This window comes from Cupriavidus sp. GW822-FHT06G04 (genome assembly GCF_058799075.1).
In genome coordinates this window covers 454,465-876,151 of record NZ_JBXALD010000001.1, presented here as the reverse complement: position 1 = coordinate 876,151, position 421,687 = coordinate 454,465, and the positions used below count along the sequence as shown (strand labels likewise).

At 65.0% G+C, this 421,687-nt stretch carries 376 protein-coding genes, 2 tRNA genes, 5 pseudogenes and 2 riboswitches (1 of these 385 cut by a window edge); of the genes and pseudogenes, 244 read left to right on the top strand and 139 right to left on the bottom strand.

What is annotated here, in order from left to right:
• The 5 genes and pseudogenes from AC1RKI_RS03985 to AC1RKI_RS03965 all read right to left on the bottom strand — a co-directional run.
• A pseudogene (locus AC1RKI_RS03985) lies at positions 1-122 on the bottom strand (ABC transporter ATP-binding protein); the annotation flags it as partial.
• 309 nt (positions 123-431) lie between these two features.
• Positions 432-2,093: a GMC family oxidoreductase gene (locus AC1RKI_RS03980; protein WP_492793742.1), complete on the bottom strand. Its 1,662-nt coding sequence runs from the start codon at positions 2,091-2,093 to the stop codon at positions 432-434.
• Positions 2,094-2,179: 86 nt separating this feature from the next.
• Positions 2,180-3,100, bottom strand: coding sequence for an alpha/beta hydrolase (locus AC1RKI_RS03975; protein WP_492793744.1), 921 nt, complete (start codon positions 3,098-3,100; stop codon positions 2,180-2,182).
• Positions 3,101-3,210: 110 nt separating this feature from the next.
• Positions 3,211-3,630, bottom strand: coding sequence for a Cu(I)-responsive transcriptional regulator (cueR, locus tag AC1RKI_RS03970; RefSeq protein WP_150982200.1), 420 nt, complete (start codon positions 3,628-3,630; stop codon positions 3,211-3,213).
• Positions 3,630-6,071, bottom strand: a complete 2,442-nt coding sequence (locus AC1RKI_RS03965) for a heavy metal translocating P-type ATPase (RefSeq protein ID WP_492793747.1) — start codon at positions 6,069-6,071, stop codon at positions 3,630-3,632. Before AC1RKI_RS03965 ends, cueR begins: the two co-directional genes overlap by 1 nt.
• Before the next feature lie 229 nt (positions 6,072-6,300).
• On the opposite strand from AC1RKI_RS03965, the gene AC1RKI_RS03960 reads away from it, so the two are divergent.
• Positions 6,301-6,501: a heavy-metal-associated domain-containing protein gene (locus tag AC1RKI_RS03960; RefSeq protein ID WP_061958593.1), complete on the top strand. Its 201-nt coding sequence runs from the start codon at positions 6,301-6,303 to the stop codon at positions 6,499-6,501.
• Positions 6,502-6,577: 76 nt separating this feature from the next.
• Here AC1RKI_RS03960 and AC1RKI_RS03955 read toward each other — a convergent pair whose 3' ends face one another.
• The 3 genes from AC1RKI_RS03955 to AC1RKI_RS03945 all read right to left on the bottom strand — a co-directional run bounded on the left by AC1RKI_RS03955 (position 6,578) and on the right by AC1RKI_RS03945 (position 9,619).
• On the bottom strand, positions 6,578-7,306 hold the full coding sequence (locus AC1RKI_RS03955) for an OmpW/AlkL family protein (protein ID WP_061958592.1): 729 nt from the start codon (positions 7,304-7,306) through the stop codon (positions 6,578-6,580).
• A 305-nt stretch (positions 7,307-7,611) separates the two neighbouring features.
• Positions 7,612-8,568, bottom strand: coding sequence for a delta(1)-pyrroline-2-carboxylate reductase family protein (locus tag AC1RKI_RS03950; RefSeq protein WP_492793750.1), 957 nt, complete (start codon positions 8,566-8,568; stop codon positions 7,612-7,614).
• A 55-nt stretch (positions 8,569-8,623) separates the two neighbouring features.
• Positions 8,624-9,619, bottom strand: coding sequence for an aldo/keto reductase (locus tag AC1RKI_RS03945; RefSeq protein WP_492793752.1), 996 nt, complete (start codon positions 9,617-9,619; stop codon positions 8,624-8,626).
• A 126-nt stretch (positions 9,620-9,745) separates the two neighbouring features.
• On the opposite strand from AC1RKI_RS03945, the gene AC1RKI_RS03940 reads away from it, so the two are divergent.
• On the top strand, positions 9,746-10,675 hold the full coding sequence (locus tag AC1RKI_RS03940) for a LysR family transcriptional regulator (RefSeq protein ID WP_227458739.1): 930 nt from the start codon (positions 9,746-9,748) through the stop codon (positions 10,673-10,675).
• 10 nt (positions 10,676-10,685) lie between these two features.
• Here AC1RKI_RS03940 and pbpC read toward each other — a convergent pair whose 3' ends face one another.
• The 4 genes from pbpC to AC1RKI_RS03920 all read right to left on the bottom strand — a co-directional run bounded on the left by pbpC (position 10,686) and on the right by AC1RKI_RS03920 (position 20,208).
• Positions 10,686-12,884 carry a penicillin-binding protein 1C gene (gene pbpC, locus AC1RKI_RS03935; RefSeq protein ID WP_492794310.1) on the bottom strand — a complete coding sequence of 733 codons (2,199 nt, stop codon included), beginning with the start codon at positions 12,882-12,884 and terminating at the stop codon, positions 10,686-10,688.
• 44 nt (positions 12,885-12,928) lie between these two features.
• The gene (locus AC1RKI_RS03930; protein ID WP_061958588.1) at positions 12,929-13,654 is read right to left on the bottom strand and encodes a lysoplasmalogenase; all 726 of its coding nucleotides are present in this window, start codon (positions 13,652-13,654) and stop codon (positions 12,929-12,931) included.
• Positions 13,651-19,635 carry an alpha-2-macroglobulin family protein gene (locus AC1RKI_RS03925; RefSeq protein WP_492793755.1) on the bottom strand — a complete coding sequence of 1,995 codons (5,985 nt, stop codon included), beginning with the start codon at positions 19,633-19,635 and terminating at the stop codon, positions 13,651-13,653. The genes AC1RKI_RS03930 and AC1RKI_RS03925 overlap by 4 nt, the downstream gene beginning before the upstream one ends.
• Before the next feature lie 93 nt (positions 19,636-19,728).
• Entirely contained in the window at positions 19,729-20,208 is a 480-nt protein-coding gene (locus AC1RKI_RS03920; protein WP_061958586.1) for an Lrp/AsnC family transcriptional regulator, read from the bottom strand.
• Between the two features lie 152 nt (positions 20,209-20,360).
• Here AC1RKI_RS03920 and phhA point away from each other — a divergent pair, with 152 nt between their 5' ends.
• From phhA to AC1RKI_RS03900, 4 genes are all read left to right on the top strand, one after another.
• Positions 20,361-21,290, top strand: a complete 930-nt coding sequence (gene phhA / locus AC1RKI_RS03915; RefSeq protein ID WP_492793757.1) for a phenylalanine 4-monooxygenase — start codon at positions 20,361-20,363, stop codon at positions 21,288-21,290.
• A 106-nt stretch (positions 21,291-21,396) separates the two neighbouring features.
• On the top strand, positions 21,397-21,699 hold the full coding sequence (locus AC1RKI_RS03910) for a 4a-hydroxytetrahydrobiopterin dehydratase (protein WP_061958584.1): 303 nt from the start codon (positions 21,397-21,399) through the stop codon (positions 21,697-21,699).
• 125 nt (positions 21,700-21,824) lie between these two features.
• Positions 21,825-22,529 (top strand): response regulator transcription factor, encoded by a 705-nt coding sequence (locus tag AC1RKI_RS03905; protein WP_061958583.1) that lies wholly within the window; start codon positions 21,825-21,827, stop codon positions 22,527-22,529.
• Between the two features lie 57 nt (positions 22,530-22,586).
• On the top strand, positions 22,587-24,272 hold the full coding sequence (locus AC1RKI_RS03900; RefSeq protein WP_492793760.1) for a sensor histidine kinase: 1,686 nt from the start codon (positions 22,587-22,589) through the stop codon (positions 24,270-24,272).
• A 109-nt stretch (positions 24,273-24,381) separates the two neighbouring features.
• On the opposite strand, the gene AC1RKI_RS03895 is transcribed toward AC1RKI_RS03900, so the two are convergent.
• On the bottom strand, positions 24,382-24,888 hold the full coding sequence (locus tag AC1RKI_RS03895; protein WP_061958581.1) for an SET domain-containing protein: 507 nt from the start codon (positions 24,886-24,888) through the stop codon (positions 24,382-24,384).
• Between the two features lie 978 nt (positions 24,889-25,866).
• On the opposite strand from AC1RKI_RS03895, the gene AC1RKI_RS03890 reads away from it, so the two are divergent.
• The 3 genes from AC1RKI_RS03890 to AC1RKI_RS03880 all read left to right on the top strand — a co-directional run bounded on the left by AC1RKI_RS03890 (position 25,867) and on the right by AC1RKI_RS03880 (position 28,271).
• The gene (locus AC1RKI_RS03890; protein WP_008640984.1) at positions 25,867-26,145 is read left to right on the top strand and encodes an HU family DNA-binding protein; all 279 of its coding nucleotides are present in this window, start codon (positions 25,867-25,869) and stop codon (positions 26,143-26,145) included.
• 240 nt (positions 26,146-26,385) lie between these two features.
• Positions 26,386-27,372, top strand: a complete 987-nt coding sequence (locus AC1RKI_RS03885) for a DUF2272 domain-containing protein (RefSeq protein ID WP_492793763.1) — start codon at positions 26,386-26,388, stop codon at positions 27,370-27,372.
• A 140-nt stretch (positions 27,373-27,512) separates the two neighbouring features.
• Positions 27,513-28,271: an aquaporin gene (locus tag AC1RKI_RS03880; RefSeq protein WP_227458733.1), complete on the top strand. Its 759-nt coding sequence runs from the start codon at positions 27,513-27,515 to the stop codon at positions 28,269-28,271.
• On the opposite strand, the gene AC1RKI_RS03875 is transcribed toward AC1RKI_RS03880, so the two are convergent.
• A complete protein-coding gene (locus AC1RKI_RS03875; protein WP_492793765.1) occupies positions 28,255-30,081 on the bottom strand; it encodes a carbohydrate porin in 1,827 nt (608 codons plus the stop codon). The genes AC1RKI_RS03880 and AC1RKI_RS03875 overlap by 17 nt on opposite strands.
• A gap of 326 nt (positions 30,082-30,407) precedes the next feature.
• On the opposite strand from AC1RKI_RS03875, the gene AC1RKI_RS03870 reads away from it, so the two are divergent.
• The 4 genes from AC1RKI_RS03870 to AC1RKI_RS03855 all read left to right on the top strand — a co-directional run bounded on the left by AC1RKI_RS03870 (position 30,408) and on the right by AC1RKI_RS03855 (position 35,495).
• Positions 30,408-31,547, top strand: coding sequence for a TRAP transporter substrate-binding protein (locus AC1RKI_RS03870; protein WP_061958577.1), 1,140 nt, complete (start codon positions 30,408-30,410; stop codon positions 31,545-31,547).
• 226 nt (positions 31,548-31,773) lie between these two features.
• Positions 31,774-32,676 (top strand): EamA family transporter RarD, encoded by a 903-nt coding sequence (gene rarD / locus AC1RKI_RS03865; RefSeq protein ID WP_492793767.1) that lies wholly within the window; start codon positions 31,774-31,776, stop codon positions 32,674-32,676.
• Between the two features lie 132 nt (positions 32,677-32,808).
• The gene (gene dinB, locus AC1RKI_RS03860) at positions 32,809-33,969 is read left to right on the top strand and encodes a DNA polymerase IV (RefSeq protein WP_492793769.1); all 1,161 of its coding nucleotides are present in this window, start codon (positions 32,809-32,811) and stop codon (positions 33,967-33,969) included.
• 332 nt (positions 33,970-34,301) lie between these two features.
• Positions 34,302-35,495, top strand: a complete 1,194-nt coding sequence (locus AC1RKI_RS03855; RefSeq protein ID WP_227458729.1) for an MFS transporter — start codon at positions 34,302-34,304, stop codon at positions 35,493-35,495.
• Positions 35,496-35,543: 48 nt separating this feature from the next.
• Here the strand turns inward: AC1RKI_RS03855 and AC1RKI_RS03850 are convergent, their stop codons facing one another.
• Complete coding sequence (locus tag AC1RKI_RS03850; RefSeq protein WP_492793771.1) at positions 35,544-36,245, bottom strand: aspartate/glutamate racemase family protein; 702 nt, start codon at positions 36,243-36,245, stop codon at positions 35,544-35,546.
• 196 nt (positions 36,246-36,441) lie between these two features.
• Here AC1RKI_RS03850 and AC1RKI_RS03845 point away from each other — a divergent pair, with 196 nt between their 5' ends.
• Positions 36,442-38,211, top strand: coding sequence for a diguanylate cyclase (locus AC1RKI_RS03845; RefSeq protein ID WP_492793773.1), 1,770 nt, complete (start codon positions 36,442-36,444; stop codon positions 38,209-38,211).
• Positions 38,212-38,241: 30 nt separating this feature from the next.
• Here AC1RKI_RS03845 and AC1RKI_RS03840 read toward each other — a convergent pair whose 3' ends face one another.
• Positions 38,242-38,736: a hypothetical protein gene (locus AC1RKI_RS03840; protein ID WP_061958571.1), complete on the bottom strand. Its 495-nt coding sequence runs from the start codon at positions 38,734-38,736 to the stop codon at positions 38,242-38,244.
• 444 nt (positions 38,737-39,180) lie between these two features.
• On the opposite strand from AC1RKI_RS03840, the gene AC1RKI_RS03835 reads away from it, so the two are divergent.
• The 6 genes from AC1RKI_RS03835 to AC1RKI_RS03810 all read left to right on the top strand — a co-directional run bounded on the left by AC1RKI_RS03835 (position 39,181) and on the right by AC1RKI_RS03810 (position 45,439).
• Positions 39,181-40,149 carry a Bug family tripartite tricarboxylate transporter substrate binding protein gene (locus AC1RKI_RS03835; protein WP_061958570.1) on the top strand — a complete coding sequence of 323 codons (969 nt, stop codon included), beginning with the start codon at positions 39,181-39,183 and terminating at the stop codon, positions 40,147-40,149.
• A 248-nt stretch (positions 40,150-40,397) separates the two neighbouring features.
• Positions 40,398-40,871 (top strand): tripartite tricarboxylate transporter TctB family protein, encoded by a 474-nt coding sequence (locus AC1RKI_RS03830; RefSeq protein ID WP_061958569.1) that lies wholly within the window; start codon positions 40,398-40,400, stop codon positions 40,869-40,871.
• Positions 40,872-40,905: 34 nt separating this feature from the next.
• Entirely contained in the window at positions 40,906-42,420 is a 1,515-nt protein-coding gene (locus AC1RKI_RS03825; RefSeq protein WP_061958568.1) for a tripartite tricarboxylate transporter permease, read from the top strand.
• A 117-nt stretch (positions 42,421-42,537) separates the two neighbouring features.
• Positions 42,538-42,954, top strand: coding sequence for a PaaI family thioesterase (locus tag AC1RKI_RS03820; protein WP_061958567.1), 417 nt, complete (start codon positions 42,538-42,540; stop codon positions 42,952-42,954).
• A gap of 13 nt (positions 42,955-42,967) precedes the next feature.
• Entirely contained in the window at positions 42,968-43,888 is a 921-nt protein-coding gene (locus AC1RKI_RS03815; protein WP_150982216.1) for a patatin-like phospholipase family protein, read from the top strand.
• Between the two features lie 72 nt (positions 43,889-43,960).
• Positions 43,961-45,439 (top strand): dihydrolipoyl dehydrogenase family protein, encoded by a 1,479-nt coding sequence (locus AC1RKI_RS03810; RefSeq protein WP_492793777.1) that lies wholly within the window; start codon positions 43,961-43,963, stop codon positions 45,437-45,439.
• A gap of 39 nt (positions 45,440-45,478) precedes the next feature.
• Here the strand turns inward: AC1RKI_RS03810 and AC1RKI_RS03805 are convergent, their stop codons facing one another.
• The 9 genes from AC1RKI_RS03805 to def all read right to left on the bottom strand — a co-directional run bounded on the left by AC1RKI_RS03805 (position 45,479) and on the right by def (position 55,693).
• Positions 45,479-46,879 carry a DUF1214 domain-containing protein gene (locus tag AC1RKI_RS03805; RefSeq protein WP_492793779.1) on the bottom strand — a complete coding sequence of 467 codons (1,401 nt, stop codon included), beginning with the start codon at positions 46,877-46,879 and terminating at the stop codon, positions 45,479-45,481.
• A gap of 412 nt (positions 46,880-47,291) precedes the next feature.
• Positions 47,292-47,367 (bottom strand) — tRNA-Phe (locus AC1RKI_RS03800).
• Positions 47,368-47,425: 58 nt separating this feature from the next.
• Positions 47,426-48,145 (bottom strand): response regulator, encoded by a 720-nt coding sequence (locus AC1RKI_RS03795; protein WP_061958565.1) that lies wholly within the window; start codon positions 48,143-48,145, stop codon positions 47,426-47,428.
• Positions 48,146-48,202: 57 nt separating this feature from the next.
• Positions 48,203-50,668 (bottom strand): sensor histidine kinase, encoded by a 2,466-nt coding sequence (locus AC1RKI_RS03790; protein ID WP_150982859.1) that lies wholly within the window; start codon positions 50,666-50,668, stop codon positions 48,203-48,205.
• Positions 50,665-51,483: a DUF4390 domain-containing protein gene (locus AC1RKI_RS03785; protein WP_150982858.1), complete on the bottom strand. Its 819-nt coding sequence runs from the start codon at positions 51,481-51,483 to the stop codon at positions 50,665-50,667. The genes AC1RKI_RS03790 and AC1RKI_RS03785 overlap by 4 nt, the downstream gene beginning before the upstream one ends.
• An 11-nt stretch (positions 51,484-51,494) precedes the next feature.
• Positions 51,495-52,868: a 16S rRNA (cytosine(967)-C(5))-methyltransferase RsmB gene (gene rsmB, locus AC1RKI_RS03780; RefSeq protein ID WP_150982857.1), complete on the bottom strand. Its 1,374-nt coding sequence runs from the start codon at positions 52,866-52,868 to the stop codon at positions 51,495-51,497.
• 153 nt (positions 52,869-53,021) lie between these two features.
• On the bottom strand, positions 53,022-53,882 hold the full coding sequence (gene htpX / locus AC1RKI_RS03775; protein WP_061957414.1) for a zinc metalloprotease HtpX: 861 nt from the start codon (positions 53,880-53,882) through the stop codon (positions 53,022-53,024).
• 188 nt (positions 53,883-54,070) lie between these two features.
• Entirely contained in the window at positions 54,071-55,072 is a 1,002-nt protein-coding gene (gene fmt / locus AC1RKI_RS03770; RefSeq protein WP_492793783.1) for a methionyl-tRNA formyltransferase, read from the bottom strand.
• Between the two features lie 114 nt (positions 55,073-55,186).
• Positions 55,187-55,693, bottom strand: a complete 507-nt coding sequence (gene def / locus AC1RKI_RS03765; RefSeq protein ID WP_061957415.1) for a peptide deformylase — start codon at positions 55,691-55,693, stop codon at positions 55,187-55,189.
• Positions 55,694-55,857: 164 nt separating this feature from the next.
• Here def and AC1RKI_RS03760 point away from each other — a divergent pair, with 164 nt between their 5' ends.
• From AC1RKI_RS03760 to AC1RKI_RS03745, 4 genes are all read left to right on the top strand, one after another.
• Positions 55,858-57,033 (top strand): LysM peptidoglycan-binding domain-containing protein, encoded by a 1,176-nt coding sequence (locus AC1RKI_RS03760; protein WP_227458660.1) that lies wholly within the window; start codon positions 55,858-55,860, stop codon positions 57,031-57,033.
• Positions 57,034-57,075: 42 nt separating this feature from the next.
• Positions 57,076-58,287: a DNA-processing protein DprA gene (gene dprA / locus AC1RKI_RS03755; protein WP_492793786.1), complete on the top strand. Its 1,212-nt coding sequence runs from the start codon at positions 57,076-57,078 to the stop codon at positions 58,285-58,287.
• Between the two features lie 36 nt (positions 58,288-58,323).
• Entirely contained in the window at positions 58,324-58,731 is a 408-nt protein-coding gene (locus AC1RKI_RS03750; RefSeq protein ID WP_227458651.1) for a thioredoxin family protein, read from the top strand.
• 159 nt (positions 58,732-58,890) lie between these two features.
• Positions 58,891-61,647, top strand: coding sequence for a DNA topoisomerase III (locus AC1RKI_RS03745; RefSeq protein WP_492793788.1), 2,757 nt, complete (start codon positions 58,891-58,893; stop codon positions 61,645-61,647).
• An 87-nt stretch (positions 61,648-61,734) separates the two neighbouring features.
• Here AC1RKI_RS03745 and AC1RKI_RS03740 read toward each other — a convergent pair whose 3' ends face one another.
• Positions 61,735-62,655 carry a LysR family transcriptional regulator gene (locus AC1RKI_RS03740; protein WP_061957420.1) on the bottom strand — a complete coding sequence of 307 codons (921 nt, stop codon included), beginning with the start codon at positions 62,653-62,655 and terminating at the stop codon, positions 61,735-61,737.
• Between the two features lie 187 nt (positions 62,656-62,842).
• On the opposite strand from AC1RKI_RS03740, the gene AC1RKI_RS03735 reads away from it, so the two are divergent.
• Entirely contained in the window at positions 62,843-63,091 is a 249-nt protein-coding gene (locus AC1RKI_RS03735) for a hypothetical protein (protein WP_061957421.1), read from the top strand.
• Between the two features lie 138 nt (positions 63,092-63,229).
• Here AC1RKI_RS03735 and AC1RKI_RS03730 read toward each other — a convergent pair whose 3' ends face one another.
• The 3 genes from AC1RKI_RS03730 to AC1RKI_RS03720 all read right to left on the bottom strand — a co-directional run bounded on the left by AC1RKI_RS03730 (position 63,230) and on the right by AC1RKI_RS03720 (position 66,171).
• Positions 63,230-63,661: a hypothetical protein gene (locus AC1RKI_RS03730; protein ID WP_061957422.1), complete on the bottom strand. Its 432-nt coding sequence runs from the start codon at positions 63,659-63,661 to the stop codon at positions 63,230-63,232.
• 220 nt (positions 63,662-63,881) lie between these two features.
• Positions 63,882-64,076: a YbdD/YjiX family protein gene (locus AC1RKI_RS03725; RefSeq protein WP_061957423.1), complete on the bottom strand. Its 195-nt coding sequence runs from the start codon at positions 64,074-64,076 to the stop codon at positions 63,882-63,884.
• A 19-nt stretch (positions 64,077-64,095) separates the two neighbouring features.
• Positions 64,096-66,171 carry a carbon starvation CstA family protein gene (locus tag AC1RKI_RS03720; RefSeq protein WP_061957424.1) on the bottom strand — a complete coding sequence of 692 codons (2,076 nt, stop codon included), beginning with the start codon at positions 66,169-66,171 and terminating at the stop codon, positions 64,096-64,098.
• Between the two features lie 372 nt (positions 66,172-66,543).
• On the opposite strand from AC1RKI_RS03720, the gene AC1RKI_RS03715 reads away from it, so the two are divergent.
• Positions 66,544-67,926: a cache domain-containing protein gene (locus AC1RKI_RS03715; protein WP_492793791.1), complete on the top strand. Its 1,383-nt coding sequence runs from the start codon at positions 66,544-66,546 to the stop codon at positions 67,924-67,926.
• Positions 67,923-68,624 carry a response regulator gene (locus AC1RKI_RS03710; protein WP_150981725.1) on the top strand — a complete coding sequence of 234 codons (702 nt, stop codon included), beginning with the start codon at positions 67,923-67,925 and terminating at the stop codon, positions 68,622-68,624. Before AC1RKI_RS03715 ends, AC1RKI_RS03710 begins: the two co-directional genes overlap by 4 nt.
• Positions 68,625-68,722: 98 nt before the next feature.
• Here the strand turns inward: AC1RKI_RS03710 and AC1RKI_RS03705 are convergent, their stop codons facing one another.
• Entirely contained in the window at positions 68,723-70,579 is a 1,857-nt protein-coding gene (locus tag AC1RKI_RS03705; protein WP_492793793.1) for a phosphoenolpyruvate carboxykinase (GTP), read from the bottom strand.
• A 513-nt stretch (positions 70,580-71,092) separates the two neighbouring features.
• On the opposite strand from AC1RKI_RS03705, the gene AC1RKI_RS03700 reads away from it, so the two are divergent.
• The 7 genes and pseudogenes from AC1RKI_RS03700 (at position 71,093) to AC1RKI_RS03670 (ending at position 79,780) form a co-directional block, all read left to right on the top strand.
• Positions 71,093-72,106, top strand: coding sequence for a D-2-hydroxyacid dehydrogenase family protein (locus AC1RKI_RS03700; protein ID WP_061957428.1), 1,014 nt, complete (start codon positions 71,093-71,095; stop codon positions 72,104-72,106).
• Positions 72,107-72,363: 257 nt separating this feature from the next.
• Complete coding sequence (locus tag AC1RKI_RS03695) at positions 72,364-73,008, top strand: MOSC domain-containing protein (RefSeq protein ID WP_061957429.1); 645 nt, start codon at positions 72,364-72,366, stop codon at positions 73,006-73,008.
• 276 nt (positions 73,009-73,284) lie between these two features.
• Complete coding sequence (locus tag AC1RKI_RS03690) at positions 73,285-74,541, top strand: efflux RND transporter periplasmic adaptor subunit (protein ID WP_150981726.1); 1,257 nt, start codon at positions 73,285-73,287, stop codon at positions 74,539-74,541.
• A gap of 4 nt (positions 74,542-74,545) precedes the next feature.
• Entirely contained in the window at positions 74,546-77,740 is a 3,195-nt protein-coding gene (locus AC1RKI_RS03685) for an efflux RND transporter permease subunit (protein ID WP_492793796.1), read from the top strand.
• Positions 77,741-77,997: 257 nt separating this feature from the next.
• Positions 77,998-78,507 carry a MotA/TolQ/ExbB proton channel family protein gene (locus AC1RKI_RS03680; RefSeq protein WP_061957432.1) on the top strand — a complete coding sequence of 170 codons (510 nt, stop codon included), beginning with the start codon at positions 77,998-78,000 and terminating at the stop codon, positions 78,505-78,507.
• Positions 78,504-78,812, top strand: a pseudogene (locus AC1RKI_RS03675) (DUF2149 domain-containing protein); the annotation flags it as partial. The gene AC1RKI_RS03680 and the pseudogene AC1RKI_RS03675, both read left to right, overlap by 4 nt.
• 110 nt (positions 78,813-78,922) lie before the next feature.
• On the top strand, positions 78,923-79,780 hold the full coding sequence (locus tag AC1RKI_RS03670) for a ChaN family lipoprotein (RefSeq protein ID WP_492793798.1): 858 nt from the start codon (positions 78,923-78,925) through the stop codon (positions 79,778-79,780).
• Between the two features lie 6 nt (positions 79,781-79,786).
• On the opposite strand, the gene AC1RKI_RS03665 is transcribed toward AC1RKI_RS03670, so the two are convergent.
• Together AC1RKI_RS03665 and AC1RKI_RS03660 are read right to left on the bottom strand one after the other, a co-directional pair.
• Positions 79,787-81,274, bottom strand: a complete 1,488-nt coding sequence (locus AC1RKI_RS03665; RefSeq protein ID WP_150981730.1) for a sensor histidine kinase — start codon at positions 81,272-81,274, stop codon at positions 79,787-79,789.
• Between the two features lies 1 nt (position 81,275).
• The gene (locus AC1RKI_RS03660; protein WP_061957435.1) at positions 81,276-81,968 is read right to left on the bottom strand and encodes a response regulator; all 693 of its coding nucleotides are present in this window, start codon (positions 81,966-81,968) and stop codon (positions 81,276-81,278) included.
• 236 nt (positions 81,969-82,204) lie between these two features.
• Between AC1RKI_RS03660 and AC1RKI_RS03655 the strand changes: the two genes are divergently transcribed.
• Complete coding sequence (locus AC1RKI_RS03655) at positions 82,205-83,311, top strand: ABC transporter substrate-binding protein (RefSeq protein ID WP_061957472.1); 1,107 nt, start codon at positions 82,205-82,207, stop codon at positions 83,309-83,311.
• Between the two features lie 21 nt (positions 83,312-83,332).
• On the opposite strand, the gene AC1RKI_RS03650 is transcribed toward AC1RKI_RS03655, so the two are convergent.
• On the bottom strand, positions 83,333-84,049 hold the full coding sequence (locus tag AC1RKI_RS03650) for a TetR family transcriptional regulator (RefSeq protein WP_061957436.1): 717 nt from the start codon (positions 84,047-84,049) through the stop codon (positions 83,333-83,335).
• Between the two features lie 426 nt (positions 84,050-84,475).
• Here AC1RKI_RS03650 and AC1RKI_RS03645 point away from each other — a divergent pair, with 426 nt between their 5' ends.
• The 3 genes from AC1RKI_RS03645 to AC1RKI_RS03635 are packed head-to-tail and all read left to right on the top strand — an operon-like array spanning position 84,476 to position 90,395.
• Entirely contained in the window at positions 84,476-85,723 is a 1,248-nt protein-coding gene (locus AC1RKI_RS03645) for an efflux RND transporter periplasmic adaptor subunit (RefSeq protein ID WP_061957437.1), read from the top strand.
• Positions 85,724-85,761: 38 nt separating this feature from the next.
• Positions 85,762-88,914, top strand: coding sequence for an efflux RND transporter permease subunit (locus tag AC1RKI_RS03640; RefSeq protein ID WP_492793801.1), 3,153 nt, complete (start codon positions 85,762-85,764; stop codon positions 88,912-88,914).
• 2 nt (positions 88,915-88,916) lie between these two features.
• On the top strand, positions 88,917-90,395 hold the full coding sequence (locus tag AC1RKI_RS03635; protein WP_492793802.1) for an efflux transporter outer membrane subunit: 1,479 nt from the start codon (positions 88,917-88,919) through the stop codon (positions 90,393-90,395).
• A 91-nt stretch (positions 90,396-90,486) separates the two neighbouring features.
• Here AC1RKI_RS03635 and AC1RKI_RS03630 read toward each other — a convergent pair whose 3' ends face one another.
• The 7 genes from AC1RKI_RS03630 to AC1RKI_RS03600 all read right to left on the bottom strand — a co-directional run bounded on the left by AC1RKI_RS03630 (position 90,487) and on the right by AC1RKI_RS03600 (position 98,804).
• The gene (locus AC1RKI_RS03630) at positions 90,487-91,365 is read right to left on the bottom strand and encodes an OmpW/AlkL family protein (RefSeq protein ID WP_223505896.1); all 879 of its coding nucleotides are present in this window, start codon (positions 91,363-91,365) and stop codon (positions 90,487-90,489) included.
• Positions 91,366-91,386: 21 nt separating this feature from the next.
• Positions 91,387-92,667, bottom strand: a complete 1,281-nt coding sequence (locus AC1RKI_RS03625; protein WP_492793804.1) for a DUF2957 domain-containing protein — start codon at positions 92,665-92,667, stop codon at positions 91,387-91,389.
• A gap of 55 nt (positions 92,668-92,722) precedes the next feature.
• Positions 92,723-94,090: a DUF2957 domain-containing protein gene (locus tag AC1RKI_RS03620; RefSeq protein WP_150981733.1), complete on the bottom strand. Its 1,368-nt coding sequence runs from the start codon at positions 94,088-94,090 to the stop codon at positions 92,723-92,725.
• A 264-nt stretch (positions 94,091-94,354) separates the two neighbouring features.
• Positions 94,355-95,251: a DUF1571 domain-containing protein gene (locus tag AC1RKI_RS03615; protein WP_492793806.1), complete on the bottom strand. Its 897-nt coding sequence runs from the start codon at positions 95,249-95,251 to the stop codon at positions 94,355-94,357.
• Between the two features lie 209 nt (positions 95,252-95,460).
• Positions 95,461-96,402: a TetR/AcrR family transcriptional regulator gene (locus AC1RKI_RS03610; protein ID WP_061957443.1), complete on the bottom strand. Its 942-nt coding sequence runs from the start codon at positions 96,400-96,402 to the stop codon at positions 95,461-95,463.
• A gap of 202 nt (positions 96,403-96,604) precedes the next feature.
• On the bottom strand, positions 96,605-98,200 hold the full coding sequence (locus tag AC1RKI_RS03605; protein ID WP_227458616.1) for a GMC family oxidoreductase: 1,596 nt from the start codon (positions 98,198-98,200) through the stop codon (positions 96,605-96,607).
• Positions 98,201-98,210: 10 nt separating this feature from the next.
• Positions 98,211-98,804, bottom strand: a complete 594-nt coding sequence (locus tag AC1RKI_RS03600) for a hypothetical protein (RefSeq protein WP_061957445.1) — start codon at positions 98,802-98,804, stop codon at positions 98,211-98,213.
• A gap of 366 nt (positions 98,805-99,170) precedes the next feature.
• On the opposite strand from AC1RKI_RS03600, the gene AC1RKI_RS03595 reads away from it, so the two are divergent.
• The 4 genes from AC1RKI_RS03595 (at position 99,171) to AC1RKI_RS03580 (ending at position 103,605) form a co-directional block, all read left to right on the top strand.
• On the top strand, positions 99,171-100,745 hold the full coding sequence (locus tag AC1RKI_RS03595; RefSeq protein WP_061957446.1) for a flavin-containing monooxygenase: 1,575 nt from the start codon (positions 99,171-99,173) through the stop codon (positions 100,743-100,745).
• 99 nt (positions 100,746-100,844) lie between these two features.
• Positions 100,845-101,738 carry an SDR family NAD(P)-dependent oxidoreductase gene (locus AC1RKI_RS03590; RefSeq protein ID WP_150981738.1) on the top strand — a complete coding sequence of 298 codons (894 nt, stop codon included), beginning with the start codon at positions 100,845-100,847 and terminating at the stop codon, positions 101,736-101,738.
• The gene (locus AC1RKI_RS03585) at positions 101,735-102,736 is read left to right on the top strand and encodes an alpha/beta fold hydrolase (protein ID WP_061957448.1); all 1,002 of its coding nucleotides are present in this window, start codon (positions 101,735-101,737) and stop codon (positions 102,734-102,736) included. The genes AC1RKI_RS03590 and AC1RKI_RS03585 overlap by 4 nt, the downstream gene beginning before the upstream one ends.
• Positions 102,733-103,605 (top strand): metal-dependent hydrolase, encoded by an 873-nt coding sequence (locus AC1RKI_RS03580; protein ID WP_492793810.1) that lies wholly within the window; start codon positions 102,733-102,735, stop codon positions 103,603-103,605. The genes AC1RKI_RS03585 and AC1RKI_RS03580 overlap by 4 nt, the downstream gene beginning before the upstream one ends.
• Positions 103,606-103,667: 62 nt before the next feature.
• Here the strand turns inward: AC1RKI_RS03580 and AC1RKI_RS03575 are convergent, their stop codons facing one another.
• Positions 103,668-104,498, bottom strand: a complete 831-nt coding sequence (locus AC1RKI_RS03575; protein ID WP_061957450.1) for a MerR family transcriptional regulator — start codon at positions 104,496-104,498, stop codon at positions 103,668-103,670.
• A 61-nt stretch (positions 104,499-104,559) separates the two neighbouring features.
• Here AC1RKI_RS03575 and AC1RKI_RS03570 point away from each other — a divergent pair, with 61 nt between their 5' ends.
• The 4 genes from AC1RKI_RS03570 to AC1RKI_RS03555 all read left to right on the top strand — a co-directional run bounded on the left by AC1RKI_RS03570 (position 104,560) and on the right by AC1RKI_RS03555 (position 109,980).
• Positions 104,560-105,510 (top strand): LysR family transcriptional regulator, encoded by a 951-nt coding sequence (locus tag AC1RKI_RS03570; protein WP_061957451.1) that lies wholly within the window; start codon positions 104,560-104,562, stop codon positions 105,508-105,510.
• A gap of 242 nt (positions 105,511-105,752) precedes the next feature.
• Positions 105,753-106,736: a Bug family tripartite tricarboxylate transporter substrate binding protein gene (locus AC1RKI_RS03565; protein WP_061957452.1), complete on the top strand. Its 984-nt coding sequence runs from the start codon at positions 105,753-105,755 to the stop codon at positions 106,734-106,736.
• Between the two features lie 16 nt (positions 106,737-106,752).
• Entirely contained in the window at positions 106,753-107,727 is a 975-nt protein-coding gene (locus AC1RKI_RS03560) for a M14 family metallopeptidase (RefSeq protein WP_061957453.1), read from the top strand.
• Positions 107,728-107,973: 246 nt separating this feature from the next.
• Positions 107,974-109,980: a methyl-accepting chemotaxis protein gene (locus AC1RKI_RS03555; protein WP_492793813.1), complete on the top strand. Its 2,007-nt coding sequence runs from the start codon at positions 107,974-107,976 to the stop codon at positions 109,978-109,980.
• A gap of 28 nt (positions 109,981-110,008) precedes the next feature.
• On the opposite strand, the gene AC1RKI_RS03550 is transcribed toward AC1RKI_RS03555, so the two are convergent.
• The 14 genes from AC1RKI_RS03550 to rpmH all read right to left on the bottom strand — a co-directional run bounded on the left by AC1RKI_RS03550 (position 110,009) and on the right by rpmH (position 121,158).
• A complete protein-coding gene (locus AC1RKI_RS03550; protein WP_061957455.1) occupies positions 110,009-110,620 on the bottom strand; it encodes an Sbal_3080 family lipoprotein in 612 nt (203 codons plus the stop codon).
• 206 nt (positions 110,621-110,826) lie between these two features.
• Complete coding sequence (locus AC1RKI_RS03545) at positions 110,827-111,390, bottom strand: OB-fold putative lipoprotein (protein ID WP_061957456.1); 564 nt, start codon at positions 111,388-111,390, stop codon at positions 110,827-110,829.
• A 64-nt stretch (positions 111,391-111,454) separates the two neighbouring features.
• Positions 111,455-112,051 carry a TetR/AcrR family transcriptional regulator gene (locus tag AC1RKI_RS03540; protein ID WP_244786415.1) on the bottom strand — a complete coding sequence of 199 codons (597 nt, stop codon included), beginning with the start codon at positions 112,049-112,051 and terminating at the stop codon, positions 111,455-111,457.
• A 101-nt stretch (positions 112,052-112,152) separates the two neighbouring features.
• A complete protein-coding gene (locus tag AC1RKI_RS03535; protein WP_492793816.1) occupies positions 112,153-112,659 on the bottom strand; it encodes a hypothetical protein in 507 nt (168 codons plus the stop codon).
• Positions 112,660-112,738: 79 nt separating this feature from the next.
• Complete coding sequence (locus AC1RKI_RS03530) at positions 112,739-113,101, bottom strand: hypothetical protein (RefSeq protein ID WP_492793818.1); 363 nt, start codon at positions 113,099-113,101, stop codon at positions 112,739-112,741.
• Positions 113,102-113,751: 650 nt separating this feature from the next.
• Positions 113,752-114,195 carry a hypothetical protein gene (locus AC1RKI_RS03525; RefSeq protein ID WP_492793820.1) on the bottom strand — a complete coding sequence of 148 codons (444 nt, stop codon included), beginning with the start codon at positions 114,193-114,195 and terminating at the stop codon, positions 113,752-113,754.
• The gene (locus AC1RKI_RS03520; RefSeq protein ID WP_492793822.1) at positions 114,195-114,833 is read right to left on the bottom strand and encodes a PAAR domain-containing protein; all 639 of its coding nucleotides are present in this window, start codon (positions 114,831-114,833) and stop codon (positions 114,195-114,197) included. The genes AC1RKI_RS03525 and AC1RKI_RS03520 overlap by 1 nt, the downstream gene beginning before the upstream one ends.
• A gap of 316 nt (positions 114,834-115,149) precedes the next feature.
• Positions 115,150-116,577 carry a tRNA uridine-5-carboxymethylaminomethyl(34) synthesis GTPase MnmE gene (gene mnmE, locus AC1RKI_RS03515; RefSeq protein WP_341248194.1) on the bottom strand — a complete coding sequence of 476 codons (1,428 nt, stop codon included), beginning with the start codon at positions 116,575-116,577 and terminating at the stop codon, positions 115,150-115,152.
• Positions 116,578-116,646: 69 nt separating this feature from the next.
• Entirely contained in the window at positions 116,647-117,417 is a 771-nt protein-coding gene (locus AC1RKI_RS03510; RefSeq protein WP_061957460.1) for a CHAD domain-containing protein, read from the bottom strand.
• 132 nt (positions 117,418-117,549) lie between these two features.
• Positions 117,550-118,320, bottom strand: a complete 771-nt coding sequence (gene tam / locus AC1RKI_RS03505) for a trans-aconitate 2-methyltransferase (protein WP_227458596.1) — start codon at positions 118,318-118,320, stop codon at positions 117,550-117,552.
• Between the two features lie 123 nt (positions 118,321-118,443).
• Positions 118,444-120,120 (bottom strand): membrane protein insertase YidC, encoded by a 1,677-nt coding sequence (yidC, locus tag AC1RKI_RS03500; protein ID WP_061957462.1) that lies wholly within the window; start codon positions 120,118-120,120, stop codon positions 118,444-118,446.
• A 21-nt stretch (positions 120,121-120,141) separates the two neighbouring features.
• The gene (gene yidD, locus AC1RKI_RS03495) at positions 120,142-120,441 is read right to left on the bottom strand and encodes a membrane protein insertion efficiency factor YidD (RefSeq protein ID WP_084004029.1); all 300 of its coding nucleotides are present in this window, start codon (positions 120,439-120,441) and stop codon (positions 120,142-120,144) included.
• Entirely contained in the window at positions 120,438-120,884 is a 447-nt protein-coding gene (gene rnpA / locus AC1RKI_RS03490) for a ribonuclease P protein component (RefSeq protein WP_200899034.1), read from the bottom strand. The genes yidD and rnpA overlap by 4 nt, the downstream gene beginning before the upstream one ends.
• A gap of 139 nt (positions 120,885-121,023) precedes the next feature.
• Positions 121,024-121,158 carry a 50S ribosomal protein L34 gene (rpmH, locus tag AC1RKI_RS03485; RefSeq protein WP_008650850.1) on the bottom strand — a complete coding sequence of 45 codons (135 nt, stop codon included), beginning with the start codon at positions 121,156-121,158 and terminating at the stop codon, positions 121,024-121,026.
• A gap of 876 nt (positions 121,159-122,034) precedes the next feature.
• Here rpmH and dnaA point away from each other — a divergent pair.
• The 3 genes from dnaA (at position 122,035) to gyrB (ending at position 127,938) form a co-directional block, all read left to right on the top strand.
• On the top strand, positions 122,035-123,747 hold the full coding sequence (dnaA, locus tag AC1RKI_RS03480; RefSeq protein WP_150981746.1) for a chromosomal replication initiator protein DnaA: 1,713 nt from the start codon (positions 122,035-122,037) through the stop codon (positions 123,745-123,747).
• A gap of 365 nt (positions 123,748-124,112) precedes the next feature.
• Positions 124,113-125,228, top strand: a complete 1,116-nt coding sequence (dnaN, locus tag AC1RKI_RS03475) for a DNA polymerase III subunit beta (RefSeq protein ID WP_061957465.1) — start codon at positions 124,113-124,115, stop codon at positions 125,226-125,228.
• Between the two features lie 184 nt (positions 125,229-125,412).
• The gene (gene gyrB / locus AC1RKI_RS03470; protein ID WP_061957466.1) at positions 125,413-127,938 is read left to right on the top strand and encodes a DNA topoisomerase (ATP-hydrolyzing) subunit B; all 2,526 of its coding nucleotides are present in this window, start codon (positions 125,413-125,415) and stop codon (positions 127,936-127,938) included.
• A 378-nt stretch (positions 127,939-128,316) separates the two neighbouring features.
• Here the strand turns inward: gyrB and AC1RKI_RS03465 are convergent, their stop codons facing one another.
• The 3 genes from AC1RKI_RS03465 to AC1RKI_RS03455 form a co-directional block, all read right to left on the bottom strand.
• Positions 128,317-128,964 carry a hypothetical protein gene (locus AC1RKI_RS03465; protein WP_492793827.1) on the bottom strand — a complete coding sequence of 216 codons (648 nt, stop codon included), beginning with the start codon at positions 128,962-128,964 and terminating at the stop codon, positions 128,317-128,319.
• Between the two features lie 280 nt (positions 128,965-129,244).
• Positions 129,245-130,000, bottom strand: a complete 756-nt coding sequence (locus tag AC1RKI_RS03460) for a hypothetical protein (protein ID WP_492793829.1) — start codon at positions 129,998-130,000, stop codon at positions 129,245-129,247.
• Positions 129,997-131,598 (bottom strand): RNA-directed DNA polymerase, encoded by a 1,602-nt coding sequence (locus AC1RKI_RS03455; protein WP_492793831.1) that lies wholly within the window; start codon positions 131,596-131,598, stop codon positions 129,997-129,999. The genes AC1RKI_RS03460 and AC1RKI_RS03455 overlap by 4 nt, the downstream gene beginning before the upstream one ends.
• 235 nt (positions 131,599-131,833) lie before the next feature.
• Between AC1RKI_RS03455 and AC1RKI_RS03450 the strand changes: the two genes are divergently transcribed.
• Positions 131,834-132,763 carry an AbiU2 domain-containing protein gene (locus AC1RKI_RS03450; RefSeq protein ID WP_492793833.1) on the top strand — a complete coding sequence of 310 codons (930 nt, stop codon included), beginning with the start codon at positions 131,834-131,836 and terminating at the stop codon, positions 132,761-132,763.
• Here AC1RKI_RS03450 and AC1RKI_RS03445 read toward each other — a convergent pair.
• A complete protein-coding gene (locus tag AC1RKI_RS03445) occupies positions 132,745-133,806 on the bottom strand; it encodes a DUF4238 domain-containing protein (RefSeq protein WP_492793835.1) in 1,062 nt (353 codons plus the stop codon). The two genes, AC1RKI_RS03450 and AC1RKI_RS03445, sit on opposite strands and share 19 nt — an antisense overlap.
• Before the next feature lie 484 nt (positions 133,807-134,290).
• On the opposite strand from AC1RKI_RS03445, the gene AC1RKI_RS03440 reads away from it, so the two are divergent.
• The 13 genes and pseudogenes from AC1RKI_RS03440 to AC1RKI_RS03380 all read left to right on the top strand — a co-directional run bounded on the left by AC1RKI_RS03440 (position 134,291) and on the right by AC1RKI_RS03380 (position 151,257).
• Positions 134,291-134,713, top strand: a complete 423-nt coding sequence (locus AC1RKI_RS03440; RefSeq protein WP_492793837.1) for a helix-turn-helix domain-containing protein — start codon at positions 134,291-134,293, stop codon at positions 134,711-134,713.
• Between the two features lie 363 nt (positions 134,714-135,076).
• Positions 135,077-135,664: a TnsA endonuclease N-terminal domain-containing protein gene (locus tag AC1RKI_RS03435; protein WP_492793839.1), complete on the top strand. Its 588-nt coding sequence runs from the start codon at positions 135,077-135,079 to the stop codon at positions 135,662-135,664.
• A 490-nt stretch (positions 135,665-136,154) separates the two neighbouring features.
• Entirely contained in the window at positions 136,155-137,591 is a 1,437-nt protein-coding gene (locus AC1RKI_RS03430; protein WP_492793841.1) for a transposase, read from the top strand.
• 9 nt (positions 137,592-137,600) lie between these two features.
• Positions 137,601-138,566 carry a TniB family NTP-binding protein gene (locus AC1RKI_RS03425; RefSeq protein WP_492793843.1) on the top strand — a complete coding sequence of 322 codons (966 nt, stop codon included), beginning with the start codon at positions 137,601-137,603 and terminating at the stop codon, positions 138,564-138,566.
• A pseudogene (locus AC1RKI_RS03420) lies at positions 138,563-138,949 on the top strand (TniQ family protein); the annotation flags it as partial. The gene AC1RKI_RS03425 and the pseudogene AC1RKI_RS03420, both read left to right, overlap by 4 nt.
• 126 nt (positions 138,950-139,075) lie before the next feature.
• Positions 139,076-139,945 carry a hypothetical protein gene (locus AC1RKI_RS03415; RefSeq protein WP_492794339.1) on the top strand — a complete coding sequence of 290 codons (870 nt, stop codon included), beginning with the start codon at positions 139,076-139,078 and terminating at the stop codon, positions 139,943-139,945.
• Between the two features lie 2 nt (positions 139,946-139,947).
• Entirely contained in the window at positions 139,948-141,765 is a 1,818-nt protein-coding gene (locus tag AC1RKI_RS03410) for a TniQ family protein (RefSeq protein WP_492793845.1), read from the top strand.
• Positions 141,766-141,821: 56 nt separating this feature from the next.
• The gene (locus AC1RKI_RS03405) at positions 141,822-142,073 is read left to right on the top strand and encodes a hypothetical protein (RefSeq protein WP_492793847.1); all 252 of its coding nucleotides are present in this window, start codon (positions 141,822-141,824) and stop codon (positions 142,071-142,073) included.
• 721 nt (positions 142,074-142,794) lie between these two features.
• A complete protein-coding gene (locus AC1RKI_RS03400) occupies positions 142,795-144,219 on the top strand; it encodes a GNAT family N-acetyltransferase (RefSeq protein WP_492793849.1) in 1,425 nt (474 codons plus the stop codon).
• Positions 144,179-144,640: an ASCH domain-containing protein gene (locus tag AC1RKI_RS03395; protein ID WP_492793851.1), complete on the top strand. Its 462-nt coding sequence runs from the start codon at positions 144,179-144,181 to the stop codon at positions 144,638-144,640. Before AC1RKI_RS03400 ends, AC1RKI_RS03395 begins: the two co-directional genes overlap by 41 nt.
• A 3-nt stretch (positions 144,641-144,643) precedes the next feature.
• A complete protein-coding gene (locus tag AC1RKI_RS03390) occupies positions 144,644-145,168 on the top strand; it encodes an AAA family ATPase (protein ID WP_492793853.1) in 525 nt (174 codons plus the stop codon).
• A 197-nt stretch (positions 145,169-145,365) separates the two neighbouring features.
• Positions 145,366-148,641 carry a hypothetical protein gene (locus tag AC1RKI_RS03385; RefSeq protein ID WP_492793855.1) on the top strand — a complete coding sequence of 1,092 codons (3,276 nt, stop codon included), beginning with the start codon at positions 145,366-145,368 and terminating at the stop codon, positions 148,639-148,641.
• Between the two features lie 144 nt (positions 148,642-148,785).
• Positions 148,786-151,257, top strand: a complete 2,472-nt coding sequence (locus AC1RKI_RS03380; RefSeq protein WP_492793857.1) for a hypothetical protein — start codon at positions 148,786-148,788, stop codon at positions 151,255-151,257.
• 363 nt (positions 151,258-151,620) lie between these two features.
• On the opposite strand, the gene AC1RKI_RS03375 is transcribed toward AC1RKI_RS03380, so the two are convergent.
• A complete protein-coding gene (locus AC1RKI_RS03375; RefSeq protein ID WP_492793859.1) occupies positions 151,621-152,280 on the bottom strand; it encodes a methyltransferase family protein in 660 nt (219 codons plus the stop codon).
• A 160-nt stretch (positions 152,281-152,440) separates the two neighbouring features.
• Here AC1RKI_RS03375 and AC1RKI_RS03370 point away from each other — a divergent pair, with 160 nt between their 5' ends.
• The 8 genes and pseudogenes from AC1RKI_RS03370 (at position 152,441) to AC1RKI_RS03335 (ending at position 160,499) form a co-directional block, all read left to right on the top strand.
• A complete protein-coding gene (locus tag AC1RKI_RS03370) occupies positions 152,441-152,773 on the top strand; it encodes a nucleotide pyrophosphohydrolase (RefSeq protein WP_492793861.1) in 333 nt (110 codons plus the stop codon).
• A gap of 98 nt (positions 152,774-152,871) precedes the next feature.
• A pseudogene (locus tag AC1RKI_RS03365) lies at positions 152,872-153,699 on the top strand (DUF72 domain-containing protein); the annotation flags it as partial.
• Positions 153,700-154,000: 301 nt separating this feature from the next.
• Entirely contained in the window at positions 154,001-154,690 is a 690-nt protein-coding gene (locus tag AC1RKI_RS03360) for a DEAD/DEAH box helicase (protein ID WP_492793863.1), read from the top strand.
• Between the two features lie 192 nt (positions 154,691-154,882).
• Positions 154,883-155,323 (top strand): CBS domain-containing protein, encoded by a 441-nt coding sequence (locus tag AC1RKI_RS03355; RefSeq protein WP_492793865.1) that lies wholly within the window; start codon positions 154,883-154,885, stop codon positions 155,321-155,323.
• 385 nt (positions 155,324-155,708) lie between these two features.
• Complete coding sequence (locus AC1RKI_RS03350; RefSeq protein WP_061959736.1) at positions 155,709-157,199, top strand: MDR family MFS transporter; 1,491 nt, start codon at positions 155,709-155,711, stop codon at positions 157,197-157,199.
• Between the two features lie 77 nt (positions 157,200-157,276).
• Positions 157,277-157,930, top strand: coding sequence for a glutathione peroxidase (locus tag AC1RKI_RS03345; protein WP_492793867.1), 654 nt, complete (start codon positions 157,277-157,279; stop codon positions 157,928-157,930).
• Positions 157,931-158,125: 195 nt separating this feature from the next.
• Positions 158,126-158,974, top strand: a complete 849-nt coding sequence (locus tag AC1RKI_RS03340) for a fumarylacetoacetate hydrolase family protein (RefSeq protein WP_150981752.1) — start codon at positions 158,126-158,128, stop codon at positions 158,972-158,974.
• A gap of 277 nt (positions 158,975-159,251) precedes the next feature.
• The gene (locus tag AC1RKI_RS03335; protein WP_492793869.1) at positions 159,252-160,499 is read left to right on the top strand and encodes a M20 aminoacylase family protein; all 1,248 of its coding nucleotides are present in this window, start codon (positions 159,252-159,254) and stop codon (positions 160,497-160,499) included.
• Positions 160,500-160,614: 115 nt separating this feature from the next.
• Here AC1RKI_RS03335 and AC1RKI_RS03330 read toward each other — a convergent pair whose 3' ends face one another.
• Positions 160,615-161,433, bottom strand: a complete 819-nt coding sequence (locus tag AC1RKI_RS03330) for an AraC family transcriptional regulator (RefSeq protein ID WP_492794312.1) — start codon at positions 161,431-161,433, stop codon at positions 160,615-160,617.
• A gap of 223 nt (positions 161,434-161,656) precedes the next feature.
• Between AC1RKI_RS03330 and AC1RKI_RS03325 the strand changes: the two genes are divergently transcribed.
• Complete coding sequence (locus tag AC1RKI_RS03325) at positions 161,657-162,898, top strand: MFS transporter (RefSeq protein ID WP_492793871.1); 1,242 nt, start codon at positions 161,657-161,659, stop codon at positions 162,896-162,898.
• Between the two features lie 106 nt (positions 162,899-163,004).
• Here the strand turns inward: AC1RKI_RS03325 and AC1RKI_RS03320 are convergent, their stop codons facing one another.
• Positions 163,005-164,297 carry a M20/M25/M40 family metallo-hydrolase gene (locus AC1RKI_RS03320; protein WP_341248188.1) on the bottom strand — a complete coding sequence of 431 codons (1,293 nt, stop codon included), beginning with the start codon at positions 164,295-164,297 and terminating at the stop codon, positions 163,005-163,007.
• Between the two features lie 126 nt (positions 164,298-164,423).
• Here AC1RKI_RS03320 and AC1RKI_RS03315 point away from each other — a divergent pair, with 126 nt between their 5' ends.
• Both AC1RKI_RS03315 and AC1RKI_RS03310 read left to right on the top strand, forming a co-directional pair.
• Complete coding sequence (locus tag AC1RKI_RS03315) at positions 164,424-164,702, top strand: hypothetical protein (RefSeq protein ID WP_492793873.1); 279 nt, start codon at positions 164,424-164,426, stop codon at positions 164,700-164,702.
• Positions 164,703-164,855: 153 nt separating this feature from the next.
• On the top strand, positions 164,856-165,845 hold the full coding sequence (locus AC1RKI_RS03310) for a Bug family tripartite tricarboxylate transporter substrate binding protein (protein ID WP_492793875.1): 990 nt from the start codon (positions 164,856-164,858) through the stop codon (positions 165,843-165,845).
• Positions 165,846-165,897: 52 nt separating this feature from the next.
• Here the strand turns inward: AC1RKI_RS03310 and AC1RKI_RS03305 are convergent, their stop codons facing one another.
• The gene (locus AC1RKI_RS03305) at positions 165,898-166,620 is read right to left on the bottom strand and encodes a response regulator transcription factor (protein WP_492793877.1); all 723 of its coding nucleotides are present in this window, start codon (positions 166,618-166,620) and stop codon (positions 165,898-165,900) included.
• A gap of 188 nt (positions 166,621-166,808) precedes the next feature.
• On the opposite strand from AC1RKI_RS03305, the gene AC1RKI_RS03300 reads away from it, so the two are divergent.
• On the top strand, positions 166,809-167,585 hold the full coding sequence (locus AC1RKI_RS03300; RefSeq protein WP_061959728.1) for a response regulator transcription factor: 777 nt from the start codon (positions 166,809-166,811) through the stop codon (positions 167,583-167,585).
• Positions 167,586-167,597: 12 nt separating this feature from the next.
• On the opposite strand, the gene AC1RKI_RS03295 is transcribed toward AC1RKI_RS03300, so the two are convergent.
• The 4 genes from AC1RKI_RS03295 to minC form a co-directional block, all read right to left on the bottom strand.
• The gene (locus AC1RKI_RS03295) at positions 167,598-168,686 is read right to left on the bottom strand and encodes a porin (protein ID WP_061959727.1); all 1,089 of its coding nucleotides are present in this window, start codon (positions 168,684-168,686) and stop codon (positions 167,598-167,600) included.
• A gap of 384 nt (positions 168,687-169,070) precedes the next feature.
• Complete coding sequence (gene minE / locus AC1RKI_RS03290; RefSeq protein ID WP_061959726.1) at positions 169,071-169,325, bottom strand: cell division topological specificity factor MinE; 255 nt, start codon at positions 169,323-169,325, stop codon at positions 169,071-169,073.
• A gap of 15 nt (positions 169,326-169,340) precedes the next feature.
• Positions 169,341-170,153 carry a septum site-determining protein MinD gene (gene minD, locus AC1RKI_RS03285; RefSeq protein ID WP_061959725.1) on the bottom strand — a complete coding sequence of 271 codons (813 nt, stop codon included), beginning with the start codon at positions 170,151-170,153 and terminating at the stop codon, positions 169,341-169,343.
• A gap of 47 nt (positions 170,154-170,200) precedes the next feature.
• Complete coding sequence (gene minC, locus AC1RKI_RS03280) at positions 170,201-171,028, bottom strand: septum site-determining protein MinC (protein WP_244786462.1); 828 nt, start codon at positions 171,026-171,028, stop codon at positions 170,201-170,203.
• A gap of 225 nt (positions 171,029-171,253) precedes the next feature.
• Between minC and AC1RKI_RS03275 the strand changes: the two genes are divergently transcribed.
• The 12 genes from AC1RKI_RS03275 to AC1RKI_RS03220 all read left to right on the top strand — a co-directional run bounded on the left by AC1RKI_RS03275 (position 171,254) and on the right by AC1RKI_RS03220 (position 189,053).
• Positions 171,254-172,225 (top strand): magnesium and cobalt transport protein CorA, encoded by a 972-nt coding sequence (locus AC1RKI_RS03275; RefSeq protein ID WP_061959723.1) that lies wholly within the window; start codon positions 171,254-171,256, stop codon positions 172,223-172,225.
• A 143-nt stretch (positions 172,226-172,368) separates the two neighbouring features.
• Positions 172,369-172,566, top strand: a complete 198-nt coding sequence (locus AC1RKI_RS03270; protein WP_222156661.1) for a hypothetical protein — start codon at positions 172,369-172,371, stop codon at positions 172,564-172,566.
• Positions 172,563-172,652 (top strand): K(+)-transporting ATPase subunit F, encoded by a 90-nt coding sequence (kdpF, locus tag AC1RKI_RS03265; RefSeq protein WP_150981758.1) that lies wholly within the window; start codon positions 172,563-172,565, stop codon positions 172,650-172,652. The genes AC1RKI_RS03270 and kdpF overlap by 4 nt, the downstream gene beginning before the upstream one ends.
• Complete coding sequence (gene kdpA, locus AC1RKI_RS03260) at positions 172,652-174,484, top strand: potassium-transporting ATPase subunit KdpA (RefSeq protein WP_227458583.1); 1,833 nt, start codon at positions 172,652-172,654, stop codon at positions 174,482-174,484. The genes kdpF and kdpA overlap by 1 nt, the downstream gene beginning before the upstream one ends.
• Positions 174,485-174,499: 15 nt before the next feature.
• Positions 174,500-176,764, top strand: coding sequence for a potassium-transporting ATPase subunit KdpB (gene kdpB / locus AC1RKI_RS03255; protein WP_407648692.1), 2,265 nt, complete (start codon positions 174,500-174,502; stop codon positions 176,762-176,764).
• A 16-nt stretch (positions 176,765-176,780) separates the two neighbouring features.
• Positions 176,781-177,392: a potassium-transporting ATPase subunit KdpC gene (gene kdpC / locus AC1RKI_RS03250; protein ID WP_061960114.1), complete on the top strand. Its 612-nt coding sequence runs from the start codon at positions 176,781-176,783 to the stop codon at positions 177,390-177,392.
• 64 nt (positions 177,393-177,456) lie between these two features.
• The gene (locus AC1RKI_RS03245; protein ID WP_492793882.1) at positions 177,457-180,303 is read left to right on the top strand and encodes a DUF4118 domain-containing protein; all 2,847 of its coding nucleotides are present in this window, start codon (positions 177,457-177,459) and stop codon (positions 180,301-180,303) included.
• Position 180,304: 1 nt separating this feature from the next.
• Positions 180,305-181,000, top strand: a complete 696-nt coding sequence (kdpE, locus tag AC1RKI_RS03240) for a two-component system response regulator KdpE (protein ID WP_061960116.1) — start codon at positions 180,305-180,307, stop codon at positions 180,998-181,000.
• 168 nt (positions 181,001-181,168) lie between these two features.
• Positions 181,169-181,837: a tetratricopeptide repeat protein gene (locus AC1RKI_RS03235; RefSeq protein WP_223505932.1), complete on the top strand. Its 669-nt coding sequence runs from the start codon at positions 181,169-181,171 to the stop codon at positions 181,835-181,837.
• A gap of 130 nt (positions 181,838-181,967) precedes the next feature.
• Complete coding sequence (locus AC1RKI_RS03230) at positions 181,968-185,396, top strand: transglutaminase family protein (protein ID WP_492793884.1); 3,429 nt, start codon at positions 181,968-181,970, stop codon at positions 185,394-185,396.
• Between the two features lie 40 nt (positions 185,397-185,436).
• Positions 185,437-188,082, top strand: coding sequence for a circularly permuted type 2 ATP-grasp protein (locus AC1RKI_RS03225; RefSeq protein WP_492793886.1), 2,646 nt, complete (start codon positions 185,437-185,439; stop codon positions 188,080-188,082).
• Complete coding sequence (locus tag AC1RKI_RS03220; protein ID WP_492793888.1) at positions 188,079-189,053, top strand: transglutaminase family protein; 975 nt, start codon at positions 188,079-188,081, stop codon at positions 189,051-189,053. Before AC1RKI_RS03225 ends, AC1RKI_RS03220 begins: the two co-directional genes overlap by 4 nt.
• A gap of 50 nt (positions 189,054-189,103) precedes the next feature.
• Here the strand turns inward: AC1RKI_RS03220 and gatB are convergent, their stop codons facing one another.
• The 5 genes from gatB to gatC form a co-directional block, all read right to left on the bottom strand.
• Complete coding sequence (gene gatB, locus AC1RKI_RS03215) at positions 189,104-190,558, bottom strand: Asp-tRNA(Asn)/Glu-tRNA(Gln) amidotransferase subunit GatB (protein WP_227458566.1); 1,455 nt, start codon at positions 190,556-190,558, stop codon at positions 189,104-189,106.
• Between the two features lie 73 nt (positions 190,559-190,631).
• Entirely contained in the window at positions 190,632-191,663 is a 1,032-nt protein-coding gene (locus AC1RKI_RS03210) for a dienelactone hydrolase family protein (RefSeq protein ID WP_492794314.1), read from the bottom strand.
• A 116-nt stretch (positions 191,664-191,779) separates the two neighbouring features.
• Positions 191,780-192,250 carry a hypothetical protein gene (locus AC1RKI_RS03205; RefSeq protein WP_061959990.1) on the bottom strand — a complete coding sequence of 157 codons (471 nt, stop codon included), beginning with the start codon at positions 192,248-192,250 and terminating at the stop codon, positions 191,780-191,782.
• Positions 192,251-192,279: 29 nt separating this feature from the next.
• The gene (gatA, locus tag AC1RKI_RS03200; protein ID WP_061959986.1) at positions 192,280-193,779 is read right to left on the bottom strand and encodes an Asp-tRNA(Asn)/Glu-tRNA(Gln) amidotransferase subunit GatA; all 1,500 of its coding nucleotides are present in this window, start codon (positions 193,777-193,779) and stop codon (positions 192,280-192,282) included.
• Positions 193,780-193,831: 52 nt separating this feature from the next.
• Entirely contained in the window at positions 193,832-194,131 is a 300-nt protein-coding gene (gatC, locus tag AC1RKI_RS03195; RefSeq protein WP_061959989.1) for an Asp-tRNA(Asn)/Glu-tRNA(Gln) amidotransferase subunit GatC, read from the bottom strand.
• Between the two features lie 836 nt (positions 194,132-194,967).
• Between gatC and AC1RKI_RS03190 the strand changes: the two genes are divergently transcribed.
• From AC1RKI_RS03190 to xerC, 7 genes are all read left to right on the top strand, one after another.
• Positions 194,968-196,011: a rod shape-determining protein gene (locus tag AC1RKI_RS03190; protein WP_008648066.1), complete on the top strand. Its 1,044-nt coding sequence runs from the start codon at positions 194,968-194,970 to the stop codon at positions 196,009-196,011.
• Positions 196,012-196,150: 139 nt separating this feature from the next.
• A complete protein-coding gene (gene mreC, locus AC1RKI_RS03185; RefSeq protein WP_492793891.1) occupies positions 196,151-197,137 on the top strand; it encodes a rod shape-determining protein MreC in 987 nt (328 codons plus the stop codon).
• Entirely contained in the window at positions 197,134-197,646 is a 513-nt protein-coding gene (gene mreD / locus AC1RKI_RS03180; RefSeq protein WP_061959984.1) for a rod shape-determining protein MreD, read from the top strand. The genes mreC and mreD overlap by 4 nt, the downstream gene beginning before the upstream one ends.
• Before the next feature lie 43 nt (positions 197,647-197,689).
• Positions 197,690-200,059, top strand: coding sequence for a penicillin-binding protein 2 (mrdA, locus tag AC1RKI_RS03175; RefSeq protein ID WP_223505625.1), 2,370 nt, complete (start codon positions 197,690-197,692; stop codon positions 200,057-200,059).
• Positions 200,060-200,071: 12 nt separating this feature from the next.
• A complete protein-coding gene (gene rodA / locus AC1RKI_RS03170; RefSeq protein WP_061959838.1) occupies positions 200,072-201,214 on the top strand; it encodes a rod shape-determining protein RodA in 1,143 nt (380 codons plus the stop codon).
• 115 nt (positions 201,215-201,329) lie between these two features.
• Positions 201,330-202,001, top strand: a complete 672-nt coding sequence (locus AC1RKI_RS03165; protein ID WP_061959837.1) for a DUF484 family protein — start codon at positions 201,330-201,332, stop codon at positions 201,999-202,001.
• 13 nt (positions 202,002-202,014) lie between these two features.
• Positions 202,015-203,085: a tyrosine recombinase XerC gene (xerC, locus tag AC1RKI_RS03160; RefSeq protein ID WP_492793894.1), complete on the top strand. Its 1,071-nt coding sequence runs from the start codon at positions 202,015-202,017 to the stop codon at positions 203,083-203,085.
• A gap of 136 nt (positions 203,086-203,221) precedes the next feature.
• Here xerC and AC1RKI_RS03155 read toward each other — a convergent pair whose 3' ends face one another.
• Entirely contained in the window at positions 203,222-204,178 is a 957-nt protein-coding gene (locus tag AC1RKI_RS03155; protein WP_061959835.1) for a transcriptional regulator GcvA, read from the bottom strand.
• A 191-nt stretch (positions 204,179-204,369) separates the two neighbouring features.
• Here AC1RKI_RS03155 and AC1RKI_RS03150 point away from each other — a divergent pair, with 191 nt between their 5' ends.
• From AC1RKI_RS03150 to pcp, 9 genes are all read left to right on the top strand, one after another.
• Positions 204,370-204,738 (top strand): DUF2917 domain-containing protein, encoded by a 369-nt coding sequence (locus tag AC1RKI_RS03150; RefSeq protein WP_492794316.1) that lies wholly within the window; start codon positions 204,370-204,372, stop codon positions 204,736-204,738.
• Between the two features lie 108 nt (positions 204,739-204,846).
• Entirely contained in the window at positions 204,847-205,572 is a 726-nt protein-coding gene (gene lipB, locus AC1RKI_RS03145; protein WP_061959833.1) for a lipoyl(octanoyl) transferase LipB, read from the top strand.
• A 64-nt stretch (positions 205,573-205,636) separates the two neighbouring features.
• The gene (gene lipA, locus AC1RKI_RS03140; RefSeq protein WP_061959841.1) at positions 205,637-206,626 is read left to right on the top strand and encodes a lipoyl synthase; all 990 of its coding nucleotides are present in this window, start codon (positions 205,637-205,639) and stop codon (positions 206,624-206,626) included.
• Between the two features lie 378 nt (positions 206,627-207,004).
• Positions 207,005-207,655, top strand: a complete 651-nt coding sequence (pxpB, locus tag AC1RKI_RS03135) for a 5-oxoprolinase subunit PxpB (protein WP_061959832.1) — start codon at positions 207,005-207,007, stop codon at positions 207,653-207,655.
• Positions 207,652-208,671, top strand: a complete 1,020-nt coding sequence (locus tag AC1RKI_RS03130; protein ID WP_341247719.1) for a 5-oxoprolinase subunit C family protein — start codon at positions 207,652-207,654, stop codon at positions 208,669-208,671. The genes pxpB and AC1RKI_RS03130 overlap by 4 nt, the downstream gene beginning before the upstream one ends.
• 41 nt (positions 208,672-208,712) lie before the next feature.
• Complete coding sequence (gene pxpA / locus AC1RKI_RS03125) at positions 208,713-209,453, top strand: 5-oxoprolinase subunit PxpA (RefSeq protein ID WP_244786484.1); 741 nt, start codon at positions 208,713-208,715, stop codon at positions 209,451-209,453.
• Between the two features lie 54 nt (positions 209,454-209,507).
• Entirely contained in the window at positions 209,508-210,254 is a 747-nt protein-coding gene (locus AC1RKI_RS03120) for a DUF969 domain-containing protein (RefSeq protein ID WP_061959829.1), read from the top strand.
• Between the two features lie 3 nt (positions 210,255-210,257).
• Positions 210,258-211,208: a DUF979 domain-containing protein gene (locus tag AC1RKI_RS03115; RefSeq protein ID WP_061959828.1), complete on the top strand. Its 951-nt coding sequence runs from the start codon at positions 210,258-210,260 to the stop codon at positions 211,206-211,208.
• Between the two features lie 9 nt (positions 211,209-211,217).
• Entirely contained in the window at positions 211,218-211,874 is a 657-nt protein-coding gene (pcp, locus tag AC1RKI_RS03110) for a pyroglutamyl-peptidase I (RefSeq protein WP_251164474.1), read from the top strand.
• A 32-nt stretch (positions 211,875-211,906) separates the two neighbouring features.
• On the opposite strand, the gene AC1RKI_RS03105 is transcribed toward pcp, so the two are convergent.
• The 6 genes from AC1RKI_RS03105 to AC1RKI_RS03080 all read right to left on the bottom strand — a co-directional run bounded on the left by AC1RKI_RS03105 (position 211,907) and on the right by AC1RKI_RS03080 (position 217,976).
• Positions 211,907-212,596: a putative adhesin gene (locus tag AC1RKI_RS03105; RefSeq protein WP_492793899.1), complete on the bottom strand. Its 690-nt coding sequence runs from the start codon at positions 212,594-212,596 to the stop codon at positions 211,907-211,909.
• Positions 212,597-212,852: 256 nt separating this feature from the next.
• The gene (locus AC1RKI_RS03100) at positions 212,853-214,139 is read right to left on the bottom strand and encodes a VanZ family protein (protein WP_150980886.1); all 1,287 of its coding nucleotides are present in this window, start codon (positions 214,137-214,139) and stop codon (positions 212,853-212,855) included.
• Positions 214,140-214,183: 44 nt separating this feature from the next.
• Positions 214,184-214,876 (bottom strand): ABC-type transport auxiliary lipoprotein family protein, encoded by a 693-nt coding sequence (locus tag AC1RKI_RS03095; protein ID WP_492794318.1) that lies wholly within the window; start codon positions 214,874-214,876, stop codon positions 214,184-214,186.
• Positions 214,877-215,080: 204 nt separating this feature from the next.
• Positions 215,081-216,022: an MlaD family protein gene (locus AC1RKI_RS03090; RefSeq protein WP_200899103.1), complete on the bottom strand. Its 942-nt coding sequence runs from the start codon at positions 216,020-216,022 to the stop codon at positions 215,081-215,083.
• A complete protein-coding gene (locus AC1RKI_RS03085) occupies positions 216,022-216,879 on the bottom strand; it encodes an ABC transporter ATP-binding protein (RefSeq protein WP_061959823.1) in 858 nt (285 codons plus the stop codon). The genes AC1RKI_RS03090 and AC1RKI_RS03085 overlap by 1 nt, the downstream gene beginning before the upstream one ends.
• Entirely contained in the window at positions 216,876-217,976 is a 1,101-nt protein-coding gene (locus tag AC1RKI_RS03080; protein ID WP_490714404.1) for an MlaE family ABC transporter permease, read from the bottom strand. Before AC1RKI_RS03080 ends, AC1RKI_RS03085 begins: the two co-directional genes overlap by 4 nt.
• Positions 217,977-218,148: 172 nt before the next feature.
• Here AC1RKI_RS03080 and AC1RKI_RS03075 point away from each other — a divergent pair, with 172 nt between their 5' ends.
• From AC1RKI_RS03075 to AC1RKI_RS03065, 3 genes are all read left to right on the top strand, one after another.
• Positions 218,149-219,030 carry a biotin--[acetyl-CoA-carboxylase] ligase gene (locus tag AC1RKI_RS03075; protein ID WP_492793902.1) on the top strand — a complete coding sequence of 294 codons (882 nt, stop codon included), beginning with the start codon at positions 218,149-218,151 and terminating at the stop codon, positions 219,028-219,030.
• Positions 219,027-219,845 carry a type III pantothenate kinase gene (locus AC1RKI_RS03070; protein WP_492793904.1) on the top strand — a complete coding sequence of 273 codons (819 nt, stop codon included), beginning with the start codon at positions 219,027-219,029 and terminating at the stop codon, positions 219,843-219,845. The genes AC1RKI_RS03075 and AC1RKI_RS03070 overlap by 4 nt, the downstream gene beginning before the upstream one ends.
• A 64-nt stretch (positions 219,846-219,909) precedes the next feature.
• Entirely contained in the window at positions 219,910-220,686 is a 777-nt protein-coding gene (locus AC1RKI_RS03065) for an SPOR domain-containing protein (protein ID WP_492793906.1), read from the top strand.
• Positions 220,687-220,714: 28 nt separating this feature from the next.
• Here AC1RKI_RS03065 and rfaE2 read toward each other — a convergent pair whose 3' ends face one another.
• The 6 genes from rfaE2 to AC1RKI_RS03035 form a co-directional block, all read right to left on the bottom strand.
• Positions 220,715-221,209, bottom strand: coding sequence for a D-glycero-beta-D-manno-heptose 1-phosphate adenylyltransferase (gene rfaE2, locus AC1RKI_RS03060; protein WP_061960220.1), 495 nt, complete (start codon positions 221,207-221,209; stop codon positions 220,715-220,717).
• Positions 221,210-221,316: 107 nt separating this feature from the next.
• Positions 221,317-222,159 (bottom strand): ferritin family protein, encoded by an 843-nt coding sequence (locus AC1RKI_RS03055; protein ID WP_061960221.1) that lies wholly within the window; start codon positions 222,157-222,159, stop codon positions 221,317-221,319.
• Between the two features lie 132 nt (positions 222,160-222,291).
• On the bottom strand, positions 222,292-223,497 hold the full coding sequence (locus tag AC1RKI_RS03050; protein ID WP_490714355.1) for a patatin-like phospholipase family protein: 1,206 nt from the start codon (positions 223,495-223,497) through the stop codon (positions 222,292-222,294).
• Positions 223,498-223,532: 35 nt separating this feature from the next.
• Positions 223,533-224,450, bottom strand: coding sequence for a PhaM family polyhydroxyalkanoate granule multifunctional regulatory protein (locus AC1RKI_RS03045; protein ID WP_061960223.1), 918 nt, complete (start codon positions 224,448-224,450; stop codon positions 223,533-223,535).
• A gap of 56 nt (positions 224,451-224,506) precedes the next feature.
• The gene (locus AC1RKI_RS03040) at positions 224,507-225,346 is read right to left on the bottom strand and encodes an enoyl-CoA hydratase/isomerase family protein (protein WP_150980879.1); all 840 of its coding nucleotides are present in this window, start codon (positions 225,344-225,346) and stop codon (positions 224,507-224,509) included.
• 170 nt (positions 225,347-225,516) lie between these two features.
• Entirely contained in the window at positions 225,517-226,497 is a 981-nt protein-coding gene (locus AC1RKI_RS03035) for a fumarylacetoacetate hydrolase family protein (protein WP_227458518.1), read from the bottom strand.
• A 105-nt stretch (positions 226,498-226,602) separates the two neighbouring features.
• Between AC1RKI_RS03035 and AC1RKI_RS03030 the strand changes: the two genes are divergently transcribed.
• The 4 genes from AC1RKI_RS03030 to AC1RKI_RS03015 all read left to right on the top strand — a co-directional run bounded on the left by AC1RKI_RS03030 (position 226,603) and on the right by AC1RKI_RS03015 (position 229,921).
• The gene (locus tag AC1RKI_RS03030) at positions 226,603-227,481 is read left to right on the top strand and encodes an IclR family transcriptional regulator (RefSeq protein ID WP_223505629.1); all 879 of its coding nucleotides are present in this window, start codon (positions 226,603-226,605) and stop codon (positions 227,479-227,481) included.
• Between the two features lie 85 nt (positions 227,482-227,566).
• Positions 227,567-228,529 carry a DUF3108 domain-containing protein gene (locus AC1RKI_RS03025; protein WP_492794320.1) on the top strand — a complete coding sequence of 321 codons (963 nt, stop codon included), beginning with the start codon at positions 227,567-227,569 and terminating at the stop codon, positions 228,527-228,529.
• 55 nt (positions 228,530-228,584) lie between these two features.
• Positions 228,585-229,421, top strand: a complete 837-nt coding sequence (gene pcaD, locus AC1RKI_RS03020; protein ID WP_492793909.1) for a 3-oxoadipate enol-lactonase — start codon at positions 228,585-228,587, stop codon at positions 229,419-229,421.
• A gap of 242 nt (positions 229,422-229,663) precedes the next feature.
• Positions 229,664-229,921, top strand: a complete 258-nt coding sequence (locus AC1RKI_RS03015; RefSeq protein WP_061956410.1) for a BTH_I0359 family protein — start codon at positions 229,664-229,666, stop codon at positions 229,919-229,921.
• A gap of 127 nt (positions 229,922-230,048) precedes the next feature.
• On the opposite strand, the gene AC1RKI_RS03010 is transcribed toward AC1RKI_RS03015, so the two are convergent.
• Entirely contained in the window at positions 230,049-230,441 is a 393-nt protein-coding gene (locus AC1RKI_RS03010; protein ID WP_492793911.1) for a rhodanese-like domain-containing protein, read from the bottom strand.
• 279 nt (positions 230,442-230,720) lie between these two features.
• Here AC1RKI_RS03010 and AC1RKI_RS03005 point away from each other — a divergent pair, with 279 nt between their 5' ends.
• The 5 genes from AC1RKI_RS03005 to AC1RKI_RS02985 all read left to right on the top strand — a co-directional run bounded on the left by AC1RKI_RS03005 (position 230,721) and on the right by AC1RKI_RS02985 (position 236,659).
• A complete protein-coding gene (locus AC1RKI_RS03005) occupies positions 230,721-231,785 on the top strand; it encodes a homocysteine S-methyltransferase family protein (RefSeq protein WP_061956406.1) in 1,065 nt (354 codons plus the stop codon).
• Between the two features lie 25 nt (positions 231,786-231,810).
• On the top strand, positions 231,811-234,558 hold the full coding sequence (metH, locus tag AC1RKI_RS03000) for a methionine synthase (RefSeq protein WP_061956403.1): 2,748 nt from the start codon (positions 231,811-231,813) through the stop codon (positions 234,556-234,558).
• Between the two features lie 306 nt (positions 234,559-234,864).
• Positions 234,865-235,242, top strand: coding sequence for a hypothetical protein (locus AC1RKI_RS02995; RefSeq protein WP_061956401.1), 378 nt, complete (start codon positions 234,865-234,867; stop codon positions 235,240-235,242).
• A gap of 306 nt (positions 235,243-235,548) precedes the next feature.
• Entirely contained in the window at positions 235,549-236,181 is a 633-nt protein-coding gene (locus AC1RKI_RS02990) for a response regulator (protein WP_061956399.1), read from the top strand.
• A gap of 70 nt (positions 236,182-236,251) precedes the next feature.
• Entirely contained in the window at positions 236,252-236,659 is a 408-nt protein-coding gene (locus tag AC1RKI_RS02985; protein WP_061956397.1) for a response regulator, read from the top strand.
• 36 nt (positions 236,660-236,695) lie between these two features.
• Here the strand turns inward: AC1RKI_RS02985 and AC1RKI_RS02980 are convergent, their stop codons facing one another.
• The gene (locus tag AC1RKI_RS02980; protein WP_150980875.1) at positions 236,696-238,087 is read right to left on the bottom strand and encodes a sensor histidine kinase; all 1,392 of its coding nucleotides are present in this window, start codon (positions 238,085-238,087) and stop codon (positions 236,696-236,698) included.
• A 290-nt stretch (positions 238,088-238,377) separates the two neighbouring features.
• Between AC1RKI_RS02980 and AC1RKI_RS02975 the strand changes: the two genes are divergently transcribed.
• A complete protein-coding gene (locus tag AC1RKI_RS02975; protein WP_084003954.1) occupies positions 238,378-238,542 on the top strand; it encodes a DUF1328 domain-containing protein in 165 nt (54 codons plus the stop codon).
• 95 nt (positions 238,543-238,637) lie between these two features.
• The gene (locus AC1RKI_RS02970; protein WP_061956372.1) at positions 238,638-239,057 is read left to right on the top strand and encodes an ElaB/YgaM/YqjD family protein; all 420 of its coding nucleotides are present in this window, start codon (positions 238,638-238,640) and stop codon (positions 239,055-239,057) included.
• A gap of 317 nt (positions 239,058-239,374) precedes the next feature.
• Here the strand turns inward: AC1RKI_RS02970 and AC1RKI_RS02965 are convergent, their stop codons facing one another.
• Positions 239,375-239,695, bottom strand: coding sequence for a DUF1840 domain-containing protein (locus tag AC1RKI_RS02965; RefSeq protein WP_061956393.1), 321 nt, complete (start codon positions 239,693-239,695; stop codon positions 239,375-239,377).
• A gap of 181 nt (positions 239,696-239,876) precedes the next feature.
• Here AC1RKI_RS02965 and argS point away from each other — a divergent pair, with 181 nt between their 5' ends.
• The 5 genes from argS to AC1RKI_RS02940 all read left to right on the top strand — a co-directional run bounded on the left by argS (position 239,877) and on the right by AC1RKI_RS02940 (position 245,056).
• Entirely contained in the window at positions 239,877-241,685 is a 1,809-nt protein-coding gene (argS, locus tag AC1RKI_RS02960; protein ID WP_061956370.1) for an arginine--tRNA ligase, read from the top strand.
• 98 nt (positions 241,686-241,783) lie between these two features.
• Positions 241,784-242,536 (top strand): SPOR domain-containing protein, encoded by a 753-nt coding sequence (locus AC1RKI_RS02955; protein ID WP_061956368.1) that lies wholly within the window; start codon positions 241,784-241,786, stop codon positions 242,534-242,536.
• A gap of 103 nt (positions 242,537-242,639) precedes the next feature.
• Positions 242,640-243,278: a thiol:disulfide interchange protein DsbA/DsbL gene (locus AC1RKI_RS02950; protein ID WP_061956366.1), complete on the top strand. Its 639-nt coding sequence runs from the start codon at positions 242,640-242,642 to the stop codon at positions 243,276-243,278.
• Between the two features lie 144 nt (positions 243,279-243,422).
• A complete protein-coding gene (locus tag AC1RKI_RS02945; protein WP_227458514.1) occupies positions 243,423-244,220 on the top strand; it encodes an SDR family oxidoreductase in 798 nt (265 codons plus the stop codon).
• Positions 244,220-245,056 (top strand): helical backbone metal receptor, encoded by an 837-nt coding sequence (locus AC1RKI_RS02940; RefSeq protein ID WP_492794322.1) that lies wholly within the window; start codon positions 244,220-244,222, stop codon positions 245,054-245,056. The genes AC1RKI_RS02945 and AC1RKI_RS02940 overlap by 1 nt, the downstream gene beginning before the upstream one ends.
• 7 nt (positions 245,057-245,063) lie before the next feature.
• On the opposite strand, the gene AC1RKI_RS02935 is transcribed toward AC1RKI_RS02940, so the two are convergent.
• Positions 245,064-246,152 (bottom strand): MBL fold metallo-hydrolase, encoded by a 1,089-nt coding sequence (locus tag AC1RKI_RS02935; RefSeq protein WP_492793917.1) that lies wholly within the window; start codon positions 246,150-246,152, stop codon positions 245,064-245,066.
• A gap of 187 nt (positions 246,153-246,339) precedes the next feature.
• On the opposite strand from AC1RKI_RS02935, the gene AC1RKI_RS02930 reads away from it, so the two are divergent.
• The 24 genes from AC1RKI_RS02930 (at position 246,340) to AC1RKI_RS02815 (ending at position 270,346) form a co-directional block, all read left to right on the top strand.
• Positions 246,340-246,765: a MerR family transcriptional regulator gene (locus AC1RKI_RS02930; protein WP_150980897.1), complete on the top strand. Its 426-nt coding sequence runs from the start codon at positions 246,340-246,342 to the stop codon at positions 246,763-246,765.
• Between the two features lie 139 nt (positions 246,766-246,904).
• A complete protein-coding gene (locus tag AC1RKI_RS02925; RefSeq protein ID WP_061956355.1) occupies positions 246,905-248,086 on the top strand; it encodes an isovaleryl-CoA dehydrogenase in 1,182 nt (393 codons plus the stop codon).
• Positions 248,087-248,191: 105 nt separating this feature from the next.
• Positions 248,192-250,003, top strand: a complete 1,812-nt coding sequence (aceK, locus tag AC1RKI_RS02920) for a bifunctional isocitrate dehydrogenase kinase/phosphatase (RefSeq protein ID WP_150980872.1) — start codon at positions 248,192-248,194, stop codon at positions 250,001-250,003.
• Positions 250,000-250,671, top strand: coding sequence for a carbonate dehydratase (gene can / locus AC1RKI_RS02915; protein ID WP_061956351.1), 672 nt, complete (start codon positions 250,000-250,002; stop codon positions 250,669-250,671). The genes aceK and can overlap by 4 nt, the downstream gene beginning before the upstream one ends.
• A gap of 47 nt (positions 250,672-250,718) precedes the next feature.
• Entirely contained in the window at positions 250,719-251,903 is a 1,185-nt protein-coding gene (locus tag AC1RKI_RS02910) for an acetyl-CoA C-acetyltransferase (protein ID WP_492793919.1), read from the top strand.
• Between the two features lie 60 nt (positions 251,904-251,963).
• Positions 251,964-252,644, top strand: coding sequence for an SDR family oxidoreductase (locus AC1RKI_RS02905; RefSeq protein ID WP_150980871.1), 681 nt, complete (start codon positions 251,964-251,966; stop codon positions 252,642-252,644).
• 12 nt (positions 252,645-252,656) lie between these two features.
• Positions 252,657-253,787: an acyl-CoA dehydrogenase family protein gene (locus tag AC1RKI_RS02900; protein WP_150980870.1), complete on the top strand. Its 1,131-nt coding sequence runs from the start codon at positions 252,657-252,659 to the stop codon at positions 253,785-253,787.
• 61 nt (positions 253,788-253,848) lie between these two features.
• Entirely contained in the window at positions 253,849-254,508 is a 660-nt protein-coding gene (locus AC1RKI_RS02895; protein ID WP_061956343.1) for a 2-hydroxychromene-2-carboxylate isomerase, read from the top strand.
• On the top strand, positions 254,505-255,188 hold the full coding sequence (locus tag AC1RKI_RS02890) for an HAD family hydrolase (RefSeq protein ID WP_492793922.1): 684 nt from the start codon (positions 254,505-254,507) through the stop codon (positions 255,186-255,188). Before AC1RKI_RS02895 ends, AC1RKI_RS02890 begins: the two co-directional genes overlap by 4 nt.
• Positions 255,185-255,610 (top strand): YchJ family metal-binding protein, encoded by a 426-nt coding sequence (locus tag AC1RKI_RS02885; RefSeq protein WP_061956339.1) that lies wholly within the window; start codon positions 255,185-255,187, stop codon positions 255,608-255,610. Before AC1RKI_RS02890 ends, AC1RKI_RS02885 begins: the two co-directional genes overlap by 4 nt.
• Before the next feature lie 70 nt (positions 255,611-255,680).
• Complete coding sequence (locus AC1RKI_RS02880) at positions 255,681-257,288, top strand: carboxyl transferase domain-containing protein (RefSeq protein WP_244786506.1); 1,608 nt, start codon at positions 255,681-255,683, stop codon at positions 257,286-257,288.
• 53 nt (positions 257,289-257,341) lie between these two features.
• Positions 257,342-258,259: a dienelactone hydrolase family protein gene (locus AC1RKI_RS02875; protein ID WP_061956335.1), complete on the top strand. Its 918-nt coding sequence runs from the start codon at positions 257,342-257,344 to the stop codon at positions 258,257-258,259.
• 28 nt (positions 258,260-258,287) lie between these two features.
• On the top strand, positions 258,288-259,079 hold the full coding sequence (locus AC1RKI_RS02870) for an enoyl-CoA hydratase/isomerase family protein (RefSeq protein ID WP_244786508.1): 792 nt from the start codon (positions 258,288-258,290) through the stop codon (positions 259,077-259,079).
• Positions 259,080-259,423: 344 nt separating this feature from the next.
• Positions 259,424-260,848, top strand: a complete 1,425-nt coding sequence (bioA, locus tag AC1RKI_RS02865; RefSeq protein ID WP_492793925.1) for an adenosylmethionine--8-amino-7-oxononanoate transaminase — start codon at positions 259,424-259,426, stop codon at positions 260,846-260,848.
• Positions 260,838-262,076, top strand: coding sequence for an 8-amino-7-oxononanoate synthase (bioF, locus tag AC1RKI_RS02860; RefSeq protein ID WP_492793927.1), 1,239 nt, complete (start codon positions 260,838-260,840; stop codon positions 262,074-262,076). Before bioA ends, bioF begins: the two co-directional genes overlap by 11 nt.
• The gene (gene bioD, locus AC1RKI_RS02855; protein ID WP_061956325.1) at positions 262,073-262,822 is read left to right on the top strand and encodes a dethiobiotin synthase; all 750 of its coding nucleotides are present in this window, start codon (positions 262,073-262,075) and stop codon (positions 262,820-262,822) included. Before bioF ends, bioD begins: the two co-directional genes overlap by 4 nt.
• Positions 262,823-262,871: 49 nt before the next feature.
• Complete coding sequence (gene bioB / locus AC1RKI_RS02850; RefSeq protein ID WP_061956323.1) at positions 262,872-263,912, top strand: biotin synthase BioB; 1,041 nt, start codon at positions 262,872-262,874, stop codon at positions 263,910-263,912.
• A gap of 60 nt (positions 263,913-263,972) precedes the next feature.
• Positions 263,973-266,015, top strand: coding sequence for an acetyl/propionyl/methylcrotonyl-CoA carboxylase subunit alpha (locus AC1RKI_RS02845; protein ID WP_492793929.1), 2,043 nt, complete (start codon positions 263,973-263,975; stop codon positions 266,013-266,015).
• Between the two features lie 169 nt (positions 266,016-266,184).
• The gene (locus AC1RKI_RS02840; protein ID WP_492793931.1) at positions 266,185-267,126 is read left to right on the top strand and encodes a 2-hydroxyacid dehydrogenase; all 942 of its coding nucleotides are present in this window, start codon (positions 266,185-266,187) and stop codon (positions 267,124-267,126) included.
• A 40-nt stretch (positions 267,127-267,166) separates the two neighbouring features.
• Complete coding sequence (locus AC1RKI_RS02835) at positions 267,167-268,099, top strand: hydroxymethylglutaryl-CoA lyase (RefSeq protein WP_061956320.1); 933 nt, start codon at positions 267,167-267,169, stop codon at positions 268,097-268,099.
• A gap of 18 nt (positions 268,100-268,117) precedes the next feature.
• Positions 268,118-268,618 carry a YbaK/EbsC family protein gene (locus AC1RKI_RS02830; RefSeq protein ID WP_061956318.1) on the top strand — a complete coding sequence of 167 codons (501 nt, stop codon included), beginning with the start codon at positions 268,118-268,120 and terminating at the stop codon, positions 268,616-268,618.
• Positions 268,615-268,869, top strand: coding sequence for a DUF1289 domain-containing protein (locus tag AC1RKI_RS02825; RefSeq protein WP_244786518.1), 255 nt, complete (start codon positions 268,615-268,617; stop codon positions 268,867-268,869). The genes AC1RKI_RS02830 and AC1RKI_RS02825 overlap by 4 nt, the downstream gene beginning before the upstream one ends.
• Positions 268,866-269,792, top strand: coding sequence for an MBL fold metallo-hydrolase (locus AC1RKI_RS02820; RefSeq protein ID WP_492793934.1), 927 nt, complete (start codon positions 268,866-268,868; stop codon positions 269,790-269,792). The genes AC1RKI_RS02825 and AC1RKI_RS02820 overlap by 4 nt, the downstream gene beginning before the upstream one ends.
• 2 nt (positions 269,793-269,794) lie before the next feature.
• Positions 269,795-270,346, top strand: coding sequence for a GNAT family N-acetyltransferase (locus AC1RKI_RS02815; RefSeq protein ID WP_150980859.1), 552 nt, complete (start codon positions 269,795-269,797; stop codon positions 270,344-270,346).
• Positions 270,347-270,400: 54 nt separating this feature from the next.
• On the opposite strand, the gene AC1RKI_RS02810 is transcribed toward AC1RKI_RS02815, so the two are convergent.
• The 6 genes from AC1RKI_RS02810 to AC1RKI_RS02785 form a co-directional block, all read right to left on the bottom strand.
• Positions 270,401-272,539 (bottom strand): TonB-dependent receptor, encoded by a 2,139-nt coding sequence (locus AC1RKI_RS02810; RefSeq protein ID WP_492793936.1) that lies wholly within the window; start codon positions 272,537-272,539, stop codon positions 270,401-270,403.
• A 111-nt stretch (positions 272,540-272,650) separates the two neighbouring features.
• Positions 272,651-273,127, bottom strand: a complete 477-nt coding sequence (locus tag AC1RKI_RS02805; RefSeq protein ID WP_223505632.1) for a hypothetical protein — start codon at positions 273,125-273,127, stop codon at positions 272,651-272,653.
• Positions 273,066-274,262, bottom strand: coding sequence for a GTP-binding protein (locus AC1RKI_RS02800; protein ID WP_492793938.1), 1,197 nt, complete (start codon positions 274,260-274,262; stop codon positions 273,066-273,068). Before AC1RKI_RS02800 ends, AC1RKI_RS02805 begins: the two co-directional genes overlap by 62 nt.
• A 180-nt stretch (positions 274,263-274,442) precedes the next feature.
• On the bottom strand, positions 274,443-275,129 hold the full coding sequence (gene dksA / locus AC1RKI_RS02795) for an RNA polymerase-binding protein DksA (RefSeq protein WP_249043153.1): 687 nt from the start codon (positions 275,127-275,129) through the stop codon (positions 274,443-274,445).
• A gap of 351 nt (positions 275,130-275,480) precedes the next feature.
• Entirely contained in the window at positions 275,481-276,584 is a 1,104-nt protein-coding gene (locus AC1RKI_RS02790; RefSeq protein WP_150980856.1) for a CobW family GTP-binding protein, read from the bottom strand.
• Positions 276,585-276,619: 35 nt separating this feature from the next.
• On the bottom strand, positions 276,620-277,138 hold the full coding sequence (locus AC1RKI_RS02785) for a Fur family transcriptional regulator (protein WP_061956304.1): 519 nt from the start codon (positions 277,136-277,138) through the stop codon (positions 276,620-276,622).
• Between the two features lie 141 nt (positions 277,139-277,279).
• On the opposite strand from AC1RKI_RS02785, the gene AC1RKI_RS02780 reads away from it, so the two are divergent.
• The 4 genes from AC1RKI_RS02780 (at position 277,280) to hslU (ending at position 281,487) form a co-directional block, all read left to right on the top strand.
• Positions 277,280-278,188 (top strand): alpha/beta fold hydrolase, encoded by a 909-nt coding sequence (locus tag AC1RKI_RS02780; protein ID WP_492793941.1) that lies wholly within the window; start codon positions 277,280-277,282, stop codon positions 278,186-278,188.
• A gap of 234 nt (positions 278,189-278,422) precedes the next feature.
• Positions 278,423-279,409: a tripartite tricarboxylate transporter substrate-binding protein gene (locus tag AC1RKI_RS02775; RefSeq protein ID WP_061956300.1), complete on the top strand. Its 987-nt coding sequence runs from the start codon at positions 278,423-278,425 to the stop codon at positions 279,407-279,409.
• Positions 279,410-279,599: 190 nt separating this feature from the next.
• A complete protein-coding gene (gene hslV, locus AC1RKI_RS02770; protein WP_061956298.1) occupies positions 279,600-280,136 on the top strand; it encodes an ATP-dependent protease subunit HslV in 537 nt (178 codons plus the stop codon).
• A 19-nt stretch (positions 280,137-280,155) separates the two neighbouring features.
• Positions 280,156-281,487, top strand: coding sequence for an ATP-dependent protease ATPase subunit HslU (gene hslU / locus AC1RKI_RS02765; protein ID WP_061956296.1), 1,332 nt, complete (start codon positions 280,156-280,158; stop codon positions 281,485-281,487).
• A 73-nt stretch (positions 281,488-281,560) separates the two neighbouring features.
• On the opposite strand, the gene AC1RKI_RS02760 is transcribed toward hslU, so the two are convergent.
• Positions 281,561-282,088: a YcnI family copper-binding membrane protein gene (locus tag AC1RKI_RS02760; protein WP_492793944.1), complete on the bottom strand. Its 528-nt coding sequence runs from the start codon at positions 282,086-282,088 to the stop codon at positions 281,561-281,563.
• A 286-nt stretch (positions 282,089-282,374) separates the two neighbouring features.
• On the opposite strand from AC1RKI_RS02760, the gene AC1RKI_RS02755 reads away from it, so the two are divergent.
• Positions 282,375-282,728, top strand: coding sequence for a hypothetical protein (locus AC1RKI_RS02755; protein ID WP_061956292.1), 354 nt, complete (start codon positions 282,375-282,377; stop codon positions 282,726-282,728).
• A gap of 14 nt (positions 282,729-282,742) precedes the next feature.
• On the opposite strand, the gene AC1RKI_RS02750 is transcribed toward AC1RKI_RS02755, so the two are convergent.
• Both AC1RKI_RS02750 and AC1RKI_RS02745 read right to left on the bottom strand, forming a co-directional pair.
• Positions 282,743-283,336, bottom strand: coding sequence for a response regulator transcription factor (locus tag AC1RKI_RS02750; RefSeq protein WP_061956290.1), 594 nt, complete (start codon positions 283,334-283,336; stop codon positions 282,743-282,745).
• A complete protein-coding gene (locus AC1RKI_RS02745) occupies positions 283,336-284,691 on the bottom strand; it encodes an ATP-binding protein (protein ID WP_492919041.1) in 1,356 nt (451 codons plus the stop codon). Before AC1RKI_RS02745 ends, AC1RKI_RS02750 begins: the two co-directional genes overlap by 1 nt.
• Before the next feature lie 205 nt (positions 284,692-284,896).
• Between AC1RKI_RS02745 and AC1RKI_RS02740 the strand changes: the two genes are divergently transcribed.
• Positions 284,897-285,388, top strand: a complete 492-nt coding sequence (locus tag AC1RKI_RS02740; protein WP_150980895.1) for a copper chaperone PCu(A)C — start codon at positions 284,897-284,899, stop codon at positions 285,386-285,388.
• Between the two features lie 134 nt (positions 285,389-285,522).
• Here AC1RKI_RS02740 and AC1RKI_RS02735 read toward each other — a convergent pair whose 3' ends face one another.
• The gene (locus tag AC1RKI_RS02735) at positions 285,523-286,461 is read right to left on the bottom strand and encodes a LysR family transcriptional regulator (protein WP_150980850.1); all 939 of its coding nucleotides are present in this window, start codon (positions 286,459-286,461) and stop codon (positions 285,523-285,525) included.
• 63 nt (positions 286,462-286,524) lie between these two features.
• Complete coding sequence (locus tag AC1RKI_RS02730) at positions 286,525-286,746, bottom strand: cysteine-rich CWC family protein (protein ID WP_061956285.1); 222 nt, start codon at positions 286,744-286,746, stop codon at positions 286,525-286,527.
• A 219-nt stretch (positions 286,747-286,965) separates the two neighbouring features.
• On the opposite strand from AC1RKI_RS02730, the gene argB reads away from it, so the two are divergent.
• The 6 genes from argB (at position 286,966) to AC1RKI_RS02700 (ending at position 292,644) form a co-directional block, all read left to right on the top strand.
• A complete protein-coding gene (gene argB, locus AC1RKI_RS02725; protein ID WP_061956385.1) occupies positions 286,966-287,883 on the top strand; it encodes an acetylglutamate kinase in 918 nt (305 codons plus the stop codon).
• A 69-nt stretch (positions 287,884-287,952) separates the two neighbouring features.
• Positions 287,953-288,951, top strand: a complete 999-nt coding sequence (locus tag AC1RKI_RS02720; protein WP_061956283.1) for a pyrimidine 5'-nucleotidase — start codon at positions 287,953-287,955, stop codon at positions 288,949-288,951.
• A complete protein-coding gene (gene slmA / locus AC1RKI_RS02715; protein WP_492793949.1) occupies positions 288,948-289,604 on the top strand; it encodes a nucleoid occlusion factor SlmA in 657 nt (218 codons plus the stop codon). The genes AC1RKI_RS02720 and slmA overlap by 4 nt, the downstream gene beginning before the upstream one ends.
• 296 nt (positions 289,605-289,900) lie before the next feature.
• Positions 289,901-291,073: a homoserine O-succinyltransferase MetX gene (gene metX, locus AC1RKI_RS02710; RefSeq protein WP_341247748.1), complete on the top strand. Its 1,173-nt coding sequence runs from the start codon at positions 289,901-289,903 to the stop codon at positions 291,071-291,073.
• On the top strand, positions 291,070-291,684 hold the full coding sequence (metW, locus tag AC1RKI_RS02705) for a methionine biosynthesis protein MetW (RefSeq protein WP_061956276.1): 615 nt from the start codon (positions 291,070-291,072) through the stop codon (positions 291,682-291,684). The genes metX and metW overlap by 4 nt, the downstream gene beginning before the upstream one ends.
• Positions 291,685-291,825: 141 nt before the next feature.
• On the top strand, positions 291,826-292,644 hold the full coding sequence (locus tag AC1RKI_RS02700; protein WP_492793951.1) for an acyl-CoA thioesterase: 819 nt from the start codon (positions 291,826-291,828) through the stop codon (positions 292,642-292,644).
• 2 nt (positions 292,645-292,646) lie between these two features.
• Here the strand turns inward: AC1RKI_RS02700 and AC1RKI_RS02695 are convergent, their stop codons facing one another.
• Positions 292,647-293,927 (bottom strand): muropeptide transporter, encoded by a 1,281-nt coding sequence (locus AC1RKI_RS02695; protein ID WP_150980846.1) that lies wholly within the window; start codon positions 293,925-293,927, stop codon positions 292,647-292,649.
• Between the two features lie 116 nt (positions 293,928-294,043).
• Here AC1RKI_RS02695 and AC1RKI_RS02690 point away from each other — a divergent pair, with 116 nt between their 5' ends.
• Positions 294,044-295,012, top strand: coding sequence for a M48 family metallopeptidase (locus AC1RKI_RS02690; RefSeq protein ID WP_150980845.1), 969 nt, complete (start codon positions 294,044-294,046; stop codon positions 295,010-295,012).
• A gap of 34 nt (positions 295,013-295,046) precedes the next feature.
• Here AC1RKI_RS02690 and argC read toward each other — a convergent pair whose 3' ends face one another.
• Both argC and AC1RKI_RS02680 read right to left on the bottom strand, forming a co-directional pair.
• A complete protein-coding gene (argC, locus tag AC1RKI_RS02685; protein WP_061956269.1) occupies positions 295,047-295,994 on the bottom strand; it encodes an N-acetyl-gamma-glutamyl-phosphate reductase in 948 nt (315 codons plus the stop codon).
• Between the two features lie 181 nt (positions 295,995-296,175).
• A complete protein-coding gene (locus tag AC1RKI_RS02680) occupies positions 296,176-296,952 on the bottom strand; it encodes an exodeoxyribonuclease III (RefSeq protein ID WP_061956267.1) in 777 nt (258 codons plus the stop codon).
• Positions 296,953-296,982: 30 nt separating this feature from the next.
• On the opposite strand from AC1RKI_RS02680, the gene pyrE reads away from it, so the two are divergent.
• Both pyrE and AC1RKI_RS02670 read left to right on the top strand, forming a co-directional pair.
• A complete protein-coding gene (pyrE, locus tag AC1RKI_RS02675; RefSeq protein WP_061956265.1) occupies positions 296,983-297,660 on the top strand; it encodes an orotate phosphoribosyltransferase in 678 nt (225 codons plus the stop codon).
• A 52-nt stretch (positions 297,661-297,712) separates the two neighbouring features.
• Positions 297,713-299,056 (top strand): DUF3734 domain-containing protein, encoded by a 1,344-nt coding sequence (locus AC1RKI_RS02670; protein ID WP_492793954.1) that lies wholly within the window; start codon positions 297,713-297,715, stop codon positions 299,054-299,056.
• A 37-nt stretch (positions 299,057-299,093) separates the two neighbouring features.
• On the opposite strand, the gene AC1RKI_RS02665 is transcribed toward AC1RKI_RS02670, so the two are convergent.
• From AC1RKI_RS02665 to AC1RKI_RS02650, 4 genes are all read right to left on the bottom strand, one after another.
• On the bottom strand, positions 299,094-299,903 hold the full coding sequence (locus AC1RKI_RS02665; protein ID WP_061956261.1) for a polyphosphate kinase 2 family protein: 810 nt from the start codon (positions 299,901-299,903) through the stop codon (positions 299,094-299,096).
• Between the two features lie 71 nt (positions 299,904-299,974).
• On the bottom strand, positions 299,975-300,841 hold the full coding sequence (gene dapF / locus AC1RKI_RS02660; RefSeq protein WP_492793956.1) for a diaminopimelate epimerase: 867 nt from the start codon (positions 300,839-300,841) through the stop codon (positions 299,975-299,977).
• Between the two features lie 14 nt (positions 300,842-300,855).
• Positions 300,856-301,749 (bottom strand): lipid A biosynthesis lauroyl acyltransferase, encoded by an 894-nt coding sequence (locus AC1RKI_RS02655; RefSeq protein ID WP_061956257.1) that lies wholly within the window; start codon positions 301,747-301,749, stop codon positions 300,856-300,858.
• Positions 301,746-302,642, bottom strand: a complete 897-nt coding sequence (locus AC1RKI_RS02650) for a lysophospholipid acyltransferase family protein (RefSeq protein ID WP_150980842.1) — start codon at positions 302,640-302,642, stop codon at positions 301,746-301,748. The genes AC1RKI_RS02655 and AC1RKI_RS02650 overlap by 4 nt, the downstream gene beginning before the upstream one ends.
• A gap of 321 nt (positions 302,643-302,963) precedes the next feature.
• Between AC1RKI_RS02650 and metK the strand changes: the two genes are divergently transcribed.
• Together metK and kdoO are read left to right on the top strand one after the other, a co-directional pair.
• Entirely contained in the window at positions 302,964-304,127 is a 1,164-nt protein-coding gene (gene metK, locus AC1RKI_RS02645; protein ID WP_061956383.1) for a methionine adenosyltransferase, read from the top strand.
• Positions 304,128-304,258: 131 nt separating this feature from the next.
• Positions 304,259-305,146, top strand: coding sequence for a Kdo hydroxylase KdoO (gene kdoO / locus AC1RKI_RS02640; RefSeq protein WP_492793959.1), 888 nt, complete (start codon positions 304,259-304,261; stop codon positions 305,144-305,146).
• A 77-nt stretch (positions 305,147-305,223) separates the two neighbouring features.
• Here the strand turns inward: kdoO and AC1RKI_RS02635 are convergent, their stop codons facing one another.
• Complete coding sequence (locus AC1RKI_RS02635) at positions 305,224-306,666, bottom strand: coniferyl aldehyde dehydrogenase (protein WP_084003953.1); 1,443 nt, start codon at positions 306,664-306,666, stop codon at positions 305,224-305,226.
• A gap of 213 nt (positions 306,667-306,879) precedes the next feature.
• Between AC1RKI_RS02635 and AC1RKI_RS02630 the strand changes: the two genes are divergently transcribed.
• The gene (locus AC1RKI_RS02630) at positions 306,880-308,562 is read left to right on the top strand and encodes a GMC family oxidoreductase (RefSeq protein WP_061956249.1); all 1,683 of its coding nucleotides are present in this window, start codon (positions 306,880-306,882) and stop codon (positions 308,560-308,562) included.
• A 70-nt stretch (positions 308,563-308,632) separates the two neighbouring features.
• Here AC1RKI_RS02630 and AC1RKI_RS02625 read toward each other — a convergent pair whose 3' ends face one another.
• Both AC1RKI_RS02625 and AC1RKI_RS02620 read right to left on the bottom strand, forming a co-directional pair.
• Positions 308,633-310,174, bottom strand: coding sequence for a methyl-accepting chemotaxis protein (locus AC1RKI_RS02625; RefSeq protein ID WP_492793962.1), 1,542 nt, complete (start codon positions 310,172-310,174; stop codon positions 308,633-308,635).
• Between the two features lie 168 nt (positions 310,175-310,342).
• Positions 310,343-312,028 carry an acyl-CoA dehydrogenase family protein gene (locus AC1RKI_RS02620; protein ID WP_492793964.1) on the bottom strand — a complete coding sequence of 562 codons (1,686 nt, stop codon included), beginning with the start codon at positions 312,026-312,028 and terminating at the stop codon, positions 310,343-310,345.
• Positions 312,029-312,279: 251 nt separating this feature from the next.
• Positions 312,280-312,381: riboswitch (TPP riboswitch) on the top strand.
• A 118-nt stretch (positions 312,382-312,499) separates the two neighbouring features.
• Between AC1RKI_RS02620 and thiC the strand changes: the two genes are divergently transcribed.
• The 6 genes from thiC (at position 312,500) to AC1RKI_RS02590 (ending at position 318,599) form a co-directional block, all read left to right on the top strand.
• Positions 312,500-314,377 (top strand): phosphomethylpyrimidine synthase ThiC, encoded by a 1,878-nt coding sequence (gene thiC, locus AC1RKI_RS02615; protein WP_061956244.1) that lies wholly within the window; start codon positions 312,500-312,502, stop codon positions 314,375-314,377.
• Between the two features lie 164 nt (positions 314,378-314,541).
• Complete coding sequence (locus AC1RKI_RS02610; protein WP_341247760.1) at positions 314,542-315,753, top strand: FAD-dependent oxidoreductase; 1,212 nt, start codon at positions 314,542-314,544, stop codon at positions 315,751-315,753.
• Between the two features lie 12 nt (positions 315,754-315,765).
• Positions 315,766-315,963 carry a sulfur carrier protein ThiS gene (gene thiS / locus AC1RKI_RS02605; protein ID WP_061956240.1) on the top strand — a complete coding sequence of 66 codons (198 nt, stop codon included), beginning with the start codon at positions 315,766-315,768 and terminating at the stop codon, positions 315,961-315,963.
• Between the two features lie 6 nt (positions 315,964-315,969).
• Positions 315,970-316,818, top strand: coding sequence for a thiazole synthase (locus AC1RKI_RS02600; protein WP_061956238.1), 849 nt, complete (start codon positions 315,970-315,972; stop codon positions 316,816-316,818).
• On the top strand, positions 316,815-317,945 hold the full coding sequence (locus AC1RKI_RS02595) for a thiamine phosphate synthase (protein ID WP_492793967.1): 1,131 nt from the start codon (positions 316,815-316,817) through the stop codon (positions 317,943-317,945). Before AC1RKI_RS02600 ends, AC1RKI_RS02595 begins: the two co-directional genes overlap by 4 nt.
• 219 nt (positions 317,946-318,164) lie before the next feature.
• Positions 318,165-318,599, top strand: coding sequence for a PaaI family thioesterase (locus AC1RKI_RS02590; protein ID WP_061956234.1), 435 nt, complete (start codon positions 318,165-318,167; stop codon positions 318,597-318,599).
• Here AC1RKI_RS02590 and AC1RKI_RS02585 read toward each other — a convergent pair.
• Complete coding sequence (locus tag AC1RKI_RS02585) at positions 318,596-319,069, bottom strand: PGDYG domain-containing protein (RefSeq protein ID WP_492794324.1); 474 nt, start codon at positions 319,067-319,069, stop codon at positions 318,596-318,598. The genes AC1RKI_RS02590 and AC1RKI_RS02585 overlap by 4 nt on opposite strands.
• A 5-nt stretch (positions 319,070-319,074) precedes the next feature.
• Positions 319,075-319,905, bottom strand: a complete 831-nt coding sequence (gene thiD / locus AC1RKI_RS02580; RefSeq protein ID WP_061956232.1) for a bifunctional hydroxymethylpyrimidine kinase/phosphomethylpyrimidine kinase — start codon at positions 319,903-319,905, stop codon at positions 319,075-319,077.
• A gap of 96 nt (positions 319,906-320,001) precedes the next feature.
• Positions 320,002-320,106: riboswitch (S-adenosyl-L-homocysteine riboswitch) on the top strand.
• Between the two features lie 108 nt (positions 320,107-320,214).
• Between thiD and ahcY the strand changes: the two genes are divergently transcribed.
• From ahcY to AC1RKI_RS02555, 5 genes are all read left to right on the top strand, one after another.
• Positions 320,215-321,633 (top strand): adenosylhomocysteinase, encoded by a 1,419-nt coding sequence (ahcY, locus tag AC1RKI_RS02575; RefSeq protein ID WP_061956230.1) that lies wholly within the window; start codon positions 320,215-320,217, stop codon positions 321,631-321,633.
• A gap of 263 nt (positions 321,634-321,896) precedes the next feature.
• Complete coding sequence (locus tag AC1RKI_RS02570) at positions 321,897-322,244, top strand: phage holin family protein (protein ID WP_061956228.1); 348 nt, start codon at positions 321,897-321,899, stop codon at positions 322,242-322,244.
• A gap of 82 nt (positions 322,245-322,326) precedes the next feature.
• Positions 322,327-323,157 carry a methylenetetrahydrofolate reductase [NAD(P)H] gene (gene metF / locus AC1RKI_RS02565; RefSeq protein WP_061956226.1) on the top strand — a complete coding sequence of 277 codons (831 nt, stop codon included), beginning with the start codon at positions 322,327-322,329 and terminating at the stop codon, positions 323,155-323,157.
• A gap of 25 nt (positions 323,158-323,182) precedes the next feature.
• A complete protein-coding gene (locus AC1RKI_RS02560) occupies positions 323,183-323,545 on the top strand; it encodes a TfoX/Sxy family protein (RefSeq protein WP_492793971.1) in 363 nt (120 codons plus the stop codon).
• A gap of 51 nt (positions 323,546-323,596) precedes the next feature.
• Positions 323,597-324,355, top strand: a complete 759-nt coding sequence (locus AC1RKI_RS02555; protein ID WP_341247763.1) for a Mut7-C RNAse domain-containing protein — start codon at positions 323,597-323,599, stop codon at positions 324,353-324,355.
• A 98-nt stretch (positions 324,356-324,453) separates the two neighbouring features.
• On the opposite strand, the gene AC1RKI_RS02550 is transcribed toward AC1RKI_RS02555, so the two are convergent.
• Positions 324,454-325,062, bottom strand: coding sequence for a 5-formyltetrahydrofolate cyclo-ligase (locus AC1RKI_RS02550; RefSeq protein ID WP_061956223.1), 609 nt, complete (start codon positions 325,060-325,062; stop codon positions 324,454-324,456).
• A gap of 100 nt (positions 325,063-325,162) precedes the next feature.
• On the opposite strand from AC1RKI_RS02550, the gene AC1RKI_RS02545 reads away from it, so the two are divergent.
• The 4 genes from AC1RKI_RS02545 to AC1RKI_RS02530 all read left to right on the top strand — a co-directional run bounded on the left by AC1RKI_RS02545 (position 325,163) and on the right by AC1RKI_RS02530 (position 330,469).
• Positions 325,163-327,130, top strand: coding sequence for a lytic transglycosylase domain-containing protein (locus AC1RKI_RS02545; protein ID WP_490713953.1), 1,968 nt, complete (start codon positions 325,163-325,165; stop codon positions 327,128-327,130).
• A gap of 111 nt (positions 327,131-327,241) precedes the next feature.
• Positions 327,242-328,264, top strand: a complete 1,023-nt coding sequence (locus tag AC1RKI_RS02540) for a complex I NDUFA9 subunit family protein (protein ID WP_492793974.1) — start codon at positions 327,242-327,244, stop codon at positions 328,262-328,264.
• Positions 328,265-328,532: 268 nt separating this feature from the next.
• Positions 328,533-329,225: a glutathione S-transferase family protein gene (locus tag AC1RKI_RS02535; RefSeq protein WP_492793976.1), complete on the top strand. Its 693-nt coding sequence runs from the start codon at positions 328,533-328,535 to the stop codon at positions 329,223-329,225.
• Between the two features lie 2 nt (positions 329,226-329,227).
• Positions 329,228-330,469, top strand: coding sequence for a multifunctional CCA addition/repair protein (locus tag AC1RKI_RS02530; protein ID WP_490713954.1), 1,242 nt, complete (start codon positions 329,228-329,230; stop codon positions 330,467-330,469).
• A gap of 84 nt (positions 330,470-330,553) precedes the next feature.
• On the opposite strand, the gene AC1RKI_RS02525 is transcribed toward AC1RKI_RS02530, so the two are convergent.
• Both AC1RKI_RS02525 and AC1RKI_RS02520 read right to left on the bottom strand, forming a co-directional pair.
• A complete protein-coding gene (locus tag AC1RKI_RS02525; RefSeq protein WP_061956212.1) occupies positions 330,554-330,748 on the bottom strand; it encodes a DUF2905 domain-containing protein in 195 nt (64 codons plus the stop codon).
• A gap of 9 nt (positions 330,749-330,757) precedes the next feature.
• Positions 330,758-331,936, bottom strand: a complete 1,179-nt coding sequence (locus tag AC1RKI_RS02520) for a class I SAM-dependent methyltransferase (protein WP_341247766.1) — start codon at positions 331,934-331,936, stop codon at positions 330,758-330,760.
• A 16-nt stretch (positions 331,937-331,952) separates the two neighbouring features.
• Here AC1RKI_RS02520 and AC1RKI_RS02515 point away from each other — a divergent pair, with 16 nt between their 5' ends.
• The 3 genes from AC1RKI_RS02515 (at position 331,953) to ttcA (ending at position 334,283) form a co-directional block, all read left to right on the top strand.
• A complete protein-coding gene (locus AC1RKI_RS02515; protein WP_061956208.1) occupies positions 331,953-332,771 on the top strand; it encodes an SDR family oxidoreductase in 819 nt (272 codons plus the stop codon).
• 24 nt (positions 332,772-332,795) lie between these two features.
• Positions 332,796-333,194: a dihydroneopterin aldolase gene (locus AC1RKI_RS02510; protein WP_061956206.1), complete on the top strand. Its 399-nt coding sequence runs from the start codon at positions 332,796-332,798 to the stop codon at positions 333,192-333,194.
• Between the two features lie 123 nt (positions 333,195-333,317).
• A complete protein-coding gene (ttcA, locus tag AC1RKI_RS02505; protein ID WP_061956204.1) occupies positions 333,318-334,283 on the top strand; it encodes a tRNA 2-thiocytidine(32) synthetase TtcA in 966 nt (321 codons plus the stop codon).
• 25 nt (positions 334,284-334,308) lie between these two features.
• Here the strand turns inward: ttcA and AC1RKI_RS02500 are convergent, their stop codons facing one another.
• A complete protein-coding gene (locus AC1RKI_RS02500; RefSeq protein WP_341247767.1) occupies positions 334,309-335,115 on the bottom strand; it encodes a DUF6279 family lipoprotein in 807 nt (268 codons plus the stop codon).
• Positions 335,116-335,381: 266 nt separating this feature from the next.
• Here AC1RKI_RS02500 and glmU point away from each other — a divergent pair, with 266 nt between their 5' ends.
• From glmU to AC1RKI_RS02460, 8 genes are all read left to right on the top strand, one after another.
• Positions 335,382-336,746: a bifunctional UDP-N-acetylglucosamine diphosphorylase/glucosamine-1-phosphate N-acetyltransferase GlmU gene (gene glmU, locus AC1RKI_RS02495; protein WP_061956202.1), complete on the top strand. Its 1,365-nt coding sequence runs from the start codon at positions 335,382-335,384 to the stop codon at positions 336,744-336,746.
• Positions 336,747-336,758: 12 nt separating this feature from the next.
• Complete coding sequence (glmS, locus tag AC1RKI_RS02490) at positions 336,759-338,597, top strand: glutamine--fructose-6-phosphate transaminase (isomerizing) (RefSeq protein WP_150980828.1); 1,839 nt, start codon at positions 336,759-336,761, stop codon at positions 338,595-338,597.
• 352 nt (positions 338,598-338,949) lie between these two features.
• Positions 338,950-339,546, top strand: a complete 597-nt coding sequence (ribA, locus tag AC1RKI_RS02485; RefSeq protein WP_061956375.1) for a GTP cyclohydrolase II — start codon at positions 338,950-338,952, stop codon at positions 339,544-339,546.
• 186 nt (positions 339,547-339,732) lie between these two features.
• Positions 339,733-340,188, top strand: coding sequence for a PA2169 family four-helix-bundle protein (locus tag AC1RKI_RS02480; protein WP_061956198.1), 456 nt, complete (start codon positions 339,733-339,735; stop codon positions 340,186-340,188).
• A gap of 231 nt (positions 340,189-340,419) precedes the next feature.
• Positions 340,420-340,899: a bacterioferritin gene (gene bfr, locus AC1RKI_RS02475; protein ID WP_061956373.1), complete on the top strand. Its 480-nt coding sequence runs from the start codon at positions 340,420-340,422 to the stop codon at positions 340,897-340,899.
• Positions 340,900-341,008: 109 nt separating this feature from the next.
• Positions 341,009-341,083, top strand: a tRNA-Cys gene (locus AC1RKI_RS02470).
• A gap of 314 nt (positions 341,084-341,397) precedes the next feature.
• The gene (locus AC1RKI_RS02465; RefSeq protein WP_222156638.1) at positions 341,398-341,841 is read left to right on the top strand and encodes a GNAT family N-acetyltransferase; all 444 of its coding nucleotides are present in this window, start codon (positions 341,398-341,400) and stop codon (positions 341,839-341,841) included.
• 72 nt (positions 341,842-341,913) lie between these two features.
• On the top strand, positions 341,914-342,897 hold the full coding sequence (locus AC1RKI_RS02460) for a quinone oxidoreductase family protein (RefSeq protein ID WP_227458410.1): 984 nt from the start codon (positions 341,914-341,916) through the stop codon (positions 342,895-342,897).
• A 68-nt stretch (positions 342,898-342,965) separates the two neighbouring features.
• Here AC1RKI_RS02460 and dmeF read toward each other — a convergent pair whose 3' ends face one another.
• Together dmeF and AC1RKI_RS02450 are read right to left on the bottom strand one after the other, a co-directional pair.
• On the bottom strand, positions 342,966-343,979 hold the full coding sequence (dmeF, locus tag AC1RKI_RS02455; protein WP_492793981.1) for a CDF family Co(II)/Ni(II) efflux transporter DmeF: 1,014 nt from the start codon (positions 343,977-343,979) through the stop codon (positions 342,966-342,968).
• 145 nt (positions 343,980-344,124) lie between these two features.
• Positions 344,125-345,042 (bottom strand): LysR family transcriptional regulator, encoded by a 918-nt coding sequence (locus AC1RKI_RS02450; RefSeq protein WP_061959167.1) that lies wholly within the window; start codon positions 345,040-345,042, stop codon positions 344,125-344,127.
• Positions 345,043-345,178: 136 nt separating this feature from the next.
• Here AC1RKI_RS02450 and leuC point away from each other — a divergent pair, with 136 nt between their 5' ends.
• From leuC to AC1RKI_RS02430, 4 genes are all read left to right on the top strand, one after another.
• Positions 345,179-346,594, top strand: a complete 1,416-nt coding sequence (gene leuC / locus AC1RKI_RS02445; protein WP_341247772.1) for a 3-isopropylmalate dehydratase large subunit — start codon at positions 345,179-345,181, stop codon at positions 346,592-346,594.
• A 14-nt stretch (positions 346,595-346,608) separates the two neighbouring features.
• A complete protein-coding gene (gene leuD, locus AC1RKI_RS02440) occupies positions 346,609-347,271 on the top strand; it encodes a 3-isopropylmalate dehydratase small subunit (protein ID WP_492793983.1) in 663 nt (220 codons plus the stop codon).
• On the top strand, positions 347,264-348,142 hold the full coding sequence (locus AC1RKI_RS02435) for an alpha/beta fold hydrolase (protein WP_492793984.1): 879 nt from the start codon (positions 347,264-347,266) through the stop codon (positions 348,140-348,142). Before leuD ends, AC1RKI_RS02435 begins: the two co-directional genes overlap by 8 nt.
• 514 nt (positions 348,143-348,656) lie before the next feature.
• Positions 348,657-349,271 carry an acyloxyacyl hydrolase gene (locus tag AC1RKI_RS02430; RefSeq protein ID WP_492793986.1) on the top strand — a complete coding sequence of 205 codons (615 nt, stop codon included), beginning with the start codon at positions 348,657-348,659 and terminating at the stop codon, positions 349,269-349,271.
• Between the two features lie 77 nt (positions 349,272-349,348).
• Here the strand turns inward: AC1RKI_RS02430 and AC1RKI_RS02425 are convergent, their stop codons facing one another.
• Complete coding sequence (locus AC1RKI_RS02425; RefSeq protein ID WP_492794326.1) at positions 349,349-350,803, bottom strand: aminotransferase-like domain-containing protein; 1,455 nt, start codon at positions 350,801-350,803, stop codon at positions 349,349-349,351.
• A gap of 327 nt (positions 350,804-351,130) precedes the next feature.
• On the opposite strand from AC1RKI_RS02425, the gene aptA reads away from it, so the two are divergent.
• The 3 genes from aptA (at position 351,131) to bcaP (ending at position 355,643) form a co-directional block, all read left to right on the top strand.
• Positions 351,131-352,462, top strand: coding sequence for an omega-aminotransferase AptA (gene aptA / locus AC1RKI_RS02420; RefSeq protein WP_251164477.1), 1,332 nt, complete (start codon positions 351,131-351,133; stop codon positions 352,460-352,462).
• A 30-nt stretch (positions 352,463-352,492) separates the two neighbouring features.
• Positions 352,493-354,010, top strand: coding sequence for a CoA-acylating methylmalonate-semialdehyde dehydrogenase (locus AC1RKI_RS02415; protein WP_492793988.1), 1,518 nt, complete (start codon positions 352,493-352,495; stop codon positions 354,008-354,010).
• 223 nt (positions 354,011-354,233) lie between these two features.
• Positions 354,234-355,643, top strand: coding sequence for a branched-chain amino acid transporter BcaP (bcaP, locus tag AC1RKI_RS02410; protein WP_150980810.1), 1,410 nt, complete (start codon positions 354,234-354,236; stop codon positions 355,641-355,643).
• On the opposite strand, the gene AC1RKI_RS02405 is transcribed toward bcaP, so the two are convergent.
• Positions 355,644-357,044 (bottom strand): aminotransferase-like domain-containing protein, encoded by a 1,401-nt coding sequence (locus tag AC1RKI_RS02405; protein WP_492793990.1) that lies wholly within the window; start codon positions 357,042-357,044, stop codon positions 355,644-355,646.
• Between the two features lie 176 nt (positions 357,045-357,220).
• Here AC1RKI_RS02405 and AC1RKI_RS02400 point away from each other — a divergent pair, with 176 nt between their 5' ends.
• The 4 genes from AC1RKI_RS02400 to AC1RKI_RS02385 all read left to right on the top strand — a co-directional run bounded on the left by AC1RKI_RS02400 (position 357,221) and on the right by AC1RKI_RS02385 (position 362,570).
• Positions 357,221-357,559 carry a DUF2917 domain-containing protein gene (locus AC1RKI_RS02400; protein ID WP_061959194.1) on the top strand — a complete coding sequence of 113 codons (339 nt, stop codon included), beginning with the start codon at positions 357,221-357,223 and terminating at the stop codon, positions 357,557-357,559.
• 273 nt (positions 357,560-357,832) lie between these two features.
• A complete protein-coding gene (gene icmF, locus AC1RKI_RS02395) occupies positions 357,833-361,144 on the top strand; it encodes a fused isobutyryl-CoA mutase/GTPase IcmF (RefSeq protein ID WP_492793993.1) in 3,312 nt (1,103 codons plus the stop codon).
• Between the two features lie 89 nt (positions 361,145-361,233).
• Positions 361,234-361,671 carry an HIT family protein gene (locus AC1RKI_RS02390; protein ID WP_492793994.1) on the top strand — a complete coding sequence of 146 codons (438 nt, stop codon included), beginning with the start codon at positions 361,234-361,236 and terminating at the stop codon, positions 361,669-361,671.
• A gap of 44 nt (positions 361,672-361,715) precedes the next feature.
• Positions 361,716-362,570, top strand: a complete 855-nt coding sequence (locus tag AC1RKI_RS02385; protein ID WP_490713957.1) for a 3-hydroxybutyryl-CoA dehydrogenase — start codon at positions 361,716-361,718, stop codon at positions 362,568-362,570.
• Between the two features lie 96 nt (positions 362,571-362,666).
• Here AC1RKI_RS02385 and AC1RKI_RS02380 read toward each other — a convergent pair whose 3' ends face one another.
• Positions 362,667-363,347 (bottom strand): Crp/Fnr family transcriptional regulator, encoded by a 681-nt coding sequence (locus tag AC1RKI_RS02380; RefSeq protein ID WP_061959179.1) that lies wholly within the window; start codon positions 363,345-363,347, stop codon positions 362,667-362,669.
• Between the two features lie 230 nt (positions 363,348-363,577).
• On the opposite strand from AC1RKI_RS02380, the gene AC1RKI_RS02375 reads away from it, so the two are divergent.
• The 7 genes from AC1RKI_RS02375 to AC1RKI_RS02345 all read left to right on the top strand — a co-directional run bounded on the left by AC1RKI_RS02375 (position 363,578) and on the right by AC1RKI_RS02345 (position 372,422).
• Entirely contained in the window at positions 363,578-365,542 is a 1,965-nt protein-coding gene (locus tag AC1RKI_RS02375; protein ID WP_227458380.1) for an AMP-dependent synthetase/ligase, read from the top strand.
• Between the two features lie 28 nt (positions 365,543-365,570).
• On the top strand, positions 365,571-366,512 hold the full coding sequence (locus AC1RKI_RS02370; RefSeq protein ID WP_061959181.1) for an ABC transporter ATP-binding protein: 942 nt from the start codon (positions 365,571-365,573) through the stop codon (positions 366,510-366,512).
• Positions 366,513-366,541: 29 nt separating this feature from the next.
• On the top strand, positions 366,542-367,456 hold the full coding sequence (locus AC1RKI_RS02365; RefSeq protein ID WP_061959182.1) for a branched-chain amino acid ABC transporter permease: 915 nt from the start codon (positions 366,542-366,544) through the stop codon (positions 367,454-367,456).
• 148 nt (positions 367,457-367,604) lie between these two features.
• Complete coding sequence (locus AC1RKI_RS02360; protein ID WP_061959183.1) at positions 367,605-368,681, top strand: branched-chain amino acid ABC transporter permease; 1,077 nt, start codon at positions 367,605-367,607, stop codon at positions 368,679-368,681.
• Between the two features lie 126 nt (positions 368,682-368,807).
• Positions 368,808-370,142, top strand: coding sequence for an ABC transporter substrate-binding protein (locus AC1RKI_RS02355; protein WP_150980801.1), 1,335 nt, complete (start codon positions 368,808-368,810; stop codon positions 370,140-370,142).
• A gap of 88 nt (positions 370,143-370,230) precedes the next feature.
• The gene (locus tag AC1RKI_RS02350) at positions 370,231-371,046 is read left to right on the top strand and encodes an ABC transporter ATP-binding protein (protein ID WP_150980799.1); all 816 of its coding nucleotides are present in this window, start codon (positions 370,231-370,233) and stop codon (positions 371,044-371,046) included.
• 125 nt (positions 371,047-371,171) lie between these two features.
• The gene (locus AC1RKI_RS02345; protein ID WP_341247779.1) at positions 371,172-372,422 is read left to right on the top strand and encodes a phenylacetate--CoA ligase family protein; all 1,251 of its coding nucleotides are present in this window, start codon (positions 371,172-371,174) and stop codon (positions 372,420-372,422) included.
• 41 nt (positions 372,423-372,463) lie between these two features.
• Here AC1RKI_RS02345 and AC1RKI_RS02340 read toward each other — a convergent pair whose 3' ends face one another.
• The 7 genes from AC1RKI_RS02340 to AC1RKI_RS02310 all read right to left on the bottom strand — a co-directional run bounded on the left by AC1RKI_RS02340 (position 372,464) and on the right by AC1RKI_RS02310 (position 378,104).
• Positions 372,464-372,934, bottom strand: coding sequence for a YbaN family protein (locus tag AC1RKI_RS02340; RefSeq protein ID WP_492794328.1), 471 nt, complete (start codon positions 372,932-372,934; stop codon positions 372,464-372,466).
• A gap of 53 nt (positions 372,935-372,987) precedes the next feature.
• A complete protein-coding gene (locus tag AC1RKI_RS02335) occupies positions 372,988-373,965 on the bottom strand; it encodes an NAD(P)H-dependent flavin oxidoreductase (protein WP_061959187.1) in 978 nt (325 codons plus the stop codon).
• 331 nt (positions 373,966-374,296) lie between these two features.
• Complete coding sequence (locus tag AC1RKI_RS02330; RefSeq protein ID WP_061959188.1) at positions 374,297-375,490, bottom strand: class I SAM-dependent rRNA methyltransferase; 1,194 nt, start codon at positions 375,488-375,490, stop codon at positions 374,297-374,299.
• Positions 375,491-375,494: 4 nt separating this feature from the next.
• Positions 375,495-375,803, bottom strand: coding sequence for a YbeD family protein (locus tag AC1RKI_RS02325; RefSeq protein ID WP_061959189.1), 309 nt, complete (start codon positions 375,801-375,803; stop codon positions 375,495-375,497).
• A 9-nt stretch (positions 375,804-375,812) separates the two neighbouring features.
• The gene (locus AC1RKI_RS02320) at positions 375,813-377,018 is read right to left on the bottom strand and encodes a D-alanyl-D-alanine carboxypeptidase family protein (RefSeq protein WP_492794000.1); all 1,206 of its coding nucleotides are present in this window, start codon (positions 377,016-377,018) and stop codon (positions 375,813-375,815) included.
• Positions 377,019-377,062: 44 nt separating this feature from the next.
• Positions 377,063-377,707: an alpha/beta hydrolase gene (locus AC1RKI_RS02315; protein ID WP_061959191.1), complete on the bottom strand. Its 645-nt coding sequence runs from the start codon at positions 377,705-377,707 to the stop codon at positions 377,063-377,065.
• Between the two features lie 76 nt (positions 377,708-377,783).
• On the bottom strand, positions 377,784-378,104 hold the full coding sequence (locus AC1RKI_RS02310) for a (2Fe-2S) ferredoxin domain-containing protein (protein ID WP_061959192.1): 321 nt from the start codon (positions 378,102-378,104) through the stop codon (positions 377,784-377,786).
• A gap of 452 nt (positions 378,105-378,556) precedes the next feature.
• Here AC1RKI_RS02310 and AC1RKI_RS02305 point away from each other — a divergent pair, with 452 nt between their 5' ends.
• The 6 genes and pseudogenes from AC1RKI_RS02305 to AC1RKI_RS02280 all read left to right on the top strand — a co-directional run bounded on the left by AC1RKI_RS02305 (position 378,557) and on the right by AC1RKI_RS02280 (position 384,656).
• Positions 378,557-379,849 (top strand): dicarboxylate/amino acid:cation symporter, encoded by a 1,293-nt coding sequence (locus AC1RKI_RS02305; RefSeq protein WP_280519607.1) that lies wholly within the window; start codon positions 378,557-378,559, stop codon positions 379,847-379,849.
• Positions 379,850-379,979: 130 nt separating this feature from the next.
• Positions 379,980-381,965: a sensor histidine kinase gene (locus AC1RKI_RS02300; protein WP_490713962.1), complete on the top strand. Its 1,986-nt coding sequence runs from the start codon at positions 379,980-379,982 to the stop codon at positions 381,963-381,965.
• A gap of 75 nt (positions 381,966-382,040) precedes the next feature.
• Entirely contained in the window at positions 382,041-383,366 is a 1,326-nt protein-coding gene (locus tag AC1RKI_RS02295) for a sigma-54-dependent transcriptional regulator (protein ID WP_492794330.1), read from the top strand.
• A gap of 30 nt (positions 383,367-383,396) precedes the next feature.
• Positions 383,397-383,578, top strand: a pseudogene (locus tag AC1RKI_RS02290) (aromatic amino acid lyase); the annotation flags it as partial.
• A gap of 119 nt (positions 383,579-383,697) precedes the next feature.
• On the top strand, positions 383,698-384,198 hold the full coding sequence (locus AC1RKI_RS02285; RefSeq protein WP_084004265.1) for a type VI secretion system amidase effector protein Tae4: 501 nt from the start codon (positions 383,698-383,700) through the stop codon (positions 384,196-384,198).
• Positions 384,195-384,656, top strand: coding sequence for a type VI secretion system amidase immunity protein Tai4 (locus AC1RKI_RS02280; protein ID WP_061959692.1), 462 nt, complete (start codon positions 384,195-384,197; stop codon positions 384,654-384,656). The genes AC1RKI_RS02285 and AC1RKI_RS02280 overlap by 4 nt, the downstream gene beginning before the upstream one ends.
• Before the next feature lie 14 nt (positions 384,657-384,670).
• On the opposite strand, the gene AC1RKI_RS02275 is transcribed toward AC1RKI_RS02280, so the two are convergent.
• From AC1RKI_RS02275 to AC1RKI_RS02265, 3 genes are all read right to left on the bottom strand, one after another.
• The gene (locus AC1RKI_RS02275; protein WP_061959694.1) at positions 384,671-386,767 is read right to left on the bottom strand and encodes an ATP-dependent helicase; all 2,097 of its coding nucleotides are present in this window, start codon (positions 386,765-386,767) and stop codon (positions 384,671-384,673) included.
• A 155-nt stretch (positions 386,768-386,922) separates the two neighbouring features.
• Positions 386,923-387,459, bottom strand: coding sequence for a TlpA disulfide reductase family protein (locus AC1RKI_RS02270; protein WP_061959691.1), 537 nt, complete (start codon positions 387,457-387,459; stop codon positions 386,923-386,925).
• A gap of 254 nt (positions 387,460-387,713) precedes the next feature.
• On the bottom strand, positions 387,714-388,211 hold the full coding sequence (locus AC1RKI_RS02265) for a thioredoxin fold domain-containing protein (protein ID WP_407648705.1): 498 nt from the start codon (positions 388,209-388,211) through the stop codon (positions 387,714-387,716).
• A 136-nt stretch (positions 388,212-388,347) separates the two neighbouring features.
• Here AC1RKI_RS02265 and AC1RKI_RS02260 point away from each other — a divergent pair, with 136 nt between their 5' ends.
• Complete coding sequence (locus AC1RKI_RS02260) at positions 388,348-388,932, top strand: hypothetical protein (protein ID WP_150982897.1); 585 nt, start codon at positions 388,348-388,350, stop codon at positions 388,930-388,932.
• Positions 388,933-388,959: 27 nt separating this feature from the next.
• Positions 388,960-389,610 carry a LysE family transporter gene (locus AC1RKI_RS02255; RefSeq protein ID WP_150982896.1) on the top strand — a complete coding sequence of 217 codons (651 nt, stop codon included), beginning with the start codon at positions 388,960-388,962 and terminating at the stop codon, positions 389,608-389,610.
• Between the two features lie 341 nt (positions 389,611-389,951).
• Here AC1RKI_RS02255 and AC1RKI_RS02250 read toward each other — a convergent pair whose 3' ends face one another.
• Both AC1RKI_RS02250 and AC1RKI_RS02245 read right to left on the bottom strand, forming a co-directional pair.
• On the bottom strand, positions 389,952-391,490 hold the full coding sequence (locus tag AC1RKI_RS02250) for a YifB family Mg chelatase-like AAA ATPase (RefSeq protein WP_492794005.1): 1,539 nt from the start codon (positions 391,488-391,490) through the stop codon (positions 389,952-389,954).
• Positions 391,491-391,572: 82 nt separating this feature from the next.
• Positions 391,573-391,833 carry an accessory factor UbiK family protein gene (locus AC1RKI_RS02245; RefSeq protein WP_150982894.1) on the bottom strand — a complete coding sequence of 87 codons (261 nt, stop codon included), beginning with the start codon at positions 391,831-391,833 and terminating at the stop codon, positions 391,573-391,575.
• Positions 391,834-392,347: 514 nt separating this feature from the next.
• On the opposite strand from AC1RKI_RS02245, the gene AC1RKI_RS02240 reads away from it, so the two are divergent.
• From AC1RKI_RS02240 to bfr (AC1RKI_RS02195), 10 genes are all read left to right on the top strand, one after another.
• Positions 392,348-393,154, top strand: a complete 807-nt coding sequence (locus AC1RKI_RS02240) for a TorF family putative porin (RefSeq protein WP_061960279.1) — start codon at positions 392,348-392,350, stop codon at positions 393,152-393,154.
• A 57-nt stretch (positions 393,155-393,211) separates the two neighbouring features.
• On the top strand, positions 393,212-393,550 hold the full coding sequence (locus AC1RKI_RS02235) for a P-II family nitrogen regulator (RefSeq protein ID WP_150982893.1): 339 nt from the start codon (positions 393,212-393,214) through the stop codon (positions 393,548-393,550).
• Positions 393,551-393,582: 32 nt separating this feature from the next.
• Positions 393,583-395,127, top strand: coding sequence for an ammonium transporter (gene amt, locus AC1RKI_RS02230; protein ID WP_492794008.1), 1,545 nt, complete (start codon positions 393,583-393,585; stop codon positions 395,125-395,127).
• Positions 395,128-395,605: 478 nt separating this feature from the next.
• Complete coding sequence (gshA, locus tag AC1RKI_RS02225) at positions 395,606-396,901, top strand: glutamate--cysteine ligase (protein WP_061957274.1); 1,296 nt, start codon at positions 395,606-395,608, stop codon at positions 396,899-396,901.
• 90 nt (positions 396,902-396,991) lie between these two features.
• Positions 396,992-397,945 (top strand): glutathione synthase, encoded by a 954-nt coding sequence (gene gshB / locus AC1RKI_RS02220; RefSeq protein WP_150982470.1) that lies wholly within the window; start codon positions 396,992-396,994, stop codon positions 397,943-397,945.
• A 111-nt stretch (positions 397,946-398,056) separates the two neighbouring features.
• Positions 398,057-398,512, top strand: coding sequence for a PTS sugar transporter subunit IIA (locus tag AC1RKI_RS02215; RefSeq protein ID WP_061957273.1), 456 nt, complete (start codon positions 398,057-398,059; stop codon positions 398,510-398,512).
• Positions 398,481-398,750 (top strand): HPr family phosphocarrier protein, encoded by a 270-nt coding sequence (locus AC1RKI_RS02210; protein WP_061957258.1) that lies wholly within the window; start codon positions 398,481-398,483, stop codon positions 398,748-398,750. The genes AC1RKI_RS02215 and AC1RKI_RS02210 overlap by 32 nt, the downstream gene beginning before the upstream one ends.
• A gap of 49 nt (positions 398,751-398,799) precedes the next feature.
• Positions 398,800-400,557, top strand: a complete 1,758-nt coding sequence (ptsP, locus tag AC1RKI_RS02205) for a phosphoenolpyruvate--protein phosphotransferase (protein ID WP_227458361.1) — start codon at positions 398,800-398,802, stop codon at positions 400,555-400,557.
• A 221-nt stretch (positions 400,558-400,778) separates the two neighbouring features.
• Entirely contained in the window at positions 400,779-401,084 is a 306-nt protein-coding gene (locus tag AC1RKI_RS02200) for a (2Fe-2S)-binding protein (protein WP_061957272.1), read from the top strand.
• A gap of 137 nt (positions 401,085-401,221) precedes the next feature.
• Positions 401,222-401,701, top strand: coding sequence for a bacterioferritin (gene bfr, locus AC1RKI_RS02195; RefSeq protein ID WP_061957256.1), 480 nt, complete (start codon positions 401,222-401,224; stop codon positions 401,699-401,701).
• Positions 401,702-401,932: 231 nt separating this feature from the next.
• Here bfr (AC1RKI_RS02195) and AC1RKI_RS02190 read toward each other — a convergent pair whose 3' ends face one another.
• The 3 genes from AC1RKI_RS02190 to gpmA form a co-directional block, all read right to left on the bottom strand.
• Entirely contained in the window at positions 401,933-402,685 is a 753-nt protein-coding gene (locus AC1RKI_RS02190) for a HesA/MoeB/ThiF family protein (RefSeq protein ID WP_492794011.1), read from the bottom strand.
• 105 nt (positions 402,686-402,790) lie between these two features.
• A complete protein-coding gene (locus tag AC1RKI_RS02185; RefSeq protein ID WP_061957254.1) occupies positions 402,791-404,407 on the bottom strand; it encodes a S41 family peptidase in 1,617 nt (538 codons plus the stop codon).
• 198 nt (positions 404,408-404,605) lie between these two features.
• Complete coding sequence (gpmA, locus tag AC1RKI_RS02180; protein ID WP_061957253.1) at positions 404,606-405,352, bottom strand: 2,3-diphosphoglycerate-dependent phosphoglycerate mutase; 747 nt, start codon at positions 405,350-405,352, stop codon at positions 404,606-404,608.
• A gap of 135 nt (positions 405,353-405,487) precedes the next feature.
• On the opposite strand from gpmA, the gene AC1RKI_RS02175 reads away from it, so the two are divergent.
• The 5 genes from AC1RKI_RS02175 to AC1RKI_RS02155 all read left to right on the top strand — a co-directional run bounded on the left by AC1RKI_RS02175 (position 405,488) and on the right by AC1RKI_RS02155 (position 409,122).
• Positions 405,488-405,901: a rhodanese-like domain-containing protein gene (locus AC1RKI_RS02175; RefSeq protein WP_150982473.1), complete on the top strand. Its 414-nt coding sequence runs from the start codon at positions 405,488-405,490 to the stop codon at positions 405,899-405,901.
• A gap of 98 nt (positions 405,902-405,999) precedes the next feature.
• Positions 406,000-406,257 carry a glutaredoxin 3 gene (gene grxC / locus AC1RKI_RS02170; protein WP_061957251.1) on the top strand — a complete coding sequence of 86 codons (258 nt, stop codon included), beginning with the start codon at positions 406,000-406,002 and terminating at the stop codon, positions 406,255-406,257.
• A 172-nt stretch (positions 406,258-406,429) separates the two neighbouring features.
• Complete coding sequence (gene secB / locus AC1RKI_RS02165) at positions 406,430-406,948, top strand: protein-export chaperone SecB (protein WP_061957250.1); 519 nt, start codon at positions 406,430-406,432, stop codon at positions 406,946-406,948.
• 123 nt (positions 406,949-407,071) lie between these two features.
• The gene (locus tag AC1RKI_RS02160) at positions 407,072-408,100 is read left to right on the top strand and encodes an NAD(P)H-dependent glycerol-3-phosphate dehydrogenase (RefSeq protein WP_150982474.1); all 1,029 of its coding nucleotides are present in this window, start codon (positions 407,072-407,074) and stop codon (positions 408,098-408,100) included.
• Positions 408,101-408,138: 38 nt separating this feature from the next.
• On the top strand, positions 408,139-409,122 hold the full coding sequence (locus tag AC1RKI_RS02155) for a Bug family tripartite tricarboxylate transporter substrate binding protein (RefSeq protein WP_492794016.1): 984 nt from the start codon (positions 408,139-408,141) through the stop codon (positions 409,120-409,122).
• Here the strand turns inward: AC1RKI_RS02155 and trmL are convergent, their stop codons facing one another.
• The gene (trmL, locus tag AC1RKI_RS02150) at positions 409,123-409,593 is read right to left on the bottom strand and encodes a tRNA (uridine(34)/cytosine(34)/5-carboxymethylaminomethyluridine(34)-2'-O)-methyltransferase TrmL (RefSeq protein WP_061957247.1); all 471 of its coding nucleotides are present in this window, start codon (positions 409,591-409,593) and stop codon (positions 409,123-409,125) included. It lies immediately after the preceding gene.
• 52 nt (positions 409,594-409,645) lie between these two features.
• Positions 409,646-410,416 (bottom strand): ComF family protein, encoded by a 771-nt coding sequence (locus tag AC1RKI_RS02145; protein WP_492794018.1) that lies wholly within the window; start codon positions 410,414-410,416, stop codon positions 409,646-409,648.
• Positions 410,417-410,533: 117 nt separating this feature from the next.
• On the opposite strand from AC1RKI_RS02145, the gene AC1RKI_RS02140 reads away from it, so the two are divergent.
• From AC1RKI_RS02140 to AC1RKI_RS02105, 8 genes are all read left to right on the top strand, one after another.
• Positions 410,534-411,472: a methyltransferase domain-containing protein gene (locus tag AC1RKI_RS02140; protein WP_492794020.1), complete on the top strand. Its 939-nt coding sequence runs from the start codon at positions 410,534-410,536 to the stop codon at positions 411,470-411,472.
• 275 nt (positions 411,473-411,747) lie between these two features.
• Positions 411,748-412,329 carry a DUF2244 domain-containing protein gene (locus AC1RKI_RS02135; RefSeq protein WP_084004015.1) on the top strand — a complete coding sequence of 194 codons (582 nt, stop codon included), beginning with the start codon at positions 411,748-411,750 and terminating at the stop codon, positions 412,327-412,329.
• Positions 412,326-413,594 carry a cytochrome c oxidase subunit II gene (gene coxB / locus AC1RKI_RS02130; RefSeq protein WP_150982476.1) on the top strand — a complete coding sequence of 423 codons (1,269 nt, stop codon included), beginning with the start codon at positions 412,326-412,328 and terminating at the stop codon, positions 413,592-413,594. Before AC1RKI_RS02135 ends, coxB begins: the two co-directional genes overlap by 4 nt.
• A 42-nt stretch (positions 413,595-413,636) precedes the next feature.
• The gene (ctaD, locus tag AC1RKI_RS02125) at positions 413,637-415,256 is read left to right on the top strand and encodes a cytochrome c oxidase subunit I (protein WP_061957243.1); all 1,620 of its coding nucleotides are present in this window, start codon (positions 413,637-413,639) and stop codon (positions 415,254-415,256) included.
• A 55-nt stretch (positions 415,257-415,311) separates the two neighbouring features.
• Entirely contained in the window at positions 415,312-415,458 is a 147-nt protein-coding gene (locus AC1RKI_RS02120) for a cytochrome oxidase small assembly protein (RefSeq protein WP_227458339.1), read from the top strand.
• A gap of 36 nt (positions 415,459-415,494) precedes the next feature.
• The gene (locus AC1RKI_RS02115) at positions 415,495-416,100 is read left to right on the top strand and encodes a cytochrome c oxidase assembly protein (protein ID WP_227458337.1); all 606 of its coding nucleotides are present in this window, start codon (positions 415,495-415,497) and stop codon (positions 416,098-416,100) included.
• A 1-nt stretch (position 416,101) separates the two neighbouring features.
• Complete coding sequence (locus AC1RKI_RS02110) at positions 416,102-416,317, top strand: DUF2970 domain-containing protein (RefSeq protein ID WP_061957240.1); 216 nt, start codon at positions 416,102-416,104, stop codon at positions 416,315-416,317.
• Positions 416,318-416,414: 97 nt separating this feature from the next.
• Positions 416,415-417,275, top strand: a complete 861-nt coding sequence (locus AC1RKI_RS02105) for a cytochrome c oxidase subunit 3 (RefSeq protein WP_061957239.1) — start codon at positions 416,415-416,417, stop codon at positions 417,273-417,275.
• Positions 417,276-417,372: 97 nt separating this feature from the next.
• Here the strand turns inward: AC1RKI_RS02105 and AC1RKI_RS02100 are convergent, their stop codons facing one another.
• Positions 417,373-417,582 carry a twin transmembrane helix small protein gene (locus AC1RKI_RS02100; protein ID WP_061957238.1) on the bottom strand — a complete coding sequence of 70 codons (210 nt, stop codon included), beginning with the start codon at positions 417,580-417,582 and terminating at the stop codon, positions 417,373-417,375.
• 60 nt (positions 417,583-417,642) lie between these two features.
• Between AC1RKI_RS02100 and AC1RKI_RS02095 the strand changes: the two genes are divergently transcribed.
• The 5 genes from AC1RKI_RS02095 to AC1RKI_RS02075 form a co-directional block, all read left to right on the top strand.
• Entirely contained in the window at positions 417,643-418,395 is a 753-nt protein-coding gene (locus AC1RKI_RS02095; RefSeq protein WP_492794023.1) for an SURF1 family protein, read from the top strand.
• Between the two features lie 28 nt (positions 418,396-418,423).
• Complete coding sequence (locus tag AC1RKI_RS02090) at positions 418,424-419,071, top strand: SCO family protein (protein ID WP_223505642.1); 648 nt, start codon at positions 418,424-418,426, stop codon at positions 419,069-419,071.
• Between the two features lie 30 nt (positions 419,072-419,101).
• The gene (locus AC1RKI_RS02085; protein WP_492794025.1) at positions 419,102-420,205 is read left to right on the top strand and encodes a COX15/CtaA family protein; all 1,104 of its coding nucleotides are present in this window, start codon (positions 419,102-419,104) and stop codon (positions 420,203-420,205) included.
• An 8-nt stretch (positions 420,206-420,213) separates the two neighbouring features.
• Positions 420,214-421,140, top strand: a complete 927-nt coding sequence (cyoE, locus tag AC1RKI_RS02080) for a heme o synthase (RefSeq protein WP_084004016.1) — start codon at positions 420,214-420,216, stop codon at positions 421,138-421,140.
• A gap of 92 nt (positions 421,141-421,232) precedes the next feature.
• Positions 421,233-421,687, top strand: the 5' portion of a protein-coding gene (locus AC1RKI_RS02075) for an SCO family protein (RefSeq protein WP_492794027.1). It continues 160 nt past the right edge of the window; the window shows 455 of its 615 coding nt (coding positions 1-455); the start codon lies at positions 421,233-421,235; the stop codon falls past the right edge of the window.

Genomic DNA, 421,687 nt, shown 5'->3' with positions numbered 1-421,687 from the left:
TTCGGTCCGATCAATGCATGGATCGAGCCGCGACGCACGCACAGATTCACGTCGCTCACTGCGGTGAACCCCTTGAATTCCTTCGTGAGGTTCCGTGTTTCCAGGATGATTTCCTGAGTCATAGTCTCCTGCCCGCCCTCTTGCTGCGATGCCAGGTTTTGCCCGGCACTGACAATGGTTCGAACTGCGGCGCTTTGTCGCCATATTGCCGCTTGGTATAGGTGTGGACGGTGCGGCTGCCGGGGCATGACAGTGACGCGAAGTGAAGGCGGCGGCACCGTATACCGGCGACTATTGTGTGCGCCTGCTGCGTCGCAAAACATCGGGGTTTGCACTAGGCGCAAGACATTTACGATGTCTCGCTTTTGCGATGCGTGGCGCCGCACCGACGACTGCGTGGAGTCGTCGGTGCGGCGTATCGTGGAAGACCCCTAGACGGGTACGGGCGCGACGATTTCGGGTGAATTTGCTGCACCGCTCGCGGCCGCCTTGCGGTCGGCGCGAATCATGTCGCTGGCGCGTTCGGCAATCATGATCGTCGGCGAGTTGGTGTTGCCCGACGTGATCAGCGGCATGACCGATGCGTCAACCACGCGCAGCCCGGCAATGCCCCGCACGCGCAGCCGGTTGTCGACCACCGCATCGTCGCCCGCGCCCATGCGACAGGTGCCCACCGGATGGAAAATGGTCGTGCCAATCGCGCCCGCCGCTTCGGCCAGTTGTTCGTCAGTCTGGAAGGCCGGGCCGGGCAGCCATTCGGTGGGCTTGTACGGCGCCAGCGCGGGCGATGCGACGATGCGTCGCGTCAGCCGGATCGAATCGGCCGCGACCTTGCGGTCTTCTTCAGTGGACAGGTAATTTGGCGCGATGCGCGGTGCGCGCCGGAAATCGGCATGCTCGATATGCACGCTGCCGCGCGATGTGGGACGCAGGTTGCAAACGCTGGCGGTGAATGCGTTGAAGTCATGCAGCGGATCGCCGAACTTGTCCAGCGACAGCGGCTGCACGTGATATTCGACATTGGCGCGCGTCTGGCCCGGATCGCTGCGCGCGAACGCACCGAGCTGCGACGGCGCCATGCTCATCGGCCCGCTCTGGTTGAACGCGTATTGCAGGCCGATGCCGAGCTTGCCCCACCACTTCGATGCGCGCGTATTCAAGGTGCGCACGCCCTGCACTTTCATGACCGTACGCAGTTGCAGATGATCCTGCAGATTCTCGCCCACACCAGGCAGCGCGTGCCGCACGCGAATGCCCAGCGCCTGCAGCCGCTCCGGCTGTCCGATGCCGGACAGCTCCAGCAGTTGCGGCGAATTGACCGCGCCCGCAGCAAGGATCACTTCGTGCGTGGCGCGCGCTTCGATGGGCTGGCCGCCACCGTGGTATTGCACGCCAGTGCAGCGCCGGCCATCGGGCGAATCGAAAGTCAGGGCGCTGACCTGCGCGCCCGTGACGATGGTCAGGTTGGGCCGGTCGGACGCCTTGCGCAAGAACGCCTTGGCGGTATTCCAGCGAATGCCGCGGCGCTGGTTCACCTCGAAATAACCGACGCCAAAATTGTCGCCGCGATTGAAATCGTCGGTGCGCGGAATGCCGGCCTGCTCGGCCGCCTCGATAAAGCGTTCGAGAATGTCCCAGCGCAGGCGCTGTGCTTCGACGCGCCACTCGCCGCCAGCGCCGTGAAATTCGTTGGCACCGCGGTAATGGTCCTCGCTGCGCTTGAACAGCGGCAGCACGTTGTCCCAGCGCCAGCCATCGTCGCCGGTGGTGCGCGCCCAGTCGTCGTAATCCTCGCGCTGGCCGCGCATGTAGATCATGCCGTTGATCGACGACGATCCGCCCAGCACGCGTCCGCGCGGATATCCGAGTGAGCGCCCGTTCAGGCCCGCCTCTTCCACAGTGCGATAAAGCCAGTCGGTGCGCGGATTGCCGATGCAGTACAGGTAGCCGACCGGGATGTGAATCCAGTGATAGTCGTCCTTGCCGCCCGCTTCGAGCAGCAGCACGCTGACATCGGCATCTTGCGTCAGACGGTTGGCCAGCACGCAGCCAGCGGAGCCCGCTCCCACGATGATGTAGTCGTACGTCTCCATATCCCTTGCTTCCTTCGCGCCCTGAGGGCATCGGGTGATTCTTGTCGGAATCGAGAGATCATCGCACGTCTTACAGCGCGCCGCCGTCAGGGCTTTGCCGGAGCGACGAGATGCCGACTCAGCCAATCGGTCAATGCGACCAGCACTTCACCGCGCAGCGGCTGCGCCTCGTTGAAGATCTCGTGATAGCCGGTGTCGAACCACACCATGTCGCGCAGATCCGGCGGCGCATGGTCGTGGAAAGCGCGGCTGCCTTGCGGGTCGACCACGCGGTCCGCGCCGGCCACCAGCATCAGCATCGGCGCTTCCAGTTGCGGCGCATCGGCCTGCGCGCGCGCCATGCCGCGAATGAACCATTCGAGCACGCTGGCGCTGATGGTGCCCTGCACAAGCGGGTCGGTACGATAGGCGCGCACCTCTTCCGGATCGTGCGAAAGCAGCCGCGCATCGATCGGATTCGGCACACGCAGTCGCGGCGCCAGCGCCAGCAGCACGCGATGCAAGGTGAGCATGGTGTTGCTGAGCTTCAGCGCCAGCGCGGGCGACGACAGGATCAGCGCGCGGATCGGGCGCACGCGCGCCGTGGCAAACCGCGCGGCCACCAGACCGCCCATGCTGTGGCCGAGCACGATCGGCAGTTCGTTCCATTGGCGCAGCGCCGCATCGTAGATTTCGGCAAGATCGTCGAGATACGCGTCGACGTGCGGCACCACCATGCGCGGACCGCCGCTGGCACCGTGGCCGCGCTGATCGTAGGCGCGCACCCGCAGGCCCAGCGCGCATAGCGCGGCCGCCACATGGCCATAGCGCCCGCTATGTTCGGCAAGACCGTGCACCAGCAGCACGGTGCCCAGCGGATCGGGAAACCGTTGCGCATCGGGCAGCCACGTGCGCAGCAGCAGCTCGGTGCCGTCGCGCATGCGCTGGCGCGATTCCGTGGCTGCGGTGCCGGTCGTGGCCGATTCATGCGCGCCGGGCAATCCGGCGGCGCCCACAGGTTGGTTCATCCCCATCGTCTCCTGGTCGGACCTGCTGGTTGTGGCTTGTATCGCGATCGATGATGCGGCGCGCGCCACGGCGGCATGCGCGGCCGGAAGGCGCCGCGCGATCCGCGCCGTTACTTGTGGCACGCAGCGCAGTTGTCCTCGTCGAGCCGCGCCATGTCCGAAAGAATCGGGCAATCGGGCCGCTCGTCGCCGCTGCACGCTTCGGCCAGTGCGCGCAAGGTATCGCGCATCGCGGCCAGTTCGGCAATCTTCACTTCCAGGTCAGCCACGTGCTTCAGCGTCAGCGCCTTGACGTCGGCGCTGGCGCGCCCGCGGTCATGCCACAGCGACAACAGCCCGCGAATTTCGTCGAGCGAGAAACCGAGATTACGGGCGCGCCGCACGAAGCGCAAGGTGTGCACCGCGCGTTCGTCGTAGCGCCGATAGCCGCCTTCGCTGCGTGGCGGCGCGTCAACCAGTCCGATCGATTCGTAGTGACGGATCATCTTCGCGGAAACGCCGGACGCTTGCGCCGCTTCGCCGATATTCATTACATCGCCTCCTGTTGGTCGGCCTCGCCGGCACCGGCCAGCGGATGCCAGCGGCGCAGCAGCAAGGCGTTGCTGACCACGCTGACACTGGAAAACGCCATCGCCGCGCCCGCCACCACCGGATTGAGCAGACCCGCGACGGCTAGCGGAATGCCGATCACGTTGTAGATGAATGCCCAGAACAGATTCTGACGAATCTTGCGCACCGTGCGATGCGACACAGCCAGCGCGTCCGCCACCAGCGCGGGGTCGCCGCGCATCAGCGTGATACCTGCTGCGTGCATCGCCACGTCGGTACCGGTCGACATGGCAATACCGACATCGGCCGCCGCCAGCGCCGGCGCGTCGTTGATGCCGTCGCCCACCATCGCCACCACCGCCTCGCCATTGCGCTTGAGCGCACCCACGCGCGCAGCCTTGTCCTGCGGCAACACCTCGGCCTGCACTTCGTCGAGCCCCAGCATCGCCGCGACGCGCGCCGCCGCGCCCGCGTTGTCGCCGGTCAGCATCACGGTACGAATGCCCGCGGCGCGCAGGCGCGCAATCGCCGCCCGGGCGCCAGGCTTGAGCGCATCGCCGAACGCCACCAGGCCCAGCACCGTGCGCAGCACCGGATCGATCAGCCACGACACCGTGCGTCCCTCGCCGCGCAGTCGTTCGGCCACCGCGTGCAGCGCCAGCGCATCGGCGCCAAGCTCCACGCGCAGGCCTTCGCTGCCCAGCTGCAGCGGCTGCCCCATCACCAAGCCCGAGATGCCGCGGCCCGGCAGGGCGCGTACCTCGCTGGCCGCGGGCACCGCGATGCCGCGCGCTTGTGCCTGCGTCATCACCGCGCGTGCCAGCGGATGTTCGCTGCCGGCCTGCAGCGCGGCCAGCTTCGCCAGCAACGCCGCATCGTCGCCATCGGCCGCTTGCAGCGCCACCACTTCGGGCTTGCCGACGGTCAGCGTGCCGGTCTTGTCGAAGGCCACCACGGACACGCGATGCGCCACCTCCAGCGCCTCGGCGTCCTTGATCAGGATGCCCGCGCGCGCGCCGGCGCCGGTGCCAGCCATGATCGCGGTCGGCGTAGCCAGCCCGAGCGCGCATGGGCACGCAATCACCAGCACCGCCACGGCGTTGAGCAGCGCCTGACTCCAGTCGTGCGCAACCAGGCCCCAACCCAGCAGCGTAAAAAGCGCAATGGCCAGCACCACCGGCACGAACACCGCGCTGACCTGATCGACCATGCGCTGGATCGGCGCCTTGGCGGCCTGCGCGTGCTCGACCATGCGGATGATGCGCGCCAGCACGGTCTCCGCGCCGACCGCCACGGTGCGCGCCACCAGCAGGCCTTCGTAGTTGATCGCGCCACCGGTCAGCTTGTCGCCGGGCTGTTTCGGCACGGGCACTGATTCGCCAGTCAGCATCGATTCGTCGGCGTGGCTGCGGCCGTCGATCACTTCGGCATCGACCGGAATGCGCTCTCCGGGGCGCACCACGATTTCATCGCCGACGCGCACCAGCGCCAGCGCGATGTCCTGCTCCACGCCGTCGCGCCGCACGCGCGCGGTGTCGGGGCGCAGCGCGGCCAGCGCGCGAATGGCGTCGGCGGTCTGGCGCTTGGCGCGCGTTTCCAGCCACTTGCCGAGCCGCACCAGCGTGATCACCACCGCAGCACTTTCGAAATACAAATGCGGCATGGCGTCGCCGGCCGTGAACATCTGCCAGATCGACAGCCCATACGCGGCGGACGTGCCCAGCGCCACCAGCAGATCCATATTGCCGGCGCCCGCGCGCACCGCCTTGTAGCCGGCCTTGTAGAAGCGCCAGCCAAACACGAACTGCACCGGCGTGGCCAGCAGCCATTGCAGCCAGCCCGGCAGCATGGCGTGGATGCCGAACCATTCCAGCACCATCGGCGCCACCAGCGGCAACGACAACGCCGCCGACAGCACGACCGGCCACGGACCCGACCAGAAATCGGACCGGGTTTCGGCCGTACCCAGCGCTGCGGTATCGACGACGGGCTTCGCGCCATAGCCTGCGCGCGTCACCGCGGCGGCAAGCGTTGCCGCGTCGGCCGCGCCGCGCAATACCGTCACGCTGGCACGTTCGGTCGCCAGATTCACCTGGGCGTCGACGACGCCGGGCACTGCACGCAGCGCGCGCTCCACGCGGCCGACGCACGACGCGCAGGTCATGTCCGAGATATCGAGTTCGATCGCATCGCGCGGAACGTCGTATCCCGCATCGGCCACGGCCTGCGCGGCGGCAGTCAGCGCCGCCGCGTCCTCGGCGCGCAGCGTGGCCTGCTCGGTCGCCAGGTTGACCGCCACATCGTGCACGCCGGGCACCTTGGCCAGGGCGTTCTCGACGCGGCGCACGCACGAGGCACAGGTCATGCCCTCGACGGGCAGGCGCCATTCGGAAGGATTCAGGGAAGCGGCGGACGTGGACATGGGCGGATTAGCTTTGAGCGCACGGAGCGCGACAGATGCACTGTGGACCTTACCATCATTGGAAGGTCAAGGCTTGCCGACCCGGGGCGATCCGGTTTGCCATCTCACGGCGCTTGGGCGACGTTGGGGGCGCATTCCGGGCTGCATTTCGGGCTTGCGCTTCCCATGGTGGGAAGGTTCATACTTCACCCGAAGTTATCCATTGCCATTACCAACAGGAGTCGGCGCGATGATCCAGTTCCAAGTCGAAGGCATGTCCTGCAACCATTGTGTCGGTGCCATCACCCGCGCCGTGCACGCGGTCGACCCGTCGGCCCAGGTGGCGGCCGACGTGCCTGCCCAGTCGGTCAAGGTGCAAAGCGGCGCGGACCGCCAGGCCCTGCAGCAGGCGATCGAGGCCGCAGGCTATCCGGTGAAGTCGGCCGCCTGATCGCCGGCGCGCCAAAAGCAAAGGGCACCCGCGGGTGCCCTTTTTCATGTCGACGTGTCCGCAATCGGACGAACGATCAGAAGCGATAGCCGACGCTCAGGTACGTCACCACCGGATCGATCTTGATCTTGGTGTGCGACTGGATCTTGGCGCCATTGGCCAGCGTCGTGGTGAAGTTGGCGGTGGTCGAGATCGGCACATACGACACCGAAATACCGACGAACCAGTTGTCGGTCACGGCATAGTTGGCGCCAACGTTGAACACCGGGTTCCACGACGATTTGGCCGACGCGGCCATGGTCGAGCCCGGACCGAACTCGCCTTGCACGAAACTCTGGTTGGTCACGCTCTCGCCGGTGAACCACGTGTAGTTCACGCCGATACCGACGTACGGGCGGAACTTGGTCTTCGCATCAAAGAAGTGCCATTTGACGACGGCGGCGGGGCTCCATTGGCGCACTTCGCCGAGCTTGCCGTACTTTTCGTAGCCACGGTCGCCGCTGACGTCATGCTTGGGCGGCACGCCGAGCACGAATTCACCCGAGATGTGGTCGGTGAAATAGTGGCTGAACACCAGCCCGAGCGTATCGGCCGAATCGATCGTCGCACCGGTGTTCTGGCGCTGCAGGCCGCCGGTGGGGCGTCCGGCGACGGAATCGATGGTCAGAAATTCCGAGTGGCCGGTCGGCATCACGCGCATCCAGCCAAAGCTCACGATATTGCTTCCCGCGGACTGCGCCTGCGCCACGCCAGCCAGGGTCATCGCCGCGGCCGCTACCAGAATTTTCTTATAGATCTTTTGCATTGTTCCTCTTACTCCGTCCTCTTTTGAATACAACGACTGCAAGCCAAGCATTATCCTGCGCGGGCTGCACCGACTGTTTCAAACACGGGACACGAGGATAGAAGAATTGCCCTAAAGACAGGGTTAACCCATAAAGCGGGCGCTTAATTCAGCAATTTCTGAAACGAAGCGACGCGCGCGCGCAACGTTTCGGTTTCAAATATGAAAAACCACTCGAAGGGAGTGGTCTTGTTGCTGCGTAGCGGACTCATACATCCGTATGGCAATGCCGGGCGTACGGCCTGCGCCCGGTCAATTGCGCCCGGTCAGTCGCGGCTTGCCAGAATGCACGCGGCGAGGTCCCACAGCGCATAGCCGACGCTCTTGAAGACCAGCGGACTGCCCGCGCGGGCGCGCAGGGCGTCGGCCCGCAGAATCGCCGTCTCGAATGGCTGCACCGTGTTCCAGTCGATGCCGGCCTGCAGCAGATCGCCGGCCTCGTCCTCGATGCCAAACAGCGTGTCGGCCAGCAGACGGCCGCTGGCGGCGGCCGCGTGGCACAGCCCGGGCGGCAGCTCGCACATGTCGGGCCGGAACGCGCCGACGGCCGCCACGAAATGGCGGTCGGTCCAGAGGCCGCTGTCCAGGTCCGGCAACACCGGCGTGCGGCTCGACGTCACGGTCACCACCAGCGACACCCGCGGCAGCACCGCCGCCACATCGTCGATCACCTGTGCATCGACGCCAAGCGTGGCGGCGTGCGCGGCCAGCGCCGCGGCCTTGTCGCGCGTGCGCGACTGCAGCCACACCTTGCGCACCGGCAAGCCGGCGACAAACGCTTCCAGATGGGTTTGCGCCTGCACGCCGGCGCCGACGATCAGCAACTCGCCGTCGGGCGCCGGGGCAAACGTCTGCGCGGCCAGCAGCGATACCGCGGCCGTGCGGCGGCCCGTTACCGTCGGCCCATCCAGCATGGCGATCCGCTCGCCGGTATGGGCATCGGCCACCAGTACTTCGCCAAGGATGGTGGGCAGACCACGCTCCGGATTGTCGGGATGCACGGTGATGTTCTTGGTCATCACGATGTCGCGGTTGCAGGCCGGCATCACCAGCAGCGTGCCCCGCCCACGCCCCTCTTCGCCGACGGGCAAGGCGATGCGCGGCGGCGCCATGGCGGTGCCGTCGCGCAGTTCGGCCAGCATCGCCGCAATGGCCTGGGCGAGTTCGGGATAAGGCAGGCGCGCGGCGGTGGCGGCGGCATCCAGCGGCAGAAAGGCGGTCATCGGCGGGGCAATCGGATCGTTACCAGAACCGCCATTGTCGCCGGTCCGGCACGCCTTAGCGCGACAGATAGGGCAGCATGGTCTCGGCGTAGCGCGTACCCGCCGCTGCGCCGACCGGAAACACCGCGTCGATATCGGCCAGATCCTCGCGGGTCAGCACCACATCCAGCGCGCCGAGGTTGTCCTCGAGGTTGGCGATGCGCCGCGTGCCCGGAATCGGCACCAGATGATCGCCGCGCGCCAGCACCCACGCCAGCGCCAGTTGCGCAGGCGAGCAGCCCTTGGCGGCCGCCAGTTCGCGCACCGCATCGACCAGCTTCAGGTTGCGCGCGAAGTTCTCGCCCATGAAACGCGGGTTGGTGCGGCGATAGTCGTCGGCGTCGAAATCGTCGGGCGTGCGGATCGCACCGGTCAGGAAGCCGCGGCCCAGCGGGCTGTAAGGCACGAAGCCGATGCCAAGACGTTCGCAGGTGGCCATGATGCCGTTCTCGTCCACGTCGCGCGTCCACAGCGAATATTCGGTCTGCAGCGCGGTGATCGGATGGACGGCATGCGCCCGTTCTATCGTGGCGGCGCCCGCCTCGGACAGGCCGATCCACCGCACCTTGCCTGCCTTGACCAGTTCGGCCATCGCGCCGACCGTTTCCTCGATCGGCGTGTCCGGATCGACGCGATGCTGGTAATAGAGGTCGATATGGTCGACGCCGAGCCGCTTCAGGCTGGCGTCACAGCTGGCTCGCACGTATTCGGGACGGCCGTTGGCGCCGCGCGCGGCCGAGTTGGCGGGATCGCGCACGATGCCGAACTTGGTGGCCAGCACCACCTTGTCGCGCCGGCCCGCCAGCGCCCGCCCTACCAGCTCTTCGTTGGTGTGCGGACCGTAAATATCAGCCGTATCGATAAAGTTGACGCCTTTATCGATCGCATGATGAATAAGTTGAATAGATTGCGCGTCGTCGTGCGCGCCATAGAACTCGCTCATTCCCATGCAGCCCAGGCCAATCGGAAACACCTCGGGGCCAACACGGCCCAGTTTGCGCATTGCGGTCATCGGGACACTCCTGGTGGGTTTGGTTCGGAAATCGGCCCGCTCAACTCACATTGGCTGGCGCGACCGGACGGAGGCCAGTATCGCCACGTCACGCCCGCGGAAACAGCGTGCTACGCTGCATGCATCATGAAGCCAGACTTCACAATCGATTCCGATTCCCTGCCGGCGCTGGTCGCCTTTACGCGCGTGGCGCGGCTGGGCAGCTTTACCGCTGCGTCCGCCGCGTTGGCCGTGAGTCCGTCGGCCGTCTCGCAGACCATCCGTCATCTCGAAGACCGGCTCGGCGTGCGGCTGCTGCAGCGCACGACGCGCCGCGTGGGCCTGACCGAGGCCGGAGCGGCATTGCTGGCGCGCGTGGAGCCTGCGCTGGCCGAAATCCATGCCGCGACCGACGACATCCGCCAGCAACGCGACATGCCGGCCGGCACGTTGCGCCTGACCAGTTCGCACTCGGCCGTGGTAATTGCGCTGCGTCCGATCCTGACCGATTTCATGCGCGCCTATCCCACGATCTGCGTGGACCTCGTCACTGACGATCGTTTCGTCGACCTGATCGCCGAAGGCTTCGACGCCGGCCTGCGCCTGGGCGAAGCGCTGCAGCAGGACATGGTGGCGATTCCGGTGACGGGGCCGTTGCGCATGGTGGTGGCGGCCTCGCCCGACTATCTGGCGGGTCACGGCACGCCGCAGACGCCGCACGAGCTGCATCGCCATGCGTGCCTGCCGTATCGCTTTGGCCCGATGGGGTCGGTCTATCGCTGGGAATTCGCGCGCGGCGGCAGGCCCTTCACGGTCGATATCGGCATGGCGTTGATTGCCAACGACAAGTCGATGCTGCATCAGGCGGCATTGGCCGGCCTGGGGCTGATCTACGAATTTCCGCACCATATCGCCGATGCGCTGGCGTCGGGCGCGCTCGTGACCGTGCTGGACGAATGGACGCCGCCGTTTTCGGGCTTCTACCTTTACTACCCGAGCCGCGCGCTGATGCCGCCCAAACTGCGCGTGTTCGTCGATTTCCTGAAGGCGCGCGAATTGCCGCAGTCGCCGCGCTGAAGACACCGCGTCAACGGCGCGCCGACACTTTCTCCACCTTCGCGTCGCGTACGCCGGCACCACGCACCTCGATGCCGATTTCATGCACGACCTGGCCGCCCGCATCGACCAGTTGCACGCGATGCCGGCCCGGCCATGGCAGCCACGCAATCTGCCCGCCGCGGCCCAGCGGCTTGCCGTCCATGCGCCAGCTCACCGCCTGCGCCGTCTGGCCAGTCAGGCCGTCGGCGTGAAACCAGACGCGCTGCGCGGCCGGCGGAATATCGGGATCCAGCGCGAAGATGGTGCCGTCGGCCGGGCTGGCGATGGCGGGCGCGCTTGGTGCGCGGCCGGTCGTGCCGACGCTGACGCGATGCAGCGCCGTGCCCGATAGAAAGACTTCGTCGCGCGCCGGCTCAAGGTTGTCGTCGAAGCGCAGCGCCACGCGCTCGACGCCGGTCGGCATGGCCGGCGCGCGGCTCGCGGTCCGTTCGTGCAGCGCCTCCATGACCTCGTGCCAGACCGGCGCGGCGCCCGACACGCCCGATACGTCGTGCATGCTGGCGCCGCTAGCGTTTCCGACCCATACACCCACCGTGTAGCGCTGCGACCAGCCCACGCACCAGTTGTCGCGCATGTCCTTGCTGGTGCCGGTTTTCACGGCGGTCCAGAACCGCGTGGTGAGCGGACTGTCGAGCCCGAAGGTCCGCGCACGCGCGTGACGATCGGACAGCACGTCGCCGATGATGTACGTCGACGCCCCGCTCATCACCGGCTGGCGTTGCAAAGCCGGCGCTTCGACGGTCATGCGCGACGGCGCATACGCGCCCTGGTTGGCGAAACTGCGATACGCGTTGGTCAACGACAGCAACGACACATCGGCGCTGCCGAGCGCGAGGCTGTAGCCGTAGTAATCACCCGATTGGGTCAGCGGCAGGCCCAGCGCGACCAGTCGCCGATGAAAGCGATGGGGCGTGACCATCACGAGGGTGCGCACCGCGGGCACGTTCAGCGACGATCCCAGCGCGGCGCGCAAACTGACCCATCCCGCGTAGCGATGATCGTAATTCTGCGGAATATAGAGGCCGCCGCCCGTGGGCAGGTTCACGGGTCGATCGTCGAGCAGCGAAGCGGCAGTCAGCCGGCGCTCCTCGATCGCCTGGGCATAGAGAAACGGCTTCAGCGTGGAGCCCGCCTGACGCAACGCCGCGGCGTGGTCCACCTGCGCGGCCGACGACAACGCGCCCGACGATCCCACATAGGCGAGCACATCGCCGCTGGCGTTATCGATCACCACCACGGCGCCGTCCTCGACATTGCGGCCGGCCAGCTCGCGCAGATGGCGATCGAGACTGTTCACGGCCACGCGCTGCAGGTTGGCGTCGAGCGTCGACACGATGCGCGGCGGCAGCGGCTTGCCAGCCGGCGTAGCGGCGCGCGCCTGTGCCACCACGGCTCGCGCCAGATGCGGCGCCAGATTGCCGCCGCGCCGCACGGACATGCCATCGCCGCCCAGGCTGACCGACCTGGCCAGCGCCAGCGTCGTGAAGCCGTCGAGGCCATCGCACTCGCGCGGCTGTTTCATGTCGCGCAGAATGCCGCAGGCGCGTTTGGAGACTTGCAGCGCCGATGCATTCGGACTGCGCACCAGCGCCACGGCCACCGCCGCCTCGCGCGCGTCGAGCCCGCTTGGCGCCTTGCCGAACAACGTCTGCGACATCGCCGACAGGCCCACCAGTTCACCGCGGAACGGCACCAGATTCAGATACGCCTCGAGAATCTGGTCCTTGCTCCAGCCGCGCTCCAGCGACGACGCGCTGACCACCTGCCCAAGCTTCTGTCCAAAGCTGCGGCCGCGGCCGGCGCGCAGATCGTCGTCGAGCAGACCGGCCAGCTGCATCGTCAGCGTCGACGCGCCGCGCGTGCGCGTATTCCACAGATTTGCCCAAGCCGCCGCGGCCACGCCCTGCCAGTCGACGCCGCTATGCGCATAGAAACGTTTGTCCTCGGACAGCACGATGGCCGTGCGCAACGCCGGTGACGTATCGGTCAGCGTCACCCAGTCGCCACGGCGCGCAGTGAAATCGTCACGCACGCGCGCCACGGTCTCGCCATGCCGGTCGGTCACTACGATATCGGCGCTGCGCCAGTGGTCCCGCACCTCGCGAAACGAAGGCGCCGCCTGCGCGATGCCCGCGACGCACGCGCCCAGCCACAGCGCCGTCGCCACGCGGATCGCGCCGCGCGCTGGCTTCGATGACCACGCCAACCGTTTCACCACGATCCCTTCGAATACGTCGATTCACCGCGCTCGGCCACCACGCCGGCCACCAGCAGCACCTGCGCGATGGCGTAGGTCCACCAGATGCCGAGCTGATAGGTCTCGAACGGCGACAGGAATTTCGCCATGCCGATCATCGCGTCCGACATCACGAAGCACAGCGCGCCAAGCGCCGCCAGCGGCGTCGGCAGCCGCGCCAGCATCGCCGCGCAGGCCATCGCCGCCAGCACGGCGATATACACGGTGACCGGCCACATCATGTCGCCAAGGTTTGGCCAGAAGCGTCCCAGCAGCGCCGCCGCCGCACCGATCACCAGGCCACAACCGACCAGGCGATGCGCGCGCAGGTCGCCGCCCAGCGGCACGAACAGGCGCAGGTAGGCGAGATGCGCGAGCAGGAATGCGCCGAGGCCGCCGATGAACGAAATCCGCAGCCCCGGCAACGCCAGCAGGAAATCTCCCAGCCCGGAAAACACCAGCGCCACCACCAGCCAGCGGCGCTCGCCCGTGGGGCGGTGAAACCATGCCGCGCGCGCCAGCAGCAACGCCATCGCCGTCTTCCAGACCGGCTGATAGGCGATCTGGCCCGTCAGCGGCGCGCCGGGAGGCAGATCGAGCGACGCCTGGAACAGCAGCAGGCCATAGGTGAGGCCGGCCAGTGCGCCGGCGATCCACCATTCGCGCACGCGAGGGGGCATCCGCATGGCGATCCAGCTCACTTGCCGGCTCCGACGGTCAGTTTGGCGTTGGGCGCCTCGCCAAAGACATCGGGCGCGTACATCGCTTCCACGCGTGTCGGCGGCAACGCGAATTCGCCGGCATTGTTGAGCCGCACCGTGTACTCCACGCTCAGCGCACCCTTCGGTACGTAACCGAAATATTCGCGATAGGCCTCCGGCGTGCGTTCCGTAAAGGTAGACCACGCCTTTTTCTCGTCGCGCGTGGCGATCTGCGAATCGCGGCCCAGACCGCTGCCAAGAATCGTGGCGCCCGTGGGCACCGGATCGCTGACCACCACCCAGGTCATGTCGGCCTGCGCATCGATATCGAGCTTGACGCGATACGTATCGCCGCGCGACCACTTGCCCGCCACCGCCTGCTCCACCGGCGTGACGCTGCGGCGCACGCGGTAGCCGGCGGCCACCGGCTCGCGCAGCGGCACGGCAGCCAGTGCGCGCACCGTGGCCCACGGGCGACCGCTGCCCTGCTGCTCCACCTGCAGCGTCGAAGGCGCTCCGGCCGATGTCGCCGGCCACGGCAGATCGACCGCGCCGCTGGCGACGCCGTCCTTCTGCGTGGCGCGCGACCAATCGAACGTCCGCGACGCATCGCCAAGCGTGGCGCGTGCGCTGCCGGACACCGGCGTCTTCTCGTACACCGCCGCATAGCGACGAATCGCCAGCACGCCCCAGGCGTTGGCGGTGGTGGTCATCCACGCGCCGCGCGTCTGGCGTCCCAGCAGTCCCGTCACCAGCTGCGGCACGTCGTCCTTCCACGTCGGCAGTTGCGATGCCAGCGCCAGCAGCCTGGCCGCATTGACGTCGCCGCCCGACATCAGCCACCACCAGTTATCGTTGCGCTCGGTCGAGAAGACCAGTCGCGTGCCCTGCACGGTCAGGCGGCTGCGCAACAGCTGCGTGGCGTCGGCCATGCGCTTGTCGCGCTCGGGGACGTCCTGCACGCGCGACAGGATGCTCAGCCAGTCGATCAGCGCTGAGGTTGGCCATTGATCGGGCAGGATCTGGATCGAACCGAGCATGCGTGCCTGCGCCTTGCCGCTGCGCGACAGCGCCTCGATGGCGGCGAGCTTGCGCACGTCCAGATCCATCGTGGCCGCCGCGGCCGGCGACCAGCGCGGCGGCGAGATGCGACCTTCGACAAACGCGATCAGGCCGCGCTCCATCTGCTCGCGCTGCGCATCGGGAATGCGCATCGGCATACCGGCGCGCGAGGCTTCGTCGGCAATCGCCAGCAAATACGCGGTCAACGTTTCGCTGCCCGATTCGCCGTCGCTGCGCAGCGGGAAGTACGACGCAAGCCCGTTGCTGTCGAGATACGACGGCAGTTGCGCCATCAGCGCGTCCCACGCAGCCGCATCGCCCAGGCCGAGCGATTTCGAGGTGCGCTGTTCCAGGCAACTGAACGGATAGTTACGGAACCACTCGCGCACACCGGGCATGCCGCCGGCCAGCGACGACTGCAGCGACACCTGCATGCCGCCACGCAACTTGCCGGCCGGATCGGCCAGCGCGCCAGCGGGCGCCTGCACCGGCACCGACATGTTTGGCGCCAGCTGCGCCAACATCGCCTGCTGCACCGTCACCGGCACGGCCGGCACGATCTGCTGCGACACCTTGAGCTTGTCGCTGGCGTCGCCGGTGCCCTTTTCCGCGGCCGCCACCTCCCACAGGATCGTGCCGCTGCGGCTGTATGCGAGCAGTGCCGGCGCGGTGATATCCCAGCCGATTTCGCGCGCCTCGCCCGCGGGAATCTGCACGGTCTGTGCGGGCAGCGTCAGCGCATCGACCAGCGTGGCGCGCGCCGTGGCCTCCACCGTCATCGCGCGTTGCGTGGTGTTGCGCAGCGTGAACATGGCACGGTACTTGTCGTCCTCGCGCACCAGCAACGGCAGCCCCGCGATCATCTGCAGATCCTGCGTGGCGGCGATCGTGGCGCTGCCGCTGCCGAAGCGATTCACGCCGAGATCGGCCACGGCCACGATGCGGAAGCTGGTGAGCGAATCGTTCAGCGGCACTTCCAGCGTTGCCTTGCCTTCGCCATCGAGCTGCACACGCGGATTCCACAGCAGCAGCGTGTCGAACAGTTCGCGCGTGGGGCTCTTGCCGCCGCCACCGCCGGCCGGCACCGCCTTGCGGCCATAGTGCCGGCGCCCGATGATTTCCATTTGCGCGGTCGATGTTTCCACGCCGTAGCTGCGCTGCTGCACCATCGCATCGAGCAGGTTCCAGCTGTTGTTCGGCATCAGCTCAAGCAGCGCCTGGTCGACCGCGGCCAGTGCCACTTCGCCGTTGGCCGCGGGCTTGCCGTCGGGCAGCTTCACCTGCACCACCACGCGCGCCTTGCCGCGCACGGGATAGCTGGCCTTGTCGGGCGTCACGCTGACGTCCAGCCGGTAAGCATCGTTGCCCACGCGGATCTGCGCCAGGCCCAGCCGGAAAGCCGGCTTGGACAGATCGACCAGCGGCGACGGCGCCACGTATTCGCGGCCTTCGCTGCGGAATGCATGCCACCAGTCCAGCGGCTGGCGCCAGCCCCAGGTGAAGAACGAATACCACGGCACTTCGCGCAGGCGTCCGCGAATGCTGAGCACCGACACGTAGACGTTCGGGCCCCATTCGGACTTCACCTTGAGCTTGATCGTCGGATCGGCGCCGCTCAATTCCACCACCTCGGTATCGAGAATGCCTTCACGTTCGATGGCGACCAGCGCCGTGGCGCGGCGGAACGGCATACGCACCTGGAACACTGCGGTATCGCCCGGCGCATACGAGCGCTTTTCAGGCAGCACATCCATGCGGTCGTGGTTTTCGCCGCCGAACCACAGTTCGCCCTGGCGCGTCACCCATACCGTGGTGGCCGCCTGCGCAACGCGGCCTTCCGAATCGCGTGCATTGGCCACCAGCTCCACTTCACCGGCCTGCGACAGCTCCACCTCGCAACGCACGCGGCCCTGGGCATCGGTGCGCGCTTCGCACACCACCCCGAGATCCTTGCTTTCGCTGCGATTGTCGTAGCGATAGAAGCCGCCCACCACGCGCTTGCGCGAGGACGTGGTGGTGCGCGCGCGCGCTTTCACCTGCACGGGCGAATCGGCGACAGGCTTGCCCTGCGTATCGAGCACCACGCCGTACACCGCAAGCTTTTGCTTGATCGACACCCAGCTCGACGCCTTGATGCCGGCCACCACCGCCGACGGCCACAGCGCGACGGTCTGGCGCAGCGTCTGGATCTCGCCGTTCGGATCGGCAAAACCGGCTTCCAGCACGAGATCGCCCGGCACGGCCACCTTCGGCAAATCCTTGACCACCAGCTTGCCGTTGCCGTCCTTGTCCAGCGTCAGCGGCAGCTTGTCGGCAACGAGTTTTTCCGAATCGTCGCGCGCGCTGTCGGCATCCTGATCGTCTTCCTCGTCGCCGCTGCTGCTGCTCTCCTGCTGCGTACGCGGCTGGCTGAACGAGAAGTCGTCGTAATCGGCAAAATTCACCGGCTTGTTGCGCATCAGTGCCGACACGCGCACCGGCAGTCCTGCCGCGCCGCCGCCATTGAGGTAGTGCAGCTCGACATTCACCGGCACCTGCGCCGGCGCCACCAGCGCATTGCCCTTGATCTTCGGGTCGCGCGTGACCGAGAGCGTGCCCGACAGGACCGGCAAGCGGAACGCTTCCACGCGGAAGCTGCCGCTGTCCAGCGAGCGATCGTTGTCGTACACCAGCGCCACGTCATAGACGCCGAGCTTGGCCGCCTGCGGCACCTGGAAGGTGTTTTCCGCGCTGCGCCCGCCGGTGGCGGTATTGCGCCACGCCAGCGGCATCTCGTACTTCTGCCCGGTGCCCTGGTGCGTGATCACCAGCGTTTGCGGCAGCGCCGCCGGCAATGCAAAGCCCTGCGCCGTTTCATTGCGGATCAGGTGCTTCATCGACACCGTTTCGCCGGCGCGCAGCAGCGTGCGGTCGAACACGGTATGTGCGCGCACCGTCTGCTTCGGGCTCAGGTCGGTCGGCACGTTGAAGCGCCAGGTCTCGATGCCGCGATTCCAGTCCGACATCACGAACGCCATGTCGGCTTTGCCGCGGGCCTGCGGATGATCGGCGCCGATGCGTGCGGACACGAAATAGCCGTCCATGCCGTTGCCGCAATCCTTGTAGCGACGATCGGGCAGCGTGGCGATGCGCGCGACGCCCTTCGCATCAGTTACCGCCTGGCCCAGCAGTTCGCCCTCGCAACTGCGCACGGCCACTTTGGCATTGGCCACCGGCTTGCCGTCGTCGAGCGTCGTCACCCATGCCAGCCCGCTCATGTCGCCATCGGCCGCGCCGCGCGCCAGCTTGAAATGCACGCCAAGGTTGGTCACCAGCGCGGCGGTGCGCACGTACATCGGCGCCTTCTTGCCGAGCAGCGCTTCGCCCAGCATCGGCGAGGCAATCTCCACCACATGAAAGCCCGGCTCCGGCAGAGGAATGCCGACCACTTCGAACGGGCGTGGCGTAGTGTCGGTCGGCTTGGGAATGTCGAGCTTCTTGACGCCGGCCACGCCGTTGAGCAACGACACCGAGCGCGTTTCGATGCTCGGCGCGTTGCGCGGGCTCTGCACGTCGTACGGCGCGCGGCCGGCGCGGATCGCGTCGATCTGCTGCCGTGTCCACGAGTTTTCGTGCATGCGCTTGACCATGCCGAACCAGCGCAGGATGGCCGTATCGTCATCGACCTTGAGCCGCGCCACGGTGCCCGCCTCGGCGCGCACGGCCAGTGCCGGCAGATCGGCTTCGACATTGCGCAGCGTCACCGGCAGCAGCGGCGGGTAGTCGCTGGCCGGCTTGCCACGCGGCACATCGGCAAAGCGCTCGACCACGCCGAACGGCGCGGCGGCGAACTTTGCCAGCGGCGGCAACGCCGCCGTGGTCAGCTTGATCGGGAACAGGTCCGCATTGCCGAGCGCGCGGCCGCTTTCATCCTTGAGATCCTTGGGCGCCTCGATCGTCAGGCTGGCCTTTTCCGGGAACGGCCCCTTGAACGTGACCGACGATACTGGCGCGTCGGCGGCCTGGTCCGGATCGAACGCGGGCGCCTGCGGGCCCGACGGCGTCTTCAGCACGATATGTTCGGCGGCCTTGCGCGAGATCGGCGCGGAAAACGTGACCGTCATCGGACGCAATGGCGTGCACGGCGCTTCGGCGCGTTCGCGCTCGCAGGTAAAGCCGGCCGAAAACGGCTCGCGCACCTGGAAATCGAAACGCCGTGCCGCCGTGGCTGCCAGACCGGACGGCGTGGCGATGCCCGCATCGAGCACCAACTGCATGCGCGCGCCGGCCGGCAGCCGTTGCTGGCACGCCAGCAGATGGACGGCGTCGGCCTCGCGCTTGGCCACCTCTTTCCAGCCGATCGCCTCGATGACGCCGTCGCGGTCCTTGCCGGTCAGCAGCCGCACGGGGATGCGCTCGCCAAGGCCCTCGGCCTGGCACCACGCATGCTCGCGGATCGATCCGGCCGTGGCCGCGCCGTTGAAGCGCAGCGCAAACACCTGGTCTTCCTCGACCTGTCCGCCCGAGGGGCGCGCCGAGACCACGATCGGTCCGCCGGTTTCGAAGCGGTATTCGGGCTTGCCGGAATAGGCCTTGCCGGCCACGCTCTTAAGTCCGCCGGAGATCCGCACGGTACAACGCACGCCGGGCGGCAGGTCGCGCTCGAAGTCGTAGACCCAGTTGGTCGCATTGACCCAGCGTCCGCTGCCACCGACGCTGCCGCCGACGCACGATACGGAGGCAGGCGCCGCGGCCTTGAGGTCGCCCATCGGCACCATCGCTTCGTCGAAGCGGATCGCCACCTGGCGAACCTGTGGGTTCACCCCTTCGGGTGAAAAGCGCGTGATCTGCGCGGCCGATGCGGCCGGCGCCCATGTCAGTGCGCTGAAAACAAGACCTGCGGCGGCGGCTACGGTCGCCGTGGCGATCTTTCCCATCATCCTGCCCTCTGTCGGAATTGGCTCCGCGCGAGGGTGACATGCAGAGGTGGCAAGCGCAAGCCTCTGCACATTTTGGAAGAATGACCTTGCGATTTATCGTAGATGCGCTAGTGGCAGCGGGCCTTCCCGCTTCAACGCGGTCAGCACGATATTGGACCGGATGCTCTCCACGCCCGGCACGCGCATCAGTTTCTTCATCGTGAATTCCGCCAGCGTGGGCAGGTCCGCCACCACCACGCGCACCAGATAGTCGGCTTCGCCGGCCACCGAATAGCACTCCTGCACTTCTTCGAGCAGCAGGATCTCTTCGCGGAAGCGCTCGATGATGGTGTCGCCGTGATGGGCCAGCTTGACGCTGATAAAGACCAGCACGCCCAGCCCCAGCGCCTGCAGCGACAGGTTCACCCGATAGCCAGTGATCACGCCGTCCGCTTCCAGCCGGGCCAGGCGCCGTCCAACCTGGCTTGGCGACAGGTGCACGCGCTCGGCCAGCTGCTGGTGCGTGGATCGTCCGTCGGCTTGCAGCGCCGCCAGCAGGGCGAGGTCGTAGGGGTCGAAGTCGGCTTGATTCATATGCGCAGAAATCCCGCAGTTAGGCGTCTCAATATGCGGATTATATGCACCGTATGCACAAAGATCGGCCATTTTGCGGCCTGTTTGCGTCGTCCCATCGCTAGACTGTGCATAAATTCCGCATCACATCATAATTTCTTGGAGACGCCACCATGACACCCTCGGCCGCCGCACAGGAACCCGGCAACTTTGCCGGCACGATGACCGAGAAGCTGCGCGAGCAATTTGCCGCAGGCCTGTTGTCGGGCCAGCAGTTGCGCCCCGACTTCACCATCGCGCAGCCGGTGCATCGCTATACCGACACCGACCATGCAATGTGGCGCAAGCTGTACGACCGCCAGGCGTCGATGCTGCAGGGCCGGGTCTGCGATGAATTCCTGCAGGGTCTGGCGACGCTCGGCATGGAGCGCGACCGGGTGCCCGAGTTCGATCAGCTCAACGAGACGCTGATGCGCGCCACGGGCTGGCAGGTGGTGGCCGTGCCCGGACTGGTGCCCGACGAGGTGTTTTTCGAGCATCTGGCCAATCGTCGCTTTCCGGCCAGCTGGTGGATGCGCAAGCCCGAGCAGATCGACTACCTGCAGGAGCCCGATTGCTTCCACGACGTCTTCGGGCATGTGCCGTTGCTGATCAACCCGGTGTTTGCCGACTACATGGAGGCATATGGCAAGGGCGGCCTGAAAGCGGCCGGACTCGGCGCACTGGACATGCTGGCGCGCCTGTACTGGTACACCGTCGAGTTCGGCCTGATCCGCACGCCGCAGGGTTTGCGCATCTTTGGCGCCGGGATCTTGTCCAGCCAGGGCGAATCGATCTACAGCCTCGATTCGGCCAGCCCCAACCGCATCGGCTTCGACCTGCACCGGATCATGCGGACGCGCTACCGCATCGACACGTTCCAGAAAACGTACTTCGTGATCGACAGCTTCGAACAACTGTTCGACGCCACGCGGCCCGATTTCACCCCGCTGTACCCGCAACTGCGCGCGTTGCCGACACTGGGCGCCGGCGATATTGCCGAGGGCGATCGCGTGATCCACGCCGGCAACCGCGAAGGTTGGGGCGACAGCGACGACATCTGAGCCATCGGTCGGATTTCATCCGTTGTGAAACAATGCCGCCATGCCCGGCCCACAGTTCCGGGCGGGCCGGCATTTGTCGAATTCTTTCCATAGATCAGCCCACACCATGACTCCTCTTTCGCAAGAAGCCCGCGCGAGCCTGCTCGCCGCACTGCCCGGCTGGACGCCTGTCCAGGACCGCGACGCCATCCAAAAATCGTTCCGCTTTGCCGATTTCAACGCCGCCTTCGGCTTCATGACCCGCGTGGCGCTGCGCGCCGACAAGGTGGACCACCACCCCGAGTGGTTCAACGTGTACAACCGCGTCGACATCACTTTGTCCACGCACGATGCCAACGGCCTGACCCAGCGAGATATCGACCTGGCCACCTTTATCGAAGCGGCCGCGGCGGGTCTGGCGCGCGAATGATGGCAAGTCTGGCGGCCCATTTGCAAGCTGTCAGGCAACTGAAAGGCTGACGCCAAAACTGTCGGTACAATCAGCATCATTGTTACAACACCGGCATCGCTAAATCAGCGATGTCACAGTCCGCCATGCGAATCCTGCTGATCGAAGACGACCTCCAAATCGCCAGCGGCGTAAAGGCCGGGCTGACCAGCGCCAGCCACGAGGTGTCCGTGGTTCACGACGGCGTGTACGCCACCGAGCATCTGCTGCGCGAGCAGCACGACCTGGTCATCCTCGACCTGGGGCTGCCCGGCATCGACGGCATGACGCTGCTGGCACGCTACCGCGCGCGCAACCGCACGACCCCGGTGCTGATCCTCAGCGCGCGCGACGAACTCGAAGACAAGCTGTCGGGGCTCAATGCCGGCGCCGACGACTATCTGGTAAAGCCTTTCGCGCTGCCCGAACTGGAAGCGCGCGTGCGCGTGCTGCAGCGGCGCAGCCAGCATGGCGAAGCCGCGCCCGAGCGCGATATCCGCCTGGGACGCCTGCGCCTGTCGGGCAACGATCGCCGCATGTTTATCGACGGTCGCCCGCTGGAATTGTCCCCGCGCGAATTCGCCGTGCTGGAACTGCTGCTGCGCCGCCAGGGCCGCGTGGTCAGCAAGGCACAGCTGCAGGACCATCTGGCCACCTTTGCGCACCCGGCCGGTGAAGGCGGCGATACGGTGGGCGATACCGCGATCGAGGTCTATGTGCACCGTGTGCGCAAGAAGCTCGAGGAGGCCGACGTGGAGATCGTCACTGTGCGCGGTTTCGGCTACCTGCTGCAGATCCGTGCCGGCCACTGAGCCCTTCCCCTGTCGCCCGCGTGATGGCGGGCGGCCCTGCCCGAAGTCCTGATCCCCATGCCGCCGCGTTCGCCATCCTCATCCGCTCAGCCCGGCGAGCCTTCCGCCACGGGCAAGCGTCTGCGTGGCGGCTTCGGCTGGGGACAGCGCGTCCAGGCCGCGGCACGTCATCCGTCCAACCAGAGTCTGCGCGTGCATCTGCTGCGCGCGCTGGCCACGCCGCTGTTCGCGCTGGTGCTGACCAGCGGATCGCTGTCGTACTGGCTTGCCGCCCACTACACCACGCAGGTGTTCGACCGGGCGCTCTACGGCGTCGCCAACAATATCGCCCAGCAGATCCGCATTGCCGGACCGCGCCTGGAACAGGACATCCCGGCCATCGCGCAGACGCTGGTGGAAGCGGAGGGATCCGATCGCATCTACTGGCGCATCCATGGCCCCGACGGGCTGATTGGCGGCATGGATACGTGGCTCGGCTACGGCACCGGCCAGACCACACTGCACGACGCGCGGCTGTTCTATGCCTGGTTCAGCGGCCGGCAGGTGCGCGCGGTGCGGCTGCCGGTGAACCTGCCCAGCACCGCCTCCGATGAACTGGGCACCACCGCCGAAGCGCAGGTGCCGCGCGGGCCGATCGTGGTCGAAGTGGCCGAACTGCTCGACCGCCGCGAAACCGCCGCCAACGAGATCCTGTTGTCCGTGTCCGTACCGCTGATCCTGCTGTTGCTGGTGGGCAGCCTGATCCTGTCGCACGTGCTCAAGGAAGAACTGGTGCCGTTGCAAATCCTGGCCGACAAGCTCAACCGGCAGACCGCGCGGTCGCTGGCAGCGCTGGACGAAAGCCAGGTGCCCGCCGAGATGGAACCGCTGATTCGCGCGCAGAACGCGCTGTTGTCGCGCCTGCGCGATGCACTCGATGCGCAGCGCAAGTTCATCGCCGACGCCGCGCACCAGTTGCGCACGCCGCTTACGGCGGTGAAGCTGCACGCCGACCGCGCCGTGCTGGCCGATTCGCTCGACGTGGCGCGCCACGCGCTGCGCGAAGTGCAGACCGCGGCGGATCGTGCCGTGCGTCTGTCGAACCAGTTGCTGTCACTGGCGCGCGCCGAGCCCGGCCTGTCGCTCGATCGGCTCGGCCCGGTGGAATATTTCGATCTGGCGGAACTGGCTTTCGAAATCGGTGCGGAATGGGTGCCGCAGGCGCTGGCGCGCCATATCGACCTGGGCTTCGAAGTGTTGCCCGGCCCCACCTTCACGGGTGGCGCACCGGCCATGGTGCGCGGCAATCGGCTGCTGATGCGCGAGGCGCTGTCCAACCTGATCGACAACGCGGTGAAATACGTGCCCGCGGGCGGCCGCATTACCGTGCGCGCCGGCGGCGAGGCGATCGGTCACCGCGGCATGGCCGTGGTGATGATCGAGGACAACGGCCCCGGCATTCCGCACGCGCGCCGCGAGGAGGTCTTCAAGCGGTTTTTCCGGGGCGACCATACGCCCGGCACGCCGGCCACCCAGGCGGCCCCCAGCGGCGCGGGGCTGGGTTTGGCGATCGTGCATGAGATCGTCACGCTGCATCAGGGCACGATTCGCATCGAAGATGTGCCCGCTTCGGCGCTACAAGCTGCGGCGGCCGTTGCAGCGGGTGTCGACGGAGACGCCGCTGCCGAGCCGGCAACGCGGCGTCCTGGCATGCGTTTTGTGATCCGAATCCCGTGCGAGGCGCCTGGCACGGCGGCGGTGTGAGCGGGCCGGGATGCCACCCTCTGGGCGTCTGAGCAGAGCCCTGCGTGGCTCGGGCGCCGCCGCATCGGCAATCGCCCGGCCAGCCTGCGAAGCGCCGCGTCCGTGACGGCTAGCGCTTGTCCTTAGGCGCCAGCATGGTGCCGCGGCAGTTGGGGCTACCGCAGCGGCATGCGTATTCCTGCTTCAGCTTCTTCGTATAGCGCGCGTCGATGACGAGGCCATAGTCGTAGAACAATTCCTCGCCCGCGGCGATATCGCGCAGCGCGTGGATGAACACCCGGCCCTTTTTCTCGCGCGCTTCGCAGTTGGGCTCGCAGGCGTGGTTGATCCAGCGCGCCCGGTTGCCACCGAACTTGGCGTCGATCACATTGCCGTCGTCCAAACTGAAATAGAACGTGTGATTCGGATCGGCGGGATCGTGCGGATGGCGCTTGAGCGCTTCCTTCCACGAAATGTGCTCGCCCTTGTACTCGATCACGCGCTCGCCTTCTGCAATCGCGCCAATCGCGTATACCCCCTTGCCATGCACGCCCGACTGACGCACCTCGATGCGGTCGCTGGCGCTCTTCTTTTTGCCCGACTTCTTTTCCTTGGCGTCCTTGGCCTTGTCCGACATGTGCTGAATTTCCCGTGTGCGGTGGATGGGCCGGTCCAGTCCGGCGCGAACCGGATGATACCTGTGCGCAAGTGACAGGTATACGTGCGCGCCACGTATACCGATGTGGATAACCACGCCTGTTTCTGTGGATAAGCACGCGGGTTTGGTGTGGGCTGCCTGGGGCTGAGCTGGGGACGGGACGGGAACAAGTTTGAAGGTATACGTCCACCCCCTCGACCAAAAGCATGAGTCATCCACGCCACCCAACAATTGCTCCCGGACTTTCCTGTATACGTAAACGCTTGATCGGATTGACGTATACGCGGTTATCCACAGAAACCGGGCTGGTTTACCTATCACTACTATTTGTATACATGAAAAGAAGATGTAAACCGTACGGATGAGCACCGCCGGAGTGGACGTATACCTCCGTCGCAAATCGGTTTCGATAATTTTTGTCGCGATGAAAAAATAAGCAGCGATGGCAATGCCCGCGCCGATGCGGATCGACATCGGGCGATGCATGCAGCGATGCGGCTCGCATCGGAATCGCTGCCAGTGACGCAGGGCAAGTGACCGGAGGTATACGCCGGCTTACCTTAAATCGCCGTCATGACCTCTCAGGCGCACTCAGAGCGCTTTTGACCGCGTATACGTCCCCCGGCATCTCCAGGCGTCATTAGCCGCGTCCAGGCGGTATACGTGGCTCTGGTGGCCCTCTCGCCTCGCTGGCGCGTATCGGCATCGCGGTCGCGGCGGCGCGTATACGTCGCCAACGCCTCGCCAACACTCGTCAACAGCCTCGCCGAACGACCATGCAAAACCCGCCAAGCGCGCGCTGGCGCGGCCTGGCGGCAAACGTCGGTAACAAACTGTTCCCGGTGCGGCTTGCCCGACACGGTATGATGTGGCCCGCGGCGTTTTTGCCGGAGCGGCTTCTGACGGAGCCGGCCGGCGTGGACGTCAGTGTTTTTTCAACTCGATACGGAGTGAAGCATGACGAAAACCGAACTGATCGACGCGATCGCAGCTGGCGTGGACGGTCTGACCAAGGCCAAGGCCGAGCAAGCGCTGAACGTGACCCTGGGCGCCATCATGGACGCCGTGGCCAAGGGCGAAACGCTGAGCCTGATCGGCTTTGGTACCTTCAGCAAGGGCGAGCGCGGCGAGCGCATGGCCCGCAACCCGCGCACCGGCGAAGAAATCAAGGTGGAAGCTGCGAAGACCGTGAAGTTCAAGGCGGGCCAGAAGTTCAAGGACGCCGTCAACCAGTAATGACGACGGGCACGCAGTTGCGCCCGTTTCGTATGACCCCGCCGTGCCGCCGCCCCAGCCCGAAAGCGGCGCAGGTGCGCAGCGCGCGGGGACGTTATCCACACCCATCCGCCGGCAGTCCCGCGCGGAAAATCACACCGCTGCCAGCGCCACTTCAGAGGCCTTCGGCGGCGACCCAAGAATGTCATTCGCGCTTGGCGCATCAAGGCTTTGCGCGATTTAGAGATCCCCGGGCCCGAGATGCTGTCCCGCTTGTTGCCGCGTAGATTTCCACAGCGTTATTCACAACGCTTTCCACACCTGGTTCCACAACGTTCTCCACAGGCGCGCAGACACGCGTGGCAGGCCCTCGCGTGCGCGGCGGCGCTGGCCGTGTTGGGCGGTTGCACCACATCGCCACCGCGCACCGCGCGCCCGCAGGCGATACCGCTGCCCGACCATGAGCACGTTGCAACAGCCCCGGGTGCCACGCAGCGCGAGCGCATCGTCGACATTGCTATGCAGGAATGGCGCAAATGGGGCAGCCAGGTCGTGCACATCGGACGCGACGACAGCGCATGCGTGACGCAAAGCCCGCTGCCCGCCCCGCAGGCCGCGCCTTCGCCCAGCGCCGACGGCACCGCAGCAACCGGCCGGGGCTCGGCCGATGTGGATATGGATGAGAATGGCCAATCTGCCGATTGCCTGCGGTTTCCCGATGGCACGGGCATGGAAGCCACGCCGAGCGGCTGCCGGATGGCGCAGCGCTACTGGGCCATCGTCGGCGAAGCACCCGATTGCCGCCAGATCACGCAGGGCGCGTGGGCGTGGTCGGCCGTGTTCATTTCGTGGGTCATGCGCAAGGCCGGCCTCGACAACGATCAATTTCTGACCGGACAATCGCATTCGATGTACGTGGTGGACGCGCGCGACGGCATCCTGCCGCGCCCCGCTTTCCATATCGAGCCGCTGCCCGCCGTGCCGCGTCCCGGCGACCTGATTTGCGCGGGCCGCGGGCGCGACAAGTACCTGTCGGATCCGTCCGAAGTCGGTTTTGGCACGACGCCGATGCATTGCGACATCGTGGTGGCGGTCGATACGACCGCTGGCGTGGTGAAGGCGATTGGCGGCAACGTCCAGCAATCCGTGTCGATGGACGAGATCGAACTGAACGATGCGGGGCAACTCGACGGCTTCACCAATTCCCATCTGCCGTGGCTGCTGATCATGCGCAACGATCTGCAGTAGGACTGGCCCACTGGCCCACCGGCCGCGCACCGTCCCGTCCGATTAGATACCTCCGGTTGATTCTCTCCATCGCCCGGCTGCATTGACCGGCCTGGCGCGGCGCGGAACACTGCGCGATCGGTTTTTTGTCGATCGTCCACATGTCCGCGCCCGCCCTTGCCAACCCGCTACAAACCCCCGATATCGCCCGCCGGCTGGTTGCCGAAGCACTGGGTACGGCGTTGCTGATCGCCATCGTGGTGGGTTCGGGCATCCGCGCGGAACGGCTTGCCGCGGGCGATATCGCGCTGGCGCTGCTGTGCAATGCGCTGGCCACCGGTGCCGGCCTGGTGGCGCTGCTGGTGTCGCTGGGGCCCGTGTCGGGCGGCCATTTCAATCCTGTCGTCACCCTTTCCCAGCTTGTGCAGGGCGCGTTGTCGCCGCGCGCGGCAGTCGCTTATGTGTCGGCGCAACTGACCGGCGCGGTGCTCGGCGTGATGGCGGCCCACGCGATGTTCGGCCTGCCGCTGCTGTCGATGTCCATGCAGATGCGCACGGGCGCGCCGATGTGGTGGAGCGAATGTGTCGCCTCGTTCGGGCTGATCGGCTTAGGCCTGGCCACCGGCCGACGCCGGCCGGCGCTGGTGCCATTCGTGGTGGCCGGCTACATCACGGCGGGCTACTGGTTCACCGCCTCCACGTCGTTCGCCAACCCGGCGTTGACCATCGCGTGCGCGCTCACGAATACCTTTACCGGTATTCGCATGATCGATGTTCCGATGTTTATCGTCACACAGATAATTGGTGCGGTGAATGCCACGCTGCTTTTCGACTGGCTCTGCCCCCGGCCGGTGGGCGATGAGAGCCGCCCGGCGCGCGGCTGGCCGCTGGCGGCCGCCCCGACTACCAGCGCCGATTGAGCTGGACGCCGAAGATCGATCCGCTGGCTTGCGTTGCCCAGGCGTCGGCCGGAGCGGCGAACGTGATGCCGTCGACGTCGTTGGCGCGGCTGTAGGTGTAGAACGCGCGCAGGTTGGCATTGCCGGTGGACTTGCCCAGCGTCAGCGTCGGCGCGACGGTGAACGCGGTGCGTTGACCACCCACGCCAAACCCCGAGGAAATCTGGTCGTGCGCCACCTCGAAGGTTAGCTTGAACTGGTCGTTGGCCACGAAGGCCGGCCGCACGCGCGTGGCGGCCCATTGCAGCGTGCCGATATTCGAATGATCGAGTTGCAGGCTCGATTCCACCGACCCCGCCAGGCCGGAGCGCCCTTTCCATTCCATCGATTCGGCCACGCGTACCCGCTGCAGCGCCGCACCCATGCCCGAATAGCCGGTCATTGCCACGCGCGACCCTTGCCCGTACTGGAATCCCAGGCGATTGGTGCCGAACAGCACGCCCTTTTGCTCGTGCATTGCCGACGCCCACCACGCGCTGCCGGTGTCCTCGATCTGCTGCAGCGGCTCCACGCGCGTAAAGCCGAGCTGCACCGAACCCTTTTCATTGGTGCCGATCGGCGCGGTGCGGATCGAGTGATAGCTGGGCAGCTTGGCGCCATTGAGGTCGTTGCGCGCGGTGTATTGATAACTCAAGCCGAAATCACCCAGCTTGGCGTTGTCCACGCCAAACCTCATCGACGGCGAATTCGGTGGCAGCAGCCCCGAAGACATCAGGAACGGACTGCTCTCGCGCCGCCCGGCCCACACGCTGGCCTCGTCCAGCACGGCGAGCCCGGACAAGCCGCTGACTGACGTATAGAAGTTGGGCACCAGCGCGTAAGGATCGACCGCCGCCGCGTTGCCGTTGATCGACGTGGCATCGGTGCCCTTGGCCTGCGCGATCAGTTGTACCTGCGTGCCGCCGCCGATATCCACCAGCGACTCGCGGATCTTGACCTCGCCGGTACTGGTGCAGGCCAGGCCCCGGCCAAATCCTGCCGACGGCGTGCCGCCGCCGACACAGGCGCGCTGCTTGCCCGAACGATCTTCCACCGCGGCGCGGCCGCTGTAGCCCATTCGCCACACCGAATCGCCGGCGGGATCGTCGGCCGGCAACTGCGAACGCAACACGGGCGGCGCGTCCGATGGCGTTTCCTGCGCGCTGGCATCGGCGGCGCCGGCCACTGCCGACGGCGGATCGGCCTGCGCGGGGAACTGGCCGAGCCGATGCGGAAACAGCACCAGCGGCGGCGGAGGTGGTGGGGGCGGCGCGAGGGAATCGGGCGGGCCGATGAAATCCGGATTGGCGACGTCAGGACTGGCGCCCGCCACGGTCGATGCGCCAGGCGCATCAGGGGACGCGGCGCCATGGGATGGCGCTTCGGGTACCGCCTGAGTTGGGGAAGTCTGGACCGCCTGCGCCGTTGAGTCAGCGCTGGCCGCACTATCGGGCTTGGCCGCCTTCGTATCGGCGACGGCAGCCGCCTGGATCAGATCCGCCAGCGGATCGGACGCCGCGCCGGCGGTTGGTACTGTCGCCGCCGTCGCGCTCGCTGCAGGCGAGGCAGCCGATGATCCTGCCGCGGAAGGCAATCCGGTATCAGGCGCGCCCGGCTGGCCGCTGGCCAGCGCCGAGGTCGCGGCGGGCGCGCCGGTCTGCGCGATCCGTGGCGGCGGCGTCACCAGCCCGCCCGATTGCGCGCATGCGCCCACACCCCACGCGGCCAGGACGGCAAACGCAAGACGGCGACGGGCGAACAGGCGGGCGGAAAACGGCACGGATTGCAGCATTGGAGGCGTACGACACCGGCATCACAGAGCCGGGGAGTCAGGTTGTATCAGGCGTAGTAATTGACCGCAAGCCGGGTTACAAAATCCATCAACTCACGTCAAAAGCGTGCGAATTCTCACATTGCGAAACCGCGCATGCGCGGAGCGGGCACCACTTTCAAGCATGGCGCGAAACCGTTGCAGAAGTGCGAATGACTAGCGAAAACCCCCATCCGTGTGGGGCTCCGTGCCCAAAATGCCGCCGCTATAATCGACCGACCTGTCTGCCGGGAAACACATCGGGGTAAGGCAGCCGTGCATACATATCAATAAAAGAGGAGATGTCCATGGAACGTCGTTCCTTCCTGTTGAAAGCCTCGGCAGTGGCCGCCACCGGCGCGCTGGCAGCCTGTGGCAAGGAAGAAAAGCCCGCCGCGCCCGCCGCATCGGCCAGCGCTCCGGCAGCGCCTGCGGTGGTAGGCAGCAATCCCGCCGTCGAATGGCGCCTGGCGTCGAGTTTCCCGAAATCCCTCGACACGATCTATGGCGGCGCCGAGCTGCTGTCGCAGCGGGTCAAGGAACTGACCGACGGCAAATTCAACATCAAGGTGTTTGCCGCTGGTGAAATCGTGCCAGGCCTGCAGGTGCTGGACGCGGTGCAGAACCAGACGGTGCAGATCGGACACACCGCCGGCTACTACTACTTCGGCAAGAACCCGACGCTGTGCTTCGACACGACGATCCCGTTCGGTCTGACCGCTCGCCAGCAGAACGCCTGGATGATGCAGGGCAACGGCATGAAGCTGATGCGAGAGTTCTTCAAGGAATACAACGTCGTCAACTTCATGGGCGGCAATACCAACGCGCAGATGGGCGGCTGGTTCCGCAAGGAAATCAAGACCGTGGCCGACCTGCAGGGCTTGAAGTACCGCGTCGCCGGTTTTGCCGGCGTGGTGCTGGCGCGCCTGGGTGTGGTGCCGCAGCAGATCGCCGGCGGCGACATCTACCCCGCGCTGGAAAAAGGCACGATCGACGCGGCCGAATGGGTCGGTCCGTACGATGATGAAAAGCTCGGCTTCTACAAGGTGGCCCCGTACTACTACTACCCGGGCTGGTGGGAAGGCAGCGCCCAGCTGTCGTTCTATGCCTCGGCGCCCGAGTACGAAAAGCTGCCGCAGCTGTACAAGCGCGCGCTGGAAACGGCGACCATCGAAGCTCACACCAACATGATGGCCAAGTACGACACCGTGAACCCGCAGGCGCTGGCGCGTCTGCTGGAAAACGGCGTGAAGCTGCGCCCGTTCTCGAAGGAGATCATGGAGGCGTGCTTCAAGGCCACGCAGGAAGCCTACGCCGACGAAACCGCCAAGAATCCGTCGTTCAAGAAGATCTTCGACGACTGGCGCGTGTTCCGTAACAACGAAGCCGCCTGGTTCAACGTCGCCGAGCAGGCCTTCGCGCAGTTCAGCTACGCGCGCAAGCTGTAAGCGCCGCAAGCGTATTGTCAGTGGCGTCCTCTCCCCGCGTGGGAGAGGCGCGTCGCGAGGGCCGCGCTCCTAAAAAGGGGTGTCCGCTGTGGCATCCGCAGCGGCATCCATCGTCCGCTAATGGACGTTCCCGATGGTCGCATCGCATTTCCACGCGGCAGCCCCACGCCCGTGCGACCGTCCCGGTAGAATCCGCCCACCACCGGACATCTACCCGGCACATCCCATGCAACTTGGCATTTTCTACGCCCTGCTGGCGTACATCATCTGGGGCCTGCTGCCTCTCTATATCAAATCGCTGCACGGCGTGGCGCCGCTGGAAATCCTGCTGCACCGGATGGTGTGGTCACTGGTTTTCCTCGGTGCGATCCTGCTGTGGCGCCGGCATTTCGGCTGGCTGCGCGAGGTGGCGGCCAAGCCGCGGCTGATCCTGAACTTTGCCGCCAGCGCGGGTTTGCTGTGCTGTAACTGGTTCCTCTATATCTGGGCGGTGTCGGCCGACCGGGTGGTCGACGCCAGCCTGGGCTACTTCATCAATCCGCTGTTCAGTGTGCTGCTGGGCGTGCTGTTGCTGCATGAGCGGCTGCGGCCCGGGCAATGGCTATCGATCGCGATCGCGGCGGGGGGCGTGTTCTGGCTGACGTGGTCGGCCGGGCAGTTGCCGTGGATCGCGCTGGGACTGGCGGCGTCGTTCGGCGGCTACGGGCTGCTGCGCAAGACCGGCGCGCTCGGTGCGCTCGAAGGGTTGTCGCTGGAAACGCTGATCCTGTTCCCGCTGGCGGCGATCGCGCTGGGCATGCTGTTCTTCACCGGGCACGACACCACGCGCGCCGCAGCGCCGGGTACGCAGTTGCTGTTGCTGCTGGCCGGCCCGGTCACGGCCGTGCCGCTGCTGTTCTTCGCGGCCGGTGCACGCCGGATTCCGTTGTCTCTGCTGGGATTGCTGCAATACGCCGGCCCCACCATTCAGTTGTTGCTGGGGATCTGGCTTTATCACGAACCGTTTTCCGCGCAAAAGCAGATCGGCTACGCGCTGATCTGGGTGTCACTGGCGATCTATGCGATCGAAGGGTTGGTCGTCAGCCGGATGACGCAGAAACAGGCCGCGGTTATTGATGTGAAGAATTGAATATTTCCAAAAATCTAGCGTTAAATTCTTCTGTCATATAGTTGGGCGGATCTGATCGCGGCTACCATTCCGAAAACAGCCGTGGTCGCACTATACTGTACGTTTATACAGTATTCGCGCGCCCTTTCCCTCATGTCTGTTCCCGCCAGGCGTATTGCCCACCTCGACATGGACGCCTTCTATGCGTCCGTGGAACTGTTGCGCTATCCGGATCTGCGCGGGCAGGCGGTGGTGATCGGCGGCGGGCGCAATGCGGTACCCGAGGTGTTGTCCGACGGCTCGCGCCGTTACGCGCGCCTGCGCAACTATGCGGGGCGCGGCGTAGTGACGACTTCGACCTACGAGGCCCGCGCGCTCGGCGTGTTTTCTGCCATGGGCATGATGAAGGCCGCCAAGCTGGCGCCCGATGCCATTCTGCTGCCGACCGATTTCGATGCTTACCGGCGCTACTCGGGCCTGTTCAAGGCGGCAGTCCGAACATTCACGACACAAATAGAAGATCGCGGCATCGATGAGATTTATATCGATCTCACGAATGTTCCGGGCGAGATGTGCGAGGTGGCGGCCAACATCAAGGCGGCCGTGCACGACGCCACCGGGCTGACCTGCTCGATCTGTGTCGCGCCCAACAAGCTGCTGGCCAAAATCGGCTCCGAACTGGACAAGCCAGACGGCCTGACGATCCTCACGCCCGCCGACATCCCGGTCCGCGTCTGGCCGCTGCCGGCGCGCAAGGTCAACGGCATCGGTCCCAAGGCGGCCGAAAAGCTCTCGGCGATCGGCATCGAGACCGTGGGTGACCTCGCCGAAGCGGACCTCGCGCTGCTGCAGACACACTTTGGCCGCAACTACGCGGCGTGGCTGGTCGAAGTGGCTCACGGCCGCGACGAGCGGCAGGTCGTGGTGGCGTCGGAACCGAAGTCGATGAGCCGCGAGACCACCTTCGAGCGCGACCTGCATCCGCGCGCCGATCGTCCGCTGTTGTCGGAGCAGTTCACCCAGCTTTGCATGCGCGTGGCCGATGATCTGCGGCGCAAGGGTTACGTTGGACGCACCGTGGGCATCAAGCTGCGTTTCGACGACTTTCACACGGTGACGCGCGACCTGACGCTGACCGCCCATACTGCCGATGGCGCGATGATCCGCCGCGGCGCCACCGAATGCCTGAAGCGGATTTCGCTGGAACGCCGTATCCGGCTGCTGGGCGTGCGCGTCAGCGCCCTGCTGCCGGCCGGAGAACAGGGCGACGATCCGGCACCGGTGCAGGAAGCGTTTCATTTCGATGACGACTGAGCGGCGATGACCGCGCGGCGGCCTCCGCGCTGCGCCCGCTGCCGCGATCAACCGCGCCGCACCGGCGAGATGCGGCGCTGCCGCGGGAAACGCGCCCTTGGCCGCGGATGCCGGGGCCGCGTCTTGCCGACCGGCCCGGCCGTCGCAGAGTCCCCACGTCATACAAGCCTATCTATGTCCCGGTAGAATCGGCGGCTTCCGGTGGCGTCCGGGTGTCGGGACGCCAAGTCGTGCCGGGCGTCTCCCTCCGGCGGCAGTTCGCCGCCAACGCCGCCCGGACCCCGCGCACGCGCCATGCGCCCCAACCGCCGCCCCACAAAATTGCCCCGCCCATGACCACTTCCGCCACCGCCCAGCGCGCCACCGCGCCAGCCGCCTGGATCACGCCCCTGCTGGCCGTGGCCTGCGGCATGATCGTTGCCAATCTCTACTACGCGCAGCCGTTGGTGGGGCCGATCGCGCGGGCGCTGCAGCTGTCGCCGGAAGTGGCGGGGCTGATCGTGACGCTGATCCAGATCGGCTATTGCGCCGGCCTGCTGCTGCTGGTGCCGCTCGGCGACATCGTGGAAAACCGCAAGCTGGTGCTGACGCTGATCGGCGGCTGCGCCTTGTCGCTGCTGGCCGCCGCGCTGGCCACGCATGCCGGCGTCTTCCTGGTGGCCGGTTGCGCCATCGGCTTGTGTTCGGTGGCGGTGCAGGTGCTCGTGCCGTTCGCGGCGCATCTGGCGCCTGAGCACATGCGCGGACGCGCCGTCGGCAATGTCACCGCCGGGCTGCTGATGGGGATCATGCTGGCGCGTCCGGTATCGAGCCTGGTGTCCGACCTGTTCGGCTGGCATGCCATCTTCGCCGCGTCGGCCGTGGCCATGGTGCTGCTTGCCATCGTGCTCGCGCGCAAGCTGCCGCAGCGCCAGCCCGCGCCCGGCGTCAACTATGGTCAGATGCTGGCCTCGATGGTTCACCTGTTGCGCACCCAGCCGGTGCTGCGTCGGCGTGCCTTGTATCAGGCCAGCCTGTTTGGCGTCTTCAGCCTGTTCTGGACCACTGCGCCGCTGTATCTCGCCGGGCCCGCATTTCATATGTCCCAGACCGGTATCGCGATCTTCGCGCTGGTCGGCGTGGCCGGCGCCGTGGCCGCGCCGATGGCGGGCCGTTATGCGGATCGCGGACATGGCCGGCAGATGACGGCGCTGGCGTTGTCGCTGGGCGCGGCATCGTTCCTGGCAAGCCGCATCGGTGCGGAAGGGTCGCTGCTGTCTTTGTTGTCGCTGACCGTGGCGGCAATCGTGCTGGACTTTGCGGTGTCCACCAATCTCGTAATCGGGCAGCGCGCCATCTTCTCGCTGTCGGCCGAACACCGCAGCCGTCTGAACGGCCTGTATATGGCGATCTTCTTCGTGGGCGGCGCGATTGGGTCGTCGGTCGGCGCGTGGGCGTTCGCGCGTGCGGGCTGGCCGCTGGCAAGCTGGATCGGGTTTGCCTTGCCTGCCATCGCGCTGATCTACTTCCGCACCGAACGCGCCTGAGCGCGGCGGGCCACCAACGCCCGACGTATCAACGCGCGCCCGAGGCGATCAAGCGGGCGCGCCGTCGATCGCCCGACGCAACGCCGCGCGCGCCAGCAGCCGCGTGGAATCGAGCGTCGGCAGCGGCGAATTGCCGTCGCCGATGATCAGCGGGATCTCGGTGCAGCCGAGCACTACCGCATCGCATCCGGCGTCGCGCAGCTCGCCGATCACACGCTGGAAAATGGCGACGCCCTGCGGAGTCGAAACCCCCGGGACCAGTTCGTCCATGATGACGCGGTCGATGGCCACGCGATCTGCCACCGGCGGACGCACGTGCCGAAGCCCTCGCGCATCGAGTTTTGCCGGATACACGTCGCTGTCCACCAGCCAGCGCGTACCGGTGATGCCCAGGCACCGGAAGCCGCGCGCCAGCGCCGCATCGGCCACCACGTCGGCGATGTGCAGCCATGGCAACGGCGACCGCGGCGCCACGCGGTCCATCGCGGCATGAATCGTGTTGTCGGGACAGATCAGGAAATCGGCGCCGGCCGCCGCCAGCTTGCGCGCCGAGCCAAGCATCAGCGCCGCCACGCCGTCCAGGTCGCCGCGGTCGAGGCGTTCCACATACGCGGCCAGCGACGGCGTATGCATCGAGATTTCGGGATGCCCATGCGCGCCGAGCCACGCCGCGCCCTCCATGCAGATCGTGCGGTAGCAAAGCGCGGCGCCCTCGGCGGAGCAGGCCACGATTCCAATATGCTGCGGCATGGGTTGCGTCTCCTCGATATCGGTTGGCAACGTGCATGATGGCATGCCGTGCGCGGCTGCACTACACTGACCCGGCGCGCCACGCTGCTGCCAGGGCCGCATCGATGTTGCAGGCTGCGGGCGTCGCGCCGCAGCGGATCTCAATCCGGTTCGTCGTTGCAAGCTTCATGAAGCGGACCTCGCCGGGAGACGTTCAATGCCATGGCGCAACATGCTGCCGCGATCGCGCTGGCTGCCACGCGCTGCGCTGATGCATCCACAGCGCGTGGTGGTGGTGGGCTTCAGCGCCGTGATGCTGCTGCTGATCGTCGTCGGACTGCGCGATCTGTACACGCTGCGCGAGCGCGTCGTCTCTGCGCGCCAGCACGAACTGACGCTGCGGGCGATGGGTCTCGAAGCCCTGTTCGCCGCCGAGCGCTTCAAGCTGTCGTTCGTGCGCGACTACGCTCAGCAACTGATCACCATCTACCAGAACGGCGAAGCCGGGGCCGCCGATGCGGCGATCGAGCAGGCGTTCGGCGCGCGCAATGAAGCCGAATGGCAGATGGCGGTGCCGCTTGGCGATTCGCCCGTGATTGGCGTGTCGGCCGAGGCGCTCAAGGGGCTCGACGGTTTCGCGCGGCGCGACGAGGATCTGCGCGCCGATCTGTACGCCGCGCGGCAACTCAGCCATGTGCTGGGGCTGAGCCGCGAACTACGGTCCGATAACGCCCGCGATGCCGAGGGCGCCGTCGTCTTCGTGTCGAGCAACGGCCTCTACGTGACCTATCCGGCGTTTCCAGTGGACCGTGCCCGCGACCTGATCCGCCGCTTCAGCGGCATTGCCTATTACCGCGAAGTGCTGCCCGGACAAGATGCCGGGCGCGAGATCCGTTTGTCGCCGGCCTATGCGCCGTTCGAAAGCACGGGGCTGAGCACCGCGCTGAGCATCCCGATCTACGTGCACGATCGCTTTCGCGGCGTGGTGTCGGTCGATGTCGATCTGCAGCGCATTGGCGCGCTGATCGGCACGCCGGAACAGGGCGCTTCCCAACGCTTTCTGATGGATCGCGAAGGCGACATCGTTGCGTCGTCGAACCCGCGCCGGGGCGTGATCATGCGCTGGCCCGACGATGTTGGCGAGGCCTGGCGCAAGGTGCGCCCGCAGGATTTGTTCGAAGCGCGCGCCGGCATGCGGCACGCCGACGGCCAGTACCTGTTCTTCGAGAGCGTCGGGCAACGCGGCAACTGGTTGCTACTGGAGACGCTGTCCGATGTCGATCTCTATCGCGCCGTGTTCCGGCGCATCAGCCTGCCATTGCTGGCGATCTGGCTGGCATTGCCGCTGCTGATGTTTGTCAGCCTGCGCGTGGTGACGCAGCTGTTCGACCACTACGTGGCGGCCGGCGAAAAACTGCGGCAAATGGCCGAGACCGATCCGCTGACACAGCTGGCCAATCGCCGCCACTTCAGCGAGCAGTTCCGCAAGGAATCTGCGCGGCGCATGCGCGACAGTAAGCCGCTTGCGATGCTGATGCTCGATATCGATTTCTTCAAGCGCGTCAACGACAAATGGGGCCACGCCAGCGGCGATCTGGTGCTGCGCGCGCTGGCTGACGCATTGCGCGACAACCTGCGCGCCGTCGATCTACCGGCACGGCTGGGCGGCGAGGAATTCGCGGTGCTGCTGCCCGGTGCCACGCTGGCCGAAGTGGCCGCCACGGCCGAACGGTTGCGCGCGGCCGTGCAACTGCTGAGCGTGGAACCGGCGCCCGATGCGCTGCCGTCCGGCGCGGACGGCGAACGCATTCACTTCACCGTGTCCATTGGCGTCGCGGAAGCCGGGATCGACGGATGCCAGTCGTTCGATGCGATGCTGGCAACGGCAGATCGCCGGCTCTATGCCGCCAAGGCAGCGGGGCGCAACCAGGTGCGCGCAACGGATGCGCGGGCCGGCAGTGCAACGGATGCGCAGGTCCAGCAATGAAGCATTGCATGGCGACTCCCTCGCTCGTGTTCAGCGCAACAGAAACGCGATGTCGTCGGCGGTGATGACCGACACTGGAATGCCCTTGCGCCGCTGGAACAGGATGTGCTGCTGCACACGGCTGCGCTGCTCGGCAAAGACGGCAGGTTCGATCGGCATGCCGATGCGCGCGTAGTGTTGCACCAGCAGCTTGTATGCGCGATGGCGGATCTGCAGCGTTTCGTTGTCCGCGCGCAGCCGCTGCCATTCGGCGGGGCTCAGATCGAGCGTGTGCTGGAGTTCGTCGACGGTGCGCGCATGCAGATCGCGATAGAGATCGCGCTCGGCCTCGGCGCGATGCAGTTCGTCACGCAGCGCCATGATCTTGTGCTGCAGCTTGAGCGTCTGCCCCACCGCCGCCTGCATGCCCTTGGCCGCTTCCAGCGCCTGGTTGGCAGCGGCCACGGTGCTCTTCCACAGGCCACGGTCCGCCCCGGCGTCGAGCTCCGGCGGCCAGCCGTGCGACGGCTTGATCGTTGTATCCATGTTGTTTGACCCCTTAGACACCCTTCTTTGAAACACCCGAAACCGACACACCCGAAGCAACCCGCAACGGCCTTCGCGTCGTGGCGCGAAAGTCCATCTGATGTTTTTTTTTCCAACATGCTGCGCTGTCTGTCTGGCAGACAACTGAGATGAATCGTAGTGAGATGTCCGACAGCCGCCAAGTCAAAGATTCTCAGATCTGATTTGGCCGCTGTTTTGGCATCGTGCCGATGCCAAAAAACGACAAGCGCGCCGCCCCGCACGCTACAGACAAAGCAGACAACATCACGTAAACCCCGATCGGATTGCAGACGTTTTGACAGGGTTTTGACAGTTTCGCGCTTCTAGAATCCGGGCCATGGCTGTTGCTGTCTCTGCTATGGCGGATATCGCGGCAGACAGCACGGTAGACGTTCCAACATTCCAATAAGACAGGAGACCGCAATGCCTCGCATGCTTGCCCGCTTCACCCACGCCTTCGTCGCCAGCGCGACGGTTGCCGCCGCCGTGGCGGCTGCTCCGGCCTATGCGGTCGACAACCTCAAAGTGATGATCGGCGCCAATCCCGGCGGCGGCTTCGACCAGACCGGCCGTTCGATCGGCGCGGCCATGGTGGCGGCCGGCACGGCCAAGAGCGCGTCCTATGACAACAAGGGCGGCGCCGGCGGCACCATCGGCCTGACGCAGTTCGTCAACAGCGACAAGGGCAATCCCAATGCACTGATCGTGACGGGCGCGGTGATGGTCGGCGCGATCGAAACCAATCATCCGCCGGTGACGCTGAAGAACGCTACGCCGGTCGCGCGTCTGTTTGCCGACACCATGGTCATCACGGTGCCGGCCAGCTCGCCCATCAAGTCGCTCAAGGACCTGACCACGCAACTGAAGGCCAATCCGGGCAGCGTGAGCTGGGGCGGCGGCTCGAAAGGATCGATCGACCACATCCTGGCTGGCCTGATCGCCAAGGATGTCGGCGTGGATCCGAAGAAGATCAACTACGTGCCGTTCCAGGGCGGCGGCGAAGCGTCGGCGTCGATTCTTGGCGGCCACGTGACCGTCGGTATCGCGGGCGTGTCGGAATTCCTGCCGTTCATCAAGACCGGCAAGATGCGCGCGCTGGCTGTCACGTCGAAGGATCGCACCGCCGATATCCCGACGCTCAAGGAGCAGGGCGTCAACGTCGAGATCTATAACTGGCGCGGCGTGTACGGCGCGCCCGGCATCTCGGCCGAACAGCGCAAGGCGCTGATCGACGCCGTGGTCAAGGGCACCGAGAACGCCGTCTGGAAGGACGCGCTGACGAAGAACGACTGGACGCCCTTCCTGCTGACCGGCGACGAGTTCGGCAAGTTTGTGGACGCCGAGTCGGCCCGCCTGGGCAGCACGCTGCGCGAACTGGGCGTCGCCAAGTAACGCTGCGCGCGGAACCGGGCACGCTCGCATCGGTTCTTGCCCCAAGCGCTGCCCGAGCAGTCAGCAAGTCGCGGAACTTTGTATCAACCTGTCGTCCCGCCCGGCTGCCGATCGTGTGATCGGCGCAAGGCCGGCCAACGGCACGGGGCCCCGGTGTCGCCATCGCCTGCGTCACACCGAAAACCAAAACCATATCGTCACCGGGCCCTGTGACCGCGCGGGTGGCAGCACCATCCGAGAGCCCCATCATGAAACCGTCCCACGTCTGTATCGGCATCGCCATTCTGGCGCTGTCCGTGTTCTTCTTCGCCGGCCTGCCGGGCATTTCGGGCGATGAAGGCTACGCCGGCCTGTCGCCGCGCTTTGTCCCCACGCTGGTGGCCATCGGGCTGGCGGTCTGCGGCGCGCTGCTGACCTGGCAGGGCGTGCGCGGCGGCTTTCGCAACATGCCTGAGGAAGATGCCGAGCTGCCATCGGCGCCGCACAACTTCAAGGGTTTTCTGTGGGTGGCCGCTGGGCTGGTGGCCAACATGGCGCTGATCGGCACGCTTGGCTTCGTGTTGTCGTCGACGCTGATGATGGTCTGCGTGGCGCGCGGCTATGGCAGCCGGCGCATCGTGCGCGACGCGGCGATCGGCCTGTTGCTGACGGTGCCGATGTGGGCGCTGTTCGATTTCCTGCTCGGCATCAACCTGCCGCTGCTGCCGGTAGCGGGCTTCTGAGCCCGCACCCAAACGCCAACGGGAGGAATATTCCATGGACACTCTGAACCAGTTGATGCACGGCTTTGCCGTAGCGATCACGCCGCTCAACCTGATGTGGGCCCTGGTGGGCTGCTTTCTCGGCACGGCCATCGGCGTGCTGCCCGGTATCGGCCCGGCGCTGACGGTGGCGATGCTGCTGCCGCTGACCGCGAAGGTGGAGCCGACCGCCGCGCTGATCATGTTTGCCGGCATCTACTACGGCGCGATGTACGGCGGTTCGACCACCTCGATCCTGATGAACACGCCGGGCGAGTCGTCGACCATGGTGACGGCCATGGAAGGCAACCTGATGGCCAAGAACGGGCGTGCGGGTCCGGCCCTGGCCACGGCGGCGATCGGATCGTTCGTGGCCGGCACGATCGGCACCGTGCTGCTGTCGATGTTCGCGCCGGTGGCGGCCGATGTGGCGCTGCAGTTCGGCCCGGGCGAGTATTTCATGATCATGCTGCTGGCCTTCACGACCGTATCGGCCGTGCTCGGTTCGTCGCTGCTGCGCGGCATGACCAGCCTGTTCCTGGGCCTCGGCATCGGTCTGATCGGCATGGATTCGCTGTCCGGCCAGACGCGCTATTCGATGAACGTGCAGGAGCTCTACGACGGCGTCGATATCGTGGTGGTGGCGGTGGGCCTGTTTGCGGTGGGCGAGGCGCTGTTCAACGCGTTCTTCCCGCAGCCGGACGGCACGTTCAACAAGCTCAGCTCGGTGCACATGACCAAGTCCGACTGGAAGCGTTCGGTGCCGGCATGGATCCGCGGCACGGTGATCGGCTTCCCGTTTGGTCTGATTCCTGCCGGCGGCGCGGAGATCCCAACCTTCCTGTCGTACGCCACTGAGAAGAAGCTGTCGAACCACAAGGAAGAATTCGGCAAGGTCGGCGCGATCGAGGGCGTGGCAGGTCCGGAAGCGGCCAACAACGCCGCGGTGACAGCGACGCTGGCGCCGCTGCTGACGCTGGGCATTCCCACCTCGAACACCACGGCGATCCTGCTGGCGGCATTCCAGAACTACAACCTGCAGCCCGGCCCGATGCTGTTCCAGACCTCGGGCGATCTGGTGTGGGGCCTGTTGGCGTCGCTGTACATCGGCAACGTGATGCTGCTGGTGTTGAACCTGCCCGCAATCGGACTGTGGGTGCGCATGCTGCGCGTGCCGACGCCGCTGCTGTACGGCGGCATCCTGATCTTCGCGGGCCTGGGCGCTTACGGCATTCGCCAGTCGTGGTTCGACCTGCTGCTGCTGTTTGTGATTGGTCTGCTGGGGATGGTGATGCGTCGCTTCGATTTCCCCACCGCGCCGGTGATCGTCGGCCTGATTCTCGGTCCGATGGCGGAAAAGCAGTTGCGCAACGCGCTGTCGATCGGACAGGGCGATTGGAGCCTGTTCATCAAGCAGCCGATCTCGGCGACCATCCTGGCGATGACGGTGGCCGTGGTGGTGGTGCCGCGCGTATTGCGCTGGCATGCGGGCCGCGCGGACGCACGCGCGCAGGCTGACAACGCCGCATAGGCGCGCAGCGGGCCGCATTCGGTCGTATCGTGCAGGAATCGGCGGGGGGCTTCGGCCCCCTGTATCATTGGCGCAAACAATATCCTGCGCGCCAGCGCGACCCGAGGAGACCGGACCGTGCCTGCTTCCACCTTCACGCTTGCCGATATCGACGCCACGCTCGACCGTGTGCTGGCGCCGTGGGTGCGTCAGCTTGGCCTGCGCGGCGAAGCGGTCGACGCGGGCGGCGTGACGCTGCGCCTGCCGTTTCAGCCGGCGTTGCGCCATGCTGGCGGCGTGGTGTGCGGCCAGGTGCTGATGTCCGCGGCCGACACCGCGATGATCGTGGCGATCTCCGCCGCGCTCGGCGAATTCCGGCCCATGACCACCGTCAGCCTGACCACCCACTTCATGCGGCCCGTGATCGACGGCGATGTGCTGGTGCGCGCCAATGTGCTGCGCCTGGGCAAGACGGTGGTGTTCGGCGAGATCGAGCTGACCGGCGGCGACGGCAAGCTCGCGGTGCAGGCCACCACCACCTACGCGCTGCTCTGAATCCGCAATGTCGATGTCCGCGTCCTCGTCCTCGCCTTCGTTCACGTCTTCGTCTTCGCAAGCGTTCGACCAGGTGGTGTTTGCCGGCGGCGGCAACCGCTGCTGGTGGCAGGCCGGATGGTGGGATACGGTGGCCCCCGCGCTCCAACTGCGGCCGCGCGTGATTGCGGGAATTTCCGCCGGCGCGGCCACGGCCTGCATGGTGTACGCGCACGATTCGCACCAGACCATGGCGTACTACCGCAACGTGCTGGCGGACAATTCCCGCAATGCGTACTGGGGCAATCTGCTGCGCGGCGAGCGCGTGTTTCCGCACTACGGGATCTATCGCAACGCGCTGCTTTCGCTGTTTGGTGACAACCGTCTGCAGAAGCTGCAGCAGGCGCCGGAAATCCGCATCGGCATCGCGCATATCCCGCGCTGGAGCGGCCCGCGCCTGGCTGTGGCCGCCGGCCTGCTGGCGTACAACATCGACAAGCATCTGCTCAAGACGCTTCATCCGCGTCTGGGACGCAAGCTCGGTTTTCAGCCGGAATTCGTATTGGCGCAGCATTGCCGCTCGCCCGAGGATCTCGCCGACCTGCTGCTGCAGTCGGCGTCGACGCCGCCATTTACGCCGGTGCTGCGCCGCGATGGCCGCGCCGTGCTCGATGGCGGGCTGGTCGACAATGTGCCCGTCGATGCGCTGGATCCCACGCCTGGCAATGTGCTGGTGCTGGTGACGCGCCTGTATCCGCGCCCGCGCCGCTTCGTGATCGAAACCGCGGGCCAGCGCCGTCTTTACCTGCAGCCATCGCAACGCGTGCCGATTTCGAGCTGGGACTACACCCGGCCCGAGGCGATGACGCACGCATATGACCTGGGCCGCCGCGATGCGGACGCGTTCCTGCGCGAGTGGCCCGACATACAGCAGGACCTGTTGCCGGCATCATAGGGAACGCGCTCCGACGGCGCCGGTCGATGAAATGGAATGCGGCATCGTGCCGCGACAGGCAAGGAGGCATGAATGACGAAGCGTCAGGCATCAACCCAAGCGGCCCCCCAGGCATCGGCCAAACCAAGGCGTCGCGCCAGCGAAGTCAGCGCGGAACCGGTGGTGGAACGCGTGCCACGCAAGCGCGATGCGCGACCGAAGGCGCGCGAGGCCGATTTCGTCGTGATCGGCGCCGGATCGGGCGGCGTGGCTGCGGCGCGGCGCGCGGCGTCGCTCGGTGCGCGCGTGATCCTGGTCGAACGTGACGCGATCGGCGGCACCTGCGTCAATCGCGGCTGCGTGCCGAAGAAAATGCTGTCATACGGCGCGGGATGGGCATCGATCCTTTCCACCTGCCTGTCGCATACCGGCGGAAAGGAAGACTGGCGCGACGCCATCGTGCGAGTGAATGCCGAGGTCGCGCGGCTGAATGCGTCGTACAAGCAGCGGCTGAATGAGGCCGGCGTGGAAATCTGGCACGGCGCGGCGCAGCTCAACGAACGCGGCGACATCGTGGTCGGCAATGAAGTGATACGCGCGGGCAAAACGCTGATCGCTACCGGTGCCAGTCCGGTGGTATTGCCGATCCCCGGCGGTGAACTCGCCAGTTCATCGGACGATGTCTTTACGTGGCAGACGCTGCCCGCTTCCCTCGTGGTGATCGGCGGCGGCTATATCGCCGTGGAGATGGCGTCGATCCTGTCGCGCTACGGCGTGAAGGTCGACCTGCTGGTGCGCGAGGACCGCTTGCTGCAGCGGTTCGATCACGACATTGCGACGTCGCTTGCGGAAGTGCTGGTTGCCAAGGGCGTGCGCATCCATTTCCGCACGCAAGTGACGATGGTTTCGCAATCGAACGGCGCCACTGAAGTTTGCTATACGCAGGAAAACAATCCCGGCCGCACGCAGACCGTGCGCACGCAGGCCGTGCTGGCCGCCATCGGCCGCAAGCCCAATGTCGATGGCCTGGGGCTGGACGCGCTGGGCGTGAAGCGCGACGACAAGGGCGGCATCAAGGTGGATCGGCAGTTTCGCAGTTCGGTCCGCTCGATCTACGCAATCGGCGACTGCATGGCCGACAACATTCACCTGACGCCGGTGGCGATTGCGCAGGGACGCTGGCTGGCGGACCGGCTGTTTGGCAAGCGCGGCGACATTGCCGATCTCGATGTCGTGCCGACGGCGGTGTTCTGCGAACCTGCGATCGGCGCGGTGGGACTGACCGAGGCGCAGGCCATCGAGGCGGCCGACGGCAAGGCCGATCGCGTGCGCACCGAGATCAAGCGGTTTGTGTCGCTGGAGAACCGGTTTGGTGGCGTGCCGTATCCATCAGTGTTCAAGCTGGTGCTCAATGCGCGCAGTGGCCGCGTGCTGGGTGTGCATCTGATGGATGGCGCGGCACCGGAAATCGTGCAGGCGCTTGCGGTGGCATTACGGCTGGGTCTCAAGGCGTCGCACCTGAAAACCACCCTGCCCTTGCACCCGACAGTCGCCGAGGAATTGTTCGGGTAGGCGATGCACTGGCGCGTGCGTGTGCTGCCGCCGAATCGCTTACTCCAGCTTCTCGACATCGGGCAGGCGCCATTGCTTGCCGAAGCGCGCGTAGTCGGGGCCGTGCAAACGAAACACCAGCTCAAAGTTTCGTGACGGATCGGTGGGCACCCAGTTCGATTCCTTGCCGTGCGGCGCGTGCGGGCCAAAGTAGATTTCCACCGCGCCGTCCGCGTTGGTTTCCAAGTCGGGCGTGGTCGACGCCATGCCGGCGCGCGACATCTGGCGAATCAGCGCGTGCGTGTCGCGATCATAGGCGGTGACGGACCAACCACGGCTGGCCGGAACGCGCGCTGGGATTTGCAGACGGTACACGGCGTTGCCTTGCATGTCGCGGCCGTCCTTGTCCTTGTTTGCCACCAGATAAAGCGGCGCAGCATCGACGCGCTTGCTGGCGGCCACGCCGAGCATCGCCATCGTGCCGCGCGCGTCCACGGGATATTCGTCCGCGCGTGCATAGCCCGTCGACATCGCGCGAACCACTTCGGGAATCGCCGCGGAAAACCAACGGTGCTGCGGCGCGACGCGATCGAATCCCGCGTCATAGCGGGATGCCAGCTCTGCATGCGCCTCAACGATGGCCGTACTGAGGATCCTGTCCAGCCGTGCATCCGGACGATAGGGCTGGCTTTTTTCAATGCCGAGGTCCTTGAGGTGGTCGATCATCACGCGATCGCGCTCGATCCATGGTTCCTTCTGCACCACGTCATTGAGTAGTTTGAAGAAACTGGCATCGTAGGGAATGGTGGCTTCCAGCAGGACGTCCTGGACATCGGTAAATCGCGTCGGTGGCGGGGACTGGGCGAGCGAAAGCGGATACACCTTGATGCGCTTGCCATATGCCACGGCCCTGGCGATGTCCTCGTCGCTGCGGCTGGCCAGTTTCGACTGCAGCGACGCCACGCCGCCGTAGGTGTCGGCGCGCAACACGATAAATCCCTGTGGCGGCGTGCCCGCGTAGTCGGGCGGCACGATCAGATATCTGCCGCCGCGGCCCCCGTCCGCGCCGCGTGGGCCGGTATCGTCGAGCGGCGTTTGCCACGTCGTGACGAAGCTGCCGGCCAACGTTCCGCCATCCGCCGATGGAATGTCGATCACTAGCGGTCCTGTCGTGCGGGTGTTGAAGAACACCATGAACGGTAGCGCATCGGGATCGGGTGCGAGCATCTGGCTTTTCCAGCTCACCGGCCTGGACCAATAGACGATTTCATTTTCCCTGGCCGATGTACTGTGCAGAACCGCCTGCCGCAGACGTTCGGCGCCCACCGCGGGCATCCCCCAAATCACCGTATCGGCCGCGCGCCGCTCCACGCGCCGATCGCGATATCCATCGGATTGCGCAACCGTGGCCATCGCGCAAACAGAAAGGAACATCGTGACTGCCAGTTTCTGCATGGTCATACCGTATCGCGTGCACGCCCGCGCCAAGTGGCTGATCGATCCAGAATATGGCAGCGCTGCGCCGCCGCACTGAACTGTTTTGCGCCGAGAATTAAGCGAATTGAGCCGCGCGCGCAGTAATTTGTCAGGCAAGCAAATGCCAGTCAGGCGTCGCGCAGTTTTCGGATAGGGGCGTTATCTGGGTGGTCCGCTTTTGCTCGGTCGACGGCGTCGAGGGCGCGGCCAGGATGCGAGGCGGATGATGCGCGCACATTGCGACCGTGCGGGAATGTGCGTGTGTGAATCGAGAAGAGTGCGGCGAGGACTGCGTGGATGTATGTGGAAGGGTCGGCGGTGGCGCAAACACGGCGCAGCGCCATAAGCGAGCCACAAACGAAAAACGGACGCCGAAGCGTCCGTTTTCTTTCAAACCTGGTGGCCTGGGACGGAATCGAACCGCCGACACAAGGATTTTCAATCCTCTGCTCTACCGACTGAGCTACCGGGCCAAAGAAGCGAAACTATAACCGTGCGATTCGGCCCCGTCAAGCGTTTTCTGCGTCACGCTTATTGCTCGGTGGGCTCCGGCTTGTTGCGGCCCAGTTCCACGCCCAGTTGCTTGAGCTTGCGATACAGGTGCGTGCGTTCAAGGCCGGTTTTCTCGGCCACGCGTGTCATGCTGCCGTGCTCGCGCACGAGGTGATATTCGAAATAGGCGCGCTCGAACAGGTCGCGCGCCTCGCGCAGCGGCATGTCGAACGAGAACTGCATCTCGCCTTCCGGCAGGCCGCGCGATGGGTTGCCGTTGGTGGCTGGCTCCGCAGGGGTTTCGTCGGGGGTGGTGGATGTCTCGTCGACGTCCTGCAGGCCCGCAGCGGTGACCGGAGCGGCCGAAGCGGCGGGCGCCGTGCGTGGGCGCTCGACGCCGCGGGCGAGCCCGGCTTCGACGGCCGACAGCAGCTTCTGCAACGCGATCGGCTTTTCCAGGAAGTTCAGCGCGCCGATCTTGGTGGCTTCCACGGCCGTGTCGATCGTGGCGTGGCCGGACATCATGATGACCGGCATCGTCAGGTATCCCTGTGCCGACCATTCCTTGAGCAGCGTGACGCCGTCGGTATCCGGCATCCAGATATCGAGCAGCACCAGATCGGGCGTGGCAGCCGCACGGAATTCGCGCGCCTGCTGCGCGTTCTCCGCAAGTTCCACCACATGCCCTTCGTCACTGAGGATTTCCGAGAGCAACTCGCGGATACCCATTTCGTCATCGACTACGAGGATGGTTGCCATACTTCCCCTCTTAACCCCACCGCAGCGCCACCGGAGGCGCCGGTGGTGCAAGATTGACTAAGCCAGTTTAACGAACAGGATCGAGATCTGGGCTCCCATGATCTCGGTACCGTTCATGCGATTGCGCAATTCGATGCGCGCGCCATGTTCGTCAATGATCTTTTTCACCATCGCAAGCCCGAGACCCGTACCCTTGGCTTTCGTGGTCACATAGGGCTCGAACGCACGACTCAGGATACGTGGCGCGAAACCGGGACCATTGTCCGTTATGGACAGCTTGACGGCTTGCCGGTCTTCGCCGGCAGAATCTTTGTATTCTACAGTCTCGGTGTGCAGAGTGATATGGGGCGCCGCCCTACCGGCCGCCACGTTGTCTGCCGCCGCATCCTGCGCATTCTGCAACAGGTTGTGAATGACCTGCCGCAACTGGGTAGGATCGCCCTTGATTTCAGGTAGATCCGGTCCCAGCGTCGGATGAATCACCGGATGTTCGTGCACCGTCGGATCATCGATCCCATACAGGTGCAGAACTTCCGCCACCAGGCTGTTCAGTGCCAGCGACTGCATGACCGCCGGCGGCGTGCGCGCGTAGTCGCGGAAATCGTCCACCATGCGTTTCATTGCCGCCACCTGGTTAACGATCGTGGTGGCCCCGCGCTTTAGCACTTCCGCATCGGCGTGTTCCAGTTTCGGCGACAGCTTCATCTGCAGACGCTCGGCCGACAGCTGGATCGGTGTCAGCGGATTCTTGATCTCGTGTGCCAGCCGGCGCGCCACTTCGCCCCACGCCACCGAGCGCTGCGCCGAGATCACGTCGGAAATATCGTCGAACACCACCACGTAGCCGGGCTCGTCGCGGCTGCCGCCGGGCAGCAGCGCGCCGCGCACCAGCAGGGTCAGCGGTTGTTCCTCATCGCCCTGCGGCAGTTCGATCTGCTTTTGCCAGTGTTGCGCGCCGCCCAGCACCTCGCGCGTCGTCTGCTCGGAAAACGCCTGGCGCACGATCTCGGCGAACTCGCCCATGCCCTGGATCTGCTGCACAGGCTGACCGATCACACCGGCGAACGGCTGGCGGAAGATGCGCTCGGCGCCCGGGTTTGCCGTGATCAGCGTGAAGCGGCGATCGAACACCAGCACGCCCGCCGTCAGGTTCTGCAGCACGCTTTCCAGATAGGCCTTCGACTGTTCCAGCGCAACGCGGTTTTCTTCAACCGCAATGCGCGCTTCGGAAAGCTGGCGCGTCATCTGGTTGAACTGCTGCGTCAACATGCCAAGTTCATCGCGGCTTTTCAGCTCGCGTTTGGGCGAGAGATCGCCTTCGGCCACTTCCTTGGTGCCTTGCAGCAGCATCAGCAGCGGCCGCGCGAGCTGTCCGCCCAGCAACAGCGCCAGCATCACCGCGATAAACACCGCCAGGAACAGCGTCAGCGTCAGCGTGCCGATATACATCTTGCGCAGGCCAGTGCGGCCCAGCGCCTTCTCCTGATATTCCTGATACGCGCGTTGCACCTCGTCGGCGTTACGCGCCAGCACGGCCGGCACCGGATGCAGAATCTGCAGGTAGCGTTCCTCGCGCACCGTGTCGCCGACCAGTCCGAATCCCGTGGCCGGTGCGTCCTCGGGACGCCGTTCGACCGACAGGCCCGACCCTGCCCAGCGGTTGGCCGGCGATACCAGCGCGCTGCGCGAGCGCGACGCGGCAGCTGCAGCGGCACTCGCCGCGGCCTGGGCCTGTGCGTCGGCGGTCGTCGTGCCGGTTGCGGCGCCGAGCGGAACGATCACGCGGATCCGGTACAAATGGCTGCTGTCGATGTTGACCGGCGCCTTCTCGCCGACCGGATCGGTGCCGCCTTCCACCGCGGCATAGCCGCCCGCCATGCGCGCCTGTTCGGCCAGCACCCCCGAAGGGATGTCGGGCACCAGCGACGCGTAGCTGCTCGATGCGGTGGCCAGCACGCGCCCGCTGCCGGTGAAGATGGCAGCCTCCTGCACGCCGTATTGCTCGCGCAGGCGATTCAGCTGCAGCGACGTGGCCATCCCGGACGCGCCGGTGAGCTGCTCGGCCATCAGGTGTGCCTTGCCTTGCAGGTCCGCAAGCTGGCTGTCGATCGTCGAGCGGCCCAGGTTCAGGCCCGCCTCGAGCGCGGTTTCCACGCGCACGTCGAACCAAGATTCGATACTGCGCGAGACAAACTGCAGCGACACGAGGTAGATCAGCACGCCGGGCAGCACGCCCACCACGCCGAAGAACACCGCGAGCTTGCTCATCAGCCGCGTGCCAAACTTGCCGCGGCGATAGCGCATCCACAGCGTCAGCGCGAGCGCGCCGACGGTCAGCACCAGCAACGCGCCGACGACGAGATTGATCTTGAAGAGAAGCGTGAAATACCGGTCGAAGAATTCGGTATTGGCCGATGCACCGGCCAGCAGTCCCACCAGCACCAGCGCGAGGAAAACGATGATGCCGACCACCACGCGATACAGCACGCGGCGAAACCTGCTGTCCCACGGATTGCCGTTCATGGCTGGCTGGCCGGTTGGACCAGTTGATTGGGCGACAGCACGTTCGAGACGGTTTGCGAGAACGGTGTGCGTGTTTCAGCCGACGGCGCGGAAGCCGCGGGCGGCGCGGACCCGGGCATGGCCGGCGGAGGCGGCGGCGCGACGGGCGCGACGGGCACCGGCGGCGGCGCGTCGAGATTGGTGGGCACCGTGTACGTGAAGCGCTTCCACTCCGACGACAGGTTCCACTCGCGCGTATTCACCGCATTGATCTGGAAGGGCTTGGGCAACTGGGAAAGATCGAGCCGCATGCGCGTCTCGGCGTGATAGGTCTCGCCCAGCTTTACGTCCTTGCGTTCGAATACGCGCCAGCCACGTACCTGCTGGATGAACTGCAACGCGCTCTTGAGGCGATTGAACGGCAACTGCAGGCCGCCCGTCGACACCCGGTACTGGCGCGTCAGCGGCTGGAACGACAAACGCACCGAGCGCGTGGCGTTGACCGGTTTTTCGTCGAACCAGTACCAGCGCGGCCGCGTGAGCTGGAAATCGACGACGAAATACAGCGAGATGCCCTTGTGCAGCGCGTCCTCGAGCGCCGGCGGCAGATCGAAATCGAACGCGGCGGCAAGTTCGAACGCGCCGTCCTGATACTCGATGCGGGCCTCGGTGTTTTCGATCAGCTGCGCGCGTGCCTGCGGCACATGCCACAGCAATATCGACAGCAGCGCCGCCATGCACCAGGCCTTGAACAGATCGACCCACGGCGCCGCCGCCCATCCGCGCACCGCGCGGCCGGGGGCACGTAGGACGAACAGATGCAGCAGGCTCGGCATTGGCGGAATGATCAGGCGCGTTTCTGGAAGCGGGCGTAGTAGAAGCCATCGTGATCCGATGGCAGGCTTGCCTGGCCGGCTAATGTGCCGCCGGCCGGTTCAGGCGCCTTGACACCGGGCAGTAGCTGACCCGGCGCTTGCAATCGTATCGCATCTGGAAGCTGCGCACCAAACCAGAGCGCCTGCTCTTCGCCTTCCGTTGGGAAAATAGAACAAGTCACGTAGACCAGGATCCCGCCCGGTTTCAGCAGCGGCCATAGCTGCGACACGATGCGCCGCTGCTCGGTGATCAGCTTCGCAATGTCCGTTTCGCGGCGCAGCCAGCGGATATCGGGGTGACGGCGCACGATACCCGACGCGGAGCACGGCACGTCGGCCAGAATGCGGTCGAATTGCTGGCCGTCCCACCAGTCGCCCGGACGGCTGGCGTCGCCGACGACGACCTCGGCCTGGCGGCCCAGGCGCGCGAGGTTGTCGTGGATGCGCGCGGCGCGCTGTTCATCGCTTTCGACGGCCGTGACGTGAACGTCGGCCAGTTCCAGCAGATGACCGGTCTTGCCGCCCGGCGCCGCGCAGGCGTCGAGCACGCGCATGCCGTCGGAAAGTTCGCACAGCGGCGCGGCCAGTTGCGCGCCGGCGTCCTGTACCGACACGTCGCCGGCGGCAAAGCCCGGCACCTGCGAGACCGGGAATGCGCGCGCAAGCCGCACCGCCTGGTCGCCCACCGCCGTACCGGCCATGCCGGCATTGGCCAGGTTCTGCAGATAGTCCTTGACTGAAATACGCCGGGTGTTGATCCGCAGGGTCATCGGCGGGCGCGCATTCATGCTTTCGGCCAGCGTCGTCCATTGGTCCGGATAGGCCTTGCGCAGCAGCTTGAGCCACCATGCAGGCAGGTTCCAGCGCGCTTCGTCGTCCTTGAGCACCGCCGGCATCAGCGTCTTGTGTTCGCGCAGGAACCGGCGCAGCACGGCATTGACCAGCCCGCGCGCATGCGCAGTCTTGGGTTCGGACGCGGCCGCGCTTACGGCCTGATCGACCACGGTGAATGCGGAATAGCCGCCGCGCCCCACTTTGCTGCCGTCGCCCTCCTCGCCTTCGATCAACAAGGCCAGCGCCACGGCCAGCAGCGAATCGACCAGCGCGCCCGGCGGCCGCGTCACGAGCTGCGTGACCAGCGCGCGCGTGGTGCCAAACTGGCGCACCGAGCGATAGGCCAAGTCCTGGATGGCGCCGCGCGTGGCGGCATCGGCCACGCGATCGAGGCGCAAGTGCGTGGCGACGTCTTCGATGGCCTGCGGCAGCGCCGTGCCTTCATGCACGGCGCGAACAGCCGCGGCGGCGCCGAGCATCTGGAAGGCAAGGGAATCGTGGGGCAGGCGCATGGGTAATACGTTGAATAGAACAGAAACGAGAAGAGACGACGACACGGGCGCGTGCGTCGCGGCACTGCGGATATAAAACTGCCCGCCGGTTCCCGGAGGAACACAGCGGGCAGTTTACCCGTTTGTGGCCAGCCGGCCGGTCAAAACCGGCGATCAGGCCGGATAGGTGCCGGTCTGCGCCATATGCATCAGGCGGGCGATGCGCTCCTCGGTGGCCGGGTGCGTCGAGAACAGGTTGGCGATGCCGCCACCCGACAGCGGGTTCATGATCATCATCTGCGCGGTGGCCGGATGCTCTTCCGCGGCCTGGAACGGGATGCCGCGCGCATAGCGATGGATCTTGTCGAGCGCGCTGGCCAGCGCTTGCGGATCGCCGCTGATCTCGGCGCCGCCGCGATCGGCCTCGAATTCGCGCGCGCGCGAAATGGCCATCTGGATCAGCGACGCGGCCAGCGGCGCGAGAATGGCCACCGCGATCGCGGCGATCGGGTTGGTGCGGTTGCCGTTTTCGTCGCGCCCGCCAAAGAACATCGCCATGTTGGCCAGTGCCGAGATGGCGCCGGCCATGGTGGCGGCGATGGTCGAGGTCAGGATGTCGCGATGCTTGACGTGGGCCAGTTCGTGGGCCATCACGCCGCGCAGTTCGCGGTCGGACAGCGCACGCAGAATGCCGGTGGTCGCGGCCACGGCGGCGTGCTCGGGATTGCGGCCGGTGGCGAAGGCGTTGGGCGCGTCCTCGTTGATCAGGTACACGCGGGGCATGGGCAGGCCGGCGCGCTGCGACAGCTCCTGCACCATGCCGTAGAACTGCGGCGCGCTACCGGCATCGACTTCCTGCGCGTTGTACATGCGCAGGACCATCTTGTCCGAAAACCAGTAGGAAAAGAAATTCATGGCCAGCGCCATCAACAGCGCGAACATCATGCCGTTACGTCCGCCGATCATGCCGCCAATGACGATGAACAGCGCCGTGATGGCGGCCATCAGCATGAAGGTCTTGACCCAGTTGAACATGGCTTGGTCTCCAGATCTCAATAAACGACTTCCGCGAACCCGCCCCCTGCGGGACGCGATGACGGTTAGATAGGGCCGAGAGCGTGGAAATTCAATGATGTTGGCAGGGTTTTACGCGCGTGAGGCAAAAGCGGCATATGCGCCGCCTGAAGGCCCCGTGTATCGGCGGCGACTCTCCGGCTGCGCTATCAGGCCGCGTCGGGCACCACAAAGCGAGTGCCGGGCGGTAGCGGCATGGCCTGCAGGAATTGATGCGCGGCCTGACGTCGTCCGCCGGGCTTTTGCAGCTCGGTCATCTGCAGCGCGCCGCCATTGCCGCACGCGACGATCACGCCAGCCGCGTCGGACGCCAGCACGGTGCCAGGCGGATGCGGCAGGCTGGTCGACGCGGCCAGCGGCAGCGCTTGCCAGCACTTGATCACAGTATCGCCCAGTTGGATCGTGGCGCCTGGGAACGGATTGAATGCGCGTACCTGATTAGCCAGTTCGCCGGCCGGGCGGCGAAGGTCCAGCGGCGCTTCGCTCTTGTCGATCTTTTCGGCGTAGGTCACGCCGGCGTCGGGTTGCGGCGTGGCGGCCAGCGGCTGGCCGCCGGCAAGCTGGCGCAACGCGTCGACGATCATGCGCGCGCCCAGCGCAGCCAGTGTGTCGTGGAGTGTGCCAGTGCTGTCCTCGGGGCCGATCGGCACAGACTCGCGTGAAATCATCGCGCCGGTGTCCAGACCTTCGTCCATCTGCATCAGCGTGATGCCGGTTTCCGCGTCGCCCGCCTCGATCGCACGATGAATGGGCGCCGCACCGCGCCAGCGCGGCAGCAGCGAGGCATGGATATTCAGGCACCCATGGCGCGGCAGCGTCAGCACTTCCGCCGGCAGGATCAGGCCGTATGCGGCAACCACCATCACATCGGGTGCGATTTGCGCGAGCGTATCGACCGCGGCGCCGGCCTCTTCCGGATACTTGCCGTGACGCCGCAGCGAGCGTGGCTGCAGCACCGGGCCGAGACCCGCCTCCACGGCAAACTGCTTGACCGGACTGGCCTGCACCTGCAGACCGCGTCCGGCGGGCCGGTCCGGCTGGGTCAACACGGCCACCACGGGAAATCCGGCGGCGTGAATGGCCTCAAGGGCAACGCGCGCAAATTCGGGTGTGCCGGCAAACGCGACGCGCAGTGGCTGGGCTTGAGTCATGAAAAATGTCCGCGATAGAAACGACACCGGCCGCATAGCGGCCGGTACGTGAATGGTCTTCGGAAGGTGTAACCATAGCAGACGCCGCAGCCGCGGCATTCCACTGTTACATCCTTACATGCGCGATCGTACGCGCTTCTGCAGCTTGCTCTTGATGCGGTTGATCTTGAGTGGCGACAGGTATTCCACGAACACCTTGCCGTCCAGGTGATCGATCTCGTGCTGTATACATACGGCCAGCAGATCGTCGGCCTCGATCTCGAAGGTCTCGCCACGCTCGTTGAGCGCGCGCACCTTGACGCGGTCGGGACGCTCCACGCGGTCGTAGACTTCGGGCACCGACAGGCAGCCCTCTTCCCACACCTTGCGGTTGTCGCTGGCCCACACGATTTCGGGATTGATGAATACCATCAGCGCATCGCGCGATTCGGACACGTCGATCGTAATCACGCGTTCGTGAACGTCCACCTGCGTGGCGGCCAGCCCGATGCCGGGGGCTTCGTACATGGTTTCGGCCATGTCCTGTACAAGCTTGCGGATGCGGTCGTCCACCACCGCCACGGGCTTTGCCACTTTGTGCAGACGTGGATCGGGGTAGGTCAGGATGTCGAGTTTGGCCATGATGCTCGGGCGCAACGCCGGGTGCAGTTCACTGCCCGGACGCCGTTGCGGCGTGCGGGGTTTCGATGCAGAATCGGGGCGCTAGTACAAAAATTCAAGGCGCGCCGCAGCAGGCACGCTCTACCTAGGGTCAATCCGGTCGTACTCCCGGCCGGTTCAGGAAAATGCGCGATCTTACCAAAGAACAGGCGGCGTCGGGCCGCAGGCTGCACGCGTTCACCCTCGCCATATTGAGTGCTGTTGGCGTCACTGCGGGGGCGAGCATGGCTGTCCAGTCCGCCGAGCTCGGCGTCTCGCCGGCGCAGCAGGCTCAGGCTGATGTCACGGCCCAGCAAGGGATCCCGGTAAACGAACTGGCTGCCGGCGCGCCCAGCCAGTATACGGTGCGCAGCGGGGACACGCTGTGGGGCATTTCGGGCAAGTTCCTGCGCCAGCCGTGGCGCTGGCCTGCGCTGTGGGGCATGAACCGGCAGCAGGTCCGCAATCCCCACCTGATCTATCCCGGCCAGATCCTGTACCTGATTCAGCGCGATGGCCGCGCCTACCTGTCGACCACCGCCCCAGCCGGCGCCAATGGCGATGTACGCCTGTCGCCACGCGTGCGCGGCAACGGCCTCGACAACGAGGCGATCCTCAGCATTCCGGCCAGCGACATCGAGCCGTTCCTGACACGCCCGCTGGTGGTGGATCAGAGCACGGTGGATACATCGGCGCGCATCGTCGCGTTGCCAGACGCGCGCGTCTATATGGGCCGCGGCGATTCGGCGTTCGTACGCGGAATTGCCGCGCCGGACGCCGTGGTCGGGAGCGACTGGCAGGCCTTCAAGCCGGCACTGCCGGTGCGCGATCCGGTCACCAATGCCGTGATTGGCTACGAAGCGCAATTCCAGGGCAGCGTGCGCGTGGTGCGTGGCCCCGAAGGACCGGACGCCGTGGCCACCGTACAGGCGACCCAGTCTCCGCAGGAGATGGGCGCCGGCTCGCTGCTGTTGCCGCAGCCCCCGCGTGAACTGGTGCGCTACGTGCCGCACGCGCCGGACGCGGACGTGCAGGCCCGCATCGCGGCCGTGTATGGCGGTGTGCAATATGGCGGCGCCAAGCAGGTGGTGGTGCTGAACGTGGGCGCCAACGCTGGCCTCGAGCCGGGACACGTGCTGGCGCTGTCGCGCACGGGCGGCGTGGTGGCCGACCCGACCGACAGCAATCGCACCATCACGTTGCCCGACGACCGCTACGGCCTGGCCTATGTCTATCGTGTATTCCCGGGCATCGCCTATGCGCTGGTGACCGACGCGACAAACGTGATGAAGGTGGGCGATCTCGCCACGACGCCGCAGTAACCGGCTCGCGCGTACCGTGGTGTACGCGCGGCCGCGCATCCGATGATCGAATCCACCCGCGATCCCGCTGAAGTCGCTGCCTGGCTGCGACTCACCACCACTTCCGGAGTGTCCGCCCAGACGGCGCGGCGCCTGCTGGCCGCCTTCGGCCTGCCGCAGAGCGTGCTGGCGCAGGATGCGAAGCGCCTGCGCGAAGTGGCGGAGCCGGCCGCAGTCCGGGCGCTTTGCGCCGGGCCCGACGCCGACATGGCAGCGCGCATCGATCGCACGATGGCCTGGCTTGGCGAACCGAATCACAGTCTGGTGACACTGGCCGATGATGCCTATCCGTCGCAATTACTCGATCTCGCCGATCCGCCGCTGATGCTTTACGTCAACGGTGACCCCACCCGCCTGCACCGGCAGTCGCTCGGCGTCGTCGGCGCGCGCCATGCCACGCAGCAGGGCGAGCGCAATGCGCGCACGTTCGCGGCGGCGTTTTCAGCGGCCGGCATGACGGTGGTGTCGGGGCTGGCGCTGGGCATCGACGCGGCCGCGCACGCGGAGGCGCTGAACGGTCCGGGCGGCACGCTCGCCGTGGTGGGAACGGGCGCCGATATCGTCTATCCGTCGCGCCATCATGCGCTGGCGCACCAGATCGTCGATGCGGGGGGCGCCATCGTCAGTGAATTTCCGTTGGGGACGCCGGGCCTGCCAGGCCATTTTCCGCGCCGCAACCGCATCATTGCGGCGCTGACGCGCGGCGTGCTTGTGGTGGAGGCGGCCGAGCGGTCCGGGTCGCTGATTACGGCGCGGCTGGCGTCCGAGATCGGTCGTGAGGTATTTGCGATTCCCGGGTCGATCCACGCCGAACTATCCCGCGGATGTCACAAGCTCATTCGCCAGGGTGCAAAGCTCGTGGAGACCGCGGCCGACGTGTTCGAGGAGTTTGCCGATCTGGCCGCGCCGTCCCCAGTTGCTCCTTGTCGGGCAGCGCTGCCCAGCGCTCGCCGGCGTGACCGTCGGGACGCCGGCTCGTCGTCGGGCCCGGGGCCAGGTCCGGCGCAGCAAGCCCGGGAAGCGCCACCAAAAAAGGCGGCGCCAGGCGTGTCCGACGCGCTGGCGGCCGCTCTGGCCTATGATCCTGTCACGTTCGACGCATTGTGCGAGCGTGCCGGCGTGACGGCCAGTGTCGCTGCGGCGTCGCTTTTGCAACTGGAGCTCTCAGGCACAGTCGAGCGCCTGCCAGGCAACCGGTTCCGGCGTCTGGCATGATCCGGTGTATCGCCTCCGCCTCATTATTCCGTCGCAATGGCCGTTTACTTTCCCGAACACGATCTCGCCGCGTTGCGTCGCGCCATGGCAGCCCGGCCGCAGGGCAGGCTCGTGGCATGCCTATGCGCGGACTGGTGCGGCACGTGCAAGGAATATATGGATGGGTTTGCGGCTCTGGCTGCGCGTTACCCGGATGACTGTTTTGCCTGGATCGATATCGAAACCCATGCCGATCAGCTTGGCGAGGACATCGACATCGAAAATTTTCCTACTGTATTGATTCAACCGCTTGCGGGCGGGACGCCGCACTTTTACGGAACGGTACTGCCGCATCTGGACGTTCTGGATCGCATGTTGGCGCGGGGAACGGCGATGCCGTTATCCGCATCAGAATTTCCTGAAGTGCTGTCCTGGTTGCTTGAGACCCCCGCCAGCCCCGGCTGAGCACGGTCCGGCGCCGCGATGGCGATTCTCTTGCACGCCCGTCGGAACCGCGCTTATTATTGGCGCCTCAAAGCCCAGGCGTGCTGTTTACACAGTTTGCTGTGAATTTCAAGAGGCGCAGGCTTCTCTTTATGAGGCCGCGCCACAAGGACCCGTTGAATGTCTAAAGCCCTCATCATCGCGGAAAAGCCATCGGTCGCCGCCGATATCGCGCGCGCCCTCGGGGGCTTTACCAAGCACGACGAGTACTTCGAGAGCGACGACTACGTGCTGTCCTCTGCCGTGGGCCATCTGGTGGAAATCGCGGCACCCGACGAGTATGAAGTCAAGCGCGGCAAGTGGAGCTTCACCAACCTGCCGGTGATCCCGCCGCACTTCGATCTGCGCCCGATCCCCAAGACCGAATCGCGCCTCAAGGTGCTCAACCGGCTGATCAAGCGCAAGGACGTTTCGGCGCTGATCAATGCGTGTGACGCGGGGCGCGAGGGCGAGCTGATCTTCCGCCTGATCGCGCAGCAGGCCAAGGCCAAGCAGCCGGTGCGCCGGCTCTGGCTGCAGTCGATGACGCCGCAGGCCATCCGCGACGGCTTTGCCGCATTGCGCGAAGACGAGGAAATGATGCCGCTGGCCGACGCGGCCCGTTGCCGCTCCGAGGCCGACTGGCTGGTCGGCATCAACGGTACGCGCGCCATGACGGCCTTCAACAGCAAGGGCGGCGGCTTTTTCCTGACCACCGTGGGACGGGTGCAGACGCCGACGCTGTCGATCGTGGTCGAGCGCGAAGAGAAGATCAAACATTTCGTGCCGCGCGACTACTGGGAAGTGCGCGCCGAATTTATCGCGGCCGCCGGCCTGTATGAAGGCCGCTGGTTCGACCCGAAATTCAGGAAGAACGAGTTCGATCCCGAGGCGCGCGATTCGCGCCTGTGGAGCGAGGCCGAAGCCAAGAGCATCGTTGCGGCCTGCCGCGACAAGCCGGGCACGGTCACGGAAGAATCGAAGCCGTCGACGCAGCAGTCGCCGGCGCTGTTCGATCTGACCACGCTGCAGCGCGAAGCCAATTCGCGCTTCGGCTTCTCGGCGAAGAACACGCTCGGCCTGGCCCAGGCGCTGTACGAAAAGCACAAGGTGCTGACCTATCCGCGTACCGACGCGCGCGCGCTGCCGGAAGACTATCTGGACACGGTCAAGCAGACCATGGACATGCTGGCCGACAGCTCGCCGAACTATCTGCCGCACGCCAAGAAAATCCTGGCCAGCGGCTGGGTCAAGCCGAACAAGCGGATCTTCGACAACAGCAAGATTAGCGATCACTTCGCCATCATCCCGACGCTGCAGGCGCCCAAGAACCTGTCGGAACCGGAGCAGAAGCTGTACGACCTGGTCGTGCGCCGCTTCCTGGCCGTGTTTTTCCCGGCAGCCGAATTCCAGATCACCACGCGCATCACCGAGGTGGCGGGGCATCACTTCAAGACCGAAGGCAAGGTGCTCGTCAATCCGGGCTGGCTGGTGATCTACGGGCGCGAGGCCCAGGCCAAGGACGACAAGGACGCCAGCCTGGTGCCGGTGCAGAAGGACGAGAAGGTCAAGACCGACAAGGTGGAAGCGGTTGGCCTGACCACGCGTCCGCCGGCGCGCTACAACGAAGCCACGCTGCTGTCGGCGATGGAAGGCGCAGGCAAGCTGGTCGACGACGATGCGCTGCGCGAAGCCATGGCCGGCAAGGGCCTGGGCACGCCGGCCACGCGCGCGGCCATCATCGAAGGCCTGCTGACCGAGAAATACCTGGTGCGGGAAGGCCGTGAACTGATTCCCACTGCCAAGGCGTTCCAGCTGATGACGCTGCTGCGCGGACTGGGCGTGCAGGAACTGACGCAGGCCGAGTTGACCGGCGAGTGGGAACACAAGCTGTCGCAAATCGAGCGTGGGCGCCTCAAGCGTGACGAATTCATGCGCGAAATCGCGCAGATGACGCAGCAGATCGTCAAACGTGCCAAGGAATACGATAGCGATACGATTCCTGGCGACTACGCGACCCTCGATACGCCGTGCCCGCAATGCGGTGGCCAGGTCAAGGAAAACTACCGGCGCTTTGCCTGTACGGCGTGCGACTTCTCGATCAGCAAGATTCCGGGCGGCCGGCAGTTTGAAATCGAAGAAGTCGAAGAGCTGTTGCTGAAGAAGGAAATCGGTCCGCTGCAGGGATTCCGCAGCAAGATGGGCCGCCCGTTCGCCGCCATTTTGAAGCTGGCCAAGGACGACGAAGGACATTGGAAGATGGAATTCGACTTCGGCCAGAACGACGACGAAGGCGACGGCGAACCGGTGGATTTCAGCGGACAGACGCCTGTGGGCCATTGCCCCAAATGCAATGGCTCGGTCTACGAGCACGGCATGAAGTATGTGTGCGAAAACGCCGTCGGCAGCGAGAAGACCTGCGATTTCACCACTGGGAAGATCATCCTCCAGCAGGAGATTTCCAGCGAACAGATCGGCAAGCTGCTGAGCAACGGCAAGACCGATTTGCTGACCGGCTTCAAATCGTCGCGCACCGGCCGCAATTTCAAGGCGTATCTGGTGAAGCAGCCGGACGGCAAGATCGGGTTTGAGTTCGAGGCGCGCGAACCGAAGGCCGGGGCCGCAGCGAAGACAGCTGCAAAGACCGGCGCGGCGGCCAAGGCCGCGGCAAAGTCCACCGGCAAGTCGGAAGAAACCGAGGCTGCGCCGGTAAAGGCGGCTGCCAAGAAAGCGCCGGCCAAAAAAGCGGCAACGAAGGCCACGGCCAAATCCGCGGCCAAGCCGGCGGGCAAGACCGCGGCCGGCAAGACGGCGACGGCGAAGTCAGCCGCAGGCAAGACCACGGCGGCCAAGAAGACCGGTTCGAGTTCGCGCCAGACGGCCGAGGCGGAAGAGTAAGCGGTGGCACGTCACGGACAGCCGATCTGACAAGTTGATCGGCAGCCGATTGGGCCAGGACGGCGAGGTGAAAACCTCGCCGTTTTGCTATTTGGAATGCTTGCCGATGGTGTCGCTGGCGCGCTGCTGACCTTCTTCGAGCAGGAAGTCGATAAACGCGCGCACTTTGGTGGGCAGAAACTTTCGGCTGGGGTAGACCACGCTGACATCGCGCTTGGGCAATTGATATTGCGGCAGGATATGCGTCAGCCGGCCGGCCTCGATATTGGGCCGCGCCAGATACGATGACAACATTGCGATGCCCATATTGGCCAGCGCCGCCTGGTGCGCCAGTTCCGCGTTGCTGCATAGCAGCCCGGGGCGGATCGGGACGGTGACTTCGCCTTCGGGGCCGGACAGCGTCCATTCGTGCTCGGCGGTCGGCAGCCGCATGGCGATGGCGCGGTGGCTGGTCAGATCGTGCGCGGTGCGCAGCGGCGGATGCTCGCGCAGATAGCCCGGGGATGCACACAGGATGATTTCGGCAGAAATCAGCGGCCGCGCCACCAGGTGCGAGCCGAGCCCCAGATCGGAAAGCATCACCCCCACGTCGCGCCCCTCCTCGACGATATCGATCATGCGGTCCGAAAGCTGGACGTCGAACACCACGTCGGGGTAGCGCTTCTGAAAACGCTCCAGGGTTTCCGGCAGCAGATGCAGGCCAAACATCACCGGCGTCACTAGCCGCAACGTGCCCGAGAGCGACTGGCTGCGCGCCGTGACGATCGACTCCGCTTCCTCGACGTCTTCAAGGATTTGCGAACACCGCTGCAGGTACGTTTCGCCCGCATCGGTCAGCGACAGGCTGCGCGTGGTGCGATTGAGCAACCGGGTGCCCAGATGGCTTTCCAGATCGGCCACGTAGCGCGTTACCACGGCGTTCGACATTTCCAGTTGTTGCGCCGCACGTGCAAAGCTGCCTAGCTCGACAACCTTGGCAAAAACGCGCATCGATTGCAGCCGATCCATGACACAGTCTCCCGCTTTCGCCCTGAACTTTTACCCAACGCGAGTAGTTTATTGTTGAAATCACAACCAATCATTGTGGATGGCAATATTTATTCATATCAGGGGAATGCCTAATATCGCCTCAATCGATGCCGCGACGCAGCAAATTCTTTAATTGGTCGGCATCCTTGAAAGTGAAGGAATCGCCATGAAGACCCAAGTTGCCCTGATCGCTGCCCTGACCCTCGCCCTGTCGGCCGCTCCCGCCTTTGCCAAGGCGACCAAGTTCGATCCGTACACCGACGGCGCCAAGGCCAGCACGTTCGACCCGTACACCGATGGTGCGAAGCTCGGCAAGTTCGACACGTTCACCGACGGCGCCAAGGCCGGCAAGTTCGACAGCTTTACCGATGGCGCCCGCGCGTTCGACGTGTACACGGACGGCGCCAAAAACTGATTTTTCAGCATCTCGCAAAAAAACCCGTACCAATCCGGTACGGGTTTTTTATTGTCTGGCCACCTGCTTGCGGCTTCGGCGAGCGGGCGGCAATGCAAAACGGGCCTGCGAAGGCCCGTTTTGCTATCGATCGACGACTCAGTCGTGATGACGATGACGATGGTGCTTGCCGCGCTTGTCATAGCGACGGTCGTCGTCGTACGAATTGCTGCGCGACACGTTGCCGCCAAGCGCCGCGCCTGCCGCGCCGCCCAGGCCCGCACCGACCAGACCGCCGGTTCGGCCACCCATGGCGTTGCCCGCCGCAGTGCCCGCGCCGCCACCCAACGCGCCGCCAATGATGGCGCCGGTGCGTTCGCGACGGTTCGACGTCAGCGCGCCACCCGCGCCGCCGCCCACCGCGCCGCCGAGCACGGCGCCGGTGCTGCCGCCCAGCGCGCCGCCTACGGCAGCGCCAGCCACGCCGCCCAGACCGCCGCCGAGCGCATTGTTCAGATCACCCCCAGCGAACGCCGGCAGCGCAGCCGCCGAGAGGGCAAGAGCCAGAGTCAGGTTGCGAAGGCGAGACATCGTATTTTCCTTATTCGGTGTGGATCTGGAGCGGAGTGTAGAGAAGGAGCCCTCCCCTTGCTGTAACTAGTTGTGAGGCCCTGTAACCCCCTGCAGAAACGGTATCGGTCTGTTAAAAAATGCGGCAAATCGGCAACAAATGAGTCGCAAAAGCCACTGCGCGCATAAAAAAAGCGGCCCCGAGGGGCCGCCCTGTGGCGCCGGAGCGCGTCCGGTCAGGTCAGCAGCATTTGCCTTGGCCGCCGCCGTAGCGCGCTTGCTGGCGTTCGCGGAAGAACTCCTCGTACGTCATCGGCGTGCGGTCCGGATGGGTGCTTTCCATATGGGCCACGTAGGTCTGGTAGTCCGGCAGGCCCACCATCAGCCGCAGCGACTGGCCCAGGTAACGTCCCATAGTTCCGATCTGTTCCAGCATGATGGCCTCCGCCAGTGGTTCAATGCGACGCGGCCGAGGCCTGCGCTGGCATGGGTTCGAACGGCGTTTCGCTGTCCGTGCGCCTTGCCTGGTTGCGAGCGGCCATGGCCGTCTTGAAACCGTAGAACACAATCGACAGCACTACAAACATGAACAGCGCACACAGGCCCGCGTCCAGATAGTCGTTGAAGACGATGCGGTGCATCTGTTCCATCGACTTGGCCGGAGCCAGCACCTTGCCTTCGGCAATCGCCGCGCTGAATTTCGACGCGTGGGTCAGGAAGCTGACCTTAGGATCGGCGTCGAACAGCTTCTGCCAGCCGGCGGTCAGCGTGCAGATCAGCAGCCAGCAGGTGGGCAGCAGCGTCACCCATGCGTACTGCCCGCGCTTCATCTTCACCAGCACGCAGGTGCCCAGCACCAGTGCCACGGCGGCCAGCATCTGGTTCGAGATGCCGAACAGCGGCCATAGCGTGTTGATGCCGCCCAGCGGATCCACCACGCCCTGGTACAGGAAGTAGCCCCAGGCGGCCACGGTCAGCGCGGTGGCGATCAGGTTGGCCGGCAGTGACTCGGTACGCTTGAGCGACGGCACGAAACTGCCCAGCAGATCCTGCAGCATGAAGCGGCCGGCGCGCGTGCCGGCGTCGACGGCCGTCAGGATGAACAGCGCTTCGAACAGGATCGCAAAGTGATACCAGAACGCCATCATGGCCTGGCCGCCCACCACCTGGTGCAGGATGTGCGCGATCCCGACGGCCAGCGTCGGAGCGCCGCCGGCACGCGAGATGATGGTGTTTTCGCCCACGTCCTTGGCGGTCTGGATCAGCACGTCGGGCGTGATCACAAAGCCCCAGCTGGACACGGCCTGCGCCACCGTTTCCGGCGTGGTGCCGATCACCGCGGCCGGGCTGTTCATCGCGAAGTACACGCCGGGTTCGATCACCGATGCGGCGACCAGCGCCATGATCGCGACGAACGACTCGGCCAGCATCGCGCCGTAGCCAATAAAGCGTGCGTGCGATTCGTTTTCCAGCAGCTTGGGCGTGGTGCCCGACGAAATCAGCGCGTGGAAACCCGACACGGCGCCGCAGGCGATGGTGATGAACAGGAACGGGAACAGGTTGCCCGACCACACCGGGCCACCGCCCTGCGCAAACTGCGTGAACGCCGGCATCTTCAGCTCCGGCGCCACGATCAGGATGCCGATGGCTAGTGCGATGATGGTGCCGATTTTCAGGAACGTCGACAGGTAGTCGCGCGGCGCCAGCAGCAGCCACACCGGCAGCACGGCGGCGATGAACCCATAGATGATCAGCATCCACGTCAGCGCCTTGCCGTCATACGTGAACAGCGGCGCCAGCGTGGCGCTTTCGTGCACGTGCTGGCCGCCGACGATGGCCAGCATCAGCAGCACGAAGCCGATCACCGACACCTCGCCGATGCGCCCCGGACGGATATAACGCGTGTAGATGCCCATGAAGATCGCGATGGGAATCGTCACCGCCACGGTGAACGTGCCCCAGGGCGAGCCAGCCAGCGCCTTCACCACGATCAGCGCCAGCACCGCCAGGATGATGATCATGATCATGAAGCAGCCGAACAGCGCGATCAGGCCGGGCACGGTGCCCATTTCGGACTTGACCAGATCGCCCAGCGAGCGGCCGTCGCGGCGCGTCGAGATAAACAGGATCATGAAGTCCTGCACCGCGCCGGCAAACACCACGCCCGCAAGAATCCACAGCATGCCCGGCATGTAGCCCATCTGCGCGGCAAGCACCGGCCCAACCAGCGGCCCGGCGCCGGCGATGGCGGCAAAGTGGTGGCCGAACAGCACCGCCTTGTTGGTCGGTACGTAGTCCAGGCCGTCGTTATGGCGCCAGGCTGGCGTCATGCGCTTGGGGTCAAGTTGCATCACCTTGTCGGCGATGAAACGGCTGTAGTAGCGGTAGGCGATCAGGTAGATGCAGAGCGCGGCAACCACGATCCACAGCGCGCTGACGGCTTCACCGCGCGACAGCGCGACGGTGGCGAAGGCAAACGCGCCGAGTACGGCGACGGCCAGCCACAACAGGTGTTGTCCGATGCGATTCATGTTGAAGGGTCTCCTCAGACCGGCTGAAAGAGCCTGCGGCGACGGATTGCGGGCAGCGGGGGCGTGCCGGATGGCGGCGCCGACAATCGTGCGGAAGGTGTCTCCTGAGTGTCTGCGACGCCCGGTCTGTTCTCGTCTGAGCCGGATCTTGTCGTGCAGGCAGGCAGTGCACCCGATGCGGGCAATCGCCAGGGTCGGGGCACCTACTGCATAGGATTGCACCGCGGGCGGGCCCGGGTGCAATCCGGCGTGTAGTATTGACACCCGCCCATGTCGGCACAAGCGCGAAACTACGCAGCCATATTGCGTAGTAGTACGTAGATCGACGAAGTCAAGCGGCCTTCCCGGCATCGGTGTTTACCCCCGGCTCAGATGAAACTCCGCCAAAAGATACTTTTGCTCGCCGTGGCGCCGCTTGCCGTCGCCATGCTGGGCATCGCGCTGGCCGTCCGCTACCAGGCCACGGCGCTGGCTCGCCACGAGCGCGCGCTGGTCGAGGCGGCCTACCTGCAAAGCAAGGAAACCGAGCTGCGCCACTACGTGGAGCTGGCGCAAAGCGCGATCGCGCCGCTGGTGCAGTCGGGCCGCACCGACGCGGCCACGCGCCAGGCTGCCATGGAGGCGCTGGCGCGGCTTGACTACGGCCCGGACGGCTATTTCTTCCTGTATGACCTGCAGGGCCGCAATCTCATGCATCCGCGCCAGCCGGAACTGGTGGGGCAGGATCTGTGGCTGCTGCGCGACCCGCAAGGGGCGTTGACGATCCAGAAGCTGGTGAGCGCCGCAAAGTCCGGCGGCGGATCGGTGCGCTACCTGTGGCGCAAGCCGTCGTCGCAGCAGGTGGCGCCCAAGCTTGGCTACGTGGTGGCCGTGCCGGCGTGGAACTGGATGCTCGGCACCGGCATTTACCTCGACGATGTGGAGCAGACCTTGCGCCAGCTCGATGCGCGCGCGGAAACCGACATCCGCGAGACCATGGCGTGGATTGGCGTGATTGCGGCCATCAGCATCCTGCTGGTGGCGGCCAGCGGCTTGGCGCTCAATATCAGCGAACACCGCGAGGCCGACGCCAAGCTGCGGCAACTGGCGCAGCGCGTGGTGCAGTCGCAGGAAGAAGAGCGTGCGCGCCTGTCGCGCGAACTGCATGACGGCATCAGCCAACTGCTGGTGTCCGTCAAGCTGGTGCTGGAGGCCGCCACCAACCGCATCCGGCTGGCTCCGGCCGAGGGCGCGTCCGTGGCGCCGATCCTCGGCATGGCGCTCAATCGGCTCGATTCCGTCTTCAACGAAGTGCGGCGCGTGGCGCGCAACCTGCGCCCGGCGTTGCTCGACGATCTTGGCCTGTTCGCCGCGCTTCAGCATCTGGCGCGCGAGATGCAGGCCGGCAGCACGCTGGGCATTGACGTCAGGCAGCGCGGCCAGCCGCGCGAACTGTCCGACGATCAGGCCACGGCGCTGTTCCGCATCGCCCAGGAGGCGCTAACCAATGTCGAGCGCCACACGCATGCCACGCACGTCGATGTCGAACTCGAATACGTGCCGTCTGGCACGCGGCTGGTGGTGCGCGACAACGGCACGGGGTTCGACGTCGCGCGCATGCAGCGCGATCCGCAGCGCGGCATCGGCCTGCGCAACCTGCGCGAGCGCATGGCGGCGTTGGGCGGCCAGTTCGACATCGTTTCCCTGCCGTCCGGCACGCGGCTCACCGCGGCCTTGCCACTAAAAACTCCCTCCTCGGAACCTTCGCAGTCATGAATTCGTTGCACGACGACGATCCCGCGACCCATTCGCCCGCCAGCCCTGCGCGCGTGCTGTTGATCGACGACCACGCGCTGGTGCGCGACGGCATGCGCATGCATCTGTCGCTGCAGCCCGATCTCGAAGTGGTGGGCGAAGCCGACGACGGCGAGGCCGCGTTGGCGTGGCTGGCGCAAGCCCGGCCCGGGTGTCTGCCTGACCTGGTGATCACCGATATCGGCATGCGCGGCATGGGCGGGATTGCGCTGGCGGGCGCGCTGCACGACCAGTATCCGCAACTGGCCGTGCTGATCGTGTCGATGCACGACAACCTTGAATACGTGCGCCAGGCGATCCGCGCGGGCGCGCGCGGCTACGTGCTCAAGGACGCGCCCGCCGACGAATTGATGGCAGCCATCCAGGCCGTATTGGCGGGTCGCATGTTCTATAGCGCGCGCATCGCACGCGGCATGGCCGAACAGACGATCAGTCCGCTCGATGCGCTGACCCCGCGCGAACGCGACATCCTGCACGGCATCGGCAAGGGCCTGGCCAACAAGGAAATCGCCGCCGGGCTTGGCGTTTCCGTGCGCACGGTGGAAACGCACCGGCTCAATCTGAAGCGCAAGCTTGGCATCGAGGGCCGCGCGGAACTGGTCAAGTACGCGGTGCGGCATATCGTGACCGACGCCGATTCGGGACAGTCGATCTCGTGAGCGAGCCGCGACGAATCGTCCCGGGCCAGCGTTGCGCGCGCAAAAAAAACCGACCGGCGTCAACCGGTCGGCCTTGTACATCCGAAGAACGGCTGGGATCAGGCGGCCAGGCGTTTGGCCAGCGCTTCCTTGGTTTCCAGCAGTGCCTGCGGCAGGTTCTGCTTGAGCTGGGTGAACAGCTCGTCGTGCAGCGCCAATTCCTTCTGCCAGGCGTCGTGGTCGATCGACGTGACCTGTTCGAATTGCTCGGTGGTGAAGGTCAGGCCGTCCCAGTTCAGGTCGGTGTAACGCGGCGACGTGCCGAACACGTGATCGACGCCCTGGCCGCGGCCTTCCACGCGATCGATCATCCACGACAGTACGCGCATGTTTTCACCAAAGCCGGGCCACACGAACTTGCCGTCGGCGTCCTTGCGGAACCAGTTCACGCAGTAGAACTTCGGCAGCTTTGCGCCGGTTGCCTCGAGCTTCTTGCCCAGGGCCAGCCAGTGGCCGAAGTAATCGGCCATGTTGTAGCCGCAGAACGGCAGCATGGCGAACGGATCGCGGCGCACCACACCCTGCTGGCCGGCTGCGGCGGCGGTGGTTTCGGACCCCATCGTGGCGGCCATGTACACGCCTTCGGTCCAGTTGCGCGCTTCGGTCACCAGGGGCACCGTGCTGCTGCGGCGTCCGCCGAAGATGAAGGCGTCGATGGCCACGCCAGCCGGGTTGTCCCAGTTCTCGTCGATCGACGGGCACTGCGACGCCGGCGCGGTGAAGCGGGCGTTCGGATGCGCGGCCTTGGCGCCGGTCTGCTTGGCGATCTCGGGCGTCCAGTCGTTGCCCTGCCAGTCGATCAGATGCGCCGGCGCTTCCTTGCTCATGCCTTCCCACCACACGTCGCCGTCATCGGTCAGCGCCACGTTGGTGAAGATGACGTTTTCCTTGAGCGTCGCCATCGCGTTGTAGTTGGTCTGCTCGCTGGTGCCTGGAGCCACGCCGAAATAGCCGGCTTCCGGGTTGATCGCGTACAGGCGGCCGTCCTGGCCCGGCTTGATCCACGCGATATCGTCGCCGATCGTGGTGACCTTCCAGCCGTCGAAGCCCTTGGGCGGGATCAGCATGGCGAAGTTGGTCTTGCCGCAGGCCGACGGGAATGCGGCGGCGACGTGGTACTTCTTGCCCTCGGGCGAGGTCACGCCCAGGATCAGCATGTGCTCTGCGAGCCAGCCCTCGTCGCGGCCCATGGTGGAGGCGATGCGCAAGGCGAAGCACTTCTTGCCCAGCAGCGCGTTGCCGCCGTAGCCCGAGCCGAACGACCAGATCTCGCGCGATTCCGGGAAGTGCACGATGTACTTGGTCGGGTTGCACGGCCACGGCACGTCCTTCTCGCCAGCGGCCAGCGGCTTGCCAACGGTATGCACGCACGGCACGAATTCGCCGTCGGCGCCCAGCACGTCGTACACGGCGCGGCCCATGCGGGTCATGATGCGCATGTTCACGGCGACGTACGGCGAATCGGACAGTTCCACGCCGATGTGCGCGATCGGCGAGCCCAGCGGACCCATCGAGAACGGCACCACGTAGAGCGTGCGGCCGCGCATGCAGCCGTCGAACAGGCCGCTCAGCGTCTGGCGCATTTCGCCCGGGGCGACCCAGTGATTCGTGGGGCCGGCGTCTTCCTTCTTCTCGGAGCAGATGAAGGTGCGGTCTTCCACGCGCGCCACGTCGGACGGGTCGGACAGGGCCAGGAACGAATTTTTGCGCTTGGCGGGATTCAGGCGACGCATGGTGCCGGCGGCGACCATCTGCTCGCACAGGCGGTCATATTCTTCCTGCGAGCCGTCGCACCAGTAGATCTGGTCCGGCTTGGTCAGCGCGGCGATATCGGCAACCCAAGAGACCAGTTTCTGGTTCTTTACCCAGGCCGGTACGTTCAGTGCCGGCGTGCCTTGCATTGTGGGATGGTTCATCTAACTGCTCCAAAGCTAAAAAGAAACCTTGCAATGTCCGACAGGCAGCTGCGACGGGGAAAGACGGCGTGTCGAGTGGCGGCCGCGTAGGGCCTGACGCACTCGCGCTCTGACCGTCACATCCCGTTACAACTCGGCGGCGACCAGATGGGTGCAAATGGTCGCGGGGGTCCCTGCGGCTGCGATACAGTTGCGCTTCGCCCGTTTCTGGCGGGCGGCAGGGGTCGGTCGGGCATTGTCCGGCGGCGCGCAGGAGGCGGGAGCGTGGCTCGACCGCACTGTCGCATCGCGAGAGCGCGCAAGGATACCACTGCACGGATCCCCTGTTTTTTGCTGCGCAGCATTGTCTCCCCTGTCAGAATGCCCGTTCGCCACCGCGCAGCATCGTCTCGCGGCGGTTGCCGCTCGGACGCGTCTGCAGTCAATGTTGCGTCAGGGAAGCCAACAATACTGTCGGTTGCGCGCTGATTCTGTGGCCGCGCACACCAAGCCCCCGAGGTTAAAGAGTTACCGATGAAGATTGCCGTTCTCGACGATTACCAGGATGCCGTCCGCAAGCTGTCCTGCTTTTCCCTTCTGGAAGGGCACGACGTCAAGGTCTTCAACAACACCGTGAAGGGCGTCGGCCAGCTCGCCGCGCGACTGTCCGACGTGGAGGCGCTGGTGCTGATCCGCGAGCGCACGCGGGTGACGCGCCAGGTACTCGAGAAGCTGCCGAAGCTGAAAATCATCAGCCAGACCGGCCGCGTGGGCAACCATGTGGATCTCGATGCCTGCACCGAGCGCGGCGTGGTGGTCTTGCAGGGCGTGGGCTCGCCAGTGGCGCCGGCCGAACTGACCTGGGCGCTGATCATGGCGGCGCAGCGCCGCATCCCGCAATACGTGGCCAGCCTCAAGCACGGCGCGTGGCAGCAGTCGGGCCTGAAATCGACCACGATGCCGCCCAATTTTGGCCTTGGCCAGGTGCTGCGCGGGCAGACGCTGGGGATCTGGGGATACGGCAAGATCGGCCGCCTGCTGGCCGGTTACGGTCGCGCTTTCGGCATGAACGTGCTGGTCTGGGGCCGCGAGGCGTCGCAGCAGGGCGCGCGGGAAGACGGCCTGAACGTCGCCGAATCGGTCGAGCAGCTGTTTGCCGACAGCGATGTGCTGTCGCTGCACCTGCGCCTGAACGACGAAACGCGCGGCATCGTCACATTGGCGGATCTGCAGCGCATGAAGCCGACAGCGCTGTTCGTCAACACCAGCCGCGCCGAGCTGATCGAGGAAAACGCGCTGGTGGCGGCGCTGAATCGGGGACGCCCGGGCATGGCGGCGATCGACGTGTTCGAGTCGGAGCCGATTCTGCAGGGCCACGCGCTGCTGCGCATGGAGAACTGCATCTGCACGCCTCACCTGGGCTATGTCGAGCGTGACAGCTACGAGCTGTACTTCCGCACCGCGTTCCAGAACATCCTCGACGTGCTGGCCGGCAAGCACGACAGCATCGCCAACCCCAAGGCGCTGACGCCCGCGTTGTCGCGCTGACCCGGCGCGCTCCAGCCGATCCAGCGGGGCGCGTCTTGCGCGCCTGCGCTTCTCCCCGGCAGGCCAGGTCCGGCGTTGCAGATGCACACCGTCGGCTGGCTGCCCGCTCGGCCGACGCGCCGTGCGTCTGTTTCCCCACATTTCCCGCCCTCAAACGTGCGCACGAGTCGGTACACTCGGTTCACAAACAACGTCAGCGCACGACGTCCCGTGATTGACGTTGCGCGCGGCCCCGCACACGCGAAGGAGGGCGTACCGTGGCCGAATCCGATCCGCGTCCCAATCCCGCAGGCGCCGGCGGCACGGCCGTCGGACGGGTGCTGGCGGTCAACGTCGGCACGGCGCTACCGCTGGTGGTGGCCGGCGCCGGCTGCGAGGCCGTGGTGCTGTCGGGCGTGCGCAAGCACCCGCTGAGCACGCTCCATCATCCGATCGCGGTCGGTGTGCATCGGCTCGGGCTGGCGGGCGACGAGCAGGTGGATCGCACGGTTCACGGCGGCCCCGACCGCGCCGTCTATGCCTATCCCATCGAGCACTACACCTGGTGGAACACGCGCCGGCGCGAGGCCGGTGTCGAGGAGTCCGAACGGCCGCTGGCGTTTGGCGCGATGGGCGAGAACCTGACCACGCAGGGTCTGCTCGAAACGGCGCTATGGCTGGGCGACCGCCTGCGCATCGGCGAGGTGGAACTGGTGGTCAGCGCGCCCCGCCTGCCCTGCTACAAGCTCAATGCCGTGATGGGCTACGCCAACGCCGTGCGCGACATGACGCGCAGCGGTTTTTCGGGCGTCTACCTCAGCGTGGCCCGCGCGGGCGTGATCCGCGCCGGCGATACCGTGGTGCTGGCCGCCGGCCCCCGCGCGGTGCCGCTGCACGGCCGCCATCGACGCGAAAGCGCCTGATCCGGATTTTTCCACGGTTTCCCACGATTTCCCGCGTTTTTCCCGAGTGGTCCGGCCTGGATTTTCTGCTAATGTTTTAATTTCGATACAAGCAATCGGAGCGCCCTTCCGGGCTGGTCCGGGCAGCGTTCCATGCTGCTGTAATGGCTTGTAATACAACGCGCTGGCCTTGAAGGGTCTGGCGCGGTACTAGTAGCGGTTTGCGCGGGCAAAACCGGTTCCAAGAAACCGGTGCCAGGGAAGTCGCGCACCAAGCGGTCTTTGAGGGTCCTCATAATGAAAACTGACGGGATCGACCAGCCCAAGGGCTTCGTCGATGGCAACTGGAGCGCGGCTGCCCGCGCAGGCCGCGGCCGGACTTCGCCCTGGGTGGCAATCGCGGTGGTCGTGCTGCTGGCCGTGCTGGGCTGGTTTGGCTGGAAGCACTGGTCCGCGCCCAAGCCGCAGACCAAGGGGCCGGCCGCCACCGCCGTCACCACGGCGCGCGTCATGCAGGGCGATGTGCCGCTCGAAGTCACCGCCAATGGCACGGTCACCGCGATGCAGTCGGTCGACGTGCGTCCGCAGGTGTCCAGCACGGTTCGCGCGGTGCATATCAAGGAGGGCCAGTCGGTCAAGCCGGGCGACTTGCTGTTCACGCTGGACACGCGCATGGACGAAGCCAATCTGGCCCGCGCGCGCGCGCAACTGATGCGCGATCAGGCTGACCTTGCCGATGCGCGGCGCACGCTGGCGCGCAGCCAGGAACTGCTGCAGCGCAACTTCATTTCGCGCAGCGCGGTCGATACCGCGCAGGCCAAGGTCGACGGCTTCGAAGCGACGATCCGCGCCGACCAGGCCGCCATCGAAGCGAGTCAGGTGGCCATCAGCTACGGCACCATCCGCGCCACGATTGGCGGCCGCACCGGCGTGATCAACGCGTTTCCGGGGTCGCTGGTGACGCCGGCCAACACGACCACCACGCCCGCGATGGTCACGATCGCGCAGATCGCGCCAATCACCGTGATGTTCACGCTGCCCGAGCGCCAGCTGGCCGCGCTGCGCGAGGCGCTGCAACAAGGCCCGGTCACCATTACGGCGTTGCCCAACGACGGCAACACGACGCCCGTGACCGGCAAGATCACGTTCGTCGACAACACGGTCGATCCGCAATACGGCAGCATCCGCGTCAAGGCGACCTTCGACAATACCGAGCACCGGCTCTGGCCCGGCACCTATGCCAACGTCAGCGCCACGGTGCAGGTGCTGAAGGGCGCGCTGAGCGTGCCGCCGCAGGCCATCGTGACGGGTCCGGAGGGCCGCTTCGTCTATACGGTGCAGCCGGACAGCAAGGTGGCGCGCGTACCGGTGCGGGTGGTGGCGACTACCGCCGCCGCCGCCGTGGTGGAAGGTGTGCAGCCGGGCGTGCGCGTGGTGACCGAAGGCGCGCAGAATCTGCGTCCGGGCAGCCTGGTGCGCGAGGCCGCCCCGCGCGCCGCAGCCGCCTCCGCCGTCTCCCCTGCCGCGACGCCGGCAGCCGCCGACAAGCACTAAGACCATGACGCTGTCCGAGCTCTGTATCCGCCGGCCCGTCATGACGGTGCTGCTGTGCCTGGCCGTCATCGTGACCGGCATCGTGCTGTATCCGACGATTCCGATTGCGGCGCTGCCCAGCTTCAATTCGCCCGTGATCCAGGTCACGGCCACGCTGCCCGGCGCCGGCCCCGAGACGATGGCCGCGTCGGTGGCCACGCAGCTGGAAAAGCAGTTCGCGACGATCCCTGGCGTCACGGTGATCAGTTCGTCGAACACGCTTGGCAATTCGAGCATCACGATCGAATTCAACAGCGACCGCGATATCGATGCGGCGGCGGTCGACGTGCAGGCTGCGCTGTTCCGCGCCCAGCGCTCGCTGCCGATCGAAATGACGGTGCCGCCGTCATACCGCAAGGTGAATCCGGCCGATGCCCCGGTGATCCTGCTGGCGATCAATTCGCCGTCGATGAGCCTGGGCGAACTCAACGCCTTCGGCGACAACCTCATCTCGCCCACGCTGGCCACGCTGCCGGGCGTGGCGCAGGTGCAGATCTTCGGCCAGAAGCGTTTTTCGGTACGGGTCCGCGCCCATCCGGACGCCCTTGCCGCACGCGGCCTGACGCTGGACGAGCTGGCCACGGCGCTCAATCGGGCCAATGCCAACACGCCGGTCGGCACGCTCGACGGCGCGCGCCAGACGCTGACGATCCAGGCCAATCGCCAGATGACCAGCGCCGAGGCGTTCCGCAACATCATCGTGGCCAGCCAGCCCAGCGGCGCCGTGGTGCGCCTGTCGGACGTGGCCGATGTGGAGGACGGCGTCGAGACCATCAAGACCGGCAGTTGGCTCAACAACGAGCGCTCGATCGTGCTGGCCGTGCTGCGCCAGCCCGACGCCAACACCGTGGCGGTGGTGGACGCCATCAAGGCCGCGCTGCCGCGCCTGCTCCAGCAGATGCCGGGCTCGGTCAACGTCAATGTGGTGAACGATCGCTCGATGTCGATCCGCGAATCGATCCATGACGTGCAGTTCACCTTGGCGCTGACGGTGGCGCTGGTGGTGATGGTGATCTTCCTGTTCCTGCGCCGCGCTGCGGCCACGCTGATTCCAACCGTATCGCTGCCGATCTCGCTGATCGGCACCGTGGCGCTGATGAAGGCGTTTGGCTACAGCCTCGACAACGTTTCGCTGCTGGCCATCACGCTGGCGGTGGGACTGGTGGTCGACGACGCGATCGTGATGCTGGAAAACATCGTGCGTCATATCGAGGAAGGCGTGCCGCCGCTGAAAGCCGCGCTGGTCGGCTCGCGCGAGATGGGGTTCACGATTCTCTCGATCTCGATTTCGCTGGTGGCGGTGTTCATTCCGATCTTCTTCATGCCGGGCGTGATCGGCCTCCTGTTCCACGAATTTGCCGCGGTGGTGTCGCTGGCGATCCTGGTGTCCGCGCTGGTGTCGCTGACGCTGATTCCGATGCTGTGCGCGCGCTTTTTGTCGGCGGAAAACGTGCCGGTCGACGAGTCACAGCATGCCTATGGCGATCACGCCGGCGCCGCACCCGCGCATCGCGCGCCACAGCAGCGGACGCTTGGCATGCGCTCGACGCAGTGGTTCGAGGATCTGTTCGAATGGACGCTGCACCGGTACGCGCGGGGGCTCGACTGGTGTCTGGCGCATCGGCGCATCGTGCTGGGCGTGGCGGGTTTGACGTTCGTGCTGACCGCCGTGCTGTTCGTGAAGATTCCGAAGGGCTTTTTCCCTGAGGAGGACATCGGCCAGATCCAGGTCAACGCCGAAGGCCCGCAGGACATTTCGTTCGACGCGATGGCCGAGCGCCTGCGCGACGCGGCCGAGCGCATCCGCGCGAATCCGGCCGTGAAGAGCGTGGTGGCGTCGATTGGCGGCGGCCCGTCGCCGGCCATCAACACGGGCCGCATGTTCGTCGAACTCAAGCCGCTGGGGGAGCGGCCCAAGATGGCGCAGGTGGTGGAGTCGCTGCGCAAGGACGTGTCCGTGGTGCCAGGCCTGCAGGTGTATTTCTCTCCGGTGCAGAACCTGCGCCTGGGCGGCCGGCAGAGCAAGAGCCGCTACCAGTACACGTTGCAGAGCGTGAAGGCGGACCAGTTGCAGGCGTTCAGCGACAAGCTCATGGCCAGGATGCGCGCCGAGCCGATGTTCCGCGATGTCACCAGCGACTCGCAGCAGTCGGGCCTGGAGGCGCAACTGACGATCGACCGCGACAAGGCCAATGCGCTGGGCGTGCAGATGCAGGACGTGCGCACCGCGCTCTACACGGCGTTCGGCGAGCGCCAGGTGTCGACGATCTACACGCCGATCGACAATTACTACGTGATTCTGACTGCCGCCGATATCGATCGCGTCGATGAAACGGCTTTCTCGAAGCTGTACGTGCGCAGCAAGACCGGGCAGATGGTGCCGGTGTCGGCATTCGCCACGACCGAGCGCCGCGTCGGGCCGATCGCAGTCAACCACCAGGGCCAGCTTCCGTCGGTGACCGTGTCGTTCAACCTCGCGCCGGGCGCGGCGCTTGGCGATGCGTCAAAGTTGATCGACCGCTACCGCCAGGAGATCGACATGCCGACGTCGATCTTCACAAGCTGGGGCGGCGACGCGGCGGTGTTCCAGTCGTCGCAGGCCACGCAGGTGGTGCTGCTGGTGGCGGCCATCGCCGTGATCTACACGCTGCTGGGCGTGCTGTACGAAAGCTATATCCATCCGCTGACGATCCTGGCGGGCTTGCCTTCGGCGGCGATCGGCGCGTTGCTGACGCTGTTTATCTTCAACGTCGAGCTGTCCCTGATCGCCACGATCGGCGTGCTGATGCTGATCGGCATCGTCAAGAAAAACGCCATCATGATGATCGACTTCGCGCTGGCGGCGCAGCGTGAACAGGGCATGCATCCGGCCAAGGCGATCCGGCAGGCGTGCCTGCTGCGCTTCCGTCCGATCATGATGACCACGTTCGCCGCCGTGATGGGCGCCCTGCCGCTTGCGCTGGGGCTGGGCGCCGGCGCGGAACTGCGGCAGCCGCTGGGGCTGGCGGTGGTGGGCGGCCTGCTGTTCTCGCAGGTCATCACGCTGTTCATTACGCCGGTGATCTACCTGGCGCTGGACCGTTACTCGGGCACCGGCCCGCTGCAGATCGATGCGCAGGGCAACGCGTTGCCCGAAAAAGAGGTGGCCAGCATCCGCTAGGGAATGGGTTAGCGAAAAGCGATGCGTACGGATGCCGGCAGTTTCGGCATCCGTTTTCATTTGGGCCGAAGCCTGCGCGCGCGTTCAGGCCGGCACGCGCCGGATGCTGCCGCGACATTTCCGGTGCTATCTTGCTCGCCGACCGTCGTGCATCACAAAGTGCGGCAAAATGCTTAAAATTATCATCCCTATGAATTTCAAATAGCCTAAAACTGGCCAATTGATTGTTCATACGAATAGAACGGAGCCATGCGCCCATGACGCCAAGCCTGCTTGAAACCTTGATGTACGACGTCGGCCAGTTGTTTCTGTACCCGACGCTGGTGCTGATCGGCTTGCTGTTTCTCTACGCATTCTGGGCGCTCGGCGAGTTTGCGATGCAGGCGTGGCTGCGCCAACGCCACCCGATCGAGTCGGGGCGCGGCTACCTGCTGGTGGCATGGGCGCGCCGTAACAAGGTGACTCATCCCGATGCGCTCGACGTGACGGCGCACCGTCTTCTGGAGCGCCCGCGCATCGCCACGCGCGTAGCGCCGATGCTCGGCCTGGTAGCCACCATGATTCCGATGGGACCCGCGCTGAAGAGCCTGTCGGGCGGCAATCTGGCCAATGTCGGCGAGAACCTGACCATCGCGTTCTCGGCCGTGATCCTGGCGCTGATCGCGGCCAGCATCACGTTCTGGGTGGTCAATGTGCGCCGGCGCTGGCTGGCCGAGGAACTGGTCTGGCTGGGCCAGTCCCGGCCGCAATGGGACGTGGAGCCATGAAGTTTCTCGACGAAAGCGAGGCCGACGATCCGATTCTGTCGGTGGTCAATCTGATCGACGTGTTCCTGGTCGTGATCGCCGCATTGCTGGTGACCATCGCGCAGAATCCGCTCAATCCATTCACGCACAATGACGTGACCATCATCACCAATCCGGGCAAGCCGAACATGGAAATCGTGTCGCGCCATGGCGAGAAGATCGTGCGCTACCAGGCCAACGGGCAGACGGGCAGCGGCGACGGCGTCAAGGCAGGCGTCGCGTACCGCATGAAGGATGGTTCGATGGTCTACGTGCCCGAAAGCGCCGCCGACGCAGGCCATCCCGTTGACCATCCCGCTGGCCATCCCGCTGGCCATCCCGCTGACACCACGCAGGCGCAGGCATCGCCGCGTCCGCAACCGGAAAGCGCGCGGCCATGACCCGTTCGATCGTTCAGCTTGCAATCCTGATCGCGTCGCTGTCCGGCTGCGCCGCCACGATGCCGACACCGGAGACGGTGAGCCGCGCATTCAGCGGCAAATCGTATGTGCTGCTGGGCGAAGTGCACGACAGCGCGGCGGCGCAACGGCAGCGCCTGCAGGCGTTGACGCACGCGGTGGAGGCGGGCTGGCGCCCGGCCATCGCGATGGAACAGTTCGACCGCGAACGCCAGGCCGATATCGACCGCGCCCGCCGCACGCGTCCGCGCGACGTCGACTATCTGATTGCGCAGGCAGCGGGCGACAAGAGTGGTTGGGACTGGGATTTGTACAAGCCCGTGATTGCGCTGGCGCTGCAATACGATCTGCCGTTGCTGGCTGCCAACCTGTCGCGCGCCGACGCCTTCAGGATCGTGCGCAACGGATACGGCGAAGTGTTCGCCCCGGATCAACTGACGGCGCTCGGCCTGGACAAGCCGTTGCCGCAGGACATCGCCAGCGCGCAAACCGCAGTGCTCGATGCTGGCCACTGCGGGCATTTTCCGAAGGCGATGCTGCCCGGCATGCTCGACGCGCAGGCCGCGCGTGACGCAGTGATGGCACAGACGCTGCGCCTTTACGCGCAGCGTGGCGCGGTGCTGATTGCTGGCAACGGCCACGTGCGGCGCGATATCGGCGTGCCGCGCTGGCTGCCGGGTGACGCCACGCGCGTGCTGAGCGTCGGCTATCTGGAAACCGATTCGCCTGACGCCGGATTCGACACCGTGGTGCGCGTGCCGACCATGGACCGCGACGATCCGTGCAAGGATGCGGTGATGAGTGGGAATCCGGCGGGCCAGCGCACCAAGCCCTGACGCGCCTCAGAGATCGGCGTCGGCGATGCGCAGGGCAAGCTCCGCGCGCAGGCCGTGTCCTTGCAAGCCGTCGCGCAGCGTGACCGTGCCGCCCGAGCGCGCGGCCATCTCGCGCGAGATGGCGAGCCCCAGCCCCGATCCCGGTTCCGTATTGCCGACGCGACGATAGAAGCGCGCGAACACCTTTTCGCGTTCGGCCTCGGGAATGCCGGGCCCGTCGTCCTCGACCACCAGCAGCGCGCGCTGCTGCACGCGCGCGGCCGACAGCGTGATGCGGCTGCCGCGTCCCGAATACTGGATCGCGTTGTGCACCAGGTTGGCCAGTGCTTCACGCAGCAGCGCGGCGTCGGCGCGCACCGGTAGGCTTAGGCCGGCGGGACGCTCCCAGCCGAAATCCTGCTGCCGGCCGCGCGCCAGCGGCAGATAGTCGAGCGCGACCTGTTCGGCGACGGCCACCGCGTCGATCACGCCGGCTTCTTCATCGTGCGCGGACGCATCGCGCGCAGGCTGGCGCACGCGTGCCAGCGCCAGCAGTTGATTGGTCAGCCGCGCCGCCTGTTCGAGCTGCGTGACGATGCCGCCCACCGCTTCCGATGCGGCCGCCTGCGCGCCCGGAGTGGGATCGCGCGTTTGCAGTTGCCGCTGCGCGAATTCGGCCTGGGTCTTCAGGATGGCCAGCGGCGTGCGCAACTGGTGCGCCGCATCGGCAATGAACTGCGCCTGCGACTGCGCCATGGCTTCGGAACGCGACACATGCAGGTTGATCGCGTCGACCAGCGGGCGCACCTCCACCGGCACGCGATCGAATTCGAGCGGCGTCAGGTCGTCGGCAGGCCGCGCGCGCACATCGTCGCGCACGCGCTGCAATGGCTTGAGCACGTAGGTGATGCCGCCCACCAGGATCACGGCGGACAGCACGATCAGCGCGATGTCGCGCAACAGCGCGCTGCGCCACACGTTGCCGATCAGCGCCGCGCGCGGCTCGGCGGTTTCCGCGACCTGGATGATCACGCGCATGTGCGCGTCGGGCCGGTAGACCGGACGCGCCATGGCTGCGATGCGTACTGGGTCGCCGCGATACACCGCGTCGTAGAAGCGCGGCTGATTGTTGACCAGCGCGCCGCTCGGCAGCGGCAGGTCGTCATAGCCCGTGACGGTGTCCACCGCGCCACCGCGTTCCATCGATATGCGATAGAACACGTGGGTCTGCGCCGCGGTTTCGAACATCTCCATGGCCGCGTCCGGCAACGTCAGCTGTACGCTTTCGCCGGCCATGCCGATCGCGTTGTCGATGGTGCGCACCGAGCCATAGAGGGATCGGTCGTAGGCGGTGTTGGCGGCATCGCGCAGCGTGCCGTAGGTGAACCAGGTATCGGCAGCCATCATCAGCGCCAGCGCCGGCACCAGCAGTATCAGCAACTGGCGGCGCAGGCTGCCGCGCAGCCACAGCCGCACCGGCAGACGAGCACGCTGGCGCAGGCTGCGTGGCCACATGTCAGGCTCCCGCGGGCGGGGTGTCCAGCGCCTCGGGCTCCAGCAGATAGCCGAAGCCGCGCAGCGTGACGATCGTCACGCCGTGGCCGGCCAGCTTCTTGCGCAGCCGATAGACCAGCACTTCGATGGCGTCCGGGCTCACGTCCGCATCGAGCGAAAACACCTTGTCGAGCAGTTGCGCCTTGGTGAGCGGCTGGCCGCTGCGCGCCAGCAAGGCGCCGAGCAGCGTCGATTCGCGCGGCGTCAGCGACAGCGGTGCGCCGCCGAGCGTGAAGCTGCGGGTTTCGCCATCGAACACCAGCGTGCCGCATTGCAGGCGCGGATGCGCGCGGCCTCGGCTGCGGCGGATCAGGGCCAGGATGCGCGCTTCGAGTTCGGCGATGGCAAACGGTTTGGGCAGGTAGTCGTCGGCGCCAAGGTTCAGGCCGCGCACGCGTTCGTCGAGCGTGTCCTGCGCGGTCAGGATCAGCACCGGCGTGCGGTCGTCGCGCCCGCGCATGGTCTTCAGCACGGCCAGTCCATCCTTGCCCGGCAGGCGCAGGTCGAGCACCACCGCGTCGTATTCCTCGGCCATCAGGCGCGCGTCGGCCTGCAGGCCATCGGCGACATGCTCGATGACGAAGCCGCCCTGCTCCAGCGCGCGCGCCACCCAGCGGGCCAGTTCCACTTCGTCTTCCACCAGCAGGATGCGCATGCCGGTCTCCTTCACCCAGTCTCGTTATGCCTTGCAGCCGCGCCAGTGCGCGCCGCGGGCGCCTATAATACCTCCGCACCGCGCGTCCGGTATCCGCGCCAGCCATCGATCTGTATTGATTGGCAATCGGGCGTCCCGCTTCACGCCTTGCCGATTTGCCCCTTCCTTCCGATCTCGTGTCCACCGCACCCCACATCCCGCCGCCGGCCTTCAGTGCAACGCGCCGCCAACTGCTGCTGGCGGGCGGCGGCGTGGCCGCTGGTTTGCCGGCGCTGGCGCTGGCGCAGCCGCGTGTGCCGGCCGGCTATCCGGGCGACTATGTCGAGATCATCGCGCGGGCGCAGCGCGAAGGCGCGGTGGCGGTCTATGCATCGACCGACCTCGAAGTGGTGCAGCCGCTGATCACGGCGTTCGAAGCGCGCTACCCCGGCATTCGCGTGCGCTACCAGGACCTGAACACGCTCGACCTGCACAACCGCTTCGTGGCGGAAACCGCCAGTCTCGGCCCGACCATGCCCGCGCGCGACGCCGACTATGCAGACGTGCTGTGGAGCACGGCGATGGATCTGCAGATCAAGCTGGTCAACGACGGCTATGCGCAGCGCTACGATTCGCCCGAACGCGGCGGCCTGCCAAGCTGGGCGGTGTGGCGCGACGAGGCCTGGGGCACCACGTTCGAACCGGCGGTGATTGTCTACAACCGCCGGCATTTTCACGGCGCGCATGTGCCGGGCAGCCGCAGCGGTCTGGCGCGGCTGCTGCAGGAGCACGCGCCGCAGTGGCGCGGCAAGGTGGTGACGTACGACGTGGAGCGCTCCGGCGTGGGCTATCTGCTGGCGCAGCAGGATGCACGCATGGGCAGCGAATTCTGGTATCTGGCGCAGGCGCTGGGCCGCGCGAAAGTGCAACTGTCGGCGTCGACGGCCGACATGATCGAGCGCATCGCCAGCGGTGAACTGGTGCTCGGCTACAACCTGCTTGGCTCGTATGCGTTGTCGCTGATGGAACGCGGCGCCGCCATCGGCGTGATCGCGCCGCGCGACTACACGCTGGTCATGTCGCGCGTGGCGTTTATCGCGCGTAAGTCGCCCCGTCCCCATGCGGCCCGGCTATGGCTCGATTTCGTGCTGTCGCGCGAAGGCCAGGCGTTGCTGAGCCAGTCGAGTTCGCAGCTCTATACGATCCGGACCGATACGGACAGTTCGCACACCGCCAATGCGCTGGCCGAACGGCTTGGCTATGCGCTCAAGCCGATCAGCGTGGGACCGGGCTTGCTGGCAGCGCAGGACGCGCTGCGCAAGAAGGCGTTTCTTGCGCGCTGGCACGACGCGCTGAAGGGGTGAACGGCTGAAGGCTGAACGGTGTCAGGCCGTCAGCAGGTGCTGCGGCTGGCGTTCGCACAGCGCCGCCATTTCCGCGTCGAGCGGCGCCATGGGGCGCGGCACGTAACCGACGCGCAGCGCCGGCGAAAGCCGCAGGGTGTCGACGAAGGCGTCGGCCAGGCGCTCGGCCTCGCGGCCCAGTTCGAAGTCTTCCGGAGAAAACAGCCAGTGCGCCAGCACGCCGCCGATCGCGGCGTGGAACGCCATCACCGCCAGGTTCAGGTCGAGATCGGCCGGCAACTGGCCGCGCTCCATGGCCAGGCGCAAATGCTCGCGCATCTTGACCGTGCCTTCCTGGTGCGACTGACGCTGGCGCTCGAAGATGGCGCCGTTGTCTTCCACCATCTCGCACTTGTGGAAGATGATCTCGAACACGCGCCGCCATTGCGGATTGATCACGGTCTGGCGGAACACGAAGGCGCAGATGTCGCGGATGCTGCCCAGCGGATCTTCCTGCTTGGCCAGCCGCTCGGGCGCGCAGAGCGCCTCGACCGGCAGGTTGACGCGATCGCACATCGCGGCGAACACGTCGCTCTTGTTCTTGAAGTGCCAGTAGATTGCGCCGCGCGTGACGCCTGCTGCCTCGGCGATGTCCGCCAGCGACGGGCGCGCCACGCCGCGGGCGTGGAAGACGGCTTCCGCCGCATCCAGAATCCGATTGCGCGTCTCTAGCGCTTCTTCCTTGGTACGTCTGACCATTTCCTTTTTCCCCGGGGCAGTGGTTTGCCGCCCGGGTCTCCTGACGCCCTCGCGATGAACGAGGGAGTTTCTCTCCAGAATGCCCATTGGCACCGGCGGGCCGAATCGTACCGTGATTGGAACAATCCTGCTCGCACGACGGGAGCATTCCACTGCCCGCAATTGGTGCGATGTGTTGTAAAGAGCCCTCAATTCAAACTGACTCTTACATACATGCGCGAATGTATCTATACTACGCGCTTGCTCGGAATTCGACCAAACCGTTTTTTGGCGTCGTCTGGTGCCTGCCACGGCACCTCGGCCCCGAGCCCTGCCGAAGAGAATCAACTGTTTTGCCGCCGCACTCCGCCCCCGGGGCGCGTTGTCCATGACGCTCCACGTTGAGGACGATGCGGCAAATTTCAAATTGCCATCATGGGGTTATCGATGAGGAAGTCCCAACGTATCCGTTGCGTAGCCACCGCTGCTGCTGTTGCAGCGGCCGCACTTGCGTTGTCCGCCTGTGGCGAGAAAGCGCCGCAGGGTGCCATGCCGCCGCCGGAAGTCGGTGTGGTCACCGTCACGCCGTCCGCCGTTGCCGTTGTCAACGAATTGCCCGGCCGCCTGGAAGGCGTGCGCACCGCGGAAGTCCGTGCGCGCGTGGAAGGCATCGTGCTGTCGCGCAACTACACCGAAGGTGGCGAGGTGAAGGCTGGCCAGGTGCTGTTCCGCATCGATCCGGCCCCGTACCAGGCGCAGTTGGCGTCCGCCAAGGCGCAGCTCGAACGCGCCGAGGCCAACGCCGTGTCGGCGCGCCAGAAAGCGGAGCGCTACAAGCCGCTGGTGGCCGTGAACGCGGTCAGCAAGCAGGAATATGACGAGGCGGTCGCCGCCGCCGGCCAGGCCAACGCCGACATCGCCGCAGCCAAGGCTGCCGTCACCACCGCGCAGATCAACCTCGGCTACACCACCGTAACCGCGCCGATCTCCGGCCGGGTGGGCCGCGCGCTGGTCACCGAAGGCGCGCTGGTGGGCAAGGGCGAGGCCACCAAGCTGACCACCGTCGAGCAGGTCGACCCGATCTGGGTGACCTTCACGCAGCCGGCTTCCGAAGTGGCGCGCCTGCGCGCCGCGATCGAGTCCGGCAAGGTCAAGGGCGTGAACGGCGCGCGCGTGCATCTGTTTCCGGAAGCCAGCGACAAGGAATACGGCGCCACCGGCAAGCTGCTGTTCTCCGACATGACCGTGGATCCGACCACCGGCGCCATCACGCTGCGCGCGGAATTCCCCAATCCGCGCCGCGAGCTGCTGTCCGGCACCTTCGTGCGCGTGAAGATCGAACAGGGCGTCGACGAGAACGCGCTGACCGTTCCGCAGCGCGCGCTGATCCGCAGCGCCCAGGGCGCCAGCGTGCTGGTGGTGGGCGCGGACGGCAACGTCGCCGCGCTGCCCGTCAAGGCGCCGCAGGCCGTGGGCGATCGCTGGGTGGTGACCGAGGGCCTGAAGGGCGGCGAGAAGGTGATCGTCGAGGGCCTGCAGAAGGTGCGCCCCGGCGCGCCGGCCAAGGCCGTGCCGTTCCAGGCGCCGAAGACCGCCGATGCGCCGGCCTCGGCGCCCGCGACCGCGCAGGACGAAAAGCCCGCCGCCGGCAAGGATGCCGCGGCTCAGGAAAAGTCCGCGGCCAAGCAAGGCTGATCCCGCCCTCTACCAAGAATATTTAGGGAGCCAGATTCATGGCGAAGTTTTTTATCGACCGGCCGGTGTTCGCGTGGGTGCTCGCGCTGATCATCGCGCTGGGCGGCGTGCTGGCGATCCTGCAGTTGCCGATCGCGCAGTACCCCAATATCGCGCCCCCGATCATCACGGTCAGCACCACCTACCCGGGTGCGTCCGCCAAGACGATCGAGGATTCGGTGATCACGCCCATCGAGCAGGAGCTCAACGGCGCGCCGAACCTGCTCTATTACGAATCGCAGAGCGAATCGTCGGGCCTGGCCACGATCAACATCTCGTTCGCGCCCGGCTCCAACGCCGACCTGAACTCCGTGGAAGTGCAGAACCGTCTGAAACGCGTGGAAGCGCGTCTGCCGGCGGAAGTGCGCCAACAGGGCGTCAGGGTCGACAAGGCCGGCAACAACTACATGATGTTCATCACGGTCTCGTCCAAATCCGGCAATTCGGATGCGATCGAACTGGGTAACTTCGTGTCGGCGCAGGTGGTGGACTCGATCCGCCGCGTGCCCGGCGTGGGCGCGGCCGACCTGTTCGGCACCGAGTACGCGATGCGCATCTGGCTGGATCCGGCCAAGCTGACCGGATACAACCTCACGCCGCTGGACGTCACCGCCGCGGTGTCGGAGCAGAACATCCAAGTGGCCGTCGGCGAACTCGGCGGCACGCCTTCGCCCAAAGGCACCGAACTCAACGCGACCGTCAGCACCGAAAGCCGGCTGACCACGCCGGAGCAGTTCGCCAACATCCTGCTGCGCGTGAATCCGGACGGCTCGTCGGTGCGCATCAAGGACGTGGGCCGCGTGGAACTGGGCGGCGCCGACTATTCGACGCTGGCGCGCATCAACAGCAAGCCGGCCTCGGCCATCGCCATCAAGCTGTCGCCGACCGGCAACGCGCTGGCCACGGCCACCGCGGTGCGCGCGAAGATGGCAGAGCTGTCGCGCTTCTTCCCGCCGGACTACGAGTTCAGCGTGCCGTACGACACCTCCGCGTTCGTGAAGATCTCGATCGAGGAAGTGGTCAAGACGCTGCTGGAAGCCGTGGTGCTGGTGTTCCTGGTGATGTACCTGTTCCTGCAGAACTTCCGCGCCACGCTGATTCCGACGCTGGTGGTCCCGGTGGCGCTGCTCGGTACGTTCGGCGCGATGCTCGCGTTCGGCTTCTCGATCAACGTGCTGACGATGTTCGGCATGGTGCTCGCCATTGGTATCCTGGTGGACGATGCGATCGTGGTGGTGGAAAACGTCGAGCGGATCATGAGCGAGGAAGGTCTCTCGCCGCGCGAAGCCACACGCAAGGCGATGGGCCAGATCACCGGCGCCATCATCGGCATCACGCTGGTGCTGACCGCCGTGTTCATCCCGATGGCGTTCTTCTCTGGTTCGGTGGGCAACATCTATCGCCAGTTCTCGCTGTCGCTGATCTCGTCGATGGCGTTCTCGGCCCTGCTGGCGCTGACGCTGACGCCCGCGTTGTGCGCAACGCTGCTCAAGCCGGTGGAAGCTGGCCATCACCACGAGAAAAAGGGTTTCTTCGGCTGGTTCAACCGCACCTTCAATACGGCATCCACCGGATACCAGAGCCTTGTGGCGCGCATCCTCAAGCGCTCGGGCCGCTACCTGATCATCTATCTCGTGATCATCGCGGGCGTGGTGGTGCTGTTCAAGCGCCTGCCGTCGTCGTTCCTGCCCGACGAGGACCAGGGCTACATGATCACCGTGGTGCAACTGCCCACGGGCGCCACGCAGGAGCGCACGATCGGCGTGCTCAAGCAGATCGAGGACTACTACCTGCAGAAGGAATCGAAGGTGGTGGACCAGATGATCACGGTGGCGGGCTTCTCGTTCTTCGGACGCGGACAGAACGGCGGTATCGCGTTCGTGCGCCTGAAGGACTGGAAGGAGCGACCCGGTGCGGACCAGACCGCGCAGGCGCTGGTGGGCCGCGCGTTCGGCACGCTGTCGTTCATCAAGGACGCGATCATCTTCCCGCTGAATCCGCCGGCGATTTCCGAACTCGGCAATTCGTCGGGCTTCGACTTCCGCCTGCAGGATCGTACCGGCCAGGGCCATGCCAAGCTGATGGAAGCGCGCAACATGATGCTGGGGATGGCTGCGAAGTCGCCGGCGCTGGTGGGCGTGCGTCCGGAAGGCCAGGAAGACGCGCCGCAGCTGCGCATCGACATCGACCGCGAGAAAGCACGCGCGCTCGGCGTTTCGGTGGCGGACATCAACTCGACGCTGTCCATCGCGTTCGGCTCGTCGTATGTGAATGACTTCATCTACGAAGGCCGCGTGCGCCGCGTGATCGTGCAGGCCGAGGGTGCGGACCGTCGCTTGCCCGATGACCTGACCAAGCTGCGCGTGCGCAATGCCAATGGCGACATGGTGGCGTTTGCCGCGTTCTCCACGTCGCAGTGGATCATGGGGTCGCCGCGTCTGGAGCGCTACAACGGCATGCCGGCGGTCAAGCTGGCAGGCCAGGCCGCGCCGGGCAAATCGACCGGTGAAGCCATGCGCGTGATGGAAGAAAACTTCGCGAAGCTGCCGCCCGGGTTTGGTTTCGAATGGTCAGGCCAGTCGTTCGAAGAGCGCCTGGCCGGCTCGCAGGAGCCGATTCTCTACACGCTGTCGCTGATCATCGTGTTCCTGTGCCTGGCGGCGCTCTATGAAAGCTGGTCGATCCCGGTGGCGGTGCTGCTGGTGGTGCCGCTGGGCGTGATCGGCGCGTTGCTGGGCGTGACGCTGCGCGGCATGCCCAACGACGTCTACTTCAAGGTGGGCCTGATCGCCACGATCGGCCTGTCCGCGAAGAACGCCATCCTGATCGTCGAATTCGCCAAGGACTTGCAGGCGCAGGGACGCAGCCTGATCGACGCCACGCTGGAGGCCGTGCATCTGCGCTTCCGCCCGATCCTGATGACGTCGATGGCGTTCATCCTGGGCGTGCTGCCGCTGGCCATTTCCACCGGCGCCGGGTCCGGCAGCCAGCGCGCTATCGGTACCGGCGTGATGGGTGGCATGATCACGGCTACGGTGCTGGCGATTTTCCTGGTGCCGGTGTTCTTCGTGGTGGTGCGCGGCCGCTTCAAGGGCAGCAAGGCCCAGCACGAACGTGAACATGCGCGTCTGGAAAGCCAGAAGGAAATTTGACCATGACAAAGATTTTGACCGCATTGCTGCTGGCAGCCGGCGTGATGAGCGGCTGCACGCTGGCGCCGCACTACGATCGCCCTGCCCCGCCGGTGGCGGCCGGTTATCCGGCGGCGCCGGAAGGCTACGCCACGGCCGAGGTGAAGACCGGCGAAACACGTCGCGCGGCCGATATCGGCTGGCGTGAATTCTTCACCGATCCGCGTCTGCAGCAACTGATTGCGACGTCGCTGGAAAACAACCGCGACCTGCGCACCGCCGCGCTTCGCATCGAAGAAGCGCGCGCGCAGTATCAGATCCAGCGTGCGGACCTGCTGCCGACGCTAAACGGCAATGCGAGCTTCCAGCGGGGGCGCTTTTCGGGCGCCACGTCGGGCGTGAACCAGTCGTTCACGGGCAACGTGTACCAGGTGGGCCTGTCGGTGACGCAATGGGAGCTGGACTTCTTCGGCCGCGTGCGTAGCCTGTCGAACGCCGCGCTGGCGCAGTACTTCTCGACCGAGGAGGCGCACCGCGCCGCGTATATCTCGCTGGTGTCCGAGGTGGCCAAGGCTTACCTGGCCGAGCGGGCCGCCGCCGAGCAATACGATCTGGCACGCGAGACGCTGGAGGCGCGCCAGAACACGTTCGAGCTGGCGAAGAAGCGCTTCGATGCCGGCGCCACGTCGGCGCTGGACCTGCGCGACAACGAGTCGCTGGTGGCCCAGGCCCGCGTGTCCGCCGCCCAGCTCGCGCGTCAGCGCGCGCAGGCGCAGAACGCGCTGGAAGTGCTGGTCGGAAAGCCCATCGCCGAGATCCCGAACCTGCCGGCGCCGATGCGCCTGTCCGACGAGCGCATCATTAGCGACATCCCCGAGGGCCTGCCCTCGGAGCTGCTGACGCAGCGTCCGGACATCCGCCAGGCCGAGCAAGCGCTGCTGTCCGCCAACGCCAACATCGGCGCGGCGCGCGCGGCGTTCTTCCCGCGCATCACGATGACCGCCAGCGCGGGCAACATCAGCACGTCGTTCACGAGCCTGTTCGACAGCGGCGCAGGCGTGTGGTCGTTCTCGCCGCAACTGGTGCTGCCGATCTTCGACTACGGCCGCAACCTCTCGAACCTGGACTTGGCCAACGTGCGCAAGAACATCCAGGTGGCCAACTACGAGAAGACGATCCAGACCGCGTTTGCCGAAGTGGCCGATGCGCTGGTGGCGCGCGGCACGCTCGAGGAGCAGGTGGCGGGACAGGAGCAGCAGCGCAACGCGGAAGCTGCGCGCTACGAGTTGTCGCGCCTGCGCTTCCGCAGCGGCGTGGCCAGTTATCTCGATGAACTCGATGCGCAGCGTCAGCTGTTCTCGGCGGAGCAGGCGCTGGTGCAGGCGCGCCAGTTGCGCCTGACCAACTCGATCGATCTGTATCGCGCACTGGGTGGCGGGCTCAATGAAACCGGCACGGTGGCGCAGCAGCCGGCACCGCAGGGCGCCACGACGACGCAGTAATCGTCGGGCGTCACAGCCATGACAAAGGGCGAAGCCGCAAAAGCTTCGCCCTTTGTTTTTTTGTGCGCGCCGGCAGCGGCGCAGCGCGTGCTCAGAACTTGTAGGTCGCCGCCAGGAAGAACACAAGCGGATTCGGCCGCAAGGTGGTCTTCGATGTCGACAGCACGGTGCCGTCGGACGCCTTGATCGTCATGGTCGATTCCGACTTCAGCGGAATGTAGGTGACCGCTCCGGTCACGCCCCAGTGCTCGTTGAAGTTGTAGGTGCCGCCCAGATTGAAGATCGGCGCCCACGACGACGACGCATCGGCGGTGACCGACGTGGGCCCCGGAATGCCGGCGCCCGCGGCCAGGATCGCGCCGAGGTTGTTGTTCACCGATTCGGCGAACGCGGGATTGACCTTGATGTCGGTGAAGAAGTTGTACGAGACCCCCAAGCCGACAAACGGCCGGAACGACACGCCCGGCGAGCGGAAGTGGTATTGCACCATTGCAGCCGGGCTCCACTGGCGCGCGCGCGTGATGATCGGGTTCAGCGACGGATCGCCAAGGCTCTGACGACCCAGCGCACCGGCCGGCCCGGGCGGAATCAATTCGCCGTGCCCGTAGATCTTGAAGGTGGGCGGAATGCCGCCGACCCCGGTGATGGCGATATGGTCCGTGACGAAGTGGCTGAACGTCAGGCCGAGCGTATCCGAATTCGATGACGACAGGCCGCTGCCCGGCGCGCTGAACGACGACGGCAAGCCCAGCGGATAGTTGATCGGCACGTCGACCACATTGGTGGTCAGCGGGCCGCTGGTGCCGAAGGTCTGGATGTGGAACCAGCCAGCCGACACCACGTTGTCGCCGGCCTTCTGCGCATGCGCGGGCGCGGCGGTGATGGCGGCGATAGCGGTGGCGGCGGCAATGGCGGCCGCGCCGGAAGCGAGCCGCGCCAGCGCGCGGCGCATGTCGGTCTTCATCTGCATGGTTATGTCTCCCCGGTCTTGTTATTCGACGAACGCGCCGATCGTGAAATACGGGCTGCCGTTGCGGTTTTCGAGGAAGCCGAATACGCCGCCGGTGAACATGAACTTGCCCGTGATGCCCGCCGTGCCTTCCTTGCGCGTGGTGGTCACGATGCCGGGCGTGGTCTGCGAGAAGTCGAGCTTCAGCGCGATCGCGCGCGTGGCGTCCGACGCATGGAAGGGATCGAGCATTGCCGCATCGGCACCCACCAGCGCCGTGGTCTTGTATTCGAAGTTGCTGTCCACGCCGATGTACTCACCGTTCACGCTGCCCTGCACCGCCGATACCGCCGGCGCCATCATGCCGATGCCGATCTCGTCATCGGCGCCCAGCGGCAACTTGTCGGCGCTGGCATAGCCCACGCGGATCATCACCGGCACCAACTGCCCGCGCAGCTTGCCGACGATCAGATACGCGCGGCCCATCACGCCGCCCAGGCTAGGTGGCTGTTCGCCTTCGTAGTTGGTCGACAGCAGCGTGCCGTTGGCTTGCGGCGCGAACTTGTTGCCCTTCTGCTTGCAGGCGCCGCCGGCCTTGTTGTCGCACACCGTGAACGATCCGTCGGCAGCCAGCGACATCCTGTAGTCCTGCGCCACCTGCGCAAAGTTCTTGGAAGGGATTTCGTGGAAGCCAGAGCCGTTGTAGACGCCGGCAATCTTGCTCAGGTCGGTCTCGGTCTGCGCAAAGCCGATGAACTGGAAGTACGGGAACGTGGTGTCCGGCACCGCGCCCGCGCCCAGCAGTCCGTTGAACTGGATGCGCGCGCCCGGGATGGTGCCGCCCATCACGCCTTCGCCGAGGAACAGCTTGGCCGGACGCGAGGCATCGAGGCTCGCGCCCTGCAACACGAACGCGCACTGATTGAGCTTGTCGGTCGGCAGCGTGGTTTCCTGCGCCAGCGTGCCGGTCATCACGTTCTGGCCGCTGGTCGGGTCCGAGCGCGTCGGCGAGACCGTGCCGGTGTTGCGTGGCACGGACGAATCGAGGAACGTGACGGCCCAGGTCTTGGCCTGGGTGTCGATCTGCACCTTGACCAGTTCGCCGGAGCCGGTGCCGCCGATGTACGGCGTCGAATAGTCGACCGATGCCGGGCACAGGCGCGGCGTCACCGCAGCGGGCGTCGATGTGCCGCCGCCACCGCCGTCGCCCCCGCCGCACGCGGCGAGCATGGTGAGCGTGGCGAGCGCCAGCGCGATGCGTGGCACCCAGGTGCGCCGCGCGGTGGCGGCATGCGGACGAAGCGATTGCGGCAGTTCCTGCATGATGGTGTCTCCTTGGGGCTTTCTTGTAGGTGTGGCGATGCTGTACGGTGGCCGGCTAGCGGCTGGCCACCGCGTTGACGCGGAACGTCGGGTTGGCGTCTGGTCCAAACAGATGTGCGTACACCGGGCCGGTGGTGATGATTGATCCGGTGCGGCCGCTGTTGTCGACGGTTGCCACCACGCCGGGTTTCACGGCCTGCGTGAAGTCCATCTGGAATCCGCCGGTAGGCGTCAGCGACGGATCCTGTGGATCGATCCAGACGCCGGTGTTGTCGTGCAGCGACGAGGCCGTGTACTTGAAATCGCTGCCCGAGCCGATATAGCCGCCGTTGGTTACCGAGGTCGAGGTGTTGGTGGTGGCCGACAGCAGCGCGATGCCCGATTCGTCGTCCACGCTAAGCACGCCCGCGAGCAGGTCGACACGCGCGTAGCCAACGCGAACCAGCAACGGCACCAGCTTGCCTTCGAGCTTGCCCACGATCAGCACGCCCTTGGCCAGCGAACTCGCACCGGGCAGCCAGGCCGACTTGTAGAAATACGGATAGGGCTGCAGGCTGCTCGGGTCGCTGCTCTCGAATGCGCCGTCGTTGCCGGGGCGCAATTCCCATGCGTGGCCCGTGGTGACGCAGTCTCCCGACGCGGCAGTGCATGTGCCGTCGGCCTTGAGGGTTTCGACGGCGCGCGAGATCGCCGGGACGAAGTTGACGCCGATCTGCGTGAAGTCGCCGCCCGATGGCACGAGGTGATAGCCGAGCACGTTGTAGGTGCCGGCGACCTTGCTGAAATCGGTCTCGGTCTGCGCGAACGCCAGCACCGGATACATCGGGAACGTGGTCGATGGAATCGTGCCGATGCCGCCCAGGCCCGGATCGTAGGCGATGGTCGCGCCGGGAATGCCGCCGCCGGCCACGCCATTGCCGACGAACAGGATCGGCGGATGCGCGGGATCGATAACGGCCTCCGAAATGCCGTCGGAAGCGGTGACGGTCTTCAGTTCGTACGCACAGTTGTTCTGCGCCTCGGTCGGCAGCGGTTTGGACGGATGGGTCATGGTGCCGGTCAGCGTCACGCCGGCGCGCGTCGGATACACGGTGCCGACGCTCTTGGGCACGGCCGATTCGAGAATCTGGATCCGGTACGTGCCCTTCGCGCTGTCGAGCTGGATCTTCACGAATTCCCCGGCGCCGGAGCCGCCGGTGTACGTGGTGTTGTAGTCGAGCGTGGCGGGACACATGGCGGCCACCGGCTGGTTCACGGTGGGGCCGGAAGGCGTGCACGTGCCATTGGCCGCGCACTGCTGCGCGGCGGCCTGCGGGGTGGTGCCGCCCGGTTCTCCGTCGCCGCCGCCGCAGGCCGCGAGTGCGATCGTCAGGCTTACCCCAGCCAAGGCGAAAATGGTGCGTCGAATATTCGACTGTTGCATGGTTGTCTCCTCGTTCTTATGACCGGCGCCCGGGCTATTCCGGAAGCTCGCACGGTGGTCGGAATCTCGCGTTTCAATCGCCTGCGCGCAATAGAGCGCTCGTTCCAAACACCGTGGCGGAGCCGTGTACCGTTGTCAGCAAAGCGGCTGCCGTTCCTGTTCAAACCGCGTGGGCTGCCGTATGCGGACGAATTCAAACGCCCGGTCTTCGCGCGGTGCGCGCATGGCGGATGCATTGCGGTCGCCATGCGCAGCGCGGAAGCGTCAGAACTTGTATTCGCTGTTGCCGGGATCGAACGCGGATGCGTCGAAGGTCTTTTTCACGGCCTTTTCAAACACGATCTTCTCGACCATATTGCCGTCGGCGTCCCACGCGGTTTCCGCGCGCGGCCACGGATGCTTGAGATCGAACATCAGCTGCACTTTCTTGGCGTAATACTTCGGCGCGCCTTCGGGCAGGTCCCATGTCAGCACCACCATGCGCGCACCGTGCTCCTGCACGATCTCCACGCGGCTGTATTTTTCGGAAAGCCCCGCGGCGCGCAGCGTCCTGGCATCGCGTTCGAGCATCGACAACACAAACTGGAAGCCGAGGTCGCGCACCGTGTGGTTCGATTGCGATTTGGCCAGCGTACCGTCGATTGCGGTCCAGATCGACGTGAAGCCCATGATGCCGCCGAGGTGGCCGTACATCTCATCCTTGCGCTTGGTTTCGTCGTAGATGATTTCCTGGCCCGACTGCGCGCCGTTGGGCAGCCACTTCGCATAGAGCTGCCGCGGCAGATGACGGTAGCGGATCATCATGCGCGCGGGCTTGTCCTGCCATTGGCCGTTGAGCCGTTCCTGGCGCGTCATCCAGTATTCGTATTCGGGATAGCGGTTGATTTCCTGCCGCGCCCACGTCAGCAGCGCCTCGGGCTGCAGTGCCTCGAAGACCGCGATCACCTGCGCGTCGGACATCGCCGCGAGTTCTCCGTTGGCAATCTGCTTGCCGAACAGCGCGGTCTGCTGCGAAGTCGGCAAGCCATCGTACGGGGTGGGTGCGCGCGCGCTCTGCGCGGCGGGTGCGCCTTGCGCGTGGGCTTCGAACAGCGCGCCAGTCGGCGCCGCCAGACATCCGAGCACACCGCCAAACGCGGCGATCACAAACAGCTGCTTCATTGCGTGTCTCCATTATTTTTGGCAAGACGCAGCCCTCCCGCCTGTCCGGTGACGGCGGGTGACACGCGCACCGGAACCGTGGCGCGCAGCGGGGTCACGCCTCGCGTGTTGCGTGGCGAATCAGGTTGTCGGAATCGAAAGCGACGGGTGCCGTCGCGGCTCGCTGCTGCATGCGCGGCGGTCCTGGTGGAGACCGCCGCGGCGTGCGGCTAGGTCCGGGGGCGGGTGCGCATCCAGTCGTCGAGCGGATTGCTGGGGAAAGTCGCGCAGTGCTCGCGGCGCACTGCCATGCTGGCGGTGGCCGAGCGCGTCGCGCCCTCGTTGCGGACGGCGCGCGCACTGCGTCGGGCGCGGCCCATCGCGGCGGCCGTGGCTGCGGCGGCCTGCTGGGCTTCACTCTCCACCGTAGCGGCCATCGCGGCGAGCTGGGCCTGTTCGTCGGCGTGTTGGGTCTCGCCGATTTCGAACACCTCCTGCAGCGCGCCCAGTTCCTGCATCGCGGGCGATGGCGCCTTGAGGGCGGCCACCACCATCGATGTCAGCTGCGCCAGGATCTGCGCATCGCTCATCCGCTTGCCTTGCGTGAACGCCGGCATCAGGTTGCCGAGTTCGTCGCCAGCCAGCACGCCGGCCAGCGCCTTGAGCGCGAAATGCAGGCGCCAGCCCAGCTCCTGGCGCGGCACGTCGGGCAACGCGCGCGCAAACGCTTCGAAGAAGCGGCCGAAGACGGGCGCGTAGTGCCCCATCAGCCAGGACTGGATGAACGGGGACGTATCGGAATACACGCGCCCGAGCAGGCGCAGGAACGACGGCCCACCGACTTCGGGCTCGCGCGCCATCTGCAGCGCGGGCACGAACAGTGCGCCCATCACGTGTTCGCAGCGGATCTCGTTACCCGGCCAGCGCGCCTCGCATGCATCGAGCAAGGCCAGCCTGCGGACATTGAGCGGATCCAGCCGGCGCCCAAGCACCGACTGCATCATGATTTCTTTGCTGCGGAAGTGATAATTGACGGCGGCCAGATTGACGATCGCGCGGGAAGTCACCTGCCTGAGCGATGTCGCTTCGTAGCCTACCTCGATGAACAACTTCTCGGTCGCATCCAGGATGCGAGCCTTGGTATCTCCTGCCGTGGTTTTCCCGGTCTTCATGGGGGCGTCTCTCGCTCAAATACCGCTGTGGACCCCTGCAAAAAAATTTCATCCACGACCGCCTTGGCTCCGAGCTCTATCGGCATACGGATGCTTGAAACGGTTGTAGGGAGCCTATCTACGACTCCGTCCGTTTCACAAGACCATTTTTCGAGGACTTGCTCTAAATTGCAAGCCACAATTCTGCATGTCGATACACGCATCACGCCGTGATGGTCCGGGCAAACGAGTCAGCATTCTGCGCCGTCAAAGCGAACACTGACAATTGGGGGTTGGCACCGATGCTGGTAGGAAACACCGATCCATCGAATACAAAAAGATTCGACAGTTGATGATGCTGGCCGGCGCTGTTGACCACGCCCCGTTTTGGGTCGTCGCTCATCGCGCAGCCGCCCATCAGGTGCGCCGTGAACAGCAGCGCGCGAAATTTTTTCAAAGGCAGTTCGTCGATGGCTTTGCGCGCCTGCGCCCAGCTTTTGTAGTACGTCGCATCGAGGTGGGCCGGACGCACGCGCAGCGCGCCCGCCGCGAACTGCGCTTCGGCCATGCTCAGATACGCGCGCCGTACGCCATCCCAGACGTAGTCGCCGAGGTCGTAGTCGAGCACCGGACTGCCATCGTCGGCCACGCGCACGCGCCCGCCAGGACTTTCCGCCACGAAGCCGTCGCGCAGCAGTGCCAGCATCGCGTTGGTATGCGGCAGCGCCGCCATCTCCCGCTGCAGGTCGTCGCCAATTGCATTGAACACCCCGGCGCTGATGCCCGGAAACATCGGCGGCACCTCGAGCTTGAAGCCCATGCGGCCGGTGGCGCCATCGCGCCATTGGAAATGATCCGATGCCACCGATTGCGGGGCGCCATAGTACGGATCGATTTTATTTGGCATTTCCGCAATGCTTAAATTCACCGGATGAATAAATGTCCGGCGTCCGGTTTGTTCGTGCGGATCGGGCACGCGCGACCGCAGCAGCAGCGCCGGCGTATTGATCGAGCCGCCGGCCGCGATCACGTACTTGGCGCGGATGGTCACGGCGATGCCGGTGGGCGTGTAGCCGTCGTGGCCGATGGCATCGGCGGTCAGGCCGCGCACCGTCTTGCCGTCGTGGTCGATCGCGCGCGCGCGCAGCCGATGCACCAGCGTGGCGCCGTGCGCGAGCGCGGTGGGAATGGTCGATACCAGCATCGACTGCTTGGCGTTGACGGGACACCCGAAGCCGCAATATCCCGAATTCCAGCAGCCTTTGACGTTGCGCGGAATTACATGCCATTCCCAGCCGAGCTTCTCGCAGCCCGCGCGCAGCACCGCGTTGTTGGGATTCGCATCCATTGCCCACGGCGCCATGTTGAGTCGCGCTTCGATCTTTTCAAACCACGGCGCCATGTCGGCTTCGCCATGGCCGTTCACCGCGTGCTCGGCGGCCCAGTGCGCCAGCGTTTGTGGCGGCGTGCGAAAGCTCGACGACCAGTTCACGGTCGTGCTGCCGCCGACCGAGCGGCCTTGCAGGATGGCGATGGCGCCGTCCGACGTCGCGCGCGCCGCCGCCTCCTGATACAGCTCGCGATAGGCGCGCGCCTCGTCCATGTCGCGGAAGCTGTCGGACGTGTGCAGGCCGCCCTCTTCCACCATCAGCACCTTGAGTCCGGCCTCGCTGAGCCGTTCGGCCGCAATGCCGCCGCCCGCGCCGGTGCCGACGATCACGACGTCGGCGTCGAATGTGCGCGGCGCGGTGAAGGTGGCGGCGTCCAGAACCTTCCAGCCGGACGCGATGCCGGCGCTATAGATATCGTTGATGGCCATGGTCGGGTGCTCAGCTGTGGAGGGCGCGATAGACCGCGGGATTGGGGCCGGGATAGCCGCTCGCTTGCCACGTGTCGGGCATCACGAAATAGGCCACGCTGGTCAGCTTGACCAGCACCACGCCGCCCGCGTTGAGTGTGGCGAGGCGGCTGGCACGCCAGCGCGCCAGGAACGCGCGCACCTGCTCGGGCGTCGCCTGGTCCCACGGCGAGCGCACGCCGGCGATCGCCCAGCGCAATGGCGTGCTCGACAGCAGGTCCAGCAGCTTGCGCAGTTCGTGCTGGCCGTTTTGTCCCATCGCCGCCAGCGTGCCGTCGATGTTTTTGAGCGCGGCGGCAATGCGCGCATCGCGCACCTTCGCTTCGACGTGCTGCAGATCGCTGGCGATGGCCGGTAGCAGCGCGCGAAACAGCGCCACGTCCGCGGGACGCAGGAAGGCCATGCCGGGATGCGGCGGCGTTTCCGAGGTCGAACAGCCGGTCAGTCCGGGCAGCAGCGCGCTGCACGCGACGGCTGCGGAAAACCCCGCGCCGACCTTCAGAAACTGGCGGCGCGACGGATGGGACGGCGGCGCATGCGGCGCGCGGCGCAATGGTGTGGGCATGTTGTCTCCGTGTGTCTTTTCTTCTATGCGATGGCGTGCCGCGCAGCGTTGGGTACGCACTGCCATGACAGCGTTGCGATTCTGCCGAAGCGGCCGAAGATTTTTTCTTTGTCGCATGGGTTTCAAACGCACGACCGACCGCCTTGGTCCGTGCCGCTTTGTTGTCGTGCGCGCCGTTTCATGTGATGCCTCAGTCGCTGGAAAACCCCCGGAAATAGAGCAATTCTTCAAACCAGCGGATTGACCGGCCGGACATCGGTGCCTAGGATGACATCGAACAATGTCACAATCAACGGTGTCATTGATGTCACGTCGCCGCTTCTGCCGCTACGACGACGTCAATGCGCCCCACTGGAATGCGCCCCAATGAATGCACCCGTGGATCTGCCAAGCCACCTGTCCCAAGCGCCATCGTCCGAGGTGGTATGCGATATCGCCATCATCGGCAGCGGCTTTGCCGGGCTCGGCATGGGTATCCGCCTCAAGCAATCGGGCGTCGATGACTTCCTGATTTTCGAGAAGGCCGATTCGGTGGGCGGTACCTGGCGTGACAACCACTACCCCGGCTGTGCGTGCGACGTGCAATCGCATCTCTATTCGTTTTCGTTCGCGCCAAATCCCGACTGGTCGCGCATGTTTTCCACGCAGCCGGAAATCCGCCGCTATCTGGAGCACTGCACCGATCGCTTCGACTTGCGCGATCACCTGCGCTTTGGCCACGAACTGCGGCATGCGCAATGGGATGGCGCGGCGGCGGTCTGGCGGCTGGAGATGGCCGACGGGCGGCGCGTGCGGGCGCGCGTGCTGATTTCGGGCATGGGCGGCCTGAGCCGTCCGTCGATTCCTGATATTCCCGGCCTCGCATCGTTTGCCGGCACCACGTTTCATTCGCAGCAGTGGCGTCACGACTATCCGCTGCAGGGCAAGCGCGTGGCGGTCATCGGCACCGGCGCCAGCGCGATCCAGTTCGTGCCGCAGATCGCACCGCAGGTGGCGCAACTCGACCTCTACCAGCGCACGCCGCCGTGGATCATGCCCAAGCCCGACCGCGTGGTGAGCCGCGCCGAGCGCTGGTTGTTCCGGCACCTGCCGTTCACGCAAACGCTGATGCGCACCGGCCTGTACTGGATGCTGGAATCGCGCGTGCTCGGCTTTGTCATTCATCCGAAGCTGATGAAGGCCGTGGAGCGCGTGGCGCGTCGTCATCTGAAGAAGCAGGTGGCGGACCCGCGCCTGCGCCAGACGCTGACGCCGGACTACACCATCGGCTGCAAGCGCGTGCTGATCTCCAATGACTATTACCCGGCACTGTCGCGCAGCAATGTCGATGTGGTGACGACGGGCATCGACCATATCGAAGCCGACGCCGTGGTGATGCGCGACGGCACGCGGCGGCCAGCCGACGCGATCATCTTCGGCACCGGTTTTCACGCGACCGATCCGTTGCCGCGTGGCGTGATCGTCGGACGCGACGGGCGCGATCTGCTCGATGCGTGGCGCGATGGCGCCGAGGCGTACCTGGGCACCACGGTGGCCGGTTTTCCGAACCTGTTCCTGATCGTTGGACCGAACACCGGGCTCGGACACAGCTCGATGGTGTTCATGATCGAGTCGCAAGTGACCTACGTGCTCGACGCCCTGCGCCAGATGCGGCGCGAACGCGTGCAGGCAGTCGACGTGCGGCCGCCCGTGCAGGCGTCGTTCAATCGCGGCATCCAGCAGAAGCTCGGCCATGCGATCTGGGCGGCGGGCGGCTGCGCCAGCTGGTACATCGATCCGCGCAGCAACAAGAACACTACGCTCTGGCCCGGATTCACATGGCAGTTCCGCCGCGCGACACAGCGCTTTCGCATGGCCGATTACGAACGCTGGCCAGTGCGCCACACCAGCGTCGAGCCGCTTGCCCAACCGAACCCATCCACGGCTGCCGTGCGCGCCTGAAAGCGCGCCGGCGTCCCACATCGGCGCCGGCACGCCGCATCGTCAGAAAAGCAGAACAGCAGAACAGCAGAACAGCAGAACCATCGACAGGAGACATGCATGAAGGATTTCCGCAACAAGGTTGCCGCGATCACCGGCGCGGGCTCGGGCATGGGCCGGTGCCTGGCGGTACAGCTCGCGCAGGCGGGTTGCCACGTGGCGCTGTCGGACTGCAATGAAGCCGGACTGGCGCAGACGCTGGTCGACGTGCAGCGCGCCGCGCCCGATGTGAAGGTGACCACCGACCGCGTCGACGTGGCCGATCGCGCCGCCGTGCATGCGTGGGCCGAATCGGTGGTGCGCGCGCATGGCCGCGTCAACATGATCTTCAACAACGCTGGCGTGGCGCTTTCCAGCACCGTGGAAGGCATGGCCTACGACGATCTCGAATGGATCATCGGCATCAATTTCTGGGGCGTGGTGCATGGCACCAAGGCGTTCCTGCCGCATCTGAAGGCCAGCGGCGAAGGCCATATCGTCAACACGTCGAGCGTGTTCGGCCTGTTCGCGCAGCCCGGCATGGGCGCCTACAACGCCAGCAAGTATGCGGTGCGCGGCTTTACCGAATCGTTGCGCCAGGAACTGGACCTGATGGACTGCGGGGTGTCGGCCACCACCGTGCATCCCGGCGGCATCAAGACCAACATCGCGCGCGCCAGTCGCGTGTCGCCAAGCGTGAATGGTCTACTGGTGCGCGACGCGCAGCAGGGCCGCGAGGAATTCGAAAAGTTTTTCATCACGACGGCGGACAAGGCGGCGCGCGTGATCCTGGCCGGCGTGCGCGCCAACAAGCGTCGCGTGTTGATCGGGCCGGACGCCTATGCGGCCGACGCGATGGCGCGCTTGCTGCCGGCCGCGTACCAGTCGCTGGTGGTGCGCGAGACGCGGCGCAAGCGCAAGCAGTTGATGCCGGACGCCGCGGGCGCGCCGGCAGGCAGTGGAGAACGCGCATGACGCGCGCCGCGTTGCCGCGCGAGGCGGCGTTGCAGGCGCCGCCCGGCCCGTTCACGCGCTGGTTCGGCCAGGGGCGCGTCGGGCTGTTCAGCCTGTCGCGCGACACGCTGGCGCGCCGCTACGCGCTGCCCGCATCGCGCTGGGTGCAGGTGATGGGCGCGCTGGTGCACTACACCGAGGAAGGCGTGCCAGAGGGCGAGCCGCTGGTGCTGATCCATGGCTTCGGCGCGTCGCTGCATACGTGGGAAGGCGTGATGCCGGCGCTGCGCCAGCACTACCGCGTGATCCGTCTCGATCTCGCGCCGTTTGGCCTGACCGGGCCGTTGCGCGATTCGCACGGTCGCATCGTGACGATGGACATCGACGCCTACCGCGCCTTTATCGACGCGTTCCTCGCGGCGGTGAACATTGCGCGCGCGACGCTCGTCGGCAACTCGCTGGGTGGACTGATCGCGTGGGATCTTGCCGCGCGCCGGCCGACGGCCGTCAACCGGCTCGTGCTGATCGATGCGGCGGGCTTTCCGATGAAGCTGCCGATCTACATCGACCTGTTCCGTCACGCGGCGGTGCGCTGGTCGGCGCCGTGGCTGTTGCCGGAATGGATCATCCGCGCCGCCACGCGCGACGTGTACGGCGATGCCGCGCGCGTGCCCGAGGCCACGTTCCGGCGCTATGTCGACTTCTTTTACGCAGCGGGCAGCCGCGAAGCGGTGGGCCGCATGGTGCCGAAGCTCGATTTCGACGCGCTCGACACCGGGCGGCTGCGCGCCGTGCGTCAACCCACGCTGGTGTTGTGGGGCGAGCGCGACCGCTGGATCCCGCCCGCGCACGCAGCGGAGTTTGCGGCACGTATCCCCGACGTGACGCTGCACCGCTATGCGGGTCTTGGCCATGTCCCGATGGAAGAAGACCCGCAGCGCGTGGCGGCCGACCTGCTGCGTTTCCTTGAACGCGCCGACACGGCGCACCACTCTTCGAACCAGGAGTTCACATCATGATGCCTGTCCGCCGTGACGTGCACCCACACCTTCCGCCGGAACGCATTTGCGACTGGCACGAACGCGGGCAGCATGTCACCCACTTCATCAATGCGCTGTCGATTTTCTTTCCTGCCGGCGAACGCTTCTTCATGGACAGCGTGCGCAACTATCGCGACCGCGTGACCGATCCCGAACTGAAGCAGGCGGTGGCCGGCTTTATCGGCCAGGAGGCGATGCACACGCGCGAGCATATCCTCTACAACCGGCTGCTCGACGACGCGGGACTGCCGGCGACAAAGCTCGACAACGTGGTGGCGCGGCTGCTCAATCTGCTGCGCAAGATCCTGCCGAAGTCGTGGCAGCTGGCGCATACCATCGCGCTCGAACACTACACCGCGATGCTGGCTGGCGGCATGCTTTCGGACCCGCGCCACATGGGCGAATCGGAGCCCGGCTACCGGCAGGTCTGGACCTGGCACGCGCTGGAGGAAACCGAGCACAAGGCGGTGGCCTACGACGTCTGGAACGTCGTGATGAAACCGGGCCCGTATCGCTATTTCCTGCGCACGTTCACGATGCTGACCACCACGCTGACGTTCTGGGCGATGGTATTCGTGTTCCACGTCCGGCTGGTGATGGCGGACAAGACGTGCCGCAACAAGCTGCTCGGCTTTGGCAGCGTGATCCAGTTCCTGTGGGGATCGCCGGGCGTGCTGCGCAAGATGATTCCGGAATGGTTCGACTACTTCCGGCCGGGCTTTCATCCATGGGACGAGGACAACCGCGCGGAACTGCAGCGCATCATGCCGCTGATCGCCGAGATCGAGGACACGGCGATACGCGCCGGCGCCAGCACGCGCGCGCCATCGATCCGCAACGCGGCCTGAGGCGCGGTGTCGTTTTGATTGCTGAGGTGTTTCCCTCTCCCGTGCGCGGGAGAGGGGTTTTGTCAGGGCCGCGGCGTGTCGTGCAGATGCTCGAGGATCGCCGCGACGCGGTCGCCGAGATACTTGTTTGCCGAGATCTCGAGCGCACGCATCATTTCCGTTTCGAGCGCGACCAGCGCCAGCGGACGGATGCGCCACAGCACATCGACGATGCGCGGCACTTCGGCGGGCGGCGGCAATTGTCCTTCGCCAAAACGGTCAAGTTCGCGCACCACCATGCCGACGATGCGGTCCGACACGGCCTGGAAATGGCCGCGCGCGTGATCGATGATGTCGAGCACATCTTCCAGCGCAAATCCGGCACGCGCCATTTCTGCACCCGCCTGCAGCGCGCGCGGGCTGCGCGCCAGATAGCCGAAGCCGTCCGGCTCCAGCAGTCCCAGTGAAATCGCCTTGGCCAGCGCCGGCCGTGAAATCGCGCGCCCGAACAGGCGGGCCAGCGCCAGGTAGGAATAGTGGCGCGGCGCCTCGCTGTTCCACGGGCTGCTGATCGCGGTTTCCAACCCCAGGATCGACCGCAGATCGTGCCCTTCCACGATCGCCTTGAGCAGCTCCATGATGTTGGCCAGCGTATAGCCGCGCGCCAGCAGATGGTGGATCAGCCGCAGGCGCCCCAGATGCGTCTGCGTGTAGATGCCGACGCGTCCGCGCCGCTCCGGCGGATCGATCAGGCCGCGATCCTGGTACGAGCGGATATTGCGCACCGTGGTGCCCGCCGCGCGCGCCAGTTCGTCGATCGTGTATTCGGGAAACGCTGCGCGGCCCGACGCGTCAGCATCGGTGTCGGACGGAGCGGATGGAGTTGGCTGAGCGCCGCGCTTTGGGGAAACCATGGCGAAAATTCTAACCGAGTCGGGCAACGTTACAATGGCCCACCACTCCCCCGCCCTCCCCATGCACATCCGTTGGCTCGAAGATTTCGTCTGTCTGGCACAGGCCGGAAGCCTGGCGCGTGCCGCCGAGCTGCGCAACGTCACGCCGCCCGCGTTCGGGCGCCGCATGCAGGCGCTGGAGGTGTGGGCCGGCGCGCCGCTGATCGACCGCAGCGTATTCCCGGTGCGCCTGACTATCGAGGGCCGACAGTTCCTGGAAGCCGCGCAGGCGGCGTTGCGCACGCTGGACGAAGCGCGCCTGTCGCTGCGCGCGGCGCATCGCGCCGATGCCAGCACGATCACCATCGCCACCGGCAAGACGCTCGCGCGCTCGATGGTGCCAGCGTGGCTGGCGGGACTGCGCGACGCGCTGCGCGACGACCCCGCGGGCGCGGGGTTCCGCACGCGACTGTCGACGCACGCCACGCACGATGCGCTGGAAATGTTCACCGAAGGCGACGCCGATTTCCTGCTCTGCTACAGCCCGCACGATCTGCCCGTGATGCTGGACGATGCGCGCTACCAGTTTCATCCGGTAGGTGTGGAACGGCTGGTTTGCGTGTCCGCCGCCACGGCGCGCGGCGGCCCGGAATTCCGGCTGCACCAGCCCACTACCGCGAAATCGAAAGCCGGCGTGCGCAACGCGCCCGTGCCGATGATCGCGTACGCGGAAACGCTGACGATGGGCCGCATGGTCAATCAGGAAATCGCGCGCCGCCAACTGGCCGGCTGGCTCGACGTGATCGCGGTGAGCGACTTTGCCGAATCCGTGCACGAGATGGTGCGGCAGAGAATGGGTCTGGCGTGGCTGCCTGCACGATTGATCGCCGACGACTTGCACACGGGGCGATTGGTGCGCGCCGATCTGCACGGCGCGGATTCGGCCGATCTGGCGCTCGACATTCGTCTTTACCGCCCGCGCGCGCCGATGCGTCCGCTGGCCGAAGCGTTCTGGCGCGCGGCCGCGGCGTAGCGGCATAGCGCCGTCGCTGCGGCGCGTCTTCGCCGGCGCCAGATACAGCGTCACAACCTCGCGGCGCCCTCCTCCGCAATCGCCGCGCACCGCACGTGTGCACGGCACGCGTGGCGCAGCTGGCGATGCACCACGCCGGTCATTGCCGAAACGGCAACCGGCGTTGCCAAAGCGGCATGCCGCGCCGGTGCATGCTCTCTACCATCGCCGGAAAACATTCAAAGCCACGATCCGGAGAAATCATGAAGTCCCTGCTACGCGTTGCCGCTTCCGTTTCCCTCTCTTGCTGCGCCTTTGCCGCCACGCACGCCGCGGCCGCTGCGCCCGCTTATCCGACCAAGCCGATCACGCTGGTGGTTGGCTACACCGCCGGCGGCAGCGTCGATCTGGTGGCGCGCACCGTGGCGCCGGAACTCGGCAAGCGCCTCGGCCAGAGCGTGGTGATCGAAAACCTTGGCGGCGCGGGCGGCACGATTGGCGCGCAGAAAGTGGTCAAGGCCGAGGCCGACGGGTACACGCTGCTGATGGGCTCGGGCAGCGAAGTGTCGATTGCGCGACTGACCAATCCCGCCGTGCGCTACGACGGCGAAAAGGACCTCGCGCCGATCACCTTCGTCGGCACTCAGCCGATGGTGCTGGTGGGCAAGCTGCAACTGCCGGCCAAGGACGCTGGCGAACTGATGGCGCTGGCCAAAGCCAAGCCCGGCACGCTGTCGTACGCATCGTCGGGCGTGGGGACGCCGCTGAACCTGGCCGGCGAGCTGATCAAGCAACAGGGCAAGGTCAACATCACCCATGTGCCGTACAAGGGCGCGTCGGCCATGGCCACCGACCTGCTGGGCGGCCAGATCGACCTCGCGGTGATGGTGCTGTCGTCCGCCCTGCCGCATATCCAGGCCGGCCGCGTGCGCGCCTATGGCGTGACCGAGGCCAAGCGCGCGGGCGTGGCGCCCAACGTTCCGGCACTGGCCGAGACGCCCGCGCTCAAGGGCGTGGACATGGGAGTATGGTTCGGATTGATGGCGCCTACGTCCACGCCGCGTCCCATTATCGATCGCCTGAATACCGAGATGCAGGCCGTGCTGGCCATGCCGGACGTGCGCAAGAAGCTGGCCGAGGCCGGCGTCGAGGTGGCACCGGCCAATCCGGCCCAGTTCGCCAGCTTCGTCAAGCGCGAGACGGCCAAGTACCGCGCCATCGTCCAGGCCGCCGACATCCGCGAGTAACCGCAAGGAAGAATTTATGACGCAAAGCGCACCTGACTTTGACGCTTATCCGGTCGAAGTCGAGTTTCCCGATATCCGCCCCTATGCCGATGGCAATACGGGCGTGCCGTACATCCACACCTTCGACAGCGGCCTGCCCGGCCCGCACGTGATGATCAACGCGCTGACGCACGGCAACGAGGTGTGTGGCGCGATTGCCGTGGCCGGCCTGCTCGATCACGGCCTGCGTCCGCGCAGCGGCCGGCTGACGCTGTCGTTTGCCAATGTCGACGCCTACGCTACGTTCGACGCGGCCCGGCCTGATGCGTCGCGCTTCGTCGATCAGGATTTCAATCGCGTCTGGACCGCGAGTGTGCTCGACGACATGTCGCGCGATTCCTCGGAATTGCGCCGCGCCCGCGCCATGCGACCGGTGATCGACACCGTCGACCTGTTGCTCGACCTGCATTCGATGCACGAGAAAAGCCGCGCGCTGATCGTGTCCGGCCCGCTGGACAAGGGCATCGCGCTGGCGCGTGCATTGGGTGCGCCGGCCGACATCATCGTCGACGAAGGCCATCCCGAGGGCCGTCGCATGCGCGACTACGCCGATTTTGGCGACCCGGCCAGCGCGCGCAATGCGTTGCTGATCGAATGCGGCCAGCACTGGGAGACGATTGCGGTGGACGTGGCGCGCGACAGCGCCGCGCGCTTCCTGCTCAATGCCGGCATCGTCGCCGAAGCCGATCTGCCGGCGGGCTGGCTGCGCCCGCTGCCGGCCGCGCAGCGCGTGATCCGCGTGACCGAGCCGGTGGTGGCCAGCAGCATGGACTTCCGCTTCGCCGGCCCTTACACGGGGCTGGAAACCTTCGACGATGCCGGCACCGTGATCGGCTGGCGCGATGGCCAGGCGGTGGTCACGCCGTATCCGCATTGCGTGCTGGTGATGCCGTCGCTGCGCCAGCTGCGGCCTGGCGTGACGGTCGTTCGGCTGGGGCGGCTCGAGGTCTGAAACCAGTTGCAGTGTCGGTATTTCCGATCTGGTGCGACGCGCCGGCAAGCGGCTCCCGCAAGAAGCCGCGTCCGGCGCGATTTTTTCCATCATGCCGTGATGTATCTGGACGCGATCTAGAGTAAGCATTCCTTGAACTCAAGGCGGCTGTTCGGACATCCGATAACTCCGTTGTGACGATCTGCCGTCAGAGCAGACGTCGCCCGTGCGCCATGACGGCGCACGGCGTTATTCACGGAGCGCCCCTTGTCTTCTACCTCTTCCCTTACCCTGCCTGCGCAGATGTCGGCGGGCCGCGTGCGCGCCGGCGGCTGGAGCATCGGCACGCGCATTGCGCTGGTCGTGCTGGCCGTGCAGGTCGTCGCCTTCGGCGCGTTTTCGCTGGCGCTGTCTGCCAGCAGCATGAACCAGCTGGAATCCCAGGCGCGCGACGCCATCGCGACCGAAAGCCACACCCTGCGCGAACTCGTGGCGCAGCTCGACGAGACGATGCTGCAGGAAGCCGACCGCTTTATGCTGAGCCTCGCCGCAGTGCTGCCCGGACCCTACGCGGTCGATCCGTCGCAATCGATCGAAGTGGCCGGCAAGCCGACGCCGGCGTTTCGCAGCGGCGATCAGGTGCTGAACAACAGCTTCGACGTGCCCGACAAGTTTTTCGCCCACACCGGCGGGGTCGTGGCCACCGTGTTCGCGCGAACCGGCGATGACTTTATCCGCGTGACGACATCGCTGAAGAAGCAGGACGGCCAGCGCGCGGTCGGCACGCTGCTGGACCGCACCGGTGCGGCGTATGCGGCGGTGTCCTCGGGCAAGTCGTACCGCTCGCTGGCGTGGCTGTTCGGCAAACCGTACATGAGCAAGTACGAGCCCGTGCGCGACAGCGCCGGCAGGATCGTCGGCGCGCTGTTTGTGGGCGTGAACGTGGAAGCCGAACTGGCCGCGGTGAAGAACCGCATCCGTCGCAAGGCCATCGGCGGCACGGGCCAGTTCCTGGTGATCGACGCCAGGCCGGGGCCGGACCAGGGCAGGGTGATGGTCGACCGGTCCGGGTCGGAAGGCACGGTGCAGCTCGATGCCAAGGATAGCGACGGCAACGCGTGGGTGCGCGAGATGATCGCCGCAAAAGAGGGCGTACGCGTGAATACCGTGGCGCTCGGCAACGGCGCGCCGGCCGAGCGCCTGACCGCCTTTGTCACCTATCCCGAATGGCAATGGCTGATCGCGGGCAGCGTGCCGATGGCGTCGCTACGCGACGAACTGGCCGCCAGCCGCAACCGCTTTTTAGCCGGCGGGTTGCTGGCCGCACTGGCGGTGTCGGCGGCGTTCTGGTGGCTGCTGCGCAGGATGGTGAGCGTGCCGCTCGCCAACGCCGCCGATGCGGCGGGACGTCTGGCGTCGGGCGATCTGAGCGCTCGACTGGACAGCGCGCGTCATGACGAAATCGGCCAGCTGATGCGCGCCATCGACGGCGTGGGGCAGGGTCTGAGCGGCATTGTCGACAAGGTGCGCGGCAGCGTTGCCGCGATCGCCGGCAGTACCAGCCAGATCGCCAGCGGCAACGCCGACCTGTCGGCGCGCACCGCAGCGCAGGCCGGTAGCCTCGAGCGCACGGTGGCAAGCATCGAAGAGCTGTCCGCCACGGTCAAGCAGAACGCCGACAATGCGCACGATGCCAACCAGGCCGTTACCAGCGCCGCCGAAGCCGCGCGCACCAGCGGCGACACGGTCAGTGGCGTGGTGGCCACCATGGCCGACATCCATCGCAATGCACAGCAGGTGGTGGACATCATTGGCCTGATCGACGGCATCGCTTTCCAGACCAATATCCTCGCGCTCAATGCCGCAGTGGAAGCGGCGCGCGCCGGCGAGCACGGGCGCGGTTTCGCGGTGGTGGCCGGCGAGGTGCGCAGCCTGGCGCAGCGCAGCGCAAATGCGGCGGCCGAGATCAAGCAATTGATCGAGCGCACCGTCACGGATCTGGAAAGTGGCAACGCGGCCGTGCAGCAGGCGGGCGATGCGATCGACGACATGGTGCGGCGCGTGGAAGGCATCGCCGCATTGATGGGCGATATCAGCGTGGCATCGCGCGAGCAGTCGCAGGGGCTGGCGCAGGTGAGCGGCGCCGTGGCCGAAATGGACACCGTGACGCAGCAGAACGCGGCGCTGGTGGAAGAGGCGGCCGCCGCCGCCGAAAGCCTGCACCATCAGGCGCAGGAGTTGCGTCAGGCCGTGGAAGTGTTCCGGCTGGCCTGAACCGCGCCGAGACGGCGGCAGTGCGGCGTCAGGCTGCCGGGGCTGCGGCCGGTGCGGCCTGGGGCGTGGCGGCCGGCGCCGGCGCGGCTTGCGCCGGTTGTCCCGGTTGGGTCGGTTGCGGCTTGAGGCCCGGGAACAGCCGATCGACCAGTTCCTCGATCTTCGCGCCCGGCTGGATCAGGTGGCTCAGGTTGATGCCACCCGCGCTGCGGTTAGCGTTGAACACGGCTTTGCCGACGCGCTCGCCGTTGCGGAACACGGTGATGTCGGCCGACACCAGGAACGGCGTGATGTAGGTCTGGCGCTGCGCCACGTACAGTGCCGTCATCGGACATGCCGCCACGGAAGAATAGGGCGGCAGCATTTTGACTTCGAAGTTGCGCGCGCGCAGCGCACTGGCGAAGTCTTCCACGAATGCGTTGCCGTTCACCTGGTTGGTGATCACGCAGAACAGCGCGCCGTCGGCGCCCACCACGCGATTGCCGTCCACGCGGAACTGGGCCGGGCCGCCGTAGGCGCCGGGCTGGAAGCCGGCGATTGGATCGGGCTGGTCGGCACGGTCCACGGGTGCGACGCTCTGGTAGGTGGAACAGCCCGCGGCCATCAAGGCCAGCGCGGCGGCAATCGTTGCTCTCTTCATCTTCGGTCCTGGAAACGCGTCGGCGACACCGCCGGCGTTCCGGGCCCGCGCGAATCGCGGTTCAGCGGCGCAGTGGCGGCAGCATGCCCCTGTAATGTAGGCGGGCAGGCCGCGGCGCAAAGCGCCGAAAAGCGTGGGACAGTTGCCGTATATCCGGATCGATGCGTGCTTCGCGCCGGTTGCGGGCGGCGCAATCCCGACACGCTTCAGTTGGCGCCGCCGCGCACCAGGCAGTCGGCCAGCAGCGGCGTGCCGCTGTCGTCCCGTCCCGCGCCCGTGCACTCGACCGCGACTTTCTGGCCGCGCCGGACCATCGTCGCGCGTGCCTCCACTTCGCAGGTGCGCCCGGCCGGACCGCAAATCTGGCGAGGAAGCAGCTCGGCGCGGACCACGTCGCCGGGATTGTTGGCGCGGATTTCCAGGAACACGCGATCGCCATCGCGGCGCACGCCGCTGGCCACGCCTTCCACGATGAAATACTTGCCGCGATAGCGGTCGTCGGCCGCACCGCTGTTGTCGCGATAGTCGTCGAAAAGATTCTCGGCCTGGTATTGCGGCAGGGGATTGGCGGGGCGATCGGGATCGATGCTGATCGGGTCGAGCGTGCCGTTGCGCGGGATGCCGCGCGGCACGCTGGCGGGCGCGTCGCCCGCGGCGGCCGGGAGTTCGGTTTGCGCCGCGTCGTTCCGGTCATTGCCGACGAACCACAACAATCCAAGTACGACGACGGCAACGATGGCGATAAGGGTTTGCTGGAGGCGGCTCAACATCTGTGGGGCGGACCGCGCGCGCGGCCAATATGCGGAAGCTTCGAAGTCCGCCAGTGTAGCGCGCCTACGCGGCGTCGATGTCGGCCAGCAGATGCGCCTTGGTGGCCGCAAGCACTTCGTTGGATAGTGGCGTGCCCTGCGTGGCGCGCGCCAGCACCAGGGCGCCGGCCAGTGTCGCCATCTGCGCGATGGCCGTGCTGCGTCGCTGCGTATCGTCGTCGCCGGGCTGGACGCTTGCCAAAATCTCCAGCAGGTTTTCCAGTCCTTCATGAAACACGGCGCGCACCGGTTTGCCTTCGGGCTCGCGCGCCACGTCGTTGGCGAGCGCCGCCACGGGGCAGCCGGCGCCCGGACCATTGCGATTGCGCGCGGACAGGTAGCCGTCGACCAGCGCGGTCAACGCCGCTGGCCGATCCGGCGCATCGTCCACGCGCTTGCGCCAGCGCGCTTCCGATTCCTCGAATGCGCGCGCGCAGGCAATCGCGGCGAGCGCATCCTTCGATTCGAAATGGCCATAGAAACCGCCATGCGTCAGCCCCGCCGCGCCCATCAGATCGGCCACGCTGACGCCATGGAAACCTTGCTCGCGAAATAGTCGTGAGGAGACCTGTTCGATGGCTGCGCGGTTTTTCTCCGCTTCCGCTTTCGATACACGCGGCATGATGGACTCCGGTTCGATATGTGGCCGATGGTCCGCCACAATGCGCGACAAGTCAACGAAACCCAGGCGCAAGTGGGGACGCTTGCGGCAACACGCACGTATCAGACGATGTGGGACTCGGTGCCGCCGAGCGCGGCAAGATACTGGTCGACCCGGTACGGCGACGCCTGTCCGCGCAGGGCCAGAAAGTAGTCGCGCAGGATGTCGCCCTGTTGTTCGAGCTTGTAGGCGGCAAGCGGCTTGCCCGCCTCGAGACGATAGCGATATTGGTTGAGGCCGAACCAGTGCAGCACTTGTTCGCACGCGCCGCGCGCCATGACGTTGACGCCGCGCTGGTGCTGCCACACATGCGTCATCTCGTGGATGAACAGCGCCGCGATACGCACGCCCGCCGCGCTGAAGTCGTTCAGGTGGCGCAGCTTGCGGCCCAGGTAAAGGTGACCGTTCGGCGCGACGATGTAGTTCGCGCCCTGCCAGAACACGAAGTTGCAATGGTGAATGCGCACGGCGTCGTAGTCGATCGCATCGCCAAAGATCTGCCGCGCGAGATCGCGCTCGCCGCTAGTGAGCGGCCTGCCAGGATCGCGGCGTGCTTGCGGTCGTCTCACTTGCCGATGCAGGCGCACGCGCGTTGCTGCAAGTCGTTGATGTGTAGAGACATTGGTTAATCCCGGCGACAGGTGCTCTCTATGGTTCGGTAGCTGGAGCTGCTACCGCGGCGTGGTGGTGGTCAATCCACACTTCGGTCGCTACGGACAGCGCCGCAAACAGCAGCATGCCACTCATGTAGGCCGCCAGCGCGCGCAATCGAATTGCGCGACGCTGGAACACCGTACACAGCATCAACACAGCCCCAAGGCCCAGAATTGATAGAACCACTGCGGTGACGTAAACGATCGCCGCGACGGCCAACGCGGGGCCGACTGTTCGTGTTTCCAGCGTTAGCGGCGTGACCAAGACATAGACACCGCGCGCAACGGCCACCAGCGCAAGGAGAATGGCAACAACGTCTATAAACCGAATCGCTCGCCGCCGCAGTCGAGTCGTCACCTTACCCCCTCAGCCACAATGGCCCGAGCCAACGACGGCCAGCAGATGTTACAGGCTGCCACTTCAGCGGCCCGCTAGGGCAAGTGGGCTGCAATCCAACGGGACACAAAAAACAGACAACCGCCGAAGAGCGCAAGCCCCGCAAAGTACACGCCAGCAATCCGCCAGCGGGCGGCATAGCCACGAAAGAATCCAAGCGATACTACGATAAAACCAGCCACCGCAAGGATACTGGCCACTAGGAATGCAACGGCCCCGTAGACCACGATCGAGCCCGACGTAACTTGCTGCCGCGTTATAGGCGTCAGCACCGTTAGTAGCGCAAAGGCGAATCCATCAAACGCGAGCAATGCAGAAAGCGCTAGTGCGAGCGTTGCCAAATGCGGCTTTCGCGCTCTCACCTTAGTCCTTCATTTGCCAAAAGCTCGGCAAGCGAGGCCCATCGTCTCGGGCTGTCTCGTACAACATGAGCGAAATAGAAATGGCCGTCGCCATTACCTGCAAGCATTTGCCGGCCCAAGAGCGGGGCTGACTCCACTAACTCCCGCCAAGGCATCCCCGCGTAGATAGGGTCTCCAAACTTCGTCAGGTTAATGACAATGGTTTTTAGAATGTTTTTGTTCCCACGTAGATCCGCAAGGAAGCCAGCCTCAATTGGGGAGCCACACAAGCACCAGGTGATCAATCACATTTCCTGCTCGCGCATATGACCAAGCCGTTTGCGCCGCCAGCAACGACCCGTAGCTGTAGCCAACGAGGTTGAATTGAGGCGCCTCAGCTGCCATGCCGCTCTTGATCGTCCATTCGCTATCGTCTCGCGCCCGAATGAGCATCCCGGACCGGATAGCATCTAGTAGCGTTCCTGCGAATTCTAGCCCTTTAGGCATATCGGCCGTTGCGGAGTTAGTCAGTCCCGCAAAGCAATGAGAAATGCCTGCCTTGCGAAAGGCTTCGAGCTGCGGCCCTACATAGGGGCCATCCAAACCAGCGCCGCCCCAATACAGCGTGCCGCGCGGCCGCAACAGATAAACCTTAACCGGCATCCGGTCCTCGATGGGGGTCAATGGGACATCTACTGTCTTGATCGGCTGCATCAGGCTTTCGCTCCGAAAATTTCCAGCTTCATGGTCACCGCATCGTCGCTCGCCATCCGCTCAGTCATGCCCAGGTTGTCCGTTCGGCCTTCAAATGTTCCCGCGCTGCCAGTAAGACGATAGCGGACGCCCGGCAGGGGTTTGCCGGTTGATCCATCGAGAATTTGGATCTGCTGGTCATAGCGAGGATTGGAAGTAGCGAAAATGCTTTTCGTGCGGCCTTTCGTTTGACCATATGAGGCTCTCCGATTCACTTCCACCGTAGAATCGTTCTGCGTATTGAAGACGGTCGGGTGTACTGGACACTTGCAATACACGCGTGCACCATTTACCAGTGCTTGCTTGCCGACAACATCGAATGTCGGAAAGCAATCGTTATATACAGGCCCACTGGATTTACAGGCCGGACATGTCGCCATGTCCCCCTCCAAACCAACCGACACACCGTGATGCGTAAAACTGCGGCTGACGGCGATCAGCATTCCGCCGGCACTGGTCGGGTCGCGATCCTTCAGAAAGTATCGAATATCTGGCATTCCGCATCCATCCTTCCGTGGTTTTTTTACAGTCTGGCGACATGCAACAGCCCATCGACATCGCGCGATGACCTTCGATGAGAGCAAGGCGATGTTCTGCACATGTTCTCTTTATGGGCATCGCCTTCCGTGCGCGACAGATTTGTCCCACAACAAGCCAGTGACTCAAATAGGAAGAATGCTGAATGAAGATAAATATTTCTGTTGTCAGATACTCGTGTTTTCTAATTTTCTTTGGTATTTGATTCGTCGCAAGGCGGCCGTCAATCAAGTATGCGGTTGGCCTTGTACTTGACTACGTACTAAAACCCATGACTGTCGATAGCCAACGGTGGGAAACGTTGGCTATGACCCATTAATTTATTTATTGGGTTTGCGACCGATTTTCGGGCGTCCCTTGCAGACGCTTTACATCCGATTACTTGCCGATGCAGAACCGCGTGAAAATCGTTCCCAGCAGATCATCGCTGGTGAACTCGCCGGTGATGCTGTTCAGGTGATCCTGTGCCAGCCGCAGTTCCTCGGCGAATAGATCCAGCGCCTGGGCGTTTTGCGCGGCGCGTTCCACGGCGCAGTCCAGATGCGATTGCGCGTTGCGCAGCGCGGTCAGATGCCGCTCGCGCGCCAGGAACGTGCCCTCGTTGCCGGATTGCCAGCCAATCAGCCGCAATAGTTCGCGACGCATCAGGTCGATGCCCGCGCCGGTGCGCGCGGAGATCCAGATTTCGGTGGGATTGGGGCCGTTGGCCGCTACCACGTGCGGCCGGTTGGCGCCGAAGCCCATCGCGCCGCTGGCGGGTGCAAGGTCGATCTTGTTGACCACCCGCACGATGGGCGAACCCGGCGGCAGTTGGCCGCTCAGGCGATCGTCGATGTGGTCGTCGATTTCCGAGATGCCATGTTCCACATACTCGGCGGCGTCGACCAGATGCAGCACGATGTCGGCGCGACGAATCGCCTCCCAGGTGCGTTCGATGCCGATGCGTTCGACTTCGTCGGCGGCATCGTCGCGCAAGCCGGCGGTGTCGATGATATGAAGCGGGATGCCATCGATCTGGATCGTTTCGCGCACGCGATCGCGCGTGGTGCCGGCGATTGGTGTGACGATGGCCAGTTCCGCGCCGGCCAGCGCGTTCAAGAGCGACGACTTGCCGACGTTGGGCTGGCCCGCCAGCACCACCGACAATCCTTCGCGCAGCAGCGATCCCTGGCGCGCCTGCTTGAGAACGCCGGCCAGATCCTCGCGAATGCTGGCGAGCTGGCCGCGCGCGTTCGACGCTTCGAGGAAGTCGATTTCTTCCTCGGGAAAATCGAGCGTGGCTTCGACCAGCATGCGCAGGTGAATCACCTTTTCCACCAGCGCGTGGATCGCGGCCGAGAATGCGCCTTCCATCGAACGCGCCGCCGAGCGCGCCGCGGCTTCCGTGCTGGCTTCGATCAGGTCGGCGACGGCTTCGGCCTGCGCCAGATCGAGCTTGTCGTTGAGAAACGCGCGGCGCGTGAATTCGCCCGGTTCGGCCACGCGCAGGCCGATATCCTTGCCGGCTTCGAGACAACGCGACAGCAGCATCTGCATGACCACTGGCCCGCCATGGCCCTGCAGCTCGAGAACCTCTTCGCCGGTGTAGGAGTGGGGCGCGGGGAAATACAGCGCCAGGCCATGATCGATGACCTTCGCGTGGGCATCGAGAAACGGCAGATAGGTGGCGTGGCGCGGCTGCAGCGCGCGCCCGCATACGGCATGCATGATGGCGCTGACGTCCGGTCCGGATACGCGCACGACGCCGATGCCGCCGCGGCCCGGCGCGGTGGCAATGGCGGCAATGGGAAGCTGGGTTGCTGTCATGGGCGGTATTGTCGCAGATCGCTCTGGAAGGGAAAGGGCGGGGCGGCAGCCCGATTGCGGCGGCTCACGCTACCGGCTTGCATGGTCAGGATCGATACCAAGGCATTCGCACATCAGCCGGCGCGCCACCGCGCCATCGACCATCGCGCCGAGCCGGCTCTGCTGCGTCGTCAACTTGTTGCGCAGCCGTTTGCGATAGCGCTTTGGCAGGACATCGGACAGCGCCTCGATGGCGTAACGCAGCCGCTTGTTGGCGATGCGCAGCGCGTGGATGTGGGCGATCTCGCGATCGCGCGCACGATGCGCCAGCGCCTGTACCTTGTTGCGTGCCTTGCGAATACGCCGGGACGCAAACGTGCCAAGCCGCCCCGATCCGGCCCGCGCCGACACATGCTGCAGGTCGCGCTTGAGCGTGGGGAGCGGCGCTTGCCGGTACCGTGACAATCTCGTCATCATTGCCGCATGCGCCTTGGCGCGCTTGGCCTGCGCGGTGTCGAGCAGGGCGGTCAGCACCGTGCTGTCGGGCTGTTTGGCCAGCGCGTCGGCCAGGGTCTCGGTGATGAAGACGTCCCAGTCGCGCACGTCGCCCGCGGCATCTGCGACGTCGTGCAGCGTCCGCTTCCAGCGTGTCTTCACCGGATCGGGCAGCACCGGCCCGAACGCCCACGTTACGGCGCGCAAATGACGCACCGCCACGCGCAGCGCGTGGACGTCTTCAGGCTCATCGTGATGCTGCAGCGAGTCCAGATGGCGGTCGATGGTCCGCAGGCCGCTTTCGCCCAGCGCCACGAACGCGGCGGCGGGGCGCATCTTGCGATGCAGCGTAGGTTGACGGCGCATGGCGGTTTCTCAGTTACGCGAATGAGAGAGACTGCACGATCCCGTCTAAGTGTAGGCGATGGCGCACCCGATCGCGCGGTGCGCGGTTCGGCGCTCCGCTTGCCGCCGCATCGATCGGCCCGAGCAGAAACGCTAGCGCGTGGCGACGATGAACACGCGCGGGAAAGGCAGCAGCACCGTGCCATCGGACAGCGGCGGGAAGACTTTGGCCAGCGCGGCCTCGTACTGCTTCAGGTATTCGGCTTTTTCCGCATCGTCGAGCGGCGCGAGGAAGGGCCGTAGTCCGCTGCCCTTGAACCATTCGACGACGGCCGCCGTGCCGCCCTTGAGCGGATGCTGATAGATGGTGCGCCAGATGTCGACGCGCGAACACAGCGGCTGTAGTAATTCGTAATACCAGCGCTCCGACGCCAGCGGCGTGCGCGCCTGCGCCGCCGCGGTGAGCTTGGCCGACCACGGTCCGTTGGACGCGGTTTCCCGCATCAGCAGGTGTGGCGGCTCGTTCAGGTTGTCGGGCATCTGGACGGCCAGGCTGCCGCCCGGCGCAAGCTTGTCGATCAGCGACGGGAAAAGCCGCGCGTGATCGGGCACCCACTGGAACACGGCGTTGGCCAGGATCACGTCCCACGCGCCAGCGTCCTGCCACTGCGCGACATCGGCGACATCGAACTTCAGCGCCGGCAGACGTTTGCGGGCGGCGGCGATCATGTCGGCGTCGCTGTCCAGGCCCGTGACCTCGGCGTCGGCGTAGCGGGCCGCCAGCACCTCGGTGGAGTTGCCGGGGCCGCAGCCGATATCGACAACCCGCCGCGCGGCCACGGTTGGAATGGCTGCGACAAGATCCCGGACCGGACGGGTCCGTTCATCCTCGAACTGCACGTATTGGCTGGCCGACCACGTCATGGCATCTCCTTGCTGGGCGCGTTGGGGGCTAAGTCTTATATAAGACTCGAAGCATACGCCGGAAACAGAAAACCCGGCGCGAGGCCGGGTTTTTCTGGTGAAGCGGATCGGGCGCAGCAGCGCTTAGCTCTTGGCCACCGCGGCCGCCTTGCCCTTGCCGAGCATGCGGTTGATCTGCCATTGCTGGGCGATCGACAGGATGTTGTTCACAACCCAGTACAGCACCAGGCCGGCCGGGAAGAAGAAGAACATGAACGAGAACACCAGCGGCATGATCATCATGACCTTGGCCTGCACCGGATCCGGCGGGGTCGGGTTCAGCTTGGTCTGCACGAACATCGACACGGCCATCACGATCGGCAGGATGTAGAACGGATCCGGCACCGACAGATCGTGGATCCAGCCCAGCCACGGCGCGCCGCGCATTTCCACCGACGACAGCAGCACCCAGTACAGCGCGATGAACACCGGGATCTGGATCACGATCGGCAGGCAGCCGCCGAGCGGATTGACCTTCTCGGTGCGATACAACGCCATCATTTCCTGGTTCATCTTCTGCGGGTCGCCCTTGTGGCGCTCGCGGATGGCCGTCATGCGCGGCTGCAGGTCCTTCATCTTGCCCATGGACTTGTAGCTGGCCGCCGACAGCGGGAAGAACACCAGTTTGATCAACACCGTCAGCGCGATGATCGACCAGCCCCAGTTGTTCAGCACGCCGTGCAGTTTTTCGAGCAGCCAGAACAGCGGCTTGGCGAGGATCGTCAGCCAGCCGTAGTCCTTCACCAGCTCCAGGCCCGGCGTGATCTGCTCAAGCATGCGCTCTTCCTGCGGACCGGCGAACAGGCGTGCATCGGTGCTTACCGTTGCGCCCGGGGCGATCTGGCCCAGCGGCTGCTGGATGCCCACGCGGTAGAGGTTCGGGTCGATCTGCTCGGCATAGAAGCTGTGCTGCTTGCCCGACTGCGGGATCCAAGCCGAGGCGAAGTAATGCTGCACCATCGCCACCCAGCCGCTGTCGGTTGCGGCCGGTACGCTGGCCTTACCCTTGGCGATGTCCTCGAAGCTGATCTTGTGATACTTGTCGGCGTTCGTGTAGATGGCCGGGCCCGTGAACGTGCTGTAGAACTGCGACTGTTCCACCTTGCTGCCGTCGCGCGCCAGTTCCAGGTACAGCGTCGGCGATACCGGCGCGGTCCCCGTGTTGGCCACGTCGAAACGTGCGTCCACCACGTAGCTGCCCTTGCGGAACGTATAAGTCTTGGTGAACTTGACGCCGTTTTTCTCGGCGCTCAGCACCACATCGAGCTTGTCCTGTCCCGGCGCCAGCGCGCGTGCGCCCGGCTCGGCAGTGAATACCGTGGTGTGGTTGGGCAAGTCGCCGCCGATCAGGCCGGAGCGCGCCAAGTACGTGCGGGTTGCGTCACGCTCGAACAGGACCACCGGCTTGCCGTCCTTCTCGTGCTCGTTGAGCAGTTCCAGGCGCGACAGGATGCCGCCGGCCGTATCGATCTCGGCACGAACTTCGTCGGTGGTGACCACCACCTTTTCGCCGGCAGGCTGCGCGGCGCCCTGCGGGGCGGCCGGGGCTGCGCCAGGGGCCGACGCGTTCGTCCCGGCGGCCTTGGGCACATCACCCTGGGCCGCGGCGCCGCTCGCACCATTGGCCGGGGCGGCCTGCTGTTGCGTGTTGGCGCTCGGGAAGAACATCGACGCGTGGCCGTTGGCGCGCTGCCAGTTGTCGTAGAGCAGCACGAGGGACATCGAGAAGATGACCCACAGGATGGTGCGTTTGATATCCATGTCTCGCTATGGTCTGGGAAATCAGGGGCGGGGGAGCCGGACCGTGACAGGCGGGTGACCTGCCGCGGCGGACGCCGGAGGCGCCGAGGCGGCCGTCCCGTTTACTACGGGCTCGGGCACGGGATCATACCCGCCCTTTGCGAAAGGATGACAGCGACAGAGTCTGCATGCGGTCATCCACGTGCCGCGCGCCGCGCCATGATGGACGATGGCGTCGCGGGCATAGTCGGAACAGGTGGGCAGGAAGCGGCACTGCGAGCCCAGGTACGGACTCAAGGCGATCTTGTAGATGCGCAGCAGGGCAAGCAGGATTCGCTTCATGGTGATGGTTGGGCAGGCGCGGCGGGCGTGGCTGGCTGTTCGGGCGCAGGCGCCGCGACGGGCGGCGCTGCCGGCAGCGGCTTGGCCGCGACATCGAGCAGACCGCTCAGTTCAGCCAGGCAGGCGCGCCTGATGGCCGTCCGGCTGGCAAAGTCGGCGCGCGCAAACTTGGCCTGTAGCCGCAACAGGATATCGCGGCCCGCGAATTGGGCCTGCCGGCTGCGGAACAGTTCCCGCACCATGCGCTTCACGAGATTGCGCTCGGCGGCGCGCGGTGCGAACTTCTTGCCGACGACGATGCCCAGCCGGGATTGCTCCTGGCCGTTGGCGCGCACGTACAGCACGAAATGCGTACTGCGGCGCCGGGGCCGCAAAGCAAAAACGGATGAAAACTCATCCGTCTTTGTGAGCCTTGCGGCCTTGGGGAAGGCATGGGTCGACACGCTGGTCAAAGCTGGCGGCAAGCCGGGCTTCGGCAGCAGCGCTGCTGGCCATCCTGAGTGCAAGGCGTTGGACCGGGTCATCCGCGGCATTGACGGCGAAGCGTCATGCTGCCAGAGACACCGGCCAGTCGCCCGGCCCTCAGATCGCCAGGCGCTTGCGGCCCTTGGCGCGACGCGCGTTGATGACGGCACGGCCGCCGCGGGTCTTCATGCGCACGCGGAAACCATGGGTACGCTTGCGGCGGGTAACGGAAGGTTGGTAGGTACGTTTCATGTTGCACTCTCTGGTTGATCCGGGCTTTCCGGGCGCCGGCCGATGCCGGAGCGCCTTGGCCGCCGCGTATGGTTCGCATGGGGCTGCCGCAATGCGGACGCTCTGCATTCAAATCAGAGAGGTCGCTGCGGCCTTGCCGACGATTCTGGTTCTGTCTTGCTGCCGGCCGCCGCTGGCCGCGCCGCAAACGACGAAGCACTGGCGGGGATCAGGCCGCTTGCCTGATGCCGCACATGCGGACATGTTGCGGTACGGGCCAGACCCGGCGATGCGCATACGTGATCCCCTGCCGCATCGCAGAACCCGCCATTTAACCGATTTTCGTAAACCGTGTCAAGGCGGCCGATGGCTGGTGACGTAATGTCCGCCACAGCGGCGCCGCGTCGGCCGGGCCTTGGGCGGTGCGTCATTGTCCACAATATTCGGTGGGTAACTTTTTGTCTGCTGGGGAGCATACGCCGGGGCCATCGACCACGGCCAAGTCTTTGTTTCCGATGCATTAACAGGCCGGAGGGGCATATCGGGCCATGCCTGCGGGTGCAAGTTGTGCACATCAATCCACTGAATCTTCACAACTTGTCCACAGGGTTATCCTTTGTGGATAACTCGGGCAGGGGGGTACAATCCCGGTCCAAACACAACACGGGCCGCGTGGCGCACGCACAACCCGAGACTTCCTGCCATCGGTATACCGTCGTGTCCAGTGCCCGGTATACCTGTCGTCAGCCGCCAGATGTCATGCGCAGCGCATGGGGGCGGCGTCTTGCCTTTCGCGTTCGGCAATGAGGCGCGAGGCAGGCAGGGGTCCCGCGGATGCTGGCGCTTCGATACCCGTGATGCGTTGCCACCAGGCGGCGCGGTCACTTAAAACAACACATGCAAGATTTCTGGCAGGCGGCAGCCGCGCAACTCGAGCGCGAACTGACGCCGCAACAGTACAAAACCTGGATCAAGCCGTTGGCGCCCGTCGCCTTCGACGAGGAAGCGCATGCGCTGCGAATTGCTGCGCCCAATCGCTTCAAGCTCGACTGGGTCAAGAGCCAGTTCTCGGGCCGTATCACCGCGCTCGCGTGCGAATACTGGGAAACGCAGGTTAGCGTTCACTTCGTCCTGGATCCCGCTGCATCGGGCCGTACGGCCACCTATGCGCAGCAGGCCATGCAGCAGGGCCAGGACGCCGGCCATCCGCACGCCGGCATGGGCGCAGCGGCGCCGTATCCGGGCGCGGCCGGCGGCGCACAGCCGGGGATGAACGGACAGCCGCACGCGCCAGCGCCGCAGATGGGCGGATTTCACGACTATCCGGGCCAGCAGCATGCCGCCCAGCCCGGCTACGGTCCGATGTCGGGACAGTCCGCGTATCCGGCGTCGCCGTCCGCGATGCCGAACCGCGGCGCCGTGCCTACCGGCCACCCGTTGCAGGGCAATGCCGGCGGCCACGCACCCGAGATGGGTGAAATCGACATGGCCCAGATGGATCCGGCCGAGGCCAGCGCGCGCTCGTACCGGGTGCCGTCGCAGCAGCCGGCGGCGACTGGCGCCGTGCAGCAGAACGATACGGTGCACGAGCGTTCGCGCCTGAATCCGATCCTGACGTTCGACAATTTCGTTACCGGCAAGGCCAACCAGCTGGCGCGCGCCGCGGCGATCCAGGTCGCCAACAACCCCGGCAAGTCGTACAACCCGCTCTATCTGTATGGCGGCGTCGGCCTGGGCAAGACTCACTTGATTCACGCCATCGGCAATTTCATGCTGATGGAAAACCCGCGTGCACGCATCCGCTACATCCACGCCGAACAATATGTGTCCGACGTGGTGAAGGCCTACCAGCGCAAGGCGTTCGACGAATTCAAGCGGTACTACCATTCGCTGGACCTGCTGCTGATCGACGATATTCAGTTCTTTTCGGGCAAGAACCGAACGCAGGAAGAATTCTTCTACGCGTTCGAGGCGCTGATCGCCAATCGCGCGCAGGTGATCATTACCAGCGATACGTATCCCAAGGAAATCACAGGTATCGATGACCGATTAATCTCGCGTTTCGATTCCGGCCTGACCGTGGCGATCGAGCCTCCCGAGCTGGAAATGCGCGTGGCGATCCTGATGAAGAAGGCCGCGGCGGAAAACGTCAGCGTGCCCGAGGAAGTTGCGTTCTTTGTGGCCAAGCATCTGCGCTCCAACGTTCGCGAGTTGGAAGGCGCCCTGCGCAAGATCCTGGCGTTTTCGAACTTCCATGGCAAGGACATCACGATCGAGGTCACGCGCGAGGCCTTGAAGGATCTGCTGACCGTGCAGAACCGCCAGATCTCGGTGGAAAACATCCAGAAGACCTGCGCGGATTTCTACAACATCAAGGTCGCGGACATGTATTCGAAAAAGCGACCCGCCAATATCGCGCGACCGCGCCAGATCGCCATGTATCTGGCCAAGGAACTGACGCAGAAAAGCCTGCCCGAAATCGGCGAGTTGTTTGGTGGACGCGATCACACCACGGTGCTGCACGCCGTGCGCAAGATTGCTGACGAGCGCAGCAAGGACGCGCAGCTCAACCACGAATTGCACGTGCTGGAACAGACGCTCAAGGGCTGAGCTGGCACGCAGTTTTTGGCCGCGCAGGCGCCTGCGCGGGTTTTTCAGGGCCGGCCTTGCCGGGCTGGCATACTACAGGGTGCGCGTCCGGCGGCAAACGGACGCCAAAGCAACAGTTGGATCGCAGGAATTCGGCCTCAGATAAGGCTTTGCGGTGAGTCGGGACAAATTGGCGGGGGCAACCGCACCGCGGCGTGGCATTTTGTGCACAGCCGGGCGCTCCGCCGGATTTGCCCCGCTTCACCGCAGCGGCTTATCCTTGGTACAATGCGACTTTAACTCCTTGATTCCTAAGAAAATTTGGATATCGGGAAGGTTCGCCTGATTCTGCGGTCGCCGACGACAAACGACGAAGGATAAATTCAATGCAATTGGTCAAAACCTCGCGAGACAATCTGCTGCGTCCGCTGCAAATCGTGAGCGGCATCGTGGAGCGCCGCCACACCCTCCCGATCCTGGCCAACCTGCTGATTCGCAAGTCCGGCTCCAATGTGTCCTTCCTTTCGACGGACATCGAAATCCAGATCACCACGCACGCCGAATGCGGCGTTGGCAGCGACGACGTTGCCACCACCGTGGCGGCGCGCAAGCTGCTCGATATCCTGCGCGCAATGCCCGACGGCGACGTGGCGCTGTCGCTCAACGACAAGCGCATGACGGTGCAGTCCGGCAAAAGCCGCTTCGCGCTGCAGACGCTGGCCGCGGAGGAATTCCCGACGGTTGCCGAAGCCGCCGAATTCAACGCCAGCGTGAGCCTGCCGCAGAAGACCTTCAAGCATCTGCTGGCGATGGTCCATTTCGCGATGGCCCAGCAGGACATCCGCTATTACCTGAATGGCATGCTGCTGGTGGTCGATGGCAAGAAGGTCATGGCCGTTGCCACCGACGGCCACCGCCTCGCGTACTGCGGCGTCGAGCTCGAAAACGAGGCCGCCGGCGTGGGTTCGCGCCAGGAAGTGATTATTCCGCGCAAGACCATTCTGGAACTGCAACGCCTGCTCGAAGACAACGACGATCCCGTGCAGGTTCAACTGGCGGCAAATCAGGTCAAGTTCACGTTTGCCAATGTGGAACTGATCAGCAAGCTGGTGGAAGGCAAGTTCCCGGATTTCCAGCGCGTCATTCCGAAGGGCTACAAGAATGCCTTCGCCATTGACCGCGTGAAGTTGCAGCAGGCGCTGCAGCGCACCGCGATTCTGACCACCGACAAATTCAAGGGCGTGCGCTGCATTCTTGATACGCACGTGCTGAAAATCAGCTCGACCAACGCCGATCAGGAAGAGGCGCAGGAAGAACTGGAACTCGATTATTCGGGCGATGCGCTCGATATCGGCTTTAACGTGACCTATCTGCTCGATGTGCTCGCCAACCTCAAGAGCGAACAGGTACAGGTCAGCCTCGGCGACTCCAATTCGAGTGCGCTGATCACTGTGCCGGAAGACGACAACTTCAAGTATGTCGTGATGCCGATGCGCATTTGATGGCCACCACCAAGTCGCCATCCATACACAATCGGGCACGCACCGCAGCAGGGGCCGGATCCACGCGATCCGCCCCTTTTGCCGTTTTTAAGTAACCCGCAAATGCGGATTTGCCGCACCCGCTGCCTTTGGGCGCAGGTCCGGCTTTCTCCGCTTTTGCCGTGAGTATCGTGAGTAGGAAAACATGACCGACCAGCAAAATCCGCAGCAAGAAAACTCTTACGGCGCCTCTTCGATCCAGATCCTGGAAGGCCTGGAAGCGGTGCGCAAGCGTCCCGGCATGTATATCGGCGATACGTCGGACGGCACCGGCCTGCATCATCTGGTGTTCGAGGTGCTGGACAACTCGATCGATGAAGCGCTGGCCGGTTATTGCACCGAAATCCTGGTCACGATCCATAGCGACAACTCGATTTCGATCGTGGACAACGGCCGCGGCATTCCGCCGGCCATCAAGTTCGACGACAAGCACGAACCCAAGCGCAGCGCGGCGGAAATCGCCATGACCGAACTGCACGCTGGCGGCAAGTTCAACCAGAACAGCTACAAGGTGTCCGGCGGCCTGCACGGCGTGGGCGTGTCCTGCGTGAATGCGCTGTCGAAATGGCTGCGCCTGACCGTGCGCCGCGACGGCCAGGTCAACCTGATCGAATTCGCCAAGGGCGAGGTGCAGAATCGCATTATCGAGACCGTGACCGGCCCGGACGGCCAGCCCGTGGAAGTGTCGCCGATGAAAATCGTCGGCGCCACCGACAAGCGCGGCACCGAGGTGCATTTCCTGGCCGACGAGGAAATCTTCACGAATGTCGAGTTCCATTACGAAGTGCTGTCCAAGCGCATTCGAGAACTGTCGTTCCTGAATAACGGCGTCCATATCCGACTGGTCGACCAGCGCACCGGCAAGGAAGAGGATTTTGCCTTTGCCGGAGGCGTGAAGGGTTTTGTCGAATACATCAATCGCGCCAAGACCACGCTGCATCCGAATATCTTCTACGCCAATGCCGAGAAAGAGGGCATTACCGTCGAAGTCGCCATGCAATGGAACGATGGCTATAACGAGCAGGTGCTCTGCTTCACCAACAACATTCCGCAGCGCGACGGCGGCACCCATTTGACCGGCCTGCGCGCAGCGATGACGCGCGTCATCAACAAGTACATCGAAGAAAACGAGATCGCCAAGCGCGCCAAGGTGGAAACCAGCGGCGATGACATGCGCGAAGGCCTGGCGTGTGTGCTCTCGGTCAAGGTGCCCGAGCCCAAGTTCAGCTCGCAGACCAAGGACAAACTCGTGTCGTCCGAAGTGCGGCTGCCAGTGGAAGAACTGGTCGGCAAGGCGCTGACCGATTTCCTGCTGGAAACGCCGGCCGACGCCAAGATCATCTGCGGCAAGATCGTCGACGCAGCGCGCGCGCGCGAGGCGGCCCGCAAGGCCCGTGAAATGACGCGACGCAAGGGCGTAATGGACGGCATGGGCTTGCCCGGCAAGCTAGCCGACTGCCAGGAAAAGGATCCGGCACAGTCCGAACTGTTCCTGGTGGAGGGCGACTCCGCAGGCGGATCGGCCAAGCAAGGCCGCGACCGGAAGTTCCAGGCCATCCTGCCGCTCAAGGGCAAGATCCTGAACGTCGAGCGCGCGCGTTTCGACAAGATGCTGTCGAGCCAGGAAGTGCTGACGCTGATCACCGCGCTGGGCACGGGCATCGGCAAGGAAGACTACAACCTCGACAAGCTGCGCTACCACCGCATCATCATCATGACCGATGCGGACGTGGACGGCTCGCACATCCGCACGCTGCTGCTGACGTTTTTCTATCGCCAGATGCCGGACATCATCGAGCGCGGCTACGTCTATATCGCGCAGCCGCCGCTCTACAAGATCAAGCACGGCAAGGAAGAGCGCTATATCAAGGACGATACCGAGCTGAACGCCTACATGCTGAAGCTGGCGATGGAAAAGGCCAGCCTCGTGCGTCCGGACGGCAGCGAGATCAACGGCGATGCGCTGACCGAACTGGCCCGTCAGTACCAACTGGCCGAGGGCGTGATCGGCCGCCTGTCGCGTATCGTCGATACCGATGCGCTGCGCGCCATCGCCGACGGCGTGGCGCTCGACCTCGACAGCGCGGCCGCGGCGGAAGCATCGGCCGTGGCGCTGAAGGCCAAGCTGGCCGAGATGCATGGCAAGACGCTGCTCGGCGCCGCAGTGAACGACGACGGCACGGCCGACGTCTACGCGCAATTCGACGAGAAGACCGACAAGCACCGCCTGATGATCGCGCGCCGCCACCACGGCAACGTGCGGCTGTCGCACCTGGACGCCGATTTCGTCCACGGCGCCGACTACGCGGCACTGGCGCGCGCCGCCACCACGTTCCAGGGCCTGATCCCCGACGGCACGAAGGTCAAGCGCGGCGAAGGCGAGAAAATGCGCGAGCAAACCGTGGCCGATTTCCACCAAGCCATGCAATGGCTGCTGAGCGAAGCCGAACGCGGCGTATCGCGCCAGCGCTACAAGGGTCTTGGCGAAATGAACCCCGAGCAATTGTTCGAAACCACGCTCGACGTCACGCAACGCCGCCTGCTCCGTGTACAAATCGAAGACGCCATCGCCGCCGACCAGATCTTCACCACCCTGATGGGCGACGAAGTAGAACCGCGCCGCAACTTCATCGAATCGAATGCGCTGGTGGCTCGGAATATTGATGTTTGAGGGTGTCGGATGACACAGAAAGTGAAAACTGTGCCAAGTTACTGAAAATTTTGTGACGTAGTAAATGAAAAAACCGCCTTCGGGCGGTTTTTTCATAAGCAGGCGCTGTCGAGCGGCTGCTGGAGAATTCTGACGCGAGTAGCGACCGTCATCTTAGAAATGGCGAGACGCGTTGTCGGGGCTGTTGCAGCGTTCTCCCGGTCAGAAAGGGCCCATACGGCTGGTCGAATGATGAGCACCAAGGCTGGCTAACGAAGCTCGCGCCGAAGCACTCCGAAGGGCTCCGCACTACCTGAGCGATCCGCTCAGCCCCCTGAGCAGTCACTCAATCAGCCTTCTACCGACGGCGGATTGGGTTTCTCGATTTTCTATCGATCTTCATTGCTCTGTACGAGCTTTGAATTTCAAACTCACTTTTTTGAGCCAGTTTCTATTTCGATACTTGTTGATTGCGAACAGGCTAGGGTAGACGACTAATATCGTGCACAAAGTTGCACCGACGTTCCCGGAAATTAACCATTTTAACAAGCCAATGGTTCCTAGCATTAGGAATATATCTGTGCATATGTACCAAGGGGTTCCATATCCACCCCCCAAAATTTTTGCTAGACCGAGACGAATGATGCCAGGCCAGTTATAAGATGAACCCAGTGATAAATTCATGAATTTCTTCGCGTACGTTAGATCAGTTCCTGGCGGTGGGGGCAATATGGAAATATATGAGATTCCATCGAAATACTCGGAAAACTCTCGTCTCTGGACGCCAGAGGTAATTGTGTCATGCAGCACTCCATCACCATAAAAATTGGCAACATGGCTAGCGACCCCATTACCCGAGTACATTATTGCCCAGCTCGCAATTGAGCCTGATGTGCTTACGAATGCAATGTGACCAAGTGGAACTTTTTTATATTCTTTAAAATTACTTTCGATAGCGAGAAAATAACCACTATCTTCCATTGCCTGCGGTGAATATTTATCTCGTCGATTTCGGTAGTTCCAGTAATCAATCGCGGCGTATAACATGCTGTGGTTAACCTGTGTCTAACTGAATTTAGACGATATGCGAAAGGGCGTGTCTAGTCTGCCCACTACTGTACAACTTGCAGAGTCATAGAAAAACTCTCTGTTGTAGTAAAAAAAATTTTGTTAATAAGTAGGTAATAAGTAAAAAAAGTCCAATTTCAGAATGACTGCTTTTTGCCGACCTCGGCTCTCGGCCTACCTGGGCAGGGGATTACCGGCGCCAGAGACGGCTACCGACCCTCTGCCGTCGTTTGGGGCAGTTCACTGCGTCCAGATAAGCTCAAAAGTTGCGATCAACTACGAGATCAGTTGCTTGCACGAAGCTAACAAGTTCATTCAGGACGTCAATGCGCGGCTTCCCACCTGACATTCGCAGCAGCAATGCGTTCGCTTCCGCTCGATGCAGCGTTCCACGACGAGGATTGAAAACGCCGATGTGCGACCAGCGCGTAGTTCCCGCAGCACTATCCAGCGCGAGGTAGGTAATCAGTTGCCGGAGATCCTTGCTGGAGACATTTCGCGTAGTCGTTTTGATCTCAATTAGCGTATCTCCAATACTCAGATCCCCCTCGGCCGCATTCAAGAAACCTGAGCCTTGAAACTGAGGGCAGAACGTGCACGCAGCACCTGGGAATGCACCATATAGCCCGGCATAGTTCCTCACCAAAGCCAGGCCCTCTTCGATTTCCGTCGGTGATAAGGGGTGAAACACGACTGGTCGGGAGCCTTCGTACCGCTGAACAACATCGAACGCCTTACGACTTACCTCTGACAACACCTCCGGATCATCTACAAGGACTTGAGGCTCCAGTTTGCGCTCATTCACTAACTGCGCCCCCCAAAAAGCGAACTCCGCCACCATATCGGGCCGGATTCCTTGTGCCATGGGAACGCTGGCAAGCACATGTCCGCTTTCACTCATCAGCACTTTTTCGTATGCATGGTTAAAGAGACTGACGAAGCGGGGCGTAAGCAGCGGCATCAATTCCTTCCAGAAGGATGCGAAGGACTTGGAGAAGGCGCGTTCCGAGATCATACGGGTACGCTCTTGTTTGCCTGAAACCGTGCTGAGTACCAATTGCGAAGCAAGAGTTCTGCATCGGACCAATTGCTCTTAACATGATCACGCCAGTGCCTACCCTCGTCCCCAAGTTGGTACGACGCAATGATGAATGCTCGCCGCTCAAAGATCGACATCGCACCGTACTTTGTCTTGGCATCCGAAAGCCAATAGTGACAAGACCACCTAGCCATCACCAACATGACGAGCCGGCGGATCATCGGATTCGCACTGCCATCGAAGATGCGAATCATAATTTCCTCCTTCTGCTGGGTCTGATCGCCGGCCAGTGTCCTGATGTAGTAGGATAAGTTGACCTCTACAGACAGGAGGGGTGATTGCTCTGTCCACAGTGCGCAGAGCGCATTGTCAATCTGAGCCCGCGAGTCCGATATAGACCCATCGTAGACGTCTCTCACGACACGCATCACTGTGGTAAAGACAGGGGCGAGTGTCATGATGTTGTCAGGATCTAGCAGCATCTCAACAGCTTGAAGTTGCTGTTGCGGCTCCAAGACTTTAATAGCCTGCACAGCCTGTCTTGCGACTGCAGAATCGACCGTCGTTTTCGCTAGTTCTCGGCCCAAGATGCCGATAATGTCGATTTCCTGAATAGCCCCTTTGAGGTCGTCATACTCTTGCTCCGCATTCGGCGAGTATGGGTCGAAGCGCACAGAGATGCTCAGTAGCTTCTGTTCCTCGGTTGCTAGGGCGTTTGCCGCCTCGGCGGGATCAAGAAGTTGCGCAGTCTCGCGAAACTCTTGTGCGGTCAGGATTCGCGTTTTCTTCTTTTGAAGAACCAATCCTTCGTTGGAGAGCTTTTCCGATAGGAATACGAGTGTGCGATACGCCTCCGCCTTGTCGGTACAGAAGATGGCGTAATCGTCGGCATAGCGACAGAAGCGCACGCCACGGCGATCCAGCAGCTTGTCAACTCCGTCGAGTGCAAGTTCCGCAAGGATTCGCGAAGCAGGCCCACCGACCGGGAGTCCATAGGAAACGTTCTGAGAAAAATGCCCGAGCAAATCCATCAGTCGCTTTGGCTGGTCACCTACTCCTGGAACACGTTTGAGGGCGTTCTCGATTCGATGGTGGTAGATCCGTGGGTAGAAGTCGGAAATATCAGTCTGTACGACCACGGGATAAGATTCGCTCAACGTCAAGCACTGTCGCCGAAAGTTAGTCCAAGTACTGTCCTTGAAGACCTTGGCATTAGCATCCTGCCACTCGAAGCGATACGAGAACACAGACCCTGCGTTTTCGGGAACGCGGACAGATTCAATTTTGTCTGCAATCGATAGAACTAGCGATAGATAGTAGGCGTTCCAAAATGGATCGATGAGCGTCGCCCATCGGAATCCGGTGTACCCGACCTGCGTGAGACTTCTCATGGTTTGCGGCGGGTACGTAGACAGCCATCGATCCGGCTGATCGTAAATCGATCGAACTATTTTGCTTGCATCTCCCAACTGATCATCGAACAAGAGGTTCTCGAACGGAAAAGGGAAGATGTCGGTATCGCCATGTTTGGCCACGTTGCGTAGTGCGGCCGTGATAGAAGCATCGACATCCATCTTTTACTCCGAGGTTCTCTTGTGTATCGGTGGATTTTGCCGTGTGGCTGGCGGTTTACACAAGCGGTCGGAAGTGGGGCGTGTGAGAGTCGCGCGATGCTTGACTGGAGATTGTGGGGATGGCGAGATGCATGTTGTCGCCCTGACGAGATCGAGGCGTCGCGTGATAGATTCCCGAACCTTGTATATCTCGTTGCATGCCCCAATGACGAATGACCGCAAGGCGCAGGCCCGAATGAAACTCTACGACGAGCTCCGGTCTGCGTGCCTCGAGCAACTGTCCGGCAAGCAGGCCAGCTCCGTCGCATCCCAGCTAAGAAGCCTTTTTCTCGCTGACGCCGTCTTCCGGATGTTGAACGAGGCAAGGCGTATTGAGGAGGGGAGGGCTATCAGTGGCGTAGCGTGGCGCCTGACGGCCGCAGGTCATGCAGTGTTGCTCGCTACCGGAATCAGGAGGCTAGTCGATAAAGACAAGCGCGCGGGTTCACTGGCCGGGATCATTGCGCGTTTGCGCGGCGGCCAAGAGCTTCTAACGCGGCGGCACTATGTCGAAGTTGGCGGCGATCCGTATGACTACGAAGGGGAGAAGGTGAAGTACTTCCGCGATGTCATTGAGGCCAGCGTTGATGATACGGACGCGGTTCACCGCGGCCACATCGATTGGGTTCACTCGCAATACAAGCATAAGCGATTCGACCAACTAAGCGACGGCGAAGGGCGTGATCCGGAGCAGTTAATCGGTCTGTCGGTGCTGGACAAGCTGTCTGCGGCGCTAACCTCCGATGCGATCCGTCGCGTGACGACGTACACGGATAAAGTAATTGCGCACGCTGAGCATCTCACCGACGCCATTGAGCTACCTTCCTACAACGACGTCGACGAGTCGCTGAGAACGCTCTGCCAAGTTAGCAACTTCATCTCGACCGCGATCTTCTACGACAGCGATCGCTCTCAAGTAGTCCCAACGCCGCAGTACGACGTAACGCAGCACTTGGATGCGCCGCTCGCCCTCAGCAAGACGTTGCCTGACCTGCAACAGTTCTGGGCGGACTACTCCCGAGAGCGCGATGGGTGGAGCAGTGCGGAGAGTGGATACGATCAACAGTTCCTAGTGTTGCAGCCAAACGCGGACGACGAGCCGAAGGCTCACGCGGGGTCGTTCTGATCGATTTTCACCGGTGGTGATCGGTGGGGCAGAACACGTTGGACGAATGCAATGGCGCCGTCTTCCGTTGGGAACCGGCCGACGACATGCTTCGGCGCGCGCTTCGTTCTCGCGATCTGAAGCCGCTCCACCAAGCACCGCAGGCCGTCGTCATCGCCGCTGATAATGTACCGATGCGCGTTGAGCGCGAGCACCTCGTTCATGTGGTCCACGCGCCGTGCGTCCGCAGTGCCGATGCCTTGCCGCCCTCTGTTGCTGCTTAGCAAGATCAGGCATGTCGCAGTGAGGGGGAAAAGGATCATGGCCTCGTCTGAGCCGAAGCCAACGCGGTCCTCACCGAAGCGGGATTCCAACACCACAGGCGAATCGGAGGTCATGAACCGCGACCGAGGGTCGGTTGGTCTGATAATCTGCAGATCTCTGTGTATCAGTGAGTCTACGACCGTCTTCCACAGGCGGAGGTTGTCCATCAGCGCAGATTGTGGGTCCACCTCGATGTCGTATTGGCCGCCGCGAACGAACTTCACGATCCCCTCTGCCTCCGCTACCAGCTCTTCATGCGTCCGGCGCTCCCCCTTGTCACGATACATAGCGGCGAGAAGCTTCATGGTACGTTCCACGGATTCCGTTGCGACTTGTGCCACAACATCGACGAAGCCCGCTTTTACTCGCTTGGCCTCGGTCATTGCGCCAGGTGTTCGTAACTCCGCGAAAGCGATGAAGCTGATCAAGAACTCGACATCGGTGGCGGTGTAGCCCTTTGCGGCTTCGAATCGAGGAATCGCGTCTGCCAGCCCGGCTTCGACCTGGGAGAGCATCTCTTCAATCTCGTACCGTCGCTGCCCTTGGTCATCTTCGAAAATGTAGATGTGCGTCTCTAGGCCAGTGTTCTCCACCGTCTGACGCCTGGTTTCGCCGGTATGACGATCAAACACGGCCACGCCTCCTTCTGTAGCGAAGCCCTTCTGATACATGCGTGGGAGGTAGTGCGGTCTCTTAGGCCCCTGCAATTTCGGTGTGCGGTCCAAATCTGTCTCCCGCATGCTGCACGACACATCAAATCGAGATTACTTGCATGCTCGATGGCTGCAGATGCGCATTCTAATCCTTTCAGGCCGCTCACCAGCGCCCCTTCTGCCGCCTCTAGCGCCGGCATGCCAAGCGGCTGCTCAGTCGCATGCGATTGGTGCGTGAGCAGACAATGTGGACCGATCGCTGCCCTCACTCTTCCTCACTTTGGTCGACCACGGCCGCAAGCGGGTCGTAGGGTGGTTTGGATACCGTTAGCACGCGACCAGTTGGTTCGTCTGAAGGAAATATGTGACTGGCCATACCTAAAATTTAAATTGTTGGAGCTGAGAATTAAGCTCATGACGGATATGTCGCCGCCTGAATAAAAACTAAATGGCCTCTTTTGATTGACTAAAAATATGTTTTTAGTCAACGACTTAGGTTCGATATTTGCCTTGACTCGACACTAAATGCTACCTACGCTGGCTTTAGTTCCAATTGCAGGCGTAGGTAGCAATGAGCCCGTTTTCCCATTATCTCTACGAATTGCGCATGCGCCGCGAAATCCGACAGTCGGAACTGGCGGATTTGCTCGGGTATGAGCAAAGCTACATCTCGGCATTAGAGATTGGTGTCAAAGGCCCACCAACGCCAGAGTTCATAGAGAGATTGATCGCCGCACTCCGGATGAGCGAAGGAGAGCAGCAAGAGCTTCGGAGCATTGCCGAAGCGTCTCAGCGAAAGCTCGCGTTGAACGGAGATTGCTCCCCGGATGTCTACTGGATGCTGAAGGAGCTACGTGACCAGGTGAACGAACTACATCCGCTACAAATAAAGATGATTCGAGACGCTTTGGACCTAAGAGGGGTCTTTGCAGAGCCTGCCCCAAAGCTGAATCGCCGCATCAAACGCCGTAGCAAGGTGGAGGTGAACATGTAAAAAGAAACGGGACAAACCTCTCGGCTTGCCCCGCTGGCGCAGGCATCTGGCGATACCCACGGTTGGCCCCTTCAGTATCGTCATCCTTCCCCCCCAGCGTCAAGCCTCCCACTCAGCGCCTAAATGTAATCCGAGCGTACAGGACACATACGCGTTGTTCGTACGTCCGTAGATAGGCGTATCAGGTGACGAATGCTAGGTCCGGAGCGACCCGGCAGGGAGACGCTCATGTCGGCAACACCCTGGAGAGGCTTGTGGTACGGGCAAAGGCCCGCTGGCGAGCCTCATGTAAGAGCGAGAAGAATTGTCAGGTCTACTGGCGGCATAGTTCGCGGCAAGTTTCCGAGCCGCAAGAACGGCCGAATGGTCCATCACGAAGGACTATTAGAGCTCGATGCGATCTATCTGTTTGAAGCTTCGCCGCAGATTTCCACGTATCGGGAGCAGCCGCTCACAATACGCTATCCGGATGGACCGCGATTGCGACGCTATACGCCAGACTTCGAACTGACGCTAAGCAATGGGGACTGCGTACTCGTCGAAGTCAAACCACTGATCGGACTGGCTGATAAGGCGGTGCGACACAAGCTCGATCGCGTGCGAATGCATCTTCAGCGATCGGACCAGTGCTTCCTGATACTCGACGACAGTACATTGCGGATGGAGCCCCGTCAGGCAAATCTGCGCCAAATCTATCATTGCGCGCCCCGTATTCGCCAACCAATTTCTGCATACAAAGCCGCACTAGATCGGCACGCGTTCAGGTTTCCGTTGCCGATCTCTTCGGCCACCACTTTGTTTCTTGATCGCGGCGTGGAGCCTTACAGCATGCTACTCGCCGGCCTACTGCGCTGCGATCTAGACCAACCGATTCTCCCTGAAACTCCACTCCATATAACAAAGGAGGGAGATGATGCCTGGTTTCGTATTGCTCCGCGGCACGACTTTTAGTTGGGACAGCACGGTTTTCCGAATCGATCGCCTTCAACCCAACGGCGATTTGCTACTCGAACGGCTTGAGGATGGGCAATTCATGTCGATAACACGCCAACGCCTACTATCCGACTATGCCGAAGGACGGGTGTCGGTACGGACGCAGGCCGCGAGCATATCGAGCGCGAACGCACCGCCCATCTACTCGCGCGCGCTAGACGAACTGCCAGCGCACGTTCAAACCGAACTGGCGCGACGTTGGCACTACGTACAGTCGTTGTTAGAGAGTGACGGCGTTGCGTTCACTCCGCAAGCTATGAAGCCATTCATTGCAGCTGTGGCAGATCGGATCGGAGATGCCACCCCCCCAAGCGTTACATCGCTGTATCGGTGGTACTCACGTTACAGGTGTCATCAGGACCGGCGCGTATTGATACCTCGGTCCGATCGTCGCGGTAGCCGTAACCTTCGGCAAGATTCAGAAATCCTCAAGCTTGCTGCCGAAGCGATGCAGGAAGCAATCAACGCATCGCCTCGAGCGACGGTCCCGACAATCTATGCCTATCTTATCAAGAAGATCGAGCAGGAGAATCGCACGAGGCTTCCTGCAGAACAGCTCAAACGCCCGGTGCTGCGTACCGTGTATCGAATGCTGGCGCGTGCCGACGTGTACGACCACGTCGCATTGCGAGAAGGCAAGAACGTGGCGGATCGAAAGCTGCGCCTAAACAAGGCCGGAGTGCAATGCAATCGCATCCTGGAGAGAGTGGAGATCGACCACACGCCTCTCGACCTGTTCCTCATTGATGAAAGGACGTGGCTACCACTGGGCCGTCCAACCCTTACCGTCGTTGTCGATCATTTCAGTCGCATGCTACTCGGCTACCACGTGAGCTTTGATAGCCCATCCGCCGCCGCAGTGATGGCTGCACTTCGCCATGCGATCCTCCCAAAGACCGCTGCTGTACCTGCACTAGCGAATATCACAATTACAAAAGAATGGCCATGCTACGGGCGCCCCGACGTCTTGGTGGTCGACAACGGGCTCGAGTTCCATGGGCGTGATCTGGAGAGCGTTTGCTTTGATCTCGACATCCGCATTCAGTACTGCCCCAAACATCAGCCGCGATTTAAGGGGGTAGTCGAGCGGTATCTTAAGACGATCAACTATTTCCTTGCTCATCAGCTCCCCGGTACGAGCTTCGCACGCATGCATCATCGCGGCGACTACGATCCGCTGAAGCATGCAGTTTTGACGGTGGCCGAATTCAAGCACATCTTCGAGAAGTGGGTGATCGACATTTACGCGCAGCAAAGGCATCGAGCGCTTGGTGTTACGCCGTGGCATAAATGGGAAGAAGGATTGCGACACCGGACGCCGGGTCTGCCTGCCGACTTCCAGGATCTTCAGCGACGCATAGGTTTGACCGAGGAGCGGTCACTACGCCGTGACGGGATATGGCTCCACGGCATCCGCTACTGCGACGATGAGCTACAGACCATACTGACCCGATACGGAGAGGGCGTCCGCGTCCGGGTTCTCTTCGACCCTGAAGACCTCGGCGTCATTCAAGTCTGGGGCCCACACCAGGAGTCGCCGATATCAGTGCTTGCCGCAGATCAGAACTACGCGAGAAACTTGACCTCACGTCAGAATGATCTAATTAGGGCGCAATTGCGCGAACAAGGTGAGGCAACCGAAAACAAAGGCGCGCTGGAGCGGGCCAAATATGAGTTGGTCGCAGCAGTCCAGAAACTAATGCAGAGTCGGAAGCAAGGGCATCGAAGAAAGGCTGCAGCGATTCGAGGAATCAGCAGCTCGAATCCGCAATCTGACCTCCAGCTAGTTCCGGCAAGGCCGGTGGCTCCAGCGAGGTCAAGCGTTACAGCATCCGACGATGATCTACCTACAGCGCGCTATGCTTCGTTTAGCGTGAAGCGGTGAGGTACGGCGATGCAATCAATACACTCGGTCCTCGAACGCTTCAACGACGACCTTCTCCAGTTCCCTGCTTATGTGGCGGCGTTCAACGACATAGAGAGTCTTCTGCGTCTGTATCGGGAAGCCGGCATCGCCCAACATCTCCTCGTACTGGGCGAGAGTGGCACTGGGAAAACTACGCTGTGCCAAGACTTCGCGACTCGCTATCCTCGCGTCGCCGTGGCCGAAAGAGACGTGGTTCCCGTGCTGCATGTCTCGATCCCTCCCGTGGCCACCATTGCAGCAGTCACCGAAGCGATGCTAGCGCGCCTCGGAGACCCATCACCCACTAGAGGAACCGTCTCGGCGAAGACAGCTCGCGCGGTCAAGCTGGCACGTGCTGTATCGGTGGAACTCCTCCTGATCGATGAGGCACAACATATTCGGGACCGTGGCCAGATGCCAACTCAGTACCTCGTCGGAGACTGGCTGAAGACTGTCATGGACGAAGTCGGCGTTCCGACCGTATTACTCGGCCTTCCGCGGGTAGCGAGCTTGCTCCAAGTAAACGAGCAAGTGCGACGGCGATTCTCCCGGCGCAGGTATCTACAGATGGGGCAACAGGGTGAAACAAGTGTCGAAGCTGAGTGTCTGCAACTCTTTCTATCACTTGGTGACAATTTTCCGATTCCGGTGTCATGTGGATCGATGGGGTGGAGTGAGATGGCGCAACGCATATATTTCGCGTGCGACGGGCGGGTTGCCTACATCAAGAAGCTGCTCGCTGGCGGCATTCGCTTAGCCCTTGAGCAAGAGCTACCAAATGTCGGGCCTGAAACTCTGGAGATAGCCTTCACGCAGGACGTTTGGTGGGAAGGTGTGGATCAGCTCAATCCATTCAACGAGCGGTTTCAGTTCCGACGACTGAATCGGGCAAACGAGCCATTTGAGCAAGTCCTGACTGTGCCGTACCGAGACCGAGTTCGAGTACGAAAGTGATACTCCTTGATAGCTTTCCGATCCGACCGTCTCATCAGTATGGGGAAAGTCTTGCTGGCTACGTCTATCGAGCCCATTCGCTCAATGGACATGCGATCCCCGCAGATACATCCACACTGATTGGCAATATATACGGCCAAGGGATCGCGGCACTTGACCCATGCACATGGGAGAAGATCGAGGCTTTGCTTGGTCGTCGTGCCCGCGTCAGCGCGTGCGATTGGTCAGCAGCGTGGAGAGGACTGTGGCGAACACACATTTCCAGCATTCGTGTGACGCGCTTGAGATGGCCGCAGCTTGTCCTTTGTCCAAAGTGTGTCGCGGAGAAAGGGATTCACTTCGCCCTGTGGGAAATGCCTCTGATAAGAGCATGCCCCTTCCACCGTTGTAGGCTGGTCAATAGTTGTCGCCGGTGCGGTAGCAAATATGAATGGCCCTATTTGCACCCCGATTGGCATTGTCACTGCGGAGCGGTAGTCACCGACGGCCCGCTTGAGCCTGCGGGAGTCATGGAATATAAACAAGCTTCCACGATTTACCTTGCATCGGACCTGCCCTTACCGCAATCTCGCGACGAAAGCGTTAAGCAACCGGACGGCTGGCCATCGCTTCCCTATGCGACCGTAATAGAGTCGCTATATGTATTGCACGAGCTTCGGCGCTTGATTGTCGATTCACTTATGCGAAATATGCCACCGTCACTTTCCCACAGCGACAGGCGGACATCCAAGGCTCGCCCTGAACCGCATCGGTGGGAATACGATCTCTTGAGCAAGTGGCCACGAAATCTTGAAGATGGCCTCATTCGTCTCGTCCGCTGGGCTTGCAGGAACGATGGCCGTACCCTAATCCTCATAGAGGATAATTCCGCAATTTGGCACGGAATCCAACATGCGCGAGCCGCGGCCTCTACATCGCTTGCTGACAGCACGATAGAGCAAGTCGTCCTCCGCTTGATTGACTCGGCAAGGGTGCCATTTCCAGCGCATACTCTTGTAATTTTCAATCCCAAGTTGGGCGATGCCCAGAAGACGGGAAAAATCAAAGCTTTGCTCTTATGGTGGCAGGCCCTCAGCCGAGGGTATGTCGCTAGCGATCCCGCTGCTGTTTCCGAAATGACGGGGTACGTAACCGCCTACCCGGATGGTCGAGAAGCAAGGGCAATTGATCTGTTGAATGAGCTTTTCAGGATTGCCGCTGAAGGCATTGAACCTCAAAGATGTCATTCAATTTTTCACGCATGGATTGCATCATGTCCCGAGTTTGAACACACCGATCCGGATGCGTTCCTGCGTCAGCTTTGGTCCACGCTCGTGAAGACACCAAGCACTGTGCTGGACCGCATGATCGCTGCGGCAACTCAGATACATGGTGACTGACTGTGAGGACATCAACAGGGCGCTTCCTGGTTCGGCCGCGGCCATATGCCGGTGAGCTTGCCTTCGGCTACCTCGTAAGAGCCGCATCGGCCAACGGATACGAGAATCCGCGGGAGCTTTGCCGAGTGATTCGAGCAAATAGAGTCTCCTTCCGCGCTTCTCTCAGCATGCAATCGTCGGAGCTTGCTTGTCTTCGAGGACCACTTCCTCGTTACTGCGACGCGGTATCAGGCACCTCTTACGGGTTGCGCCGTGATGACTTCAACCACTACTTCATGCGCTGGTGCCCGAAGTGCTTGTCGGAGGGAGATTACTTGCGAGGTGAATGGGGAATAAAGCTCTGTTGTGTATGTGTCCCACACGGGGTCAATTTGATGGATCGCTGCCCTCAATGTGCCTCGAGTCAACCATTGGAGCGATGCTCAATATCGACATGCAGCTGCGGATACAGGCTAGAGCGCGCTTCACCTGAGCCAGCAGACGGGGCCATAGTAGATTTGCACCAAATTCTGACGCAAGCCCTGTGGTGTGGAAGTGGTGAGCCCGGCGGCATCACGCCGACAAATTGGGTGCGGATGGTCAAATACTTGGGATCATTCGACGCTGACCCGTTCGCTACTCGCCCCGGTCAGCAGAAGCGTCTACACGAACTGCGTGTTTCCGTTGAGCTTGCCAAGGGAACATCCAGCATCCTCGAGAAATGGCCGACAAACTTTAAGCATTTGCTGGCCCGCATTAGAGCTGCGCGACCTCTTGCAACCCACATAGGGGATGCGTTTGGACCGTTCTATCGCGTCCTATATCGAGATCTGAATGACGGCTCGCTTGACTTCCTGCGGCAAGAGTTCGAGACATACTTACAGGAAAACTGGTTTGGACTCCTGGGACGCCGCAATCGCAGACTTCAACCAAAGACGATTGCAGTGCATCCGAATAGACCACCGGAGGAGATCGCAAAGGCTGCGTGTGCGAGCAAGGCGGCCGTGCGCCGTTTGGCGACTCTGGGCTTGATTCGCGGACATGCGGTAGCGCATGCCTCCGGACGAACGACAATTGCTGTGCATCGCGACGATGCGAAGGGCGTGAGTGCTTTCAAAGCCGATAGCCTCTCTTTACGCGAGACTGCCCACTTGCTGGGGCTAAGGCGAGAGAGGGTGCGCGAGCTTATCGACGCAGGACTACTGCGCGCGTGGATAGATCCGCGCCGAACAAGCGCATCGGTATGGTGGTTGTCCAAGCAAGACGCATACAAGTTGTTGTCCATCACAGGGTTGACGATGGTCAACGGCGTGTCCAGGGCGAATATGGCTTTGGCGACCATACTCCAAACATGGCGCTTGCGTAGCGGAGAGTTCCCAGCGCTGGTACGTGCGCTTCTTGTGGGCGACGTGACGATTGCCAGCACCACAACCGTTGGCCGGGGGATGGGGCGGGCGGGCATATCAACGGAATCCCTTCGCTCTTGGTTAGATGCGCATCGAGCTCAGACCAGCTCTTGGATGTCCGTGGACACGGCAGCGAAGTGTTTGGGGGTCAAGCAGCAGGTTGCGTATCAACTGGTCTACCGCGGGCTACTACTTGCAGAGGAGGATAATGGAATCCGGCGCGTAAGCGGTGATGCTTTAAAGGCATTTGGTCAGCGATACATATCTCTATCAGAGCTTGCTACTGCTCAGGGGATGGCACCCCGCAAACTACTTGCTATCCTGTCGGCTCGGCCTGTATGTGGACCTACGGTTGACGGCACCCGACAGTATTTCTATCGGCGAGACGAGGTCGCAAAAAACCTGGTTGAAAGCCATCGCAAGGTAGGGCGATAGCCTCTCACTAAAGCAGCTATCATTCACGCGTGAACCAAACCTGGAGGCAGGCAGCAATGTTCGACTGGAACGGCACTCAGCTGGAAAAAATGTCTCCTGAAGAGGAGCGGCAGTTCTGGCGACGCTTCGAGGCCTGCCTCCGTCGGGATGACGGAGAGGTGGCCAGGGCGCATCTTAGGGCTGGTAATCCCATTTACTATAGTGACGAGAAATTTCAGGGCTATGTGGTGCGCGAATGGCCGGACGGACGCCGGGAGTTGATTACCGTAAGCGTTGCTGAGGGGATGAAAGTCGTCCGTCAATTGTAGATCGGTCAATAAACGGTCGAGGTACGAGAGACAAGGTCTGGGAACAAGATGGAACCCTCGTCCAATGCGACCGGCCTCTGATTTCTCTCAACTGAAAGCCGTTTCCGATCAAGGGCCGTCACCAGCAAAGGCGGTGGAAAGTGTGCTCGCCGTGTGACTCTACGTCTTTGGTATCTAAAGGGAGTACGCACAAGCGGCCGCGACCACTATCCATACCAAGAGAAAGAACCAGATTGTCGACCACTCCCAGCGTGCTTTGACGAACGAAGCAGCCCATCCGACCCTCACCGGATTTTATTCGGTCGCGCCCCAACTCAGGCGCCAATCGATGCCGGGTCGCAGTATGGCTTCTGCTGGGTAGTCGTCGCGCTTATTTGCCTTGTCATTCTTACCGCCACCCCCCTTTTTTGGGAAGGGTAATTGGCTGGTTATTTTGCTAAGATGGGCGACACAACGCCCATTGATAGGCCTTTTCAATTGAAGACGCGGCACCCGCTTGCATCCGTAGGGCTCATGTCGGACTGGTTTGCCGTCCGGGGGAGCGTGCTCGGCTTTCAATCGCGAGGATTTGTTCCGCCTCCGGGGCAACCTATCAGAGAAAGGGGGGCCATTGGGCCGATTCCAGGGTGAGCAGAAGCGGAGGGGGATAACCATCGTGCCGCAGCGCCTACGGTTCTTGCTGGACACGAATGTCCTGATACCCCTTCAGGACTCTTACCAAGTGCTTGAAGGCAACTTGGCGAACTTCGTCCGTCTGGCCAGCATTGGTGGCCATCAGTTGATGTACCACCCTGCGAATGTCGCCGACTTCGAGCGAGATCCCAATGAAGAACGGCGACAGCGGAACCTACAGCGAATTCGACAATACCCTGCGCTGCGGGAGCCTGCATCATGTGTGTGGAACACGCTCGAAACTACCCCAAACGATGCCTGTGACAATGAGCTTCTATACGCGCTGCATTGTGACGCTGTCCACGCCCTAATTACTGAGGATCGGGGCATCCACACGAAGGCTCGTGCTCGCGGCCTCGCAAATCGTGTTTACACAATTCAGACTGCGGAAGACTGGCTAAAGCGTCTTCACGAGACTCGGCAGATTCTTCTGCCCAACATTCAGGATGCCCCACTTCACAGTCTCACTCCGGAACTTTCAACGTCGTTCTTTGAAAGTCTTCGTAACGGATATCCAGCAACCCAAGGACACGCGGGCTTTGACGAATGGTTTCGCCGCAAAGCGCGAGAAGACCGACGAGCGTGGGTCTACCGAGACGACACCGGTACGTTAGCTGCAATATGCATCTACCAGGTTCAAACTGACGAAGTCTTGAACGATGCCGGCGATATCTTGAATGGCCCTGCGCTAAAGCTCTGCACCTTCAAGGTTGGCGAGTCAGTGCGAGGGCGAAAGATCGGCGAGCTGTTCCTAAAAGCTGCCTTCCGGTACGCAACGGAAAACGCGTGCGAACATATCTTTATCACCGCAAGGCCTGAGAGCCAAGACTACCTCATTCGCGTCCTGATGGACTTCGGATTCGAGGGGCGGGGTGTCTATCGTGGAGATATGGTACTGGTCAAGTCGCACCCGGTGGAACGGCCGCCGGTGGATGACGTGCCAGCGGCCGAGTACATCCGTCGATATTTTCCGCATTATCGAACCGATGCGGCAGTGCAGAAATTCCTAGTGCCGATTCAACCGCACTTTCATGAGGTTCTGTTCCCCGACTACTTACCACTTCAACCCAGGTTGTTTGTGCCAACAGGTAACATTGGTAATGCCATCAAGCTCGCATACCTATGTCACGCCCAGACAAATTCGATCGTCCCCGGGGATGTACTGCTCTTCTATCGAACGGATGACGAGAAGGCAGTAACGTCTCTGGGTGTGGTCGAGCAATTTGAGGTATCCAGCGATGGTGCGCAGATCGCCAGCCTGGTCAGTCGCCGTACTGTTTATAGCATTGGCGAGATTGACGATTTGGCCCAGAAGCCAACCAAGGTGATCCTCTTTCGACTAGTTGGTCACTTGCCAGCGATAGTTCCGTATGGCCGGCTCCTGCTGGATGGGGTCGTGACGGGACCCATTCAATCTATTCGTAAGGTTTCCGATGTCGCTTTTTCAAGAGTCCTCTCCGCGTCCGGGCGGTAGAGCTGTCTTGCTTTCTATCAAGCCGAAGTATGCGGACCTCATACTTTCCGGGACCAAGCGCGTTGAGTTTCGCCGTTCTTGGGCTGTGGAGGATGTGAGCATGATCGTCCTCTATGCGAGTGCACCGGTCCAGAAGATCGTCGGATTTGTTGAGGTGGAAGATGTCGTCATTGCTCCTCCTTCGAGGCTCTGGAAGACGTGCGCCGAAATGGGCGGAGGGCTGACGCGGCAGGAGCTTCGAGCGTACTTTGACGGAAAGTCCCAAGGCGTCGCGGTCTTGCTAGGACGAGTTGTTAGCGCAGTAAAGCACCTAAACCCCACTGACGTGATCAGCAATTTTGTGCCTCCCCAATCCTTCAGATACCTGAATGCGAAGGAGTTCATGAAGTTGGAGAATAAGGTTACTGGACAGAAGGGGTAGAGCATGACGTTGTTCGTGGCGGGAATTCATGCAGTCGGAAAGACCTTTGGTCTTAAACCTGTGTGTGAGAGCCTTGGCTTGCGCCATGCAACAGCAAGCCAACTCATCAAGGAACAACAGGGCGTAGAGAATTGGACGATGTCACGAGAGGTTGGCGCCATCGATGCCAACCAACGTGCGCTGATCGCTTCAGTGCAGCGACTTCAGCAAGACGGGCAGACAGCTGTCCTGGATGGTCATTTCGTGCTGCGGCGGGCCGTGGGTGTCCACGAGAAAATTGGGGTCGAGACGTTTTCCCAGCTAATGATTCGAGGAGTGATTCTCCTTGAAGAGGCGACAACAACCATTGCTGAGCGACTCCTACGTCGCGGCGACGATACTTGGGACCAAGCGGAGATCAAGGTTTTCGCCCAGTTGGAATCGGAGCACGCAGAGTTTGTTTGCAGCCAGCTTGATATACCACTCATAAGACTATGCGCGCCCGGTGAGCCGGAATTGCGAGAGACAGTTATAAGGCTGCTGACCTGACCGTCGCCAATTTTCGGCCAGTGAGCGACCACCCTGAAGGGGTTCGCAAATGGTGTCGAACAGCCGCAATTTTGAGCATTTAAGAATTTACTCTGTAACGTCGATATGAGGTGATGCGGACGAAGGTCATGCGGAGCGGCATTGTCGCCAGGTGCTTCCTCAATGACGTCCACCAAGGATAGAGTAGGAGAATCGCATTGGAACGTCCCGACATGTCTCTGAGGAACACTTATCGTGCCTTTCGTGCAAGATGGATCGAAGAGACAGGACAGGAGGCAGCAGAGCGAGCAAGCTACGGATATGAGGAAACTCACGTACTGCAGAAACTTCGTAAAAAAATCGAAGACTTCCGTGCCCATCTCGTGTATTACGGATCGAGAATGCTCGAGAAAGAGCCAGGTACGGAGCCAGTTTTTCGAATGGCGCTGCGGATCCCCGACGGGATCTCATTAGTGCCTTCGCGGCGAGCCGCGTTTGTTCAGCACGCCATTAGTATGTTGCCGGTCAATCTGTCTGTGAGGCGGGCCAGCGCACTTCTTCGGCAGGTACGAACTCGTGAAGGCCGGGAGTTCGTTTTTGAGCATCAGGTCAGGCGGACGCTACCTGGTCACAACTACTTTAGCCCGGCGTTCGATTTCGCACTTCGGCATTTCCATCCGCCTCGCTCATACGAAGAGCTCAGAGACTTTCCACATGTAGATATTGGTTGGGTAGTTGCCTGCTATCGCCTTGGAGTGAGGCACATGGGCGAGGTAGGAAAGATTGTGCAAGGTAGTCATGGCCGGATCAGCGGCTCGCTTGCGCTTGCATTGGTGGATATGCACGTGATCAATTCCGTCGAGGCCATGGCAAAGCTTCCGGAGCGTCGCAGGTGGTACTCGGAGCCGGAGCCTTCGTCAATTGACGTTAGTTCGTTTCGGAAAATCGCTAAGATTCTGCTAGATGCGGAAGTGGCGCCTGACAAAATCACGCGGATTGTTCACTACCATATTGATCGATTTGATCCGGAGAGACTGAAGAAGACTCTTGCGACTCTCAATCTTTCTGGTGACGAGTTATCAGAGTTGTTTGATTCCGCGGGTGAGGAGCTCTTGCTCGTCGACACTTCGCGATGGGCGCTTCTCCGTGAGACGTTGAACATTCGATCCGGAGGGGAGTTCGGCGCCTTCAAGACCCTGCTGGTGTCCCATCGACCGCTGAACGAAGACTTCGTGCTGGCACTCCGTGAGTTGGGTGCCGATAGCCGAATGTTAGAGTCGTGCCAGCCACTGCTTTTGTCTGTCGGTGACAGAGAGGGGGCAGCTCCTCCTTTGCAAGAGCTAAAGATCCTGACTTCGTCGCCTTACTCGTTAAGTGTGAGTCAAGCGATTCGTGCTGAAATCTATCTTCTGGCACAGCGGGACCTCGCTGCATACCTAGCCGTTTTGGCGAAACATGGATATGGTGAGGCGGTCTCGATTATTGCATTCCAGCATTGCTACAAATCACTTAGCGCTGACATCCTTGACCGCTGGCTTGATATCGTGGACCAGCATCGTGATAACCAACCTCCAGAAATCATCGCAGAATGGGTGCGGCAAGCCGGCGCGACGGGACACATCGAATCATTCGAGTACCTGGCGCAAGTGGGACAAGTACCCTCAATTCATGCCTTGCAGCAAGCCCTGAAGATTGCTCCGCTTGGCTCTGCTTTGTTGCGTTACGTGGTGGAAGTGCAGGGGTTGCGGACGCTCGCAGCGATTCGGAAGTGGTACTTCGAGGAAGCCACCGGCATCAAGGAGGTAAGGCTTTGGGGTGTTCTGGACGAAGTGGACCAAGTCCTGCTCGAGGACGCGTTTAGACGCAAAGACTTTACCTTGCTGGAAGGCAACCGTGCATGCGTCAGGTCGTACGTTCATGAGCACTTGGACGATGTCTTGGGGCGTCTGTATGAGGCGGACGAATCTGCGAGAGCTGCCTACAACGCTGATTGGGAGCGATTACGTCTACAGATTCGCAGCGATCTCGCTCCCAAGTTAAAGAGCATACTAAAAGACACAGAGGGAGTGATTCTGGAGAGTCTTCTGGCCAGCCTTGACGCGCATCCGGGCCAGTTCAGGCGTAGTGTTACGGATCTGGCCGCAGTTCTGGCAGATCTTATAAGCGGTAAAGGCCCTGAGGGGGCGTCCTTGACTAAGCTGCAGGCCGAGGCGATCGCGCTGGTATTTCGCACAACGCCGCACACTGTTATGTCGGCGTGGCAAAAGGTGATTGGTAGAGGCGATGACCTGGCACATTTGGTATCGACTGACAACTATCCCATGAGCTGGGCACAGATCTGTCAGCGATTGAGGTTTCCACTTGATCGTCGAGGACTTCTCTCTCTGTCAGAGGCTTCGACATTCGCGCGGCAATTCGGGAAGCATTACAGAGTAGATATGCACAGAGCATGCAGTCATCTGAGTCCGAAGCGATTGACGGATCGTGCTGCCGACGTTTGGTCTCTTTCGAGACATCTAGGCGTACTGATGGCCGTTGCAGGAGGCAATTCAGTAGTTCGAGACTGCATTGATTGGCACTTCGAAGATCTTGGAAAGCTTCTTGAAGAAGGACCTGAAGCGTACCAGCATATGGAGGCCTTAAGTGCCTTCTTCCACGTAAATCTCGGCGACGCGCTTGACGAACGTGAGAATGATTTTATTGCGGGCGTTACCGATCGAGATGCGTCGCTTTTGGCCTCGAAACTTGATAGCCGTTACCGGCGGGATTCGCTCACAGCTAAGGACGACCTCAAGCACGCGCTGGCGCTTGCCAGAACGACAGTGTTGAACATATATGGAAAGTGGGCGGAGCTTCAGAGGGGTAAGTTCGTCGCTGATGATGCTGGCGGAGGACGCACTCAACTGAAAGCGATCATTTCCAAGTCACCCGCATCATTCTTTGCCAAAGAAGCGGCAAGAATTTGCACACGTGCGAATACAGCCATGTGGTGCGAGCATCGAAACTCACACTTGATAGTCTTTTCTTCTGGCGATAAGCGCATCGCTGGAATGGCGTTGCTCTACTTCGAAAGCATCCCTTCAATCCATCCGAGCAAGTTGACACTTGTCGTACGCGCGATAAATCCAATGGCAGACGTTCTCGCAAGACACAGTTCAGCTTCCATCGTTGACGGCTACTTCGATGTCGCGCAGAAGATTGCTCGCGCAAACGGATTTGCGGCCGTCGCATTTCCAGATCCTGCTGGTATGCATCTCATGTCAAATCACAAGGACATTGAAGACGATATCAAGGAGCGCTTCATAAACAGAGCCGTCAGATCGGGAAGATGGCGAGATACTGCCGGCGTCTTGGAGCGACCGCGTCAAGTCGATGCAAAGTTCTATGCCTATGAACATGGTGTCACCAGAGTCGACCGACTTTTTGTTATCTGGTACAACGATGGACTGTCCCAAGAAAGGCACAACGAGACGGAAGGGACTGCCTTGGTGTAAAGGTCGGAAGATGATGCGTCTCTTTCACAATTCGAGGTTCCGCCCCGGCATAGCAACGTGTCTGGGGCTGCGATGAAGTCATCAAATAGGTAACTCCAGGGTTGGCTATGCCGACCCTACTCGAGCGAATCTCATCCAAGAATAATGCGCAAACTATTCGAATCACAGCTCGCGGTCGCAGATGAACTGACGTCCAATTCGGAGAAATTCACACATCTCTGCTCGATCGTTCGCTCGCTATTTCAGGTGGCGGCGGTGACGGCGCTGGAGGTCATCCGAGAACTGACGCCGGACTCGTTGGATAACGCCGCGCTGGGCGCTTTTGCCAAGCGTTTCAATCAGCCCACAGACGGTCTGCCCGTCGAAATCCTCGATGTCGCGACGCCGGTGATCAGGAGCTATGTCGCCCGGACGTACCACTCGAGGTGGTTTGAACGTGACCCGACCTATGGCAATACTCTCGCAGCCCAGGCGTTGGCATGGGTGACCTTCCGCAACAAGAAGCCGGCCCATGGCGTGCTGAGCAAGGCAGACATCGATGAGTGGGTACCGAAGCTCTCGGAGCTGGTTCGCCGCAGCCTGGGATGCTTCGGCGAAACGCTGCCGCACGTCATCGACGGTAACGCCCTCAAGGTCGCTATCGGTTCGTCGGAGCTGACAGTGAAGACGCCCCTCCTTCGCGCGGGATCGCCCGTGGTGATTTCCGGCGTCGAAACGCGCAAAGGCATCTGGAAGCTCGAAGGCCAGACGCTCGCTTGGGAGACGTCGAACTCGTTCACAATCGACTTGCCAGAAGGCTCCGTCTTCGAGGAACTAGAGTCCAACTTTCCAAGCAAGTTCAACGTCATCGAACTGGAATTTGGAGGCAATAGGCACTCGGTATTCAGCAACGTTCCAGTGCGGCAGACAAGCATTTTCGAGGGACGGTCAAAAGAGCTGAGCACGTTGACAGAGTGGATCAATGAGCCGGAGGAGTCTAAGTTCTGCCTCATCTTTGGCGACGGGGGCATCGGAAAAACGACACTGGCGCTCGAGTTTCTGAATCGCATCCTCGACGGCGACGAAATCCTGACGGCAAGGCCACCCAGTGTTATTAGCTACTACTCGGCTAAGATGACGCGTTGGACCGATCAGGGCGTGATTCACTTGCGCGGTATCTCCGACGCGATGGAAGACTGCGTTCGGGAACTGCTGTTCTGCCTTTACCCAGAGCTGGGCAAGGACTACTACAAGCTTACTGGTGTAGCGCTGGTTGACCGAGTTGCGGCCGAGTTCGTGCAGCAGGGCTTCAAGCGGGATGACATTCTCCTAGTGCTGGACAACACGGAAACACTGGCAACCTCACAGGCCGAGGTAAACGACTTCAGTGCCTTTCTGAAACAGATTGGCAAGCGCCTTGGTCGCGTCCTCATTACGTCAAGACGAAGGGAATTCGTCGCCTTTGAGCCGCTTCAGATCAGCTCCCTGTCGGATGAGGAATGCACGTCGCTCATGCGACGACTAGCGGACGAATATAATGCCACGGCAATCAAACAAGCCGGCGAGGCTACTCTGCGTCGCGCGGCAAACCAACTAGCTAACAAGCCTTTGCTCGTCGACACGCTGGTGAAGTATCTGGCCAGATCGCCGATCGGCATCACCCAGGCGATTGAGCAGGTATTCAGGAAAACTAACGATCAGTTGTTGGAATTTCTGTATGACGACGCTTGGCTGCGCATCAACGAACTCCAGCAGGACGGCTTTCTGGTCCTGGTTTCCGCGGCGGTCCCCCTCGACAGCCTTTGTGTCGCCGATGCCTGCGCGCTGGTGGGTATTCAGCACGTCGAATTCCAGAAGGGGCTTGATGAGACCTACTTCGCAACGGTCACGGACTACGGGGATCGCTACGACCTACAAATTGTTGAGCTTGCGCGCCGCTTTTTTCAGAAGCAACTTCAAAAGCGAGGCGATGCCGATCGCCGTCGGATCAAGGACTTCGCACTCAAGGTTGATGCGCAGGCTTCGCGACGCCACCGCGTTGATCAGACCTACCGACAAGACCGAGTCGCCGAAGCGTTCCGCAGCCAATTTGCGAAGGCAGCGAAGATTGCGACCGCACAAGGCGACCTGAGGGCTGCTGAAGACAACTTTAAGTTGGCGCTCGAGGAAGAGCCGATGAACGCGGCGCTTCACGATCGGTTCGCTTGGTTCCTGTTGAACCGGTGCCAGAGACCGGACAATGCCATAGAGTATGCGGAGAAGGCTGTTAAGCTTGATCCGCACAATGCCGATGCGTCACTGACACTGGGGCTCTGCTGGTACCGGCTTGGCGAGCTAACAAAGGGTGACCATGGGATCGAGGCAGCACGTGCGAAGGGTAAGCCACTGTCGCTGTGTGTGCTGCGCATGGCCATTGCCAGGTATCATGCCGTGAGGAAGTCGCCCTTCGGCAAGGAGGCGCCGGAGTGGCTGAAGGAAGGCATGTTCTTTGTTGGTCAGGCGATCAAGTCGATGGATCCAAACGACAGCTTCGTCGCGAAGAACATGCGCGAAGCACGGCGGTACGAGAAGCTATTTCTTGACCTTCAATACAAGATCAAATCGCGGGAGATCGCGGGAGACGACGCCGCATCATAGCGTGTCGCCCGTGCGGCGAACCCTGGCCCCCGAACGAAATCGCCGCTGCCTATGCAACTGCACACGGCAGGAATTGTCAGCGCAGCGCTGGCGCGCTCAAGCCGCTTATTGTGTTCTGCGGAATTTTTCACTTTGTGTGGCAACGATCATGCTCATTGCCACTTTTCGTGTCACAACCAGCGGACACTCGTGTCGCCAAACTTGGAAAATTCGTTTGCGCTCCCGCACATACTTTTCGCTTTCCTTGGCATACGACAGAGGGAGGAGGTAATTAATTTGGGTGTCACAACACCCAATCCCTCGCCCACAAAAAATCCCGGCAATGCCGGGATTTTTTTCACCCGCCAGCCTTCACCCCAAAATTCAATACACCCCCGGCACCAATCTCCACGTGCGCGCGCAATAGCGTTCATATTCCTCGCCAAACTGGTCACGCAGCAGTGCTTCTTCTGCGCGGATTCGGGCGATCAGTGGGGGCAGAAGAAGTAGCGCCAATAACACGCCCAAAACCGACCGGAATACCAGCGCCCAGCCAAGCGAGCCGATGATGAAGCCGAGATAGCTGGGATGGCGAATCGTGCGGTAGATGCCGGTTGTCACAAGCGTGTGGCTGGGCTGGATCGCGACGAGGCCGCTGAAGCGTTGGCCGAGTATGAATACGGGCCAGAGTCGCAGGGCGCCGCCGATGACGAATAGGGCGAAGCCGGACCAGCGGACCGTTTGGCCGTCGATGACCCAGAACGACATGCGGTCGCAATAGGCGGGCAAATATCCTGCCAGCAGTCCTAGTACGCCGAATGCCCAGAGTACCCATCGGTTGCCGCGATCCTCGCGTTCGCCGGGGCTGATATTGCCGCCGGAAAATACCGCGATAATCGCCATGACCATCGTGGCTGCAGCGGTTGCTGAGCGTGCGGCGTCGGCAAAGTAGGGTGCGATTCCGCCCCAGCCGAGAATCGGCAACGCCAGGTAGGCCAGTGATGCCGCGATAGTGAGGAACACCAGCCCGGGTTTGGGTTGCATAGGGCCTCCGTTGTCGCTCGGATTGCTGTGTAGGTTAGGCGCGTCCACGCCCAAACGTCCACCGCGCGCCGAACGTCACATGCGTACCAGTATCGATAACGCCCGCTGCGGCTCCGCGATTCGATGGGACAATAGTCCAAGCCCCATTACGATGTCTGCCATGCCGCTTATCGATCTCAAAAATCTTCAGCAAGCCGCCGCCGATTTTGGTGAAGTGCGGGGTTGGGGCAAATATCACAGCCCCAAGAACCTGGCGATGGCGCTCAGTGTGGAAGTGGCCGAACTGGTCGAGATCTTTCAGTGGCAGACCGAGGATGAATCGCGGCGGATTATGCAGACCGCGGAGCGCGATCACGTCGAGCAGGAGCTGGCCGATATCACGATTTATCTGACGCAGATGGTGACGGCGCTTGGTGTCGATCTCGATGCTGCCGTGCGCAAGAAAATGGAGATGAACGCGCGCAAGTATCCGGCGCCTGGCGCGGGTGATTGATGCGCCGTGCCACGCGCTATTCACGCGTCCGAATGTGGACAGTCACGTGCGTCAAATCCGGCTAGACTTGCTTCATTGCGAATTGCGGAGATCGAGTCATGGCGGGGCGCAAGCACGGTGAGGCGGCGAGCAATATCCATATCGGCATCGGCGGCTGGAATTTTGCGCCGTGGCGTGACAACTTCTATCCCGCAGGTCTGGCGCACACGCGCGAGCTGGAATATGCCAGTCGGCATCTCACCGCGATAGAAATCAACAGCACGTATCACGGCACGCAGAAGCGCACGTCGTTTGCCAATTGGCGCGATGCCACGCCGGACGGCTTTGTGTTTTCCGTGAAGGCGTCGCGCTTTGCCACCAATCGACGCATTCTGGCCGAGGGCGCCGATTCCATCCATCGCTTTATCGACAGTGGCATCGCCGAGTTGCGCGAAAAGCTGGGTCCGGTGGTCTGGCAATTCGCGCCCACCAAGCAGTTTGTGCCGGACGATTTCGAGGCGTTTCTGGATCTGCTGCCGGACTCGGTCGAAGGCGTCAAGCTGCGTCACGTACTCGAGGTGCGTCACGAGAGTTTCATGTGCGAGGCGTATCTGGAACTCGCGCGCAAATTCAAGGCGGCTACGGTATTTACCGATTCCCCAAAGTTTCCATCGTTCGCCGATCCGACAGCCGATTTCATTTACGCGCGGCTGATGAATGCGCAGGAAAATGTGGCGACTGGCTACGATGCCAAGGATCTCGATCAGTGGGCGTTGCGTGCCAGCGCCTGGGCTGCCGGCAAGGCGCCTGCCGATCTGCCGAATGTCGGCGAAAAATCCGGCGCGGCGCCAAAACCCCACGAGGTCTTTCTCTTCTTTATCAACGGCGCAAAAGAGCGCGCGCCCGCAGCCGCTCAGGCGCTTTTGGCGCGATTGGGCTGGACGCCGTCGGAATCCATGCCCGTAAAGGTTGCGACGACAAAACCGGCCGCGAAAACGGCCGCGACAGGCGCCACGGTCGAGAAAACCGCCGTAAAGAAAACCGCCGTAAAGAAAACCGCTGCGAAGAAAACCGCGGGGAAGACATCCGCCCCAGCAAAGACACCAGCAAAAAAGTCACCGGCAAAAAAGTCCGCCACAAAGAAAACCGCCGCAAAGAAAACCGCCGCAAAGAAAGCGTCCACCACCTCGACGGCGGCGAAAAAGGCCGCACGCCAGGCAGCCTGACAGTTAGCCGCGCGAGGCCCGCATGCGTATCAGTCAGACGCCCGCACCGCCACGACAATCAGCCGAGCGCGCGTTCTCCGCGCTGCCGCTGGCGCAGACCTGGCTCGACGCGCTGGCCCAGTCCGGATATGACGCGATGACGCCAGTGCAGGCGGCGGTGCTGCCGCTGGTGCTGGCCGGGCATGACCTGATCCTGCCGATGCCGTCGGAAGACGACAGCATTGTGGCCCTGGCCGTCGCAGTGCTGCATCGTCTCGATCCGCGCCGCTTCGACGTACAGGCGTTGGTCTTCTGCCCGACGCGCGACCGAGCGGAGCGTGTAGCGCAATGTGCGCAACGTATCGCGCGATGTGCGGGCTATATCAAGGTGGCGACGCTGTGTAATGGTGCGTCGATGCGGCAACAAATCGACAGGCTGATTCATGGCGCGCATATCGCTGTGGGTACGCCGGGCCGATTGCTCGATCATGTCGACGCCGCCAGTCTCGATCTGCGTGCGGTGAACACGCTGGTTTTCGACGAAGCGGACCTGATGCTTGACATGGGTTTTGTCGACGATCTCGCATTCGTGGCCAGTCGATGCCCCAAAGCGCGTCAGACATTGCTGCTGCATGGATCGGCCGATCCGGAGCCGGCGCCCGATGTGGTGCGGCTGGGGCGGCGCTGGATGCGCCGGCCGCGCATGCTGGCATTGATCCCGCCAGCGATGTAATGCGGCACGCACTGCGCGGCCGTCCCAACATTTCTTGCAAAGATTCGTGAAAGTCACCCTGTGTGCGGCGCCCATCCTTTGCTAATCTGAAGAGACGTGGTCCAGCCAGGGTGCAGCGCTATTGCGCGGCGCCGCACGTTTTCCCGCGAAGAACCACAACTGTTTCCAAGACGGCAACAAGGAGTCGGTGACATGAAAACCGCACGGCAGGTTCTGGAAAACAAGGCGAGTCAGGCCATCCACAGCATTTCGCCAACCGCGACGGTCTATGCTGCGCTGCAGCTGATGGCCGACAAGCGGATTGGCGCGCTGCTTGTGATGGAGCACGGCAAGATCGTCGGCATCCTCAGTGAACGGGATTACGCGCGCAAGGTGATCCTGATGCAGCGCACCTCGCGCGAGACGCTGGTGCGGGAGATCATGACCACTGCGGTGATCTACGTCCGTGCCGATCAGAGCACTGACGAATGCATGGTGATGATGACGCGGCATCGCTTGCGTCACTTGCCGGTCATGCAAGGCGACGAGTTGATCGGCATGTTGTCGATCGGCGACCTTGTGAACGACATCATCAGTGAACAGCGCTTCACAATCGAGCAACTGGAACACTACATCACGGGTGGACCCCGCTAACGGGCCCGGCGCGCTGATCGACCGCTCGCCGGTCAGCGTCGGCCCTGATTGGCCATGATCGTCGCTGATCCGCGCTGATCGGCCGAACCTTCCTTCGGATGCCCGCATGAGCGGTGTGCCGACTGCCGTCGCGCACCGCTGCCTTCACTCGTCCGCGTGCCGATAGACGGACCTCGATACGCTGCGCCAAATGCTAAGCATGCATATAATTATGCGGTTATTGAATTAGGTCGCGACGATGTGATGCGCGGCCTGCCTTTGCGGCGTCCCGCGCCGCGCGCCCTCGCTCCTCCGCCCGCCTTCTTCACGCATGTCGCCGCCTGCCTCCACCGATTCCCCCGCTGTCGATTCGTCCGCGCCTCTCATCCACGATCACGCCGCGATCATGCGCGTTATCGGCGGGATCGTGCTGTGCATCCTGCTGGCGGCGCTGGACCAGACTGTCGTGATTCCGGCCGTTCCGGCCATCGCCAACGATCTCAACGGGTTTGGCCACCTCTCGTGGATCGTCACCGCGTACCTGATCGTGTCGACAGTGACCACGCCGCTGTACGGCAAGCTGTCGGACAGTTTTGGGCGTCGACGCCTGCTGATGCTGGCGATTTCGCTGTTTATCGGCGCGTCCGTGGCTTGCGCGATGGCGCAGTCGCTGACGCAGTTGATCCTGTTCCGCGCCTTGCAGGGCGTGGGCGGCGGCGGGTTGATGTCGCTGGCACAGGCTGCGATTGCCGACGTGGTGGCGCCGCGCCAGCGCGGCCGCTATCAAGGGTATCTGGCAACGGTCTGGGCGGTTTCGTCGATCGCCGGGCCCCTGGTGGGCGGCTGGGTGTCGGATCACATGTCGTGGCGCTGGCTATTCTGGATCAACGTGCCGCTGGGCCTGCTGGCGATGGCCATGTGCTACCGCGGCCTGGCGAACCTGCGCCCGCGCGGCGGCACGCCACGGGTGGACTGGCTCGGCGCGATCCTGCTGGCGGTGGCCATCGTCGCATTTCTGCTAGCGATGAGCTGGGCCGGCGACGCCTTCGACTGGATCTCGCTGGAAATGGCGGGGCTGCTGTTACTCACGCTGCTGGCCGTCGCGGCGCTGACGTGGCAGGAACGGCGCGCGTCGGACCCGATGCTGCCGCCGCGGTTGTTCCGCAACCGCGCGTATGTGATGGGTGTGGGCGCGTCCGCGCTGGCCGCGCTCAACATCTTCCTGTGCATCTTCGCGCTGCCGTTGCTTTTCCAGCTGGTGCGTGACGCCGATGCCTCGATGTCCGGTCTGCTGGTGGTGCCGTTCCTGCTGTCGACCGTTGCCGGCAACTTCGTGGTGGCGTGGCTGGCACCGCGTCTGGGCCGCATGCGCGAGATCCTGACCGGCGGCTACGCGGCCGCCGCCGTGGGCTTGATCGCGCTGGCGGCAGTGAGTGCCACGACGCCGACCGCGCTGGTGCTGCTGGCGATGACGATTGCCGGCGTCGGCCTGGGCATGTCGATGGTCGGGACGCTGATTTCGGTACAGAACGCGCTGGAGCGGCGCGATATGGGCGCCGGCACGGGCGCGCTGCTGGTGCTGCGCTCGCTGGGCAGCGCGCTGGGCGGTGCGCTGGCCGGAACGTTGCTGGCGATGGAGTTCCGCGATGCGCTGGCGCGCTCGGGCGTGACGCAGCCGCTCGATCTGGGGTCGCTGCGTCATGGCAGCGAGGCGATGGCGCAGTTGTCGCCCGCCGTGCGCCAGATGCTGGCCGGCGGCGTCGCATCCGGTTTCCATCTGATCTTTGCCGCCGGCGCGCTTGCCGCGATCGTCGCGCTGGTGATCGTCCGCCGCATGCCGGACCTGGAATTGCGCAGCAGCGTGACCGAGCACGCGGCCAAGATCCACATGGAATGACTGCGGCCGCGCGTCATGACGCGATGCATCCGAAAGCGTAGACTTGCCTGCATTTCCAGACACCGGAGCCCGATCTCATGTCTAGCCGAAGCACCACGACCGCCGCACCGATTGTGAAACCGCTGCAACGCCTGGCACTGGCCGGCGCGCTGAGTCTCGCGGCCACGGCGGCGTTGCTGCCGCACCCGGCGCGCGCCGCCGACAAGCCCGCCGGCGTGGCGATCCAACCGGCGACCCAACCGGCAGGCAATTGTCCGGCGGCGCTGAATTTCCGCTTTCCGCGTCTGCAGGACGAATCGCCGCAAAACCTTTGCCAGTACGCCGGCAAGGTGGTGCTGGTGGTCAATACCGCCAGCTATTGCGGATTCACGCCCCAATACGAAGGGCTGGAAGCGCTTTACGCCAAATATCGCGATCGCGGACTCGTGGTGCTGGGCTTCCCGTCGAACGACTTCTCGCAGGAACCGGGATCGTCGAAGGAAATTTCCGATTTCTGCTACAACACCTACGGCGTCAAGTTTCCGATGCTCGGCAAATCCCACGTGCGCGGCGGCGAAGCCAATCCGATGTACGTGCTGCTTTCCAAGGAAACCGGCACCACGCCGAAGTGGAATTTCTACAAGTACCTGATCGACCGTAAGGGCCAGGTGGTGGGCAGCTACAACAGCATGGTCAAACCGGACGACAAGCAACTGGTCGCCAGGATCGAGGAACTGCTGGGCGCTCGCTGATCCGCCGCCCCGCTAACCGCCGACAGCCGACAGCCGACAGCCGACAGCCGACAGCCGACAGCCGACAGCCGACAGCCGACAGCAGATCCGCCGATTGGCTGTCGGGCGGCTGTCCCTGCGTCATGGAAGTCCTGCGCCGCCGCGCGCTGGCGATACGCTCGCGTGGCCGCGCCCACCCCCGAGGAGATAAAAGCGATGAAATTAGTCCGCGTAGGAATGCCCGGCGCCGAGCGTCCGGGTCTGGTAGATGGCGATGGCCGCGTGCGCGACCTGTCCGGCGTGATCGGCAATATCGGCCCCGCGCAACTGGCCCCGGCCGAGCTGGCCCGGCTGGCGACGATCGATCCGGCCTCGCTGCCGGTGGTGGAAGGTCAGCGCCATGGCGTGCCCTGGACCGGCATCGGCAAGATCATCGCCATCGGCCTGAACTACGCCGACCACGCCGCCGAAGCCGGCATGCCGCTGCCTGCCGAACCGATCGTATTCCTGAAGGCCAATACGTCGCTGAATGGCCCGAACGATGCGGTGATGTTGCCGTTCGAATCGAACAAGTCCGACTGGGAAGTGGAACTCGGCGTGGTCATCGGCACCACCGCGCGCAACGTGTCCAAGGCGCAGGCGCTGGAACACGTGGCCGGATACTGCGTGGTCAACGACGTCTCCGAGCGCGAATTCCAGCTCGAGCGCGGCGGCACGTGGGACAAGGGCAAGGGCTGCGATACGTTCTGCCCGGTCGGCCCATGGCTGGTCACGCGCGACGAAGTGCCCGATGCCCAGAAATTGGGCATGTGGCTCGACGTCAATGGCGAACGCATGCAGAAAGGCAGCACCGCCACCATGGTTTTCGATGTGGCCACTGTGGTCAGCTACGTCAGCCGCTTCATGACGCTGGAACCTGGCGACCTGATCGCGACCGGCACGCCGCCGGGCGTGGGCATGGGATTCAAGCCGCCGCGCTACCTCAAGGCGGGCGATGTGATGCGGCTGGGCATCGAGGGGCTGGGCGAGCAGAGCCAGACCGTCGTGGCATACGGCGAGCGCTGAAGCGTTCCGGTTGCGAGCGTGGGCCACGCGTCAATGCGGCGCGCCCGCGCATCACGCGCGTTGCACGATGTGCAAACGTGGCCGAGTGGTGCACGCGTGAGGGTTCCCCACTGAAACATCGTCATACAAAGCGTCGCGTTTCCACACAAAGCGTCCGTTAAGGGCAACAGTTTTGTGAGGATATGGGGCGCTTTCGCACGAATTCCGCATTCAGGGTTTTACCTATCGACCTCGCGTGAAATACTGTTCCTACATGTCTGCCAACAAGAGCAACGCCATGTCTGAACACGCCCCCGAAATCGAATCGATATTGAGAAGCGTATCGGTCCGCCTTGCCAAAGACACCCCCACCCGGTCGTTCTGCACGCTGCATGACACGCTCGACTCGCGCGAGGAACTGCAAGACATCCGCCGCGATATCCACCAGCATCCAGAACTCGCCTTCAACGAAGTCCGCACCGCCGAACTTGTCGCGCGCAAGCTCGAAGGCTGGGGCTATGACGTGACGCGCGGTGTCGGCGGCACCGGTGTCGTGGCGACGCTGCGAGCGGGCGACGGCAAGCGCAGCGTCGGCATTCGCGCCGACATGGATGCGCTGCCGATCCACGAGCGCTCTGGTCTGCCCTATGCCAGCGTGCACGAGGGCAGGATGCATGCGTGCGGGCACGACGGCCACACCACCGTGCTGCTTGGCGCGGCCCGGCAATTGGCTCGTACGCGCCACTTCAACGGTACGGTGCATCTGATCTTCCAACCGGCCGAAGAAATCGGCGCGGGAGGCGGTGCCGAGCGCATGCTCGCCGACGGCCTGTTCGAACGCTTCCCGTGCGATGCCATTTTCGGCTTGCACAACCATCCGGGTGTCGAAGCCGGTACCTTCATGTTCCGCGCGGGGCCGTTCATGGCGGCCTGCGATACTGTGACGCTGACGATTCGCGGCAAGGGCGGTCACGCGGCTCGGCCGCATCAATCGATCGATCCGATCCTGGTGGCCGGCAGCCTTGTGCTGGCGCTGCAGTCGATCGTCGCGCGCAATGTCGATCCCAACGAAACCGCCGTCGTCACGATCGGCACGCTGCACGCGGGACATGCGCCAAACGTGATTCCCGATAGCGCGCGCATGGAAATCAGCGTGCGTTCGTTCAGTCCCGAGGTGCGGGCATCGCTGGAATCGCGGATTCGTCAGTTGGTGACCGCGCACGCGGAAGGCTATGGCGCGACGGTCGATATCGATTACGTGCGCGGCTATCCGGTGCTGGTCAACAGCGAAGCGGAAACCGAATTTGCGCGGCAGGTGGCCGAGGAACTGGTCGGCCCCGAACGCGCTATCGGCAACTTCCACCGCATCGCGGGCAGCGAGGATTTCGCGTATTTCCTGCAGCAGCGCCCCGGATGTTTCGTGCGGATGGGCAACGGTGCAAACCAGCCGCTGCTGCACAACGCTGGCTACGACTTCAACGACGAAAACCTGACCGTGGGCGCGGCTTACTGGACGCGCCTGGTGGAACGCTATCTGGCGGACTGACGCCGACTGGCCTGTTTCCCCGCGATACCGGCATTGGCATTGCGAGTTCGTGGCCATCGCAGCGGCCGGGGTTCTCCGCCGCGCGCGGCACTCGCGACGATGGAACCACACGCAGCTATTTGAAGAAGGCGCTGGGCGGCACGCCGAATTGCCGGCGGAACATCGTCGCAAACGCGCTCGGGCTGCCATAGCCCATGTCCAGCGCCACATCCACCACCTTGTCGCCGGCGGCCAGCCGCTGTAGCGCGGCCAGCAAGCGCGCCTGCTGCCGCCATCGCCCAAACGTCATACCCGTTTCGCGCGCAAAGCGGCGCTGGATCGTCTTTGGATCGATCCCGAGTCTTGCACCCCAATCGGCCAGCGTCAGATCGTTGTCGGGACTGCCGACGATCTGCTCGCAAATCTCACGCAGACCGGCGTCCGCGGGACGTGGCAGATGCAACGGCAGGGTTGGCACGAGCTTCACTTCATCGAGCAGCAGCCGCATCAGGCGTCCATCGCGTGAATCGGGCGAGTAGGTGAGCGGAATATCGATGGCCGCCAGGATCAATTCGCGCAGCAGCGGCGAAACGCCCAGCACGGTGCATTGCGTCGGCAGGTCCGGCCCGGCATCGGGGCGGATGTAGGCGGTGCGCATCTGCACGCGGCCCACCATGCGGATCCAGTGGACGGTGCCGCCGGGCATCCACATGCCGCGCGTGGGCGGCACGATCCACTGGCCCTCGGCCGTCGACACAACCATCACGCCATGCATCGCGTGCACCAGCTGCGCGTGCGGGTGCTGATGCGGCTTGGTGACGTGGCCGGGCACGTAGTCCGCGGCCATGGCCGTTACCGGCATCGCGCTGCGATCGTACTGGAGATAGACGGGATGATCGGCGTAAGTGTCGGCGCGGCTGTCCGCGTCCGGATCGCGCGGCGCGTCGTCAGGCAGGCGCTTGCTTCCCGGTGTGCTGTGGTCGATCCATTGCACGGCCGGCGGGGCGCGCCGCGGCGGGCGAGAAGCACCAGACATGTCCTTTTCTCCAAAGTTGCGGCCCCATTCTCGCAGGACAGGCGCGCAAATGCCAATTAGCATCGTCACACTTTCCCGAGTGCCAGTGCGCTGGCGCCCGGAATATCCTGAGACGACGACTGGCCAATGCGCCCCCCGCACCATGAGTACAACCGTCAATCGAGCCCCCGCCGCTCCCGCCGCGCAGAGTGACGCAGCGACACCCCGCAAGGAAGGCACACGCTTTCGCGTGTTGTACGCGATCAGCTTCGCGCATTTCCTCAACGACATGATTCAGTCGCTGATCCTGGCCATCTATCCGATGCTCAAGGGCGGCTTCAATCTGAGCTTTACGCAGATCGGCCTGCTGACGCTCACGTATCAGATCACCGCTTCGCTGCTGCAGCCGATTGTCGGGCTCTATACGGACAAGCATCCGAAGCCGCATTCGCTGGCAATCGGCATGGGCTTCACGCTGTGCGGCCTGCTGCTGCTGTCGGTGGCGCCTACCTACGGCGTGCTGCTGGTGGCCGCGGCGCTGGTCGGAACGGGCTCGTCGATCTTCCATCCGGAATCGTCGCGCGTGGCGCGGCTGGCATCCGGCGGCCAGCACGGGCTGGCCCAGTCGATCTTCCAGGTGGGCGGGAACGGCGGCAGCGCGATGGGGCCGCTGCTGGCCGCCGGCATCGTGCATACGCAGGGCAGCGTCGCGTGGTTTTCGCTGGCCGCGCTGCTGGCGATCGCCGTGCTGTGGCAGATCGGCGGATGGTATGGCCGGCACCTGGCCGAGCGCGCCGCAAAGAAGAAGGCCGCTGGCGTGGCCGTCAACAAGCTGCCCACCTCAACCGTGGTGCGCGCCATGACCGTGCTGCTGCTGCTGATCTTCTCGAAGTACTTCTACATGGCCAGCCTGAACACGTATTACACGTTCTATCTGATGGAGAAGTTCAGCCTGCCGCGTCAGACGTCGCAGATCTATCTGTTCCTGTTCCTGTTCGCGGTGGCGGCGGGCACGATCCTGGGCGGTCCGATCGGCGATCGCATCGGCCGCAAGCGCGTGATCTGGGCGTCGATCCTCGGCGTGGCCCCGTTCACGCTGATGCTGCCGCACGCTAACCTGTTCTGGACGGCCGTGCTGACGGTGATCATCGGTTTCATCCTGGCCTCGGCGTTCTCGGCAATTCTTGTGTTCGCGCAGGAACTGATTCCCGGCAAGGTCGGGATGGTGTCCGGTCTGTTCTTCGGTTTCGCGTTCGGCATGGGCGGCATCGGCGCCGCCGTGCTTGGCAAGCTGGCCGATGCGCATGGCATCGAAAGCGTCTACCAGCTCTGCGCGTTCCTGCCGTTGCTGGGTTTGCTGGCGGTGTTTCTGCCCGATCTGCGCGAAAGGCCGAAGGCAGCCTGAACCACGCGCGCGGGCTGAGCGGACCGCATCCGCCTGCCGGCTGCGGTCCCTTTCGTAGCGCGTGGTGCACAAGACTGGCGCAGTCGCCTGCACCAGCGTCATGGCGTCACTTGCCGGCCTTGTCCTGCGACACGTCCATGATCATGCGCGTCAGCAGGTACAGGCGCGGCGTCACGGAATTCAGGTCGACGTATTCGGCATCGTTCGAATGCGCGCCAAAGCCGCGTAAGCCAAAGCGCTCGATCACGGGCGCCTTGGTTGCCGCAGCGGCAAACGCCGCATCGGTGCCGCCACCTTCGGCCGTGTCATAAACGGCCAGCTTTTCGCCGATCTCCGCATAGATGCCTTGCGCATGCGCTGCCAGTGCGCGCGCGGCGGGCGTCACTTCCAATGGCGGCCGGCGGCGCTCGAACTTCACGCTCACCTTGGTATCGGGAATCAGCGTCTTCTTGACGCGATCCTGCAGCGTGCGCTCAAGGCCGTCGTAGTCGGCCGTGCGCAATACACGGACATCGGCCTGCGCGGTGGCCACGGCGGGAATCACGTTGCGATTGGTGCCGGCCTGCGACAGCGTCCAGTTGACCTTGAGCCCGGTGTCCGGATTGGAGAGGTCGCGCATTTGCAGGATCTGGTGCGACATCTCGTACAGTGCGTTGCGGCCCAGTTCGGGCGAGCTGCCGGCATGCGATGACTTGCCTTCCACCTTCAGGGCGATGGCGCCAATCCCGCTGGTGGCCAGCGACAGGCGGTCGCCGGTCACGCGCGTGGCTTCGCACGAAAATACCGCGTCCTGTTCCGCGCCCAGCTTCGTCAGCATCGCGCGCGCGCCGGGCGAGCTGATTTCCTCGTCGCCATTGATCAGTACGGTCAGCGTGCCGTAGTCCTTGAAGTTCATCTTCTGCAGGATGGCAACCGTGTGCAGGATCACGGCCACGCCGTTCTTGTCGTCAGCGATGCCAAGGCCATAGGCGCGATCGCCGTCCACGCGGAACGGCTGCTGCGCCAGCATGCCGCGCAGGTAGACCGTATCCATGTGTGCGATCAGCATGATCTTGCGTTTGCCGGTGCCCTTGAACGTAGCATGCACCATCTTGCCCACTTTCTCGGGCGTGTCTTCCATGCGGTAGATGTCGGTGGGCTCCACCAGCCTGGCATCGCCGCCCATGGCGGCCAGCCGGTCGCGGATCAGGGCGGCGATACGATCGAGCCCTTCGATGTCCTTGCTGCCCGATTCGATCGACACCAGATCTTTCAGGGTCTCGACCAGGGCCGGTTTTTCCTGTTGCGCAAGCTGGAAGACGGGCTCGACGGGGGCGGCGTGGACCGAGGGCGTGCACAGCGCACCGATCAGGGCCAGGGCGGCGGGCAGCGACGCCAAACGGGGGCGGAAGGCAGACATGCGGACAAACTCCTGTTTCTTCTTGGTGAAGGGAAGCCGACATGTTGCGCGCGCAACGCGCCGCGGTCCAGCACCGCGACGATCTGCGCCAAGACCTGGCATCGGTTTTGCGGCATCATCACGGTCATGAAGTCCGCTGTGCCCCCTCCCTCCGCAACGTCTGCAATGTCTGCTCGCCCTGCCTGCGCCCACTGCCTTGCCCTGGCCGACGACCCGCGCCGACGCGAACCGCATGCCTGTCTGGCGTTGCGCAACAACGCGCCGCTGGTCAGCCAGAGCGCAGCCGGCGTGCCTTTCAGCATGATGTCGTTCAGTTGCCGCGAATGCGGTACCGCGTGGCGGCTCTACGACCGCGCCAACGAGCTGTTCGTATCGTGGGTGCCCGAGCTTCCGCTGGTGCGGTAGCCGGCGGCCGGGGACCGGACAGGGCGATCGGCTAAAATCGCGCCTGACTGGAACGCCGCCGACGCTCACAGGCATTGCCGCGTTCCCCGACAGATCCGCGCGTACCCACGCGCGCCGCAGTCTTTCCACGAATATCCCGCCCCCGCCCAGACCATGGCCGCTTTCCGTTCCCTGCCACTGCGCGCGCTTTTCGTCGCGCCGATCCTGACCATCACGGCATGCGCCCCGGCGCTGGCCGCCGACAACTATCCAAGCCGTCCGATCCGCATGATCGTGGCCTATCCGACCGGCGGCATCAGCGATGCCGTGGCGCGCGCGCTGGGTGAAAAGCTGTCGGTGCAGATGGGCACCTCGGTGGTGGTGGAAAACAAGGCCGGCGCCGGTGGCAGCATCGGCATCGACGCCGTTGCCAAGGCCGCTCCCGACGGCTACACGCTGGGCTTTGCCGCAACCAGCCCGCTCACGCTCAATCCGCACGTGGGGCGCGTCAACTACGATCCGCAACGCGATATCGCACCGGTCATGAGCGTCATGTATTCGCCGGTGCTGGTGGTGGCCACGCCAAGCTTCACCGGCAAGACGTTCCAGGACCTGATCGCGCAGGCCAAGGCCAAGCCGGGCTCGGTCCGCTGGGCCACGTCCGGCCTGGGCACGGTCGGGCACGTGATGCTGGAACAGGTGAAGTCCAAGGCGAAGGCCGATGTCACGCTGATTCCCTACAAGGGTGCGGGCCAGCAGATGAACGATGCGCTGGGCGGACAGTTCGAGGTGATGAGCACCAACGCCAGCCCGATGCTGACCCAGCACATGCAGGCTGGCCGCCTGCATGCCATCGCCGTGGGCGCGCCCAAGCGCCTGGAAAGCCTGCCCAACGTGCCCACCTTCGACGAACTCGGCTATCCGAAGGCCAACCTCACGTCGACCTTCGGCATCTTCGCGCCGGGCAAGACGCCGCCAGCCATTCTTAACAAGCTCAACGCAGAACTGAACAAGGCGCTTGCCGAACCGGACGTGCGCGAGCGGCTGATGCGCGGCGGCGAAGTGCCGACCGGCGGCTCCGCTGCGCAATTCGCCACGGCGATTCGCGCCGAATCGGTCGAGAACGCGCGCATCGTCAAGGAAGCCGGCATCAAGGCCGACTGATCGGCGACCGCTTGCGGCGGGTTTGCACGGCGCTGGCATCGGCTGGCGTCCCCTAGGCGAGATCGAGCCGGCTGCCCAGCCGATAGACGGCGCGCAGCATCACGCCGTTGAACGGCCATAGCGCCAGCTTGGTCCGGATGCGCGACAGATGACTGTCGATAGTGCGCGCCTGCTCGGACATGGCGGCGTTGCGCCAGACCTGATCGATCATGGTCCGCCGCATCACCAGCGTGCCGAGGTTGCGGAACAGCAGCAGCGCCAGCGCATATTCCTTCGGCGACAGCGTTACCGGCACGCCCTTGACCCAGACCTGGCGTTCGCCCACCGCAAACCGGAACGCGCCGCAGACCAGCTCCTCGGGTGGATTGCCGAGTTCATCCGGCGGGGGGATCCCGGCCGGCCTGCACGGCACGGCGGCACGGCGCGCCAGCGCCTCGATGCGGGCCAGCAGTTCCTTGCCGCGCGCGGGCTGCGGCACGTAGGCGTCGGCACCTTCCTTCAAACATCGCGCCACATCTTCCTCGGCGTTGCTGGCGCCGAACATCATTACCGGCACGCCCTGCCCGAGCGTGCGCCGGATCCAGCGCAGCAGTTCGTCGGCATCACCGGCCGCCGCGTCGCGGTCGAGCAGCAGAAGGTCGAAGCGGTCGCGGTGGATGGCGTCGATCATCGCCTGCCCGCAGCGAAAGCGCGCAAGGCTGTGCCCGCCCGATTGCAGGGCGTGTTCCAGCACCATGGCGCGAGCCGGATTGTCTTCGAGCGCGGCAACCTTCACGATGGCCTTCCTTTCGTTCGCTGAATGAACGGTAGAGCAGTGCCGGCCATGGTAGGGCGCGTAGCGTTGCGGGCGAAGTAAACATTTGTTGCCGATAAAATGAGGATCGTCTTATAGGATTGCCGCGCAACTCCCCGTCTAATGGTCGTTGGACAGACAAGCGACGCCCACGGCGGGCGTGACGACGCATGACAACGACAGGGCTCAGGATTGCCGCGCTGGAAGACGACAGCGCGCACGCGGCTTTGATCCGCGACGTGGTGACCGGCGCCGGCCACGAATGCTTGACGTTTGCGGACGGCCGGCGCCTGCTGCTGACGCTGCGCAGAATCACCTTCGACCTGCTGCTGCTGACCTGGGATGTGCCACAGATCAGCGGCACGGAAATTCTCGGCTGGGTGCGCGCGCACCTCGATCCGCGCATCCCCGTCATGTTCGTGAGCGACCGCTGTGGCGAGGACGATGTGGTGGCGGCGATGAACGCGGGCGCCGACGACTACGTGGTCAAGCCGATCCGCCCGCGCGAATTTGCTGCCCGCATCGAGGCGCTGCTGCGGCGCGCGTATCCCGATTCGCATCGCCTGGACGAGAACCGGCTGTCATGGGGCGCCTTCGTATTCGATGTGGTCGCGCGGCAGGTCTCGCACCACGGCCGCACGGTGCCGCTGACGCCGAAGGAATTCGACCTGGCGCTGCTGATGTTCCGTAACCAGGGCCGCGTGGTGCCGCGCGAACACATGCTGACGACGGTGTGGGGCCGCGATATGCCGCCGATGTCGCGCACCATCGACACGCATGTGTCGCGCGTGCGGACCAAGCTGGGCCTCTGGGAAGACAATGGCGTGCGCGTGCTGCCGGTCTACACCTTCGGCTATCGGCTGGAATTGCTGGACGACGAAGAACGCGAGCGCATCGCGCGGGGCGAAAAAAAAGGCACCCGAAGGTGCCTTTCTCCCAATCACTGATCAGACCAACGATCAGAAAATGTGGCGGACGCCAGCGGCCACGCCCATCTGGGTGCCCTTGCCCGGCAGTTCGGACTGCACGCCGCCGGTCAGCTTGTTGTAGTCCACGGTGCCGTAGACCTGGGTGCGCTTGGACAGCGAGTACTCGGCCAGCAGAACGCCGGTGTAACGGTTGCCATCGTTGCCGTTGACGCCGTTCTTGTTCTTCACGTGGTCGCCGTAGAACACGCCGGTCACGGCCAGGGCCGGGGAGACCTGATAGGTCAGGCCCAGGTAGCCCAGCGCGTCCTTGCGCGGGTTGTTCGGCGCGCCAGCGGTGACCGCGGCACGGCCAGTGGCCGACGTCGTCGCGGCCGACTGGTTCAGGAAGTTGTTGTCGATCACGCCGGTGTTGTCCTTGCCGCCAACGTAGCCCAGGAACAGCTTGACCGGGCCGATGCCGTACTTGCCGGCCACGCCCCACATCTGCTGCTTGTTGCTGTTGGCGTCACGCACTTCCTGGTACACACCACCGATACCAAACGGTCCGATGTCGTACGAAGCGCGGGTGCCCCAGTACTGGTTCTTGGTGACGCTGCCGGCCACTTCGCCGAAGCCGTAGCTGGCGCCGACGTTCAGGCCCGAAAACGAGCCCGAGTAGCTCATCACGTTGTTGGCGCGGAACTGGGTCAGGAAGAACGGCCAGGCGTTGGCGGTGTAGTTGCCGATCGTCAGCGGATCGAAATCGCCGAACAGGTTAAAGCCCTCGGTGTACTGGCGGCCCAGCTTGATGGCGCCGAAGTCGCCGGCCAGACCCACGTAGGCTTGACGATTGAACAGCTGGCCCGACGAATTCATCGTGCCGTTGTCCAGGCTGTAGCCGTTTTCCAGTTGGAAGATAGCCTTGAGGTTGTTGCCCAGGGCTTCCGAACCCTTGAGACCCCAGCGGCTTTGCGTCACTGCGCCGTCGGTCAGTTGGACCTGGCTGTGGCCAGCTGCATCGGCGTGGTTGGTCCAGCGGACGCTGGCGTCGGCGATGCCGTACAGCGTGACCGACGTTTGCGCGAATGCGCTGCCGGCGGCCAGCGAACCAATTGCGAGGGTCAGTAGCGATTTCTTCATGGTGCTCCTTTTCTGTCTTGTGGCCAGACTTTCACCGGATCACGGCGAGTCCATTTGGTTTTTACGTTTGCTCGTAACGCCGCGAAAATTTAACAAAACGCGCGAGATTCCGACATAAAACCGAACTCGAGCCCGGCTTCGGGGAGACATTTGGTGCAAATTCGTTGGTTTGCCGCTACACAATGTCTTAGCGCTGTGAAAATGGTGCAAAGCAGCACGCGCCATCATGGTGCATGCAAGGCGGGGAGCGGCAGACAGGGGGATGTACGGGGAAACCCGCAGCCGTCGCAAGAGACGGCTGCTGCGGTGCAATATATCCCGCGAGAGAGGGGGAGGGTTATCCCTTAATCAGGGATAGCGGCCGGCAAGTTAATGCGGCGGCGATTATGCCTGCGGAATCTCTATTTTCACTTCGAGCACTTCCAGGTTGTCCTGGCGCTCGAGGCTCACGCGCAAATCCTGATCGCTGATCTTCACGTATTTCGAGATCACCGCCACCAGTTCGCGCTGCAGGGCGGGCAGGTAATCGGCCGGCGCGGAATGGCCGGTGCGTTCGTGGGCGAGAATGATCTGCAGCCGTTCCTTGGCGACAGACGCTGATTTTTTCTTCTCCCCCAGCAGGAAGGACAGGATCGACATGGAATAGTCCTCCGGTTACTTGTTGCCAAAGATGCGCGAGAGCAGGCCCGGCTTCTGGTAATCGACAAAACGCAGCGGCTTGTCCTTGCCAAGGAAGCGGTCCACCACATCGGCGTAGGCATCGGCCACGTCGGTGCCTTCCAGGTGGATGGCGGGCGTGCCCTGGTTCGACGCATGCAGCACGGCTTCCGATTCCGGCACCACGCCAATCAGCTTGATGCGCAGGATTTCCTGGATGTCCGTCAGCGACAGCATTTCGCCGCCGTGCACGCGCTTCGGGTTGTAGCGCGTGATCAGCAGGTGTTCCTTGATCGGATCGCCTTCGCTGGCGCGCTTGGTCTTCGACGCCAGGATGCCGAGAATGCGGTCCGAATCGCGCACCGACGACACTTCCGGGTTGGTCACGATCAGCGCCTCGTCGGCGAAATACATCGCCATCAATGCGCCCGTCTCGATGCCTGCCGGGGAATCGCAGACGATGAATTCGAAGCCCATGTCCTTCAGGTCGTTGATGACCTTTTCCACACCCTCACGCGTCAGCGCTTCCTTGTCGCGCGTCTGCGAGGCCGGCAGGATGAACAGGTTTTCGCACTTCTTGTCCTTGATCAGGGCCTGGTTCAGATTGGCCTCGCCTTGCACGACGTTGATCAGGTCGTACACGACGCGGCGCTCGCAACCCATGATCAGGTCGAGATTGCGCAGGCCGACGTCGAAGTCGATCACGGCAGTCTTGTGGCCACGCAGGGCCAGGCCGGCGGCGAAGCTCGCGCTGGTGGTGGTCTTGCCAACGCCCCCCTTGCCGGAGGTCACTACGATGATTTTTGCCATGGCTCTATGGTCCGGTATCAGTGGAATATGTGCTGTGGGCACTGCGGTCATTTCATCCGCAGCGGTTCGAGAATCAGCTTTTCGTCGGCCAGGCGCACCTGTGCCGATTTGCCGAGCACGTCGGCCGGAAGCGTCTGCTCCGCGGTCCGATAGATGCCGGCGATGGAAATCAGTTCGGGCTCCAGGCACGTGCAGAAGATGCGTGCGTCGGGATTGCCCTTCACCCCTGCCAGCGCGCGGCCGCGCAGCGGTGCATAGATATGAATGTTGCCTTCCGCGATGACCTCGGCGCCGTAGCTCACCAGATCCAGAATCACTACGTCGCCCTGCGCGTAGATCTGCTGGCCCGAGCGCAGCGGCTTGTCGATCAGCAGCGTGGGGATCGCGCGCGGCGCGGCGGCGGCATTGGCCGCGGCCATGATCTCGGCGATATCGGCGGCGGCTTTGCCGTTGCCACCGGATGCGACTGCTTCGGCGTCCGGCTGCGCTTTGTGCGCCGCGCCGTCTGCATGGGCGGCCGTATCGGATTCGCGCGGCGCTTCGTCGCGCCCGCCGCGGCGGCTCTGGCTGTCCAGCAGCGGCAGCCCGAATTCGCCGGCCCAGCCGCGTTGCTCGGCGCGCGCCACCACGCCAATCGCCCGCGCATTGAGCGTGGCCAGCGTGTCGATCACGCGGTCCAGCGCCAACGCACCGTCATGTTCCAGACGGCGCAAGTCCAGTGCCACCACATCGTCGGAAAAGAAATCGGGGGTCGACTCAAAACGGGAGAGGAGGTCATCCCGCAGCGCGTCCAGGTCGGCGGTATTGAGAGCGAGAAGGAGGGCGTCGACATTGCCACTGCGCAGCTCGAAGCGTGGCGATTTCTTCTGGGACATAGTCGGTGACCGTGGAAATGGGACATTCTAACGTCGGAATTCCGGGGAACTGTAACAAATGTTGGTGATTGCATCGGGGGTGGAGGATGCGGACCATATTCCGTGCAAGCGTCTTAACACGTGGCGTGCGGGGCGATACGGGTACACCCGAAGGCGGCAGTTGCATCGTGCGCGCACGAATTGCGTGCGCTTGTTACGATTGCGCATCTCGACACCGGAGGAGTCATGGGCGCCATCGTTAACTGCGCGGCTTATCGTGCTGGCAAAAAACTGGGGAAGGTCGAGTTCGAAGACATCGGCACGGTGCTTGCCGAGCCCGGCACTTTCGTCTGGCTGGGCCTGCACGAACCGGATCTGCCGATGCTGCGCCGTGTGCAGCAGGCGTTCGGCCTGCACGACCTGGCCGTGGAGGATGCGCTCGACGCGCACCAGCGGCCCAAGCTCGAAACCTACGGTGATTCCGTTTTCGTGGTGCTCAACACCGCGCAGTTGGTGGGCGAGGAAGTGGTGGTGGGCGAGACCCATCTGTTCGTCGGCCCCAATTACGTGGTCTCGGTGCGGCACGGCGCCAGTTCCACCTACGCCCCGGTGCGCGACCGCTGCGAGCAGGATCCGCACGGCCTGGCCAACGGCCCGGGCTACGTGCTCTATGCGTTGATGGATTTCGTGGTCGACCACTACCTGCCGATACTCACGCACCTGGAGGACACCTTCGAGGCGCTGGAGCAGGGCATCTTTCGCGATGAATTCGACCGCCAGGCGATCGAACGGCTATATCACGTCAAGCATCAGGTGCTGCGGCTGCGCAATGCCGTCTACCCGGTGGAGGACATCTGCGGCCAACTGATCCGCCTGCACGAGGATCTCGTGCCGAAGGAATTGCGCGCGTATTTCCGCGATATCGAGGATCACTGCAGCCGCATCGTGAGATCGCTGGACGTGGTGCGCGAAATGCTGACTACCGCGGTGCAGGTCAACCTGGCGCTGGTGACGGTCACGCAGAACGAGGTGGTCAAGCGGCTGGCCGGCTGGGGCGCCATTCTGGCGGTGCCGACCGTGGTGTTTTCGTTGTACGGGATGAACTTCAATTTCATGCCGGAGCTGAAATTCCATTACGCCTATCCCGTGGTGATCGGCATTACGGTGACCGCTTGCGGAATGCTCTGGCGCAAACTGCACCGCGCGGGATGGATCTGACATCCGGTCTTCCGGCATTTTCGTATTTCGATTTTTATATTTCGTTTACACCGCTTTTCCGCCTCTCTATCCCGTTTTTATCCCCCGATCCCTAATCTCGTATCCGTGAATCACTCGGCAGGCGCCATGCCTGCATTCATGTCATGGACGGGATCTACTTCCTTGTATTGCTGGCGTTCGGCGCGCTGACCGGTGCGCTGCTGGCGCTCTGCGCGGCGCTCGGCGCAAACCTGCCGTCGACGCGCGGCAACAGCGACGACGCCGCCGCGCCGCGGCACGCCCCGACGCCGGCCGCACCGCACACCGCCGGCCGCGCCGCTGCTGACCGGAGGCCGTCATGAGCTGGACCGACCTGCTCAGCGGCGGGCTGGCCGCCGTCCTCTTCGTCTACCTGCTGGTAGCGCTGTTCCGGCCGGAGAAATTCTGATGTCGACGCCGAACCTCTCTCAATTCATCGCACTGCTGGCCCTTTACCTTGCCGTGCTGTTCGTGGCGGCGCCTTTCCTCGGCCGCTACATGCGGCGCGCCATCGAAGAGGGCAACTACCGGCTGACCGCCTGGGGCCGGCCGCTGGAGCGCGGGCTTTATCGCCTGGCCGGCGTGCGGGCCGACGCGGAAATGGGATGGAAGCAATACGCCATCGCCGTGATCGTGTTCAACGTGCTCGGCGTGATCGCCGTGTATGCGCTGCAACGCCTGCAAGGCGCGCTGCCGCTCAACCCGCAGGGGTTTGGCGCGGTGTCGCCCGACTCGTCGTTCAATACGGCCATCAGTTTTGTGTCGAACACCAACTGGCAGGGCTACGCGGGTGAATCGACGATGAGCTATCTCACGCAGATGCTCGCGTTGACGGTGCAGAACTTTGCCTCGGCCGCCACCGGCATTGCCGTGGTGTTCGCGCTGATTCGAGGCTTCGCGCGCCACAGCGCCCGGACCATCGGCAACTTCTGGGTCGATCTCACGCGCACCACGCTGTACGTGCTGCTGCCGCTGTCGGTCGTCATTGCCGTGGTGTTGGTTGGCCAGGGTGTGATCCAGAACTTCGACGCTTACAAGGAGGTGAGCCTCGTCAACACCGTCGAGTTCACCCAGCCCAAGGTGGACGCGGCCGGCCAGCCGGTGCTCGACGCCGACGGCAAGCCGGTGACGGAAGCGGCCACCACCGCCACGCAGACGCTGGCGATGGGCCCGGTCGCCTCGCAGGAAGCGATCAAGATGCTGGGGACAAACGGCGGCGGCTTCTTCAACGCCAATTCGGCGCATCCGTTCGAAAACCCGACGCCGCTTGCCAACTTCATCCAGATGCTGGCGATCTTCCTGATTCCCGCCGCGTTGTGCTTCACGTTCGGCGAAATGGTCAAGGACCGTCGCCAGGGCGTGGCGGTGCTGGCGTCGATGACGGTGATCTTCGTGGTCATGGCGCTGGCGGCGATGGTGTCCGAACAGCAGGTCAACGCCGCGCTGTCGGCGCTACCCATCGATCACGCGGCATCGGCATTGCAGGCCGGCGGCAACATGGAAGGCAAGGAAGTGCGCTTCGGCATTTCCGCCACCTCGCTGTTTGCAACGATCACCACTGCGGCATCGTGCGGCGCGGTCAACGGCATGCACGATTCGTTCACGGCAATCGGCGGTCTGGTGCCGATGCTGCTGATGCAGCTTGGCGAAGTGGTGTTCGGCGGCGTGGGCTCGGGGCTGTACGGCATGCTCGTGTATGCGGTGCTGGCCGTGTTCATCGCGGGACTGATGATCGGCCGCACGCCCGAGTATCTCGGCAAGAAGATCGAAGCGTACGAAATGAAGATGACTGCCGTGGCAATCCTGGTCACGCCGCTGCTGGTGCTGGTGGGCACGGCCGTCGCGGTGATGTTCGATGCCGGGCGCGCTGGCGTGCTCAATCCCGGCACGCATGGATTTTCGGAAATTCTCTACGCGCTGTCCTCGGCGGCCAACAACAACGGCAGCGCATTTGCCGGTCTGTCGGCCAACACGCCGTTTTACAACACGCTGCTGGCGGCGGCGATGTGGTTCGGCCGCTTCTGGATCATCGTGCCCGTGCTGGCGATGGCCGGATCGCTGGCCGCCAAACGCCGCACGCCCGCCACGGCCGGCACGATGCCCACGCATGGTCCGCTGTTCGTGGTCCTGCTGGTGGGATCGGTGCTGCTGGTGGGCGCGCTGACCTATGTGCCCGCGCTCGCGCTGGGCCCGGTCGCAGAGCAATTGCAGGGCGCCGCGGTCGCGGCCGCTGCACGGTAATTCGCGGAGATTCGCATGCCTCAAAACACCTCGGCGACGCGCGCCGCCAATGCGCCCGTACGCCAAGCGGACGCAGCTCACGGCGCGTCCGTCCATACCGCGGCCAATGCCACGCATGGCACCACGACGCCCGGCGGCGGCGTGCCGCATCATCCGCGCACCGCGCGCGGCATGTTCGCACCGGAGCTGGTCAAGCCGGCGATGCTCGATGCGCTGCGCAAGCTCGATCCGCGCGCGCAATTGCGCAATCCCGTGATGTTCGTGGTCTATGCCGGCAGCATCCTGACCACCATCCTGTTCCTGCGCGCATGGCTCGCGCCCACGCAGGGCGGCGAATCGGCGGGATTCATCCTGGCCGTGACGATCTGGCTGTGGTTCACGGTGCTGTTTGCCAACTTTGCCGAAGCCCTGGCGGAAGGACGCAGCAAGCAGCAGGCGGCCGCACTGCGCGGCCTGAAAACCACCACCATGGCGCGCGTGCTGCGCACCGGCAGCGTCGATGCGCGCGCCGCTGGCGCCACCGAACAGCGCGCGGCTACGTTGCTGCGCAAGGGCGACATCGTGCTGGTCGAGGCTGGCGAGATGATTCCCGGCGACGGCGATGTGATCGAAGGCGTGGCGTCGGTCGACGAAAGCGCCATCACCGGCGAATCGGCGCCAGTGATTCGCGAATCGGGCGGCGACTTCTCGTCGGTCACGGGCGGCACGCGCGTGTTGTCCGACTGGATCGTGGTGCGCATCAGCACCAATCCGGGCGAGAGTTTCATCGACCGCATGATCAGCATGGTCGAAGGCGCCAAGCGCCAGAAGACGCCGAACGAACTGGCGCTGACGATCCTGCTGGTCGGGCTGACGCTGGTGCTGCTGCTGGCCACCGCCACGCTGCAGCCGTATTCGCTATACGCGGTGCTGGTGACCAAGGCCGGCGTGCCGGTATCGGTGACGGTGCTGGTGGCGCTGCTGGTCTGCCTGATTCCAACCACGATTGGCGGCCTGCTGTCGGCGATCGGCGTGGCGGGCATGAGCCGCATGATGGAGGCCAACGTGATTGCCACCTCGGGCCGTGCGGTCGAGGCGGCCGGCGATGTCGACGTGCTGTTGCTCGACAAGACCGGCACGATCACGCACGGCAATCGCCAGGCAGCGCGTTTTATCTGTGCGCCGGGCGTGAGCGCGCAACAGCTTGCCGAAGCGGCGTGGCTGTCGTCCTTGGCCGACGAAACGCCGGAAGGCCGCAGCATCGTGGCGCTGGCGCGCCAGCAGCCCGGCGCGCGTGCCCCCGAGATGGGCGCGGCGCAGGCGACGCCGCCTGTGTTCGTCCCGTTCACGGCACAGACCCGTATGAGCGGCGTCGATGTGGCCCATGGCGAGATCGTGCGCAGCGTGCGCAAGGGCGCGGCCGATGCGGTGCGCCGCTACGTCACCGAGCGCGCCGGCAAGTTTCCCGACGCGGTGATGCAGGCCGTGGACGATGTGGCGCGCGCCGGCAGCACGCCGCTGGTGGTGGCCGAGTCCATCGCGCAGGGCACCGAGGAAAGCGTGCGCGTGCTGGGCGTGGTCGAACTCAAGGACATCGTCAAGACCGGCATCCGCGAACGCTTTGGCGAACTGCGCCGGATGGGCATCCGCACCGTGATGATCACCGGCGACAACCGCCTGACCGCGGCGTCGATTGCTGCCGAGGCCGGCGTCGACGACTTCCTGGCCGAAGCCACGCCCGAAGCCAAGCTCGCGCTGATTCGCGAATACCAGGGGCAGGGCCGGCTGGTGGCGATGACCGGCGACGGCACCAACGATGCGCCCGCGTTGGCACAGGCCGATGTCGCAGTGGCGATGAACAGCGGCACGCAGGCCGCGCGCGAGGCCGGCAACATGGTCGACCTGGACAGCAATCCCACCAAGCTGATCGAGATTGTCGAGATCGGCAAGCAGATGCTGATGACGCGCGGATCGCTCACCACGTTCAGCGTGGCCAACGACGTGGCCAAGTATTTCGCCATCATCCCGGCCGCGTTTGCCACGACGTATCCGCAGTTGAATCTGCTCAACGTGATGCATCTGTCGACGCCGGCGTCGGCCATCATGTCCGCGGTGATCTTCAACGCGCTGATCATCGTCGCGCTGATCCCGCTGGCGCTGCGCGGCGTGGTGTATCGCCCGCTTGGCGCGGCCGTGCTGTTGCGCCGCAACCTGTTGATCTACGGCGTGGGCGGCATCGTCGTGCCGTTCGTGGGCATCAAGCTGATCGACATGCTGCTGACGATGTTCGGCTGGATTTGAGATACGGAGCACTGCAATGCAAACACAAGCCAACACCATGATCGAACCCGCGCGCCAGCCCGGCATGCTGCGTCCCGCGCTGACCGTTTTCGTCGCGCTGTCGCTCGTCACCGGGCTGCTGTATCCGGGCGTGGTCAGCGGCATCGCGCGTGCGCTGTTTCCCGCACAGGCCGGCGGATCGCTGATCGTCAAGGACGGCAAGACCGTGGGGTCTGCGCTGATCGGCCAATCGTTCTCGGCGCCGAAGTATTTCTGGGGCCGGCTGTCGGCCACCGCGCCGATGCCCTATAACGCGACGGCGTCGGGCGGATCGAATCTCGGTCCGACCAACCCGGCGCTGACCGATGCGGCGCGCGCGCGCATCGACGCGCTGCGTGCCGCCGATCCCGACAACCGGGCACCGATTCCCGTGGATCTGGTGACCGCCTCGGGCAGTGGCCTCGACCCGCACATCAGCCCGGCCGCGGCGCAATACCAGGCGGCGCGCGTGGCGCGCGCGCGGGGTGTTCCGCAGGCCACGATCGACGCCTTGATCGCCGCGCATACCGAGGCGCCGACGCTGGGCGTGCTGGGCGAGCCCGGCGTGAATGTGCTGCAACTGAATCTGGCGCTCGATGCGCTGAAGTAGCCATGCCCCCAAGCCGCGGAAGTCGCCCACATCGCTCACGCCAGCGTGGCACAATCCGCAGACGATGACAGACGCCCCACGCCCTGATCCCGACGATCTGCTGCAACGCATGCAGGCGGAGGGCGTGCGTGCCGCGCGCGGCAAGCTGCGCGTCTACTTTGGTGCATCGGCCGGCGTGGGCAAGACGTTCGCGATGCTTACCGCGGCGCGCGCCTTGCGCCAGCAGGGCGCCGATGTGGTGATCGGCGTGGTCGAAACGCACGGCCGCGCCGAGACCGAGGCGCTCGTCGACGGGCTGGAGCGCCTGCCCGCGCGCGACGTGCCGTATCGCGATCGGGTTCTGCAGGAATTCGATCTCGACGGCGCGCTGCTGCGCCGTCCCGCGCTGATCCTGGTCGACGAGCTCGCTCATTCGAATGCCCCGGGCAGCCGCCATCCCAAACGCTGGCAGGACATCCAGGAATTGCAGGCGGCCGGCATCGATGTCTGGACCACCGTCAATGTCCAGCACCTCGACAGCCTGAACCAGGCGGTGGGCGGCATCACCGGGGTCCGGGTGTGGGAAACCGTGCCCGATGCGGTGTTCGACGGCGCCGACGAAGTGGTGCTGGTGGACCTGCCTGCCGACGAACTGCTGCGGCGGCTGCGCGAAGGCAAGGTCTATCTGCCGGAACAGGCGCGCCACGCCGCGCGCAACTTCTTTCGCAAGGGCAATCTGATCGCGCTGCGCGAACTGGCGCTGCGCCGCACTGCCGATCGTGTCGACGACGACGTGCGCGCCTACCGCCATGCTGCGGCGATCGAACCGGTATGGCGCACGCGCGAGGCGGTGCTGGCATGCATTGGCGCCGGCGACGACGCGGAGCAGGTGGTGCGCAGCGCGCGCCGGCTGGCGGGCCAGCTCGATTGCGACTGGCATGTGGTCACCATCGCAACGCCTCGCCTGATGCCGCTGGCCGATCCGGACCGCATGCGGATGCGCGCGGCGATGCAGTTGGCCGAAGAACTCGGCGCGCGTACCGAAACGCTGGCTGGGCACGACATGGTCAAGGCGGTGGCCGGCTACGTGCGACGGCATAACCTGACCAAAGTGCTGGTGGGACGTGCACGTACCGACTGGCCGACCGGCGGCGCCCTGGTCGACCGCGCGCGCATGTGGCTGGCGCGCGCGCTGGCGCCGCTGCTGGGCGCCGGCTACCGCCTGATCGGCCGGCAGACGTTTGCCGACGCGCTGGCGAGCGGGTGTCCCGAGATCGACGTGATCCGCGTGGCCGCCGACACCACGCGCGCGGAACTGCGGCCGCGCGCACCGCTGGCCGATGCTTCGCCCCACGGCGACGACGCGCAGGCCGAGGCCGCCCTGGCGCGCGCGCGGCGGCGCGACTATGCGTGGGCCGTGGCGTGGTGCGCGGGTGCGGCGGTGTTGTCGCTGCTGGCGCGCCCGTGGTTCGACCTCGTCAATATCGCGATGCTGTTCCTGGCCGGCGTGGTCGGCGTGGCGCTGCGCCACGGGCGCGGGCCGGCCGCGCTGGCATCGGTGCTGGCGGTGGCCGCGTTCGATTTCTTTTTCGTGCCGCCACGTATGTCGTTCGCGGTCAGCGACGTGCAATACCTGCTGACATTCTTCGTCCTGCTGACGGTCGGGCTGGTGATCGGGCAGCTTACGGCGGGATTGCGCGAGCAGGCGCAGGTGGCCGTGCGGCGCGAGACCGACGCGCGCACGCTCTACGAACTGGCGCGCGAACTGTCGGCGGCGCTGACCACGGCGCAGATCGCCGAGATCGGCGGGCGCTTCCTGCGCGCCGCGTTCGATGCGCACGCGACGTTTTTCCTGGTATCCGAGCAGGGCCGGCTGGCACCGATGGCCGATCCGGGCGAAGGCAACGCCGCGCAGAAAACCGACAAGGGCGCGGCCATCGACACGGTGCTGGCGCAATGGGTATTCGATCACGGCCAGCCCGCGGGCACCGGCACGCATACCTTGCCGGGCAGCACCGTGCTGTACCTGCCGCTCAAGGCGCCGATGCAGACGCGCGGCGTGCTGGCGGTGGAACCTCGCGCCTGGCGCGCGCTGGCCGAGCCGGAACTGCGCCGTCAGGCCGACGTGTTTGCCACGCTGATCGCCATCGCGGTGGAGCGGCTGCACTACGTCGACGTCGCGCAGCGCGCACTGGTGTCGATCGAATCGGAGCGGCTGCGCAGTTCGCTGCTGGCGGCGGTGTCGCACGATCTGCGCACGCCGCTGACCGGCCTGATCGGCATGGCCGAAACGCTGCAGCGCGCCACGCCGCCATTGGCGCCCGATGTGGCCGATACGGTCAGCGCCATGCGCGGCCAGGCACAGCGCATGCGCACGATGGTGGTGAATCTGCTCGACATGGCACGCCTGCAGCAACACGACGTGACGCTGGCGCGCGGCTGGCAATCGCTCGAAGAACTGGTCGGCGCCGCGCTGGCGTCGATGCGCGAGGCGCTCAAGGCGCACCGCGTCGAGGTGGCCGATCTCTCCGCGCTGCCGCTGGTGGAGTGCGATGGCGTGCTGATCGAGCGCGTGCTGTGCAATCTGCTGGAAAACGCGGCCAAGTACACGCCCGCCGGAACGGTGGTGCGCATCCGCGGTGCGGTGGCCGGCGACGAAGTCCACCTGAGCGTCGAGGACGAAGGGCCCGGCGTGCCTGCCGGACAGGCGCGGCATATCTTTGAGAAATTCACGCGCGGCGAGCGCGAATCGGCCACCGCCGGCGTGGGCCTCGGACTGGCCGTGTGCGAGGCGATCATGCAGGCCCACGGTGGCCGGATCTGGGTCGAGTCGGCCCACCCCGGCGCACGCTTCACGCTCGCGCTGTCGCGCGGCAATCCTCCCGCGATCGAACCCGAGCCATTCGACGCTGCTTTTTCCGACCCGCACTGACATGCCTTTCGATTTTTCGCCGACCGTCCTGGTGGTCGAGGACGAGCCCCATATCCGCCGCTTCGTGCGGGAGTCGTTGCAGGCCGAAGGCTGCAGCGTGCACGAAGCCGATACGCTCAAGCGCGGGCTGATCGACGCCGGCACGCGGCAGCCGGACATCGTCATCCTGGACCTGGGCCTGCCCGATGGCGACGGCATGACGCTGATCCGCGAAATGCGCACCTGGACCGAGGTGCCGGTGCTGGTGCTGTCCGCGCGGACCGATGAAGCCGACAAGATCGCCGCGCTGGACGCCGGCGCCGACGACTACCTGACCAAGCCGTTCGGCGTGGGCGAGCTGGTGGCGCGCGTGCGCGTGCTGCTGCGCCGCCATGCGAAGGCCAACCCGCAAGGCACGCCGCAGATCGCGTTCGGCGATGTGCGCGTCGACCTGGCCAATCGCCTGGTGATGCGCAGCGACGCCCAGGTGCACCTGACGCCGATCGAATACCGCCTGCTGGCCGTGCTGATCGCGCATCGCGGCAAGGTCATGACGCACCGCGAACTGCTGCGCGAAGTCTGGGGACCCTCCCATTCGGAAAGCAGCCACTATCTGCGTGTGTACATGGGACACCTGCGGCACAAGCTCGAAGCCGATCCCGCCCAGCCCGTGCATCTGCTGACCGAGGTGGGCGTCGGGTACCGGTTCGCGGCGTAGCGCGATTGTGTATTAGCGGGATGAATAACATATCGGATATTTGCGTTTCGATTATCCAATAATCGTATGGTTTGTTCGATAAATCCCCCACTACACTGAATCCAATCCTCCCATTCCCTGCCAGAACCGGAGTTCGCCATGTCTGCCTGCGCCGCCCCGACGTTTCGTATGGCCCTCTTTGCCGTACTGATGGCGATGGCCATGCAGGGATGGGGCGCCACGGAGCCGCCAGCCCCGGCGCAGGGGCAGACGCGCGAAGCGGTGGCGGCCTACGAGGCAGGGCGGTTCGATGTGGCGATCCAGGGATTTGCCGAAGCGGCGCGCAAGGGCAACCGGCTTGCGCAGTTCAACTACGCGATGATGCTGTTGCGCGGCGAGGGCACGGCGGCCAAACCGCAGGAAGCGTTGATCTGGTTGCGCAAGGCCGCTGACAACCGCATGACACATGCGCAGTTCACATTCGGGGATTTGTACGAGCGCGGCGAACTGGTGCCCCGCTCGCTCGAGGAAGCCAATCGCTGGTACGAGCGCGCGGCGCAGGGCGGTCATGTCCAGGCGCAGATGGCGCTGGCGACCAACTATTTCACCGGCCGGGGCGTGCCGCTGGACTACGGCCGCGCGTTCGGCTGGTACAGCAAGGCGGCAGCGTCCGGCGATGGGCCCGCGCAGTACATCGTGGGCAGCTACTACGAGCGCGGCTATCCGGGCGTGGTGGACAAGGACATCGAGCAGGCCAAGATCTGGTACGCGCGGGCGGCCTCGCATGGCGACCCCGGCGCGCTGGCCAAGCTGCGGTCCCTGCTGGAAGACAACGTGCGCGCAAAGGGCCAGATGTAGGCGAGTCCCGCCGGACGGCCGTGGGCGGTACAAGTCTTGCTAAGCCAGTGACGCCGGATCATCGGCGCATTTCTCCCGCAGTTCGCTCCATTCTCTGACGCTTCATCACGCCCATCCCGGGGAGGTCGTAGTGGCCACGCACGTCGCGCTGAACCATGTCACACACTATCGCTATGACCGGCCGGTGCAGTTGTCGCCGCAGGTCGTGCGCCTGCGCCCCGCGCCGCATTGCCGGACGCCGATCCTGTCCTATTCGCTGCGCATCGAGCCGGTGCAGCATTTCGTCAACTGGCAGCAGGATCCGTTCTCGAACTATCTGGCGCGGCTGGTGTTTCCCGAGAAGACCACGGAGTTTCGCGTCACGGTGGATCTCATCGCCGAGATGTCGGTCTACAACCCGTTCGATTTCTTCCTGGAGCCGTCGGCCGAGCAGTTCCCGTTTGCCTATGAGCCCGGCCTCGCCCACGATCTGGCGCCCTATCTGGTCAAGGACGAGGCCACACCGCGCTTTGCCAGCTTTGTCGCCAGCATCGACCGCACGCCGCGCGCCACGCTCGATTTCCTGGTAGCGCTGAACCAGCGGCTGCAGCAGGACATCCGCTATCTGATCCGCATGGAGCCGGGCGTGCAGTCGCCCGAAACCACGCTCGAGAACGGCTCGGGGTCGTGCCGCGACAGCGGTTGGCTGATGGTGCAGACATTGCGCCATCTGGGGCTGGCGGCGCGCTTCGTGTCGGGCTATCTGCTGCAGCTGACGCCCGACGTGAAGGCCGTGGACGGCCCGGTCGGCGCCGAGGCCGATTTCACCGACCTGCACGCCTGGTGCGAGGTCTACCTGCCCGGCGCCGGCTGGATCGGGCTCGATCCCACTTCGGGACTGCTGGCCGGCGAAGGCCATATTCCGCTGGCGTGCACGCCGGAACCCGGCAGCGCGGCACCAGTCAGCGGTGCGGTCGACGAATGCGAGGTGCAGTTCGCGCACCACATGTCGATCACGCGCATCTATGAATCGCCGCGCGTGACCAAGCCGTACACCGACGCGCAGTGGATCGCCATCGACGCAGCCGGCCACGCCGTGGATCGGCAATTGCGCGATCTGGACGTGCGCCTGACGATGGGCGGCGAACCGACTTTCGTATCCGCGCGCGACCGCGACGGCGCCGAATGGAATACCGACGCGCTCGGTCCCACCAAACGCGGACTGGCCACCGAACTCGTGCACAAGCTTCGTGCACGCTATGGCGCGGGCGGCTTCCTGCACTTTGGCCAGGGCAAGTGGTATCCGGGCGAACAACTGCCGCGCTGGGCGTTGTCGATCTGCTGGCGCGCGGACGGCGAACCGTGCTGGCGCGATCCGGCCCTGTTTGCCGACGAACGCGCGCCCGAACACTACACCTCGGCCGATGCGCAACGCTTCCTGCAGACGCTGACGCGCCGGCTGGGGCTCGACGTCGGCTGCATCCAGCCCGGCTACGAAGACGTCTGGTATTACCTGTGGCGTGAGCGCAAGCTGCCGGTCAATGTCGATCCGCACGACACCCGGCTCGACGACGAGCTGGAGCGCGCGCGGCTGCGGCGCGTGTTCGACGCCGGGCTGGCGGGCGTGACCGGCTACGTGCTGCCGCTGGCGCGGGGGGAAGGCGATGGCGCGGGCTGGATCACGGGCCGCTGGTTCCTGCGCGACGAGCGCATGTATCTGCTGCCCGGCGATTCGCCGATGGGCTACCGGCTGCCGCTCGATTCGCTGCCTTGGGCTTCCAAGGCCGACTATCCGTGGCAGTTCGACCAGGATCCGTTCGCGCCGCGCGCGCCGCTGCCGACGGCCGCCCCGCTGCGCGCGCAATCGCCGGATGCAACGTGGCACGACGCCGCGCGCGCGGCGCCGGAGACCCGCCGCGCCACCCAGGTCCGCGGCGCGGCGCGCAACGTCGCGCCCGCGCATCCACCGGCGCGCGGAGAATCGGACCAGCACGCGATCCGCACCGCGCTGTGCGTCGAGGTCCGCCATCCGAGCCGCGTGGCCGGACCGGCCGTCGAGCTGCAGGCCATGGAGGACCGGCGCGGCATCCTGTACGTGTTCATGCCGCCGCTGACCGCCCTGGAGGATTACCTGGCTCTGCTGGCCGAAGTAGAAGCCACGGCCGCCGAACTGGGCGTGAAGATCGTGCTGGAAGGCTACCCGCCGCCGCGCGATCCGCGCCTGAAGCTGTTGCAGGTGACGCCTGACCCCGGCGTGATCGAGGTCAATATCCATCCGGCCAGCGACTGGACGGAACTGGTCGATCACACGGAATTCCTTTATCAGGCCGCGCACGAAACGCACCTGTCGACCGAGAAGTTCATGGTCGACGGCCGCCATACGGGCACCGGCGGCGGCAATCATTTCGTGCTCGGCGGTGCCACGCCGGCGGACAGCCCGTTCCTGCGCCGCCCCGACGTGCTGGCCAGCCTGATCGCGTACTGGCACAACCATCCGTCGCTGTCGTATCTGTTCTCGGGCCTCTTCATCGGCCCCACCAGCCAGGCGCCGCGCGTGGACGAAGCGCGCAACGACCAGGTCTACGAACTCGAAATCGCCTTCGACGAACTGCGCCGCCAGCTCGGCATGTCCGAAATGGTGGGCAACGGTTATGTGCCGCCGTGGCTGATCGACCGGATTTTGCGCAATCTGCTGGTTGACGTGACGGGCAACACGCATCGCTCCGAATTCTGCATCGACAAGCTGTACTCGCCCGACGGCCCGACCGGCCGGCTGGGCCTGCTGGAACTGCGCGCGTTCGAGATGCCGCCGCACGCGCGCATGAGCCTTGTGCAGCAGTTGCTGCTGCGCGCGCTGATGGTGCGCTTCTGGCGCACGCCGTACACGGCGCCGCTGACGCGCTGGGGCACGGCGCTGCACGATCGCTTCATGCTGGGCACTTTCGTGCAGATGGATTTCGACGACGTGCTGGCGGAAATGCGCGCCGCCGGCTTTGTGTTCGAATCGAACTGGTTTGCGCCGCACTTTGAATTCCGCTTCCCGCGCGTGGGCGAGGTCGACGTGGCCGGGCTGTCGCTGACGCTGCGCACGGCACTGGAACCGTGGCACGTGATGGGCGAGGAAGGTGCGCCCGGCGGCACCGTGCGCTATGTCGATTCGTCGGTCGAACGCATCGAGGTCGCCGTGCTGGGGATGAACGACAGCCGCCACGTGGTCACCGTCAACGGTCAGACGCTGCCGCTGCAGCCGACCGGGCGCGCCGGGGAATTCGTGGCCGGCGTGCGCTATCGCGCATGGGCGCCGCCGTCATCGCTGCATCCGACCATTCCGTCGCACGCGCCGCTGACCTTCGACGTGGTGGATACGTGGATGGATCGCAGCCTGGGCGGGTGTCAGTATCATGTTTCGCACCCGGGCGGCCGTAATTACCAGACATTCCCGGTCAATGCCTACGAGGCGGAAAGCCGGCGTCTGGCGCGCTTTTTTGCGATCGGCCATACGCCGGGGCGCTCGGTGGCGCCGCCCGCGCGGCGCAGTCTTGAGTTTCCGTTCACACTGGATCTGCGCGACGTGCGCTAGCTGTAGCGTTTGGCGTCATGCTTCTGGAGATTTGTCAGTCTTGCCTTCGCAGTCGTCGCTGCCCTTCGATGGAACGGATGCTCCTGTGGCCATGGCCGCCGGGCTGGCGTTGCCCGTGCCGCCAGGGCATCGCGACGAACTGCGCGAGCCTGACGGCGCGCTGCGCGAAACCTGGGCGCGCTTTTTCTCGGTGGTGGGCGACCTGCGTCCCGAGGCGCTCGACACCCATGCCGCAGCGGTGGCACGCCAGATCCGCGACAACGGCGTCACGTACAACGTCTACGCCGACCAGGGCGGCGGCGCGCGCGCGTGGCAGCTGGAGCTGCTGCCGTTCCTGATTCCGGAGGCGGACTGGGCCGTCATCGAGGCCGGCGTGATCCAGCGCGCCACGCTGGCCAACGCGATCATGGCCGACATCTACGGGCCGCAGACGCTGCTTGAAAAAGGCCTGCTGCCGCCCGGGCTGGTTTACGGGCATCCGGGCTATATGCGCCCGCTCAAGGGCTATCTGCCGCCGGGCGGAAGTTTCCTGCAGACCATCGCGGTCGATCTGGTGCATACCGACGACGGCTGGACCGTGATTGCGCATCGCACGGAGACGCCGTCGGGCATGGGCTACGCGCTAGAGAACCGGTTGATCATCTCGGGCCAGTTCGCCGAAGCGTTCCGCGAACTGCGCGTGCGACGCCTGCCGCCCGCGTTCGCGCAGCTGATCTCTACGCTCGCCCATGTGCCGTTGTCGACCTCGGCGCAGGCCGGCGACGACAGCGGCCGGGTGGCGCCCGGCGTGGGACGGCAGATCGTGCTGCTGTCGCCCGGGCCGTTCAACGAGACGTACTTCGAGCACACGTTCCTGGCGCGCTACCTTGGCATCACGCTGGTCGAGGGCAAGGACCTGACCGTGCGCAACGACGTGGTGTACCTGAAGACGTTCGGCGGGCTCGAACGCGTGGACGTGATTCTGCGCCGACTCGACGACGTGTTCTGCGATCCGCTCGAACTGCGCAGCGATTCCACCATTGGCGTACCGGGCCTGCTCGAGGCGATGCGCGCGGGCAATGTAATGGTGTCCAACGTGCCCGGTTCCGGCTTTCTCGAATCGCCGGCGATTCACGGCTTTATGCCCGGCATGGCGCGCGCGCTGTTGGGCGAGCCGCTGCGGTTGCCGTCGGTAATGAGCTGGTGGTGCGGCGAGGCCGCGGCGCACGAGCAGGCGCTGCGCGTCATGGATCACGCCTTCGTGATGCCGACCTACCCGCGCGCGCCCGGCGATGCGCCGCTCGGCATGGAGCAGGGTTTGCAGGCGCTGGACGACTGGCGCGCGCGCATCGCCGAGGCGCCGGACCGCTACACGTTGCAGGCGCCGTTGCCGCTGTCGCACATGCCGTGCTGGGAGCCCGGCGCAAACGGCGGCGGCCGGATCGGATCGCGCGCGGCGATGCTGCGCGTCTATGCCGTGGCCGATGGCAATGGCGGCTGGCAGGTCATGCCGGGCGGCTTCTTGCGGCTGGCGCCGCCCAGCCTGGAAGCGGTGTCGATGCAATTGGGCGGCACCAGCGCCGACACCTGGGTGGTGTCGAGCCAGCCCGCGCACGGCCTGATGCCGCTGGCGCGCGCGGCGCGCGGCAGCGTGCCGGGGCTCGGCGCCAATGCCGTGACGCGCCCGCTGGCGGTGTCGAGCCGCGCTGCGGAAAACTTGTTCTGGGCCGGGCGCTATGCCGAGCGCGCCGAAAACGTGGTGCGTCTATGCCGACAGATCCTCGGGTCGATCGAATCGAACGACGAAACCGACGACGGCACGCTGAACATGATCGGCCAGCTTGCGCAGTGGTTTGGATTGGTGCCGCCGCAGACGCCGTCGCCCCAGGCGTCGCTGCGCGTTTTCGAGCGCAGCCTGGTCTCGGCGCTGGCCGATGTCAATGCGGCTTCGGGGTTGATTCCGACGCTGGCGGCCCACGCGCGCGCCGCCAATGAAATCCGCAATCGTCTTTCCAACGATCACTGGCGCACGATCCTGGCCGCGCGCAATGATTTCCAGGACGCGATGGCCAAGGCCGCATGTCCCGCCGGTGGCGCGGCGCACGGCGAGCGCGCGTATGACCGGTCGCTGGTGCTCGATGCGCTGGAGCACCTGTCGATGCAGCTCGGCGCGATAAGCGGCGCGCAAGGCGACCGCATGACGCGCGACGAGGCGTGGCGGCTGGTCTTTATCGGCCGTCATATCGAGCGATTGGGCACGCTCGCGTTGTTCCTGGAAGTGGCCGAGCGCAGCGGCGCGCTGGAATCGCGCAGCGGCTTCGATCTGCTGCTGCATCTGTTCGACAGCACGCTGACCTATCGCTCGCTGTTTCCGGGGCGCACCGATGTGCCGGCGCTGGTGGACCTGCTGGTGCTGGAGCCAACCAATCCGCGCGGCCTCTATGGCGTGCTGGACCGCCTGCGCGACAAGCTGGCGCAATTGCCGGCCGGCACACACGCCCAGGCCCGGGTGCCGCTGGCGGAATTGCTGCCGCCCGTCAGTGCGCTGCCGTCGCGCACGCTGCTGTGCCAGCGCGACCAGGATCGCTTCATGAAGCTGTCTGCGCTGTGCGATCAGCTCGGCGCGCGCATGGCCCGGCTGTCCGAGGAAATCGGCGGACGCTATTTCAGCCATGCGGGCGTGGCGCCGGAGACCGATCTGCCATGATCCAAGCGGTTGCGCCCGGGACGCCCACTACGCTCGACGTGCATCACGTCACGACCTATCGCTATGCGTGGCCCGTGGAACATGCGCAGCAGCGCGCCGTGGTGATGCCGCCCGCGTACCCGTGGCAGACCGTTGGCGCGCACCGTGCCGACATCGATCCCGTGCCATCGCACCAGCATCTGCGGGTCGACGCATTCGGCAACAACGTCCTGCATTTCATGCTCGACGTGCCGCACGAGTCGATGCGGCTCGCCACCACCAGCACGGTCACGCTGACGCCGCGCTGGCGCACTTTCGACGCCGCACGCGGCATGGCGTGGGAAGACGCCGCGCAGATGCTGCGCTATCGCGCCGGGCAGCCATTTCACGCCGAAGCCGAATTTGTCTACGCCTCGCCCAATGTGGCCTTGCACGCGGATCTGCGCGATTACGCACGACGCAGTTTCGCGCCGGGCGTCAGCGTGGCGCAGGGAGCGATCGACCTGATGCATCGCATCCACGCCGATTTCACGTATCACGGCGAAGCCACCGAAGTGCACACGCCCGCGCTGGAAGCCTTCGCGCTGCGCAGCGGCGTGTGCCAGGACTTCGCGCAGGTGATGATCGGCTGCCTGCGTTCGATCGGGCTGGCGGCGCGCTATGTCAGCGGCTATCTATGCACCGATCCGCCGCCCGGAGAACCGCGCCTGCTGGGCGCCGACGCGTCGCACGCATGGGCCGGTGTGTGGTGCCCCGTGAACGGCTGGATCGATCTGGATCCGACCAACGACGTGCTGGCGGACACGCGCCACGTCACGCTGGCCATCGCGCGCGACTACAGCGATGTGCCGCTGCTGCATGGCGTGATCGTCGGCGGCGGCGAACACACGGTCGAAGTGGAGGTCAGCGTGGTGCCCTGGCAGGCCAGCGGGCCAGCGCCGGCGGCCCGCGCCGTGACGCAGGCGGGCGGGGCACGCGAAGACCAGGCATAAAAAAAGGCCACGCATGCGCGTGGCCCATGTCGTGCCGAGCTGGCCGGAAATCAGCCCAGTTTTTTCTTCAGGAGTTCGTTCACCTGGGCCGGGTTGGCCTTGCCCTTGGTGGCCTTCATCGCCTGGCCGACCAGCGCGTTGAACGCCTTTTCCTTGCCCGCGCGGAATTCTTCCACCGACTTGGCGTTGGCGGCCAGCACGTCGTCGATGATCTTTTCCAGCTCGCCGGTATCGGACATCTGCTTCAGACCCTTGGCCGCGATGATGGCGTCGGCGTCACCGTCCGATTCGCCCGCCCACATCGCGGGGAACACGTCCTTCTTGGCGGTGTTGTTCGACACCGTGCCGTCGGCAATGCGCGCCAGCAGCTTCGCGAGTTGCGCTGGGCGCACCGGCGCGTCCTCGATCGAGATGCCGTCGCGATTCAGTTGCGACGCCACGTCGCCCATCAGCCAGTTGGCGGCGGGCTTGGCGCTGGCCGCGCCCACTTCGCTGACCACGGCTTCGAAATAAGTGGCCAGCGCCTTGGTCGCGGTGATCGTGCTGGCGTCATAGGCCGAGAGCCCGTACTGCGAAACGAAGCGCGCCTGCATCGCGGCGGGCAGCTCGGGCAGTGCGCTTTTCACGCGGTCGATCCACGCGGCGTCGATTTCCAGCGGCATCAGGTCCGGATCGGGGAAATAGCGGTAGTCGTGCGCGTCTTCCTTGGTGCGCATCGCGCGCGTCTCGCCGGTGTCCGGGTTGAACAGCACCGTCGCCTGCACGATATCGCGACCGTCCTCGATCTCGGCGATCTGCCACTGCACTTCGTAGTCGATGGCCTGCTGCAGGAAGCGGAACGAATTCAGGTTCTTGATTTCGCGGCGCGTGCCGAATTTCTCCTGGCCGACGGGCCGCACCGACACGTTGGCGTCGCAGCGGAAGCTACCTTCCTGCATGTTGCCGTCGCAGATGCCCAGCCACACCACCAGCGAATGCAACGCCTTGGCATAGGCCACGGCTTCGGCCGAACTGCGCATTTCCGGCTCGGTCACGATTTCGAGCAGCGGCGTGCCGGCGCGGTTCAGGTCGATGCCGGTCATCCCGGCGAAATCCTCATGCAGCGATTTGCCGGCGTCTTCCTCCAGATGTGCGCGCGTGAGGTTGACGGTCTTTTCGTAGACGCCCTGCTTGCCTTCGACCTGCACCGTGATCTTGCCGCCCTGCACGACCGGGATTTCGTACTGGCTGATCTGATAGCCCTTCGGCAGGTCGGGGTAGAAGTAATTCTTGCGCGCAAAGATGCTGCGCGGCGCGATCTTGGCGTCGATCGCCAGGCCGAACTGGATGGCGCGCTCCACGGCGCCGCGGTTCAGCACCGGCAGCGTGCCCGGCAGCGCCAGGTCCACGGGCGACGCCTGCGTGTTGGGCGCGGCGCCGAACGCGGTGGACGAGCCGGAAAAAATCTTGGATGCCGTGGAGAGCTGTACGTGCGTCTCCAGGCCAATCACCACTTCCCATTGCATGGCGGTATTCCTGTTTGAGTCTTTCTGTATCGGTGTTCGATGTTCGGTATTCGTCGAGTCCGTTCCTGCGTTGTCAGGGATCCGGACTCGCCAGCCATGAGTCGAGCCGCGCCAGTGCGGCCACGCGGGCCACCGCATCGCCGCCCACCGTCACGCCGGCACCGGGACGCGCGGCGATATCGCGCCGTACGTGCAGTTCGCTGGTGCCGTCGAAGCCGTGGTACGCGCCCGGATAGATCTCCAGGCGAAAACGGGCGTCCGGCTGGCGCGATTGCACGGCATTCTGCAGCATCGCGCAGCGTGTGGCGGGCGTCCAGTCGTCGGCGCCGCCGATCATCAGCAGCAATGGCGTGCGCAGCCGGAAATCGTGCTGCTGCAGCGCCCGCTTGCAGCCGGGATAGAACGCGACGGCGCGCTCCACCGTCGGCGTGCCCGCCGGCCACGCGCGGCTGGTGTCGATCGTGGCCAGCACGGCCTGCGCGCCGTTGGACCAGCCGAGCAGCACGATGCGGCGCGCATCCACGCCTGGCTGTCTGGACACCCAGCGCAGCGCGGCCAGCGCGTCCGCACGGCGCGTCTTGTCGTCGATGGCGCGCGCATCGAGAGATTCGTTGCAGATGCCTTGCGCCTTGCCACGCGGGCTGAAGCTGTCGGGCATCAGCACCGCATAGCCGCGTTCGGTCAGCCAGTGCGCGTAGTCGCGGTAGCGGCTTTGCAGCGCGGCGGCGGGATCGATCACTTCCTCGATCGTGCCGGCGCGCCGCGCCGCCACGCGCATGTCGACCAGCCCGCCGCAACCATGCAACGCCACCACCACGGGCAGCGGCTGGGTGCGCGGCACGGAGGTCTCGCGCGGCGTGAACCAGTACGCGGTGAGCGCCGGCGTGCCGACATCGGCGGGCAGACGCACGCGCGTGACCGCCGGCTCGGCCGCGCCCGCGGGCAGTTGCGAGGACGCTGCCGCCGGGTTTGCCGTGGAGTTTGCCGCGGACGCTGGCCCCGGGGTTGCCGTCGATGCGCCGGCGGGCGCCGTCAGCGGCGACGCGGGCGCGATCGGCGTCATCGACACCGCGGGCCGCGCCGCTGCCGCCGCCAGCAATGCCATGCCGATCGCCAGCGTGGCGCCGATGCCGCGCAGCCAGCGTCCCGCCGCGGTCGGAACCGTCGGCGGGCGCGGATGCGAAGGCAGGGGCGGCCGGGTCATGATCGTCGCGCGCGTCTTCAGCGGGTCCGTGCGCAGTCGCCGGTGCCCGGCTCGAACATTACGGGCCACGCTTCTTCGTAGATGCCCGGCGTGCAGTGCGCCTGGCAGCTGGCATGCGCCAGCGTGATGCGGCGCGGATCCTGCCACACCATCAGCTTGCAGGCGCTGCCGTCGTTGGCGCGCAGTTCGATATGCGGCGTCTTGCGGACCTGGCGGAAATCGGCCAGGTTGAAGCTGCACGAGCCGCGCTTGCCCACCCACAGCTTCCATTGCAACTGCTGCACGCTGTTGTCCACGACACGCAGTTGCGCGTCCTCGCGGAAGCCGTCGTCCTCGGTGCGCCGGCAGTCGCCGACGATGTCGATGTCGCGCGCGGCGATCGGGGTGGAGCGGCCGACAAACGGAATCTGGCAGCCGGCCAGCGTGACGGCCAGCGCCAGGGCGGCGGCGAGCCGCAGCGGGATGCGGGGCAGGGCGTGCATGCGCATGATGGATCGATCGGGCTCTGGTTGGCGCATCAGGCCGGCCGGCGCAGATGCCAGTCGGTGGCCTGCTGGAATGCGTGCGCCACCTGCAGCAGGCGCGCCTCGTCGAAGTAGTTGCCGATGATCTGCAAGCCCACCGGCATGTTGCCCTCGCCAAAGCCGGCCGGCACGCTCATGCCGGGCAGTCCGGCCAGGCTGGTGGAAAGCGTGAAGATGTCGGCCAGGTACATCTGCACCGGATCGGCGGTCTTCTCGCCCAGCTTCCATGCCACGCTCGGCGCCACCGGGCCCATGATTACGTCGCACTGGCCGAAGGCGCGCTGGAAATCGTCGGCGATGATGCGGCGGATCTTCTGCGCCTGCAGGTAGTAGGCATCGTAGTAGCCGTGCGACAGCACATAGGTGCCCACCATGATGCGGCGCTTGACCTCGGTGCCGAAACCTTCGGCGCGGCTCTTCTTGTACATGTCGAGCAGATCGCGGTACTCGGCGGCGCGATGGCCGTAGCGCACGCCGTCGAAGCGCGACAGGTTCGACGAGGCCTCGGCCGGCGCGATGATGTAGTACACCGGGATCGACAGCTCGGTCTTCGGCAGCGTGACGTCGACCAGCGTGGCGCCAAGCTTTTCGTACTCGGCCAGCGCGGCGCGCACGGTCTTCTCCACGTCGGCGGACAGGCCCGCGCCGAAATATTCGCGCGGCAGGCCGATGCGCAGCCCAGCCAGCGGTTGCGCCGCGCTGGCGCCGGCGCGCGGCTGGCCCAGCAGGCGCGTGAAGTCTTCGTCCACGCCGCCCTGTTCGGGAGCCAGGCTGGTGGAATCCTTGGGATCGAAGCCGGCCATGGCGTTGAGCAGCATGGCGCAGTCTTCGGCGGTGCGGGCCATCGGGCCGCCCTGGTCCAGCGACGACGCGAACGCGATCATGCCGTAGCGCGACACGCGGCCGTAGGTCGGCTTGATGCCGGTAATGCCCGAGAACGACGCCGGCTGGCGGATCGATCCGCCGGTGTCGGTGCCGGTGGCGGCGGGCGCCAGGCCGGCGGCCACGGCGGCGGCCGACCCGCCCGACGACCCGCCCGGCACGCGCTGCGTATCCCACGGATTGCGCACCACGCCCTGGTACGAGTTCTCGTTGGACGACCCCATCGCGAATTCGTCCATGTTGGTCTTGCCAAGCGTCACCATGCCGGCGGCGCCAAGGCGTTCCACCACGGTGGCGTCGAACGGGCTTTCGTAGTTGGCCAGCATCTTCGAGCCGGCGGTGGACTTCCAGCCGCGCGTCACGAAGACGTCCTTGTGGGCGATCGGCACGCCGGTCAGCGGCGTGGCCTGGCCGTTGGCGCGGCGCTCGTCCGCGCTGCGCGCCTGCGCCAGCGTCAGGTCGGCGTTGACGTCGACATAGGCGTTCAGGTCGCGCGCGGCGTCGATGCGCGCCAGGTAGTCGCGCGCCAGTTCTTCGGCGGATACGGCGCGCGCGGCCAGGGCGTCGGCGATCTGGCGCAGGGAAATCACGGAATCAGTGGAAAAGGTCATGTCGGTTCAGATGGCGTCTGGGAGGGGACAACGGCGGCGCGCGGGCCGGTTGTCACTCGATGACCTTCGGCACCAGATACAGGCCGTTCTCGGTGGCCGGCGCCGGGCGCTGGTAATCGGCGCGGCGGTCGGTCTCGGTGGCGGCGTCGTCGCGCAGGCGCTGGGCGATGTCGCGCACGGCGGACAGCGGATGCGCCAGCGGCTCGATGCCGGTGGTGTCCACCGCCTGCATCTGCTCCACGAGCGAGAAGAAATTGTTCAGCTGCACAAGCGTCTGCGCGGCCTCGGCATCGCTGGTTTCGATGCGGGCCAGATGCGCGATGCGCTTGACGTCGGAAAGTTCGAGAGCCATGGCGTGGTGCGGCGCGTCGGCGCCGGGTTCAGTCCTGCGGACTGGAGGAGTTTCGGCCGGTGGCGAAAAGGGCGGTGGCGCGATGCCGGCGTCCACCCTGTTCGCGTTCTGGCGGCCGTCGGAGTGCCGGGAAGGGCGTCATGCGCCGGGCAGCATGGCGCAATGGCCAAGGCGTGCCGGACGGGTGCGCCCGGGGGACACCCCAGGATCGTCGAAGTTACAAGTTTTTCCGGGGCCAAACGCCCCGAAACAGCCGGAATTATAAGGTATCATTACACGTTGCAGTCTTCCCGCAACGCACGCTCCACTTGGGCTGCGGCGGGGCGGTCGGGCGGTGATGCCATCGGCACTGCCGCCGGGTCGGGCGGTCGGTTTTGCCGGTCGCCGGGGCGCCGCGATGTGCCTCATCGGGCGGCATGGTGGCGCGGTTCGTCGCGGGCAAGCAACACTACGCGGCAGGCTCAAAACCATGACTGCGGATTAGCGGTCGGTTTTCATCGCATTTTCAGTCGTAGCAAACTGGTTCCTCCGATTAGGCTACTGCGATCGTCAGGCGTTTTTTGTCCTGTCCGGCGCATTTGGCGGCGAACTTTCGCGCAGAGTTTAATCAAAGGTTCCCGTAGGTCCGGCGTGCAGGCATGCGCCGGATGCGGATCGCCGCTGGCACACCGGGGCTTGCCGTGCCAGTGAAGGCGGCGCGCGCCAGTTGAGCGGCACGCGACCGCACGCACCGGGGGAACCGTGAACCATCACCCTTGCAAACGCATACGTGGCTGGGCCGAACAAGGCGCCGGCCGCTTCGCATACTCGCGAACCAACAGAAGACAGGATTCCTGATGTTCGGATTTCTCCGCAGCTATTTCTCCAACGACCTGGCCATCGACCTTGGCACCGCCAACACGCTGATCTACATGCGCGACAAGGGCATCGTCCTGGACGAACCCTCGGTCGTGGCCATCCGCCAGGAAGGTGGTCCCAACGCCAAGAAGACGATCACCGCCGTGGGCAAGGAAGCCAAGCAGATGCTGGGCAAGGTGCCGGGCAACATCGAGGCGATCCGCCCCATGAAGGACGGCGTGATCGCCGACTTCACGGTGACCGAGCAAATGCTCAAGCAGTTCATCAAGATGGTGCACGACTCGAAGCTGCTGCGTCCGAGCCCGCGCATCATCATCTGCGTGCCGTGCGGCTCCACCCAGGTGGAACGCCGCGCCATCCGCGAATCGGCGCTGGGCGCCGGTGCCAGCCAGGTCTACCTGATCGAGGAGCCGATGTCGGCCGCGATCGGCGCCGGCCTGCCGGTGTCGGAGCCGTCGGGTTCGATGGTGGTCGATATCGGCGGCGGCACCACGGAGGTGGGCATCATCTCGCTGGGCGGCATGGTCTACAAGGGTTCGGTGCGCGTGGGCGGCGACAAGTTCGACGAGGCCATCGTCAACTACATCCGCCGCAACTACGGCATGCTGATCGGCGAACAGACCGCCGAGGCCATCAAGAAGGAAATCGGCTCGGCCTTCCCGGGCTCCGAAGTGCGCGAAATGGAAGTCAAGGGCCGCAACCTGTCGGAAGGCATTCCGCGCGCCTTCACCGTGTCGTCCAACGAAATCCTCGAAGCGCTGACCGATCCGCTCAACCAGATCGTGTCGGCCGTGAAGATCGCGCTGGAACAGACCCCGCCGGAACTGGGCGCCGACATCGCCGAGCGCGGCATGATGCTGACCGGCGGCGGCGCGCTGCTGCGCGACCTGGATCGCCTGCTGGCCGAGGAAACCGGCCTGCCGGTGCTGGTTGCCGAAGATCCGCTGACCTGCGTGGTGCGCGGCTCCGGCATGGCGCTGGAGCGCATGGACAAGCTCGGCAGCATCTTCTCCTACGAGTAAGACGAGGCGGGACGTGGTGACCCGCTGCGTCGCCCCGGCCCCGCTCACATTGATTTCTTCCCCCGCCAGCCCGACCCGGCATGTTCCAGACCGAGCATGCGGGCGCGCTGGCGGGTTGGTTTCGCCTGTGCAACGGTAAATGGATTACTCTCCACCGCCGCTCTTCAAGCAAGGGACGTCCGCTGTCGCACGCCTGGTCATCTTTGTGACGATCGCGCTCGCACTGCTGATCGTCGACGCCCGCTTTGACGCCATGCGCATTGCGCGCCAGGTGGCCGCCACGGTGCTGATGCCGGTCGAGCGCCTGGTGCTGGTGCCGCGCGACGCGCTGCGCGGCGTGTTCGACTACGCCCAGTCGTCGGTCACGCTGGCCACTGAAAATCGCGAGCTGCGCCAGAAGGCCGTGGCGCAGGCCAACGCCGCAGTGCGCCAGGCCCAGCTCGAAGCCGAGAACAACCAGTTACGCAAGCTGCTGCACCTGACGCAGCAATCGGCCACGCCGGTGACGGCCGCCGAGATTCTCTACGACGCGCGCGATCCGTACAGCCAGCGCATCGTCATCGACCAGGGCAGCACGCACGACCTGCGCGCCGGCTATCCGGTGATCGACGAGCGCGGCGTGATCGGGCAGATCACGCGCGTGTCGCCGTTCCAGTCCGAAGTCACGCTGCTGACCGACAAGGACCAGGCCATCCCCGTGCAGGTAGTGCGCAACGGCCTGCGCAGCGTCGCCTTTGGCGGCGCGCGCGCCGGCCTGCTGGACCTGCGCTTCATGGCGGCCTCGGCCGATCTGCAGGTGGGCGACCTATTGGTGACCTCCGGTCTGGACGGCACGTATCCGCCCGGTCTGCCGGTGGCGAAGATCGTCCAGATCGAGCGCAAGGCCGATACCGCGTTCTCGCGCGTCTATTGCGAACCTGTAGCGGGTGTGCGCTCGCATCGGCAATTGCTGGTGGTTCGTTACGAATCGGGGCTTGCGCCGCGTCCGGCGGAAGACGCCGCCGCCCCGACGCGAGCGGAGCGCGGCGCGCGTTCGGCCGCGGCGCGCGCCGGCGCCGAGCAAAAAGCTGCAGACAAGGCCGCCGACAAGGCAGCAGACAAGAAATCCGTGGAGTCCGCACAGTGACCACTTCCCAATATCTGCTGCGCCCCGTCAATCCCGTCTTTATCGCGCTGACTTTCGTGCTGGCGTTCCTGTTCAACCTGATGCCATGGGGCACCACGCTGTGGATTCCCGATATGGTCGCGCTGGTGCTGGTGTTCTGGAACATCCATCAGCCGCGCAAGGTGGGCATGGGCGTGGCCTTCCTGCTGGGCCTGCTGATGGACGTGCACGATGCGCGGCTGCTCGGCGAACATGCGCTGGCGTACACCCTGCTGGCCTATTTCGCGATCACGATCCATCGCCGCGTGCTGTGGTTCTCGGTCTATACGCAGGCGCTGCATGTGATGCCGCTGCTGTTTATCGCCCATGCCGTGCCGGTGGTGATCCGCCTGGCAATGGGTGCGCCGCTGCCGGGCTGGCCGCTGCTGCTGGCGCCGGTGATCGAAGCGGTGCTCTGGCCGATGGCCACCGCGCTGCTGCTGGCGCCGCAACGCCGCTCGAACGACGTCGACGAAACGCGTCCGATCTAGCCCTTCATCCCACCTAACGCCCCCGCCGCCCGCAGTACCGCCCATGACCGAAATCCGCAACGTCGAACTGGAAATCGGCCGCTTCCGCATCCGCGTGGCGGCGGCTGCCCTGTTCACGGTCATCTGCTTTGGCCTGCTGTTCACCCGCTTCCTGTGGCTGCAGTGGTACAAGCACGACCAGTACTCGGCCAAGGCCGAGGACAACCGCATCTCCGTGGCGCCGATCGAGCCGAATCGCGGCATTATCATGGACCGCAACGGCGTGGTGCTGGCCCGCAACTATTCCGCGTACACGCTGGAAGTCACGCCGTCCAAGCTGACCGACACGCTCGACAACACGATCGAGGAACTGTCCAAGCTGGTCGACATCCAGCCGCGCGACCGCCGCCGCTTCAAGCGCCTGCTCGAAGAATCGCGCAGCTTCGAAAGCCTGCCGATCCGCAGCCAGCTCACCGACGAGGAAGTGGCCAAGTTCTCGGCGCAGCGCTTCCGCTTTCCCGGCGTCGATGTGCGCGCGCGGCTGTTCCGCCAGTATCCGCTGGGCGAATCGGCCAGCCACGTGGTCGGCTACCTGGGGCGGATTTCCCAGCGCGACCAGGAACGCATCGACGCGATCGACGAAGCCAACGATGCCGACGCATCGACGTACGATCCGCGCAAGGACGCCGACAACTACAAGGGCACCAACTACATCGGCAAGATCGGCCTGGAGCAGAGCTACGAAACCGAGCTGCATGGCCTGACCGGCTTCGAGGAAGTCGAGGTCAGCGCCGGTGGCCGGCCGATCCGCACGCTGTCGACATCGCCTGCCACGCCCGGCAACAACCTGATCCTGTCGCTCGATATCCGGCTGCAGCAATTGGCCGAGCAACTGTTCGGCGATCGGCGGGGCGCGCTGGTGGCGATCGAGCCCGAGACCGGCGACATCCTGGCCTTCGTCTCGAAGCCGACGTTCGATCCGAACCTGTTCGTCGAAGGCATCGATTCGAAGACCTGGGACGAGCTGAACAATTCGCCGGACAAGCCGCTGCTGAACCGGCCGCTGCGGGGCACCTATCCGCCCGGCTCGACGTACAAGCCATTCATGGCGCTGGCCGCGCTGACCACCGGCAAGCGCACCGCAGCGTGGGGCATGCACGATCCGGGCTTTTTCACGCTGGGCAACCACACGTTCCGCGACGACAAGCCAGGCGGGCACGGCTGGGTCGACATGCAGGCGTCCATCGTGCAGTCGTGCGACACCTATTACTACGCGCTGGCGCGCGACATGGGCGTCAATGCGATCCACGATTTCATGAAGCCGCTGGGCTTTGGCCAGATTACCGGCATCGACATCGAGGGCGAAAGCCGCGGCATCCTGCCATCGACGGAATGGAAGCGAAAGGCGTACCGCAAGCCCGAGCAGCAGAAGTGGTACGACGGCGAGACGATCTCGCTGGGCATCGGCCAGGGCTATAACAGCTTCACGATCCTGCAGCTGGCCAACGCGGTGTCGATTCTGGTCAACAACGGCGTGGCGATGAAGCCTCACCTGGTCAAGGCCGTCGAGGATTCGGTCACGCGCAAGCGCTCGCTCACGGTGCCCAAGGAAAGTTACCGGCTACCGTTCAAGCAGGCCGATATCGACGTGATCAAGCGCGCCATGGTGGCGGTGACGCATTCCGGCACGGCGGCGCGCGTGTTTGCCGGCGCGGCCTACGAATCGGCGGGCAAGACCGGCACGGCGCAGACCTACACGCTGGGCAAGAACGAAAAGTACAACCATCACGCGATCGACGAACGCAAGCGCGATCACTCGCTGTACACGGCATTTGCGCCGGCCGATCATCCCAAGATCGCGCTGGCGCTGATCGTCGAGAATGCGGGCTTTGGCGCCGCCGTGGCCGCGCCGATCGCACGCAAGGTGATGGATTACTACCTGACCGGCAAGTGGCCCGAAGAACTGCAGGCGACGGCGCCGCCCGCGGTCGAGCACGATCGCGCCGGCGGCAAGCCGCCCGTGGACCGGCCTAGCGTGTTCGCCACGGGCCTGACCGCCAACGCGGCGTCGGCCACCGTGATGCAGACCGCGCCGGCGACCGTGGCTGAAACCGCCGCGGGCGCCAGCGCCGTGGCCGCGGCGTCGTCTGCGGCGGCGTCGTCGTCAGCGGCGGTGCCGGCCGCGCGCGCCGCATCGGACTCGATCGCGGCACAACTCGATCCCGCCGCGATTGCCCCCGCATCGGCCGAGGTGACGCTGGACGCGCGCATGCTGCAGGCGTTGGGGCACAGCAAGCCGCCCGCGTCGGCGCCCAGCGCGCCTGCGCCGCGCGCCACTCCGGCGTCGGCGCCCGCGCCCAAGCCGCGCGCCAAGCCGGCCAAACCCGTCAACGTTGCCGAGGCCGATGCGGCCCGCAACCGCACTTCAGAATAAAGGAGACGCGCCATGGATAAGCGTCGCGTCCTTTCGGTCATCAAGACGGCCCTCGCGGGCTTCGACAAGCCGCTGGCCCTGATCGTCTTCCTGCTGTTCGCCACCGGAATCGTGGCGCTGTACTCGGCCGCGATCGACATGCCGGGCCGCGTCGAGGATCAACTGCGCAACATCCTGCTGTCGTACGCGGTGATGCTGGTGATCGCCTACATGCCCACGCAACTGCTGATGCGCATCGCCGTGCCGCTCTATACCGTGGGCGTGGCGTTGCTGATCGCGGTGGCCATGTTCGGGCTGATCCGCAAGGGCGCGCGGCGCTGGCTGAACGTCGGCATGGTGATCCAGCCATCGGAGATCATGAAGATCTCGATGCCGCTGATGCTGGCGTGGTACTTCCAGAAGCGCGAGGGCGTGATCAAGTGGTTCGACTTTGTCGTCGCGCTGATCATCCTGGGCATTCCGGTCGGCCTGATCGCCAAGCAGCCGGACCTCGGCACCGGCCTGCTGGTGCTGGCCGCCGGCCTGTATGTGATCTACTTCGCGGGGCTGTCGTGGAAGATCATCCTGCCGCTGCTGGCTGTTGGCGTGCTCGCGATCACGTTGCTGATCAGCTACGAGAGCCAGATCTGCGCCCCCGGCGTGAGCTGGCCGGTCCTGCACGATTACCAGCAGCATCGCGTCTGCACGCTGCTCGATCCCACCACCGACCCGCTGGGCAAGGGCTTCCATACGATCCAGTCGATCATTGCGATCGGCTCGGGCGGCGTGACCGGCAAGGGCTGGCTCAAGGGCACGCAAACTCACCTGGAATTCATCCCCGAAAAGCACACCGACTTCATCTTCGCGGTGTTTTCGGAGGAATTCGGCTTGATCGGCAATGCGATGCTGCTGGTGCTGTACCTGCTGCTGATCTTCCGCGGGCTTTATATTGCGGCGAATGCGCCGACATTGTTCTCGCGGCTGCTGGCCGGATCGATCACGCTGATCTTCTTCACCTATGCCTTCGTGAACATGGGTATGGTGAGCGGGATCCTGCCGGTGGTGGGCGTGCCGTTGCCGTTGCTGAGCTATGGCGGCACCGCGCTGGTGACACTGGGTATGGGCATCGGCATCCTGATGAGCATTTCGCGTCAGAAGCGTCTGATCCAGACCTAGCCGCGCCGACGCGCCTGCCGGTGGCCCGCGCGGGCGCGCACAGGGACCTCGCAGTCCGCAGGTGGCGTCTTTGCTACACTGCCAACCAAAAAATCGATCCGTACCGGTAGAAGCCATGAATGCCCAAGACGTCGCCGCTTATCTGCAGAGCAACCCCCAGTTCTTCGAGGATCACGCCGAGCTGTTGGCCACGGTGCAACTGACCAGCCCGCACAGCCATCGCGCGGTGTCGCTGCAGGAGCGCCAGATGGAAATCCTGCGCGAAAAGAACAAGGGCCTGGAGCTGAAGCTGGCCGATCTGGTGCGCCACGGTCACGAGAACGATCGCACGCAGCAGCGCATGCACGCGTGGCAATTGCGCCTGCTGGCCGAAGCCGATTCGCACGCGCTGCCCTATGCGGTGCAGGACGGCCTGCAGCAGGTGTTCGACGTGCCCGCGGTGGCGCTGCGGCTGTGGAATGTCGGCGAGGCGTTTGCCCATATCGAGGTGGCGCAGGGCGCCAGCGATGATCTGCGCCTGTTTGCCGAAGGACTGCGCGCGCCGTATTGCGGCGCCAATGCCGGTTTCGAGGCGGCCAGCCTGCTGGAGCACGACGATATCGCGTCGATCGCGATGGTGACGCTGCGCGTGCCGGCAAGGCCCGGCGATGAAGCGCTTGGCGCGGCGTTCGGCCTGCTCGTGCTGGGATCTCCCGAGGCGCGGCGCTTTCATGAAGGCATGGGCACCGCCTATCTGGCGCAGATCGGCGAAGTGGCCGGCGCCGCGCTCAATCGCCTGCGCGACTGACCTGCCGCATCTCATGCGCAAACGCCAGCCAGGTCGCAGCAAGGCCGACGCGGATCGCGAATCCGTCGCCCGGCCCGCACCCGATCCGCTGGTGCTGCGCTATCTGGACTGGCTGGCCACCAATCGCAAGCTGGCCCAACACACGCTCACCAGCTACACCCACGATCTTGCCGTGCTGCAGGAATCGGCGGCGCGCCTGGCAGCCGGCGTGCCGCTGCTATCGGTGGAAACCCGTCACATCCGCTCGTTTGCCGCACGTCTGCACGGCGGCGGGCTTTCCGCTCGCACCATTGCGCGCACGCTGTCCGCGTGGCGCGGGTTCTACCTCTGGGCCGCACAGCATGGCCATGGCGTTGCGGCCAATCCGGTCGACGGGGTGCGCGCGCCTAAGCGCGGCCAGCCATTGCCCAAGGCGCTGTCGGTGGAGCACGCGGTGGCGCTTGTCGCGCATCGGCGCGGCGACAACGTCGAATCGATCCGCGACCAGGCGGTATTCGAACTGTTCTATTCGAGCGGATTGCGGTTGTCGGAACTGACGCAGCTGGACGTCCGCTATACGGAAGACGGCGAGTATCGCTCCAGCGGCTGGCTGGATCTGCGCGGCGCTGAAGTCACGGTCATCGGCAAGGGGTCGCGCCGCCGCACGGTGCCGGTCGGCAGCAAGGCCGTCGATGCCCTGCAGGCCTGGCTCAAGGTGCGCGACAGCCTGCTGCCCCCGAATGCATTGCCCGAAGACGCACACGCGCTGTTCCTCGGCACGCGCGGCCGGCGCCTGTCAGGCAGCACGGTGCAACAGCGCATCAAGCAACAGGCGCTGGCCGCTGGCGTGCCCAGCGACGTGCATCCGCATATGTTGCGGCATTCGTTTGCCACCCACGTCCTGCAATCGTCGGGCGACCTGCGCGCCGTGCAGGAAATGCTCGGCCACGCCAGCGTGTCGACGACCCAGGTCTATACGTCGCTCGATTTCCAGCATCTGGCCAAGGTCTATGACCGCGCCCATCCCCGGGCGGGCAGGGCGAAGACCCCGAACAAGCGCGCGTCAGAGACGGTCGACGACGCGGACCCCGATGAAAGCGCCTAGCAGCCTGTAGAGCGCGACGTTGCGTGCGGCGCGGTGCGCGCCGCTATCGCGCAGGCGCCGAATATGGGGTGCCCAAATGGAAAGCGACGGCGGGACCGAAGCCGACGGGGCCGTGATCGCCGCCCTTCGCAGGCTTTCAAGTCCACTGCGAAAGAATGTTCCTGAATCGCTCCATCTCGGGCAGCAGCCAGTGGCGGAAGGCCTGTACTTTCGGCGTTTCCAGGCTGGCATGGGTGCAAACGAAGTGCAGCAGCCATGGACAGGGGATGCTGACGTCGAATAGGCGCACGACGCGGCCGGAGAGCAGATCGTTGTACGCCAGCGACGAGCGGATCAGGGCGATGCCCTGGCCTTCGGCGGCGGCCTGCAGGAGCAGCGACGAATCCTGCAGCAACAGGCCCTTGGTGGGCTCCTGCCAATCGAGCCCGGCCGCTTCGAACCACGGTTTCCACGGATCGCCCTCACCGCGCAGCAGCGGCATGCCGGCCATGTGCGCGGGCAGCTCGGGCAGGCGTCCGCCGTTGAAATTGGGGCTGCATACCGGAAAAAACACGTCGTCGAGCAGACGCTCCACGTAGAGCCCCGGATACTGCCCGCCGCCCATGCGCAAGGCGACGTCCACTTCTTCGGCGCCGAAGTCGACGAGCGTATTGGACGACAGCAGTTCCACCTCCAGCTCCGGATGCTGTTCGATAAAGCTGCCGATGCGCGGCGTGAGCCAGCGCGCCGCGAACGACGGCATGGTGCTGATCGTCAGACGTTTCTCGCGATTGCTGGCCTGCAGCGCGCGCGTGGCGTCGGCAATCTGCAACAGCGCGTCGCGCACACGTTCGGCGTAGAGGCGGCCATTGGTGGTCAACATCACACGCTTGCCGCGCCGCTCGAATAGTAACTGGCCCAGTTCCTCTTCGAGCGCGCGCATCTGGTGGCTGACCGCGCCGTGGGTGACGAATAGTTCGGCGGCCGCGCGCGAGAAACTCTCGTAACGCGCGGCGGCTTCGAAGGTGCGCAATGCGGCCAGCGCCGGAAGGCGCGGAAATTCGCGCTTCCAGCTTTTTGGCTCGTCCGGATTCCAGGCGCCGCTCCAAACCATGATGACCTCGTCTATGTGAGATGGGCTAACAAGACACAAGAATATATATCGTTTTGATAGCCGTGGGGGAGTCACTAGAATTCACTTCACCGGAACCGCCAAACAAAGCCCCGAACTGTGCTGGTCCAATGACCAAGCCAGTCTCGGTAACACGACAAACAGTGCGCGTCCGGGCCTACGGAGAAACCATCATGCAAACCTTGCTCACAACGACCGTCTTTTCGCTGAACCCCGGCGAAGTCACCGCGCTGTCCATGCACGCTGCCCAGCGTCTGTTCGTGGAAGACGCGAAAGGTGTGGACGTGTGGGTGACGCGTGAAAATGATTCCGAGGATTACTGGCTGCGCTGCGGCTGCAGCCTGCTCCTCAAGCGTGGCGATGAAATCGTCCTCAGCATCGATCCGCGTGCAGCCGGCCCGGTGCGTCTGGCGCTGATCGCCGAGACGCGCCGTCCGGCGCTGACGCTGGCCGACGTGCCGCATCTGGTGGCGCGCGCCGCGAGGCGTCTGATTCGAGGCACCGAATGGACGCCGGGGCAGGACAAGGTTCACGTCTCCTGAAGACGCGCGGCGGCAGGTCCGGCTGGTCTGGCCGCCGCCCGACGACAACCCATGAGCGGGCCGGTCCGACGTCAGCGCGGGCCGGCCCTTTTCGTTACACTCTCGGCCATGCATCCGATTCAAGTCATCGATCAGGGACGCCAGCCGTATGAGCCCTGTTTCGACGCGATGCGGGCTTTCACGGCCGCACGCACATCAGAAACGCCCGACCAGATCTGGCTGGTCGAGCACCCGCCGGTCTTCACGCTCGGGCAGGCCGGCGATCCGTCGCACCTGCTGGCGCCGGACGACGCGATTCCGGTAGTGAGAATCGACCGTGGCGGACAGATCACTTATCACGGTCCTGGCCAGGTGGTGGCCTATCTGCTGCTGGATCTGCGCCGCCGCCACCTGATGGTGCGCGAGCTGGTCCACGATATCGAGCAGGCAGTGCTGGACACGCTCGCGGCGTATAATCTCGCAGCCGAACGCAAGCCCGGCGCCCCCGGCATCTATTTGTCCGACGGTCCGCACCAGGGCGCCAAGATTGCCGCGCTCGGCCTCAAGATCCGCAACGGCTGCAGCTATCACGGTGTCAGCCTCAACGTGCAGATGGACCTGAACCCGTTCCTGCGCATCAATCCCTGCGGCTATGCCGGGCTGGAAACAGTCGACATGGCCAGCGCGGGCGCCACCTTCACGGCGGCGGACGATGCCGGCGCGGCGCCGCTGCCCGTCACCGCGGCACAACAACCCGAAGTCGCACAACGCCTGGCGGCGGCCCTGTGCGCGGTCCTGGCAGCGCGCGAGGCGCGGGCGCAGGCCCACGGGAATGCCGCTGCCGAGGCCGCCTGACCATGGCACGCCCGGCCCCGAATCAACGCCCAACATGCACGCGGCTGCGCGTGCGGAGAACAGTATGAGCGACGCCCTGATCGCTACGTCCAGCGAAGCCCCGCAATCCCCCGAGTACGACGCCACCAAGAAGCAGAAGTCGGCCGAGAAGACCGCACGCATTCCGATCAAGATCGTGCCGGCCGAAAAACTCAAGAAGCCCGACTGGATTCGCGTCAAGGCCGCCACCGGCAACTCGCGCTTCTACGAGATCAAGGACATCCTGCGCGCCAACAACCTCGTCACGGTGTGCGAGGAAGCCAGCTGCCCGAATATCGGCGAATGCTTTGGCAAGGGTACGGCCACGTTCATGATCATGGGCGACAAGTGCACGCGCCGCTGCCCGTTCTGCGACGTCGGCCACGGCCGTCCCGATCCGCTGGACGTGAACGAGCCGGGCAACCTGGCGCGCACCATCGCACAGCTCAAGCTCAACTATGTGGTGATCACCAGCGTCGACCGTGACGATCTGCGCGACGGCGGCGCCCAGCATTACGTCGATTGCATTTCGCAGACGCGCGCGCTGTCGCCCAACACGCGCATCGAGGTGCTGGTGCCCGATTTCCGCGGCCGCCTGGACAAGGCGCTGGACGTGCTGCAGCAATCGCCGCCCGACGTGATGAACCACAACATGGAAACCGTGCCGCGCCTGTACAAGCAGGCGCGTCCGGGCGCCGACTATGCGCATTCGCTGAAGCTGCTGCAGGAATTCAAGCGCCGCCATCCCGATGTGCCGACCAAGTCGGGCCTGATGGTGGGCCTGGGCGAAACCGACGAGGAAATCCTCGAAGTCATGCGCGACATGCGCGCGCACGACATCGACATGCTGACCATCGGCCAGTACCTGGCGCCGTCGAACCACCACCTGCCGGTAATGCGCTACGTCCATCCGGACACCTTCAAGATGTTCGAGGAAGAGGCCTACAAGATGGGCTTCACGCATGCCGCGGTGGGCGCGATGGTTCGCAGCTCGTATCACGCCGATCAGCAGGCGCATCAGGCCGGATTCGCCTGAGCCCTTCATCGCCTTCGCATCGACGCCAACCGGCCGGGTCATCCCCGGCCGGTTTTGTTTTGTGCGCACGCTTTTGTCACGGCCGCGCGAAGCTCGCGGTAAATGTCTCGTCGCCCGCTTTCACGCGGCTTTCTTTGCGAGCGATATATCGATCACTTTGTCCCCGTTGTGGCGCGATCTTGTCGACAACGGTGCATAACTACCTAGGGACAACCCCGAGTGCCGGGCATTGGCATGTTTCGATAATATGAATTTATCGATAAATCGTTGATGAAATCCGATTGAGTCACTTCGGGTTCCTCGGCGAATTCGCTCATCGTTCCGGTGGCGCCTACACTGCACTGGAACGTTGTCCGCCCCCCCAACGCGAGCCCGCCCATGCCTCAATGCACCGTTCATCGTCTGGCCGAACAGGCGCTGCTGTACAGCGTCGCGCCGCCCGCATCGCTGGACGTCCAGCGGCGCATCTGGGCCATGGCGGAACGCGCCGCCGACTGGCGCGGCGTGGTGGATGTGGTGCCGGGCATGAATAACCTGACCGTTGCCTTTGACGAAACGGCCGATGTGGCCGCGCTGGAGCGCAATCTGAAGCTGGCGTGGGCGTCTGGCGAAACCCGTAACACAACCGGCAAGCTTGTCGAAATCCCTGTGCGTTACGGCGGCGAATTCGGGCCGGACATTGCCGACGTGGCCGCGCACACGGGGCTGTCGCCCGAAGAAGTGGTGCGTCGCCACGCCGCGGGCGAATACGTGGTGTATTTCCTCGGATTCCAGCCGGGCTTCGCCTATATGGGCGGACTGGCGCCCGAACTGGCCACGCCGCGCCGCCGCGAGCCGCGCCTGGCCGTGCCCGCCGGCGCGGTCGGCATCGGCGGCGAGCAGACCGGCATCTACCCGGCCGTGCTGCCCGGCGGCTGGCAGTTGATCGGGCGCACCGATGCGCAACTGTTCGTGGCGGACCGCGATCCGCCATCGTTGTTCGCCCCTGGCGATACCGTGCGATTCGTGGCCGAGGAGGTCCTGTTGTGATTGAAATCATTCGTCCCGGCGCACAGGCGTCGGTGCAGGATCTGGGCCGTGTGGGATTTCGCCGTTTCGGTGTCGGGCGCTCCGGCGCCGCCGATACGCTGGCGCTGCGCGTCGGCAACCGTCTGCTCGGCAATGACCCGAACGCCGCCGCCATCGAATTCACGCTCGGCCGCGCCTCGCTGCGCTTCAACGCCGACATGCGCGTGGCGTTGACCGGCGCCGAATGCAGCGCCAACCTCGATGGCGTGCCGGTGTGGTCGTGGCACGCCTTCGACGTGCGTCGCGGAGAGACGCTGACGCTGCCGTCGCCGCGCGGCGCGACGCGCACCTACCTGTGCGTGGCCGGCGGTATCGACGTGCCGCTGGTGATGAATTCGCGCAGCACCGATCTCAAATCCGCCTATGGCGGCTTCGAGGGCCGCGTGCTGCACGAGGGCGATTGCCTGCCCGTCGGGCGCCCGGGCATTGACGCCGCGCAAGACTGGGTTGGCGTGGCGGCCCCAGCATGGGCGCTTTCCGCAAATCGCGCAGGCAACGCGCTGACGATCCGCATGCTGGCCGGCCCCGAATATCCCGATTTCGACTCCGCATCGCAGGCCGCGCTGTGGGCGTCCGAATGGACCATCACGCCGCAAAGCAACCGCATGGGCCTGCGCCTGCAGGGCCCGGCGCTGGCCCGGCGCGCGGACCGCTCGGGCGACTTGCTGTCGCACGGCGTGGTGCCCGGCGTGATGCAGGTGCCGCCGAACGGCCAGCCGATCGCGCTGATGAGCGATGCGCAGACCACCGGCGGCTATCCCAAGATCGGCACCGTGATCGGCGCGGATCTCTGGCGCCTGGCGCAGGTGCCGCTGGGCGCCAGCGTGCGCTTCCAGCAGGTGACCATCGAAGAAGCCGCCGTCGCGCAGGCCGAAGTGGACCGCTATCTGCGCCAGATCGACCAGGCGCTGCGCTGGCAGGGCGACGGCATGCCGATTGCCGCGCGCCGCCGCACCACCACGCGCTGTGTCGCGTGAATCACCGAATTCCTACGCCCCCTACCTCCGGAGAACGCTCCATGCAAATCGACCTGAACGCTGACCTTGGCGAAGGCTGCGGCAACGACGAAGCGCTGATCAAGCTGATCAGTTCGGCCAACGTGGCCTGCGGCTGGCACGCTGGCGACGCCGCGACGATGCTGCAGACGGTGAAATGGGCGCTGGCCAATGACGTGGCGATCGGCGCGCATCCGAGCTTTCCCGATCGCGAAAATTTTGGCCGCACCGAAATGCAACGCGATCCCGAGGCGGTCTACGCCGACGTGCTGTACCAGATCGGCGCGCTGGCCGCGATCGTGCGGGCGCAGGGCGGGCAACTCTCGCATGTGAAGCCGCACGGCGCGCTCTACAACATGGCCGTGCGCGATGCCAAGCTGTGCGACGCCATCGTGCGCGCGGTGCGCGACTTCGATTCCGACCTGGTCTTCTTCGGACTGGCCAACAGCCAGATGATCACCATGGCGCGCGAAGCGGGGTTGCGCGTGAAGGAAGAAGTGTTCGCCGACCGCGGCTACAACCCCGACGGCACCCTCGTCAAGCGCGGCACGCCGGGCGCGCTGCATGACGACGAAGAGGTGGCCCTGAACCAGACGCTGTCGATGATCCGCGACCGGCAGGTGCGCGCGATCGATGGCACCTGGGTACCGATTCGCGCCGAAACCGTGTGTCTGCACGGCGACGGCGCCCACGCGCTTGCCTTCGCACGCCGCATCCGGGATCGGCTCGGCGCGGAAGGCATCGCCATCCGGGCCGGCAACTGACGGGCGACGCCCTGCGGCGCTGGTTTGCTCCACCAACAATATCGGGTCTGTCCTATGGAATCGGCTGTCAATCTTTGGCCCCTGCTCGGGGTCGGTGTCATCATTCTGGGTTTCGTGCTGCGCTTCAACCCCATGCTCGTGGTGGCGGCCGCCGCCATCGCTACGGGGCTTGCCGCGTCGATGCCGGTCACGCAGATCTTCACCGCCATCGGCACGGCATTTGTGAAAGCGCGCAACCTGCCGCTGATCATCCTGCTGCCGCTGGCCGTGATCGGCCTGCTGGAACGGCACGGTCTGCGCGAGCATGCGCAGGCGTGGATTTCGCGCATCGCATCGGCCACGGTCGGCCGCCTGCTGATCGTCTACCTGGCCGTGCGCGAGTTGACCGCCGCGGTGGGGCTGACAAGTCTCGGCGGCCATCCGCAAATGGTGCGGCCGCTGCTGGCGCCGATGGCCGAAGGCGCTGCCGAGAACAAGTTCGGCAAGCTGCCCGAGCCGGTGCGCCAGCGCGTTCTGGCGTTTTGCGCCGCCACCGATAACGTCGGCTTGTTTTTCGGCGAGGACATCTTCGTTGCGTTCGGCGCCATCGCGTTGATGCACACGTTCCTGCTGTCGTCGAACATCGATGTGGAGCCGCTGCATATCGCCGTGTGGGGCATCCCGACCGCGATCTGCGCGTTCCTGATCCACGCCGTGCGTCTGAAGCGCCTGGACGGCTGGCTCGCGCGCGAGCTGGGCGGCGGGCAGGCTGCGGCCACCTCCGCGACGCAAACTGCGCCGGCTGCGGCCAAGGGAGAGTAAGCCATGATTATCTCGATCGAATACCTGTACTGGCTTGCCGGCTTGATCCTGCTGATCACGGCGCTGATGACGTTCACGGACAAGACGCATCCGCGTCGGCTGTCCACCGGGCTGTTCTGGCTGCTCTACGCGATCATCTTCCTGATTGGCGACAAGATACCGCCGGCAATCGTCGGCGTGGCGGCGGTGGTGATGGCGCTGATCGCCGGGTTTGGCGGCGTGGGGCACGGCAAGCATGGCACGCTGCCCGAAGCGGAACGGCGCGCCAGCGCCACGCGCCTGGGCAACAAGCTGTTTATCCCGGCCTTGCTGATCCCGCTGGTCACGGTGCTGGGCACGGTGCTGTTCAAGGACGTGAAGATTGCCGGCCTGGCGCTGCTCGATCCGAAGAACGTCACGTTTGTATCGCTTGGCGTCGGTTGCCTGGTGTCGCTGCTGGTGGTGTGCTGGCTCACACGCGACACCGTGACGCAAAGCATGCGCGAGTCGCGCCGCCTGATCGAATCGCTGGGCTGGGCGCTGGTGCTGCCGCAGATGCTGGCCATGCTGGGGCTGGTGTTTGCCGATGCCGGTGTGGGCAAGGCCGTGGCGCACCTGACCACGTCGTACATCAACATGGACTTCAAGCTGGTGGCCGTGACGGTGTACTGCGTCGGCATGGCGCTGTTCACCGTCATCATGGGTAACGGCTTTGCCGCGTTCCCGGTGATGACGGGCGGCGTCGGCGTGCCGATCCTGGTCGGCATGTTCCACGGCAATCCGGCGGTGATGGCTGCCATTGGCATGTTCTCGGGCTACTGCGGCACGCTGATGACGCCGATGGCCGCCAACTTCAACATCGTGCCTGCCGCGCTGCTGGAGCTGGAGGACAAGAACGCCGTGATCCGCGCGCAGGTGCCCACTGCGCTGGCCATTCTGGTCGCCAACATTTTCCTGTTGTACTTCCTGATGTAAGGAGCCGCCATGCCTGGCCGCACTGTCCTGCTCACCGGCTTCGAGCCGTTCGAACAAGAACCGATCAATCCGTCATGGGAGGCGGTGCGCGCGCTCGATGGCGAGCGCGTTGGCGATGCGACCATCGTCGCGCGCCAGCTGCCTTGCGTGTTCGGCAAGGCCATCGACGTGATGGCGGCGCTGGTGGCGGAGGTGCGTCCCGATGTGGTGATCGCGGTGGGGCAGGCGGGTGGACGTACGGAAATGTCCATCGAGCGCGTGGCGATCAATGTCGACGACGCGCGCATTGCCGACAACGCCGGCGCGCAGCCCATCGACGCCGCCATTGCGCCCGCCGGCCCCGCCGCCTATTTTTCCTCGCTGCCGATCAAGGCGATCGTGCGGGACATGCGCGCGGCCGGCGTGCCCGCCATGGTGTCGCAGACGGCGGGCACCTTCGTCTGCAATCACGTGTTCTACGGGCTGATGCATACGCTGGCGCAGCCCGGCGTAGCGGCCGTGCGCGGCGGCTTCATTCATATTCCCTATCTGCCCGAGCAGGCCGCGCGGCATCCGGGCGCGCCGAGCCTTGCGCTCGATACGCTGATTGCCGGGCTGCGCGTGGCCGTCGCCACCACGCTGACGACACAGGCCGATATTCGCGAGCAGGGCGGGCAGTTGCACTGAGCGGCGCGTACCGCCATGCAGCAGGCACCGCACTAGGCGGGGCCGACGATGGCATGTGCGAGCGCGTCGTAGCGCTGGTGATCCTTGTAATTCGGGGCGCGACAGAATACGCAGACGATGGTGTCGTAGTGCATGCCGTGAGCGGCCAGTTCCCTGAAGACGTCGCCCAGGCACACGTCGGTCAAGCGGGCCGACAGATATTTTCTATTGCGGATTGCCAGAAAATCGCACTCGGGGACCACGCTCGCTTTGTAGTGGAGGCGGTTCATGCATGCCGCGTGAGCGAGCCTGGCCACGTCGTGATCCTCGTACTTGGTCAGCGAGTAGTTCTTGACCCATCCGAGTCTGGAACTTCCGGACAGGGGCCGGAAATCTTCCTGTTCTATGACCTCGCATCCGCGCCGGTCGTAGCGTAGCGCGTACGTGCCGGCGATCGACGAGAACAATATCTTTCTAATGCCAGTGGCCAGCATCAGTCCGGGATCGCGCAGCACAGTGCCATGCGGGTTCAGAAACTTGACCACCGTCGATGGCGGCACCGCGACGTCTCCTGACCGGCGTCCGTAGCAGCCATGCGCGGTGATCACCAACTGGCGTGCGTGCGAGCCGGGCGTCGACACGATCCTCATGCGTTCGCCAAGCTGGTATTCGACGTAGTGAAGTGGTCCGGTATAACCCGTAATCGATCCGGCAATCGCCCGTGGACTGCGGATAGGCTTCATGCGGGATACTCCTTCTGTGACGGCGGTATTTGCGTGCGGCCAGTGATTGGCCGCGACCGGAAATACTCGGCGATGCACGGAAGTACTTGGTTGCGCTTAGCCAAATCCCGGCGTTATCGCATGGTAAGACGCGCCATCGCGAAAGATCGATTCCCGGCAGAACAGGCACAGGATCGAGTCATAGTGCATGCGGTGGATCCGAAGCGCTTCGAAGACGTCGCGTAGCGTCACAAACGATGGAATGCGGGACGTTCAGTTAATCGCCCGATGGTTGCTTCGATTCGTGGCGGTGCTGCGTGGCGGCGGCCACGGCGCGGGCGGCGGCGCGGCGCTGGGCGCGCTTTTGCAGACGGCGTCGCACGTTGATCTGCTCGAAACGCCACACCACGTAGAAGAACGCCATGAATGGCCACAGCCAGCCAAGCCATTGTGCGAGGCTGTTGAAATGGATGAAGCGGCCCATGCGCCAGCCCTGTTCGGAAATCCATGCATAGGGATTGGGCGGCAGCACATTGGTCAGCACCACCAGCGCAATCAGCGACACGGTTGCCAGGATGGCGCGCAGCCAGCGCGGCAGGCGCAGCAGCAGGACCAGCACCAGCGAACTGGTCAGCAGCGCAAAGCGTCCGCCTTCGGACAGCCAGATGAATGCGTTGTCATCGGGAAACTGCAGTTCGGCCACGGCGGCCTTGATGATCAGCGCGGCCGTCAGCAGGCCCGCGAGGATGCGCAGCATCGGCGCGCTGCGGCGCATCGCGATCGACGCGAACAGGCCCGTGCCGATCCAGCTGGTGGCCGTGACCAGGGTTTCCAGCAGCAACTGGCTCTGCATGTCGTCGGGACGCACGCCGATGTTGTCCTGCCATTCGATCAGCGATGGAAAGTACGCCTGCACCCACGCCATCGGCCATGAATCGGGATCGGTCAGCCATTCGCGCACGATGCCGCCCATGCCGAACAGGTGCTCCTGCGGAAACACCTGCGCAAACGGCCACAGCATGATCAGGATGATGGCGAAACTGGCATGCGGCTCGAACCATGCCATGCGCAGGCGCGTCAGCGTGCCACGGTCGATCAGCGCGCTGGTGAACGGCGCGACCATCGCGGCGCCCAGCAACGCGCCCAGCGCATTGGTGATCAGGTCGATATTCGACGAGATGCGCGTGGGCAGCCAGGTCTGCAGCGCCTCCATCACCGCCGACAGCAATGCGCCGGCCACCAGCGCGATCAGCGTCGCGCGCGCGCCCGATATGCGCGGGTGCAATGACAGCACCACCAGCGCGCCAAACGGACAATAGCCGAGCACATTGGTAAGCAGATCGAATTCCGTGATGTAGCGCGGCTTTGGCGCAGTCAGGAATGCGAAGGGCGAAATCCCGTTATTGACCCAGCCGCTGAACGGATACAGGCTGGCATACACCACCAGCAGCGTGAAACAGATCAGTCCCACGCGCGCCAGCGGCGAATGACGCGGCAGCCAGCCTTCCAGTTCGGCCTGGCGCGGCAGCTCTGGCGGCGATGGCGGGGGCGCTTCCATGGCCATGATCGTGTGGATGTGTTGCTACTGCCCGATGCGCGCCATATGCGTCACGGGCGCGGCGGCGTCGGCTTCGGTGTTTGCGCGGTCGGCAGCGGCACCGCGTCGCGCGCGGGCGGATTGACGCGCGGCAACTGGGCCGGACCGCTCGCCGCGGCGACTTCCAGCGGCAGCGTGGCGGCCCAGTCAAGGATCGCGGCGATCACCGCATCGGCGCTTGCCGACAGCGCCTTCACGCCACCCGCGCCGTCGGCGCTGGGCGCCGGCTGTTCCGCCACGAAGGTCTTCTGACCGAGCAAGCCCTTGTGGAATACCGTCGCGCGCGCCCGCACCACGCCCCGACTGCTGGTGGGCGAATCGAAGACCTGTTCGAAGCCCAGTAGATCGACCTTGATGGCCGGCACGCTGGTGTCGCCGTACCACGTCAGTGCGCCGCGCCCGGACACCGCGTCGCGCAGGCGGTCGTCGAACAGGCGCGTGGGCGCATCGACCCAGCGTTGCGTCGAATACGCCTGCAGCCGTTGCGCCTGCGTGTATTGCAGACGGTAATAGACGCCGCGTCCATCCATCCATGTCGGCCCATCGGTCTCGGCCACGCGCAGCTTGGGCAGGCGGGCCGGCGCCTGCGACGGCGCTGCGGCCAGCGGGCCCAGGTCATAGGTGGTGGTGCTTTGCGATCCCGACGAAAACACGCTGCAGCCGGACAGCGCCGCCAGCAGGGCCAGCGCGGCCAAGCGGGCCATCGGCGCGACGCGGCCGGCGATGCCGGCGGCAGCATCGGCCGCGGCGTGCGGCCGGGCGGTTCGTCGAGTCGACAGTCGGGCGAGGGCGGAAACTTGGGTCATGGCGGATCTCGGCAATCGGATCTTTGGACGTATCAAAAGGCGCTGCGTTCGATACGCGCAGCCGGAATGTTCATGGTTGCGCGCCTGGCGGCCTGGACGTGCTCAAGGCGACTGGAAGCCGGGTTCGCCCGGACCAGGCGCGGGCGACGGCCCGCCAAACAACACACTGCTCGGCTTATCGTTGAACTGGCCGGCGGCGCGGTCGATGCTGCGCGCGGTCTGCCGCGCATCGCGCGCCAGGCCGTTGAGCTGCGGCAGCGTTTCCTGCGTGAAGATGCCCGCGGCCTGCTGCACAGAATCGGCAGCGCCCTGCATGTTCTCGCCAACGCGATTGACCGTACGCATCACGGTGCCATTCGGACTGGCGAGGTCGTCCGCCAGCCGGCGCGTGGACTGCAACGTCGCATTGAGGTTTTCCACGGCCGCAGGCAGGCGTGCGGCGGCCGGCTGCAACGACGCGGCGAGCTTCGAGTAGTCGTCGGCGGTCTTGTGCACGGACTGGATCGCCGCCATCAGTTCGTCCCGATTCTCGGTCTTGAACATCTCGTTGAGCGATGTCATCAGCGATTCGGTCTGCGTCAGCAGCGAATCGCCGCGCTTTTCCAGTTCCTCGAAAAACCCGGGCCGCATCACGATGCGCGCCGGCTCGCGCGCCGATGTCGTCAGGCGCGGCGAACTGGCGTCCGATCCCTGCTCGCGCGCAGTATCGTCCAGCTGCACGTAGGCGATGCCGGTGACGCCCTGGAAGCCCAGCGTGGCGTAGGTGGTGCGCGTGATCGGCGTGTCCTGGTTCACGTTGATGCGCACGATGATCTGCCCCGGCACCTGCGGATCGAACTTGATCGACACCACCTTGCCGACGTCGAGCCCGCGATACTTCACGTCGGCCTGCGGTCCCAGCCCGTTCACCGTGGACCGCGTGATCAGGTCGTACGGCACGCGCACGGCGTGGTCACTGCTGAACCAGAACAGCGAGAACAGCACCAGGACTGCCAGACCGATGGTGAACACGCCGGCCAGGAAGGCGTTTGACTTGTTTTCCATCAGACTTCTCCGGTATGCGCCGCCGCGCCGCCGTCCGCATGGGGAGCGGGCAGCGCCTGCAGCGCGCGCTGGGCACGTTCGCCCAGAAAATATTCGCGAATGAATGGATGATCGACCTTGATCACCTCGGCGATTGGCGCGGCGGCCAGCACCTTGCGATCGGCCAGCACGGCCACGCGATCCGACAGCGCCACCAGCGTATCGAGGTCGTGCGTGATCATCACCACGGTCAGGCCCAGTTCGCGGCGCAGTTCGCGGATCAGCGAGACGTAGTCGTCCGACGCCATCGGGTCCAGGCCCGCGGTGGGTTCGTCCAGGAACACCAGTTCGGGTTCCAGCGCCAGCGCGCGCGCCAGAGCCACGCGCTTGATCATGCCGCCGGAAAGATCCGACGGCATCTTGTCGGCGTCCTTGGCCGATAGGCCCACCAGCTGCAGCTTCAGCAGCGACGCCTGGCAGATCAGGTTGTCCGGCAGCGCGCGCATTTCGCGCAGCGGCAACGCAATGTTGTCGATCACGGACAGCGCGGAAAAAAGCGCCCCGCGCTGGAACTGCAGGCCCCAGCGATTACGCAGCGCCTGCAATTGCGCGGGCGTCAGGCTGGCGGGATTTTCGCCGAACACCTTGATGGTGCCCGACGTGGGCCTGTCCAGCCCGACGATCTGGCGCAGCAGCACGGTCTTGCCGGTGCCGGAGCCGCCCACGATCGACAGCACTTCGCCGCGATAGACGTCGAGGTTGAGCCCGTCGTGCACCACGTTGTCGCCGTAGCGCTTGACCAGATCGCGCACCTCGATGATGCGCTCGCGCGGCGTGTCGCGCGCCACCATGGAATCGGCGTTCGCATTGGCGCTCATAAGCCCACGTCCTTGAAGATGATGGCGAAGATCGCGTCCGCCAGGATCACCACCGTGATGGAGGTGACCACCGACGCCGTGGTGCCTTCGCCCAGGCTTTGCGTGTTGGGCTTGATGCGCAGCCCGAAGTGGCAGGCCGTCAGCGCGATCAGCATGCCGAACACGACACCCTTGCCCAGCCCCAGCCACAAATTGGCCACCGGCACGGCGTCGGGCAACTGGCGCAAAAAGAATGCAAAGCTGATGTCGAGCTGCAAGCGCGCGGCGGTCATGCCGCCCAGCAACGCCATCAGGTCGGTCCACGCCACCAGCAGCGGCATGGCGATGGCCAGCGCGATCACGCGCGGCATGATCAGCCGGAACCCGTGCGAGATGCCCATCACACTCATCGCATCGAGTTCCTCGGTCACCCGCATCACGCCGATCTGCGCGGTGATGGCCGAGCCCGAACGGCCGGCGATCAGGATTGCCGCGAGCACCGGACCGAGTTCGCGGATCACGGCCATGCCCAGGATGTTGACGATGAATGTGCTGGCGCCAAATATCCGCAGCTGGTTGGCCGACAGGTAGGACAGCACGATGCCGATCAGGAAGCCCACCAGCGCGGTGATGCCCAGCGCCTTGTAGCCGATGTTGTAGATGTTGGCCGAAATCTCGCGCCACGGCCCGCGTTGCGGCGCGCGCAGGAAACGCAGCAGGTCGAACGCCAACTGGCCCAGCAGGGTGATGCCGACGCCGAGCTGCGAGACCAGCGACAGCAATCCGGCGCCGAGGAGCGTCACCGGATTGAAGCGGTCGACCATGCGTTTCTTCCAGCCGTCGGTACGCAGGCCGGCAATGCGGTCGAACACGCGCCGCTGTCCGTCGTTGAGCTCCACGCGCTCCGGCATACGGCCGTTCCATGCCTGCCAGATCAGTTGCGCGCCGATGTGGTCGAGCCGCGTAATTCCGGCCAGCGACCAGCTAGCATGTTCGGGCGCTTCGGCAAGCTTGCGTAGCTGGGCGCGCAGGCCGCGCGCCTCGTGGCACTCGGCCAATGCAAGTGCGGTCCAGTCCCCTTGCAGTTGTACGCTGCAGGCTCCGTCCTGGCGAGAGATGTCGATGGCGGGCGTTGGCGGGCGGTCCAAATGTCGGGGCGATGTGATGGCTGAGTCCCGATTCTATGCTACCAAGCGAGTCGTTGCGACCGGACATCCTCTGACACGGCCGCGGCTACAATCTCGCCAAGCGCGCGCCGCACCGGCGCGGTCCTCCCGATTCCCACACGCAATGTCTGATTTTTCCGACCGCCCCGTCCCCGCCCGCGCCGCTGACGCCGCCGCCTTGCCGGCCTGGCGCATCGACCAGAACGCCTTGCGTCGCATGCTCGATGCGGGTGCGGCGCGCCACTGGCGGGTCGAGGTGGTGGACGAGACCGGCTCGACCAATGCCGACCTGACACAGGCCTGCCGCGCGGCAACGTGGGACGAGGATGGCGTGCGCGTGCGCGTTGCCTATCGGCAGACGGCGGGGCGCGGCCGGCAGGGCCGTCCATGGCAGGGGCAGGCAGGGCTGACGTTTTCGGTGGCAATGCCGCTGGCGCTGACGCCGGCGCGCCTGAGCGGCCTGAGCCTTGCCGTGGGCCTGGCGGTGGCCGAAGCGCTGGAACAATGCGATGCCGCGCTCGGGGCGCGCATCGGCCTGAAGTGGCCCAACGACCTGCAGATCGACGGTCGCAAGCTGGCGGGGATCCTGATCGAATCGGTGCCGGCCGGGCCGCAGCGGCTATGGGCCGTGATCGGCATCGGTCTGAACCTGGTGCGCGATGCGCGCATGGAGGCGGCGCTCGGCCGCGCGCTGGCGGGCGTGGCCGAGGCGATGACGCCGTTCGATGCGCAGCGCGATCCCACGCGCATTCTGGGTGCGGTGCTTGAACGCCTGGCGTGTATGCGGACACGATTCGTGGCCGACGGTTTCGCGCCGATGGCGCAGGCGTGGTCGGCGCGCGATGCGTATCGCGACGAACCCGTGCGCCTGCTGCACGATGGCGCGGTGCTGGCCGAGGGCGTGGCGCGTGGCGTCGATGCCGAAGGTCATCTGCTGCTGGAAACGGCGGCGGGACTGGAACGGATTGCCAGCGGCGAGGTGTCGCTGCGGGGAGCCGGCGCATGAGCGCGCTGCTGATCGATATCGGCAATACGCGGCTGAAATGGGCCTGGTGCGATGCCAGCGCGCCTGCTGCGTCGACCGGCGCGTTGCCCACGCCGTGGCAGCACGCGGGCGCCGCCACGCATGCGATGCCGACTGAGCGCGCCGCGCTGGTCGGCGCCTGGCGACGACTGGCGGCGGGCAAGGCGCCCGAGGTGTGGGTGGCCAATGTCGCCGGGCCGACGCTGGCCGGCGAGGTCGATGCGCTGCTGGCCGACGCGTTCGGCACGGGCGTGGCGCTGCAATGGGTACGCACGGCTACCACGCATGGCGATCTGGTCAATGGCTACCGCGAGCCGACGCAGCTCGGCGTGGACCGCTGGGCCGGATGCATCGGCGCACATCGCTGGCTGCCGGGAGAAAACCTGCTGATCGTCACGGCCGGCACGGCCACTACGCTCGATATCGTCACGGCGGGCCCCAATGGCGCCCGCTTCGAGGGCGGATTGATCCTGCCCGGTCTGGCGCTGATGCTGGGCACGCTGGCGCGCAACACCGCGCAACTGCCCGAACTCGATGTGCTGGACACCGGCGCGGGCGCTGCGCGCGCGGTGCGGGCGTTGGGCGCAGACAACACTCGCGACGCGATTGCCGCCGGGTGCCTGGCCGCGCAGGCCGGCGCCATCGAGCGTTCCTGGTGCGCGCTGGGCGAACGCGGGCCGGTGCGTTGCCTGCTGTCCGGCGGCGCGCGGCATGTCGTGGCGAATGCGCTCGCGATGCCGTTCGAGATGCACGATAATCTTGTGCTGCTTGGGTTGCACGCGATGGCGCGGGGCTGAGCCCCACGGCGCGCGCCATCCGCCCCCGTTCCACCTCACCCTTCACACACGCTCCAGCGCATCCATGTCCCGGCGAGGCCCGACCGTTCTGCTGCTGATCCTGCTGATCGCCAATGCGCTGCTGCTGGCGGCGTTGCTGGGCGCGTTCGGTCCGCAACCGCTGGCCGGCATGCTGGAAAGCCCGCGCGAACCGCAGCGCGTCGAACAGCAGGTGCGCGGCGATCGCATGCAATTGCTGGCGCCCACCGATGCCTCGGCGCCGGCGGCCCCCGCCTCGGCTCCCGCGCCGCGCGGCGCAACGCCGGGCAGCGTCACGCTGGCCGCGGCGCCCGCCGATGGCTGCATGGAAATGGGCGGCTTCACGATGCAGACCGCGCAGCGCGCCAGGGAAGACCTGAGCGCCATCGCGGCGGGCGCGCCCATGCCTGTCGATCAGTTCGAGCGCAGCGAACAGGTGCGCTGGTGGGTGCATCTGCCCGCGCAGGCGACGCGCGAAAACGCCGAGCGCAAGCTGGCGGAACTGCGTCGCCGCAAGGTCACGGATGTGTCGGTGGTGTCAGGCGAGGATGCCGCGTCGTTCACGGTGTCGCTGGGGCTGTTCCGCGACCGCGAGCGTGCCGACAGATTCCTGGAGTCGCTGCGTGCGCAGGGCGTGCGGACGGCGCTGATCAGCGATGCGCCGCGCGCGGTGCCGCGCCAGTGGCTCCGCGTGCCGCACGCCAGCGAGGCCGTGCGCATGCGCATGGACGAAGTACGCGCACGCTATGGCGCGGAAGTCCTGCAAGCGTGCAACGGCATCACGCAGGCGCGCGACGGGCGCAGCGCCGCTCGGGCGGGATAGGGCGCGGCTGGCGCCAGGGCACGCCGCTTCAACGCTGCTGCCGCACTTTGGTCAGAAGCTTGGTGGTCGATCGATCGTGCAGGAACTCGATCGCGTAGGCCTCGCCGCCCCAACTGCGCACGAGGCGGGTTTCTTCTAGCGTGTCGATGTCGTAGTCGCCGCCCTTCACATAGATATCGGGACGCACCAGGCGGATCAGTTCGACGGGCGTCTGCTCGCGGAACATCGCCACCAGATCGACCGACGCCAGCGCCGCCAGCAGTGCCATGCGATCGCCCTCGTGATTGAGCGGCCGGTCGTCGCCCTTGCCGAGCATCTTCACGGAAGCGTCGCTGTTCACGCCCACCACCAGGCTGGCGCCCATGGCGCGCGCCTGCGCCAGATACGTGGCATGGCCGCGATGCAGGATGTCGAACACGCCGTTGGTAAAGACCAGCGGACGCGGCAGCGCGGCGACTGCGGCATGCAGTGCGGCCACGTCATCGGCCGGGACCAGTTTGGATTCGAAGGCGGGTGCGGTCATGGGTGACGGGTCAAAAGGCGGAGCGCCAATGAAAAACCCCATCGTATCCGATGGGGTCTGGACTGCCGCGGCATGCGGGCCGCGGGGCAAGCGGTGCGAGGCAACGCTCAGGCGGGCTGCTGCAGGCTGGCGTTCAGTTCCTTGCGGTAGCGGTTCAGGTCCTGCACCGAATCGAACGTGCGTTCGAACAGCAGCGACATGTTGTGCAGGATCCGTTCGATCACCTTCTTTTCCCACACCTCGTCAAAGCGGATCTGCTCGTCCAGCCAGTGTTCCAGCCAGTCGGGATCGGGCAGGCGCGACTGCACGGTGTCGTTCGGGAACAGCGCCTTGTTGACGTGCAGGTTGGTCGGATGCAGCGGCTTTTCGGTGCGGCGGGCCGACGCCATCAGCACGCCGATCTTGGCGAATGCCGCGCGCGCGGTGTCGCCAAACTGGGACAGGTACTTCTTCATGTAGCGCAGGTACGCGCCGCCGTGGCGTGCCTCGTCCTGCGACAGCGTGCGATAGATGTGCTTGATCACCGGTTCCGAGTGCCATTCGGCCGCGCGGCGGTACCAGTGATTGAGGCGGATCTCGCCGCAGAAATGCAGCATCAGTGTTTCAAGCGGCGGCGCCGGGTCGAATTCGAAACGCACCGCGTGCAGTTCTTCTTCGGTGGGCACCAGGTCCGGCCGGAAGCGGCGCAGGTACTCCATCAGCACCAGCGAATGCTTTTGTTCCTCGAAAAACCAGATGCTCATGAATGCCGAAAAGTCGGAATCATGGCGGTTGTCGCGCAGGAACATCTCCGTGGCAGGCAGCGCCGACCATTCGGTGATGGCATTCATGCGGATGGTCTTCGCCTGATCGTCGGTGAGCAGGCTGGCGTCGAACGTATCCCAGGGGATGTCCTTGTCCATGTGCCAACGGACCGCTTCCAACGATTTGAACAGTTCGGGGTAGAGCATGCTAAGCCTTTGAAATTACGGGCGGATTCTACCAGACAAGAATCATTCTCGAATGTTTTCTCTACTTCGTTTTAGGCGGGATGCGATGGATTGCAACAGCGGAACCGCCCGGAAGGCCCAAAAGTGGTGCGTCTACGACACTTCTGTCGCCTCGTGTGCGGCCAGCTTGGTTTCCGGCACCACGCCATAGAGAAACGCCGCGATCTCGTCCGCCTGGGCGCTGGCGTCGGCCTCGCCCAACGCCAGCAGCGCCTGCGTGAACTCGGGTTCGAACAGCAGATAGCTTGCAAACGCCGCGCCGCGCGCCTCGGTGCCGCCCAGCGGCGAGAGCAGGGCGCGCACGGTGCGCGGCAGGCGATCGAGATGCCGCGCGGCAATGGCTTCGATCGGCTCACTCGGGGAAATCGTCATCACCTGCACCGGCCGCCAGCCTTCGGCGTCGTTGGCCATCTCGGGCATGCGCGAGAGCAGCCGGTTGATATGCATGAGGCGCTCGACATCGGCCTGCAGGCCATCGAGGAAGATGCTGGCCAGCGCCTGCCCGCCGATCTGCGCCAGCGAGGGGTAACCACCCGACGGTACGGTGTCGAACCAGCCCGCGCGTTGCCGCGATGCCGCGCCGATCGCCAGAATGCGCGACGCGCCGAGATGGATGGCCGGTGACAGCGGCGACATCTGGCGCATCGTGCCATCGCCAAACCATTCGTGATGGCCTTCCAGTTCCAGCGGCATGGCCGGGAAAAGAAACGGAATCGACGACGATGCCAGTAGATGATCGACGCCGATAGACGCTTCGACGGCCATGCGCTGGCTGCGCTGCCATGGATGGATGCGTCGGTGCGACTGGTAGAACGTGACGTGGCGGCCCGTGCTGTATGACAGCGCAGTAACTGCAAACGCGTTGAGCGCGCCGCTGTCGAGGCTCGCCTGCACGCGCGGCGGCTCGAACAGTTCTGTCAGGAAGCTGCCGAGCGGCCCGTTGTCGAACAGCGCGCGCGGCGCCCGGTGCGTGATCCACCCGAACGCCAGCGATGACAGCCAGCGCGCGCCCGACGCGCCCATCTGGATCACGTCGGTACGGTACACGTCGTCGGCATGCAGGCTTTGCCAAAGTCCGGCCAGGGTGTCGGTGGCAGTGCGGAAATCCGCCGCGCCGGTGGCCAGCCCCGCGCCGTTGATGGCGCCGGCCGAGGTGCCCGCGATGATGCCGAACGGCAGCGGGCAGTGATCCAGCCCGTGGCGTGCGGCGATCTTGGCGATGCCGGACAGCACGCCGGCCTGGTACGCGGCGCGCGCACCGCCCCCCATCATGACCAGCGCGGTGCTCTGTCGCTGCATGGCCCGCGCCGATGCGCTGGCGGCATGAGCCCGATTCACTCGAACGTATCCTCGGGCGTGCCGGGCGCGGGCGTGCTGCCGGCGGGCCGCTTGGTCGACGACGGCTTGGTCGATGACTTCTTCGCGGCCGGCTTGGCCTTCGGCTTTGCCGCAGTAGTGCGCGCGGCAGGTTTTTTCGCGGCGGGTTTCTTGGCGCCCGGTTTGGGTTTGCCGGCAGCCGATGCGCCGGGCCGCGCGCCCCCGGCTTCCGGCTCCACGCCGTCGGCCCCCGCGGCGCCCGCGCCGAACCCGGGCATGCCAGGCATTCCCGGCATTCCTGTCACGTTGCCGAACGGCATGGTGCTGGCGGCGGCCGCGCTGCTGGCGATCTGCGTGAACTGCCGTTGCAGCAGATCCCACCATAGGGCCGCATTGGGCGGCAGCGGCGCGGCGCCGTCGGCGGCCGACGCAGCGCGATCGGCGGCGTTGGCAGAAGCTGCGCGATCAGCGGCGTCGGCGCGCGTGCGGTCGTCGTCGGGCGGCGCTTCGTCGTCGTCTTCCGCTTCGTCGTTTTCGGCGTCCGCCTGTTCTTCGGAAACGGTCGCGCTATCGGCAAAGTGATGTGGATGCTGCGGTGGATGGGCGCTTGGGGCATTGGCCGCACGCGCCACGTTCTCCATGGCGCTTTGCATCGCCTCGGGCGACAGCGCGTTGCCAAACGTCTGCAGCGCCACCAGCGTGGCGCGCTGCACCTCCAGGCCCTGGATGGTCGTGCGCAGCAGGTTGACGTTCAGCTGCAGCCAGCTTTCCACCGCCTTGAGGTCGTGGATGCGCTTGTCGACCTCGTCGAGATCCATCGGCGGCGTCATCGCGCCCAGGCCAGGCATCAAACCGCTGGGCATGCCGCTGCTGCGCGCCCACATGTTGCGCAGGAATTCGAAGCTGTTGGTGAAATCGGGGATCTGTCCGAACATGGTGGCGCCACTCCCTCTGACATGGCCGCCCCGACGACGCGGGTCCGGACAGCCGGTTACTGGAATTCGGGCGGCCGCTTCTGGCGCAGGCTCGCCATGCCTTCGTGCACGTCGGGCCCCGCGAAGCCCATGAATTCAAGCGCCAGCGAGGTATCGAACGCGGGGCCGGCCATGCGCAGCCAGTTGTTCAGCGCGTACTTGGTCCAGCGGATGGCGGACTGCGATCCCGCCGCGAGCCGGTTGGCCACCTCGAAGGCCTTTGCCACCAGTTCGGTTTCTTCCACCGCCAACGACACCAGGCCGATCCGCTCGGCTTCCTCGCCGCTGACCGACTCGCACAGCATCAGATAGTACTTGGCCTTGGCCATTCCGCACAGCAATGGCCACACGATCGCGGCGTGATCGCCAGCGGCCACGCCAAGCCGGGTATGGCCGTCGACGATGCGTGCGGTCTTCGCCGCGATCGAGATATCGGCCAGCAGACCGGCCACCAGCCCGGCGCCCACGGCCGGGCCGTGCATCGCCGAGACGATGGGCTTGTCGCAGTTGATGACGTTGTAGACCAGGTCGCGCGCCTCGTGCCAGACACGGGTGCGGGTCTCGAAATCGTTGGCCATCTGCTCGACCAGCGCCAGATCGCCGCCGGCCGAAAAGCCCTTGCCCTCGCCGCGAATCAGCGCCACGCGGATATCGGGATCGGCGGAAACGTCGCGCCAGATCTCGGCCAGTTCGCGATGCATGCTGGCGTCGGCTGTCGCAAGCTTGCGGTTGGCCGCCTGATCCGCGCCCATGATGATTTCGAGCACCGGGCCGTGCCGGCGCAGCGTGAGCGCCTGATAGCGGGCCAGGCGGGGAGACAGCGTACTGGCGTTGGCGTTGGCGTCGTCGGAGGGCATCGGGGGCTACCTTTTTCGTGGAAGAAATCGGACCTGGCCGGGACGGGAAGCAACCACGAAAAAATTCCCCGACCAAGCGGTCGGGGAATTATAGGCGCAACCGCGTGGGGTTGAGCAAGTCGGGGTTTGGCCTGAGCGGCCGAGGTAGCCGTGGCGCGCCCGGCCGACGCCTAGCGCGCAGCCACCACCTGGTCGATGGCGCCAAAGATCGAGTGTCCTTGTGCGTCGAACATCTCGATGCGGACGGCATCGCCGTACTTCATGAATTCCGTTTCCGGCTTGCCGTGCTCGATGGTCTCGATCATGCGCTGCTCGGCGATGCAGCAGTAGCCCTTGCTGCGGTCGACATTCGAGATCGTGCCCGAGCCGACGATGCTGCCGGCGCGCACGTTGCGCGTCTTGCAGATATGGGCGATCAGCTGGCCGAAGTCGAACACCATGTCCGTGCCGCAATCGGGCGAGCCCACTTTGCGGCTGTTCCAGTGAACCACCATCGGGCGATGGACCTTGCGGTCCCGCCATGCCTCGCCAAGCTCGTCGGGCGTGACCGCCACCGGCGAAAACGCCGTGGCGGGCTTGCTCTGGAAGAACCCGAAGCCCTTGCCCAGTTCCGCCGGAATCAGATTGCGCAGCGAAACGTCGTTGGCCAGCATCACCAGCCGGATCGACTCGCCGGCCTGCTCGGGCGTGGCGCCCATGCGAACGTCGCCGGTGATGACCGCGACCTCGGCCTCGAAATCGATGCCGAACGCTTCGCTGGCGCACACGATGTCGTCCTGCGGGCCGATGAAGTCGTCGGAGCCGCCCTGGTACATCAGCGGATCCTTCCAGAATTCGGGCGGCATCTCCGCGCCGCGCGCCTTGCGTACCAGTTCGACATGGTTCACGTACGCCGAGCCGTCCGCCCATTGATAGGCGCGCGGCAGCGGCGCCATGCAATCCTTGGGCTGGAACGGGAACGGATGCCGCGCGCGGCCCGCATTCAGCGCGTCATATAGGTCCTGAAGCTGCGGGGCGTAGAAATTCCAGTCGTCCAGCGCGGTCTGCAGCTTGCCGGCGATATCGGTGGCGTAGTGCGCGGTTTTCAGGTCGCGCGACACGACGACGAGCTGGCCGTCGCGCGAACCATCCTTCAGGGTGGCGAGTTTCATGCGAATTCGAACATGGGCGGAAATGGATGGGCGGTAGTCTACCGGAGGCGCTCGACGGCGCTTGTATAGAATGGCCGGCATCACATTTTGGTTTGCCCATCACGCATGACAACGGCTGACGACGATTCCAGGGACGACGCGCGCGATGACGCACACGACGACGCGCGCGATGATGCCCGGCGCGCCGGCATCCAGTCCATCGAGGTGGGCTTCCGGCTGCTGCAGGCGCTGGCCGCGTCGCCGCGCGCGATGATGCTGCGCGACCTGGCCGCGGCCGCCGACATGAGCCCGGCCAAGGCGCATCGCTACCTGGTCAGCTTTCAGCGTCTGGGCGCGGTCACGCAGGACGCCGTGAGCCAGCGCTACGACCTCGGGCCGTTCGCGCTGCAGCTTGGACTGGCGGGCCTGAACCGGCTCGATCCGGTGCGCAAGGCGCGGCCGATCCTGTCGCAACTGCGCGATGAAATGGACCAGACCGCCGGCATTGCCGTGTGGGGCAATCACGGCCCGACCATCGTGCACTGGGAAGAATCGAGTCATCCGGTCAGCGTGAGCCTGCGGCTGGGCGATGTGATGCCGATGCTCAATTCGGCCACCGGACGCCTGTACGGCGCTTATCTGTCGCGGCGTCAGACGCTGCCGCTGATCGAGCGGGAACTTGCCACACGCGGCGACGTCGCATTGCCCGACATGCCCGCATCGCTGGCCGAATACGACGCCATCTGCGACGACGTGCGCCGCCATGGCGCGGCGCGCACGCGCGGCGGCGTGCTACCGGGCATCAATGCGATCTCCACGCCGGTCTTCGATGCCAACGGGCATTTGTCGATGGCGCTGATCGTGCTCGGCGCGCAAAGCGTATTCGATGCAGAATGGGGCGGCGCGGTAGACCGCCGCGTGCGCGATATCGCGCAACGAATTTCATCGGAACTCGGTTACCTTGGCGGCAGCCAACCGGCCGGACAGGACGGCCAACCCTCTTAGCCGCAGCCGGCGCCGGCGTCGCTGGCTGGCGGTGATCGCGCTGGTGGCGATCCTGCATGTGCTGGTGCTGTTCGGCCTGGTGCGCATGCCGCTCCCGCGCTTGCCCGATACCAGCCAGATGCCGGCCATCGAAGCGATCCTGCTGCCACCGCCGCCGCCCGCGCCACCGGCCCGGCCGCCCGCGCGCCCGGTTGTCCGGCCCTCGCCACGGCCCGCGGCGCCACAGACGCCGCCAGCGCCTGCGCCGGCAGAACCCACGCCTGAGCCCGCAGCACCTGCGCTGGCCACCACGTCCAATGCCGATGCGACAGTCAATGCCGGCGCAGGTGGTGCCGGCGCTGCGGCCAATGGCGCGTCGGCCGCCGCCGCGCCATTGGCCGCATCCAGCCCCGCTGCGCCGCCAGCGCCCAGCTATGCGGCGCCGGAATCCGTGACGATGCGTTACGCCAGCTTCGTCAACGGCGTGCAGAACCCGGACGGCATCATTCGCTGGGAACAGGACGGCAAGCACTATCGGCTGGCGGTGGAAACGCGCGTGCTGTGGTTCCGCTTCGCATTCCAGAGCACGGGCGATCTCGACGCGCGTGGCCTGTCGCCGACGCGCTACGAGGAGGCGCGGCGCAGCAAGGTGGAAGTCGCGCGCTTCGATCACGCCGCCAACACGGTGGTGTTTGAAACGCGCGGCGGACAGGCGCCGATGCCGCCGTCCTTCCAGGATCGTTTCAGCGTGTTCCTGCAACTCGTGGGATGGGCGCGCGGCGATCCGCAGCGATATGCGAGACCTGGCGTGACCGACACCTTCAACGTGGCCGACACCAGGGAAGTGGAGGCGATGCAGGTGCAATACGTCGGCGAGGAAGACATCGATATTGGCACCGGGGTGGTGCGTACCAAGCACTTCATGCGGCTGCCGCGCCACGCCAACGATCGCCGCCGCGTGGAAATCTGGCTCGCGCCGACGCTGAACTGGATGCCTGCGCGGCTGCGTCAGACGGAGCCCGATGGCACTCAGATCGATCTCGTCTATCGTAGTAGTGAAGGGCGCTGAGCTTTTTGGCCGCGCCCCAACGAAGCCCACGGTGTGACAACACGGAGACTGCAATATGTCTGACTTGGCGGCACAGACGCAGCGGATCAGGGCTGGCGACGTGGAACTTCAGGTCCGCATCGACGGCCGCGAGGGCCCGTGGGTCATTCTGGGCCATGCGCTGGGCGCCAATCTGACGCTTTGGGACAACACCGCCGCTCACCTCGCCGCGCGCTATCGCGTATTGCGGTTCGACCTGCGCGGCCACGGCGGCAGCGACGCGCCAGTCGGCGCCTATACGATGGCGCGCCTGGCCGACGATGTCGTGGCATTGATGGACGCGCTCGATATCGCCCAGGCCCACTTCTGTGGGGTGTCTGTCGGCGGCATGGTCGCCCAGACTTTGGGCGTCCGGCACGCAAATCGCCTATTGTCATTAACGTTGGTCGACACGATTCACAGCACGCCGATGACGGCGCATCCGATGTGGGCCAACCGCATCGGACAGGCCGAGGCGCATGGCATGGCTGGCATGGTGTCGTCGACGATGGAGCGCTGGCTCACCGACGGCTTTCGCGAAAGGCACCCCGAAGTCCTTGAAAAGATCGCCGCAATGTTGAAGGCCACACCGGTGCACGGCTATGTGGGCGTGGCACAGGCAATCATCGCCTTCGATCTGTCTGACGCCATCGCGCGGATCCATTGCCCGACCCTGGTGGTGGTAGGGGCAAACGATGAAGGGTCGCCGGTGTCGATGGCCCAATCGATCGCGCAGAAGATTCACGGTGCGCAGCTGGAAGTCTTGCCTGACGCCGCGCACCTGTCGTTTATCGAACAACCGGAACGCTTCCATGCGATCTTCGACGCGTTCCTGGGGCATGCGGCATGTGGCGGGCAGTGTGATATTCCGTAACCGCATTGCGAAGATCGCAACACAGTAATGCTCGATGGGGCACGGCGCTCAAGAACTTGCGCCAAACGCCGATGCCCAACTATACGAGGGCAGCAAAGGCACGCAAGGCCCGTCCGGCACCACAACTTGAATTACGGACGGCCACCCTCAGCTTGGAGAGGAAATCGCGTCGATTCCAACGGCCTTGTGCCAACGCAGCGATGCGTGGAATGGGCGCCAACCATACGCCAGGAGGTAGTGCGATGCAAATGATCTACAACAGCGACAACTATTGCATTGTCGAGTTTGGAGCAGATGTCGAGCATGCGACCCTTGCCTCGGGCGGCTACGAAATCGTCGACAAGAACCTGAAACGCGAGATTTTCCTCGGCGGCCATATGGCCGAGACCTTCCGCGCCGACGTGACCCGTCTGATCGAAAGCGAGCCATCCGTGGAAGAAGTTGACGAATTTCTCGGCAAGTTCGATACCGTGATGAACAACCCGCTGGTCATGCACTGACGCCAGCCGCGGTATCGCCGCAAACACAAACGCCCGCGGTCGCGGGCGTTTCTTTTGCCGGGTCTCCGGGGCGGCGCTTCCGCCAAGCCGGGCACCGCACATTTGCCCGATTCACCAATTCATCGACTCAGTATTGCTCCCAGGGCAGGCCTTCGAAACGCCAGCCATTGACCGTATTGCGATGGCGCTGCGCATCGAGATCGCCTTCGAAGCCATGCAGCACGTTGTACACAGTGGTGAAGCCCGCACCCTCCAGCGCGCGCGCCGCCGCCGATGAGCGGTTGCCGCTGCGGCAAATCAGCACCACCGGGCGCGCCGAAACCTGTCCGGCCAGCTTTTTCACCGCCTGCACGAAATGCGGATTGACTTCCCAGTCCGGGCCGTCGTTCCAGGGTACGTTGTGCGCCCCGCGTGGATGGCCGACGAACAGATACTCCATTTCGCTGCGGCAATCGATGAACAGCGCATCGGGCTCGGCGTCGAGCAGCTGGAGGGCGTCGTTGGGGCTCAGGTGTTGCATGGAAGCGGGCGAAAGCGCGGAAAGCGCAAAGTGTGTGAAGATCGTGACGAATGCGTCTCTCAGTGTAGGCGGCCCGGCGGGGGCTGACAACCGCGGCGCGTCGCCATCGCGGCGCATCCGCGGCCGTCCTCCACGCCGCCATGCGCTGCGGTGCCCGTCGCGCCGTCAGCCGTCGCGGGGGCATCCCGCAATCCCTTGATCTACCTGATAAAATCGCCGTCTTGCCTAAATTGCGCGCATTGGCCTCCGGCCCGGGCGCGACACCACCAAAGCCCCACCATGAGCGCCGTCCAATTCGCCCCTCGCCCCTACACGCGGGCTGCCAGCCTGCCGCAGCTGCTGCGTGAACGCATTCTGATTCTCGATGGAGCGATGGGCACGATGATCCAGCGCTACAAGCTTGGCGAGGCCGAATATCGCGGCGAGCGTTTCGCCGATCATCATGTCGACGTCAAGGGCAACAACGAACTGTTGCTGCTGACGCGTCCGCAAGTCATCAGCGAGATCCACGAGCAATACCTGGCCGCAGGCGCCGACCTGATCGAAACCAACACCTTCGGGGCCACGCGCGTGGCGCAGGAAGACTACAAGATGGCGCATCTGGCCTACGAGATGAACGTCGAGGCGGCCCGCCTGGCGCGCGCGGCCTGCGACAAGTTCAGCACGCCCGACAAGCCGCGCTTCGTGGCCGGCGCGTTCGGCCCGACGCCGAAGACCGCCAGCATCAGCCCCGACGTCAACGACCCGGGCGCGCGCAATGTCACGTTCGAGGAGCTGCGCGATTCGTACTACGAGCAGGGCAAGGCGTTGCTCGAAGGCGGCGCAGACGTGTTCCTGGTCGAGACGATCTTCGACACGCTCAACGCCAAGGCTGCGCTGTTCGCGATCGATCAATTGTTCGAGGACACCGGCGAACGCGTGCCCGTGATGATTTCCGGCACCGTGACCGATGCATCGGGGCGCATCCTGTCGGGCCAGACCGTCGAAGCGTTCTGGAACAGCCTGCGCCACGCGCGGCCCGTCACGTTCGGCCTGAACTGCGCGCTGGGCGCGACGCTGATGCGTCCGTATATCGCCGAGCTGGCCAAGGTCTGCGACGCCGCCGTGTCGTGCTACCCCAACGCCGGCCTGCCGAATCCGATGAGCGATACCGGTTTCGACGAAACGCCGGAAGTCACGTCGTCGCTAGTCGAGGAATTCGCCGCGTCCGGGCTGGTGAATCTGGTGGGCGGATGCTGCGGCACCACGCCCGACCACATCGCCGCCATCGCCCAGCGCGTGGCGGACAAGAAGCCCCGCACGTGGCCGGGCCAATACCGCGAGCCCGCCGGACAGGCAGCCTGACCATCGTACGCACAGAGAAAACATCATGAGCCAGAACAACCTGCCCCCGCGTCCGATGCGCCTGTCCGGTCTGGAGCCGTTCACGATCGATGACGACACATTGTTCGTCAATGTCGGCGAACGCACCAACGTCACCGGATCCAAGGCTTTTGCCCGCATGATCCTGAACGGCCAGTTCGACGAGGCGCTGGCCGTGGCGCGCCAGCAAGTGGAAAACGGCGCGCAGATCATCGACATCAACATGGACGAGGCGATGCTCGATTCCAAGGCAGCGATGGTGCGCTTCCTGAATCTGATCGCATCGGAGCCCGACATCGCGCGCGTGCCGATCATGATCGACTCGTCCAAATGGGAAGTCATCGAGGCCGGCCTGCAATGCGTGCAGGGCAAGCCCGTGGTGAACTCGATCTCGCTGAAGGAAGGCGAGGCGCAATTCCGCCATCACGCCGAACTGATCCGCCGCTACGGCGCGGCGTCGGTGGTGATGGCGTTCGATGAGCAGGGCCAGGCCGACACCTACGCGCGCAAGATCGAGATCTGCAAGCGCAGCTACGACTTCCTGGTCAACGAAGTGGGCTTCCCGCCCGAAGACATCATCTTCGATCCGAACATCTTCGCGGTGGCCACCGGCATCGAGGAACACAACAACTACGCGGTCGATTTCATTGAAGCGACGCGTTGGATCAAACAGAATCTCCCGTACGCGAAGGTCAGCGGCGGCGTGTCGAACGTGTCGTTCTCGTTCCGCGGCAACGATGTGGTGCGCGAGGCGATCCACACCGTGTTCCTGTATCACGCCATCGCGGCGGGCATGGACATGGGCATCGTCAACGCCGGCCAGCTTGGCGTGTATGACCAGCTCGATCCGGAGCTGCGCGAGCGCGTGGAAGACGTGGTGCTCAATCGCCGCGAAGACGCCACCGACCGCCTGCTCGAGATCGCGGACCGTTTCAAGGGCGGCGGCCAGAAGAAGGAAGAAAACCTGGCCTGGCGCGGCACGCCCGAGCAGCCGGTGTCGGTGGGCGATCGCCTGGCGCATGCGCTGGTGCACGGCATCACTACCTTCATCGTCGAGGACACCGAGGAAGCGCGCCAGCAGATCGCCGCGCGCGGCGGCCGTCCCATCGAGGTCATCGAAGGCCCGCTGATGGATGGCATGAACATCGTCGGCGACCTGTTCGGCGCGGGCAAGATGTTCCTGCCGCAGGTGGTCAAGAGCGCGCGCGTGATGAAGCAGGCGGTGGCGCATCTGCTGCCGTTCATCGAGGAGGAAAAGCGCTTGCTGGCCGAAGCGGGCGGCGATGTGCGTGCGCGCGGCAAGATCGTGATCGCCACCGTGAAGGGCGACGTGCACGACATCGGCAAGAACATCGTGTCGGTGGTGCTTCAGTGCAACAACTTCGAAGTGGTGAACATGGGCGTGATGGTCCCGTGCAACGAGATCCTGGCCCGCGCCAAGGTCGAGGGTGCGGACATCGTCGGCCTGTCCGGGCTGATCACGCCGTCGCTGGAAGAAATGGCCTACGTGGCGTCGGAAATGCAGCGCGACGATTACTTCCGCGTGAAGAAGATTCCGCTGCTGATCGGCGGGGCCACCACGTCGCGCGTGCATACGGCGGTGAAGATCGCGCCGAACTACGAGGGCCCGGTGGTGTACGTGCCCGATGCGTCGCGGTCAGTCAGCGTGGCGTCGAGCCTGTTGTCCGACGAGGGCGCGGCCAAGTATCTGGACGATCTCAAATCCGACTACGACCGCATCCGCACGCAGCACGCCAACAAGAAGGCCACGCCGATGGTGACGCTGGCTCAGGCGCGCGCCAACAAGACGCCGATCGACTGGTCCAGCTACGTGCCGCCCCGTCCGAAATTCATCGGCCGGCGCATTTTCCGCAACTACGATCTGTCCGAGCTGGCCAACTTCATCGACTGGGCGCCGTTCTTCCAGACGTGGGACCTGGCGGGCAAATTTCCCGACATCCTGAACGACGAGATCGTCGGCGAATCGGCGCGCCGCGTCTATTCGGACGGCAAGAGCATGCTGGCGCGGCTGATCCAGGGCCGATGGCTCACGGCCAACGGCGTGCTGGCGATGCTGCCGGCCAACTCGGTCAATGACGACGATATCGAGATCTACACCGACGAGTCGCGTACCAAGGTGGCGCTGACCTGGCACAACCTGCGCCAGCAGAGCGAGCGTCCGGTGGTCGACGGCGTCAAACGGCCGAACCGCTGCCTGGCCGATTTCATCGCGCCGAAGTCGAGCGGCGTGGCCGACTACATCGGCATGTTCGCGGTGACGGCCGGCATCGGCGTGGACAAGAAGGAAAAGCAGTTCGAAGCCGATCACGACGATTACAGCGCAATCATGCTCAAGGCGCTGGCCGACCGCATGGCCGAAGCCTTCGCCGAATGCCTGCACCAGCGCGTTCGCACCGACCTGTGGGGCTACGACGCCGCCGAAACGCTGGACAACGACCAGCTGATCGCCGAGGCCTACCGCGGTATTCGCCCGGCGCCGGGCTATCCGGCATGCCCTGAGCACACCGTGAAGGCGCGCATGTTCGAGTTCCTCGATGCGGCCGAGATCGGCATGGGCATCACCGACTCGCTGGCCATGACGCCAGCGGCATCGGTCAGCGGCTTCTACCTGTCGCATCCCGATTCGACCTATTTCAGCGTCGGCAAGATCGGCCAGGACCAGCTCGACGACATGGTGGCGCGACGCGGCGAGGATCGGCTGGCTCTGGAGCGCGCACTGGCGCCGAACCTGTAATCGCTAAGCAGCAGCTGTAAGCAGTTGCAAGGGCCGGGCTGCCGCTTTCCCGCGGCGCCCGGTTTTTTTGCGCCGTGCGCAAGCCTTTGACTGGCAACGGATGCCGATGCCGACGTTATCGTGTGGCAGCGCGCGGAGGCAGGGCGGCAATGTCCGCAATGTATTCACTACTGCTTACAGGGCATTACAAGTGCTCACAGACCGATATGGGCGGGCTCCATAGACTGGGCCTCAGTTCACGTGACACCGCGTGAATGCCGCAGCGAATGTTTCGCTGCGGAGCATTCCAGTTAAGGAGTCTCTTTCATGAACAAGCTGCTGATCTCCCTGTCCGCCCTGTCGATTGCCGCCGCCTCGTCCCTGGCAATGGCGCAAGGTACCGGCGCCACCGTCGGCACGCAATCCGGCGTTGGCGCATCGGTAAGCACCCCTGCGGTCTCGACCGGCGCCAATGCTGGCGTGAATGCTGGCGGCGCGACTTCGGGCGGCGCCGTATCGCCGGGTGCGGCTGCCGACTCTGGCGCGCGTGCCGATCTCGGCGCCAATGCAGACGCGGGCGCCAAGACCCATTCGTCGAAGAGCAAGCACGGCACGCATGCCAAATCCAAGTCGAAGCAGGGCGACACCAAGGAGCTCGGCGCCAATGCCGGCGCCGGTGCGGATGCCGGAACCAAGATCCAGTGACGTCGTGAACGTCGCTTGATGGCGACGGGGCCGGGCGGGACCTCCAGGCCGCGTGAGCCCCTTCGCCAAATTGACCCGCGGGCGCCACATGGCGCCCGTTTTTCGTTTGCGTCGCGCCGCATCGCAACATCACGCCGCGGCGAAATGCCTGCCAGCCACCCGCGGCAGCGCGCTGGGCGGTGTCGCGGTGGCGCGTCATGTCAGCCTGACACCGACATCTTCCACGCGGCGCCAGCACTACAATGCAGGAAACCGGCCCGGACCGTGCATTGCACGCGGGTTGGACCCCTCACCGTGGAGACACCGATGATTCGCGTCTTGATCGCCGACGATCATGAGATCGTGCGCGCCGGTCTGCGCCAGTTCATTTCAGAGGAGCCCGACATCAAGGTGACGGGCGAAGCCGCGAGCGGCGACGAAGTGATGGCGCAGTTGCGCGACAGCGAGTTCGATGTCCTCGTACTCGATATTTCCATGCCGGACCGCAACGGCATCGATGTGCTGAAGCTTATCCGACAGCGCCTGCCGAATCTGCCTGTGCTGATTCTGTCGACGTACCCCGAAGACCAGTACGCGATCAACCTGATTCGCGCGGGTGCGTCCGGCTATCTGACCAAGGAATCGGCGCCCGACGATCTCGTCAAGGCGATCCGGACCGTGGCGCAAGGCCGTCGTTACGTGAGCCCCACGGTCGCGGACCTGCTGATCGGCGGGCTCGACAAGCCGACCGAACAGCCGGTGCATCAGACGCTGTCGGAGCGCGAATTCCAGATCTTCTGCAAGTTGTCGCGGGGCCAGTCGGTGTCCGTGATTGCCGACGAGCTGTTCCTGAGCGTGAAGACCGTGAGCACCTACCGCTCCCGCATTCTGGAGAAGATGGGCATGAAGACCAACGCCGACCTGACGTATTACGCCATCAAGAACGGCCTGGTGGAATAAGGCCCGTCGATGCTTATCGAAACACAGTCGTTATTTGCCCACCCTTTCGCCTGACAGCCGTCCACAGACCATGCCGGAGCAAGCCACGGCTTCCCCCAATCGCTCGTTGAGAGTCCTCCTGATCGAGGACTCCGAAGTCTTGCGGGGTATGCTGCTGGAATATCTGACCGCGTTTCCGTTCGTCGAAAACGTGGACTGGGCCGATACCGAAAGCATGGCCATCCGCCTGGCCACGCACGGCGACTACCACGTGGTGATCGTCGATCTGCAACTGCGCCAGGGCAACGGCATCAATGTCCTGCGCGAAATGCAGAAGGCCGGCCTGTCCGGCATCCGCATCGTCTACACCAATCACGCGCAGGTTTCGATGTACCGCCGCCAATGCGCCGACGCGGGCGCCGACTATTTCTTCGACAAATCGCTGGAACTGGAGCAGGTGTTCCGCGTGATCGAGGATTACGCGACGTCCGCCTCGTAGGTACATCGGGCCGCGCGCGGCGGCCCTCGTCGCCGATCAGATCTCGGCGGTTTCCTCGGGCGGCGCCAGCACAGTGGTCGTCAGCGGCACCTCGGTGCGGATCGTGACGCCCTGGTTCGGCGCCGAGTCCACCTGGATCGTGCCACCGAGCGCCAGCACGCGCTGTTCCATGCCCAGCAGTCCATGATGCCCCGCGGTGCTGCCCGCGTCGAAGTCCGGCGGCAGGCCGCGGCCGTCGTCGCTCACGGTCAGCGTCAGCAGGCGGTCCGTGCAGGCCAGCGAGACGCAGACATGTTTTGCTTCGGCATATTTGCTGGCGTTGTTCAGCGATTCCTGCACGATCCGATATAGCGCGATGGCCGCGCTGTCGCGCAATTGCGGCAGCGAGTCGGGCAGTTCCAGGCGCGTTTCCCATTGATTGCGCGCGCCGACGTCTTCCACGTGCTGCACGATTGCTTCGCGCAGGCCAAGGTTCAGCAGCACGGTGGGCCGCAGGTCCTCGATCAGGCCGCGCTTGATCTGGATGGCCTGGTCCGCGTGCTGCATCACGCGCGTAATCTTGTCGCGCGCTTCGGGATGCGTGGCCTGCACGCGCATCTTCACCCAATGCAGATCCAGCTTGATCGCCGTGAGAATGGCGCCCAGTTCATCATGCAGCTCGCGCGCCAGGCGCGTCTTTTCGTCTTCGGTCACGCGCTGCAAATGCGCCGCCAGCGCGGACAGTTGCCGCGTGCGTGCGCGCACCTTGCGATCGAGCCGCGCGCTTTCCTCTTCCAGTTGCACGCGCGCCGCCTCGGCCATCGTCATGCGCCGCTGATGGCCCAGCCCAACGGCCACCAGCAGCAGGATATTGATGGCGGTGAGGAGGCCGATGCCATAGCGCGAAAGCTGCAGGTCGTGCTCGGCGGCCTCGAGGTTGTGGGTGACCGTGGCGGACTCGCGCACCTGCAACTGTTCGATGCCGCGTCGCGCGCTTTCCATGGTCTGCTTGCCGAAATCGGTGCGGATCATGTCCAGCGCCACGTCGACATCGCGCTTGCCATAGACCAGTGTCAGCGCCATCTCGTTGAGCTTGCGCGTGACGAATTGCGACGCCTCGCCAAATTGCCGCAAGCCTTCCGGATCCTCGGCATAGTGCTGGCGGATGCGAGCCATCAGTTCGTTGATGTGCGGCAGCGCCTTGTAGTACGGATCGAGATAGCTGTCCTTGCCGGTCAGCAGAAAGCCGCGCTGGCCCGCCTCGGCGTTGACCAGTTCGGCGGCCAGCTCGCCCAGATCGCTCTGGAGCTGCTGGGAGCGGATCGCTTCCGTATAGCCCTGGCGTAGTCGCAGGTTGCCGGTTTCCGATGCTATCAGGACGGCCAGTGTCAGCACGATGCCGCCTGCAAGCAGCAGAGTGTTTCGCAAGAGAAGGGAATGCTTGGCCATGGGGAAGTACCGGTTGAGCGCCGCGGCGAGACAGGCGAGGGTGGGCGATTGGCGGCGAGGGGCCATGGAATCACATCGCGTCAGTGGGGTCAATCGTACCCGTGCGGGCCGGACGTCGCATCCGGTGTGGCATGTCGTGCGCTGTAGGACTTGGCTGACACGTGAATCGGTGGCGTTTCGGTGTGCGGTGCCGGGGTGGAACCCTACGATGAGGCTATGAGCTTGCGCACGTCGGTGCAAGCCGAACGTACCGCCAACTGGCGTGTTCTCTAACCCTAGGGAGACTGGTCATGCTGTACTACGCACTCGTCTTTTTTATCGTCGCACTGGTGGCGGCCATCTTTGGTTTCGGTGGGATTGCAGCCGGCGCGGTGGAAATTGCCAAGATTTTGTTCTTTATTTTCTTGGTCGTGGCCCTGGTCACCTTTGTGATGGGACTGGTGCGCCGACGGTAAGCACCAAGCATTCAGGACACTTGCCCGCGGCCGACGGCTTGGCGCCGTGGCGGTGGGCAGCGCCCTGAAGCCCTCAATCGGAAACAGGAGTACCCATGCTCACGCAGAACCCCAAGATCCGCAAGGAAATCAATCATCTGCAGGACAGCGCCGATGCGGCAGTACGCCAGATCAAGCATGCCGCGCGCGATACCCGCGATGCCGTGGGACCGGTATCTGATGAAGTCAAGGCGCTGATCGGCCAGCTTCAACAAACCATCGACGTGCTGGCGCGCGAAGGCTCGGCCGAAAGCATGGCCGCGGGCCGTCGACTGCGCGTGCGCGCGAACGAATTGACAGAGCGCTTGCGTGAACGCGGCCGCGAGGGCGTCCACTGGGCGCGCGACCACGTAGACGTGGCGGTCGATCACGGACGTCAGCGCGTGGTGGAATCGCCGCTCAAGGCGGTGGGCATCGCCGCGCTGGTCGGCGCTTTCGTCGGACTGCTTCTTGCCGGTCGACGCAACGGCGAGTGACGTCACCGGTCATCGAGCCAACGAATACGAGGAATCTTTCCTTACCCCTGCAGCAACCCCCTTTCCGGATATATCCCTGATCCGGGACGCCCGAACATCTTCATGGTGTTCGGGCTTTTTTTGCGCGTGAATGCCGCGACGCGGCGATCGGCACGGCGGCGTTTCGACGGGATTGTTTTTCCGGGCGGGGCGATATGAGGCGGGAGGACGGGCTGCGCGGCCGAAGTGGCGCGCCCCGCGAGGGAAGCCCGGCGCCGCGCGAAGGCGTCGGCGCCGGGCAATTCGAGTAGCCGCGGACTGGCAGCCGGAGCAGGTGGCTACACGCCCCACATCACGTCGGTGCCTTCCTTGGCGGAGGCGCGCAGCATATCCAGGAACGGATAGGCGCGCTGGCCCAGATGCAGCGGTTCTTCTTCCCGGTCATCGTCCTTGCCCGGGTGTACGGTGGTGTCGGCCGGATGGACCTTCTTCGCGTCCAGGACGGCGGCTTCGAGCTTGCGGATCGCCGCCGGCATTTCCTCGGACGTGATCACCCCGCGTTCGCCCAGATGCTTGCCGATGATGCCAAGCAGCGTCATGGCAAGATCCTTCATCATGATCAGGTCTTGCGAGGCGTGGGATTTGAAGGTGATCAGCATGATGTTTCCTTTCATGAGTGAAGACGTCGCACGCGCCAGGCGTACAGGCCGTCGCATGATGTCAGCATAGCACCTGATAAAATTCCGCGTTTCCCGATTTCCACTGCCGGTCACGCGGCGCGGCCTTCACTTCGGCGCCGCCGCCAGCCGGAAGCATTCAGCCTCAAGGCCCCAGATATCCATGCTGCCAGTTCAGACCTCTCAAATTGCCGCCGCGTTCACCGACGCCGTGCGCGCGCTCGCCCCGGCCGATGCCAACCTGCCTGCGGTCACGTTCGAGCGCCCCAAGGCGGCCGCCCATGGCGACCTGGCCTGCAATATCGCCATGCAGGTGGCCAAGGCCCTGAAGACCAATCCGCGTGAACTGGCGCAGAAGGTGGTCGACGCGGTCAAGGCCGATCCGCGCGCCGCGCAACTGGTGGCGGCGCTCGAGATCGCCGGGCCGGGCTTCATCAACCTGCGGCTGAGCCCCGAGGCGCGCGCCGAGGTGCTGCGCGCGGTGCTGACCGACGGCGACCGTTTCGGCGCGCGTCCGGCCGGCGAGCATGGCAAGGTGCTGGTGGAGTTTGTGTCGGCCAATCCGACCGGACCGCTGCACGTCGGCCACGGCCGCCAGGCCGCGCTGGGCGACGCGCTGGCGAATCTGCTGGCATGGCAGGGCTGGTCGGTGCATCGCGAGTTCTATTACAACGACGCGGGCGTGCAGATCCACACGCTGGCGGTTTCCGTGCAGGCACGCGCGCGCGGCCTCAAGCCGGGCGACGCGGGCTGGCCGGAATCGGCCTACAACGGCGACTACATCGCCGATATCGCCGCCGATTTCCTCGCGGGCAAGACCGTCTCGGCATCCGACGGTGAACCGGTCACCGCGTCGGGGAATGTCGAGGATCTGGAGTCGATCCGCAAGTTCGCGGTCACCTACCTGCGTAATGAGCAGGACATCGACCTCCAGGCGTTCGGCGTGAAATTCGACCGCTACTACCTGGAGTCGTCGCTGTACAGCGACGGTCGCGTCGACAGCGCGGTGCAGTCGCTCATCGCCCGCGGCAAGACCTACGAAAACGAAGGCGCGCTGTGGCTGCGCACCACCGACGACGGCGATGACAAAGACCGCGTCATGAAGAAGTCGGACGGCACGTACACGTATTTCGTGCCCGACGTGGCGTATCACACCACCAAGTGGGAACGCGGCTTCGCCAAGGTCATCAACGTGCAGGGCAGCGACCACCACGGCACCATCGCGCGCGTGCGCGCCGGCTTGCAGGGTCTGGACATCGGCATCCCGCAGGGCTACCCCGACTACGTGCTGCACAAGATGGTCACCGTGATGAAAAACGGCGAGGAGGTGAAGATCTCCAAGCGCGCCGGATCGTATGTGACCGTGCGCGACCTGATCGAATGGAGCAACGGCGGCGACGAAACCATTCGCGCCTGCCTGGAAGCCGGCGTGGCCGACTGGCCAGCGCACTTCACGCGCGGCCGCGACGCCGTGCGGTTCTTCCTGCTGTCGCGCAAGGCCGACACCGAATTCGTGTTCGACGTCGACCTGGCGCTGAAGCAGAACGACGAAAACCCGGTGTACTACGTGCAATACGCCCATGCGCGCATCTGCTCGATCTTCGAGGCCTGGGGCGGCGCGGACTGGCAGGCTCGCCTGCCGGAGCTGGCCAGTGTCGATCTGGCCGCGGTGACCGCTGCCGAGGTGAGCCCGCAAGCGATTGCGCTGGGCCGGCGCCTGGCCGAGTTCCCGGACATGCTGGCCGCTGCCGCCGGAGAACTGGCGCCGCATGCCGTGGCGTTCTACCTGCGCGACCTGGCCGGCGACTTCCACGCCTTCTACAACGCCGACCGGGTGCTGGTCGACGACGAGACCGTCAAGCGCGCGCGCCTGGCGCTGCTTGCAGCCACGCGCCAGGTGCTCAAGAATGGTCTGGCCGTGATCGGGGTTTCCGCGCCGCAGCGCATGGATCGCGAAACGCCGGCAAACTGACGCGCCGTCGGAATGGTCTCACCATGAATTGAGACCATTCCGAATCTGTGCGCGCCGGGAGTGGCCCTATAATCCCCGGCATCACCGAAGAGGACTTCATGCAACAGCAACGCAAGCGCGTTCCGCGCACCGTCCGCCACAACCAGACGCAGCGTGGCGGCACGTTCCTGGGCCTTGTGCTCGGGCTGATCGTCGGCCTGGCCATTGCCGTGGTCATCGCCCTGTATATCACCCGCTCGCCCGCGCCGTTCCAGCAGAAGGGCGGCAACGGCAACGCCACCGCGCCGCGTCCGACCGAACCCGGCAACGTGGCCAGCACCCTGCCCAATCCCACCCAGCAGGCCCAGCAGAACACCGAACCGAGCGATCCCAACAAGCCGCTGTGGAGCAAGACGCCGCCCAAGCCGGTGGGCCAGCCCGAGCAGCCTGCCACGGCGCCGCAGCCGCCGGTGGCCGCCACGCGTCCGGCGGACGCCGCCAACGGCGCCAGCGCCGGCAGCAGCGTGGCCAACAACAAGCCGGCCGAAAAACCCGCCGAGAAGCCCGCAACGCGTCCGGCGGAAAAGCCGGTGGCCGACCCGATCGCAGAAATTGCCCAGGCCGATGCCAACAAGGTCGGATACCTGTTGCAGGTGGGGGCCTTCCGGTCGCAGGATGATGCCGATCGCCAGAAAGCGAATCTCGCCATGCAGGGCTTCGAGGCCAAGGTGACGGATCGCGATGTCAACGGCGTGAAGATGTATCGCGTCCGGTTGGGACCCTTCAACCGGATCGAGGACATGAACCGCGCGCGCGACCGCCTGCAATCGTCGGGCTTCGATGCATCGGTCATCCGCTTCACCAAGCAGTAAATCCCGTGACTGACCGTGCGCGGCGCGTGGTTGTGAACCATTGCGCGGGCGTGCGGTCATAGACGCATTCGTTTGCACGTTCAACCCGTAAGGCCCTTCTGACATGAAGAAAATCGCCGCACTGATTGCCACCGCCGCCGCCGTGAGCGGTCTGCTGATGACCGCGCCCGCTGCCATGGCCGCGCCGACCGAAGGCAAGGACTACACGGTACTGAAAGCGCCGCAGCCCGTGCCGGCCGGCAAGATCGAAGTGACGGAGTTCTTCTGGTATGGCTGCCCGCACTGCTATGACTTCGAACCCGATCTGGAAGCCTGGGTCAAGAAGCAGGGCAAGGACGTGGTGTTCAAGCGCGTGCCGGTGGCGTTCCGCGAAGATCTGCTGCCGCACACCAAGATCTTCTATGCGCTGGAATCGCTGGGCAAGCTGGACGCCCTGCACGGCAAGGTGTTCGACGCCATCCACAAGCAGCGCAAGCGCATGGTCGACACCAATGAAATCGCCGATTTCATGGCCGCCAACGGCATCGACCGCAAGCAGTGGCTGGACACCTACAACTCGTTCTCGGTGACCACCAACTCCCAGCGCGCCAACAAGATCGCGGATTCGTACAAGATCGACGGCGTGCCGACCGTGGTGGTGCAGGGCAAGTATGAAACGTCGCCGTCGATTGCCGGCACCAAGTCCGGCGCTATCCAGGCGATGGATTTCCTGGTCACCGGCGTGCGCGACAAGAAGCTCTGATCGGCGCTGCCAGGCTCGCTACAAGACCCGATGCGGGAAATCGCATCGGGTTTTTTGTTTTCCGGCCGCCGGCGAGGATCGGCCGCGCCCGTGTTAGCGCCAACTTCGCGCGCCAGGTACGGCGCGCGCGCTATATTCACGCCCATGCAACCTCAAAAAATCTTTCTCACCGGTGCCTCCAGCGGCATCGGGCAGGCACTGGCGCGGGCCTATGCGCAGCAGGGCGCGGTGCTGGGCATCGTGGGCCGTCGCGAAGATGCGCTGCGCGCGTTTGCCGACAGCCTGCCCAATCCGGCCGCGGTCCGGGTTTATGCCGCCGACGTGCGCGATGCCGACGCCATGCAGGCGGCCGCGGCCGATTTTCTGGCCCATGTCGGCTGCCCGGACGTGGTGATCGCCAATGCCGGCATCTCGGTCGGCACCGCGGCCGGCGAGCGGGAGGACCTGGACGTATTCCGCGCCGTGATGGACACCAACTGGTTCGGCACACTGACCACGTTCCAGCCGTTTCTGGACACCATGCGCGCGCATGCGCCAGGTGCCGGCGGATGGCGCGGAACGCTGGTCGGCATCGCCAGCGTGGCCGGTGTGCGCGGCCTGCCGGGCGGCGGTGCGTACAGCGCGTCCAAATCGGCGGTGATCAAGTTGCTGGAAAGCCTGCGCGTGGAACTACTGCACGACCGGATCCGCGTGGTGACCATCGCGCCGGGATACATCCGCACGCCGATGACCGCGCACAATCCGTACAAGATGCCGTTTCTGATGGATGCCGACGTGTTCGCGCGCAAGGCGATCGAAAAAATCGCCGGCGGCGCGCGCTTCACGGTGATCCCGTGGCAGATGGGCGTTGTGGCAGCAGTGCTGCACGTGCTGCCACGCGGGCTCTACGATGCGCTGTTCCGTCGCGCGCCGCGCAAGCCGCGCCAGACCGGGGGCGCATGATGTGGACCGACGCGACGGGCCAGAGCCACGATGCCGCAACCGGCGAGGTGCGCATCGCGTCGCTGGTGCCGTCCATCACCGAACTGCTGTTCGACCTGGGCCTGGCCGACCGCATCGTGGCGCGCACCGGTTTCTGCATCCATCCGGAACCGGCGGTGCGCGCGGTGGCGAAGGTCGGCGGCACCAAGGACGTGAAGATTGAAACGCTGCGCGCGTTGGCGCCGACCCATGTGGTGGTCAATATCGACGAAAATCGCCGCGAGACGGTCGACGAGATCCGCAGCTTCGTGCCGCACGTGATCGTCACCCATCCGTGCGCGCCGGCCGACAATCTCGCGCTGTATGCCATGCTGGGCGGCATCTTTGGCCGCCAGGCCGAAGCCGCGCGGCTTGCCGCCGATTTGCAAGCGGGGCTCGACGCGCTGCAGGCCCGCGCCTGGCCCGCGCGCCGCGTGCTCTATGCAATCTGGCAGGACCCGTGGATGACCGTGTCGCGCGCCACTTACATCAGTCAGATGCTGGCGCTGGTCAACTGGCAGACGTGGCCCGATGGTGCGCAGGCGCCGCAGGCCTGCGTCGATGGCGATTGTGCCCGCCCCAACGCGCCGGGCGAGCGTTATCCCACCTTCAAATGGAACGATGCGCTGGTGCGCGGGCTCGATGCCGTGCTGCTGTCGACCGAGCCGTATCGCTTTACGGAAGATCATGCCGATGCGCTGGAGCGCCAGATCGGCAAGCCCGTGCTGCTGGTCGATGGCGAAACGCTGTCGTGGTACGGCAGCCGGGCCGTGGCCGGGCTCGGCTACCTCAAGCATCTGGCCACGGCCGGCATCTGACGCGCTGTCAGCCGGCTGGCTGCGTCTTCGAAAAACGCACCACGCCGTCCTCGCCAATCTGCCGCACCAGTTCGCCGCGATGCCAGAGTGCGTGCAGGTGCGCGAGCGCTTCGCCGATCGCAAAGGTCAGTTGGTGGATGTCGAACTGGCGGCGGAAGATCACGCCGACGATATCGAAGGCGTTGCACGGCTTGGCGGCGCAGGCATCGAGCGTCTCGGCCAGGCGGTCGACGTGGTGCGCGCGCAGCTGGGCAATCCGCGTGTGGATATTGCGGAATGGCCGCCCATGCGACGGCAGGATCAGCACGTCGTCGGGCAGCGGCTCGTACTTGGCCAGCGAATCGAGATAAAGCTGTAGCGGATTGGCTTCCGGCTCCATATCGAACACGCTGACGTTGGTCGAAATCCGCGGCAGCACCATGTCGCCGGAAATCAGCACGTTGGTGTCCGCGTTATAGAGCGCGACGTGCTCGGGCGCATGGCCGTAGCCGGTGATCACGCGCCACGCAGAGCGGGTCGGATCGGGGCCGATGCGCACCGTGTCGCCATCCATCAGGCGGCGGTACTGCGTGGGCAGGTCGGGCACCAGCGATGGATAGTAGCTCTTGCGCGCGCGCAGTTTTTCGAGGCTGTCGGGGTCGGTCAGGCCATGCCGTGCGAAGTGGCTGGCGGCAAAGTCGCCGCCGGCATTCGATCCCACGCCCGAGCCGCCCGCCATGACGCGCGCCGACATGTAGTCGCCCAGGCTCATCCACAGCCGCACGTCCCAATGCTTGCACAGCCAATGCGCCAGGCCCACGTGATCGGGATGGCAGTGGGTGACCAGCACCCGCAGCACCGGCAGGCCGTCCAGTTCGTTGGCGAAGATGGTTTCCCAATGCGCCTTGATCGCGTCGTTGGTGATGCCGCAATCGATGATCGTCCAGCCGTCGCGGCCGTCGATGCGGTCGCGCAGCAACCACAGGTTGATGTGGTCCAGCGCGAACGGCAGCGGCATGCGCAGCCAGTACACGCCCGGCGCCACTTCCTGGCGCGCGCCCGGTTCGGGCATGGTCTCGCCAAACGGGTATTGGAGCTGATGTTCGAGTGCGTTCATGGGGCTTTGTCTCGTCAAGAAGGCTGGCGCGCTGCCAAGATCCGGGCGCGCGCTTCATTGTGGATTGTCAGGCGACGGCATTGACGCTAACGTTAACGTCAATTTGCGAGTCGCGTTCGTCATCTTAGACGAAAAGTTGATCGCGCAACGAATGTACGAACGACCGTTCACTTTTCGGGGGCGCCACATGTCGGCTCAGCCATCCACAGCCACTTACACGATTACCGATCTTGCGCGCGAATTCGAAATCACGCCGCGCGCCATCCGCTTTTACGAGGACCAAGGCCTGCTGGCGCCCGACCGCGAAGGCCCCAGCGGGCGCAAGCGCGTCTATAACGGCCGCGAGCGCACCCGCCTGAAACTCACGCTGCGCGGCAAAAGGTTAGGGCTTACTCTCAACGAAATCCGCGAAATTCTGGATCTCTACGAGTCCCCGCGCGACACCGCGCCGCAGCTTGAGCGCTTTCTGCACCTGCTGGCCCAGCACCGCGGCACGCTGGAGCGCCAACTGGAGGACCTGCAGGCGCAGTTGCTGGAAATCGACCAGCACGAGCGTCAGTGCAAGGCATTGCTGGCTGCGCATCATGGCCGCGAAAAGACCGGCGCAATCTGAATACGATATCGATTCGGCACATCGCATCGGACCTGATTGACGTTTACGTAAACGTCAATAAAATAGCCGCAACGTCCGGACGCTCCCGGCACCCACGATTCGACGCGCGACGCACGCGCCAGACAGAGGAGACATCACCATGACCGACCTTCCCGGCCTGAAATTCGACCTCGGCGAAGACATCGAGATGCTGCGCGAATCCGTGCGCAACTGGGCCCAGGCCGAACTGGCGCCGCGCGCCGGCGAGATCGACCGGACCGACCAGTTCCCGATGGATGCCTGGAAGAAGATGGGCGATCTCGGCGTGCTGGGCATCACCGTGGCCGAGGAATACGGCGGCGCCAACATGGGCTACCTGGCCCATATGATCGCGATGGAGGAGATCAGCCGCGCCTCGGCGTCGGTGGGCCTGTCGTATGGCGCGCACTCGAACCTGTGCGTGAACCAGATCCACCGCAACGGCACGGCCGCGCAAAAGGCCAAGTACCTGCCGAAGCTGGTGTCCGGCGACTGGATCGGCGCGCTGGCGATGAGCGAGCCGAACGCCGGCTCGGACGTGGTCAGCATGAAGCTGCGCGCCGACTTCAAGGGCGACCGCTACGTGCTCAACGGCACCAAGATGTGGATCACCAACGGCCCGGACTGCGACGTGCTGGTGGTTTATGCCAAGACCGAGCCGGACCTGGGCGCGCGGGGCATGACCGCCTTCATCGTCGAAAAAGGCATGAAGGGCTTTTCGGTGGCGCAGAAGCTGGACAAGCTCGGCATGCGCGGATCGCACACCGGCGAGCTGGTGTTCCAGGACGTGGAAGTGCCGGTCGAGAATATTCTCGGCGCGGAAAATGGCGGCGCGAAAGTGCTGATGAGCGGGCTCGACTACGAGCGCGCCGTGCTGTCGGGCGGCCCGGTCGGCATCATGCAGGCGTGCATGGACGTGGTGACGCCCTACATTCACGACCGCAAGCAGTTTGGCCAAAGCATCGGCGAATTCCAGCTGATCCAGGGCAAGGTGGCCGACATGTACACCACGCTGCAGGCGGCGCGCAGCTATCTGTACACGGTCGGCAAGAATCTTGACGCGCTGGGGACGGACCACGTGCGCCAGGTGCGCAAGGATTGCGCCGCCGTGATCCTGTACACGGCCGAGAAGGCGACCTGGATGGCCGGCGAATCGGTGCAGATCCTGGGCGGCAACGGCTATATCAACGAATATCCGGTCGGCCGCCTGTGGCGCGACGCCAAGCTGTACGAAATCGGCGCCGGCACCTCGGAAATCCGCCGCATGCTGATCGGACGCGAGTTGTTTGCCGAAACGATGTAACCACGCAAAAAGTGACGCCAGCGGCGTTCGGTGCGACCCGGAGGTCAGTGCCGAACGCCATTACAATCCCGACTGCAAGCCGCCCGGTCCAGAGTCTTCGAGTCCATGTCCCACTTCCCCAAGCTGCTGTCTTCGCAGATTGCCTATGATGTGGCGCGCACCATGCTGGATGGGTTCGACAAGCATTACCGGCTGTTCCGCGAAGCCAGCATCGAGGCCAAGGCGCGCTTCGAGGCGGCGGACTGGCATGGGCTGCAGAAGCTCCAGCGCGACCGCATCGCGTTCTACAACGACCGTGTGCACGAAGCCGTGGTGACGTTGCAGGACGAATACGACGCCGAGCGGATCGACGATGAAATCTGGCAGCAGATCAAGCTCCATTACATCGGCCTGCTGACCAACCATCATCAGCCCGAGCTGGCCGAGACGTTCTTCAATTCGGTCTGCACGCGCATCCTGCATCGCTCGTATTTCAACAACGATTTCATTTTCGTGCGCCCGGCGATCTCGACCGAATACATCGAGAATGAGGAATCCCCGGTCAAGCCGACCTATCGCGCGTATTACCCGGGCAGTCGCGAAGGTATGGCGGCGTGTTTCGAGCGCGTCGTGCACAATTTCCAGCTGACGCTGCCTTTCGAGGACCTGAAGCGCGATATCGGCTACGTGCTGCGCGCCATCGACGAACATTTTGGCGAATTCCGCACCGCGCCGAATTTCCAGGTCCATACGCTGTCGTCGCTGTTCTTTCGCAACAAGTCGGCCTTTATCATCGGCCGCGTAATCAACGGTGACCATACCTATCCGATGGTGATCCCGGTGATTCACGGTGCAAGCGGCAAGCTCGTGCTCGATACCGTGCTGCTGCGGCCGGAACAACTGCTGATCCTGTTTTCGTTCGCGCACGCCTATTTCATGGTCGATATGGAAATCCCGTCGGCCTACGTCACGTTCCTGCGCGATCTGTTGCCGCGCAAGGCGCGCGCGGAGATCTACACGTCGCTCGGTTTGCAGAAGCAAGGCAAAAACCTGTTCTACCGCGATTTTCTGCACCATCTGCAGCATTCGTCCGACAAGTTCATCAGCGCACCGGGCATCAAGGGCCTGGTGATGCTGGTGTTCACGCTGCCGTCGTTTCCCTATGTGTTCAAGGTGATCCGCGACGCGTTTGCGCCGCCCAAGGAGACCACGCGCGCACTGGTCGAATCCAAATACCGGCTGGTCAAGCAGCACGACCGTGTGGGCCGCATGGCCGATACGCTCGAATATTCCGATGTGGCGTTTCCGCTGTCGCGCTTTGATGAAGCGCTGGTGCGCGAACTGGAGTTGCACGCGCCGTCGATGATCGAATACCAGCGCGCCCAGGATGGCGGCGACGAAATCGTGGTGCGCCATCTGTATATCGAGCGCCGCATGACGCCGCTGAACATCTGGCTGCAGGAAGGCACAGATGCGCAGGTCGATCACGGCATTCGCGAATACGGCGACGCCGTCAAGGAACTGATCGCCGCGAATATCTTTCCGGGCGACATGCTTTACAAGAATTTCGGCGTGACGCGCCACGGCCGCGTGGTGTTCTACGACTACGACGAAATCGAATACCTGACCGACTGCAATATCCGCCGCGTGCCCGAGCCGCGCAACGAGGAAGAGGAAATGTCCGGCGAGGTGTGGTACACCGTACGTCCGCACGACATTTTTCCGGAAACGTACCGCACGTTCCTGCTGGGCGATCCGCGCGTGCGGGCCGCGTTCGAGCGGCATCATCCTGATTTCTTTGACGCCACGATGTGGCAGCACCACAAAGACCGGTTGCTGGCCGGCCATGTCCATGACTTCTTTGCCTACCAGACTCAAGAACGCTTCATCCACCGCTACGGCGCTGAATCAACCGATGTTTCAAGGAGAGCGGCATGAGTGACGCCATTGCCCAGCTGTTCCGCAACAACCGCGAATGGGTCGACCGCGTCAACGCCGAAGACCCGGCATTTTTCACGCGCCTGGCCAACCAGCAGGCGCCCGAGTACCTGTGGATCGGCTGCTCCGATTCGCGCGTGCCGGCCAACCAGATTCTTGGCCTGGCCCCCGGCGAGGTGTTCGTTCATCGCAATATCGCCAATGTGATCGCGCACAGCGACCTGAACGCGCTGTCGGTGATCCAGTTCGCCGTCGATGTGCTCAAGGTGCGCCACATCACCGTGGTCGGCCATTACGGCTGCGGCGGAGTCAAGGTGGCGCTCAAGCGCCAGCGCGTCGGTCTGGCCGACAACTGGCTGCGCCATGTGCAGGATGTCGCCGACAAGCACGCCGCCTACCTTGGCACTGTGCTGCGTGAGGACGACGCTCACACGCGCCTGTGCGAGCTGAACGTGATCGAACAGGTGAACAACATCAGCCAGACCACCGTGCTGCAGGACGCCTGGGCGCGCGGCCAGCAGGTGACCGTGCACGGCTGGGTCTATGGCGTGTCCGACGGACTGCTGCGCGACCTCGGCGTGGCGGCCAGCAACAACGACGAACTGCAGGAGCAGATCGCCGCGGCGCTGCGCCAGTACGGCGATCCGCCGCAGGCGTCGATTCGCTGATTGCGCGGCACCGACTTCCCCACCTGCCTCATCAGGAGACAACAGACATGCAACAAGATCCGATCGTTATCGTTTCCGCGGCGCGCACCCCGATGGGCGCGTTTCAAAGCGAGCTTGCCAGTCTGACCGCGCCGCAGCTTGGCGCGGCCGCGATCCGCGCGGCGGTCGAGCGCGCGGGGCTGAAGCCCGAAGAGGTGCAGGAAGTGGTGTTTGGCTGCGTGCTGCCCGCCGGGCAGGGCCAGGCGCCGGCGCGCCAGGCCGCGCTGGGCGCGGGCCTGCCGCTGGACGTGGCATGCACTACCGTCAACAAGATGTGCGGCTCGGGCATGCGCGCAGCGATGACCGTGTACGACGGCCTGCTGGCCGGGTCGTTCGATATCGCGGTGGCCGGCGGCATGGAAAGCATGACCAACGCACCGTATCTGGTGCCCAAGGCGCGCGGCGGGTATCGCATCGGCCACGGCATGATCTACGACCACATGATGCTGGACGGCCTCGAAGACGCCTACGACAAGGGCCGTGCGATGGGCACCTTCGGCGAGGATTGCGCCGCCAAGTACCAGTTCACGCGCGAGCAGCAGGATGCGTTCGCGATGGAATCGGTGCGCCGCGCCCAGCGCGCCACCGAATCGGGCGACTTCCGCTGGGAAATCACGCCGGTGACGGTATCGGGCAAGGGCGGCGACACCGTGATCGACACCGATGAAGGTCCGCGCCGCATCAAGGTCGACAAGATTCCGTCGTTGAAGCCCGCGTTCGCCAAGGACGGCACCATTACCGCCGCCTCGTCGTCGTCGATCAACGACGGCGCCGCGGCGCTGGTGATGATGCGCGAGTCCACGGCGAAGTCGCTGGGCCTGCAGCCGATCGCGCGCATGCTGGGCCACACTTCGCACGCGCAGGCGCCGGGCTGGTTCACCACCGCGCCGGTGGAGGCGATCGCCAAGCTGTATCGCAAGCTCGACTGGCACAGCGAGAACGTCGATCTCTTCGAAATCAATGAAGCGTTTGCCGTGGTGCCGATGGCGGCGATGCACGATCTGAAGATTCCGCACGAAAAGGTCAACATCCACGGCGGCGCGTGCGCGCTGGGCCATCCGATCGGCGCCTCGGGCGCGCGCATCATGACCACGCTGATTGGCGCGCTGCGCAAGACCGGCGGCAAGCGCGGCGTGGCCAGCCTGTGCATCGGCGGCGGCGAGGCCACGGCCGTGGGTATCGAAATCGTCTGATCCGCATCTGTCGCGGCCGGCGGCGTCGCCGCGTTCAACAACAGGAAAAGGAGTCTCGCCATGCCAACAGCTCTCGTCCTCGGCGCCTCGCGCGGACTGGGTCTTGAATTCGTCCGACAGTACCGTGCCGATGGCTGGCGCGTGATCGCCGCCGCGCGCAGCGACGAAGGCGTGGCCGCGCTCAAGGAACTTGGCGCGGAAGCCCACAAGGTGGACCTCACCGACGCAGGCGCTGTCGCCGGTCTGGGCTGGAAGCTCGATGGCGAGACGTTCGACGTGGCGATCTACAACGCCGGCGTGATCGGCCCGCGCACGGAAGGCGCGCAGCCGGTGCAGCAGCAGGACTTCGACGCCGTGATGCATACCAACGTGATGGGGCCGATGATGGCGCTGCCGCTGCTGCTGCCGTTCGTGGAGGCGGGCAATCACGGGCGCGGCGGCGTGCTGGCCGTGCTGTCGTCGCGCATGGGCAGCATCGGCGCGATGGACAGCAATCGCAGCTGGTTGTATCGCGTCAGCAAGGCGGCGGCCAACGCGGCGATCAAGGCCGTTTCGCTGGACGCGCACCATGCGATCTGCGTGGCGCTGCATCCGGGCTGGGTGCAGACCGACATGGGCGGCCCCCAGGCCGACCTCACGCCGACGCAGAGCGTGACCGGCATGCGCCGTACGCTGGCCGGGCTGACCCGCAACGACAACGGCAGCTTCCATAACTACGATGGCACGCCCATCCCCTGGTAAAGGCATCGCGCCATGCTGCTGACCCCCGAACAGGAAATGATCCGCGATGCGGTGCGCCAGTTTGCGCAGGACGTCATCGCACCGCAGGCCGCGCAGTGGGACCGCGACAAGACGTTTCCCAAGGACGTGCACCGGGAACTGGCCCGCCTGGGCGCCTATGGCGTGGCGGTGCCGGAAGAACTCGGCGGCGCCGGACTCGACTATCTTTCCCTGGCGCTGATTCTGGAAGAGATCGCCGCCGGCGACGGCGGCACGTCGACCGTCATCAGCGTCAACAACTGCCCGGTCTGCAGCATGCTGATGGCCTTTGCCAACGATGCGCAGCAGCAGCGTTGGCTCGTGCCGCTGGCGCGTGGCGAAATGCTCGGCGCGTTCTGCCTGACCGAGCCGCACGTCGGCTCCGATGCGGCGGCGCTGCGCACCACTGCCACGCGCGATGGCGATCACTACGTGCTGAACGGCGTGAAGCAGTTCATCACCAGCGGCAAACATGCCGACGTGGCGATCGTGATGGCGGTGACCGACAAGGCGGCGGGCAAGCGCGGCATCAGCGCTTTCCTGGTGCCGACGTCGACGCCGGGCTATATCGTCGCGCGCCTGGAGGACAAGCTCGGCCAGCACTCGTCCGATACCGCGCAGATCGTGTTCGAGGACTGCCGCATTCCCGCCGACTGCCTGCTGGGCGAAGAGGGCGCCGGCTACAAGATGGCGCTGTCGGGGCTCGAGGGCGGGCGCATCGGCATCGCGTCGCAAAGCATCGGCATGGCGCGCGCGGCGTTCGATGCGGCGCTGGCCTACGCCAAGGAACGCGAGAGCTTCGGCCAGCCGCTGTTCCAGCACCAGGCCGTGCAGTTCCGCCTGGCCGACATGGCCACGCAGATCGACGTGGCGCGCCAGATGGTGTGGCACGCGGCATCGCTCAAGGACGCCGGGCGCCCGTGCCTGAAGGAAGCCGCCATGGCCAAGCTGTTTGCCAGCGAGATGGCCGAGCGCGTGTGCTCGGACGCGATCCAGGTATTCGGCGGCTACGGTTACGTGAACGATTTCCCGGTCGAGCGGATCTACCGGGATGTGCGAGTGTGCCAGATCTACGAGGGCACCAGCGATATCCAGAAGATCCTGATCGCCCGCGCGCTGGGCTGAAGCACCTGCAGTATCCAAACACCGCAGTCCCGAACCTGAACCGCACCGGAGCCTATTGAAGATGACCGCCCCCATCGATTTCTATTTCGATTTTTCTTCGCCCTACGGTTACTTTGCCAGCACGCGCATCGACGAGATTGCCCAGAAATACGGGCGCGGCGTGATGTGGCATCCGATCCTGCTCGGCGTGGTGTTCAAGACCACCGGATCGTCGCCGCTGCCGTCGATTCCGCTCAAGGGCGAATACTGCTGGCGCGATTTCGAACGCACCGCGCAGTTCCACAATATCGACTACAAGCGCCCCACGCATTTTCCGCTGCCCACGCAGCACGCCGCGCGCGCCGTGCTGTGGCTGCAGAACCATCACGGTGCCGATGTGGCCACGGCTTTTGCCAAGGCCGTCTATCGCGCGCTGTTCGTCGATGACATCAATATCGCCGAACCGGCCGAACTGGCCCGCCTGGCCGAACCGCTCGGCGTTGATCCGAACGCGATGAACGAAGGCGCGACCAGCTACCAGATCAAGGACCAGCTCAAGGCCGAGATCGAAGTCGCGATGGCCAAGGGCGTGTTCGGCTCGCCATTCGTCATCATCGACGGCGAACCGTTCTGGGGCTTCGATCGCTTCGAGCAGGTCGAGGCCCATCTGAAAAGCCGTCGTCAGACCGAACTGCGCGCCGTCGGCGGCAACGAACTCAACAAGGAAAAGAAACCCGCATGACCGCAGCAAAACAGGCCGCACGCTTCGATTGCGTGATCTTCGACTGCGACGGCGTACTCGTCGACAGCGAACCGATCGTCCATCGCGTGCTGAACCGCGTGCTCAACGAACTGGGCATCGACATCACGCTTGAGGAGTCGATGAAATGGTTCCTCGGGCGCGCGGTGCGCGACGAGCTTGGCAATATCGAAGCGCGGCTCGGCAAGCCGCTGCCGCGCAAATTCCTGTCCGAATGGTTCGTGCGGCGCGACGCCGCGCTGATCGAGGAACTGGAAGCAGTGCCGCATATCCGCCAGGCCATCGAGGCCATCAAGGCACGCGGCCTGCCCGTGTGCGTGGCCTCCGGCGCGGATCGCGTCAAGGTGAAGCTGCAGTTGAAGCATACCGACCTGATCGGCCTGTTCACCGACGACGATGCGCGCGAGCACATCTTCTCGGCCACCGAAGTCGAGCACAGCAAGCCCGCGCCCGATGTGTACCTGCTGGCCGCCCGCACGATGGGCGTCGACCCGGCCCGCTGCGCCGTGGTGGAAGACAGCCCGACCGGCGCTACGGCGGGCGTGGCCGCGGGCATGACCGTGTTCGGCTACACCGCGCGGACCGATGCGGACGCACTGCGTGCGGTGGGCGTGCGGGTCACGTTCGACGACATGCGTGACTTGCCGGAGCTGGTGGCATGACCGCCCGGCGCGCATCGGGCGCGGCGGCGCCGCAGTGCCCCTGCGGCAACGGGCCGTATGCGGCGTGCTGCGGCCGTTTTCATCGCGGCGAGGCGATGCCCCCGACGGCCGAGGCGCTGATGCGCTCGCGCTATAGCGCCTATGTGCTGGGCGACACCGGCTGGCTGCGTCAGACCTGGCACATGTCCACGTGCCCCGACGATCTGGCCGTCGATCCCGGCACGCGCTGGCTGGGCCTGGCCGTGAAGTCGCACGCGCAGCAGGACAGCACGCACGCCACGGTGGCGTTTGTGGCGCGCTACAAGGTCGGCGGACGTGCGCATCGCCTGGAAGAACTGAGCCGCTTCGTGTTCGAGCCGCGCGAGCCGGGCACGACCGCGCGCTGGCTGTATGTGGATGGCGACCTGAAAACGCCCGACTGACCACGCGCGCCCCGATGCGCGACGCGGCAAGAAAGAGAAATCGAGACATCGAGACATCACAGGAACAGACATGCCCACGCTGGAAACCAAACTGAACGCACGCGCTGAATCGTTCAAGGCCAATGCCGAGGCGATGCAGGCGCTGGTGGCGGACCTCAGGCAGAAGATCGCCGCGCTGGCCGAGGGCGGTGGCGAGGACGCGCGCAACAAGCATCTGTCGCGCGGCAAGCTGCTGCCGCGCGAGCGCGTGCAGCAGTTGCTCGATCCGGGCACGCCGTTCCTGGAACTGTCGCAACTGGCCGCGTACGACATGTACGACAATGCGGCGCCCGGCGCGGGCATCATCACCGGCATCGGCCGCGTCGCGGGCCAGGAATGCGTGATCGTCTGCAACGACGCTACGGTCAAGGGCGGCACGTATTACCCGATGACCGTCAAGAAGCACGTGCGCGCGCAGGAAATCGCCGAACAGAACAACCTGCCGTGCATCTATCTGGTCGATTCCGGCGGCGCGAACCTGCCCAACCAGGACGACGTATTTCCCGACCGCGACCACTTCGGCCGCATCTTCTACAACCAGGCCAACCTGTCGGCCAAGGGCATTCCGCAGATCGCCGTGGTGATGGGCTCGTGCACGGCGGGCGGCGCATACGTGCCGGCGATGAGCGACGAATCGATCATCGTCAAGAACCAGGGCACCATCTTTCTGGGCGGCCCGCCGCTGGTGAAGGCTGCCACCGGCGAGGAAGTCAGCGCCGAAGACCTGGGCGGCGCCGACGTGCACACGCGGCTGTCGGGCGTGGCCGATTACTTCGCGCAGAACGATCATCACGCGCTGAGCCTGGCGCGCAATATCGTGCAGCACCTCAATCGCCGCAAGCCGGACCAGATCCGCCTGCACGCGCCGCAGGAGCCGCTGTATCCGGTCGAAGAACTGTACGGCGTGATCCCCACCGACACGCGCAAGCCCTACGACGTGCGCGAAGTTATCGCGCGCATCGTCGACGGGTCCGAGTTCGATGAGTTCAAGGCGCGCTACGGCACCACGCTCGTGTGCGGCTTCGCACGGATCTGGGGCTACCCGGTCGGCATCGTCGCCAACAACGGCATCCTGTTTTCGGAGTCGGCGCTCAAGGGCGCGCACTTCATCGAGCTGTGCTGCCAGCGCAAGATTCCGCTGGTGTTTTTGCAGAACATCACCGGCTTCATGGTGGGGCGCAAGTACGAGAACGAAGGCATCGCGCGCAACGGCGCCAAGATGGTGACGGCCGTGGCGACGGCGCAAGTGCCGAAGTTCACGGTGATCATCGGCGGCTCGTTCGGCGCGGGCAACTACGGCATGTGCGGACGGGCCTATTCGCCGCGCTTCCTGTGGATGTGGCCGAACGCGCGGATCTCCGTGATGGGCGGCGAGCAGGCCGCCAGCGTGCTGGCTACCGTGCGCCGCGACGGCATCGAGGCCCGTGGCGGGCAGTGGAGTGCCGACGACGAGGAAGCGTTCAAGGCGCCGATCCGCGACCAGTACGAACGCCAGGGCCATCCGTACTACGCCAGCGCGCGGCTGTGGGACGACGGCGTGATCGATCCCGCGCAAACGCGCACCGTGCTCGGTCTTGGTCTGTCCGCCAGTCTCAACGCGCCGATCGGCGATATGAAGTTCGGCGTGTTCCGCATGTAGTCATCTGTTGTGTCATTGCAGTTTTCTTGTCTGGACGAAGGTAGGTTGTTGTCATGTCTCGTGTTGTTTCCACTGTTTGCGGCGTGCTGGCCGCGCTGGCCTGTATCGCGGGATGCGTGCCGTCCCTCGCCCAGGCCGCGCCGCAGGCGCAGACGGTCGAACAGGTTGTGATGGTGCCGAAGATCGGCGCGGAAACCACTGTGGACCTGGAAACCACCATTTTCCGTCCGCCCGGCGATGGGCCATTTCCGCTGGTGGTGATCAACCACGGCAAATCGCCCGGCAAGCCGGCCTTCCAGGGCCGCGCGCGCTTTGCCGCGCAAACCGCGGAATTCGTGCGGCGCGGCTATGTGGTCGCGCTGCCGATGCGGCAGGGATTCAGCAAGTCCGGTGGCGTCTATGTGGGCGGCAGTTGCAACGTGCGCGACAACGGCATGATGCAGGCCGAAGACGTGGTGGCCGCGCTCGACTACCTCGTGCAGCAGCCTTACGTCGACCCGACCCGCATCGTGGTCGTCGGCCAGTCGCATGGCGGCCTGTCGACCATGGCGCTGTCGGCGATCGGCTATCCGGGCGTAGTTGGCGTGATCAATTTTGCGGGCGGCCTGCGCAATGAAAACTGCGTGGGCTGGGAGAACAACCTGATCGACGCGTTTGGCGATTACGGACGCGCGGCGCGCTATCCGTCGCTGTGGATCTACGGCGACAACGACAGTTTCTGGCCGTGGCCGTTGCCCGAGCGCATGTTCAACAGCTACAAGGCCCATGCCGGCGGCGCGGCGGCCGATGCGCGCTTTGTCGATGTGGGCGAATTCGACGGCGATTCGCACCGACTGTTCAGCAATCGCGCCGGCGTGGCCGTGTGGCTGCCGGAAGTCGCGCGCTTTTTCCGACAACTCGGCTTGCCCTTCGACGACGCGCCGGATGGCTCGACCACGCCGGGCGCCGGCGCGGCCGGCCAGACGTCCTGACAACGCACATCATCAGCAGGAGACAGACATGCAGTTCACCACGCTTACCGTTACCGCCGAACGCCATATCGGGACGGTCACGCTCAATCGGCCCGACGTGCGCAATGCCTTCAACGAGACGGTGATTGCCGAACTGACCGGCGCGTTTCGCGCGCTCGGCGATACGCCCGACGTGCGCGCCATCGTGCTGACCGGCAACGGTCCGGCCTTCTGTGCCGGTGCGGACCTGAACTGGATGAAGAAGATGGCCGGCTACTCGGACGACGAGAACCGCGCCGATGCACTGACGCTGGCGCAGATGCTGCACACGATCTGGGTGTGCCCCAAGCCCGTCATCGCGCGCGTGCAGGGCGACACCTACGCGGGCGGCATGGGCCTGGTGGCCGCGTGCGATATCGCCGTGGCGGCGCATGGCGTCAACTTCTGCCTGTCCGAAGCGCGCCTCGGATTGCTGCCCGCAACCATCAGCCCCTATGTGATCCGCGCGATGGGCGAGCAGGCCGCGCGCCGCTATTTCATCACCGCCGAACGTTTCGATGCGGCCGAAGCGCTGCGCCTGGGCTTTGTGCATGCGGTGGTGGCGCCGCAGGAACTCGATGAGCGCGTCGCCGAGATCGCCGCAACGCTGGTCAACAACAGCCCTAACGCCGTGCGCGAAAGCAAGCGACTGGTGCAGGAAGTCGCGGGCCGCGCGATCGACAGCGGCCTGCTGGCCGACACGGCAAACCGCATCGCGGCGATCCGTGCTTCGGACGAAGGACGCGAAGGCGTGCGGTCGTTCCTTGAGAAACGCCCGCCATCGTGGAAGGTGAGCGCATGACGCGCCACATGGCGCGCATTCCATGCGTCGCGCCAGACGCGCCCATCGCCGGAGAACGGCGGGCGGACGGCGGCGCGATGCATCCACGCCGCTTTTTTTAGCGCGCTGTTAGCCGACATTACCGGCGAGAAGACCATCCGCAGGTGCGATGCACGACACCGTGGCGGACAACTTCGCGCAAGTTCGCTGAAATCGTCGTCAACGTGTCATCCGGGGCAAGTTTGCCAAGACAACCAGGACCTTCCTACCATGAGCCTCCCAATTGGTCCGCAACGCCTCGCGCCGCCGCCTCTGCCGTGGCGCGCGCAGTGGTGGACGGCCATGGCAATTCAAGGAGGGTCCCTTTGACACATCCTGTCCCTATTCCATCGGCGGGCGGCGACACGACGCTTGCGGTGCGCAGCCAGCGCGCCGTCTGGCATCCGTGCACGCGCCTGCGGCCCGATGCGGCGGCCAACGAACCGCCGCTGGCCATCGCCAGCGGAGACGGCCCCTGGCTGATCGACACCGGCGGCAAGCGCTATTTCGACGCCATCAGTTCGTGGTGGGTCAACCTGTTCGGCCACGCCAATCCGTCGATCAACGCGGCGCTCGTGCAGCAACTGCAGACGCTTGAACACGTCATGCTGGCAGGCTGCACGCATGCGCCGGCGGTGGAGCTGGCCGAGCGCCTGTCGGCGCTGACGCAGGGCGCGCTCGGCAATGCGTTCTATGCGTCCGACGGCGCATCGGCCGTCGAGATCGCGCTGAAGATGAGCTTTCACTTCTGGCGCAACACGGGCCTGACCGCCAAGCGCGAATTCGTGTGCCTGCGTCATGGCTATCACGGCGAGACGGTCGGCGCGCTGGCCGTGACCGATGTCGAGATCTTTCGCGATGCCTACGATCCGCTGACGCGCCGCGCGCATGTCGTGATGTCGCCGGACGCGCGCCAGGCGCGCGCGGACGAATCGGCCGCCGACGTGGCCAGACGCGCACTGGGCGAACTCGAGGCGCTGCTGCGCGAGCGTGCGGGACAGATCGCCGCGCTGATCGTCGAGCCGCTGGTGCAAGGCGCGGCCGGCATGGCCATGTACGACCCGTCGTATCTGGAAGGCGCGCGCGCCCTGTGCGACCGCTATCGCGTGCATCTGATCGCCGATGAAATCGCCGTCGGCTGCGGCCGCACCGGCACGTTCTTCGCATGGGAACAGGCGCGCGGCGGCGCGGCGGTGCCCGCGCATGCGTGGCCCGATTTTCTGTGCCTTTCCAAGGGCATCACCGGCGGATACCTGCCGTTGTCGATTGTGCTGTCGCGCCCCGAGATCCAGCACGCATTCGTCGCCGACGACGTCGCGCGCAGCTTCCTGCATTCGCACTCGTACACCGGCAATCCGCTCGCGTGCCGCGCGGCGCTGGCCACGCTCGATTTGTTCGAATCCGATCACGTGCTGGCGCGCAACGTCGAGCGCGCGCGCTGGCTGGGCGACGCCATGGCCGGCATCGCGGCCGATCCGCGTGTTACGCATGTGCGCCAGCGCGGCATGATCTGGGCCGCCGATATCGACGCGGCTGCGGCCGGAGCCGACTTTGCCGCACGCTTTCACCTTGCCGCGCGCGAGCGCGGCGTGCTGGTGCGGCCGATCGGCCATACGCTCTACGTGATGCCGCCCTATGTGTTCGACGCCGCGCTGGCCAACTGGCTTGGCGAACAACTGCGCGACACGCTGCACGCGGTGCTTGCGCACCCGCAGCCGCATCCGCAACAGGAGGCGCGCCATGCTGCTTGAACATCTGAAGCGCGCCGCCGCAGAGCGCGAGGCGCAAGCGCTGACGCGCCGCCGTCGCATCGCCCATTCCGCCTGCGCGCCGCACCAGTCGGTCGGCGCGCTCGACGCCACGCCGACACCGCTGCTGACGTTCTGCAGCAACGATTACCTTGGGCTGGCCAATCACGCATCGATTGCGCACGCGCTGGCCGAAGGCGCACACCGCTACGGCGCCGGCAGCGGCGCATCGCATCTGGTCAGCGGCCATTCGCTGGCCCACGCGCAGTTGGAGAAAGAACTCGCGCGCTGGCTTGCGCCCTACATTCCGCAGGCGCAGGCGCTGTATTTCTGCACCGGCTACATGGCCAACCTCGCCGTGCTGACCGCGCTGGGCACGGCGCGGGCGACGCTGTTCTGCGAAGCGCTGAACCATGCGTCGCTGATCGACGGCGCGCGTCTGGCAAAGGCCGACGTCCAGCGCTATCCGCATGGCGACACGCAGGCGCTCGACGTGCTGCTGCGCGCCAGCCAGTGCGAGCTGAAGCTGATCGTGACCGACAGCGTGTTCAGCATGGATGGCGATATCGCGCCTTTGGCCGAGTTGCTGGCGCTGGCCGAGCGCCACGATGCGTGGATCGTGGTCGACGATGCGCACGGCTTCGGCACGCTCGGCGAGCACGGCCGCGGTGTGCTCGAACATCTTGGCCTGTGCTCGGAACGGCTGATCTACATCGGCACGCTGGGCAAGGCAGCCGGCGTGGCCGGCGCGTTCGTGGCCGCCAACGCGACCATCGTCGAACATCTGGTCAACACCGCGCGGCCGTATATCTACACCACGGCCGCGCCGCCGGCGGTCGCGCATGCGTTGCTGACGAGCCTGCAAATCATCGCCGGTGAAGAAGGTCGCAGCCGTCGCGCGCATCTGGCCGCCTTGATCGCGCAATTGCGCAGCGGTCTCGATGCGCTGGCGGCGCGGGCTGGCTGGATGCTGGGCGCCAGCGACACGGCGATCCAGCCGCTGATCGTCGGCGACAACGCCACCGCGCTGGCGCTGTCCGCCGCGCTGGAGGCCGAAGGCATCCGCGTGGGCGCGATTCGTCCGCCGACCGTACCCGCCGGCACGGCGCGGCTACGCATCACGCTGTCGGCATCGCATACGGCCGACGACGTGACGCGCCTGCTCGATGCACTCGCGCGCGCCATGCCGCAGTCGTCCGCGCTCCGCGCAGCGCACAAGGAGGCCGCATGATCGCCAACCGACCCGATCGATTCGCGTGCTTCGTGACCGGCACCGACACCGGCGTGGGCAAGACGCACGCCACGGCCACGTTGCTGCACGCGCTGCATGGCGCGGGATACAGCACCGTCGGCATGAAGCCCGTGGCCGCCGGCGGCGAATGGCTCGACGACCGCTGGCAGAACGACGACGTCGATCAACTGCGCGCGGCCGGTTCGGTCATCGTGCCGCAGGAAGCCATGTGCCCATTCTTCTTCCGCACGCCCGCGTCGCCGCACCTTTCGGCCGCGCTGGAAGGTCAGCGCATCACGCGCGAGCCGATCCAGACCGCATTCGACGCGCTGCGCCAGCAGGCCGAAGCGGTGGTGGTCGAAGGCGTGGGCGGCTTTATCGTGCCGCTCGATGTGGGCCCGGAGCGCTGGAACACCGCCGATCTGGCCGCCATGCTTGGGCTGCCGGTGATCATGGTGGTCGGCGTCCGGCTGGGCTGCCTGAGCCACGCGATGCTGACCGCCGAGGCGGTGCGCGCGCGCGGCCTGACGCTGGCCGGATGGATCGCCAATCGCATCGACCCGGACATGCTGCTGCCCGCCGAAAACATCGTCACGCTGCAGGACGCGCTGGACGCACCGATGCTGGGCGAATTGCCCTGGCAGGTGGCGCCTGCCGTTGCCGCGCAGTATCTGGATCTCGCACCGCTGCTGGCCAGTATGCCGCCGGTTGCGTCCCCATCCACCGCGTCGCCGCGTCACGCCTGAAGCCAGGCGCCATGACCCGCTTCCATTGAACCGAATACGAAATACTCTTATGTCGCAAATCGCTCAAACCAATACCGTCGCCACGATCTCCGCCGAAACCCTGCGCCAGTCCGCGCGCAACATCGCTGCCGCGGCGCCCAAGGCAGGCGATGCCTGGCGCGTGGAAGACGTGGCCGCGCTGTTCGCGCTGCCCTTCAACGACCTGCTGTTCCGTGCGCAACAGGTGCATCGCGAGAACTTCGACGCCAACACCGTGCAACTATCGACGCTGTTGTCGATCAAGACCGGCGGCTGCGAGGAGGATTGCGGCTACTGTCCCCAAAGCGCGCACCATGAAGCGGGCGTGAAGGCTGAAAAGCTGATGGACCTCGATACCGTGCTGGACGCCGCGCGCGCCGCCAAGGCCAATGGCGCCACGCGCTTCTGCATGGGCGCGGCATGGCGCAGCCCGAAGGATCGCCACCTCGAACCGGTGATCGACATGGTGCGCGAGGTCAAGGCGATGGGCCTGGAAACCTGCGTGACGCTGGGCATGCTCAAGGCCGAACAGGCGCAGCGGCTCAAGGACGCCGGCCTGGACTACTACAACCACAACCTCGATACGTCGCCGGAGTTCTACGGCAAGATCATCACCACGCGCACGTATCAGGATCGGCTGGACACGATCGGCCATGTGCGCGACGCCGGCATCAACGTCTGCTGCGGCGGCATCGTCGGCATGGGTGAAGCGCGCGAGGCGCGCGCCGGGCTGATCGCGCAGCTGGCCAACATGGATCCGTATCCGGAGTCGGTGCCCATCAACAATCTGGTTCAGGTGGAAGGCACGCCGCTGGCGGGCACCGAGGCGCTGGACCCGTTCGAGTTCGTTCGCACCATTGCAGTGGCACGCATCACGATGCCGCGCGCCATGGTGCGCCTGTCCGCCGGCCGCGAGGCCATGGACGAAGCCTTGCAGGCGCTGTGCTTCATGGCCGGCGCCAATTCCATTTTCTATGGCGAAAAGCTGCTGACGACCGGCAACCCGCAAGCGGAGCGCGACCGCGCGCTGCTTGCACGTCTTGACATGCGCGCGGAAGGTTTCGCGGGCTGACAGGACCAACGCTGCCGATCTGACGGAGCCGGCTCGCCCTACCGAGACAAAGGAGGAGCCATGTTCAACAAGATCCTGATCGCCAACCGTGGCGAGATTGCCTGCCGCGTGGCGGCCACGTGCCGCCGGCTCGGTATTCGTACCGTGGCCGTGTATTCCGATGCGGATGCCGACGCGCGGCATGTTGCGTTCTGCGACGAGGCCGTCCATATCGGCGGCGCCGCCGCGCGCGACAGCTATCTGCGCGCGGACCACATCATCGAGATGGCAAAGGAAACCGGCGCCCAGGCGATTCACCCGGGCTACGGCTTCCTGTCCGAAAACGAGGATTTCGCGCGCGCCTGCACCGAGGCCGGCCTCGTCTTCATCGGTCCGCCCGCATCGGCCATCCACGCGATGGGCAGCAAGAGCGCGGCCAAGCAATTGATGGAAAAGGCCGCGGTGCCGCTGGTGCCCGGCTATCACGGCGAAGACCAGGACGCCGCGCTGCTGCGCCGCGAGGCCGACCGCATCGGCTATCCGGTGCTGCTCAAGGCCAGCGCTGGCGGCGGCGGCAAGGGCATGCGCGTGGTGGAGGCGGGCGACGGCTTCGAGGCCGCGCTGGCGTCGGTCAAGCGCGAGGCGTCGGCCAGCTTCGGCGACGACAAGGTGCTGGTCGAGAAATACCTGACGCGCCCGCGTCATATCGAGATCCAGGTGTTTGCCGACACCCACGGCAATTGCGTGTACCTGTTCGAGCGCGACTGCTCGGTGCAGCGCCGCCATCAGAAGGTGCTGGAGGAAGCGCCCGCGCCGGGCATGACCGAGGAGCGCCGCCGCGCGATGGGCGAGGCCGCCGTGGCCGCCGCGCGCGCCGTCGGCTACGTCGGCGCGGGCACGGTCGAGTTCATCGCCAATCAGGACGGCTCGTTCTATTTCATGGAGATGAACACGCGCCTGCAGGTCGAGCACCCGGTCACCGAGATGATCACGGGCCAGGATCTGGTCGAGTGGCAACTGCGCGTGGCAGCGGGCGAGCCGCTGCCGCTGGCGCAGGACCAGCTGCAGATCAACGGCCACGCGCTCGAAGCGCGCGTCTACGCCGAAAACCCCGAGAAAGGCTTCCTGCCATCCACGGGCACGCTGCGCTTCCTGCGCACGCCGCCGGCCGTGCAGTTCATGCGCGGCGGCGACGCACACGGCCCGGCCGGCGTGCGCATCGATGCGGGCGTGCGCGAGGGCGACACCATCAGCCCGTTCTACGACCCGATGATCGCCAAGCTGATCGTCTGGGGACGCGACCGCGACGAAGCGCTGGCGCGCATGAGCCAGGCGCTGGCCAACTATCACGTGGTGGGGCTGTCGACCAATATCGCGTTCCTGCAGCGGCTGGTGAAGTCCGAGGCGTTCAGCAAGGCCGATCTCGACACGGGCCTGATCGAGCGCAATCACACCACGCTGTTTCCGCCGCAGAAATCGGTCGGCATCGAGGCCGTCGCGCTGGCCGTGGCCGCGCTGCTGGAGCGCGAAACGCGCACGCGCCATGTCGACGAGGCCGACCGCCATTCGCCCTGGTCGCATGCGGGCGGCTGGCGCCTGAACAGCCGCGACGCGCGCACGCTGCATTTCGAAGCCGGCGGCCATCGGCTTGAAGCGGTGCTCAAGGGCGACGCGCGCGATACGCGCAAGAGCACGCTGATCTATGCCGATCAGGCGGCGCCGTTTGCCTACACGTTCAACGCCGACGACATCCGCGTCGACCTCGGCACGCGCCGCACGCACGGTCAGGTGCATCTGGAGGGCGACACGTTCCACGTGTTCCACGCGGGCCGCCACACGGTGCTGACGTGGCTCGATCCGCTGGCCCACGCGGGCGAAGCCGAGGGCGAAAGCGGCAAGCTCACCGCGCCGATGCCCGGCAAGGTCATCGCGGTGATGGTCGAGCCCGGCAGCAAGGTCACGCGCGGCACGCCGCTGCTGGTGATGGAAGCCATGAAGATGGAACACACCATCGCCGCGCCGGCCGACGGCGTGGTCAGCGAAGTGCTGTACGGCATCGGCGAACAGGTCGCCGAAGGTGCGCAACTGCTGGCATTCGCCGTGGAAGAAACGGCCGGCGTCTAGCCGCCCGCCGAGCGCGCCCCTTTCCCGCCGTGCCGCATCGACGGCCGGGAAAGGGCGCCGCATCGCCTCCATGATCCGCGATGCGGAACGCCATCCCGCAATTCCAGCGCGGTCGGCCGACCTCTGCCAAAATGCCCCCATCACACCCCCGAAGAAGAATGGAGTCGAGATGAAGTTGCAGTTGTTCGTGCCGGATGGGCGTTATGCGCCGTGGATCGAGGGCTTTGCCGAGGTGTTGCCGGAAGCGCAATGCCTGACCTGGGAAGAGAGCCAGGGGCAGAGCGTGGACTACGCCGTGGTGTGGCGTCCGCCGCTGGAAATGCTGCGCGGCCGCACCGATCTGAAGGCCGTGTTCAATCTTGGCGCCGGGGTGGATGGCATTCTGCAGCTGCGAGACCACGATCCGCAGGCGCTGCCGGCCGGCGTGCCAATCGTGCGGCTCGATGATGCCGGCATGGGCGCGCAGATGAGCGAATACGTCACCGCCGCCGTGCTGCGCTATTTCCGCAAGCTCGACGCCTACGACGCGCAGGAGCGGGCCGGTACGTGGAAATTCCTGAAACCCCATCGCCGCGACGACTTCACCATTGGCGTGATGGGCATCGGCACGCTGGGATCGCAGATCGCCCGCACGCTGGCCGGTTTCGGCTTCCCGGTGCGCGGCTGGAGCCGCTCGGCCCGGACCGTGGAAGGCGTGCAGCCGTTCCATGGCGAAGCGGGCCAGGCGGCGTTTCTGGACGGGTTGCGGGTGCTGGTCAACGTGCTGCCGCTGACGCCCGAGACCGAGGACATCGTCGACACCGGGCTGCTCTACCGGCTGGCGCGCGGCGCGTATGTGATCAACGTGGCGCGTGGACAGCATCTGGTCGAGGCCGACCTGCTGGCCGCCGTGCAGGAAGGCCAGATTGCCGGCGCCACGCTCGATGTGTTCCGCACCGAACCGCTGCCCGCCGAACATCCCTACTGGCAGGAGCCGCGCATCACCATCACGCCGCATATCTCCGCGCTGACGCTGCGCGAGGACAGCATCGCGCAGATCGCCAGCAAGATCCGGCTGCTGGCCGAAGGCAAGGAAATCGCCGGCGTGGTGGATCTGCAGCGCGGATACTGATCCGGCGCAGGCCCCGACGCCGCACAACGAGGAGACACGCATGACAATGCCCCAATACGTGAAGATCGTCGAAGTGGGCCCGCGCGACGGCTTGCAGAACGAGAAGGCGATGGTGCCCACCGACGTCAAGATCGCGCTGATCAACAAGCTGACCGATGCGGGCTTCGTCAATATCGAAGCGGCGTCGTTCGTTTCGCCGAAATGGGTGCCGCAGATGGCCGACGGCGCCGAGGTGATGGCGCGCATCGAACGGCGTCCCGGCACGCTGTATTCAGTGCTCACGCCGAACATGAAGGGCTTCGAGGGTGCGGTGGCCGCTGATGCCGATGAAGTGGTGATCTTCGGCGCGGCCAGCGAGGCGTTTTCGCAGAAGAACATCAACTGCTCGATCGCGGAATCGATCGCGCGCTTCGAACCCGTGGCCGCCGCGGCCAAGGAAGCCGGCATGCGCCTGCGCGGCAGCATCTCGTGCGCGCTGGGCTGTCCCTACCAGGGCGAAGTGCCGGTCAGTGCCGTGGTCGATGTGGTGCGCCGCATGCGCGCGCTTGGCTGCGACGAGATCGACATCGCCGATACCATCGGCGTGGGCACGCCTCTGAAGGTGCGCGACGTGATGCGCGCGGTGTCGGCCGAATTCGCGATGGATCGCCTGTCGGGCCATTTCCACGACACCTATGGCCAGGCGCTGTCGAACATCCTGGCCAGCCTGGAAGTGGGCATCGCCATCTTCCATGCGTCGGTGGCGGGGCTCGGCGGCTGCCCCTATGCCAAGGGCGCAACCGGCAATGTGGCCACCGAGGACGTGCTGTACATGCTGCACGGCATGGGGTTGCATACCGGTATCGACCTGGACGCCGTGGTGCGTGCGGGCGACTATATTTCGCAGGCCATCGGCCGGCCCAACAGCTCGCGCGTGGGCAAGGCGCTGCTGACCAAGTGGGCCTCGGCGGCCGATGCGGGCGCCTGTGTCTGACCAAGGAGAATATCTGCGATGAGCGAAACCCCTGCGCTTCCCGAATCTGCGCAACGCGTGGCCGATCTGCTGGCCGGCATCGGCCATGACCGCCCCGTGGTGATGCTGCCGGCAACCGGCAAGACCTCGGCCGAAGCGGCCGCGGGCCTGGGCTGCAGCGTGGCCGAGATCGCCAAGTCGATCATCTTCCGGCGCGTCAAGGACGATGCGCCGGTGCTGGTGATCGCCAGCGGCATCAATCGGGTGGACGAAGCCAAGGTTGCCGCGCGCGTGGGCGCGCTGGGCAAGGCCGACGCCAGGTTCGTGCGCGAGAAAACCGGCTATGCGATCGGCGGCGTCTGCCCGATCGGCCACGCGGTCAAGCCCGTGATGCTGCTCGATGCCGATCTGTTCCAGTACCAGAGCCTGTGGGCCGCCGCCGGCCATCCGCACGCGGTGTTCAACCTGACGCCGCAGCAACTGCAGGCCATGACCGGCGCGGAAGTGGCCGACGTGGCACAGGATCGGGCCCCGGCATGACACCGGCCCATCGCCGCCTGCTCGCAGACCTGATCCGCGGCGCCGCGGCGGCGCAGATCGTGTCGCCCGTGCCGTCGCCATGCCGCAGCGTCTGCAAGATGGACGCGGCCACCGGCTATTGCGAGGGATGCCTGCGCACGATCGAGGAAATCGCCGCATGGTCGAAGGCCGACGATGGCCAGCGCCGCCATGTCTGGACCTTGCTGCCCGCGCGCGTGCCGCGCCTGTGCGCGCAGGACACCGAGGCATGAGCGCGCCGACGCTGCCGCACACCATGCGCGTGTTCGAACGCGGGTGGCTGTCGGCCAACAATGTGCTGTTTGTCGATGAGGCCAATGACGACGCCGCGCTGGTCGACACGGGCTATGTCACGCATGCGCACCAGACCGTGGCGCTGGTGCGCGCGGCGCTTGACGGCCGGCCGTTGCGGCGCGTCATCAATACCCATCTGCATTCCGATCATTGCGGCGGCAATGCCGCGCTGCAGGCCAACTGGCCGGTACGCACGTCGATTCCCGCGGCAGATGCCGCCGCGGTGTCGGCCTGGGACGCGCAGGCGCTCAGTTTCGAGGCCACGGGCCAGCAGTGCGCGCGCTTCGGGTTTGACGATGTGGTGCGCGACGGCGACAGCCTGCGGCTGGGCGCGATCGATTGGCGGGCGATTGCCGCGCCGGGACACGATCCCCACGCGGTGATGCTGTTCGCGCCGGCGCACGGCATTCTGATTTCGGGCGACGCGCTGTGGGAAAACGGCTTCGGCGTGATCTTTCCGGAGCTCGACGGCGAGAGCGGCTTTGCGGAACAAGCGGCGATCCTGGCCCTGATCGAAACGCTCGACGCGCGCGTGGTGATCCCGGGGCATGGCCGCGTCTTCGCGGACGTGGCCGGCGCCGTGGCGCGCGCGAAAGGGCGGCTCGACTATCTGCAGGGCGATCCGCTGCGCAACGCCACGCATGCGATCCGCGTGCTGGTGAAATTCAAGCTGCTCGAAGCGCAGGCGTTGCCGCGCGACACGCTGGCCGAGTGGATGCGTGCCACGCCGCTAATGCAGCGCATTCATCGGCGTTTCATGCCGGCGCAATCGCTCGATGACATCTTCGATCAGACGCTGCAGGCGCTGGCCCGCGTCGGCGCGCTGGTGCTCGAAGGCGATCAGGTCGTCAACCGGGATTGATCATGCAACCACTGCGCGGCACGCATTTTCAACTGCGCCCGTTTCGCGTCAGCGACGAGGCGCAACTGGTGATGGCGGTGCGTGAATCGATGTCCACCGTGGGCTTGTGGATGCCATGGGCGCGCGCCGATTATTCGGTGTTTGACGCGCAGGAATGGTTTGCGCGGTGCGCGGCCGCCATGGAGGAAGGCACCGCCTATGACATCGGCGTGTTTTCGCCAGACGGGCGCGACCTGTACGGCAGCGTGGCCATCAACCAGATCCGCCGCGAAGACAATCTCGGCAATCTCGGTTACTGGATTCGCGAAAGCCGCCAGCATCGCGGCCTGGCGTCGGGTGCGGCCGCGATGATGGCGTGCCATGGCTTTCACGCGCTGGGGCTTACGCGGCTGGAAATCGTGGCAGTCGAGACCAACCACGCAAGCCGCGCCGTCGCCGAGAAGATCGGTGCCGAGTTCGAATGCATCGCCCGGAACCGTCTGATCCTGCGCGGGCGGCCCGTCGCGGCGGCCGTGTACTCGCTGGTGCCCGAGTCATTTTCCGTCCCCTCATGACCGAGATGGCGCCTCGCGCGGCCGGCATCGGCGATACCGGCCTCGCGGGCGTCGTCAGAACTGCGTGCGCATGCCGATGCGCACGCTGCGGCCCGGCAGCGGGGCGATATCGCGCAGGATCGACGTGGCGCTGCGCGCCTCGGTGTTGGTGAGGTTGTCGCCGCGCAGATAGAACAGCGTCTGCGTGCCGGCCAGCTTCATCTTGTACGTCAGCGCCACGCCCAGCATCGTGTACGCATCGGTCGGCGTATCGCCGGACGGCACGCGGCTCTGGCGCGCGTTCCAGTCCACGTTGATGCGCGCGCCCCAAGCTCCCGCCCCGTAGATCAGCGATCCGCCCAGGCGCAGCGGCGACAGACGCGGCAGCGCTTCGCCGGTGTTGCGGTTCTCGCCGTGCACGTAGTCGGCGCGCGCCTCGAAGTCGAGCGTGTCGCTGGTGGTCAGCATCTTCTGCAACAGACGGGTCCGGCCTTCGGCCTCGAAGCCGTACAGCGTCGCCGGCACGCCCATGTACTGCAGCACCGGCAGCGCGCCTTCGCTGCCGGCAGCCACCACGTTGCCCTCGGCATCGCGATAGCCGCCCGTGTTCATCAGCGCAAGATAGTTCTGGAAGCGGCTGTAATAACCGGACACGCTGCCGCTGTGGTCGCCCTGCTTGAAACGCACGCCCAAATCGATCGACGTCGCGCGCTCTTTGCTGGCGTTCGGATCGCCCACTTCGAACGATCCGGTGGCCAGGTGCGGGCCATTGGCATACAGCTCGTAGAAGGTGGGCGCGCGTTCGGTGTACGACAGGTTCGAGGTCACCGTCCAGATCGGCGTGAGCTTGTAGAGCAGGCCCGCCGACGCGCTGCCGGCGTTGAAGCTGCGCTGGGCGTCGCTGAAGCGGTCGTTGCCGTTGGCGCTGGCCTTCACGCTGCTGTGGTCGAGACGGCCGCCCAGATTCAGCTTCAGATCGCCCGAGGCGATCAGCGGCAGTTCCTCGAAGACGAAGAATGCGGCGTTGTCGGTGGCGGTGCTCGGCACGAACGCCTCTTCACCGAGCGCGGAGAAGTCGGTGTGGCCGAACTGCGTGCCGAACACGCCGGTCATGTTGCCGATCTTGCCGTGCGTGGCTTCCAGGCGCGCATCCCAGCCGTGATTCTTGAAGGTGGTGCCGGTGACGCCGTTCTCGATTTCGCGATGCTCGTAATCGGTGTAGCTGAACTTGCCCTTGATCGACTCGATCACGCCGTTGGTGCGGCTGGCCAGGTTGCGCGCCTCGCCTTCCAGCGCAATGCGATCCTGGCGCATCTTGATGCGCGCGGCTTCCTCGGCCGGCGTGCCGTAGTCGTTGCGATAGGTGGAGTAGTTGGCGCCGACGAAGCCGTCGGCCCACGTATAGGATCCGCCCATCGAGCCGCCTTCCTGATGCGCGTTGGTGTTGGGGATCTTGCCGTACGCTTCGCTTTCGCCCTCGGGCAACGGCTGCGTGGCGCGCAGGTTGCCGCTGCGCGCGTAGCCCGGAATGCGCAGATCGCTGGTCTGCCGCACGAACGCGTCGGCGTGCACCGCGAACTTGCCGTTGCCTGCTTCGAGCATGCCGCTGGCATTGCGGCCCTTGTCGCCGCCAATCGTGCCGCTGACATCGGCCGCGCCGCTCACCCCGGTGATCGGATCGCGCGGAATGCGGTTGTCGATCACATTGACCACGCCGCCCACCGCGTTGCCGCCGTACATCAGTGCCGCCGGACCGCGCACCACTTCGATTTTCTCCGCCACCAGCGGATCGATCGGCACCGCGTGATCGTAGGACAGCGTCGAGGCGTCGAGCGTGGAGCCGCCGTTCTGCAGCATCTTGATGCGGTCGCCGTCCAGGCCGCGAATGATCGGCCGGCTGGAGTTCGGGCCGAAGTAGGACGACGACACGCCGGGCAGATTGTTCAGCGTCTCGCCGATGGTGCTGGCCTGGCGCACGGTCAGGGCGTCGCCGCCCAGCGTGGAAACCGGCGCGACCATTTCGTTGAGATCGCTGCCGAGCGGATTGGCGGTGACGACCACTTCCTTGAGCGAAGGCGCGGACGGCGCAGGCGCGGCGGGGGCCGGGGCGTCCTGGGCGACGGCATGCGACGACAGGCCAGCGGCGATCAAGGCGGCGAGCGCCGCCAGCGGGGTGCGGCGCACCGCCGGAATACGGGTGAAGTTCGAGTACATGGCTCGCGATTCGAATTCGGTTGAGCGAGCATGTGGCGCGGCATTGGCCGTCGGTCCGCACGCTCGGCAAGGCAGGCGCGGACGCGTGGCAAGCGGCCACGCGCCCGGCAGTCAGGCGAATGCGAAGGCGGCCGGTGGAGCGCGGGAGTGGAAAGGTTGCGCGGCGGGCAGATCGGGCCAGCGCCACGCCAGGTTGGCGGGCTTGACCGGTTTGCCGAAGGCAAGCAGCGGCAGCGTGACGCCGCCAGGGTGTGTGTCGGCCAGCGTGGCGCCATCGAACAGCACGCACGAATGCAGGCCGAGCTTCAGGGAAAACGATTCGGCATGGGCGGTGTCTGTCGGGTCAGCGTCAGGCTGCGCCGTTTGTGCGATTGCCGCGGCCGCGGCTGGCGGCGCGTTCAGCAGCCCGCCGTGCACGATGCGGTGCATCAGGCCCGCGTGTTGCGCCAGCAGCAGACAGGCCACGAGCCACAGCACCGCCGAAAGGCCGATGCCGCGCGCGCGCCAGCGAGAGATCAACGCAAGCTCAGTGTGCATGCCCGCAATCGCAGGGACCGTCGCCGTGATCGTGCGCGTGGTCGTGGTCATGATCGTGATCGTGATCGTGATCGTGATCGTCGCCGAACGCATCGCCCCAGTCGGGGAACGGATCGGGGTACGCGGCCCACGCGTCGGGGCCCTCGGCCATCTCGGCATCGGAGAGCAGGCAGGCGTCCAGCCGCGCTTCGAGCGCCGACACATCGAGATCCGCGCCGATCAGCACCAGTTCCTGGCGGCGATCGCCATATTCGGCGGGCAGGCCGTCATCGACCAAATCGGCTTCGATGGCCGCGCGCGCCGGGCCGTCGGCGGGCCATTCGGTGGCATCGATCGCAGCCCACCATGCGCCCGCGGCGCCGGGGCGGCAGACGCCGCCCGCCTGGCTCCAGTCGCCCGCGATGTCCATGCGGCTGGCCAGCCAGAACAGGCCTTTGGAACGCAGCACGTCGCCATGCTCGCGCATCCATTCGGTATGGATCAGGTCCGCAAAGCGTTGCGGATGGAATGGCCGGCGCCGCCGATACAACAGCGTCGAGACGCCCGCGGCGTCCGGTACGGCGTCGCCCTGCAGGGCGGCCTGCCAGCCCGCGGCGTTCGGCGTGGCGTCGATGTCGAAGCGTCCCGTGCCAAGCACGCGCGCGGCCGGCACTTTGCCGTGGCTGGCGTCGACCAGTTCGGCGCGCGGATTGAGCGCGCGCAGCACCACGTGGAGGCGGCCCAGCTGGCCGGCATCGACGAGGTCGATCTTGTTGATGACGATGACGTCGCTGACTTCGATCTGGTCGATCAGCACATCCACCACGGTGCGGTCGTCCTCGTCATGGGCGGCCAGCCCGCGCGCCGACAGAAATTCGGCGTCGTGATAATCCTGCAGGAAGCGGCTGGCGTCGACCACGGTCACCAGCGTATCCAGATGGGCCACGCGCGGCGCGCCATCGCCGTGTTCGTCTTCAAAGGCGAAAGCTTCGGCAATGCCAAGCGGCTCGTCGGTCGCGTCGGCCTCGATCACGGCGAAGTCGTGAGCGCCGGTCTGCGCCAGGCGCGCCACGCTTGCCAGCAGGTCGTCATGGCTGTCGATCACGGCCAGGCGCGGGCCCAACTGCGACATCAACTGATGCAGCACAGTGGTCTTGCCGGCGCCGGTGAATCCGGACAACACGGTGACGGGCAGGCGAGCGGCCATGGCGACGGGAGCGGGTTATTGCAACAAAGTTGCGACTGTAGCAGAAAGCCAGTCGGGGCGACAGGCCCCGCACGTTGGCAATGTTATGTCGTAGTCGTGACGCCACAAAGGCAAATGCAGTGCCGCAAAGCAAAGCGGCCCGGGAACGCCGGGCCGCCTGTACTGCATCGGACGCTGCGATCAGTCGCCGAACAGTTTCTGACGCAGTTCGCGGCGCTGCTGCGCTTCCAGCGACAGCGTGGCAGTCGGCCGGGCCAGCAGGCGCGGCACGCCGATCGGCTCGCCGGTTTCCTCGCACCAGCCGTAGTCGCCGGATTCGATGCGCTGCAGAGACTGTTCGACCTTCTTCAGCAGCTTGCGCTCGCGGTCGCGCGTGCGCAGTTCCAGTGCGTGTTCTTCCTCGATCGTGGCACGGTCGGCCGGGTCCGGCACGATCACCGTTTCACGCAGGTGTTCCGTCGTCTGGTCCGCATTCTTGAGGATCTCGTCGCGAAGCTGCTCAAGGCGATTCTTGAAGAAGGCAAGCTGCGCCTCGTTCATGTAATCCTTGTCGCTCATCTTCAGGATTTCAGCTTCAGTCAGAAGTTTGTTGCTGCTCATGGTTCCTGCTGATTCTCTTGTTGATGCGACCGGCGGTGTCTTCGTCCGCTCGGGTGCAGTGGCCGTCCGCTTGCGCGGTGCGGCTGTTTCACTCTGGCTGGCTGCAGTCTTGCTGCTTCGCGTGCCTCCCTTAGCCTCGCCCGCTTCGGCGTGCGCCGTACTGCCGCGGGGAGCTGGCGTCGCCTTTTCGGGCTGCGCCTTGAGCGTCTCCGCCGCAGCGGTAACAGTCTTGCTGCGGCTTTCCTTGGTCTTTGTTGCGGCTGTCATGGGGACACCTCTCTCTACGCGTCGAAGAGTGACGGCGCATGGATCGTGGATCCCCAAGCGGAGGGCGGTCTCCGCACGAAGCCAACGACCGCGCCTGCTGGCGGCCCGCCTCATGCTGACGACGACCGCCGCCCTGCAGATGCCGGCGGCGTCCGAGGTGCGTCGCCGGTATCAAATCCGGCCTATTGTACTTGAACAAATTTGTCCGAGATATGGGAGAAAGCCGGACAAGAGACAGGAGTTTTCCCGGTAATCCCACCCGATGGGAGGGTAGCGGGCGCTGCCCGGCGGGGCTGCGCCCCCGTCATATGGGGTGACGGCGGGCGCACAGCGGGGGTTTGTGCCGCCGCTTCAGGCCAGGCAGGCGGCCAGGCCCTTGAGGATGGCGTCGCGCGGCAGATCGACGCCGATGAAGACCATCTTGGTGCCCGGGGTTTCGTCTTCCCACTTGGCGCCGACATCGCTGCCCATCAGCTGGTGCACGCCCTGGAACACTACCTTGCGGTCCACGCCTTCCATATAGAGCACGCCCTTGTAGCGCAGCAGCTTCTCGCCATAGACCGACAGGATGCCCGACAGGAATTCCTCGAGCTTGCCGTAGTGGAATGGTTTGTCGCTGCGGAAGACGAACGATGCGATGCGATCGGTGTGATGGTGGTGGTGGTGGTGATCGTGCGCATGCCCGTGGCCATGGGCGTGATCGTGCCCGTGGTCGTGATCGTGATCGTGACCGCAATCGTCTGCGCAGTGCTCGCCGTGCTCGTGGCCGTGATCATGGTCGTGTTCATGATCGTCGGCGCGCAGGAAATCGGGATCGATCTCGAGCTTCTCGTTGAGGTTGAAACCGCGCAGGTCGAAGATCGTGTCGATCGGCGCCTCGCCGAAATGCGCGGTGTTGATCGGTGCGCGCGGGTTCATGTGCAGCAGGCGATGGCGCAGATCGTCCACGTCGGCCGGCGCGACCAGATCGGACTTGGTGATGAAGATGGCATCGGCAAAACCCACCTGGCGCTGCGCTTCTTCCTGCTTGTCGAGCTGCAGGTTGCCGTGCTTGGCATCGACCAGCGTGATCACCGCGTCCAGCAGATAGCGCGAGGCGATTTCCTCGTCCATGAAGAAGGTCTGCGCAACCGGGCCGGGATTGGCCACACCCGTGGTCTCGATCACCACGCGGTCGAAATCGAGCTTGCCTTCGTCGCGCTGGGTGACGAGGTCCGACAGCGCCTGCACCAGATCGCCGCGGATCGTGCAGCAGATGCAGCCGTTGCTCATCTGCACGATCTGCTCGCGGCCGTCCTGCACGAGGATTTCGTTGTCGATGTTTTCCTCGCCGAATTCGTTCTCGATCACGGCGATCTTCATGCCGTGCTGCTCATGGAGGATGCGCTTGAGCAGCGTGGTCTTGCCGCTGCCGAGGAAGCCAGTCAGGATCGTGACCGGAATGAGTTTTGACATGTGTGGTACTCCGTGAAAAGAGATCGCCCGTGGATTCAGTGGTCCGCGTCGCTGCGGGTCTTGCCGCATTCCGCGCAGACGCCGTTGACGGTCAACTCGACATGCTCGACCGCAAAGCCGCTGGGTACCTTGGGCGCGACGGACTTGCCCGCCGAGGCCAGGCAGAACGTGCGGTCGCAGCGGGTGCAGTGAAAGTGGCTGTGCTGACGATGGACTTCGGCGCGCGCCGCAACGTGCTCCACCAGCGTGAAGCGGAACACGCGGTCATTGCCGGCGCGCTTCTGCGCCACACCCTGTTCGACGAGCCAGTCCAGCACGCGGTACACGGTGACGCGGTCGACTTCGCCGTCGGCGGGCAGGCGGTCGATCACGGCCTGGTGCGTCAACGGCTCCGCGGCGTCGATCAGGCACGCCAGGATGGCCACACGCGGCTGCGTCACGCGCGCGCCAAGCTGGCGCAGGCGCAGTTGCGCCGCTTCGGCCGTGGCGGCGCGCGTGTCGCCGGGCCGCGCCGGGTCCTGCGTGGCAGCGGGGTGGGAAGTGGGGCGGGTCATGCGGACGATTTAACCATAGCCCCCGCCGAGTTGCAATTCAGTTGCACAAGCAGGGTCTTTCGCCTGCGCCCGCGCTGCCGCCGGTCGTCGATAGCGCCTATGATCGGCAGGAAACCCAAAGACATTGCGGAGACCCTGACCATGCAGAACGACGCCAGCGCGTTGCTGTTTCCCAACTTCGAGTGGTTCCGGCTGACCGTGGGAGAGGTCGAGATCGGCGGCGTGCGCGGCGGTTCGGGGCCGCCGCTGTTGCTGTTGCATGGGTTTCCGCAGAGCCATCTCATCTGGCACAAGGTGGCGCCGGCGCTGGCCGACCGCTTCACGGTGATCGCGCCGGACCTGCGCGGATACGGCAGCAGCAGCGCGCCGGCCGGCGGGGACCGGCACGAAACCTACAGCAAGCGTGTCATGGCGCAGGACCAGGCCGATGTGATGCGCCAGCTTGGCTACCGGCGCTTTGCGCTGTGCGCGCACGACCGCGGCGCGCGCGTGGCCCATCGCCTTTGCATGGATCATCCCGATGTGGTGTCGCGCGTGATGCTGCTCGATATCGCGCCCACGCTGGCGATGTACGAATCCACCGATATGGTGTTTGCGGCGGCCTACTGGCACTGGTTCTTCATGATCCAGCCCGCGCCATTCCCCGAAACGCTGATCAACGCCGAACCCGAGTTCTTCGTCGACAGGCTGCTGGGCCTGCGTCACGCCGGCGCCGGGGCGATCAGCCCGTTCGTCCCGGACGCGATGGCCGCCTATGTCGGCGCGATGCGCGATCCGGCGCGCGTGCATGCCATGTGCGAGGACTATCGCGCCGCCGCCACCGTGGATCTCGATCACGACCGCGCCGACCGCGAGGCCGGACGCAAGCTGGCGCTTCCGGTGCGCGTGCTGTGGGGCGAGCACGGCGTGGTGGCGCGCTGCTTCGAGCCGCTGAAGCTGTGGCGCGAGGTTGCCGCGGACGTCACGGGCGCCACGCTGCCATGCGGACATTACCTGCCCGAAGAGGCTCCCGCCACGCTGCTCGAGGACATGCTCGGCTTCTTTGCCTAGGCCGTTTCGTCGCGGGTTAGCCCCTATACCTCGTACTTGTTTGCCATTGCTAACATCCACGTCCGGCTCCGCCTGTCGGCGGGGTTTGGCGCTGCATGCCATCCATACATCGTGCCCATGGTCACCGCGTTTTTCCGATATGGATCGACGCGGATCGGCTGCCGCCGCAAGCGGGACTGCCGGGGGCGCGCGCGGCGCAGGACGGGGAATCCAGAGGGAACAGGAGAGACGTACATGAAACGAGTTGCATTGAAGATCGCGGCCGCGCTGGCCGTTGCGGGCGCAGGCGCGTTCACGGGGGCCCAGGCTCAGGAATTTCCGGCCGGCAAGCCGGTGCAGGCGGTGGTGCCCTTCGCGGCCGGCGGCCCGACCGACAAGGTGGCCCGCGAACTCACCATGATCATGTCCAAGCATCTGGGCAGCACGATCGTGATCGAAAACCTGGGTGGCGCCGGCGGCACCATCGGGGCCAAGAAGGTCGCGCAGTCCAAGGGCGACGGCTACACGATCCTGATCCATCACATCGGCATGTCCACGGCGCCGGCGCTGTATCGCAACCTCGGCTTCGATCCGCTCAAGGATTTCGAAATGGTGGGCGAAATCGCCGACGTGCCGATGGTGCTGGTCGGCAACAAGCAACTGCCGCCGGCCACCTTCAAGGAACTGCTGCCGTATATCAAGGCCAACGCCAGCAAGTTGTCGCTGGCCAACGCCGGCATCGGCTCGGCCTCGCACCTGTGCGGCCTGCTGTTCCAGAGCGCGCTGCAGACCGAGCTGACCACCGTGCCGTACAAGGGCACCGCGCCGGCGCTGACCGACATCCTGGGCGGTCAGGTGAACCTGATGTGCGACCAGACCACCAATATCGCGGGCCAGCTCAAGGCGGGCGCGCTCAAGCCGTACGCGGCCATGCAGTCGCGCCGCGTCGAGGCGTTCAAGGACATTCCGACCGCCGCCGAGCAAGGCATGCCGGGCGTCGAAGTGAAGATCTGGCACGCCATGTATGCGCCGAAGGGCACGCCGAAGCCGGTGATCGACAAGCTGTCGGCTGCGCTGCAGAAATCGGTGCAGGATCCGAACTTCCGCGCCAAGATGGCCGAACTGGGCGCCGAAGCGGTGCCGGCGCAACGCGCCACGCCCGATTCGCTGCGCACGTTCCTGACGGCGGAAATCAACAAGTGGACGCCGGTGATCAAGAAGGCAGGCGTGTACGCGGACTGATTCGGACCGCTTCAGATGCTGTGCAAAGCCACGCGGGAGCGTGGCTTTTTTGTTGTCTTGAGCGTGGGCGAGGCGAGATTTCCTATAGTGGGAAACGCTGCCCGCCGCGTCGGCCCGACCGAAAATCGGCCCTTGAAAGCGCGGCAGGCGACGCCACCTATCGGCCTGACACCTATCACGCAAAGGCATCATGGAACAGTATCACGGCACCACCATCGTCAGCGTCCGCCGCGGCAACCAGGTCGCACTGGGCGGTGACGGCCAGGTCACGCTGGGCAATATCGTGATGAAGGGTACGGCCCGCAAGGTCCGGCGCATCTATAACGGCAAGGTGCTGGTGGGATTTGCCGGCAGCACGGCCGACGCGTTCTCGCTGCTGGACCGCTTCGAGGCCAAGCTCGAGAAATACCAGGGCAACCTGACCCGCGCAGCGGTCGATCTGGCCAAGGACTGGCGCTCGGATCGCGCGCTGCGCCGCCTGGAAGCCATGCTGATCACGGCCGACCGCGACACCACGCTGGTCATTACCGGCAACGGCGACGTGCTGGATCCGGAAGGCGGCATCGCGGCCATCGGCTCGGGCGGCGCGTATGCGCAGTCGGCAGCCAAGGCACTGGTCGAGAACACCGAACTGGCGCCGAAGGACGTGGTCGAAAAGGCCCTGACCATCGCCGGCGAACTCTGCATCTACACGAACACCAACTTCGTCATCGAAACCCTCGACTGACGCGCCCCAACGGATTCCCATGTCGCAAACCATGACCCCGTCGGAAATCGTTTCCGAACTCGACAAGCACATCATCGGCCAGAACAAGGCCAAGAAGGCCGTGGCCGTGGCGCTGCGCAACCGCTGGCGCCGCCAGCAGGTGGCCGAGCCGCTGCGCCAGGAAATCACCCCCAAGAACATTCTGATGATCGGCCCCACCGGCGTGGGCAAGACCGAGATCGCGCGCCGCCTGGCCAAGCTGGCCGATGCGCCGTTCATCAAGATCGAGGCCACCAAGTTCACCGAAGTGGGCTATGTGGGCCGCGATGTCGATACCATCGTGCGCGATCTGGCCGAGATGGCCGTCAAACAGACGCGCGAATCGGAAATGAAGAAGGTGCGCACCAAGGCCGAGGACGCGGCCGAGGACCGCCTGCTCGACGTACTGCTGCCGCCGCCGCGCGATATCGGCTTTGCCCAGCAGGAGGACAAGGATTCGAATACGCGCCAGGTGTTCCGCAAGAAGCTGCGCGAGGGCGAGCTGGACGACAAGGACATCGAGCTCGAAGTGGCCGCCGGCATGCCGAACATGGACATCATGGGGCCGCCGGGCATGGAGGACATGACCGAGCAGATCCGCACGATGTTTGCCGGGCTGGGCCAGGGCAAGAAGCTGCGCCGCAAGATGAAGGTGCGCGAAGCGTTCAAGCTGCTGATCGACGAAGAGGCTGCCAAGCTGCTCAATGAGGAAGAACTCAAGCACAAGGCGATCGCCAACGTCGAACAGAACGGCATCGTGTTCCTGGACGAAATCGACAAGATCGCCAGCCGCAGCGACGTGGGCGGCGGCGAGGTGTCGCGCCAGGGCGTGCAGCGCGATCTGCTGCCGCTGGTGGAAGGCACGACGGTGAATACGAAGTACGGGATGATCAAGACCGACCACATCCTGTTCATCGCCTCGGGCGCATTCCACCTGTCCAAGCCGAGCGACCTGATTCCCGAACTGCAGGGCCGTTTCCCGATCCGCGTGGAACTGGAATCGCTGTCGGTGCAGGATTTCGAGGCCATCCTGACGCAGACCGACGCCAGCCTGACCAAGCAGTATCAGGCGCTGCTGGGCACCGAGGAGGTGAACCTGCAATTCGCGCCGGACGGGATTCGCCGGCTGGCCGAGATCGCGTTTTCGGTCAACGAGAAGGTCGAGAATATTGGCGCGCGCCGCCTGTACACGGTGATGGAGCGGCTGCTCGAGGACCTGTCGTTCCATGCGACCAAGTCATCGGGCAATACCGTAACGATCGATGCCGCGTATGTGGACGAGCGCCTGTCCGACCTGGCCGGCAACGAGGACCTGTCGCGCTACGTGCTGTAACGCCAGGCGCTGTGCCAAACAAAAAAGCCGGACGTCATGTCCGGCTTTTTTGTTGCCCGACGAGCCGGTGCGCCTAGTGCCCGTGGCCGGCGTGCGCGTCGGCGGGCATAACCTCCAGCGCGGGCGCGGGCGATTTCAGCTCGCGCGGATTCTGGCCGTCGGCCGGGATCTGCGTCCATTCCGATTTGCCGTTCTCGCATTCCTGCACCACCGGGAAATAAAGCTTGCCGCCCTGTTCGGGCAGCTTCATCAGCATGCGGAATTCATCGAAATGCTGGTCGGCCAGCGTGCCGCCGTACCAGCGGATCGTGCGCACATCGTCTTCCACGGTCTTGCCGTGCGAGGCGTACGGTTTGGCCAGCTTCGCGCGTTGCACGTCGAGCTGCCATCCGGCCTTGGGCTGCGGATGGGCGCCCTGCACGCCTTCTGGAATCGTCACGCTGACCGATTTGGTGGCGCTGCCGTTGCAGCCATGTCCCACCATCAGCACGCCCTTGAAGTAGCTGCCGGCGGGCGCCTGCTTCTGTTCGAACACGATATGGGCAAAAGCGAGCGGGGTGGCAAGTGCAAGCAAGGCGGCGGCAAGGGTGCGCAAGGTCATGACAGGTGCGGGATGAATGTGCAAACGCGCCAGTCTAGCGTCAATCGACGCGCCAGCCGTGCGGCGTGGCGCCGCACCGTAGCGCATGGCGCGGCATATGTCGGCGCGATGACCGGCGTGTAGCCCGCGCATCGCCGCCGTGCCACGCGTCGGTAAGCTTGGTAAGCATTGGTAAGGACGCTGGCGCGCGTCGGGACAGAAATGAGACCCTTGCGCACCTTGTTGGTCGAATGGACCGATGCGGGAGCCACCGCACCCTGCACAAAAAACCTAAAGGGAGCCAGACATGTCACGCCATCTATCGCGTACGCCCTTCTTCAAGAGCAACCGCGTGCGCAAGCGCCGCGTTGCCGGCGCCACGGCCGGCGTCGTGGCCGCCATCACCGCCGCCACGGTGTTCCTCTGCATCCGCCCCGCAGCCGTGCCGCATGATGCCGCCGCGGCCTCGCCGGCGTCCACTGCTACGGCTACTGCCGATCGGTCCCAGCGCCGCGCCGCGGTGGCTGCCGAAGCAATGGCCTCGGGCGCGCTGGTGACGCTGGCCGATCGCCACGCCGCGGACGCGGTGCGTATGGCCGACGCCTCGGACGATACGCGTCAGGACGACCTGGGCTGGGATTACGTGCAGTTGCGCCTGTGAGGCGCACCGCCGGCTCAGCGCGACACCGGCCGCTTGCCGAGCTTGCGTTGCAGCGTGCGCCGATGCATGTTCAGTGCGCGCGCCGTAGCCGATATATTGCCGCCGTGCTCGGTCAGCACGCGCTGGATATGCTCCCACTCGAGTCGCGCCACCGATAGCGGCATCGGCTCTTCGAGCGCGGCTTCGGCGGCGTCCTCGGAAATCCCCGCCATCAGCGCCGTCAGGATCGAATCGACATTGGCCGGCTTGGCCAGATATTCGTCCGCGCCCTGCTTGACCGCCGCCACCGCCGTGGCGATGCTCGCATAGCCGGTCAGCACGAGGATCCGCGCGTCCGGCAGCGCGTTGCGCAGCGGCCCCACCAGATGCAGTCCCGATTCGGCCGGCGCGGTGCCTCCGGCATCGGGCGACGGTCCCAGATGCAGATCGAGCGTGACATACGCGAACGCGGTGCGGGCGGCCAGCGCCAGGGCGCTGCTGCCATTGCGCGCCACCTGCACGGCATAGCCGCGGCGTGTCAGGGCGCGAGCCAGCGTGTCGGCGAAGACCTCGTCATCGTCGATCACAAGGAAGGGCGTGGCGCCGTGGGGCGCATTGGCGTCGGTCATCACGGTTGGAAATCGGTGTGGGAAATCGGAAAGCGATCGTTGGCGCCCGCCAGCGGCAGGCGCAATTCGGTGATGGTGCCGCCCGCGGGATTGTCGTGCCAGGCCAGTTGTCCGCCCAGCTGGCGCGCGGCGCTCTGGGCCAGATACAAGCCGATGCCCTGGCCGCCGTGCGCGCTGACCACCGGCGATTCGCCCAGTTGCACGCGCAGCGCTGGCGCAATGCCGTGGCCGTGGTCGGTCACGCGGCACAGCAACGCGCCGGCCTCGCATGAAATCCGCAGATGCAGCGGCGGCCCGGGGTTTGCATCGTGCTCCGTGGCTTGCTGGCTGCGCGCGGCGTTGTCCAGCACGATGGTCAGAATCTGCGTCACGCGCGCGGTATCCACGGCCTGTACGCCGGCGTCGGGCGCCACCTCGGCGTGCAGGCTGGCCTGCGGGTGCCGCAACTGCCAGCGTTCGACAAACGCCGCGATCCACGTGTCGATGCGTTGCGGCGCGAGCGTTTGATGGTCCTCGCGCAGGCGCGCCAGGATCGACCGGCACAGGTCCAACTGCTGCTCCATCGTGCGCAGGTCGGGCAGATAGCTGGCCACGGCGGTCTTGCCGCGCCCGCCGTCCTCGGCGTCGGCGCGCAGTTCGCCCGCAATCACCGCCAGCGTGGCCAATGGCGTGCCGATCTCGTGGGCCACGGCGGCGGCCTGGTCGTTCAGCGCTTCCACGCGCGCTTCGCGCAGCAGCAGCTCGCGCGCTTCGTTCAGTTGCGCATCGCGCTGGCGCAGCACGTTGGACAGGCGCGCCACGAAGAACGCGATCATTACCGCGCTGGCGACGAAATTGAGCCACATGCCCGCCAGGTGATAGTTCACCGCGTTGTCGGGATTGTGCAGATGCAGGGGCAGATATTCGAGCAGCAGCAGCGAATAGCACGACAGCGCATAGACGGCCAGGCCCAGCACCAGCCGCCATGGAAGGATGGCCGCGGCGATCGCCAGTCCCGGCAGGTAGAACGACACGAACGGATTGGTGGCGCCGCCGGTATAGAACAGGATCGCCGACAGCGCGGTGAGGTCCACCATCATCTGCACCATCAGTTCGCCGTCGGCGGGCATCGAATTGCGCGACGCATGCCAACGCAGCCGCGCCGCGCAAAACACGTTGAACGCGGCCTGCATCGCAAACAGGTACAGCAGCGGCTTGTATGGCAGGACGATGCCGGCCAGCGATTCGCACGACAGCAGCAGCAACGCCTGTCCGGCCAGCAGCGCCCAGCGCAGCCAGCACAGGCGGCGCATGCTGACCAGGCTGTGGCGTTGGGACGGCACGCCCGGCGCGGCGGAAAACGGGGCGGATGACATGTCGATGAAAGCTTGCATGGCGCGAGTGTAGCAATGCCGGCGCGGCCTGCCTGCCGTGCGACACCGTGCCGCATTCAGGCCGCGCAGCGACGCTGCCAGACTATGCGGTTACGCGGCGGCGGGACAGGGCGGCATCGTCATGGTCTAATGTTCGCCCCCTGATCCCGTCCTTTCGAGTTTCGTGGAGATGATCCATATGTTCCCTATCCAAGCCAAAGTCCGCGCAGCGCGCGCCGCTTCGATCGTCACCGTCGCCCTGGCGGGCCTGTTGGTCAGCGCGCACGCCATGGCGCAGGTCGATGTCAGCGATGCATGGGTGCGCGGCACCGTACCGGCGCAGACCGCGTCGGGGGCCTTCATGACGCTGCATGCGCACGACACGGCCAAGCTGGTCGGCGTGTCGTCGCCCGTAGGCACCGCCGAGCTGCATGAAATGAAGATGGAAAACAACGTGATGCGCATGCGCGCGCTGCCGTCGCTGGATCTGCCGAAGATGCAGGACGTGCAACTGAAGCCCGGCGGTTATCACGTGATGCTGATGGGCCTGAAGCAGCAACTCAAGGCCGGCGACACGGTGCCCATCACGCTGAAGATCGAGCAGAACGGCAAGGTGACCGAGCAGACCGTCCAGGCCCAGGTGCGCGACATGACGGCTTCGGGGCAGATGGGCGGCGGCCATATGGACCACAAGCACTGAGCGGCCATCCGGTGCGGTGACGGCTGGCGGGGAATGCCGGGCCCGTCAACGCCTGTCATCCGCGCATCGGGCGTCGGCGCGTGTCGACCCCCCGGGGTCGGCGCGTAATGTCAGTTCGGCCTGGGTCCGGTCGGTCAGCCGCGCAGGCTGATGGCCGCTTCGCTGTCGGCCTCGGGCGCGGCGGCGGCCTGCTGCACGCGTTCGCGCAGCCAGGTGTGGCCGGGGTCGGCGTCGGCCTTTTCGGGCCAGATCATGCTGTAGGTGAAGCCGGGAATCGTGAAGGGCGCCTCGAAGATCGCCAGCCGGCCGTCTGCCAGCGCTTCCAGGCTGCGGCGCGCGGTGGTCAGGACCAGGTTGGTGCCGATGATCAGGCCCGGCGCCACGCTCCAGTGCGGCACCGAGCAGGCGATCTTGCGGCGTCCGCCCAGCCGCGTGACGGCCGCGTCGACCGCTTCGCCACGTTCGGTGGCCGCGGTGACCAACACGTGCGAACGCGCCAGGTAGGCAACGTGGTCGAGCCGGCCCGTGTCGCGCACCGTGGCCGCATCGACCGCGCAGGCGAAATCGTCATCGAACAGCACCGCGGTGCGCACGCCTTCGGGTTCGAACGCAAAGGCGCCCAGCGCGATGTCGAGCTGGCCGTCTGCTACCTGAGCGGTCATCGTTTCGCGGCTGGACTGCGTGACCACCAGGTCGATATTGGGCGCGGCCTTGCGCAGCGCGCGCAGCAGGCGGGGCAGCACCACCAGCGCGCCATAATCAGACATCGCCAGGCGGAACGTGCGGCGCGCCGTGGCCGGGGCAAAGCCGCCCGGGCCCAGCAGGATGCGGACCTGCGCCAGCGCCTCGGCCAGAGGGCCGGTCAGCTCGTGCGCGCGGGGCGTCAACACCAGCCCGCCTTGGCCGCGCACCAACAACGGGTCGTCGAGCAACTGCCGCAGCCGCGCCAGCGAATGGCTCACGGCCGGCTGGCTCAATTGCAGCCGCAGCGCGGCGCGCGAGATATGGCGTTCGGCCAGCAGTGCTTCGAGCACCACCAGCAGGTTGAGATCGATTCCGCGTAGGCTATTCATGTGGCGAATGTTAAACCGGACTGGGCCCGTTTTGTCATTCGCAGCACGCAGACAACAAAATTTTCAGGATGGATTGAGAGTTGTCGCGGCCTGGCGCCGTTTCAGGCAGGCCGGACACAGGCAGCGCTGGTCCGCCACGATCTGGCGCGACGGCAGCAATGGCTGGCTGGCGCACCAGCAGGCGGGCAGTCCGGCCACGTAGCCGCACACAAATGCCGCGCCGCACACGCTGCAATGCTCGACGGGCCGCAACTGGCCGGTCTGGATCGTCGACGGATCGGTCATGGCTGAGATTTTTGTTGCAATGCCGCGATTGCAATGTGGCCGCCGGTTTCTTGTAAAATCGGCGCCTGCCGTGGCCGGATGATGCACTCCGGGGTGCGATCCCCCGCAGTGACCATGTTCCCAGACGGTTTTGCCGCAACGCCGGCCTCGCCCGTATCGCCTTATCCGGCGGACGGTTCGCCATGATACCTGCTCCACACACACGGAATGTCCGAAGCCATGAACGCTGACAATCCTGGGCCTGCCGCCACGACGGTGGCGGCCATCGCCCCCGCCCTCAAGGCCGAAATCCTGGCCGAGGCATTGCCCTATATCCGCAAGTTCCACGGCAAGACCATTGTGGTCAAGTACGGCGGCAATGCGATGACCGAGGAAAAGCTCAAGCACGGCTTCGCACGCGACGTGATCCTGCTGAAGCTGGTGGGCATGAACCCGGTGGTGGTGCACGGCGGCGGTCCGCAGATCGACGAAGCGCTGAAGAAGGTCGGCAAGGTCGGCACGTTCATCCAGGGCATGCGCGTCACCGACGAGGAAACCATGGAAGTGGTTGAGTGGGTGCTCGGCGGCGAAGTCCAGCAGGACATCGTCATGCTGATCAACCAGTACGGCGGCCAGGCTGTGGGCCTGACCGGCAAGGACGGCGGCCTGATCCGCGCCAAGCGCCTGCAGATGCCCGACCGCGAACACCCCGGCGCCTTCATCGACATCGGTTTTGTCGGCGATATCGAGGCCATCAACCCGGCCGTGGTCAAGGCGCTGCAGGACGACGCGTTCATCCCGGTGATCTCGCCGATTGGCTTCTCCGACGACGGCCAGGCCTACAACATCAATGCCGACGTTGTAGCCGGCAAGATGGCCGAGATCCTCAAGGCGGAAAAGCTCGTCATGATGACGAACATCCCCGGCGTGATGGACAAGAAGGGCAACCTGCTGACCGACCTGTCCGCGCGCGAGATCGAGGAACTGTTCGCCGATGGCACGATTTCCGGCGGCATGCTGCCGAAGATCTCGTCCGCGCTGGACGCCGCCAAGAGCGGCGTGCATTCGGTACACATCATCGACGGCCGCATCGAACACTCGCTGCTGCTCGAAATCCTTACCGAGCAGGCGTTCGGTACGATGATCCGCTCGCACTGAGCGCGCCATCGGGAAATCCGTGCATCGCGCGGATTTCCCTCATCCCATCCCTTCATCCACAATCCAGGCGTGTTTATTCGACAGCCCACCCAGCGTCGCGGCGCGGTCCGCGCTCGCCCATCGCCCGTTCGTCGTCCACGCCGGCATCTGCTGCGCGACGCGGTGGGCAACACGTCCGGCGAAATCGTGTGGCTGTTCGATCTGGACAACACGCTGCACGACGCGTCGCATGCGATCTTTCCGGCCATCAACCGCCTGATGACCGCCTACGTCGCGCGCGTGCTGGGCAGCGACGAGGCCACGGCCAGCCGGGTGCGGGTTCAGTATTGGCAGCGCTACGGCGCGACCCTGCTGGGCATGATCCGCCATCATCAGGTGGATCCGGCGGATTTCCTGCGCGCCGCGCACGACTTCCCCGAACTGGCCGACATGGTGCGCGTGCGCCGCGGCCTGGTGGCGGCGCTGCGGCAATTGCCCGGCCGCAAGATCCTGGTCACCAACGCGCCGCGCGACTATGCGCTTGCCGTGATGCGCGTGGCCGGCATCGAGCGCTGCTTCGAGCGCGTGGTGGCGATCGAGGACATGTGGGTGCACGGCCATCTGCGGCCCAAGCCCGACCGGCGCATGCTGCGGCGTCTGCTGGCGCAGACCCGCGTCGCGCCGCATCGCGCCGTGCTGGTCGAGGACACGGTCTCGCACCTGAAGCACTATGCGGGGCTTGGCATCCGCACGGCCTGGATCACCGGCTATCTGCGCACGCTGGCGCCGTCTCGTCCCCATCCGGTGGCTGTGCAGTCGGGCGCCACGCGCGATGCGGCGACGCGCTCGACGCTGGCCGCCGAGGATCAGCAACATGTCGGGCATGCGGCGCAGGAGCGTTCGGTCACGCTGGTTGCCGCCGAGAGCCAGGACCCGTCCAGCGGGCAGAGTGCGGCAACGGCGCCACAGATGCAGCCCGACCACGCACCCAAAACACGCGCCCGCATGGTGAATCGCCCGGGCTATGTGGACATAAAAGTACAATCGATGCATCAACTCCTGAAACAAAAGCGGAGAATCGGGTCATGACGCAAACCATCGCACGCCACGCAGAGGCGCCCACACCGGCCGTCCAGTCGGTCATCGATCCGGAAGCCCCAGCGCGCAAGCGTCCGCGCCCGGGCGAGCGCCGCATCCAGATCCTGCAGACCCTGGCCGGCATGCTCGAACACCCGCGCGGGGAAAAGATCACCACGGCCGCCCTGGCCGCCAAGCTGTCGGTTTCGGAAGCCGCGCTGTATCGGCACTTCGCCAGCAAGGCGCAGATGTTCGAAGGACTGATCGGCTTTATCGAGCAGACCGTCTTCGGCCTGATCAACCAGATCACCACGCAGGAAGACCATGGCCTGCGCCAGTTGCACGCCATCGTGCGCATGCTGCTGTCGTTTGCCGAGAAGAATCCGGGCATGACGCGCGTGCTGACCGGCGAGGCGCTGGTGGGCGAGCACGAGCGCCTGCAGGAACGCATCAACCAGATGATCGACCGCATCGAGGCGTCGCTGCGCCAGTGCCTGAAGGTGGCGGTCACGCAGGCCGCGTTTCCGGCCGATGCCGACATCGCCATGCGCGTGTCGCTGATCATGGCCGCGGTGCAGGGCCACTGGCATCGATTTGCCAAGAGCGGTCTGCGCAAGATGCCGAGCGACAACATCGATGCGCAGCTGCGCGTGCTGCTGGGCTGACCGGCGCTGGCACCACCGCTGGCTGGAGATCGTCGCGGGCACGCGGCGCGAATTGCACTATAATCTGCGGGTCGCGCCGATTTGATGACTGGCTTGCGGGCGCGCGGCACCCGGGAAAAGACTTCCCGGTGCCAATATAAATGCGGCTAAAGAGGTTGGGTCGGTGCCTCGCGGATAGATCATCCACGCTTTGGCGCCGGCACGCGGAACACCGCGAAAAGCCCGACTTGGCTGCGAACCCACGCATTGCCGGTCGGGTTTTTTTATTGCCTGCGCATCCGATGCGGGCCTGTTCCATGACCGATGTCGCACCTCCCGCTGGCGTACTCGATGTGCCGACCGACTCCGTCGGCGTCGTCACGCCCCAGCGCATCCATTTTGCCGAGCCGCTGCAACTTCGCAACGGCACCCATCTGGCCGGCTATGACCTGATGGTCGAAACCTACGGCACCCTCAACGCGGCGCGCACCAACGCCGTGCTGGTGTGCCACGCATTGAACGCCTCGCACCACGTGGCCGGCATCGCCGCCGACAATCCGCGCGATATCGGCTGGTGGGACAACATGGTGGGTCCGGGCAAGCCGCTCGACACCAATCGCTTCTTCGTGATCGGCGTGAACAACCTGGGCTCGTGCTTCGGGTCGACCGGGCCGATGAGCATCAATCCGGCCACGGGCGCGCCGTACGGGGCGCTGTTTCCGGTCGTCACGGTCGAGGACTGGGTCAACGCGCAGGCGCGCGTGGCCGACATGTTCGGCATCCAGCAATTTGCCGCGGTCATGGGCGGCAGCCTGGGCGGCATGCAGGCGCTGGCGTGGAGCCTGATGTATCCGGATCGCCTGCGCCATTGCATCGTGGTGGCGTCCACGCCGAAGCTGTCGGCGCAGAACATCGCCTTCAACGAGGTGGCGCGCAGTGCGATCCTGTCGGATCCCGATTTCCATGGCGGCAATTACTACGCGCACAACGTCAAGCCCAAGCGTGGATTGCGCGTGGCGCGCATGATCGGCCATATCACCTATCTGTCGGACGAGGACATGGCCGAGAAATTCGGCCGCGCGCTGAAGTCCGACGACATCCGCTTTTCTTTCGATGTCGAATTCCAGGTGGAAAGCTACCTGCGTTATCAGGGCGACAAGTTTGCCGAGTATTTCGACGCCAACACCTACCTGCTGATCACGCGCGCACTCGATTACTTCGATCCGGCGCTGTCCTTCAACGGCGATCTGACGCGCGCGATGGCGCAGACGCAGTCGAGCTTTCTGGTGGTCAGCTTCACCACCGACTGGCGTTTCGCGCCCAACCGCAGCCGCGAGATCGTCAAGGCCCTGCTCGATAACAAGCGTCCGGTGTCGTACGCCGAAATCGACGCGCCGCACGGCCACGACGCCTTCCTGCTAGAGGACGCGCGCTATCACAACCTGATGCGCGCCTATTACGATCGCATTGCCGAGGAGATCGGAGTATGAACGCCGCTGCCAATCCGAATATTCTCGCGCTGCGGCCAGATTTCCGCGCCATCGCGCGCTGGATCGAACCGAATTCCACCGTGCTGGACGCTGGCTGTGGCGACGGCAGTCTGCTGCGCGTGTTGCAGGACGAACTCGACGTGCATGCCTACGGCATCGAGATCCGTGACGAAGGCGTACTGGCCTGCGCGCAGAAGGGCGTGCACGTCATCCAGCAGGATCTGGAAGGCGGTCTCGCGCTGTTCGAGGACAAGAGCTTCGACACCGTGATCCTGTCGCAAACGCTGCAGACGATTCACAACACCGCGCAGGTGTTGCGCGATACCTTGCGCGTCGGGCGCGAATGCATCGTTTCGTTCCCGAACTTCGGCTACTGGCCGCATCGGCTGTCGGTGTTCCGCGGCCGCATGCCGGTGTCGGAATCGCTGCCGTACCAGTGGTACAACACGCCGAACGTGCGCGTGCTGACCATCGGCGATTTCGAGGAACTGGCGCCGAAGGTGGGGCTGCGCGTGCTCGATCGCGTGGTGATGCATGAAGGCGTGACGGTGAACTGGGGCGTCAACTGGCGCGGCAGCCTGGCCGTGTATCGCGTCACCGCGGTGTCCTGAGTTGCGCCGCGGGCATGTGCCAGCAACGGCTTTCCGGCCGATACGGCGCACGACTGCGGCGGCGGCAAAAGTCCCTAGCTTGACGCAAGCCTCTGGCGGGCATACCGTACGGCATTACCGAACGACCGTACTTTTTTCGTCATGACGCAAGCGCCCCTGCATCCACTCGACCAGGCCGTAAGCCTGGAGCCCGCCGGCGACCACCGGTTCCTGGGCCATACCAGCCACGCCTACTGGAACATGATCGGCCCGTTTGGCGGAGCCACCGCAGCCGTCATGCTGCAGGCGGCGCTGATCCATCCGGAGCGGCTGGGCGACCCGAGCGCGCTGACGATCAACTTCGCCGGGCCGATTGCCGAGGGCGCGTTCGAAATCGTCGCGCGGCCGTCGCGCACCAACCGGTCGACCCAGCATTGGCATCTGGAACTGTTGCAGAACGGGGAGATCACCACCACGGGCAGTGCGGTATTCGCGGTGCGCCGCGAAACCTGGAACAGCGGCGAGGCCAGGATGCCGGCCGTGCCCGCCGCCGACACGCTGCCGCGCATGAGCGCGTTTGCGCCGGTGAAGTGGATTGGCAGCTACGATATGCGCGCGGTGCGCGGGGCCAAGCCCAATGTCGCGGCCGGCACCGAAAACCCCGATAGCCTGACCCAGTTCTGGATCCGCGACGAACCGGCGCGCACGCCCGATTACGTATCGGTCGCCGCCTGGTGCGATGCGTTCTATCCGCGCATCTTTCTCAAGCGCGCCGGCTTCGTGCCGGCGGGCACCGTGTCACTGACCACCTATTTCCATGCCGATGCGGCCACGCTCGCGGCGGTGGGCGATCGTCACGTGCTCGGATGCGCGCAGGCGCGGGTGTTCCGGCAGGGCTTTTTCGACCAGACCGCGGAGATCTGGAGTCCGGCCGGCGACCTGCTGGCCACCTCGCACCAGATCGTCTACTACAAGGAATGATCTCAGGCGGGGCGCGCCGCCGGTGTCTCGGCCGGTTCGCGCGCCTGCGCCTCGTAGCGGTCCACGGTGCTGCGCATCGCCCACAGCAGCGCCACGCCGGGCACCGCCGCCACCACGGTGCCGAGGTAGAACGGCGGCCAGCCCCACGCTTCCACCATATAGCCCGACGTCGGCCCCACGTACACGCGGCCGATCGACGCCAGCGCGGACAGAAGCGCGTATTGCGTGGCGGAGAAAGAGCGGTTGCACAGCGTCATCAACAGTGCCACAAAGGCCGCCGTGCCCATGCCGCCGCAGAGGTTTTCCACGGCGATGGTCGCGCCCATCGACCACAGGTGCGGCGGCGTCACCGCCAGGATCCAGTAGCCGAGGTTGGACACGGCCTGCAGGATGCCGAACAGCATCAGCGACCGGTAAAGGCCCAGGCGCACCATCAGCGATCCGCCGAACAGCGCGCCGATAATCGTCGCGGCCAGGCCCAGCGTCTTGTTGACGATGCCCACCTGGCCCGGATCGAAGCCCAGCCCGCGGATCAGGAATGCCGTCGACAGACTGCCGGCGAAGGCGTCGCCAAGCTTGTACAGCACGATCAGCAGCAGCAGCCACCATGCGCCCTGCCGGCCGAAGAAATCGCGCAGCGGCCCCAGCACCGCTTCCTCGAGCGAACGCGGCGCGCGCGCGGCGGCCTCCGGCTCCGGCGCCCAGAACAGCGTCAGCAATCCAACGCTCATCAGCGCGGCCATCAGCAGGTACATGCTGGACCAGCCCAGTACGCGATCCGCCAGATACAGGGCGAGCCCGCCGGACACCAGCATCGCCAGCCGATAGCCCAGCACCTTGACCGCCGCGCCGGCGCCGCGCTCGGCTGGCCGCAGCACGTCGGTGCTGTAGGCGTCGAACACGATGTCCTGCGAGGCCGAAAGGAACGCGACGAGCGCGGCCAGCGCGCCCAGCGCCCACAGCGCCTGATGGGGCGGGCAGAACGCCATCGCCGCAATGCCGGCCACCAGGCCAAGCTGCGTCAGCATCAGCCAGCCACGCCGCCGGCCCAGTAGCGGCGGCGTGTAGCGGTCCATCAGCGGGGCCCACAGGAACTTGAAGATGTAGGCTTGCCCGACCAGCGAGAAAAATCCGATGGTCTTGATGTCCAGGCCTTCCACCGTCATCCAGGCCTGCAAGGTGCCGGACGTCAGGGCCAGCGGCAATCCGGACGCAAAGCCGAGCGTCAGCATCGCGCCGATGCGGCGATTGCGAAAAATGTCGAGATAAGTGTGGAAATTCATGATGGGGTGGCGCCTGGGCTGGCGTGTATTATTGCATCACCGTTCGCGCCGCCTTGTGAACCGCCGCGAGTTCTTTCGCATCGACCCCTGCCGTGAATTCCATCGCACCCGAGACCATGCGTCAGTTCTGCTTGCGCGCCGCCCTGGCGGTTGCGATATGTGCCGCCGCGGCAGCCGCCAGTGCGCAGGAGCTGTCGCAGGTGGCCGCGCCCACCGATGGCGTGCAGCTGGCGCGGCGCGAATCGCGCGTGCGCGAGATTGTGCCGATGGCGGTCATCGACCAGCAGGCGGCGCGCGAATATGAACAGGTCAAGCAGGAAGCCATCGCCCGGCATACGCTGCTCGACGATTCCGATCCCCAGGTGCTGCGCCTGCGCGAGATCGGCGTCCGGCTGTTGCCGCAGACCGTGCTGTGGAATCCGCGCGCCGGCCGCTGGGCGTGGGAAATCAACGTGATTCGCGCCGATCAGGTCAACGCGTTTTGCATGCCGGGCGGCAAGATGGCCGTGTACACGGGTTTGCTGAACGACCTGAAACTTACCGACGACGAAGTGGCGATGGTGATGGGCCACGAGATCGCCCACGCGCTGGAAGAACATGCGCGCCAGCGCGCCGCGCAGGCCGAGATCTCCAATCTGGGCGCCAACGTGGTGTCGCAGCTGACCGGGTTTGGCAATCTGGGCAACATGGACATTGGATCGAACGCGAAGATGCTGTCGCTGCGTTTTTCGCGCCAGGAAGAAACCGAGGCGGACCTGATCGGCATGGACATCGCGTCGCGCGCCGGCTACGACCCGCGCGCGGCCATCACGCTGTGGCAGAAAATGGGCAAGTTCCTGCGGGCCGGCGACGAATTCTCGTCGACCCATCCGTCCGGACGCAGCCGCATTGCGGTGCTGGAAGCCCATATGAAGGAAGTGCTGCCGCTGTACGCCCGGGCGATGGAAATGCCGATGGAAAAGCTCTCGCCCTACCAGACCAACATGGCCAATCTTGGTGGCGCGCCGGTCGACAACGGCGACGACGACCAGCGCAAGCCGCTGAAGCTGGAAACCCCGGACGACAAAAAAGCCGGCTCGCAGTGAGCCGGCTTTTTTTCGTTGACCGCGGCGCGGCGGATCAGGCCTTCAGGCCAGCCGCCTCGTCGGCGCCAATGCGCACGTTCATGCACTGAACCGCTGCGCCGGCTGCGCCCTTGCCCAGGTTGTCCAGCCGCGCCACCAGATTCAGGCGTTCTTCATTGCCGAACACGAACAGGTCGACGCGATTGGTGTCGTTGCTGGCCTGCACATCGAAGAAACCATTGTCGAGGTTGGCATCGCTGTTGAACGGATGCACGCGCACGAACTGTTCGCCCTCGTAGTGCTTGCGATAGATGTCGAGAATGGCCTCGGCGTCGGCCTTGCGCGACAGCAGCGACGGATACACCGGCACCGTCACGGCCAGGCCCTTGAGGAAGTTGCCGACGATCGGGTTGAAGATCGGCGCCTGCGTCAGCCCGGCCTGCACGCGCATTTCCGGCAGGTGCTTGTGCGCCAGACCCAAGGCGTAGGGCCGCGGGCTCATCAGCTTCGGATTTCCGCCCGCTTCGAACTCGGCAATCATCGACTTGCCGCCGCCGCTGTAGCCGGTCAGCGAAAACGCCGTGACCGGGTAGTCGGCCGGCATCAGGCCCGCTTCCACCAGCGGGCGCACCGCCAGCACGAAGGCGCTGGCGTGGCAGCCCGGCACCGCGATGCGGTTGCTGGCGCGCACTTTGTCGCGCTGGCCGCGTGTCAGTTCCGGCAGGCCGTAGGCCCAGGCGTCCGAGGTACGGAACGCCGTGCTGGCGTCAATCACGCAGGTATCGGGATTGGTCACCAGCGACACGGCCTCGCGCGAGGCCACGTCCGGCAGGCACAGGAACGACACATCCGAGGCGTTCAGAAAGCGTGCTCGCTCCTGCGGGTCCTTGCGCTTGTCATCGGCAATGCGCAGCAGCTCCACATCGGAGCGGCCCGAGAGATAGTCAAGCAGCCGGAGACCGGTGGTGCCTTCCTGACCATCGACGAACACTTTGAAAACCATGGCGGACTCACTCTGAAAAATGCGAAAAATCGCCTGTCCGAACGGATGGCGAACCTGCATTGTAGCGAGGTTGAGGGCCGGACGCAGGGTTTACGCCAAAACCGCCCATTGCCGTCCGGCACGGTTCCAACCGGCCAAAAATCACCAGTCAGGGTAGTTTCGCCGCGTTACAAGCGCGGGCTTACAGGGGAAAGTCGTAGTCGATCGACAGTGGCGCGTGATCGCTGAACTTTTCGTCCTTGTAGATCGAGCAGACCTTGGCGGTTGCGGCGATCTTCGCGGTGGTCAGGTGGTAATCGATGCGCCACCCCACGTTCTTGGCATATGCCTGGCCGCGGTTGCTCCACCAGGTATATTGCTCGGGCCGGGGATCGAGCTGGCGAAACACATCCACATAGCCATGGTTGTCGAATAGCTCGCCAATCCATGCGCGCTCTTCGGGCAGGAAACCGGAATTCTTCAAGTTGCCCTTCCAGTTCTTGATGTCGATTTCCTTGTGCGCAATGTTCACATCTCCGCACAGGACGATTTCCCGGCCGCTGGCCTTCAACTGGAGCAGATGGGGCAGGAACGATTCCATGAAACGGAATTTCGCCTGCTGGCGCTCCTCGGAGCTGGACCCGGACGGCACATACACCGAAATCACGGCGAGGTGCGGATACTGCACCTCGACATAGCGGCCTTCCGCGTCGAATTCCGCGTTGCCGAAGCCCGTGATCACGCGCTCGGGCTTGTGGCGCGTGTACAGGCCCACGCCGCTGTAGCCCTTTTTCTCGGCGTAATGGAAATACCCGTGATACCCATGCGGCGCAAGGAATGCTTCGGTCATGTCGGCTTCCTGCGCCTTCAGTTCCTGTACGCAGACCATGTCCGCTTCCTGCTTGCCCATCCAGTCGAAAAAACCTTTCTTGGCGGCCGACCGGATGCCGTTGAGGTTGGCGCTGATAATCCGTAACATCTCGGGAAATTTTGAATTCAGAGAGTGAAAATGACGCAGCAGACCACGCCGGACGACCTTAGCCAGTCCTTTATTCGCTTTGCACTGGATGCGGGCGTGCTGTCTTTTGGCGAGTTCGTGACCAAGGCTGGCCGCAAGTCGCCGTATTTCTTCAACGCCGGCTTGTTCAACCAGGGCGCGATGCTGGGCCAGGTGGCGCAATTCTACGCGAAGACCCTGCTTGGCTCGGGCCTGCAGTTCGACGTGCTGTTCGGGCCGGCCTACAAGGGCATCACGCTCGCGTCGGCCACCGCGGTAGCGCTGGCGGGCATGGGGCGCGACGTCGGTTTTGCCTACAACCGCAAGGAAGCCAAGGACCATGGAGAAGGCGGCACGCTGGTGGGCGCCAAGCTCAGCGGCAAGGTTGTGATCGTAGATGACGTGATCTCGGCCGGTACTTCCGTGCGCGAGTCGATGCAGTTGATTCGCGCCGCCGGGGCAGAGCCGGCCGCAGTGCTGATCGCGCTCGATCGCATGGAAAAAAGCGGCACGGCCGACAACATCGGCACGCATTCCGCGGTCCAGGATGTGCAGCGCGAATACGGCGTGCCCGTGATCGCCATCGCCACGCTCAAGGATCTGCTGGCCTATCTCGATGCCTCGCAGGACCCGGCGCTCGGGAACTCTCGCGACGCTGTCGCTGCCTATCGTCAGAAGTACGGCGTCTGACGGCAAACACGGCCCCGCTCGGGGCCGTTTTCATTTCCAGGGGAGCAACGGCGTGGCGCAAAAGCGGCGGCAGGACCAGCAGGACCGGCAGGCGATCAAACGCGAGATTGGCGAGCAGGGCGCGCCGCCGCAGGATTCGGCGCCCGATGCGGCCACGCCGGCCAAGGCTCGCACGGCGTCGGCCGCCACGCGTGGCCGCCCGCCGCTCGAGCATTGCGCGGCGGATGAACCGGCACACGACGGCCCCGCGCATGAAGCCTATGCGATCCGCGCGTTGGTGTTGCAGGGCGGCGGTGCGCTTGGCTCGTATCAGGCCGGCGTCTATCAGGGGCTGGCGGAGGGCGGCATCCATCCGAACTGGATCGCGGGGATTTCGATCGGCGCGCTCAATGCGGCCGTAATCGCCGGCAATCCGCCCGAAACCCGCGTGGCACAACTGCGTGCGTTCTGGGAATACATCTGCGCGCAGCCGTGGCTGCCCGGCTTGCCGCTCGACCTGCTGACCGAGGCGGCGCCGTTGTGGCCGGAACCGATCCGCGTCTGGTTCGATGGCCTGAACGCCGCACGGGCGCTGGTGGAAGGCCAGCGCGGCTTTTTCACGCCGCGCGGCATCGCCGACCTGTGGGCGCGCGGCGAGGATCCGGCTCGCGCAAGCTACTACGACACCGCTCCGCTGAAGGCCACGCTCGAACGCTTTGTCGATTTCGACCGCATCAACCGGCCCAAGGAAATGCGCGTCTCGGTGGGCGCGGTCAATGTGCGCACCGGCAATTTCGCCTATTTCGACAATACCCGCATGACGCTGCGCGCCGAGCATTTCATGGCGTCGGGTGCGCTGCCGCCGGGATTTCCGGCGGTCGAAATCGACGGCGAGTATTACTGGGATGGCGGCCTGGTTTCGAACACGCCGTTGCAGGAAGTGCTGACCGCCCAGCCGCGCCGCGATGCGCTGATTTTCCAGGTGGATTTATGGAGCGCGCGCGGCAAGCTGCCGCATAACCTGCTGGATGTGGCCGAGCGTCAGAAAGACATCCAGTATTCGAGCCGCACCCGCGCGATTACCGATTACATGCGCGAACAGCAAAACTATCGCCGCATGTTGAGCGAGGTGATGGCGCTGGTGCCGCCGTCAAAACGCGACGATCCCTGGTACAAGCGCGCCGCCGATCATGCGTGCGACGCGCGCCGCAATGTCATCCAGCTGATTTATCGCGACAAGACTTTCGAGGGCAGCGCCAAGGATTATCAGTTTGGCGTGCTGACGATGCACGAGCACTGGTCCAGCGGGCTCGACGATATTCGCGACACGCTGAAACATCCGCATTGGCTGGCCATGCCGGGCGCCGAGCGGCCGTTCGTCACGCATGATGTGCATCGCGGCAACGGCGACACCTGAAGCCGCCGGCCGCCGCCGATCGCCTAATCGCCCCGCACTATTCGACCACCACTTTGGCCAGCGCAGGGTTGGGTGGGGGATATGCCGGCTTGATGGTGTCGAATACCGCCTTGAGGATTTCAGCCACCATCAGGTTGCGGTGGCTCTTGGAATCGGCCGGCACGATATACCAGGGGGCATCCGGCGTGGCGGTCGCGGCAATGGCGTCCTCGTATGCCTTCTGGTATTCCTTCCAGAACTTGCGCTCGGCCAGATCCTGCATGTCGAATTTCCAGTGTTTCTGTGGATCGGCAATGCGCTCTTCCAGCCGTTTTTTCTGCTCGTCCTTTGAAATGTGCAGAAAGCATTTGACGATGGTCGTGCCGGTTTCCACCAGCATTTGCTCGAATGCGCGGATCTGTTTGTAGCGGCGTTCGCATTCGCGCTCGTCGATCCAGCCGTGCACGCGCGTAATCAGCACGTCCTCGTAATGGCTGCGGTTGAAAATGGCGATTTCGCCTTTGCGCGGCACCTGGGCATGCACGCGCCACAAGTAGTCGTGCGCCAGTTCTTCGGGCGTGGGGGATTTGAAACTGGCCACGCGCACGCCGAGCGGATCGAAACTGCGAAATACCGAGCGCACGGTGCCATCCTTGCCGCTGGTATCCATGCCTTGCAACACGATCAGTAGCTTGTGCGTGTGCTCGGCGTAGAAAATATCCTGCAAGGCGTCGAGCTGGGTGCTCAGCTCGGTCAGATGGGCATTGTCGGAAGTCTTGTTGCCCGTGGACAGCGGCTTGCTGCCGGGGTCGAAGCTGGCAAGCTTGAATTGCTTGCCGGAGGTGATGCGGAAATCGTCCAGGGTCATGGGCTCTCCGGTGGCGGGTGGGGCACCCCGCATTCCACACGGCCCGCCAGATGGCGGGACAGGCCCCATGGTCAGGCAGGTAGCGCCGCGAGGTCAATAGACCCTTCGAACACGGTCGTCGCCGGACCGGTCATCTGCACGGACTGCCCCACGCCTTGCCACGCGATGCTCAGGTCGCCGCCGTGCGTGCACACTTTCACCGGCGAATCGAGCAGCCCGCGCCGGATGCCGGCCACCACCGCCGCGCATGCGCCGGTGCCGCAGGCCAGCGTTTCGCCAGCGCCGCGCTCGAACACGCGCAGGTTCACCGCATGGCGATCGACCACCTGCATGAAGCCCGCGTTGACGCGATTCGGAAACGACTTGTGATGCTCGATCACCGGGCCGTCCTGCAGCACGGGAAACTGCTCGACGTCGTCCACCACCTGCACCGCGTGCGGGTTGCCCATCGACACCGCGGAAATCCACTCGGTGCGGCCGTTGATTTCCAGGCCGTACAGCGTGTCGTCGCCCTCGACGCGGGTGGGCAGCCCTTCGGGCACGAACGGCACGCGCGCCGGGGTCAGTTCGGGCGCGCCCATGTCGACGGTGACCTGGCCGTCGTCCTGCAGCGTCAGCGTGATCACGCCATTCATGACTTCCACGCGCACCGAGCGCTTATCCGTCATACCTTTGTCGGTCACGAAGCGCACGAAGCAGCGCGCACCATTGCCGCAATGTTCGACTTCACCGCCATCCGAATTGAAAATGCGATAGCGGAAATCCACATCGTCGCGCGCCGATTTTTCGACGATCAGGATCTGGTCCGCGCCGATGCCGAAATGACGACTCGCCAGCGCGCGCCACTGCGCGTCGGTCAAATCGAGTTTCTGGTTGATGCCGTCCAGCACGATGAAATCGTTGCCGGCGCCGTGCATCTTGGTGAACTGGAGTTTCATGTCGACGATTGTAATCAGTAGATGTCGGGTTCGCCGGGCGGGCGATGCTTGAAGCGTTTGTGGACCCAGTAATAATCGGCCACGCGCGGGCGGATCGCTTCCTCGAAAAACGCATTCATGCGCCGCGTATCGTCGGTCACGCTGTCACCGGGGTAGTTCTCCCACGGCGGCAGAATGTGCAGCACATAGCCCTTGTAATCGGGCAACTGCTCGGTGAAGATCGGCACCACCTTGGCGCCGGCCAACCGCGCCAGGCGCGACACTGCGGTTAGCGTCAGCGCCTGCACGCCGAAGAACGGCACGAATTCCGAATCGCGTTCGCCAAAATCCATATCGGAAATCAGCTGCAGCGCCTCGCCTTTCTTGAGCACGCGGAGAATGTTGCGCACGCTGTCGTTACGCGAAATCATATTCGCGCCGAAGCGCCCGCGCGCCACCTTCAGGAAATCGTCGAACAGCTTGTTTTTCTGCACCGTATAAAGCGAGGCGCCGGACCGGCCGACGTTATCGCGCAGGTGCATCGTCAGGCGGATCGCGCCGGCTTCCAGCCCGGAAAGATGCAGCGTGACGAGTATATGGGGCGTGCCGTCCAGCGCGACCAGATTGGCCTGGTCATTAATTTGCACCAGGCGGCGCATCTTGGCTTCGTCGCTGGTCCAGAAAATGCCGCCTTCGGCAAAGCTGCGAAACACCTTGCGATAGGTCTCGCGCGCGAGCGCGTCGATTTCCTCTGCCGTGCGCTCGGGAAAGCACAGGCGCAGATTGGCGCGCACTACCTCGCGGCGGGGATTTGGAATGTGGTAGAGCAGGCCGCCCAGCGCCTCGCCAAAACGTGCAACAAATGGGTATGGGAGTTTTCCCAGCACCGTCAGCAGGCCGATGCCAAGCCAGGTAAATATGCGGCTCATTGGATATTGTCGTGGGATACCGCTTGCATGGCGGTCGGGGTCTCCGGCGGCAGTTCGGCGCCGGCCGGATGCTTGTAGCGGTTATATCCCCAAAGGTATTGCGTCGGATCGATCGCGATCAGATCTTCGATCGTCGCGTTGATCACGGCCGAGGCCGCGGCCGGGTCGTCCGGCAGCATGCCGCCGTCGCACAGTATGCGCAGATGGCCGCGATAGCCGGCACCGCGCGGCAGGCGCTCAGCGTAGACCATTACCACCGGCGCCCGGGTCAGTTGCTGCAGGCGGTGCACCAACGTCATCGAATAGGCGGGCGCGCCGAAGAACGGCGCCCAGGTGCCTTCGCCGCCGGTCGGCACCTGGTCGGGCAGGATGCCGGCGGCTTCGCCGCGCTTGAGCGCCTTGACCAGCATGCGCACGCCGCGCGGCGTGGCCGGCGCCATCGCCATGTTGGGCCGGGTGCGCATCCGTTCGACGAATTCGCGCAGCCACGGCTGATGCGGCGGCTTGAACATCGCCGTCACGCGGCGCAGGCGCGCGTAGGACAACGGCAGGACTTCGAAGCAGCCCAGGTGCGGCGTCAATACGATCACACCTTTGCCCGCGGCCTCCAGGCGCGCCAGTTCGGGCCAGAGGTGATCGTCGAAATTGTCGGTGCGGACGGTGATCGTCTTGCGGCTCCAGAAATACGGCATCTCCATGATCAACCGGCCGGCGTGGCGCGCGGCTTCGGCAAGCATGGCGTCGGTGGCGTCGGGAAAGGCGCGGCGGAAGTTTTCGGTGAGCCGCTGCCCGTAGCGGCCCGGCAGCCGCGCGGCCAACAGGCCCAGCGCGCCGCCGATGGCGTGCAGCGCCCGCAGGGGCAGCCGGGAGATGAGCCAGAAAAGAAAAGTCATGGCGACGTAAGGGACATTTATCCGGGGCAATACCAAACCAGAGCGCCGTGCGGCCCGGATTGTCCAGACCGGAAAGGCAGGCGCGCGGCCGATCGACCCGGGAACAGGTCTGCGCAACCCGGGGCAATCCGGAGTGTGGCTTTGCCATCATTGGCGCGCTGCAACGAACGCGGCAGCCGCGTATAATACCTGCCATCGCCGAGTTAACTGACAACTTGCGGGGCGATGCCGCTCTACCCGGGTGGCTTGAAAATACCGCTAAAGCGTCGCCGCACGATCTCGAAGGGTGGCACGCAATAGCCAATCTGGAGAAACTTGATCGTGTCGAACGATTTCCTCTTTACCTCGGAATCCGTTTCCGAAGGCCATCCCGATAAAGTCGCAGACCAAATTTCGGACGCTGTCCTCGACGCCATTCTGGCGCAGGACAAGTACGCGCGTGTGGCGGCCGAAACGCTTTGCAACACCGGTCTGGTGGTGCTGGCGGGCGAAATCACCACCACGGCCAACGTCGACTACATCCAGGTCGCACGCGACACCATCAAGCGCATCGGTTACGACAACACCGACTACGGCATCGACTACAAGGGTTGCGCCGTGCTGGTTGCGTATGACAAGCAATCGCCGGACATCGCCCAGGGCGTCGACCGCGCCTCGGACGACTACCTGAACCAGGGTGCGGGCGACCAGGGCCTGATGTTCGGCTACGCCTGCGACGAAACCCCGGAACTGATGCCGTTCCCGATCTACTACGCGCACCGCCTGGTCGAGCGCCAGTCGCAACTGCGCCGCGACGGCCGCCTGCCCTGGCTGCGCCCGGACGCCAAGTCGCAGGTGACGGTTCGCTACGTGGACGGCCGTCCGCATAGCGTGGACACCGTGGTGCTGTCGACGCAACACGCGCCGGACATCTCGCAGGCACAGATCCGCGAAGCCGTGATCGAAGAGATCATCAAGCCTGTGCTGCCGGCCGACATGCTCAAGGAAACCAAGTACCTGGTGAATCCGACCGGCCGTTTCGTGATCGGTGGCCCGCAGGGCGACTGCGGCCTGACCGGCCGCAAGATCATCGTCGACACCTACGGCGGCGCATCGCCGCATGGCGGCGGCGCGTTCTCGGGCAAGGATCCGTCCAAGGTTGACCGCTCGGCGGCCTACGCCGCACGCTACGTGGCCAAGAACGTGGTGGCCGCCGGCCTGGCGCGCCAGTGCCAGGTGCAGGTGAGCTACGCGATCGGCGTGGCCCGTCCGATCAACGTCACCGTGTACACGGAAGGCACCGGCAAGATCTCGGACGCGAAGATCGCCGAACTGGTGCAGGAGCATTTCGACCTGCGTCCGAAGGGCATCGTCCAGATGCTGGACCTGCTGCGCCCGATCTACGAGAAGAGCGCCGCCTACGGTCACTTTGGCCGTGAAGAGCCGGAGTTCTCGTGGGAAGCCACCGACAAGGCGGCCGCCCTGCGCGCCGCGGCCGGCCTGTAAGCTTCGCCCGCATTGACGGAAAACCCCGCCGGTCCGACGGACCGCGCGGGGTTTTTTGTTGACGGCGCGCCAGCGGAGCCTGGCGTGCATGCGGGTAGAATCCGGGCAGACCGATTTCACGCAAAACCGCCATGGCCCTGGACCTGATCCGCACCCAGCCGTACACCGACTGGTCTCCCGAGGTATCGCCCGAAACGCGCGCCACACTGCGGCGCGAGCTGGAGCAGGGCGCCGTGCTGTATTTCCCCAACCTGCATTTCCACTTCCAGGCCGGCGAGGAACGGTTTCTCGATTCGCGCTATTCGGACGGCAAATCCAAGAACATCAACCTACGCGCCAACGAGCATGCGGTGCGCGGCGCGGCGGGCAGCCAGCAGGACCTGACCGATCTGTACAACCTGATCCGCCGCTATGCCGAATCGAGCGAGGCGCTGATTCGCGCGCTGCTGCCGGAATACCTGCCGCACATGACGCGCGCGGGCACGTCGCTGCGGCCGAGCGAGATTGCCGGACGCCCGGTAAGCTGGCGCAAGGACGACACGCGCCTGCACGTCGATGCCTTTCCGTCCAATCCGATGCTGGGCAAGCGCCTGCTGCGCGTGTTCCACAACATCGATCCGCAAGCGCCGCGCGTCTGGCGCGTGGGCGAGCCGTTTGCCGATTTCGCGCAACGCTTCGTGCCCAAAACCCATGGCATGTGGCCCGGCCAGGCCTGGCTGATGAAGACGCTGCACATCACCAAGCGCAAGCGCAGCGAATACGATCACCGCATGCTGCAGTTGCACGATCTGGCCAAGGCGGACCTCGATTACCAGAAGACGGTGCCGCAGCAGGAATTCCATTTCCCGCCCGGCGCCACGTGGATCGTGTTCAGCGACCAGCTGTTGCACGCGGCGATGCGCGGGCGCGCGATGATGGAGCAGACGATCTATCTTGATCCGGCCGCCATCTCCGACCGCACCCATTCTCCGGAAGCGGTGCTGTCGCGCATGCTGGGCAAGCCGATGCTGGCCGCCTGAGGCGGTTCTTGCCTCCAGCCCGGCCGCATGTGCCGCATGGGCGCCACGCGCCGCAAGTGGCGCAGGCGGCCGGCGATTCAGCGCATCAGCATCTTCAGCATCGATTCGAACCGTTTGCCGTAGGGCGGTTTCAGCAGCCCCGCGCCATTCAGGCCGGCTTGATGGAACACCGGCTTGAGCTTAGAGAACGTCTCGAAACCAGCCTCGCCGTGATACACGCCCATGCCGCTCGGGCCGACGCCGCCAAACGGCAGGTCGTCCTGGGCGATATGGAACAGCGTGTCGTTGACGGTTACGCCACCGGCCACGGTCTGCCGCATCACGCGATCGACCACATCGCCGCGCTTGTCGAACACATAGAGCGCCAGCGGGCGCGGGCGCGCATTGACGAAGGCGATCGCCTCGTCCACGGTGCGATACGTCACCACGGGCAGGACCGGTCCGAAGATTTCCTCCTGCATCGCCCGGACATCATCGGGCACATCGGTCAGCAACACGGGCGGCAGACGGCGCGCGGCGGCGTCCGGCGCGGCGTCGGTCAGCGGCACGACGCGCGCGCCGGCCGCGCCTGCGGCGTCGATCATCGACACCAGACGGTCAAAGTGACGTGGGCTGATGATGCTGGTGTAGTCGGCATTGCGCGCGATATCGGGATAGAGTCGGCCGGCCACGCGCCGCGCGGCGTCCACGAAGCGGTCGCGCTGCTCGGCTTGCACCATCACGTAGTCCGGCGCGATGCAGGTCTGCCCGGCGTTGAGCAGTTTGCCGACCAGAATGCGTTCGACGGCGCGCTCGAAATCGGCGCCGGGCCCCACGATCGCCGGCGACTTGCCGCCCAGCTCCAGCGTCACCGGCGTCAGGTTGGCCGCCGCGGCCTTCATCACGTGATGGCCGACGTTGGTCGATCCCGTGAACAGCAGATGGTCGAAGGGCAGCGCGCTGAAGACCGCAGCCACCTCCGCATCGCCATTGACCACGGCCACTTCGTCCGGCGCAAACGTCGCCTGCACCAGTTGCGCGAACAGTTCGGAAAAGCGCGGTGTGTATTCCGACAGCTTCACCATCGCGCGATTGCCGGCCACCAGCGCGCCGGTCAGCGGCCCGATGGTCAGATAGAGCGGGTAATTCCAGGGCACCACGATGCCGATCACGCCCAGCGGCTGCGGCATCAGACGCGATTTGCCCGGCTTGAACCACAGGCCCGTGCGGGCGCGACGCACGCGCATCCAGCGCTTGCCATGCCGCAGTGCGTCATCGATACCGGCCAGGCTGGGAAACACTTCCAGCAGCGCGGTTTCCTGACGCGGCCGATTCGTGAAATCGGCGTTGATGGCCGCGGCGATCGCTTCGTGGTGATCGCGCACCAGCCGCTTGAGCCGGCGCAGCCGGTCGGCGCGCACATCCCACGTCGGCGATTGGTCGTGACGTGACGCGGCGCGCATGGCGTCGAACACCGTGGACATGGCGGGCACTTCTCTCATTGGCTGTCTCCTTGCCGGCTTCTGCTTTTCATGGGCCATCGCGCACCATAAGGCACGGCGCACGTTATCGCAATGGAGCGCCGCTCTCAAACGCGCGGCGCAGCTGCGCGCAGTGCCGTCCGCCCCGGCGACGCCGTGCTCCGCTTCACCAGCCCCCCGGCAGCGCCTACACTGGATTTTCGCGGCAGCCATGCGTCGGGAATCGCCAGGGCTGTGCGGCACGGGCCCGGCGCCCGGCGTGCGAGGAGACAGATGGAAACGACTTTCGACTATCTCGTGGTGGGCGCCGGATCGGCCGGCTGCGCGCTGGCGGGACGCCTGGCCGATAGCGGCAACGACACGATCGCGTTGCTGGAAACCGGTGCGCACGATCATCATGTGCTGGTGCGCACACCTGCCGGATGCGCGGCGATGCTGCCGCGCGCCGGGGCGCGCAACTACGGTTACCAGACCGTGCCGCAGCCCGGCCTGGGCGGGCGCCGCGGCTACCAGCCACGCGGCCGCGGACTGGGCGGCTCGTCGTCGATCAACGCGATGATCTACATGCGCGGGCGTCCCAGCGATTACGACGGCTGGGCGGCACACGGCTGCGACGGCTGGTCGTGGGACGACGTGCTGCCGTATTTCCGTCGCGCCGAATGCAACGAACGCGTGGCTGGCCATGACGACGATCCGCTGCACGGCGGCACCGGCCCGTTGCATGTTTGCGATCCGCGTACGCCGAATCCATTCGGTCAGTATTTCATCGAGGCCGCGCAGCGCGCCGGCATCGTGCGCAACGACGATTTCAATGGCGACGAACAGGAAGGCGTGGGCTGGTATCAGGTCACGCAGCACAGCGGCGAGCGCTGGAACGCCGCGCGCGCCTACCTGCATGGCGGCAATGCGCGCGATCGCCGCAGCAACGGCGGGCGCAATCACTTGCATGTGATGACCGGCACGCAGGTGCTGCGCATCCTGTTTGAAAAACGCCGCGCGGTGGGCGTGCTGGCCTGGCGCGACGGACGCGAAATCGTGCTGCGTGCGCGGCGCGAAGTTATCGTCAGCGCCGGGACATTCGGATCGCCGCAATTGCTGATGGTGTCAGGCGTGGGGCCGGCCGATCATCTGCGCGCGCATGGCATCGCCGTGGTGCACGATCTGCCGGGCGTCGGCGGCAATCTGCAGGATCACCTCGACATCGTGCTGCACAAGCGCGCAGCGGACGCGGGCTTGTTCGGCCTCTCGCTGCCCGGCGCGTGGCGGCTGCTCGGCGAATATCTGCGGTATCGGCGCGACCGCACGGGCATGCTGGCGTCCAATTTCGCCGAAGCGGGCGCCTTTGTGCGCAGCCGCGCCGAGCTGGCGGAGCCCGACCTGCAGTTGCACTTCGTGGTCGGCATGGCCGACGACCACATGCGCCGCATCCACTTCGGGCACGGCTACTCGTGTCATGTTTGCGTGCTGCGCCCGCGTAGCCGCGGCGAGGTGCGGCTGGCGAGCGCCGACATGCGCGCGGCGCCGCAGATCGATCCGCGCTTCCTGTCCGATCCGCGCGATCTGGACGACATGCTGGCCGGCCTGCGCATCGTGCGCGCGATCCTCGCGCAGACGCCGCTGGCCACGTTCGGCGGACGCGAACTATATTCGAACGGCTTGCGCCTCGATGGCAGCGATGACGACGCGGCGCGCGCGCTGATCCGCGCTCACGCCGATTCGATCTATCACCCGGTGGGCACCTGCCGCATGGGCATGGATGCGCTGGCCGTGGTCGATCCGCAATTGCGCGTGCGCGGCGTGGAGGGCCTGCGCGTGGTCGATGCATCGATCATGCCGACACTGATCGGCGGCAATACCAACGCGCCAGCCATCATGATCGGCGAGCGCGCCCACGACCTGATCCGCTACGCGCCGCACGTGACGCTGCGCATTCGCGAGACTGTGGCGGCCGAATAGTTCGATCCGGCCGAACAGTTCGAACAGGCCGGCGCGGCGTGTGCCACACACGCCGCGCCGGCCGCGTGCATCACCCGCGCATCTGGAACTGGCTCACCATCTCGCGCAGCTTGCCTGCCTGTTCGTCCAGCGATTGCGCGGCGGCGGCCGCTTCTTCCACCAGCGCGGCGTTCTGCTGCGTCACCTGATCCATCTGCCCCACGGCGTGGCCGACCTGTTCGATGCCGGCGCTTTGTTCCTGCGACGCCGCGGAGATTTCGGCGATGATGTCGGACACGCGCTTCACGGCCTGGCGGATATGGGTCATCGTGTCGCCCACACCCTGCGCCTGTGCCGACCCGGTGCGCACCGTGTCCACCGATGTCTCGATCAGTTCCTTGATTTCCTTGGCCGCGCTCGACGAGCGCTGCGCCAGGCTGCGCACTTCACCGGCCACCACCGCAAAACCACGCCCCTGTTCGCCCGCACGAGCCGCTTCCACGGCGGCATTGAGCGCGAGGATGTTGGTCTGGAAAGCGATGCCCTCGATCAGGTTGGTGATTTCGGCAATGCGCTCCGAGCTGCTGCTGATGGCGCCCATCGTATCGACCATCTGCTGCACCGACTGATTGCCCTCGTCGGCCACCTGCGCCGCGTTGGACGCGAGCGACGACGCCTGGCGCGCGTTCTCGGCGTTCTGACGCACGGTGGCGGTGAGCTGTTCCATGCTCGATGCGGTTTCTTCCAGCGATGCGGCTTGCTGTTCGGTGCGCGTCGACAGATCGACGTTGCCCGCGGCGATCTGCGCGGCGGCCACCCCGACCGAATCGGTCGAGCGGCGCACTTCGCGCAGCGTGCCGGCCACACGCTCGATCAGCGCATTGAACGACTGCGCGGTCAGGCCGATTTCATCGAGCCGGTCCACCGGCGCGCGGTGATCGAGATCGAGCGACTGGCTCACATGTTCGAGCGTGCCCTGGATTTCCGCGAGGCTGCCGCGGATGCGCCGATAGAGCCCGAGGGCCATGAACGCGGTGATCGCCACGGCCAGCACGATGACGACCGAAAACACCCGCACCGACGTCTGGTATTGCGCCTTGTTGTGCGCCACGGCCTCCTCGCCGAGCTTGGTGTTGTATTCCAGGTGATCGTCGAGCGCCTTGCGCACGGCGCTCGACGCCTGGTGCACCTCGCCGCTGGTCAGCATTTTCTGCGTGGCGGCGAAGTCGCTGTTGCGCGAGCGTTCCAGGAAGGCGGGAAATTGATCGCGATACACCTTCATGGCCGCGCGATCCGCTTCGAGCATCTTGCGGTCGGTGTCGTCGGACAGATCGTCGCGTTCGTACTTGGCCAGCAGTTCATCGAAGCGCTTGTTGGCCTTGTCGAGCAGCGCCTCGGCATCGGCCTTGGCGCCGATATCGTCGGTCATCGCATGGCGATACAGCGCCACGCGCACGTTGGCCAGCGCGCTGCTGACATTGTTGAGATCGCGCACGCTGCCGAGCGTGTTGTCGTTGAAGTATTCGAAGCGCGCTTCCGACTGGGTCATCTGCCAGATACCACCTAGGCCGACAAACAACAGGGCGAACAACGCAAGGGACAGCGTGAGGAGCAGACGTTTGCTGATATTCATGGGGGGCTTACGGCGCACGTTGGTTGGCGCGCGCCGCCGATTGTGACGACTTGGTTCGCAGGCGGGCGGGAGCCCGTCGCCACAACGTTTACGGCAGCGGCGATATCCCCTGAAGGTGGGGGATAGCGATGCAGCCGTTGCTGTGCGATTGCCGCACAGTTTTGCGTGTCAGGCCGGCCAGGCAGCTTCGGCGATGCGCGCCAAAGTGCCGACATCGGCATCCAGCGTGCCGAACACGCGCCCATGCTGCCGCCCCAACCGGCTGGCAACAAAGTGGCTGGCCGATGTCGGGTCGGCATGCGCGATCATCAGCGCGGCCTGCGCGGTCAGCACCAGACCTTGTGCAAAGCGGCGCGCGTTGGCTTCGAGCGTGTCGGCCGGTGCATGCAGCATCGCTTGCAGCGACGCCAGCTCCGCGCGCACCGCCGCGTCGCCGTTCGACAGCCGCGCGAGGTCCTGCAGGATGCGCAGGCCATCGTCGGGATTGCGTTGCAGCGCGCGCAGCACGTCCAGGCACATGATGTTGCCCGAGCCTTCCCAGATCGAATTCACCGGCGCTTCGCGGTACAGCCGCGCCATCGGTCCTTCCTCGACATAGCCGTTGCCGCCCCAGACTTCCATCGCCTCGCCGGTGGCTTCGAGCGCACGCTTGCAGATCCAGAACTTGGCGGCCGGCGTCATCACGCGCTTCCACGCGGCCGCCAGTGGATCGTCGTCGGCGTGCTCGAAGGCGTTGGCCAGCGCCATCATCATCTGCGTGGCCGCGGCCGATTCCAGCGCCAGATCGGCCAGCACGTTGCGCATCAGCGGCTGGTCCGCCAGCAGCCTGCCAAACGCCATGCGGTGGCGCGCGTGATGCAGCGCCTGCACCAGTGCGGCGCGCAGCAGCGCCGCGCTGCCGATCACGCAGTCGAGGCGCGTATTGGTGGCCATCTCGATGATGGTGGGAATGCCGCGGCCTTCCTCGCCGATCAGGATGCCCGTGGCGCCACGGAATTCCACCTCGCTGCTGGAATTGGAGCGGTTGCCAAGCTTGTCCTTGAGGCGCTGGATCAGGATCGGATTCTTGCTGCCGTCGTCACGAAAACGCGGCACGAAGAAGCACGACAGCGGGCCATCGGCGGCGCCCATGCGTGCCACCACCAGATGCGCGTCGCACATCGGCGCCGAGAAAAACCACTTGTGGCCGGTCAGCGCGTACTCCGCACCGCGCCCCTCGCCGCGCAGCGGAGTGGCCACGGTGGTGTTGGCGCGCACATCGGAGCCGCCTTGTTTTTCGGTCATGCCCATGCCGATCATCACCGCGCTCTTGTCGCGCCACGGCAGGTCGCGCGCGTCGTGCTCGGTGGAAAACAGGCGCGCCTCGAGATCGCGGAACAGCGCCGGCTCGTGACGCATCACCGGAATGCTGGCGAAGGTCATCGTGGTGGGGCACAGCGATCCCGATTCGACCTGGGCCTGCAGGAAATAGCCGGCCGCGCGTGCGCCCCATGCACCCGCGCGCGGCTGCGCAAACGGCAGCGCCTGCAATTGCTGACTGCGCAGCAACGCCAGCAGGTTGTGCCAGGCCGGGTGGAACTGCACCTGGTCGATGCGCTCACCAGTGCGGCTGTGCGTGTGCAGTTCAGGGGTGAGACGGTTGGCGTCGGCGGCCCACGCCTGCACTTCCGGTTCGCCCAGCCGCGCGCCGTAGCGCGACAGCGCGTCGCTATGCCAGCCGCCGCCAACCCGGTCGAGCGCGGCGCGCAGGGCCGGATCGCTGTCGAACAGGTTGTAGTAGGCCAGGTCGGGCACCTGATTGAAGACGCGATGCGTCTGCGCGCTTTCGACGTCGGCGGCGGGCGTGGCGGTCATGGCATCTCCTGGGGCGGCGCTGCGGGCCGCTGTTGGCACATGGAACTACCGGTGCCGGCCATGGTACGGCAACTCCCGCGTTCAAAACATCGGTGCATGTCCCCGGCGCGCGACCCGCCTCCAAGTGTCGGCGCGCACACATCGCGCGCGTCGTGCAGTGCAGCACGATCGCTTCGATACCGGCATGCACGACTGTTGCGACAGAATTTTGGGTAGCGCTGGTCGGGCCCATGTGCTTAAATTCAGCCCGTTGGATGAAACAGGGGTGCCGTCCGGATGGGCCGGGCGGCTGAGAGAGTCCCTTCGAACCCGATCCGGCTAGTACCGGCGTGGGAAGTTTCAAACAGAACCGAATTGCTCTTGTCCCCCGGGTCTTCCGCATCCAGAGGACGCCGCCACCGGCGCCGCCGCGCTGGCGGGCTCACAGGGCTCCTGGTTTCGTCCATCCCCGCAAGAGAGAGGACGACACCCATGGCCCGTACTGCCCCCGCCGCATCTTTCGAATCGCTCGAAAGCGATCTCGACCAGAAGTTTGCCTATCCGGCTTCCAGCAAGACCTACATCACGGGCAGCCGCCCGGATATCCGCGTGCCGCTGCGCACGATCCTGCAAACCGCCACGCGCACCGACAAGGGCGAAATGGCGAATCCGCCGATCCCGGTCTATGACACCTCGGGTCCGTACAGCGACCCCGACGTGCACATCGATCTCAAGGCCGGCCTGCCGCCCGTGCGCGCCAAATGGATCGAGGAACGCAACGACACCGAGGTGCTGCCCGGCCTGTCGTCGGAATACGGCCTGGCGCGCGCCAAGGATCCCGCCACCGCACACCTGCGCTTTGCCCAACTGACCAACCCGCGCCGCGCCAAGGCCGGCGCCAACGTGTCGCAGATGCACTACGCACGCCGCGGCATCATCACGCCCGAGATGGAATACGTGGCGCTGCGCGAATCGCTGAACCTGCAGGCGCTGTACGACAAGCCCGAGTACAAGGCGCTGCTGCGCCAGCATCCGGGCAACGCGCTGGGCGCGTCGCTGCCGCTGCGTCCGGAAGACATGACGCCGGAATTCGTGCGCCGCGAAGTGGCCGCCGGCCGCGCCATCATTCCCGCCAACATCAACCACACGGAACTGGAGCCGATGGCCATCGGCCGCAACTTCCGCGTGAAGATCAACGGCAACCTGGGCAATTCGGCGGTCACGTCGTCGCTGGCCGAGGAAGTGGAAAAGATGGTGTGGTCGATCCGCTGGGGCGCCGACACCATCATGGACCTGTCCACCGGCAAGCACATCCACGAAACGCGCGAATGGATCCTGCGCAATTCGCCGGTGCCGATCGGCACGGTGCCGATCTACCAGGCGCTGGACAAGACCGGCGGCATCGCCGAGGACCTGACCTGGGAAATGTTCCGCGACACGCTGATCGAGCAGGCCGAGCAGGGCGTGGACTACTTCACGATCCACGCCGGCGTGCTGCTGCGCTATGTGCCGCTGACGGCCGACCGCGTGACCGGCATCGTGTCGCGCGGCGGCTCGATCATGGCCAAGTGGTGCCTGGCCCATCACAAGGAAAACTTCCTCTATACGCACTTCGACGAGATCTGCGAAATCATGAAGGCGTACGACGTGTCGTTCAGCCTGGGCGACGGCCTGCGGCCGGGCTGCATCGCCGATTCGAACGATGACGCGCAATTCGGCGAGCTGCGCACGCTGGGCGAACTGACCGCCAAGGCGTGGAAGCACGACGTGCAGGTGATGATCGAAGGTCCGGGCCACGTGCCGCTGCAGCGCATCCAGGCCAACATGGACGAGGAGCTCAAGCACTGCTACGAAGCGCCGTTCTATACGCTGGGGCCGCTGGTCACGGACATCGCGCCGGGCTACGACCACATCACCAGCGGCATCGGCGCGGCCAACATCGGCTGGATGGGCACGGCCATGCTGTGCTACGTCACGCCGAAGGAGCATCTGGGGCTGCCCGACAAGGAAGACGTGCGCGAGGGCATCATCACCTACAAGATCGCCGCGCATGCCGCCGATCTGGCCAAAGGCTGGCCGGGTGCGCAGCTGCGCGATAATGCGCTGTCCAAGGCACGCTTCGAATTCCGCTGGGAAGACCAGTTCAATCTCGGCCTCGATCCGGAACGCGCACGGTCTTTCCACGATGCGACGCTGCCGGCCGAAGGCGCCAAGATCGCCCACTTCTGCTCGATGTGCGGGCCGAAGTTCTGCTCGATGAAGATCACCCAGGAAGTGCGCGACTACGCGGCGTCGTTGCCCGATGCGCAGCGCGGCATGGAGGAGAAGTCGATCGAGTTCGTGAAGTCGGGCGCCAAGATCTATTCGTAAGCCGTACCTTGCAGGACGGGCGCCGCGCGTGCTTTCGCGCCGGCGCCCGGCAGTGCCGCAGTACCCGAGTCCCGCGCGCGGCGCCCCCACGCGGCGCGGCGGTATTCACCCAACAGGAGGCCGGACGGCGTACCAGCTTTGTCAACGCCGCCGGCATACAAGCCATGACAGCAGTACAGTCCTTCGATGTCGCCATCCTCGGCGCCGGTCTCGCCGGGCGGTTATCCGCCTGGCAACTGGTGCGCGCCGGCGCCCGCGTGGCGCTGATCGAGCGGGGCGGCCCCGACGGCAGCGGCTCGGCCGCGCATGTGGCCGCGGCCATGCTCGCGCCGCTGGCCGAATCCGCCATTGCCGAACGCCGCATCGTCGACCTCGGCATCGCCAGCGTCGATCTGTGGCGCAGCTGGCTGCAGGAATTGCCCGAGCGCGTGTTCTTCCAGGAAGACGGCACGCTGGTGGTATGGCATGCGCGCGACCGCGCCGAAGTCTCGCTGTTCACCAGCCGCATGCGCGCCGTGGCGCCCCCCGAGCTGGTGCAGGATCGCCTGCGCGCGCTGGACGGCAACGGCGTGGGCCAGGTTGAACCGGCGCTGGCCGGACGCTTCCCGCAGGGCCTGCTGCTGCAGGGCGAAGGCCAGCTCGACAACCGCGGCGCGATGCGCGCGCTGCTGGCCTGCGCCATCGAGCACGGCATGCATTGCGTCTGGGAGGCCGGCGAGATCGATGCCGATGCGCTGCCGGGCATGGGCATCCACGCGGGCGTGGTGCTCGACTGCCGCGGCCTGGGCGCGCGCGAGGCGTGGACCGATGCTACCGACGCGCAGCGCGCGGCCCTGCCGGGGTTGCGCGGGTTGCGCGGCGAGGTGGTGCGCGTGCATGCGCCCGACGTCAAGCTGCAGCGGCCGGTGCGCCTGCTGCATCCGCGCTATCCGATCTATATCGCGCCCAAGCCGAACGATCTCTACGTGATCGGCGCCACCGAAATCGAAAGCGAAGACGATTCGCCGATGAGCGTGCGATCCGCGCTGGAACTGCTCTCGGCGGCGCATTCGCTGCATCCCGCGTTCGGCGAGGCGCGCGTGCTCGAACTCAACGTGCAGCGCCGCCCGACGCGCCCGGATCACCTGCCCGCGATTCGCGTCGACCAGCCGTCGCGCGTGGTGCGCGTGAACGGGCTGTACCGCCACGGCTGGCTGATTGCGCCGGCGGTGACCGAGGCCGCGTGCCAGGTGGTGCGCGCGCTGCTCGATGGCGATCCGGCCGCGCACGCGGTGCCGTCGTCGCTGCGCTGGCCCGGCATGATCGCTCCCGTGCACGAACCGGCGTCGCTCGCGCGCGGCGGCTTTCCGGACGCCGGCGGCGGTCTGCTCCATTAATCCGACAACACCATGGAAATCCTGCTCAATGGCAAACCGCTGCAGTTACCCGACGCCGCCACGCTGGCGGACGCGGTAAGCGCGGCTGCCATCGCGCCGCCGTTTGCCGCCGCGGTGAACGGCCAGTTCGTGCCGCGCACCGCGCATGCGGCCACCTCGCTCCACGCGGGCGACCAGATCGATCTCGTGCAACCGGTGACGGGAGGCTAAATCATCATGACATTCGAACCTGCTGAATCGTTGCGCGATCCGTTCGTGCTGTATGGCGAATCGTTCGATTCGCGCCTGTTGCTGGGCACCGCCCGCTATCCGTCGCCGGCCACGCTGCAGGCCGCCGTCGAGGCGTCGCGCCCGGCCATGATCACCGTGGCGCTGCGCCGCCAGAGCGCGGTGGGCAGCGGCGACGGCCAGACGCTGGGCGGCGACACCTTCTGGCAGATGCTGCGCACGCTGGGCGTGCCGGTGCTGCCCAATACCGCCGGCTGCTTCACTGCCAACGAGGTCGTCAATACGGCGATGATGGCGCGCGAAGTGTTCGAGACCGACTGGATCAAGCTCGAACTGATCGGCGACGACTACACGCTGCAGCCCGATACGCTGAACATGCCGGCCGTGGCCGAAACGCTGATCAAGGAAGGCTTCAAGGTGTTGCCGTACTGCACCGAGGACCTGGTGCTGTGCCGCCGCCTGCTGGATGTGGGCTGCCAGGCGCTGATGCCGTGGGCCGCGCCGATCGGCACCGGGCGCGGCGCGGTCAATCCGCACGCGATGCGCACGCTGCGCGACCGCCTGCCCGATACGCCGCTGATCGTCGACGCGGGGCTGGGATTGCCGTCGCATGCGGCGCAGGTGCTGGAGTGGGGCTACGACGGCGTGCTGCTGAACACCGCCGTCGCGCAGGCAGCATATCCGGTGAACATGGCACGCGCGTTCGCCCAGGCCGTGCAGGCCGGCCGCACCGCCTATCTGGCCGGGCCGATGCCCGAGCGCGAAGTCGCGCAGGCCAGCACGCCCGTGGTCGGCATGCCGTTCTGGCACGCCGAAGGCGCGGAGGATCGCGCATGACGCGCCCGGGTGTTGCCGCGGCCATCGACGCCGCCCTGTTCGAAGACCTGATGGAGCGCTTTGCCGCGAGGTTCGGGCGCGATGACACGCCGTGGCGCGCGTGGCCACTGGCCAATGCGCCGGCCACGCTGGGCGGCCACGACGTGGTGCTGTCCGATGGCGAGGCCGAGACCAATGCGATCGATCGCGTTGCGGCGGCCAATGCGGTGCTGATCGAAACCGAGCGCGAAGGCGGCCGCTGGATCGACACGGTGCGTTCGCCGATGGGCACCTGGGTGCTCGACGTGCCGGCCGACGACGAGACCGCGCATTCGCCGGCCTTCGTGGCCGTGCTGTGCGCGGCGCTGTCGCTGCATTTTCCCGCGCACGACGCGCTGTGCATCGCGCGCGCGTGGCAGCCGGGCAGTGCGGCGTGGCCGACCGATTTCGCGCGCTTCCCGAAGGTGCGCCATGCCGCGCTGGTGCCGCCGGGACAATCCGCGCCCGCTTTCGCGCCGTGTCCGCCCGATCTGGGCCTCTACGCGGTGATGCCAAGCGCGGCCTGGATCGAAAAGCTGGTGCCGTTGAAGGTGCCGACAGTGCAGTTGCGCTTCAAGTCCGACGATCCCGCCGCGGTGAAGGCCGAAGTGGTACGCGCCGCCAATGCGGCGAAGGGCCAGTCGTCGCGGCTGTTTATCAACGACCACTGGCGCGTGGCGATCGACCACCATGCGGCGTGCGGCGGCGACAGCGGCATCTATGGCATCCATCTGGGTCAGGAAGACCTGGACGAGGCCGATCTCGATGCGATCCGGGCGTCGGGCCTGCGTCTGGGCGTGTCCACGCACGGTTACGCGGAGATGCTGCGCGTGGCGGCCATCGGCCCCAGCTACCTGGCGCTCGGCGCCATTTTCCCGACCACCACCAAGGTCATGCCGACGCAGCCGCAGGGCATGGGGCGCTTCCAGTCGTATGTGGCGCTGATGCAGCCGGTGATTCCGTCGCTGGTCGGCATTGGCGGCGTCAACGCCGGCAATATGCGCGAAGTGCTGGCCGTGGGCGTGGGCAGCGCGGCGGTGGTGCGCGCGATCACCGAGGCCGACGACGTGCCCGCCGCAGTGGCGGACCTGACCCGCATGTTCGCCTGAGGCCGCCCGGCCTGCCCCCGGCGCGCCCTGAGCGGACGCCAAGGGGGCAGGGCGGCGACGAATTCCCCGTCCGGCGCCGGCGTATCCCGAAATCCGACAGATTGGGCGCTAACCGGCCACTCCATCTGGCAGCGCCCCACCAATCCGCATATCCTCTCTCGTCCAGTCACCAGAGCAATGAGGTTCCGACCTACGGAACCCGGCAGAGAGGAAACAGCTGTGCACGACATCAAGCCCGCCGCTCCCGGCACGCCCGACAAGCCCTATTTCGGTATCGACATCCCGCTGATGCGCCTGCTGGGCCTGCAGCCGGAACACATGGAAGACGGACTGTGCCGCACCCGGCTGCCCGCCAACCCGAACGTTGTGAACAGCCGTGGCGACGTGCACGGCGGCACGCTGATGGCGGTGCTCGATTTCACGCTGAGCGGCGCGGCGCGCTCGCATGCGCCGCTGGAAGTCGGCGTGATCACGATCGACATGTCCACGCATTTCCTGGCCGCCGCGCGCGGTGAACTGACGTTCGAGGCGCGCATCATGCGCCGCGGCGGCAAGATCGCCTTTGTCGAGGGCGAGGCCCGCGACGCCGCGGGCACGGTGGTTTGCTCGGCCCGCGCCGCGTTCAAGCTGGTGCAGCTGGTGGGCGGCAACTAGGCCTTCGGATCTTCCGGTTCCGCGCGTTCCGACGGTTGCGACGGCGCGGGCCGGTACACGGCAAGAAATCTTGCGCGCTCGGTGATGCCATGGTCGCCGGGCGCGTATTGCATCAGCCAGTCGCCGGGTTTGCCGTTGAGCACGTCGCCGCCAGCCGATCGCTCGATGGCAAAGGCGCGCGACATCTCCTTGACCAGCACGGGCGTCGGCCGATTGCGATAGGCGCCGTCCTCGCCATGGGCGTGCGATGCGGCCGGCCGGTAGCGCGCATCGAAGCGCGCGCGCGACACCACCCAGCGGTCGCCGGTGGCGCCGGTAACAATGGCGTCGCCGCGTCCATAGCGGTTAGGCCCCTCGCGGCTGATCAGCTCGCCCGCTCCGGCGGCAAACGTCACCTGCACGGTTTCGTCCTTCACGTACCAGCGCGCGTCGGGGTCCTGGCGCAGGTCGATGTCGGTCAGCATTTCCATCGTGGTCATCCCAGCGCGCGCGGCGCGAAGCTGTGGTTCAGCGGGCCGTTGCCGGCGCCCAGGCGCAGTTGCGCGCCGGCGGCGATAGCCTGGGCGACGTAATCGAGCGCGGTGCTGACGGCGTCGGGCAGCGCTTCGCCGCGCGCCAGCTGCGCGGCGATGGCCGCGGCCAGCGTGCAGCCGGTGCCGTGCAGGTTCGGCGTGTCGATGCGCCGATGTGTGTACACGCGCACGGTGCCGTCGGCCAGCATCAGCAGGTCGTCCAGTCCTGCCGCGCCCGGGCCGTCGTCCTCCAGGTGCCCGCCCTTGAGCAGCACCGCCTGGCAGCCCATGGCCAGCAAGTCGGCCGCAGCGGCCTCCATCTCGGCGCGGCGCGCGATGCGCCGGCCCAGCAAATACGACGCCTCGGGCAGATTCGGCGTGACCAGCGTGGCGCGCGCAAACAGCAGCCTGACCATCGCCTGGCTGGTTGCATCGTCGGACAGCGTGGCGCCCGAAGTGGAAATCATGACGGGATCCACCACGAGCCGGCGGATGCCATGTCGATCGACCGCATCGGCCACCGCTTCGACGATCGCGGCCGTGCCCAGCATGCCGGTCTTGGCGGCGTCGACGCCGATGTCGCTGGCCACCGCATCGATCTGCGCCGCGACCATGTCGGCGGGAATCGCGTGCACGCCGGTCACGCCAAGCGTGTTCTGCGCCGTGATGGCGGTGATCGCGCTCATGCCGAAGCAGCCCAGCGCGGCGAAAGTCTTCAGATCCGCCTGGATGCCTGCGCCGCCGCCGGAATCGGAACCGGCGATGGTCAGGGTGCGGGGTGGCGTGGGGAGCATGTGCAAGGCGCGGGGTGAGGGGAGGGTGGCGAACAAAAGCAGGAAAAAAACTAGGGGTTCACGCCGCAGGGCGCAAACAGGACGCTACAATACCGCCACTCCGAGGAGCGTTGCAACGGATGGACTTCGCGGCACAGGCGGTCACGCCCTGTCCCAGCGCCATTCGCCAGGCTCGGAATGTCTCAACGGCGCTCGCTGTTCCGTGGTTTGCACGGGACGCGAGTCGACCTGTCTGCCCGCCGCGATCATCATCGCGGCGCGTCCGCATCTTCTCCCGTTCCATGCGCCACTCTTACATCGGAGTGAAACATGAACGCTGTGACCGACCTGAAGCAAGATTACCTCGTGGCCGATATCGGCCTGGCCGGCTGGGGCCGCAAGGAAATCGCCATCGCCGAGACCGAAATGCCGGGCCTGATGGCAATCCGTGACGAATTCGCCGCCGCGCAGCCGCTCAAGGGCGCGCGCATTGCCGGCTCGCTGCACATGACGATCCAGACCGCCGTGCTGATCGAGACGCTCAAGGCGCTGGGCGCCGACGTGCGCTGGGCATCGTGCAACATCTACTCGACGCAGGACCATGCTGCTGCCGCCATCGCCGCATCGGGCACGCCGGTCTTCGCGTTCAAGGGCGAGACGCTCAAGGAATACTGGGACTTCACGCACCGCATCTTCGACTGGGCCGACGGCGGCACGCCAAACATGATCCTGGACGACGGCGGTGATGCCACGCTGCTGCTGCACCTGGGCGCGCGCGCCGAAAAGGATGCGTCGCTGATCGCCAAGCCGACCAGCGAGGAAGAAACCTACCTGTTCGCCGCCATCAAGGAAAAGCTGGCGAAGGATCCGGGCTGGTACAGCCGCAACCTCGCAGCCATCCGCGGCGTGACCGAGGAAACCACCACCGGCGTGCACCGCCTGTACCAGATGGCGCAAAAGGGCGAACTCAAGTTCCCGGCCATCAACGTCAACGACTCGGTCACCAAGAGCAAGTTCGACAACCTGTACGGCTGCCGTGAATCGCTGGTGGACGGCATCAAGCGCGCCACCGACGTGATGATCGCCGGCAAGGTCGCCGTGGTGGCGGGTTATGGCGACGTGGGCAAGGGCAGCGCACAGGCGCTGCGCGCGCTGTCGGCCCAGGTCTGGGTCACGGAAATCGACCCGATCTGCGCGCTGCAGGCCGCCATGGAAGGCTACCGCGTCGTCACGATGGACTACGCTGCCGAACACGGCGACATCTTCGTCACCTGCACCGGCAACTACCACGTGATCACGCATGACCACATGGTCAAGATGAAGGACCAGGCCATCGTCTGCAACATCGGCCACTTCGACAACGAGATCGACATCGCGTCGATCGAAAAGTACGAATGGGACGAAATCAAGCCGCAGGTCGACCACGTCGTGTTCCCGGACGGCAAGAAGCTGATCATCCTGGCCAAGGGCCGCCTGGTGAACCTGGGCTGCGCCACGGGCCACCCGTCGTACGTGATGAGCAGCTCGTTTGCCAACCAGACGATCGCACAGATCGAACTGTGGGCCGAGCGTGACAGCGGCAAGTACCCGGTGGGCGTGTACGTGCTGCCCAAGCACCTGGACGAAAAGGTCGCTCGCCTGCAGCTGAAGAAGCTCAACGCGCAACTGACCGAGCTGACCGACCAGCAGGCGGCCTACATCGGCGTGCAGAAGCAAGGCCCGTACAAGGCCGACCACTACCGCTATTGATTGGCGGTGCCCCTCCCGCCACGCGGCGGACGAGGGGCGTGGAACGCGCACCGGCGTCTCGGCGCTGGCGGCCGCTCGATCCGGCGTCGCGGGCGGCCAAACCTGCGGCGCGATCAAGCGGCCGCCGCGCCCGATGAACCGGCGCCGCGGTGCGCGGTCCTTCTCTACTGGCCGACGGGCGCGACGCTCGCCGGCCGACGCGATCGATCGACGTCGATCGCCTTCGCAAGCGATTGCATCGCCCTGAAAACAAAGGAGTCGCAATGAGACTGTTGGCCGTCTGGATCATCAATGCCGCTGCACTGTTTCTGGTAGGCAGCCTGATCAGCGGAATCCATCTCGGAGGCTTCGGCGCCGCGATGATCGCCGCGCTGGTGCTGGGTCTGGTCAACACGCTGATCCGGCCGATCCTGGTCATCCTGACTCTGCCGGTCACGCTGGTGACGCTGGGTCTGTTCATCTTCGTCATCAACGCGCTGCTGTTCCTGTTCGTCGGCAACCTGCTGCAGGGATTCGTCGTGAACGGGTTTGGCGCCGCGCTGCTGGGCTCGATCCTGTACAGCGTGATCTCGTGGATCCTCTCCAGCGTGCTGCTGGGCGAGCGCAACTGACCGGCTGTCCGGGCGCCCCGCGCGGCGCCGATGGCCTGCTTCAACGATTCTTATCGGGCGCCGCGAATGCGGCGTGCCAACCATGACTGATCGCTACTACAGCTTCGAATTCTTCCCGCCCAAGACGGCGGAAGGCGCGGAGAAACTGCGCAACACGCGCGCGCAACTGGCGCCGCTGCAGCCCAAGTACATCTCCGTGACGTTTGGCGCGGGCGGCACCACGCAGCAAGGCACGCTCGACGCCGTGCTGGAAATCCAGCGCGAAGGCATCGAAGCCGCGCCGCATCTGTCGTGCGTGGGATCGTCGCGCGAGAGCATCCGCAATATCCTGCAGACGTATCGCGACGGCGGCATCCGCCATATCGTCGCGCTGCGCGGCGACATGCCGTCCGGCATGGGTGAGATCGGCGAGTTCCGCTACGCCAACGAACTGGTCGAATTCATCCGTGCGGAAACCGGCGACTGGTTCAACATCGAAGTCGCCGCCTATCCCGAATACCATCCGCAGGCACGCTCGCCCAAGCACGATCTGGACAATTTCGTGCGCAAGGTGAAGGCCGGCGCCAACTCGGCGATCACGCAGTATTTCTACAACGCCGACGCGTACTTCCGCTTCGTCGACGACGTGCGCAAGATGGGCGTGGACGTGCCGATCGTGCCGGGCATCATGCCGATCACCAACTACTCGCAGCTGATGCGCTTTTCCGAGATGTGCGGCGCCGAAGTGCCGCGCTGGGTGGCCAAGCGGCTCGAATCGTTCGGCGACGACAAGGAAGCGATCCGCGCCTTCGGCCTCGATGTGGTGACCGCTTTGTGCGAGCGCCTGCTGGCCGCCGGCGTGCCAGGCCTGCACTTCTACACGCTCAATACCGCCGCAGCCACCAAGGCGATCTGGCAGCGGCTGAAGCTGTAACGCCGCCCACCGCCGCCGATCTGCGATGCCCGCTGCGCGCCGCCCAGACCCGTTCGTCGAGCACCTGCTCGAACTGATGGCGCCGCTGGCGTCCGGCATCGGCCCGATCACGGCCAAACGCATATTTGGCGGGCACGGCCTGTTTTACGATGGCCTGATGTTCGCGCTGGTCAGCGGCGGCCAGTGCTACCTGAAAGCCGACGACGTGACGCTGCCGCGCTTTGCCGCCGAAGGCAGCGAGCCGTTTCGCTACCACTCGGCGCGGCGCGAGGTGACGTTGCGTCACTATCTGAGCCTCCCGCCCGCGTGCCTGGAATCGCCGGCCGCGATGACGCCCTGGGCGCGCATGGCGGTGGAGGCCGCATTGCGGATCGGCAACGCCCGATAGCGGCGTGTCGTGGCGTGTTGCGCCGCGCGCGATGGTGTCATACTCGACGCCATGGTCCACGCCACTTTCCGTTTCTACGAGGAACTGAACGATTTCCTGGCGCCATCGCAACGGCGCCGCGACCTGTCGCGCGCCTGCGCGCGGGCGGCCACGGTCAAGCACATGATCGAGGCGCTGGGCGTGCCGCATACCGAGGTGGAACTGATTCTCGTGAATGGCGAATCGGCGCCGTTCGACCACATCATTGAGGACGGCGACCGCGTGGCCGTCTATCCGCAGTTCGAATCGCTCGATGTCACGCCGCTGCTGCGCGTGCGCGAGCGCCCGCTGCGCGAGATCCGCTTTATTGCCGATGCGCACTTGGGCGGTCTTGCGCACCTCTTGCGCATGACCGGATTCGACACGCTCTACGACAACCATTTCGAGGACAGCGAGATTGCGCGCATCGCCGCCGCCGAGCGGCGCATCGTGCTGACGCGCGACCGCGAACTGCTCAAGCGCCGCGAAATCACGCACGGCTGCTATGTGCGCGCCATCAAGTCGCCGCTGCAGGCGCGCGAGGTGTTTGCGCGGCTCGATCTGGCGCGCAGTGCGCGGCCGTTTGCGCTATGCCTGGACTGCAACGTGCCGCTGCAACGCATCGACAAGCCGCAGGCGCAGGGCCGCGTGCCCGATGGCGTGTTCGAGCGGCACGAGCGCTTTGTCAGTTGCCCGAAGTGCCGGCGCGTGTTCTGGGAAGGATCGCACTGGAAGCGCATGCGCGAGCTGATCGACGCACTCGTGCCTGCGCCAGCGCCTGCTGCAAGTTAAGGGCGCGATGTGGGGGCGTGGCGTCATGTGGTCGCGGCGCGTGTCCGAGCGCGTCTGTGGCCAGCGCGCGGCATCGCCTGGCGTGCTGGCGCGAACGCTCAGACCGCGCCGCTTTCGGTGACCAGCCAGTCCATCGGCAAGTCGTGCGCGGCCGGCCGCAACGCGATGCGGCACGCATCGAAGGCGATGCCGATCGCCAGCGGCTGCGCGCCGCGCTCGGCCATGGCGGCCAGCGTGCGATCGTAGAAGCCGCCGCCGTAGCCCAGCCGGAACTTCTCGGCGCTGAAACCGACACAGGGAATGAGCAGCGCGTCGGGCGTGGCGGCCGCAGTGCCATCGGGCACGGGAATGCCGTAGTGTCCGGCGCGCATCGTCGTGTCAGGCGTCCACACATGGAAGTCCAGCGGCGCGCCGGGACGGCTGACCACCGGCAGGGCGGCCACGCGGCCCGCCATGGCCGCCAGCCATCGGGCCACCGTGGCGCGTGCATCGAATTCCTGCTGGATCGGCCAGTAGAAGCCCACCGTCTGCGCACCCACGCGCTCCAGCAGTGTGCCAAGCGCGGCATCGATGCGTGCATCGGCGGCGGCGCGGTGCGGCAGGTTGGCGCGCAGCGTTAGCAGTTGACGGCGCAACAGGCGGCGATCCTCGACGTCGGCGAATTGGCCGGCGTCAGGGCCGTTGTCCGGTGATTGAGGTGACGACATGGCGTGCAATAATGGCCGCGAACAATCAATGTCTGAGACAGGCAAATCTTCCGTGCCGCATGGGTTCATGGGCACCAGACCACACAAGGGATAGCAAATAATGCCGAAGGGAGTATATCTGCGCCGCGCCGGACGCATCGCAGGGTTGGCGTTTGCGGGCGCGCTGCTGGCCAGCCCCGCCTATGCGCAGAAAAAGCCGGCGCCGCAGTCGCGCCCGGTGCCGCAACAGCCGGCCGCGCTGACCATTCCGTCGAATCCGGACGACGCCTTCGTGGCGCTGCGCGAAGCCGCGCGCAAGAACGACGTCGACCGCGCCGCGGCGATCTCGGCCACGCTGGTCGATTACCCGATTCCATCGTACGTCGAATACTTCCGCATCAAACCGCAGATGTTCGACAGCAGCGGTCTCGCGCGCATCGACGCGCCCGATGCCGAAGTCGCCGCATTCCTGCAGCGCTACCAGGGCGACGCGATTGCCGACCGCATGCGCAACGACTGGTTGCTGGTGCTGGGCAAGAAGCGCGACTGGGCCAATTTCGATGTCCAGTATCCACAGTTCGTGCTCAAGGACGACACGCAGGTGGAGTGCTACGCGCTGTTGTCGCGCGCGCTGAAAGGCCAGAACGTAGCCGCCGAGGCGCGCGCCGTGCTGGTCGATCCGCGCTACTACGGCGAAGGCTGCGTCGATTTGATCGGCTACCTCGCGCAAAGCCAGCAGATCCAGCGTAGCGACGTGGCCTTCCAGGCACGTCAGGCGCTGGAGCAAAACTACACGACGCTGGCCGGCAAGATCGCCGCGACCGTCCCCGACGCGCGCGTCGACAGCGATTCGCTGGCCACCGTGGTGAAGATGGCGCGCAGCGATCCCGCGCAGGCCGCCGCCTATCTGAACACCATCGTCGGCACGATTTCGCGCGACGAACAGGGCGCGGCGTGGGGCGTGATCGGCCAGTTCGCCGCCAAGAAGCTGATGCCGGAAGCGGCCGGCTACTATCGTCGCCAGCTCGACATGGGCGGCAACCAGTGGCTGTCGGACGAATCGCAGGAGTGGCGCGTGCGCGCCGCGCTGCGCCAGGGCGACTGGAAACAGGTGCGCCAGTCGATCGACCTGATGCGCCCCGAACTGCGCGCCAAGGATCCGGCGTGGACATATTGGTACGCGCGCGCGCTCAAGGCCGACGGCCGCAACGCCGACGCGCAGGCGCAATTCCAGTCGATCGCCGGCCAGTTCAACTTCTACGGCCAACTGGCCAGCGAGGAACTGGGCAATCGCATCACGCTGCCGCAACGTACCATCGTGAGCGACGCCGAAGCGACGGCGATGCGCACGCGGCCAGGCTTCGTGCGCGCGCAGAAGTTCTACGACCTGAATCTGCGCTTCGAAGGCAATCGCGAATGGAACTGGGAATTGCGCGGCATGAGCGATCGCGAGCTGCTGGCGGCCGCCGAATATGCGCGCAAGATCGAGCTGCTGGACCGCACCGTCAACACCGCCGATCGCACCAGGACCGAGCACGATTTCGCGCAGCGTTTTCCGATGCCGTATCGCGACATCATGCAGCGCGCCACCGACGACGTCGGCCTGGATATGGCCTGGGCGTACGGGCTGATCCGTCAGGAATCGCGGTTCATCATGAATGCGCGGTCTTCGGCGGGCGCCCATGGCTTGATGCAGGTGATGCCGGCCACGGCGAAGTTCGTCGCGCGGAAAATCGGCATGACCGATTTCTCGCCGTCGATGATGGGCGATCCCAACATCAACATCCTGCTTGGCACGAATTACATGAGCATGGTGCTGACGGACCTCGATAGTTCATGGACGCTGGCGTCGGCCGGGTACAACGCCGGCCCGGGACGCCCCAAGGCGTGGCGTTCGAGCCTGTCGCGGCCCGTGGAAGGCGCGATCTTTGCAGAGACCATCCCGTTCACGGAAACGCGAACCTATGTGAAGAATGTGCTTTCCAATGCCACGTACTATGCTGCATTGATGAGTGGCCGCCCGCAGTCGCTGAAAGACCGGCTGGGAGTGGTCGCGCCGTCGGCCGTCACGACGACCAGCCTGCCCTGATCCGCGGTCTGTTCCGGCTCGCCTGCCGGTCCGCCACACGGGCCGGCGGGCGCTTCGTGACGCGTCGCGCCTATTTCATGCCCGCGTAACGTGCAAGTCTCGGAGCCCAGCATGCAGACCAGCAATGTCCTTGTCATCGGGGGCGCCGGTTTCATCGGCAGCCACCTCGTGTCCCGCCTGGCCGGCGCGGCGTCCGCCTCGGGCGCGCCGATCGATCCGGCCGCCAATCCCGATAGTCCCATAGCACCCGAACGCATCGTGGTCGGCACGCGCAAGACCGAGCATGCCCAGCATCTGCTGTTGCTGCCGCGCGTGGAAGTCGTCGAGCTTGGGCTGGCCGATGCCGCCGTGCTCGACGACGCGATCGGGTCGCTCGGCGTCGACGGTATCGTCGTCAACCTGGTGGGCGTGCTCCATGGCGATCGCGCCGACCCGTACGGCCCGCAGTTTGCCGCCGCGCACGTGGATCTGCCGCGCCAGTTGGTGGAGGCTTGCCAGCGTACCGGCGTCCGCAGGCTGATCCACATGAGCGCGCTGGGCGCCGACCCGCAAGGCCCGTCGATGTATCTGCGCAGCAAGGGCGAAGGCGAGCGCGTGGTGCGCGAGAGCGGTCTGGACTGGACGATCTTCCGCCCGTCCGTGGTGTTCGGTCCCGACGACCATTTCATCAACCTGTTCGCGCAGTTGCAGCAGATGGCGCCCGTGGTGCCGCTGGCTTGCGCGCAGGCGCGTTTCCAGCCCGTGTTCGTGCTCGATGTGGCGCAGGCGTTCGTCAATGCGATGGCCAATCGCGCCACCATCGGGCAGGCCTACGAACTGGGCGGCCCGCAGATCTATACGCTGGAGGAACTGGTGAAGTTTGCCGGGCGCGCCTCGGGCCATCCGCGACCGGTAATCGCGCTGCCCGATGCGCTGGCGCGCATGCAGGCCGCGGTGCTTGAGTACATGCCGGGCGGCACGGTGCTATCGCGCGACAACCTCGACTCGATGCGGCTCGACAACGTGCTGGCACAGCCGATGGCGCCGGAGCTCGGCGTGCATCCGCTCAGCCTCGAATCCGTGATGACCGACGTGCTGGCCGGCCGCGGCCACGAATCGGTCTTGCAGGCCATGCGCGGCAGCGTCCACCGCTGAAGCGGCGCGGCGCAATCGCTCGCGAACGCGCATTTCGCTTGGAGCGCGGGCCGTTGCATCGCTAGAATGTTCGGTTCCGGCGCATGGCCATGCGCGGCTGGGGCTTCGGCCAATGACCGCCCCAACCGCACAATCGCCCAAACGTCCATCCACGGTCTGCGCGGCATCGCCCGTCGTCCGCGACAGGTCGACGGCGCGCCGCGGATATCGCGCCCGCCATGCCCGCCACCGTCCAATCGCTGTGCCTGCCCCTTCAAGGAAATTCACGATGAAGCTCGTCATCGGCAACAAGAACTATTCGTCCTGGTCGCTGCGCCCCTGGCTGGTGCTGCGCCACGCCGGCATTGCATTCGAGGAAGTCGCGCTGCGCCTGTTCACCCCGGATTTCGACGTCGAGATCGCGCGCTATTCGCCGGCCGGCAAGGTGCCGACGCTGATCGACGGCGACGTGACCGTGTGGGATTCGCTGTCGATCTCCGAATACGTGGCCGAGCGCTTTCCTGAAAAGCAGTTGTGGCCCGCCGACGCCGCCGCGCGCGCGACGGCGCGCTCGGTCTGCGCGGAAATGCATTCGGGCTTCGGCAATCTGCGCAGCCAGATGCCGATGAACATCACCGCCAAGCTGGCGCCCGGCATCGGCTGGAACGTGGCCGTGCAGGGCGACATCGATCGCATCGCATCGATCTGGACCGATCTGCGCGCACGCCACGGCGCCAAGGGGCCGTTTCTGTTTGGCGAGTTTTCGGTGGCCGATGCGTTTTACGCGCCCGTGGTCAGCCGCTTTGCCACCTATGGGGTCCGCCTGCCCGATGCGGCCCAGGCGTATGCCGATTTCATGCTGGCCTTGCCCGCCATGCAGGAATGGATCGCCGGTGCACGCGCTGAGCGCGATTTCGTGGTGGCCGACGAGCCATATCGCACGCGGCCCGATCGGCCCGATGCCATCGTCGTGACGGGTTGACGATGCAGGTCTATGCCGTCGGCGGCGCCATCCGCGATCAGTTGCTGGGCACGCCCAGCCAGGACCGCGACTATGTCGTGGTGGGCGCCACGCCGCAACAGATGGAAGCCGCCGGCTACAAGCCGGTGGGCAAGGATTTTCCCGTCTTCCTGCATCCGCAGACGCGCGCGGAATACGCGCTGGCGCGCACCGAGCGCAAGACGGCCGTGGGCTACAAGGGGTTTGCGTTCTATACCGGGCCCGATGTCACGCTAGAAGACGATCTGGTGCGGCGTGACCTCACCATCAACGCGATGGCCCAGGCGGTCGACGAACACGGCAATCTGGTCGGGCCGATCATCGATCCGTACGGCGGCCGGCAGGATCTGCAGCGCCGCGTGTTCCGGCACGTGTCCGATGCGTTTGCCGAGGATCCCGTGCGGATCCTGCGCGCCGCGCGCTTTGCCGCGCGCTTCGCCGATTTCACTGTGGCGCCGGAGACGGTCGCGCTGATGCGCCGCATGGTCGAGCTTGGCGAGGTCGACGCGCTGGTGCCCGAACGCGTGTGGCAGGAACTGGCGCGCGGGCTGATGGAGGCCACGCCGTCGCGCATGTTCGATGTGTTGCGCGACTGTGGCGCGCTGGCGCGGCTGCTGCCGGAACTCGACCGCCTGTGGGGCGTGCCGCAGCGCGCCGATTATCACCCCGAAATCGATACCGGCGTGCACGTGATGATGGTGGTCGACTATGCCGCGCGCAGCGGCGCGTCGCTGCCCGTGCGCTTTGCCGCGTTGACGCACGACCTGGGCAAGGGCACCACGCCCGCAGACGTGCTGCCGCGCCATATCGGGCATGAACAGCGCAGCGTGAAACTGCTCGAAGCGGTCTGCCAGCGCCTGCGCGTGCCCAACGACTGCCGAGAACTGGCAGTGCTGGTGGCGCGCGAGCACGGCAATATCCATCGTTCCATGGAATTCGGCGCGGCGGCGCTGACGCGGCTGGTCGAACGCTGCGACGCGCTGCGCAAGCCCGAGCGCTTTGCCCAGGCCCTGCAGGCATGCGAAGCCGACGCGCGCGGCCGACTGGGCTTCGAGGACCGCGATTACCCGCAGACCGCGCGCCTGCTCGCGGCGCGCGAGGCCGCTGCGTCGGTCGATGCGGGCGCCATCGCCAAGGCTTGCGCCGACAAGGTCGACCTGATCAAGGATCGCGTGCACCAGGCGCGCGTGGCGGCAGTGGCCGGCCGGCTTGGTTTGATGGAGTAGGGGCAGCGCGCCCCCGGCGGCGTGTGCGTAGGTGTTGCGCGCGGCGTCCGGTGTGCAGGCCTCGCACGCCGCAACGCTGGCGCGCTAGAGGAGTTTGCCGATCACCAGCGCCAGCAGCGACAGCAGGATGGTCGATGCAAACGGCAGCACGTATTCGCGGCCGAACAGGCGGAAGCGCACGTCGCCGGGCAGTCGGCCCAGGCCGATCTTCTGCAGCCATGGAAGCGATGCGGACAGCACGATCACGCAGAGGAAGATGGTGAAGGTCCAGCGCAGCATGTCGGCGCCTCAGAGGGCAAAGCTGCGGTCGCCGCGCGCAAAGCCGGCCAGCGGCAGCGCGTCGTCGAGATCGCGGGTCAGCGCGATCACCTTGAACAGCTCGCCCATCTCGGCCTCGCTGAGCAGCTTCTGCACTGCGTTGGCCTGCGGCAGGAACGCGCGCGCGTCGGACGGATCCAGCGACATCATCAGGTCGGTAATGCCGGCGTTCATCAGGAAGCGCGCCTGGGAGGCGAAGCCCGCCACGGTCAGTCCTGCGTCGACGGCCGCTTCGGCGATGCCGCTGAAATTCACATGCGCGGTGATGTCCTGCAGCCCCGGGTACAGAAACGGATCGGGATGCGCATGATGGCGGTAGTGGCACATCAGCGTGCCGCCCGCGCGCTGCGGGTGGTAGTACTCGGCCGCCGGAAATCCGTAATCGATGAAGAAGGCCGCGCCGCGCGCCAGCATCGCGCCCACGGCGCGCGTGAAACCTTCGGCTTCAGCATGGGTTTCGGTGACCACGTCGTGATCGCCAGGGAAGTCTCGCAGCACGGCTGGCACCGCCGCATCGTCGAGTTGGCGGTCCCGGTAGGCAAAGCTGTCGCCGTCACGCACCACGCCGCGTTCGTGCCACTGGCCGTGATTGCGCGCGAACAGGCGCACCGGCATGGCGTCCAGCACCTCGTTGCCGACCACCACGCCCTCGAAACGGTCGGGCAGCGCGTCCAGCCACGTCACGCGCTCGGCCAGATGCGGGGCGCGCCGCGCCAGCGTTTCCTGCTGGCGTGCGCGCAGCTCGCCCGACAGCTCGACGATGCTGTAGGACTGCGGCAGTGCGCCTTCGGATTCGAGCGCCAGCAGCAGGTCGGACGCCAGCCGCCCGGTGCCCGCGCCGAATTCCATCACGTGCGGCAGGTCCATGGCGACCAGCGGCGCGAATTGGCGCGCCAGCGTCCGTGCGAAAAACGGCGTCAGTTCGGGCGCCGTAATGAAATCGCTGCCGTCGCCGGCATCGCGGCCGAACTTGGCGGCGCCGCCGCTGTAATACCCCAGCCGCGGCGCGTAAAGCGCGAGCGACATGAAGCGATCGAAGCCGATCCAGCCGCCGGCGGCCGCAATGGCATCGCCAATCACAGTGGAAAGGGCCGTCGAGGCGGCAAGCGCGTCGGCGGAGGGAAGGGGTAGACTAGCGACTTTCTGCATACCGCGAATTGTAGCAATGCCAGATTCAATCACTCAGGGCGCCAGCGGCGCCCAATCGCGCGCATCGCGCGGCGTGGCACTGGTTACGGGCGGCGCACGCCGGCTCGGCCGCGCCATCGCGCTCGAACTGGCCGCGCAGGGCTGGGACGTGGCCATCCATTGCAACCGCTCGCGCGACGAGGCCGAGGCGCTGGCCACGCAGATCCGCGGCCTGGGCCGCCGTGCCGCGGTGCTGCAGGCCGATCTGTCGAGCGAGGCCGAGACCGGCAAGCTGATCGCCGCATGCGCCGATGCGCTGGGCGTGCCGTCGTGCCTGGTCAACAACGCCTCGCTGTTCCAGTACGACGTGGCCACGAGCTTTTCGTATGGATCGCTCGATACGCATATGCGCACCAACGTGGCGGCGCCGCTGCTGTTGGCCCGGGAGATGCACAAGGCGCTTGGCGCCGATGGCAACGATACCGAACAGCGCGGCGTGGTGATCAATCTGCTGGACCAGAAGCTCAATAACCTGAATCCCGATTTCCTGTCGTACACGCTGTCCAAGTCCGCATTGCAGACCGCGACGGTGCAGCTGGCGCAGGCGCTGGCGCCGCGGTTGCGCGTGGTGGGCGTGGCGCCCGGCATCACGCTGGTGTCGGGCGACCAGTCCGACCCGGGCTTCGTACGCGCGCATGCGATGACGCCGCTGGGCAAGTCGTCCACGCCTGACGATATCGCGCAGGCCGTCGCCTATCTGGCCGGCGCGCGCGCCGTGACCGGCACCACCCTCTATGTCGACGGGGGCCAGCACCTGATGCCGCTGGCCCGCGACGTAATGTTCCTCACCGAGTAAAGCTGTTTCGAGATTTCCCCTGCCATGACTTTTGCCGCCCTTTCCCATCCCAGCCTGCAAGACTGCCGTCGCATGTTCCTGCGCAACTACGAAGTGCAGATCAACATCGGCGTGCACGAATTCGAGAAAAAGGGCGAACAGCGCGTGCTGGTGAACATCGACCTGTTTGTGTCGCTGGCCGAAACCACGCCGCAGGCCGACAAGCTCGAGGAAGTGGTCGACTACGACTTCATGCGCAACACGGTGGCGGCCCGCATGGCGCAGGGGCACATCCATCTGCAGGAAACGCTGTGCGACGACGTGGCGCGCGCCATGCTGCAGCACCCGAAGGTGCGCGCGGTGCGCGTGTCGACCGAGAAGCCCGACGTCTATCCCGACTGCGAATCGGTCGGCGTCGAGGTCTTCCATCTGAAGCAGGCCTGAGCCGGCGCGCCGGGGAAAAGCGCCGCGCGGGCCGGTTGAGTAGAATATCGCCCCGTCCATTCCGGCTTTTTTCCACGGGCTGGGGCCATTGTTCAGCGCCCGCGCCCGTTACAGGTACGTCTCATGAGTCACTCCGCTAACTTTTATCGCCTTGAAACCCGCCTGCAGTCGCTGACCGGCAAGGCCATCGGCGACTTCGGCATGATCGAGGACGGCGACACCGTGCTGGTCTGCATGAGTGGCGGCAAGGACTCGTACACGATGCTGTCGGTCCTGATGGCGTTGCAGAAGCGCGCGCCGATCCAGTTCAAGCTGATCGCGATGAACCTGGACCAGAAGCAGCCCGGCTTTCCCGAGCACATCCTGCCCGAGTACCTGAAAACGCTGGGCGTGGAGTATGTGATCGTCGAGGCGGACACCTATTCGATCGTCAAGGAGAAGGTGCCCGAGGGCAAGACCACCTGCTCGCTGTGCTCGCGCCTGCGCCGCGGCGTGATCTATCGCACGGCCAAGGAGTTGGGCGCCAACAAGATCGCGCTTGGCCATCACCGCGACGACATCGTCAACACGTTCTTTCTGAACATGTTCTTCGGCGGCAAGATGAAGGCGATGCCGCCAAAACTGGCTACCGACGATGGCCAGCACATCGTGATCCGCCCGCTGGCGTACTGCGCGGAAAAGGACATCGCGTCCTACGCGCGCGCGATGGAATTCCCGATCATCCCGTGCAATCTGTGCGGCTCGCAGGAAAACCTGCAGCGCAAGAAAGTCAGCGAGATGCTGCAGGCGATGGAGCGCGAGAACCCCGGCCGCATCGACAATATTTTCTCGGCCCTGCGCAACGTGGTGCCGTCGCATCTGGCCGATACCGACCTGTTCCCGTTCACGGGACTGGCCACCGGGCTGGCGAAGGTGGACGAGGCTTCGCTGTTCGGGGAAACCACGTTCACGCAGCAGGCGCTGACGTTCACCGGCAATATCGACGCAAACCGCATGGAGTTCGTTCGCTTCGACAAGATCGGGAAAGCCGGCGAGCCCACCGCGCCCGCCGCTGCGGCCGAGCCTTCGGCCTCCGAACCGGCCGCCTGAGCGGCCGCCGGCCCGGCGCCGCGCATCACTGCGACGCCTGCGCCCGCGCCCGGCCCTCGCGCATCAGCGAGCGCGTATCGTCGATCCATTTCTGGAACTGGTCCACCGCGTGAGCCTTCTGGCTCGGTGTGGTCAGGTTGGCGATCGTCACGGAGAGATCGACGCCCGCGGCGTTGCTGCGCTGCTGGCCGCTGGCGGGCCGCTGCCAATGGTCGGCGAATGTGCGCAGCATCGCCTCGACCTGCGGCTTGGGCGGACGGGTCGTCGAAATCTCGCGCGCCAGCGCGATCCACTCCTGCTGCCGTTTCACGCGTTCCGCATAGCGGGCGTCGGCGCCTTGCATGTACGGACCCATCGCCTCGCGGATGGTCTTTTCCTGCTCGCGCGAGAAGCCGCCGTAAATCAGCTTGGCGTAACCCATGATCTTGTCGAAGCGCGCGTCGGTGCGGGCTTCGGGATCCGACTTCAGGAATTCCTTGCGGTACTTGGCATTGCTGTCCGCAAACTTCGACTCCATGCGCTGGATCTGCTCAGGCGTCAGCGTCAGCATCAGGTCGGCCAGGTCCGGGATGGCGTTCTCGAACGCCTGCCGGCCCAGCCGGTTGGTGTCCTGCTGCACCTGGCGGATCATCGCCGCGTCCACCGGCCCGGCCACCTCGCCCTTGACGCGCGTGAGTACGGTGGCGATTTCCGGTAGTTGGGCCTGCCGGTGCCAGTCGAAGAAGCGCGCGATGGCGTCCTTGGTGGGCGGTTCCTGGGCGTCGGAAACGTCGACGTAACGGTCGATCCACCAATAGGCGAGCTTGTCGCCCTGCTGGTAGCCCAGCTTCATGGCGTTGCAGCCGACCAACGCCACGGCGACGGTAAATGCTGCAAACCATGCAAAAACGCGTCGTGACCAAATGTGAACAACCGTAACGCCAGGTGTTCGGGTCAATGGGGCGCGGGGGCGCGTGCTAGAATCGGCGCGCATCTTTCCAGGCCCGGCGGATCGCCCGCCAGCGCAGTCGTGGCAACGGTTTAGCCACGTCGGACGCAGTGCTTCGGGGCACGAATTCTTCCAATTTTTCTCAGACACACTCACTTAGGGACCTCCTTGTGAATATCGTCATTCTTGCCGCGGGCATGGGCAAGCGCATGAATTCCGCGCTGCCCAAGGTGCTGCATCCCGTTGCAGGGCGGCCCATGCTGGCCCATGTGCTCGACACCGCCCGCACGCTGTCGCCCACGCGGCTCGTGGTCGTGGTCGGCCATGGCGCCGATCAGGTACGCAACGCCGTGGCCGCCAGCGACGTGGCCTTTGCCGAGCAGAGCCAGCAACTTGGCACGGGCCACGCCGTCATGCAGGCACTGCCGCTGCTCGACGACAGCCAGCCCACGCTGGTGCTGTATGGCGACGTGCCGCTGACCAGCGCCGCAACGCTCCAGCATCTGGTGCAGGCCGCCGGCAGCGAGCGCCTGGGCGTGCTGACCGTCGAAATGCCCGATCCTACCGGATACGGCCGCATCGTTCGCGACGCCGCCGGCAACATCGTGCGGATCGTCGAGCAGAAGGACGCCAGCGAGGAAGTGCGCGCCATCCGCGAAATCAACACCGGCATCATCGTCTGCCCGACGCCGCTGCTGCGCCTCTGGCTCGCCACGCTGCGCAACGACAACGCGCAGGGCGAGTACTACCTTACCGACACCATCGAACGCGCCGCCAACGACGACGTGGAGATCGTGTCGTCCCAGCCTGCCGCGCTGTGGGAAACGCTCGGCGTCAACAGCAAGGTCCAACTGGCCGAAATCGAGCGTATTCACCAGCGCAACATCGCGCAACGTCTGCTTGAAGCGGGCGTCACGCTGCTCGATCCGGCACGCATCGATGTGCGCGGCGAACTCACATGCGGGCGCGACGTGACGATCGACGTCGGCTGCGTGTTCGAAGGCCGCGTGCATCTGGACGATGGCGTGCATATCGGCGCGCACTGCGTAATCCGCAACACCAGCGTCGCCGCCGGCGTGCGCGTGCAACCGTTCTGCCACTTCGAAGAAGCAAAGATCGGGCCGGATGGCCGCATCGGCCCTTACGCGCGGCTGCGTCCCGGTACCGAACTGGGCCAGGATGTGCATATCGGCAATTTCGTCGAGGTCAAGAACAGCCAGATCGCCAACCATAGCAAGGCCAATCATTTGGCCTACGTGGGCGACACGACGGTGGGCCAGCGCGTGAACATCGGCGCGGGCACGATCACCTGCAACTACGATGGCGTCAACAAGCACCGGACCATCATCGAGGACGACGTCTTCATCGGGTCGGACACGCAACTGGTGGCGCCGGTCACCGTGCGACGCGGCGCGACCATCGGCGCGGGCACCACGCTGACCAAGGAAGCGCCGGCCGACAAGCTCACGCTGTCGCGCGCAAAGCAGATGACTCTCGACGCGTGGCAGCGTCCGGTCAAGCAACCGAAAAAATAAAGGGGTTCAGAGATGTGTGGCATCGTCGGCGCGGTTTCGCACCGCAATATCGTACCGGTCCTGATCGAAGGGCTGCGTCGCCTGGAATATCGTGGTTATGACTCGTGCGGGGTGGCCGTCGTGCGCGACGCCATGCTGGAGCGCGCGCGCACGGTGTCGCGCGTGGCCGATCTGGACACGCAGACGCAGGCGTCTGGCCTGGCCGGCGCCCTGGGCATCGCCCACACGCGCTGGGCCACGCATGGCAAGCCCGACACGGTCAACGCCCATCCGCATTTCTCGGACGAGACCATTGCGCTGGTGCACAACGGCATCATCGAAAACTACGAGCCGCTGCGCGACGAACTGCGCGCGGTCGGCTACGGCTTCGAATCGCAGACCGACACCGAGGTGGTGGCGCACCTGATTCACCAGGCCTATACCTATCCGAGCAGCGCCACGCGTGGCGATCTGTTCGGATCGGTGCGCGTGGTGACCAAGCGCCTGCACGGCGCCTACGCGATCGCCGTGGTCGCCAAGGACCAGCCTGACGTGGTGGTCGGCGCGCGCGCCGGATCGCCGCTGGTGGTGGCGCTGGGCAACGACGAAACGTTCCTGGCGTCGGACGCGCTGGCCGTGGCCGGCACCGCCAACCGCATCATCTATCTGGAAGAGGGCGATGTGGTGGAACTGACGCGCGCGGGCGCGAAGATCCGCGACGTGCACGATCACGAGGTGCAACGCGAGGCGCGCGTGGTGGAAGCCCACGCTGCGGCCGTCGAACTGGGCCCGTACCGCCACTTCATGCAGAAGGAAATCTTCGAGCAGCCGCGCGCGCTGGGCGATACGCTGGAAGGCATCGCCGCCATCACGCCGGAACTGTTCGGCCCCAACGCCGCGCAGGTATTTACCGAGATCGACAGCATCCTGATCCTGGCGTGCGGCACCAGCTATTACTCGGGCTGCACTGCCAAGTACTGGCTCGAATCGATCGCCCGGATTCCCACACAGGTGGAAGTGGCCAGCGAGTACCGCTACCGCGAGACCGTGCCGAACCCGCGCGCGCTGGTGGTGGTGATCTCGCAGTCGGGCGAAACCGCCGATACCATGGCCGCGCTGCGCCATGCGCGCTCGCTCGGCCACACCCATACGCTGGCCATCTGCAATGTGGCGACCAGCGCGATGGTGCGCGAGACCGAACTAAGTTTCCTGACGCGCGCCGGCACCGAGATCGGTGTGGCGTCGACCAAGGCCTTCACCACGCAGCTGGCCGCGCTGTACATGCTGACGCTGGCGCTGGGCAAGGTGCGCGGCCATCTCACCGATGAGCAGGAAGCACAGGCGCTGACCAACCTGCGCCATCTGCCGGTTGCGCTGCACGGCGTGCTGGCGCTGGAGCCGCAGATCATCGCGTGGTCCGAGGATTTTGCGCGGCGCGAAAACGCGCTGTTCCTGGGTCGTGGCCTGCACTATCCGATCGCGCTCGAAGGCGCGCTGAAGCTCAAGGAAATCTCCTACATCCACGCCGAGGCCTATCCGGCCGGCGAGCTCAAGCATGGCCCGCTTGCGCTGGTGACCGAGGCGATGCCGGTGGTGACGGTGGCGCCGAACGACGCCCTGCTGGAAAAGCTCAAGTCCAACATCCAGGAAGTGCGCGCGCGCGGCGGCCGGCTGTACGTGTTTGCCGACGCCGACACGCATATCCAGTCGTCCGACGGCATCCAGGTGATCCGCCTTCCCGAGCACTACGGCGCGCTGTCGCCAATCCTGCATGTGGTGCCGCTGCAATTGCTGGCCTATCACACGGCCTGCGCGCGCGGCACCGATGTGGACAAGCCACGCAATCTGGCCAAGTCCGTGACGGTGGAATAAACCGCATCGACGGTCCGCATTGGAGGGTCCGCGCTCGCTGTCCCGATGATGGCTTTTGGGACGCAGACGCTGGCCGACGAAACCGCCTTCGGGCGGTTTTGTTTTTCCGCCGCCCCATTGGCAAGGCTGCCGTGGGGCGGAGTTTGTGACGTCGGAACCGCTGCGTGCCGCCACGGCGCATGTAAAAACTTCTACCGGCAGGTAACCCTGCGCCCGATGGTGGATGGCGTTTCGCGGTATCCTTGCCGGCATCCCGCGTCCGCGCCTCTCCCAATCGGCGCCGCGCGGCGCGCCTGTCCCGTCCTGCATCATGCCGCGCGGGCACCATGGCGCTCCAGCGACTGCACACCATATGAAAGACCTAGAAAGTGAGCTGATCGGCTCCGCACGGCTGCCGACCCGCTACGGCGAATTTACCGCCCATGCCTTCCAGGGCGTGGACACCGGCACGGAACACCTGGCGTTATCGATGGGCGATCTGGCCGGCGAAAACCTGCTCGTGCGGCTGCATTCCGAATGTCTGACCGGCGACGTGTTCGGTTCCTGCCGCTGCGATTGCGGCGAACAGCTCGACCTGGCCATGCGCAAGATCGCCGAGGAAGGCCGCGGCGTGCTGCTGTATCTGCGCGGTCACGAGGGACGCGGGATCGGTTTGTCCAACAAGATCCGCGCCTACGCGCTGCAGGATGGCGGGCTCGATACCGTCGACGCCAATCTCGCGCTGGGCCAGGCCATCGACGCGCGCACCTATGCGTTCGCGGCCGATTTCCTGCGCCAGTGGGGCGTCAAGTCGATCCGCCTCATGAGCAACAATCCGGTGAAGATCAAGGCGCTGGAAGACGCCGGCATCCGTGTGACCGAACAGATGCGTCACATCGTGCCGTCCAATGCCGAGAATGAAAAATACCTCGCCACCAAGCGCTCGCGCATGGGCCACCTGCTCGATTAACGGCACATTTACGGCGATGTAGGCAAAAGCCGACAACCGCTTGCGAGGCCTCCCGACAGTGCTGGCGAGGCCGCTCCTCTATCTTGAATGCAAGGGCCGCGCGTGGCGATGCCAGGCGCGGCGTGTTCCATGCCACGCCGCGGATACGCCGCGTGGGCGTGGCAAATGAGATAAGAGGAGTCCGTTATGGCTGATAACAATGTGTCTGTATTGAATGACCTGATCGAAGTCTCGCGAGACGGCGAGGAAGGCTTCCGCAAGGCCGCTGAGGATGCCAAGAATCCGGAACTGAAGACGCTGTTTTCGAGCCGGGCCGCAGAAATCGGCGCGGCCGTGCGCGAGCTGCAGGCCCAAGTCGCGGCACTGGGCGGCAAGCCGGAAGACCACGGCAGCGTGGCCGGCGCGCTGCATCGCGGCTGGATCAGCCTGCGCACCGCGGTGAGCGACCGCACTGATCTGGCCATCCTCGAGGAAACCGAAAAGGGCGAGGACGTCGCCAAGAAGAAATATGCCGAGGCGCTGCAGCAAACCGATCTCAGCTTCGATATTCGCGCGCTGATCGAGCGCCAGTATCAGGGCGTGCTGCGCAATCACGATCTGATCCGCGACCTGCGAAACCGTTATCGCGCGAGCGGCGAATAACAGCTCAGGAAACAACTCAGGATTTTGTCGCGGGCGTTTTGCGGCGTCCGCGCAAAATCGGTAAGCGCCTCCATTGCGAGGCGCTTTTTATTCGCCTTAAATCGGAATCAATATTAATCTCACAATCATGCCAAAAGTGCGCGCATCGGCCGGAAACCCGCCCCGCGCTTGATCTTCCGGTATTGCGCATTACCATGAAAATGCTAATTACCGATGGCGAGGATCGAGGCGATGAAAACCGACAAGAAGGTAATTCAACTGCTGAACGGCCAACTCAAACACGAACTGACCGCCATCAACCAGTATTTTTTGCATGCGCGGATGTATCGGCATTGGGGACTCAAGGCGCTGGGCAAGCATGAATACGACGAGTCGATCGAGGAAATGAAGCACGCCGACCGGCTGATCGAACGCATCCTGATGCTCGACGGCCTGCCCAACCTGCAGGACCTGGACAAGCTGATGATCGGCGAGAACACCGAGGAAATGCTCGGCTGCGATCTGAAGCTCGAACTCGTGTCGCAGGCGTCCTGCAAGGAGGCGATCAAATACTTCGAATCGGTGAGCGATTACGTCTCGCGCGAGATCGTCACCGACATCCTGCACGACACCGAGGAGCATATCGACTGGCTGCAGACGCAACTGGAACTGCTGCGCAAGGTGGGCGTGCACAACTACCTGCAGTCGGCGATGGGCGAGCTCGACGAGTAACGGGCGCCCCCGGCGTACGGCGCACGATCGCACGTCCTGCAGACTTTTTCGACTTCGGCTACACTGCGCCCCGCACCACTGAACGGCCTGCTCGGGCCGTCATCTCTAAGGCGGGGTGGCAGAGTGGTTATGCGGCGGCCTGCAAAGCCGCTTACGACGGTTCGATTCCGTATCCCCGCCTCCAGTTTTTCATTTAGGTTTTTCCCCCTGTTTTCCAACCCAATGCTGTCATGAGACGCGCCGATACTCGGGCGTGAACCTGGCGCATTTCATGCTCCGTTGCGGTAATGCATGGTGCGTGGCACATACGGTAAGTCCCCATCTGGAAACGCGCGTTCGATTGCGATACTGTGGGGCGCGTCGGCACCGGTGCAGCACCTGGTGCTCGCGCTGGTGCGTTGTCGTATGACCCGACGATGAGCGGCGCAACAGGCTGCGCCATGCAGAGCTTCCATGGCGTATCCGTCGCAACGTGATGACAGAAACAAGAGGCTCCCAATGATCAGAGATCTGCAAATCCGTGCGGCGCAGCCGACGGATGCGCCGGCCATCGGCGCCGTGCTGGAGCGTTGCGCCCTGCCGGTGGACGACTTGCCGCGCCTGGTCGGCAATTTCCATGTCGCCATTCTCGACACCCAGCTGATTGGATGCGCCTGCGCCGAGCTGTTCGACGATACGGCGATCGTGCGCTCGGTGGCCGTGTTGCGTGAATGGCGCGACCAGGGCGTGGCCAGTCATCTGGTCAACGCAGTGATGATGCGCGCCCGCGCCAACGGCGCTCGCCGCGCCGTCCTGCTGACCTCGGCCTGCCCCAGCTATTTCGCGCGCTACGGTTTTTCGCTGATCCACGCCTCGAAGCTGCCGACGCAGGTGCTGGAAAGCCAGGAATTCCTACGGCTGCGCAATACCGGCGCGCTGTGCATGTGCGCGGAGCTGGCGTGAGCGCCGGCAGGATTCTGCAAAAGCGTCAATAATCTGGGCTCCCATATTTGCCGATTGCATCGAGGAGACCCCATGTCGACGACTGTCCGCGCCGTTCGCCTTCACGAATTTGGTTTGCCGCAGGTGATGCGGCTCGAGTCCGTCGAGCTGCCGCCGCCTGCAGCCGGTGAGGCGCGCGTGCGGCACACCGCGATCGGCTTCAACTTCATCGACATCTATCAGCGCCGCGGCACCTATCCGTTGCCGGCCGGTACCGGGCTCGGCCACGAGGCGGCCGGAGTGGTCGAGGCGGTGGGCGAGGGCGTGACCGACGTCGCCGTGGGCGATCGCGTTGCCTATATGAACGCCGGGCTGGGCGCCTACGCGGAAGGCCGCAACGTCCCCGTCGACAAGCTCGTGCGGCTGCCCGACAGCCTCGGCGACGAGCAGGCCGCCGCAGTGATCTTCAAGGGCATGACCGCGCAGTATCTGGTGCGCCATACCTACGCCGTGAAGCCGGGCGATACCGTGCTGGTGCACGCAGCTGCGGGCGGCGTGGGGCAGATTCTCAGCAGCTGGACCAAGGCGCTGGGCGCGCGCGTGATCGGCACGGCAGGGTCCGCCGCCAAATGCGCGACGGCCCGCGCGGCCGGTTGCGATATCGCGATCGACTACAGTCACGGCGATTGGGTCAAGCAGGTGCGTGACGCCACCGACGGCCGCGGCGTGAATGTGGTCTACGACGCCGTTGGCAAGGACACCTTCCTGGGCTCGCTCGATTGCGCGCAGACCTTTGGCATGGTGGTGCTGTACGGCGCGGCGTCCGGTCCGGCGCCGGCCATCGAACCGGAAATCCTCAACAAGAAGGGCTGCCTGTTCCTGACGCGCCCTTCGGTGTTTCCGCATAACGCGGACCCGGTGCGTTTTCGCGCCAATGCGAAGGACCTGTTCGACGCCGTCGCAGCGGGCCATGTGAAGGTCGATATCGGCGCGCGCTTTCCGCTGGCCGACGTGGCGCGCGCGCACGAAGCCGCCGAGCGCCGCGAAACTACCGGCGCGATCGTGCTGGTGCCCTGACGCGCCGTTTTGCCGTGACCGCCCGGCGCCATGTTTCGTGCCGCCGGGCGGTCAGTGGCGCCGTGAGTTCAATGTCGATGTGTGGTCCGGCGCGACGCCGGGCCGTCATCGCACAGGTTGATCTCGACGCTGATGTGCACCAGTTCCTCGTGCACCGATAGCGCCTGTCGCACTCGTTGCGGCGTCAGCGCGCTGTCGTGCGTGACCAGGCTGGCGATGCAGGCGAACTGCTCGCGGCCCACGCGCCAGATGTGCAGATCCGCGACGCGCGTGCCGTCTTCACCCTGGGCAAACTGGTCGAGCACTTCGCGCACTTCGTCGACCACGGGATGATCCATCTCGCGATCGAGCAGCACGGTGCCGCTCTGGCGCATCAGGCCGATGGCCCAGCGTCCCACCAGCACCGCGCCAACCAGACCCATCGCCGGATCGAGCCAGCTCCAGCCCAGCCACCAACCGCCGGCCAGCGCGACGATGGCCAGCACCGACGTCGCCGCATCGGCCAGCACGTGCAGATATGCCGAACGCAGGTTGATGTCGTGATGACCATGCGCGTGTCCGTGCCCTTGCCCGTGATGGTCATGCCCATGTTCGTGCCCGTGGCCATGCGCATGATGATCGTGCCCGTGCGCGCCGCCCAGAATCCACGCGCAGCCCAGATTGACCAGCAGGCCGACTGCCGTGACTGCCATGGCCTGCTGATAATGGATCTGCGCCGGGCTGATCAGGCGCTCCACCGATCCGAACACCATCAGCGCGGCCACGCCCAGCAGGAATACCGCGCTGGCAAACGCCGCCAGCACTTCGATCTTCCAGGTGCCGAACGTGAAGCGCGCATCGTGCGCCAGCCGACGCGCGGCCGCGTACGCAAACGCCGACAGGCCGATCGCCACCGCGTGCGAACTCATATGCCAGCCGTCGGCCAGCAACGCCATCGAATTGAAGCCGAGACCGGCCGCGATCTCGATGGCCATCATCGCCAAAGTGATCCACATCACCAGCCGCGTGCCCCGTTCGGCAGCCGGGTTGCCGGTGTCGAAAATGTGGGAATGGGTCCACGCGGAGAGGTTGTGCGTGTGCATGGGAATATCCGGAGCGTTAGGGCGGAAGCTGTTAGCGTAGCAGGGCCGCACGGCGCGCGATCGCACAACCCTGCGCGATAAAGGGCGATGCAACGCGCCGGGCGAACCAGTCTCCATATGGCGGCCTCCGGGTGCCGGCCGTCGCTTACCAGCCGTGGTAATCGGCGGCGGTGTCGTAACCGCCAAAGCGCTCGGCCATGAAGTCGACAAAGGCGCGTACGCGGGCCGACAGCTTGTCGCGCGACAGATACACCGCGTAGATGTCCGCCGGCGGCGCGGACCAGTCCGGCAGCACCTGTCGCAAGCGTCCCGAGCGCAGCAGCGGCGCCACTTCCCATTCCGATCGCAACACGATGCCGTGGCCCTGCAGTGCCCAGTTGACGGCCACTTCGCCATCGTTGGTGGCCGCCGCGCCGCGCACCTTGATGGTTTCCTGCCGACCCGCCGCCTGCAGGTGCCAGGTGCCATAGGCGGTTTCGCTTTCGCGAATCACGATACAGCGGTGCTGTTGCAAGGCGCGCGGCGAAGCGGGCTCGCCGTGCCGCGCCAGATACGCGGGCGACGCGCACAGCAGGCGGTGGTTCGGCGCCAGTTTGCGGGCGTTGAGCCGCGCATCGGGCAGGTCGCCCACCAGGATGCCGATATCGAAGCCTTCCTCAGCCAGATTCAGCGCGCGGTCGGTCAGTTGCAACTGCACTTCCACTTCCGGATATGCGAGCAGGAAATCGCCCACCGCGGGCGCCAGATGGCGGCGGCCGAAACCGAGCGTGGCATTCACGCGCAGCAATCCGCGCGGCGCCACGCGGCTGCCGCCCAGGCCTTGCTCCAGTTCTTCCAGTTCGGCCAGGATGCGTCCGCCTTGCGCCAGATAGGCCTCGCCTTCAGGCGTCACCGATAGCCGGCGCGTGGTGCGATTGAGCAGGCGCACGCCAAGCCGCGCTTCCAGGGCGGCCAGCCGCTTGCTGGCCGCCGACGGCGTCAGGCCCAGATGCTGGGCCGCGGCCGCCAGGCTGCCGCGCTTGACCAGCAGGATGAAAAAGGCGAGATCGGAAAAGGCGTCCATGGGGCGGGCAGAGTGCGGCGATTACGTACCCAACTCATGAATCCAGGGCACGAATGAATTGCGAATGGCGAAATTATAGCGATGAATTCCGCGATTAGACTGCCGTTCATCCCACTCTCCAGAACAGGCAGCCACCATGGCCGGACGCACGCTGTATCGGAAACTCGTGGAATCGCACACGGTTGTCACGCTCGATGCGGACAACGTGCTGCTCTACGCGGATCTGCACATCATGAACGAGTACACCAGCCCGCAAGCGTTTGCGGGACTGGCCGAGCAGGGCCGCCAAGTGGCGGCGCCGGGCCAGCAACTGGCGGTGGTCGACCACATCATCCCCACGCACGCGCAGTCGCCGCGCGTGATCCAGGACCCCGCGTCGGCGTTGCAGGCGCGCAATCTGAAACGCAACTGCGATCTGCACGGGATTGCGCTGTTCGACACCAACGATCCGCTGCAAGGCATCGAACATGTGATCGCGCCCGAGCACGGCATGATCCGCCCCGGCATGGTCGTGCTTTGCGGCGACAGCCACACCACCACATATGGCGCGTTCGGCGCGCTGGGGTTTGGCATCGGCACATCGGAGGTCGAGCACGTGCTGGCCACGCAGACGCTGGTGTACCGGCTGGCGCAGGCCATGCGCATCCGTGTCGATGGCAGCCTGCCGCCGGGCACCACGTCGAAAGATCTGATCCTGCATGTCATCGCGCGCATCGGCGCACAGGGCGCGCGCGGCTACGTGGTCGAATTCACCGGCAGCGCCATCGACGCGCTGTCGATGGAAGCGCGCATGACCCTGTGCAACATGGCCGTGGAGGCCGGCGCGCGCGGCGCGCTGATCGCGCCTGACGAGACGGCGATCGGCTACGTGCTGGCGCGCGCGGTCGATATCGATGGCCCGATGGCCGACGCGGCGCGCGCGGCATGGACGGCGCTGCATTCCGACGACGACGCGGTATTCGATGCCGAGCTGGCCTTCGACGCATCGGTCGTCGCGCCTTACGTGACATGGGGCACCAGTCCCGACCAGGCGATTCCGGTCACCGCCGTCGTGCCGCAACCGACCGATGCCGCGGACGCCAGTGCGCAGGCCGCCGCGGCGCGCGCGCTCGATTACATTGGCCTCGCGCCGGGCAGCACGCTGAGCGGCCTGCCGGTGCAGCGCGTGTTCATCGGATCGTGCACGAACGGCCGCATCGAAGACCTGCGCGCGGTGGCCGACGTGGTGCGCGGCCGCAAGGTGGCCGACGGCGTGCGCGCGATGGTGGTGCCGGGCTCGGGCGCGGTGCGCGATCAGGCCGAAGCCGAGGGCATTGCCGCGTTGCTGATCGACGCCGGCTTCGAATGGCGCAAGCCCGGCTGCTCGATGTGCCTGGCGATGAACGACGACGTGCTGTCGCCGGGAGAGCGCTGCGCATCGACCACCAATCGCAACTTCGAGGGCCGCCAGGGACGCGCCGGACGCACGCACCTGATGAGCCCCGCCATGGCCGCGGCGGCGGCCGTTACCGGCTGCATCACCGATGTGCGCCAACTGAACCCGCTCAATTGACCCGGAGTCCGAACATGTCCGCATTCACATTGATCGAGGGCGTCGGCGCGCCGCTGCCGCTGCCAAACCTCGATACCGATCAGATCATGCCCAAGCAGTTCCTGCGCGGCATCGACAAGTCCGGTCTCGACAAGGGCCTGCTCTACGACATGCGGTTCGACGAGCACGGCGCGCCGCGCGCCGATTTCGTGCTCAACCAGCCTGCGTGGCGCGATACGCGCGTGCTGGTGGCGGGCGCGAATTTCGGCTGCGGGTCCAGCCGCGAGCACGCCGTGTGGGGCCTGCAGCAGTTCGGCATCCGCGCCGTGATCGCGCCGAGTTTCGGCGAGATCTTTTACTCGAACGCGATGAACAACCGTCTGCTGCTGGCGATGCTGCCGCAGGCGGACGTCGATATCCTGATGCGCGCGGTCAGCGATCCGGTGGCGCCCGCGTCGATCCGCATCGACCTGTCGTCGATGACGGTGCGCGCCGGGTCGTTCACCACGTCGTTCTCGATGTCGGCGCGCCATCTGGACATGTTCCGCCGCGGCCTCGATATCATCGGCATGTCGTTGACGCACGCCGCCGACATCGACGCCTTCGCTCACCGCCATCACGCCGCCAGCCCGTGGCTGCGCGACGTGGCGGCGACGACCATGGCGCGGCTGGCAAAACAGGGAGACAGGCATGTTTGAGGGATTCGTCACGCATCGCATCGACCATGACGGGGTGCCGATTCACGCGGTGGTCGGCGGGGAAGGGCCGCCGTTGCTGCTGTTGCACGGCCATCCGCAGACGCACGTGATCTGGCACAAGGTGGCCGGCGAGCTGGCGCGCCACTTCACCGTGGTGGCGACCGACCTGCGCGGCTACGGCGACAGCGGCAAGCCCGCCGGGCTGCCCGACCACAGCAACTACAGCAAGCGCGTCATGGCGGCCGACCAGTTGGCCGTGATGCGCGCGCTCGGGTTCGGGCACTTCAGCGTGATGGCGCACGACCGCGGCGCGCGCGTGGCGCACCGGCTGGCCGTCGATCACCCGCAGGCGGTCCGCCGGCTGGTGACGCTGGACATCGCACCGACGCTGGCGATGTATGCGCAGACCAACGAGGCCTTCGCACGCGCCTATTACCACTGGTTTTTTCTGATTCGCCCGGCGCCGTTTCCGGAGACGCTGATCGAGGCCGATCCGGCGCTTTATCTGCGTCAGACCATGGGAAGCCGCAGCGCCGGCCTGGCCCCGTTTACCGACGCCGCGCTGGCCGAATATCTGCGCTGCCTGCAGCAGCCCGGATCGGCCCACGGCCTTTGCGAGGACTACCGCGCCAGCGCAGGCATCGACCTGGAACACGACCGCGCCGACATCGCCGCGGGCCGCATGATCGAGTGCGACATGCTGGCGTTGTGGGGCGCCGACGGTGCGGTTGGAAAATGTTTCCAGCCGCTCGAAGAATGGCGTCGCGTGGCGCGCCACGTCACCGGCCACGCGCTGCCGTGCGGCCACTACATTGCCGAGGAAATTCCCGCCCGCCTGCTGGAAGAAGTCCTGCCGTTTCTGCGCGGCTGATTTACCCAACCCTTTGAATTTTCTGAGAATCTTCGCCCCGACCGCGCCCCGTGCGCCGTCGGGGCGCTGCGCATGGGCCGAGCGTGACGGCTGCCAGCGACGCTACGGCGAGCACATTTGCCGCGTCCGTACCGCCAAAATTTTTGATTCGTCCGTTTAACCCTCGGCGTGCAGGGTTGTTGGCGCGCTGGCATGATGCGCCTTGGAGATTTTTCTGATTGATCGATCACTGTCAATGAAGTGCGCGACAGTCGACGCCCCGATACATACATTCATGCATGCATGTATAATGCGTCGCAAAAATTCGATTCAAAGCCTCCACTCTGCTGTTGATTTTCACAATGACTTACCGTTTTATTGCAGGCTGCCTCGCCGTCTGGCTCGGAATTTGTGTTGCCGCGAGCTGGTTGGTGGAGCGGCTCTGGGCCTGACTGCCCGGAGCGCCCTGGTGCTTCCGATCGGTCAGGCATTCGATTCCGTTTGCCGAGCCACTCTCTCTTCGATGCCCCCGAACATGAAGACAGAACAACAACAACGCCGCATGCACCTCGCTCAAAAATCCCGAAGCCGCCTTATCGTCCGCACCGTTGTCCTCGCCGCGCTTGCCGCCGGTGCCAGTTCCGCTGCCAGCGCCGAAGAACTGGTTGGCTGGAGCCACCCCGCAGTGCACGTCGCGATGGGCCGCGATCCGAGCCACGGCGTCAACAAGTATGAACTCGGCCTGAACTTCAACACGCCGATCCAGTACGGCAATCCGCAGGGATGGCTGTTCCGCCTGCAGGGCGAATTCAACGTCGCAGGCTGGGATGCGCGCAGCGGCACCAATCAACAGAATCTGTTCGAATTCGGCGTGTCGCCGATCTTCCGCGTGGAAAAGCGCGGCGGCTATTTCGTGCCGTTTGCCGAGGCCTCGGTGGGCCTGCGCGTGCTGAGCCATACCGGCACGTCGGACCAGCACCGCTCGGGCACCGCGTTCCAGTTCTCCGACATGGTCGGCATCGGCGTGGGCTTCGGCAAGAACGCCAACACCGAAGTGGGCTTCCGCTTCCAGCACATCTCCAACGCCGGCATCAAGGAACCGAACCCGGGCAGCAACTTCTACACCGGGTACGTGCGCTACCGCTTCTGAGCGGCATGGCATCGCGGCGCACCCGCTGTCGGCGGGTTTCGCGCCGATCTCGCGCCGATAGCGGTCCGAAGGGCGGCTCAGGCGGCGCGGGCGATTTCCGTCCCGCCGCGCACGGCATCGAAAAATGCCCACAATTGCGGCGCATCGCTGGTCGCCACGTTGAAGCGGATCCATGGCGAATCGGTTTCTCCCGGTTCGAAGTACGATCCCGGCGCGAGCCAGATGCCGTGTTCCAGCGCCAGCGTGGCGAGCCGGTTGCCGGTGAGCGCCGCCCCGCCCGCGGCTGGCGCGCCCGGTGCCAGCCGGGCCCAGGCAAACATGCCGCCTTCGGGCCGCAGCATGATTTCCAGCCCATGCGCTTCCATTTTTTCCGTCACATGATCCTGCTGCGCGCGTAGCCGTTCGGCCAGCGCGGCGACGTGGCGTCCGTAGTGGCCGCTGGTCAGCACCGAATACACGAGCCGCTCGGTCACTTCCGACGAGGTCAGTCCGACCGCCATCTTGGTGCGCGCAAATGCCTTGGCCAGATCGGGGCTGGCCGCCAGATAGCCGACGCGCAGCGACGGCGTGATCGTTTTCGAGAAGCCATTCACGTAGACCACCTGCGACAGGCCGTCCATGGCCGCCAGCATCGGCGATCCGGCCGGCGCCAGTTCGCGATAGATATCGTCTTCCACCACCATCAGGCGGTGCTGCTCGGCCAGTTGCAGCACCCGGAACGCATTCATGCTGGTCAGCGTGGCGCCGGTCGGATTCTGCAGCACCGTGTTGACGAATAGTGCGCGCGGCGCGTGCTGGCGGATCGCGTCGTCGAGCGCATCGGTGTCCAGGCCGGCGGCCGTGCGGGGCACGCCAATGGCGCGCAATCCCGCCAGCCGCAGGATCTGCAGCAGATTGCAATAGCACGGCGATTCCACCAATACCGTATCGCCGGGCTGCAGCAGCGTTCGCACCACCAGATCCAGCGCCTGGGTGGCGCCCTGGGTGAGCACCACCTGCTGCGCCTGCACCGGCATGCCGTACTGGCTCAGGTGCACGGCGATATGCTCGCGTAGCGCGCCGAAGCCGTATGGGTGGCCGTAGCCCGATACCTGCGCCGCAGGCACGCGCGCCGCGCTGCGCATCGCCTGATGCAGGCCTTCCTCGTTGAGCCAGTCGCCGGGCAGCCATCCGGCGCCGGCCTTGATCGGCACCGAATGGTCGGCAAACACATCGGACAATAGCCACGCCGCGTTGAGCCCCGGCGCTTCCCAGTGCGGAGCACGCGGATGGCCGGCCGGCGCGTGGCGATGCGCCACCGTATAACCCGAGCCCGGCCGCGCCGCCAGATAACCGAGCGCCGTCAAGCGGCCATAGGCTTCCGCTACGGTGAAGGTGCTGACGTTGTGCTGCTGGGCCAGCCGGCGCACCGACGGCAGCGATGCGCCGGCGCGCAGTGCGCGGCGATCGATCAGCGCGGCGATGCCGGTGACGATCTGCTCGGTCAGGGTTTCGCCGCCGCGGCGGCTGCGGATCAGGTTCAGGTTGAGCATGCGGCGCGTGGAACGAATCAAAACCTGTACAGTGTACTGGCATGCGGACGGCTCCGGCGCGGTCCCTTTCATTTGATGCGTTGCAGCGTGGATTGAGCGTAGATCCGCCGTGGATCGGACCTCTCAGCGCTGCAAGCGGCGCCGGGTGGCGGGTGGCGGGAAGTCGCGCCGCGGTGTGCAATCTATACAGTTTGCGGGCGTGAAACTGTACGGTCAGCTGTCGATCTCCAGACCGTATATTCTTTAGGCCAGACCCCGCCGGTAGAGTGGCCGACATCCGTGGCGCACCGCCGTGCCACGCTGCTTACACCGCTATCAGGAGAATGTATGGACGCCGCCAAAACCGTGATTCCCGATCTCGAAGCCCTGTGGATGCCGTTCACGGCCAATCGCCAGTACAAGGCCGCGCCGCGCCTGCTGGCCTCGGCCAGCGGCATGTACTACACGACCCACGACGGACGTCGCGTGCTCGATGGCTGCGCGGGCCTGTGGTGCGTGGCGGCCGGCCACGCGCGCAAGGAAATCGTCGAGGCGATCGCGCACCAGGCGGCCACGCTCGACTACGCACCGCCGTTCCAGATGGGCCACCCGCTGGAATTCGAAGCCGCCACCAAGGTGGCCTCGATCATGCCGCAGGGACTCGACCGTATTTTCTTCACGAATTCCGGCTCCGAATCGGTCGACACGGCGCTGAAGATCGCGCTGGCCTATCATCGCGCGCGCGGCGAAGGGCAACGCACGCGCATCATCGGCCGCGAACGCGGTTATCACGGTGTTGGCTTTGGCGGCATGGGCGTCGGCGGCATTGGGCCGAATCGCAAGATGTGGTCGGCCAACGTGATGCCGGGCACCGATCATCTGCCCGCCACGCTCAATATCGCCGAGGCCGCGTTCTCGAAAGGCCAGCCGCAGTGGGGCGCCCATCTGGCCGACGAACTCGAACGCCTGGTCGCGCTGCACGATGCCTCGAACATCGCTGCCGTCATCGTCGAGCCGCTGGCCGGATCGGCCGGCGTGCTGGTACCGCCGGTCGGTTATCTGGAAAAGCTGCGCGAGATCACCAGCAAGCACGGCATCCTGCTGATCTTCGACGAGGTCATCACCGCATTCGGCCGCCTTGGTGCGGCTACCGCGGCCGAGCGCCTGAAGGTGACGCCGGACCTGATCACGATGGCCAAGGCCATCAACAATGCCGCGGTGCCGATGGGCGCAGTGGCGGTGCGCCGCGAAGTGCACGACGCCGTGATCAACGCCACGGCCGCCGGTGCGATCGAACTGCCGCACGGCTACACCTATTCGGGCCATCCGCTGGCGATGGCGGCCTGTATCGCCACGCTGGACATCTACAAGCGCGACAAGCTGTTCGAACGCGCCGCCGAGATGTCGGCAAAATTCGAATCGGCCGTGCATGCGCTGCGCGGCGCGCCGTATGTGAAAGACATCCGCAACCTCGGCATGGTGGCCGGTGTGGAACTGGAATCGCGTCCGGGCGCACCGGGTGCGCGTGCCTATGAGGCGTTCCTGAAATGCCTGGAGCTTGGCGTGCTGGTGCGCTACACCGGCGATATCCTGGCATTCTCGCCACCACTGATCATTTCCGAGGCCGAGATCGATCAGTTGTTCGACACCGTGAAGCAGGCACTGCAGAGTGTGAAGTAAGACCTGCCCGCCATTGAGAGGAAGACCGCAGTGAATATCGCAGAAAACCGGCAGATCGCCGAAATCCATCACTACATCGGCGGCACCGTGCAGCGCGCGGGCATCGACCGCTTTGCCGATGTGTTCAACCCGGCCACGGGCGACGTCGCGGCGCGCGTGGCGATGGGCACCGCCGACGATGTGGCGGCCGCGGTGGCCGCCGCCAAGGCGGCATGGCCGGCCTGGGCGGAAACCCCGCCGCTGCGCCGCGCACGCATCCTGTTCAAGTTCAAGGAACTGCTGGACCGCCATCACGATGACCTGGCCGCGCTGATCACGCGCGAGCACGGCAAGGTGTTTTCCGATGCGAAGGGCGAAGTCACGCGCGGCATCGAGGTCGTGGAGTTTGCCTGCGGGATTCCCAACCTGCTCAAGACCGATTTCACCGACAACATCGGTGGTGGCATCGACAACTGGAACCTGCGCCAGCCGCTGGGCGTGGTGGCCGGCATTACGCCGTTCAACTTCCCGGTGATGGTGCCGATGTGGATGTTCCCGGTGGCGCTGGCGTGCGGCAACACGTTCGTTCTCAAGCCGTCCGAGCGCGATCCGTCGCCGAGCCTGCTGATCGCCGACCTGCTCAAGCAGGCCGGGCTGCCCGATGGCGTGTTCAATGTGGTGCAGGGCGACAAGACCGCTGTCGACGCGCTGCTGGCGCATCCCGATGTGCAGGCGCTGTCGTTTGTCGGATCCACGCCGATCGCCGAATACATCTACACGGAAGGCACGCGGCACGGCAAGCGCGTGCAGGCGCTGGGCGGCGCAAAGAACCACCTCGTGGTGATGCCCGACGCCGATCTGGATCAGGCCGTCGATGCGCTGGTGGGCGCCGCGTACGGCTCGGCCGGCGAGCGTTGCATGGCGATTTCCGTGGCGGTGGCGGTGGGCGATGTGGCCGACCGGCTGGTGCCGCGCCTGGCCGAGCGCGCCGCGACGCTGAAGATCCGCAACGGCATGGAGGCCGACGCCGAGATGGGCCCGCTGGTCACCGCCGCGCACAAGGCCAAGGTCGAAGGCTACATCGCCAAGGGCGTGGCCGAAGGAGCGCAACTGGTGACCGATGGCCGCGGCCACAAGGTCGACGGTCACGACAAGGGATTCTTCGTCGGCGGCACGCTGTTCGATCACGTCAAGCCGGACATGACGATCTACAAGGAAGAGATCTTCGGGCCGGTGCTGTCGGTGGTGCGCGTGCACGACTTTGCCGAAGCGGTGGATCTGATCAATCGTCACGAATTTGGTAACGGTGTGTCGTGCTACACCAGCGACGGCGGTATCGCCCGCGCGTTCGCGCGCCAGATCCAGGTGGGCATGGTCGGCATCAACGTGCCGATTCCGGTGCCGATGGCGTGGCATTCGTTCGGCGGATGGAAGCGCTCGCTGTTTGGCGATCATCACGCCTATGGCGAAGAGGGCGTGCGCTTCTACACGCGCTACAAGAGCGTGATGCAGCGCTGGCCGGACAGCATCGCCAAGGGCGCCGAGTTCACGATGCCGGTGGCGAAGTAATCGCGCACGCAGTCACGGACTGCATAGAAGACGCTCCCGTCGTGGAGCGTCTTTTTTTTGTCTGCCCTGTGCGGAAACGGTATCCACGTCAAGGCTTGTCGCGGACAAGTCGCGTAACATCGCGCGCTTTGTGTCGGCCCGGCTGCCATGACGCGCAGAACCCGTCGCCGACGGTATTTGTACAACCTATAGTCATTGGGATGACCCCGACCGGAGGCGCGCCATGAGTCTGTTTCGCACCAAGAACATCGAAGCCATGCTGGAAGTGAGCGAGCATGACGGATTGCGCAAGGTGCTGGGGCCCGTGGATCTGGTGCTGATGGGCATCGGCGCGATCATCGGCACCGGCATCTTCGTGCTGACCGGCACCGGCGCGCTGACCGCCGGTCCGGCGCTGACGGTGTCGTTCATCATCGCGGCGATGGCGTGCGGATTCGCGGCGTTGTGCTACGCGGAATTTGCCTCGGCAATTCCTGTCTCCGGATCGATCTACACCTACTGTTACGCCACGCTCGGCGAGATCATCGCGTGGATGATCGGCTGGGACCTGCTGCTCGAATACGGACTGGCCACCTCGGCGGTCTCGGTGGGATGGTCGGGCTATTTCCAGTCGCTGCTGGCGGGGTTTGGTGTGCAATTGCCGCGCGCGTTAAGCGCCGCGCCGGGATCGGTGCCCGACGTCCACACGCTGGTGAACCTGCCGGCCATCCTGATCATGCTGGCGATCACGTGGGTGGTGTCGTACGGCGTGCGCGAATCGACGCGCCTGAACAACGTGATGGTGGTGATCAAGATCGGCGTGGTGGTGCTGTTCATCGCGGTTGGCGTCTGGCACGTGCAGCCGGCCAACTGGCAACCGTTTGCGCCGTTCGGCTTTTCCGGCGTCTTCAATGCGGCGGCGCTGATGTTCTTCGCGTTCATCGGCTTCGACGCCGTCACATCGGCCGCGGAGGAAGTGCGCAATCCCGGGCGCGACCTGCCCATCGGCATCATCGGGTCGCTGGCGGTCTGCGCCGTGCTGTACGTGGCGGTCGCCGCCATCATGACCGGCATCGTGCCGTTCGCGAAGTTCGAGGGCGTCGACCATCCGGTGTCGCTGGCGCTGCAATACGCGGGCCAGAACTGGGTGGCCGGCTTTGTCGACCTGGGCGCGATCCTTGGCATGACCACCGTGATCCTGGTGATGACCTACGGCCAGACGCGCATCATCTTTGCGATGTCGCGCGACGGCCTGTTGCCGGAAGTCTTGTCGACGGTGCATCCGGTGCACGCCACGCCGTTCACGGCCACGTGGACCGTGGGCATCGTGTTCGCCACCATCGCCGGCTTCGTGCCGCTGAACGTGCTGGCGGAGCTGATCAATATCGGCACGCTGTCCGCCTTCGCACTGATCTCGGTGTCGATCCTGGTCCTGCGCCGCACGCATCCGCACCTGCCGCGCACCTTCCGTTGCCCCGGCGTGCCGGTGGTGCCGTTGCTGTCGGTGGCGTTCTGCCTGTTCCTGATGCTGCATCTGCAGGTGGTGACGTGGATCGCGTTCCTGTGCTGGCTGGTGCTGGGGCTGCTGATCTACTTCGGTTACTCGCGCCGCAACGCCGTGCTGCATAACCACGGCGGCGACGCGCAGGACTGATCAGCGGCTGCCCGAATCGGCGAAGAACGCGCGCGACCGTTCTTCGCCGGCGTAGGCGGAATTGATGCGCACCCAGGCGGACGTTTCGCCGCCGGGCCGGAAGAAATGTCCCGGCGCAAGCGAAATGCCGTAGGTTTCCGCCAGCGCCACCAGTTCGCGCGAATCTTCGATACCGCGCGGACGCGCCCACAGGAAATTGCCGCCCGCGGGCTCGCAAAACACTTCCCAGTCATACTGGTCGAGAATCTTCACCGCGTCGGCCGTCACTTCGCGCGTGCGCACGCGCAACCGTTCCACATACTTTCGATACGCACCGCGCTCAAGCATGGTGGCCGTGACCGCCTCGGCAAAATGCGATCCCGCCACGCTGGTCAGCACCTTCACGTCGATCAGGTCCTTGATCAGATTCTTTTCCGCCACGAGATACCCGACGCGCAGCGCCGCGGACACCGTTTTCGAGAACCCGCCGATATAGATCACGTGTTCGAGCTGGTCCAGCGTGGCCAGGCGATCGGTGAAGTTGAGCTGGAAGTCCGAGAAGATGTCGTCTTCGACAAACCGGAAGTTATGGCGGCGCGCCAGCTCCAGCAGGCGGAACGCCACCGGTGGCGCCAGCGTGGATCCAGTCGGATTCTGCAGGATGCTGTTGGTGAAGAACAGCTTCGGCTTGTGCTTGCGCAGCAACGCCTCGCACGCCTGCGGATCGGGGCCGTTCGGCGTGTGCGGCACGCCCACCAGCTGCACGCCGTGCATGCGCAACAGGCCAAACAGGTTGTAGTAGCCGGGATCCTCGACGAATACCGTGTCGCCCGGCTTGAGCAGATGGCGCACGATCAGGTCGAGCGCCTGGCTCGCGCCGCTGGTGATCAGCACCTGCGACAGTTCCGCCTGCACGCCAATCTGCCGCACGCGCGTGAGCACCTGCTTGCGCAATTCCGGATGCCCGAGCGGCGTGGCGTAGTGAATCACGCTGTCGATATCGTGCCGCGTGATGTGGCGGATCGCCTGCGTCAGTCCTTCCACATCGCGCCATTCCTCGGGCACGAATCCGCCGGCCAGCTTCAGCGTGCCGCTGGGATGGTGAAACTGGTCGATGATGTGCACCGACAGGTCTTCGGCCAGGCTTGGATCCGACCATCCGCGTCCGCTGCGTCCAGCCAGCGTGCTGTCGGCCACGTAAAAGCCCGACCCCTGGCGCGAATCGACCAGCCCCTGCGACACCAGGCGGTCGTACGCCTCGATCACCGGAAAACGGCTGATGCCGTGCTCGGCGGCCAGCGCGCGGATCGAAGGCAGGCGGGCGCCGGGCGCGGCTTCGCGCGAGCTGATCCAGGACTTCACGGCCAACACGATCTGCTCGGTCAGCGGAACGCCCGTGGACGGGTCGAGTATGAGTTTCATGCGGAGCGGGGGCGGCAACTGTCAGCAAAAACTACTGAACAGTTCATCGAAAACTGTTCGGAACTGTGCATGGGATTGTAGACCCCGCCATGAATAATGGAAGCACGGCGCAGCGCCCCTTTTCTTCGCCGGATTCCGCAACGGGATCCGCGCGGCTGCGCAGCAAGGAGACGCCCATGCGTGAACTCAGAACATTCGAACTTGATGAACCCGATCGCCCGGTCAGTTGGCGCGCGCGCCACGGGCAAACCGTAACGGCCTTGGAAGGCCGCCTCTGGCTGACCGTGGAGGGCCATCCCGCCGACATCTGGCTGCGCCCCGGCGATGTGGCGGCACTGGGCGAAGGCGAACGCGTCTGGCTGTCCGGCGACGCGCCGCGCGCGCGCTTTCTGCTGACCGAGACGCCGGCGCCGTGGTCGCTGCGCCGCGCCGTCTTCATCGCGCACCAGCTGCTGCGTCGCTGGAACGCCCGCAAGACCGACGCGTTTGGCGATTGCCCGCAGATCAGCACCTGATTGCCAACAGCGCGTGACCCAAAGGCCGCCTGGACGATCGTCCGGCGGCCTTTCGCATTTCCAGGCACTGTTTTGCGCGGGGTCTCTGTGCGACGATGCCAGCAAAGGGCACTTACCCGGCCAGCCATCCGGCCGACGTGCCGCCAGCGCGGCTTTCACGCGCACCGTGACTTACGTTAACGTAAACGTCATATAATCGTCCGGCCCTCGTCAGTGCGATCGTCAGAATCGCCGGCGCGCGGCAGCCAGCCACATAACAAAGCGGTGGAGACAATGACTGATCTTTCCGATGTGAGCAGGACGGCAACCGCCAAGCCCGGCGCCACGCCCGGCGGCGCGCCCGCCAACAAGGTGCGTTTCGTCACGGCGGCTTCGTTGTTCGACGGACACGATGCGTCGATCAACATCATGCGGCGCATTCTTCAGTCGCACGGCTGCGAAGTGATCCACCTCGGCCACAACCGCTCGGTACGCGAGGTGGTGACCGCCGCGCTGCAGGAAGACGTGCAGGGCATCGCCATCTCCAGCTACCAGGGTGGGCACGTCGAATATTTCAAATACATGATCGATCTGCTGCGCGAACACGGCGGCGATCACATCCAGGTGTTCGGCGGCGGCGGCGGCGTGATCGTGCCCGACGAGATTCGCGAGCTGCAGGCCTACGGCGTGGCGCGCATCTACAGTCCCGAAGACGGACAGCGCATGGGACTGGCCGGCATGATAGCCGACATGGTGCAGCGTTGCGATATCGACCTCACGCGATACGCGCCGACTACGCTCGACGGCGTGGCGGGCGGCGACCGGCGCGCGCTGGCGCAACTGATCACCGCGCTCGAAAACGGCCAGGCCGCCGCGTCGATGGTTAGCGAATTGCGCGCGCAGGCCGCAACCATCGCCACGCCGGTGCTCGGCATCACCGGCACGGGCGGCGCGGGCAAGTCGTCACTGACCGATGAATTGATTCGGCGCTTCCGTCTGGATCAGCAGGATGCGCTGTCGATCGCGGTGATCTCGATCGACCCGTCGCGCCGCAAGTCGGGCGGCGCGCTGCTGGGCGACCGCATCCGCATGAACGCGATCAATCACCCGAACATCTTCATGCGATCGCTCGCCACGCGCGAGGCCGGTTCCGAGATCTCGCAGGCACTGCCCGATGTGATTGCCGCGTGCAAGGCCGCGCGCTTCGATCTGGTGATCGTGGAAACCTCGGGCATTGGGCAGGGCGATGCGGCCATCGTGCCGCATGTCGATCTGTCGCTGTACGTGATGACGCCCGAATTTGGCGCCGCCAGCCAGCTCGAAAAAATCGACATGCTCGATTTTGCGGATTTCGTCGCGATCAACAAGTTCGACCGCAAGGGCGCACAGGATGCGTGGCGCGATGTCGCCAAGCAGGTGCAGCGCAATCGCGAGCAATGGCATAGCCGCGCCGAAGACATGCCGGTGTACGGCACGCAGGCGTCGCGCTTCAACGACGACGGCGTGACGATGCTCTACCAGGGACTGGTTCAGGCGCTGTCGCAACGCGGGCTGTCGCTCAGGACCGGCGTGCTGCCGGCGTTGAGCGGGCGCATCTCGACGGGGCAGAACGTGATCGTGCCGCCCGCGCGCAGCCGCTATCTGGCCGAGCTGGCCGACGTGGTGCGGGGCTATCACCGTCGCGTGGCGGAACAGAGCCGGCTTGCGCGCGAACGCCAGCAACTGCGCGCGGCGCGCGCCATGTTGTCCGCGGCGCACGGCAACGCCGACGCCAACGTAGCGGGCAACGCCGAGGGCCGCGCGCTGGAGGCGCTGGCGGCGGAGCGCGACGCGTCGCTGGGCGCCGTCGAGCGCAAGCTGCTGGCGATGTGGCCACAGATGCAGGCGGCGTACGGCGGCGACGAATACGTGGTGAAGATCCGCGACAAGGAAATCCGCACCGGCTTGATCACGACCACGCTTTCCGGCACCAAGGTGCGCAAGGTGGTGCTGCCGCGCTTCGAGGATGAAGGCGAGATCCTGAAATGGCTGATGCGCGAGAACGTGCCCGGCAGTTTTCCGTACACGGCCGGCGTGTTCGCATTCAAGCGCGAAGGCGAGGATCCGACGCGCATGTTTGCCGGCGAGGGCGATGCGTTCCGTACCAATCGCCGCTTCAAGCTGGTGTCCGAAGGCATGGACGCCAAGCGGCTCTCCACCGCGTTCGATTCCGTCACGCTGTATGGCGAGGATCCGCACGAGCGTCCCGACATCTACGGCAAGGTGGGCAACTCGGGCGTGTCGATCGCCACGCTCGACGACATGAAGGCGCTTTACGATGGCTTCGACCTGACCAGCCCGAGCACGTCGGTGTCGATGACGATCAACGGCCCGGCGCCGTCGATTCTGGCGATGTTCCTGAATACGGCCATCGACCAGAACCTTGACCGGTTCCGCAGCGAGAATGGCCGTGAGCCCACCGCCGACGAGGAAGCCAAGATCCGCGCATGGGTGCTGCAGAACGTGCGCGGCACCGTGCAGGCCGACATTCTCAAGGAAGACCAGGGGCAGAACACCTGCATCTTCTCGACCGAGTTTTCGCTCAAGGTGATGGGCGACATTCAGGAATATTTCGTCCATCACCAGGTGCGCAATTTCTATTCGGTGTCGATCTCGGGCTATCACATCGCCGAGGCCGGCGCGAATCCGATCTCGCAGCTCGCGTTCACGCTGGCCAACGGCTTCACGTACGTCGAGGCGTATCTGGCGCGCGGCATGCACATCGACGATTTCGCGCCGAACCTGTCGTTCTTTTTCTCGAACGGCATGGACCCCGAATACAGCGTGCTCGGCCGCGTGGCGCGTCGCATCTGGGCCGTGACGCTGCGCGACAAGTACGGCGCCAACGATCGCAGCCAGAAGCTCAAGTACCACATCCAGACTTCCGGCCGATCGCTGCATGCGCAGGAAATCGACTTCAACGATATCCGCACCACGCTGCAGGCGCTGATTGCCATCTACGACAACTGCAATTCGCTGCACACCAATGCCTACGACGAGGCCATCACCACGCCCACGGCGGAATCGGTGCGACGCGCGCTGGCGATCCAGCTGATCATCAATCGCGAATGGGGCGTGGCCAAGTGCGAGAACCCCAACCAGGGCAGCTTCCTGATCGAGGAATTGACCGATCTGGTGGAAGAGGCGGTGCTGCAGGAGTTCGAGCGGATTGCCGAGCGCGGCGGCGTGCTGGGTGCGATGGAAACCGGCTATCAGCGCGGCAAGATTCAGGAGGAGTCGCTCTACTACGAACAGCTCAAGCACGACGGCACGTTACCGATCATCGGCGTGAACACGTTCCGCAATCCGCATGGCGATCCGACGCCGCAGACACTGGAACTGGCGCGTTCCAGCGACGACGAAAAGCAGAGTCAGCTGACCCGCCTGGCGGAATTTCAGCGCAGCCATGCGGCGGAAGCGCCAGCCATGCTCGATCGCCTGCGCCAGGCGGTAATCGACAACGGCAATGTGTTTGCGGTGCTGATGGATGCGGTACGCGTGTGCTCGCTAGGGCAGATCACGCACGCGCTGTTCGAGGTGGGCGGGCAATATCGGCGCAATATGTGACACCGCGGCGGAAAAACGAGTGGGATGGTTCCCCCGGCGGAGCGCCGGCGCTACACTCGTTGCTCCGCCGATATCTCTCCAAGACAGTCATGCAAGCCGAGTACGACAGCAACAACATCTTCGCCCGCATCCTGCGTGGCGAACTCCCGTGCTTCAAGATCTACGAGGACGCCGACACCATCGCGTTCATGGACATCATGCCGCAGTCCGACGGCCATGCGCTGGTGGTGCCGAAGGAAGCGGCGGTCGATCTGTTCGGCCTGTCGGAGGCCGCCGCGGCGGCCGCGATCCGCGCCACGCAGATCGTCGCGCGCGGCGTGCGCGAGGCATTCGGCCCCGACGGCATCGTGATCAGCCAGTTCAACGGCGCAGCGGCCGGCCAGACCGTGCCGCACGTCCATTTCCATATCGTGCCGCGCTATGCCGACCAGTCCCTGCGCGGACACGCGCGCCAGCAGCAGGACATGGCGCTGCTCAAGCAGCACGCCGAACGCGTGATCGCCGCACTGGCGGCGCAGCGCGGCTGAGCGCGGCAATCCTCCGAAACTCCAACAACGCAAGGTAGCGAGACATGGCAATCAAGACAGTGGGCATCGTGGGTGCCGGTACGATGGGCAACGGCATTGCGCAGGCATGCGCGGTGGCGGGCCTCGACGTGGTGATGGTCGACATCAGCGACGCGGCAGTGCAGAAGGGCATCGCCACCGTGGCATCGAGCCTCGATCGCCTGATCAAGAAGGAAAAGGCCACCGAGGCCGACAAGGCCGCCGCGCTGTCGCGCATCCACGGCAGCACCTCGTATGACGATTTCAAGCGCGCCGATATCGTTATCGAGGCCGCCACCGAGAACTACGATCTCAAGGTCAAGATCCTTCGGCAGATCGACAGCATCGTCGGGCCGGATGTGATCATCGCATCGAACACCTCGTCGATCTCGATCACCAAGCTGGCCGCCGTTACCGCGCGCGCCGACCGCTTTATCGGCATGCACTTCTTCAACCCGGTGCCGATGATGGCGCTGGTGGAACTGATCCGCGGCCTGCAGACCAGCGACGCGACGCACGCCGATGTGGAAGCGTTGTCGAAGGCGCTGGGCAAGTATCCGATCACGGTCAAGAACAGCCCGGGCTTCGTGGTTAACCGCATCCTGTGCCCGATGATCAACGAGGCGTTCTGCGTGCTGGGCGAAGGCCTGGCGTCGCCCGAGGAAATCGACGAAGGCATGAAGCTTGGCTGCAATCATCCGATCGGTCCGCTGGCGCTGGCCGACATGATTGGCCTGGACACAATGCTGGCCGTAATGGAAGTGCTCTACACCGAATTTGCCGATCCGAAGTATCGCCCCGCGATGCTGATGCGCGAGATGGTGGCGGCGGGCTATCTGGGCCGCAAGACCGGACGCGGCGTGTACGTGTATAGCAAGTAACGGTTGCAGGGATCGATGCGCGACGGCGGTGCGTCTAATGCGCCGCCGTCGCGTTTTTTTGCGCCCATGTCTCACGCGCCCGTGCGCGGCGCCGGCCTATTCGCCGTACTGGCGCAGTCCTTCCAGATCGAGCACTTCGATCACGCCGTAGTCGACCCGCACCAGCCCCTGCTGTTCCAGCACCTTCAGCGCCTGGTTGGCGCGCTGTCTGGAAATGCCCGCCAGCAGTCCGATCTCTTCCTGCGAGATCTCCAGCGTCTTGCCGATGCCCGGGTACAGATGCTCGTTGAACAGTGACGACACGGCGCGCGCCACGCGCGAATCGATGTCGAGCAGCCGTTCGTATTCCACCGCCGCAATGAATTGTCCCAGCCGCTCGTTGAACTGCATCAGCAGAAAGCGCGTGAACGGCAGACTGGTATCCAGCAGCCACTGAAAAGTCTCGCGCGGCACGAAGGCGATGCGCGAACGGCGCAGCGCCATCACGTCGTACTTGCGGATTTCCTTCTTGAGCACCGCGCCTTCGCCAAACCAGCCGCCCTGCGGCACGCCGGTGAACGTCACCGACTTGCCCGACGGCGATACGGTGGTGATCTTGACGATGCCCTCGACCACGCCCAGCCAGTGTTCGGCCAGTTCGCCCTTGTGGCAGACGTAGTCGCCCTGGGCGTACTCGCGTACCGTGGTCACGCGTTTGACACGCTCGCGTTGCTCGGCGCTCAGATCGACTGCCCAGGCGCAGCGGTCGATGAAATCATGCGGGGAATCGGTACGCATCGCACTCCGTAGGGATTAACCCGGAATTGTCGTCGGCGCGACAACCCCGGCGGATGGCATCGGCTATCTTACGATCACACGGAACCGGCCCCTGCCAGCAATCCTCATCCACAAAGGCAAGGCGGGCTTGATGCGGTGCGGCAATGTCGCGCGATCGACCCAGTATAGCGACCGGTGTTGCGGCTTGATACCCGGCATGGCACCTACGTCGGCGGGGAGAGGAGACAGCAATGCAGGAATCGTCGGCAACGACCTTCCCGCGATGCCTGCTGGCGCACGCCACGCAGCGGCCCGATCACCCGGCCCATCGCGAAAAGGATCTCGGCATCTGGCAGACATACAGCTGGTCGCAAGTAGCCCGCGAAGTGCGCGAGCTGGCATGCGGGCTGGCAGCGCTCGGCTTTCAGCGCGGCATGAACCTGGCCGTGGTGGGTGACAACCGCCCGCGCCTGTACTGGGCGATGACGGCCGCGCAGGCGCTGGGCGGCGTGCCGGTGCCGCTCTACCAGGACGCCATCGCCAACGAGATGGTCTACGTGCTTGACGATGCAGAGATCGCGTTCGCCATCGTCGAGGATCAGGAACAGGTCGACAAGCTGCTGGAGGTGCAGCCGCAACTGGCAGAGCGCGGCCGCGCCGTGCGTCATCTGATCTACGAGGATCCGCGCGGCCTGCGCGATTACGACGATCCCTCACTGCTGTCGTACGCGCGCGTGCAGGAAATTGGACGCGAATACGACCGCTCCAATCCGGGCTTCTTCGACGCGGCGGTACAGGCCGGCGCGCCGGACGACACCGCGATCATCCTCTACACCTCCGGCACCACGGGCAAGCCGAAAGGCGTGTGCCATTCCCACGCGGGCCTGATCGGCGCCGCGCGCAACGGTTGCCAGTTCGATGGCCTGGGCCCGCACGACGATGTGCTGTCGTACCTGCCGATGGCGTGGGTGGGCGACAACCTGTTTTCTTATGCGCAGGCCATGGTGGCGGGTTTCACGGTCAACTGCCCGGAATCGCGCGAGACCGTGATGACCGATCTGCGCGAGATCGGCCCCACCTACTATTTCGCGCCGCCGCGCATCTACGAAGGGCTGCTCACGCAGGTGATGATCCGCATGGAAGATGCGGGCTGGGCAAAGCGCAAGATATTCGGCTGGGCGATGGGCGTGGCGCGCCGCTGCGGCGCCGACATCCTCGACGGGCGCGCGGTGTCATGGGCCGACCGCATGCGCTACGCGCTGGGCGAACTGCTGATCTACGGGCCGCTGCGCAATGTGCTGGGCATGAGCCGGATCCGCGTCGGCTACACGGCCGGCGAAGCGATCGGACCGGACCTGTTCCGCTTCTACCGCTCGATCGGCATCAATCTCAAGCAGTTCTATGGCCAGACCGAAACCTGCGCCTACGTCTGCCTGCAGCCCGATGGCCAGGTCAAGTTCGATTCGGTCGGCCCCGCCGCGCCCGGCATGGAGATCCGCATTGCCGACAACGGCGAAGTGCTGGTGCGCGGCGTTGGTCTGCTCAAGGCGTACTACAAGCGCGACGACGCCACGCGCGAAGCGATCAACGACGACGGCTATTTCATGACCGGCGATGCGGGCGTGATCGACGCCGACGGTCACCTGAAGATCATCGACCGCGCCAAGGACGTCGGCAAGCTGGCTGATGGATCGATGTTCGCGCCCAAGTACATCGAGAACAAACTCAAGTTCTTTCCGTACATCAAGGAGGCCGTGGCCTTCGGCACCGACCGCGATAAGGTCTGCGCGTTTATCAATATCGATTTCGATGCGGTGGGCAACTGGGCCGAACGCCGCCATCTGCCGTATGCGGGATACATCGATCTGGCCGGGCTGCCCGAAGTGACGGCGATGATTGCCGATTGCGTGGAACAGGTCAACGCTGATCTGGCCGCCGACGCGATGCTGGCCGGCTCGCAGATCGCGCGCTTCCTGATTTTGCATAAGGAGCTGGATCCCGATGACGACGAACTGACGCGCACGCGCAAGGTGCGGCGCGGCTTTATCGCCGAGAAGTACCGCGTGCTGGTCGACGCGCTCTATGCCGGGCGCACCGAGCAGTTCATCGATACGCGCGTGAAGTTCGAGGATGGCCGCGAAGGCAGCGTGTCGGCCACGCTGAAGCTGGTGGACGTGAAGCGCTTCCCGCCCGCTGGCGGTGCGCGCGCGGCATGAAGGCTCACAGGGACGGGAGGCAATCAGCATGACGGTTACCCAGACAGCGTGGCAGGGCGGCATGGCGCGCGTGGACGCCGCCGGCGCGATGGTGTCGCCCGGCAACCTGGCGCCGCCGGGTCACGCCGAAGGCGCGCGTGAAGACATTCCGCGCACCGGCGACGCGCATCGACCCGATGCCACGGCGCGCACGCAGACGCGCGGCGACGTCATCCTCGACCTGCAGAACATCTCGCTGGCGTTCGGCGGCGTGAAGGCGCTGACCGACATCTCGTTCGATGTCTGCGAGCACGAGATCCGCGCGATCATCGGGCCGAACGGCGCGGGCAAGAGTTCGATGCTCAACGTCATCAATGGCGTCTATCACCCGCAGCACGGCCGCATCGTCTTTCGCGGGCAGGAGCGTCGTCAGATGCATCCGACCGAGGCGGCGCGCCAGGGCATCGCGCGCACGTTCCAGAACATTGCGTTGTTCAAGGGCATGAGCGTGCTCGACAACATCATGACCGGCCGCAACACGCAGTTCCGCACCGGACTGTTTGCGCACGCGCTGTGGTGGGGCCCGGCGCGCGCCGAGGAAGTGCGCCATCGCCGCAAGGTCGAGGAAGTGATCGACTTCCTGGAAATCCAGGCGATCCGCAAGACGCCGGTGGGCCGCCTGCCCTACGGCCTGCAGAAGCGCGTGGAGCTGGCGCGCGCGCTGGCGGCCGAACCTTCGATGCTGCTGCTGGACGAGCCGATGGCCGGCATGAACGTGGAGGAGAAGCAGGACATGTGCCGCTTCATCCTCGACGTCAATCACCAGTTCGGCACCACCATCGTGCTGATCGAACACGACATGGGCGTTGTGATGGATATTTCCGACCGTGTGGTGGTGCTCGACTACGGCCGGAAAATCGGCGACGGCACGCCCGACGAGGTCAAGTCGAATCCCGACGTGATCCGCGCCTATCTGGGCGCTTCACACTAACGCACCGCGCCGCGCGCCGGGACCACACCATGACCTTCTTCTTCGAAATCCTGATCGGCGGACTGCTCTCCGGGCTGATGTATTCGCTGGTGGCGCTGGGCTTTGTGCTGATCTACAAGGCGTCCGGTGTCTTCAACTTTGCGCAGGGCGCGATGGTGTATTTCGCCGCGCTGGCGGTGGTCGGTTTGATGGACAAGGGGCTGCCGATGTGGGCAGCGGTGATCGGCGCGTTCGTCGTCATGATCATCGTCGGCATGAGCACCGAACGTTTCGTGCTGCGCAAGCTCGTCAACCAGCCGCCGATCACGCTGTTCATGGCCACCATCGGCCTGTCGTTCTTTCTGGAGGGGCTGGGGCCGCTCCTGTTCGGCAACGAGGTCCGTCCCATCCAGCTCGGCATCGTCGACGAGCCGATCGAATCGATCCTGACGAAATTCAACATCGTCGTGTCGAAGTTCGACCTGGCCGCCGCACTGATCGCCGCCGTGCTGGTGGCGGTGCTGGCGCTGTTCTTCCAGTACACCAAGGTAGGCCGCGCGCTACGCGCCGTGGCCGACGACCACCAGGCGGCGCTCTCGCTGGGCATTCCGCTGCAGCACATCTGGGCCATTGTGTGGGGCGTGGCCGGTTTTGTGGCGCTCGTGGCCGGCATGCTGTGGGGCTCGCGAAACGGCGTGCAGTTCGCCCTCACGCTGACCGCGCTCAAGGCCCTCCCGGTGCTGATCCTTGGCGGCTTCACATCGGTGCCCGGCGCCATCGTCGGTGGCCTGATCATCGGCGCATCGGAAAAGCTGGCGGAAATCTACATCCCGCCCGTATTCCAGTCCGTGTTCGGCGGAAACTTCGGCGGCATTGAGGGCTGGTTCCCGTACGTGTTTGCGTTGCTGTTCCTCCTGGTACGTCCGGAGGGACTTTTTGGAGAAAAACACATCGACCGCGTCTAGCGGGCGATGTGTTTTCGGCGAAGGCTAACTTTGCGCAGCAAAGTTAAGTCGCGCAGCGACGGCCGGAGGCAAAAACCGTCCAAGTCGCGCGTCTAGCGGGCGATGTGTTTTCGGCGAAGGCTAACTTTGCTGATGTCTGGAGAATTTCATGCTCTACCGCGAATCGGGCCAGTTCAAGACCAGCTACATCGCCGATAGCCAGATCTTTCCGATCCGGCAGGACCGCATCTTTTTTGCGTTGCTGATGGTCGTGGCATTTGCCGTGATTCCGTTCACGGGCAGCGAATACTGGCTCAGCGCCATCCTCACGCCATTCCTGATCTTCTCGCTCGCGGCATTGGGGCTGAACATCCTCACGGGATACGCCGGGCAGCTGTCGCTGGGCACGGCTGCGTTCATGGCGGTCGGCGCCTATGCCGCCTACAACTTCCAGCTGCGCATCGAGGGTATTCCGGTGCTGCTGACGTTCGTGCTCGCCGGCGCCACGGCTGCGCTGGTTGGGGTGGCATTCGGCTTGCCGTCGCTACGCATCAAGGGTTTTTATCTTGCCGTGGCCACGCTGGCCGCGCAGTTTTTCGTGGTGTGGGCGCTGACCAAGTTTCCCTGGCTGTCGAACAACAGCTCGTCGGGCGTGATCACCGCCCAGCGGCTCGATCTGTTCGGCGTGCCGATCGACACGCCGGTGAAGAAGTACCTGTTTGTGCTGGCGATCGTCGTGGTGCTGGCGCTGATCGCCAAGAACCTGGTGCGCTCGGCCACGGGCCGCGCCTGGATGGCGGTGCGCGACATGGACGTGGCCGCCGAAGTGATCGGCATTCCGCTGATGCGCACGAAGCTGCTGGCCTTCGCGGTGAGTTCGTTCTATTGCGGTGTGGCCGGCGCGCTGTACGCGTTCTGCTATCTCGGCTCCGTGGAGCCCGACGGCTTCTCGCTCGACCTCTCGTTCCGCATCCTGTTCATGATCATCATCGGCGGCGTCGGCAGCGTGCTCGGATCGTTTCTGGGCGCCGGGTTCATCCTGCTGTTGCCGATCCTGCTCGACAACGTGCTGCCCGCGCTGGCGGCGTTGCTGCACCTGCCGTTCACCAACGCCACCGTCTCGCATATCCAACTGATGACGTTTGGCGGTTTGATCATCTTCTTTCTGATCGTCGAACCGCACGGCCTGGCGCGGCTCTGGCAGATCGCCAAGGAAAAGCTGCGGCTCTGGCCGTTCCCGCATTAGCGGTGCGGTCGGCATGGTTCCGGCATTGCTGCGCGGTCGGAATCGTCTTGCCCGATGTGCATCGCGCCGCGTGGTGTTTTCGAGTCGTTCCCATAACAACGCCCGTTCGAGGTGAAGGAGACTGTCATGACAACCGTATTTCGCAACATGCAGCGCGTCGCCCTGGTGGTCAGCGTCGCCGCTGCGTTGCTGGCGCCCGCGCTGCCGGCGCAAGCGCAGGCCGGCGACCAGTTCGTGGCGCTGCCCAGCTATCGCGTCGGCCCGTATGGCGCCAATGGCCAGTCGTTCTACGGCGGGTTTGTCGATTACCTGAACTACGTCAATCTCAAGGACGGCGGCGTCAACGGCGTGAAGCTGTCCTGGGAGGAGTGCGAAACCGAATACAACAACGCCAAGGGCGTGGAGTGCTATGAGCGGCTGAAAGCCAAGAACAGCACCAGCAAGGGCACTGCGTATCACACCATGTCCACCGGCATCTCATATGCGCTGGTCGACAAGACCGCCGCGGACAAGGTGCCGCTGGTGATGATGGGCTACGGCCGCACCGACGCGGTGGACGGCTCGGTGTTCCCCTATGCGTTCCCGCTCGTGACGACCTACCAGATGCAGGTGTCGGCCATCGTCAAGTTCCTGGCGTCGAAGAACGGCGGCTCGCTCGCGGGCAAGAAGATCGTCTACCTGTATCACGATTCGGCCTATGGCAAGGAGCCCATCGTGGCGTTGCAGGCCGAGGCGAAGCTCGGCAAGTTCAACCTGGTGGAAATCCCCGTGGCGCATCCGGGCAACGAACAGGGCGCGCAATGGCTCAAGATTCGCCAGGAAAATCCGGACTACGTGATCTTCTGGGGCTGGGGCGTGATGAATCAGACCGCGCTGAAGGCCGCGCAGAAGGTGGGCTTTCCGCGCGACAAGATGATCGGCTCGTGGTGGGCGGGATCGGAGGAAGACACCGTGCCGGCCGGCGACGCGGCCAAGGGCTACATGAGCGCGACGTGGAACGTGGCGGGCAAGGGCGTGCCGCTGATCGCCGATATCGAGAAGGTGGTCTACGGCGCCGGCAAGGGCAACATGCAGGACAAGAACAAGGTGGGATCGGTGCTCTATAACCGCGGCGTGTCGGCGGCCGTGGTGACCGTCGAGGCGATCCGCGTGGCGCAGGCCAAGTTCGGCAAGAAGGTGATGAGCGGCGACGAAATGCGCTGGGCGTTCGAAAACCTGAACCTGACCAGCGCGCGCCTGCAACAGCTCGGCGCCACCGGCCTGCTGCCCGAGATCAAGACCAGCTGCGACAACCACGAAGGATCGGGCAAGGTGAAGATCCAGCAGTGGGACGGCACCAAGTGGGTGGTGGTGTCGGATTGGATCGAAGGCAACAAGAACCTGATCCACCCGCTGTTCAAGGCCACCGCCGCGCAGTACGCCAAGGAAAAAGGCTTCACGCCCGCGTGCATGAAGTCCTGAGCCGCGGCGCTGCGCGGCTGAGTGGTCGCCCCTCTCCCATGCGTGGGAGAGGGCGCTCGCAAACGGTGGGAAATTTCGAGGCGTCGCCATGTCCCTGCTATCCGTCAACAACATCGAAGTCATCTACGACCACGTGATCCTGGTGCTCAAGGGCGTGTCGCTCGATGTGCCCGAGGGCCGCATCGTGGCGTTGCTGGGCGCCAACGGCGCGGGCAAGACCACCACGCTCAAGGCGATCTCCAATCTGCTGCACGCCGAGCGCGGCGACGTCACCAAGGGATCGATCGAATATCGCGGCCAGCGCGTCGACCAGCTCACGCCCAACGACCTCGTCAAGCGCGGCGTGATCCAGGTGATGGAAGGCCGCCATTGCTTTGCGCATCTGACCATCGAGGAAAACCTGCTGACCGGCGCCTACACGCGTGGACTGTCGCGCGGCGATACGCGCGATGAGCTGGACAAGATCTACGCGTACTTTCCGCGCCTGAAGACGCGCCGCAAGTCGCAGGCTGGCTATACGTCGGGCGGCGAACAGCAGATGTGCGCCATCGGTAGGGCGATGATGGCCAAGCCGTCGATGATCCTGCTCGACGAACCGTCGATGGGCCTGGCGCCGCAGATCGTGGAGGAAATCTTCGAGATCGTGCGCGACCTGAACACGCGCGAGCGCGTCAGCTTCCTGCTGGCGGAGCAGAACACGATGGTGGCGCTGCGCTACGCCGACTACGGCTACATCCTCGAAAACGGGCGCGTGGTCATGGATGGCGACGCCGAATCGCTGCGCACCAACGAGGACGTCAAGGAGTTCTATCTGGGCGTGGCCGCCAACGACGCCGAGGGCGGCGCGCGCAAATCGTTCCGCGACGTCAAGAGCTATCGTCGGCGCAAGCGCTGGCTGGCCTGAGCGCGGGTCATAGCCGACCCGCGCCGAGCCGCACACCGGCGCGCACCGCCGGCCCGCATGCTGACCTCGGCGCGCCATCGCCACTCCCACCATAACGTCCCAGCATCGTCCACGAAATTTCTGCCATGGCCGACTACTTCGATTCCCTGGAAACGCGCGCACCCGCCGAGCGCGAAGCGGCGTTGATGACCGCGCTGGCGCAGCAGATCGCCCACGCACAGGCGCACGCGCCGTACTTCGCCGAGGTGCTGTGCGAAGTCGATGCGCGCGAGGTCCGCTCGCGTGAGGCGCTGGCCTTGCTGCCGGTCACGCGCAAGTCCGAACTGGCGGCGCGCCAGCGCGCGGCGCCGCCGTTGGGCGGGCTCAATGCGACGCGCGTCGGTGCGCTGCGTCATGTGTTTCAGTCGCCCGGGCCAATCCACGAGCCCGACGGCTTTGCGGCGGACTGGTGGCGCACCGCGCGCGCGATGTTTGCCGCCGGGTTCCGCGCGGGCGATCTGGTCTACAACACGTTTTCGTATCACTTCACGCCGGCCGGCATGATGATGGAGTCGGGCGCGCACCGGCTGGGCTGCTGCGTGTTTCCCGCTGGCGTCGGGCAGACCGAATCGCAGGTGCAGGCGCTGGCCAGCCTGCAGCCAGCGGCCTATGCGGGCACGCCGTCGTTCCTGAAACTGCTGATCGAGCGCGGCGCCGAAATGGGCGCGCCGTGCGGCAGCCTGTCGAAGGCGCTGGTATCCGGCGAAGCCTGCCCGCCCGCGCTGCGTGCGTGGTTGCAGGACCATGGCATCGTGGCGCGGCAGATGTACGGCACCGCCGATCTCGGCCTGATCGCCTACGAAACCGATGGCGGCGACGGCTGGGTGGTCGACGAAGGCGTGATCGTGGAAATCGTCGAGCCGGGCGGCTCCAAGCCGATGCCCGAGGGTGAAACCGGCGAAGTTGTGGTCACCGTGCTCGGCAATGGCGACTATCCGCTGATCCGTTTCGGCACCGGCGACTTGTCGGCCGTAGTGGCCGATTCATCGCATCGGGCCAGCCCCTGCGGGCGCACCAACATCCGTTTGAAAGGCTGGCTGGGCCGCGCGGACCAGGCCACCAAGGTCAAGGGCATGTTCGTGCATCCGGGCCAGGTGGCCGATGTGGTGCGCCGTCATCCGGAAATCCGCGCCGCACGGCTGGTGGTGACGGGCGCGGTCGGCAACGACGCCATGACGCTGCATTGCGACGCCACGCGCGACGACGAAGGCCTGGCGCGCGCTATTGCCGAATCGATGCGGGAGGTGATGCGCCTGCGCGGCGACGTGCAGTTTGTGGCGGCGGGATCGTTGCCGCAGGACGGCCGCGTGATCGAGGACGCGCGCCGTTACGACTGACAGCGGCGGGCGCGCAACGGGGCGTCGCGCGCGCGCAGCCGTCATGGCTGCTGCGTGTCCGTATCGGCGTAGCCGCCGCGCGGGCGCGTCGGCAGCCGCACCATCCACACCGTGACCGCCAGCCCGATCGCCAGCAGCGTCAGCGACGACACGGGGCGCCCGCGCAGTAGCCACGCGGTAGTGCCCATCGAGACCCACATCATCGAAAGCGCGAGGCATTTGGCGCGCAGCGGGATGCTGCGATGCGCCTGCCAGTCGCGCACGAGCGGCCCGAAGCGCTGGTGCGTGATCAGCCAGTGATGGAATTTCTCCGACCCGCGCGCGAAGCACGCGGCGGCCAGCAGGATGAACGGCGTGGTCGGCAGCAGCGGCAGGAAGATGCCGATGATGCCGAGCACCAGGCTCAGCGCGCCGCAGGTCACCCAGAACGCGCGGATCGCGCGCTCGCGGTGGGTAAGCGTTTCAGGCTGGCCGGCCTGGCGGTTGGGGCGTTCGGGGTGGGCGGGCTGCAACGGTACGGGGGCGAAAAGCGGCGCGATGGTGGGCGCAGGGCGCAAAAACGCCCTTATGCTACCAGTCCCAGGCGGGCGCGCGCGGCATCGTACTCGGCCTTCATGCGCGCCACGATCTCGCCCGCGGTGGGAATGTCGTGGATCTGGCCGACGCCCTGGCCGGCGCCCCAGATGTCCTTCCATGCCTTGGCCTTCGATGCGCCGCTGGAAAAGTCCATCTTGGTCTTGTCCGCCACGGGCAGGTTTTCTGGATCGAGCCCCGAATTAAGAATGCTCTCGCGGATGTAGTTGCCGTGCACGCCCGTGAACAGGTTGGTGTAGATGATGTCCGACGCGGCCGAACTGGTGATCGATTGCTTGTACTCGGCGCTGGCGTGGCCTTCCTGCGACGCGATGAAGCGCGTGCCGACATAAGCGAAATCGGCGCCCATGGCTTGCGCGGCCAGCACGGCGTCGCCGGTGGCGATCGCGCCCGACAGCGCGATCGGGCCATCGAAGATCTTGCGCACTTCGCCGACCAGCGCGAACGGCGACAGCGTACCGGCATGGCCGCCCGCGCCAGCCGCCACCAGGATCAGCCCGTCGACGCCGGCCTCGATTGCCTTCTCCGCGTGGCGGATGCTGATGACGTCGTGCAGCACGATGCCGCCATAGCTGTGCACTGCGTCGATCATTTCCTTGACCGGCGCGCGCAGCGACGTGATGAAGATCGGCACCTTGTGCTCCACGCAGACCTTCACGTCGTGCTCCAGCCGAGCGTTGGACACATGCACGATCTGGTTCACCGCCACCGGCCCCACCGGCTTGCCAGGATTGGCCGCCTGGAACGCCGCAAGCTCTTCCTGGATCATCGTCAGCCATTCGTCGAGCAGTTCGGCCGGACGCGCGTTGAGCGCCGGGAACGAGCCAACGATGCCCGCCTTGCACTGGGCCATCACCAGCTCCGGATAGCTGACGATAAACATGGGCGATGCGATGACGGGCAAGGCCAGGTTTTGCAGGACGGGTGGAATATGTTTGGCGCCGGGCATGAAGTCTCCTCGAATGATGGGTACGCAATCGGTGAACTGAACGATCGTTCGATTATAGGGAGTTTCAGATGACGCGGCGGCGCGCGGTGGCGGCAGTAGAGGGCGCCCTCCATGCCGGCTGGCGGTGGTGCGGCGAATGCGCGAAGCGCAAAAAAAAAACGCCCCGCCACAAGGGCGGGGCCATTACCACGAAGACTGATAAGAAGAGACGGTCAGACACCTGCCAATGCCTTACCGTGAGACGAATCTTATGCGGCCAATATGACCGGAGTGAGACAGTCTCAAGGCAATTCTGGAAAACCCGGGCCCGGCTGCGCCGCTGCCGGCCACGTCAGATTTTCTCGAGCAGCAGGCCCTTCAGATATTCGCCTTCGGGAAATGCCGCGGACATCGGATGATCGGTGCCGGCCGACAGGCGGCGCAGGATGCGGGCGTCGGCGCGAGCGTCGGTCACGGCGCCGGCCACGATCTTGTGGAACAGTTCCATGCCGATCGCGCCCGAGCACGAATACGTGAACAGCAGGCCGCCCGGACGCAGCAACTGCATGCCGACCAGATTGATTTCCTTGTACGCGCGCGCGGCCCGGTCGATGTGCTGGGCCGACGGCGCAAACTTTGGCGGATCGAGCACGATCAGATCGAACTGGCGGCCCTCAGCGCGGAATTCGCGCAGCGTCTTGAACACGTCCGCATCGAGCCAGGTGGCGCGTTGCGCATCGAAGCCGTTCAGCGTGACGTTGTTGGCCGCGATCTTCAGCGCTTCGCCCGACGAATCGATCGACGTCACCGATGCGGCGCCGCCGCGCAGCGCCGCCAGCGAAAAGCCGCCGGTGTAGCAGAAACAGTTGAGCACCTCGCGCCCTTCGGCCAGATCGCCCACCAGTTTGCGGTTGTCGCGCTGGTCGACATAGAAGCCGGTCTTGTGGCCGTTGCGCACGTCCACGTAGTAGCGCACGCCGTGCTCGGTGATCGACAGTTCCGGATCGGGTTCGGCGCCGGCCAGCACGCCGGTCACCAGTTCCAGGCCTTCGCGCTGGCGCACTGCCGCGTCGGACCGTTCGTAGACGTTGGGGCAGCCGGTTTCCTTGATCAGCGCCTGCACCAGCGCATCCTTCCACTGCTCGACGCCCGCGGCATTGAACTGGCACACCAACTGGCCGGTTTCGCCCTGGCCGTAGTAGTCGACGATCAGGCCCGGCACGCGGTCGGCTTCGCCGAAGATCAGGCGCACGGCGCTGGTGTCGTGCACCCAGCGCTTGCGATGCGCCACGGCGGCGGCCACGCGACGCTTGAACAGCGCGTGATCGACCGGCTCGTTCTCATCGAACGTCCACACGCGGGCGCGGATCTGCGATGCCGGGCTGTAGGCGCCGCGCGCCAGAAACCGGCCGTCGGCGGCGCGGATGACCACGGTCGAGCCCGCTTCGCAGCGGCCTTCGGTGGAGGCGATGCCCGTGGCGTAGACCCACGGGTGGCGCCGCAGCAGCGATTTTTCCTTGCCCGGCTTCAGGGTGATGGCGTTCATGCGCTTACAGCACCACCTTGACCATCGGGTGCGACGTCAGCGCGCGATACAGATCGTCGAGCTGCTCGCGGCTGGTGACCCACACGGTCACGGTCAGGCCGAGGTAGTTGCCGTTGCGCGAAGGACGCATCTCCATCTTGCCGGCGTGGAAGTTCGGGTCGAAGTCCTGGATCAGCGTCACGATGGCTTCGGCAAAGCCGTCCTGCATCGCGCCCATCACCTTGATCGGGAAATCGCTCGGGTATTCGATCAGCGACTGCTCGGGCGGAATATCGCCCGGCGTCAGCGGACCGTTGTTCGAATCGGTTGTCATCTGGATTCCTTACTTGCGCTTGAACCAGAGGCGGATCGTATCCCACAGGCGGCCGAAGAAGCCCGCCTCGGGCACTTCCTCCAGCGCCACCACCGGGAATTCGCCCACCTTGTTGTTGCCGTCCATCAGCTTGACCGTGCCCACCTGCTGGCCTGCCGCGATCGGCGCGATCAGCAGTTCCTGGCGCTCCAGCACCGGCTTCAGGCGGCCGCCCGTGCCCTTGGGCACCGTGACGAAGGTCTCGTCGGCCACACCGATCTTGATGGTGCCGCTCTTGCCCTTGTAGATGTCGGGCGTGGCCAGCACCTGGCCGCGGTCATAGAGGCGCAGCGTGTCGAAGAACTGGAAGCCGTAGTTCAGGATCTTCAGGCTTTCCTGCGTGCGGATCTGCTCGGTGTTGGTGCCGATCACGATCGACACCAGGCGGCGCGAGCCATTCGGCACATTGGCCAGCGGACGCTTGGCCGACGAGATCAGGCAGTAGCCGGCCGACTTGGTGTGGCCGGTCTTCACGCCGTCGACGGTCGGGTCGATGTAGAGCAGGCGGTTGCGGTTGGGCTGCCTGATCTTGTTATAGGTGAACTCCTTTTGCGAGTACATCGCGTAGTACTCGGGGAAGTCCTTGATCAGGCGCGTGGTCAGCGTGGCCAGGTCCACCGCGGTGGTGTAGTGGTTCGGGTCGGGCACGCCGTCGGTATTGGTGAAGTGCGTGCCCTTCATGCCCATGCGCTGCGCTTCGCGGTTCATCATCGCCACGAAGCCTTCCTCGGATCCACCCACGGCTTCGGCCAGCGCCAGCGCGGCGTCGTTGCCCGACTGCACGATCAGGCCCAACAGCAGGTCCTGCACGCTGACCGGTTTGCCGGCCTCGATGAACATGCGCGACTCATCGCTTTTCACCTTGCGCACGATGTCGGTGGGCGTCACGGTCTGGTCCAGCGTCAGACGCTTTTCCTTGAGCGCCTCGAACGCCAGGTAGGCCGTCATCAGCTTGGTCAGCGACGCCGGTTCGATGCGCAGGTCGGCGTTCTGCGATGCCAGCGCCTGACCGCTGGTCACGTCGTACAGCATCCAGGACTTGGCGGCCACTTGCGGCGTCGGCACGCCCTGCGCCAGCACGGCGGCGGGAGCGGCGGCAAGCGCGGTGGCGATCGTCGCGGCGATGGCGACGGGGGCGAGGGCGGACGCGAAGTGCGGCGTGGCTCTGTTCAGCATGAGTAATGTTCCAACGAGAAAAGGATGGGCGCGGACGGGACGGTTCACCGTTCCCACGCGTTGACGACAAGCTGCTTGATCAGGTGCAGCTTGCGATGGAAAAAATGGTCGGCGCCGGGAATGACGATCACCGGCAGCTCTTGCGGACGGGCCCAGTCCAGCACGCTGGCCAGAGGCACCGTGTCGTCCTGTTCGCCGTGGATCACGATGGTGTCGGCCGGCACCGTGGCGACGTCCCAGCGGCTGGTGGCGGTGCCCACCAGCACCAGCCGTTGCGCGGGCTTGCCGGCCTCGGCCAGACGGCGTGCCACGTGCGTCTGCACGAAGCTGCCGAACGAAAATCCGCCCAGCGCCAGCGGCAGCGTGGCCACTTGCGGCGACCACGCGGTCTGCGTGCGCATCCAGTCGATGACTGCCAGCAGGTCGTCCTGTTCGCCGATGCCCTTGTCGTGCTCGCCGGCCGAGCCGCCGACGCCGCGAAAATTGGGGCGCACCGTGGCGTAGCCCAGTGCGACGAAGGTGCGCGCCAGCGTCTGCGCCACCTTGTTGTCCTTGGTGCCCGCGAACAGCGGGTGCGGATGGGCCACCAGCGCGATGCCGCGCACGGGTTCGTTCTGCGGCAGATCGATCGAAATGTCGATGGCGCCGACGGGACCGGCAATGGTGGTGACCTGGGTATGCGCGTTCATGATGACTGGGGGCAGGATAACGACGGCACAACAAAAAACCGGGCATCGACCCGGCGCGGCTCGGCAGGTACGGGGATCAGCGGTCCACCATCAGGCGCTCGACGGGCTTGCCGTTGATCAGATGGCTTTCGATGATTTCGTCGATGTCCTGCTCGTCGACGAAGGTGTACCAAACGGCCTCGGGGTAGACCACCAGCACCGGTCCAAGTTCACAACGGTTCAGGCAGCCGGCCTTGTTGATGCGCACGCGGCCTTCGGCGCCGGCGATGCCAAGCTCCTTGCAGCGCTTCTTGGCGTATTCCTGCATGGCGCGCGCATTGTGGTCGGCGCAGCAAGCCTTGCCGTCGTCGCGCTGGTTCAGGCAGAAGAAGACGTGATGTTTGTAGTAGCTGCTCATGACGGCGGACTGGCGTGCGCGCGCCGTCGTACAGGGGCGGACGCGGGCGCGGCGTGAATCGGAAGCTCGTAATTATACGTGGTCGGCCATGTCATTCCGCGCCGCGACACTGCCCGGAAATCCGGAATCCACAGCGCCACGGCCCTGCGCACCGACACCTGACCATGCAGCGGTATCCATCGGGATGCCTCTGGCGACACTTTTGAGTGGTGCAAGCGGCGCAATGCCGTCCGGATTTCCGGAGTCCGCCATTCCGGATTTCCGGAATTCTGGAGCGCCGCACCGCGCGATTCTCACGACTTCCTTGTAAATCAATGACTTGATCGCCGCCCTCGCTGTGGCACGGCTGTTGCAAATAGTTACCAGCAGACGCGCCGCCGACGCTTTCTGGCCAGGCGTGCAACGCGGGACGCCATCGAGCGCCCCACACCGGTCATAACACCGAGGAAGACATCATGAGGAAACCCTTCTACAAGATCCTGTACGTGCAGGTCCTGTTCGCGATCGCCGTCGGCATCCTGCTGGGTCATTTCTGGCCGCAAACCGGCGTGGAAATGAAGCCGCTGGGCGACGCGTTCATCAAGCTGATCAAGATGATCATCGGGCCGATCATCTTCTGTACCGTGGTGTCCGGCATTGCCGGCATGCGCGACATGAAGAAGGTGGGCCGCGTGGGCGGCAAGGCGCTGCTCTATTTCGAGATCGTCTCGACCTTCGCGCTGCTGATCGGCCTGGTCGCCTCGCACGTGCTCAAGCCGGGCGTCGGCTTCAACATCGACCCGGCCACGCTGGACACCAAGTCGATCTCGCAATACGTGTCGAAGGCACACGGCCAGAGCACGGTCGAATTCTTCATGCACATCATCCCGGACACGATCTTCAGCGCGTTCGCCAACGGCGACATCCTGCAGATCCTGTTGGTGTCGCTGTTCTTCGGCTCTGCGTTGGCAGTCATCGGCGAGCGCGCGCGCATCGTCCACGACATGGTGGACCAGGTGTCAAAGGTGTTCTTCCACATCGTGCACGTGATCACCAAGGTGGCTCCGATCGGTGCGTTCGGCGCCATGGCGTTCACCATCGGCAAGTACGGCCTGGGCTCGCTGATTCCGCTGCTCAAGCTGATCGGCACGTTCTACTTCACGGCCATTGTGTTCGTGCTGGTGGTGCTGGGCACCGTGGCGCGCCTGATCGGCTTCTCGATCATCCGCTTCGTCGCGTACATCAAGGAAGAACTGCTGATCGTGCTGGGCACCAGCTCGTCCGAGGCCGCGCTGCCCCACCTGATGGAAAAGATGGAAAAGCTCGGCTGCTCGAAGTCGGTGGTCGGGCTGGTGGTGCCGACCGGTTATTCGTTCAACCTCGACGGCACCAATATCTACATGACGATGGCGGTGATCTTCATCGCGCAGGCCACCAATATCGAATTGACGCTGATGCAGCAGCTGACGATCCTCGCCGTGGCGATGGTGACCTCGAAGGGCGCCAGCGGCGTGACCGGCTCGGGCTTCATCACGCTGGCCGCCACGCTGGCCGTGGTGCCGACGATTCCGGTGGCGGGCATGGTGCTGATCCTGGGCATCGACCGCTTTATGAGCGAATGCCGTGCGCTGACCAACATCATCGGCAATGGCGTGGCCACCGTGGTGGTGTCGGCGTGGGAGCGCGAGCTCGATCGCGCGCGCCTGAGCCGCGTGCTGCGTGGCGGCGATGACAACGTCGAACTCGCCGACGCCGGCGCACGCTGAGCCCGACCGGGCAGCCCCGGGCGAGGCCGGCCGCGGCATCGCCGGCGCCGCCCGCGCACACCGCGCTGGCACGGCCGCCCCCCGGCACGGCCAGCGGGTATCATCGGCGCAAGAGCTTTCGCGCCCGCCGATGCCCCATTCCGACGACTTCCTTGCCGTGCATGACTCCGCCGCGCCCGCACACTCGCCGGGATCGGCCACGCGCTGGTGGGGTTTTGCCATCGCGCTGCTGGCCGGGCTCGTCGCGCTGTGCGCGCTGACCTGGCTGCTGTCGGTCCAGCGCGGCATCGCTGCGCTGCAGCAGTCCACCGCGATGCGGGCCGACCGCTACGCGGCGACGCTCGAATCCACGCTCGACCGCTACGAATTCCTGCCCGCACTGGTGTCGCTGCATCCGTCGGTGCGCGCGCTGCTGGCGTCGCCCGAGGATCCCGCGCGCATCGCGGCCGTCAACGACTACCTGGTCGAGGTCAACCGCCGCGCGCGCGCCTCGGCCACCTACGTGATCGCCGCCAACGGGCGCGCGCTGGCCGCCAGCAACCACGGCGAGCCGGGCAGCTTCGTCGGCACCGACTATCGCTTCCGGCCCTATTTCCAGATGGCGTCGCGCGGCGAGATCGGCCGTTTCTACGCCATCGGCGTCACCAGCGACGAGCCCGGCTACTACATCGCGCAGCCGATCGAAGCGGCCGGCAGGGTGATCGGCGTCACGGTGGTAAAGCTCAATCTCGAATGGTTTCCGCGTGCCGGGTCCGGGCGGGGCGAGCCGCTCATGGTGTCCGACGAGCATGGCGTGATCTTTCTGTCATCGGTGCCGGCCTGGCAGTACCGCACGCTGCGGCCGCTGCCGCCCGCGCTGCAGGCCGAGTTGCACAACACGCGCCAGTATCACGATGTCGATGTCACGCCATTGCCGATGCAGGCGCTCGATTCGCCGGTGACGCGCTGGTTGGCCGACACCACGCTCGACGAAGGCGAGCGGCTGGTGCGCGTGGGCGCGACCAGTACAAGCACCGCGACGGAAGCCGCCGACGCACAGCCGGGATTGGCCGACGACGGCGCCGATCGATATCTCGAAATCAATCGCGCCGTCGGACCCGCCCGCTGGACCATGCAGGTGATGGCGCCGCTCGATCCGGTGCTGGCCAACGCGCGCAGCGCGACGATCGGCGCCGCGCTGGCGTATGCGTGCATCTGCCTGCTGCTGGTGAACCTGCGGCAACGCCGCCAGCGCGCGCGCGACATGCTGTACAGCCGCCGCCTGCTTGAAGCCGCCTACGACGAGCTGGAGCGCCGCGTGGAGGCGCGCACGGCCGATCTGATGGCCATCAACGAACAACTGGAAGCGGAAGTGGCCGAGCGCACGCGCGCCGAAAGCGAGTTGCGCGCCACCCAGGACGAACTGGTGCAGGCGAGCAAGCTGGCCGCGCTGGGCCAGATGGCCGCCGGGATCACGCATGAACTGAACCAGCCGCTGGCCGCGCTGCGCACGTTTTCGGACAACACCCGCGTGCTGCTCGAACGCGGCCAGCTCGATGCGGCCACCGGCAACCTGTCCGCCATCGCCGATCTGACCGAGCGCATGGGCAAGATCACCGGACAACTGAAGCTGTTTGCCGGCAAGGCGCGGCAGCGGCGCAACGCGGTGCGCGTGCGCGCCGCACTCGATCATGTCCTGCAATTGATGGCGCCGCGCCTCGGACACGTCGCGCTGACCATCAACGGGCTAGACGGCGACGGCGCGGATCTTTCGGTCTGGGCCGACGAACTGAAACTGGAACAGGTGCTGCTGAACCTGGTGGGCAACGCGCTCGACGCGATCGCAGCCGAAGGCCGCACGGATGGGCAGATCGACGTGACGGTGGCGGCCAGCGACGAAACGGTCAGGATCGCGGTGCGCGACAATGGCGCCGGCATAGCCGCCGAAGCGTTGCCGCGCCTGTTCGAACCGTTCTACACCACCAAGGAAATCGGCCAGGGGCTGGGCCTTGGGCTGGCCATCTCGTCGTCGATCGTGCGCGAGTTCGGCGGCCAATTGACGGCCGCGAACGTCGACGGTGGCGGCGCGGAATTCGTGGTGACCTTGCGGCGTGCACGCCAGCCCGTGCCGGCATGAGGCGCCGGACGCCAGGCGGCGCATCGGGCTGCGGCAGGATCGGTACGGCAACAAAAGGACAGGGAAATGATTGCGATGCATGACGGACTGCGCGTGCTGTTTGTCGAAGACGAACCGCTGGTGCGTCAGGCCACGGCGCAGAGCCTGGAACTGGCGGGCTTTGCGGTGCTGGCGTTGCCGTCGGCCGAGGCGGCGATGCCGCACCTGACCGCCGATTTTCCCGGCGTGTTGGTGACCGACGTGCGGCTGTCCGGCGCATCGGGGCTGGACCTGCTGCATCACTGCCGCAATCTGGCGCCGGGCGTGCCGGTGATTTTGGTCACCGGCCACGGCGACATCACGATGGCCGTGCAGGCGATGCGCGAAGGCGCCTACGACTTTATCGAGAAACCGTTCGGTGCCGACCGCCTGACCGATACCGTACGCCGCGCGCTCGAGCGGCGCGCGCTGGAACTGGAAAACCTGGCATTGCGCCGCGAACTGGCCGGCCCCGCGGCGGGAACGCGCATCATCGGCAGATCGGCCGCCATCGCGCAGGTGCGCGACCTGATCGCCAATGTCGCGGCCACCGACGTGCCGGTGATGATCAACGGCGAGACTGGCACCGGCAAGGAACTGGTGGCGCGCAGCCTGCACGCGTTGTCCACGCGCCGCGACGCGCCGTTTATCGCGCTGAACTGCGGCGCCGTTCCGGAGGCCATTTTCGAAAGCGAAATGTTTGGCCACGAGGCCGGCGCATTTACAGGCGCCGGCAAGCGCCGCGTCGGCAAGCTGGAGCATGCGTCGGGCGGCACGCTGTTTCTCGACGAAATCGAAAGCATGCCGCTGGCGTTGCAGGTGAAGCTGCTGCGCGTGCTGCAGGAGGGCACGCTGGAACGGCTGGGGTCGAATGCATCGGTCCCGATCGACGTACGCATTGTGGCCGCCGCCAAAGGCGATATGGAAGCGCTGGTGGCGCAGGGCGCGTTCCGTCAGGACCTGCTGTATCGACTCAATGTGGTGACGATTCCGTTGCCGCCGCTGCGCGAGCGCCGCGAAGACATCGTGCCGCTGTTCGAGCATTTCATGCTGGTCGCCGCCGTGCGGTATCAGCGCCCCGCGCCAATCCTCTCCGAAATGCAGCGCCAGCAACTGATGCAGCGGCCGTGGCCCGGCAATGTGCGCGAACTGCGCAATGCGGCGGACCGTCTGGTGCTGGGCGTGCCCGAAGGCGGGCAGGGCGCCGGCAGGACCGACGCCGGCGACGAATCGGTGCCGCTGCGCGAGCGCATGGAGCGCTACGAGCGCGCAGTGATCGCCGATACGCTCGCGCGCACGGGTGGTGCGGTCAGCCAGGCCGCGGATCTGCTGCAAGTCGGCAAGGCGACCTTGTACGACAAGATCAAACGCTACGGACTCTGAGTTCAGCTCCCGACACCGTTGCCGCAGTCGCCCGTGGCCTGCGGGCAACTGCTGAAGTATCTGGGCGCAGCTATCACACCGGCTGTTCCGCAAGTGAGGTCGCTTGACGCCAGTGGCGACCTTGCACCGCTCTCGCACTGGCCATCACGTTGATCGGTGAAGGCAAGGCGGTGACTGCCGACGGCGGCACGGCACCCACATCTGGGTTGATTCCAGTGATCTCTGACTAGTGACAACGCGCCGTCGATGTTCAGCCGCTATACCGATATTCGACCGACTGTTGAACGGGATTCGGAAAATCATCGCCGAATCCCGAGATCAAGGATGGAAGATGACCCGACCTAGTTTCACTGCTGCGTGGGCTGCTTCGCAGCGAATTTATGCTCCCGTAAACTCAAGCGTCAAGGTAGCAAAAATCATTGGAGGGTATGTTGAGAAGAACATTAACAACCCTGATCCTCGACAGCGCTGGACTAATACCTGTGCGGTGCGGATGAGCTATATCCTGAGTCATTCGGGTTTGACTATTCCGAGCATTCCCGGACAGACCGTATCGGGAGCGGATAGACGTCAGTATTTTTTCCGTGTCAGGAACCTCATTGCCTTTCTTCGGCAGAAATGGGGGCAGCCGGAGGTTGTTGAGTATCCACCGTCTGACGGAGGTTCGCTTGCCGGTAAGAAGGGGCTGATTCTTTTCGAAGTTTCAGGTTGGTCGGATGCACAAGGCCACGCAACGCTGTTCAACGGGAATGTCTGCTACGACCACTGTTACTTCAACGAGCCAGAGGCAAGATATCGCACTGACCGTGCGAACTTCTGGAGTCTTCCATGAAGAAGGTTTGGGTCGGTATCCTGACCGCTTCAGCTTTCATTTCCTGCGCGTCGGTGGTCTATGCCAAGGACGAACGACGCGCGTCTCCACAGGCGGGGACTCGTACTTACGCGCAGAACTACAAGGACATGGTGCTGGCGACCTGCATCGCGAACGCTTACAGGCACGACAAGGATGCCGCCATTGACGCGGGAAGCAGCGTCAGCGCATTGCGGGACTGGACTGCTTACGATCTGGAGAAAGCTCCAGACGAAATCAAGTCACTGGTGGATCGTTACCTGGCGCGCGATTATCGCAACCCGCTCGTTGACGCTGAAATCAAGGGCGTCCGCTTCGACTTGCTGAAGTGCATGGATCTTTATCACAGCGCGGAACTGGACGCACAGGTCAAACGTCTGGTCATCCATCCCAAGCGTACCTACAGACAAGACAATCCGCCGCCAGCCAAGTCGAGGTAACCCTGCGACGCCGCCTACTTCCACATATTCCGCATCCGTCCCGCCAGATCCACCTGCGGCAATGCGGGCTTGGGCGGCGCCTCGCCCGGCATGGGCGGCGGCGGCCACGACCGGCTGTAAAAATTCGGCATCACGCGATTGGGCAGGAAACGTGTGCGCGAAGCGTAGACGTGGCGGTCGCCGAATCCTACCTGGTTGTGCACGTAGAAACGCTGCGGAACGATCACGTCGAGGTGGTCGCGCGCACGCGTCATGGCGACATACAGCAGCCGCCGTTCTTCTTCGATTTCTTCGGTGGTGCCGGTCGCCAGGTCCGACGGCATGCAGCCGTCCACTGCGTTGAGCACGTAGACGGCCTTCCATTCCTGGCCCTTGGCCGAGTGGATCGTCGACAGGATCAGATAGTCCTCGTCGCGCGAGGGCACGCCCGACTCGTCGCTCGAAGCGCTGGGCGGATCGAGCGTGAGTTCCGTCAGAAAACGCTCGCGCGATGCATAGGTGGCGGCGATCCGCTCGATCTGCTGCAGGTCCGCCTGGCGGGCCGCGGCGTCATCATGCATGCGCTCCAGGTGCGGCAAATACCAGGCGATCACCTGCTCGAATTCCGATGGCCACGGCGACGTCGGCGCCATCAGCGTGCGCGCGAGCGTCAACAGTTCGTCCCAGGCCGGCGCGGCGGCCGGCGGCGCTTCGAATGCTTCCAGCGCGATCAGCGGCTCGGTGGCCGCTTCGAGCCCTTCGAGCACGCGCGCCGCGGTCTTCGGGCCCACGCCGGGCAGCAGTTGCAGCGTACGAAATCCGGCCATGCGATCGCGCGGATTTTCCAGCCAGCGCACCACGGCCATCACGTCCTTGACGTGCGTGGATTCGAGAAACTTCAGGCCGCCGAATTTCACGAAGGGAATATTTCTGCGGGCCAGTTCGATTTCCACCTGCGCGCTATGATCGGCCGCGCGAAACAGCACGGCCTGCTGCATCAGCGCCAATCCCGCTTCGCGACGCGCCAGCACCTGTTCCACCACAAAGCGCGCCTGATCGGCTTCATCGTTGACCACCACTACGCCCGGCTTTTCCGCCGATTCGCGCAGCGACCAGAGATCCTTGGTGAAGCGCTCGGCGGCCAGGCCGATCACGGCGTTGGCCGCGTGCAGGATCGGCTGGGTGGACCGATAGTTTTGCGACAACGTCACCTGTTGTGCGGGCGGCGTGAAGTGCGTCGGGAAATCGAGAATGTTGCGCACCGTGGCGCCACGAAACGCGTAGATCGACTGCGCGTCGTCGCCGACCACCGTCAGGCCGGTGCCGTGCGGCTTGAGCGCCAGCAGGATCGACGCCTGCAGCGCGTTGGTGTCCTGGTATTCGTCCACCAGGATGTGGTCGAAGCGTGCGCCCATATCCTGCGCCAGCGCCGGTTCGGTCAGCGCTTGCGCCCAATAGAGCAGCAGGTCGTCGTAGTCGAGCACCTGCTGCTTCTGCTTGGCTTCGACATACGCGGCAAACAGTGTCTTGAGCGCATCGGCCCACATCGTGTAGCGCGGGAACTGCGTTTTCAGCACCACTTCGAGCGGCAACTGTGTGTTCACCACGCGCGAATAGATCGCCAGGCAAGTTTCCTTGCGCGGAAAGCGCGAGGTCTGTTCCGATAAGCCAAGGTCGTGTCGCACCACATGCATCAGATCGGCCGAGTCGCCGCGATCGCTGATGGTGAAGGTGGGCGCCAGCCCGAGCGTTTCCGCATATTCGCGCAACAATCGCGCGCCGATGGCGTGGAAGGTCCCCGACCATTGCAGCGCCGCGCGCCCCGCGCCGGTTTGCGTGCCCAGCGCCTGATCGACGATACGTTCGACGCGGCGGCCCATTTCGGCCGCGGCGCGGCGCGAAAAGGTCAGCAGCAGAATGCGCCGCGGATCCGCGCCGCCCACCACCAGATGCGCCACGCGATGCGCCAGCGTGTTGGTCTTGCCCGATCCCGCGCCAGCGATGATCAGCAGGGGCGCGTCGCCCGCGTATTCCACGGCCGCGCGCTGTTCCGGATTCAGTCGGGCAAGGTAAGACGGCGCCTCGGCGACTTCGTCGAGCGCGTCGGGTTCGGCGGCGAGGTCCGGTAACACGGTGGCTGGGATCAAACTGGAAGGGCTGGGGGATGGAAAACTGGCGCCTACTGTATATCCATACAGCTTGGCGTGGCAAGCTGCGCGGATCGGCCGTGCGTCGGCACAACAAAAAAGGTGCCTCCAGGGCACCTTTTCAGTAGCGTTCCGATGGCTCAGGCCGCGCTGGCCAGCGCGCCATCGAGCAGTTTGTGCAGCGCATCCCACTCGGGCTCGCCGACGTAGCGCTTGAGAATCTTGCCGTTCTTGTCCACGACGAAGGTGGTGGGCGTCAGCTGGACATTGCCGAATGCCTTGGCCGCCGCGCCGTCCGAATCCATCGCCACCTTGAACGGCAGTTCGCGCGTCTTGGCGTAATTGACCACGTACATCGGCGGATCGTAGTTCATCGCCACGGCAACGAAATCGAGACCCTTGTCCTTGTATTGCTTGTACGTGTTGACCATCTGCGGCATTTCCTTGACGCAGGTGACGCAGCTGGTTGCCCAGAAATTGATCAGGTAGACCTTGCCCTTGAGATCGGTCGTGCTGATTTTTTGTCCCGAGAGCAACGTGAAGGTGGCGTCCGGAACGGCGCTGGCCGGGCTCAGTGCGCGATAGCCGAAGAAGCCCAGCAGCGCGACGACCACCACGGCGACGGCGATGGGCCAGCGCTTGCGTGACGGTGCGGCGGGGGTGACGGAATTGGACATGAGGTGTTGGTTCCGGGAATGAAGCACTCGATCAGGAGCCCGACGACGTGGTCCGAACGAGGCTCCGGTTCAATAACGAAGCCCACGGGCACAGGCCCAGCGGGGCGGCCTGATGCCGGGTCGGCAGCTATTCTACTGCCGCGCGGCCGCCGCCGCCGGCTGGACAGGCAAGGCGCCACTGCCCTGCGGCAATTCGCCGCAATTGTGCAGGAAAAGCCAATTGCGCTCGCACATGGGACGGGCCGCACCGATGTCTACTGGGATGCCGCGGATTTGCTGGCGATCTTGGCGCGGGCCTCGTCGATGGCCTGTTCCAGATAGGCGCCATAAAAATCGGGCTGCATGCCGCGCAGCGGATTGGCCAGATTGCGGCCATTGCGATCGAGGAACAGCACGGTGGGCGCTATTGAGATATTGCGCGCCCGCGCCCATTGCCTGGCTGTCGTCATGGTGCCATCGGCGTCGCGGATCGGCGTGTCGGCGGTCATGTCGATTTCGCGTGCGGCGATCTCGCCGGTGGCCGACTGCGGGCCGAGATAGTTGCGGCGTACGGTTTCGCAATAGGTGCAATCGGGCAGACTGACCAGTACCACCAGCGGTTCCCCGCGCTTGGCCGCGGCGCTGGTCTGTGCGGCGATGTCGGTCATGGCGGGCAGGTGCGACGCAGCGTGGGCCGCGCCGACGGCGCTGGCCAGCGCCAGGGCCATCCATGTGAAGATCGCGGCGGTGCGCATCGGGGGGCGTGCAGACATATCGACCTCGCAAATTCAAGCTTGCCAGGGGCCCGGTGTCATTTTCGAATGCGCGGGCGCGCGGCTTCCCGGATAATACCGGCTTGCGTGCGCCCGTGCCGCGGCTGGGCGCACGCGCCGGCCGCCCCCATTTTTCATGTCCCCAATGCTTCGCTTCCGCAAGCGTGTCTATCTGCTGTGCGCCGTGCTCTGGTGCGCGTTGTCGGCGTGTTCGCCGAAATACGACTGGCGCACGACCATTTCCAACGATGGCAAATATGCCGCGCTCTATCCCGGCAAGCCCACCAGCGCCGCGCGCGATGTATCGATCGCCGGCCGGAAAATGCCGATGACGATGGAGGCGGCGCGCATCGGCGAAACCCTGTTTGCGGTTGGCGTCGTCACGTTGCCGACCAATGACGCCGAGCTACGTCGCGAGGCGTTGGCGTCGATGCAGGCCGGCCTCGTGGCCAACCTCGGCGCGCATCCCGATACGCCGCCGCACGCGCGGCAGGTCACCGTGATGTCGGCCGCGCAACCGCCGGTCCCGCTCGACGCCGTGGAGGTGTCGGTGGCCGGCGTGTCGCCACAGGACAAAGCGCCGCGCCGGCTGACCGCGCGACTGGTGGCGACAGGTTTGCACGTTTATCAGGCCGTGGTACTGGAAGCCGGCGACGCCGCGCGCGATGCGCGCCAGGCAGAGCAGGTCGAACAGTTTCTCGGCGGTTTTCACCCGTTTTAGAACGTTATCGATCAAGGGAGAGCAGCAATGCGTTGGGAAGTTTGGCTGGCCTATTTTGCGGCGTGCTGGGTAATTGCCGTTTCGCCGGGGTCCGGCGCCGTCCTGTCGATGAGCCACGGGTTGTCGTACGGATTGAAGAAGACCTCGACGACGATCCTGGGGCTGCAGACCGGGCTGGTGGTCATCCTGCTGATTGCAGGCGGTGGGCTCGGTGCGTTGCTGCTGGCGTCCGAAGAGGCCTTCCTCGTCGTGAAGACGATCGGCGCGATGTATCTGATCTACCTGGGCGTACAGCAGTGGCGTGCGAAGGTGCAAACCAGTCCGCAGGACGCAAACGGGCGACAGGGCGATGTCCGCGTCACGGTCATGAGCCGGCGCCGTCGATTTGTCACCGGCCTGCTGACCAACGTGACCAATCCCAAGGGGATCATTTTCATGGTCGCGGTGCTGCCGCAGTTCATCGACCCGAGCCATCCGCTCGGTGTGCAACTGGCGATTCTGGCCGCCACGATGTGCTTTGTGGATCTGATCGTGATGCATGGCTATGCGCTGCTGGCATCGCGCATGCAGGGCCTGTTCCGCAATGCGCGCGCCGTGCGCTGGCAGAACCGTTTCTTCGGCGGCGTGCTGATGGCAGTCGGCACGGCGCTGTTCTTCGTGCGCCGCCATCACGCCTGATCGCGCCTGATCTTCCCAAGGCGCGCGGTGCGCGAGGATCGCGCGTCGCTGGCATCGGGCGGCCGAGTTTGCTTCAATGGGAGTGATTGCCAATGCCTGGAGAGTGCAATGCGAGATGTCCATCGACCGAGAATCCTGCCCGGCGCCCATCGCGAGCCCCCGCCTGACGAACCGCAGCCACCGGGATTTCCGCCCGACCAACCGCCCATCGAGGACCCGCCGGCCCCGCCTGGCGAACCGCCGGTGTGACGCGCCACGCTTGCCGCCCATCCCTGCCCGCCTCGGCGGGCATTTGTTCGTCTGGAATCGGCCAGGCGCGGCCGGCCGCGCATTCCGCACGCCTAGGCGCTGCGCAGGACGCGCCGGTACTGGATCGCTTCGGCCACGTGGCCGGCGTCCAGCACGTCGCAATCGGCAAGATCGGCAATCGTGCGCGCCACCTTGAGAACCCTGAAATACGCGCGCGCCGACCATCCAAGCTTTTCGATCGCGCTGCGCAGCAGCGTCTGGGCTTCGGCGTCGAGCGGGCAATGCGTGTCGATGTCGCGGCCCGCCAGCGCACTGTTCGGCATGCCCTGGCGCGCCAACTGGCGCTGCCGCGCGAGCACCGCACGATCGCGCAGCACGGCGCTTGGCTCGCCGGGCGGGCCATCGAAGATTTCCTGCTGACTTTGCGCGGGCACATGGATCTGCAGGTCCACGCGATCCAGCAATGGGCCCGAGATGCGCGACTGGTAGCGCTGGATCTGGTCCGGCGTGCAGCGGCACATCCGCGTGGGGTGGCCCAGATAGCCGCATGGGCATGGGTTCATGGCCGCGACGAACTGGAAACGCGCCGGGAAATCGGCCTGTGCGGCGGCGCGCGATATCGTGATGCGGCCGGTTTCCAGCGGCTCGCGCAGAACTTCCAGCACGCGGCGCTCGAACTCCGGCAGTTCATCGAGGAACAGCACGCCGTGATGGGCCAATGAAATTTCACCGGGGCGTGGATTGCCGCCGCCGCCGACCATGGCCGGCGCGCTGGCGGTGTGGTGGGGGCTGCGGAATGGCCGCCGTCCCCACAGCGCCGGGTGGAATCCGCCGGTCGACAGGCTTTGCAGCGCGGCGGCCTCCAGCGCCTCGGCTTCGGTCATCGGCGGCAGCAGGCCTGGAAAGCGCTGGGCGAGCATCGATTTGCCCGTGCCCGGCGGCCCGACCAGCAGCACCGAATGCTGACCCGCCGCGGCGATTTCCATCGCGCGGCGGGCCTGCGCCTGGCCGCGCACGTCGCGCATGTCCGGGCCGGCGTCGGTGTCGACGGGGCGGCGAGGCGGCTGGGCGCGCGGCAAGGGCTGCTCGGGCGGCAGTCCGATGTGATGGCAGACGTCGCGCAGCGTGGCGCCGGCAAACACCGACAGGTCTTCGACCAGCGCCGCCTCGCGGCCGTTGTCTCCTGCAACGATAAAGGCCCGCGCCGCGTGACCGTGGGATACGCGCGCGCGGTTGTCTTGCGCCAGCCCCATTGCCATGGCCAGCGCGCCGCGCACGGGGCGCAGATCGCCGGCCAGCGACAGCTCGCCGGCAAACTCGAAGGTATCCAGCCTGTCGCCCGGCACTTGCCCGCTGGCCGCCAGGATGCCCAGCGCGATCGCCAGGTCGAACCGGCCCGACTCCTTGGGCAGGTCCGCCGGCGCCAGATTGACGGTGATACGGCGGTTCGGAAATTCGAATTCGCTGTTCAGCAAGGCCGCGCGCACGCGCTCGCGGCTCTCGCGCACTTCGGTATCGGCCAGGCCGACGATATTGAACGCGGGCAGGCCGTTGGCCAGATGGATTTCCACCGAGACGGGCGGGGCGTCGATGCCGGTCAGCGCGCGGCTGCGCAGGACAGCGAGGCTCATACGTTTTCGAAAGTGTTAACGAAAAAGGCCACCGGATCACGGTGGCCTTGCTGGCGTTGCGCGGGGCGGCTGGCGCGCCGGGTCATACCCCTGTCGACGGTGTGCCGGCGCCGGCGCGGGCTTCCAGCGCCGCGACGCGGGCTTCCAGTTCTTCCAGGCGCGCGCGGGTGCGCGCCAGCACTTGCGACTGCACGTCGAATTCCTCGCGCGTGACCAGGTCCAGGCGGGAAAAGCCCTGGCTCATCATGCTGCGCACGTTTTTCTCGATGTCCTTGGCAGGCGAGTTGCGCAGCGCTTCGCTGATCTTGTTTTGCAGGTCGTTGAAGAGATCGGTCGGTTTCATTTGGAACTCCTGTAGTGACCAATTTGATATTTCAGGGCTGGTCTGCCGCACTTTGATGACGCATTTGTCACGCATGCACCGCAATGGGGCGATGCGGCAGATGGTGGTGCTCATCGCCGCGCTTGTCCGATGCACCCGACTGGGGCGCAACGGGCTGGGTGGCAGCCGACCGGGCGATGCGCGGACGCGATACGCCATGCGCGCTGCACTTGACCCTTCCTGACGCGGATTATGGCGCTTCGGCCGCCGCCATGAAAGCTCCGACAAGGCTTGCTCACATCTTTTCTCGCAATTTAGGAGGGATCCCATGTGCGCGGGATCGTTCGGCAAGTGGTGCCGACCGCGCTTGCCGACGATCCGCGGTGCCTTGGCAAGGCATGCGCTGGCACGGGGCGGATCAGCTGGCACGGCAGTTGCAGTACCGGTGTCCAGGAGCGTCGACAGCCCAAGAGCAAAAAAAGCAGCAGATCCCTCTTAACGAGCCCGCGAAGATCAAGGAAAAGGAGAAAACCAGATGAAGACGTCGAGCCTCGCAGTCAGCGCCGCTGCGGTCCTGCTCAGCCTCGCCGCCCCGGTTGCGTTCGCGCAGACCGCACCGGACGCCGCCCCGCCTGCAGCCCCCGCACCCGCCGCCGAGCCGGCATCGCCCCACACATTCACGGCCAACGTGTCGCTGGTCTCTGACTATCGCTATCGCGGTATCAGCCAGACCAATCTGCGTCCGGCCATCCAGGGCGGGTTCGACTATTCGCACGAAAGCGGCTTCTACGTCGGCAACTGGAACTCGAGCATCAGCTGGCTCGAAGATGCGGACTCGTCGGTGTCCGCGCCGGTCGAAATGGATTTCTACGGCGGCTTCAAGAACACCTTCCAGGTGTCCGGGCTCGATTTCAACTATGACTTCGGCGTGCTGCAGTACTACTACCCGGGCGGCTACACCACCACGCGTCCGTACACGACCGAGCTCTACGGCGGCATCGGCTATGGTCCGGTGTTCCTGAAGTATTCGCATGCCGTGACGAACCTGTTCGGCGTGGACGACAGCAAGAACAGCTACTACGTGGACCTGACCGCCAACGTGCCGCTGAATTTCTGGGATCTGACCTTCAACGCCCATGTGGGCTACCAGCATGTGTCGCGCCATAGCGATGCGTCGTACACGGACTGGAAGGTCGGCTTGACCAAGGACCTGGGCAAGGGCTTTGCGCTGTCGGTGGCGTATGTCGACACCAACGCGAAGGAGTCGTTCTATACCAGCGCCAACCGCGGCCGCTACCTCGGCAAGGCGGCAGCCTGGGCGTCGATCACCAAGACTTTCTAAACACCAAGCTTCAGGGCGGGCGGCCCGCAGCGGCTGGCTGCCCCAAGGAGATATCCGATGAAACTCATCATTGCTGTCATCAAGCCGTTCAAGCTCGACGAGGTGCGTGAAGCGCTCTCGGACGTGGGCGTGTCCGGCATCACCGTGACCGAAGTCAAAGGATTCGGTCGCCAGAAGGGCCATACGGAGCTGTACCGCGGCGCCGAATACATCGTCGATTTCCTGCCCAAGGTGAAGATCGAGGTGGCGGTCCCCGATGAAGTGGTGGAGCGCGCCATCGAAGCCATCGAGAAGTCGGCGCGTACCGGCAAGATTGGCGACGGCAAGATCTTCATCGCGCCGATCGAACAGGTCATTCGGATCCGCACCGGCGAGACCGGCGGCGATGCGCTGTGACAACAGAAAGACGAGAGACAGAGGTCAAGCAAATGAAAACCTGGATCAAGCGATTCCTGACGGCCGGCGCGATGGCGCTGGCGCTCGGCACGGCCAGCCTCGGCCTGTCCACCCATGCCGTGGCGCAGGACAAGCCCGCCGCGGAGGCCTCGGCCCCGGCCGCCACCGCAGCAGCTGCGCCCGCAGCTGCCGCACCGGCCGCGCCAGCTGCCCCGGCTGCTGCCGCCGCCCCTGCCGAAGCCGCGCCCGCCGCAGCGCCGGCGCCGGTTCCCAATAAGGGCGATACCGCCTGGCTGCTGGTAGCCACTGCCTTCGTGATTCTGATGACGCTGCCGGGTCTGGCGCTGTTCTACGGCGGTCTGGTGCGCTCCAAGAACATGCTGTCGGTGCTGATGCAGTGCCTGATGATCTTTTCGGTGGTCTCGCTGCTGTGGGCCATCTACGGCTACAGCTTCGCGTTCACCGAAGGCAACGCATTCTTCGGCGGCGTGGATCGTCTGTTCATGAAGGGCCTGAACGCCGATGCGGTGACCGCAACCTTCAGCAAGGGCGTGGTGATTCCGGAACTGGTGTTCTTCGCCTTCCAGTGCGCCTTCGCGGCGATTACCTGCGGCCTGATCATCGGCGCCTTCGCCGAACGCGCCAAGTTCTCGGCCGTGCTGGTGTTCGTGGTGCTGTGGTTCACCTTCGCCTACATCCCGATGGCCCATATGGTCTGGTTCTGGCCGGGTCCGGACGCCTACACCGATGCCGCCGCCGGCGCTGCCGCTACGGCCAAAGCGGGCTGGCTGTTCCAGAAGGGCGCGCTTGACTACGCAGGCGGCACCGTGGTGCACATCAATGCTGCCGTGGCTGGTCTGGTCGGCGCGTTCATGTTCGGCAAGCGCATCGGTTTTGGCCGCGAAGCCATCCGTCCGCACAGCCTGACGTTCACGATGGTCGGCGCCTCGCTGCTGTGGTTCGGCTGGTTCGGCTTCAACGCCGGTTCGGGCCTGGAAGCCAACGGCGGCGCCGCGCTGGCCTTCGTCAACACGCTGCTGGCCACCTGCGCCGCAGTGGTGGCGTGGACCTTCGGCGAATGGATCGGCAAGGGCAAGCCGTCGATGCTGGGCGGCGCCTCGGGTGCGGTGGCTGGCCTGGTGGCGATCACCCCGGCTGCCGGCTTCGTCGGCCCGATGGGTTCGATCGTGATGGGTCTGATCGCCGGCCTGCTGTGCCTGTGGGGCGTCACTGGCCTGAAGCGCATGCTGGGCATGGACGATTCGCTGGACGTGTTCGGCGTGCACGGCGTGGGCGGTATCGTCGGCGCGCTGCTGACCGGTGTGTTCGCGGCGCCGAGCCTCGGTGGCGTGGGCATCTACGACTACGTCGCCAACAAGGTGGCCGACGACTACTCGATCGCCGGCCAGGTCTGGATCCAGTTCGAAGGCGTGCTGACCACCATCGTGTGGTCGGGCGTGGTGGCCCTGGTGGCCTACAAGCTGGTGGACATGCTGATTGGCCTGCGCGTGCCGGAAGAAGAGGAGCGCGAAGGTCTGGATATCACCTCGCACGGCGAGACCGCCTACGAAGTCTGATATCCGCGACAGTGTTGTGCTGGAGAGCTGATTGGGAATCTTCTCTCAGGAGTTTTGCCCCGGCCTTGCGCCGGGGCTTTTTTATGTCCAGCGCAATCTGTCCACATTGGCAGAGTCGACAGTCAAACACGTGTCAGTATTCGCAGGGTGCTTAAATCGGATCTTAAAAAGTCTCAATTGTCTTTGTCTGGGAGCGCGCATAGAGTGCCATTGAGGCAGTTTCCTCCACCTGCAGAACGCTCCCCGTATCTGTCAGGCCATTTGAAAGCGCGGCGCCACGCCGCGCTTTTTTTTTGCGCCCAGCCATGCGCCCAGCCGCGCCAGCGTTGGCCGTGCGGGGTTTGAAATCGGCGGATCGACCCCATATCCGCTTCCCCTGCCACCGGTCGGCGCATAAGGTTATGCAAGGCTCGTCAGCAGGCCGGAGGCCGTTCCCTTACAATCGGGGCGGACAATAAAGCTGATTCCTAGGATGGATATGGTCCCGCATCTCATCACCGCGCTGAACGGTCCGCTGCTCGAACTGGAAAAGAAGATCCTGGACGCGACGCCGTCCATCGAGCGCTGGTTCAGGCTGGAATGGCAGGAGCATACTCCGCCGTTCTATTGTTCCGTCGACCTGCGCAACGCTGGCTTCAAGCTGGCTCCGGTCGATACGAACCTGTTTCCGGGCGGTTTCAACAACCTCGCCCCGGAAATGCTGCCGCTTGCCGTGCAGGCCGCCATGGCCGCGATCGAGAAGATCTGCCCGGACGCCAAGAACCTGCTGCTGATTCCCGAACGTCACACCCGCAATATGTTCTATCTGCAGAACGTCGCGCGGTTGTCGCTGATCATGCGTCAGGCCGGGCTCAATGTGCGGCTTGGCTCGCTGTCGGAAGAAATCACCGAACCGACGCCGATCGAGCTGCCCGACGGCCAGACGCTGGTGGTCGAGCCGCTGGCGCGCCTGGGCACCAAGGGCCGCCGGCTTGGCCTGAAGGATTTCGATCCGTGTTCGATCCTGCTGAATAACGACCTGTCGGCAGGCATCCCACCGATCCTCGAGAACATCAACGAACAGTACCTGCTGCCGCCGCTGCACGCGGGCTGGTCGACGCGCCGCAAGAGCAGCCACTTCGCCGCGTATGACGAGGTTGCCAAGAAGTTCGCCAAGCTGATCGATATCGATCCATGGATGGTGAACCCATACTTCGCGCGAACCTCCGGCGTGAACTTCCACGAGCGGATCGGCGAGGAAGAACTGGCCGATGCGGTGGAAGGCGTGCTCAAGAAGATCGCCAAGAAGTATCGCGAATACGGCATCAAGGAAACGCCCTATGTCGTGGTCAAGGCCGATGCCGGCACGTACGGCATGGGCATCATGACCGTGCGCGATCCGTCCGAGATCAAGGGCCTGAACCGCAAGGAACGCAACAAGATGAGCGTCGTGAAGGAAGGCCTCGAGGTCTCCGACGTGATCATCCAGGAAGGCGTGCATACGTTCGAAAAGGTCAACGAAGCCGTCGCCGAGCCGGTGGTGTACATGATCGACCGCTATGTGGTCGGCGGCTTCTATCGCGTGCACACGGGCCGTGGCAACGACGAGAACCTGAACGCGCCGGGCATGCATTTCGTGCCGCTGGCGTTTGCGCCGAACGGCATTCCGGACAGCCACGCCAAGCCGGGCGCGGCCGTGCCCAACCGCTTCTACATGTATGGCGTGGTGGCGCGGCTGGCGTTGCTGGCGGCGTCGGTGGAGCTGGAAAAGACCGATCCGAATCCGATCCTGTAACGCGCGGCGGGCCGCCCGCCTGCCGCACGCCCCCGATCCGGCGCGCCCAAAGCCGCGCCGGACGTCTCTTACCTGACGCCACGAGCCATCATGCGCATCCTGTTCATTACCGATCCGCTGGAAACCTTCAAAACGTACAAGGATTCCACCTACGCCATGATGACCGAGGCGGCGGCGCGCGGGCACGAGCTGTATTTCTGCCTGCAATCGCAGCTGTCGCTGTCGGCCAACGTGGTGGAAGCGGTGGTGCGTCCGCTTGATCTTGTCGACGATGGCAAGGACTGGTTCCGGCTGGGCGAGGCCGCGCTGACGCCGCTGGCCACTTTCGATGCGGTGTTGATGCGCAAGGATCCGCCGTTCGACATGGAGTACGTCACCAGCACGTGGCTGCTGGAACTGGCGGAAAAGCAGGGCGCGCGCGTGTTCAACAAGCCGCAGGCCATCCGCGATCATTCCGAGAAGCTGGCGATCGGCCAGTTTCCGCAGTTCATCACGCCGACGCTGGTCACGCGTGATGCCGGGCGCATCCGCGCGTTCCACGCCGAGCACCACGACATCATCGTCAAGCCGCTCGACGGCATGGGCGGCATGGGCATCTTCCGCGTGGGTCCGGACGGCATGAACCTGGGGTCGATCGTCGAGACGCTAAGCGACAACGGCGCGCGCACGCTGATGATCCAACGCTACATCCCGGCGATCAAGGACGGCGACAAGCGGATCCTGCTGATCGGCGGCAAGCCCGTGCCTTATTCGCTGGCGCGCATTCCTCAGGGCAGCGAGATTCGCGGCAACCTGGCCGCCGGCGGCATCGGCCGTGCGCAGGAGCTGAGCGCGCGCGACCGCGAGATCGCCGAGACGCTGGCGCCGGGACTGTGGAAGCAGGGCCTGTTGCTGGTGGGACTGGATGTGATCGGCGACTACCTCACCGAGGTAAATGTGACGAGTCCGACCTGTTTCCAGGAAATCGCCCAGCAGACTGGGTTCAACGTGGCTGGCATGTTCATCGACGCACTGGAGCAGGCCGTCGCCGCCGATCGTCGCTGATCGGCGATCATTCGATGCTGGGGCGCCACAGTGCGGGCGTTCCGCACAAACACGCCGGGAGGCCGTAAGGCTGCCTGCTACAATTCGTGGCAGTCCAACGGATTCACCATCATGGCAGGAATATTAATTATCGCGCATGCGCCGCTTGCATCGGCGCTGCGCGATTGTGCTGCCCACGTCTACTGCGGGCAGCCGCCGCGGCTCGAGGCCGTCGATGTGGTGGCCGACGCCGATCCGGCCGCCGTGCTTGCCGAAGCGCGCCGCTGCCTGGAAGCCGTTTGCGAAGAGAATGGCGCGCTGGTGTTGACCGATATCTTCGGCGCCACGCCGGCCAATATCGCCGCCAAGCTCGCCGATCCGGGGCGAGTCAAGGTGCTGGCGGGCGTCAATTTGCCGATGCTCGTGCGGGCCATCTGCTACCGCACCGAAAAGCTTGACCAGTTGGCCACCAAGGCGCTCGCCGGTGGTGCCCAGGGCGTGCTCCAGGTGGGCACGACAACCGTCCAGAATCAAACCGCTAATCATCCCGACAAATATGCTGCAGAGGGACACCACCATCATCAATAAGCTCGGGCTGCACGCCCGTGCCTCCGCCAAGCTCACGCAACTGGCGGGCAGCTTCAAAAGCCAGGTAAAAATGTCCCGCAACGGTCGCCAGGTCGACGCCAAGAGCATCATGGGCGTGATGATGCTGGCCGCTGGCATCGGGTCGACGGTCACGCTGGAGACGGAAGGTCCCGACGAGCAGGAGGCGATGGACGCGCTGCTGGCGCTGATCGCCAACCGTTTCGGCGAAGGCGAATGAGCTCCGGCGCTACAAGCAGTATTCCTTAACGTTCCTGACGGAGCGGGTCATGCCCTTTGCCTTGCACGGCATTCCGGTTTCGCGTGGGGTCGCCATCGGGCGCGCCCACATCCTGGCGCCGGCTGCGCTCGACGTATCGCACTATCTGGTCGACGAAGACCGCCTCGACGCAGAAGTCGAGCGCCTGCGCGCGGCGCGCGCCACGGTGCGGGCCGAACTGCGCACGCTCAAGCGTGATCTGCCGCGCGAGGCGCCCGAGGAAATGGGCGCGTTCCTGGACGTGCACGCGATGATCCTCGACGACGAGGCGCTGTCGCGCGAGCCCGAGCAGTTGATCCTCCAGCGCCGCTATAACGCGGAGTGGGCGCTGACCACGCGCCTCGAGGAACTGATGCGCCAGTTCGACGAGATCGAAGACGAGTATCTGCGCGAGCGCAAGGCCGACATCCAGCAGGTGGTTGAGCGGATCCTCAAGGTGCTGGCCGGCGCGCCGGTGCTGGCGCCCGCGCCGGTGCCCGCGCTGGCGCCGGACGGCGAGGCGGCGCCGGGCGTGATCGTGGTCGCCCACGACATCGGGCCGGCCGACATGCTGCAGTTCAAGCACACGATTTTCCACGGTTTCGTCACCGATCTGGGCGGACGCACCTCGCACACGGCGATCGTGGCGCGCAGCCTCGACATTCCCGCCGCGGTGGGCGTGAAAAACGCCAGCGAACTGATTCGCCAGGACGACTGGATCATCATCGACGGCGATGCGGGCCTGGTCATCGTCGATCCGTCGGCCATCATTCTTGAGGAATACCGGCACCGCCAGAGCGAGCGCGCGCTCGAGAAAAAGCGCCTGCAGCGGTTGCGCCATATGCCGGCTGTTACGCTCGATGGGCTCGAAATCGAGCTGCTGGCCAATATCGAAATGGCCGAGGATGCCGGTGCAGCGCTGGCCGCCGGCGCGGTGGGCGTGGGGCTGTTCCGTTCGGAATTCCTGTTCATGAACCGGCGCGACGAACTGCCGGACGAGGAAGAGCAGTTCCAGGCCTATCGCAATGCAGTGGAGGCGATGCATGGGCTGCCGGTCACGATCCGCACCATCGATATTGGCGCCGACAAGCCGCTGGACGGCATCACCAGCGATTTCGAAACGGCCCTCAATCCTGCGCTTGGACTGCGCGCGATCCGCTGGTCGCTGTCGGAGCCGACCATGTTCCTGACGCAATTGCGCGCGTTGCTGCGCGCGTCCGCGTTCGGCCCGGTCCGCCTGCTGATACCGATGCTCGCGCACGCCAGCGAAATCGACCAGACGCTCGAATTGATCGCGCAGGCCAAGCGCCAGCTCGACAGTCGCGGCCAGCCCTATGATCCCGGCGTCAAGGTCGGGGCCATGATCGAGATTCCGGCCGCCGTGCTGATACTGCCGCTGTTTCTGAAGCGCATGGATTTCCTGTCGATCGGCACTAACGACCTGATCCAGTACACGCTGGCGATCGACCGCGCCGACAACGCCGTGGCCCACCTGTACGATCCGCTGCATCCGGCGGTGCTGCATCTGATCGCGCGCACGATCCGCGATGCCAACCACGCCGGCGTGCCGGTGGCGGTGTGCGGCGAAATGGCCGGCGACCCCGCCATGACTCGTCTGTTGCTGGGCATGGGACTGCGCGAGTTTTCCATGCATCCGGCCCAGCTGCTGCGCGTGAAGCAGGAGGTGATTCACGCCGATTGCGAGCGTCTGCAAAAGGCCGTCGATCAGATCCTGGCCTGCTACGAGCCCGAGGAACTGGGCACAGCGCTGAAGATGCTAACCGCGTAACCCTTTGGTTTAAAGGGTTTTTTGCGGAGCTCCGAGGCATGGACGCCACAAATCGGCGCCGATAAGTGATGGATAAAATCCTTTGCAGAGGGTCGGTAGCCGGTGCTGTGCAGCGCGATTCCCTTCTTGTTTAATGGGAATTGTTATCATTTTCGATCTCTGATATTCTGCCTCTCATCGCGAACGGCATGCCGGTGCCGTCGCTGTCCGAGGAGGCTTTTGTGTACGTTTGCATTTGCAACCAGGTTACCGACCATGAGATCCATGGCGCCGCTCATCTTGGCGTGACCACGCTCGACGAGCTGGCCGAAACGCTCGGTGTGGGAACCTGCTGCGGCCGTTGCCGCGACTGCGCGAAACAGGTGCTGTGCGAAGGCGTGGCCGCCGTGCAGACCATGAAGGCTTCGAAAATCTCGACGATTCAGGTGGTCGAAATATCGACCTGTTCGTCTGCTGCGTCACATGCCATAATGGACGCTCGTGACCCGGCAGTCGCGAACGACCAGCGTACCGCGCTGGTCGCCTGACTCAGGAAGCGTTCCACCGAACAACGTGTGGTTTCAGAAGCGCGCCAGGATGTTCATCCGCGGCGCGTTTTTTCGTTTCCCGATATCACCACCATCCGAGGGCCGGGTTCGTTGTTGTCTGTAACCGGAGCCCCCGTATGAAAGGTGACAAGAAGGTCATCCAGCACCTGAACGCTCAGCTCAAGAACGAGCTGACCGCGATCAACCAGTATTTCCTGCACGCGCGCATGTATCGCCATTGGGGCCTGAAGAAGCTCGGCGATGTCGAATACAAGGAATCGATCGGCGAAATGAAGCACGCCGACCGCCTGATCGACCGCATCCTGATGCTGGACGGACTGCCGAACCTGCAAGACCTGCACAAGCTGCTGCTCGGCGAAGACACGCCCGAAATGCTCAAGTGCGACCTGAAGCTCGAGCAGACTGCGCACCAGACCGTCAAGGAAGGCATTGCGTACTGCGAATCGGTCGGCGACTACGTCAGCCGCGAAATCCTGGTCGACATCCTTACCGACACGGAAGAGCACATCGAATATCTGGAAACGCAGCTGGACCTGATCGACAAGGTTGGTCTGCAGAACTACCTGCAGTCCCAGATGGAGCCGGGCGAGCAATAAGCCTGGCTAGCCGCCGCCCGCCGCCTGCGTTTCCGGGCAGCGGATGGTTCGCGGCGTGGTGCGGATGGCGCCACGCTCACGCATCGGATGAGGCAATAACCTTTCTCATTCGGATTCTTGTCTCCATCCAGTCGTTTTTCGCCGACATTGGCGATCCCGCGAGGAGGGCTCCGACGCGGGATCGTCAGGATCCGGCAACGTTCCCCGGCCACGCGCCAGCCGCCTCCAGCCTCAGTGACTTTCCCCGCAGACCTCGCAGTCCGGCGTACGCGCCAGCCGCATCGTGGTCCATTCCATCGTCATTGCATTGACCATCAGCAGGCGCCCGGACAGCGTCTGGCCGACGCCGGCCAGCACTTTTAGCGCTTCGGCCGCCTGGACGGTGCCGATCATGCCCACCAGCGGCGCGAACACACCCATCGTCGCGCAGGCCGCTTCCGGCGCGGGCTCCGACGGCGGAAACAGGCAGCCGTAGCAGGGGGCATCGGTCTGGCGCAGGTCATACACGCTGACCTGACCGTCGAAGCGCAGTGCCGCACCCGATACCAATGGCTTGCGATGTTTCAGGCAGGCGCGGTTGACCGCCTGGCGCGTGGCGAAGTTGTCGCAGCAATCGAGCACCACATCGGCACCCGCCACAAGGCCATCGAGTTCGGCATCGCCGACGCGCTGCGACACCAGCTCGACATCGATATCGGGATTGATGCGCAGCAGACCTTCCCTGGCCGACTCCACCTTGGGCCGTCCGACATTGGCGGTGGTGTGGAGGATCTGGCGCTGCAGGTTGGTCAGGTCGACATCGTCGTCATCGACGATCGTGAGGTGCCCCACGCCGGCCGAAGCCAGGTAGGGCATCGCGGCCGCGCCAAGACCGCCCGCGCCGACGACCAGCACGCGGCCGGCGAGCAAGCGCTCCTGGCCTTCGATCCCGATCTCGTCGAGCAAAATATGGCGCGAATAGCGCAGCAGCTGGTCGTCATTCATGGGTCATCTGCAAACAAAAACGGCCCGCCGGTGCAATACCGCGGGCCGCAGGCAGCTCTCTGCAAGCGCCGCCGCCGTACCGTAGCGGGCGGCGGCGCGGCTTGATTACTTCTTGCCGGTCGGCGTGCCCAGCGGATCGCCCATCGGTGCGCTGGCGGGCGGCTGGCTGGCCGGCTGCTTGGACGGCGCGGGCTTAGCGGCCGGCTTGGCCGCAGGCGTCTTGCCGGACTTGCCTTCCTGCTTTTCTTCCTTGGTGTCGGGCTTGCCCGCCGTGCCGGTCGCTTCGAGGCGCGATTTGGAGCGCTGCACCGGCTTGCCGTCGAGCTGCGCGATCGCCTGCTGCAGCATAAAGTCGTCGGCCGAGCCAAATTCCACTGGCTTCTTCTTGCGTTCCTTCTCGCGCTCTTCCGGCGTCTTCTTGGCGTTTTCTTCCTCCAGGCGACGCAGTTCGTCGACACGACGTTGCTCGCGCTCGGCCATTTCGGGTTCTTCCGATTCCTGCTTGTTGTGCAGGTGGCGCTCCGTGTCGATTTCGCGCGTGATCAGCGCGTCGTCCGGATCGCCTTCAGGGTTCTGGTCGACCGGAATATCGGGGCGAATCCCCTTGGCCTGGATCGACTTGCCCGACGGCGTGTAGTAATACGCGATGGTCAGCTTGATGCCGGTGTCGTTGGTCAGCGGACGCACGGTCTGCACCGAACCCTTGCCAAACGTGGTCTTGCCCATGATCAGCGCGCGCTTCTGGTCCTGAAGCGCGCCCGCCACGATTTCGGACGCCGACGCCGAATAGGCGTTGGTCAGCACGATCATCGGCAGCTTCTTGAACTGCGGCGGCAGGTCCTTGAGCGGATCCTCGTCGAGCGACGACAGCCGGTAGTTGTTGAACGACGCCTTGTAGACGCGCTTGGCGTCGGGCACTTGGCCGTTGGTGGAAACCACCGTCGCATCTTCGGGCAGGAACGCCGCCGCAACGCCCACGGCGCCCTGCAGCACGCCGCCACCGTTGTTGCGCAGATCCAGGATGATGCCCTTCAGATTCGGGTTCTTTTCCGCCATCTCCTTGAGACGACGGCCCAGATCGGACACGGTGCGTTCCTGAAAGCTCGTCAGGCGCACCCAGCCGATCGTGTTGTTGTCGAGCATCTTGGTCTTGACCGACTGCACGCGGATCTCCGCGCGCGTGATCGAGACCGGGAACGTGCGTTCCTCGCTCTTGCGGTAGATGGTCAGCGTGACCTTGGTGCCGGGCTCGCCGCGCATGCGCTTGACAGCCTGTTCCAGCGGCAGGCCGCGCACCGGCTTGTCGTCGATACGCGTGATCAGGTCCCCCGGCTGGATGCCGGCGCGGAAGGCCGGCGTGTCCTCGATCGGGTTGATGACCTTGACCAGGCCTTCTTCCTGCGAGATTTCGATGCCAAGGCCGGCGAAACGGCCGCGCGTGCCTTCCTGCAGCTCCTTGAAATCCTTCTCGTCGAGGTATGCCGAGTGCGGATCGAGGCTGGCGACCATGCCCTTGATGGCTTCGGTCAGCAGCTTCTTGTCGTCGACCGGTTCCACATACTCGCGCTTGATCTGCCCGAAGATGTCGGACATCAGCCGCAATTGGTCCAGCGGCAACGGCCCGGAGGCATTCTGGGCGGTGGCCGAAATCTGCAGCGTGGCCAGCACGCCGGCAACGACGCCGACTGAGACGAGGCTAATGTTCTTGAGCGTCTTACGCATGAGGGCAGCCTGAACGTGTGAGGATTTTCAAGGTGAAATCCGTGCTGGCCGGCGGGGCTGGCCGGCACGGATTTGACCGACAGTATAAGAGGGTGCGCAGAAAAAGACCTGCGGGCCACCTGCGCATGGTGTGGCTGGCCACACTGACGGCGCGCCTATCCGGACGGCAAACGGACCGGCGCGCGGGCGCACCGGTCGTCAGCCGGCCTTGCCCTGGTTGGCCACGGCCGCCAGCGACGCGGCGATCGCGTCCTGGTCGCCCAGGTAGTAATGGCGCAAGGGGCGCAGGTCGGCGTCAAGCTCGTACACGAGCGGCGTGCCGTTGGGAATGTTGAGGCCGACGATGTCGTCATCCGAAATCTGATCCAGGTACTTCACCAGCGCGCGAATGCTGTTGCCGTGCGCGGCAATCACAACGCGCTTGCCGGCTTTGATGTCCGGAGCGATCGATTCGTTCCACAACGGCATCACGCGGGCCACGGTGTCCTTCAGGCACTCGGTCAGCGGCACTTCGCTGCGCGGCACGTTGGCGTAGCGTGGATCGTTGAACGAGGCGCGTTCGTCGGTCGGCTCCAGCGCGGGCGGCGGGGTGTCGTAGCTGCGGCGCCACACCAGCACCTGCGCATCGCCGTACTTCTTGGCCGTTTCGGCCTTGTTCAGGCCGGCCAGCGCGCCGTAGTGGCGTTCGTTCAGACGCCATTCATTGCGCACGGGAATCCACATCAGGTCCATTTCGTCCTGCACGTGCCAAAGCGTGCGGATGGCGCGCTTGAGCACCGAGGTATAGGCCACGTCGAAGCTGAAACCGGCTTCCTTGAGCAGTTGGCCGCCCTGCTTGGCCTGCGCGATGCCGGTGTCGGTCAGATCGACGTCGACCCAGCCGGTGAAGCGGTTTTCGAGATTCCAGGTGGATTCGCCGTGGCGGATAAGAACGAGCTTGTACATGCTGCTTCCGGGTAGTGAGTGACCTGCGGCGCCATGGTGCCACGCGATGGCGGCACCGGCGGCCGATAAATATCGGCGCTGGCGCGAAACCGCGTATTTTATAATGCCGCCGACCCAACCCAACGGAATGCCAACGTGAATTTCTTCGCCGACTATAACAACCTGGCCCTGATCGCGATCGCCGTGGTCTCGGGCGGCCTGCTGGCCTGGCCGCAAATCAAGGCCGGAACCGGCGGCAAGCGCGTCAATACGGCTGCGGCCACGCAGCTGATCAACAAGCGCAACGCAGTAGTGGTGGACATCCGCGATGCCGCCGAATTTGCCAAGGGCCATCTGCCGCAAGCGAAGAGTGCGCCACTTGCCGATATCGCCAACCGCGCCGCTGGTCTTGCAAAGGACAAGGCGACCCCCATCATCGTGATCTGCCAGACCGGCCAGCGCTCGGGCAAGGCTCAAGCAGCGCTGAAAGAAGCCGGTTACAGTGAGGTCTACGCGCTGGATGGCGGCATGGCCGCCTGGCAGCAGGCCGGCCTGCCGGTCATCAAGTAACGAAAACAGCCCCATTGAACAAGCAGTCGCGGCGCGGTACTGCCCTGGGCGGACCGCGCCGCTGTGTTTTGCTTTTTTTGCAGTCAAGGAGATCCCGCATGGCCCGCGTCGTCATGTACAGCACGGTAGTGTGTCCCTATTGCCAGATGGCCGAGCGCCTGCTCAAGCAGCGCGGCGTGGAAACGATCGAGAAGATCCTGATCGACCGCGAGCCGGGCAAGCGCGAGGAGATGATGAGCCGCACCGGACGCCGTACCGTTCCGCAGATCTACATCGACGAGACCCATGTCGGCGGCTTCGACGATCTGTCGGCGCTCGACCGCCAGGGCGGGCTGACGCCGCTGCTGGCCGCCTGACCCCGCCGCGGCGGCGCCGCGCGGCTAAGACGATTCTGATAGTGCCGGAGCCGGGTGAATTCGCCATCGGCGTCATGTACCATATGCGCTTTCCAAACAGCCGCCGGAGGCCTTCGCCGCCGGCAGCGCATGGCGCATCGCGCGCCCAAACCGATCCATCCGGAAGCCTTTCATGAGCGACCAGCAACAAGCCACCCAGCAGGAAGACCAGCCCTTCTTCAACATCCAGCGCGTGTACCTGAAGGACATGTCGCTCGAGCAGCCGAATTCGCCGGCCATCTTCCTCGAATCGGAAGCCCCGTCGGTCGAAGTGCAGGTGAATGTGGGCGCCGCCCAACTGCAGGAAGGCATTTTCGAAGTCGTCGTGACGGGCACCGTGACGACCAAGGTGCAGGACAAGGTCGCGTTCCTGGTGGAAGCCCACCAGGCCGGCATCTTCGATATCCGCAACGTGCCGGCCGAACAGCTCGACCCGCTGCTGGGCATCGCCTGCCCGACCATCCTCTATCCGTACCTGCGCGGCAACATTGCCGACGTCATCACGCGCGCCGGTTTCCAGGCCATCCACTTGTCGGAAATCAACTTCCAGGCGCTTTACGAGCAACGCCTGCAAGCCGCCATGCAGGAAGCGCAGGCGCAGGCTGGCGATTCCGGCATCGTGCTGCCGGACGGCAGCCAGGCCCGCCACTGATCGGAACTTCGGTTTCGATGTGTGCCAGACGGGGCTTCGGCCCCGTTTGGTGTTTCTGAAGTCCACGGGCGTCGCTCGTCCCGTACATACTGTCTTCATGACAGCGCAATTCGCCGAACTGCCATGAATCTGACCATCCTTGGCGCCGGAGCGTGGGGTACAGCGCTTGCCAGCCATGCCGCCTCCGACCATCGCCACGATGTGATGCTCTGGGGCCGCGATGCCGACCAACTGGCCACCATCGCCGCGACCGGCATCAATGTCGCGTACCTGCCCGGCGTGGCGCTGTCGGCGCGGCTGGTTTGCCAGCCCGATTTCGATCGCGCCGTCGATCACGCGCTGGCCGATCCCCAAGGGCTGCTGATCGTCGCCACGCCCGTCGCCGGGCTGCGCGAAATGACTCGCCGGCTGGCGGCGCGGCGCCGCAACGCGCCACTGTCGATGCTGTGGCTGTGCAAAGGCTTCGAGGCCGACACACACGCGCTGCCGCACCAGATGGTGCGCGAGGAACTCGATGCCCTGGGTATTGCGCAAGGGGACATCGAATTTGGCGTGCTGACCGGCCCCAGCTTTGCCAAGGAAGTGGCGCAGGGCTTGCCCTGCGCGCTGACGGTGGCCGGCACCGCGCATGTGCTGGCGGACCGCGCGCAGGCGGCGTTCCACCATCACGCCATGCGCGTCTATGGCAGCGACGACCTGATCGGCGTCGAAGTCGGCGGCGCGGTCAAGAATGTGCTGGCGATCGCCACCGGCGCGAGCGACGGGCTCGGCCTTGGTCTCAACGCGCGCGCCGCGCTGGTGACGCGCGGCCTGGCGGAAATGACCCGGCTCGGGGTGGCGCTGGGCGGCCGCTCGGAAACCTTCATGGGGCTGGCCGGCGTTGGCGACCTGATCCTGACGGCCACCGGCGACTTGTCGCGCAACCGCAAGGTAGGGCAGCAACTGGCCGCCGGCAAGACGCTGGAGCAGATCCTCCACGGACTTGGGCATGTGGCCGAGGGCGTGCGTTGCGCCAAGGCTGTCGCCGCGCTGGCGGCGCGGCATGGCGTGGAAATGCCGATCACGCGCGCTGTCTGCGCGGTCCTGTTCGAGGATCTGCCCGCCGCCGATGCCGTGGCGCGCTTGCTTCAGCGCGACGCGCGCGATGAATGATCGTCGGATTTCTCACCCGCGCACAAACAACCTGAACAGTGCTTTCCCGCCGCCAAGCCATTCTTGCGCTCGTCGCATCCCCCGCAGCCGCGCTGCGTCCCACGCAGGCCGTCGCCGATGACTGGCCCAGCAGGCCGATCCGCATGGTCGTGCCGTTTCCGGCGGGTTCGTCGCCGGACCTGATCGCGCGCATCGTCACGGAAAAGCTGGCGCTTGCACTGGGCCAGCCCATCGTGATCGAAAACCGCCCCGGTGCTGGCGGCAATATCGGCACGGGCACCGTGGCCAAGGCCGCGCCCGATGGCTATACGTTGCTGTTCACCATTAACGGTCCGCTGGTCACCGCGCCTTCGCTGTACCGGCATCTGAGCTATGACCCGATGAAGCAGCTGGCGCCGGTGACGCTGGTTGCCACGTCGCCCAATGTGCTGGCGATCGATGCGCGCCTGCCGGTGCACAGCCTCCGCGAATTCGTCGCGCTGGCCAAATCCAAGCCCGGCGCGTTGAACTATGGTTCGGTCGGCAACGGCAGTGCAGCCCATCTGGCAATGGAGCAGCTCAAGGCAATGGCTGGCATCGACTTGCAGCACGTGCCTTATCCGGGATTTCCGCAGATCACCACGGCCATGATCGGCGGCCAGGTGCAGGCGGGCTTCATGGTGCCTGCCATCGCCATGCCGATGGTCAATGCGGGCAAGCTGCGCCTGCTGGCCGTGACGTCGACCGGCCGCACGGCTGTGCTGCCGTCGGTGCCGACGGTGGCCGAATCGGGTTATCCGGGTTTCGAGGCGATCTCGTGGCAGGCCATCCTCGCGCCGGCCGGCACGCCCGCGCCGATCGTCGATCGGCTCTATCGCGAACTGGTGAAGGTGATCGGCAGCGACGACGTGCGCGAGAAAATGCGTGCGCAATACTTTGTGCCGGCTGGCACCGCGCCGGCGTCGCTGCGCCAGACGATGGTCAGCGAGAAAGCGCGATGGGACAAGGTGATCCGCGCTGCCAGTGTGCAGCCGGAAAATTGATCAGGCGCCGCCCGCGAATCCGTTCTGCCGCCAGGCTTCGAAGACCACCACGGCCACCGTGTTGGACAGGTTCAGGCTGCGATTGTTGGGCCGCATTGGCAGCCGGATGCGCTGTGCAGCCGGAAACCATTCGCGGCGCTCGGGCGACAGCCCGCGCGTTTCAGAACCGAACACGAACCAGTCGCCCGGGGCAAAGCTGACCTGACCGAACGGCGTCGAGCCATGCGTGGTCAGCGCGAACATGCGCGCCGGATCGGGTTGTTCGGCGGCCATCAGCGCGTCCCAGCTGTCATGCACGCGCATCGTTGCGTACTCGTGATAATCCAGGCCCGCGCGCCGCATGCGGGCATCTTCGAGCGGAAATCCCAGTGGTTTGACCAGATGCAACTGCGCGCCGGTATTGGCGCACAGGCGAATCACATTGCCGGTGTTCGGCGGGATTTCGGGTTCGACAAGGACGACGTTGAACATGGGCTGAGGACTCAAAAACCGGAGCGCAGCTTAACCCGTACGGCACCCGGTGTCACGGCGTGCGAAGTGCCGGCAGCGCCGTGACGCGCGCTACGCCGTGCGCCTTGAGCACCCGTGCGGCCTCGCGCAGGGTGGCGCCTGTGGTCATCACATCGTCGACCAGTCCAACGTGCCGCCCGACCAGCGATGCCGTGGGATGCACCGCAAACGCCCCCTGGACGTTCGCCCGGCGCGCATCCAGATCGAATTCGCGCTGGCTGGCCGTATGGCGATGGCGCACCAGCGCGGTGGCCATGGCTGCGACGCCCAACTGCCGCGCAAGCGGCCGTGCGATTTCCCATGCCTGATTGAAGCCGCGCTCGGCCAGACGCGCTGGCGACAGCGGAATGGGGACGATCAAGTCCGGCGCGGCGCCGGATGCCTGCACACAGCCGGCCAGTTGCGCGGCGATCCAGTGCGCGGCCGGCAATTTGGCGCCGAACTTGAGCCGCTGGACTAGCGCGTCGAAAGGATCGGCATAGTCGCCCAGCGTAAGCGTTGCGTCGATGGGGTCGTCGTCGGCGCAAACGCCGCAGTGGCCTCCGCCGGGTAGCGCGCAGCGCGGACATCTGGGCGCGGGGTGTCGCAAGGCGCCGGCGCAGGCCGCGCATACGACATCGCGCTGGACCGCCGCGCACAACAGGCAGGCTGATGGCAGCAAGGCCGACCATATCGACAGCCGCCCCGTCGCGGTGGGCGGCGCCGCTTCCGGCGTCACGCGCGCGACTGCATTCCGTGCCCGTTCCGGCGCCGCCTTGCGCGTGGGCTGCGCGCCGGCAGCCATCGGCGGGCGCGCGTATACTTCGGGTCCGGTCGGCCCGCGGTGCGTGCGACGACCGTCCGAAGGTGCGACACTTTGCCGCACTGTCCGCCGATTGGTTTCTTTCCGTCCTGCTTGTCCGTGTCCCTGCATGCCACCGATTCCCCTGATGCCTGGTTGCCGCCCGCGCGGCTGACCCGGCTTGCTTTCGACCGCCGCAGCCCGCGCTTCGGCCAGCTTGATTTTCTGCTTGGCGAGATTGGCCAGCGCATGCAGGAGCGCATGGAGGTGGTCAAGCTGTCGCCGCGCCGCGCGCTCGATATCGGCTGCGGGCATGGACAGGGTCTCGCGGGATTGCGTGCGCGGTTTCCCGACGCGCAGATCGCCGGTCTCGATATCTCCGGCGCGATGCTCCAGCAGGCGGGACAGCGCGATCCGCAACGCCGGCCCGGCTGGATCGGACGCCTGCTCGGCAAGCGTCCGATGTTCGACCTGGTGCAGGGCGATCTTGCCACATTGCCGTTTGGCGCCGCCAGCTTCGATCTGTTGTGGTCCAACCTCGCGTTGCACTGGCATCCCGAACCGCACCGCGTGTTTCCGGAGTGGCATCGTGTGGCTGCCGACGATGGGCTGGTGATGTTCTCGCTGTTCGGCCCCGACACACTCAAGGAATTGCGCGCCGCGTTCGCGCAGGTCGATCTGGATGCGCATACGCTGCGCTTCGTCGACATGCACGACATTGGCGACATGCTCGTGCACAGCGGCTGGTCCACCCCTGTGATGGACATGGAAACGCTGACCGTCACTTACGAATCGGCTGAAACGCTGTTGCGGGAAGTGCAGGCGTTCGGCGGACTGCGCCGCCCGGGCAACGCGGGTTTGCGTGGCAAGGGATGGCGCCGGGCCGTGCTCGCGGCGCTCGATGGTTTGCGCAACGCCGATGGCGTGATCCCATTGACGTTCGAGATTGTCTACGGCCATGCATGGAAAATTCCGCCGCGTGGCAAGCAGGCGACGGACGATCTGGGGCGCGCGATTATTCCGGTCGACAAGATCGGGCGGGCGCGGCCACGCAACTGACGGCGCGCGACATCGCGTTTGCCGCCCCGGTTGGCCGACAATCGGGGCGCATCGTTTGTGTTGCCTATCGGCAGCGCTTGCCTGATGCACAAAAAAATCGGGAAGGCAAGCACTGCGGTCAAATCCTATGTTGTTCAGGTATGCGAAGCGCCATATAATGGGCCGGTTTGTCGCAGTGGTCCCCTGGCACAAGAACGCATCCGGAAGGCACTACGCACGTGCTTGCCTGACGCGGGTTTCGTCCCGGGTGTGCATCCGATGCAGAGTGGTTGGCGATGCAAGACTTGGGTATCGCATTCCAGACGGCAGTAGGTGACTCCGGCGGAAATCTCGACGGACGCACCCCCTTGCCGAGCAACGACTGGCTGATGAAGCGCAATTGCTCGCTCTCTCCACGCCAGGTCGGCTGGTTCTACTTCTCCATCGCATGTTTTTCCATGTCCATCGCGGCGTTTCTTGTCGCCTGGCATGGGGCCTGGCTCGTGTTGCCGTTTGCCGGCCTGGAACTGATCGGGCTGGGGATTGCCCTGCTGGCGTATGCGCGCCATGCGGCGGATTATGAACGCGTGAGTGTGACCGACGGCATGCTGGTCGTGGAGACAGCCAGCGCCAGTCGGGTCACGCGGGAAGTATTCAATCCACAGTGGGTGCGGATTGAACTGGGTGAATCGTTCCGGGCGCTGGTGGTCTTGCGGTCGGGCAAGCGCACCGTGCGGGTGGGGTGTCATCTGGACCCGTACCGGCGGCGCAAGTTCGCGCAGGAGCTCGCGGCGGCCTTGCATGGCGTTCCGATCGGACGCGATGCGGGGCAGGGCGGGGACAGATTTGAATCTGTAAATTGGGTAGATAAACAATGAAAATGTGGAAGAAGGCATCCGCAGCATGTCTGGCAGGCGCGTCCCTGCTTGTCAGCCAGGCGGCCTCCGCGGTCAGTGACATGCCGGGCGGCCCCGCCGTGCGGCAACTTAATCTGGCCGAACCCGTTACAAAAATCGCCGAACAGATTCACTGGCTGAACTGGATGATGCTGATCATTTGTACTGTGATCTTCATCGCCGTGTTCGGCGTGATGTTCTATTCCATCTTCAAGCATCGCAAGAGCAAGGGCGCCAAGGCCGCGTCGTTCCACGAAAGCATCACCGTGGAAGTGATCTGGACCATCGTGCCGTTCCTGATCGTGATCGCGATGGCGCTGCCGGCCACCAAGACCGTGGTGGCGATGAAGGACACCACCAATTCGGACATCACGATCAAGGCCACCGGCTACCAGTGGAAGTGGGGGTATGACTACCTCAAGGGCCAGGGCGAGGGCATCTCGTTCGTGTCCACGCTGACCACGCCGCGCGAGCAGATCAACAACCAGCAGGAAAAGTCGAACACCTACCTGATGGAGGTGGACAACGAGCTGGTGGTGCCGGTCAACAAGAAGATCCGCATCGTCACCACCGCCAACGACGTGATCCACGCCTGGATGATTCCCGCCTTCGGCGTGAAGCAGGATGCGATTCCGGGCTTTGTGCGCGACACCTGGTTCCGCGCCGAAAAGACCGGTATCTATCGCGGACAGTGCGCAGAGCTGTGCGGCAAGGAACATGCGTTCATGCCGATCGTGGTGCGCGTGGTGTCCGAACCCGAATACGCGAAGTGGGTCGACGACAAGAAAAAGCTGATGGCGGCCGCGGCGGACGATCCCAACAAGACCTGGACGCTCGACGAAATCAAGGTGCGCGGCGAAAAGGTCTACGCGGCGAATTGCGCCGTCTGCCACCAGCCGACCGGCAAGGGCGGCGGCGCGTTCCCGGCGCTTGACGGCTCGAAGGTCGTCAACGGCCCGAAGGCAGGCCAGATGCACATCCTGCTCGAAGGCAAGGGCGGCATGCCGTCGTGGAAGCAGTTGTCGGACACCGAGCTGGCCGCGGTCATGACGTACACGCGCAACAGCTGGAGCAACAAGACCGGCGAAGTAATCCAGCCGGCGGACTTCTCGCAGGCGCGCGCCGGCAAATTCCCGGAAGGCGGCGGCGCACAAGCCGGCGCCGGCGATGCGGCGCCCAAGGCCGCCACGCCGACCACGTCCAACGACAAGCAGGCCAGCCTCGCGGGTAACCGCGTCGCAGGCTGACCCGCGGCAGCCCCGCATTCAGGAATTGATGGAGTCATTGCGATGAGTACCGCTACCCCGGAGACACTGGGCCATCCGCACGACCACGCGCACGATCATGGTCACGATGACCACGCGCACGATCATCCGCACGGCTGGCGACGCTGGCTGTTTGCGACCAACCACAAGGATATCGGCACGCTGTACCTGCTGTTCGCGTTCACCATGCTGCTGTCCGGCGGCGTGCTGGCGCTGCTGATCCGCCTGGAGCTGTTCGAGCCGGGCCTGCAGTTCTTCCGTCCCGAGCTGTTCAACCAGTTCACCACGATGCACGGTCTGATCATGGTGTTCGGCGCGATCATGCCGGCGTTCGTGGGCTTCGCGAACTGGATGATCCCGCTGCAGATCGGCGCATCGGACATGGCCTTCGCGCGCATGAACAACTTCAGCTTCTGGCTGATGCCGCCGGCCGCGCTGATGCTGGTCGGCTCGTTCTTCGTGCCGGGCGGCGCCACCGCCGCGGGCTGGACGCTGTACGCGCCGCTGTCGGTGCAGATGGGCCCGGGCATGGACCTGGCAATCTTTGCCATGCACATCATGGGCGCGTCGTCGATCATGGGGTCGATCAACATCATCGTCACCATCCTCAACATGCGCGCGCCGGGCATGACGCTGATGAAGATGCCGATGTTCTGCTGGACCTGGCTGATCACCGCCTACCTGCTGATCGCCGTGATGCCGGTGCTGGCCGGCGCCATCACGATGGTGCTGACGGACCGCCACTTCGGCACGAGCTTCTTCTCGGCCGCCGGCGGCGGCGACCCGGTGATGTACCAGCACATCTTCTGGTTCTTCGGGCACCCCGAGGTGTACATCATGATCCTGCCGGCGTTCGGCATCATCTCGCACGTCGTGCCGACCTTCGCGCGCAAGCGCTTGTTCGGCTACAGCTCGATGGTGTACGCCACGGCGTCGATCGCGATCCTGTCGTTCATCGTCTGGGCGCACCACATGTTCACCACTGGCATGCCGGTGACTGGCCAGCTGTTCTTCATGTACGCGACGATGCTGATCGCGGTGCCCACGGCCGTGAAGATCTTCAACTGGATCGCCACCATGTGGCGCGGTTCGATGACGTTCGAAACCCCGATGCTGTTCGCGATCGGCTTCATCTTCGTGTTCACGATCGGCGGTTTCACCGGCCTGATGCCGGCCGTGGCACCGATCGACATCCAGCTGCAGGACACCTACTTCATCGTGGCGCACTTCCACTACGTGCTGGTGGCGGGCTCGCTGTTCGCGCTGTTTGCGGGCTTCTACTACTGGGGTCCGAAGTGGAGCGGTTTCAAGTATGACGAGATGCGCGGCAAGATCCATTTCTGGGGCTCGCTGATCTTCTTCAACGTCACCTTCTTCCCGATGCACTTCCTGGGTCTGGCCGGCATGCCGCGTCGCTATGCCGACTATCCGACCCAGTTCACGGACTTCAATGCCGTGGCGTCGATCGGTGCGCTGGGCTTCGGCCTGATGCAGGTGTACTTCTTCTTCGCCGTGGTACTGCCGTCGTACCGTGGCGGCGAAGCTGCCGGCGACAAGCCGTGGGATGGCGCGGAAGGCCTGGAATGGACCGTGCCGTCGCCGGCGCCGTTCCATACCTTCGAAGAACCGCCGTTGGTGAAGTAATCGCACTCACACAGGCCGGATGCCTCGCGCATCCGGCCAATCCGATCCGCACATCATGCAGCCCTCAGCAAAAAGCCCGTCGCAGCAGGAGCGACAAGCCAGCCAGAAAGCCGCCAACCGGCGCCTGGGCTGGATCCTTCTGTCGATCGTGATGGTCTTTTTCCTGGGATTCGTTGCCAAGATGAAATTTCTTGGCGGCTGAAAGCCGAAGAAAAGAATGAACTAGCAGGAGACTGGCGTGGACGCGCAGGACAGGGCTATCGAGAAGCGCTTCAACCGCGGCATGATGTTGCGCCTGCTGGTGGTGGTGACGTTGATGTTTGGCTTTGGCTACGCGCTCGTGCCGCTGTACAAGGCGATCTGCGATATCACCGGGCTGAACGTGGTGACCACGCGCGACCTCTACGGCGCCAGCGCGGTCAAGAATACGCAGATCGACAAGAGCCGCACGATCACCGTGGAATTCGATTCCAACGCGCGCGGGCCGTTCGCGTTCCGCCCCGTGAAGCATTCGATGGAAGTGCATCCGGGCGAGTTGACGACGATCGTCTACGAAGTGGCAAACGGACAGGCGCGCGATATTTCGGCTCAGGCGATTCCGAGCTACGCGCCCAAGCAGGCCACCGAGTACTTCAAGAAGGTGGAGTGCTTCTGCTTCAAGCAGCAGACGCTCAAGGCAAAGGAAGCGCGCGAAATGCCGGTGGTCTTCGTGATCGATCCGAAGCTGCCCAAGGATGTGAAGAACATCACGCTGTCGTACACCTTTTTTGAAGTGGGCACGCCGGTAGCGCAGGCGCCGGCAGCCGGCGCGGCCGATGGCGCGGCCGCGCAGCAGGGAGGCTGAGATGGCGATCGACGATCCGGTGCATCGCAAGGCATCGTTTGCGCAGACGGTGCGCGCGGTGTTGTGGTCGTTCATTGGGCTGCGCAAGGGATCGGAGCATGAATCCGACATGGCGCGGCTGAACCCGGTGCATGTGATCATCGCCGGGCTGATTGCGGCGGCAGTGTTCGTGACGGTCTTGATCCTGATCGTGCGCGCCGTGGTCAGCCAGGCATAGCAGGGCAGCAGATACAAAGCGAGCACGCCGCCGGCCAGATGTCGGGGCCGGACGCGCGGATAAACATGAATCGAGACTTTGAGCTGGAGATAGAAGAATGAGTGCGAATCGCGCAAACGCCCCGTACTACTTCGTGCCGGGCCCGTCGCGCCATCCGATCACGGCGGCATTCGGCCTGCTGATGACCGGTGCGGGAGCCGCCGGTTGGGTCAACGGGCAACCTTGGGCGCCGTATCTGTGCGGCTTTGGCCTGCTGTGGTTCCTGTTCGTGCTCAAGAGCTGGTTTGGCGACGCCATCGGCGAATCCGAAGGGGGCAAGTACGGCAAGAACATCGACGTGTCGTTCCGCTGGTCGATGGGCTGGTTCATCTTTTCCGAGGTGATGTTCTTCGCGGCGTTCTTCGGCGCGCTGTTCTATGCCCGCACGATCGCCATGCCGTGGCTGGGCGACCTGAACAACAAGATCATCTGGCCGGACTTTGCCGCCGTATGGCCCAACACGGGTCCGGCCGGCACTATCGAGAGCTTCCAGGTGATGGGCCCGTGGCCGATCCCGACCATCAACACGGCACTGCTGCTGACCTCCGGCGTGACGCTGACCTGGGCGCACCACGCGCTGCTGGCCGGCAAGCGCAACCAGGTAATCCAGGGCATGGTGCTGACGATCCTGCTCGGCGCGATCTTCATGTGCCTGCAGGCCTACGAATACATCCACGCGTACCACGAGCTGAACCTGAAGCTCACCTCGGGTGTCTACGGTTCGACGTTCTTCCTGCTGACGGGCTTCCACGGCTTCCACGTGACGATGGGCGCGATCATGCTGGCGGTGGTGCTGGGCCGCGTGCTGAAAGGCCATTTCACGCCGGAACATCACTTCGCCTTCGAAGGCGCCGCCTGGTACTGGCACTTCGTGGACGTGGTATGGCTGGGTCTGTACGTGGTGGTGTACTGGTTGTAATGCACGATCGCCGCTGCGGCGGCGATGCAGTTCCAACAAGAAGCGCCGCGGGAGACATCCTCAGCGGCGCTTTGTTTTTTGCGATACGGCGGCCGGTTCAGGGCGCCATCTGGATGCCGGTGCTGTGGATCCAGCCCATCCAGTGCGCAAACAGGATGAACAGGAACAGCGCCACCGAAAAGCCGACGCGCAGCATCAGCGAGCGCATCATGTTGGGCGTGCGGCCGCGGTCGCGCATCATGAAGAACAGCGCGGAAGCCAGGCTGCCGATGATCAGGATGAAGGCGACGATGATGACGAAGCGCATGAGGGGAGCCGTTTTGGTAGGCGCTCATTATCGCACCGTGCCTGCGCGGGTGAACCCGTGATGACCCGCACGCTCTGGCGCGCGCCGGGCCCGGTGCCGTTGCTGGCCGCGCTGCTCGTCATCGCGGTGACCTGCGCGCTGGGCAACTGGCAGTTGCGGCGCGCGCATGAACGGACCGACCGGGCCGCGCGGCAGGCGGCGCTGGCCGCGCAGCCGCCGCTCGATCTGCGCGGCGACACTGCCGACGCGTCGCGCCTGGTCGCTCGGCGCGTGCGCGTGCGTGGCGCCTTCGATGCGGCCCACACCGTGTTGCTGGACAATCGCCCGCATGGCAATGGATCGGACAGCCGCGCGGGATTTCTGGTGCTGACGCCGCTGCGTCTGGCCGGCGGCGGCGGCGTGCTGGTGCTGCGCGGCTGGCTGCCGCGCGATGCGCAGGATCGCACGCGCATCGCACCGTTCGACACGCCGACCGGCGAGATCGAGATCGAGGGGACCGCGCTGGCAGGCGTGCCGCGCGTCTTTGGTCTCGGCCACGATCCTGGAGCGGAGGCCGGCCGCAAGATCCGTCAGAATGTCGATCTTGCCGCCTTTGCGCATGAGATTTCAACGCCACTGGCGCCTGTGGTGGTGGAACAGTCCACCGACCTCGGCGACGGCCTCTCGCGCGACTGGGCCCCGGCCGACTCGGGCGCGCAGCGCAACTACGGCTACGCCGCACAGTGGTTCGGCCTGGCAGCGCTGACCGCGGTACTGGTGGCCGTGCTGGGCTGGCGCCGGGCGCGGCGCGAATCCGCAACGGCAAGCAACTAACCGAACGATGAACGTACAGACCAATTCCATGCCGCAGCAAGATCCCTCGGTCACGCCCGAATCGCGTGGCGACGCCCGTATCGATGCGCGCACGCGTCGCGGCCGTCTGCAAATGCTGATGTTGCTGCTGGTGTGCGCATCGCCGGTGCTTTTCTCGTATTTCACCTATTACGTGATCAAGCCGAGCGGCGGCAGTACCAACTATGGCGCGCTGATCGATCCGCAACGCCCCATGCCGGCCGCGCAACTGATAGACGAGCGCGCCCAGCCGCAACCGCTGACCGCGCTGCGCGGCAAATGGCTGATGTTGATGACCGATGCGTCTGCCTGTGACGAGGCCTGTGCGCGCAAGCTGTTCACGATGCGCCAGATCCGCGCAGGGCAGGGCGAAGACCGCGAACGGATCGTCCCCGTCTGGCTCATCCCGGACCAGGGGCGTGTGGACGAGCGGCTGTCCAACGCCTACAACGAACCCTATGCGGGCGTGCGTTTCATGCGCATGGATCGCGCGGCGATCGCGCAATGGCTGCCCGCGCAGGATGGCGGCCGCATCGAGGACACGATTTTCCTGGTCGATCCGATGGGCAACCTGATGATGCGCTGGCCCAAGGATCCAGACCCGAAGAAGATGAGCGGCGATCTCAAGAAGCTGCTCAAGTATTCCCGCATCGGCTGATGCATTGACTGATTGACCGGCTGTTCCGAAATGCTGCTCCAGCTCGCCATCATTGGCATCCTGATCGCCCTGTTGCCGCTGTCCTATGTGATGGTGCGCGGCAGCCGTGACAAATATCGCAAGCTCGTGTGGATCACGGCGTTCCTGACGCTCGATCTGATCATGTTCGGCAGTTTCACGCGCCTGACCGATTCGGGCCTTGGCTGCCCGGACTGGCCGGGCTGCTATGGCCATTCCAATCCGCATGCGGCAATGGAGCCGATCCGCGCGGCCGAAACGGCCTTGCCGAGCGGCCCGGTGACGCTGGTCAAGGCATGGATCGAAATGATCCATCGCTATTTTGCGATGGCAGTGGGCGTGCTGATCATCTCGCTGATGGTGCTGGCATGGGTCAGGCGGCGCGAACTGAGGCAATCGCCATGGTTTCCGACCGGCGTGTTCCTGTTGGTTTGCGTGCAGGGCGCGTTCGGCATGCTCACGGTGACGATGAAGCTGCAACCGATCATCGTCGTCACGCACCTGCTGCTGGCGATGGCGCTGCTGGCATCGCTGATCTGGCTCGGCTCGCGCAACGATCCGCCGCACGTGGTGGCGCGCGAGGCGGCTTCGCTGCGCGGGGCCGGACTGCTGGCGATCGTGCTGCTGGTGATCCAGATCTTTCTGGGCGGCTGGGTCAGCACCAACTATGCGGTGCTGGCCTGCACTGACTTTCCGCTGTGCAATGGGCAGATCATCCCGGAAATGGACTTTCGTCATGGCTTCACGCTATGGCGTCAGCTTGGCATGACCGCCGACGGCGATTACATTCCGCACGCGGCCCTGGTGGCGATCCACTGGGTGCATCGCGGCTTCGCTTTCGTGGTGCTGGGCTACCTGCTCTGGTTTGGCCTGCGGGCGCGCCGTATGACCGGTCTGACGCGCCACGCCACATGGCTGCTGGGCGTGCTGGCGCTGCAATTGGCCACGGGCCTGTCCAACATCATGTTCGACTGGCCGCTGGTGGCGGCGGTCGCCCATAACGGTGGAGCAGCCCTGTTGCTGATGCTGTTGCTCCGTCTCAACTACAATATCGGCCTCGCGACCCGCTCCGCAGGCGCCGCAGCCCAACCGTCCGTTGCCGCGCGCGCCACATGAAGGACAAGATGCCCCCCGTGGTTACAGCTACCCACTCCCATTCCTCCGTGGGCCGATTGCTTCACCTGGCCCGCCAATACGCCGCCCTGACCAAGCCGCGCGTGACGCAACTGGCCGTGTTCTGCGCGATCATCGGCATGTTCCTGGCCACGCCGGGCATGGTGCCGTGGTCGGTGCTGATCGGCGGTGCCGCCGGCATCTGGCTGCTGGCCGGCGCGGCGTTCGCCATCAACTGCCTGGTGGAACAGAAGATCGACGCGCTGATGCGCCGCACCGCATGGCGGCCGTCCGCCACGGGGGAAATCAGCACGCCTCAGACGCTGGTCTTCTCGGCCATCCTGGGCGGCGCGGGCATGTGGCTGCTGCACGTGTTCGCCAATGACTTGACGATGTGGCTGACCTTCGCCACGTTCCTCGGTTACGCGGTGGTCTACACGATCCTGCTCAAGCCCGCCACGCCGCAAAATATCGTCATTGGCGGTCTGTCCGGCGCCATGCCGCCCGCGTTGGGCTGGGCGGCCGTGGCAGGCACGGTGCCGGCCGAGGCGTGGTTCCTGGTGCTGATCATCTTTACTTGGACCCCGCCGCATTTCTGGGCGCTAGCCCTGTATCGCCGCGCCGACTACGCCAAGTCCGGCCTGCCGATGTTGCCGATCACGCACGGCGAGCGCTACACGCTGTTGCACATCCTGCTGTACACGCTCGTGATGATCGCCGCCACGCTGCTGCCTTTCGTCTACGGCATGAGCGGCTATATCTATCTGGTCGCCGCTTTGGGGTTGGGGCTGGTGTTCCTCGGCTACGCCTGGAAGCTGTTCCGCAACTATTCGGACCAACTGGCCCAGCGTACCTTCCGCTATTCGATCCTGTACCTGTCGCTGCTGTTCGCGGCGCTGCTGGTCGATCACTACTTCAAATTCGTGCCGCAGGCCTGATGCGCCGCCTGCGGCATCTTGCCGCGCCCGAAGTCGAGGCTGACGCGATCGGCGATACTTTCGGGCGAATCCCTCTTCCCGACACTGCCCGCATGCCGAATTCCGCCTCAGGCTTCTTTGCCACGTTCCGCCGCTTGTGCCTGCTTGCGCTCTGCGCCGCGCTGCTGGGGGCGTGCGGTCAATCCAAGCCGTCGTTCAAGAACGTCGATATTTCGGGCGCGTCGGATTTCGGCCAGGATTTCGCGCTGCAGGATCCGACTGGCAAGACCCGCAGACTGGCCGACTTCAAAGGCAAGGTGGTGCTGATGTTCTTCGGCTACACGCACTGCCCCGACGTTTGCCCGACGACCATGGTCGAGCTCAAGCAGGTGATGGAAAAGTTGGGGCCGGACGCCGACAAGGTACAGGTGCTGTTTGTGACGGTCGATCCCGAGCGCGACACGGCGGCCCTGATGGCCCAGTACGTGCCGGCCTTCGATCCGCGCTTCCTGGGTCTGCGCCCCGCCGATGAAGTCGCGCTGAAGAAGGTGACGAAGGACTTCAAGGT

Coding starts and splice junctions, on each gene's coding strand:
- AC1RKI_RS02680 (WP_061956267.1), bottom strand. CDS start 296,952: ATGTTACGGATTATCAGCGCCAACCTCAACGGCATCCGGTCGGCCGCC.
- AC1RKI_RS02895 (WP_061956343.1), top strand. CDS start 253,849: ATGACCGCCCCCATCGATTTCTATTTCGATTTTTCTTCGCCCTACGGT.
- fmt (WP_492793783.1), bottom strand. CDS start 55,072: ATGACTCAAGCCCAGCCACTGCGCGTCGCGTTTGCCGGCACACCCGAA.
- AC1RKI_RS03600 (WP_061957445.1), bottom strand. CDS start 98,804: ATGCCCACACCATTGCGCCGCGCGCCGCATGCGCCGCCGTCCCATCCG.
- AC1RKI_RS03040 (WP_150980879.1), bottom strand. CDS start 225,346: ATGCCCTCCGACGACGCCAACGCCAACGCCAGTACGCTGTCTCCCCGC.
- AC1RKI_RS02650 (WP_150980842.1), bottom strand. CDS start 302,642: ATGACTTTTCTTTTCTGGCTCATCTCCCGGCTGCCCCTGCGGGCGCTG.
- AC1RKI_RS03905 (WP_061958583.1), top strand. CDS start 21,825: ATGCGAATCCTGCTGATCGAAGACGACCTCCAAATCGCCAGCGGCGTA.
- kdpC (WP_061960114.1), top strand. CDS start 176,781: ATGCAAACACAAGCCAACACCATGATCGAACCCGCGCGCCAGCCCGGC.
- AC1RKI_RS03550 (WP_061957455.1), bottom strand. CDS start 110,620: ATGAAGAGAGCAACGATTGCCGCCGCGCTGGCCTTGATGGCCGCGGGC.
- AC1RKI_RS03845 (WP_492793773.1), top strand. CDS start 36,442: ATGCCATGGCGCAACATGCTGCCGCGATCGCGCTGGCTGCCACGCGCT.
- AC1RKI_RS03205 (WP_061959990.1), bottom strand. CDS start 192,250: ATGCGCATGCACGCCCTGCCCCGCATCCCGCTGCGGCTCGCCGCCGCC.
- AC1RKI_RS03525 (WP_492793820.1), bottom strand. CDS start 114,195: ATGCAGCCGATCAAGACAGTAGATGTCCCATTGACCCCCATCGAGGAC.
- AC1RKI_RS03380 (WP_492793857.1), top strand. CDS start 148,786: ATGCGCAAACTATTCGAATCACAGCTCGCGGTCGCAGATGAACTGACG.
- AC1RKI_RS02235 (WP_150982893.1), top strand. CDS start 393,212: ATGAAACTCATCATTGCTGTCATCAAGCCGTTCAAGCTCGACGAGGTG.
- AC1RKI_RS03190 (WP_008648066.1), top strand. CDS start 194,968: ATGTTCGGATTTCTCCGCAGCTATTTCTCCAACGACCTGGCCATCGAC.
- AC1RKI_RS03805 (WP_492793779.1), bottom strand. CDS start 46,879: ATGACCATGCAGAAACTGGCAGTCACGATGTTCCTTTCTGTTTGCGCG.
- AC1RKI_RS02935 (WP_492793917.1), bottom strand. CDS start 246,152: ATGAACGCACTCGAACATCAGCTCCAATACCCGTTTGGCGAGACCATG.
- rarD (WP_492793767.1), top strand. CDS start 31,774: ATGCAACTTGGCATTTTCTACGCCCTGCTGGCGTACATCATCTGGGGC.
- AC1RKI_RS03105 (WP_492793899.1), bottom strand. CDS start 212,596: ATGAAGCCTATCCGCAGTCCACGGGCGATTGCCGGATCGATTACGGGT.
- AC1RKI_RS02570 (WP_061956228.1), top strand. CDS start 321,897: ATGAGACTGTTGGCCGTCTGGATCATCAATGCCGCTGCACTGTTTCTG.
- AC1RKI_RS02355 (WP_150980801.1), top strand. CDS start 368,808: ATGACAACCGTATTTCGCAACATGCAGCGCGTCGCCCTGGTGGTCAGC.
- AC1RKI_RS03580 (WP_492793810.1), top strand. CDS start 102,733: ATGATGCCTGTCCGCCGTGACGTGCACCCACACCTTCCGCCGGAACGC.
- AC1RKI_RS02280 (WP_061959692.1), top strand. CDS start 384,195: ATGAAGAAGGTTTGGGTCGGTATCCTGACCGCTTCAGCTTTCATTTCC.
- AC1RKI_RS03155 (WP_061959835.1), bottom strand. CDS start 204,178: ATGGTTTGGAGCGGCGCCTGGAATCCGGACGAGCCAAAAAGCTGGAAG.
- AC1RKI_RS02285 (WP_084004265.1), top strand. CDS start 383,698: ATGACCCGACCTAGTTTCACTGCTGCGTGGGCTGCTTCGCAGCGAATT.
- AC1RKI_RS03700 (WP_061957428.1), top strand. CDS start 71,093: ATGAAGATTGCCGTTCTCGACGATTACCAGGATGCCGTCCGCAAGCTG.
- AC1RKI_RS03275 (WP_061959723.1), top strand. CDS start 171,254: ATGGGCGCCATCGTTAACTGCGCGGCTTATCGTGCTGGCAAAAAACTG.
- argC (WP_061956269.1), bottom strand. CDS start 295,994: ATGGTTTTCAAAGTGTTCGTCGATGGTCAGGAAGGCACCACCGGTCTC.
- AC1RKI_RS03360 (WP_492793863.1), top strand. CDS start 154,001: ATGCGTATCAGTCAGACGCCCGCACCGCCACGACAATCAGCCGAGCGC.
- AC1RKI_RS03340 (WP_150981752.1), top strand. CDS start 158,126: ATGAAATTAGTCCGCGTAGGAATGCCCGGCGCCGAGCGTCCGGGTCTG.
- AC1RKI_RS03350 (WP_061959736.1), top strand. CDS start 155,709: ATGCGCGTTATCGGCGGGATCGTGCTGTGCATCCTGCTGGCGGCGCTG.
- AC1RKI_RS02585 (WP_492794324.1), bottom strand. CDS start 319,069: ATGGAAATGCTGACCGACATCGACCTGCGCCAGGACCCCGACGCGCGC.
- AC1RKI_RS03335 (WP_492793869.1), top strand. CDS start 159,252: ATGTCTGAACACGCCCCCGAAATCGAATCGATATTGAGAAGCGTATCG.
- minE (WP_061959726.1), bottom strand. CDS start 169,325: ATGTCGATCCTGTCCTTCCTGCTGGGGGAGAAGAAAAAATCAGCGTCT.
- lipB (WP_061959833.1), top strand. CDS start 204,847: ATGCATCCGATTCAAGTCATCGATCAGGGACGCCAGCCGTATGAGCCC.
- metX (WP_341247748.1), top strand. CDS start 289,901: ATGACCGATGTCGCACCTCCCGCTGGCGTACTCGATGTGCCGACCGAC.
- mreC (WP_492793891.1), top strand. CDS start 196,151: ATGGATTACTCTCCACCGCCGCTCTTCAAGCAAGGGACGTCCGCTGTC.
- AC1RKI_RS03830 (WP_061958569.1), top strand. CDS start 40,398: ATGAAACCGTCCCACGTCTGTATCGGCATCGCCATTCTGGCGCTGTCC.
- bioB (WP_061956323.1), top strand. CDS start 262,872: ATGTCGCAAATCGCTCAAACCAATACCGTCGCCACGATCTCCGCCGAA.
- AC1RKI_RS02885 (WP_061956339.1), top strand. CDS start 255,185: ATGACCGCCCGGCGCGCATCGGGCGCGGCGGCGCCGCAGTGCCCCTGC.
- AC1RKI_RS02990 (WP_061956399.1), top strand. CDS start 235,549: ATGATTCGCGTCTTGATCGCCGACGATCATGAGATCGTGCGCGCCGGT.
- minD (WP_061959725.1), bottom strand. CDS start 170,153: ATGGCAAAAATCATCGTAGTGACCTCCGGCAAGGGGGGCGTTGGCAAG.
- AC1RKI_RS03545 (WP_061957456.1), bottom strand. CDS start 111,390: ATGTTGAGCCGCCTCCAGCAAACCCTTATCGCCATCGTTGCCGTCGTC.
- AC1RKI_RS02760 (WP_492793944.1), bottom strand. CDS start 282,088: ATGACCTTGCGCACCCTTGCCGCCGCCTTGCTTGCACTTGCCACCCCG.
- AC1RKI_RS03810 (WP_492793777.1), top strand. CDS start 43,961: ATGACGAAGCGTCAGGCATCAACCCAAGCGGCCCCCCAGGCATCGGCC.
- AC1RKI_RS02845 (WP_492793929.1), top strand. CDS start 263,973: ATGTTCAACAAGATCCTGATCGCCAACCGTGGCGAGATTGCCTGCCGC.
- AC1RKI_RS02595 (WP_492793967.1), top strand. CDS start 316,815: ATGACGCGCCCGGGTGTTGCCGCGGCCATCGACGCCGCCCTGTTCGAA.
- AC1RKI_RS03015 (WP_061956410.1), top strand. CDS start 229,664: ATGCAAATGATCTACAACAGCGACAACTATTGCATTGTCGAGTTTGGA.
- gpmA (WP_061957253.1), bottom strand. CDS start 405,352: ATGTACAAGCTCGTTCTTATCCGCCACGGCGAATCCACCTGGAATCTC.
- AC1RKI_RS02245 (WP_150982894.1), bottom strand. CDS start 391,833: ATGAAACCGACCGATCTCTTCAACGACCTGCAAAACAAGATCAGCGAA.
- AC1RKI_RS03880 (WP_227458733.1), top strand. CDS start 27,513: ATGTCCGCGCCCGCCCTTGCCAACCCGCTACAAACCCCCGATATCGCC.
- AC1RKI_RS02625 (WP_492793962.1), bottom strand. CDS start 310,174: ATGAATATCAGCAAACGTCTGCTCCTCACGCTGTCCCTTGCGTTGTTC.
- AC1RKI_RS03065 (WP_492793906.1), top strand. CDS start 219,910: ATGTCCCGGCGAGGCCCGACCGTTCTGCTGCTGATCCTGCTGATCGCC.
- AC1RKI_RS02900 (WP_150980870.1), top strand. CDS start 252,657: ATGCTGCTGACCCCCGAACAGGAAATGATCCGCGATGCGGTGCGCCAG.
- leuC (WP_341247772.1), top strand. CDS start 345,179: ATGGCCGGACGCACGCTGTATCGGAAACTCGTGGAATCGCACACGGTT.
- AC1RKI_RS03295 (WP_061959727.1), bottom strand. CDS start 168,686: ATGAAGAAATCGCTACTGACCCTCGCAATTGGTTCGCTGGCCGCCGGC.
- AC1RKI_RS03660 (WP_061957435.1), bottom strand. CDS start 81,968: ATGCGCATCCTGCTGGTGGAAGACGAAGTGGAACTGGCCCGCTGGGTG.
- AC1RKI_RS03720 (WP_061957424.1), bottom strand. CDS start 66,171: ATGAATCGCATCGGACAACACCTGTTGTGGCTGGCCGTCGCCGTACTC.
- AC1RKI_RS03115 (WP_061959828.1), top strand. CDS start 210,258: ATGATTATCTCGATCGAATACCTGTACTGGCTTGCCGGCTTGATCCTG.
- grxC (WP_061957251.1), top strand. CDS start 406,000: ATGGCCCGCGTCGTCATGTACAGCACGGTAGTGTGTCCCTATTGCCAG.
- rpmH (WP_008650850.1), bottom strand. CDS start 121,158: ATGAAACGTACCTACCAACCTTCCGTTACCCGCCGCAAGCGTACCCAT.
- AC1RKI_RS03150 (WP_492794316.1), top strand. CDS start 204,370: ATGCAAACCTTGCTCACAACGACCGTCTTTTCGCTGAACCCCGGCGAA.
- rfaE2 (WP_061960220.1), bottom strand. CDS start 221,209: ATGACCGCACCCGCCTTCGAATCCAAACTGGTCCCGGCCGATGACGTG.
- AC1RKI_RS02930 (WP_150980897.1), top strand. CDS start 246,340: ATGTCGGCTCAGCCATCCACAGCCACTTACACGATTACCGATCTTGCG.
- AC1RKI_RS02840 (WP_492793931.1), top strand. CDS start 266,185: ATGAAGTTGCAGTTGTTCGTGCCGGATGGGCGTTATGCGCCGTGGATC.
- AC1RKI_RS02090 (WP_223505642.1), top strand. CDS start 418,424: ATGCCGCAGCAAGATCCCTCGGTCACGCCCGAATCGCGTGGCGACGCC.
- AC1RKI_RS02100 (WP_061957238.1), bottom strand. CDS start 417,582: ATGCGCTTCGTCATCATCGTCGCCTTCATCCTGATCATCGGCAGCCTG.
- dmeF (WP_492793981.1), bottom strand. CDS start 343,979: ATGCACACGCACAACCTCTCCGCGTGGACCCATTCCCACATTTTCGAC.
- AC1RKI_RS03680 (WP_061957432.1), top strand. CDS start 77,998: ATGACGCCAAGCCTGCTTGAAACCTTGATGTACGACGTCGGCCAGTTG.
- AC1RKI_RS03245 (WP_492793882.1), top strand. CDS start 177,457: ATGACAGACGCCCCACGCCCTGATCCCGACGATCTGCTGCAACGCATG.
- gatB (WP_227458566.1), bottom strand. CDS start 190,558: ATGCAATGGGAAGTGGTGATTGGCCTGGAGACGCACGTACAGCTCTCC.
- AC1RKI_RS02265 (WP_407648705.1), bottom strand. CDS start 388,211: ATGTCTGCACGCCCCCCGATGCGCACCGCCGCGATCTTCACATGGATG.
- gshA (WP_061957274.1), top strand. CDS start 395,606: ATGGTCCCGCATCTCATCACCGCGCTGAACGGTCCGCTGCTCGAACTG.
- AC1RKI_RS03890 (WP_008640984.1), top strand. CDS start 25,867: ATGACGAAAACCGAACTGATCGACGCGATCGCAGCTGGCGTGGACGGT.
- AC1RKI_RS02925 (WP_061956355.1), top strand. CDS start 246,905: ATGACCGACCTTCCCGGCCTGAAATTCGACCTCGGCGAAGACATCGAG.
- AC1RKI_RS02270 (WP_061959691.1), bottom strand. CDS start 387,459: ATGTCCAATTCCGTCACCCCCGCCGCACCGTCACGCAAGCGCTGGCCC.
- AC1RKI_RS03670 (WP_492793798.1), top strand. CDS start 78,923: ATGACCCGTTCGATCGTTCAGCTTGCAATCCTGATCGCGTCGCTGTCC.
- AC1RKI_RS02785 (WP_061956304.1), bottom strand. CDS start 277,138: ATGACCCGCCCCACTTCCCACCCCGCTGCCACGCAGGACCCGGCGCGG.
- dapF (WP_492793956.1), bottom strand. CDS start 300,841: ATGAAACTCCAGTTCACCAAGATGCACGGCGCCGGCAACGATTTCATC.
- bioD (WP_061956325.1), top strand. CDS start 262,073: ATGATCGCCAACCGACCCGATCGATTCGCGTGCTTCGTGACCGGCACC.
- AC1RKI_RS03220 (WP_492793888.1), top strand. CDS start 188,079: ATGATCCAAGCGGTTGCGCCCGGGACGCCCACTACGCTCGACGTGCAT.
- AC1RKI_RS03075 (WP_492793902.1), top strand. CDS start 218,149: ATGTCTGATTTTTCCGACCGCCCCGTCCCCGCCCGCGCCGCTGACGCC.
- AC1RKI_RS03690 (WP_150981726.1), top strand. CDS start 73,285: ATGAAAACTGACGGGATCGACCAGCCCAAGGGCTTCGTCGATGGCAAC.
- argS (WP_061956370.1), top strand. CDS start 239,877: ATGCTGCCAGTTCAGACCTCTCAAATTGCCGCCGCGTTCACCGACGCC.
- AC1RKI_RS03605 (WP_227458616.1), bottom strand. CDS start 98,200: ATGGCCATCAACGATATCTATAGCGCCGGCATCGCGTCCGGCTGGAAG.
- AC1RKI_RS03315 (WP_492793873.1), top strand. CDS start 164,424: ATGAAGTCCGCTGTGCCCCCTCCCTCCGCAACGTCTGCAATGTCTGCT.
- AC1RKI_RS02400 (WP_061959194.1), top strand. CDS start 357,221: ATGCGTGAACTCAGAACATTCGAACTTGATGAACCCGATCGCCCGGTC.
- AC1RKI_RS03010 (WP_492793911.1), bottom strand. CDS start 230,441: ATGCAACACCTGAGCCCCAACGACGCCCTCCAGCTGCTCGACGCCGAG.
- kdpE (WP_061960116.1), top strand. CDS start 180,305: ATGCCTTTCGATTTTTCGCCGACCGTCCTGGTGGTCGAGGACGAGCCC.
- AC1RKI_RS02325 (WP_061959189.1), bottom strand. CDS start 375,803: ATGACAACCGATTCGAACAACGGTCCGCTGACGCCGGGCGATATTCCG.
- ctaD (WP_061957243.1), top strand. CDS start 413,637: ATGAGTACCGCTACCCCGGAGACACTGGGCCATCCGCACGACCACGCG.
- AC1RKI_RS02985 (WP_061956397.1), top strand. CDS start 236,252: ATGCCGGAGCAAGCCACGGCTTCCCCCAATCGCTCGTTGAGAGTCCTC.
- AC1RKI_RS03875 (WP_492793765.1), bottom strand. CDS start 30,081: ATGCTGCAATCCGTGCCGTTTTCCGCCCGCCTGTTCGCCCGTCGCCGT.
- AC1RKI_RS02875 (WP_061956335.1), top strand. CDS start 257,342: ATGTCTCGTGTTGTTTCCACTGTTTGCGGCGTGCTGGCCGCGCTGGCC.
- AC1RKI_RS02905 (WP_150980871.1), top strand. CDS start 251,964: ATGCCAACAGCTCTCGTCCTCGGCGCCTCGCGCGGACTGGGTCTTGAA.
- AC1RKI_RS03685 (WP_492793796.1), top strand. CDS start 74,546: ATGACGCTGTCCGAGCTCTGTATCCGCCGGCCCGTCATGACGGTGCTG.
- AC1RKI_RS02550 (WP_061956223.1), bottom strand. CDS start 325,062: ATGTCGTCACCTCAATCACCGGACAACGGCCCTGACGCCGGCCAATTC.
- bcaP (WP_150980810.1), top strand. CDS start 354,234: ATGAGTCTGTTTCGCACCAAGAACATCGAAGCCATGCTGGAAGTGAGC.
- aceK (WP_150980872.1), top strand. CDS start 248,192: ATGTCCCACTTCCCCAAGCTGCTGTCTTCGCAGATTGCCTATGATGTG.
- AC1RKI_RS03375 (WP_492793859.1), bottom strand. CDS start 152,280: ATGCAACCCAAACCCGGGCTGGTGTTCCTCACTATCGCGGCATCACTG.
- AC1RKI_RS02965 (WP_061956393.1), bottom strand. CDS start 239,695: ATGCTGATCACCTTCAAATCCCACGCCTCGCAAGACCTGATCATGATG.
- AC1RKI_RS02405 (WP_492793990.1), bottom strand. CDS start 357,044: ATGAAACTCATACTCGACCCGTCCACGGGCGTTCCGCTGACCGAGCAG.
- AC1RKI_RS02110 (WP_061957240.1), top strand. CDS start 416,102: ATGGCGATCGACGATCCGGTGCATCGCAAGGCATCGTTTGCGCAGACG.
- thiD (WP_061956232.1), bottom strand. CDS start 319,905: ATGCTCCCCACGCCACCCCGCACCCTGACCATCGCCGGTTCCGATTCC.
- AC1RKI_RS02350 (WP_150980799.1), top strand. CDS start 370,231: ATGTCCCTGCTATCCGTCAACAACATCGAAGTCATCTACGACCACGTG.
- AC1RKI_RS02955 (WP_061956368.1), top strand. CDS start 241,784: ATGCAACAGCAACGCAAGCGCGTTCCGCGCACCGTCCGCCACAACCAG.
- AC1RKI_RS02450 (WP_061959167.1), bottom strand. CDS start 345,042: ATGGACGCCTTTTCCGATCTCGCCTTTTTCATCCTGCTGGTCAAGCGC.
- AC1RKI_RS03435 (WP_492793839.1), top strand. CDS start 135,077: ATGGTCCATCACGAAGGACTATTAGAGCTCGATGCGATCTATCTGTTT.
- trmL (WP_061957247.1), bottom strand. CDS start 409,593: ATGTTCAACGTCGTCCTTGTCGAACCCGAAATCCCGCCGAACACCGGC.
- AC1RKI_RS03310 (WP_492793875.1), top strand. CDS start 164,856: ATGGCCGCTTTCCGTTCCCTGCCACTGCGCGCGCTTTTCGTCGCGCCG.
- AC1RKI_RS02390 (WP_492793994.1), top strand. CDS start 361,234: ATGCAAGCCGAGTACGACAGCAACAACATCTTCGCCCGCATCCTGCGT.
- htpX (WP_061957414.1), bottom strand. CDS start 53,882: ATGTTCAACTGGGTCAAGACCTTCATGCTGATGGCCGCCATCACGGCG.
- AC1RKI_RS02095 (WP_492794023.1), top strand. CDS start 417,643: ATGACCCGCACGCTCTGGCGCGCGCCGGGCCCGGTGCCGTTGCTGGCC.
- AC1RKI_RS02780 (WP_492793941.1), top strand. CDS start 277,280: ATGCAGAACGACGCCAGCGCGTTGCTGTTTCCCAACTTCGAGTGGTTC.
- ahcY (WP_061956230.1), top strand. CDS start 320,215: ATGAACGCTGTGACCGACCTGAAGCAAGATTACCTCGTGGCCGATATC.
- cueR (WP_150982200.1), bottom strand. CDS start 3,630: ATGAATATCGGCGAAGCGGCGCAAGCGTCCGGCGTTTCCGCGAAGATG.
- AC1RKI_RS02665 (WP_061956261.1), bottom strand. CDS start 299,903: ATGACCCTGGACGATTTCCGCATCACCTCCGGCAAGCAATTCAAGCTT.
- dnaN (WP_061957465.1), top strand. CDS start 124,113: ATGCAATTGGTCAAAACCTCGCGAGACAATCTGCTGCGTCCGCTGCAA.
- AC1RKI_RS02630 (WP_061956249.1), top strand. CDS start 306,880: ATGGAAACGACTTTCGACTATCTCGTGGTGGGCGCCGGATCGGCCGGC.
- AC1RKI_RS03570 (WP_061957451.1), top strand. CDS start 104,560: ATGCACATCCGTTGGCTCGAAGATTTCGTCTGTCTGGCACAGGCCGGA.
- AC1RKI_RS03705 (WP_492793793.1), bottom strand. CDS start 70,579: ATGAACCATCCCACAATGCAAGGCACGCCGGCACTGAACGTACCGGCC.
- AC1RKI_RS03835 (WP_061958570.1), top strand. CDS start 39,181: ATGCCTCGCATGCTTGCCCGCTTCACCCACGCCTTCGTCGCCAGCGCG.
- AC1RKI_RS03045 (WP_061960223.1), bottom strand. CDS start 224,450: ATGTTCGGACAGATCCCCGATTTCACCAACAGCTTCGAATTCCTGCGC.
- lipA (WP_061959841.1), top strand. CDS start 205,637: ATGAGCGACGCCCTGATCGCTACGTCCAGCGAAGCCCCGCAATCCCCC.
- AC1RKI_RS02360 (WP_061959183.1), top strand. CDS start 367,605: ATGCTCTACCGCGAATCGGGCCAGTTCAAGACCAGCTACATCGCCGAT.
- AC1RKI_RS02465 (WP_222156638.1), top strand. CDS start 341,398: ATGATCAGAGATCTGCAAATCCGTGCGGCGCAGCCGACGGATGCGCCG.
- gatC (WP_061959989.1), bottom strand. CDS start 194,131: ATGGCTCTCGAACTTTCCGACGTCAAGCGCATCGCGCATCTGGCCCGC.
- AC1RKI_RS02260 (WP_150982897.1), top strand. CDS start 388,348: ATGTCCCCAATGCTTCGCTTCCGCAAGCGTGTCTATCTGCTGTGCGCC.
- AC1RKI_RS03625 (WP_492793804.1), bottom strand. CDS start 92,667: ATGCAGGAACTGCCGCAATCGCTTCGTCCGCATGCCGCCACCGCGCGG.
- AC1RKI_RS03885 (WP_492793763.1), top strand. CDS start 26,386: ATGCTGTCCCGCTTGTTGCCGCGTAGATTTCCACAGCGTTATTCACAA.
- AC1RKI_RS03645 (WP_061957437.1), top strand. CDS start 84,476: ATGAGGAAGTCCCAACGTATCCGTTGCGTAGCCACCGCTGCTGCTGTT.
- AC1RKI_RS03165 (WP_061959837.1), top strand. CDS start 201,330: ATGAATGCCCAAGACGTCGCCGCTTATCTGCAGAGCAACCCCCAGTTC.
- metF (WP_061956226.1), top strand. CDS start 322,327: ATGACTGATCGCTACTACAGCTTCGAATTCTTCCCGCCCAAGACGGCG.
- AC1RKI_RS03850 (WP_492793771.1), bottom strand. CDS start 36,245: ATGCCGCAGCATATTGGAATCGTGGCCTGCTCCGCCGAGGGCGCCGCG.
- argB (WP_061956385.1), top strand. CDS start 286,966: ATGAACGCTGACAATCCTGGGCCTGCCGCCACGACGGTGGCGGCCATC.
- AC1RKI_RS02320 (WP_492794000.1), bottom strand. CDS start 377,018: ATGCTGAACAGAGCCACGCCGCACTTCGCGTCCGCCCTCGCCCCCGTC.
- mnmE (WP_341248194.1), bottom strand. CDS start 116,577: ATGACAGCAACCCAGCTTCCCATTGCCGCCATTGCCACCGCGCCGGGC.
- AC1RKI_RS02215 (WP_061957273.1), top strand. CDS start 398,057: ATGGCAGGAATATTAATTATCGCGCATGCGCCGCTTGCATCGGCGCTG.
- AC1RKI_RS03760 (WP_227458660.1), top strand. CDS start 55,858: ATGCGCGATCTTACCAAAGAACAGGCGGCGTCGGGCCGCAGGCTGCAC.
- AC1RKI_RS02335 (WP_061959187.1), bottom strand. CDS start 373,965: ATGCCCGGCGCCAAACATATTCCACCCGTCCTGCAAAACCTGGCCTTG.
- ribA (WP_061956375.1), top strand. CDS start 338,950: ATGAAAGACCTAGAAAGTGAGCTGATCGGCTCCGCACGGCTGCCGACC.
- AC1RKI_RS02210 (WP_061957258.1), top strand. CDS start 398,481: ATGCTGCAGAGGGACACCACCATCATCAATAAGCTCGGGCTGCACGCC.
- AC1RKI_RS03090 (WP_200899103.1), bottom strand. CDS start 216,022: ATGGAAAACAAGTCAAACGCCTTCCTGGCCGGCGTGTTCACCATCGGT.
- AC1RKI_RS02755 (WP_061956292.1), top strand. CDS start 282,375: ATGTCACGCCATCTATCGCGTACGCCCTTCTTCAAGAGCAACCGCGTG.
- def (WP_061957415.1), bottom strand. CDS start 55,693: ATGGCCAAACTCGACATCCTGACCTACCCCGATCCACGTCTGCACAAA.
- AC1RKI_RS02520 (WP_341247766.1), bottom strand. CDS start 331,936: ATGCAGAAAGTCGCTAGTCTACCCCTTCCCTCCGCCGACGCGCTTGCC.
- AC1RKI_RS02555 (WP_341247763.1), top strand. CDS start 323,597: ATGGTCCACGCCACTTTCCGTTTCTACGAGGAACTGAACGATTTCCTG.
- AC1RKI_RS03945 (WP_492793752.1), bottom strand. CDS start 9,619: ATGACCGCAATGCGCAAACTGGGCCGTGTTGGCCCCGAGGTGTTTCCG.
- AC1RKI_RS03950 (WP_492793750.1), bottom strand. CDS start 8,568: ATGACCGCCTTTCTGCCGCTGGATGCCGCCGCCACCGCCGCGCGCCTG.
- AC1RKI_RS02135 (WP_084004015.1), top strand. CDS start 411,748: ATGCAAGACTTGGGTATCGCATTCCAGACGGCAGTAGGTGACTCCGGC.
- AC1RKI_RS03870 (WP_061958577.1), top strand. CDS start 30,408: ATGGAACGTCGTTCCTTCCTGTTGAAAGCCTCGGCAGTGGCCGCCACC.
- AC1RKI_RS03320 (WP_341248188.1), bottom strand. CDS start 164,297: ATGTCTGCCTTCCGCCCCCGTTTGGCGTCGCTGCCCGCCGCCCTGGCC.
- icmF (WP_492793993.1), top strand. CDS start 357,833: ATGACTGATCTTTCCGATGTGAGCAGGACGGCAACCGCCAAGCCCGGC.
- AC1RKI_RS02970 (WP_061956372.1), top strand. CDS start 238,638: ATGCTCACGCAGAACCCCAAGATCCGCAAGGAAATCAATCATCTGCAG.
- AC1RKI_RS03345 (WP_492793867.1), top strand. CDS start 157,277: ATGTCTAGCCGAAGCACCACGACCGCCGCACCGATTGTGAAACCGCTG.
- AC1RKI_RS03795 (WP_061958565.1), bottom strand. CDS start 48,145: ATGGCAACCATCCTCGTAGTCGATGACGAAATGGGTATCCGCGAGTTG.
- AC1RKI_RS03610 (WP_061957443.1), bottom strand. CDS start 96,402: ATGAAGACCGGGAAAACCACGGCAGGAGATACCAAGGCTCGCATCCTG.
- AC1RKI_RS02690 (WP_150980845.1), top strand. CDS start 294,044: ATGCGTCAGTTCTGCTTGCGCGCCGCCCTGGCGGTTGCGATATGTGCC.
- AC1RKI_RS02365 (WP_061959182.1), top strand. CDS start 366,542: ATGACCTTCTTCTTCGAAATCCTGATCGGCGGACTGCTCTCCGGGCTG.
- AC1RKI_RS03025 (WP_492794320.1), top strand. CDS start 227,567: ATGCCGCTCCCGCGCTTGCCCGATACCAGCCAGATGCCGGCCATCGAA.
- AC1RKI_RS03955 (WP_061958592.1), bottom strand. CDS start 7,306: ATGCAAAAGATCTATAAGAAAATTCTGGTAGCGGCCGCGGCGATGACC.
- AC1RKI_RS03560 (WP_061957453.1), top strand. CDS start 106,753: ATGACGCAAAGCGCACCTGACTTTGACGCTTATCCGGTCGAAGTCGAG.
- AC1RKI_RS03615 (WP_492793806.1), bottom strand. CDS start 95,251: ATGAAGCAGCTGTTTGTGATCGCCGCGTTTGGCGGTGTGCTCGGATGT.
- AC1RKI_RS03450 (WP_492793833.1), top strand. CDS start 131,834: ATGAAACTCTACGACGAGCTCCGGTCTGCGTGCCTCGAGCAACTGTCC.
- rsmB (WP_150982857.1), bottom strand. CDS start 52,868: ATGCGCCTGCCCCACGATTCCCTTGCCTTCCAGATGCTCGGCGCCGCC.
- cyoE (WP_084004016.1), top strand. CDS start 420,214: ATGCCCCCCGTGGTTACAGCTACCCACTCCCATTCCTCCGTGGGCCGA.
- xerC (WP_492793894.1), top strand. CDS start 202,015: ATGCGCAAACGCCAGCCAGGTCGCAGCAAGGCCGACGCGGATCGCGAA.
- slmA (WP_492793949.1), top strand. CDS start 288,948: ATGACGCAAACCATCGCACGCCACGCAGAGGCGCCCACACCGGCCGTC.
- amt (WP_492794008.1), top strand. CDS start 393,583: ATGAAAACCTGGATCAAGCGATTCCTGACGGCCGGCGCGATGGCGCTG.
- coxB (WP_150982476.1), top strand. CDS start 412,326: ATGAAAATGTGGAAGAAGGCATCCGCAGCATGTCTGGCAGGCGCGTCC.
- AC1RKI_RS03665 (WP_150981730.1), bottom strand. CDS start 81,274: ATGTGGCCACGCAGCCTGCGCCAGCGTGCTCGTCTGCCGGTGCGGCTG.
- AC1RKI_RS02515 (WP_061956208.1), top strand. CDS start 331,953: ATGCCAGATTCAATCACTCAGGGCGCCAGCGGCGCCCAATCGCGCGCA.
- AC1RKI_RS03790 (WP_150982859.1), bottom strand. CDS start 50,668: ATGAACGGCAATCCGTGGGACAGCAGGTTTCGCCGCGTGCTGTATCGC.
- AC1RKI_RS03100 (WP_150980886.1), bottom strand. CDS start 214,139: ATGGCCATGGAAGCGCCCCCGCCATCGCCGCCAGAGCTGCCGCGCCAG.
- AC1RKI_RS02300 (WP_490713962.1), top strand. CDS start 379,980: ATGCCCCATTCCGACGACTTCCTTGCCGTGCATGACTCCGCCGCGCCC.
- AC1RKI_RS03235 (WP_223505932.1), top strand. CDS start 181,169: ATGGCCCTCTTTGCCGTACTGATGGCGATGGCCATGCAGGGATGGGGC.
- AC1RKI_RS02810 (WP_492793936.1), bottom strand. CDS start 272,539: ATGTACTCGAACTTCACCCGTATTCCGGCGGTGCGCCGCACCCCGCTG.
- AC1RKI_RS02430 (WP_492793986.1), top strand. CDS start 348,657: ATGAAGACAGAACAACAACAACGCCGCATGCACCTCGCTCAAAAATCC.
- AC1RKI_RS02425 (WP_492794326.1), bottom strand. CDS start 350,803: ATGCTCAACCTGAACCTGATCCGCAGCCGCCGCGGCGGCGAAACCCTG.
- thiC (WP_061956244.1), top strand. CDS start 312,500: ATGGCCCGTACTGCCCCCGCCGCATCTTTCGAATCGCTCGAAAGCGAT.
- AC1RKI_RS03710 (WP_150981725.1), top strand. CDS start 67,923: ATGAATTCGTTGCACGACGACGATCCCGCGACCCATTCGCCCGCCAGC.
- AC1RKI_RS03095 (WP_492794318.1), bottom strand. CDS start 214,876: ATGGCCCGCTTGGCCGCGCTGGCCCTGCTGGCGGCGCTGTCCGGCTGC.
- AC1RKI_RS02345 (WP_341247779.1), top strand. CDS start 371,172: ATGGCCGACTACTTCGATTCCCTGGAAACGCGCGCACCCGCCGAGCGC.
- AC1RKI_RS03635 (WP_492793802.1), top strand. CDS start 88,917: ATGACAAAGATTTTGACCGCATTGCTGCTGGCAGCCGGCGTGATGAGC.
- AC1RKI_RS03445 (WP_492793835.1), bottom strand. CDS start 133,806: ATGCGGGAGACAGATTTGGACCGCACACCGAAATTGCAGGGGCCTAAG.
- metH (WP_061956403.1), top strand. CDS start 231,811: ATGAGCCAGAACAACCTGCCCCCGCGTCCGATGCGCCTGTCCGGTCTG.
- AC1RKI_RS03565 (WP_061957452.1), top strand. CDS start 105,753: ATGAAGTCCCTGCTACGCGTTGCCGCTTCCGTTTCCCTCTCTTGCTGC.
- AC1RKI_RS03405 (WP_492793847.1), top strand. CDS start 141,822: ATGTTCGACTGGAACGGCACTCAGCTGGAAAAAATGTCTCCTGAAGAG.
- AC1RKI_RS02700 (WP_492793951.1), top strand. CDS start 291,826: ATGACGCAAGCGCCCCTGCATCCACTCGACCAGGCCGTAAGCCTGGAG.
- AC1RKI_RS02975 (WP_084003954.1), top strand. CDS start 238,378: ATGCTGTACTACGCACTCGTCTTTTTTATCGTCGCACTGGTGGCGGCC.
- AC1RKI_RS02250 (WP_492794005.1), bottom strand. CDS start 391,490: ATGAGCCTCGCTGTCCTGCGCAGCCGCGCGCTGACCGGCATCGACGCC.
- ptsP (WP_227458361.1), top strand. CDS start 398,800: ATGCCCTTTGCCTTGCACGGCATTCCGGTTTCGCGTGGGGTCGCCATC.
- AC1RKI_RS02560 (WP_492793971.1), top strand. CDS start 323,183: ATGCCCGCTGCGCGCCGCCCAGACCCGTTCGTCGAGCACCTGCTCGAA.
- AC1RKI_RS03855 (WP_227458729.1), top strand. CDS start 34,302: ATGACCACTTCCGCCACCGCCCAGCGCGCCACCGCGCCAGCCGCCTGG.
- AC1RKI_RS03715 (WP_492793791.1), top strand. CDS start 66,544: ATGAAACTCCGCCAAAAGATACTTTTGCTCGCCGTGGCGCCGCTTGCC.
- hslV (WP_061956298.1), top strand. CDS start 279,600: ATGGAACAGTATCACGGCACCACCATCGTCAGCGTCCGCCGCGGCAAC.
- bfr (WP_061957256.1), top strand. CDS start 401,222: ATGAAAGGTGACAAGAAGGTCATCCAGCACCTGAACGCTCAGCTCAAG.
- AC1RKI_RS02825 (WP_244786518.1), top strand. CDS start 268,615: ATGACACCGGCCCATCGCCGCCTGCTCGCAGACCTGATCCGCGGCGCC.
- AC1RKI_RS02525 (WP_061956212.1), bottom strand. CDS start 330,748: ATGCTGCGCTGGACCTTCACCATCTTCCTCTGCGTGATCGTGCTGTCC.
- AC1RKI_RS02085 (WP_492794025.1), top strand. CDS start 419,102: ATGCTGCTCCAGCTCGCCATCATTGGCATCCTGATCGCCCTGTTGCCG.
- AC1RKI_RS03270 (WP_222156661.1), top strand. CDS start 172,369: ATGGACGGGATCTACTTCCTTGTATTGCTGGCGTTCGGCGCGCTGACC.
- AC1RKI_RS02310 (WP_061959192.1), bottom strand. CDS start 378,104: ATGAGCAGCTACTACAAACATCACGTCTTCTTCTGCCTGAACCAGCGC.
- AC1RKI_RS03750 (WP_227458651.1), top strand. CDS start 58,324: ATGGCCGTTTACTTTCCCGAACACGATCTCGCCGCGTTGCGTCGCGCC.
- pxpA (WP_244786484.1), top strand. CDS start 208,713: ATGCAAATCGACCTGAACGCTGACCTTGGCGAAGGCTGCGGCAACGAC.
- AC1RKI_RS02655 (WP_061956257.1), bottom strand. CDS start 301,749: ATGAGCCGCATATTTACCTGGCTTGGCATCGGCCTGCTGACGGTGCTG.
- AC1RKI_RS03815 (WP_150982216.1), top strand. CDS start 42,968: ATGTCCGCGTCCTCGTCCTCGCCTTCGTTCACGTCTTCGTCTTCGCAA.
- AC1RKI_RS02880 (WP_244786506.1), top strand. CDS start 255,681: ATGCCCACGCTGGAAACCAAACTGAACGCACGCGCTGAATCGTTCAAG.
- AC1RKI_RS03980 (WP_492793742.1), bottom strand. CDS start 2,093: ATGGAGACGTACGACTACATCATCGTGGGAGCGGGCTCCGCTGGCTGC.
- rodA (WP_061959838.1), top strand. CDS start 200,072: ATGGATAAGCGTCGCGTCCTTTCGGTCATCAAGACGGCCCTCGCGGGC.
- AC1RKI_RS02695 (WP_150980846.1), bottom strand. CDS start 293,927: ATGAATTTCCACACTTATCTCGACATTTTTCGCAATCGCCGCATCGGC.
- AC1RKI_RS03785 (WP_150982858.1), bottom strand. CDS start 51,483: ATGCCGAGCCTGCTGCATCTGTTCGTCCTACGTGCCCCCGGCCGCGCG.
- AC1RKI_RS03730 (WP_061957422.1), bottom strand. CDS start 63,661: ATGTCTCGCCTTCGCAACCTGACTCTGGCTCTTGCCCTCTCGGCGGCT.
- AC1RKI_RS03925 (WP_492793755.1), bottom strand. CDS start 19,635: ATGATGGGAAAGATCGCCACGGCGACCGTAGCCGCCGCCGCAGGTCTT.
- AC1RKI_RS02460 (WP_227458410.1), top strand. CDS start 341,914: ATGTCGACGACTGTCCGCGCCGTTCGCCTTCACGAATTTGGTTTGCCG.
- AC1RKI_RS02950 (WP_061956366.1), top strand. CDS start 242,640: ATGAAGAAAATCGCCGCACTGATTGCCACCGCCGCCGCCGTGAGCGGT.
- dnaA (WP_150981746.1), top strand. CDS start 122,035: ATGCAAGATTTCTGGCAGGCGGCAGCCGCGCAACTCGAGCGCGAACTG.
- AC1RKI_RS03620 (WP_150981733.1), bottom strand. CDS start 94,090: ATGCAACAGTCGAATATTCGACGCACCATTTTCGCCTTGGCTGGGGTA.
- AC1RKI_RS02730 (WP_061956285.1), bottom strand. CDS start 286,746: ATGACCGATCCGTCGACGATCCAGACCGGCCAGTTGCGGCCCGTCGAG.
- kdoO (WP_492793959.1), top strand. CDS start 304,259: ATGGCCCTGGACCTGATCCGCACCCAGCCGTACACCGACTGGTCTCCC.
- AC1RKI_RS02375 (WP_227458380.1), top strand. CDS start 363,578: ATGCAGGAATCGTCGGCAACGACCTTCCCGCGATGCCTGCTGGCGCAC.
- metW (WP_061956276.1), top strand. CDS start 291,070: ATGAACGCCGCTGCCAATCCGAATATTCTCGCGCTGCGGCCAGATTTC.
- AC1RKI_RS03840 (WP_061958571.1), bottom strand. CDS start 38,736: ATGGATACAACGATCAAGCCGTCGCACGGCTGGCCGCCGGAGCTCGAC.
- AC1RKI_RS03005 (WP_061956406.1), top strand. CDS start 230,721: ATGAGCGCCGTCCAATTCGCCCCTCGCCCCTACACGCGGGCTGCCAGC.
- AC1RKI_RS03575 (WP_061957450.1), bottom strand. CDS start 104,498: ATGGTTTCCCCAAAGCGCGGCGCTCAGCCAACTCCATCCGCTCCGTCC.
- AC1RKI_RS03740 (WP_061957420.1), bottom strand. CDS start 62,655: ATGGATCGGCTGCAATCGATGCGCGTTTTTGCCAAGGTTGTCGAGCTA.
- AC1RKI_RS03460 (WP_492793829.1), bottom strand. CDS start 130,000: ATGATCTCGGAACGCGCCTTCTCCAAGTCCTTCGCATCCTTCTGGAAG.
- AC1RKI_RS03050 (WP_490714355.1), bottom strand. CDS start 223,497: ATGCAGCGACAGAGCACCGCGCTGGTCATGATGGGGGGCGGTGCGCGC.
- gshB (WP_150982470.1), top strand. CDS start 396,992: ATGCGCATCCTGTTCATTACCGATCCGCTGGAAACCTTCAAAACGTAC.
- AC1RKI_RS02610 (WP_341247760.1), top strand. CDS start 314,542: ATGACAGCAGTACAGTCCTTCGATGTCGCCATCCTCGGCGCCGGTCTC.
- AC1RKI_RS02435 (WP_492793984.1), top strand. CDS start 347,264: ATGTTTGAGGGATTCGTCACGCATCGCATCGACCATGACGGGGTGCCG.
- kdpB (WP_407648692.1), top strand. CDS start 174,500: ATGCCTCAAAACACCTCGGCGACGCGCGCCGCCAATGCGCCCGTACGC.
- AC1RKI_RS02980 (WP_150980875.1), bottom strand. CDS start 238,087: ATGGCCAAGCATTCCCTTCTCTTGCGAAACACTCTGCTGCTTGCAGGC.
- pyrE (WP_061956265.1), top strand. CDS start 296,983: ATGACGCAGCAGACCACGCCGGACGACCTTAGCCAGTCCTTTATTCGC.
- AC1RKI_RS03540 (WP_244786415.1), bottom strand. CDS start 112,051: ATGCCGCGTGTATCGAAAGCGGAAGCGGAGAAAAACCGCGCAGCCATC.
- AC1RKI_RS02530 (WP_490713954.1), top strand. CDS start 329,228: ATGCAGGTCTATGCCGTCGGCGGCGCCATCCGCGATCAGTTGCTGGGC.
- AC1RKI_RS02620 (WP_492793964.1), bottom strand. CDS start 312,028: ATGACCGCCACGCCCGCCGCCGACGTCGAAAGCGCGCAGACGCATCGC.
- AC1RKI_RS03745 (WP_492793788.1), top strand. CDS start 58,891: ATGTCTAAAGCCCTCATCATCGCGGAAAAGCCATCGGTCGCCGCCGAT.
- aptA (WP_251164477.1), top strand. CDS start 351,131: ATGGACGCCGCCAAAACCGTGATTCCCGATCTCGAAGCCCTGTGGATG.
- AC1RKI_RS02160 (WP_150982474.1), top strand. CDS start 407,072: ATGAATCTGACCATCCTTGGCGCCGGAGCGTGGGGTACAGCGCTTGCC.
- pcp (WP_251164474.1), top strand. CDS start 211,218: ATGCCTGGCCGCACTGTCCTGCTCACCGGCTTCGAGCCGTTCGAACAA.
- AC1RKI_RS03595 (WP_061957446.1), top strand. CDS start 99,171: ATGAATGCACCCGTGGATCTGCCAAGCCACCTGTCCCAAGCGCCATCG.
- AC1RKI_RS03035 (WP_227458518.1), bottom strand. CDS start 226,497: ATGAAACTCGCCACCCTGAAGGATGGTTCGCGCGACGGCCAGCTCGTC.
- leuD (WP_492793983.1), top strand. CDS start 346,609: ATGTCCGCATTCACATTGATCGAGGGCGTCGGCGCGCCGCTGCCGCTG.
- AC1RKI_RS03425 (WP_492793843.1), top strand. CDS start 137,601: ATGCAATCAATACACTCGGTCCTCGAACGCTTCAACGACGACCTTCTC.
- secB (WP_061957250.1), top strand. CDS start 406,430: ATGAGCGACCAGCAACAAGCCACCCAGCAGGAAGACCAGCCCTTCTTC.
- AC1RKI_RS03440 (WP_492793837.1), top strand. CDS start 134,291: ATGAGCCCGTTTTCCCATTATCTCTACGAATTGCGCATGCGCCGCGAA.
- AC1RKI_RS02820 (WP_492793934.1), top strand. CDS start 268,866: ATGAGCGCGCCGACGCTGCCGCACACCATGCGCGTGTTCGAACGCGGG.
- AC1RKI_RS02945 (WP_227458514.1), top strand. CDS start 243,423: ATGCAACCTCAAAAAATCTTTCTCACCGGTGCCTCCAGCGGCATCGGG.
- AC1RKI_RS02105 (WP_061957239.1), top strand. CDS start 416,415: ATGAGTGCGAATCGCGCAAACGCCCCGTACTACTTCGTGCCGGGCCCG.
- pxpB (WP_061959832.1), top strand. CDS start 207,005: ATGCCTCAATGCACCGTTCATCGTCTGGCCGAACAGGCGCTGCTGTAC.
- AC1RKI_RS03390 (WP_492793853.1), top strand. CDS start 144,644: ATGACGTTGTTCGTGGCGGGAATTCATGCAGTCGGAAAGACCTTTGGT.
- AC1RKI_RS02190 (WP_492794011.1), bottom strand. CDS start 402,685: ATGAATGACGACCAGCTGCTGCGCTATTCGCGCCATATTTTGCTCGAC.
- AC1RKI_RS02535 (WP_492793976.1), top strand. CDS start 328,533: ATGAAGCTCGTCATCGGCAACAAGAACTATTCGTCCTGGTCGCTGCGC.
- kdpA (WP_227458583.1), top strand. CDS start 172,652: ATGTCGACGCCGAACCTCTCTCAATTCATCGCACTGCTGGCCCTTTAC.
- AC1RKI_RS03825 (WP_061958568.1), top strand. CDS start 40,906: ATGGACACTCTGAACCAGTTGATGCACGGCTTTGCCGTAGCGATCACG.
- AC1RKI_RS03120 (WP_061959829.1), top strand. CDS start 209,508: ATGGAATCGGCTGTCAATCTTTGGCCCCTGCTCGGGGTCGGTGTCATC.
- mrdA (WP_223505625.1), top strand. CDS start 197,690: ATGACCGAAATCCGCAACGTCGAACTGGAAATCGGCCGCTTCCGCATC.
- AC1RKI_RS02800 (WP_492793938.1), bottom strand. CDS start 274,262: ATGGCCGCTCGCCTGCCCGTCACCGTGTTGTCCGGATTCACCGGCGCC.
- AC1RKI_RS02380 (WP_061959179.1), bottom strand. CDS start 363,347: ATGCGTACCGATTCCCCGCATGATTTCATCGACCGCTGCGCCTGGGCA.
- AC1RKI_RS02240 (WP_061960279.1), top strand. CDS start 392,348: ATGAAGACGTCGAGCCTCGCAGTCAGCGCCGCTGCGGTCCTGCTCAGC.
- AC1RKI_RS02790 (WP_150980856.1), bottom strand. CDS start 276,584: ATGTCAAAACTCATTCCGGTCACGATCCTGACTGGCTTCCTCGGCAGC.
- dksA (WP_249043153.1), bottom strand. CDS start 275,129: ATGACAGCCGCAACAAAGACCAAGGAAAGCCGCAGCAAGACTGTTACC.
- ttcA (WP_061956204.1), top strand. CDS start 333,318: ATGAGTCACTCCGCTAACTTTTATCGCCTTGAAACCCGCCTGCAGTCG.
- AC1RKI_RS02750 (WP_061956290.1), bottom strand. CDS start 283,336: ATGACCGACGCCAATGCGCCCCACGGCGCCACGCCCTTCCTTGTGATC.
- AC1RKI_RS02890 (WP_492793922.1), top strand. CDS start 254,505: ATGACCGCAGCAAAACAGGCCGCACGCTTCGATTGCGTGATCTTCGAC.
- AC1RKI_RS03940 (WP_227458739.1), top strand. CDS start 9,746: ATGAAGCCAGACTTCACAATCGATTCCGATTCCCTGCCGGCGCTGGTC.
- AC1RKI_RS02995 (WP_061956401.1), top strand. CDS start 234,865: ATGAACAAGCTGCTGATCTCCCTGTCCGCCCTGTCGATTGCCGCCGCC.
- AC1RKI_RS03055 (WP_061960221.1), bottom strand. CDS start 222,159: ATGCTCTACCCCGAACTGTTCAAATCGTTGGAAGCGGTCCGTTGGCAC.
- AC1RKI_RS03325 (WP_492793871.1), top strand. CDS start 161,657: ATGAGTACAACCGTCAATCGAGCCCCCGCCGCTCCCGCCGCGCAGAGT.
- bioF (WP_492793927.1), top strand. CDS start 260,838: ATGCTGCTTGAACATCTGAAGCGCGCCGCCGCAGAGCGCGAGGCGCAA.
- AC1RKI_RS03510 (WP_061957460.1), bottom strand. CDS start 117,417: ATGCGCCGTCAACCTACGCTGCATCGCAAGATGCGCCCCGCCGCCGCG.
- AC1RKI_RS03070 (WP_492793904.1), top strand. CDS start 219,027: ATGAGCGCGCTGCTGATCGATATCGGCAATACGCGGCTGAAATGGGCC.
- AC1RKI_RS03965 (WP_492793747.1), bottom strand. CDS start 6,071: ATGTCCACGTCCGCCGCTTCCCTGAATCCTTCCGAATGGCGCCTGCCC.
- AC1RKI_RS02500 (WP_341247767.1), bottom strand. CDS start 335,115: ATGAAGCTGGGCTACCAGCAGGGCGACAAGCTCGCCTATTGGTGGATC.
- phhA (WP_492793757.1), top strand. CDS start 20,361: ATGACACCCTCGGCCGCCGCACAGGAACCCGGCAACTTTGCCGGCACG.
- dinB (WP_492793769.1), top strand. CDS start 32,809: ATGTCTGTTCCCGCCAGGCGTATTGCCCACCTCGACATGGACGCCTTC.
- AC1RKI_RS02145 (WP_492794018.1), bottom strand. CDS start 410,416: ATGGCTGCCGGCGCGCAGCCCACGCGCAAGGCGGCGCCGGAACGGGCA.
- AC1RKI_RS03650 (WP_061957436.1), bottom strand. CDS start 84,049: ATGGTCAGACGTACCAAGGAAGAAGCGCTAGAGACGCGCAATCGGATT.
- tam (WP_227458596.1), bottom strand. CDS start 118,320: ATGACGTGGTCGGCCAGCCAATACGTGCAGTTCGAGGATGAACGGACC.
- AC1RKI_RS02805 (WP_223505632.1), bottom strand. CDS start 273,127: ATGACCACGACCACGCGCACGATCACGGCGACGGTCCCTGCGATTGCG.
- yidD (WP_084004029.1), bottom strand. CDS start 120,441: ATGAAGCGAATCCTGCTTGCCCTGCTGCGCATCTACAAGATCGCCTTG.
- AC1RKI_RS02185 (WP_061957254.1), bottom strand. CDS start 404,407: ATGCGTAAGACGCTCAAGAACATTAGCCTCGTCTCAGTCGGCGTCGTT.
- AC1RKI_RS03300 (WP_061959728.1), top strand. CDS start 166,809: ATGACAACGACAGGGCTCAGGATTGCCGCGCTGGAAGACGACAGCGCG.
- yidC (WP_061957462.1), bottom strand. CDS start 120,120: ATGGATATCAAACGCACCATCCTGTGGGTCATCTTCTCGATGTCCCTC.
- pcaD (WP_492793909.1), top strand. CDS start 228,585: ATGTCTGACTTGGCGGCACAGACGCAGCGGATCAGGGCTGGCGACGTG.
- glmS (WP_150980828.1), top strand. CDS start 336,759: ATGTGTGGCATCGTCGGCGCGGTTTCGCACCGCAATATCGTACCGGTC.
- AC1RKI_RS03725 (WP_061957423.1), bottom strand. CDS start 64,076: ATGCTGGAACAGATCGGAACTATGGGACGTTACCTGGGCCAGTCGCTG.
- AC1RKI_RS03630 (WP_223505896.1), bottom strand. CDS start 91,365: ATGCAGATGAAGACCGACATGCGCCGCGCGCTGGCGCGGCTCGCTTCC.
- thiS (WP_061956240.1), top strand. CDS start 315,766: ATGGAAATCCTGCTCAATGGCAAACCGCTGCAGTTACCCGACGCCGCC.
- AC1RKI_RS03735 (WP_061957421.1), top strand. CDS start 62,843: ATGAAGACCCAAGTTGCCCTGATCGCTGCCCTGACCCTCGCCCTGTCG.
- kdpF (WP_150981758.1), top strand. CDS start 172,563: ATGAGCTGGACCGACCTGCTCAGCGGCGGGCTGGCCGCCGTCCTCTTC.
- AC1RKI_RS02330 (WP_061959188.1), bottom strand. CDS start 375,490: ATGAACGCCATCACCCTGAAGCCGGGCAAGGAAAAATCGCTGCTGCGG.
- dprA (WP_492793786.1), top strand. CDS start 57,076: ATGATCGAATCCACCCGCGATCCCGCTGAAGTCGCTGCCTGGCTGCGA.
- AC1RKI_RS03960 (WP_061958593.1), top strand. CDS start 6,301: ATGATCCAGTTCCAAGTCGAAGGCATGTCCTGCAACCATTGTGTCGGT.
- gatA (WP_061959986.1), bottom strand. CDS start 193,779: ATGACCTTTTCCACTGATTCCGTGATTTCCCTGCGCCAGATCGCCGAC.
- AC1RKI_RS03210 (WP_492794314.1), bottom strand. CDS start 191,663: ATGGCATTGCTGGCGGCGGCAGCGGCGCGGCCCGCGGTGTCGATGACG.
- can (WP_061956351.1), top strand. CDS start 250,000: ATGAGTGACGCCATTGCCCAGCTGTTCCGCAACAACCGCGAATGGGTC.
- AC1RKI_RS02255 (WP_150982896.1), top strand. CDS start 388,960: ATGCGTTGGGAAGTTTGGCTGGCCTATTTTGCGGCGTGCTGGGTAATT.
- AC1RKI_RS02545 (WP_490713953.1), top strand. CDS start 325,163: ATGCCGAAGGGAGTATATCTGCGCCGCGCCGGACGCATCGCAGGGTTG.
- AC1RKI_RS02835 (WP_061956320.1), top strand. CDS start 267,167: ATGACAATGCCCCAATACGTGAAGATCGTCGAAGTGGGCCCGCGCGAC.
- AC1RKI_RS02120 (WP_227458339.1), top strand. CDS start 415,312: ATGCAGCCCTCAGCAAAAAGCCCGTCGCAGCAGGAGCGACAAGCCAGC.
- AC1RKI_RS02775 (WP_061956300.1), top strand. CDS start 278,423: ATGAAACGAGTTGCATTGAAGATCGCGGCCGCGCTGGCCGTTGCGGGC.
- AC1RKI_RS02385 (WP_490713957.1), top strand. CDS start 361,716: ATGGCAATCAAGACAGTGGGCATCGTGGGTGCCGGTACGATGGGCAAC.
- AC1RKI_RS02510 (WP_061956206.1), top strand. CDS start 332,796: ATGACTTTTGCCGCCCTTTCCCATCCCAGCCTGCAAGACTGCCGTCGC.
- AC1RKI_RS03455 (WP_492793831.1), bottom strand. CDS start 131,598: ATGGATGTCGATGCTTCTATCACGGCCGCACTACGCAACGTGGCCAAA.
- AC1RKI_RS03975 (WP_492793744.1), bottom strand. CDS start 3,100: ATGAACCAACCTGTGGGCGCCGCCGGATTGCCCGGCGCGCATGAATCG.
- AC1RKI_RS02870 (WP_244786508.1), top strand. CDS start 258,288: ATGCAGTTCACCACGCTTACCGTTACCGCCGAACGCCATATCGGGACG.
- AC1RKI_RS03640 (WP_492793801.1), top strand. CDS start 85,762: ATGGCGAAGTTTTTTATCGACCGGCCGGTGTTCGCGTGGGTGCTCGCG.
- AC1RKI_RS03085 (WP_061959823.1), bottom strand. CDS start 216,879: ATGAGCGCCAATGCGAACGCCGATTCCATGGTGGCGCGCGACACGCCG.
- bfr (WP_061956373.1), top strand. CDS start 340,420: ATGAAAACCGACAAGAAGGTAATTCAACTGCTGAACGGCCAACTCAAA.
- AC1RKI_RS02540 (WP_492793974.1), top strand. CDS start 327,242: ATGCAGACCAGCAATGTCCTTGTCATCGGGGGCGCCGGTTTCATCGGC.
- AC1RKI_RS02315 (WP_061959191.1), bottom strand. CDS start 377,707: ATGAACGCGCATACCCAGGTCACCACCATTGCCGGTCCCGTCGGCGCC.
- AC1RKI_RS02745 (WP_492919041.1), bottom strand. CDS start 284,691: ATGTCATCCGCCCCGTTTTCCGCCGCGCCGGGCGTGCCGTCCCAACGC.
- AC1RKI_RS03395 (WP_492793851.1), top strand. CDS start 144,179: ATGTCGCTTTTTCAAGAGTCCTCTCCGCGTCCGGGCGGTAGAGCTGTC.
- AC1RKI_RS02940 (WP_492794322.1), top strand. CDS start 244,220: ATGTGGACCGACGCGACGGGCCAGAGCCACGATGCCGCAACCGGCGAG.
- AC1RKI_RS03900 (WP_492793760.1), top strand. CDS start 22,587: ATGCCGCCGCGTTCGCCATCCTCATCCGCTCAGCCCGGCGAGCCTTCC.
- minC (WP_244786462.1), bottom strand. CDS start 171,028: ATGTCCCAGAAGAAATCGCCACGCTTCGAGCTGCGCAGTGGCAATGTC.
- AC1RKI_RS03370 (WP_492793861.1), top strand. CDS start 152,441: ATGCCGCTTATCGATCTCAAAAATCTTCAGCAAGCCGCCGCCGATTTT.
- AC1RKI_RS02370 (WP_061959181.1), top strand. CDS start 365,571: ATGACGGTTACCCAGACAGCGTGGCAGGGCGGCATGGCGCGCGTGGAC.
- AC1RKI_RS03895 (WP_061958581.1), bottom strand. CDS start 24,888: ATGTCGGACAAGGCCAAGGACGCCAAGGAAAAGAAGTCGGGCAAAAAG.
- AC1RKI_RS02815 (WP_150980859.1), top strand. CDS start 269,795: ATGCAACCACTGCGCGGCACGCATTTTCAACTGCGCCCGTTTCGCGTC.
- AC1RKI_RS02830 (WP_061956318.1), top strand. CDS start 268,118: ATGAGCGAAACCCCTGCGCTTCCCGAATCTGCGCAACGCGTGGCCGAT.
- AC1RKI_RS02635 (WP_084003953.1), bottom strand. CDS start 306,666: ATGGCCCATGAAAAGCAGAAGCCGGCAAGGAGACAGCCAATGAGAGAA.
- AC1RKI_RS03030 (WP_223505629.1), top strand. CDS start 226,603: ATGACAACGGCTGACGACGATTCCAGGGACGACGCGCGCGATGACGCA.
- gyrB (WP_061957466.1), top strand. CDS start 125,413: ATGACCGACCAGCAAAATCCGCAGCAAGAAAACTCTTACGGCGCCTCT.
- hslU (WP_061956296.1), top strand. CDS start 280,156: ATGTCGCAAACCATGACCCCGTCGGAAATCGTTTCCGAACTCGACAAG.
- AC1RKI_RS03430 (WP_492793841.1), top strand. CDS start 136,155: ATGCAGGAAGCAATCAACGCATCGCCTCGAGCGACGGTCCCGACAATC.
- AC1RKI_RS02600 (WP_061956238.1), top strand. CDS start 315,970: ATGACATTCGAACCTGCTGAATCGTTGCGCGATCCGTTCGTGCTGTAT.
- AC1RKI_RS02480 (WP_061956198.1), top strand. CDS start 339,733: ATGGCTGATAACAATGTGTCTGTATTGAATGACCTGATCGAAGTCTCG.
- AC1RKI_RS03920 (WP_061958586.1), bottom strand. CDS start 20,208: ATGAATCAAGCCGACTTCGACCCCTACGACCTCGCCCTGCTGGCGGCG.
- AC1RKI_RS03465 (WP_492793827.1), bottom strand. CDS start 128,964: ATGTTATACGCCGCGATTGATTACTGGAACTACCGAAATCGACGAGAT.
- AC1RKI_RS03355 (WP_492793865.1), top strand. CDS start 154,883: ATGAAAACCGCACGGCAGGTTCTGGAAAACAAGGCGAGTCAGGCCATC.
- AC1RKI_RS03590 (WP_150981738.1), top strand. CDS start 100,845: ATGAAGGATTTCCGCAACAAGGTTGCCGCGATCACCGGCGCGGGCTCG.
- AC1RKI_RS02295 (WP_492794330.1), top strand. CDS start 382,041: ATGCATGACGGACTGCGCGTGCTGTTTGTCGAAGACGAACCGCTGGTG.
- AC1RKI_RS02910 (WP_492793919.1), top strand. CDS start 250,719: ATGCAACAAGATCCGATCGTTATCGTTTCCGCGGCGCGCACCCCGATG.
- AC1RKI_RS03585 (WP_061957448.1), top strand. CDS start 101,735: ATGACGCGCGCCGCGTTGCCGCGCGAGGCGGCGTTGCAGGCGCCGCCC.
- AC1RKI_RS03415 (WP_492794339.1), top strand. CDS start 139,076: ATGGAATATAAACAAGCTTCCACGATTTACCTTGCATCGGACCTGCCC.
- AC1RKI_RS02735 (WP_150980850.1), bottom strand. CDS start 286,461: ATGAATAGCCTACGCGGAATCGATCTCAACCTGCTGGTGGTGCTCGAA.
- AC1RKI_RS03910 (WP_061958584.1), top strand. CDS start 21,397: ATGACTCCTCTTTCGCAAGAAGCCCGCGCGAGCCTGCTCGCCGCACTG.